Genomic DNA, 455,597 nt, shown 5'->3' with positions numbered 1-455,597 from the left:
CTTGAACGGAGATTGAAAGCCGTGATCCCAATGCTGCAAGGTCGTCAGGATCGGCATGTTGTTGGTCTCAAGCATATAAAGACCCGGGGTGAACACATCTGCCAGCTGCCCCTCATGCACGAAAACGGCGGCCTGACCTTCGCGCACTGTCAGCTTGGCGCCGTATTTGATCTCGTGGCCTTCACGCTCGAACCGCCAGACCATGGTGTCGCGGGTGTCGTCGACCCAGTGAATGACGTCAATGAATTCTCCGGTCAGAAAATCGAAAATGCCCATTGGGGTCTCCTTTTCTTGGGCCTAAAGCGGCTGGCCCATCAATTCACGCGCAATGATCCGCACCACGGGGTGCGCGTCTTCGGCGGACACGCCGGGTTTCAGGCGCGGATCATAAAGCATGGTCAAAAGTTTCTCGTCATGGCTGGTCAACAGCGCGAATTCGTCGTCGTCGTTGAAAATCGACGGTCGCGCCGCTGGGCTGTCATTAGACAGACCCAAACCTTGCGCGATCTCTTCATGAATGCAGCTAAGCCGGGTCAGATCCGGCAGCTCGGCCCGGATCAGCGTGACCGCGCGCACGAATTTGAAAGGCGCACTCGGGGTTTGCGAGGCAAAAACCAGACAGTCGATATTCGAACGCGGATTGGCCACCAGATCCAGCAGCGGCGCGCTGATCCCCGGCACCAGCTCTTTCAGGCGTTTGACCACATAGGCACTGTCATCCTTACCCGCAAAGAAGACATGGAAGTTGGGTTTGCGCGTCACGACCGAAATTGGATGCCCCGTCACCCGCGCCAGCCGTGTGGCAAAAGCATCGACCAGTGCCGCATCGGCCACGCGTGTGTCTGGGGCCACCGAAGGGGCAAATTCAGACTGTATGCGCACCGGGCCTGCCCAACGGCTGAGACGCCCGTCCGTTTGCGGGCTGCGGATCGTCACCGTGTGGTCGGGATATTCGCTGTAAAAGGCAATAGCCTCGAAATTGCGCGCCAGATCGTCCGCGTCATAGGGCGTATCGGGCCCGCCGCCGTCAATGCGCAGCATCCCTCGGGTCAGCAGATCGCCCTCGACCCGCTGATAGAACCGGGCCAGATCCTGACTGGCCGCTGAGGGCGGCACATAGGCATTGGCCGCAGGGAGCGCCGGTGCCGCAGGGGCTTGCGGTGCCACAGACGTGGTTAGGGCCTCGTCACAATTGGCCAGGGCCAGCAACGCAGCCAGCCCAAGAGCAGGTTTGACCAGGGCGCGTAGGGTCACGCGAATCAGCCCGGTACGGCGGTACCGGCATTGTCGCCGATCCCATCCTTGCGGGCCTTAGCGGCGGCCAGCGTGTCGCGCAACTCGGTCTCCATCTTCTGCAATTCCTGCTCGGCGGCAGCGCGTTTCGCCTTGCCCTCATCCGCGATGGCGAGGCTTTCGTTGATGGTGCCGATGAGATCGGCATTGGCCTGTTTCACAGCTTCGATGTCGAACACGCCGCGTTCCATCTCTTCGCGGATCATCTTGTTTGACTGGCGCAGATTGGCCGCGTTCGAAGTAAGCAATTCATTGGTCAGGTCGTTGGCCTCACGCACGGCCGAGGCCGCCTCGGCGCTGCGTTGGATCGTGACAGCTTGCGCCAACTGCGTTTCCCACAGCGGTACGGTGTTCACCAAGGTCGAATTGATCTTAGTCACCAAGGACTTGTCGTTTTCTTGCACCAACCGGATCGAAGGCAGGGACTGCATCGTTACCTGCCGGGTCAGTTTCAGGTCATGCACGCGGCGTTCCAGATCATCCCGTGCGGCGCGCAGGTCGCGCAGTTCTTGCGCGCGCATGACCTGTTCGTCTTCCGGCGCGTCCTGGACGGCGGCCTCTTTTTCGGGGATATCATGGCTGTCCAGCTCGGTCAGCTTTTCCTCGCCTGCCGCAATGTAAAGCGCCAGCTCGTCGTAAAAGCCCAGTGTCTTTTCATAGAGTAGATCGAGGGATTTAATGTCTTTCAGCAGCGTATGTTCGTGCGCCAAAAGGTCGTCGGTGATGCGGTCGATCTGCCCCTGAACCTCTTCATACTGGGCGGTGAACTTGGCGAACGGAGCAGCTTTGCCCATCAGCTTTTCCCACCAGCTGCGTTCGCGGCGCACGTCCAACTCGCTGACGGAAAAACCTCGGATCGTGGTAACGATGTTGCGCAAACTGTCACCAGCGGGGCCCACATCCTTGTTGCGCACGTCGGCCAGCATCGCCTGGCTGATCTCTTGCAATTCCGCCTGCGCCGACGATCCGAAGGAAACTATCGAGTTCGTGTTGTCCATATCGATCTCATCCATGCGGGTGCGGATTTCGGCCTTGACCGGATCGTCCGCTTCTTCCAGCGGGACAACTTCGGACTGGGGTTCGGGCAGGGTAACAGCGGTGACCTCTTGTACCAGTGTTTCGGCTTCAACCGCCTTGTTCTTAATGTCGTCGGACATGGGAAATCCTTTCTCAAAAAATCCGGCTGATCATTTCAACCGGACGCCTTCGCGCTGCAACCGTTCGCGCAGCACGTCAATTTCAACCGTCAGATCGCTGCGGTCATCCAAAAGCATCTTGCGGGTTCGAGCAGCGAAATTTTGCTCCAGATCGTCCAGCAGGGCCGTGAAATCGGCCAGCGCCTGCGCATCCCGCGTGCGGGCATAGACATCGGCAAATTTGACGGTCGCATCCCGTGCGCCTTGCAAATAGACGGTCAGATATTTGCGCGCGCCCGACAGGTCACGCGGGTCATCCTCGACCGTACGAAACAGGTCGCGGGCGGTGTCCTGAAATTGCTCGACCCGCGCCTCGATCCGGCGGTCGCCTGCGCGCTTAATGGCGTCGGTCATCTCGGTCAGGTGCTTTTCAGCATCTTCCACAACCCGCGCCACGCGATCTTGCTGGAAGGTATCGACCCCCTCCATCCCTTTGTCTTTCAGCGGGTCAAGTCCAAAGGACACCGCGTGCAGTGCTGTCGCGGCTGCTCCGAAAAGAACGGGGGCGAGTAAGCTCGCCTGAGCCGCTGCATCCACCAGTTCCGAGCGGTAGGCGGCCAGCGCTGTGCCAAGCCCAGTCAGGACGCTGGCAAAGATCTTTCGCGGAATCGCCGGACGCCGCGCTGTGCGGCGCGCGTTATAGGCGGCCTCGGCCCGCAGCCCTTCGCGCAGTAAGAAGGCAGCTCCGGTCAGGGTTGCGGCGGCGATCAACCCGACGGTCATGCCGATGGCACCATCGTTCAGGGACAAAAACACCAATGGGATGGCGGGTAGAAACAACAGATTGGCGCGCGCACCGGCAGGTTCAACCCGTGCGCCGTCGAACTGCCCGCGCGACCCGCTCTCCGACGTGGATGCGTCACCTGACGGGCTGTATTTTCCGCCAAATCTTTTGGCCATGGTCTACAGCCCCCCTAGAAGGCCGGTGCAAACACCAAATAACAGCGCCAAAAGGGCGGCATAGGCCAGTTTCTGTACTCCGGTGCCGGACATGAGAGCCCCCAATGACAATGCTCACGGAAAATTTAGGGCATGAGGGGCCTTGGCGCTAGGGGGAAGGTTGCCTAACCCGCGTCACTTGCGTGATTTCTTGCCGACCGGTGGCCTGTTTCGCTGAGGTCTGGTCGGGCGTTTGACCGGGGCTTCGGGTGCGGGATCCAGTCCAAGCTGGTCACGCATGACGCGGCGGCGAATTTCCTCGACCTCGCCCGGCTTTAGATTGCCCAGCTGAAACGGGCCGTAAGACACACGCAGCAAGCGGTTCACGGCATAGCCGATATCTTCCATCGCGCGGCGGATTTCGCGGTTCTTGCCTTCGCGCAGCCCGATGGTGAGCCAGGCATTGGCGCCCTGCTGGCGGTCCAGCGAGACATCCATGGGCAGGAAGCGCTCACCGTCGATCACCAAGCCCTTGCGCAAAGGGGCAAAATCTTCGTCCTTGGGGCGACCGTTCACCCGCACGCGGTATTTGCGCAGCCAGCCAGTTGAGGGCAGTTCCAGCTTGCGCTTGATGCCGCCATCATTGGTCAGCAGCAGCAAGCCTTCGGAATTCAAGTCCAGCCGCCCGACACTCATGACGCGGGGCATGTCCTCGGGCAGGTTGTCGAAGATCGTCGCGCGACCCTTTTCATCGCGCGTTGTCGTCACCAATCCGGAGGGCTTGTGATACAGCCACAGGCGCGAGGGTTCCGGTTCGGACACCGGCTTGCCATCCACAGTGATCCGGTCCTTGCTGGTGACATTCAAGGCGGGGCTGGTGATGGCCTTGCCATTCACGGTCACACGACCGGCTTCGATCATGCGTTCAGCTTCACGGCGCGAGGCGACGCCCGCGCGGGCAAGCACTTTGGCGATCCGGTCGCCGGGAGGAGGGGTTTTGGTCATCCGCAGCCCATAGCGCATCCCGCCGGCTTGCGAAAGACAGGTTTCTGATGCAGTCAGAGGCATGACTTTCAAGTCCTTTATGAACATCGCGCTGGAACAGGCCCGCGCAGCTGCCGATCGTGGAGAGGTTCCGGTGGGCGCTGTCATCGTGCAGGGCGACCAAGTGGTGGCTGCGGCGGGCAACCGCACGCGCGAACTAAACGACCCAACGGCGCATGCCGAGATTCTGGCTCTGCGTGCGGCTTGTGCTGAGGTGGGGTCCGAGAGGCTACCCGATCATGACCTCTATGTGACGCTGGAGCCTTGCGCGATGTGCGCTGCCGCTTTGTCTGCGGCGCGTATCCGGCGCATTTACTATGGCGCGGCCGATCCGAAATCGGGCGGGGTGGCGCATGGGGCGCGTGTGTTCACGCATCCTCAGGCGCATCACGCGCCCGAGGTTTACGATGGTATCGCGGGGCAAGAGGCCGCCGACTTGCTGAAGACCTTCTTTGCCACGCGACGTGGTCCTAAAGCGTGATAGGTTTCATCACCTCGGGTTCAATTACATCGACACCGGGCAGTCCTTCGATCAGCGTCTGGGCAGATTGTTCCAGGATCGGGAAGGTCTTGTAGTGGCAGGGAATCACGGTTTTGAAGTTGAAATACCGCTGCGCGGCATAAGCAGCGCCTTTCATATCCATAGTGAAATGCCCACCCGCTGACAGGATCCCAATATCGGGTTTATAATAATCGCCCATCCAGTCCATATCGGCCATGATGTCCGTGTCCCCCGACACATAGAGCATGTGACCATCGCCCGCGATCATGAACCCAACTTCGCTGCCACCGGTACGCAGGCCGTCGGGAGTGGAAAAGGTCGAGCTGTGTGAGGCCGGAACCATCGACACCATCACGCCGTTCAGATTGACCGTGCCACCTTTGTTGAAGCCAACGGTCTCGATCCCTTCAGCTTCGCTCCAATACCCCATCAGATCGTATTGGCCGACCACCGGAATCTTGAGGCGCTTTGCCAGTGAGACAACATCAACCACATGGTCGAAATGCGTATGTGTCAGCAGGATATGTGTCGCATCATCCAGCGCCGCGTCGTGCTGGTCTTCGGGCAGAACCGGATTTCCGGTCAGCCACGGGTCGAGCAGCAGCACTTGTCCTCCGGTTTCGATGCGGAAACTGCCGTGGCCCAGCCAAATGATATTCATGAATAATTCCTCCCGATCAGACTGTTGGCTTTACCCTAGCATCGGCTATGTAAAATTCTATGGACTGGTTTCAGGAAATTGACAGCTATTGCGAGCGCGTGTCGCCCGCCTATTGGGCCGAGCCCATAAACGCCGTGACCAACGCAGCCTTTCTGATTGCCGCTTTCATCATGTGGCGTCGGGTGCGTAGGCAGGGGATGGCGCTGGCAATGGTGCTGGTGGCGATTTTGGCGGCGATCGGCGTGGGTAGCTATCTGTTTCACACTCATGCACAGGTCTGGGCCGCCATGGCGGATATTGTGCCGATCCTGTTGTATATTCTGGTCTATATCTTTGCCGTCAACCGTGATGTCTGGCAGATGCGACCGCTTATTGCCGCGCTCGTCACCGCGTTGTTCATCCCCTATGCCGCAGCGACAATCCCGGTGTTCCAACTGGTGCCGGGGCTTGGTGGGTCTGCGGCTTATGCTCCGGTTCCGTTGCTGATTCTGATCTATGCCTATCTGCTGCGCAATCGCGCCCCCGGCACGGCCAAGGGGCTAGCCATCGGCGCAGCCATCCTGATCGCCTCGATTACGTTCCGCGCACTGGATGAACCGATCTGCGGCCACCTGCCGTTGGGCACACATTTCATGTGGCATATCCTGAACGCCACCATGCTGGGCTGGATGATCGAGGTCTACCGCAGGCACATGACCCGCATGGCTTAACCCCGAAAGGCGTCGGCTAGGTCAGCGGGCAGGTCGAATTCGCCCAATACCCGCGCGCGACCCTCAGCCGACATCTTGCGGGCAGTCTTTTCGACTATGCTCTGGATTTTCTCGGCAGAGTGTTTTTCGGCAAAAGGCGCGAAGTACCACTTTAGGAAGACGAAACAGATCACATCTTCCAGCGCTTGAACCTCGGCATCGCGCTTGATGCCTTGTTTGCGCAGCATCCGCCGGGCCGCGTCGATGTCGTCTGCACCATATTCGCTAAGCTCCATGAGACCGGCCACCACCTCGGCATGATGTTCGGCTTGTGCCTTGCGCCAGGTCAGATAACCCGTGCGCCCTTCGGGGTATTCGCTGCGCGCCAGTTTCCACCGCTCGACATGCTGTCCACGCGCGGCGATCTGCAACGGGTCTGATGCGTCAGGGAACAGCCGGTCCAGCTCGGCGCTCATCCGCTGGCCATAAAGCAATGCGGCCGGCTGACCGTCTTCAAGGGTGGGGTCTTGGGTATTGGCCGCGTCGATTGCGTCCAGAACGGCTTGCTTGCGGGTGGTCATCGGGGGCTCCGTCGGATGAGACATCTTTCGAGCATCGTAACGCGTCATCACGCTAAGCGCAGCACATGATTGTAAAAACCCGGGTCGGGAGGAGGAGTTCCCGACCCGGACGAAGGGGTCATATCACTTACCAACCTTCGTTTTGTCTTGCGAGACAGGCTCTGCGACCGTTTCGGGGAAGTTCAGGTCGCGAGTCAGGCTGTCCATGGTCGGCCCGAATGCCTGTGCTTGGGCGGCCAGAACGGTCGAGGCCAGTACAAGGGCGGTCATGAACGTTTTCATCGTCTTTCTCCGATATTGCGTTTCCGTGTAAATGAAATGAACAGTACAGTTTAGTTTTTCAAGAGTAAAAATGAACTAATTGGTTTACTTTTTTGCATGACAGCTATGCGGAATTGATGGCGCAAGGGCGCCGTCTGGGCCGGGACAGGGGAAAACAGGCCTCTGCCGCTCTTGCGACCGGGGCATCAGACGGGTAAATGCCCCCTAACGCACAAGAGGTTTTCCGATGTCGATTGACCAAAGCACCGCCGCCAAGGTGGCCAAACTGGCCCGGATCAAGGTCGAGGATGACGCGCTGCCCGCGCTGGCGTCCGAGTTCAACACCATCCTTGGGTTCATCGAGCAACTGAACGAAGTGGATGTCGAAGGCGTCGAGCCCATGGTCTCGGTCGAGCCGATGCGCCTGAAACGGCGCGAAGATGTGGTCACCGACGGAAACCAGCAGGACAAGGTTCTGGCCAATGCCCCCGACGCGCGCGAGGGCTTTTTCGCAGTCCCCAAAGTGGTGGAGTAAGACATGAGCGATCTGAACAAACTGGGCCTGGCCGAGGCCCGCGACGCGCTGCGCAAGGGTGACCTAACCTCGGTCGAGCTGACCGAATCCTGCCTGAAAGCGATTGATGACGCCGACGCGCTGAACGCTTTTGTCCACAAAACGCCCGAGATCGCGCTGGAGCGCGCCAAGGCCGCGGACGCACGCATCAAGGAAGGCGACGCGCCTTCCATGTGTGGTCTGCCGATCGGCATCAAGGATCTGTTCTGCACCAAGGGCGTGCCCTCGCAGGCGGCCTCGAAGATTCTGGAAGGCTTCAAGCCGGAATACGAATCCACTGTGTCTCAGCAACTGGCCGATGCCGGTGCCGTGATGCTGGGCAAGCTGAACATGGACGAATTCGCCATGGGCTCGTCCAACGAAACCTCGGTCTACGGAAACGCGGTCAGCCCGTGGCGGCGCGGCAATGACGACGCGCAACTGACACCTGGCGGCTCGTCGGGAGGTTCGGCGTCTGCTGTGGCTGCCGACCTTTGTCTGGCGGCAACCGGCACCGATACCGGCGGCTCGATCCGTCAGCCTGCCGCTTTTGTTGGCATCACCGGCATCAAACCCACATATGGCCGCTGCTCGCGCTGGGGCATCGTGGCCTTTGCCTCCTCGCTGGATCAGGCCGGTCCGATGACCAAGAACGTGCGCGATGCGGCGATCATGCTGGAAACCATGTGTGGCCATGACCCCAAGGATTCAACCAGCGCCGAGCTGGCCGTACCCAACTTCGAAGCGATGCTGACCGGCGATATCAAAGGTAAAAAGATCGGTATTCCGAAAGAATACCGCATGGACGGAATGCCCGCCGAGATCGAAAAGCTTTGGGCCGATGGCGCCGAGATGCTCAAGGCCGCGGGGGCCGAGATCGCTGACATCTCGCTGCCGCACACGAAATACGCGCTGCCAGCCTATTACGTGATTGCTCCGGCCGAGGCGTCCTCGAACCTCGCCCGTTATGACGGTGTCCGCTATGGCCGCCGCGCGCATCTGGCGCAAGGCGATGGCATCACCGAGATGTACGAGAAAACCCGCGCCGAGGGTTTTGGCCACGAAGTACAGCGCCGCGTGATGATCGGCACTTATGTGCTGTCGGCTGGTTTCTACGACGCCTATTACAACCGCGCACGTCGTGTTCGCACCCTGATCAAGAAAGACTTTGAAGACGTCTTCGCCGCAGGTGTCGATGCGATCTTGACCCCAGCCACCCCTTCGGCCTCGTTTGGTCTTGGCGAGATGACCGAGGCCGATCCGGTCCAGATGTATCTGAACGACGTCTTCACCGTCACCGTGAATCTCGCCGGTCTTCCGGGTGTTTCAGTCCCCGCCGGACTGGATGCGCAAGGGTTGCCGCTGGGTCTGCAACTGATCGGTCGCCCTTGGGAAGAGGGTGATCTGCTTAATAAGGCCTACGCGCTGGAAAACGCGGCAGGCTTTGTGGCCAAGCCGGGCAAATGGTGGTAGCTCTGGGCCAAGGCAAGACATCGCAACACGGAGCAGCAGGATGCGCATCACGCTTCTGATCCCCGCACTCGGGCTTGTAACCGCCTGCAATACGGTGGCCCCCATTCAGGGCGCCGGGTTCAACACACCCTCCTATCAAGCACAGCGCGAGGCCGCGCTGACGGGGCAGGGATATACGGGCAACCCGCTGACCGGTCCCGTAGATGTGTCTGAACAGGCTCTGGGAGCACCGGGCTCCGCGCTGCCCCCGATAGGTGAAAATGCCGACTTGGCCTCGGCCACGGCGGCAGCCTTGGCCAGTACGTCCAATGCGCAGCCAGTGGGCGGCTTTGATCCGGCCACGACGGCCCCGGTTCAAACCGCGATCCCAAGCAATAACACCATCTCTGACGAACAGGATTTCGCCGCTGTATCCGACCGACGCACGATCGAATCGGACGCGGCCCGGATCGAGCAAAACCGCCAGACCTACGAAGTGGTCGCCCCCACCGCGGTCCCGCAGCGTGGCACCGACGGACAGCCTAATATCGTCCAATATGCGCTGAATACATCCAACCCGGTCGGAACACAGCTCTACAGCCGGGCGGGGTTCAACCTGCAAGCCAAAGCGCAGCGCAACTGCGCCAAGTTCCCCTCGGCGGATCAAGCGCAGATCGAGTTCTTGGCCAACGGCGGCCCGCAACGCGACCGCAAGGGTCTGGACCCGGATGGGGATGGCTATGCATGCAGCTGGGACCCAAGCCCGTTCCGCAGTGCCGTCGCAAACTGAGCTGAGCCCGATCTGGCATCCGTCGCCCAACTTTGGTCCGCGACGGGATAGCCTGAAACCCAGCCTGATCGTCCTGCACTATACAGCGATGAGCAGCGCGCAAGCCGCGCTGACCCGCCTGTGCGATCCGCAATACGAGGTCTCGGCCCACTACCTGATCGGCGCAGACGGAACGCTCTGGCACATGGTGCAGGAAACAGACCGTGCGTGGCATGCGGGCGCGGGGGAGTGGATGGGGCAAAGCGACATAAACTCGCGCTCCATTGGGATCGAATTGGACAATCGCGGCGATCACCCTTTTTCCGATCCGCTGATGACCTCGCTTGAGGCCCTGTTACCTGCCATCATGACCCGCTGGAATATCCCCGAAACCGGCATTATTGGTCATTCCGACATGGCTCCGGGCCGCAAAATCGACCCCGGCCCCCGGTTCGACTGGCTAAGGTTGGAACGCCAAGCGCTTGCCGCCAGCCGCGGCAACAGCGCACCCCCGCAAGACACCTCGCCGGCGTCCTTTCGCGCCTGCGCGCAAGCGGCCGGATACACCGCAGACGCGGATGACAAAACTATCCTGTCAACAATCCGCCTCAGATACCGCCCCTGGGCGACCGGACCCCTGACCTCCGAAGACTTCATTCCGTTGATGCCGCCTGCCGCTAGCGCATGATCCGCCCTTCATCTGGCCAAAAATATCCCGGGGTTGAATTGGCCGCAGGCCAAGAAGGGGCTGGCCCCTTCTACCTACCGATCAACTCTTGACGCCGCTGGGCCCAACGCCTAACCCATCCCATGCGCGGAGGGCCGGATGGCCGCTGGGGCCCAAGGGCCCGAGAGGAAAGTCCGGACTCCACAAGACAGCGGTGCCGGGTAACGCCCGGGCGGGGCAACCCGACGGAAAGCGCCACAGAAATCAGACCGCCACACGCGTGTGGTAAGGGTGAAACGGTGGGGTAAGAGCCCACCGCGCCGCTGGCAACAGGGGCGGCACGGCAAGCCCCACCGGGAGCAATGCCAAATAGGGTCCCCGCGCGGGCCGGTCGGCGTCCGCCGATACCGCCGCTAAGCCTGTCTTGGCCCAGAGGGACCGGGTTGGCAGCTTGAGCCGCGCAGCAATGCACGGCCCAGAGGAATGGTCATCGAAGGGGGCAACCCCGGAACAAGATCCGGCTTACAGGCCCTCCGCGCATATTCCGCTCTAAGCAAGCGGCAAGACCCCACGCCCGATCACCCAGATACCGGCGATGATAAGCGCAACCCCGGTTGCCGGGACCAACCACCGCGCCTGGGGAAGTAGTTTCTCCAAGCCCACATAAAGCGCGATACCGGCGATCCAATAGAGGTTCATCACGCCGCCAACGAACAGCAGCAGCATCAACGCCCAGCAACACCCCAGACAGTAAAGCCCATGCAACACGCCGACCCGAAACGCGCCATAGGGGCCTGGGCGGTTGTGGTCGGCCAGAAACCGCGCCGGACTGCGGCAATGGCGCAGACAGGCCGTCTTGAGGCTGGAAAGCTGATAGAGACCAGCGGCCAGCAAAACAGTACCTGCAAAGACCTCGGACCGGATCGTCATCATCGGCCCGTCCGACAGGCCGATCTGCTCCAACCCCCATTGGCTGCCGGTTGCGAGCATACTGAAGGCGGCCCATGCGACGAGATACCCACTTAGAAACAAAAGGCTCAGCCGGGTTGAGCGCGCCTGCTCAGATCCCATTCGTTTGATCGCCGTATACAGCAGCACCGTTGGTGCCGCGCTGGGTGTCATCATGGCAACCATCATGACCCACCACATCAGGAAGATCAGAATGCCATAGCTTAGGGACCAATGAACCTCGCCGCCCATTTGCATCGGAGTGCCGATCGGTCCGGCCATCGCGGTCATATCAACCGCTGTCATGTTCATGCCGATGCCCGCAACCGTATACCAACAGGCAAACAGCACGATCATCAGAACGCAGAACAGCACGATACTGCCGTCACGACGCAGCACTTGCTCGACCACCCCAGGCGTGGGTGCAGATGGATTGGGTTTCATCTAAGCGCCCAGAACGCCATGGCCCGAGATATTCAGATGCGCCAGATGGGCATGGGTCGCATCAAAGCTCAGGCTGATCTCACCCCCATGGGTGGTGGTCGTGCCCGAGGCTGATTCTGCGTGTCGGTATTCGAACCCGTTGGGCAGCTGGATCGCCGCACGGTGCGGTTGACCTGAAACGATATGGGGGATCGGCCTGACATTCAGGTCGAAAATACCTTTCACCTTAGCATAGCCTGTGCGGTCCTCACGCGACCAGTCCAGTTCGATGGGCAGATACAGCGTCTCATGTTTGGTCGGTGCCATGGCGCTGTAAACATACCAGAAGGTCGCCATTTCGTCCGTGTCTTGACCGGTCATGATGGCTTGTAAAGCCGCACGTTGCGCGTCGCTGGCGCTTTCGTCGATGATCAACTGCATCTGACCGTTGCCTTCGTGAATCGGGCCGGGCCAGTAGTACACGCCAGCGGCGCGGACCCCTGCAAGGTCAGTGTCGCCGTAATGGCCGGACTCAATGTCATAGACGACAACAGCTTCACAGTTGCCATGGGTGGGAAGAACGCTGAACTGGCACGGGCAGCCGAAATTGCAGTTGCAATTGGCCAGCTCTTCAGCCTGAATTGTCCATTCTGTCATGATTGCCCCCAAGTAAATTTGCACAAAAAAGAACTACTCGGTCAGGGGTTGCCGTCAGATCTGTGCCTCAACTGTCGCGTCGATTTCCGACGTCTTGGTTTGACAAACTGGATGCACACTATCACGGAACCGTGATCTCGCCAAACGAGGGCAGGCTTGTTGTCGGAAACTCGATTGGAAAACTGCGCAATTCAGCCCGATTCCGGTTGACTCGGCTGCGCGACCGGGTAAAAGCGCACGCTCATAGGAATTCAACCGAAAGGCCCCTGCCTTTCCGGACGCAGGAGATAACCATGGCGAAGCCGACGACAATCAAGATCCGTCTGAACTCGACCGCGGGCACGGGCCACTTCTACGTGACCAAAAAGAACGCGCGCACCATGACCGAAAAAATGACCATTCGTAAATACGATCCGGTCGCTCGGAAGCATGTCGAGTACAAGGAAGGCAAGATCAAGTAATCTGCCGATCCGCTTGGACAGTTTAAAAGGGTTGCGCTACTGCGCAGCCCTTTTTTCATATTCGATCGGCATCCAGTTGCGCTGAGGTCAGCACCTGTCCGTTGCAGCGGCGCATCAGCCACCTGCGCATTCGAGTGAGGTGCGGGTTGCTTTTTGGGACACCTTGCCCATACGCTTCAGCTAACCGTTCCAAAATGTTGGCCGTCATGAAAAAAATCTTGTTATCCACAATCACCGTTCTGGCCCTTGCGGGCTGCGAAGATCTCTATAACCGTCAGGGCGTCGGCTTTGCTGGCCTTAGCGGAGAGCCCCGGACATCCTCGGACGTGCCGGGCACTGTCGCATTTGTTCCCGAGTCGCGGAACATCCCAGCTGATCTGGCGGAATTGACGCCGGTCTCGGTGTCGACAGGCGAGACTGAAGCCCAGAAAGTCGCGCGCGTCGCAATCGACAATGGCGGGCGCGGAGATAGCAACGCGGTTGTTCTGAATGGCTCGGGTACCAACTTGTTCCTAAGCACGGTCAATGTGAATGGCACGCCCTATGGCGTGCTGCGTACAGCTAACAACAGCACTCGCGTGGACAACGAAATCGGTGCCGCCTTTGGCCGGAACGCCGAACAGTTCACCGGATGCCTACCCGCCGGAGACGTATTCCGCAAAGGTTCGTCCTCGCGCAGCTCGGGCTTCGCGGTTGCGTTGAACTGTAGCTGATCCCGGTCTGAGAGAACTCCAAAGCCCTCGCCCATCTGGGTGGGGGCTTTTTCTTTTGCCCGATAGGCCTTGGATCTTCAGGCGCAAATGAAAAAGGGCGGGTCAATAACCCGCCCTTTGTTTGATGTGTATCGGTTGCTTATTCGCGGTTGCCGAACAGTTGCAGCAGGAACATGAACATATTGATGAAGTCCAGATACAGGCTCAGCGCGCCCATGATTGCGGCCTTGCCCAACCATTCCTGATCGCCCGAATGGGCCATTTGCAGGTAGGTTGTCTTGATGTTCTGCGTGTCATACGCGGTCAGGCCTGCGAAGATCAGGACACCCAGAACGGAAACTGCGAACGCGATGGCCGACGAGGCGATGAAGATGTTCACAACGGACGCAACGATCAGGCCGATCACGCCCATGATCAGGAATGTGCCCATGGCCGACAGGTCTTTTTTGGTCGTATAGCCATACAGCGACAGGCCGGCAAAGGCGATCGAGGTGATTAGGAAGACTTGGATGATCGACTGACCGGTGAAGACCAGGAAAATCCAGCTGATCGAAATACCCATCACTGCGGCGAAGGTGTAGAACACCAGCTGAGCCGCTGCTGCCGACAGACGGTTGATTGCTGCGCCAAAGCCGAACACAAAAGCCAGCGGGGCAAACATGATCACCCATTTCAGGGGCGATGTGAACAAGGTCGCGCCGAATTGGGTCAGATACGTGTTCGCGCTGATCTGATATTCGGTCGGAACGCTGGATACAGCCATGCCGGCAATCGCCCATGCAGCAGCAAAAGTAATCAGCATGCCCACGGACATGGTGCCGTAGACTTTGTTCATATGGGCGCGCAGGCCCTCGTCAATCTGGGCAGCGCGCGCGCCGGCCGCCGTCCGGATCGTGTCAAATTGTGCCATAAAAGGGTCTCCCTTCGTTAATTCTTTGGTGCGTCTGCAAGCGAGACGCCTTCCCCGCAAATATCGGCAAGTGGGGGCTGTGTTTCAAGAGTTTAACGCTGGAAACTGGCTAAAACACGCAACAAAAATGGCGACCTGCTGACGCGGGTCGCCATTGATGAGAAAAAGATACATTCAGAAATCACTTTTGCCAGAAATCCGGCGCATCCCAAATGGGGCGAGCAGCCTCGGCTTCGGCTTGTTCGCGGGTGATACCGATGTCTTTCAATGCGCGGTCGTCCAATCGGGCCAGCTTGTGGCGCTGGCGAAGCAGGGATAAGGCGTCCAACAGAGTCAAAACGGAAAACCTGCGATGCGGTTTGCAGCGGGATGTCAGCGCAATCTGGGTCATAGGTATTGTCCTTTCTTTCGTTTCCGATGGGTTTTTGAATTCCCATCAACTTCCTTGATCTATATGTCCCGATGTGACACATTTTAAAAATGAATAGTTTTGACGGAACACATAAGGGATCGTGAAGATGCGAAATCTGGACATCACCACTCTGCGCTCATTCGTGGCCGTTGCCGATCAAGGCGGCGTAACGCGGGCAGCCGGTTTTTTGCACCTGACGCAATCTGCGGTTTCGATGCAGTTGAAACGGCTGGAGGAACTGCTGGGGCTTGAGTTGCTGGACCGCAGCGGACGCACGATTGCGCTGACGGCATCGGGGGAGCAACTGCTGGCTTATGCACGCCGCATGATTGCGTTGAATGACGAGGTGATCTCGAAGCTCACCGATCAGGCGTTCGAGGGCGAGGTCGTTCTGGGTGTGCCGCACGACATCGTTTACCCCGCGATTCCAAGGGTTCTGAAGCGATTCAACGCTGATTTCCCACGCGTGAAGGTGCAGTTGTTCTCGTCTTTTTCGATGCAGTTGAAAGAGATGTATAGGAAAGGCGAATGCGATCTGATCCTGACGACGGAATCAAACGCCGCGGAAGGGGCAGAAACGATTGCCGAATTGCCTCTGCGCTGGGTTGGCGCGCCGGGTGGGTCGGCATGGCGCAAGCGACCGATCCCCTTGGCTGAGGGGCGACGCTGTCTGTTTCGGCCCAAGGTCATCAGCGCACTGGACGGAGCCGATATTCCCTGGGAACTGGCCGTTGATTCCGAAGATGACCGCACCATCGAGGCCACGGTCAGCGCCGATCTGGCTGTCTCGGCCATGCTGGAAGGCACTGAGGCCGCCCATCTTGAGCTGATCGAATCGGGCGGCGCTCTTCCCGATCTACCGGTTCAAATGATCAACCTTTACGGCGGCGACTCGGGTCGCGGGGAAATCATCGAAGCCCTGGCGGCGCTGGTACGACAGAATTTCCGCATCATGGCGGGGACACCGTTGAAGGCTGTCGCGGGCTAGGGTGTGATGACGACCTTGCCTGTGGCCGCACGGTCCCTCAGCAGTTGCAGGCCTTGCGCGGCCTCGGTCAGGGGCAGGGTATGGCTGATATGGGGTTTGATTTTCCCCTCCGAATGCCAGCGAAATAGGGTGGCGAAGCTGTCCTGCACGATCTGAGGGCGGAATCTCAGATAGCCGCCGATGTAAAAGCCGATGACAGTCAAGTTCTTGACCAGAAGGTGATTGGCGGGGATTTGTGGCACGTCGCCGCCCGCGAACCCGATGGGCAGCAGACGGCCCTCGGGATTAGTGGCACGAAAGGCGGCCTGAAACACGTCGCCGCCGATGGCGTCATAGACCACATCGGCGCCACCCAATTCCTTCACGCGCGACCGAAGATCTTCGGAGGCGTCAATCAGGTGATCGGCTCCTGCGGTGCGCGCGACCTCCAGCTTTTCCGCCCCGCGCGCCTGCGCAATCACCGTGGCCCCCATCAACTTGCCGATTTCGACAGCCGTCAATCCGACGCCACCAGCAGCCCCTGTGACCAGCAAGGTTTCACCCGGCTGCAATCGGGCGCGGTGATCCAGCGCAATGTGACTGGTTCCATATGCAATTTGGATGGCGGCGGCGTCCTCAAAGCTCGTCGAAGCGGGTAGGGGGATCGCACGATCTGCGTCGAACACCCCAAATTCCGCCAAACCGCCCTGACCTGAATAGACAGCCACACGATCCCCTACGGACAAGGTTGTCACATCCGGGCCAAGCTGATCGACAACACCAGAAATTTCCATCCCTTGCGTGAAGGGGGCTGAGGGGGTGTCCTGATAGGTGCCCTTCTGCATCAGCAGATCCGCGAAGTTCAGACCGCAGGACTTGATGGCGACGCGAATCTGCCCCGGACCGGGGTCAGGGAGCGCGATATCGCACAGCTGAGCGTCCGCGCCTTTCGATGAGATTCTGTAGGCCAGCATAAAGGTGCTCCGTGATTTTGGGCGGAGTAGATTCGTTTTCTGGTTGAATTGTCAATCAGTGACCTTGCGCGCAAAAAACTGGCACGAACGCTAATATATACATAATGCAATAAACATAGAGGTATTATGTGTGCGCATCGCACAACCACAAATCCTTACCCTTGAAATCTTACTCAACCTTCTTGAAAAAAAACGCAAATAGGGCAATAGTGCGCTATGGTGCTGATTTGGGGGCATGTTCCAACTTAGTGAGCGGTTAAGAACTGCTCGTTAGTTATGCGATGATGAAATATATCGCACGTCCCCGTTAGTTGTGTAGTAGAGGAGAATACCAATGACCCATCACGTCGATGTCCATGTGGGCAAGCGCGTCCGGCATCGCCGCTGGCTGATTGGAATGACCCAGCAGCAACTGGCGCAGCAAGTTGGTATCAAGTTCCAGCAGATTCAGAAATACGAAACGGGTGCGAACCGCATCAGTGCGTCGCGTTTGTGGGACATCGCCGAAGCGCTGGATGTTCCGGTCAGCTTTTTCTTCGAAGGTTTGGAAGAGGCTGAGAAGGAAACCTCAAGCAAAAAATCGGTGCCTGCTGATCTGATGGGAGACAAAGAGGCGTTGGATCTGGTTCGGTCCTACTATGCGATCCCGGAAAACCAGCGCCGTCGACTGTTCGAACTGGCGCGTGTTCTCAGCGACGTTGCCTGATTAAGCGGGTTGACTTTGATGCGTGTGCCCCGCACGGGTAGCGCATGACACAGCCTATTCTGACCGATCTGGACGTAGCAGAAGAAATGGCCGACGCAGCGCGCGCGGCCATTCTTCCGTTTTTCCGCCAAGCAAATCTGGAAACCTCGAACAAGCTGTCACAGGGGTTCGATCCGGTGACGATCGCCGATCGTGAGGCCGAGCGTGTAATGCGCGACATTCTGGCCAAACATCGCCCTGATGACGGGATTTTGGGGGAAGAATTCGGTCAGGTGCCGGGCAGCAGCGGCCGAACCTGGGTCTTGGACCCGATCGACGGCACGCGCGGGTTCATCAGCGGGACGCCCACATGGGGTGTTCTGATTGCGCTCAGCAGCGCTGACGGGCCGACCATGGGGGTCATTGATCAGCCATATATTGGTGAACGGTTCGTGGGCTCGGTCGATATTGCGCAGGTCAGCGGACCCACGGGAACCCGGCCTTTGGACACGCGGGCGACAACCTCGCTGGCTCAGGCCATCGTGTTTACCACTTTCCCCGAGGTCGGCACCCCGGAAGAACGCGCCGGGTTCGAGGCCGTGGCGCGGCACGCGCGCCTCACGCGATATGGCATGGATTGCTACGCCTATGCCTTGCTGGCCGCCGGGCAGGTGGATCTGGTGATCGAGGCCGGTTTGCAAGCCTATGACATCCAGGCACCCATAGCCGTGATTGAGGCGGCTGGCGGCATCGTCACCGACTGGCAGGGTGGTCCCGCCCACAACGGCGGTCGCGCTCTGGCAGCGGCCAATGCCGATCTGCACGCCGCTGCGCTGGATATCTTGCGCCAATACTGAATCCGGTTGCCCGGACCGGCCCGGTCGGTTATTTTCTGACCGGTTGGTTCTTACGCCCGTTTTCCGCCAGCCCGCATTCTCCAAGCATGAGACGGGTTGATGCGACGGAGGGGCGAGATGACCGAAATCCTTATCAAACACGCAGATACCATCCTCACAATGGATGACACGCGACGCGAATTGCGCGGGGCCGATATTCTGATCCAAAATGGCCAGATTGCGCAGATCGGGCAGGGCCTGACCACGACCGGAGAAATCCATGACGCGACAGGATGCGTGGTGACACCTGGTTTGGTGAACACACATCACCATCTTTACCAAACCCTAACCCGCGCCGTACCCGGTGGGCAGGATGCGCTGCTCTTTGGTTGGCTGAAAACGCTCTACCCCATCTGGGCACGGTTCGGACCGGATGAAATGTTCACCTCAGCTCAGATTGGGCTGGCCGAATTGGCGCTGTCGGGCTGTACGCTTAGTTCGGACCACTTGTACCTCTACCCCAACGGCGCACGGCTGGACGACACCATCGCCGCCGCTGCCGAGGTCGGCCTGCGTTTCCACCCGACCCGTGGCGCGATGAGCATCGGTGAAAGCGATGGTGGCCTGCCCCCGGATGCGCTGGTTGAAACCGAGGATGCAATCCTCAACGATATGATCCGCGTCGTCGACGCCTTTTATGACGCGTCCGAGGGCGCAATGTGTCGGGTCGGCCTGGCTCCATGCTCTCCGTTTTCGGTTAGCCGTGACCTGATGCGCGACACAGCCGTACTGGCGCGAGACAAGGGCGTGATGCTGCACACTCATCTTGCCGAAAACGATGAGGATATCGCCTATTCCCAAGCGCAATTCGGCTGCCGCCCCGGTCAATACGCCGAAGATCTGGGCTGGACTGGCCCGGATGTGTGGCACGCTCATTGCGTCAAGCTGGACGGCGCCGAGATCGACCTCTTCGCCCGCACACAGACCGGCGTTGCCCATTGCCCCTGTTCGAACTGTCGGCTGGGCTCAGGGATCGCGCCGGTTCGGAAAATGCGCGATTGCGGCGTGCCAGTTGGGCTGGGCGCGGATGGCTCGGCCAGCAATGACAATGGCAGCCTGGTGCTCGAGGCGCGACAGGCCATGCTCCTCCAACGGGTCGCCAATGGCGCGGATGCGATGTCCTCCCGCGAGGCGCTTGAACTCGCAACCCGAGGCGGTGCTGATGTCCTCAACCGCCCCGATTGCGGCCGGTTAGCGCCGGGCAAGCGCGCAGATATTGCCATCTGGGACATAGGCGGTATCGAAAGCGCAGGCAGTTGGGACCCGGCGGCGCTGTTGCTATCCGGGCCGATGAAGGTGAAACATTTGTTCGTCGAAGGTCGCCAAATCGTGCGCGGCGGGGCTATCACCACTCTGGACCTGCCACGTGTGATCGAACGGCAGAACGCGCTGGCGCGAGCCCTGCAAAGCTGAAACTCTTCTTCTGTTCAATAATACCTCCGCCGGAGGCATGCGCCGCAAGGCGCATTCCCTCACGCGACAGCGGCCCCACCGATCCAAACCTCGGCAATGGCGCGATCATCCCCCATCATGATGGTCGGGAAGATCGCCTCCCATATATCATCCGCACAAGCCTCGCGCTGCGCGATGGCCGGGGTCGAGGCCAGATCAAGCACGACCAGATCCGCCTCCATCCCCAGTGCGATATTGCCAATCCGATCGTCCAACCGCAGCGACCGCGCCGATCCGACCGTGCCCAACCACAACAGTTGCGCCGCATGCAGAGGCGCGCCGCGCAGTTGTCCGATCTCATAGGCCGAGGCCATTGTATGCAGCATCGAGAAACTCGACCCGCCGCCCGTATCCGTGGCCAACCCGACCCGATGCCCGTCATGCATCAATCCGGTCATATCGAACAGGCCCGAGCCAATGAAGGTGTTCGAGGTCGGGCAATGGATCAGCGCCGCGTCCACCTCGCGCAGGCGGTCGCGCTCGCGCGCTTCCAGATGGATGACGTGGCCATAGACCCCATGCGAACCCAGAAGACCGAATTTCTCGTAAGTATCCAGATAGTCGCGCGCCTCGGGAAACAACTCGCGGACCCAGGCGATTTCATCCGTTTGTTCACTCAGATGGGTCTGCATTAGACAATGAGGGTGCTCGGCCCACAGCGCGCCCATCGCCTCAAGCTGTTCAGGCGTGGATGTCGGTGAAAACCGCGGTGTGATAGCATAGGTTAAACGGTCAACACGATGCCATTTCTCTAGCAATGCCTCCGATTGGTCATAGGCCGTTTTCGCAGTGTCCCGCAGCCCCTCGGGCGCGTTGCGGTCCATGCAGGTCTTGCCTGCCACCACACGCTGGTTGCGCGCTTGTGCAGCCGCAAAGAACGCATCGACGCTTTCGGGGTGAATGGTGCAAAAGCTGCACATCGTCGTGGTGCCATGGGCCGCTGTTAGGTCCAGATAGCGGTTTGCAATTTCGGCGGCATAGGTCGGGTCGCCGAACTTCATCTCTTCGGGGAAGGTATAGGTGTTCAACCAGTCGATCAGACGCTTGCCCCAGCTGGCAATCATCGCGGTCTGTGGATAGTGCACATGCGCGTCCACAAATCCGGCCATGATCACGTGCTGGCCGTGATCGACCACCTGCGCGTCGGGATGCGCAGAGCGCAGCGTATCGGCATCACCCACCGCGGCGATATGGCCACCCTCGACCACCACTGCTTCGCGGAACTCAACGGCGTCGGTTGGCTCGCCCTCGAACGGGGAACCAGTAAAGCTGAGCACACGCCCTTTCAGCAGCGTTTTCTGCGCCATTTTCATTCATCTCCGCCTGTATGGGACCGTCAAATAGCATAGGCGCGGGAAACTTCTGGGTAAATCGGCGCATTGTCATTGTTTTCCGGTAGCTGCTTCTTCTATTTAAAGGGCAATGACCGAAGGATAGCGGGGGCAGACATGACCACAGGCATTGACGAACCCCAAGTCGAGTCGACCAGTGACGACGACGTTTATGCGCTGGACCCGAAGGCTATCACGGCAATTCTTTATGCTGTCGATGTGGATGACCGCGACAAGCTGGTTGAGCTTATGGAGCCGCTGCACGCCGCTGACATCGCCGACCTTCTGGAACAGATCAACCCGTACGACCGCGCCCAGCTGATCCGGCTGTATGACAAAGAGTTTGACGGCGACATCTTGTCCGAACTTGACGAGGCCGTGCGAGAAGAGATCATCGGCATTCTCAAGCCCGACGTTCTCGCCGACGCCGTGCGCGAGATGGAAAGCGACGATGTCGTCGACCTGCTGGAGGACCTCGAAGAGCCGCAGCAAGAGGCCATTCTGGACGCGCTGGAGGATTCCGAGCGGATCGCGGCAGAGCAAGCGCTGTCTTACCCCGAGAACTCGGCCGGTCGCCTCATGCAGCGCGAAGTGGTCATGTCGCCCGAACATTGGACGGTGGGTCAGGCCATCGATTTCATGCGCGCCAATGACGATCTGCCCGAGCAATTCTACTATGTCGTCATGGTCGATCCGCGCCTGAAACCTGTGGCGCAGGTGACACTGGGCAAGCTTATGGCGGCGCGCCGCGAAGTGCGGCTGGCCGATCTGGCCGATGAAGAGCTGCACATTATTCCGGTCGATCAGGATGAAGAGGACGTGGCCTATGCGTTCAACCAGTACCACCTGATCTCGGCCCCGGTGGTGGATGCTGATGGGCGGTTGGTTGGTGTCATTACCATCGACGACGCCATGGTGGTTCTGGATGAAGAGCACGAGGAAGATATCCTGCGTTTGGCTGGGGTTAGCGACGAAAGCTCAATCTCGGACAGTGTGGCGGATACCAGCAAGCGACGGCTGCCGTGGTTGGCGGTGAATCTGTGCACGGCGATCTGTGCCTCGCTGGTGATTTCGCAATTCGAGGCAGCAATTGATCAGCTCGTGGCGCTGGCAATCCTGATGCCGATCGTGGCTTCGATGGGGGGCAATGCAGGTACGCAGTCGCTTACAGTCGCGGTGCGAGCACTGGCGACGCGCGACCTGACCAACGCCAACGTGATGAGGGTGATCCGGCGGGAATTGCTGGTGGGACTTCTGAACGGGCTGTGTTTTGCCATCGTGCTGGGCACGGTTGGGATGATGTGGTTTGATTCTCCGATGCTGGGTGTCGTGATCGGGTCGGCCTTGGTCGTGAACATGGTGATCGCGGGGTTTGCGGGTACGGTAGTACCGGTGGTGCTGGATCGTCTGGGCGTTGACCCGGCGCTGGCGTCGGGGACCTTTGTGACGACGACAACGGATGTCATGGGGTTCTTCATCTTTCTGGGACTTGCCAGCGTGGTGCTACTGTGACCGATCTGACCGAAATCAAAGCCGCCGCGCGCAAGGCGGCCTTTGCGCGTCGAAAGGCTGCCTTTGACGCGCGACTTCCCGGTGCGGCAGGGCGTTTGTCCGAAGTGATAGCCGGGCACCGGGGCGTGCCGATCTCGGGCTACATGCCCATCCGCACCGAGATTGATCCGCTGCCCGCCATGGCCGAGGCTTCGGCCTATGGTCCGGTCGGCGTGCCCGTGATCCAAGCTGCCGCGCAGCCGCTGAAGTTTTCGCACTGGACCCCCGAAGGCGCTCTAAAAGACGGCCCTTTCGGGGCCAAGGTGCCGGAGGTCGACGATTATTTTGACCCGGAAATCCTGATCGTGCCGCTGGTGGCCTTTGATGCGCAGGGTGGACGGCTGGGCTATGGCGGTGGATTCTATGACCGCACGCTGGAGGGACTGCGCGCCAAACGCCCGACACTGGCCATTGGTTTCGCCTTTGACGCACAAGAGGCCGAGGGCCTGCCGCTGGAGCCGACCGATCAGCCCTTGGACATGGTGATCACGGAAAGCCGGGTTCTGACGTTTTAACGCTGCTCACCCCGCATGGTTTTCGCGGAAATACTCCCACGCATCCAGATCGCGCCCATCGGGTAGGGTACACCGCCCTGTTTGGCCATCGGCCCCGTCGACAATGCGATATTCGCCGCCGCTTTCGACACAGAACGTCGCCGCAGGGTTGGCGAGTTGTGCCGAGTTATCAGACGCAGGTTCGCATGCAGCGAGGGGGATCAGCAGAAGGGCAGGCAGGTATAGGCGGGTCATGAAACGCTCCGATGAATGGTATTGGCAGTTTATGACCTGAGTTTAACCACTTGTGCTTGGTCATTGCCACACTTAGGACGGTTCGTATGAGGATACTTTTTCTGGGTGACGTTATGGGCCGCGCCGGGCGTGCGGCGATCCAACAACATCTGCCACGTCTGCGCGACGAATGGCGGCTGGATTTTGTTGTGGTAAATGGCGAGAACGCCTCGAACGGGATGGGGCTGACCGGCGATCACGCCAAGCTGCTGCTGGATGCCGGCGCCGATTGCCTGACGCTGGGCGATCACGCGTTCGACCAGAAAGATATGCTTCAATTCATCGAGAAAGAGTCTCGTATTGTGCGCCCGGTAAATTTCGCCAAAGGCGCGCCGGGGCGGGGGCATCGCCTGTATACCGCGCCGGGCGGGCGCAAGGTTCTGGTGGTGCAGGTGCTGGGGCAGGTCTTCATGAAACGGCCCTTTGATGATCCGTTCTCGGCCATCGAGCCGATCCTGAAATCCCACCCGCGCGGTGGTCAGGCGCAAGCAATCATTGTCGACATGCATTGTGAGGCCACGTCCGAGAAGATGGCCATGGGTCATTATTGCGATAAACGCGCCAGCCTTGTGGTCGGCACGCATACCCATGTGCCAACGGCAGATGCGCAGATTCTGCCCAATGGAACCGCCTATCTGACCGATGCTGGGATGTGTGGCGATTACGACTCGGTCATCGGCATGGACAAGGTCGAACCGATGCGTCGCTTTATCACCGGAATGCCCAAAGCCCGATTTACCCCCGCCGATGGCGAGGCCACGCTCAGCGGCGTGTTTGTCGAGACTGATGACCGCACCGGAGAGGCAAAATCTGTGCAAATGGTGCGCGTTGGCGGGCGTTTGCAGCAAGCAGGGCCGCAGTAAAGCTTGCTCTGCCCATCCCAATGCGTGAAACTGCCTGACGAGCGCGCAGCTCGGGTCAGGGTTCGGACATAAACCAAGAATGCAACTCCTTCAGCTTTCAGAAACAGGCAGCGCGATACTGGCGCTCTTGGTTGTCGCGGGCATGTTCATCATGTTCCTGCGTGAGGTTTACCCGACCGAGGTAGTCGCCATCGGCGGCGTGGCCGTGATGCTGGTAACGGGCATTCTGCCCTATCAAAGCGCGCTGGCCGTGCTGTCCAACCCCGCACCTTGGACCATTGCCGCGATGTTCATCATCATGGGGGCTTTGGTGCGCACGGGTGCGCTGGATGCGTTCACCTCAACCGCGCAGAAACAGGCGCAGGTCAACCCAAGGATTGCCATTGGTCTGTTGATGGGGTTTGTGGTGCTGGCCTCGGCCGTGGTGTCGAATACGCCGGTTGTCGTTGTGATGATCCCGGTCTTTGTCCAGATCGCCCGCACGCTGAACGTGCCTGCGTCGAAATTGCTGATCCCGCTCAGCTATGCGGCGATTCTTGGGGGTACGCTGACGCTGATCGGCACCTCGACCAACCTGCTGGTGGACGGTGTAGCCCGGTCGCAGGGTATGGCTCCCTTCACCATTTTCGAGGTCACTCCGCTGGGTGTTGCGCTGGTGATCTATGGCATGGTCTACCTGCGGTTCATCGCGCCACGTCTGCTGCCGGATCGTGACAGTATGGCGACGCTTCTGTCCGACCGCTCAAAGATGAAATTCTTTACCGAGGCCGTCATCCCTCCCGAAAGCAACCTGATCGGGCGCGAAGTAACGGGCGTACAGCTCTTCAAACGCCCCGGCGTCCGACTGATCGACGTGATCCGAGGCGACGAGTCATTGCGCCGCAACCTTAAAGGCGTCGAGCTGAAACTGGGCGACCGCGTGGTTCTGCGCACCGAAATGACGGAACTGCTGAGTCTGCAAAGCAACAAGGAACTCAAGCGCGTCGACCAAGTTTCGGCGGTCGAGACCAAGACAGTCGAGGTTCTGATCACCCCCGGCTGCCGCATGGTTGGCCGGACACTGGGCGCAATGCGTCTGCGGCGGCGTTATGGTGTCTATGTGCTGGCGGTGCATCGCCGGAACCAGAATATCGGGCGCCAACTGGATGATCTGGTGGTGCGCGTAGGCGATACGCTGCTGCTGGAGGGCGCACCCGAAGACATCCAGAGGCTAGCCGCTGATATGGATATGGTCGACGTCTCACAGCCCTCGGCCCGCGCGTTCCGACGCAGTCATGCGCCGATTGCCATCGGTGCGCTGGTCGGGATCGTGGCTCTGGCCGCGCTGGGCGTTGCACCGATCCTTCTGCTTTCCATTCTGGCGGTCGCGGTGGTGCTGCTGACTCGCTGTATCGACGCGGATGAGGCGTTTTCCTTTGTCGAAGGTCGCCTGCTGGCGCTGATCTTCTCGATGCTGGCGATTGGCGCAGCGTTAGACAAATCCGGCGCAGTGTCGCTGATTGTCGAAGCGGTCGCACCGGGCCTCAGCGCCCTGCCGCCTTTCCTGATCATCTGGGCCGTGTATCTGTTGACCTCGGTGCTGACCGAGCTGGTTTCGAACAACGCGGTGGCCGTGGTGGTGACCCCGATTGCCATCGGGCTGGCGCAAGCGGTGGGCATCGACCCGCGTCCGTTGGTGGTGGCAGTGATGGTGGCGGCCTCGGCCTCATTTGCGACGCCCATCGGATACCAGACCAACATGATGGTTTATGGCCCCGGTGGGTACCGTTTCACCGATTTCCTTAAGGTCGGGGTGCCATTGAACCTGACAGTGGGCTTGCTGGCATCGCTGCTGATTCCGTTGATCTGGCCGCTTTAAAGACGGCGCGATTTTGCCGACAAGGGTTTGCGCCACTTGTAAATACAGTTACCGTAACAATCTTTTCATCAAATGCGAATGTGAAAGGATTGGATCATGCCTTTTCCAAAACTCGGCCAAGCCATCGTCGTAGGCGCAGTGGCGCTAACCATTTTAGGTAGTCAGAGCCATGCAGGTACCATCACAGGAACTGCAACCTACCGCGAGCGGATCGCGGTGGCACCGGATGCGACGCTATATGTTGAGTTGCAAGATATTTCCCTCGCGGATGCCCCCGCTGTCACGCTGGCATCGCAGCGCTATGCCTTGACAGGTGTACCGGCTGAATACGCGCTGAACTATGATGATGCGCTGATCCAGGACGGCAAGACTTATGCGGTCCGAGGTTCAATCTATCAGGGCAACAAATTGCTGTTCACGACGGATACGGTGAACCCTGTCCTGACACGGGGTGGTGGAGATACCGCTGATCTTGTGCTGGTGAAGGTTTCTCCGCAGGCAACCGTCAGTTTGAACAACACCAACTGGACGGCAATCGGCATCAACGGTGATGTGGTCGAAGCGCAACGCCCGCCGCAAATCACTTTCGAACAAGACGGTGCATTCAGCGGTACAGGCGGGTGCAACAGATTTTCGGGTCAGGCTGAAATCAGCGGTGACAGCCTGAGCTTTCCCGACAACATGGCCGCCACCCTGATGGCATGCCCGCCCGAGCTTGAAGAAGTCGAAGATCAATTCCTGGCCGCTCTTCAGACCGTAACCCGCTATGCGGTCGCAGGGGACAGCCTGGTGATGCTGGATACAGGCGGTGAGCCCGTTTTGAAATTCGTCCGGGCCGAGTAATCAGGCCACAGCGCGCGACCGTCCGGCATTGCGGCCCGAGAAGATGCAGCCGCCTAGAAACGTGCCTTCAAGCGCGTTGTAGCCGTGATAGCCGCCACCGCCAAAACCTGCGACTTCTCCGGCCGCGAACAGGCCGGGAACGACCTGACCATCTGCCCCGATCATCTGGCTGTCGAGGTTGGTCTGCAACCCACCTAACGTCTTGCGCGTCAGAACGTGGAGCTTGACCGCGATTAAAGGACCGTTGTTCGGGTCAAGGAACTTGTGCGGCTTGGCTGTGCGGATCAGCCGGTCGCCACGATAGTTACGCGCGGCCAGAACGGCGGCCATCTGGGCATCTTTGGTGAAGGGGTTATCAACCTGTGAATCCCGCGCTTCTATCTGGGCGCGCAGATGAGCCTCATCGATCGGGGCGTCGCCCATCTGGTTCATACCGCTGACCAGTTCGGTCAAGGTGTTGGCGACGATGAAGTCTTCACCATGCTGTTTGAACGCCTCGACCGGGGCGGTAGCTTTTGATCCGGTCAGTATCCGCTGCAACAGCACTTCGCGCCAACCGCCTTCGGTCATGTCGGGGTTCTGTTCGGACCCAGATAGTGCGAATTCCTTCTTAATCACCTTCTGGGTCAGCACGAACCAGCTGTATTCATAGCCGGTTTTCAGGATTTCCTTTAGCGTACCCAGCGTGTCAAACCCCGGTAAACAGGGCGGCTTCATCCGGTTGCCGGTCGCGTCAAACCACATTGAACTAGGGCCGGGCAGGATGCGAATGCCGTGCGAAGGCCAGATCGGATTCCAGTTCCGCACGCCTTCGGTGTAATGCCACATCCGGTCGCCATTGATCACATGACCGCCCGCCTTCTCGCTGATGGCAATCATACGGCCATCGACGTGAAAGGGGACACCTGCGACCATATCCTTGGGCGGCTCCCCCAGCCGATCACGTGGCCAGTTCTTGCGCACCATCTCGAAATTGCCACCAATGCCGCCAGAGCTGACAATGACCGAAGGCGCGTAGACCTCAAACTCACCCACTTCGTCGCGGTTGGTCTTGGCCCCGTGCTGGGCGGTGTCGTCGGCCAGAACCTCGCCTGAGACCCCCTTGGCGCAGCCGTTCTGCATGATGATATGGCTGACCTGATGGCGGAATTTTAGCTCGACCAGTCCACTATCTACATGTTCGCGTATGCGGCGGATGAAATGTTCCAGCACGCCCGGCCCGGTGCCCCATGTGATGTGGAACCGAGGGACCGAGTTGCCGTGACCATCCGCATAGGACCCGCCGCGTTCAGCCCAGCCGACCACCGGAAACCAGCGCAGGCCCATGTCATGCAGCCAAGGACGCATCTCGCCAGCGGCGAATTCCACATAGGCCTCGGCCCATTTGCGCGGCCATGCGTCCTCATCCCGGTGGAACTGCGCACTGCCCATCCAGTCCCGCAAGGCCAGATCATGACTGTCGCGAATGCCCATGCGGCGCTGTTCTGGAGTGTCGATCATGAACAAGCCACCAAGGCTCCAAAATGCTTGCCCGCCTAAAAAATGCGCGGGTTCCTGATCGACGATAATCACCTTTTTGCCCCGGTCGCCCAACTCTGCAGCGGCAGCCAACCCCGCCAGACCGGCCCCAACGACGATGGCATCTGCTGTGTTCTTGGTCATGTAGCGTCCTTTCAGCGGCGGCGGAACCAGTGGATGAAGGGCAGGGCCACCGCATACATGGTGATCCCGTAGACGGCGGAAGGCAGGGCCAATGGGCTGAACCCGCTTTCCGTCCCGGTGATCAGCGCAGCCAGCGTGATGCCCAGGGTCGAGTTCTGAATGCCAGTTTCGATTGAGACAGTCTTAGCCTCATTCCAAGACAGGTTCGCGACCCGCGCCAGCCCCAGCCCGATGAGCAGCAGGCCAAGGTTTAGAGTGATCAGCCCCGCCCCCATGATCCCAAGGTTATCGACAAAGAGTTGCCAATTCCCTGCCAGCGCCGCGAGCACGACCAGAACAAAGAGCGTGGTCGCCAGCTTGGACAATCCGGGTTCGATCCGATTGGCAATTTCGATTGCAAAATGGCGGATGCTGACGCCGATGGCGACGGGAAGGGTGGTGATCAGGAACATGGCGATGGCCAACCCGGTGATCGAGACCTCGGGCGCGTCGTCGCCCATGAAGTAGTTGATCGACCATGCCGCTAGAAAGGGTACGGTCAGCATCGACAATAGGCTGATCACTGCCGTCAGGCTGACCGACAGCGCCACGTCGCCCTTGGCCAGTTTGGAGAGAATGTTGCTGGTCACTCCGCCGGGGCAGAAGCTGAGGATCATGAACCCCACGGCAATCTCGGGCGGCAGCGCGAACAGCGCAACGGTCGCAAAAGCCGCGACCGGCAGTAACACGACCTGACACAGCGCGCCGATGGCAAAGGGGTAGCCGCGCGTCAGGACGCGGCGGAAATCGGCGAACTCAAGCCCGATGCCCAACGACAGCATGATGATGGCCAGCGACAGGGGCAGGCCGACAGATATGAGTAGATCCAAGAACAACTCCTCCCAAAGCCGTTCTGGTCAGCCTATGCGAGCGGTCCGCAATTGCGCAACCGCGCCGTTGGGTCAGCCATAGCGTTCCGCAAAACGGCGCAGGATCAGTGCCGGCTGGGTGACGTCGGCCGCGTGGCAGATGTCGATCAGGCGCTGGGCGTCTTCGGGCGGGAAATAGCCGTGATGCTTGTAGATGTTGATACGTTCCTCGAAGTCCTTTGCCTCGGCCTCGGGGTGGAACTGCGTGGCATAGACGTTGTGGCCAAAGCGGATCATCTGAAACGGGCAGGGGTCCGAGGCTAGCAGATGCACGCAGCCATCGGGCAAGGCCTGCACAGCCTCTTTATGGCCGACAAAGGCGTCAAACGTATCGGCCAACCCGTTGGTGAGCGGGTCCTGGGCGCCATCCTCAGTCATGTGACAGGTCGAGGGGCCAACGGGTTCGCCGTACTGCGCCTTGCTGACCGAAGCGCCCAGATGCGCGGCCAGTATTCCCAGACCATAACAGCAGCCCATGAACGGATGGTCCTGTGCGGTAATCTGCGGCATCAGTCCCATGATCGCTGCTTCGACCCGCGCATCGACCGCCGATTTTGTTGCCGGATCATCGCTGACACATCCGGGACCACCGCCGACGATCACACCGGCATAGTCGGTCACGTCCAGCCCCTCGGGCAGGTTCTCGCAATCCAGCCGGATGCGGTGCGTTCGCTCGGGCGTCAATCCGGTTTTGTCCAGGATCGAGGCATATTCGGCATCCGAGGCATCGGTTTCGGGACGCAGTTGCAGGATCAGAAATCGTTTCATACGCAGCCTTTACCCGTCACAACGGCCAGAACACAAGGATCGAGGGGATCGAGACCGCGATGATCAAAATCTCAAGCGGCAGCCCCATGCGCCAGTAGTCGCCGAAATGATAGCCGCCGGGGCCCAGAACCAGCGTGTTGTTCTTGTGGCCAATCGGCGTCAGAAACGCAGCCGAGGCCGCAACCGCGACCGTCATCAGGAACGGATCGGGCGAGACCTCCAGCGTGCGGGCCATCTGGATGCCCACTGGGGCGGCGACAATGGCTGTGGCGGTGTTGTTCAGCACATCCGACAGGGTCATGGTGACGACCATCAACACAGTCAGGATCGCCCAGGCGGGCAGGCCATCGGTCAGTTGGATCAGCGCATTTGCGATCAATTCAGTCCCGCCAGAAGTCTCCAATGCACTGCCGAGTGGGATCATCGACCCCAGCAGTACCACGACGGGCCATTCGATATGGTCGTAGATCTCGCTAATAGGCATGATCTTGGTCAGCACATAGGCCACCACGACCAGACCCAGCGCAATCGGCAGGTAGATCAGCCCGATACTGGCCGCCAGCACGGCCGCCCCGAACAGACCAATCGCCAGCCAAGACTTGTCATTGGCGGTCACGTTCAGGCCGCGCTCGGCCAGCGGCAGACAGCCCAGCCACTCGGTCACGTCCACGCTGCGGTCACGCGGACAGAGCAGCAACAGGATATCGCCCGCCTCAACCTCGGTCTTGCGGACTTGCTGGGTGATCTGGCGGCCTTGGCGCGAGATGCCCATAAGCACTGTGCTTTGTCGCCATGCCAGCCCCAACCCTTGGGCGGTGCGCCCGGTGATACGGGCGTTCTCGGTGGCGACGACCTCGATCACCTCTAGCCCGTCGCCCTCGGCGGTCAGCAATTCCTGCCGCCGCGTGTCCGAGAAATCGAGGTTCAGCGCCGCGCGGAATTCGTCCAGCGCCTCGGGTCTGGCCTCCAGCACCAGCGCGTCGCCCGCGTGCAGTGTGGCATGGGCGGACCGCCCATAGCGGCGCTTGCCGTCCCGGATCAGGCCGATAATGGCGACGTCAGATTTCTCGGCGGTTTCGTATAATTCGCTGACACGCTTACCGATTTGGGGCGACTCGGGCGGGATGGTCAGTTCAGCGATATATTCGGCCAGCGCCTCGGTGCTTTCGGTCTGTAGGCCTCGATTTGGGATCAACCGCCAACCTATCAGAGCGACAAAGGCCAGACCGGCAATGGCCGCAATCCCGCCTACGGGGGCGAAATCGAACATTTGGAACGGCTCACCCAGCGTCTCTGCTCGGATCGAGGCGATGATAATGTTGGGCGGAGTCCCGATCAGCGTGACCATGCCACCCAGAATGGTAGCGAAACTCAGCGGCATAAGTGACAGGCCCACAGACCGTCCGGCCTTGCGTGCGGTCTGGATATCGACCGGCATCAAAAGCGCAAGTGCCGCGACGTTGTTCATGAAGGCCGACAGGACCGCGCCGATCCCGCCCATCAGCGCGATGTGGGCGCCAAGCCCGCGCGAGGCATCGACGAGCGAGCGAGTGATCAGAAACACCGCGCCCGAGCGCACCAGCCCGGCAGACACGACCAGAACCAACGCAACGATAATGGTTGCGGGATGGCCGAACCCGGCGAATGCGTTGTCCACGGGCACGACGCCCAGCACAACACCAATCATCAGCGCCGAAAAGGCAACCAGATCATATCGGAACCGCCCCCATAGAAGCATTCCGAAAACCGTGGCGAAAAGGGCAAAAAGAATAATTTGATCACTTGTCATGTCGCCACCATACCTGCGACGGGATATCGGGCAAGCCGCTCTCTTGATCCTGCCCCCCGCAAACGTCTATATGAGCGCCGAACACGCAAACATGATGACGAGGACGCACTATGGCAGGCCACTCCAAATGGGCCAACATCCAGCACCGCAAGGGACGTCAGGACGCCGCGCGGTCCAAACTGTTTTCCAAACTGTCGAAAGAGATCACCGTGGCCGCCAAGATGGGCGACCCCGATCCAGACAAGAACCCGCGCCTGCGTCTGGCGGTGAAAGAGGCCAAGTCGAACTCGGTCCCCAAGGACGTGATCGACCGCGCGATTAAGAAATCGGTGGCTGGCGAAGGCGACGAATACGAAGAAATCCGGTACGAGGGCTATGGCCCTAACGGCGTGGCGGTGATCGTCGAGACGATGACCGACAACCGCAACCGGACTGCCTCGACCGTGCGGTCCACGTTCTCGAAGAATGGCGGCAATCTGGGCGAGACCGGCTCGGTCGGGTTCATGTTCGACCGAAAGGGAGAGGTTGTCTATCAGGCGGACGCGGGCGACGCGGACACGATCTTTGAAGCCGCAATCGAGGCGGGTGCCGAAGATGTCGAAAGCTCGGAAGACGGTCACATCATCTGGTGCGCCGATACCGATCTGAACGACGTATCCAACGCGCTGGAAGAGGCCTTGGGCGAGTCCGAATCCACCAAGCTGGTGTGGAAACCCACGACCACGACCGAGCTGGGTCTGGAAGATATGCAAAAGCTGATGAAGCTGGTCGATGCGCTGGAAGATGATGACGACGTGCAGCGCGTAACGACCAATTTCGAAGCGACGGATGAGGTCATGGCTCAGCTGTGATCCTGTCGTTAATCGATCAGGAAAACCCGGCCTCTGGTCGGGTTTTTTTATGCGCCTTTTCAGTGTGCTTGGCGGAACACGTTAAACTCGGTAAGCTGTTCGCAAAACAGCAATGAGAGCATGACGGACAGTCCCCCGATCCCTGCAAAACGAAACCTGCCTGTGTTGACCGGGCAAAGCATCCTGTCGCAAATCGCCTGGACGCTAGGCAGCCCCTCCATCGTGCTGCCGTTTCTTGCTGTTTCGCTGGAATTGCCGATGTTCATAGCAGGCGCGCTGGTCTCGGTTCGCATGGTGGGCAGCGTGATCGCGGATGTGTTCCTGGCTCGTTCGATTTCGGCCCACGACCGCAAGAAACGTGGCATTGCGCTGACCGAGGTCGCGGTTGGCCTCTGCCTTCTGATCGCATTGGGGGTTGCGACGACGGGTTATGTGCCACTGATCGCGGCGGCGTTTGTCCTTGTTTTCTTCATCATCGGGTTGGTCGATGAGACGCAGATGCTGATGTATACGGATTTATTGGGCGATCACGTTCAATCCAAATCCCGCATGATCATGCGCTACCTGCAACTAGGCGTCGGTGGGCTTGGCGCCATCGGTCTGGCGCTTTTGGTGCATGAGATCGTCAAAGAAAACCCGCCTTTCTCGCGCCATTCAGCAATCATCTTTGTGTCCGTAGGCTTTTTCGTTCTGTCTGGGCTGGCCATTCTGGCGATGTTCGAAGGCGCGAGCGGTGATGAAAGCACCCGCGATGCCGCGCCCGAGGCGAAACGCAAGTTCATCACCTATTTCACCGACATTATCGCGATGTTCAATGGGGCATGGTTCCGGCGTTACATGATCATGCGCTTGCCTCTGGTCGCGGCCACGCTTTCAGTGCCCTTTTTCGCCCTGATCGCGGCTGAGGCGCACCATGCCTCGGCCAAGGGTCTGACGGCCATGATCGTTTCCTCGGCATCTGGCTATCTGGTTTCCGCGCCATTGTGGCAGGCGGTGAACATGAAGTCCCATCGGGCGGTCATGGTGACAGGGAACCTGATGGTCGCCGTCACGGGGACGGTGCTTTTGGTCTTTCATTTCTTGCGCTTGGATCATGATGTTCATCTGCACGCCATCGCGTTGTTCATCGTGACAGTGGCCGTGACCGGTATCAGCAGCGCACGAAAACTGTATTATCTGGACGTGGCCCCCAAGGATCAGCGCGTCAAGGGCGCGGCAGCGATCAAAAGCGTCAGCCGCCTAGTCGCAGTCATCCTTTCCGCCGCGCTGGCCGCGGTGGCGCATATGCACGAGGTCGCCTGGGCCATTGCCTTTATCGTTGTGGTGGCCGTTTTTGCGGCCTTTGCCTGCTATCGTCTTGTTTTGCCGATGCCGGAAAGCTCGGCTTCAGCCTGACCTATAGCGGCCGCAACGTGCGGCTTGCACTGCGTTTCACGGCTTGGGTCAACGGTTGCAGGGCCGGGGCCAGAATGCGCCCGACCTGCCATGTCAGTGGCACGTCAAACGGGGCATCGGGTTTTAGTACAGTCAGTCGGCCATCCTCCAGCGCTGATTTCGCCAGATTTTCCGGGTTCATACCCCATCCCAATCCGGCAATGGCCGCATCGACAAAGCCATGCGACGACGCGAGAAAATGCGACGGCGGTGAGATGCGTCGCCCGAATTCCTGAGCGATCCAAGCCTTTTGCAAGCCGTCCTTGCGGTTAAAGGTCAGGCAAGGCGCACGGCCAAGACTGACGGTATCGACGTTGTTTGAGAACCACTTTTGCATAAAGGCAGGGCTGGCCGTCGCGAGATAGCGAAACGACCCCAAAGCAAAGGCATCGCATCCCGCTACAGGTTGCCCGCCAATGGTGACAGCGGCGCTGACCTCGCCCCGACGCAACCAGTCGGCGGAATGGTCTTGATCGTCCAGTACAAGGTCGAACAACAACCCATCCACCTGCGCCATGGCGTGAATGAACCATGTCGCCAGAACATCGGCGGGCACGGCGATGCGCACGCGGGTCAAGGGGGGCTCTCGGTCCAGCGTCAGTTCACGCGCCAGTTGGGCTTCAAGCAGTCCAATATCCTCGGCATGTTGCGCAATCCGCAGCCCGGCGGGGGTGGCCGTGCACGGGGTGCCGCGCAGGATCAAGGCTGCGCCGACCCGATCCTCCAGCGCTTTGATCCGCTGGGAAATGGCCGAAGGCGTGACGGACAACTCGGACGCGGCGGCCTCGAAACTGCCGTGGCGCAGAATGGCTGACAAAGCCGACAGGTGGTTGGGATCGAGCAGCATTAGCCAGACTTAATCAAGATCAACATCTTTAATTTGATAGGGCGGCAGGATCGTCGTAGTCAACGGGGCATCGCGTAAGGAGGTCCCATGTCCACATCCCTGATCGCCGGTTTTGCGCTTGGCTTCAGCCTGATCCTTGCCATCGGGGCCCAGAATGCCTTTGTCCTGCGACAGGGGCTGCGGCGCGAGCATGTGTTTCCCCTGTGTCTGACCTGCGCCGTCTCGGACGCGATTCTGATTGCGGCGGGCGTGGCCGGGTTCGGAACGCTGGCGCAGGCGGTCCCGTGGTTTGAGACCGCGATGCGCTATGGTGGTGCGATTTTCCTGACATGGTACGGGTTACGCAGCCTGCGATCCGCGTGGCGCGGCGGCGCGGTGATGCAGGTCACGGGCGGCCAGCGTGCCAGCCTGCGCTCGGTCCTGCTGACGGTGCTGGCTTTCACCTGGCTGAATCCGCATGTCTATCTGGATACCGTGGTTCTGATCGGATCAATCTCGGCGCAATACGAGGACCGCCTGGCCTTTGCCGCTGGCGCAATGATTTCCAGCTTTGTCTTCTTCTTTTCGCTGGGCTATGGGGCAGGGGTCTTGTCCCCGATCTTCGCCCGCCCCAGGGCATGGCAGGTGCTGGACGCGATTATCGGTGTGGTGATGCTGTCGATTGCGGTCAAGCTTGTCTCACTCTGAGGGTCTTGCTCTTGGGCGGTATTCGGTGTTGAACCGTTAACATGACAACCCTCACCGCGCCCTCCCGGCCTGTCGCCGGCATGTTCTTGATGTTCTCGGCCGGGATATCGTTCGTGGCCATGACGGCGCTGGTAAAGTCGCTGGGATCCAGTATGGACCCGATACAGGCCGCGTTTTTCCGGTTTGTGTTCGGGTTGGTCTTTCTGCTGCCTGCTTTGCGACTAATCGTGTCCACGCCGCTGACGCGCAAGCATCTGACCCTGTTCGGGATACGCGGGATAGTGCATGCGGTGTCGGTGATGTTCTGGTTCTATGCAATGACCCAGATCCCCTTGGCCGAGGTTACGGCGATGAACTACATGACCCCGGTCTATGTCACGCTTGGTGCGGCGCTGTTTCTGGGCGAACCGCTGGCGTTTCGGCGTATCGCGGCCATCGGCGTGGCCCTGATCGGGGTTGCCATAATCCTCAGGCCGGGGTTTCGAGAGGTTTCGCCAGGTCATATCGCCATGCTTATGACCTCGCTGACATTGGGGGCGTCTTATCTGCTGGCCAAGCGGCTGGTGCAGGACTTGCCGCCCTCGGTCGTGGTGGCGCATATGTCCATCTGGGTAACAATCGCGCTGATCCCCTTTGCGATTGCGGTCTGGACGCCGCCCAGTTGGTACGATCTGGGCATCCTGTTCCTGATCGCCAGCTTCGCCACGCTGGGGCACTATTTGATGACGCTGGCCTTGCAGGCAGCCCCTGTGGCCGTCACACAACCGGTGACCTTCCTGCAGCTGATCTGGGCGACGCTTATGGGGGCGTTGGTCTTTCATGAAAGCGTCGACTTTTGGGTTGTCGCCGGTGGCACACTGATTCTGGCCGCCGTCAGTTTCATCGCCTGGCGCGAGGCGGTTTTGAACCGCAGCAGCCTGACCACGCCCAGCATTGCCCCCAAGCTCTAGTCGATTTCCAGGTGGCAGAGGTGTTATTGATTGACGAGTCAATAAAAACACCCTAGCGTTTTTCCATCCTGCGCAGTGAAAGGGGGAGAGATGCCAAAACTCGGAATGGAGCCGATCCGTCGGGATGCGATCGTCAAGGCGACGATTGCCGAGCTTGGCGCAAAGAAATCCCTCGACGTCACTGTGAGTCAGATTGCCAAGCGAGCCGGTATGTCCAGCGCACTGGCGCATCATTATTTCGGGGGCAAGGATCAGATTTTCCTGGCGGCCATGCGCCGTATCCTGTCCGACTTCGGGGCTGAGGCCCGACAAGAGCTGAGCTCCGCCGCACCTGATGAACGCCCGCAGGCGATTATCCGGTCCTGCTTTGCGCCCTCGTGCTTTACGCCCGATGTGATCGCTGCATGGATGACCTTTTATGTGCTGGCACAAACCAACGAGGAGGCCCTGCGCCTTTGGAAAATATACCAGGCGCGCATCCGTTCTAATCTGATCAACGCGCTGCGCCCATTACTGTCGGACCCTGTCGAGGTCGCGGATGACATGGTGGCGCTGATTGACGGCCTTTATATCCACGCCGCCCTGAACGCCCCGGAGGAACCGGAACTGGCAGTTAACCACGCAATGCGCGTGCTCGACACGTTTCTTGAGGCTGAAAAATGATACAACCCAACATTCTGATCCTGATGGTGGATCAGTTGAACGGGACCCTTTTTCCGGATGGTCCCGCAGATTGGCTGCATGCACCGAACCTGAAAAAACTGGCCGCCCGGTCCACGCGGTTTGCCAATGCCTACACAGCCTCACCTTTGTGTGCGCCTGGCCGGGCCAGTTTCATGTCCGGGCAGTTGCCTTCGCGCACCGGCGTCTATGACAACGCGGCCGAGTTCCGCAGCGACATCCCCACCTATGCGCACCACTTGCGCCGGGCTGGGTACTATACCTGCTTGTCAGGCAAGATGCATTTCGTCGGCCCCGATCAATTGCACGGGTTCGAGGACCGCTTGACCACTGACATCTACCCCGCAGATTTCGGCTGGACGCCCGATTATCGCAAACCGGGCGAGCGGATCGACTGGTGGTATCACAACATGGGTTCGGTGACGGGTGCCGGCGTGGCCGAGATTTCCAACCAGATGGAATATGACGACGAGGTCGCATATAACACCAAGGCCAAGCTCTATGATCTGGCGCGCGGCAAGGACGATCGCCCATGGTGCGTGACCGTCAGCTTTACCCATCCGCATGATCCCTACGTGGCGCGTCGGAAATATTGGGATCTGTACGAGGATTGCGAGCATCTGCTGCCCGAAGTTTCGGACCTTGGCTATGACAATCAGGACGCGCATTCCAAACGGATTTTCGACGCGAATGACTGGCGTAGCTTTGACATCTCTGAGGACGATATCCGCAAGTCCCGCCGGGCCTATTTCGCCAATATCTCGTATCTGGACGATAAGATCGGCGAAATCCTCGAAGTGTTGGAAACCACGCGGCAAGAGGCAACCATCCTGTTTGTCTCGGACCACGGCGACATGCTGGGTGAGCGGGGCCTGTGGTTCAAGATGACCTTCTTCGAGGGCTCGTCGCGGGTGCCGCTGATGATCTCTTCGCCCGATTTACCAACAGGTCGGATTGAGGCACCGGTCTCGACCATCGACGTCACGCCGACGCTTGGCGCGCTTGCAGGTGTCGACATGGCCGAAATCGCACCATGGACCGATGGCGAAGACCTCGTGCCGCTGGCTAAAGGCGCCGAGCGGACTGCGCCCGTGGCGATGGAATATGCGGCCGAGGCGTCATACGCGCCGCTGGTTTCGCTGCGGTATGGCAAGTGGAAATACAACCGTTGCGCGTTGGACCCCGACCAGTTGTTCGACCTTGAGGCCGATCCGCATGAGTTGGAAAATCTCGCCGAAAAACCTGAACATGCAGGCACCTTGCAAACCCTGCGTGCCAAGTCCGAGGCGCGTTGGGATCTAAACCGGTTCGACGAAGATGTACGTGCCAGTCAAGCCCGCAGATGGGTGGTGTATGAGGCGCTGCGGCAGGGGGGGTACTACCCTTGGGATTATCAGCCCCTGCAAAAGGCATCCGAGCGTTACATGCGCAACCACATGGACCTGAATGTCGTCGAGGAAAGCCAACGCTTTCCCCGCGGAGAATAACAGACTGATTTAGTAATACCCCCTTCGGTTCGGCCAAGGTTTTTCGATGGAAAATCTTGGTGCACCGGTGGGAAACGGAGACCCGAAAATGGAAGCAGATTTCGTCATCGTCGGCGCAGGTTCCGCAGGCTGCGCGATGGCATACCGGCTAAGCGAGGCGGGGGCCTCGGTTCTGGTGATCGAGCATGGCGGAACGGATGCTGGACCGTTCATCCAGATGCCGGCTGCACTGAGCTATCCGATGAATATGTCGCGCTACGACTGGGGCTATCATTCCGAGCCCGAGCCGCATCTGAACAACCGTCGTTTGGCCTGTCCACGCGGTAAGGTGATCGGAGGGTCTTCCTCGATCAACGGCATGGTCTATGTGCGCGGCCATGCGCGGGACTTTGATACCTGGGCCGAGATGGGGGCGGATGGGTGGTCCTATTCGGACGTGCTGCCCTATTACAAACGCATGGAGACCTGGCACGACGGTGGGCACGGGGGCGACACGGCGTGGCGCGGCACCGATGGTCCGCTGCATGTGTCGCGTGGGCCGCGCGAGAATCCGCTGTTCAAAGCGTTCGTCGATGCGGGCCAGCAGGCAGGGTACGAGGTCACGGGCGACTATAACGGCGAAAAACAGGAAGGCTTTGGCCCAATGGAGCAAACCGTCTGGAAGGGGCGGCGCTGGTCGGCGGCGAATGCGTATCTGAAGCCTGCGCTCAAGCGTGACAATTGCGATATTGTGCGGGGTCTGGCGTCGAAGGTCGTAATCGAGAATGGCCGTGCGACCGGAGTTGAACTTGTGCGCGGTGGCAAGACTGAGGTCATTCGCGCCCGGCGCGAGGTGGTGCTGGCGGCGTCGTCCATCAACTCGCCCAAACTGTTGATGTTGTCAGGGATTGGCCCGTCGGCGCATCTGGCCGAGCATGGGATTGAGGTGGTCGCAGATCGTCCGGGTGTGGGTGCGAACCTTCAGGACCATCTTGAGCTGTACATCCAGCAGGCATCGCTGCAGCCGATCACGCTGTATAAACACTGGAACCTGATCAGCAAGGGCTTGATCGGCGCGCAGTGGCTGTTTACCAAAACCGGGCTTGGCGCATCGAACCAGTTTGAAAGCGCGGCGTTCATTCGCTCGCAGCCGGGTGTCGAATATCCTGACATTCAGTACCACTTCCTGCCGATTGCCGTACGCTATGACGGGCAGGCGGCGGCCGAGGGGCATGGGTTCCAGGCGCATGTTGGGCCGATGCGGTCGCCGTCGCGGGGTGCTGTGACATTGCGATCCAAAAGGGCCGAGGATGCCCCTGTGATCCAGTTCAACTACATGAGTCATGAGACGGATTGGGAAGACTTCCGCACCTGTATCCGCCTGACCCGCGAGATTTTCGGGCAGGAGGCGTTCAAACCTTATGCCGGCAAGGAAATTCAGCCCGGTGCTGACGTTCAAACAGATGATGAATTGAACGCTTTCATCGCCGAACATGCCGAAAGCGCCTATCACCCGTGTGGTACCTGCCGGATGGGGCGGGCGGAAGACAAACACGCTGTCGTGGACCCTGAAGGGCGCGTGATTGGTGTGGGCGGGTTGCGCGTCGCCGACAGCTCGATCTTTCCGCAGATTACCAATGGCAACCTCAATGCACCTTCGATCATGGTGGGCGAGAAGATGTCGGACCATCTGCTGGGGAAAGACGCCTTGCCCAAGGCCAATGATCGCCCGTGGATACATCCGCAATGGGCTACCGCGCAACGGTGATTTGATCCGCGTCAAAGCGGGTTTTGGAAGACATCTATAGACTTGACTCGCAACGATATATTCTAGGAGCGAACAGGAATGTCCCACACCCCGCATGAACTGGCCGAAGAATTTCCGGACAAAGTTGAATTGATGAGCCAGCTCAAGCAATCAGACGCGCATTTTGCGCGGTTGGCGGATGAGTATCATGAAATCAACCGTGTTGTTCATCGCGCTGAAACCAATGTCGAGCCGATGGAAGATCTGGCTGAGGGCGAGCTGCGCAAGAAGCGTGCGGCGCTGAAGGACGAGATCTGGTCGATCTTATCCAAGGGTTGAACATCAGGGGCGGGGGCTCTGCCCCCGTCGCCTTCGGCGACTCCCCCGAGGTATTCTGAACAGAAGAAGGTCAGGTCACTTCGTAGGGGAGGGTGCCGCGTGTGTGCGCGTCAATCGTGAGGCGTCTTTCCAGAGGCGGGACTGAGCGTTGGTGGCAGTTTTGCCGCTCGCAGATTCGGCACGAGATGCCGATAGGCTCGTAAGCGCTGGCATTGTTGATATCGAGATTGTCGGCGTAGACCAACGCTTCAGCGTGACGGATTTCGCAACCCAGAGCGATGGCATAACGACGTACGGGGGCCCCGAATGAGCCGCCGGATTTCGAGACATCCCGCGCCAGCGAGATATATTGAACCCCGTCTGGTGTCTCCGCCAGTTGGCGCAGGAAATGGCCCGGTGTTTCGAACGCGCGGTGGACGTTCCACAGGGGGCAGGCGCCTCCGAACCGGGCAAATTGCAGCCGCGTTGCAGAATGGCGCTTGGTGATGGTGCCCGCTTGATCGACGCGGACAAAGAAGAAAGGGATACCTTTGGCACCGGGCCGCTGCATGGTAGACAATCGATGCGCTACCTGTTCAATCGACGCCCCAAACCGGTTGCTGAGCAGCTCGAGATCGTGACGACAGTCCTGCGCCGCCTCCAAAAATGTGCCATAGGGCATTAGCGACGCACCCGCGAAATAGTTCGCCAGACCGATTTTCGCGATCGCGCGGGCCTCTTCCGTCTGGAATTTGGCGAAGTCCAATGTGGCCTCGAGCAGCTTGTTTTGCTGAATCAGCGCTACTTGCAGCAAGAGTTGGAAAACCTGCGTTTGCGGCGCAATGCGGGAGGACAGCAGAAGAGTTTTGCTGTCAGCGTCATACTTGCGCGTTTCTTCGATATCGGAAAACTGAACGCGTATGTCACGCTCGGCCAAGCTGTTAATCGCGGCGGCACGCACGCCGCCAGTGTCTTGTGCGCGGGTTGCGAATCGCTCGGCCGCGCGGTCGACGGCGTCGATATAGTTGTCGCAATAATGGAAGAAATCCCGAACCTCCTCCCAGGGGCTGGCTTGAATCTGCGCGTCTTCGCGCCCCAGCGCTTCGTCCAGTGAGGCCAGCCGTTCATGGGTTTGGCGGTAGGTTTGATGCAGTGCGATGAAGGCGCGGGCCAATGCCGGTGCGTTTGAGGCCGCCAGCCGCAGATCGGCAAGAGGTGGCGTGGCATCATCAAAGACGGGGTCGGCCAGGGCCTCGCGCATATCCGACACCAACCGTTCGCTGTCACCAGTGCTAAGCTCGGTCACGTCCATGCCGAATTCCTGCGCCAAGGCCAGAACCACGGTGGTGGAAATCGGACGGTTGTTGTTCTCCATCTGGTTCAAATAGGGCAGGGAAACCCCAAGTTTGGCAGCGAATTCTTTTTGCGTCAGGGTCAGGCGCGTGCGCATTTCGCGCAGTTTCGCACCGGCATAGAGTTTCTGGGTCGCCATAGCGGGCCTTTGCAACTTTTCTGTTGCGGCAAGCTAACTTTGCAAAAATGACTGTGCAAGTACCGCTATAGACCCAGCTGCCTTTCCCGCCGAATAACAGAGACTATCGCGCCTACGGCAAGCAGAGCGGTAATCAGCATCAGCCAAAGCAACGGCATCGCTCCTGTTTCATGGGTTAGGAGGAACCCGGCCAGTGCACTCAGACCAGCTCCGCCTGCCAGCATGATGGCACCGCTTAGACCCGCCGCCGTTGCCGCCAGATGCGGGCGCACCGACAGGGCTCCGGATGTGGCATTGGGAATTGTCATGCCATTTCCGATACCCACAATCGTCATCAAGCCGAAAAAGCTGAGCGGTGTCCCAAGTCCAATCAGGAACAACAGTGCGGAAATCAGCACGCCGCACGCGTTCAGAATGCAGCCGCGCAGGACCATCCGGTTCACACCGAATTTGACGGAAAACCGCCCGCTGATGAAGTTCCCGGCAAAATAGCCCAGAGCGGGTGCACCGAAATAAACGCCGACCTCGGCTGCGGACATGCCGAAGATCTCGGTTCCGATGAAAGGTGCGCCGCCGAGATAGGCAAAAAACGCGCCGGATGACAGGGCGGACGACATCGAATAACCCCAGAAGCGGGGCGAGGTGAGGAGTTCGGGGTATTCGCGGAACTGTTGCAGCAGCGTCTTGCCGCTTTTGGCCGAGGTTTCACCGAAATCCTTGAAACACAGGATCAGTGTCAGAGTACCCAACACGAAAGGCAGCCAGAAATTTGCCTTCCAGCCGAAGGATTCCTCCAACAGCCCTCCGATTGCCGGGGCGATCATCGGAACGACGGCCATGCCCATGGTCACATAGCCGATCATCGACGCCGCCTGATCCTGATCATACAGGTCTCTCACAGCTGCCCGGCTGAGGACCATACCTACGACAATAATCGCCTGCGACATGCGAAAAGCCAGAAAGACCTCGGCATTAGGCGCGTAGATGCAGCCAAGTGTTACGATCAGGAACAGGGCCATGCCCCACAGCAAAACGGGTCTGCGACCGGCCTTGTCCGCAATCGGGCCGATGAGAACCTGCAAGATCGCACTGACCATCAGGTACAGCGCGATGGACAACTGCATAACCCTGTAGTCGGTTTGGAAATGCACGGCCATGTTGGGCAGGCTGGGCAAATAAAGATTCAGGCTGAGCGCCGACAGGCCCGATAAGAGTACCAGCGTGGCGATAGACGGAGGCGAACGCCGTGCGGGAGGTGGTCCGAACTGCATGGTTCAATGGTATAATCTGGGATTTCGGGAATGCCACCTACCATTTGACATGAGTATGTAACTTTTCAATTTTGCATTATTCTTTAGCTGTGTAGTCAAAACTTTGCAAATTTGCCGAAAGTTGCTTTGGAATGGCGCTTTGTCCGTATAGTGTCCCGCCAAATTACATAGGGGATTATCGTCATGAAAGACATCCTGACCGAGCTTGAAAACCGCCGCAACAATGCCCGCTTGGGGGGTGGTCAAAAGCGGATCGACGCGCAGCATGGGCGCGGCAAGCTGACTGCGCGCGAGCGCATAGAGCTGCTGCTCGACGAAGACAGCTTTGAAGAGTTCGACATGTTTGTCAGTCATCGCTGCACCGATTTCGGGATGGAAAACCAAAAGCCTGCGGGCGATGGGGTGGTCACCGGTTGGGGCACGATCAATGGTCGTATGGTCTATGTGTTCAGCCAGGATTTTACCGTGTTTGGCGGGTCTTTGTCTGAAACCCATGCGCAGAAGATCTGCAAGATCATGGATATGGCGATTCAAAACGGTGCACCGGTGATCGGGATCAACGACTCGGGTGGGGCGCGTATTCAGGAAGGTGTCGCCTCGTTGGCGGGTTATGCCGAGGTGTTCCAGCGCAATGTTATGGCTTCGGGTGTGGTGCCGCAGATCAGTGTCATCATGGGTCCGTGCGCGGGTGGCGCAGTGTACAGCCCGGCGATGACCGACTTCATCTTTATGGTCAAAGACACGTCCTACATGTTCGTAACTGGCCCTGACGTGGTGAAGACTGTCACCAATGAGGTCGTTACCGCCGAAGAACTGGGCGGCGCATCGACCCACACCAAGAAATCCTCGGTCGCTGATGGAGCATTTGAAAACGACGTTGAGGCGCTGGCCGAAGTGCGCCGTCTGGTCGATTTCCTGCCGCTCAACAACCAGGAGAAACCTCCGGTCCGCCCGTTCTTTGATGAACCCGACCGGATCGAGACCTCGCTGGATACCTTGATCCCGGACAATCCGAACACGCCTTACGACATGAAGGAACTGATCACCAAGGTGGCGGATGAGGGCGACTTCTACGAAATTCAGGAAGACTACGCCAAAAACATCATCACCGGTTTCATTCGCCTCGAAGGGCAGACCGTAGGTGTAGTCGCCAACCAGCCGATGGTTCTGGCCGGGTGTCTGGACATCGACAGCTCGCGCAAGGCGGCGCGGTTCGTGCGGTTCTGCGATTGCTTTGAAATTCCGATCCTGACACTGGTCGATGTTCCGGGCTTCTTGCCGGGTACCAGCCAGGAATATGGTGGCGTGATTAAGCACGGTGCAAAGCTGTTGTTTGCCTATGGCGAGGCCACCGTTCCAAAAGTCACGGTGATTACCCGCAAAGCCTATGGCGGGGCCTATGACGTTATGGCATCCAAACACCTGCGCGGCGACTTCAACTATGCTTGGCCCACAGCCGAGATCGCGGTGATGGGTGCCAAGGGCGCGACCGAGATCATTCACCGCGCCGATCTGGGTGATGCCGAGAAAATCGCGCAGCACACGCAGGATTACGAAGATCGTTTCGCCAATCCCTTTGTCGCAGCCGAGCGGGGCTTCATCGACGAGGTGATCATGCCGCAATCGACGCGACGTCGTGTTTCGCGCGCCTTCGCAAGCCTGCGGAACAAGAAGCTTAAGAACCCATGGAAAAAGCACGACAATATCCCTCTGTAACAGAGGGCTGGTTTCGGTATGCGCGATGAATCGCCGAAATTCACGCGCTGCCGGCCAATGTCACATAACTTTTACAATGGGCCAAGTTTGACTCTGAGTGCAAAGCTGATACATGGATACCCTTATCAGAAATAGAAAAGCGCGGGCCAAAAGCCATGCGCGCGCAATCCCGGAGAGAGGAGCTCACCTTTGGTGGGTCCGGGATTGCGCCTTAACTCTGTTTTTCCTGAATATTACTTTGCCTGCGGTTGCTGAAACGCCCCCTCAGCTGCCCGTGCCGTCCGGTCAACCCGTTCATCTGACTCAAGTTCTGTTGGATGAAAATCCGGGCGAACTGTGGCTGCGCTTTCGCTTTGTGGCGCCCAAGATCGGATCAGATGTTGGTCGTATTGGGTATGACGTCGCCTCGGTGGACATGCAACATCTGTGCCAAACGCTGGCTGTCGCCTATGTCGCCGAATACGATTTGAATCCTGCGCGCGTGGTGATTTCGCTGTCGGACCGGCCGACCGAGTTTGGGCAGACCGAGCCCGATGCCACGCAGTTTTTCGAAGCCTACCGGTTGGAGCAATCGCAGTGTATCTGGGAGGGGCTCTGACCATGAATGCTGATTTTAAGACGGACAGAGCGTTTCTGACCAGCCATGCAGCTTTGGAGGCGTGCGATATGACCTCGTCCATCAACGGATGTGATTTTCTTTTCCCGGAAGGCACTAATGCCAGCGGGGTGGCGATATGCTGAAGCATCGCGGATTTCCGGGGCGCCTTGCCGGAACAGATTTTCAATTCACCATTCGCCGCGCCAACCCCAAGGGGGTAACGCCCCTGACCCGGCGCGAGCGCTTTCGGGATCGTAAACCAGCCGACCGGCGCGCCGATGCGGGTTTTATGGAGGCGCTATGGCAGCACTTCGGGGATCAACCATTTGAGCGTGGCAATCTGGATGCCGGCCGCCTGAGCTGGTTGTTCGAACGCGAAGTCGTTCCAGCCGAGGATCCGTTTGATCCTACCAGCTATGATGCGCTTTTGGTGATTGATCTGGATGTGGCCAAGATGTCCTTTCCCGACATCTTTGACGGACTGCGCTAAGCGTGCTTGCTGAGGTCGCATATCCTTCACGGGTGTTTCCCAATGGGAAAACCCTGCCCCGCATTGGGGGGCAGGGTCGTGATATGCGATCAGAAGTTCAACTGCGCCGCAACCTGAACGCGGCTACCGTCAAAGTCCTCACCCGAGATTACGTCGTTCCGCTCGCCGTAGATGTATTCAGCGCTCAGCGTCAGAGTCTCGGTTGCCTGATAGAAAGCATTGACGTGGATCGTCTCCAGTTCGGTGAAGGCCAGATCGCCAGTCGAGGTGGCAAGGTCATAGTCTTCGTAACCGTAGGCGATACCAACATTCCACTTGTCGTTGACTTGTTGACGCAGTTCAACGGTGAAACCGTCGACATCGTTGGCTTCACCGCCAACGACCGGATCACCCAAGCCGATCAGCCACGGACCCAGCGCCTGACCAGTCACGTAGTTGACCTGGAACAAACCGCCTTCCCACAAACGAGCAGAACCAGACAGGGTCACGCCCCACTGGTCGACTTCGTTGAGGCCGCCGCCGTCTTGCGCGCGACCGTAAAGGCCGGCAATGCGTCCGATGTATTTGCCGTCATTGTATTCAGCCGACGCGGTGAAGACCGGATCATCAGAGTTCGATCCGCCGACGTTTTCTTCGATTGCGAAAGCGATATCGGTGTTTTCAACCGAGGTGACAGTATAACGGATCTGCGGAACACGGGCAAAGGCGATACCGACGGGACCGTTAAATTCGACCGAGGTCGGATAGGTGTCCAGCGGCTGGAAGTTGGTCCAGAACTGACCAATCAACCATGCGTCACCAATGCGGATGTTGGCGTGACGCAGGCGCAACTCGGCGGCACCACCGCCTGCAAACAGGTCAAGTTCCAACTGCCCGCCAATGTCCCCAATGGCGCTGGGTGTGCTGGTCAGCAGTCCAATCCGCGACTGGCGAACAGTCGCACCAAAAGTGCCGCTGGTTGCGTTCTCAGGCTCACCGATGACGTTTACGAACGCGGTGTCACCTTGGTCGAAGTCGAAGTCATAAAAGAAGTCGGCTTTGACGTAACCGTAGACGTCCAGCGTCGTATTCCCGATCCTGAATTCACCGGGGGTCGCGTTCGGTCCCTGAGATTCCAAGGCTTCGATCCGGAGGCGCAGTTCCTCCAGTTCGGCCTGCGTATTCGCATCCTGGGCATAAGCAAGCGTGCCAGTCACACTGAGCGCAGTGGCAGCGAGCAGAGATGCCGTTTTTCTCTTTGTAATCATTTGGATGTTTCCTTGTGTGCGAGTGTGCACGCGCAACCTTCCACGGCAGCGAAATTCTTGGAAATCACGAGATCGGGACTGCAGAGCGTAAATTTCTCAAGAAAAAGTGCTCCGAAAAACGTTCGATTTCACACGCGTGTGAAGCCTGTATTTAAAACGTGGAATACAAGGGATTTTGACGTTCACATTGCGGTGGCGAAAAGTGATGCTGCACTTGCAAAGTGTCTCATTCCGATAGTAAATCGTAACGAATTTGTGACGCTTTTGAGCCCAGTTCCTCGTGAAGGCGTGAGAATCGGTATAGGCGCTTATTTGCGCGGCTTTTTCGGGAATGGGCAGATTCCAGCCGGAAACCGTGTGCCTCGTGGATCGCAGTTTTCACGTGCAACTTCACCGTGCATGTTGAGCGGGCCGTGCGGCTCTACTTTGCCTGCGTCGCACATGCACCTACTATTCCGTACCCCTTCCTACCGCGGGCAGGCTTGTGAGTTACACAAAACCCTGCCCGCGTTTTTCTTTGTCCATGAATCGGTTCTAGGACGGCAAAAACCTGCGCATATTCTCCAATTTGCCCTGGTGTTATTGAATATCACTCCGCAAATCCGACATCAGCGTTCGAATGCAGTAATAATTCTGAAGGGGCAGACATCATGCAATTCTCGAAACTGGCACTGGCGCTGGCCGTCTGCGGGGGCCTGTCGGCCTGCGGCGACAACTTTGGCGAACAGGCGCTGTTCGGCGGCGGCGCGGGGGCGCTGGGTGCCGCCGTTCTCAACGCGGACCCCATCGTGGGCGCAGCCGTCGGGGCCGCTGGCAACGTATTGTATTGCAAAACGCAAAACAACTGTAGGTAAAGAAATCAACGGGGCGCGTGTCGCCTCGACCGTCATCGCGCGAAACGCCGTCGTGGGGTCTATGCCCCGCGGCGGCGTTTTGCGTTTCTCAAACATCAAGACAAAGGACGTTCCATGTTCAACAAGATCCTGATCGCCAACCGGGGCGAGATCGCATGTCGGGTCATCAAGACCGCGCGCAAAATGGGAATTGGCACCGTCGCCATCTACTCGGACGCGGACCGCAACGCGCTTCATGTGTCGATGGCGGATGAGGCCGTACATATCGGCCCGCCCCCCGCGAACCAGTCCTATATCGTGATTGACAAGGTGATGGACGCGATCCGTCAAAGCGGTGCTCAGGCGGTGCACCCCGGTTACGGCTTCCTGTCTGAAAACGCCAAGTTCGCCGAGGCGCTTGAGGCCGAGGGCGTAGCCTTTGTTGGCCCTCCGGTGGGTGCGATCGAAAGCATGGGCGACAAGATCACCTCGAAGAAGATTGCGCAGGACGCAGGCGTGTCGACGGTGCCGGGTTATATGGGCCTGATCGAGGACGCCGATGAGGCCGTGAAGATTTCCAACGACATAGGTTATCCAGTAATGATCAAGGCCAGCGCTGGGGGCGGCGGCAAAGGCATGCGCATCGCGTGGAATGATGAAGAAGCGCGTGAGGGTTTTCAATCGTCCAAGAACGAGGCCGCGAATTCCTTTGGCGATGACCGGATTTTCATTGAAAAATTCGTGACCCAGCCGCGGCATATCGAGATTCAGGTTCTGTGCGACAGCCACGGCAACGGTATCTACTTGGGCGAACGTGAATGCTCGATCCAACGCCGGAACCAGAAGGTTGTGGAAGAAGCTCCGTCGCCGTTCCTTGACCCGGAAACGCGTAAGGCGATGGGTGAACAAGCTGTCGCGCTGGCCAAGGCCGTGAACTATGCCAGCGCCGGAACCGTCGAGTTCATCGTGGATGGGGAAAAGAACTTCTACTTCCTGGAGATGAACACCCGCCTTCAGGTGGAACACCCTGTGACCGAGTTGATCACCGGCGTCGATCTGGTCGAACAGATGATCCGCGTGGCGGCAGGTGAAAAGCTGTCGATTACCCAAGATGACGTGACCCTGACCGGCTGGGCGATTGAAAACCGCCTTTATGCCGAGGACCCATATCGTGGGTTCCTGCCGTCGATTGGCCGTCTGACCCGCTATCGCCCACCACAGGAAACTGCGGCTGGTCCGATGTTGGTGAACGGTAAGTGGCAAGGCGACGCGCCTGAAGGACCCGCCGCTGTCCGCAACGATACCGGCGTCTATGAAGGTGGCGAGATCAGCATGTATTACGACCCGATGATCGCCAAACTGTGCACCTGGGCCCCGACTCGTGATCAAGCGATCGAGGCGATGCGTGTGGCGCTCGACAGTTTCGAGGTCGAGGGCATTGGTCACAACCTGCCATTCCTGTCAGCGGTGATGGATCATCCCAAATTCATCAGTGGCGACATGACCACCGCTTTCATCGCCGAAGAATATCCCGACGGTTTTGAAGGCGTCACCCTGCCAGAAAAAGACCTGCGCCGTATCGCAGCGTCTTGCGCGGCCATGTACCGTGTCGCTGAAATTCGTCGCACCCGCGTCTCGGGCCGTATGGACAACCACGAGCGCAAGGTCGGCGCGCATTGGAATGTTGCGCTGCAGGGTCAGGAGTTCGACGTCAGGATCGAAGCGGATAAAGAGGGCGCGACGGTTGCCTTCTCGGACGGCACGAGCCTGCGGATTGCCTCGGATTGGACACCGGGCGACCAACTGGCTGTTTTGGATGTCGACGGAGAGTCGCTGGTCATGAAGGTCGGCAAAATTTCAGGTGGGTTCCGTATCCGCAACCGGGGTGCAGACCTGAAGGTGCATATCCGCCGTCCGCGTCAGGCGGAACTGGCCAAGTTGATGCCCGAGAAACTGCCGCCAGATACTTCGAAAATGCTGCTCTGCCCGATGCCCGGCCTGATCGTGAAGATCGACGTCGAAGTGGGGCAAGAAGTACAGGAAGGTCAGGCGCTGTGCACCGTCGAGGCGATGAAGATGGAAAACATTCTGCGCGCCGAGAAAAAAGGCGTGGTCGCCAAGATCAACGCGGGCCCTGGTGACAGCCTTGCCGTGGACGATGTGATCATCGAGTTCGAATGATCATGAGCGTGCTATTGTCATATCCCTATGACGTCACGGCGTTCTGCGCCGGGAACTTGGGGCGTGGCGAAGGCGCTCAACCGCCCTCGCGCCGTTCGCGAATCTCGCGTTCGCGCAGGGGGGTTTTGTCGATGGATCGGCCAATCTCACGCACGCTCCAAGGGGACGGTTTGCGCAGTTTTACCACGCCGTCCTTGTCGACAAACACCATCTGGAACCCGCGCGGGCGCAATTGCGAGCGGATCGGGGAGCGGTCAGACGGGTCCGTGTCGGTGATGACAATCACATCGCGATCACGCATCGCGGCTTCGCCTTCGACCAGCATGTCGATCTGTTGCTGGAATCGCGGATCGGCGGGGGTATCGGCAAAGACGATGATGGGCCGGTTGACCCACAGAAACTCGGACAGTTCGCTGTCGCCTGCGGGTCGAACAAACTCATCTTCCGCAGGTGCGGACCCATCGGCCGCCATCGCAGCCAGCGGGATTAGTGCCGAGAAAACAAGGGCAAGCGTGCGTGTCATGGGGCCTCCTGTTCCATTGAATATAGCTGCTGCTTTGACGAATGCGACCGGCGATTTGCCCGGATCGCTCAAAATTTCGCGCTTTGACCGGGTTGGCGGGGCAGGGTGCAGCACAACACCGCGGTGGCCTCAGCCCGCCGTGATCCGAATTGACGAGAGGAAATCGACATGACCAACACCAAGGACTGGCAGGCGCTGGCGGAAAAAGAGCTGCGCGGACGGCCGTTGGATGATCTGACCAAAGAGACGCTGGAAGGCATCGACGTCAAACCGCTTTACACGGCTGAAGATACCGCAGATCTGCCGCATATGGGCAATTTGCCGGGGTTCGGCCCGTTCACGCGCGGGGTGAAGGCCACGATGTATGCGGGGCGCCCCTGGACGATCCGCCAATATGCCGGGTTTTCAACGGCTGAGGAATCGAACGCCTTTTACCGCCGCAATCTGGCCGCCGGGCAGCAGGGCGTGTCTGTGGCCTTCGATCTGGCCACGCACCGCGGCTATGACAGCGACCACCCGCGTGTTGTCGGCGATGTGGGTAAGGCTGGTGTAGCAATCGACTCTGTCGAGGACATGAAAATCCTGTTCGATGGCATCCCGTTGGACAAGGTCTCGGTCTCGATGACCATGAACGGCGCTGTGGTTCCGATTCTGGCCAGTTTCATCGTGGCAGGCGAAGAGCAGGGGCATGACAAATCCGTCCTGTCCGGCACCATTCAGAATGACATTCTGAAAGAGTTCATGGTGCGCAACACCTATATCTACCCGCCTGAGCCGTCGATGAAGATCATCTCGGATATCATCGACTACACCTCGAACGAGATGCCCAAGTTCAACTCGATTTCGATCTCGGGCTACCACATGCAGGAGGCCGGTGCGAACTTGGTGCAAGAGCTGGCCTATACGCTGGCCGATGGGCGCGAGTATGTGCGTGCGGCGACGCAAGCCGGGATGGATGTCGACAAGTTCGCAGGCCGTTTGTCGTTCTTCTTTGCGATTGGTATGAACTTCTTCATGGAAATCGCAAAACTGCGCGCTGCCCGCACCCTGTGGCACCGCGTGATGACCGATTTCGGGGCGAAATCAGAGCGGTCCAAGATGTTGCGCACTCACTGTCAGACCTCTGGCGTTTCGCTGCAGGAACAGGACCCATACAACAACGTGATCCGCACGGCGTATGAGGCGATGAGCGCGGTTCTGGGTGGAACGCAAAGCTTGCACACCAACGCGCTGGACGAGGCAATCGCGTTGCCCACTGATTTCTCAGCCCGCATCGCGCGCAACACACAGTTAGTGCTGCAGGAAGAGACCGGTGTAACCGATGTGGTCGATCCTCTGGCGGGCTCATATTATATCGAAAGCCTGACCAATGAGCTGGTCGAAAAAGCCTGGGCCCTGATGGAAGAGGTCGAAGAGATGGGCGGCATGACCAAGGCTGTTGCCTCGGGCATGCCCAAGCTGCGGATCGAGGAAAGCGCCGCGCGCCGTCAGGCGATGATCGACCGGGGCGAAGAGGTCATCGTCGGCGTCAACAAGTACCGCAAGGAGCAGGAAGACCCGATCGACATTCTGGACGTTGACAACGTCGCTGTGCGCGAAGCGCAGGTGGCGCGTTTGGAAAATATCCGGGCCACGCGCGATGAGGCCGCGTGCCAACAGGCGCTGGACGCCCTGACCAAAGCTGCCCAAGAGGGCGGAAACCTGCTGGCCGCCGCCGTTGAGGCCGCCCGCGCCCGTGCATCCGTAGGAGAGATCAGTATGGCTATGGAGAAAGAATTCGGTCGCCACCGCGCCGAGGTGAAAACGCTGGCCGGTGTCTATGGCGCGGCCTATGAAGGTGATGAAGGCTTCGCCGCCATTCAAAAATCCATCGAAGATTTTGCCGAGGCCGAAGGCCGCCGTCCGCGTTTGCTGGTGGTCAAGATGGGGCAGGACGGGCACGACCGGGGAGCCAAAGTGATCGCAACCGCTTTTGCCGACATCGGGTTTGACGTGGATGTGGGTCCTCTGTTCCAGACGCCGGCCGAAGCTGCGCAGGACGCGGTGGACAATGACGTTCATGTGGTCGGTATCTCGTCGCAGGCGGCAGGGCATAAGACGCTTGCACCGCAACTGGTCGAGGAACTGAAGAAAGCCGGGGCTGAGGACATCATCGTTATTTGTGGCGGCGTGATCCCGCAGCAGGACTATCAATTCCTCTATGACAACGGTGTTAAGGCGATCTTTGGCCCGGGCACGAATATCCCCGAGGCGGCGCAAGACATCTTGAGTCTGATCGGCGATACCCGTGCATAGTCTGAGATTCTTCGTCGAAAAATCTTATGCTAGAAAGTCTTCGACGAAGACTTTCTAGCAGGGGGCACCAATGCAACTGGATCATCTGGCCGTGGCGGGCGAGAATTTGGAAGAGGCCACGGCCCATATTGAACAGGCGCTTGGCGTCGCCTTGCAGGAAGGTGGCAAACACGAGGCGTTTGGAACGCATAACCGGCTACTAGGCTTGGCTGACGGGCTGTATCTAGAGGCAATCGCTGTCGATCCCGATGCCCCCAACCTTGAACGCACACGCTGGTTCGATCTGGACCGGTTTCAGGGAACCGCGCGCCTGTCTAACTGGATTTGTCGCGTCCCCAGTATCGCAGCAGCGCTGGATATGTTCCCCGACGGTGTCGGACAACCAATTGATCTGGCACGAGGCGCCCTGCGGTGGCAGATGGCAGTTCCGCCCAGCGGGCGTTTGCCGTTCGACAACCTGTTTCCTGCGCTCATACAGTGGCAAGGGGACTTGCACCCAGCCCGGATGTTGCAACATAGTGGTTGTCAGCTGAGGCGGTTGGTGGTCATGCATCCCGAAGGGTTGGAACTGGCAAAACTGGTGGGCCAAATGGATCGCGTGGTGTTTGATACCGGTCCGGCCGCGCTGAAGGCCGAGTTTGAGACGCCGCATGGCCTGCGCGTGCTGGAATGATCATTCGCCCTGCACAGGTTTTGGACGCCCCGGCCATAGCTGACATCACCAATGCGATCATCCGAGACACTTTGATCACCTTCACAACGGATCAAAGGAACGTCGAGAGCATCACAGAAGATATCTCCGGGCGTGGCCCCGCTTTCTTGGTGGCCGAGCAACACGACAAGGTGCTGGGTTTTGCCACTTACGCTCCGTTTCGGTCTGGTCCCGGATACGCGCAATGCCGCGAGCATTCCATCCAACTGACCTCCGCAGCACGCGGGCAGGGTGTCGGGCGCGCGCTGATGAATGCCTTGGAAAAGGTAGCAAGAACCCAACAGGTGCATGTTCTGGTCGCGGGGATTTCGTCGGCCAATCTTGATGCGATTGCATTCCATACGGCGATGGGGTTCGCCGAGACCGGTCGGATGCCCGAGGTGGGCTTCAAATGGGGAAAACGGCTGGATCTTGTGCTGATGCAGAAAATTCTGACACCGCAGTGATTGGTCGCACCTGACACGGGCGAATTCAGAGGGTAGGGTGCCCTCATGTCGATCTGGACCCGCATATCCGACGCGCTCAGCGCGCTTGCCCAAGGCGAAAGCCTTACGGCTGTTTTCGAAAAGCTGCGCACGCCGCCAGAGCGTTCGGTCGCGTTTACGATCGCTGTTATCGCGCTCGGGGCCAAGATGGCCAAGGCCGATGGTCAGGTAACGCGGGATGAGGTCACGGCCTTTCGCGACGTCTTTCAAATCGCACGCGAGGACGAAGCCGACGCGGCCCGCGTTTTCGACATGGCCCGGACCGATGTTGCCGGCTATCAGGAATACGCCCGCAAGATCGCCGGGATGTTCGCCGATGACAGCACCACCTTCTGCGACCTGATGGAGGGGCTGTTTCACATCGCCATGGCCGACGGGTTCTATCACCCCAACGAAAACGAGTTCCTAGAGGAAGTCAGCCGGATTTTCGGCCAGACCGAAGCTCAGTTTCTGGCCCTGCGCGCGCGGTTTGTACCGGATGCGCCGAATGACCCTTACACGGTGCTGGGGGTACCTCGGGATATGCCTTTGCCAGATATCCGCAAGATTTGGCGTCAATTGGTACGCGAAACCCATCCCGATGCGATGATGGCGCGTGGTGTCCCGGAAGAGGCGATCCGGTTGGCGGAGAAAAAGATGATCGACATCAACCGCGCCTGGGATGAGATCAACGGCGCGCGAGCCTGACCGCGATGCGGCTGGCGACCTACAATATCGAATGGTTCGCCAATCTGTTTGACCGCAAGGACAGGCTGATTGTTGATGACAGTTGGTCTGGCAGGCAAAATATTACCAAAGCTCAACAGGTCGAAGCCATCGCTAAGGTCCTGACTGCGGTCGACGCGGATGCGATGTTGATTGTCGAGGCGCCAAATACCGGCAAAACTCAGAACAGCGTGCGCGCCCTGCAAGGGTTTGCAGAGGCGTTTAATCTACGCACCAGCCATGCGGTGATGGGATTTGCCAACGATACGCATCAGGAACTGGCGCTGCTCTATGATCCTGCGGTGCTGACGGTTCGTCATGACCCAAAAGGGACCGGGTCAAATGATGCTCCTCGTTTTGATGGGGCGTTCCGAATTGATCTCGACATTGACGCCACCGAAGACCTTGTCGAGTTCTCAAAACCGCCGATGGAGCTTGCGGTGACGACGTCCGATGGAGCCAGCTTTCGCCTTATTGGCGCGCATCTCAAATCTAAAGCCCCCCACGGAGCCAGTAGCCGGGACGAAGCGATCCGAATCTCGATTGCCAACCGGCGCAAACAGCTGGCGCAGGCAGTGTGGCTGTCGCGGCGCGTTCGGGCGCATCTTGAGGCGAATGAGCCGGTCATTCTGTTGGGCGATCTCAACGACGGGCCGGGATTGGACGAATTCGAAAACCTGTTCGGGCGATCCTCGGTTGAGATTCTGGTGCAGACGGGGCTGTTCGATCCCCATGCGGTTTCGACCCACACAGACACGCCACCTTCAACGGCCCGTTTCGCGCGTCCGGCCGATGGCGGCTATCTTGAGGCCCTGCTGGACTACATCATGATCAGCGATGGTTTGCGGGCGCTCAACCCGCGCTGGCGGATTTGGCATCCGTTCCATGACCCGGCATGTTTGGCCGCAAAGGAGTTACACGACGCGCTTCTTACGGCCTCTGACCACTTTCCGGTCACGTTGGATATCGACCTGTGACCTTACATGCGCGGTATTTTCGCCTTATATTCTCACCATGAGACATTTCATCACGATCTGCGCAATTTCCACGGCGCTCAGCACGCCTGTTCTTGCCGAGGACGAGCCCGGCCCATCACTGATGGAGCAGGGCGCTGAATTGTTCTTTGAAGGATTGCGGAAGGAAATGGAACCGGCGTTGGATGAATTGCTAGGGCTGGCCGACCAGTTTGGGCCGGCAATGCAGTCCTTTATGGCCGAAATGGGTCCGGCTTTGGCCGATCTGGCTGCCGAGATCGAGGATTGGAGCGCCTATGAGGTGCCTGAAATCCTGCCCAATGGGGACATCATCATCCGCAAAAAACCGGAACCCCCGGAAGTTGCGCCGCAGACGCCACCCGAGGCACCCGAAGGTGAGATTGATATCTGAGGTTCAGCCTTTAAGCACGATCCGGGTTTCGGATTTCAACGCAGTTGCCAGAGAATTCAGCCGCGCCTCGGCCACTTCGCTGAACAAGGCGGCAGCAGTTTCGGGCAGGAACAGCTCAAGCTGGCGTTTCTTGGGGTAAAAGCGCAGCTTGCCCATGGTAGCGTCATTCTGCATCCACAACATTGCACCAAAGCGCATGGCTTTGCCCAGAATCTCGGCCTGTTTCTGGCCGTTTTCGTCCAGCAACTCGTATAGCGGCGCAAAGCGGGTGTCCTCGCGCTTGTTGCGATAGCGGTGCTGCAAAGCCAGCCCGATAAATACCCGTTCCGAGTGTTTCAGCCCGCCCAGATTGGCGCGGGTGACATAGTCGAAGCAGGTCTCTGCCCGGTAGTCGGGATGGGCGCGCCAGCTAACGTCATGCAGCAGACAGGCCGCCTTGATTAGCCGCACCCGCGCTGGCGGGGCAGATTTGAACAGGGGCATCACGAAGTCGAACAGGTGCTTGCCGAAACCGGGCAGGCGCGCATCCTTGGCCTCGGAAAACCGGCTGGCTTCGATCAGCGGATCACGGTCGCGCAGAATTTGAGGCATCTGTTCGTACAGTAGTCCCTCGCGGATACCGTAGCTTGAGATCGCAATATCCTTTGGCTTGAAGGTGCGCAGCAACCGCGCGAGTACGTCCATAGCGTAAGGGATCAGCGCCATGCGCGAGCTTGAGACGCCGGCGCGGTTGCGCAGTTTTTCGGGGTCGCTTTTTTCGATGAACTTGATCGTTTCATGTACCTGCTTGGTGGTCATGCGGTATTCATGCAAAACGTTCAGGGGATAGCCCCGACGCAACATGTCCAGACGCGCAAAGGCCCGCCAACTGCCGCCGACCAGAAACAAACGATCCCGCTGCGGACCAAGCCGGTCGCGCAGGTCCTCCATCGTTTCCTTGATATGCGCCTTGCGTGACCGGCGACCACCTTTAATGTCGCGCAGTTTCAGCGGACCAAGGGCTGATGTCAGGCGGCGGCCTACGTCTCCCTCCCCGATTTCGGCCAGTTCCATCGAGGAACCGCCGATGTCGCAGATCAACCCATAGGCACCGGGCCAGCCTAGCAGGACGCCTTGGGCAGACAGGCGCGCCTCTTCCCCGCCATCGATGACCGAGACGGTCAGGCCGGTCTCGGCATGGACGTCCTTGCAGAAGGCTGGGCCATCCTTGGCTTCGCGCACGGCGGCGGTGGCGACCACGTGCAGGCCGGGCAGACCCAGATCATCTGCCAGTTGGGCAAAGCGGCGCAGGGCGGCCAGGGCGCGCTCTCGTCCGCGCGGATTGAGCCGCCCGGTCTCGGACAGACCTGCGCCCAGCTCACACATGACTTTTTCGTTGTAGAAATAGGCGGGCGAGCGCGCCGCGCCGTCAAAGATCACCATCCGGACCGAGTTTGACCCGACATCGACAACGCCGACGCGCGACAGAGCGCGGGCCTCGGGGTTGTCGAATAGCGGCTTTCCGAAAGGTCCCCAGTCGGGGATGTCGGTCTCGACGGTCTGATCCATGTCTCTTCCAGATATTCCGTGCTTAGAATGCGAAATCGTTCGTTGCGGGTCAATCGCCGGATGCGACTTCGGCGGGGTCCGAATTGAGAACCCGCACAGCCAGCGCGCGGGTAATGTCGCGTTTCTCGGTCAGGGCCAGCATATCAAGCTGGGCGACCACGTCGGCAGCTGTTTCAAACCGACGGTCCATATGTTTGACGAGGTACGAGATCACCTCGGGGCCGGGGTTCAACTGCCGGTCCACGAATAGTTTGGCCAGTACCGCGCCCAGTAAGGCATCATCGGGCGGGTCCAGCGAAACGTGATGCGCGCCTTCGATCCTGCTTTGCAGATCGGGCAGGGGCAGTTCCCAGAATTTCGGAGCCAGACGCCCGGTCATAAGCAGGGCATTACCCTCGGCCAAAGTCAGGTTGTGCAGGTGAAACAGCGTTTTTTGCCGTTCGGCATCGTCGGCGATCATCGGCACATCTTCGATGGCAATCGGAGTTTGGGCCAGTGCGGGAACATCTTCGTGGCGCAGATCGGTGGCATGCAGAATACGCCCGCCGGTTTCCGCCGCCCAAACATGGGCCAGATGCGTCTTGCCTGAACCGGCGGGGCCGCTCAGGACCAGCTTGTTACCCGGCCAGGACGTTGCCGAGATCATGGCGACCGCCAGCGCGTTTGCGGGCGAGACGAAAAAATCCTCGCGCCCCAGCGCAGTTTTGGCTGGAAGATCGAAGTTCAGTTGGCGAGCCATTCAGTCGTCTTTCTGGTTCAAGCCTTCCAGGCCGGTATACAGTCGGCTGTCCAGATAGACCGAGGTGCAGAACCGTGCAAGAACCCCCAGCGCCGCTGCGACCGGAACTGCCACCAGCATTCCGACAAAGCCAAACAGCGCTCCAAACACTGACAGGGCCAACAACAGCCAGACCGGATGCAGCCCGACCGAGCTGCCGACCAGCTTTGGAGTCAGGAAATTGCCCTCGGTCACCTGACCGACCGCAAAAATACCCGCGACAAGCGCGATATGCGCCCAATCGCCCCAGAACTGGAACAGCGCCAGACCGATGGCCAGCGATCCTCCGATCAGGGCGCCCAGATAGGGGATGAACGTAACCAGCCCGGCGATGAACCCAACGATTAGTCCGAACTGCAGACCGACAGCCATCAGCGCGACCGCGTAGTAGGTGCCCAATATCAGGCAGACCGTGCCCATGCCGCGCACAAATGAGGCCAGAACATCGTCGATTTCACCCGCCAGCCGTTTGATGGTCGGGGCGTGGTCACGGGGCAGCAGCTCTCCGATCCGGGCGATCATGCGATCCCAGTCCAGCAGAAGGTAGACGGCCACAACGGGCACGATCACCAGCAGGACAACGACGTTGATCGCCGACCCGAGCGAGGCGGCGACGGATTGAAGAACATCCCCGGTTTTGGATTGCAACGTTTCACCCAGCGACACCAGGAACTGATGCGAACTGGATTGGGTATCAAGGAGGGAAGGGAATTTTTGTTCGACAAAGCCGCGCAGCTGTTTGACGAGGCTTGGCATGAACTCGATCAGATCAATCAGCTGCGTCACTAGCGCAGGAACCACCATCAGGATCAGCAGGACAAAACCCAAAATGCCAACCACGGTGATAAGCCCGGTGGCGGCCATCCGGGACAGGCCAAAGTTTTCAAGACGGTCGGCGACCGGATCAAGGAAATAGGCAATGGCCCCGCCGATCACAAATGGAAGCAAGACATCGCCAAGGGCCCATAACATCAGCACAAATACGGCTGCGGCGATGCCCCAATACCTAAGCTGATCCTTCACCGGCAAAGCCATGGCTGTCCCCTTTTTGCGGCGCTTGCCATCGTTCTTGGCGTATGCAGCACGGTGATGCAAGTGCTTCATGCAAGGGATATTTTCAGCCTGTCAGTCTTGCAACGTTCCCAGTTCCGGCGTCGCCTCATCCTCAATTTCATCGGGCCAGTTGGTTCGCCATATTTCGGCCGACCAGTGACCGCAGTGAACAGCCGGGCGGTCAAAACCGGGTTGCGGCTCCAACAAGGGCGAGACAACAACGTTATGGCGTGGCACCGCGAAATAGGGAAACGAGTGCCGTTCTTGTCCAGATCGGTTCACGACCCGGTGTGGCGTGGATTTCAAGCGCCCACCGGACCATAGTTCCAGCATGTCACCGATATTCACGACAAACCCGCCCGGCGGGCAGTCCGGCGTGATCCAACCACCTTCGCGGTTCTGAACCTCTAGCCCTCCAACTGGGTCTGGGGCGATGATGGTCAGCGCGTCGGTGTCCTTGTGCGGGTGGATGCCATAGCCGCCTTCATCCGGAGCCTGCGGCGGGTAATGCAGCAGAGTCATGTTGGTCATTGGATCGACAAAGGCATCGCGAAGAGCGCGCGCAGGCAGGGATAGGCCGACCTCTAGCGCGCCCAGCAGATGATCGGCCACCGCATCCAGTTTCGACCAATAGCCAAGTATCGTGTCGCGCGCGCTATCCACGCCCTTTGGCCAGAGGTTAGGGCCATAAAGTGCGCAGTCCTGCCGGATCGGTGCATCGGGGGCCACGTCATAGTGTAGCTTGTAGCCTTCGTATTTGTCGGCATTGCCTGATCCGTCATTGGGGGTGAAGAATCCCATGGGGATGTATCCACGATAATTCTCGCGCGTGATGGCCTGATCCCATTTGGTGCTTTCCTCGACCGCAAAGATATCGCGCACGCAGGCGCGCACGGCGTCTACCGTATCGGGGGAAATGCCGGTGCCGGTGATCGACAGAAAGCCGATCCCAGTGCAGGCGTCCATGATTTGCTGAACGGTTCGGGCATAGTCCGGGTGCGCAGGGTCACGCAGAGGCGAAATGTCGATGGTCGGGATATGCTGCATCAGTGAATCCGCACGCCCTGACGGTCGAGTTCTTTGTGGACGGGGGCGAGGTTCATCGTGTCGACCTCCTGATTGCTTTTTAACGATAGCGCAGCGGCGATGCCCGCGCCCTGTCCCATCACAGCACAGCACGCCATGTTGCGCGTGGCCGCATGGGCCACCTTGTCTGCGCCATGGGAACGACCCGCGACCAGCAAGCCCTTGATCCCTTTGGGCAACATCGAACGATAGGGCACCTGCATGTAACGCCCGGTAGTCGGCAGGATCAGGATGCCATAGCCGTCGATGAACTCGGGGTAGATGCCGATCGTATCCTCGAACCGGCCCTGATGTCGGGCGTCATCCTCGGTCATGTTGTAAATCGCGTCGATCTTGCGGGTGTCGCGGATGCCAATGGTCATGCCGAAATTCCGCAGCCGCGCGTTTTCGCACCCGGGCATGAAGCGCCGCAGTGCCTCGATGGCCAGCATCGATTGACGACGGCCCTCGATCTCGCCCCGTGTCAGGCTGTCGGGATCTGTTCCGTCGATTTCGGCCAGATGGATGAGGTTCATATAAGTCAGCTCACCAGTGTCATGCATCGCGCCCCACGTGCCAGCGATGGTGTTCAGGTGCGGCGGGATCATCCCTGCATCTATCGCCTGTTGGAAGGGTTTGTGAACGAAGGGCGAGAACATGTCGTCCTCTTTGCCTGAGGTCTCGATGTTCCATTCACCGCCGCCGCCCCAGTCCTTGTAGGTCTGCGGATCGGCCTTGACGCCTTCCATAAAGGCGCGCTTGTCGACACCGGCCAGATGGAACATGACCGAGGCCGCCATCATATCCTCGCGCGCGGTTTTGTGGGTGGGCGCACCGGCGCGGTGGGCGACATCGGCGTCGCCGGTGGCGTCGATCACTACGCGGGCCAGAATCGCCTCGCGACCCGCTTTGGATTCGGTGATGATGCCGGTGATCCGGTTGCCGTCCATGATCGGGGCCACGAACTGACGGTGCAGCATGGGATGCACGCCGGCCTCTTCGACCAGCTTGTCGGCCACCAGCTTGAACCCTTCGCTGTCCAACTCATAGCTGAGCGATTGGCTTTCTGGCACCGCCGCGCCCATCTCTTTGGCGCGGGTCTCGAACTCCATCCCGATGCCGCCTGCCTCGACCGTTTGTTCATGGCGATACCAGGCGAACCCTTCGACCCCCACGGCGGTGATGTTGCCACCCATACAGCCGAAGCGATCGACCAGTGACACCTCGGCCCCGGCGCGCGCGGCGGCCAAAGCGGCGGCCAGCCCGGCGGGGCCAGAGCCCACGACCAGAACATCTGTCTGGTGAACAACAGGAATTTGACGGGCGGGTTCCGAGATTGTCTGCATCGGGGCCTCATGTTTTTACATTCCTGTCACATTTGAGATTCCTGACTGGCGGGTCAATAAAAAATGCGACGGGCCCGGGGTCGCAAAAACGCCATTGCGTGATTGCCCCCGGCGAGGCTTTGGCATAATCACCTTGCAGCGAAATTTTCACCTTCAAAGGTCCTCCCATGCGCCTGAGCCGTTACTTTCTGCCCGTTCTCAAGGAAAACCCGTCTGAGGCCCAGATCGTCAGCCACCGGCTGATGCTGCGCGCGGGCATGATCAAACAGGCATCCGCCGGGATTTACTCGTGGCTGCCGATGGGCTTCAAAGTGCTGCGCAAGCTGGAAAACATCATCCATGAAGAGCAGGCGCGCGCGGGCCACATTGCGATCCAGATGCCGATCATCCAATCGGCGGACCTGTGGCGCGAATCAGGGCGCTATGATGACTACGGTCAGGAAATGCTGCGGATGAAGGACCGGCATGACCGGGATATGCTGTTCACGCCCACGGCTGAGGAACTGGTAACCGATATCTTCCGCGGCCACGTCAACAGCTACAAAGACCTGCCGCTGACCCTGTACCAGATCCAGTGGAAGTTCCGCGACGAAATCCGCCCGCGTTTCGGCGTTATGCGGGGGCGTGAGTTCTATATGAAGGACGGCTATAATTTCGACCTGACCAAAGAGGACGCGTTGCACGCTTATAACCGCCATCTGGTCAGCTACCTGCGCACCTATGAGCGTATGGGCCTGCAAGCCATCCCGATGCGCGCCGATTCCGGCCCCATCGGTGGCGATGACACGCATGAATTCCTTGTGCTGGCCGATACGGGTGAATCCGAGGTCTTCTATGATAGCGCCGTCACCGACCTGAGCTTCGGCGACCGTCAGATCGACTATGACGACCGCGCGCAATGTCAGGCGATCCTCGAGGAGTTTACTTCGAGATATGCCCGCACCGATGAAACTCATGACGAGGCGCTGTTCAATCAAGTGCCCGAGGATCGTCGCCGCGTGGCGCGCGGGATCGAAGTGGGGCAGATCTTCTATTTCGGTACCAAATATTCCGAGGCGATGGGCGCAACTGTCCAAGGCCCCGATGGCAAACCGACGCCCGTGCATATGGGCAGCCACGGCATCGGCGTCAGCCGCTTGATCGGCGCTATCATCGAGGCCAGCCATGACGACAAAGGCATCATCTGGCCTGAAGGTGTTACACCCTTCCACTGCGGCATCGTGAACCTGAAGCAGGGCGATGAAGAGGCAGATGCGGCCTGTGACAAGCTCTACGGTGCGCTGACCGCACTGGGGCTGGAGCCTCTCTATGATGACCGCAACGAACGGGCCGGGGGCAAGTTCGCCACCATGGACCTGATCGGTCTGCCATGGCGCATCACCGTTGGCCCGCGCGGGTTGAAAAACGGTGTGGTTGAACTGACCTGCCGCCGCTCGGGCGAGAGCGAGGAACTCAGCCCCGAGGCCGCCGTCACCAAGATCGCCGAGATCTATGAGCAAATCGGCTGACACCGACGCGCCGCTGATCTCGGTCGTCACGGCGACGCATAACCTGCTGTCCCAAGGGCGGCAGGATAGCTTTCGCGAAGTGATCACCTGTATGGCTCGCCAGAAATGTGGGCGGGCCGAACATGTCATTCAGGACGGGGCCTCGACCGACGGCACAGTTGCCTTTCTGCAGGATGTCACTGCAGACGCGCAGCGAACCCGCATGATCAGCGAACCGGACCGCAACCTCTATGACGCGATGAACAAGGGGGCAGGGGCCGCGCGCGGCCAGTATTTGCTGTTCCTGAACTCCGATGACTCGCTGGCCTCGGATAACGTCCTGAACATTGTGGCCGACCGGCTGATAGCGAGCCAACCCGATTTTTTGTATGGTTCAACCTTGCGCAGGTTCGAGGATGGGACAGAAAGCCGCGAAAAGCGCATGTCGCTGACTGCGATCCTGCAACGGATGCCGTTCTGCCATAACTCAGTCCTGATCCGGCGCGACGTGTTTGCGGCGCTGGGCGGCCATGATCCGCAATTCCGCGTGGCGGCCGACTATGACCTGATGCTGCGCATGATCACGGCCGGGTATCAGGGCGAACGGATGGATGAGCCGATCTCGATGTTTTGGGGGCGTGGGGCCAGCAGTGACACGGCCGTGACGGCCCGAGACTATGCGCGGGTTTGGATGAAGTATTACGACGGGCGTAAAGCCGCGCGTGACTTGACTGAGGATGATTTCTGCCGGTTCTACCATCGCGGCCACATGCCCGCGAAACTAGTCCTTGGGCGGTTGATCGAACCGGGAACATGCGCCGGTATCAAAGCGGCGGCGCGCCACAGCCTGTGGAAGACCACGCGGCGTTCAGTCCAGTTCTGGCGCAGCTTCTAAGCGCCGTTCACCGAAGGTCGGGCGGCTAGCAGGTCTCCGGTTTCACTGTCGCGGGCAACAACGATGGGGCGTCCCATCCGTTGCACCAGATCGCGAAACTCCAACCCCAGAAACCGCAGCCCGCAAATCCGTTTTGCCGTGGCGATCTCGGTGACACACAGCCGACCCTGTCGGAAGGCCAGTTGATACCCCTTGTCTTTCAGAATATCGGTAAGGCTGTTCCAACTTGCAGCACTTGCAAATAAAGGTCGGATCGCGGCCCTCAGCAATGCGGCCGTTTCACAATCCAGTTCTGTTGATGCCTGCCGGGCTGAAATGACGCCCGCTTCTTCTTTGTTTAGTCGAATACTCATGAGCGACCCCCGCTCCTACAAATGTATTCCCCCACAGTCAGGGTGACAAAGTTTCGCAAAATAATCAAAAATCGAAATTTTGTTCCGCGCGATATGTTGCATTTTGAGTTCAGTCGATCACGCAAACCTAGCATTGACTACATAGCTGAAACAGTTGCGCGATGTCTGTGAACGGCGTCACAACCCTTGGTGTGTCTGACGGATGTCCACTTACGCTCTGATTGATCGAGCCCTTCAGCATGCAGAGCTGATTCGGGCGTTGGGTTGGTTGGAACCAAACGGGATTGCTGATAGAGGGGCGAAAACCTTGAAAGGGTCCACCTGGTGCTGAGTTTCGCAACGGTCGTATATTCCAAGGACTTCCCTCTGCTGGAACTTCAGGCGCGATCCTTCGCCCGGTTTGTTGATCCGGCGCAGATCGGGTCGATCCATGTGATCATGAACGACGTTGATGAAGATACGTTGCGGCAGCAGATCGAGCCGATCCTGCCTGCCTACGGAGCGCTGCAAGACAAGGTACGCGTCCTCAGTGGAGACGATGTTCTACTGGGGGAGGGTCATTGTGCGCGACGCCCGGTGCTTGATCGTGTGCTGATCGAGAACCGCTTTCGCATTCTGCTGATCCGCAAGGGCGGTTGGCGTGGCAACAATGGCTACCGCAATCAACAGGTTCTGAAACTGGGCGCGGCGCGGGTCGCGGCGTCCGAGAATATGGTAATTCTGGACACCAAGAACCTGTTTCTGCGCCAGTTTGATGAGGCAGAGTTCTTTGCGCCCGGCGGCGCGGCGCGCATCCCGTTCATTGACATTGAAAGTGATTTTCACCGCAACTGGCTGCTGCAAAGTTTGGATGCCCTAGGTGCGCCACGGTCTGATCCGGGGCAGTTCAAGACGACAACCTTTGCCACGCCGTACCCGGTGCGCCGGTCGCTTGTCCTGTCTCTGCTGGATGAAATCAACGCGCGCTACGGCTCGGTTCAGGCCTTGTTCGCGTCGCGCAGGCGGCCGTCAGAGTTCATGCTGATGAACGCGTTTTGCCTGAAATCCCCCGATGGATACCCGCCCTGGTTCGAAGAGGCCGACTCCACAGCCATCGGGCTCTGGCCCACCTATTCGACCGAAGTGCTGACGCAGTTGCTGGGACTGCTGGATGACCCGCGCACATTGACGCTTGGGTTGCACAACCGTGCCATTGCAAACCTGCCCCTGAATTTGCGCGACCGTGTCTTTCACGAGCTTGAGGCGCGCGGCATTTGCGACCGGAACCGGGCCGAGGCCGTATTGCAGCAAACCGCCGCCCTGTCGGGATAACGCACGGCTTGACCATTCGGCCAAATGCCGAAAGGGTCACGTCCAACAAAAACACCGGAGCAGGCATGGCCAAGACACCCCCGCCCTTTGCACCTTTTGAATGGAAAATCGCCTGGCGATACCTACGCGCGCGCCGCGCCGAGGGGGGCGTCAGCGTGATGACCTGGATCTCGCTGATCGGGATCACCTTGGCCGTGTTCGCTCTGATCGCCACGTTGGCTGTTCGATCGGGTTTCCGTGCCGAGTTTGTCGGCACCATTCTGGGTGCCAACGCGCATGTGACTGTTTATTCGGCTGGGAATTTTGATGCGCAGGGGCGCGTAGATCGGACCATTGAAAACTACGATCAGGTGGCTGACAGGATCGGGCAAGTGCCGGGCGTTCAACGGGCGGCACCTTTGGTCAAGGGGCAAGTGCTGATCACCAATCGCGACCGCAGCAGCGGTGTAGAAGTTTTTGGGATACAGCCGGACGACTTGTTGGACCTGCCGGGCATCGCTGAAAGCGATCAGGCGGTGGGGGATCTATCGGAATTCCAGAACGAGGAATTCGTCATCGCCATCGGCTCAGGCGTGGCGCGCAGTATCGGCGCAACAGTAGGGGACACAGTCAAGCTGACCTCGCCCAATGGGGTAAAAACGGCCTTTGGCACTTCGCCCCGCGTCAGCGCCTATCGGGTGGTTTATGTGTTTTCAGCCGGGCGCTATGACATCGACCGCACCCGTGTCTACATGCCGTTCGAACAGGCGCAGACCTTCTTTAACCGTGAAGGCGTGGCCGATGAGATCGAGGTTATGATGGATGATCCCGAGAATCTGACACCCATTCTGATCCCCATCCTGGAAGCAGCAGGCGAACGCAGTCAGATATGGACCTGGCAGGACGCCTCGGGCGGGTTCCTGCGCGCGCTTGAGGTCGAGGACAATGTGATGTTCATCATCCTGTCGATCCTTGTACTGATTGCGGCGATGAACATCGTTTCGGGTCTGATCATGCTGGTCAAGAACAAGGGGCGAGATATCGGCATCCTACGCACCATTGGCCTCAGCGAAGGCTCGGTCTTGCGCGTATTCTTCATTTGCGGGTCATTTACAGGCATTATCGGCACCACGATGGGTGTGGTGCTGGGTTGCCTGTTTGCGATCTATATCGACCCGATCTTCAGCTTTGTGAATTTTGTCATGGGCGGCGGGGTCTGGGATCCGTCGATCCGGGGCATCTATGCGTTGCCTGCTGAATTGCACCTGTCCGATGTGCTCAAGGCGGTCGGGCTGTCGCTGGGCCTGTCCTTCTTTGTCACCTATTTCCCGGCCCGTCGCGCGGCGCGGCTGAACCCGGTTGAGGCGCTGCGCTATGAGTGATGTGACATTGCGGCTGAACGGCCTGACCAAAACCTATCTGCAAGGCACACCGGGCGAGGTGCAGGTGCTGCGCGGCGTCGATCTGGACCTACGCGCGGGCGAGGCGGTGGCACTGGTGGCGCCCTCTGGGGCGGGCAAGTCGACGCTGCTGCATATTGCGGGTCTGCTGGACACGCCCGACAGCGGCACCGTTGAGATCGCGGGGCAGAGCATCGCAGGCAAAGGCGACCGCACCCGCACGGCGCTGAGGCGGCAGGATGTGGGCTTTGTCTATCAGTTCCACCATCTGCTGCCCGAGTTCACAGCGCTGGAGAACATCACCCTGCCGCAACTGGCCAATGGTGTCTCCGAGAAAGCTGCACAGGACAGGGCGATGGCGCTGCTGGACCGTGTGGGCGTTGCGGCGCGCGCCGATCACCGCCCGGCGGCCCTTTCTGGCGGCGAGCAACAGCGGGTCGCCTTTTGCCGCGCGCTGGCCAACGCGCCGCGCGTATTGTTGGCGGATGAACCGACGGGCAATCTGGACCCCGAGACCTCGGATCAGGTGTTCGATGCGCTGATGGCATTGGTGCGGGACGAGGGGCTCTCGGCCCTGATCGCCACGCACAATATGGATCTGGCCGCGCGGATGGATCGCAAGCTGCGGTTGGACGGGGGCGTTCTCAAGCCAGTTGCGTGATCGCCACCCCGGCGGCCATCACAGCGATGCCGCCTGCGCGGATCCATGTCAGCGGCGTGACCTGGGCGCCGAACAGGCCGAAATGGTCGATGGCGGCGGCGCTGATCAACTGCCCGATCAGCACGAAGAACACTGCGTTGCCCACGCCAAAATGCGGGGCGACATGGGTGATCGACAGGACGTAGAAGGCGATTAGCACACCGGCCAGTAGCAGGTGTTTCGGGGCTTCGGCGATTTTGGACACGGCCCCAAAGCCGGGAAAAACCACCATGACCGCTGCTGAGGCCGCAAAGGCGATGGCAAATAGAACCACCGCCGCAGTGGTGGGTGAGCCGATCATCTTGCCCAAAGCCGCGTTCAGCGCGGCTAGAATGGGCACTCCGACCCCGGCGGCCAACATGATGACTGCATATTGTGTCATGGCCCGTATCCTTTGGTTGCGTTGATCTGGATCATTGCGCCAAGCCGCGCCTCGGGCAAGCCTGCAAATGTCAATCGGGACAGGAGGATGCGATGATCAGAGCGATAGTTGGGGGTGTTTTCGTTGCGGCCGGGATGATGGCGTCGCAGGCCGGTGCGCAGGATGTCGAAGAGGGCGCAAAGCTCTACCAGCATTATTGCGCAACATGTCACGGGATCGATGCCACCGGGCATGGTCCGATGGCCGGAGTTTTAGTTATTCAACCCGCAGACCTGACAACACTTGCCAGCGATGATGGCATGTTCCCGGTCGCTCGTGTCGTTTCACGGATCGACGGGCGCGACCCGCTGGTCAGCCATGGCAGCCCGATGCCGGTCTATGGGCCGTATTTCGACGGGCAGGACACCTCGATGAAAACGCCACAGGGGCAGCCGATCCTGACAAGCCAACCGATCGTGGATCTTGTGGCCTATCTTGAGACATTGCAGGGCAACTGAGCCTAGCGGCATATTCCTTCGATTTTGGCCTCGGACCACGGGATGACAACCGCCCGCTCGGCCCGTTCACTGGGCAGGGGGGCCAGGTCGAAATGCGCGCCCAGCATTTCATGCAGTCGCTCGGTGCGGGGCGCAGTTGGGTCCAAGGCGCGGCAGCAGACATATTCCTCGACAATGGCACCTTGCTGTTCGAACCCGTAGGACAGGAAATCGGACGAGGTCGCCAGATCGAATAGGTAGGGGTCTTTGTTGCCGCCATGTTCTGCCGCTGCACGCAGGGGATGATAGCCCGTGGTCTTGCGGTTCTGCCACTGCCAGACATGGGTCAATTCATGCGCCAGAAGCATGGCAGCGATCAGGTTCATCTCTTCGGGGAAATCGGACATGTAGTCCTCAAGATACCAATCCTGTGTGAAATAAACCTTGTTGAACAGGGCTACGGCGGCCGGTTTTGCCGTCACCACGCCTTCTTCCTGCGGGGGCAGGATACGCTCGCGACATGCCAATCGCGGACGTTCCTTGCGGTAAAAGGTGATCGGGGCAACCGGTGCCCCTTTGACCAGACGGACTGTGCCCACATCCAGCGTATCGCCCTGAATGGCGCTGGCGAATGCGACCTCCTGATCGGTCAAAGGACGACCGCATGAGGTCAAAAATAATGCAGACGTCATCAAAATAAGGCGCAACATGTTCGCAGCTTAGTCCTCAGCTTCTGCTCTGTAATCTGTTTTCAAACGCTCATTGCCAATACGCGGCTGATTTCGGTCAGCGACCGGCCTGATTGATCCATCCATGTGTTAAAAGCCTCTTGCACTGCTGCCATCGCTTTCTTCGAGGTGGGTGATGTGTCGATCACCCCTTCGGCAATCAGGCGCGCAGTGACGTCCTGCGACAGGATGAAACTGTCCCGCCCGGCAAATCGCATCGCATATTGTGCCGAGGCCCCGCCCAACCGCGATCCCCGTTTGGCCAACATCGCAAGCAACCCCACATAATCCGTCGAGGGCCACCCCCCAAGCACATGCCCGGCTCCGCCTTCCTGCCGAAGTTCCAGCAGAAACGCCGCGTTGTCCCGGACGGTTGCGATTTTGGTGCCGTTTCGGACGATTCGGGTGTCGGTCAGCAGGGCGTCGAATTTCTCATCATCCATGAAGGCGCATCTGCCCACGTCGAACCCGTCAAAGGCGGTCTCGAACCCGCCCCATTTGTTTTCAATGACTTTCCAGTTAAACCCGGCTTGAAAGATACACTTGGTGATCACTGCAAGCCAGCGGTCTTCAGCCGTCGCTTTCAGTTCCTCCAACGGCTTGGGCTTGGTGAGTTTTCCGCCCAGGGCGTGCGCGCCGCCATGACGGTCTGCGGCGATTTGAAAGAGTTCGTCGAAATGGCGCATCAGGGTCCTCCGACTCAAAGGTCGCGCTTTGATGGATGGGTTTCAAGCCCTCACAAACGCAGTGTGAATACGGGCAAAGGCAAAAAAGTTGCGTTTGGGCAAAAGAAATACTCGACAAAGTGTTTGGATTGGGTTTGTGATTGACTGATCAATCAATATCCCGCTCGAAAAAATGTGATAGACAGGAAGGGCGAGGGTATCCTGCACGTATCAGCAGGGGGGACAGGCAGATGGACCTTACGCGTGATTTCCGCGCCGGGCCCAACTGTTCGCTTCCCTTTTCCGGCTGATTTTGTGCATGTTGCGGCATGGCAATGTCGTGAATCAAACGCTCTGGCCCGTTTTCATGTGCGGCCGGACGAACACAAAGAAGACAGGGAGAATGTCGATGAAGAAACTGAGTGTAAGCCTTTTGGCCATGACCGTCGCCGGATCGGCCTATGCCGCCGATATGGGCGCCGTGGATGAGCCGATCAAACTGGCCATCAACGAATGGACCGGTCAGCACGTGACGACGCATGTGGCCGGCGAGATGCTGAAAGCTGCAGGCTATAACGTTGAATACGTTACCGCGGGCATGATGAACCAGTTCCAGGCGCTGGCCGATGGCGATATCGACGCAACGCTAGAGATCTGGTCTTCGAACGTATCGGATGAATACGCCAAGAAAGTCTCCGAAGGCACCGTGGTTGAGATCGGTGATCTGGGTCTGGATGCCAAGGAAGGCATCGCATACCCTGCTCACGTGGCAGATTTGTGCCCCGGTTTGCCTGCATGGGAAGCTCTAAAAGACTGCGCGCAGGTCTTTGCGACGGCAGAAACACTGCCTGGTGGCCGTCTGGTAGACTATCCGGCTGATTGGGGTACGCCGGGTGCGGACCGCATGACCGGTTTGGAACTGCCGTTCAAAGCTGTTCCTGCCGGGTCGGAAGGCGCTTTGATTGCCGAACTGCGTGCCTCGACCGAGCGGAAATCACCATTGCTGATCACCTTCTGGCAACCGCATTGGGCGATGTCCGCCTATGACGTGCAATTCGTTGAACTGCCTGCCGGTGAAGAAGCCTGTTTCAACGATCCCGCATGGGGTCCGAACCCCAACGCGGTGAATGATTGTGACTTCTCGCCCTCGCGCATCTTCAAGGCCAGCTGGAGCGGCATGGAAGACAAGTGGCCCGCAGCTTATGAAATTCTGACCAACTATCAGTTGGCAGTCGAAGATCAGCAGCCGATGATGGGCGCGATTGACGTCGACGGCGGTAAGGTCGAGGAAGTCGTCGCCGCATGGATGGCAGAAAACGAAGGCAAGTGGCGTCCGGTTGTTGACGCGGCAACTCAGTGAGTCTGCCTAAGTGACTGACGCGCAAACACCTGCCATTGCCTGCCAGAATCTCTGGCAGGTCTTTGGCCCCGGTGCAGACAAGGCCCTGACCGACGCGCTGTCTCGGTCAGGGAATGACGCCGACAAAGCCGCCACAGACTTGCGCGAACGCGGGTTCATTCCCGCCGTGCAGGATGCCAATTTCGAGGTCAAAGAGGGGGAGCTTTTCGTTATCATGGGCCTGTCGGGTTCGGGTAAATCGACGCTGATCCGCTGTATCTCGCAATTGCTGCCCGGCACGGGTGGAGAAATCCGCGTGGATGGCGAGAACGTTATTGGAGCCTCGAAAAAGGTACTGACGGACCTGCGCCGCAAAAAGCTGGGCATGGTGTTCCAACATTTCGGCCTGTTCCCCCATATGACCGTCGCCGAAAACGTGGCCTATCCGCTGCGTGTTCAAGGCGTTGGTAAAAAGGAACGTCTGGCCCGCGCGCAAGAGGTGATCTCATTGGTCGGCCTTGAGGGGCGCGAAGACAGCTTCCCACGGCAGCTATCGGGCGGTCAGAGGCAACGTGTGGGCATCGCCCGCAGTCTTGCCGTGAACCCCGACATTTGGTTTTTGGATGAGCCGTTCTCGGCCCTCGATCCCCTGATCCGTCGTCAGTTGCAGGACGAATTCCTGCGCATACAGGCGACGTTGAAGAAATCCATCGTCTTTATCACTCACGATATCCAAGAGGCGCTGAAACTGGCCGACCGCATCGCGATCATGCGCGATGGCAAGATCGTGCAGATCGGCACGCCCACCGATATCGTGCTGCGCCCGGTCGATGACTACGTGCGCGAATTCTCGAAAGACGTCGCCAAGGGCCAGCACGCCAAGGTCGCCTCAGTCATGCGCGACGACTCCGAGCGTGGCCCGGATGATCCCGGCTTGACGACCAGCATGACCCTGGACGCCGCATTGGCGCATTGTATGGAGCTGTATGAACCCGTGCCCGTGCGGGATGACGCGGGCAATATCGTCGGTACGGTTCACCCGTCCGATCTGGCTGCAGCGCTGCAGGTGGATGAGACATGACGGTGATCACGGACATCCCTGCGCAGGCACGCCTGACGATTGGGGCCAAAGCGGCACTGATCACCGTTATCGTCGGAGCGCTGTGTTTGGCGCTTGAGGGCATTGCCCCGTGGTTGGTCAAATGGCCCGCCGCATGGGAGTTGCCGGCGACGCAGTGGGTCGGAGCCTTCCTGGACTGGTTCCTGAACGGCATCAAACCGGCGATGCGGTTGTTTTCCGACCTGATGACCTATCCGATGGACGCGGCCAATTTCGTACTTGCGAACACACCATGGCCGATCCTGATCGGGCTTGTCACCGCGCTGGGCTGGTATCTGGGCGGGCTGCCAATGGCTGCGCTGGGGTTCTTCGGCCTCAGCTTCGTGCTGGCCTCGGGCTATTGGGCTGAAAGTATGAACACTCTGGCGCTGGTGGCCGTTTCGGTTCCCGTGGCGCTGGTTGTGGGTGGAGGGATCGGCATTCTGGCTAATGAGATACCCCGCGTGAAAAACTTTGTTCAGGCCGTGCTGGACGTCATGCAGACGGTGCCAACCTTCGCCTATCTGACACCTTTGCTTCTGCTCTTTGGCTTCGGCCCGGTTGTTGGTCTGATCGCCTCGGCCATCTACGCGGCACCGCCCATGGCACGCAATGTGATGCTGGGGCTGGAACGGGTCGAACCCGAGATCAAAGAGGCCGCCATCATGTCCGGCGGAACCCGGTTCCAGCAACTGTTTCAGGTGGAAATCCCGGCGGCTGCGACCCAAATCATGGTTGGCGTGAACCAATGCCTGATGGCGGCTTTGTCGATGGTAATCATCGCGGCCGTGATCGGAGGGTTCAACGATATCGGCTGGGAGGTCCTGCTGACCATGCGCAAGGCGCAGTTCGGCGAATCCTTGATGGCCGGTCTGGTTATCGTGGTGTTTGCCGTCGTCATTGACCGGATGAGCGGAACGCTGGCCACCGAGCGCAAACGCTATGACCAGCGAGTCGTCTGGGCGGTTCTGGGCTTTACTGTGCTGTTCACTGCGGCCTTCTGGCTGTGGCTGCCGAACCCCTCTGAACTCACCCTGCTGGACCCGCTAGCCGGGGCCATCGACAGTGGCTTGACCACCTTCACTCAGGCCAACGGCCCTTGGCTGGATGCGCTCAAGAACAACTCGCTGTTCTATGTGCTGCTGCCACTGCGGATTGGTCTCGACCAAGCGGTGCTGCCGTTCACATGGGGCTTTCAGTGGACACCGGGCATGAGCTACGGCCTGTTCGCTGCGGCTGCTGTCATCGCTGCGCTGATGGCGTGGCGTGGGCACCTGACCGGAGGGCTGGTTGTGCTGATCCTGATCGGCATGTTGGAAACCGGCATTGCGAACCTGCCATGGCCCTTTGTCCTAACCGGTGCCGCTGCCCTCAGCTATGTGGCGGGGGGCTGGCGACTGGCGGCGCTGTCCGTGGGGCTGCTTTGCACCATCCTTGTTTCGGGCCTTTGGGAGCGCGCCTTGCTGTCGCTTTACCTCAGCGGTGCGGCGGTGTTTTCCTGTGCCGTGGTCGGCGGGCTGATCGGTCTGGCCAGCGCGGTTTGGGAACCCGTTTGGAAAATCGTACGTCCGATCTGTGACATGCTGCAGACGATCCCGCTGTTCGTGTTCCTGATCCCGGTGCTGATGGTGTTTCAGATCGGTGAGTTCTCTGCCTTTCTGGCGATCTGCGCTTATGCGATCGTGCCGATGATCCGCTACACGCGGCACGGCTTGGTCAACACCCCAGCCGAGATGATGGAGGCCGCCATTTCCAGCGGCGCGACCGAGTGGCAGATCATGCGCGATGTCCGCGCGCCCTATGCCGCGCCGACCATCCTGCTGGGGCTGAACCAAACCATCCTGTATGCCTTTGCGATGCTGGTGATCGCGGCGCTGATCGGCACCACCGGTCTTGGCCAATCTATCTATCTGGCACTGGGTCAAGCAGATGTGGGGCTTGGCATCTCGGCAGGCGCGGCCATGGCCATACTTGCGCTGATTGCAGACCGTATGGTGCAGGGCTTTGCCGGGGAACGCCGCAAGGCGCTGGGCCTGTAACAAAGGGCAGGCGGCGGCGCGACCGCCCCGCCCGCCACTTGATTTCGGACAAAGACGGCCCCATCCAACGGGGCTAAACCGAACGCAACAGGTTCGGAGCATCTTATGACCGGTTGGGTTCTCTTCCTTGCAGCGCTGATCACCTTTCTGCTGACACATGCCATCCCGGCGCGTCCCGCCGTACGCGGGCATTTGATCACGGCGCTGGGGCGCAAGGGGTACTTCGCGGCTTATTCCGTGCTGTCACTTCTGGTTTTGGGCTGGTTGATTATCGCTGCCGCCCGGGCGCCGTATGTCGAGGTAATCCCGCCTTGGGCGCTTTTCCGCTGGGTGCCTTTGCTGGTCATGCCGGTGGTTTGCTGGCTGGCCGTCTCCGGGATGGCGATCCAGAACCCGTTCTCGTTCGGCGGGCTGGGTCAGCGCGCGTTTGATCCGGAAAACCCGGGCATCCTGAGCAGCACGCGCCATCCGGTGCTGGCGGCGCTGATGCTTTGGGCACTGGCGCATCTGCTGGCCAATGGCAGCCTGTCGCATGTGATCCTGTTCGGTCTGTTTGGGGGCTTTGCCGCAATGGGTATGGCTCTGATCGACCGGCGCAAATCCCGCGAGATGGGCATCGAATGGGTCCGTCTGTCCCGGAACACCGCGCGCTTTTCCCTGCGCGCCCCGCATCCCTGGCCGCCCCTTTGGGTCTGGCTGGCCTCACTTGCTGCTTTTGCGGTTCTGCTTCACCTGCACGCAGCTGTGATCGGGCTTTCTCCGCTGCCGTAGCGCAGAAGAGTGGCCGGACCGCATCTTGCGTGCTATCTGGAATGTCACAGTTTTACGACGAGGGTCCCTGAATGTACCTGGCCTATGTAACCACCACCGATCGCGGCGCGACCGACCGCTTGCTAAGCGCGACCGCAGAACAGCTTTTGAAATCCGGTGCCCGGCTGTCGGGTGTGGTGCAAACCAACACCGAATGTGCCGACAACACCAAGTGCGATATGGACGTGCGTGTCCTGCCCGAAGGTGAGACTATCCGCATCTCGCAATCGCTGGGAACGCAGTCGCGCGGCTGCCGTCTGGACCCTGCCGCGCTGGAGCAAGCCGTGGGCTATGTCACGGCCTCGCTGGAGGATGCGCCGCAGTTGCTGATCGTCAACAAATTCGGGAAGCACGAAGCCGACGGGCGCGGCTTTCGTCCCGTCATCGCCGAGGCACTGGCACAGGACATCCCGGTTCTGGTCGGCGTGAATGGCCTGAACAAAGAGAAATTTCAGGACTTTACCGGCGGCGCCGCGGAAGAAATTGCACCAGATCTGGATGCGATCATCGACTGGTTCAACCGTGTTTCCGCTCAGCGGGCTGATGCTGCCTAAGCCAAGTCCTTTGCAGGTAAGTCGACAAAACGCCTTTGGTCCGCCAAGGGCGTTTTTTGCAAAAAGGCGATCGGGAAAGCCAGAAAACGCGACGCACCGAATGCAGCATGTTGCGCTTTGTCACCATCTGGGGAAGATGGTGGGCGACCCTGGAATCGAACCAGGCGTGCGTCTCCGCGAGGGAGTTACAGTCCCCTGCCACACCTTGCGGCCTGTCGCCCACTGTCAGGCGTTGCACCTGACGTGGAGGCGTGATTACTAGCGCCTTAAACGAGCGTCAACAGGAAAATACCGCTTTGGCGCAGGAAACCGAATTCCCGGCCCGGAGGCCCAAGAAATGAAGAAACCCAAGTGGGTCGTTGAAAAGGAACAGGCGCGCAAGGCGGCGGCTTCTGAAACCGTGTGGCTGTTCGGCCTGCACGCTGTGCGCGATGCCCTGATGAACCCGAAACGACAGAAACTGCGCCTGATCGTAACCCGGAATGCCCGTGACAAGTTGAACGAAGCCATTGAATTTGCAGGGGTCGAGGCCGAAATGGTCGATCCGCGAAAATTTACGGCTCCAATCGATCTCGGCTCGGTACATCAGGGCGCGGCGCTTGAGGTCAAGCCGCTGGACTGGGGCGGATTGGCCGAGAACTGTATCGGGCGTGAACACCCGCGTGTCATCCTGCTGGACCGTGTAACCGACCCACATAACGTGGGGGCGATTCTGCGCTCGGCCGAGGTCCTGGGGGCCAGTGCGGTCATCGGCACGCGGCATCACTCGGCCCCGGAAACTGGCGCTTTGGCCAAAACGGCCAGCGGCGCGTTGGAGCGGCAACCTTACCTGCGCATGCGCAATTTGGCCGATACCATTGTCGAGCTGCAGAATATGGGTTTTCTGGTCCTGGGCCTGGACGGAGAGGCCGAGCAAACAATTGAAGAGACGCTGGATGGCCGGTTCGACCAGCCGGTCGCCTTGGTGCTGGGGGCTGAGGGGCCGGGATTGCGGCAAAAGACCAAAGAAACCGTGGATCATCTGGTGAAAATCGACGCGGCGGGTGGTTTTGGGTCTCTGAACGTCTCAAATGCGGCGGCGATTGCCCTATATGCATCGAGACACAGATAGACAGGAGCGCGCCATTTCCACCCCTTCGAAAATTGCCACCTGCTGCTATTGCGGCACGCGGGCCGCATTGGTGCTGAAAGGCAAGCAGCGCCATGAGCTTAGTTGCTCAAGCTGCGGCGCCCCCTTGCACGACCTGAAAATGGTGCCCAAGCGCAAACTGCCCGAGCCCAAACCGGATCGCAGATACGAAAAGCCACGGAAAGCCAAAAAGAAGAAAAAGGGCGTATTCTCGCGCGTGTTCGATGAGGCGTGGGATGTGATAGAGGATATTTTCGACTAACTCAGTTTATTCGGGCACGACCGTTCACATCCGCGTTAATTGGGGTTTCAGATGCGTTAAAGAATTGCATCTTGATACCCTGACTTTCTAATGAACGCGCTATGATGATGAACCGACGTTTTCTCTTTGGTGCAATTTGTGCCGCTATGATTGCTCCTGCCGCGTTTGCGCAGGAATTGCCCGTTTTCTACAAAACGGACGGCGCAGCTATGGCCGGCTATGATGTGGTGTCCTATTTCGGGGATGGTGCACCTGTTCGCGGTCTGCCAGAGTATTCGGTCGTGTGGAAAGGGGCTGAATGGCACTTTGCAACAGCCGAAAACCAAGCCGCGTTTGAAATGAACCCACGGGCCTACGCCCCGCAATTCGGCGGCTATTGCGCCTATGCGATGGCACAGGGTGAGCTGGTCAGTACCGACCCAGCCCTGTGGCGTGTGATTGACGGGCGGCTCTATTTGACTCACTCGCGCGAGATTGAGCGTATGTGGATACAGGATACTGCCGGTTACATCGAAATGGCCGAGGCGCATTGGCCCGTTGTCCTTTACGAAAACTAGGCGAAGTTCCGCTTTTCGTGATCTGTCATCACAAAAATGCGCTCCCCCTCTTTTTTTTAACCAAGACATGCTTAAATGTCACAGTGACCGCGGAACGGAACTGCCGCGGGTCATTTCACTGTCCCTCGTTCCAACACCTTGCGCCCAGGTCTTTACCTGGGCGCTTTTTTCTTTGGTCCTTGGCGCATAAGGTGGCCGCATGACCGACTATACCGATGCTTTCCTGACTGACATCCTGAAACGTACCAAGACAGTGGCCGTTGTTGGTGTGTCGATGAATCCTGTGCGCCCCAGCTACTACGTGGCGCGCTACCTGTCGTTGAAAGGCTACACGGTCATTCCGGTCAATCCCGGACATGCGGGCAAAGACTTGTTCGGCAATACGGTGCGGGCGTCCCTGTCTGAAATCGACGAACCGGTCGATATGGTCGATATCTTTCGCCGGTCCGAGGCGGTTCCCCCGATCGTCGACGCGGCGTTGGACGCCTTCCCGAACCTGCGCACGATCTGGATGCAGATCGGCGTAGAACATCCCGAAGCGGCCGCCAAGGCGCAGGCGCGCGGGGTTGATGTTGTGATGAGCCGTTGCCCCAAGATCGAATACCAACGCCTGTTCGGAGAGCTGCGTATGGGTGGGTTCGCCACCGGAGTGATCTCATCCAAGCTTTGAGCTATTCGCCTGCATAGGGCAGCAGTGCACCGTATTGTTCGGCGCGTCGTTTTTCCAGAACGGTCTCGCGCGGGACCCAGTCATATCGGGTGTCCTCGGGCAGGGGGGACCAAAACAGGACGCCACCATACCGCCAGGGGTCCAGAATCACGCCGTCATACATCGTCTCGCCCTTGCGGCTGATGATCGCTGTGCTGTGGTCAATTCGAAATGGGTTGTCAGCATTCGCAATGGCGCGGTGCATCTCAAGCGTTCGGAACTGTTCCTGATCCAGGCGGCGTTCGATGTCCTCGGCCCAGTGCCAGCACAGCCCGCGGGGACGCAGGCCCTTGTTGACCTTGGCATTATGGATCAACGGAGGATCGGTGATCTGATATTCCTGCGCCAACTGTGCGGTATAGGCATAGGCGATCTGGGCCGCCCGGTCAGCCTCTTCAGGGTCGATGCCCGGCCCGAGGCTTCGTATTTCAGTGGCCAAACGCTGCACATCCTCCGGCGTCGACCGAGGAGCGGTCGCGCAAGCGCCCAGTACAACAAGGGCCAGCATGAACAAAATCGGCCTGATCAGCGCCAAGATTCCTAAGCGAAGGGTCATGCAGCCATCTTAAAGCGCGATTGTGACGGTCGTCACCCCTTTGAACGCGCAGCTTTTTCTGCGATGCCACTGATGCCTTGACGGCGAGCCAGTTCAGCCAGCACATCGTCTAGCGCCACGTCGCGGGCCGCCAGCATGACAAGCAGATGATACAGTACGTCCGCAGCCTCTGACGTCAACTTTTTCACGTCGCCTTTGGTGGCTTCGATAATCGCCTCGATGGCCTCTTCTCCGAACTTCTCGGCGCATTTTTCGGGGCCCTTCGCCAACAACTTGGCGGTCCAGCTGCTGTCGGGGTCAGCGTCTTTGCGGGACTCAATCGTGGCGGCCAGATCGTGCAGTATGCTCATGTCAGCCTCATCGGGATGCCTGCGGCGGCCATGTGTTCCTTGGCCTCGCGGATGGTGTATTCGCCGAAATGGAAGATCGAGGCTGCCAGGACGGCGCTGGCCCCGCCTTCGGTCACGCCTTCGACAAGATGGTCCAGATTGCCGACCCCGCCCGAGGCGATCACCGGCACGTCCACCGCATCGGAAATCGCGCGGGTCAGGGGCAGGTTGAACCCCGCCTTGGTGCCGTCGCGGTCCATCGAAGTCAGCAGAATCTCACCCGCGCCCTTGGCGACAACGGTTTTGGCAAACTCGACAGCGTCAATACCAGTGGGCTTGCGACCGCCATGCGTGAAAATCTCCCACTTGCCGGGGCTGACGGTTTTGGCGTCGATGGCGCAGACAATGCACTGGCTGCCGAACTGGTCCGCTGCTTCGGCGATGACAGCGGGGTTGGCCACGGCGGCCGAGTTGAAGCTGACCTTGTCCGCCCCCGCTAGCAGCAGCGCCCGAACGTCATCCTTGGTGCGCACGCCGCCGCCCACGGTCAGGGGGACAAAACACTGTTCCGCGGTGCGCTGCACTACATCGAACATGGTGCCTCGGTTTTCATGGGTGGCGTGGATGTCCAGAAAACAGATCTCATCCGCACCAGCCTCATCATAGGCTTTGGCCGATTCCACCGGATCGCCGGCATCGCGCAGACCCACGAAGTTTACGCCTTTGACTACGCGGCCATCAGCGACGTCCAGGCAGGGAATGATGCGGGTTTTCAGCATGGCGATGTCCTTTGTTGGCGCACCTGTAACGGCAAAGCCCCGCCGATGCCAGACTTGTGATTGTGATCTGCCGCGAAGCCGTGGAAATTAAGGACGAAATTCATGAAAAGGATTATCGAGATGCGACATCTTATTCTGGCTTCAATACTCACATTCGGAGGGGCACTGTCCGCCATGGCAGACGACATTATCAAAGTTGAAACAGACAAATCCGTGACCGAGGCGCTGGACGCGCTCGAGGCTGCCGTTGGCAATGCAGGCGCAACGGTCTTTGCCCGCGTTGACCACGCCGCAGGGGCCGAGAAGGTGGGCACGCCAATTCCAGCCAATCAGGTGCTGATCTTCGGCAACCCTGCGCTGGGCACGCCCGCCATGCAGATCGATCCGCGCGCCGGGCTGTTCCTGCCGCTGAAGGTTCAGGCTTATGAGGACGCCGAGGGGCAGGTCTGGCTGGCCTATGAGGACCCGAAAGAGACCTTGGACGATTTGAATGGCGTCTCTAACGCGCCCGTCGTCGAAAAGATGCGCGGCGCGCTGGCCAAGCTGACCGCCGCTGCCGCACAGTAAGTCACTTTAGGGCGCGAATGGCCTCGCTCAGGTCAATCGCGCCATCATAGAGTGCACGGCCCGAGATGGCGCCATTCAGCTCTACGCCGCAATCGCGCAGGGCGATCAGATCGTCCAACGAACTGACACCACCCGAAGCGATCACCGGGATCGATACGGCGCGGGCGAGGGCAGCTGTCGCCTCGATATTCGGGCCCTGCATCGCGCCGTCGCGGTTGATATCGGTATAGATGATGGCCGCGACGCCTGCGTCTTCAAAACTGCGGGCAAGGTCTGTGACCTGCACGTCTGTTTCCTCGGCCCAGCCTTTGGTGGCGACCATGCCGTTGCGTGCGTCGATTCCCACGGCGACCTTGCCGGGGAATTCGCGCGCCGCTTCGCGGACCAGATCGGGGTTTTCGACCGCCACGGTGCCCAGAATCACGCGAGCGAGCCCCTTGCTGATCCAGGTTTCGATCGTTTTCAGGTCACGAATCCCACCGCCCAGCTGCGCAGGAACTTTACAGGCGGCCAGAATCGCCTCGACCGGAGCAGCATTGACCGGCTCACCGGCAAAAGCACCGTTCAGATCAACCAGATGCAGCCATTCGCACCCGGCATCGACAAAGGCTTTAGCCTGCGCCGCGGGGTCGTCATTGAACACTGTTGCCTTCTCCATTTCACCGCGCAACAGGCGCACGGCCTGGCCGTCTTTGAGGTCGATGGCGGGGTAAAGGATCATATCGGGCCTTCTTTCACTGTCGTTGTGGCGGGATATCGCACAAGGCAGGTAGGGGATGCAACGCGACGCGGGGTCATAGTTGCTCACAGACCGATATTCGGGACAGACTATGGGGGTAAAAGGGAGATTTCTATGAAACACACGATCCTTGCGGCAGCAGCCCTGACGGCACTGGCAACCGTCGCGTCCGCCGATCCTGTAGATGGCATCTGGAAAACAGAGCCCGGTGATGACGGCGAATATCTGCACGTGTCGATTGCCGAGTGCGGCAGCGCAATCTGCGGCACCATCGATAGCGCTTTTGATGCGTCAGGCAACCAGGTATTGAACTACGAGCATGACGGCAAACAGATGATCTGGGACATGATTCCCGAAGGTGGCGGAGCCTATGACAACGGTAAGATCTGGGCACCGGACCGCGACAAAACGTATAACTCGAAAATGGCGCTGAGCGGCAACTCGTTGACCGTCAAAGGCTGTGTCGCGGGTGGTCTGATCTGCCGCGGCCAGACCTGGTCGCGCGTTCAGTAAGCCCTTATGGGGCCCAGGTTAGGAAGTTTCCGATCATGCGCAGCCCCACATCCTGACTTTTTTCAGGGTGGAACTGCATTCCAACCATTGTGTCACGGCCGATCACGGCCGTGACCTCCTGCCCATAGTCCACATAAGCCAGACGCTGCGCCGGGTCGGTGACCCTGAAGTGGTAGGAATGGACGAAATAGGTGTGATCGCCGGATTCCACTCCGTCAAACACCGGGTGATCGCTTTCCAGCACCAGATCGTTCCAGCCCATATGCGGCACTTTCAGCGCGCTGTCTGACGGCTCAATCCGCACAACATCGCCCGCAACCCAGCCCAGTCCGTCGGTGTCAGTGTATTCGTGGCCCGTTGACGCCATCAGCTGCATCCCGACGCAAATGCCCAGAAACGGGCGACCTTTTTGCTCCACCGCTTCAACCATAGCGTCGTGGATACCCTTGTGCCCACGCAGTTCGGCCGCACAGGCCGGAAAGGCTCCGTCACCGGGCAAGACTAACCTGTCGGCGCGCGCTACGACATCTGCATCCGAGGTCACAACAACCTCACCCGCATCCAATTCCCGCGCCATGCGCTGAAACGCCTTTTCGGCCGAGTGGAGGTTGCCGCTTTCGTAGTCGATGATCGCTGTCAGCATTTACAGCGCGCCTTTCGTGGACGGAATCGCATCCGCCTTACGCGGGTCGGTCTCGACCGCCAGGCGGAGGGCGCGGGCGACGGCCTTGAAGGCGGCCTCGGCGATGTGGTGGCTGTTGAAACCGTGCAGCTGGTCAATATGCAGCGTGACGCCGCCATGGGTGCTGAGCGCTTGAAAGAATTCGCGCACCAACTCGGTGTCGAACGTGCCGATCTTGGCTGTCGGCAGGTCCACGTTCCAGATCAGGAACGGACGGCCCGATAGATCCAGCGCGCAACGCACCTGTGCGTCATCCATAGGCAGATGGCATTCGCCGTACCGACGGATGCCTTTCTTGTCGCCCAGTGCTTGCGTCAGCGCCTGACCCAGCGCGATGCCGGTATCCTCGACCGTGTGGTGGTCGTCGATGTGATAGTCACCCTTGGCGCGGATGGTCATGTCGATCAGCGAGTGACGCGCCAGCTGATCCAGCATGTGATCGAAGAACCCCACACCGGTCTGATTGTCATAGGTGCCGGTGCCATCCAGATTGACCTCGACGGTGATCTCGGTCTCGGCGGTCTGACGGCTGATCTTTGCGCTGCGCATGGGCGAATTCCTTTTGCTACAGGCGCGCTTATAGACGGGGTAGGGCGGCCATATCCAGAGCGCATGCAGCATTCGCCGCAATCTGTTGCAGGGGATTGCACCCCGGCCCGCCCCGTGCCAGCTTGCGAGCAACTCAAACCAACAAGGTCCGGCCCATGTCCACCTGCGTTTTCATCCAGATCCGCTGCAAACCCGGCACCACTTACAAAGTGGCCGAAGAAATCGCTCTGCGCGAAATCCACTCCGAGCTGTACTCGACCAGCGGCGAATACGATCTGTTGCTGAAGCTTTACATCCCCGAGGCAGAGGATGTGGGCCATTTCATCAACGAAAATCTTCTGGTGATTCCCGGCATCGAACGATCACTGACTACAATGACGTTCAAGGCGTTCTAACCCAGTTCAAACGTTGTCACGCCGAAGATCCGGCTGAGGTCGATATCCGGTTCGTGATCGGAATACATCCGCGCGGTTTCGAACACTTTGTCCAATCCCAGTTGATCGGCCATGGCGAATGCTGCCACATTGGGTTGCGGCATGTCGACAAAGACATCGTGATCGCGATGATCCACGGGAATGGCTGCCAAGAGGCTTGCCAGCAGCGCCTGCGCTATTGCAGCGTCGTCGGCAAACAGCGGGCCAACCTTGTAGCCCGTCTTGCAGGGGCGCAGGGTGGCATAGCCCCTGATCTGGCCACTCTCGGTATAAACCCGAGAGATATGGCTGGTGGCCCCAAGCCAGCTTTGCAGGAAGTTGTCGCGCGCCGCTGGAAACAGTTGGCGGTCATAGGCTTTGAGAGCGTCGCTGGCGGTTGACAGCGAGGCTACACCATTGCCCAGAACTTGCCCCAGCTTGGGCAGCACATCCCGAACCCGCGCGCCGAAGCGGTAGTTGTTGTAGGCAAATGTGAAGCCGGATTTGCGATAGTTGTCCTGCTGTTCGACCACTCCATCCAGCCCCATATTGCGGCCTTCGCAATGGGCCAGCGCGTGGCCTGCGATTTCAAGCCCGTGACCATGGCTGCGATATTCCGGTCGGACAATGTAGAATCCCAGAAAGGAAAACGCATCGTCGTAATTCACGGCTGAGACCGAAGCGACCATCTCCCCATCCAGAAAACCGCCCATAAATCCGTCGGGGTCTGTGGGCCTGAAACACTCGGCATCGTGGACCCCGGGGTTCCAGCCTTCGCGGCCAGCCCAGTCCACGGCTTGTTTGACTTCCGCCTCGGTCAGAGGGCGGATGGTGTAGTTGGACATAATAACATCCTGCAATCGTTAACGACCTCAGAATGACGCAACATCCCGCAAGACACCAGTAAAGTTTGAAAAAATGCTGTATCTGGAGCGGGCGAGGCGATTCGAACGCCCGACCCTAACCTTGGCAAGGTTATGCTCTACCCCTGAGCTACGCCCGCATCAGATACATATGTTTTGGTCCGGAGACCTCTCAATGGAGCGGGCGAGGCGATTCGAACGCCCGACCCTAACCTTGGCAAGGTTATGCTCTACCCCTGAGCTACGCCCGCGCCGTTGAGTGAGGAGGGATGTATAAATTCCCACGCGGGGCTGCAAGCGGAAAAATACAAAAAAAAGGAAAAATCTTTCGACGGAAATGCCGGTCTGACGTGTTCAAGTCATAGAGCGTTGCAAAACCAACAGGATGGAGCAGAGGATATGACGCGTATAGCAGACATGAAAATGGCGTTGTTAGCCGCATTGATTGTTTTGACATCTGCATTTTGCGTGCAGGACGGTGACCGGTTGGGCGAGGCGGAACCGGAGCTTATGAAAGCTCCGAAGATTGAAACACGCGTTCTGATGGGATGATCCCGGCAACAGCGGCTAAAGCGCCAGAACAAGGTTCGCGAGAGCGGCGACCAGAAGAGCGGTGAATGTCAGCACCATACCAAGCTGTCGAAAGATAACGATCTGCGGGGTTTTGCCGAACCCATAGGCATGCAGGACGCGCCCGGCCAGCAAACTCAGCCCCAGCAGATTGACGAGCAGGCCGCTTGCGCCCTGAAGCTCGACCATGGCGATCAGCAGCAGCGCGAACGGGGTGTATTCGACGAAGTTGGAATGGGTTCGGATCGCCTTGAGCATCTCGCTATTGCCGGAATCACCGTAAGAGATCTTGTGGCCACGGCGTTTAGTGATGATCCAACCGCTGAGAGCGATGTAGATGAGCGCCAGGACGGCGGCGTAGATAGGTGTGATGGACAGCATGTTTTTCTCCCTGACGCATGAAAAGGGCCGTCCGGATTTCCGGGCGGCCCTCCAGTTGGAAGCTAAACTAGGTCGTTCATTCCAGTTCGACCAGTAGGTCCTTAGCGTCAATCTGACCGCCTGGCTGGACATGGACGGCCTTCACCACAGCGTCGCGTTCGGCATGGATGCCGGTTTCCATCTTCATCGCTTCGATGGTGAGCAGTAGATCGCCTTCTTTTACCTCCTGACCTGAAGTCACGCTGACAGTGGCCACAACACCGGGCATCGGAGCGCCCACGTGGTTTGGGTTGCCCGCTTCGGCCTTGGGGCGAGCCTGTGTGGACGCGGTCACCAACCGGTTTGGCACGCGGATGACGCGGGGTTGCCCGTTGAGTTCGAAGAAGACTTTGACCTCGCCGTTCTCATCTGTCTCGCCAATGGCCTGACACCGGATTTCCAGCGTCTTTCCGGGGTCGATCTCGGCTGTGATTTCTTCACCCGGATTCATACCATAGAAGAAGGTGCGGGTAGGCAGAGTACGGACTGGACCATATGTGCGGTGGCGGCCCATGTAATCCAGGAAGACCTTGGGATACATCAGGTAGCCGTTCAGGTCCTCGTCGTCGACCTCTTTGCCATCCAACTGCTTGGACAGATCTGCGCGGGTGGCTTCCAGATCGACCGCAGGCACGTCCTTGCCGGGGCGCTGGGTGTTGGGCGATTCGTCCTTTAGCACCTTCTTGATGATCGTGTCCGGGAACCCGCCCGGAGGCTGGCCCAGATTGCCGCGCATCATGTCCACGACCGAGTCGGGGAAGGCCACATCCGTATCCGCGCTTTCCACGTCAGCACGGGTCAGGCCCTGGCTGACCATCATCAGCGCCATGTCGCCAACCACCTTGGACGAGGGCGTCACCTTGACGATATCGCCGAACATCTGGTTCACGTCGGCATACATTTGGGCGACCTCGTGCCAGCGTTCCTCCAGCCCCAAGCTGCGCGCCTGCGCTTTGAGGTTGGTGAACTGACCGCCGGGCATTTCGTGCAGGTAGACCTCGGAGGCTGGGGCCTGCAGGCTGGATTCGAAGGCGGCGTATTGGCCGCGCACCGCCTCGAAGTAATCGCTGATTTCGCGGATGGCTTTGATGTCCAGACCGGTATCACGCTCGGTATGGCGCAGCGCTTCGACCACGGTACCCAGCGTCGCTTGCGAGGTGTTGCCCGAGAAACTGTCCATCGCGCAATCCACCGCGTCCACGCCCGCCTCGGACGCGGCCAGAATGGTGGCGCTTGCGATGCCAGCAGTGTCGTGCGTGTGGAAGTGGATCGGCAAACCGACCTCTTCTTTCAGCGCGCGGATCAGGATTTTGGCCGAGGCCGGTTTCAGCAGACCCGCCATATCTTTCAGGCCAAGGATATGAGCACCTGCATCGCGCAGCTCTTTCGCCATGCCGACATAGTATTTCAGGTCATACTTCGAGCGATCCGGGTCTAGAATATCACCGGTATAACAAACGGTGCCCTCACAGATCTTTCCGTTCTCAACGACTGCATCCATCGCCACGCGCATATTCTCGACCCAGTTCAGCGAGTCGAACACGCGGAACACGTCGATATTCTGCGACGCCTGACGGACGAATTCCTGCACCACGTTGTCGGGGTAGTTGGTGTAGCCAACACCGTTCGCGCCGCGCAGCAGCATCTGGGTCATCAGGTTCGGCATCGCTTCGCGCAGGTCGCGCAGGCGCTGCCACGGGCATTCCTGCAAGAAGCGGTAGGCTACATCAAAGGTCGCACCGCCCCAGCATTCGACTGAGAACAACTGCGGCAGGTTCGCAGCATAGGTCGGGGCCACTTTGATCATATCGATCGAGCGCATCCGGGTGGCCAACAGCGACTGATGCCCGTCACGCATGGTGGTGTCGGTGATCAGCAGCTGGCGCTGCGCTTTCATCCAGTCGGCAACAGCCTGCGGACCTTTCTGTTCCAGCAGGTTGCGGGTGCCCATCTTGGGCTCACCCTTCAACGCAGGTGGGCGCGCGTCTTTCAGATCGGCGCGTGGCATTGGGCGGTCTTTGGTTTCCGGATGCCCGTTAACGGTGATATCCGCGATATAGGTCAGAACCTTGGTGCCCCGGTCACGGCGTTTCTTGAAGGTGAACAGGTCTGGTGTTTCGTCGATGAATTTGGTGGTGTATTCATTCGACAGGAAGGTCGGGTGTTTCAGCAGATTCTCGACAAACGCAATATTGGTCGAAACACCGCGCACCCGGAATTCGCGCAGCGCGCGGTCCATCCGCGCAATTGCTTTCTCGGGCGTTGGCGCCCAGGCAGTAACCTTGGTCAGCAGCGAGTCATAATACCGCGTGATCACCCCGCCCGCATAGGCCGTGCCGCCATCCAGCCGGATGCCCATACCAGTGGCCGAGCGATAGGCAGTGATGCGGCCATAATCCGGGATAAAGTTGTTCAGCGGATCTTCGGTCGTTACGCGCGTTTGCAGGGCGTGACCGTTCAGTTGTACCTCATCTTGGTTGGCTTTGCCGGTGGCTTCGGCCAGTGTCTTGCCCTCTGCGATCAGGATCTGAGCCTGGACGATGTCGATGCCGGTGACTTCTTCGGTGACAGTGTGTTCGACCTGTACGCGCGGATTCACCTCGATGAAGTAGAACTTGCCGGTATTCATATCCATCAGGAATTCAACCGTGCCCGCGCATTCATAGTTTACATGAGCGCAGATGCGGCGACCCAGCTCGCAGATTTCCGCACGTTGTTCTTCACTCAGATACGGGGCAGGGGCGCGTTCCACGACCTTCTGGTTGCGGCGCTGAACTGAACAGTCACGTTCGTATAGGTGATAAATCTCGCCATGCTTGTCGCCCAGTATCTGAACTTCGACGTGGCGGGCGCGGGTGATCATCTTTTCCAGATACCCCTCGCCATTGCCAAAGGCGGCTTCGGCTTCGCGGCGGCCTTCCAGAACCTTTTCTTCCAACTCGTCTTCCGAGTTGATGGGGCGCATCCCGCGTCCACCGCCGCCCCAGCTGGCTTTCAGCATCAACGGGTACCCGATCTCGGCGGCTTCGGCTTTGATCGCGGCCATATCGTCGCCCAGAACTTCCGTGGCGGGGATAACCGGCACGTCAGCGGCGATGGCAACCTTGCGGGCACTCGCTTTGTCACCAAGGGCGCGCATGGTTTCAGCCTTGGGGCCGATGAAAGTGATGCCGTTCTGCACGCAGGCATCCACGAAGTCCGGATTTTCCGACAGAAGCCCATAGCCGGGGTGGATCGCGTCTGCACCGCATTCCTTGGCAACGCGGATGATTTCGTCAATGCTGAGGTAAGCAGCAACCGGGCCCAGCCCCTCGCCAATGCGATAGGCCTCATCCGCCTTGAAGCGATGCAAGCCCAGCTTGTCTTCTTCTGCAAAGACGGCAACGGTGCGTTTGCCCATCTCATTGGCTGCGCGCATTACGCGAATGGCAATCTCGCCCCTGTTGGCAATCAGGATCTTTTTGAAGTCGGTCATTGTCTGTCCCGGTCTTTGTGGTTTGGCCGTGTTGATAGGCGGACAATACGTGCGCGTATATCAGTCGTTCTGGGTAGAACCGGCATGTTAACGCTCGCAAACGCCCTTTTGTGGCGCTTTCTTCATACACATGCTGCGGTGCAGCATCAATCCAACGTTAAAATTGGTGGGATTTCTTCCAGCGTTCGGGCTCCTAGTTGTCCCATATTGGCCTTCAGATCCTGTCGTAATATGTCGATGACATGCGCTGGTCCCGCAGCACCCAGCGCGGCCAGGGCATACATAAAGCCCCGTCCCAACATGACAAAATCCGCTCCGGAGGCGCGCGCACGCAAGATATCGAGGCCGCCTTCAACGCCGCTGTCGAAGATTAGCGGCAGGTCGGTTGCCGCGCGGATGGTGGGCAGCACGTCTATTCCGGCTGGCGCGCCATCAAATTGCCGCCCCCCGTGATTCGAGACCCACAACGCGTCCACCCCCGCTTGCTTCAACGGCTCGGCATCTTCGGGGCGCATCACGCCCTTGACGATCAGCGGCCCGTCCCACGCATCGCGCAGCCAGTGCACATATTCCATGTCCGGCGAAGTTCTGAGTAGGTAACCCACATGCGCCGTCGGAGGCAGGTTGCTTGAGTTGTCGGTATATTTGTCCAAAGTCCGCATACGCGGAGGCCCGCTGCGTGCCATGGCCATGGCCCAAGCCGGGCGTTGTGCGATCTGAGCCAGTAGCTTTGGTGTAAGCTTCGGCGGATTGGTCAGCCCGGAGCGTGTCTGCCGTTCGCGTCTGGACGCAACCGGAACATCTGCGGTCAGTACAAGGGTTGAGAACCCGGCTTGCCGAACCCGGTCCAACAGGTCGCGCCGGATATCCGGGTCTTTTGGCGGATACAGTTGAAACCACGCGTCATTGCCCAGATGCGGGGCGACATCCTCGGGGCTTTGGGCGGCGACATTCGACAGCGTGAAGGGCAGTCCGGCTGCTGCGGCTGCACGGGCCAGCAGTCCCTCGGCGTCCGGCCAGATCAGTCCCGCCATCCCAATAGGCGCGACGCCAACAGGCATAGGATAGGTGCGACCCAGAAATTCCACCTGTGTGTCGCATTCGATTGGGCCGTGCAGGATCGAAGGTGCGAACCCCAGGCGATCTAATCCGACACGATTCCTGCGCAGGGTCGCTTCGACTCCCGTGCCACTGTCCAGATATTCCCATACGAAATGAGGGATACGACGCTGCGCACGGCGTTTCAGGTCGGCTATGCCGGGGTAGAGGCTGTGTAAATCCATGCCGTTTGATCTGACCAAACGGGCGATTCGGCAAGGATTTTAAGGTTTTGCTTTGCCCAAAGCGGTTTTCACGGGACGAAGAGCTTCTGGTGCGTTCTGCGCATCGCCGGCCACCTGCACCTGATTGCGCCCTTTATCCTTGGCCGCGTATAGGGCGTCGTCCGCCGCGCGCATCAGATCCTGCGGCATTGCCCCATGGGCCGGATAGTGGGCCACGCCAACCGAAATCGTGATGCGCGGCAACGCCTTTTCACCGTAGCGAACCGTGACCGCCTCGACCGCCTGACGCAAGTGTTCTGCGCGGGTTACCGTATCCTCTGGGCGATTGTCCGGCAGGATCAACATGAATTCCTCTCCTCCGATCCGGCAGGCGACCTCGTCCCGGTCGCATCCTTGCTCCAGCGCCGAGCCAACCGCCCGCAAAACCATGTCACCCGCATCATGCCCATGGGTGTCGTTAAACTTCTTGAAATGGTCCACATCCACTGCAATCAAGCTCAGCGGGGCACCGGTCTGTTGGCTGCGGTTGATGGATTTGCGCAAAGTCTCTGTCATGTGTCTGCGATTGAAAAGCCCGGTCAGCGGGTCGCGGACAGATTGGTCATGCAGTTGATCACGCATCCGCACGTTGGCAATCGCCATACTGATCTGTTCGGCGCAAAGTTGAGCCAATTTCTTGCTGGAATGGAAGCAATCTTTACGCCCCTCCAACGCTCGCAAGTGCAGCAATCCGACAGTTTCGCCATGTGCGAGGATCGGAAAGCAGAAATACGGGCGACCATCATGCGGTTCGGCGTGCTCGCAGACGAAATCAATTTCGGACGCGCCGAACTCATAGGTGCGGCCGCGCCGCAGGCCCCAACAGCCCTCGGGATGAATATGCGCCTTATGCTCTGCCCCGTTCCAACTGGCGCAGCCATCCAGCACATCGCGGGAGTTCGAATAGACATATACGCTCCCCTCGGCCTCGGGCAGGATATGCGTCATAAACCGTGAAACCATGTCGAAAAGCTCATCCAGAGATTGGCTGGATTGCAGCCACTCGTTCAATTCGCCCAATAACCGAACTTCGCGGGCCAGCCGGAGTTGTTCATCCATCAATTGGCGCTCTTTCACCGCACGCCCGCGCAAGCTACGCATCTGTCGGCGGTTGCTGCGATAGACAACCAGCGTCACGATACTGAAGGCCAGAAGCGCAACAGCACTTAGAATGAAAAGCGACAAGCGAACACGATCAATGAACAGATTTCGAACATCGGTGATGTCGGAATAGAACTCGATCGCACCAAGAAACACGCCGTCGCGGATGATCGGCGTATAGATTTCGGCCACATGACGGGTTTCAGGACCCGAGGCGTGAATGGCCGTTCCTTCATAGTCGTCGACTTCGGTCAAAGGTTTTTCTTCGTGTTTGTAGTAGATATTTCCCTGCCGGATAACGGATTGAAAATAGGGCTTGGAATTCACGGTCCCCACATCCGCAGACCGGGTCGACCAGAACACGCGGCCATCCGCATTGAACAATTTAAACCGGTAGATGTCCGAAGTCGCTGGCAACAGCTCCAGAAATTCCTGATCATGAGTTCCGATAAATCCCGTCTGGAACGTGGCTTCCACATTCTCAAGATGCGAGGTGACCTGTTTACCCAGTTGCGTTGCTTCTTTGCGCAGGTCTGCTTCCAGCATCCGATCTACGACCGGCGTTGGCACCGCATAGATTCCCCAGCCGGACACCGCGGTCAGAGCCAGCAGTGTCAATATGATGGCGGCCATTTTCAAGCGGGATGCCCCGGTTGTTTCTGTATTGGTTTCCATTTTCGCGCTCCCACTTCTTTGGCTGGAAGCATCAGGTGCAAGCTTTGACGGAAGGTTAACTTTTGTCTGCGCAAATCAGAGGAGTTGATTAGAATTGATTGGAACCTTCTACAAAACTCTTTGCGAACAAGGGGTGAACAAACTCTTTCCCTCGGGACTGATCCGGCGTAGTTTGCGGGTATGAGCAGTTCCGACGAAATGGACGCCTTCGAGGGCGCATCCCTGTCCGCGCGCGCGATGGCTGCGCGACCTTCCCCCTATCTGGACGATTTGAACCCCGCGCAGCGCGAGGCGGTGGAGCGTTTGGACGGTCCAGTTCTGATGTTGGCCGGGGCGGGAACGGGTAAAACCAAAGCGCTGACAGCGCGGATCGCGCATCTGCTCAGCACCGGGCGAGCCCGCCCGAATGAGATTCTGTCGGTGACATTCACGAACAAGGCCGCGCGCGAAATGAAAAACCGTGTGGGTCGATTGTTGGGCCAGCCGGCCGAGGGAATGCCTTGGCTGGGTACCTTCCACTCAATTTGCGTCAAGCTGCTGCGCCGACATGCGGAATTGGTTGGAGATGGTCAGGTGCTTCCGGCCGCAGACAAATCTGATGGGCTTGTCGATCCATTGGGGATGCAAGAAGCCTCAAACTATGATGTTGGACCAGTTCCTCGTCCACAAGAGCAAGTTTCCGATCGAGCGCTTCACTTGAAATCGAACTTCACCATTCTGGACACCGACGACCAGTTGCGTCTTCTCAAGCAATTGATTCAGGCAGCAAATATTGACGACAAGCGCTGGCCGGCGCGTATGTTGGCCGGAATTATCGACGATTGGAAGAACCGCGCATTGACACCCGACAAAGTGCCCGCTGCAGATGCCGGAGCGTATAACAACAAAGGCATTGAGCTCTACGCCGCGTATCAGCGCCGACTGCTGGAGCTGAACGCCGTCGACTTCGGCGACCTGTTGCTGCACATGGTCACGATCTTTCAGCAGCACGAGGATGTGTTGAAACAGTACCAACGCTGGTTCCGATACATCCTCGTGGACGAATATCAGGACACCAACGTCGCTCAATATCTGTGGCTACGACTGCTGGCCGGGGGGCACAAGAATATCTGTTGCGTGGGCGATGATGACCAGTCGATCTATGGCTGGCGCGGGGCCGAGGTGGGTAACATCTTGCGGTTCGAAAAGGACTTTCCCGGCGCGTTTGTGGTGCGGCTAGAGCAGAATTACCGCTCGACCCCGCATATTCTGGCTGCCGCCTCGAACGTCATTCGCGGCAATGAAAACCGTTTGGGTAAAGAGCTTTGGACGGATGCAGAAGACGGTCACAAGGTCAACCTGATCGGCCATTGGGATGGCGAGGAAGAGGCGCGCTGGATTGGTGAGGAAATCGACGCGCTGCAGGGTGGCACGCGTGGGATTCGTCCGATGAATCTGGATGAAATCGCCATCCTTGTTCGCGCCTCGCACCAGATGCGCGCGTTCGAGGATCGGTTTCTGACCATCGGGTTGCCTTACAAGGTGATCGGTGGCCCTCGGTTCTATGAGCGGATGGAGATACGCGATGCCATGGCCTATTTCCGGCTTGTGGTCAGCCCCGGCGACGATCTGGCGTTCGAGCGGATCGTGAACACGCCCAAACGTGGTTTGGGCGACAAGGCGCAGCAGACGATCCAGATGACCGCGCGCGAAAATGGCGTGTCGCTGGTCGATGGGGCGCGGATTGCGGTCGACAATGGGCTGATCAAGGGCAAAGGCGGCAAGGCGCTGCGCGAATTGATCGAGGGGCTGGCGCGTTGGAATGCGATGACGCGCGGGCCGCGGATCGAGGTCGAGGATGACTCGGTCATCGACGACGGTGCTCCGCTGCGGTTTGGTGAGCCCGAGGTCTCGCATATCGAACTGGCGCAAATCGTGTTGGACGAATCCGGCTATACGGCCCATTGGCAGAATGAAAAGACGCCCGAGGCACCGGGGCGGTTGGAAAACCTCAAGGAACTGGTCAACCAGTTGGACAATTTCGAGAACCTGCAGGGGTTCTTGGAGCATGTCAGTCTGGTCATGGACAATGAGCAGGACGGCGACGGGGCCAAAGTCTCGATCATGACGCTGCACGCGGCCAAGGGTTTGGAGTTTCCAGCCGTGTTCCTGCCGGGGTGGGAGGATGGTCTGTTCCCCTCGCAGCGATCGATGGACGAATCCGGCCTAAAGGGTTTGGAGGAAGAGCGACGTCTGGCCTATGTGGGCATCACGCGCGCTGAAGAGGTCTGTACGATTTCCTTCGCGGCCAATAGGCGGGTGTTCGGGCAGTGGCAGAATGCGATGCCATCGCGCTTCATCGACGAATTGCCCGAGGATCATGTGGAAGTGTTGACGCCTCCGGGGCTTTATGGCGGTGCTCAACCGGCAGCGACCATTGAAACACGCGCGGTAAAGGCGGATGTCTACAACTCACCGGGGTGGAAGCGGATGCAGGCGCGGCAGGGGCAATATGGGATGTCGCAGCCCCGCGAAAGCCGCAATACGGTGATTGATGCGACCGCAGTGGCCAGTTTCACTCTGGGTGAGCGGGTTTTTCACCAGAAATTCGGCTACGGCGCGGTGATCGGTATCGAGGGCGACAAGGTCGAGGTCGATTTCGACAAGGCAGGCGTCAAAAAAGTAGTTGCGCGTTTCCTGACCGCCAAGGACGACGTGCCGTTTTAGCGGTCACAATCCGTCAACCAGAACTAAATTGGCTGAGGCTGTATTCTGCCTGATTTTGGCCAGCTCGATATAGTCGGGGTCGTCTTTCCATGCCTTTGCGGCTTCGAGACTGGGGAACTCCATCAGAACGATCCCATCTTTTTCCCAAACGCCTTCGATCACTTCGACCGGTTTTGACGAGACCGTCAGCAGGCGCCCTCCGTGTCGATCAAAGATGGGCATGAAGCTTTCCAGATATTTCTGATACCCGTCGGGATCGTGGATCGATATCTGAGCGATGAAATACGCGGCCATGGAATGCTCCTGAACTAAGCCAACACTCCACCACCATACAAAATGGGCCGAAAAAAGAAAAACGGCGGTTCCCAGGGAGGAGGAGGGGAACCGCCGTTCTTTGCAACATCAGGGCAGGGAGGAGGAGAGCCCTGATGTATCTGAACCCGGGTCTGATCCCGGTATGTCTAAGTCGCGGCGACACCAGGGAGGAGGAGAGGTGTCGCCGCGCGCTTTCAACATCAGGGCAGGGAGGAGGAGAGCCCTGATGTATCTTCGTCCGGGTCTGATCCCGGTATGTTTAAGTCGCGGCGACGTCAGGGAGGAGGAGAGACGTCGCCGCGCGCTTTCAACACCGGGAAAGGGAGGAGGAGAACCCGGTGTATCGCGTTCCGGCGTTCAGGGCCGGTATAATCTGCGGCGACATCAGGGAGGAGGAGAGATGCCGCCGCTGAAATACAGGTCCTAAAGGGAGGAGGAAGGACCTGATCTCGGTATATGGTTGCGCTTAAGTGCGCGCGAATTGCTCTTCGGCCGCTTGCAGCGCAAGGCGCCGGATCATCGAGCGGTGCAGGCCCAAATCAGCCAGCTCTCGGTTCGACAATTCGGACAGTTCATTCACTGTCCGACGGTAGACGCGATAGCGCGCGAACCGGATCTTTGCCGCGTCGATCAATGAAGCCATGCCGGTTGCCGGTGAACTTTTGAGCGCGGTTTGATGTGTTGCTGCGGCCATGAGTAAAACCTGTGTGTTTCCGTGTTGCCGGGCGTTCCGGCGTTTGCTTGAGATTGAAAATAGGCAAATGCTGCGATTGCACAATGGTTCGCGTCGTCAATGCCGCTATGCAGCAAATGCATGGATATCAACCGGTTGGCGTTTTAGGGAAGAAAGTGCCTTAAAAATAAAGGTTTTCAGCTTTTACACTTTTCGGAAGAAATGTCAGCTTGATCCTTGATGCGGGTTTTCTGCGAAATCTTTGTGCGGAGTTTCCGAAATTTGTGCATCCGTTTAGCGATGCTTTTGTAGTCGCGCTGCTGAACTATTGCCCCAGAAGGGCATGGGAATTCATGGGCGAAGCGTTGTTTGCCCAACGGATCTTATGGAAAGCCTGCGATTCATCGCCATCGATTCGTCCCGAAAATCTGTTGCCTAAATGCCGATTTCCTTGAATTCCTGCTTGATAGGAAAGTTTTTTGGGAATTAATGGGAATTCAGGGAAATGCGCTGGAATGTATATATATTGGCGTTTCATGGGTAATTCTAACAACATATTGTGGTTACATCTTTTGTTTGATCTCGAATTTTGAGGTTTGACTTTAGAATCACCAATATTACAGAGAAATTTTTCATTGCTTTCCATAAATTCCCATGGCATCCCTTATTTATCCGATGAGGACGAGGCATATGGGGCACCAAACGACCCCGAACCAATAAAATACAGGTTTCATACAGGCATCTCGCTTTCATCATTCAAGAGATCCGGCGCGCGGGCGAGCAGACATCCCCCCAGGTGGCGCGCGCAGCTGGACTTCCCGCTCAGCGGGCCAATGCGGCGGGTTGATCAGTGGCAGCAGATCAACCCGCCGTTTTTCATCCGGGGGGAACGCGAAGTTCAAGTGGGGCGCAAGCGAAAGGGACAGTCGTCTTGGCGCGCAGGTTTAGAGGTGAAAGCCACCACAAGGTGGATACGAAAGGCAGGGTCTCGATCCCGGCCTCGTTTCGCCGCGTGCTTGAATCCTCTGATCCGAACTGGCAGCCCGGTGACACACCTGAGCTGGTGATCGTCTACGGCGACCATCGCCGCAAATTTCTGGAATGCTATACAATGCAGGCGATCGACGAGGTCGATGCCAAGATCGACGCTTTGCCGCGCGGGTCGATGCAGCGGAAGATGTTGCAGCGCATGTTCCACGGGCAGTCCTTTCCAACAACCGTGGATGAAACCGGACGTCTGGTGCTGCCGGCCAAGCTGCGCAGCAAAATCGGTCTCGAGGGCGAGGCCTTCTTTATCGCCGCGGGCGATACATTCCAAATCTGGAAGCCGGAAACATACGAATCCGAGGAACTCGCCGCCGCCGAAGAGTGGTTGGATGATCAGCCGGACGATTTCGATCCGCTGGAATTCCTAGACGGCGCCGGGGACGCGTAACGGCATGGCCGGCGCTACTCCCTCGTCCGAGAAGCCTCATATCCCTGTTCTGTTGCGCCCATTGCTGGCGGCTGTGGCTCCTGTTTCGGGCGTCTGGCTGGATGGGACGTTCGGTGCGGGTGGCTATACGCGCGGTCTGCTGGACGCCGGGGCTGACAAGGTCATCGGCGTTGATCGTGATTCGCTGGCCTTTGAGATGGCAGCCGAATGGGCGGGCGACTATGGTGACCGGCTGGTGATGCAGGCCGGTGTATTCTCGCGCATGGACGAATATGCGCAGGATCTGGATGGCGTCGTGCTGGATTTGGGCGTGTCTTCCATGCAGTTGGATATGGCCGAGCGGGGCTTTTCCTTCATGAAGGACGGCCCTCTGGACATGCGGATGAGCCAGGAGGGCGAAAGCGCTGCAGATCTGGTCAATACCGCAACCGAAGCGCAACTGGCCGATATTCTGTTCCATTATGGCGAAGAACGCGCCAGCCGCCGCATTGCCAAGGCCATTGTCAAGGCGCGTACGGAGGAGGCGATCACGACGACCCTTCGTTTGGCCGAGATCATCGAATCCTGCCTGCCGCGCCCCAAGCCGGGGCAGTCGCACCCGGCGACGCGCAGCTTTCAGGGGCTGCGGATCGCGGTGAATGCAGAATACGAGGAACTGTTTCAAGGCCTCATGGCTGCCGAGCGGGCGTTAAAGCCCGGCGGGCAGCTGGCCGTGGTGACGTTTCATTCCATCGAAGATCGCATGGTCAAACGGTTCTTTCAGTCGCGGGCGGGTAAAACCGGGCGCGCCAACCGCTATGCGCCCGAGATGGAACAGGAGCTGCCGCAATTCACGCTGAAAACGCGCAAGGCGGTGGGGCCGGACGAGCAGGAATTGCAAGAAAATCCGCGCGCGCGTTCGGCCAAGCTGCGCGTGGCGGTACGGACTGAGGCTCCGGCGGGGGAAATTGAAGCCCGCGCCATTGGGATGCCGCAACTTGGGGGAAAGGCAAAATGAAAAGCATATTGTATGTATTGACCGCACTTTCGGTTTTTGGGCTGGCCTTGTGGGCATATCAGGAAAATTACCGCACCCAGCAGGTGGTGAAGGAAACGCAGAAATTGCAGCGTGAAATCGGTATGGCGCAGGTACGTCTGGCGGTGTTGAACGCCGAATGGGCCTATCTAAACCGTCCGGACCGCCTTCGCGAACTGGCTGACTTGAACTTTGAGCGCTTGGGCCTGTTGCCCTTGCGTGCCGAGCAGTTTGGGCGCGCCGACCAGGTCTCCTACGCCGAAGACCCGGACTTGCCGGGTGTTGATCCTTTTGAGTTGGAAGCGATCACCAATATTCAGGCACTGGGCGAGGTGCAGATTCCATGACACGTACGCCCCTCCGTCCTCTGGCCCGTATTCTCGACGCCCGCGCCAAGGGTGAGAACCCCAAAGCCATCGAACGCGAGAATATCCGCCAGCGTCACGAAGACATGAAAGACCGCGCCCGTGCGCGGGCCGAAGGGCGCCTTTTGGTGCTGGGTCTGTTCTTTTTCTGCGCCTTTTCGGTCGTTGGTTTTCGCATGGGGATGCTCGCCACCTCCGAGGCGCAGGAACCGCTGGCCAGTGCCCCCGGTGCTGCAATTGCTATGCAGCGCGCCAATATCGTTGACCGTGAAGGGCGCATTCTGGCGACCAATCTGGACACCTATTCTGTCTATGCCCAGCCGCCTTTGATGATTGACCCGGTGGCGGCTGCGGACCAGTTAGTGGCGATTTTTCCTGATCTGGAAAAAGAACGCCTGATCAAGGACTTCACAGGCGACCGTAAATTCCTGTGGATTAAGAAACGGATCTCGCCCGAGCAGAAACAGGCTGTGCATGACATCGGCGATCCTGGTATCCTGTTCGGCCCGCGTGAGATGCGGCTTTATCCAAACGGTAAGCTGGCCGCGCATATTCTGGGTGGCTCGGGCTTTGGGCGCGAAGGCGTAAGCGCCGCCGAGGTGATCGGTGTGGCTGGTGTCGAGAAACAATTCGACGACTATCTGCGCAACCCTGCCAATGGCAACAAGCCGCTGCAACTGTCGCTGGACCTGACGGTACAGGCGGCGGTCGAACAGGTTCTGTATGGCGGCATGAAGATCATGAACGCCAAGGGCGCGTCCGCCGTTCTGATGAACGCTCATACGGGCGAGGTCGTCTCAGCTGCATCGCTACCGTCTTTTGATCCCAATGACCGACCGCGCCCGCCGACCTCGGGGTTCGATCCTTCGGACAGTCCGCTGTTCAACCGCTATGTGCAGGGCGTGTACGAGCTGGGCTCGGTCTTCAAGATTTTCACGGCGGCTCAGGCGGTGCAGCTTGGCTTGGTGAATTCCAACACGATCATCGACACGTCCGGACCAATGCGGATCGGGCGGTTCCCGATTGGCGAGTTCAACGGCAAGAACTATGGGGAGATCAGCGTTGCGGATGTGATCGTCCACAGCTCGAACCGGGGCACGGGACGGCTGGCTTTGCAGATCGGCGCGCAGCGGCAGCAACAGTTCCTCAAGGCGCTGGGCATGTTCGAGCCCACCCCGTTTGAGATTGTCGAGGCCGCAGGTGGCGAACCGCTGAAACCCAAGAAATGGGGCGAACTTAGCACTGTGACCATTTCCTATGGCCACGGGTTGTCGACGAGCCCGATGCATCTGGCGGCGGGTTATGCGGCAATTGCCAATGGCGGGCACTATGTCAGCCCGACGATCTTGCGGCGCAATGGGCCTCAGTACGGTCCGCGCATTATGTCTGACAGTGCGGCGCGCCAGGCGCAGCAGATGTTGCGCAAGGTGGTCACAGATGGCACCGCCAGCTTTGGCGATGTGGCTGGTTATGACGTTGCGGGTAAGACAGGCACCGCCGATAAGCCCAAACCGCGCGGTGGGTACTACGATGACAAAGTGATCTCGACCTTTGCGACGATCTTTCCAGCTTATGATCCGAAATACGTGCTGATCGTCACGCTGGATGAACCTTCAATCGTGGCATACGGCGAGAAGCGCCGTACGGCAGGGTGGACAGCCGTTCCGGTTGCTGCGGAACTGATCGGACGTGTCGCCCCCTTGCTGGGCCTTCGTCCCCGGCTTGAGCCTGAGGCGCGCGCTGCTATAACGCTCACCTCAAATTAGACCGTCCGGCAAAGGGTAGGGCATGGGCACAAGAACAAAAACACTCAGCCAACTGGCCCTGACCGCACGCGGAGGCGCGAATCCCGAAATCACCGGTCTGGCCGTAGACAGCCGCGAGGTGCAGGAGGGCTTTCTGTTCGCTGCCTTGCCGGGCACGCGGGTCCATGGCGGAGAGTTCATCCAATACGCCCTGCGCATGGGCGCGGCAGCGATCCTGACGGATGCCGAAGGGGCCGAGATTGCAGCCGATGAACTGGCCGCATCAGATGCGGCTTTGGTTGTGGTTGAAGACCCGCGTCAGGCGCTGGCTGGATGTGCGGCGCTGTGGTTCGGCGCGCAGCCGCAGACCATTGTGGCCGTAACTGGAACCAATGGGAAAACCTCGGTCGCCACATTCGTGCGCCAAATCTGGATGGAACTGGGCCACGCCGCCGTCAACTTGGGCACCACCGGGGTCGAGGGCGCATGGACCGCCCCGCTAGCCCACACCACGCCCGAGCCGATCACCCTGCATCGCTGTCTAGCTGAGGCGGCCGCAAATGGCGTGACCCACGCCGCGATGGAGGCGTCCTCGCACGGGTTAGAACAGCGCCGTCTGGACGGAGTGCATCTAGTGGCTGCAGGGTTCTCGAACTTCACGCAGGACCATCTGGACTATCACGAAACGTTCGAGGCGTATTTCGCCGCCAAGGCTGGTCTCTTCGACCGGGTGCTGCCGCAAGACGGCACCGTCGTGATCAATATGAGTGACCCCAAGGGGGCCGAAGTTCGCAAGATCACCAAGGCGCGCGGACAGGAGGTTCTGACCGTTGGGCTGGGCGATGCAGATCTGTGCCTGATGAACCAGCGTTTTGACGCGACCGGGCAGGATTTGCGGTTCTCATGGCAAGGCAAAGTGTTCCAAACTCGCTTGAACCTGATCGGAGGGTTCCAGGCTGAAAATATCCTGCTGGCCTGTGGTCTGGTGATCGCGGGCGGCGAGGACCCTGAGCGCGTTTTTGAAACTTTGCCGCATCTGACAACCGTGCGGGGCCGGATGCAACTTGCGGCGACGCGCCACAATGGAGCGGCGGTGTTCGTCGACTATGCCCATACGCCTGACGCTGTGGCCACTGCGCTCAAGGCGTTGCGCCCGCATGTGATGGGGCGGTTGATTGCCATCGTTGGCGCAGGTGGCGATCGCGATGCGACCAAGCGACCTTTGATGGGGCAAGCGGCTGCAAACCATGCCGACGTGGTTTTTGTCACCGATGACAACCCCCGCAGCGAGGATCCGGCCGCCATACGCGCCGCCGTTTTGTTGGGCGCGCCTGAGGCGGCTGAGGTGGGCGACCGGGCCGAGGCAATTTTGCGCGGCGTAGACGCGTTGCAACCGGGGGATGCTTTGTTGATTGCGGGCAAAGGGCATGAAACCGGCCAGATTGTCGGCGATCAGGTTCTGCCCTTTGACGATGTGGAACAGGCCAGCATCAGCGTGGCCGCGCTGGACGGGAGGGTGGCATGACGCTCTGGACTGCGGCTGAGGCCGCTGATGCTACAGACGGGCGCGTCACCTGTGACTGGTCTGTGAACGGCGTGTCGATTGACACCCGAACCTTGCAACCCGGCGACCTGTTCGTGGCGCTAAAGGCGGCACGGGACGGGCATGACTTCGTGGCGCAGGCGTTGGAAAAGGGGGCAGGGGCGGCTTTGGTGTCCCGCATCCCCGATGGCGTGGCCGCGGATGCGCCGTTGCTGATCGTCGACGATGTACAGGCCGGGTTGGAGGCGTTGGGCCGGGCAGGCCGCGCACGCACCGATGCGCGCGTGGTGGGTGTGACGGGCAGTGTGGGCAAGACTTCGACCAAGGAAATGCTGGCCAATATTTTGGAAACGCAGGGCAAAACCCACGCCAGCGTCGCCAGCTACAACAACCATTGGGGCGTGCCGCTGACCTTGGCGCGGATGCCGCGCGACACCGAATTTGCAGTGATTGAGATCGGCATGAACCATCCCGGAGAGATTGCGCCTCTGGCCCTACAGGCCCGCCCACATGTGGCGCTGGTGACGACCGTGGCGGCCGTGCATCTTGAAGCGTTCGACTCGGTGGCCGGTATCGCCCATGAAAAAGCTGCGATCTTTGAAGGGCTGGAACCCGGTGGGGCAGCCATCGTGAATGCTGATATTGAACATGCGGGTATCTTGCGTGAGACAGCACAAAGCTGTGGTGCCGGCATTGTGGAATTTGGGCGCGCGGCGGCAGACTACATTCTCACGGATGTTGAGCAGAGCGCAGACTCCGTTCACGCGACGGCTCAGGTGGGCGGTGACGCCGTCCGTTTCGACGTGCAATCGGCGGGCACGCATTTTGCGATGAATGCCCTGGGTGCTCTGGCGGCCTGCGTCGAGATGGGGGTCGATCTGGACAAGGCGATTGCCGGTCTGCGCCGCTGGTCCCCAGTCAAAGGCCGTGGCGTGCGCGAGCAAATCGCGTTGGCTGGTGGTGGTCAGATTGAGCTGCTGGACGACAGCTACAACGCCAACCCGACCTCGATGGCAGCGGCGTTGGACGTTTTGGCAGCCGCCGAAGGTTCCCGCCGCATCGCGTTTCTGGGTGACATGAAAGAGCTGGGTGCGCAGGAATTGCCAATGCACGCGGCTATGGCAGATGTTGCGGCGATGGCCAAGGTCGATCAAGTGCATTGCATTGGTCCGCTGATGAAATCGTTGCACGACGCGCTGCCCGACGACAAGCGCGGGCTTTGGACGGAAACAAGCGCCGAGATGGCCAACAAGCTGCCTGACCTGATCCGGTCGGGGGATGTAGTTCTGGCCAAGGGCTCGCTGAGTATGGCATTGGCACGGATTGTTGACGGGCTGCGTGAAATGGGGCAAGGGAACGCGCTTGAGCCATGATCGCCTCATCAGAAAGGTACTAGGATGCTCTATTGGTTGACCGGCCTATCGGATGGCGGGGATTTCTTTAACCTCTTTCGCTATATCACCTTCCGTGCGGGTGGTGCCTTTATGACAGCGCTGATCTTTGGGTTTATCTTCGGCAAACCGCTGATCAATGTGCTGCGTCGCAAGCAGGGCAAGGGTCAGCCGATCCGTGACGATGGTCCCGAGGGACATTTTTCCAAGGCGGGAACGCCAACGATGGGGGGCTTGCTGATCGTGGGTGCTCTGGTCACGTCGACGCTGGTCTGGGCGCGGTGGGACAACCCCTATGTTTGGATGGTTTTGTTCGTGACTTTGGCATATGCGGTGATTGGCTTTGCGGATGATTACGCCAAGGTCTCCAAACAGAACACCAAGGGCGTATCAGGGAAGATGCGCTTGGCTTTGGGCGTGTTGATTGCAGTGCTGGCCTCGGTCTGGGCAACGCTGCACCACCCAGAGGCGTTACAGAACCAATTGGCGGTGCCGGTGTTCAAGGATACGCTGGTTAATCTGGGTATTTTCTATATCCCGTTTGCGATTGTTGTGATCGTGGGGGCTGCGAATGCGGTGAACCTAACCGACGGGCTGGACGGGTTGGCGATTATGCCTGCGATGATTGCAGCCTCGACTTTGGGTGTGATTGCCTATGCGGTTGGGCGGGTCGACTTTACCGAATATCTGGACGTGCATTATGTGCCGGGGACTGGCGAGATTTTTATCTTTACCTCGGCGCTCTTCGGCGCGGGACTTGGGTTCCTGTGGTACAATGCACCCCCGGCGGCGGTGTTCATGGGCGACACGGGGTCGTTGGCCTTGGGCGGTGCTTTGGGGGCGATAGCAGTGGCCACGAAGCACGAACTGGTGCTGGCTGTTGTTGGCGGCCTGTTCGTGGTCGAGGCGCTGAGTGTTATCATTCAGGTGCTGTATTTCAAACGGACTGGGCGACGGGTGTTCCTGATGGCGCCGATCCATCATCACTATGAGAAAAAAGGCTGGGCTGAGCCGACGATTGTGATCCGGTTCTGGATCATCTCGCTGATCCTGGCGATGATCGGGTTGGCGACGCTGAAGGTCCGGTAACGCTCCCGCCTGGTTCGGAGGGCCTGCGGCCCGCCTGCCACCAGTTGGGCCCGGCTCGCGCTGACGCGCGAGCCTTTTGCGTCTCTTGCCAATGCTGGTTTCTTCTGCGCAGTGTGGCGGCGCATTTGGCGGCAGAAGAAGGTGGGCGGCATGATCCCGGTCAAAGGGTGTTCAGGACAAAAAATTGCAGTTCTGGGGCTAGGGCGATCCGGGTTGGCGACCGCGCGGGCCCTGCTGGCCGGCAAGGCTGAACCGATTTGTTGGGATGACAACCCAGCAGCCCGAGAAAAGGCCGAAGCCGAGGGGTTCACTTGCGCTGATCTGCGGCGGCAAGGTGCGTTTGACGATATCGTGAGCCTGATCGTTTCCCCCGGCATTCCGCATCTCTACCCTGAGCCGAACCCGGTTGTTGCGGCGGCATTGGAGGCCGGAGTGCCGGTGGACAATGATATCGGTCTGTTTTTTCGGTCTTTCGCCGGGCCGGAGTGGAACAATTACGACATCCCTCCGCGGGTCATAGCGGTCACCGGGTCGAACGGTAAATCAACGACCGCCGCGCTGATCCATCATATTCTGACTGCGGCCGGGCGAGAAACGCAACTGGCGGGCAATATCGGGCGCGGTGTGCTGGATATCGAGCCGGGGGGCGATGGCTCGGTCGTCGTGCTGGAACTGTCGAGCTATCAGACCGAACTGGCGCGTGCGCTGACGCCGGATGTGGCGGTTTTTACCAACCTGTCGCCCGATCATCTTGATCGGCATGGCGGGATGGGCGGCTATTTCGCGGCCAAGCGCCGCCTGTTCGCCGAAGGCGGGCCCGACCGCGCGGTGATCGGAGTGGATGAGAAAGAAGGTGCGTTTCTGGCAGGCCAACTGGCCGAGGGGCCCGCGGATGACCGGGTCATGCGGATTTCGGTCACGCGCAAGCTGACGGGGCCGGGGTGGCAGGTTTTTGCGCGCAAGGGGTTTCTTTCGGAATACCGCAAAGGCCGCCAAACCGGCGCGATTGACCTGCGTGAGATCAAGGGTCTGCCGGGTGCCCATAACCATCAAAACGCCTGTGCCGCCTATGCAGCGTGCCGCGCGTTGGGGCTGGCCCCGCGCGTGATCGAAGATGCGCTACACAGCTATCCGGGCTTGCCGCATCGTAGTCAGATCATCGCCGAAGCGAATGGTGTGACCTATGTGAACGACTCGAAGGCCACCAATGTGGACAGTGCGCTCAAGGCGTTGCGCGCGTTCAAGAAGATTCGCTGGATTTGCGGCGGGCTTGAGAAGGAGGGCGGGCTCGATGCCCTGAACGGCGCGAAAGACCATGTTGTCAAAGCCTACGTCATCGGGCGTGAGGCTGCTGGTTTTGCCATGCAGCTTGAGACTGTGGCGCAGGTTTGCACCACCATGGGCGCAGCCGTGGCGCAGGCCTTCGCCGATGCCCAACCGGGTGAGACGGTCTTGTTGGCCCCGGCGGCGGCCAGCTTCGACCAATATGACAATTTTGAACAACGAGGTGACGACTTCACGGCAGAGGTGCAGAAGCGGCTGGCGGACTAAGGATTTGCAATAGACCGCCGGTTGCGCCAAGCTGCGGTGCCATCTGCTTGACGCACCAGCATTTTTGGTTTTGCGTGCCACCAAATTCAATGTGAGGTTAAGATTATGTCCTACCGTAAAGTCTCTTTGATCCTGCCCGCTCTGCTTGTTGCGGGGGCCTGCACCAATGTGGGGGCCAATTACCAGCCCGTGGTCGATGGGCCTGTGGGTCCGAACTACAACGCGGATCTGGCCCAATGTCAGGCGTTGGCCCGGTCTCAGCCAGTAGTGGATGGTAACACGGCAGGGGCTGCGGCGATCGGTGCGGCGGGTGTCGCTGGCACCAAGGCTATCATCGACGACAGCGCCAGTGATCTTGGCCGCGCGGCAGTTGCTGGTGCCATTGTCGGTGCAGGGGCCAGTGCGATCAGCAATACTCAGAACCAGGAAGTCATCGTGCGCAACTGCATGCGTGGACGCGGGTACAACGTCGTCGGCTAGGGCCGCGCCATTGGATGTGTTGGCTAATGCGCCGCAATGGCGGTTCCGGCAGCATGGCCCGAGGACCACGCCCACTGGAAGTTATAGCCGCCCAGCCACCCCGTGACATCCACTGCTTCACCAATCGCATAGAGGCCGGGGACATCCCTGGCCTCCATCGTTTTGGACGACAGATCATCTGTGTCGATCCCGCCCAAAGTGACCTCGGCGGTGCGATAGCCTTCGGTGCCTGAGGGGGTCAATTGCCAGTCGGACAGAGCTGCTGATAGATCGGTCAGGGCGACGTCGGATTGATCGGCCAGATTTCCATTCATCGGAAGGTGGTGTTTCAGGTACTCCACCAATCGTGCGGGCAGGTGGCGTGCCAGTTCGGTGGTCAGGGCCTTGCGCCCTCCGACCTGACGCTGATCGCGTAGCAGGTCGAACAGGGGCAAGCCCGGGATCAGGTTGACGCAGATCGCCTCGCCTTCACGCCAATAGGACGACAGTTGCAGCACTGACGGTCCGCTGAGGCCACGATGGGTGAACAACAACGCCTCATCAAAGCTGGTGCGCACGTTCGACAGGCGCGCAGGTACGGACACGCCTGACAGCTCTTTGAACCGGCCATCCGAGAAGGTGAAGGGCACCAGCGCCGCGCGGGTATCCGTGACCCGCAGGCCGAATTGTCGCGCGATGTCATAGGCCAGCCCGGTCGCGCCCATCTTGGGGATGGACTTGCCACCGGTAGCCAGCACCAGATTGCGGCAGGTCAGGTCGTGACGCTGGCCTTCCCGCTCGACCTCCAACGCGAACCCAGCTTCGGTCTTGCGCAGATCGCGAAGACTAGTTTGCACCCACAGCTCGGCCCCGGCGCGCGCCATCTCATCCAGCAACATCTGGATGATCTGCTTCGACGAGCCGTCGCAAAACAACTGCCCCAGCGTTTTCTCGTGCCATGCGATGCAATGGCGACCAACCAGATCAACGAAATCCCACTGCGTGTACCGTGCCAGCGCGGATTTGCAGAAATGAGGGTTCTGCGACAAGAAATTGCCCGGCCCCGCATGCATATTGGTGAAATTGCATCGCCCACCGCCCGAGATGCGGATCTTCTCACCCGGCGCCTTGGCGTGGTCGATCACCAGAACCCGCCCGCCACAATTGGCCGCGCACATCATGCCAGCAGCACCGGCACCCAGGATGATCGTGTCATAGCTCATGCGCGGGGGATGGCTTGGATCAGAGCGAAAGACAAGGCCCCATACGCTGTGTTGATCCGTGCAGGCTTGCAAATCGCCTGCGAGTTCTCGAATGATATGGGATATTTCCCTGTCACCGCACACCCGATGGAACCGAAATGAACCCGATCAACCTGCAAGAAAAGCTGGCGCAATTCTCAACACATTGGGACCCGCATGTCGTCGCCGACTACAACCAGAATGACGTCATGGTGGTGAAATTTCAGGGCGAGTTTCCGTTCCACAAACATGACACCACCGATGATTTCTTTCTGGTGCTCGAGGGTGAGATGATCATGGATATCGAAGGCCAGCCCTCGCAAACCGTGCGGGCCGGAGAGATCTTTGTGGTTCCCACAGGTGTCGTGCACCGTCCGCGTGCAGAGCGCGAGGTCAAGGTGCTGCTGATCGAACCGAAGGGAGAGCCGAATTCGGGCGATTCCGACCAGCCCGCGGCACCCAAGCCAAGGCTGTGACACTGGTCGTTTTGCCGATCTGCTGGCGTCTCCGCGCTAAGCGGAGATTTTCCTATCTTTCCCTTATTTCCCTAGCCCAAACGGCAAAACCGCTGTAGAGTCTCAATCAGACCCCGAAAACGGGGCGTGAACGAGGCAGAGAGTGGCGGTATCTCATGACTGAGATGGTGTATGGCGCGGTCCAGGACACGCGCGGCGAACCGATTCTACCAAAGTGGTGGCGCACGATTGATCGCTGGACCATGTCCTGCGTTTTGATCCTGTTTGTCATTGGCTTGTTGCTGGGGCTGGCTTCATCGCCGCCGCTGGCTGGGCGCAACGGGTTCGATCCGTTCCACTATGTCGAACGGCAGGCGCTCTTTGGCGGGTTGGCGCTGGTGGCGATGCTGTTGACCTCGATGATGTCGCCCACACTGGTGCGACGTTTGGCGGTACTGGGTTTTCTGGGCGCGTTTGTGGCGCTGGCTTTCCTGCCGGTCTTCGGGACAGATTTCGGCAAGGGCGCAGTGCGCTGGTATTCGCTGGGATTTGCCTCGCTGCAACCTTCTGAGTTTCTGAAGCCCGGCTTCATCGTTGTCGCTGCGTGGCTGCTGGCGGCTTCGCAAGAGATTAACGGCCCTCCGGGGCGATTGTGGTCCTTTGCGCTCTGTATGGCGATTGTGGCTATGCTGGTGCTGCAACCGGATTTCGGGCAGGCCTGCCTTATCCTGTTTGGCTGGGGCGTGATGTATTTCGTCGCCGGTGCGCCGATGCTGTTGCTGGTCGGCATGGCGGGGGCCGTCGTGTTGGGCGGCATGTTCGCCTATTCGAATTCCGAACACTTTGCCCGCCGCATTGACGGTTTCCTGAACCAAGAGGTCGATCCGACCACGCAGCTTGGCTATGCCACCAACGCGATCCGCGAAGGCGGTCTGTTCGGCGTTGGCGTGGGGGAGGGGCAGGTGAAGTGGTCCTTGCCCGATGCGCATACCGATTTCATCATCGCTGTCGCGGCCGAGGAGTATGGGCTGATCCTGGTGCTGATCATCATCGCGCTTTATTCGCTGATCGTCGTGCGCTCGCTGCTGCGGTTGATGCGCGAGCGTGACATGTTCATCCGTCTGGCAGGCACCGGTCTGGCCTGCATGTTCGGCGTTCAGGCGATGATCAACATGGGCGTGGCGGTGCGCTTGTTGCCCGCCAAGGGCATGACGCTGCCGTTCGTCAGCTATGGCGGCTCGTCCCTGATTGCGGGCGGCATCGCCGTGGGCATGTTGCTGGCCTTCACCCGAACCCGCCCGCAGGGTGAGCTGGGTGACATTCTACGCGGTCGCGGCTGATGCCTTATCTTCTGATCGCGGCAGGCGGCACCGGGGGGCACATGTTCCCCGCGCAGGCGCTGGCCGAGGCGATGCTGCAGAAAGGCTGGCGCGTGCGCCTGTCCACTGATGCGCGCGGTGCGCGCTATACCGGCGGCTTTCCGCATTCGACCGAGATTGTTGAGGCGACTTCGGCCACTTTCGCGCGTGGCGGGCTGGCGACCAAGGCGCTGGTCGGGCCAAAGATCGCGGGCGGCGTGACCAGCATGGCGATGCAAATGATGCGCGACCGCCCGGACGTGGTGGTTGGCTTCGGTGGCTATCCTTCGATCCCGGCGCTGGGGGCCGCGATGCTGCTGAACATTCCGCGCATGATCCATGAGCAGAACGGCGTGTTGGGTCGGGTGAACCAGCTGTTTGCCAAGCGCGTGGCGCAGGTGGCCTGCGGGGTCTGGCCCACGGATTTGCCCGACGGCGCAAAGGGCGTCCATACCGGCAACCCGGTGCGCGGCGCGGTGCTGGAACGTGCCGCGGCAGGCTATATCCCGCCCGGAGACTACCCGATGTCAGTTCTGGTGATGGGTGGCAGCCAGGGTGCGCGTATCCTCAGTGATGTGGTGCCCGGCGCGCTTGCGGCGCTGCCGGAAGACCTGCGTGCCTATATCCGCGTGGCGCATCAGGCCCGCGACGAAGACGGCGAACGCGTCACCGCGTTTTACGCCGACCATGGCATCCGGGCCGAGGTTCTGCCCTTTTTCGATGATGTACCTCGGCGCATGTCCGATGCGCAGCTGGTGATCAGCCGCTCGGGCGCGTCCAGTGTGGCCGATATCTCGGTCATCGGGAGACCCTCGATCCTTGTCCCCTTTGCCGCCGCTGCGGGCGACCATCAAACCGCCAATGCGCGCGGGCTGGTGCAGGCGGGTGGCGCGATCATGATCCCCGAAAACCTGCTTGACGTTGCCGCGCTGACCGAGCAAATCACCGCCGTTCTGACAAACCCCGAGGCCGCACAAAAGATGGCCCGTGCCGCCCTATCGACCGGAGCCCCGGACGCGACCGAGCGTCTGGTTCACCTTGTCGAAGAGCTGGCGCAGAAGGAGACCCCATGAATCCAGCCACCAAACTGCCGCAAGACGTAGGGCCGATCCACTTCGTTGGCATCGGCGGAATTGGGATGTCGGGCATTGCCGAGGTGCTGCTGAATCTGGGCTACCGGGTGCAAGGCTCGGACCTGAAAGCTTCCAAGATCACCGACCGTCTGGCCGGTTTGGGGGCCGAGATTTTCGTGGGCCAGCGCGCCGAAAACCTTGAAAACGCAGCCGTCGTTGTGGTCTCCACCGCGATCAAGCCGGGTAACCCTGAATTGGACGGCGCCCGCGCGCAGGGCCTGCCGGTGGTGCGCCGCGCCGATATGCTGGCCGAGTTGATGCGCCTGAAATCCAACATCGCCATCGCCGGAACTCATGGCAAGACCACCACGACCACCATGATGGCTGAGCTTATGGTGGCGGGCGATTTCGACCCCACCGTGATCAATGGCGGCATCATCCATGCCTACGGGTCCAACGCGCGGATGGGACAGGGTGAATGGATGGTGGTCGAGGCCGACGAATCCGACGGCTCGTTCAACCGCCTGCCTGCGACTATTGCCATCGTCACCAATATCGACCCCGAGCATATGGAGCATTGGGGTGATTTCGACCGGCTGCGGGACGGCTTTTACGAGTTCGTCTCGAACCTGCCCTTCTATGGTCTGGCTGTGTGCTGCACCGACCACGCCGAGGTGCAGACGCTGGTGGGCCGCATCAGCGACCGCCGGGTGCGCACCTATGGGTTCAACGCGCAGGCCGATGTGCGGGCCGTGAACCTGACCTATAAGGGCGGCGTCGCGCATTTTGATATCCAACTTCAATACGAAGACACGGTGATCGAGGGCTGCACACTGCCTATGCCCGGCGACCACAATGTCTCGAACGCTTTGTCCGCTGTGGCTGTGACCCGCCATCTGGGCATGAAAACCGCTGAAATCCGCGATGCGCTGGCCAATTTCGGTGGCGTCAATCGCCGCTTTACCAAGGTCGGCGAGGTCGATGGTGTTACCATCATCGACGACTATGGCCACCACCCGGTTGAGATTGCCGCCGTGCTGAAAGCCGCACGCCAAGCCAGTGATGGGCGTGTGATCGCCGTTCACCAACCGCACCGCTATTCGCGCCTGTCGAACCTGTTCGAGGATTTCTGCACCTGTTTCAACGACGCCGACGTGGTCGCAATCGCTGATATTTTCGCTGCGGGTGAAGACCCGATCGAGGGTGCATCCCGCGATGATCTGGTGCAGGGCCTGATCCGCCACGGTCACCGCCACGCCCGTGCTCTGCTGGATGAAAACGATCTGGAACGTTTGGTCCGCGAACAAGCCCGCCCCGGTGACATGGTCGTTTGCCTCGGGGCCGGGACAATCAGCGCCTGGGCCAACGGTTTGCCGGACCGTTTGCAACGTAAACAAGCTGTGTGACGCAGGGAACCAACTTGACGCTCGACTGATTTGAGCGTTTGCAGCCGCGAAACAACGTCCTCGGAGGGGCGCATGGTAAATTCAGTGGTGTTTGCGGGACTTTGGGTGATTGCCTCGACCATCGTGGCGATGTTGCCGTTGCGCCTGCAGTTTCCGCCGGGTGTTGTGCTGTTCGTCAGTGCCCCTGCGCTGATCGTCTGGTTGGGCCATGATTTCGGCTGGTTCGTTTCAGTGCTGGCCTTCGCGGGGTTTGCATCCATGTTCCGTAGACCGATCCGCCACTACTGGCACCGTTGGACCGGGCAGGAGGTTCAGGAATGAATTGGTCAATCGCTCTGGCTGCGTTGTGGGGAATCGCCGCGAATGTGCTGGCGATGATCCCCAGCAAAGACAACCACTGGACCCGCGCCTATGTCCTGATTGCGGTGGGGATTCCGATATTGGGCTATGTCACCTTGCAGAACGGCCCGTGGATCGGACTGTTGGTGCTGGCGATGGCTATGTCCGTGCTGCGTTGGCCGGTGATTTATCTGGGGCGCTGGATACGTCGGATGCTCGGTTCGGCTCAGTGACAGATACGGCTTGCGCGGAGGAAGTAAATCCGCGAAGGAACCCGAATGACATCTCTTCCAGAACCCCGTGGCAAGCTGACCCAGAACCGAGCGTTGAACGACCTGACATGGCTTCGTGTCGGCGGTCCAGCAGATTACTTGTTCCAACCTGCGGATATCGACGATCTGAAAGGGTTTCTGCGCGACCTGCCCGCAGATTTCGACGTGTTCCCCATGGGTGTTGGGTCAAACTTGATCGTCCGGGATGGCGGCTTGCGCGCCGTGGTGATCCGGCTAGGGCGCGGGTTCAACGGGATCGAGATCGCAGGTAACACCGTTACAGCAGGTGCCGCGGCGCTGGATGCGCATGTGGCGCGCAAAGCGGCAGATGCGGGGGTGGACCTCACGTTTTTGCGGACCATTCCGGGCTCGGTCGGTGGGGCGGTGCGGATGAACGCGGGCTGCTATGGCAGCTACACGGCGGATGTGCTGCGCAGAGCCACCATTGTCACGCGCCAGGGCGAGGTCGTGGACCTGACGCCGCAGGACCTGAACTTCCGCTATCGCCAGTCGGATTTGCCCGATGGGGCGGTGCTGATTTCGGCCACGTTCGAGGGACCCGCGGGTGATCCACAAGCGCTGCATGACCGGATGGCGGCGCAATTGCAAAAACGCGATGAGACCCAACCCACAAAAGACCGCAGCGCAGGTTCGACCTTTCGCAACCCAGCTGGGTTTTCCTCGACCGGACGGGCGGATGACGTGCATGATCTGAAGGCGTGGAAAGTGATCGACGATGCCGGAATGCGCGGGGCCACCAAAGGTGGCGCACAGATGAGCGAGAAGCACTCCAATTTCCTGATCAACGCTGGCGGTGCCACTGCCGCTGACCTTGAAGGTCTGGGCGAAGAGGTGCGAAAAAAGGTTTACGAAACAAGCGGCATCACGCTAGAGTGGGAAATCATGCGGGTCGGAGATCCGTTGAAAGAATAAAGCCCCAACCGTCAGACCAAAACAGGCAAATTCAGGCGACGGATCAAAGGCATAAACGCAGTACGGACCACCACATAAGGTCCGGGGACATTGAGGCGCTAAGTGGGTAAGTCGAGCAGGACACACCCCAAAGTGGCGGTATTGATGGGCGGCCCCTCGGCGGAACGCGAGGTGTCTCTCAGCAGCGGGCGCGAATGCGCAGCCGCCCTAAGGGGAGAAGGCTTTGAAGTGGTCGAACTGGACGCGGGTCCCGACCTTTCTGCGCGCCTGTCGGAAATCAAGCCAGATGTGGTTTTCAACGCGCTGCATGGGCGCTGGGGAGAAGACGGCTGTGTGCAGGGCTTGTTGGAATGGATGCGCCTTCCGTACACGCATTCCGGGGTGCTGGCCTCGGCCTTGGCGATGGACAAACAACGCAGCAAAGAGATCTACCAGACCGAAGGTTTGCCGATCGTTCCCAGCGTGATCCTACCCAAGCAACAGGTCGCGGCATCCCACGCGATGGAGCCGCCCTATGTGGCCAAACCGAACAACGAAGGTTCCAGCGTTGGGATCTATATTGTCTCGGAAGGTGCGAATTGCCCGCCTCGTCTGTCCGACGACATGCCAGATCATGTGATGGTCGAGAAATACATCGCAGGGCGCGAGTTGACTGTTACCGTGATGGGCGACCGCGCCTTGACCGTGACCGAGATCATGACCGATGGCGGCTGGTATGACTATGACGCCAAGTACAAGCCCGGCGGCTCGTGGCATGTGCTGCCTGCCGACATCCCGCAGGATATCTTTGACCGCTGCATGGACTATGCACTGAAGGCCCATAGTGCCTTGGGGTGTCGGGGTGTCAGCCGCACCGACTACCGCTGGGATGACAGTATGGGTGCGGACGGTCTGTTCCTGCTGGAAACCAACACCCAGCCGGGCATGACACCGACCTCGCTGGTGCCCGAACAGGCCGAGCATTGCGGCATGAGTTTCGGACAGCTTTGCGCCTGGATGGTGGAGGACGCCTCATGCGACCGCTAAGAGCCACCCGTGCCCCCGTCATTCGTCGGACCACGCAGCCGTCCGGCCCTGATGCTGATTTTGCATCGGGCGAACGGCACGATACGCAGCCCAAGCTGCGGCTGGGCGGGGTTAAGCTGTTTGGCCGTAAATCGCAGAGGTTCGATCCGGCGCCATCGCGGCTGAGCTACCGTATACAACGTTGGATGCTGACACCGAGTATTCGGCGCGGGTTGAAGTACGGCCTGCCTGTGTTTGCAGTCTGCGCGGCCACTACGCTCTATTTCAGTGCTGAAGATCGGCGTGAGGCCGTTGTGGCCTATGTCAACGACATCAAGACCTCGATCCAGCAGCGACCAGAATTCATGGTCAATCTTATGGCGATCGACGGGGCAGGCACCAACCTGTCCGAAGATATCCGTGAGGTCGTGCCGCTGGATTTTCCGATCAGTTCCTGGGACCTGGATGCCGAACAGATCCGCGACACGATTACCGGGCTTGATCCGGTTAAATCCGCCACCGTTCGGATCCGCCCCGGCGGTATCTTGCAGGTGGATGTGGTCGAGCGTCAGCCCGTCGTGGTTTGGCGCACCCGCAGCGGGACCGAGTTGCTGGACGAAACCGGCGCACATGTGGAACGAATCGCCTCGCGCAAGGATCATGCGCATCTGCCACTAATTGCAGGTAAAGGCGCGGATGGGCATGTCGACGAGGCACTGCAACTTCTGACAACCGCCCGCAGCCTTGGTGCGCGTGTGCGCGGGTTGGTACGCATAGGCGAGCGCCGCTGGGATTTGGTTCTGGATCGCGGCCAGCGCATCATGTTGCCCACCGAACGTCCCGTGCGTGCGCTGGAGCATGTGTTGGCGGTGAACGAAGTGCAGGACCTGTTGGAACGTGACGTGGCCGTTGTGGACATGCGCCTCGGCCAGCGTCCGACGATACGAATGACCAAAGCCGCCAGCGACGACTGGTGGGGTACTAAAACCGATGTGAGTAGCAGGCAGTAACGACCATGATGACCGATCTTTATCAGTCCCAACGGGCCATGCGGCAGATGCGCAGGCAGGCAATGCAGCGCGGTGTCGTGGCCATTCTGGATGTTGGCAGCTCGAAGATTTCCTGCCTTGTGCTGCGGTTCGACGGTGCTGGTCGTCTGCATGAAGATAGCGGGATCGGGTCACTGGCCGGCCAGACCGGGTTCCGGGTGATCGGCGCGGCGACGACTCGGTCGCGTGGGGTGCAATTCGGTGAAGTCACCGCGATGCAGGAAACCGAACGGGCCATTCGAACCGCCCTGCAAGCGGCGCAGAAAATGGCCGAAATTCGTGTCGATCATGTGATCGCCTGTTTCTCTGGCGCGAACCCTCGGTCCTACGGTCTGGATGCGCAGGTCGATCTGGAAGGGCAGGTGGTCAGCGAGGCCGAGGTCGGTCGGGTGCTGAACGCCTGCGATGTCCCTGACTATGGTGCCGGCCGCGAAGTGTTGCACGCGCAGCCTGTGAATTTTGCCTTGGACAACCGCTCGGGTTTGATTGATCCGCGTGGCCAGATGGGGCAGTCGCTGGCCGTCGATATGCATATGCTGACCGTGGATGCGGTTGCGATCCAGAACATCGTGCGCTGCATAAAGCGGTGTGACTTGGAACTGGCAGGGATCGCGAACTCGGCCTATGTGTCGGGGATTTCTGCGCTGGTCGAGGATGAGCAAGAGCTGGGCGCGGCCTGTATCGACATGGGCGGCGGCACGACCAGCGTGTCCATCTTCATGAAAAAGCACATGATTTTCGCCGATTGCGTGCGCATGGGTGGGGATCACGTGACCAGCGATATCTCGATGGGTCTTGGCGTACCTGCGAATGTGGCCGAACGGATCAAGACCTTCAACGGCGGCGTTCACGCGACCGGGGCAGATGACCGCGACCTGATCGACATCGGTGGCGATACCGGCGATTGGGAACATGACCGCCGCACCGTCAGCCGGGCCGAGTTGATCGGCATCATGCGTCCCCGAGTCGAAGAAATCCTCGAGGAAGTCCGCATTCGTCTAGACGCCGCTGGGTTCGACCATCTGCCCAGCCAACAGATCGTTCTGACCGGTGGCGGTAGTCAGATCATGGGGCTGGATGGGCTGGCAACTCGGATCCTGGGCCAGCGCGTGCGTTTGGGCCGCCCATTGCGCGTACATGGTTTGCCGCAATCGGCGACGGGGCCAGGATTCTCATCCGTGGTGGGGCTCAGCCTGTTTGCGGCGCATCCGCAGGATGAATGGTGGGATTTCGAGATTCCCGTCGATACCTATGCCGCACGCCCGTTCAAACGCGCCGTGCGCTGGTTCCGTGACAATTGGTAAACTCCTGATCGCGGCGCTGGTTGCCGCGATTCCGGCGTCTGTCCGCGCGCAGACCCTGATAACGCCCGAGGCGTTTCTGGATGCAGTGCAAGGCAAGACGGTCCGATTCCATCTTCTGCCCGGCGGTGGCCTGGTCGGCACCGAAGAGTTCCTGAGTCCGAGTCTCTCAGTCTGGCGGATGGAGGGTAGAGGTTGTGTCTACGGTCAGATTACCACCCCTGATGGTAAGGTTTGTTTCCTATATGACGACGATCCTGATGGCCTCCCCGTGTGTTGGTGGCCGTTTGTCTACAATGATCGTCTGATGGTGCGTTTGGCGGAAATTACGAACGGTGAAATTCAAGAGGTGCGTAGCATCTCGGACGACAGTCTGAATTGTCCAAGTACTCCTATTGGTTGAAGAATTCCCTTGCGGAGAGGCGTCGAATCCAGCAAGATATCCACAAGGCCCGTCAGAGGCCCTATGCGAGGACCCGAGCAGGTTTCCGCACCCTAAAAAAACGATTCAATCGCAGTCCGCGCAACCGCCTGCGGCCCTCGTGCAGGGGTATGTTTTGTGCTGGATTGAGTTCATTCCGCAACATCTGGCAAACAATACGAAATACCGGCGGGCAATGCCTTAATTCCTCCATATTTTGTGGAGTCTGACGATTTTTGGCGTGACCTTTGCGGTTTCGGTCGGTAGGATTGTTTAAGGATAGGTAAGAAAAACACCGCGTTGGCGGAGCATATAAACAGGCGGACAGAAGCATGACATTGAATCTTTCGATGCCCGGGCACGATGAACTGAAGCCTCGGATTACGGTATTTGGCGTAGGCGGCGCAGGTGGTAACGCCGTCAATAATATGATTGAAAAAGAGTTGGATGGCGTGGATTTCGTCGTCGCCAACACTGATGCGCAAGCATTGCAGCAAAGCCATTCCTCGGCGCGTGTGCAGCTTGGCGTGAAAGTCACCGAAGGTCTGGGAGCAGGGGCGCGCCCGACCGTTGGCGCAGCTGCCGCCGAAGAGAGCATCGAGCAGATCGTCGATCATCTGGCAGGCGCCCATATGTGCTTCATCACTGCCGGTATGGGAGGTGGCACCGGTACGGGTGCGGCTCCGATCATCGCGCAGGCCGCGCGTGAGCTGGGCGTTCTGACGGTGGGTGTTGTGACCAAACCCTTCCAGTTCGAAGGGGCCAAGCGGATGCGTCAGGCCGAAGACGGTGTTGAAGCGCTGCAAAAGGTTGTCGACACGCTGATCATTATCCCGAACCAGAACCTGTTCCGTCTGGCGAATGAAAAGACAACATTCACCGAGGCATTCTCGATGGCCGATGACGTTCTGTATCAGGGCGTTAAAGGCGTAACCGACCTGATGGTGCGTCCGGGCTTGATCAACCTCGATTTTGCCGATGTGCGCGCCGTGATGGACGAGATGGGCAAGGCAATGATGGGCACTGGCGAGGCCACTGGCGAAGATCGCGCGGTTCAAGCCGCCGAGAAGGCGATTGCCAACCCGCTGCTGGACGAGATCAGCCTCAGGGGTGCCAAAGGCGTGCTGATCAACATCACCGGCTCGCACGACCTGACCCTGTTCGAACTGGACGAAGCCGCCAACCGCATCCGCGAGGAAGTGGACCCCGAGGCCAACATCATCGTCGGCTCGACACTGGATACCGCAATGGAAGGTGGCATGCGCGTGTCGGTCGTGGCCACTGGCATCGACGCCACTGAGAAATCCGAGGACGTGCCGGTTGCGCGCCGTTCGATGTCGGCTCCGCTGACCCGCACGGTTTCAGCAGAAGAAGAAGCGGCTGAAGAAGAAGCCCCGGCAGCGGTTGCCGAACCGATTGAGGCCGAGCCCGTGCGTGAACCGTCGCTGTTCGAGGCGACAGAGGAGCCATCCGAGCCCCGTTTCCAACCTCAGGCTGAACAGGACGATGATGACCTGCCGCCTCCGGCTTATCAGCCACGTGTCGCCGAATTCGAGCCGACGCCCGAGCCGGTTGAGCCTGCTCCGGAAAGCTATGCGCCGCAGCCTCAGCCTGCAGCAGGCACTCCGTCGCCCGAAGCATTGCAGCGTCTGCAAGCCGCTGTACAGAACGTCCCAACGGGGGATCGCAGCCATATGGCATCGCGTCCGCAGCCCGCTCCAGCGCCGCAATCCGAGGCGGATCGCCCGCGGTTTGGCTTCAACCGTCTGATCGACCGGATGACCGGTCATGCGGCGGATACACCGGCCCAACCGCAGCGTCAGCAGCCCGTGATGCGCCAGTCTGACGCCACGGCTCCGGCCCATGATCAGGCCGATCCCGAGCAGGAACGGATCGAAATTCCGGCCTTCTTGCGCCGTCAAGCCAACTGATCGCGGTAACAAAATACGTAAAAAGGGTCGTCTAGTGGCGGCCCTTTTTCATTTCAAAACAACGGCATGCCCTGATGTAAGCAGGGTTTTGCCGATCTGTTACATTCATGTTTCATTCGGTTACAAAGAGTGAGTTGAGCCTTTCGCCTGCGTTCCTTAACTGAATGCCCAACACGGCTAAAGCAGGCCGGACACCACTCACCGAGGCCCACATTGCAACATACGCTCAAATCTCCGATCACGTTTACCGGTGTCGGGCTGCACAGCGGCAAGCCTGCAAACATGGTTCTCAAACCGGCAGCCGCCGGTCATGGCATTTGGTTCAAACGGACGGATATTGATCTGGGCAATGCGCTGATCCCTGCGATTTACGACGTGGTGGAGCGGACCCCGCTGTGTACGCGTCTGGTGAACGAGGCGGGTGTGTCGGTATCGACGGTCGAACATATCATGGCAGCGCTGGCGGGTTGTGGTGTTCACAACGCACTGATCGAGATTGACGGTCCCGAAGTGCCGATCATGGATGGGTCTTCGATCGAATTTGTACGCGGGATCATGACCAAAGGTGTGCGCCGTCAGGCCAGCCCGGTGTTGGCCTATGAGGTGCTCAAGCCCGTTACTGCCTCGCGTGAGGGGGCCAGTGCGTCGATTGCGCCTGCGGACGGTCTGATCATTGACTTCCACATCGACTTTGAAGATGGCGCCATTGGCCGTCAGACCAAAACGCTAGACATGCGCAACGGATCGTTTGCGCGGGAACTCAGCGATTGCCGCACCTTCTGCCGTCGCATAGATGTTGAAGCGATGCGCGAAAACGGTCTGGCTCTGGGTGGCACGCTAGAAAACGCCGTGGTGGTTCAGGGGAACGAGGTTCTGACGCCGGGCGGGTTCCGTCGCGCAGATGAGGCTGTGCGCCACAAGATGCTGGACGCGTTGGGGGATCTCTACCTCGCGGGCGGTCCGATTCTGGGTCGTTTCACCGGCGACAAGTCCGGCCACTCGTTGACCAACACATTGTTGCGCACCCTCTTCGAGACGCCAGGCGCAGTGCGACCGATCCTGTGCACGGCCGAACAAGCCGCGCGTTTGCCCGGTCAGGGCCTGATCTGGGACGAAATCCCGGCTGTCGCCTGATTGGATCAACTCTGCGTACAATTCCGGTGCTGGCTTTACTAAGGCGTTTTGCCCCGGAATTATATGTGCTAAACCAAGCCTAAATCCGGGGTTCGCTCCGACAAGTAATACAACAAGGATAGGCGGAATGGGTGGCACCAGGGCGGCGGTCAGATTCGCGGGCGCGATTCTTCTGACAGCAGTTTTGTCAGCATGTGGCGGCCAAGGGGCCGACCGCAGCCAGAACCTTGAGGGGTTTACCCCCGAGCAAATTTTCACACGCGGTGAGTTTGAGCTGTCGCAGAATCGCTCGGACGATGCGGCGTGGTATTTCTCGGAAGTCGAACGCCTTTATCCCTATTCGGATTGGGCCAAGCGCGCGCTGATCATGCAGGCGTTCTCGTATCACTCGGACAAGAACTACGAAGAAAGCCGCGCAGCTGCGCAGCGCTTCATCGACTTCTATCCGGCGGATGAAGATGCGGCCTATGCGCAGTACCTTCTGGCGCTTAGCTACTATGATCAGATTGACGAGGTCGGGCGCGATCAGGGTCTGACCTTTCAGGCATTGCAATCTCTGCGCACGGTGATCGAAGTCTATCCGGACAGCGAATACGCAACCTCTGCCGTTCTGAAATTCGATCTGGCTTTTGATCACCTGGCGGGCAAGGAGATGGAGATCGGGCGTTATTATCTGCGTCAGGATCATTATACGGCGGCAATCAACAGGTTCCGCGTTGTGGTCGAGGATTTCCAGACCACCTCTCATACCGCCGAGGCGCTTTATCGTCTGATCGAGTCCTACCTGTCCTTGGGGCTGGTGGATGAGGCGCAGTCGGCCGGTGCGATCCTTGGGTTCAACTACCGCTCGTCGGAATGGTATGATGCGGGCTACAAGCTGCTGACATCGCGTGGGCTGAAACCCAGAAGCCTGGGCAACAACTGGCTGAGCCAGATCTACCGCCAGACCGTCAAAGGTGAGTGGTTGTAATCGTCATGACGAACGGCGTGGGACGCTAAGACCCGATGCTGCGCGCCCTTGATATCCGCGACATGCTGATCATCGACCGGTTGGAACTGACCTTCCAACCGGGCCTGAACGCGTTGACCGGTGAAACCGGTGCGGGCAAGTCAATTCTTCTGGATTCGCTGGGCTTTGTGCTGGGCTGGCGCGGTCGCGCCGAATTGGTCCGTCAGGGTGCTGCGCAGGGCGAGGTTGTGGCCGAGTTCGAGCTATCGGACGATCATCCTGCCCACGCCATTCTGGCCGAGGCCGGATTGCCCAGCGGCGAGGAATTGATCCTGCGCCGCGTGAACACCGCCGAGGGGCGCAAGACCGCGTGGGTCAATGACCGCCGCTGCTCGGGCGAGGTGTTACGGACGTTGTCTGAGACATTGGTTGAGTTGCACGGTCAGCATGATGACCGAGGCCTGTTGAACCCGCGCGGGCATCGGGCGATGCTGGATGACTATGCCGGGGTCGCGGATGATCTGGCCTCGGTTCGTGCGGCCTGGAACGGGATGTCGCGCGCGCGGAAAGCGTTGGCCGAGACCGAGGCTGCCTTGGCCGCTATGCGCGCGGAAGAGGAATTCTTGCGTCACGCCGTGGCAGAGTTAGACAAGCTGGACCCACAACCGGGCGAAGACGCCGAACTGGACGCCCGCCGCCGCATGATGCAGGGAGCTGAGCGCATACGAGACGACGTGGCGCGGGCCTTTGACCTGCTGGGCGGAGACGGGGCTGAAGGCGCCATGTCCGACGCAGTCCGTTGGCTGGAAGGCGTATCCGACAACGCGGGCGGTCAGTTAGAGGAACCCATCGCCGCGCTTGGCCGCGCCCTGATCGAACTGGGCGAGGCGCAGGATGGCGTCAATGTCTGCCTACAAGCTTTGGACTTCAACCCCGCAGAATTGGAGCAGGCCGAGGAGCGTCTGTTCGCCATCCGCGCACTTGGCCGCAAACATGACTTGGCCCCCGATGATCTGGGCGCGTTTGCCGATACGCTACGTGAGCGTCTGCACAAACTGGACGCTGGTGATGCCGATCTGGCTGATCAGCGTGCTGCGGTTGAGGCTGCGCAGGCTGCCTATGACAGGGCTGCGACAGCGCTTAGTAATGCGCGCCGGCAGGCAGCGGGGCAGTTGGATGCGGCTGTGATGGCCGAGCTTGCGCCGCTCAAGATGGAACGAGCGGTGTTTCAGACCGAAATATCTCCCACTGATCCCGGCCCCGAGGGCGCCGACGCAGTGGCCTTTACCGTTGCCACCAACCCCGGCGCACCTTCGGGTCCGCTGAACAAGATCGCCTCGGGTGGAGAGCTCAGCCGCTTCCTGCTGGCGCTCAAGGTCTGCCTGACCGGCGAAGACAGCGCCCGCACGATGATCTTTGATGAGATCGACCGCGGCGTTGGCGGGGCAACTGCCGATGCGGTGGGCCGCCGTCTGGCCTCGCTTGCGCAGGGCGGGCAGGTTCTGGTCGTGACGCACTCGCCTCAAGTGGCTGCCCGTGCGGCACATCACTGGCGGGTTCAGAAGCAAGTCACCGAGGGGCAAACTCTGTCGACCGTCATCCCGTTGGCCGACCCGGACCGGGTGGATGAGATTGCCCGCATGGTTGCAGGTGACACCATCACGGACGAGGCGCGCGCCGCCGCGCGTGCCCTGTTGGACGCATAGAGCTTCTCACCCGCTTGATCCCGCTTTTATCCGTGCCGCCCGTAGCTTAGTAAGGGGTAGGTACTGATCCCCCGAGGGCACATGAGCCAATCAACCCGCACCGTTTTGCGCAACCAGCTGCATCAGGCTTTGGCCGCGATAAAGGATGCATGGCGGGTGATGCGGCGGCGCGGACCCAGCCAGTTTCAGTTCTGGCTGATCGCGCTTGTGATCGGGATCGCAGCCGGGTTCATGGCGCTTGGATTTCGCAAGGCGATCCGCGCCTTGCAAGCCTGGGTCTATGATACGGAAAACATCCTGCTGCTCCACAGCCATGCCGAGATGTTGCCCTGGTTCATGATCCTTATCACCCCCATCATCGGGGGGCTAATCGTGGGGATCATCCTGCACAGGTTCACCGATGACGGGCGGGTGCGCTCGGTCGCGGACGTGATCGAAGGAGCGGCGCTGACCGATGGTCGGGTCGAGCGGAAGGCCGGAGTCGCGTCTCTGTTTGCCTCGCTGATCACGCTTAGCACTGGTGGCTCGTCGGGGCGAGAAGGGCCAGTTGTGCACATGGCCGGGGTGATCTCGACCTGGGTCAGTAATCGTATCCATGCCGACGGGATCACCGGTCGTGACTTGCTGGGCTGCGCGGTGGCGGCGGCGGTTTCAGCCAGCTTCAACTCACCCATCGCCGGCGCATTGTTTGCGCTCGAGGTCGTGCTGCGGCACTTTGCTGTGCATGCGTTTGCGCCCATCGTGATTGCTTCGGTTGCGGGGACGGTGATCAACCGGCTGGAATATGGCGACGTGACCGAGTTTACTTTGGACACGCCCGGAACGCTGCAATTCTATGTGGAACTGCCCGCCTTTTTGATCCTGGGCCTTGTGTGCGGGCTGGTGGCGTTGCTGCTGATGCGATCGATCTTTTTCGCTGAGGATATCGGCAACCATATCCAAAACCGCCTATCCCTTCCGGGATGGCTGCGCCCTGCGGTGTCAGGGGCGATGCTGGGTCTGATTGCGATCTGGTTTCCCCATATCATTGGCGTTGGATATGAGACCACGATCCGCGCTTTGGCCGGGGATCTGACTTTGTCTGCCGCGATCCTGTTTGCCGTTATCAAAACTGTCGCCTTGGCGATCACAATGGGCGGACGTATGGGCGGAGGGGTCTTTTCGCCCTCATTGATGGTAGGAGCATTAACCGGGTTGGCCTTTGGCTGGATTGCTACGGGGGTGTTGCCGGATGTGTCGGGGACACCGTCGCTTTATGCTTTTGCCGGGATGGGCGCGGTGGCTGCTGCTGTGTTGGGCGCGCCGATCTCGACCACGTTGATTGTGTTTGAATTGACCGGTGAATGGCAGATCGGACTGGCGGTGATGGTCTCGGTCTCGATGTCCACCGCACTGGCCTCGCGCCTTGTGGACCGGTCATTCTTCCTGACACAGTTGGAACGCCGTGACGTGCATCTGGCCGCGGGGCCACAGGCCTATCTGCTGGCGATGCTGCGGGCGGGGGCGGTGATGCGCCCGATTGGCGATCCGCGCTCGATCACCAGGGAAGAGGCGCAGGCGCTGATCCAACAAGGCCTTTGTGTCAAGGCCAGCGCCACGCTTGAGGCGGCGATGCCCTATTTCGACCGGGACGACATTCCCTGTATCCCGGTCGTGATCATTGACGAAGACGGCTGCGAAAACCCGGTCGGCGCGCTGTTTCACATTGATGCGCTGAAAGCCTATAACCGCGCGCTGGCTGCCACGGCGGCCGAGGAACATTCCTAGCCGCGATAGACCGTCGCTGTGTCACCCAGATAATTGTCCCACGCAAACCAGTACGAGATATGTCCGGCCACGCGCGGCAATTCTGTGCCGTCTGGCCCGACCAGCGCCTCTTCGGTCAGGCGCCACTTTCCGCCCTTCTGGTCGACCAGCCCACCATCTGACGCGGTAAAGCGGTTGGACTTGCGCTCATAGGCGCGAACGGCGCGTTTGTCGGGGTTGCCGATCAGCACCAAGGGCCGGTTGGCAATCGCGTCATTGATCACCCGCGTGTTGCTGAACGCATCCAGCGGCCATGCGCGCGCCGCACCGAACTGGCGGATGGCGAAGACATAGTCCTTCTGCCGGTGCTGCGACTGATCGACCAGCGCCGGAAACATCAACTCGGACGAGGCGAAATAGTCGCGATATACCACACCCGACCCATAGTTGCGCCGGTGGCCGGTGCTGAGCGACAGAACCTGGGTCTTGGGATGCGACGTCTTCCAGCTTTGCCATGTGGTGATGACCACAGGGCGCTGTTTCAACTCGATCCCGCTGTCGACCAGAGGGCCGACGACCGGTTTGCCGGTGTATTGGTTCCACAACGAATGGGTCTCGCGGTCAAACATCAGCTTGTTCGAACGGTACAGGAAGCCCGATGAACCAAAGACAAAGGGCTTCCGCCGTCCTTCAACCTGAGTTTCAAACAAGATGCCCGACCCGCAGAGCGTACAATAGGCCAGTGCGACCGGGACGCCTCCGATCACTTCGTTGAACATTTCGTGCCAGCCCATGATGCGCAGCGGATAGGCGCGCTCATCCCCGTTGATCGAAACACCAAAGACCAGATCGCCGTCCTTCAGATAATCCGCATCCGAGGCAGAGATCAGCTTGGGATTGTCCAACGAAGGGATGCCGTCCTTTTGAACACCGCCCCATGTGATTTCTTCCAACCGGATCTTCATCTTGTCGCGTTGCAGATATTCGGGCCGCAGGAAATCGTCGAAATTCTGGTCGATGCCCAGCAACACTTCGCGCTTGAACGGGATAAGCGAGGGGTGAGGCACGACTTGCGGGTTCTTTTCCTGCCAGATCATCCAGTCGAACCAGTCGGTACCAATATCTTCGCCGGTGAGGGTGCGCATGACCTGGGTGATGTCATCGCTGCGGCGACGGCCATAGCGCATGGCGGTCAGCAGGGCGGGCACGACGTCAGGGCTGCCGCGCTCGACCAGAAATTTCATGCTTTTCTCGAAATCCGTGCGACTGCTGTAAAGCGTGGACCGAACCGCGTCCAGCACAGGGTCCGTTTGCGCAGACAGGGCACCGGGCATGGCTGTTGCGGCCCCAAGTAATCCTACAAAATTGCGGCGCGTTATTGACATTGCATCCTCCGGCTGATGATCGCGCGTATTCTGCCTTGCCGCGACCTAAAATGCATTCAACAGGCGCGTGAACCGGGCGTGAGCGGCCGCTTCCTTGATCGAAAACCGGTTTTGTCGGTAAGATTACGGAAAGCGACCCGGTTTCGATTTGAGAAATACAACCTGATTATTTCCGGGTTTTTGGTGAATTGACGACGCAGAAGTTTGCGCCACCTGATACGACTGATCTGATTTTGTGCCTAAACTCATATAGTTGGAGGCAATACGCGAGTGAATTTGAAGAACCTCTCTTTGCGGGTCCCCGTGGCCCCTAACGCACACGTGCGTTGGTTCCGCGATAGTGTGTGCAACCCCTGCTTGTTGTCCGGTCCCTTTGCTGGTGCGCGATGAGTAAGTCCACAGTGATCAGCCCCATCGGCAGAAATTTGCTTGTGATCTTGGGCGGTTGCCCGGTTTCTGTTCCGGGCTGTGATTGTGGTTTGCACCGCTGGGGGCAAGCAGATGCGCGTGTTTGATGTTGCCGTCATAGGGGCGGGACCCGCCGCCTACGCCGCGCTGACCGCAATGCGCGGGCAGGCTTTATCTATAGCGGTCATAACCGGAGCAACCAAACGCTCCAATGTCGAAGGTCCGCCCAAAATTGTTTCGGTCGCCTATGAGCGCCAACAACCTGCGCACCTGACGGAACGCACCGTTGTGTCCGAGGGAGCACCACCACTGTTTTCTTCAGCCGAGATTGGGGGATTGGCCAATTATTGGGGCAAGCAGTTGCAGCTCTATGACAGCGGTGATCCCTGGGGCGACGGCCCTTTTCTTGAAAGCTGGAAGGATTACAGCGCCGCCTGCGATACGGTGCAGGCCGACCTCGAAATAACTGGCGGTGTCCGGCGAGAGCGTTTGGACAACGGATTTGAAAAAAGCGCTCCACGGTTGTTGACTGGAACCGCGCAGGCACCGGGGTCCGGGCTTGATGCCATGGCCCTGGCATTCAAGGCGCGTCTGAATGAGCTTGAGCAAGCCGAACCTATTGATGGGCGGGTGCATCGGATTGAGGCCCGCGAGGGGCTGGTCTCAATAGAACTGGACGGAGGCAATGTGCTTCAGGCACGCTGTGTCTTTCTGGCGGCAGGTGTGTGGGGCACAGCCAGCTTGCTGATGCGCAGCGTATCGCAACTCAACCGACTAATGTTTCGCGACCACGCGCCCTATACGATCAACTGCTTTCGACTGGATCGCGCTTTGGGCTCGGCCCGCAGCTACGCGGATCGGGGGAATTTCAATGCGCTGACGTTGAAACACAAGGTGGATGGGCGCTGTGATATGTTCGCCTCAGTCTACGCGGTGTCACAAGCGCCGATCAGTTTGTTGACGGCCACTTTCGGACTGGGGCCGCATCTGAGGGGCAAGCGCATCGGTCGCCTGATCGACTTCGTCCAACCCGTTCGGATATGGACCCCCAGAACACAGGTTCAATTGCGCTATGATCTGCACCATACAACGGTCGAAGCTGTTCGACTACCTGACCCTGACGGTGACACGCAGCTGCAGCGCCTGTTGGATTGGCTGTCAGCGCATAGGGTGCGCCACACGCTTGGGACAACTGCACCGGGTCAAGGGTTCCACTACCACGACCTGACTTTCGGCCCGAAAGAAGACCCAGTCGATGATGTGGTGCGATCGGCATTTAGCGGTTTAGTTCGGGTTGTCGACGCCTCATGTTTGCAAAGGATCGGATGCCCTCCGCATACATTGACGTCGATGGCACAAGCTTTTGCACGGGTACGGCACGACCTTCAGGCAAACCAAGCAATGCGGAGGGCGATTTAGCCCGGTCGTCCTAAATTTGTTCGACCTTGACCGACTCGAGGCGATAGAACGCGATGTGATCCTTGATCTCGGCCACGGCTTGGATTGGGTCCTCATAGCTCCAAGCCGCGTTTTCTGTAGTTGAGGACTTATTGACGATCGAGAAATGCGTGGCGTCGCCCTTATGCGGGCAATGGGTGCTTTTGTCCGTGCGGTCCAGAAAGGCCATGGCGATATCGCTGCGGGGGAAGTAGATGACCGGTTCCAAATCACCTTCCAGCAGTTCAAGCGCATTGGTGGTTTCGCCCAAAATGGCACCGCCCGAACGTACGCTCCACTTGCCAGACGCTTTGCTAATGGTGATCTCGGTCATAGATATTCCTTCCCCTTAAGTTGTTTCGGGCCTCTCCTCTGCCCTGTGAGTGTGACAGTCTTGTGTCAGATCGGCGCGGTTGCGGCATCCAACCACAGTTGCGCGGCTGGGCCCAGCCTGGGTCGGATTTTTTCCGTAACGTCGCGGTGATAGGCGTTCAGCCAGTCGCGCTCAGCCGCGCTGAGCATTTCGACCACAATCAACCGACGGTCGATGGGCACAAATGTCAGCGTTCGCCAGTTCAACATCGCCCGCTCGTCGTCGCCACCGGGTAGGGCAGGGGCCTCTTGCACCACCACGAGGTTTTCGATGCGGATGCCAAAAGCCCCTTCGCGGTAATAGCCCGGCTCGTTTGACAGGATCATGCCCGGCTTCAACGGCACATGGCTGACGCGCGACAGGCGCTGAGGGCCCTCGTGCACGCTTAGATACGCGCCCACGCCGTGGCCGACGCCATGGTTGAAATCCTGCCCCGCCGCCCACAAGGGCGTTCGCGCCACGCATTCGATATCTCGTCCGGCCAAGCCCACGGGCCAGCGCAGCATCGACATGTCGATCATGCCTTTTAGAACGCGGGTAAAGCAGGCTTTCTCTTCGTTCCCAACCTCGCCAATGGCAATGGTCCGGGTGATATCGGTGGTGCCATCAAGATACTGACCGCCGCTGTCCAGAACCAGAATATGGCCGTTTTCCAGCAGGGTATCGGTTTCTTCGGTCACGCGGTAATGCATGATCGCCCCATTGGGACCGGTGCCCGCGATGGTGTCGAACGAGATATCCTGAAGCGCGTTGTCCTTGCGGCGGTTGTCCTCCAGCCGCGTCACCACCTGCGTTTCGGTCACACTGCCGGGGTGCTGCGCGTCCAGCCAGCACAATGTCTCGACTACTGCAACGGCATCGCGCAGATGCGCCTCGGCGCTGCCCGCGATCTCGGCTGGGTTCTTGCAGGCTTTGGGCAGGGCACAGGGATCGCCAGCATCTATGGCTTTGTCCTGCAATGTATCTGCCACGATCTGCGGCAGCGTTCCCAAATCGACCTGTACCGGCCCCTCCAGCGCGGCAACAGCGTCAAGAAACGCCTCGGGCGCGCGTAGCCGAACCTGAGGCTCCAAGGGCGCAGACAGTTTCTCTGCCGCCATGAACAGATCGACACCTCCATCTGCATGCAAAATGGCAAACCCATGGGCCACGGGGTTATATCCGATATCCGAGCCACGTACGTTCAGCAGCCACATGATCGAATCCGGTAAAGTGATCACGGCTGCCCCACATCCCGCGTCACGCAGTGCGGCGGCCAACCGAGCGATCTTGCTGTCCGAGGTCTCGCCCGCAAATTCAAGCGGGTGCTCCTTGACTGGGTTCATCGGCGGGGTAGGCTGATCGTCCCAAATGCTGTCAACCAGATTGGCAGAACGCACCAGCTCAATCCCGGTACCTGCCAGATCCTTTTGCGCGCTGGCGATCTGAGCCGCCGCGTGCAGCCAGGGATCGAACCCCACCTTGCCACCTTGGGGCAACTGATCCTTCAACCACGCGCTCAGGGTGGTTTCGGGCCAGTTGACCGGAGTATATTCCGGCGCGACCTGTGCCTTGACCTGCGTGCGATAGCGCCCATCGACGAACACCCCGGCGACATCGGTCAACGCAACACAAAACCCGGCCGATCCTGTGAAGCCTGTCAACCACGCCAAACGCTCATCCCGAGGGGCCACATATTCGCCCTGATGCGCATCCGAGCGAGGGACCAAAAACCCGTCCAATCCAGCCTGAGCCATCTCTGTGCGCAAAGCGGCCAACCGGGGTGGCCCTTGTTGGGGGCGCGCGGTTACGGCAAAGGATTGGAACATTTATTACCTCATCACTTCAGGGCCGCGCCCTTTGATTTATGACAACGACAGGCCAAAGCCGCGTTCAACCGACCTTGCGCATACCCATCACACGGGCGCGCGCCCTTGGGTCATTGTCGAAGAGGGCGGCAAGCTGTTCGGTCATTGCACCGGCAAGCTGTTCGACATCGGTAATCGTGACGGCACGGTCATAATACCGTGTCACGTCATGGCCGATCCCGATGGCCAGCAGTTCGACCATATTGCGCTTTTCCACCATGGCGATGACGTCGCGCAGATGCTTTTCCAGATAGTTCGCCGGGTTCACGCTGAGCGTTGAATCATCAACCGGCGCCCCGTCCGAGATCACCATCAGGATCTTGCGCTGTTCGCGCCGCATCATCATCCGGCGATGGGCCCATTCCAGCGCTTCGCCGTCGATGTTTTCCTTCAGCAGGCCTTCTTTCATCATTAGGCCCAGATTTGGGCGCGCTCGCCGCCAGGGCGCATCAGCTCCCTTGTAGATGATGTGGCGCAGATCGTTCAAACGCCCCGGCTGCTGCGGGCGACCGTCGTTCAACCACGCCTCACGTGCCTGCCCACCCTTCCATGCACGGGTGGTAAAGCCCAGAATCTCGACCTTGACGTTGCAGCGTTCCAGCGTCCGCGCCAGAACATCGGCACAGATCGCAGCGATTGAGATCGGACGCCCGCGCATCGAGCCGGAGTTATCCAGCAGCAACGTCACCACGGTGTCGCGGAACTCTGTGTCCTTTTCCATCTTGAAGCTCAGCGGCGTGGTCGGATTCGCCACCACCCGAGCCAAACGACTGGCGTCCAGAATGCCTTCTTCCAGATCGAATTCCCAACTGCGGTTCTGTTGCGCCTGAAGGCGGCGCTGCAACTTGTTGGCCAGCCGGCTCACTGCGCCCTTTAGCGGCTCTAGCTGTTGATCCAGATAAGCGCGCAACCGTTCCAACTCGGCCGGTTCGGCCAGATCTTCGGCCGCGATCTCCTCGTCATGGGTGTTCAGATAAACCTTATAATCCGGGTCCGCATCCGAAGCTGGCGGTGGCGCCGGGGGCTCCAGCGGAGCCTCCCCTTCGGGCATCTCAGCCTCGTCGCCCATCTCTTCATCAGCCATCTCATCCATCGAGACCTGGGCCTGCGACTGATCCTGCTGCTCTTCCTGGCTCTGTTCCGGCGTGGCGTCAGCGTCCTGCTCGTCTTGTTCATCCTGACCGGTGCTGTCGGGGTCAGGCTGCTCTTCAGCGTCCTCTTCGGCCTGATCTTCCTGCTCGTCATCCAGCTCATCCGGGTCATCGCCCAGCTGGTCACCATAGCCCAGGTCTTTGATCACTTGACGCGCGAATTTGGCAAACTCGGCTTGATCCGAAAGAACCTCACCAATGTTCTCGAGAACGCCACCAGCCTGTTCCTCGATGAACCCGCGCCACAGGTTCATGATGTTTTCCGCCGCCGGAGGCAGATCGCGCCCCGTGGCCAGATGCCGGATCAGATACCCTGCCGCAACCGACAAGGGCGCATCGGCAGGTTGCTTGCATTGGTCATAGCCGCGCCGGATCGCCTCATGCGCGATCTTGACGTCGATATTGCTGGCGGTGCCGGGCATATCGCGCGCGCCCATTGCCTCGCACCGGGCGGTCTCCATTGCTTCGTACAGGTCCCGCGCCATATCCCCTGGAGGCGCATAGCGTGCGTGTGTCGCGTCGTCATGATACCGACGCTGCAAGGCCAAGGCATCCGCCGTGCCGCGTGCCAGCAAGACTTCTTCACGGGTCATGCGGCGGCTGACCTGCGGCAGGCGCATCGCTTCGCCCGACAAGCCCGAGGGGTCAACAGTGTAGGAAACGCTCAACTCCGGATCGTCGGCCATGACCTTGGTGGCCTCGGCCAAGGCCTTCTTGAACGGATCAGCAGGATTGTCGTTCTTCTGCACCATGTTCGGACGCCCTCTATTCTATGCAAACCCAGAGGCAAAAAGCGCAACGGGATCCACCTTCATATGGCCAAAAATATCCCCGCCGAAGGCATTGCGCCCGATATGGGCGCAATTCTCAGCTTATCCGACACTGGCAGACGCTGCGCTTTCAGGCAATTCCTCGTCAAAACAACGCTGGTAGAACTCAGCAACGGTCTGACGTTCCAATTCGTCACACTTGTTCAGGAACGAAAGGCGGAACGCGTAGCCAACATTGCGGAAAATCTCGGCGTTTTGGGCCCAGTTAATCACTGTCCGCGGGCTCATGACCGTGGACAGATCGCCATTCATGAAAGCGGTCCGGGTCAGGTCAGCCACAGTCACCATCTGGCTGACGATCTTGCGGCCTTCGGCGGTGTTGTAATGCGGAGCCTTCGACAAGACGATCATCGTCTCGGCGTCGTGGCTCAAGTAGTTCAGCGTTGCGACCAAAGACCAGCGGTCCATCTGCGCTTGGTTGATCTGTTGGGTGCCGTGGTAAAGACCGGTGGTGTCGCCCAGGCCAACGGTGTTGGCGGTGGCGAACATGCGGAAATAGCGGTGCGGTGTCAGAATCTCGTTCTGATCCAACAAGGTGAGGCTTCCGTTCGCCTCAAGCACACGCTGAAGTACGAACATGACGTCGGCTCGCCCGGCATCGTATTCGTCGAAGACGATCGCAACCGGGTTGCGCAAAGCCCAGGGCAGGATGCCCTCGCTGAATTCGGTGATCTGAACGCCGTCGCGCAGTTTGATTGCGTCCTTGCCGATCAGGTCGATCCGGCTGATGTGACTGTCGAGGTTGACCCGCACTGCAGGCCAGTTCAGGCGTGCAGCGACCTGTTCAATATGGGTCGACTTACCTGTACCGTGATAGCCTTGGATCATCACCCGGCGGTTATGGGTAAAACCTGCCAAAATCGCGAGGGTCGTGTCGGGATCAAACTTGTAAGTCGAGTCAATCTCGGGAACCCGTTCGGTTGTTTCGTAAAAGCGTTTGACCTGCATATCGGTGTCGATGCCGAACACGTCGCGGACCGAAATCTCTTCTGAAGGATGTGCATTTGCGTCAATCGGCCAATCCATGCCTGTCGTCCTTATCTTGATACCTCAGCCTCGCGCGGGCTTTCGAACCTGTGTGTGGTGCAACATATTCCGTGGAAGGGCAAGGAAAAGCCGCTCGGTTCGTGTGTCCTGCTGGATTTTCCCCAAAAAACGTCGTGATACCCAAATGCACAGATTTCGATTCAAGCCCATGCAATAGGCTGAACGGCTGTTGGAATGCCGAAGATCGGGGCCTTACTCTCCAGTTTTTTGTTTGCCTCAATTCGATGCAGGATCACATTGCTATGTTGTGATATGATTGGCATACTAACCTTATGTTTGGGCAAAACTTGTGTCCGTTGTTGTGTTTAGCGGTAAAGATCTAGATGGCGCTTTCGATAATCGGCCCCTCTTCGCTTTCGATTCCCAGTGGATCGTCCACTGTGATGCAGCAATATTTTGCGACGAAATCTGGAGCATCCTGGAGTGTGGTCGTTTCTGGGACCGGTGGATTAGACCCGATGGATTACACCGTTTCGATTTCATCAAGCGGAGTTTTGACTGTCGAGCTAACCGAAGGGGCCGTTATCCCACCGAACACGTCACTCACTCTTGAAATATTCGCTTCGACAGGACCCGGAAATGGAAACAACGACTCGCTCATTGTCACAGTTGCGCTGCCGGCAGGTACAGTTCCCTGTTTCGTAAAAGGCACTTTGATTGAGACCGAACATGGTCCTTGTCTCGTCGAAGACCTTGTTGTTGGGGACAAAGTCCGAACATCAAGCGGTGAACTATTGCCCATAGTATGGATTGGCCAAAAAACCCTTGGCGCAGAAGTATTGAAACGAACCCCCCATATGCGCCCGGTTTGCATTCAAGAAGGATCATTCGGAGACGGCTTACCGAACCGCGACTTGTACGTCTCACCACAGCATCGCATTGTTTTGGAGGGATGGCGTGCTGAACTGCTCTACGGAGAACCTCAGGTATTCGCAGCGGCCATTCATCTGGTCAACGACAAGACCATACGTCAGGTGCAATTGGATGAGCCTGTTACGTACTTTCACGTCGCATGTAGTCGCCACACGATCCTGACATCGAACGGTTTGCCAACAGAAAGCCTGTTTCTGGGCGAAATCGCTTTAATGTCATTCGATCGTGAAGACGTGCAGGAACTGGTGTCGCTGTTCCCAGAACTCCGTAGTGATGCTTTCGGATGGAAGCAAACGCGCATACGCTGCTTGAAACGTCAGGAAGCACAAGCGTTAAAGGCGTCTCTAAGTGCATAGAGGCGTTACTTGAAATTCCGGCTGTCCTTGATCTGATCCCAGGCCCAGACGACCTCTTGCAACTGTTCTTCCTGGCTGCGGTCACCACCGTTCATGTCGGGGTGCAGCACCTTGATCAGTTTCTTGTAGGCTTTACGCACCTCGGCCTTGGACCAGCTGTCATTGGCTTCAAGGATTTCAATCGCGCGGCGCTCGGTTGGGGGTAGGCGGCGGCCACCTGTGCCCGCGGTGCGGCCTTTGTTCTGCGTGCCATTGGCGCCCAGAACCTGATGCGGGTCTTCGATGCCCAGACGGGCCCAGGCGCGCGCCTCGGGGTCACCCATGGGTTTGGTTTCACGCTCCCAAACCTTGTCCTTCGAGCGTTGCGCATTCATCTCGGCTTCAGTCGTGCCGTCGAAGAAATTCCATTTCTGGTTATATTCGCGCACGTGCTGCTGGCAGAACCAGAAGAAATCGTCCAGCACATCCGGCGCTTTGGGTGCGCGAAACTTGCCCGCCTCTTCACAGCCTTCATGATCGCAGATTCGCACCGATGTCTCAGACGCGCCCGACATCCCCCGACGCCCGCGCGGGTTCTTTTTCTTGGCGCTGGAGACGGACATATCGAATCCGAAAGGGTCTGATTTCGTCATGCTGTGATCCTTAAGAACGCATCTTCTCGACTCGGAGGCAGCAGTTTAGTCTAAGCAGCCGAAAGTAGAAGAGGGGAGGCGGTAAAATTTTTGCCGCTGAGCATAAAAATGACCGTGACCGACGAAATCCGCACCGCCTTGCAATCCGCCTTTGACCCGCATGAGCTGGAGGTGGTGGATGACAGCGAAAGCCACCGGGGCCATGCGGGCTTTCAGGAAGGCGGCGAGAGCCATTTCAACGTCCGCATCCGCGCCGCCGCGTTCGAAGGCCAATCCCGCGTCGCCCGCCACCGCGCCGTTCACAAGGCGCTGGGGGACATCGTGCCGCGTATCCATGCGCTGGCGCTGGATATCGGGGTGTGAAAGCGCCAAGATGGCGGAAACCGAGGTGAACATGGACGGATCGCAAACAAAAGTGACACTCGAATCCACTCTGACCTGCCCGTCTTGCGGGCATGTCGAAACGGAAACCATGCCCACAGATGCGTGCCAGTGGTTCTATGAATGCAAGTCCTGTCAAGCCGTGCTGAAACCGTTGGACGGCGACTGCTGCGTCTTTTGTTCTTACGCGACAGTGCCCTGCCCACCGATCCAAGAGGGCAATTCCTGCTGCGCGTAAGTGTGTCTCAGGGTTTTTCCTGCGGTTCTGGGGCGGCTTCCGAGCCTTTCAACGACAGCGGCGGCTCTTTCACCTCTTCCGCAATCGGGGCCGGGGCCACGACCATTTCGGGGCCCGGAACAGGCTGGGCCAAGGGGACGCCTTCGGGTGTTTCCGTCGGGCCGCGGGTAGAGACGAAACTTGGTTCGATTTCGCGCCGGAACACCAGAACATTGCGCCAGTTCACGGTTGAGCCAGTCAGACCCGTTCGTTCCTCGCTGGGCAGTAACTCCGCACGCTGATATTCCCAGCCGTCCTGCCCCATCTGGTTGAGCACCTGTTCGACCGAGGCCGCAAACCGGTCCTCGGCGGTTTTGGCCCCTTTGGCCTTGCCGCTTTTCTGCGGGGCGGGGACGACTTTGTATTCGTAGCGCGGCATCGGATCTTCCTACCTGTTCGTTCCCGGCAATCTAGCATTTTGAGGCCATTGGGAAAGTCTCCTTCGCGTGGTGCCCGGCTTGTGTTGCCCGGACACAGCGCAAAAGAAAGGCGGCAGTGGGTATGCCCTCTGCCGCCCTTTCATCAATTTCTGTAGATTTAACCGCCCAGCTTCTTGGCAACCAGCTCGTTCACGGCCTTGGGGTTGGCTTTGCCGCCGGTGGCTTTCATCACCTGACCAACGAACCAGCCCGCCAGTTTCGGGTTCACCTTGGCCTTTTCAACCTGCGCGGGGTTGGCGGCGATGATCTCGTCCAAAGCAGCCTCGATCGCACCGGTATCGGTGACTTGCTTCATACCGCGTTCTTCCACGATCTGCGCGGGGTCGCCGCCTCCGGTATAAACGATCTCGAAAAGATCCTTGGCGATCTTGCCCGAGATGGCATCCGATGAAATCAGATCAATGATCCCACCCAACTGCGCCGGAGACACCGGGCTGTCGGTGATGTCGTGATCTTCTTTTTTCAGGCGGCCAAACAGTTCGTTGATAACCCAGTTCGCGGCCAGCTTGCCGTTGCGGCCTTTTGCGACCTCTTCGAAATAGGCGGCGCTTTCCACTTCGGCGGTCAGGACAGAGGCGTCATAGTCGGTCAGGCCGAATGCCTCAATGAACCGCGCCTTTTTGGCGTCGGGCAGTTCGGGCAATTTGGCGGCAATGTCGTCGACCCAGCCTTGTTCAATTTCCAGTGGCAGCAGGTCGGGATCGGGGAAATAGCGGTAATCATGCGCCTCTTCCTTGGACCGCATCGAGCGTGTCTCACCCTTGTCCGGGTCATAGAGGCGGGTCTCCTGCTCTACTTCCCCACCAGCTTCAACGATGGCGATCTGACGACGGGCTTCGACCTCAATCGCTTGCTGGATAAAACGCATCGAGTTCATGTTCTTGATCTCGCACCGCGTGCCCAGATGCGAGAAGTCCTGCGTTTCCTGATACTTCTCATACGCGCCCGGCAAACAGATCGAGACGTTCACGTCCGCCCGCAGGTTGCCGTTCTGCATGTTGCCGTCGCAGGTGCCCAGATAACGCATGATCTGGCGCAGCTTGGCGATATAGGCGGCGGCCTCTTCGGGGCCACGGATGTCGGGGCGCGACACGATCTCCATCAGGCAGACGCCCGTCCGGTTCAGATCGACAAAGGACATATGCGGGTCCATGTCATGGATGGATTTGCCCGCGTCCTGCTCCATATGGATGCGTTCGATGCGGACCTTTCGCGCGGTGCCGTCGCCCATTTCGACCAGCACTTCGCCTTCTCCCACGATGGGGTGGTACAGCTGGGAAATCTGGTAGCCCTGCGGCAGGTCGGGGTAGAAATAGTTCTTGCGGTCAAAGGCTGATTTCAGATTGATATCCGCCTTCAGACCCAGCCCGGTGCGCACCGCTTGTTCAACGCAATATTCGTTGATGACCGGCAGCATTCCAGGCATCGCCGCGTCCACGAAGGCCACGTTTGAATTGGGTTCGGCTCCGAATTGTGTCGATGCGCCCGAGAAAAGCTTGGCGTTGGATGAGACCTGAGCGTGCACCTCCATCCCGATGACCAGCTCCCAATCGTGCTTGGCCCCGGCAATGGTTTTGATTTTGGGCATTTCATATGTCAGGTCGAGCATGGCGCGCCTCTATTTCCGCAGAAGTCTAAGCCTGCGTATTAGGCGTGCCACGCCAAAGGGGCAAGGGGGAATCAGTGGCTGGACAGGCGCGGGCCCGAGGGGGTGAAGGTCACATCCATGCCCTTGCGCAGTTCTTCGCTGAACAGGTTGCCAATCGCACGCAGCGCGTCACGGTGGCCGCGTGCGGCAAACCGCTCGGTCGAGTTGATGCGCACAGCGTTGTTGAACCCGTTTGCGGCATGGGCCCAGACCAGCGGGTGCAGCTCGGTCAGGTGGTCAAGGATCAGCCAGTTCGCAGCCTCGTGGATTTGCGCGCGTACGGCGTCGGCTTGGGCGTTCTGGCCCTGACCTTTTTTGATCGTGATGGCGCAATAGGCGGCCAGCATGTTGACCATTTCCTGATCGGGGCGGTGGCGCAGAATGTCGCGAAGACCTTGCAGGAAATATTCGACATCCAACCGTGCACAGGCTTCGTCATCCAAGACGATGGCGTCGAATTGGGCCCAGGTATACCCGCCTGCGCCCCAGATATCATGGGTGCGTGCGGCATTGCGCAGGGCTTGCACCTCAAGCTCTTCGTAGCTGCCGAACCAGCGCGGCAGCAGATTCGTGCCCATAGCGCGCATGTGGCGCTGGTTATGCGGGTCCAGCGTGATCAGGCGTTCGTATTTGTCGGCCACGCGGACGCGCGTCTTGCGCTGCCCCGCCAGCAGAGCGCAATCGGCAGCTGCGACAAGGGGGCTGTCCGGCGCCGCTTCGCGACAAGCAGGCAGGATCGCCGCAGCCCGGTCGAAATGCGCAGCACAGCGCGATTGATGCAGCGGCGGCAGTTTGGCCTCGGTGGCCGTGCCACGCCACGCCCATGCGATGTCGATATGCGCCAGCGCAACCACCAGCGCGATCATCGGATCACCGGCGTTTTCGCGCATTTCGTCTTCCAACTCTGAGATACCGCCCAGCAGGTCATAGTCCCGCACTTCTTTCAGGTCGGACAGGGCATGTTCGACGGCCAGAACCACATCTGCCCGGGCCCCGAAGGCCAGCAGATCGGCAATCGGCATCCCGTCCGGGGCAGACGTGCGCGCCTCATCCGCTGCTTTCATTTCCTGCGACAAAACCGTCCACAGGCCCTGACGCGCCAGATGGCGGCCCCGCTCGATCGCATCGCGACCAGCGATGTCGTCCTCGCGGGCATCGGCCAGCGGGATGTTCACTTGCCCCCGATTCGGGAACACGGATGCGACATCTGCTGACAGATGCAAATCTGCTGGCATTTCGGGGACAAGGGCGCTGGGCGCAGTGGATCGGAAAAACCGCAACATGGTGAAACTCGGTAACTGTAAAAACTGGCAACCGCTGAACTGTCGCCGCGAATTGATTCAAATTCAAGATTTTGGGCCTGTTTTGCCCATAATTTGGGAACAATGGGGTCTTGAGATGGGGATTATGCCTAGAAAACCGTAAAGTGATGACGCTTTACCCGAAGCCCCGCTTGCTGCAAAAGCCGCTCGAATTCCCGGTGCGGAGGGGTCGATTCATCGGGCAGGCGAATCTTTTTCTCGGACCTGAGCACAAGTGAAACGCGCACGCTGAAGTCCCAGCGGGTGTCCATGCGCACGTGGTCGATATCGGCCAGATTGACCTCGGCCTGACGCGCGCCGGTGAACCAGCTGATCCGGTCCGGACCCAAGGTCAGACCGGCGCTGGTGCCGCGCGCAAAATCCCACAGCGCGGGCAGGGTGGTCAGCGCCAACAGCGCCATCAGCCACCACGCCGCATCAAACAGGATCACCAGGGCAATCAGTACCCCATACACGCAGAGCAGGATCGCCAAAACGCGCGGCGTCCTGTTCTGACGTGTGAACGTGTAAGGCGTCATGCGCCTAGAATGCGCGAGACCATCTCGGTCGTGTCCCGCGACAGATCGGGTGTTTCTGCGATGCGGGTTAACTGCGCGCGGATCAGAGTCTGACGGTCGGTGTCATAGCGTTTCCACGTTTGGAAGGCCGAGCACATCCGTGCCGTCGTCTGCGGGTTCACCGGGTCCAGTTGGATCAACCAGTCCGCCAGCAAGGCATAGCCCGCCCCATCGGCCCGGTGGAATCCGGCATGGTTCATCGCCAACGCTCCCATGACGGCGCGGAAGCGGTTGGGGTTTTTCCAGTTGAAATCCGGATGCTCTGTCAGGTTGCGCGCCACATCCGCCGTCGCCTCTGGTGCCGCCATCGAGACTTGCAGTCCAAACCACTTGTCCATCACCAGCCGGTCATGTTGCCACTGGTCATAGAATGCGGCCAGCTCAGCCTGTCCCTTGCCTGCGCGCAGAAGGCAGGACAGGGCCGTCAGTTGCAGGGTCATATTGTCGGCGGCTTTGTATTCCTCGGCGGCCTTGGCACCGCCGTCCAGTCGTGAGGTCAACGCCAAAGCGGCCCCGCCCAAGGCGCGTTTGCCCGATTGATCGGCATCAGGGCTGTACGGAGCATCAATCACGGTCTCGCTGTGCAAACGCGGCAGCAGGTCCTGTACGTGCTGTGCAGTGACCTGCCGCAGCGTCTCGACGGCGGTCCAGATTGCCATTGGATCGGGTGTTAAGCCTTTCTCGTGCAACGCGGCAGCCAGTTCAGATTGTGTCGGAAGGCCCAACACCAAAGCGCGGTAGGCCGGGTCCAGATCACCATCGCGCAGCACAGCCAGAAGGCCATCCAGATAGTCCGCATCGGGGGCTGCATCGGACTGAATCATGTTCAACAGCGTGTCTTCGGCCAGCGAGCGCCCGGCTTGCCAGCGGTTGAACGCGTCTGTGTCATGGGCCAACAAAAAGGCGCGTTCGGCGTTGTCTTGATCCTGTTCCAGAATAACCGGGGCTGAGAAATCCCTCAGCACCGAGGCTGTCGGTTTGGCTGCCAGCCCGGTGAAGGTAAAGCTCTGGCTGGCTTCGGTCAGTTCCAGCACCTCAGTCGCACGGACCTCATCGCCATTCGGGCCCAGAAGGCCAACGGCTACCGGGATCACCTGCGGTAGCTTTTCGTCCTGACCTGGCGTGGGGTCGGTGCGCTGCGAAAGGGTCAGGGTGTAGGTGCCGTCTGCCCATTCTTCGGCAACCGACACGCGCGGAGTGCCGGATTGACAGTACCAGCGTTTGAATTGGCTCAGATCGCGGATGGTCGTATCCTCGAATACCTTGATCCAGTCTTCGATCGTGCAGGCTTGCCCGTCATGCCGATCGAAAAACAAGTCCAGCGCCTTGACATAGGCTTCATCACCCACCAGCCGCTTCAGCATACCGATGATTTCGGCACCTTTTTCATAAACGGTGGCGGTGTAGAAATTGTTGATCTCTTGAAAGCTCTCGGGCCGTACGGGATGCGAGAGCGGACCGTTATCTTCGGGGAATTGCCGCGCGCGCAGGTCGATAGCGTCGTGGATGCGTTTCACCGGGGCCGAGCGCATGTCGGATGTGAATTGCGCATCGCGGAAGACCGTAAGACCTTCTTTCAGACAAAGCTGGAACCAGTCGCGGCAGGTGATGCGATTGCCGGTCCAGTTGTGGAAATACTCATGCGCGATGATCGCTTCTATCCGCTCGAAATTCATATCGGTCGAGGTCTCGGGGCTGGCCAGCACGGCCGAGGAGTTGAAGATGTTTAGCCCCTTATTCTCCATCGCGCCCATGTTGAAATCATCCACGGCCACAATGTTGAACACGTCCAAATCGTATTCGCGGCCATAAACGTCCTCGTCCCATTTCATAGACTTTTTCAGCGCCTCCATGCCAAAGGCGCATTTGCCCTCGTCACCGGGGCGGACCCAGAGGTTCAGCTCGACATCGCGCCCGGACATGGTGGTGAACTGGCCCGGATGCGAGATCAACTCGCCCGCGACCAGAGCGAACAGATAGGCAGGCTTGGGCCAAGGGTCGGTCCATTCGGCCCAGCCTTCGCCTTTGCCGCTTGGGTTGCCGTTGGACAGCAGCACGGGCAAATCGCCGTTGATGCGCACGGTGAAGGTGGACATCACATCGGGGCGGTCGGGATAATAGGTGATCTTGCGGAACCCTTCCGCCTCGCACTGGGTGCAATACATCCCGTTTGACATATAGAGCCCCTCAAGCGCGGTGTTGTTGCCGGGGTCAATCTCAACCTCGGCCTCCCAGATGAAGGGCGCGTCAGGGGCGGGCGCGGTCAGGCCCTTATCGGTCACCTCGGGCGCGATCTGCACCCCGTCAATGCAGGCGCGGATCAGGTTCAGTTCTTCGCCGTGCAGGAAGAATGTGCGGTCCGTGGCATCGGGGTTGGGGCGGAAAGCAATGCGCGATGTTACGCGGGTGGCGTGCGCTGCCAGATCGAAGGTTAGATGCACGCTGTCCACAAGATAACCAAAGGGCGTGTAGTCTTTCAGATAGATCGTCGTAGGGGCAGCGTCGCGCATCGGGGCCTCGCATCGGTTGGAGTTTGAGGCGACGTTATGGTCTGTGGCAATGGGCTGCAAGCCGTGTCGCGGATGGGGCGGATCCCAGGTAACGCGATTTTGGTAAGATTTTTTTACCAGAACGCAACGGCAGACGTTGCCTATCGGAAACTTACGCTCTAAATGCTGGCGGTATGCAGTGGCGTACATTGGCAGGAGGAACAAAATGACCAGCAGACAGACACGCAGCGGGCTTCAAGTCGACCCAGTTCTGGCCGACTTCATCGAAGGTAGGGCTCTGCCGGGAACCGGTGTCACCGCTCAGACATTCTGGGATGGTCTGTCGCGGATGGTGTCCGAACTTGGGCCCAAGAACCGCGCGTTTCTTGCCAAGCGCGAAGAGATTCAGGGCCAGCTGGACGCATGGCATGTTGACCGTAAAGGTCAGGACCATGACGCCGAAGCCTATCAGGGGTTTCTGCGCGAGATCGGCTATTTGGTCGAAGAAGGTGATGACTTTCAAATCGAAACCGCCAATGTCGATCCTGAGATTGCCTCGATCCCCGGCCCGCAACTGGTCGTGCCGATAACTAATGCCCGGTTTGCGCTGAACGCCGCCAACGCGCGTTGGGGTAGTCTGTATGATGCTCTGTACGGCACGGACGCAATGGGCGATCTGCCCGCCGCGGGAGGGTATGACGAAGCACGCGGTGCGCGTGTGATTGCATGGGCCAAAAGCTTTTTGGATGACGCGGTGCCGCTGGCTGCAGGCTCGTGGGCCGATGTGTCCAATCTGCACGTCGAAGACGGTGCGCTGGTACCCGCGCTGGCCGACGCTTCGGCATTTGTTGGCTTTGGCGGTGAGGCCGGGAAGCCCGATTTCGTTCTGCTGAAGAACAACGGGCTGCATGTGAAAATCGTCGTCGATGCCTCTAGTAATATTGGCGCGACCGACCCGGCGGGGATTGCGGATGTACATATGGAATCGGCGCTGTCCACGATTATGGACTGCGAGGACTCGGTCGCCTGTGTGGATGGAGAAGACAAGGTCGTGGCCTATAGCAACTGGCTGGGCCTGATGAAAGGCGATCTGGCTGAGGAGGTGACCAAAGGAGGCACCACCTTTACCCGGAAACTGGCCGATGATCTGACCTATACCACCGCAGGCGGCGAACAGGACGTGCTGAAAGGCCGTTCGCTGATGCTGATCCGCAATGTGGGCCATTTGATGACTAACCCGGCCGTTCTGGATGGTGATGGTAATGAGATCGGTGAGGGCCTGCTGGATGCGCTCTGTACCACGCTGATTGCGATGCATGACCTGCAGCGCGAGGGCGGGAATTCGGTCAAGGGCTCGGTCTATGTGGTCAAGCCCAAGATGCACGGGCCAGCCGAAGTCGCGTTCGCGGTTGAGATTTTCGACATGGTCGAAGACATCCTCGGCCTGCCGCGCAACACCGTCAAGCTGGGTATCATGGATGAGGAACGCCGTACCTCGGTCAACCTCAAGGAATGCATCCGTGCTGCGAGATCGCGTGTGGCCTTTATCAACACTGGTTTCCTGGACCGTACGGGCGATGAGATCCATACCTCGATCGAGGCAGGACCGATGCTGCCCAAGGGTGACATGAAGGTGACACCGTGGATTGCGTCCTATGAGGACCGCAATGTCGATATCGGTCTGACCTGCGGTCTGAAAGGCAAGGCGCAGATCGGTAAGGGCATGTGGGCGATGCCTGACCGGATGAGGGATATGCTGGATCAGAAGATCGGACACCCGAAATCGGGCGCGACCTGCGCCTGGGTGCCGTCCCCAACCGCGGCGACGCTTCATGCAACGCATTACCACAAGGTCGATGTTCTGGCCCGTCAGGACGAACTGGCCGCAGGCGGTGCACGCGGTACACTGGATGATCTGCTGACCGTGCCGCTGCTGGGCGGCCGCAACCTGAGCGAGGACGAGATCTCCGTCGAGATCGAGAACAACGCGCAGGGTATTCTGGGCTATGTCGTGCGTTGGGTCGATCAGGGCGTAGGCTGTTCGAAAGTGCCGGATATCAACGATATCGGGTTGATGGAGGATCGGGCAACTTGCCGGATTTCATCTCAGGCGCTGGCCAACTGGCTGCATCATGATGTCGTCAGTGAAGTACAGGTGATGGCTGCGATGCAGAAAATGGCGGCCGTGGTGGATCGTCAAAATGAAGGCGACCCCAGCTACCGCCCGATGGCACCCGGCTTCGATGGTGTGGCGTTCCAAGCAGCTTGCGATCTGGTTTTCAAAGGTCGGGTTCAGCCTTCGGGTTACACCGAGCCGGTTCTGCACGCCCGCCGTTTGGAGTTGAAAGCGAGCTTGGGTTGAACAGATAGGGTCGGGACGAGGGAGCTGTCTGCCCCCTCCCGCTCCCCCGAGGATATTGTTAGCCAGATGAAAGGGATCAGGCATGGCTGTTACGTTGCGCAAGGCGCGTACGATTGTGCGCAAGGCTTTGGAAAAGGGCCGCGAATTGGAACTGAAACCTCTGTCGGTTGTTGTTCTGGACGCCGGTGGTCATGTGATCGCGTTTGAACGCGAAGATGGTGCCGCGCCCGGTCGTTTTGCGATTGCACAGGGCAAGGCCTATGGCTCGGTCATGCTAGGCATGGCCGGCACCGCGCAGATGGCGCGGGCCGAGGCGCAAGCTTATTTCATGGCTGCTGTTAACGGTGTCTATGGGGGTCAGGTTGTGCCGGTTCCGGGCGGCGTGTTGCTGCGCGACAAGAAAGGCGCCGTGATCGGTGCTGTTGGCGTGACCGGTGACACCTCGGACAATGATGCGATCGCGGCGATGGCCGGGATCGAGGCTGCTGGTCTGACCGGCGAGATCTGATGCATTGGTCAGAGAGTCTGCGGGCTCTCTGACCCTTTGGCGTGTGTGAAGCGCCTGACAAATGGGCATTTGTCCCCATCACAACACCCATGTGCATAGCTGAACAAGTGCCTGCGCTGATACACAGGGGTTGTGCCATTGCGCGCGGCGGGCGTGGCGGCTAGCTTTCCCTGAACACGGAACAAATCAGGAAAGCAGAATGTCTCGACCCATCGTCGGTATCATCGGCAACTCATATTTGATGAACGACCAATACCCGACCCATACGGGTGGGACGATGAATTCGGACGCAGTGGCCAATGTCTCGGACTGTCTGCCGATGCTAATCCCGGCGGACCCGCGCTATGTGTCGGTCGAGGAATTGCTGGAGGTGTGTGACGGGTTTCTGTTGACCGGCGCGCGTCCCAATGTTCACCCCGAGGAATACGGCGAAGCCGCGACGGATGCGCACGGAGAATTTGACCGGGCACGGGATGCAATTGCGCTGCCATTGGTGCGGGCCTGCGTAGAGCGGGGCCAACCGTTCTTTGGCATTTGCCGCGGCTTTCAGGAGGTCAATGTGGCGATGGGCGGGACGCTCTATCCAGAAATCCGCGATCTTCCGGGGCGTATGAATCACCGGATGCCGCCCGATGGCACGTTGGAAGAGAAGTTTGCCCTGCGCCACATCGTGACCCTGTCTGACGGTGGCGTATTTCACCGCCTGATGGGTGCACATGAAGTGATGACGAACTCGCTTCACGGTCAGGGGATCAAAACCGTAGGCCATCGCATCGTTGTTGATGGGTATGCGCCCGATGGTACGCCCGAAGCGATCTATGTGCAGGACGCGCCGGGGTTCACGCTGTCGGTGCAGTGGCATCCGGAGTGGGACGCGGAAAACGACCCGGTCTCGCGCCCGCTGTTCGAGGCGTTCGGGGCAGCCGTGCATGCATGGTCGGAAGGATCAGGTGCGCGGTTGGTTCAACAAAGCGCATAAAATGTACGCCGGTCCGGGAGAGAAGGACCAGACCGGCGCATCGTGATCAAACCAGCAGATTGAACTGATTGATCAGCGGTAGTGCGCGCGCACGCTCGCCCGTCAGGTCGAATAGGGCGTTGCCGAGCGCAGGCATTGAAGGGGGCGTTCCGGGCTCACCCACGCCGCCAAGGTGACGGTTGGTTTCCAGAATGCGCACCTCGGTCGCGGGCGCGTTGTGCATCCGCAGGGCGTCGTAGTCGGGGAAGTTGTATTGCTCGACCTCGCCCTCGGCAAAGGTGATCTCACCCATCACGGCGGCCGACAGACCATAGATCATGCCGCCGAACATCTGGGCCTCTACCGTGCCGGGGTCCAGCGCAAGGCCGACGTCACAGGCGATCCAGGCTTTGGCGATGCGGATGGTGCCGTCTTCGTCAACCACTTCGATCACCTGCGCGACTGGCGTGCCAAAGCTGTAAGTCATCGCGACACCACGCCCGACACCGTCGGGAGTTTTGCCGGTCCAACCCGACATCTCTTTGACCGCTTGTAGTACACCGGCCGAGGGGGCGTGCTCGTCATTCGCCAGTTCCAGCCTGAAATCCAGTGGGTCGCGACCGGCGGCGTGGGCCATTTCGTCCATGAATGTCTCGTGGAAAAACCCGTTATGGCTGTTGCCGACCGAGCGCCAGAACCCTACTGGCACGCTGAGATCCGCAATATGGCCACTGATGCGGTAGTTGGGGACGGCGTAGGGCTGGTTGAACAGTCCTTCGACCAGCACCTTGTCGGGTCCGGCACCGGGCAGGCCGGTATAACGCTCAACCGCCTGCTGGGTGCAGGACTGCGCGGCGACCTTGCCGTCGATCAGAACGGCCTGACCGTCCTTGACCGCGCCGCGCATTCGGGCAATCGCGCCGGGACGGTAGTAGTCATGGCGCATGTCTTCTTCGCGGCTCCAAGTGGTCTGGACCGGGACGCCGGGCATGGCCATCGCAACCTTGGTCGCGATTTCAGCAAAGTCCAGCTCTCCGCGCCGGCCAAAGCCGCCGCCCAAATAGGAGGTGTGGATCTCGACCGCGTCCTTGTCCAGGTTGGCGGTGTTTGCTGCACGCGCCAGCAGTAGGGTGGGAGCTTGATTGCCACACCACAGATCCAGCTTGGTGCCGGTGAACAGCGCAGTGGCGTTCATCGGTTCCATCGTGGAATGCGCCAGGTAGGGCACCGTGTATTCGGCGCTGATTTCCGTCGCACCTTCGGGCAGGACATCCACATCGCCATCATCGCGCATTGTCGAGTTCGGAGCGTCGTCGAACGCCTCGGCGATCTTGGCGAACAAACCGTCAGTTTCAGGCGGATAGGGCGCGTCGCCCCAATCCACATCAATGGCCTCGACCGCTTGAATGGCCAACCAGGTGTTGTTGGCGATGACGGCGACACCATTGCCCAGATCGACCACCTGTTCTACACCGGGCATGGTTTTGGCGGCGCTGTCATCAAAGCCGTTCATCACGCCGCCCAGTTTCGGGTTCATCCGGACCGAGGCGAATTTCAAACCCTCAGGGCGCACGTCGATGCCGAACTCGGCGGTGCCGGTGGACTTGCCCAGCACATCAACGCGCGGCAGGTTTCGTCCTAACAGACGCCAATCCGACGGGTCGCGCAGACCGACATGGGGTGGCTCAATCTGCCCGGCAGCTTCGGCCAGTTCCGTATACGGCAGGCGCGTGCCGTCAGGCGCGATCACCGCACCACCTTCGGTCTTCAGCTGAGTGCGATCAACGCCCAACCGATCCGCCGCCGCCTGTTTCAGCGTTTCGCGCGCGGTGGCCCCGGCTTCGCGCATCCGCTCGAATCCGTCCTTCATCGAGGTCGATCCGCCCGTGACCTGCAGACTGAGGCTGCGGCCAATCACGCCCAAGGCCTCGCCCAGATTGTGCTGGAAATCGGAGATGTCATAGCCCTTGTTCGGCAGCCCTTCGCCCAGCAGAGCGTTGTTGTAATAGGCTGCTGCAGCCGGGCCGTGCAGAACGCGGATATCGTCCAGCTCCACATCCAGCTCTTCTGCGATCAAGGCGGCCCAAGTGGTCATCACGCCCTGTCCCATCTCGGCGCGCGGCGCGAACAGTGTCACACCTTGCTGGTCGATCAGGACAAACGGGCTGAGCGCCGTTTCACCATCGCCGGGTTTCAGCGGGTTGGCGGCGGGGCGACTCACGTAATAGGCACCAAAGGCCACGCCGCCAACAATAGCGGCTGATCCGATCAGGAAGGTGCGGCGCAGGATTTTACCAACAGATGCCATGGCTTACGCCTCCTTCAGTTTGGATGCAGCGTCGTGGATCGCGGCCCGAATGCGAGGATAGGTGCCGCACCGGCACAAATTGCCCTGCATCGCGTCGTCGATATCCGCATCGGTGGGCGAGGGGTTCTCGGCCAGCAGCGCCGCGGCTTGCATGATCTGGCCCGACTGGCAAAAACCGCATTGAGCGACCTGATGATCCACCCAGGATTGCTGTATGGTGGCCATCGCTTCGGGCGTTCCCAGGCCTTCGATTGTTGTGACGTCGCCCCAGACATCGGACAGGGCAACCTGGCAGGAGCGAACCGCCTCGCCGTCGATATGGACGGTGCATGCGCCACAGGCTGCCACGCCACATCCGTATTTGGTGCCGGTCATGCCCAATTCGTCGCGCAAAACCCACAAAAGGGGCACATCATCGGGCAGGTCCACCTGATGGGAAGTTCCGTTGATCGTCAGATTGGTCGCCATTGCGCTTCCTCTCGGCTTGTCGCTGCGTTGTTCTTCTGACATAAATAGGTGAAACTGTCAGATCGTCAACTGACAAAATGAGTTAAAAATGTCAGAAGCTGAATTGAAAGATATTGTTGCCGGAGAAAAGAGCCAGTCCATTCTGGAATCGGCCCTTCAGGCGTTTTCGGCCTATGGGTTCCGAAAAACCTCGATGGATGACATTGCCAAGGGTGCGGGAATGTCACGCCCTGCCGTGTACCAGTATTTCCCGAACAAAGAGACGATTCTGCGCAAGCTGACCCAGCGGTATTATGACCGCAAGATTGCCGCCGTCGCCGAGGCTTTGACAGCCGGGGGGGCAGTGCAACAGATCATCAGCGGCGCGATCGAGGCGCAGACCGATGGGATGGCCGAAATATTGGCGACACCGCACGGACTGGAGTTGCTGGATGTCAGCGTCTCGACCGCTGCCGATCTGGTGACCGAGGGCGAGGCGCAGCTTGTCGCGCTTTACGCGAATTGGCTCGGGCTAGAGGCGGCAAACGGGCGTGTGCATTTGTTCGATGAGCCGTCGGAAACGGCCAAAATGATCACGTCGGCCTTGCGTGGGATCAAGGTCTCGGCCGCAGATTCGCAGGAATTCACCCGTTCCAACGCCAATCTGGCAACCCTTCTTGGCGCCGCGCTTGCGATCACGTAACGCGCTGGCGTTGCTTGTATTCCGGCGTGTCCCACAGGCGATTGGCCATGATATCGGCCAAAACGTCCACGGCGCGCGCGACATCCTGTTTGTCGATGTAAAGCGGCGTGAAGCCAAATCGCATGATGTCAGGCGCGCGGAAATCACCGATCACGCCACGGGCAATCAGTGCCTGCATAGCCGCATAGCCTTCGGTGAACCGGAACGAGACCTGGCTACCGCGTTGGTTCGGGTCACGTGGGCTGGCCAGCACCAGCTCGGGGCAGGTGGCCTCGACCCGCGCAATGAACAATTCCGTCAGCTCTACCGATTTGGCGCGCACATCGGCCATGTCCGCCATGTCCCAGATGTCCATCGCTGCCGACAGTGCCGTCATCTGGATGATCGGAGGGGTCCCGACCCGCATCCGCTCGATCCCACCGCCGGGGCGGTAATCCAGATCAAAGGCAAAGGGTGCTTCGTGACCCAGCCAGCCCGACAGGGCCGGGCGCACCCGGTCGGCCAGCCGCGGGGCGACATAGATAAAGGCGGGCGCTCCGGGGCCGCCATTGAGATATTTATAGGTGCAGCCTACCGCGAAATCGGCATTGCAGCCCGACAGGTCTACGGGGATTGCCCCGGCGGAATGGGCCAGATCCCAAACCGTGATCGTCCCGTTGGCATGAGCCAGTTCGGTCAGCGCCTTCATATCATGCATCCGCCCCGAGCGGTAATCGACCTCGGTCAGCATCAAGACGGCGACGTCTTCGGTGATGTTGTCGGCCACGTCCTCGGGTGCCACGACGCGCAATTCATAGTCCGGTCCTAACGAGCGTAAAAGGCCATCCGCCATATACAGATCCGACGGGAAATTGCCGCCATCGGACAGAACCACCTTGCGGTCCGGGCGCAGTTCCAGCGCTGAAGCCACGGCTTGGTACACTTTGATGGACAGCGTGTCGCCTGTTACCACCGCGCCGGGTTCTGCGCCGATCAACCGTCCGATACGATCCCCAAGCGCCACGGGCAGCCCCATCCATCCGGCCTTGTTCCAGCCTGTGATCAGCATCTGACCCCATTCCTTGACCAGCATGTCGTTCACCCGGTCGCCAGCCGCGCATGGCAACGGTCCCAGAGAGTTGCCGTCCAGATAGACAACGCCCTTAGGCAGATCGAACATGGCTTTGGTCGCTTTGAAATCGGTCATGGATGCTCCGGGCTGATGAAAATTCCGTTTCCTGAAGATGGCTAGCGGATGCGCACAGTGCTGTCCATCGGAAGAGGTTGTGAGTCAGGCGGCGTATTACACTGCTGCGACTATCTGGTATTTTGATATTCAGGTCAGAAAGCGATAGACCGTCGGTCGAAAACGACACTCTGGACCTGAGTGACAGCTGGAAAGACGCCGCGAATGCAGAAAATTGATATCCCTCCGGTCTGGTTGCTAGCAGCCGCCGGTCTAGCGTGGCTGCAAGCGCAGTTCTTGCCCATGGGATTGTCCTTCAGCGGTTGGTTTACCGATCTTCTCAGTGGCCTTCTGATTGGCGGGGGTGTTATTCTGGCAGTGCTGGCTGTTGTCGAGTTTCGACGGCATAAAACAACGGTTCTTCCGCATCAGGTGCCGACCCAAATGGTGCAGACTGGCATTTTCAAGCGCAGTCGGAACCCAATCTATCTGGGGGATGTTTTGATCCTGACAGGATTGGTCCTGCGGTTCGATGCGGTGCTGTCCCTGGTGCTGATCCCGATTTTCACGTGGCTGTTGGAGCGCCGCTTTATCGTACCGGAAGAAGACCGGTTACGCCGAAAATTTCGTGCGGAATTCGCCCGTTACGAACAGCAGACCCGCCGCTGGGTCTGAGGATCGACGCGTTGTGACACAGCGTAAATTATGCTGCGCTTGCGAAATAATATTGCGCAGGATAGATCAATGTTTGATGAACCATACCGACCACCCGCTCGGGTCTGAGTGAAAATTAGGGGGATACAGCCGGTGAAGATAGGTACACCAAAGGAAATACTGGACGGTGAAAACCGGGTCGCCATGACTCCGGATTCTGCCGTGCAGTTGCAGAAACTGGGCTATGACTGCGCGATTGAGACCGGGGCGGGTGCCGCTGCCGGGTTCTCGGACGCGGTCTATGAGGCCGCAGGCGTTGAGATCGTCAAGACCGCAGCTGCACTGTGGAAAGGGGTCGATATCGTTGCCAAGGTCCGCCAGCCCACTGAGACCGAACTGAAGCGTCTGACCAAGGGCAAGACGCTGATCTCGTTCTTCAACCCTGCGGGCAATGAAGACGGGATGGAGCTGGCCAAATCCAAAGGCGCAAACGTGATCGCCATGGAAATGGTGCCGCGTATTTCCCGCGCGCAAAAGATGGACGCGCTGTCCTCGATGGCGAACATCGCTGGCTACCGTGCCGTGATTGAGGCGGGTAACAACTTCGGTCGTTTCTTCACCGGTCAGGTGACGGCTGCGGGTAAAGTACCCCCTGCGAAAGTTCTGATCGTGGGCGCTGGTGTGGCTGGTTTGGCCGCGATCGGTACGTCCACGTCGCTGGGCGCGATCACCTATGCCTTCGACGTGCGCCCCGAAGTGGCCGAGCAGGTCGAGTCGATGGGTGCAGAATTCGTCTATCTGGACTTTGAAGAGCAGCAGCAGGATGGCGCGGCCACTGGCGGGTATGCGTCGGTTCAGTCCGAAGAATTCCGCAACGCGCAGTTGGCCAAGTTCCGTGAACTTGCCCCCGAGATGGACATCGTGATCACCACCGCGCTGATCCCGAACCGCGAGGCTCCTGAGCTTTGGACCAAGGATATGGTCGAAAGCATGAAACCGGGCTCGGTCATCGTCGATCTCGCGGCGGAAAAGGGTGGTAACTGCAAGCTGACTGTCGCGGATGAGAAGATCGTGACCGACAATGGCGTGACCATCATCGGCTATACCGACTTCCCCAGCCGGATGGCGGCGCAGTCCTCGTCTCTGTACGCCACCAACATCCGTCACATGATGGCTGACCTGACGCCTGAAAAGGACGGTCAAATCAACCACGACATGGAAGATGACGTGATCCGCGGCTCGACTGTGACCTTTGAGGGTGAGATCACCTTCCCGCCGCCGCCGCCGAAAGTGCAGGCCATCGCAGCGCAGAAGAAGCCCGAGGTCAAGGAACTGACCCCGGAAGAGAAAAAGGCGCAGGAGATTGCGGCATTCAAGGCGCAGACCAAGCAGCAGTTCACCCTGCTGGGTGTGGGCGGCGCGCTAATGCTGTTGGTGGGTCTGGTCGCTCCGGCCAGCTTCATGCAGCACTTCATCGTGTTCGTGCTGGCCGTGTTCGTGGGCTTCCAGGTGATCTGGGGCGTGGCGCATAGCCTACACACCCCGCTGATGGCGATCACCAACGCGATCTCGTCGATCATCATTGTTGGGGCGCTTATGCAGATCGGATCGGGCTCGTTCCTGGTGATCCTGCTGGCGGCGCTGTCGGTCTTTATGGCCGGGATCAACATCTTCGGCGGCTTTCTTGTCACCCGGCGCATGCTCGCCATGTTCCAGAAATCTTAAGGAGGCCGGGTAGATGATTGGCTTCACCACTGCCGCTTATGTTGTTGCGGCTGTTCTGTTCATCCTGTCTCTGGGCGGGTTGTCGAACCAGGAAAGCGCCAAGCGCGCCGTCTGGTATGGCATTGTTGGTATGGCGCTGGCGGTGTTCGCCACGCTTGTGGGTCCCGGTTCGGGCCTGTGGCTGCTGTCGCTGCTGCTGATTGCAGGCGGCGGTCTGATTGGCTCTTACGTCGCCAAGCGCGTGCAGATGACCGAGATGCCGCAGCTTGTGGCCGCGATGCACAGCCTCGTGGGTCTGGCGGCTGTGTTTGTGGGCTTCAACGCGCATTTTGAGATCGGCAACGTCGCGCAGGTCATGGCGATTGCGGATGCGGCGAACCAGGCGAACCTGTCGGATCTGGGCGCCTTTGCCAAGCTGATCGCCAAGAAGACAGCGGCCGAGCTGACGATCCTGCATGTGGAACTGTTCCTAGGCATCTTCATCGGTGCGATCACCTTTACCGGTTCGGTCGTGGCCTATGGCAAGCTGGCGGGCAAAGTGACCTCGGCGGCGACCAAGCTGCCCGGCGGTCATGCGCTGAACGCGGCTGCGGCGGGTCTCTCGCTAATCTGCCTGATCTGGTACACCGCCTCGGGTGGTCTGTTCCCGCTGATCCTGATGACACTGGCGGCGCTGTTCATCGGCTATCACCTGATCATGGGTATCGGTGGCGCGGACATGCCGGTGGTTGTATCGATGCTGAACTCGTATTCGGGTTGGGCCGCAGCGGCCATTGGCTTCAGCCTCGGCAACGACCTGCTGATCGTGGTTGGTGCGCTGGTTGGCTCGTCCGGTGCGATCCTCTCCTACATCATGTGTAAGGCGATGAACCGTCACTTTGTCAGCGTGATCCTGGGCGGCTTTGGCGGCACCTCGGGCCCGCAGATGGAAGTTGAGGGCGAGCAGGTGGCCATCGACGCCGATGGCGTTGCCGCAGCTCTGAACGACGCTGACAGCGTGATCATCATTCCTGGCTACGGTATGGCGGTTGCGCAGGCACAGCAGTCTGTTTCCGAACTGGTTCGCAAGCTGCGCGCCAAGGGCAAAGAGGTGCGCTTCGCGATCCACCCCGTTGCCGGCCGTCTGCCGGGTCATATGAACGTGCTGCTGGCTGAAGCCAAAGTGCCGTATGACATCGTGCTGGAGATGGACGAGATCAACGATGACTTCCCGGAAACGGATGTGGCCATCGTGATCGGGTCGAACGACATCGTGAACCCTGCGGCGCAGGAAGATCCCAACAGCCCAATCGCCGGGATGCCGGTTCTGGAATGCTGGAAGGCCAAGCAGGTGTTTGTGTCCAAGCGTGGTCAGGGCACCGGCTATTCGGGTATCGAAAACCCGCTTTTCTTCAAAGAGAACACCCGCATGTTCTATGGCGACGCCAAGCAGTCGCTGGACAAGCTGCTGCCGATGATCGACTGAGCATCCGGTTCAGAGAAATTGCAAAGGGCGCCTGCCGGCGCCCTTTTCTTTTTTTGATGTTGGGGGGCTTTGCCCCCAAAGCCACCCAGGATATTTTTTGGCCAGATGAAGCATGCGGGGTTTGCTTTTTTGGTGTTTGAGGCTGCTAGGTTTCAGGTTGGCAGTTATTTCAACAAGATAGCAGGAATGTATGCGAAGGTATTCTTGTAACTATAAGAAATAAAAAGAGAATTGATGAGAGGCCTGAACATCGTATAGTGCGACGGTGACTTCGGAGCCCGTTATGACCCCCATAGATGATCATCCTTTGCGCTATGCTCTGGCCAATGAATTGCATGCGCGCCCTTTTCCGGTGGCGTCCTCTCCTTGCACGGTGGCGTTTCTGGCGATCAAAAAGTCCGAGGCAGCGGTGGCGCGGGATCGGGATGAAGATATCGCGCATCTGATCAATCTGCTGGACCGCCATGGCGCACAGCATCCGCAGCCTGACGCCACGCATTATGCCGGACAGATCGGGCGCCATTGGTTGAAATGGGAGCAACATACGGAATTTGTCACTTACACAGCGATTACGCAAAATGTCAGTGATCGTGCCTTCAATCCAGCCGATTTCGAGGTGTTCCCCCCCGATTGGTTGATGGCCAGCCCCGGTCAGCGTGTGACCTCGGCCATGATCCGTGTGGTGCCTCGGGAAGGAGATGATCTGGTGCAGTCTGCGCTGGTGGATTGGTTTGAACCTGAAAGCTTGGCTGTGGCGCGGGTGCTGGACGACTCGGCCATATGCGCCAGTGACTTTCGCATCGACCCGGCTGGACACATGCGCTTTGCGCTGTTTGTCGACGAACAGACAGGGCGGCGCAGGACCGGGCGGATTATTCAACGCCTGTGCGAGATCGAAACCTACAAGGCCATGTCCATGTTAGGCTTTGCAAGGGTGAAGCAGCTGACGCCACGGATCAGTGAGTTGGACGCACAGCTGACCCGGTTGATGGGGCAGATGACTGACAATTCGGCGCACCCCGATGAGCTATTGCCAGATTTGTTGTCGACTTCGATCGAACTGGAGACACTGTCTGCCCGCTGTTCGTTCCGCTTCGGGGCCACGGGGGCATATGAAGCGATTGTCAATCAGCGGATCGAAGTGTTGCGCGAAGAACGGTTCGCGGGGCGGCAGAGTTTCGCGGACTTCATGATGCGCCGCTATGATCCGGCCATTCGGACTGTGAAATCCACCGAACGTCGGTTGCAAGCCTTGTCCGACCGGGCGATCCGCGCCGGAGAGTTGCTGCGAACGCGGGTGGATGTGGAGCGCAGCGCACAAAACCAGGCGTTGCTGGAGAGTATGGATCGCCGGTCCGATCTGGCGCTGCGGTTGCAGCATACGGTCGAAGGGCTGTCGGTGGTTGCGATCAGTTATTATGCAGTCTCGCTAGCCAGTTATTTGCTGTACCCCTTGACCAAGGCTGGGATCAGCAAAGGTATGCTGACCGCTATTGTTACGCTGCCGGTCGTGTTTTTGGTCTGGTACGGGATTCGTCAGATACGCAAGCGGTTGGAATAATCCGCATTTGCTAATCCCGGGAGCGTCTATAGAACGGAAACAGGCAGGGACGTGCGAAGGATTAGAGCGTGATCGGAATATTGGCCGCATGGCGGGCCGTGGCGGCCATGTTCATCTTGAATGGTGCGCTTTTCGGTATCTGGGCCTCGCGCATTCCGGCGGTCCGCGATCGGCTGGATCTGACGCATGAGGCCTTGGGATATGGTCTGCTGTTTATGGCGGCAGGTGCGGTGTGTTCTTTTCCGGTCACGGGGCGTTTGACCGACAGGTTTGGTGCTGTTGCGATTACGCGGGTCATTGCCGTCCTCTATACGTTTTCCCTGATCCTGCTGGCCTTTGCGGGCGGGTTCTGGGCGCTGGCGGCGTTTCTGTTTGTATTCGGGGCCTTTCATGGCTCGATGGATGTGGCGATGAACGCCTGGGCGGCCGAGGTCGAGCAGGCCTATGATAAACCAGTCATGTCCTCGTTTCACGCGATGTGGAGCCTTGGGGCAGGGCTGGGCGCGCTCAGCGGGTATGGCGCTGTGCAGTTGGGTTTGTCTGTCTTACAGCACTTCTTGCTGGCGGGCGGTGTTGTGGTCGCGCTGGCGTTGGCTTTTTCCTGGGTGCGATGGTCGTCGCGGCGGGTTGAGACGTCAGGTGGGGCGGTTTTCGCGTTGCCAGCGGGGGCCTTGGTACTGGTGGGGTTCATCGCACTGTGCGGCGCTTTGGGCGAGGGCGCGGTCGCAGATTGGAGCGCGATTTTCCTGCGTGATGTCACCGGAGCAGCAGAAAGCGTCGCTGCGTTGGGATATGCGGTGTTCTCCGTTACGATGGTGGCGTTCCGGCTGGCAGGCGGGTTTGTCATCGCTCGGTTTGGCGCGGTGCCTACGGCACGGTTCGGTGGGGTTTGTGCGGCTTTGGGCGTGATCGGGGTTGTTGCGGCCAACGCGCCGGGACCAGCGCTGGCTGGGTTTGCGTTGATGGGTGTCGGCTATGCGGTGATTATGCCGCTTGCGTTCAGCCGGGCTGCCAATGATGCGACGATCCCACCGGGGCAGGCCATCGCCAGCGTGGCGACGTTGGGCTATGGCGGGTTGTTGATCGGACCTCCGCTTATTGGGTTTTTGGCCGAAATGCTTACATTGCGTTTGGCGTTCATGGCGCTGTTGCCGCTGGCTGTGTTCATTGTGCTGCTATCTGGTGCATTGAAGACAGACAGATAGATTTGGGAGAGAGATATGCCGATCAAAAACCGCTTTGCGGAGTTGCAGACGGAAATTACGGAATGGCGGCGTGACATTCACGAACATCCCGAAATTCTGTTTGAAACGCACCGGACCAGCGCTCTGGTCGCGGAAAAGTTGAAGGCATTTGGGTGTGATGAGGTGGTGACGGGCATTGGCCGAACCGGAGTTGTTGGGATGATCAAAGGCAAGGCTGACACCAGCGGCAAGGTCATAGGGTTGCGGGCGGATATGGATGCGCTGCCGATCCTTGAGGCGACAGGGCTGGACTATGCCTCGAAAACTGAAGGGGCGATGCATGCGTGCGGCCATGACGGGCATACGGCAATGTTGCTGGGGGCGGCCAAATACCTGTCCGAGACGCGGAACTTCGATGGCACTGTTGTGGTGATCTTTCAACCGGCCGAAGAAGGCGGTGGCGGCGGCCGCGAGATGTGTGAAGACGGGATGATGGACCGATGGGGTATTCAAGAGGTCTATGGAATGCACAACTGGCCGGGTCATCCCGTTGGCAGTTTCGCCATCCGGCCCGGTGCGTTTTTCGCGGCCACCGATCAGTTTGATATCGTGTTTGAAGGCAAGGGCGGTCACGCGGCCAAGCCACATGAAACGGTGGATACGACAGTGATGGCCGCACAGGCTGTGTTGGCCTTGCAGACCATCGCCGCGCGGAATGCCGACCCGGTGGATCAGGTGGTGGTGTCAGTCACTTCGTTCGAGACCTCTTCCACTGCGTTCAACGTGATCCCTCAGACGGTCAAGATGCGCGGCACTGTGCGGACTATGAGCACCGCCATGCGCGACTTGGCCGAGAAGCGGATTGGCGAAATCTGCAACGGTGTTGCTGCGACCTTTGGCGGGCGCGTCGATGTCACCTATTACCGGGGCTATCCTGTGATGGTGAACAGCGAGGCGCAAACCGAGTTTGCAGCTGATGTGGCGCGGTCGGTGTCCGGTGCATGCGAAGAGGCACCTTTGGTCATGGGGGGTGAAGATTTTGCGTTTATGCTGGAGGAGCGGCCGGGCGCGTATATTTTGGTGGGCAACGGCGACACGGCAGCGGTGCATCACCCAGAGTATAATTTCAACGATGAAGCGATACCGGCCGGGTGTAGCTGGTGGGCTGAGATTGTTGAACAGAGGATGCCGGCGGCTTGAACGTGCGGGCCGGTGGGGGCTCTGCCCCCACGCCCCCGGGATATTTTTAGCCAGATGAAGTGGGATCCTGACGTTTCAGGTTAAGCTGGGCGCAAAGTGTTTCGACGATGTCGTCCAGTGCGTTTTTTTGAGAGTTTACGCAGGTTTTCGCAGCTTCGCGGGCTGCGTTCAGTTTGGTTGGATCAGACAGCCATTGGGTCACAGTCTTCGTTAACTCTGGTGCTGTTCGTACCTCGGTTACGCCACCTGTTTCGATCAGAGGGGCGAAGGTCTCGGCGAAGTTAAAATAGCCGGGACCGGTGATCACGGCTGCGCCAGCTTGGGCAGGTTCGAACGGATTATGGCCACCGATTTCCCTGAGGGACCCGCCGAGGAACACAATAGGGCAGAGCGCATACCAGGTGCCGGTTTCGCCCAGCGTGTCGGCGACATAGATTTGTGCATCCTGCGCAATGGGTTGCGACGCAGAGCGGAAGGCTGCCGTTAGGTGAGACTGTTGGATCAGCGCGGCGACGTCGCCTCGACGCTCGGGGTGGCGAGGGATCAAGAGGAGCAGCAGGTCGGGCCAGCGGTTCAGCAGTTCGGCATGGGCCGACAGTACGGTTTCCTCTTCTCCGGCGTGGGTCGAACTGGCGATCCAGATGGGGCGGTCACTGATTTGGGTTCGAATTTCCTCAAGTGTGGTGCGGTCCACCGGTAGCGGGTCGGACATCGCTTTGAGGTTCGTGCCCGGTTTCACGCGGGTTTCTGGGGCACCCATAGCAATCAGGTTGCGGGCGGTTTTGTCGTTTTGGGTCAGGAAAAGGGTGAATTGGTCCAGAAGGAAACGCGCTGTTTGGGGCCGTTTTTTCCACCCCTCAACCGATCGATCTGAAAGTCGTGCATTCAGCAGCGCCAGAGGTGTGTCGCGATTGTGGGTTTCGGTGATAAGCCGCGGCCAGATTTCGCTTTCGACAAAGATGGCAGCATCGGGTCGCCAGTGGTTCAGAAAGCGCCGGACCGGGCCAGCTGCGTCCAAGGGCGGGTATTGATGGCGCGTCCGGGGCGGCATACGCTTTTCGATGAGCGCCGCCGATGTGGGTGTTCCTGAGGTGATCAGGAAGCTGGAATCTGGCAGCCTTTCGCCCAGACGTTTGATCAGAGTGATGACCGACAGAGTCTCGCCCACACTGGCGGCGTGAAACCAGATGAGTTGGCCTTTGGGGCGCGGTTGGCTGGCGTGACCCAGTCGCTCATGTTGGCGCAGGGTTGGGACTTCTGCCGCCAGAAGTTTCTTGCGCACCGCGCGCCATACGAAAGGGGCCGCCACAGCAGTCAGGCCGCAATACAAATGGTAAAGCAGCGTCGGACGGCCAGAAGGGGCGGCCATGTCAGCCGCCTGTGTGGCTCATGTGGCGGCTCATTTTGCCATCCACCGACTGGCGGGAATAGTCGAAATCATGCCCCCTGGGCTTGAGGTCGATTGCGGCTCGGATCGCCTCTTCCAGCGGTTGTTCGGTGTCTGGATGGTCGCGCAGCGCACCGCGCAGGTCTGCCATATCCTCTTGCCCGAGGCACATATACAGCTCTCCGGTGCAGGTCAGGCGCACGCGATTGCAGCTTTCGCAGAAATTGTGCGACAGTGGCGTGATGAAGCCGATCTTTTGGCCTGTCTCTTCCAGACGGACATAGCGCGCGGGTCCACCGGTGCGTTCGGCCAGGTCGGACACTGTGTAGTGGTTTTCGTATTCCTTGCGCACATCTTTCAGTGACCAGTATTGGTCCAACCGGTCTTCGTTGCCGATATCCCCCATGGGCATCACCTCGATCCAGGTCAGGTCCATGTCGCGTTCGGCACACCATTTTGTGATCGTGGGGAGCTCTTCTTCGTTGAAGCCTTTCAACGCAACCGCATTGATTTTGATCCGCAACCCGGCCTTTTGCGCCGCATCAATTCCGTTCAGAACTTGCTTGAGACGTCCCCAGCGAGTGATCTGAGCGAATTTGTCCTCGTCCAGCGTATCCAGCGAGATATTCACCCGCCGTACGCCAGCGGCGTAGAGGTCATCGGCAAAGCGATGCAGTTGTGATCCGTTGGTGGTCAGCGTCAGCTCTTTCAACGCGCCGCTGTCCAGATGCCGGGTCATCGCGTTAAAAAACGTCATGATATTGCGGCGTACCAGCGGCTCACCCCCGGTGATCCGTAACTTTTCTACGCCCATGTTCACAAAGGTCGAACACATGCGGTCCAGCTCTTCCAGCGTCAGCAGGTCCTTTTTGGGCAGGAACTTCATGTCCTCGGACATGCAGTAGACACAGCGGAAATCGCAGCGGTCCGTGACGGAGACGCGGAGATAGGTGATGGCGCGAGCGAACGGGTCGATAAGTGGAGCAGTCATGCGACATAGGTAAAGCGCCACCCGCCCTGCGACAAGGGCGAACTGTGCTTTGCGCTGGTACAGATGCGCGCACGGCAGTAGGGTTTGGGCATGAGATATGCGCTTTTGCTATGCTGTATTCTGGTCGCGGGGTGCGATGCAGTCCGATCGACCACGGATCGAGTGTTCAACCGGGGTGAACCGGCTGCCGCACCCGAGCCCGAAGAGGCTGTGGTTGAAGAGGTTGCCGAACCCGAACCGGCCCCAGCAACCGCTGCCGGTTGGATTGGGGCCAAGACCACGATTGCCAGCTTGGGCGATCCGACGACGCCGGGGCGCTGGATGCAGACACCTCTGGTCGAGACGGAATTTACCGGGCGGGTGCTTGTACCCCGTACTGGCGCGCAGGCTTATATCACGCTGGTTCCCGCACCGGGGCCCGAAGGCGGGGGGAGCCGCCTGTCGCTGGACGCGATGCGAGAGCTGTTGTTGCCCTTTGATGAACTGGTCGAGCTAGAAGTCTACTCCAACTGATCTTTCAGGTACTTGCCTGCTTCGCGGCGGGCAAAGGGTTTCATCGCCAGGCCATGCGTTTGCAAAAAGGCGATGACGCGCGGTGCGTCGTGCTTGGACAATTCGCGCAGCCACCACGCGATAGATTTCTGGATGAACCAATCACGGTCAGGCACATAGCCCGCAGCCCAGCCCAGAATCCGATCCCGGTGTTTCAGGTCGTCTGGTTTGGGATGGTTCTGTTTGGTCCAAGGCAGGGTAGCGACCAAAGCCGCGCGACGGGTCCACATGTGCTCGGATGTCGTCCAGCGTTCGACCTGATCCAACCGCGCAGGATCGGCGGACAGGCGTTTCTGCATTGCCATACAGGCGTGGTCGGCAACGGCCCAGGCGTCGAAATCGGGCAGCCAGCTTTGCAGCAGATCCCATGCCGCTTCATCTGGCCGGATCCGTGCCTGCGTCAGCAGCTTGGCGGAGGCGATGCGCGCCTCGTGAATATTCGTCTGCCAAAGCGCATCTGACAGAGCGACGCGGTCCGACACATCCAGCTCTCGCCGCCAGCTTTTGGTCAGATCATTCAGAACCGGATTGGGCACTCCCAGATAAGCGCGGTCCACCTTGTGATAGGCGGCGGCCTGCTGCGCGCGCTCGGCATCCGCGTGCGCCTTGATCTGGTCCAGATAGACGGCGGCTTGTATCATTCGACAGTGACGGATTTCGCCAGATTGCGCGGCTGATCCACATCGGTGCCCTTTGCGACCGCCGTGTGATAGGCCAGCAACTGCGCCGGAACCGAATAGAGGATCGGTGCAAGGCTGGGATGGATATGGGGCATGCGAATAGTGCTTTGAACCCCGTCCTTGGCCTCGGCGATGCCGTCATCGTCGGAAACGAGGATCACCTTGCCTTTACGTGCCATCACCTCTTGCATGTTCGACACCGTCTTGTCGAAAACCGCATCGCGCGGAGCCATCACCACGACGGGCATATGCTTGTCGATCAGGGCGATGGGCCCATGTTTCAGCTCACCCGATGCATAACCTTCGGCGTGTATATAACTGATTTCTTTCAGTTTCAGCGCGCCTTCCATTGCCAGTGGAAACATGAGGCCGCGACCCAGAAACAAAACGTCGCGCGCCTCGGACAGGCGTTGGGCAGCGGCGCGGATGGCATCGTTTTGCTCCAGCGCTGTGTTCAGCACAGATGGCAGGCCACGCAAGGCGGCGGCGTGATCAGCCATTTGCTCGGGTGTCAGAGTGCCTCGGTCGGCAGCGGCCTTCAGCGCCAGCATCAGTAGCACGCTGAGCTGACAGGTGAAGGCTTTGGTCGAGGCAACGCCAATCTCGACCCCAGCGTAGATGGGCAGCGCGATGTCGCTTTCCCGCGCGATCGAGCTTTCGGGGACGTTGACGACCGATACGATCTTGTCGGCCTTGCCCTCGCAATAGCGCAGCGCGGCCAGCGTGTCGGCTGTCTCGCCCGACTGGCTGACGAACAAGGCCGCCGTACGACCGGGAATGGGCGGTTCGCGGTAGCGGAACTCGCTGGCGATATCGACCTCGACAGGGATCTTGGCCAGTTGCTCGAACCAGTATTTCGCGGTCAGACAGGCATAAAAAGCGGTGCCGCAGGCGACCATAGTTAGGCGGTCCAGCTTGGTGAAATCCAAATTGCCGGGCAGGGTGATCTCATCCCCGCCCGTGCGCAGATAGGATCGGATCGCCTCGGCCACCACAACGGGTTGTTCGGCGATTTCTTTGGCCATGAAATGCTTGTGTCCGCCCTTGTCGGCGCGGGATTGGTCGATCTTGATCTGGCGGAGCTCACGATTGACCAACTCACCGGCTTCGTTACGGATCTCCAGCGAGGTGCGGGTTAGTACCGCGCGGTCACCCTCTTCTAGATAGGTGATGCGGTCGGTTAGCGGGGCCAGTGCGATGGCGTCCGAACCTACGTACATCTCGCCATCCCCGTGACCGACGGCCAGCGGAGAGCCCTTGCGCGCCGCCACGATCAAATCGTCCTGACCGTCGAAAAGGAACGCCAGCGCAAAAGCACCCTCAAGCCGGTCGATGGTTTTGAACGCGGCCTCAACCGGTGAGAGGCCAGACTTTAGGTAATGCTCAGCCATCAGAGCCACGGTTTCGGTGTCGGTTTCGGTTACGAAACCCACTCCATGCTCGGCCAGCTCAGCCCGTAGCTCGCGGTAGTTCTCGACGATCCCGTTATGCACCACGGCCACGGGGCCCGCCTGATGCGGGTGCGCATTGGTCACCGAGGGCACGCCGTGTGTGGCCCAGCGGGTATGGCCGATACCCGATTTACCGGGCAGGGGGTCATGTACCAGCAAATCGCTGAGGTTCACCAGCTTGCCTACGGCCCGTCTGCGTCCTAACGCTCCGTTGTTCACGGTCGCAATCCCGGCGCTGTCATAGCCGCGATATTCAAGACGCTTCAGCGCCTCGACCAGAATGGGGGCAACCTCGTGTTCGCCCAAAACGCCTACGATACCACACATGGGTCAGGCTCCTTTATCGCGGCGAGCCTTTTTCGCCTTGAGCATTTCAAAAAGTTTGCGCGCATAGCCGGGTTTGTTGTCCTGCTTGGCCCGTGCTACGGCCAGAGCGTCGGGCTCGACGTCGCGCGTGACCACCGTGCCGGTCGCCGTCATCGCGCCGTCACCCACGGTCACGGGGGCAACCAGCATGGTGTTTGATCCGATGAACACATTCTCGCCAATCGTGGTCTTGTGCTTCATCACCCCGTCATAGTTGCAGGTGATCGTACCCGCTCCGATATTTGTTGCGGCGCCAACGGAGGCATCCCCGATATAGCTAAGGTGATTGACCTTAGCCCCTTCGGCGATCTCGGCATTCTTGATTTCGACGAAATTCCCGATGCGCGTGTTCTCGGCCAACTCTGTCCCAGGGCGCAGGCGGGCATAGGGCCCGACGATAGCTCCGCGGCTCACATGGCAGCCCTCAAGATGCGAAAACGCCCGGATCGTTGCGCCACTTTCGACGGTGACGCCGGGGCCGAAGACCACGTTGGGCTCGATCACCGTGTCCCGTCCGATGATCGTATCAGCGGCCAGGTAGACGGTTTCCGGAGCCATCAAGGTTACGCCCAGATCCAGCAGGTCTGCGCGGGCGCGAGCCTGGAATAACGCATCAGCAGCGGCCAGATCAGCGCGCGAGTTGACGCCTAGCGTCTGCGCCTCGTCACAGGCAACAGCGGTGACTTTCAGATCCCGGCTGCGGGCGATCTCGACCACGTCGGTCAGGTAGTATTCCTCGGACGCGTTGTCATTGCCCACCGCATCGATCAACGAGAACAAGGTTTGCACGTCGCAAGCCAAAAGTCCAGAATTGCAGAAGCTTATCGCGCGTTCCTCATCCGAGGCATCCTTGTATTCAATGATCCGCTCCAGCGTATCGCCCTGCATGACCAAACGGCCATAGCGAGCGGGATCGGCGGCCTCGAACCCCAGAATGACCAGATCATTCTGGGTGCGCGCCTCGATCATCCGTTCTAGCGTGTCGGGTTGCAGAAACGGAGTGTCACCGTATAGGACCACCACGTCGCCTTCGAACCCCTCCAGCGCGGCGCGGGCCTGGGCGACGGCATGGGCGGTGCCCAACTGTTCCTCTTGTACGGCAATCTGCGCGGTCTCATCCTCGGCTGTGGCGACCTTGGCAACGGCCTCGGACCCATGGCCGGTGATAATCACCGTGCGTTCAGGCGACAGCACGGCCCCGGCGCGCATGGCGTGGACCAGCATCGGAGCTTGCGCGATGGGATGCAGAACTTTGGGGATATCCGAATTCATCCGGGTGCCTTTTCCGGCGGCGAGGATGACAAGGGCGGTGCTCATGAATTCGTTTTCTCTTTGTGTTTTGTTGGCGACCGTTTTATCCGCTGGGGGCAAAGGCGCAAGCGGTTCGGGCATCAAACTAGATTGCCGTTTGCAACACGACGTGGCGAAAACCCGCCGAGGCAGGAGGCTTTATGCGTACCGTAATCTTCGATCTGGATGGAACTTTGGCGGATACATCCGGCGATCTGCTAGAGGCCGCGAACCATTGTTTTCGTCATATGGGCCATGGTGATGTGCTGATCCACGGGCAGGACGCGGGCGTGGCACTTCGGGGTGGTCGGATGATGCTGACCCACGGGTTAAAGCGTGTTGGAGCATTCGAAGAGCAGACCATTTCGGACTATTACCCGATGTTGCTGGAGGCCTACGCGCAGGCCATCGACACCCATACCACCTTCTATCCCGGCGCGTTGGACGCGGTTGAGGCGCTGAAAGCGGCCGGTTACGGCGTGGGCATCTGCACCAACAAGCCCGAGGCGCTGGCGCATCAGTTGCTGTCACAGATGGGAGTGCGGGATCAGTTCGCCGCTCTGGTCGGGGCGGATACGTTGCCCGTGCGCAAACCCGACCCCGAACCGCTGCGCGAGGCTGCGCGGCGGGCAGGTGGTCATCCCGACCTGTGTGTTCTGATCGGCGACTCCGATACCGACCGGAACACGGCAAAGGCGGCGGGTGTGCCGTCGGTTCTGGTCACTTTCGGCCCGTCTGGTGACGACATGGCCGCGCTGGAGCCCGAGGCGTTGCTGCATCATTTCGATGATCTGCCCCGCGTGGTCGAGGGGTTGATCGGTGCGGCGGCTTAGTCTCTTGACCCAAGCGGGCGTGAGGACCAGAACAGAGCCATGACCGAGATATTCACTGGCAGCTTCACCCAGCAGGAACCCATCCCCGAAGAGGCGGTCGAGGCCGCGCTCGCTGTACTGCGCCATGGGCGGTTGCACCGATATAACGTGGTGCCCGGAGAACTGGGCGAAACCGCGCTGCTGGAGCAGGAATTCGCGGCGCAGATGGGGGCGAAATACTGTCTGGCGGTATCCTCGGGCGGATATGCGCTGGCCACCGCCCTGCGCGCAGTCGGCGTGCAGCCGGGTGATCCGGTGCTGACCAATGCTTTCACGCTGGCGCCGGTGCCGGGGTCAATCGCCTCGGTCGGGGCGAGGCCTGTGTTCGTGGGCGTGACCGAAGGGTTGGTGGTTGATCTGGACGATCTTGAAGCCAAGCTGGATCAGGCGCGAGTGCTGATGCTCAGCCATATGCGCGGGCATCTGTGCGACATGGACCGGCTGATGCAGATGTGCGACGCCGCAGGAGTGATCGTGATCGAGGACTGCGCCCATACGATGGGGGCAGCGTGGCGCGGGCAATTGTCGGGGCGGCAGGGGGCCATTGGGTGTTATTCCTGCCAGACCTACAAGCATGTGAACTCGGGTGAGGGCGGCTTGCTGGTCACCGATGATGAGGAACTTGCAGCGAAGGCGACGATGTTGTCGGGCTCGTATATGCTGTACGAACGTCATCTGGCCGCACCGGGGCCAGAGGTGTTTGAGCGGATCAAATATAACACCCCCAATGTCTCGGGCAGGATGGATAACCTGCGGGCGGCGATCCTGCGGCCTCAACTGCGGGATCTGGACCAGCAGGTTTCGCGCTGGAACGAACGCTATGCTGAGATCGAAGATGGTCTGCGCGACACGCCCGGCCTAACTATTGTCGAACGGCCCGAAGGTGAGACCTATGTGGGCTCATCCATTCAATTCCTCTTGCTGGATTGGTCGCCCGAGCGTATCGCCGAGGTGATCCACCGCTGTGCTGCGCGTGGGGTCGAGTTGAAGTGGTTCGGTGGGGCCGAGCCCACTGGTTTTACCTCGCGATACGACAGTTGGCGCTATGCGGATAGTGCGCCTTTGCCTGCCAGTGACCGGGTGCTGGCGGGGATCATGGATATGCGGGTGCCGCTGACATTCTCGCTGGAAGATTGCCGCCTTATTGCGCGGATCATCCGGGCCGAGGTTGGCGCGGTCTATCAATCCTGACCAGCGCTAATGCGCGCGCTGGTCCAGCGGGTGTTTGTTGTTTTTACCCAGACGCTCGACAAACCGTTTTTGCTGTTTGATCTGCGGGATGGTCTGCTGCGAGGTTGACGGGGTGACGGCTGTCAGGCCCGGGAACAGCAGGTGGAGCTCCTCCAACGCCTCGGCAGATAGGGCTGACAGAGACATCGGCGACAGCAACATGCTTTCACTGGGGGCGCCGTTCGCAAATACAATTTCATGGTCATCGAAAAGCAGATGGAAATAAGTCGTCGCACACGCCTGCGCCTCGACTTCTACCTCTGGCAGGGCGGTCAGCCGAATGGCTGAGATCAGAACCTCGCGCGCGCCAAACATACGTTCTGCCACGGGCGACGAGGCCTGCATCCGGTGCTGTCGTGACACCAACAAATCCGTATGCGGCATCCCTTGTCCAAGCGCACCTTTGGCAATGCGGATCGGAAACAGCTTGGGTTCAGCCGTCATCTCGGCCTTGGAAACATGTCGCCGCCCGACCCATTTCAAAGCTTTGGCCCCCGATTGCGTCATCACCAGATCGCCGGCCTTCAACTGTTCGACGGGGATTTCACCATGTTCTGTGTCGATCAGCGTTCCCTGACAGAAACAGATCAGAAGCGAGATGTTGTCGACAATCGCGCCAAGGCTGTCATCTACGCCGATTTCGGTGAATCGCAGCGTGTAGTCACCCGCCTCGGGGAAATCGACGTCTATGATGATTGTTGTGAAGCTGGCCTCAGTTGGCAGAACGGTCATGGTTGAAATCACGATGCCGTCGCTGTCCACGATTTCGACCGTGAACCCATCGGTGCCCGCGTTACCCAACGAGGCTGTGCGCAATGCTGTATCGAATTCCAAAATACCCGAATGCGCATCGTCCAGCGTAAACGTCTGTTCCAAAACGGTGGTGAAACCCGAGCGGCCATCCAATTCTGAAACCAGATTCCTTGAACCATTTCCAAGGAAGGCAAACTCGGGGTTGATTTCCACGTCGGTGCCCGACCAGTTCGAGCGGCCGCGGCTGAAATCTCCGTTAATAATCACATTCGTCGGGGCCATGGGATCTGCTTTCTAAATGATTTTCGACTCAACGCATGTCGGCGAGACCCTATTGGCTCAGCGCCGGGACGACAATGTGTTGAAATCGTGAAGATACTCTGAATCCGAGGTTTTTTTGAGTGATTGCGCCAGGTTCTTGACGTTCGCGCTTGTCCGTGTCAAATTATTTGAACAAGTGTTCATTAATCCAGTTGGAGGAAGTCGGGGATGTTCACGGCCACAATGCAGTTCGATCTGGGTGAAGATGTGAATGCCCTGCGGGAGATGGTTCATCGCTGGGCGCAGGAGCGGGTCAAACCGAAGGCTGCCGAGGTCGACAAATCCAACGCCTTTCCCAATGACTTATGGCGCGAGATGGGTGATCTGGGGATGTTGGGTATTACCGTACCCGAGGAATATGGCGGAGCGGGGATGTCCTATCTGGCCCATACCGTCGCAGTTGAAGAGGTGGCGCGGGCTTCGGCCTCGGTTTCGTTGTCATATGGGGCGCATTCAAATCTATGCGTCAACCAGATCAAGCTGAATGGGACGGACGAACAGAAAGCAAAATACCTGCCGCGACTTGTCTCGGGTGAACATGTTGGCGCGCTGGCCATGTCCGAGGCCGGAGCCGGATCGGATGTTGTGTCAATGAAGCTGCGCGCCGAAAAACGCAACGACCATTACCGGCTGAATGGCAGCAAATACTGGATCACCAATGGGCCGGACGCGGATACTCTGGTCGTCTATGCCAAAACCGACCCGGAGGCGGGATCGCGCGGAATCACCGCTTTTTTGATCGAGAAAGAGATGACCGGGTTTTCGACATCCCCGCATTTCGACAAGCTAGGGATGCGTGGGTCAAACACGGCCGAGCTGATCTTTGAAGATGTCGAGGTTCCGTTCGAAAACGTGTTGGGCGAGGAGGGCAAGGGCGTCGCGGTTTTGATGTCGGGTCTGGATTATGAACGCGTGGTGCTGGCCGGGATCGGCACCGGTATCATGGCTGCCTGTCTTGATGAGATCATGCCCTATCTGGCCGAGCGCAAGCAATTCGGCAAACCTATCGGGTCGTTCCAGCTGATGCAGGGCAAGATCGCCGATATGTATACAGCGATGAACTCGGCGCGGGCCTATGTCTATGAGGTCGCCAAAGCCTGTGATCGGGGGGATGTGACACGGCAGGACGCGGCGGCATGTTGCCTCTATGCGTCCGAGGCGGCGATGACGCAGGCGCATCAGGCGGTGCAGGCGATGGGCGGGGCAGGGTTCCTGTCGGATTCTGCCGTCAGCCGGATTTTCCGCGATGCGAAGCTGATGGAGATCGGTGCAGGCACCAGCGAAATCCGCAGGATGCTGATTGGCCGTGAGTTGATGAGTGAGATGTCGTGACGAAAAACGCCCCGCAACAGGATGCGGGGCGCAGAAGTGTTGGATCAGAAACGATGGACGTAGGAAACGCCAATCAGCCAGGGGTCGATCTCGGCTTCGCCGATATCGGCACCATCAAGCGACACGTCCGAGTCGATGTCGAACCAGCGCACGTTCAGACGTACGGCACCTTGTTCAGTGATGGCGTAGTCCAGACCGGCTTGCAACGCGAGTCCGACCGAGTTGTCCAGCTCAAGATTGCCCAAGGCAGAGCTTTCATCAAAGAAGATCGTGTAGTTGATGCCGGCACCGACATAGGGTTTCCAGGCGGTGCCTGTGTCGAAGTGGTAGTTCAACGACAGGGTGGGCGGCAGATGCTTGAGGCTGCCTGCGTCGACGCTGCCCCCCAGCGTGACTTCATGGCTGAACGGGGTTGCAGCCAGCAGCTCGATGCCCAGATTGTCGCGGACAAAGTATTCAACGGTGAAGATTGCGCTGACGTCGGAATCGACTTCGGCGTCCAGACCGGCCAGCGTACCGTTATCGGATTTGGGCTCCAGATACCCCGCACCGATACCAACGGTCCAGTCACCCTGGTTCTGAGCAAGAACAGGAGAAGCAAGCGCCACAAGCGCAGTGGAAAGTGTCAAAGCGGCGAGTTTTTTGGTCATGTCATGGCCTCTGAATGTTTTGATGCTTCGGTTTTGCATCAACCGACCCCTGCCAACTCTGATCTGTGTCAAGTTTCTGTGACAGTTGGGGTGCGCGCGAAGAGGAAAAATATCTTTGAATCAGGAGGTTCAAGCCATGTGTCCCGCTAGAAACATACCAGGTATGCTGGGTGTGGGTGGCTGGGATGTGCCAGACCGACTCAATATGGCGGCGCAATGTCTGGCGCAGCCGCATGATCAGGTTGCAGTCGTTGATCTGACACGCGATGCGCGAAAGGACATAACGTTCCGGGATCTTGCGCGGATGACGGATGGCATTGGGCAGGTGTTGCAACAACGGATCAGGCCCGGTGATCGGGTCGGTGTATTGCTTAGTCAGTCGTCTTGGTGTGCGGCGGCGCATCTGGCGATCTGGAAACTGGGCGCGATCTCGGTGCCTTTGTTCAAGCTGTTCCAACACGATGCGCTGGCGTCACGCGCGGGCGACGCCGGGGTGCAAGTTGCGCTGACGGATGCCGAGGGGCAGACGCTGCTGAGTGGGTTGGCGGATCCGCTGCGTGTCGACCAAATCGCGCCGTCGGATCAGACGCTACCCTTTGCCGATACCGGCCCCGAGGATCCGGCGGTGCTGATCTATACCTCGGGCACCACTGGCAGCCCCAAGGGCGCGCTGCACGGGCATCGTGTGCTGACCGGCCATCTGCCCGGCGTGTCGATCAGCCATAACCATCTGCGCGACGGCGATTGCCTGTGGACCCCCGCCGACTGGGCGTGGATCGGTGGGCTGTTTGACGTGCTGATGCCAGGTCTGGCGCTGGGCATTCCGGTGGTCGCTGCGCGGCTTGAGAAGTTCACGCCCGAGGCCTGCGCCGATGTGGTCGCGCGCGGCGGGGTGCGCAACGTTTTCTTTCCGCCCACCGCGCTGCGGATGTTGAAAGCGGCGGATCAGGCCATCCCCGGCCTGCGCTCGGTTGCCTCGGGCGGTGAGCCTCTGGGGGCCGAGATGCTGGCCTGGGGGCAAAAGGCATTCGGCCTGACGATCAACGAATTCTACGGGCAAACCGAATGCAACATGGTCGTGTCCTCCTGCGCGCAGGATTTCCCGGTGCGCCCCGGCTGTATCGGAAAACCGGTGCCGGGGCATGACGTGGCGGTGATCGACGAGACGGGGAACCCGACCAGTGAAGAGGGCGACGTTGCCATCCGGCGCGGCTCGGCCTCGATGCTGTTGGAGTATTGGAACCGGCCCGAGGAGACCGCGCAGAAGTTCCGCGGCGACTGGCTGATCACCGGAGATCGTGGCGTGTGGGAAGGCGACTACCTGCGTTTCGTGGGCCGCGATGATGACGTGATTACGTCCGCCGGATACCGTATCGGCCCGGCAGAGATCGAGGACTGCCTGCTAACCCACCCGGCGGTCGCAACAGTTGGCGTCGTCGGCAAACCCGACAAGCTGCGGACCGAGATCGTGAAGGCTTATGTGGTGCTGAAACCAGGGGTCGAGGTCTCGGGTGCGGAGTTGCAGGACTGGGTCAAGGACCGTCTGGCGCAGTATTCCTACCCGCGCGAGGTGGCGTTTCTGGAAGAATTGCCGATGACGGTGACGGGGAAGGTTATTCGGAAAAAGTTAAAGGCGCGAGCGGCGGGGGAGGTCGGAGAATGAAATATTTGATGTTTGTCCTTTCTCTTACCTTTGCAAATGTTTGCTCAGCGCAAGCAGACAGCTCGGGCAATCCGATCAGTGTTTTGGAATGGTTGGACGGTTGCGCGCTACTAACCCAACCTGACAATGGAATGACCATGGATACCAACTGTATCAGTATCGCCGTCGACTATTGTACAATTGGCCGCATCGTTGAAGAACGAGTTCAATGCATTGTCGAACTTTCCAAGCATGTCGACGCGCTTTCGACTGAAATTCAGAACACTGTGCCTAACAGTATTGGCGAGCCAGGCACAGCGGCGCGCATCTATGAGCGAAGATATTTCCAATTGGTCGAAGGGGTTTTCGATGTTTGCGACGCGTCTCCTAGTGAAGAAATTCCCCCAGACACATGGTGCGAAATGTACCTGAACGCTGGGGACTGGGTGCAATGGCGACACTTGCAAAGATTTGCAGAGGGGGCAGCTCAATGAAACTCACATCCAAAGCCATGCCCGCCTCAGAAGGCTTCAAAGCAAACCGAGCGGCCCATATCGACGCGTTGGCGCAAATCGCTGACGCCGCCGAAGCTGCCCGTATGGGCGGGGGTGAGAAATCTCGCGCGCGTCATGAATCCCGTGGCAAGATGCTGCCGCGTCGTCGGGTGGCGAACCTGCTGGATGCGGGGTCTCCGTTTCTGGAAATCGGCGCGACGGCGGCGCATGGGATGTATGGCGACGCTGCACCTTGTGCCGGTGTGATTGCGGGGATTGGTCGGGTGCAGGGGCGCGACGTGATGGTGGTGTGCAACGACGCCACCGTGAAGGGCGGCACCTACTATCCAATGAGCGTCAAGAAACACCTGCGGGCACAGGAGATTGCCGAGGAAAACCATCTGCCCTGCATCTATCTGGTCGATAGCGGCGGTGCGAACCTGCCCAATCAGGATGAGGTGTTCCCCGACCGCGATCACTTTGGCCGCATCTTCTATAATCAGGCTCGGATGAGCGCCAAGGGGATTGCCCAGATCGCGGTAGTGATGGGGTCGTGCACGGCAGGCGGGGCTTATGTGCCCGCGATGTCGGATGTGACGATCATCGTCAAGGAACAGGGCACGATCTTTCTGGCCGGTCCGCCTCTGGTCAAGGCCGCAACGGGCGAGGTGGTCAGCGCCGAGGATCTGGGCGGTGGTGACGTACATACGCGTCTGTCCGGCGTGGCGGACTATCTGGCCGAGGATGATGCGCATGCGCTGGCTTTGGCGCGCCGAGCCGTAGGGTCGCTGAACCTGCGCAAACCGCAGACGGTGGATTGGGCCAACCCTGAGGACCCGGCCTATGACCCAGAGGAAATCCTCGGGGTTGTGCCTGCCGATCTGCGCACGCCCTATGATATCCGCGAGGTGATTGCGCGGCTGGTCGATGGCTCTCGGTTCGATGAGTTCAAGCCGCGCTTCGGGGAAACGCTGGTAACCGGCTTTGCTCATGTCAAAGGCTGCCCGGTTGGGATCATCGCCAACAACGGCGTGCTGTTTTCCGAGGCCGCGCAGAAGGGCGCGCATTTTGTCGAGCTGTGTTCTCAGCGTCGCATCCCGCTGGTGTTCCTCCAGAACATCACCGGGTTCATGGTTGGTCGTAAATACGAAAACGAGGGCATCGCGCGGCACGGAGCCAAGATGGTGACGGCGGTAGCGACGACCTCGGTGCCGAAGGTCACGATGCTGGTGGGGGGGTCATTTGGCGCTGGTAATTACGGTATGGCCGGTCGGGCTTATCAGCCGCGGTTCCTGTGGACATGGCCGAATTCGCGGATCTCGGTGATGGGCGGTGAACAGGCGGCGGGCGTTCTGGCCACCGTCAAACGCGACGGGATCGAGCGGCAGGGCGGCACCTGGTCGGCGGAGGAAGAGGCCGAATTCAAACGCCCGACCTTGGACATGTTCGAAGAGCAATCGCATCCGCTTTATGCCTCGGCGCGGCTTTGGGATGACGGCATCATCGACCCGCGCAAATCGCGCGATGTGTTGGCCTTGTCGCTGAGTGCGGCGTTGAATGCTCCGATCGAGGAGACACGCTTTGGCGTGTTCAGGATGTAAAATGGTCGATCTGGAAAAACTGAAATCCCGCTACCCCGGTGCGCAGACCTTCAAGTTTGGAGACAACCCAACGCTGAGCGCCGAGTTGTTGGCGTTGGTGCGCGCAGGAAAGAAAACCGCGACCTGCGGCGCGTTGCGGGATTACCCCGAGGGCAGTGCGGACACGCCGGTTGTAGGGCGCAGGGACATCGCTTTGGAATGGGACGACCGACCGGCGCTGGTGATCGAAACGGTCGAAGTTTCGATCTGCCGCTATTGCGATGTGACCGAGGAGTTTGCGTTGGCCGAAGGCGAGAATGAGACGCTTGAGGGGTGGCGCGAAGATCACCGCCGGTACTTTGAACGAAATGGCGGGTTCGAGCCCGAGATGGAGCTGCTCTGCGAGCGGTTCCGGTTGGTCGAAGATCTGACGGTTGAGGGGTAAGTCATGTTCACCAAAATCCTGATTGCCAACCGGGGTGAGATTGCTTGTCGGGTGATCGAGACAGCTCAGAAGATGGGTGTGGCCTGTGTTGCGGTCTATTCCGACGTGGACGCTTCGGCCAAGCATGTGCAGATGGCGGATGAGGCCGTGCGTATCGGCGGGGCGGCCCCTGCGGAGAGTTACCTGAAGGGTGACGCGATCATTCAGGCCGCGCTGGACACAGGTGCGCAGGCCATTCATCCCGGCTATGGTTTCTTGTCCGAGAACCCCGATTTCGTCGATGCGGTCGAGGCGGCTGGGCTGACCTTTATCGGTCCCTCAGCCGAGGCGATCCGCAAGATGGGCCTCAAGGATGCTGCCAAAGTCTTGATGGAACAGGCGGGCGTGCCTGTGGTGCCGGGCTATCATGGCGACAATCAGGACCCGGAGCATTTGGCCGGTGCCGCGGACACAATCGGCTACCCTGTTCTCATCAAAGCTGTTGCAGGTGGCGGCGGAAAGGGTATGCGGCTGGTTGAACGTGCCGAAGATTTCGCAGACGCGCTGCACAGTGCGCGAGGCGAGGCGCGCACGGCCTTTGGCAACGACGCCGTTCTGGTCGAGAAATTCGTCTCCAAACCGCGCCATATCGAGGTGCAGGTTTTCGGCGACGGCACCCATGCGGTTCATCTGTTCGAACGCGATTGCTCGTTGCAGCGGCGGCACCAGAAGGTGATCGAAGAGGCTCCGGCACCCGGTATGACGGCTGAAATGCGCCAAGCGATGGGGCAGGCCGGTGTACGCGCCGCCGAGGCGATTGGCTATAAGGGCGCGGGTACGGTTGAATTCATCGTTGATGCCTCGGACGGGCTGCGGCCGGATCGGTTCTGGTTCATGGAGATGAATACCCGCCTGCAAGTGGAGCATCCCGTGACCGAGGCGATTACCGGGGTTGATCTGGTGGAATGGCAGTTGCGTGTGGCCGCGGGCGAGACGCTGCCGAAACAGCAGAGTGACCTTTCTATCTCGGGTCACGCATTCGAGGCGCGGCTGTATGCCGAGGACGTGCCCAAAGGCTTCCTGCCTGCCACGGGGACGTTGACGCATCTGCACTTCCCGGCGCTCTGCCGGGCGGACAGCGGTGTGCGGGCAGGGGATACGATCAGTCCTTGGTATGACCCAATGATCGCAAAAGTCATCGTCCACGGCCCTACGCGCGACATTGCGCTGGAACAGTTACACCGTGCGTTGCGTCAGACTGAGGTCGCGGGCACTGTAACCAACCTTGCCTTTCTTGGCGCGCTGACGCGCCATCAGGGGTTCGCGTCGGGTGATGTGGATACCGGGCTGATCGGGCGTGATCTGGATGGGTTGGTTCAGACCTCCGCAACCTCAACGCGTGCTGCAGTTGCGGCGGCCATGACCGCTGCGGGTTTGGTGGACACATGCAAGGAGACTGGGTTCTCGCTGTGGGCGCCTCTGCATCGTGCTGTTCAGCTTATGGCGGATGACGTGATTGATCTGGATGTGCAGGTCGAAGGTCCGAACCGGCAGGTCTGGCACATCGGCAACGAGACGATTCTGGCCGAACGTAGCGCGGGGAACTGGACTATCGGTGGTGCAGCTATGCCGCGCGTTTCAGTCGCTGGTTCCAAGATCACGGTATTCGAGGGTTATGGCCAGGTGTTCGAGATGATCGACCCGCTGGACCGCGATACCAGCGCCATTGGCAATACCAATGTGATCGAGGCCCCGATGCCCGGTCTGGTCAAGGCGGTCTTTGCGCAGTCTGGGCAGGCTGTGGCCGAGGGCGACCGGTTGGCCATCCTTGAGGCTATGAAGATGGAGCATTCGTTGCTGGCAGCCCGCGATGGCGTCGTGGCCGAAGTGCTGGTCGAGGCGGGCGCTCAGGTCGAGGCCGGGGCCGCACTGGTCCGGCTGGAGGAGGAATGACCTGTTCCTGCCGCCTTAGCCGTGGCACAGTTGGATCAACAGCTTAGCGGAGGAGTAAGATGGGCGATCGGGTCGAGATATTCGAAGTGGGGCCGCGGGACGGGCTGCAGAATGAACAGCGGGAAATCCCGGTAGCGGAAAAGATCGCTCTGGTGGATTGCCTCAGCCGCGCCGGGTTCAACCGGATCGAGGTGGCCAGCTTTGTCTCGCCCAAATGGGTGCCGCAGATGGCAGGTAGTGCCGAGGTGCTGGCCGGGATCAGCCGGGCCGATGGAATCCGCTATGCTGCGCTGACACCGAATATGCGTGGATATGAGGACGCGTTGGCCGCTAAAGCGGATGAGATTGCAGTGTTTGCCTCGGCGTCCGAGGGGTTCTCGAAGGCCAATATCAACGCGACGATTGCAGAATCCATCGAACGCTTCACCCCGATCCTTGAGGCCGCGCGCCATATCGACCTGCCGGTGCGGGGCTATGTGTCCTGCGTGACCGACTGCCCCTATGACGGTCCGACCTCGCCCGAAAAGGTGGCCGAGGTGGCCGACACATTGTTCGCGTTGGGCTGCTATGAGATCTCGCTGGGCGACACGATCGGGCAGGGGACGCCTGACACAATCGCTCATATGCTTCTGGCCGTGCGCGAACGGGTGCCTGTGACGCGTTTGTCGGGGCATTTTCATGACACCACGGGACGTGCCATCGACAATATCGACGCAGCTCTGGCGCTTGGTGTGCGGACATTCGATTCGGCGGTCGGCGGTCTGGGAGGGTGCCCTTATGCGCCGGGGGCGGCTGGCAATGTAGCGACCGAAGCGGTTGTCGCTCATCTGGAACGATTGGGGTATGAGACGGGCATTGACATGGCCACAGTAGAAGAAGCCGCGCAGATGGCGCGCGCCATGCGGGCGGAGTGAGGGATGTTCGAAACGATCTCGGTTACGTCGGATGCGCGTTGTGTTGCCACTCTGACGCTGAGCCGCCCAGAAAAACACAATGCCATGTCGGCGCAAATGATTTCCGAACTGACGCAGGCGGCTGCGCAGTTGGGGGCAGACGACGCAGTTCGGGTGGTCGTTCTGACCGGCGCGGGCAAAAGCTTCTGCGCCGGAGGTGATCTGGGCTGGATGCAGGCGCAGATGGCGGCTGACCCCGCAACCCGTTTCGTTGAAGCACGCAAACTGGCCGAGATGTTGCAGGCCTTGAACACGATGCCCAAACCGTTGATCGGCTTGGTGCAGGGAAACGCATTCGGAGGCGGGGTCGGACTGGCCTCGGTCTGCGATGTCGCCATTGGAGTTGATACGCTGAAGATGGGGCTGACCGAAACCCGGTTGGGTCTGATCCCGGCCACCATTGGCCCTTATGTAATCTCCCGTATGGGCGCGGCGCGCGCACGACGCGTCTTCATGTCGGCGCGCCTGTTCGATGCCGCCGAAGCCGTTCAGCTTGGGCTGTTGGCCAAGACCGCCTCGGTAGATGATCTGGCCGATGCGGTTGAGGCCGAAGTTGCCCCCTATCTGTCCTGTGCGCCTGGCGCAGTCGCCTCGGCCAAGGCGCTGGTGCGTGATCTGGGACCGCGGATTGACGACACCGTGATCGACCAGACCATCCGCGCCTTGGTGGACCGGTGGGAAACCGATGAAGCGCAGGAGGGAATCGCCGCCTTTTTCGAGAAACGAAAAGCTGCATGGATTGAAAAGGTTTAGCTGATAGTCCCAATCCAGCGGGGCGGGGAATCGCCGTGGTGAACCAACCCGTATTGGCAAGCGGATATTTCGCGCCCTGCGCGTTTGTGTTCGGTTGACCCTCTGACCCCGCAGGGATAGAGAATGTCCAGTCAACTCGCCAATTGACGGCGCACCCTTTGGGGGTATGCGCAGGAAAGGAGCTATTCGTGGAAGACCTGCTGCGGGAGTACCTCCCGATTCTGGTGTTTCTGGCCGTTGCCGTAGGCCTTGGGATCGTCCTGATTCTGGCCGCTGTGGTTTTGGCTGTCCGCAATCCCGACCCTGAAAAGGTCAGCGCATATGAATGTGGCTTCAACGCCTTTGACGATGCGCGGATGAAGTTCGATGTCCGGTTCTATCTGGTCTCGATTCTGTTCATCATCTTCGATCTGGAAATCGCCTTCCTGTTCCCTTGGGCCGTCGGCTTCAAAGACATCAGCGATGTGGGCTTCTGGTCCATGATGGTGTTTTTGGGCGTTCTGACCATTGGCTTTGCCTATGAATGGAAGAAAGGGGCCTTGGAATGGGAGTGATGACGGGCGCAAACACCGCCGGCGTCGATAAAGAAGTCGCCACCCAGGCCCTGAATGCGGAATTGCAGGACAAGGGTTTTCTGCTGACCTCGACCGAGGACATCATCAACTGGGCTCGTACCGGGTCTTTGCACTGGATGACATTCGGTTTGGCTTGCTGTGCGGTTGAGATGATGCATACCTCGATGCCGCGCTACGATGCGGAACGTTTTGGTATCGCGCCGCGCGCCTCACCGCGTCAGTCCGACGTGATGATCGTGGCCGGGACGCTGACCAACAAGATGGCCCCTGCGCTGCGCAAGGTCTATGACCAGATGCCCGAGCCGCGTTATGTCATCTCGATGGGGTCCTGCGCCAATGGGGGCGGGTACTACCACTATTCCTATTCTGTCGTGCGCGGCTGTGACCGGATCGTGCCCGTGGATATCTACGTGCCCGGTTGCCCCCCGACCGCCGAGGCGCTGCTGTACGGCCTGATGCAGCTGCAACGCAAAATTCGCCGCACGGGGACGATTGTCCGATGAGTGCTGCTGTCGTCAGGCGCTGGGAAGCCGTTGTCGCTCGGGACGATGTTCCGGGCTGGGTTGAGACATTTCGTACCCGTGCTTTGCCCGGAATGCGCACCCTGAACGGGTTCCTGTCAGTTTCCTTCTTGGTCAGACGCGAGCAGGACCCTTGCCACATCGTCGTGCTGACAAAATGGCGCGATATGGCGGCTATTGTGGCTTACGCTGGCCAAAACGCTGAAAAGACGGTCATGCCTGATTTTATGGCGAAGTTTTTCAAGTCATACGATGCCGAAGCAACGTTTTATGACGAAGTTCTTCAGGAGGGACGCGATGAGTGACGCGCTCAAAGAACTCGGCGCGCAGCTTGAGCTGAAGCGGGCCGATTGTGTTCTGTCCTGGGATGTGACCCATGGCGAACTGAACGTGGATGTGGCCCCGTCGAATCTTGTGGAATTCGTGGAGTTCCTGCGGACGCACCAGAACTGCAAATTCTCGTCTCTGGTTGATATCACCGGCGTCGATTACCCCGAGCGGGCCAAGCGGTTCGATGTGGTTTATCACTTCTTGTCGATGTATCAGAACCAGCGCATTCGCCTGCGGGTTTCGGTGCGCGAAGAGGATATGGTGCCTTCAATCGTGGATATTCACCCCTCGGCCAACTGGTTCGAACGTGAGGTGTTCGACATGTTCGGCATCCTGTTCTCGGGTCACCCCGACCTGCGGCGGATCCTGACTGACTATGGTTTCCGCGGCTATCCGCTGCGCAAGGATTTCCCGACGACGGGCTATACCGAGGTTCGCTATGACGAGGCTGAAAAGCGTGTCGTATACGAACCGGTTAGCCTAGTGCAGGAATACCGGCAATTCGATTTCATGTCCCCTTGGGAAGGTGCGAATTACATCCTACCAGGGGATGAAAAACAGGAGTAGCCATCATGTTTGAGTTCCTGATCTGGATAGTTCTGGTGGTCGTAACGATCGTACCGATGATCAAGCTGCTGCCGCATTTCGGGATCAACAAGAACTGGGCGTTTGCCTGCGTTATCTCTCCGGCTGTGATTGTCCTGTTGTGGATGATGGCCATGAAACTGCAAGAGATGGAGCGACGCTGACATGATGGGCGAACTGATCATTTTGGGCGCTTTGGGCGTCTTGCTTGCAGGGGCTGCAGCCAAGGCGGCTGAGGCCGAAAAGGTCCGCGTTCGGGCCGAGGCAAAGAAGAAACGAGGGCGTTGATGGACGGCTCAAGATACGATGACGGCAGCACGGACGCGCTGAGCGGAGAACAGAAGATCCGCAACTTCAACATTAACTTCGGTCCGCAACACCCAGCAGCGCACGGAGTTTTGCGCCTTGTGCTTGAGCTGGACGGCGAGATTGTCGAACGCTGCGACCCGCATATCGGTCTGCTGCACCGTGGCACCGAAAAGCTGATGGAAAGCCGGACGTATCTGCAAAACCTGCCGTATTTCGACCGTCTGGACTACGTGGCGCCGATGAACCAGGAACATGCCTGGTGTCTGGCCATTGAAAAACTAACCGGGGTTGAGGTGCCGCGCCGGGGTTCGCTGATCCGGGTTTTGTATTCCGAGATCGGGCGCATCCTGAACCACCTGCTGAACGTGACCACGCAGGCGATGGACGTTGGCGCGCTGACGCCGCCGCTCTGGGGGTTTGAAGAACGCGAAAAGCTGATGGTGTTCTATGAGCGCGCCTGTGGTGCCCGCTTGCACGCCGCCTATTTTCGACCCGGGGGCGTCCATCAGGACCTGCCGCCGGAATTGCTGGATGATATCGAGGCGTGGAGCCACGAATTCCCCGCCGTTTTGGACGACATCGACGGCCTGTTGACCGAAAACCGCATCTTCAAGCAGCGCAACGCCGATATTGGCGTGGTGACCGAGGATGACATTCAGAAATACGGTTTCTCGGGCGTGATGGTCCGTGGCTCGGGTCTGGCATGGGATTTGCGCCGCGCGCAGCCCTATGAATGCTATGATGAGTTCGAATTCCAGATCCCCGTCGGTAAGAATGGCGACTGCTACGACCGCTATCTGGTGCGCATGGAGGAAATGCGTCAGTCGCTGTTGATCATCCGTCAGGCCATCGCCAAAATCCGCGAATGCCCCGGTGACGTGCTGGCACGCGGAAAGATCACCCCGCCGAAACGCTCGGACATGAAGACCTCGATGGAGAGCCTGATCCATCACTTCAAGCTTTATACCGAGGGCTTCCACGTCCCTGCAGGCGAGGTCTATGCCGCCGTCGAAGCCCCTAAAGGTGAGTTCGGCGTCTATCTGGTGGCCGACGGCACCAACAAACCCTACCGCGCCAAACTGCGCGCGCCGGGCTTCCTGCACCTGCAAGCCATGGACCACGTCGCCGGAGGGCACCAACTGGCCGACGTCGCCGCCATCATCGGCACCATGGATGTCGTATTTGGAGAGATTGACCGCTAATGCTCCGCCGTCTTCACCCCGAACAACCCGATGCTTTCGCCTTCACTGCTGACAACCAGCAATGGGCCGAAGCACAGATCACCAAATACCCCGAGGGTCGCCAGGCCAGCGCGGTGATCCCGCTGCTGTGGCGCGCGCAAGAGCAGGAGGGGTGGCTGTCCCGTCCGGCGATTGAATCCGTCGCCGACATGCTGGGCATGGCCTATATCCGCGTGCTTGAGGTCGCCTCGTTCTATTTCATGTTCCAACTGCAACCGGTTGGATCGGTGGCGCATATCCAGGTGTGCGGCACGACGTCCTGCATGATCTGCGGGGCCGAGGACTTGATCACGGTCTGCAAGGAAAAGATCGCGGCCAAGCCGCACGCGCTGTCCGCCGATGGCAAGCTGAGCTGGGAAGAGGTTGAATGCCTCGGCTCTTGCACCAACGCGCCGATGGCGCAGATCGGCAAGGATTACTACGAAGACCTAACCGCCGAGAGCTTTGGTAAGATCATTGATGATCTGGCGGCGGGCAAGGTGCCGACACCGGGCCCACAGAACGGGCGTTACGCGGCTGAACCGCTCAGCGGCCTCAGCAGCCTGGCGGAATACGAGGCGGGCAAGCCTGAACACAATGCCAGTGTTGAACTGGCGACTGATTTGAGCGACACCGTCAAGCGCATCGACGGGACCGAGGTTCCGATCCTGACCCCGTGGTTGGGCAAGGATGGCAAGACGGCGGCAAGCAAATCGGCTCCGAAACCTCCGAAGGAAGGCGCGACGCCGAAACCTGCCGTGAAGCAGGCTGAAGAGGCGAAGGCCAAAGCGGCTGATGAGGACCAGCCCGAAACGCTAACCGCAGCGCGCGGTGGCAAGGCCGATGATCTGAAGATGCTGAAAGGTGTCGGGCCGAAGCTGGAAGAAAAGCTGAACGATCTGGGCGTCTACCACTATGACCAGATCGCGAATTGGACTGCTGGGAATATCGCTTGGGTCGACGCTCGGTTGAAGTTCAGGGGGCGGATTGAACGCGATGGCTGGGTTGCGCAGGCAACCAGTCTGGCTGCGGGGGAAGAGACCGATTTTGCCAAACGTGCCAAGGAAGACGGCACTTACGAGGATTAAGCGGGTGCCCATACGGGGCATCGGGATGAGATGGACAAAGACAAGGAACAGGCCATAGCCCGAAAGGGCCGTCACATCGGCATTGTCATCGCTGCGACGATGGTGCTGTGGCTTGCCATGTCTTTTGTCGGTCCGCAGTTGGGGCTGCCGGGCCGTTATGCGCTGCTGTTTGATTTTGCCGCTCTGGCAGGATTCATCTATGCGGGCATCAACATTTTTCAACTCTGGCGCATGCGCCAGGATAGCTGAAGGTAACACGCGATGCTGAAGGATCAGGACCGGATCTTTACCAACATCTATGGGATGCATGAGCGCACATTGCGGGGCGCACAGGCGCGCGGGCATTGGGACGGCACGGCGGGCCTGATCGATAAAGGCCGCGACTGGATCATCCAGACGATGAAGGACTCGGGCCTGCGGGGGCGTGGCGGGGCGGGCTTTCCGACAGGTCTGAAATGGTCGTTCATGCCCAAGGAAAGCGACGGTCGTCCGGCCTATCTGGTTGTGAATGCGGATGAATCCGAGCCCGGCACCTGCAAAGACCGAGAGATCATGCGCCATGATCCGCACACGCTAATCGAGGGTTGTCTGATCGCCTCTTTCGCGATGAATGCACATACTTGCTACATCTATCTGCGCGGCGAATACATTCGTGAGCGTGAGGCCCTGCAGGCAGCTATTGACGAAGCATATGATGCGGGCCTGTTGGGCAAGAACGCGGCAGGCTCGGGCTGGGATTTCGACCTGTTCCTGCATCACGGTGCCGGGGCCTATATCTGCGGCGAGGAAACCGCCCTGATCGAAAGCCTTGAGGGCAAGAAGGGCATGCCGCGGATGAAACCTCCATTCCCGGCGGGCGCTGGCCTCTATGGCTGCCCAACCACGGTGAACAATGTGGAATCGATTGCCGTTGTGCCGACGATCCTGCGCCGAGGCGCGGATTGGTTTGCGGGCTTTGGCCGTCAGAACAACGCGGGCACCAAGCTTTTTGCGATCTCGGGCCATGTGAACAATCCCTGCGTGGTCGAAGAAGCGATGTCGATCTCGTTTGAGGAACTGATTGAGACCCATTGCGGCGGTATTCGCGGCGGCTGGGACAATTTGCTGGCTGTGATTCCGGGCGGCTCGTCTGTTCCTTGCGTGCGCGGTGAAAACATGCGCGACGCGATCATGGATTTCGATTACCTGCGCAACGATCTGGGCTCGGGCCTGGGAACGGCGGCGGTGATCGTGATGGACAAATCCACCGATATCATCAAGGCTATCTGGCGGCTGTCGAAGTTCTACAAGCACGAAAGCTGTGGCCAGTGTACGCCGTGCCGCGAAGGCACCGGCTGGATGATGCGCGTGATGGATCGTCTGGTGCGCGGTGAGGCTGAGCTGGAAGAGATCGACATTCTGTTCGATGTGACCAAACAGGTCGAAGGCCACACAATCTGCGCCTTGGGCGACGCGGCTGCTTGGCCGATCCAGGGTCTGATCCGCAATTTCCGCGAAGAGATCGAGGATCGCATCAAAGCGCAAAAATCCGGTCGCAGCGGCGCGATGGCGGCGGAATAACCATGGACGTCTTCGCAGAATACGACCACGCAATTGCCTCGGTAGTGGTTTTCACCCTGGTGGTGCTTTTCATGGCTCCGTTCACGGCACTGGCAAAGACGGCCAAGGGGCTGGCACCGGGGGCTACACCGTCGCAAGACTATGCAGATAAGGCCTATCGACTGAACCGAGCCTATTTGAACGGGACGGAAACCCTGCCTGCTTTTGCAGCGGTGGTTGTGGCAGCGGTTCTGATGGGGGTCAGCCCGCTCTGGGTGAACCTACTGGCGTCGATCGCACTGGTTGCGCGACTTGCGATGTTGGTCGTGCATATTCGTGGAATCGGAAAGCCAAACAGTGGGTTGCGTTCGGTTCTTTATGTGTTGGGGTGGGTCTGCATGTTCGTGACGGGCCTGATGGCACTGGTGGCGGCGTTCTGATGCAGCAGGTAGATTTTTCATCTGTAAGAAAACGCGCGCGCCCCCCCTTGGGTTTTGCGATCATCGCTTTGATGCTGGTGCCGGCCTGCGGCGTTATCACGCCGTCCTCACAGCGTGTGGCCTTTGACGGTCACTTCTTCAAAACCAAGGTCAAGCAGGTGGACAAAAAGGCCTCGCCTACGGATTTTACCGTCCTGGTAAACGACGTCTCGACCTCGCTGGATGGCGCGCGCGCGGCAGCACAGCATGAGGCTATCAAGTTCTGCATTGCCAATTTTGGCTCGTCCCGTATCGACTGGGCCGTGGGGCCGTTTACAGAGACGGAAAAACTGCGCATCAGCGATGACAAGATCACCTTTATCGGGCGGTGCCGTCGTCCATGACGCGATTTTCCGCATATCACGCAGGGTTGCGCGACGTGTTATTGCATAGCGCAGCGCACACCGGTCGTCTTGGGTTTCCCAAGACGAAAGGATCTGTGATGTCTGGAATGAAGATGCTGACCTTGGCCGCCGTGCTGACCCTGCCGGTCTCAGCGGATGCCAAACCGCCTTTGCGCGAGGTCAAAGAGATCGACGATCAGCTTTACTATATCGCGATCGCAAATGAGATTTCCGAGATTTGCCCCACCGTCAGTGGGCGACGGCTCAAGGCGATTGGCGTGTTGTGGGATCTTCGGTCGAAAGCGAACAAACTGGGGTACTCGGACAAGGAAATCCGGGCGTATATCGAATCCGATGCTGAAAAAGACCGGATGCGCGCCAAGGGCGAGGCGTATCTGGCGCAGCAGGGGGTGACGTATGACTCTCCTGAAACATTCTGCTCGTTGGGGCAGAAGGAAATCGAAAGAAACAGCGCCATTGGCGTTTATTTGAGGGCGAACTAGACCATGTCTGACCTCCGCAAGATCAATATCGACGGGCAGGAAATCGAAGTCGATGGTGCGATGACCCTGATTCAGGCGTGTGAAGAGGCCGGGGTCGAGGTGCCGCGTTTCTGCTACCACGAACGTCTGTCGATTGCCGGGAACTGCCGGATGTGTCTGGTTGAGGTTGTGGGCGGCCCGCCGAAACCCGCCGCGTCCTGCGCGATGCAGGTGCGCGACTTGCGGCCGGGGCCGGAAGGCCAGCCGCCGGTGGTCAAGACGAACTCTCCCATGGTCAAGAAGGCCCGCGAAGGGGTGATGGAGTTCCTGCTGATCAACCACCCTCTGGACTGCCCGATCTGTGATCAGGGCGGCGAGTGTGATCTGCAGGATCAAGCGATGGCCTATGGGTTGTCCGGCACGCGCTTCAAGGAAGCTAAGCGCGCGGTTGATGATCTGGATCTGGGGCCGTTGGTTGGAACGGCGATGACCCGTTGCATCAGCTGTACGCGTTGCGTGCGCTTCACGACCGAGGTCGCCGGGATTACTCAGATGGGCCAGACGGGGCGTGGCGAGGATGCCGAGATCACCTCGTACTTGAACCAGACGTTGGATTCGAACCTGCAGGGCAACGTTATCGACCTATGTCCGGTTGGGGCGCTGACCTCGAAGCCTTATGCCTTTACCGCGCGTCCGTGGGAGCTGACCAAGACCGAAAGCGTCGATGTCATGGATGCTCTGGGCTCGAACATTCGCGTAGACACCAAGGGACGCGAAGTGATGCGGTTCCTTCCGCGCAACCATGATGGCGTGAACGAGGAATGGATCAGCGACAAGACGCGGTTTGTCTGGGATGGGCTGCGTCGCCAGCGTCTTGACAAGCCTTACGTGCGCGAAAACGGCAAACTGCGCTCGGCCTCGTGGCCCGAGGCGCTGACCAAGGCCGCCGAGGCGCTTAAAGGCGCCGAGAAGCTGGCTGGGATCGTGGGTGATCTTGTTCCGGTTGAGGGCGCCTTTGCATTGAAACAGATGATCGAGGGGCAGGGCGGTGTTGTCGAATGCCGCACGGACGGGGCTAAGCTGCCGGCCGGCAACCGTGCGGCCTATGCTGGCACCGCTGCGATCGAGGATATCGACAGCGCCGAACGCATCCTGTTGATCGGCACCAACCCGCGCGACGAAGCTCCGGTTCTGAACGCCCGCATCCGCAAGGCGTGGGCGCATGGCGCTGAGGTTGCTCTGGTCGGGCCCGCCGTTGATCTGACCTATGAATATCACCATATGGGCGACGACCGCGCGGCGCTGCAAGCTGCGCTGGATATGGGCGGCGATGATGAGATCAAGGCCAAGCCGTCGCTGGTCATCGTCGGTCAAGGTGCTTTACAAGAGGCTGACGGGGCCGCTGTTCTGACCGCAGCGCAAACCATCGCTGCAAATACCGAAAGCGGCCTGATTGTTCTGCACACCGCTGCGTCTCGTGTAGGTGCGATGGATGTGGATGCCACCAACGACGGCGGCATGGATGCCGTCAGCGCGGCGGACGTGATCTATAACCTCGGCGCGGATGAGGTCGAAATCGGTGACGGTGCATTCGTCATCTATCAGGGCAGCCATGGCGACCGTGGCGCGCACCGCGCCGACGTGATCCTGCCGGGTGCGGCCTATACCGAAGAAAACGGGCTGTTCGTGAACACCGAAGGCCGCCCGCAACTGGCCATGCGTGCCGGGTTTGCGCCGGGCGAGGCCAAGGAAAACTGGGCAATCCTGCGGGCCTTGTCGGCCGAGTTGGGCGCGACACTGCCCTACGACTCGCTGGCGCAACTGCGCACTGCATTGATCGAGGCGGTCCCGCATCTGGCGCAGATCGACGAGGTCGTAGAGAACGAAGTTCAAGCGCTGGAATCGGGGAAATTGGGTGATGCCAGCTTCCGATATGCGATCAAGGATTTCTATCTGACTAACCCGATCGCACGTGCCTCGCAGCTAATGGCCGAGCTTTCGGCGCAGGCACAGGCCCGCAAATCCGAAAAGATTGCGGCGGAATGAACCAGACAGTTTTCATATCGCAGGCAGGGGCGAGTGCCGGGTGGCAGATCGCCGCGCCCGAATTGCGTGTGAAATTCAACAATAAGGGTGGCGCAATGCCGGCAGATGCTGTTTACACCAACGCGCCGACCCAGCCGCAAAATGCGCAGGCATCTGGCCTTCGTATCGCACGCGGAAAACGGAATACCCACGGTGTGAGGACCAATGGCTGAATTCTTTAACACCCCAGGCGGAATTGCCATCATCATTCTGGCGCAAGTGCTTGCAGTCGTTGCCTTTGTGATGATCTCGCTCTTGTTCCTCGTTTATGGCGACCGCAAGATCTGGGCCGCGGTCCAGATGCGTCGGGGCCCCAATGTGGTGGGCGTCTATGGCCTGCTGCAATCGGTGGCGGATGCGCTGAAATACGTGGTGAAAGAGGTTGTCATTCCGGCAGGTGCCGACCGCACGGTATTCATGCTGGCTCCGCTGACCTCCTTCGTGCTGGCGATGATCGCCTGGGCGGTGATCCCCTTCAACGATGGCTGGGTGTTGTCTGACCTGAACGTGGCGATCCTTTATGTCTTTGCCGTATCTTCGTTGGAAGTTTATGGCGTGATTATGGGCGGTTGGGCGTCGAACTCAAAGTACCCGTTCCTTGGATCACTGCGGTCTGCGGCGCAGATGATCTCGTACGAGGTCTCGCTGGGCCTGATCATTATAGGCGTGATCATCTCGACCGGGTCGATGAATTTTGGACACATCGTCGAGGCACAGGACGGTCGGTTCGGCTTCTTCAGCTGGTATTGGCTGCCGCATTTCCCGATGGTTTTCCTGTTCTTCATCTCGGCACTGGCCGAAACCAATCGTCCACCGTTTGACTTGCCCGAGGCGGAATCGGAACTGGTCGCAGGCTATCAGGTCGAATACTCGGCCACTCCTTTCCTGCTGTTCATGGCGGGCGAATACATCGCCATCTTCCTGATGTGCGCGCTGATCTCGCTGCTGTTCTTTGGCGGCTGGCTGTCGCCGATTCCGGGCTTGCCCGATGGCGTACTATGGATGGTCGCCAAGATGGCGTTCTTCTTCTTCCTCTTCGCGATGGTCAAGGCGATCACGCCCCGCTACCGCTATGACCAGCTGATGCGGTTGGGCTGGAAAGTGTTCCTGCCATTCTCGCTGGCATGGGTGGTCTTCGTGGCCTTCGCGGCGAAATTCGACTGGTTCTGGGGTGCATTTGCGCGTTGGAGCGTAGGAGGCTGATATGACCCAAATCGACTATACCCGCGCCGCCAAATACTTCCTTCTGCAGGACTTCTGGGTCGGCATGAAGCTGGGGTTGAAGTACTTCTTCGCCCCCAAGGCCACCGTGAACTACCCGCATGAAAAGGGCCCTCTTTCCCCGCGCTTTCGCGGTGAACACGCCCTGCGCCGCTATCCCAATGGCGAGGAGCGCTGCATTGCCTGTAAACTGTGCGAGGCGATCTGCCCGGCCCAAGCCATAACCATCGACGCCGAACCGCGCGAAGATGGCAGCCGCCGCACCACGCGTTACGATATCGACATGACCAAGTGTATCTATTGCGGCTTCTGCCAAGAGGCCTGCCCGGTCGATGCTATCGTCGAAGGTCCGAATTTCGAATTCGCCACGGAAACCCGCGAAGAGCTTTTCTATGACAAGGAAAAACTCCTGTCGAATGGCGAGCGCTGGGAGGCTGAAATCGCCCGTAATCTGGAAATGGACGCGCCGTACCGATGAACGACAAAAGCTCGAACCCGTTTGAACTGATGATGAAACAGGCGCAGGACATGGCGAAGGCGATGAATCCGGCGATGGAGAACTTTTCGCCCAAAGGGTTCGAAGCGCTTTGGCCGACGATGCCGAAAGAGGTCATGGAAATGATGTTCGGCAACACCGTCAACAAGGACGGGCTGGACGCCAAGACCCGCCTGTTGCTGACGTTGGCCGGGCTGACCATGCAGGGCGCGCAAGCGGATTCAGCGGTACGTCAGACCGTGCGCCACGCGTTGGAGGCCGGTGCCAAGAAACAAGAGATCGTCGAAACGATCGGGCAGATGTCGGTCTTTGCCGGCATCCCGGCCATGACCCGTGCGCTGGAACTGGCGCAAGAGGTTCTGGGCGACAACGAGGATAAGGATCAATGACCGTCTTTGCCTTCTATCTGTTTGCCATCAGCGCCATCACCGGCGGCCTGTTCACGGTGATCAGCCGCCAGCCCGTGCACTCAGTGTTGTGGCTGATCCTGTCCTTCCTGTCCTCGGCGGGTCTGTTCGTGCTGCTGGGTGCCGAGTTCGTGGCGATGCTGTTGATCATCGTCTATGTCGGTGCGGTCGCGGTTCTGTTCCTGTTCGTGGTGATGATGCTCGACGTGGACTTTGCCGAGCTTAAGGCCGAGATGGCGCGCTATATGCCGCTGGCCCTGCTGATCGGTCTGGTCATTCTGATGCAGTTCGTCATGGCCTTTGGGGCCTGGGACAGCGCGCAGGGTGTTGAGGGCAATCTGGCGCAACCGGTTCCGACCGACCGCCACAATACCGAGGCTCTGGGCGTCATCCTGTACGATCAATACTTCCTTCTGTTCCAACTGGCGGGCCTGATTCTGCTGGTGGCCATGATCGGTGCCATTGTTTTGACGCTGCGCCACCGTCAGGACATCAAGCGTCAGGACATCATCGGTCAGATGATGCGCGACCCGGCTAAGGCGATGGAGCTGAAGGACGTGAAACCGGGGCAGGGGTTGTGACATTGCCGCTGGTACTTCCAATGGAGTACCGGCTGCTAAAAATACTAGTTGCGGTGCCTGTTGTACTTGGTTGGATCGGGTATAGGGCCGCGAAAAACAGGAAACGAATGGGACCGAAAGAAAATGATCGGACTTGAACATTACCTGACTGTGGCGGCGACGCTGTTCGTCATCGGCATCTTCGGTCTCTTTCTGAACCGTAAGAACGTCATCATCCTGCTGATGAGCATCGAACTGATGCTGCTGGCGGTGAATATCAACCTCGTGGCGTTTTCCAGTTTCCTGGGCGATCTGGTCGGACAGGTGTTTACGCTGTTTGTCCTGACAGTTGCGGCCGCCGAGGCGGCGATTGGTCTGGCCATACTGGTCTGCTTCTTCCGCAACCGTGGCACCATCGCGGTTGAAGACGTCAATATGATGAAGGGCTAAGAGAACTATGGAAACCACCATCCTCTTTGCCCCGCTGGTGGGCGCATTGATCTGCGGCTTTGGCTGGCGGTTCATTGGTGAGAAAGCTGCCATGTGGACGGCCACGGGCCTGCTGTTTCTGGCCTGTCTGCTGTCGTGGATCGTGTTCTTTGCCTTCGACGGGGTGACGCAGCAGATCGAGATCATGCGCTGGATCGAGAGCGGATCGTTGTCGACAAGCTGGGCCATCCGTCTGGACCGTCTGACCGCGATCATGCTGATCGTGGTGACGACCGTCTCAGCGCTCGTGCACCTCTATTCCTTTGGTTATATGGATCACGACCCGCAGTGGCGTGAAGGCGAAAGCTATAAGCCGCGGTTCTTCGCCTATCTGTCCTTCTTCACCTTTGCGATGCTGATGCTGGTGACGGCGGACAATCTGGTGCAGATGTTCTTTGGCTGGGAGGGCGTGGGCGTCGCCTCGTACCTGCTGATCGGGTTCTATTACCGTAAGCCATCAGCCAATGCGGCGGCGATGAAAGCGTTTATTGTGAACCGCGTGGGCGACTTTGGCTTTGCGCTGGGGATTTTCGCGCTGTTCTTGCTGACCGACAGCATCAACTTCTCGGACATTTTCGCCTCGGCACCCGCCTTGGCCGAAGAAAAGCTGCACTTCCTGTGGGGCGAATGGACCGCTGTTGAGGTCATCTGCGTGCTGCTCTTTATCGGCGCGATGGGGAAATCGGCGCAGTTGATCTTGCACACATGGTTGCCCGACGCGATGGAAGGCCCGACGCCTGTGTCGGCCCTGATCCACGCCGCGACTATGGTGACGGCGGGTGTGTTCCTTGTCTGCCGCATGTCGCCGTTCATGGAGTTCGCACCGGGCGCGACCGGATTCATCACCGTGTTGGGTGCTACGACCGCCTTCTTCGCCGCGACCGTGGGACTGGTTCAGACCGACATCAAGCGTGTCATCGCCTATTCAACCTGTTCGCAGCTGGGTTACATGTTCGTGGCGGCAGGTGTTGGGATGTATTCGGCGGCGATGTTCCACCTGTTCACGCACGCCTTCTTCAAAGCGCTGCTGTTCCTTGGGGCAGGCTCGGTCATCCACGCGATGCACCACGAACAGGAAATGACCGAGTATGGCGGTCTGCGCAAAAAGATCCCCTATACCTTCTGGGCGATGATGATTGGCACGCTGGCCATCACAGGCGTTGGTATTCCGCTGACGACCTTCGGTTTCGCTGGCTTCCTGTCGAAAGACGCCATCATCGAGAGCGCCTATGCCGGTGGGTCTTCCTATGGCTTCTGGCTGCTGGTCGTAGCGGCGGCGTTTACGTCCTTCTACAGCTGGCGTCTGATCTTCCTGACCTTCTACGGCACGCCGCGCGGCGACAAGCATACGCACGACCATGCGCATGAAAGCCCGATGGTCATGCTGGTGCCGCTGGGCGTTCTCTCGCTGGGCGCGGTCTTTGCGGGCATGATTTGGTACGGCAATTTCTTCGGTCACGCGGACAAGGTGGGCAAGTTCTATGGCATCCCGGTGGCTGAGGCGTCGGAACATGCCGAGGCCGGTGATCACAGCAAAGCGGACGCGCATGGCGATGATAGCCACGCAGATGAAAGCCATGGTGATGACCACGCGGATGACGGTCATGGTGAAAAGGATGCTCATGGCGATCATCACTATGTTTTCGCAGGTGAGCCGGGCGAGGGCGCGCTGTACATGGCACCGGACAACCATGTGCTGGACGATGCGCATGCGGCGCCTAAGTGGGTCAAGGTTTCACCCTTTGTTGCGATGCTGCTGGGCTTTGCGATGGCCTATTGGTTCTACATCGTGAACCCATCGCTGCCGGGACGTCTGGCACAGAACCAGCGTCCGCTGTACCTGTTCCTGCTGAACAAATGGTACTTTGACGAGATCTACAACGTGATCTTCGTCAAACCCACCGTGGCGCTTGGCCGGTTCCTGTGGAAACGCGGTGATGGCAACACCATTGACGGCTTCTTGAACGGGATTGCCATGGGCGTTGTTCCCTTCTTCACCCGCCTCGCAGGCAAGGCGCAGACGGGCTACATCTTTACTTATGCCTTCTGGATGGTCTTGGGGATAGCAGCCCTTGTCACCTGGATGTCGATCGGCGGAGGCGCACACTAATGGATAATATCCTCTCGATCGTTACTTTCATCCCCGCAGTGGCAGCGGCCATTCTGGCCCTGTTCCTGCACGGAGATGACGACGCCGCGCAGCGCAACGCGAAATGGGTCGCGCTGGTGGCGACCACGGTGACGTTCCTTGTCTCGATTGGCATCTATACGGGCTTCGATCCATCCAACATCGGCTTTCAGATGGTGGAAGAGGGTGAGTGGCTGCTGGGCCTGAAATACAAGATGGGCGTGGACGGCATCAGCGTGCTGTTCGTGCTGCTGACCACCTTCATCATGCCGCTGACCATACTGGCCAGCTGGAACGTGACCGAGCGGGTCAAGGAATACATGATCGCCTTCCTGCTGCTGGAAACGCTGATGCTGGGCGTGTTCATGGCGCTGGATCTGGTGCTGTTCTACCTGTTCTTCGAGGCCGGTCTGATCCCGATGTTCCTGATCATCGGCATTTGGGGCGGCGCGAACCGCATCTATGCCAGCTTCAAGTTCTTCCTCTACACATTCCTCGGCTCGGTGCTGATGCTGGTGGCGATGGTGGCGATGTATGCGGATGCGGGCACGACGGATATTGAGGCGCTGATGAGCCATCACTTCTCATCCGAGAGCTTCAGAGTGATGGGCATTTATGTGGTCGGCGGGATGCAGACGCTGATGTTCCTGGCGTTCTTTGCCTCATTTGCCGTGAAAATGCCGATGTGGCCGGTTCATACCTGGCTGCCGGACGCGCACGTTCAGGCGCCGACGGCGGGTTCGGTCGTGCTGGCGGCGATCCTGCTGAAGATGGGCGGCTATGGCTTCCTGCGGTTCAGCCTGCCAATGTTCCCTGTGGGCTCGGCGGTGATGACCGATCTGGTGCTGTGGATGTCGGCCATCGCCGTTGTCTACACCTCGCTGGTGGCGCTGGTGCAGGAGGATATGAAAAAGCTGATCGCCTATTCCTCGGTCGCGCATATGGGTTTTGTGACCATGGGGATTTTTGCGGCGAATCAGCAGGGGATTGATGGCGCGATCTTCCAGATGCTGAGCCACGGGTTCATCTCGGCGGCGCTGTTCCTGTGTGTCGGCGTGATCTATGACCGGATGCACACCCGCGACATTGACGCATATGGCGGCTTGGTGATCCGGATGCCCGCTTATGCGCTGGTCTTCATGCTGTTCACCATGGCGAATGTCGGCCTGCCGGGCACGTCCGGGTTTATCGGCGAATTCCTGACCCTGATGGGGGCCTTCCAGGTTAACACATGGGTAACGGCGGTGGCTGCAACTGGCGTGATCTTCTCTGCCGGGTATGCGCTGTGGCTGTACCGTCGCGTGGTCTTTGGCGATCTGATCAAGGAAAGCCTCAAGGCCATGACTGACATGAGCTCGCGCGAGCGGCTGATCTTTGCACCGCTGATCATCATGACGATCCTGCTGGGCGTCTACCCATCGCTGGTGACCGATGTGATCGGCGACTCGACCGCCGCGCTGATTTCGAACTATGACACGGCTCTGGCCGCGGCTGAGGCCGTGATCCAGACAGCCGCTTCGCATTAAGGGAGCTTCGGAGATGATCCAAGCTGATCTGACAATCATCCTGCCAGAGATCGTTCTGGCCGTATATGCGATGGCGGCGCTGATCGGGGCTGTCTACACCACAAAAGACGGGCTGGCCCCGGTTCTGGTCTGGGCGACCTCGGGCCTGATGGCGCTGCTGGCGATTTGGATCGCCACCAATGGCGACGGCGCCAACGTGGCCTTCAATGGCATGTTCGTCGATGACGGTTTCTCGCGCTTTGCCAAGGTTGCGATCCTGCTATCTGCGGCAGCCGTTCTGTTGATGAGCCAGGATTACATGTCGCGTCGCGGGCTGTTGCGGTTCGAATACCCCTTGCTGGTGGCACTTGCCGCCGTGGGTATGATGATGATGGTCAGCGCGGGCGATCTGATGTCTCTCTATATGGGGTTGGAACTGCAATCGCTGGCACTCTACGTCGTGGCCGCCCTGCGCCGTGACAGTGCGAAATCCACCGAGGCTGGTCTGAAGTATTTCGTTCTGGGCGCGCTCAGCTCGGGCTTGCTGCTGTATGGTGCGTCACTGGTTTACGGATTCACGGGCACCACGCTGTTCTCGGGCATCGTCCAGACGGTACATCACGGCGACGTCTCGGTCGGGTTGCTGTTTGGCCTGATCTTCCTGATTTCGGGTCTGGCGTTCAAAGTATCCGCCGTACCGTTCCACATGTGGACGCCGGACGTGTACGAAGGCTCACCCACGCCGATCACCGCTTTCTTTGCCACTGCGCCCAAAGTGGCCGCGATGGCATTGTTTGCGCGATTGCTGCATGACGCGTTCGGCGGAGTGATCAAGGATTGGCAGCAGGTGATCGTTCTGCTCTCGGTCCTGTCGATGCTGTTGGGGGCCGTGGCTGCGATTGGTCAGCGCGACATCAAGCGACTGATGGCGTTTTCGTCGATTGCCCATATGGGCTATGCGCTGATCGGTCTGGCGGCGGGTACTGAAATGGGCGTCAAGGCGATGCTGATGTATCTGGCGATCTACGTGACCATGAATATCGGCACCTTTGCCTTCATCCTGATGATGGAGCGCGACGGCAAACCCGTCACCGATATTGATGCGCTGCGGCAATATTCTAAACGTGATCCTGGTAAGGCGCTGGCGGTTCTGATCCTGATGTTCAGCCTTGCGGGCGTCCCGCCGATGCTGGGCTTCTTCGCCAAGTTCGGCGTTTGGCAGGCCGGTGTCAGCGCGGGCCTGACCGGTCTGGTGATCGTGTCGGCCATCGCCTCGGTCATTGGTGCGTTCTACTACCTGCGGATCGTGTTTTACATGTATTTTGGCGAGGAGAACGAGGACCCGATCGAGACGCATTCCACGCCCGTTCTGTGGGTTGCGTTGATGGGGTCGGCTGCTCTGATGTTGGTAGGTATATTCTATCAGTTCGGTGTTGAGGGCGCAGCGGCAGCTGCGGCAGCGACGCTTGTTAACTGATCTCCAGCTCACTCAATCCAGGAGGGCTCGGTCGCTGGACCGGGCCTTTTTGCGATGACGCAGTGGCCGCAAGGATATGGGTTGCACGTGCTGCAAACGGTCGACAGCACGTTGAACGAAGCTGCGCGTATCGCCCCAACGGCGGCAGGGCCGGTCTGGATCATGGCCTATAATCAAACCTCGGCGCGCGGGCGGCGGGGCAGGGCATGGGCCAATCCTGTCGGAAACCTCGCAGCTACTTTGTTGATGCGTCCGCAGGGTGAGCCGGAACAGGCCGCATTGCGCAGCTTCGTCGCAGCGCTTGCACTGTACGATGCTTGTGTCGCTGTGACGGGGCGGTCTGACGGATTGTCGCTGAAATGGCCCAATGACGTGCTGCTGAACGGTGGCAAGCTGGCTGGCATCCTTCTTGAAAGCACGGGTATGGGGCGCGAGCTGGGCCATTTGGCGATTGGCATAGGGGTCAACCTGTCGCAAGCCCCGCAGCCTGACGCGCTTGAGGAAGGAGCGGTACGCCCGGTTTCGCTTTTGTCCGAGACTGGGGCCGACGTCATGCCCGAGGATTTTCTGACCGAGCTGGCCGCCAACTATGCGCGCTACGAAAGCCAGTTCGTGACCTACGGGTTCGAACCGATCCGCACGGCATGGTTGGACCGGGCCGCGCGACTGGGGGAAGTGATCACGGCGCGGACCACAACGTCGGAAACGGTGGGCACGTTTGAAACGGTGGACGGGAATGGCAACCTTGTCCTAAACACCGCCAAAGGCCGCGCGGCCATACCTGCCGCGGATGTTTATTTCTAAAGGGGGCTGAAATGCTTCTTGCAATCGACTGCGGCAACACAAACACAGTGTTCTCGATCTGGGACGGCGCGCAATTTCTGTGCACCTTGCGCACCTCGACCCATCATTCCCGTACGGCGGATGCCTATTTCACATGGTATTCTACTCTGGTGAAACATTACGGGATCGAGGCGGATATCACTGATGTTGTGATCGCGTCGACCGTGCCACGCGTGGTGTTCAATCTACGCATCTTTGCAGACCGTTTCTTTGGCTGCCGTCCGCTGGTTGTGGGCAAGCCGGAATGCCTGTTGCCAGTCGCCCCACGCATCGACGAAGGCACCATTCCCGGACCGGACAGGCTGGCCAATGCGGTTGGAGCGTTTGATCGTCATGGTGGCGATGTGGTTGTGGTTGATTTCGGAACCGCCACGAATTTCGATGTTGTTGCATCGGACGGGGCTTACGTGGGCGGCATTATTGCACCGGGTGTGAACCTCAGCCTTGAAGCGCTGCACCAAGGCGCGGCGGCGTTGCCGCATATCGACATCACGCGCCCCGAAAAAGTGATTGGGACAAATACGGTTGGCTGTATCCAATCGGGCGTGTATTGGGGCTATTCCGGTTTGATCGAGGGGCTGATTGCCCGGATCAAGGCGGAATATGGAATGCCGATGAAAGTCGTTGGAACCGGGGGGCTTGCACCTCTGTTCGATCAGGCGGATGTGGGCTTTGACGTGATCGAGGATGATCTGACGATGCACGGTCTGACCGTGATCCATCGCTATAACAAGGAAAATGGCTCAACATGAGCAGTGAACGACTGATCTATCTGCCGCTGGGCGGTGCAGGCGAAATCGGCATGAACGCCTATGTCTATGGCTATGGCAAGCCGGGGCAGGAACGTCTGATCCTCGTCGATCTTGGGGTGACGTTCCCGGATATGGACACCACGCCGGGCGTCGATCTGATCCACGCGGATATCTCGTGGCTGCAGGAACGCGCTGATCGTCTTGACGCCATCTTCGTCACACACGCCCACGAAGACCACGTGGGGGCCGTAGCGCATTGCTTTGAGGCATTTGGCGCGCCGGTCTATGCCCGTGCCTTTACCGCCAATATCGCGCGCCGCAAGATGGATGAACATGGCCATCCCGAGGACGCCGTTCAAACCGTGTCGCCATGGCCCGAGCAGGTTCAGGTGGGGCCGTTCTCGGTCGGTTTCCTGCCGGTCTCGCATTCGATCCCGGAAAGTGCAGCCTTGGTCATCGACACGCCTGCGGGCCGGGTCGTGCATTCGGGTGACTTCAAGCTGGACACCAACCCCGTGGTCGGTGAGCCTTTTGACGCCGATTTGTGGGCCGAGATTGCCAAACCGGGCGTCAAGGCTCTGGTTTGTGACAGCACCAATGTGTTCTCGCCCCATGACGGGCGATCGGAATCCGAGGTCGGCCCCGAGATCACCAAACTGGTCGAAAGCGCCGAAGGGATGGTTGTCGCGACCACTTTCGCGTCCAACGTGGCACGGGTGAAAACCCTGGCCGAGGCGGGGCAGCGGGCCGGACGCTCGGTCGTGTTGCTGGGCCGCGCGATGCGCCGCATGATCGAAGCCGCGACCGAAACCGGCATCCTGTCGGATTTCCCCAAGGTTATCAGCGCGGAAGAGGCGGTGGATGTACCGCGTCAAAACCTGATGCTGATCGTGACCGGCAGCCAAGGTGAGCGCCGCGCCGCCAGTGCGCAACTGGCACGAGGCAAGTATCGCGGTCTGGAGTTGAAAGAGGGCGATCTGTTCCTGTTTTCGTCGAAAACCATTCCGGGCAATGAGCGGGGCGTGATCTTCATCATTAACCAGCTTAGTGAAAAAGGGGTGGATGTGGTCGACGACAGCTCGGGGCTGTATCACGTGTCGGGCCATGCCAACCGCCCTGATCTTGAGAGGGTACATGCTCTGATCGACCCTCAGATCGTGATCCCGATGCATGGTGAACATCGCCATCTGCGCGAGCACGCCAAGCTGGCCGAGGCTGGGGGACGCGCAGGAATTCTGGCCGTGAATGGCACGATGCTGGATCTGACTGGCAACGCACCGAAAGTGGTGGACTATGTCGAGACGGGCCGGACTTATCTGGACGGCACTGTCAAGGTTGGTGCGCTGGACGGCGTTGTGCGGGATCGTATCCGCATGGCTCTGAACGGTCATGTGACCGTCACGGTCATTCTGGACGAAGAGGATGAACCACTGGGTGAGCCGTGGTGCGATACGATGGGCCTGCCCGAGATTGGGTCCTCGCGCGCCGCATTGGTCGAGGTTTTGGAAGAGGATCTGAACCAATTCCTGATGCGCGCCGACGCTAAAACGCTGCGCGACGACGACAAGCTGGAAGAGGCCATGCGCCGGATCGTTCGCCAGACCGCCAAGGCCGAGATCGGTAAAAAGCCCGAGGTCACGACGGTGATCAGCCGAATGAAATAGGCGCGACCTCAGTCCGTCAGAGGCATCGGATAGCCTTTGAGTTTCAGAAATAAGCTCTCCTCTTCCTGATTCAGCAGGAAGGGGACCGATGTCGGTGGTGTGGGGTCTGATACGCGCGCTGCAATCTCGGCCAGCACGACCTCGGTGATAAAGGGCAGGTCAAACTCGCGTGCGCGATCCAGAGGCACCCATTGCAGGTGAGACAGCTCATCCGAGGCGCGCGAGAAGTCGTCCAGGTCGCCCTGAACCGCCGAAGCATCAACAAGGAAAAACCGCGCATCGAACCGCCGGGGTCTTCCCGGAGGTGTCACCGCGCGAAATACGAATTGCAGCGCTTGGGCCGTGGGGCGAAAACCTAGCTGGGCAAACTCGGCCCAATCCTCCGGCGGTTGTCCGGGCCATGCGCCGGGTTGCCCCAGAACCAGGCCGGTCTCTTCCCACAACTCGCGGATTGCGGCGGCGGCAAGCGCATTTTGCAGACCCGCCTCCGCCCGCTCGGACAGGCGGTCATGGCACAACTCAGACAGGGCCGTGGCCAATTCGACATTGGCGTCTTCGGCGTCAACCGCGCCGCCCGGAAAGACAAACTTGTTGGGCATGAACGCGGCTTTCGCGCCCCGTTGCCCCATCAGGATCGACGGGTCTGACAAACGGTCACGTAGAACAATGACCGTTGCCGCGTTGCGGATGGCGGTCTTGTCCTGTGTCATGTGCGGATGAATCCGGTCGGAAATCGCATTACGCGTTCTCGAACCCGTGCATGCGACGTGCCCATTGATAGGCCACAACAGCCCCTTTCAGGCGTGGCAGCAAGAACAGCGACAACGCCGTACAACCGATCGCAAAAATCAGGAACATGGTCAGTGGTTCAGGCCGGAACTCGACATAAGTCACGTGCAGCGCAGGGGCCAGTAGGTGGCCGACCAGCAGGATCGTCAGATAGGCAGGGCCATCGTCGGCGCGGTGATGAAACAGCTCTTGCCCGCAATTCGAGCAGCTATCATTGACCTTGAGATAGCCGCTCAGCAGCTTGCCCTCACCACATTTCGGGCAGCGGCCGCGAAAGCCTTTCAGCAGTGCTGGCTTGGTGGCGCGATCCGCATCGGGCTGGGTGTCTATTGTTTGATCTGTCATTGCGAGACTCACGGGTTTCAATGGGCGGATATTGCGCATCTTTTGTGCAACTTAAAAGGGGGGTGCGTCGCTTTGCGCCCTGAAAGGTGACGGAAAAAAATTTCAATTTTTGCGACGGAACCCCGGTGAATCTGCGTTTGAACCTATGTAGGCAGCGACAAAAGCGCTGTGCAAACAAAGGGAAACCGACATGAAAAGCGCAAAAATCATACCTGCGATTATCCTTGGGGCCGTTGCGATCACGGCGACCTCCGCTCTGGCCGCAGGGCCACGCAATCACGAACCTGTGACGTTTCAGGAACTGGATGCCAATGGCGACGGGCAGGTGACGAAGGATGAAATGCAGGCCCACCGCGCCAAGCGCTTTACGGATGCAGATGCCAATGGCGACGGGCAATTGACCGTCGAAGAGATGCAGGCGGCGGGGCAGCAGAAGGTGAACGACCGTGTCGCCAAAATGTTCGAAAAGCACGATGCCAATCAGGACGGATTTCTGAGCGAGGATGAGTTGCCCAAACCGCGCCGGGCTGACAAGATGTTTGATCGTATCGACGCTGATAGCAACGGTTCGATCTCGGAACAGGAATTTGCCGATGCAAAGGACAGGATGGGCAAGCGTCACAAGAAACGCGCCAAATCGGATACCGACGATAGCTGATTTGGAATGCGGGACTTGAGGCCCTCAGGTCAGATCGTCCGCGGCGCTGACAGTGCCGCGGATGCGCCAGCGGATGACGTACTGCTGGCCATGTTCGCCGCAGGTGATGCGGCGGCTGCGCGTGTGCTGACCGACAGGCTGGGCCCGCGAAGCTATTCGGTGGCGCTGCGGATGCTGGGCAACCGGGCCGAGGCCGAGGATATGACCCAGGAGGCGATGATGCGGCTGTGGAAGGTCGCGCCGGACTGGGTGGCGGGGCATGCCAAGGTCTCGACCTGGCTGTACCGTGTGACGATGAACCTGTGTCTGGACCGGCTGCGCAAACAGACGCCCGACCGTTTGTCGGATGTGCCAGAGCCTGAGGACGAATGTGCCAGCGCAGCGCAGAAGATGCAGGACGATGCCCGCCGGGACGCGTTGCAGGCGGCCTTGTCGAAACTTCCGGACCGGCAGCGACAGGCCGTGATACTGCGCCATATCGAGGAATTGCCCAACCCCGAGATTGCCGGGATCATGGAGCTTTCGGTCGAAGCGGTGGAAAGTCTGACGGCGCGGGGCAAGCGGGCTCTGACAGCGATATTGGCGGGGCGACGGGACGAATTGGGGTATGACGATGACTGAAGATGACACGAGATTGGATCAGCTTTTTGCACAGGCTCGTCAGGATCGGCCGGCGCTGCCTGACGATTTGGCCGTTCGCATCCTGACCGATGCCGAAGCGGTGCGGCTGGACCTTGCCAAACCCAAGCGGTCTGCACCCCGATCCGTTTTTCGCCGCATGGTCGAAGGGATCGGTGGCTGGCAGGGCCTGAGCGGTCTGGCCGCCGCCAGTGTCGCCGGCCTGTGGATCGGGTTTGCTGCGCCGGATTTCCTGCCTGACGCGGCCACTTACCTCTACGGATCGGAGGCCACATTTGCACTTGCCGATCTGGACACATCATTCCTGGAGGACGCCGAATGAGCGACAATCCCAAGCCCAAACGCCGTTGGATGCCAATCTTGTTGGCGGTTTCCCTTGCCGTGAACTTGCTTATTGTAGGCGTAGCAGTCGGAACGGTTCTACGGGTCAAAGGCAGTGACCATGCAAAGGCGCCACCCGGTTTTGGCTCGGCTCTTTATCGCGCGTTGCCGAAAGAGGACCGCAAGGCGCTACGCGGGGATTTATCGAAACAGCACCGCAAAGGCTCAAAGCTGCGGGCCGAGGATTTCGCCATGCTCAGCGCAGCCCTGCGCGCCGATCCGTTCGACCCCGAATCCATTCGGGCGATACTGGCTAATCAGAGCGCGTCGCTGGTGTCGTTGCAGATGTCCTTGCAGAATGAATGGCTGACGCGCGTCTCTGCAATGAGCGAAGAGGAACGTATGGACTATGCCGCGCGTTTGGATGAGGTCGTACGCCGCGGCCCTCATAAACGGGGCAAAAAGGACTGATCTGTCAGGCAGCGCATTGCCGAAAACTGACCTGATTGCGGCCCGCGCGCTTCGCGGCATAGAGCGCGGTGTCGGCTGATTGAATCAACGTCTCGACCGGAGCACCACTTGAGCGGGCCGGTTGCGCCGAAATCACGCCGATGCTGATCGTTACCGGTACTGGCGCGAAGGTGCCCGGCAGCTTGAAGGGTGTTTTGCAGATACAATCGCACAACGTGCGCGCCAGTTTCAGCGCATTGTCCTGAGTGGTATCGGGTACGCCAATCATGAATTCCTCTCCTCCGATCCGGGCCACGAACCCAGCTGCGCCGATGGCGCGCTGCATCCGGGTTGCGGTTTCGGTCAAGACACGGTCACCACACACATGGCCAAAGCGGTCATTGATGGATTTGAAATGATCCAGATCCGCCAACATTACCGCAAAGCCACGCTGGGTTTGGTTGGACTGAGTGACGATGCGGTCGATTGCGTGCATTGCATAACGCCTGTTGTGCAACCCAGTCAGCGGATCAATCCAGGATTCCGCAATCCCGCGGCGCAGCGATGCACGCATCTGGTCCAAGCGGGTCTTGCGCGCGATCAGGTTCTCCAAACGCAGCACGGTTTCGTTGGCACAGAACCCGTTCATGCAGACTGCATCTCCCCCCCGATCCAGAATTTCTGCTGCAATACCGGGGTCATTTTGCGTCAGAATGCCTATAACCGCCGTGTGGCGGGTGGCGCCGCGCGATTTAAGATCGTTCAAAACGGACAGACCAGACCGGTCGGCTCCGATCTCGATCAGGATGGCGTCGGGGGTGGGGCCGGATAACAGACACTGCAAGTTGGAGGACGTATGGGCCGTCAACCTGTGCTTCAACCGGTTAGCCAAAGCGTTTCGCCACTTCGCACCAATGCTTGATGTTTGGGTCAGCAGGGCAACATGGCCGGATTTCGGCGGAGTGATCAGCGCGGGTGCGGGTTCGGCAAATCCGATGGGCTGCGAGCCACCCAGACGCAGGTCCTGCGATTCGGCTCGGACGCGCATCAGGCTGCGGACCCGCGCCAAAAGCAGCGTGTCTTTGAAAGGATGCGCCAGAACATCATCCAGCCCGTCCGACAAAGCCTGAAGACGCGCGGCCTTGTCGTTTTGCGGTGCGATTGCGACAACCGGCACATCCGCCAGTTCGGGGTCGGCCATCACCAGCTTTTTTACATCGGCTGCGGTGCCATCTGGCAAGGTTTGTGCGGTCAGCACAAGGTCGGGCCGAGCCCGCCGCAACAGCCCGGCCAGCCCTTGAACCTTTTCGCCCTGCACAACGTGATACCACGCTGCCGTAAGCTGAACTTTCAGCATGATCCGATTGGTCGAGGTCCCGTCAAGGACAAGGATGGTACCGTGAACGGACATATCTGCCACCGTTGATTGCATGTATGACCAAAGTGTTTATGAGTCTGGTTAACAAACCCTTTCCAAGAGCAGATTCAGGGACTCTTTATGTCGATAACCGCGCAATCCGCTGAAACGCTGGCGTTGAATGTGCTTGGCTGGCTGGTCGGAAATGACGAGCTCTTGCCGGTGTTTCTGGGCTCCACAGGCGCATCCGAAGGTGATCTGCGCGAAAGGGCGTCCGAACCCGAGTTTCTGGGCTCGGTGCTGGAGTTTCTGATGTTGGACGATTCGTGGGTTGTGGCGTTTTGCGATGCCAATTCCGTGCCTTACGATCTGCCTGCGCAAGCCAAGGCCGCGCTTTCCGGCGGCGCTGACATTCACTGGACCTGACCCTCACAGGAGAACACCATGCCAATCGACGCTATTCTGTTCGACAAGGACGGCACTCTGTTCGATTTTGCCGATACCTGGGGTGCCTTCGGACGCAATATGCTGTTGCATCTGACGGAGGGGGATCACGCCCGCGCTGCCACGCTGGGCAAGGTGATCGGCTTTGATCTTGAGACGCTGACTTATTCACCTGACAGCATCGTAATTGCGGGAACGGTGGAAGAAGTGGCCGAGGTTCTGGCGCCGCATTTTCCTGATCTGCCTAAGGCAGGGCTGGTCGACGTTCTGAACACCGAATCCGCAAATGCACCACAAGCCCCCGCAGTGCCACTTGCGCCGTTCCTAGATGGGCTGCGGCGGTCTGGTCTGAGGCTGGGCGTGGCGACGAATGATAGCGAGATGCCCGCGCTCGAGCATCTGAGCTCGGCCGGGATACGGGATCACTTTGACTTTGTGGCTGGCTATGACAGTGGGCACGGGTTCAAACCGGGTCCGGGTCAGCTTTTGGCCTTTGCTAAACATGTGGGCGTCACCCCGGATCGCGTTGCGATGGTGGGGGACAGCCTGCATGACCTTCAGGCCGGACGCGCGGCAGGGATGACAACGATCGGTGTTCTGACCGGTATGGCCGAGGCCGAAGCGCTTACGCCTATGGCGGATGTGGTCTTGCCGGATATCGGGCACATCCCCGGCTGGCTGGCGGATCGCTGACCGAATCCGGCTCGATTTCGGCGGATCAGGTTCTAAATCCGACATAGCCTGTCGCAGACAGAGCGGCCAGTCTTCCCTGTTCGGGGCTTGCTTGAGGCAACGCGAACACAAGGGGACGGTCCGATGGCAGATACGACAAAGCGCAGACGCCGCAGTGGAGGGCGCGCGGGGGCTGCTGAACGCCGAGGCTCGGCCGTAATCGACCAGATGCCGTGGAACCCTCCGGTCAATACGGATGCACCGACCGAGCCGCTTGGTCCTGAGGGGATTGAAGCGATCCACGAGGGGGCGATGTGCATTCTCGAAGAGATCGGTATTGAATTCTACAACGAGGAAGCCATCGGCATACTGCGTCAGGCAGGCTGCACCATTGACGGCGACAATGTCCGCATGGGGCGCGATTTTGTGATGGAGATGGTGGGCAAGGCTCCGTCATCCTTTACCATCACGCCGCGTAATCCGGCACGCCAGATTGAAATCGGTGGGCGCAATCTGCTGTTCGGCAATGTCTCGTCCCCGCCCAACTATTGGGATATGGAGATCGGCACGAAAGTGCCCGGCAATCACGAAATGTGTCGGAACCTTTTGAAACTGACGCAATATTTCAACTGCATTCACTTTGCGGGCGGTTATCCGGTGGAACCGGTCGACATCCACGCCAGCGTGCGCCATCTGGATGTGCTCTATGACAAGCTGACCCTGACCGACAAGGCGATGCACGCCTATTCACTGGGCAAGGAACGGGTCGAGGACGTGATGGAGATGGTGAGGATCGCAGGCGGTCTAAGCCATGAGGAATTCGAGGCGACGCCCCGGATGTATACCAACATCAACTCGACCTCGCCGTTGAAACATGACCACCCGATGATTGACGGCTGCCTACGTCTGGCACGGCGGGGGCAGGCGATTGTGGTGACGCCCTTTACGCTGGCTGGCGCGATGGCCCCGGTTACAATGGCGGGCGCGGTCGCGCAATCTCTGGCCGAGGCGCTCTGCGCGATTGCGCTGTTCCAATATGTCCGGCCCGGCATTCCCTGCGTGATCGGAACCTTTACCTCGAACGTGGATATGAAATCTGGCGCGCCGGCGTTCGGAACACCGGAATATATGCGCTCGACCCAGATGACCGGCCAGATGGCACGGTTTTACGGCCTGCCCTTGCGGTCCTCGGGCGTGTGTGCGGCAAACGTGCCAGATGGGCAATCGGTTTGGGAAACGTCGAACTCACTGTGGGCGGCGGTGCAGTCAGGGACCAATATAGTCTACCACGCCGCAGGTTGGCTTGAGGGAGGGCTGATCGCCAGCCCGGAAAAGTTCATTATGGATTGCGAAGTTTTGCAGCAAATCCAAAGGTATATGCAGCCCGAGATCACGGCGACCGGGCCGGATGAGATTGCGTTGGATGCGATCCGTGCGGTCGGCAATGACGGGCATTTCTTTGGCATCCAGCACACGCAGGACCGTTACACTACGGCATTCTACCAACCTTTCCTCAGCGACTGGAAGAATTTCGAAGGGTGGAACGTAGCGGGTGGTATCTGGACTGCAGAACGCGCCCATCACATATTCAAAGAGATCATCACCAGCTTTGAACCCCCACCGATGGACGAAGGTATCCGACAGGAACTGGCGGAATTCGTTGAACGCCGAAAGGCCGAGGGCGGAGCACCGACCGATTTCTAGCAGTTTAGAAAGAGATTCCAGTTTGATACTCGATTGGATTGTCCATATCCGAAGCTGCGTTTTGGCGATTTGTTAAGGATTCGTCGGTCAGACTACGTGTGAAACCAAGCTGGGGCTTTGACATGCATGGTCTGATCAATCGAGCGGTCCAATCCTTCGTTTGCGCGACATACGGGCAATCCTGCTGGCTGCACGTGACCGAAGTCGCAGAACTTGGCTTTTCCGAGTTTGAGGCGATGTTGGTCTATGACGATGACGTCAGCGCGCGCATGCTGGAGATATTGTGCGCTAAACTCGATCGCCCGCGCGCCGAACTGCTAGAGGATTTGGGGACCTACCTAGTCTCTCACCCCAACATGGAAGGTCTACGACGCCTACTGCGGTTTGGCGGAGTAACGTATGTCGAATTTCTGCATTCACTTGATGACCTTTCTGATCGGGTTCGCCTTGCGGTCTCGGACCTGCGTTTGCCCGAACTGGAACTACGCGAGATGTCGCCAACCGAGTTCCAGCTTCTGTGTCATCCGGGTTTGCCCGGATATTCCAGCGTGATGGTGGGCGTGCTCCGCGCAGTTGCGGATGACTATGGCGCATTGGCCATTCTTACCCATGAGGGGCAAAGGGGGGACGCCGAAGTCATTTCGATCATCCTGGTTGAAAGCGCCTTTGCTCAAGGCCGACAGTTTGAGTTGGGGGCGCGAAAAGCATGATGAGCAATGTCGAATTGGCCGGGTTGCTGGACACGCTTTGCCCGATGTTCGTTCTCGTCGATCGAGACGGACGCATTCAGCGTGTGGGGCCGACCGTTCAAAAACTTCGGCCGGATACACCGATGCGTGGGCAGGCTTTCCTGGACGTTTTCGAACTGGTTCGACCCCGAAAGGTGACAACCTTGTCGGCCTTGCTTTCTCTGGCCGGGGCAAAACTGCACCTCAAGCTGCATGACAGGCCCCGCACGGCCCTTAAAGGCTTGGTCGCGCCCTTGCCGAACGATATGGGGGCGGTCGTGAACCTGTCCTTCGGAATTTCGATCCTGGATGCGGTACGGGATTATGCGCTGACCAGTGCCGATTTTTCCGGCACAGATCTTGCGATTGAACTGCTCTATCTGGTCGAAGCCAAATCCGCCGCGATGGAGGCGTCCCGTTCACTAAACCTGCGCCTGCAGGGCGCGATGCTTGCGGCCGAGGAGCAGGCCTATACCGATATGTTGACCGGCCTCAAGAACCGCCGTGCGATGGATGTGGTGTTGGGGCATCTGGTCTCGGGCGTTGGACCATTTGCGCTAATGCATCTGGATCTGGACTATTTCAAATCAGTCAATGACCGGTTTGGCCATGCCGCTGGGGATTATGTTCTGAAACAGGCCGCGCGCATCATGATGGAAGAGACGCGTGCAGATGACACCGTCGCGCGCGTCGGAGGGGATGAATTCGTAATCATGTTCAAAGGCTTGGTCGATGAGGCTGTACTGTCCGCGATCGCGATCCGACTGATCGAGCGGTTGCAACATCCCATAAGTTTTGAAGGGTCAACCTGCTGCATATCGGCCAGTATCGGAACCGCGCTTTCCACGCAATTTCACTCCCCCAAACCTGCCGAGATTTTGAACGCCGCCGATCAGGCCTTGTATGAGGCCAAGCGAAAAGGCAGGTCGCGTCACTGCCTGTTCTCATCACTGGCGCACAAGGCGATGCCTCCGCAATAGCAGGCGTCAGGTAGAAAGAAACGCCTTGCTGAGGGTCGCGGCGATATGGCGTTGAATGCCGGGAAGCTCTCCGACGACGGGTAGGGTGTCGCCCTGAAAGGCAGCCTTTTCCAATTCTTGCGGGATGTCCTCTAGAACGTGTCCGCCAGTGCAGGCAAAAAACGGCAAACAAATTGCTCGCTCGCCCGCTTTTGATGCGGCGTCAGATATGGAAGGGGGCTCTTCGACAAAACCGACGCGAAGAGATTTGAACGGTAAAGTTTGACCCAAAGCCTCGGCGAAGTGCAAAGCCACGGCAGAGGGGTTGCGGCTGCGGCCGGACCCGTGGGCGGCGAGAACAAAATCGGTCTCTGTGGCCTGCCACTGACGCTGCGCAAGAGCCTCGGTCAGAGCCTGTGCCACAAGGTTGGGCATTTCGGGGTCTACTCCCAGCGGGTCCAGAATACGAAGGGGGCGTTCGTCCAACCGCTTGGGCAACGCGCTGGTCACGAACCACCCCTTGGCCATGAAGAGCGGAAAGAGAACGGTATCGTCCGGTAGCTTTTGCAGGCAGGATTCGAATTGTCCCGGTGCGGCCAGCGTGGCGGAAACCACCGTGATATCCGGGCACAGCGCATCGACGCTACGGGCATAGTCTGCCAATGCGGCCTCGGCCGGTTCCGGGTCAGAGGGTTGGCCATGGGCGACGATGACGGCATGCGGCATAAGTACGATCCTTGTTGCGTGACCGGATAGGTGTGTTTGTGCACCCCAAAGTCAACCGGAAACCAAATGCTCTATCCCAGCAGAGCAAGCCACAGCCATACCGTCAGGATCGACGAAGCAGTACCGATCAGCACCGATGAGGCCGCGACCCGTCGCGCGCGCCCATACATATTGGCAAAGATATAGGCGTTGAACCCCGGTGCCATGGCCGCGTTCAGCACGCCCGAGCGGAACAGATCCTGCGGCAGCCCGACGCTTGATCCGAATAGCCAGACCAGACTTGGATGCAGCAGCAGCGACACACCGCAAACATAGGCGATGGTGCGCAGATCGCCCTCGGGCCGATATTTGACAAGAACGCCGCCCAAGGCAAACAAGGCTCCGGGCAAGGCGGCGCGGGTGATCAGGCCAAGGGCGTCATCGACCACTCCGGGCACGCCAACCCCGGACAGGTTGATTATGAATCCCGATGCAATCCCCAGGATCAGCGCATTTCGGAACATCGCTGACAAGACCGAACGGAACATATGCGTGCCACCGTTGCCGCGACTGCGAATGACCTCCATCACTGTGATGCCGATGCCATAGCAAAACGGCGCATGGAAGGCGATGATAGCATAGTTCCCGGCCAGGTTTTCAGGGCCATAAGCGCGCTCGGTAATCGGCAGGCCCAGCAGGACCGAGTTCGAGAACAGGCAGCAGAAGCCGATCGCGACGCAATCCTCCCACTCGCGCCGGAAGATCAGGCGCGCGCCGAACAGGCCGGCGCAGAAACATAGGCCCGCAGCGGTGTAGAAACTGAACAGCAGGCGCGGGTCGAAACTGGCGCTGAGGTCCAGATTGGCGATGGCCAGAAACAGCAAGCAGGGAATGGCGAAGCCCTGGGTGAACTTCATCAGCCCGTCGATATGGACCTCTTTGAAATACCCCAACCGGGTCGAGGCATATCCCGCGCCGATCACCAGAAATACTGGCAGGATAACGTCGATCAGGCTTTGCAGCATGGTGCCATCCGGTGAGATATTGCGGCAGGCACCACCGACATTTTACAGCGCCTGATGGATCACCATGCCATCATAGGCCGGGGTGATGTGGTCGGCGGTTTCGGCCTTGACCGTGGCATAGTCCATGTCGATATGCATATTGGTCAGCACCGCGCGCTTCGGCTCGAGCTGTTCGATCCAACCAAGCGTCTTTTCCAGATGCGCATGAGTGGGATGCGGCGTGCGGCGCAGCGCGTCGATGACCAAACAGTCCAGCCCTTGCAGTGCAGGCCATGCGTCGTCATAGATCTCGGCCACGTCTGGCAAATAGACCAGTCCGCCAATCCGAAAGCCCAACGCGTCGATCGAGCCGTGATTAACCTTGAACGGCTGCAACGGGATCGGGCCGCCGGGGCCGTCGATCTCAAACGGGCCACTGATGGTTTTCAGATCAAGGATCGGCGGGTAGGGCGAGCTGTCAGGCTGGATGAACGCATATCCGAACCGTCCCAGCAGGTCGTTTTGCGTGTCACCGTCCGCCCAGACAGGTACGCGGGTGCGCATGTTGAACACGATCATGCGCAGGTCATCTATGCCGTGGACGTGGTCGGCATGGCTGTGGGTGTAGACCACCCCATCCAGACGCCCGGTGCCGGTATCCAGCAACTGGCTGCGCATATCCGGCGTGGTGTCGATCAGGACCGAGGTTGTGCCTTCGGGCCCATCGCGCTCTACCAGCATGGAACAGCGACGGCGGATGTTCTTGGGGTTTTCGGGGTCGCAATCGCCCCAATGCCCGCCCAGTCGAGGTACGCCACCGGAGGAACCGCAGCCCAGAATGGTGCAGCGCAGCTGGGTCATGCAGCCGCCTTGTAGGTTGCGGCTTTGGTGAACAGCCGCTCGAAATTCAGCTGGGTCTGAGCGGCGAACTCGGCATAGTCCATACCGAACACCTCGGCCCCTTTGCGGGCGGTATGGGCGGTATAGGCGGGCTCGTTGCGTTTGCCGCGGAACGGGGGCGGGGCCAGATAGGGCGCGTCGGTTTCGACCAGAACGCGATCGACTGGGGCGGTGGCAAAGATATCGCGCAGCTCCTGGCTTTTGGGGAAGGCGGCGATGCCGGACATCGACAGGTAAAAACCCAGATCCAGCGCGGCTTTGGCCAGTTCCGCCGATGAGGAAAAGCAGTGCATCACGCAGGAATAGGGCGCGTTGCGATGTTCCTCGGCCAGAATGCGGGCCATGTCCTCGTCCGCCGCACGGGCGTGAATAATCAGGGGTAGGCCGGTGCGCTGGGCCGCCTCGATATGGATACGCAGAGATTGTTTTTGCACTTCGGCGCTGTCGGCGGTGTAATGGTAATCCAGCCCGGTCTCACCAATACCGACGAATTTCGGGTGCTGGGACAGTGCGACCAGTTCGTCTACGGTTGCCATCTGCTCATCCGCAGCGCTCATGGGGTGGGTGCCAGCGGCGTAGAAGACGGGGGCGTGGTCCTCAGCTATCGCGCGGACGCTGGGTTCATTGCGCAGCTTGGTGCAGATTGTGACCATACGGGTTACGCCCGCGTCAATCGCATTGGCGACGATCTGGTCCAACTGGCCTTCGAAATCGGGGAAGTCCAGATGGCAATGGCTGTCGGTGATCTGGGGGGTGTCGCTCATCTGCTCTGACCGGCGGTTTCCTGTATCTTGAACACCGTATCTAGGACCAGAGCCGCAGGGTCAAGGTTCACCGCCTGACCATGGCGTGCGCGGGTTGTGATTGTCGCAGCCACCTCAGCCCATTTGCGGGCCTGATGGGGGGATTGGGATAGGCGCGACAGGATTTCGGCCTCATGCGGGGCGGCTTCGGGCAGGGGGGCTGCGCCGGTCGCTCCGGTCAGGGCAAGGCGCGACAGGGCCACGTCGATCAGGGTTAAAAGCAGCTCGAACCTCTCAGCCGCGCCGCGCTGGGCGGCGGCCTCGGCCAGTTTCAGGGCGCGTTGACGGTCCATGCGGGGCAGGGTGCCGAGGATGGCGATGAACTCGGCGTAAATCTCTAACCCGCCCAGGTTAATCAGGCGCACCGCGTCCCCGACAGAGCCAGCGGCGAGGGCGGCCAGATGATCTGGTTGCGTAGGCATTTCGGCTCCGGTTTGGGCCAGTGCGGACTGCATATCGTCAGCCCCTAACGGGGATAGGCGCAGGGTTCGACAGCGCGACCGGATTGTTGGCAACAGGCGCGAGGGCTGGTGCGAGATCAACAGCAGCGTCGTACGCGCGGGCGGTTCTTCCAGCATTTTCAACAGGGCGTTGGCGGCGCTGACATTCATCTCATCAGCCGCGTCTACGATGACCACGCGCCGCCCGCCATCGGCCGAGGACAGGCCGAAGAACTTGCCCAGCTTGCGGATGTCATCCACCACGATCTCACTCCGCAGCCGCCCTTGATCGTTCAGCGTTCGGGTAATGGCGGCCAGGCCGGGTTCGGCCCCGGCCTGAATGCGGTGGGCGACGGGGTGGTCGGGGTCGATCGCGAGCGTCTCAGGGGGCGGGGGCGCGCCGAACAGCCCGTCATCCTCAGCCGGAGGGGTCGCCAGCAGGAACCGCGCGATCTGCCACGCAAGCGTAGCTTTGCCCACCCCGCGCGGGCCGGTCAGCAGCCAGCCGTGGTGCAGACGGTCCGAGGTGTAGGCGTTCAGAAAGGCCTGTTCGGCCTCGGCCTGCCCGAACAAGGTCGCGGTTTCGCGCGGATGCGGGGCACCGGGGGCCTGATCCGGGGTCGGGGTGTCGTCGCTCATGGGTCGTCCGTCACAAGGATTGCAGGACGATATCTGTCACATCGCGGGCCACACTGTCCATGTCCCGGTTGCCATCGATCACGCGAAAACGGTCCGGGAACTCATCGGCCAGCGCCAGAAACCCTGCGCGCATCTTTTGCTGCAACTCCAGGCCGAAATCCTCGAACCGTTCCTCGGTGCCTTGCCGCCCCTTGGCGCGAGACAGGCCGATTTCGGGGTCCATGTCGATCAGCAGTGTCAGATTGGGTTCGCGCCCGATCATCAGCTTGTGCAACTGATCCACCACAGGGCGCAGATTGCCACGTGACATGCCCTGATACATGCGCGTGCTGTCGGCGAACCGGTCGCAGATCACGACTTTTCCAGCCGCCAGCGCGGGTTCAATGGTTCGTTCCAGATGGTCGCGGCGGGCGGCAGTGAACAGCAGCAGCTCTGTCTCGGCTGACCAGCGGTCGGGATCACCTTCCAATACCAGCCTACGGATTTCCTCGGCCCCGGCTGAACCGCCGGGTTCGCGGGTCAGAACAACGTCGCGGCCCAATCCGCGCAAGTGATCGGCCAGCATACGCGCCTGCGAGGACTTGCCCGACCCATCAATGCCTTCAAATGTCAGAAACACGCGGTGCCCTTGTCAAAATGCGTCCAGAGGGTTGCCGATCACATCGGTCAGAACGATCCCTCCGACGGTCATCATCCGAACCAGAAAACCACCCGCGGCCACATCCTGTACCGCGACCAGAGGACGCCGAATTTCGGGCAGACCTTCAGGCTTGATGACCAGTTCGGCCAGTTTCTGACCCTTGGCAATCGGAGCGTTGATCGGGCCGTCATAGACGACCTCGGCAGCCACGTTTTCGTCGCCCAGAACCGGCAGTAGGATGTTCAGATCGTCTTCGGGTACAAGGCCAACCGTCCTTTGCGCCCCCATCCAAACTTCGGCCTCGGCTATCGGCGCGTCTTTGTTGGCAATTGTCCTCTCGACAAAATTTCGAAACGACCAGTTAACCACGGACTCAGCCTCCTCTGCGCGCGTGGCGGTGCTATCCAGACCGGTGAGCACGAAGATCACCCTGCGGTCCCCCTGTTTGGCCGAGCCGACAAGGCCATAGCCTGCCTCTTGCGTGTGGCCAGTCTTCAGGCCGTCCGCGCCTATCCCCAGTTTCAGTAGCGGATTGCGGTTGCGTTTGTTTGAGGGCGCGCGGCCATCGAATTCAAACTCTTCCTCGGCGAACAGAGGATAGTATTCAGGAAAATCACTGATCAGGCGATCTGCCAGAACGGCCAGATCGTGGACTGACATCATGTGACCGGCAGCGGGCCAGCCGTTGGAATTGGCAAAGGTAGAATTGTCCATGCCCAGCTGTTTCGCGCGCTGCGTCATGTAGCGGGCAAACCCGGCCTCGGTCCCGTCGGGGCTGAGCGCCTCGGCGATCACCACGCAGGCATCGTTGCCCGACAGCACGATGATACCGCGCAGCAAATCCTCGACTGTGACGCGATCCAATGTGTTCAGGAACATGGTCGAGCCACCATAGCTCATGGCGTGTTCGGAAACGGGTAGGGTCTCATCCAACGTCAGACGTCCGTCGCGCAGGGCCTCGAAGGCCACATACAGTGTCATGAGTTTGGACATCGACGCCGGGGGCAGGGGCTGATCGGCGTCTTTGGATAGAAGGACCGTGCCGGTCGTCTGATCCATCACATAGGCCGCCCTGGCCGTCGTATCGAAAGCCTGGGCGGGCAGAGCAAACATTGCCAGTCCGAGGGTCAGAACAGTTGAGCGTAGTGAGGACAGCATAGCGGCACCTCCTTTCGGGTTCAGTTTTTGACGGTGAAGGCGTCTGAAAAGCCCAGATCCTTGACATCGCGATGAATGGCATTGCGCTCGGCCCGCGTGGACGCGGGGCCAACCACCACGCGCCAGACGATCTTGTCATCGGTCTTCAATTCTCGCACCTCGGCGCTCAGACCGTTCCTGCGGATCTTGTCGGCGGCGCTTTTGGCATTGGCTTCGACCCCGAACGTACCCACCTGCACATATGGTTTTGACAGCGGGCCGGAAGCTGGGGCTTCGGCCGCCACAGGAGTCGGGTCCGAGGCTTCAATCGCCGCTGCGGCGCCCTCAATCGGGTCCAAGGGCGTTTCGGTGATTTCATCGACCTCTTTCTTCTGCCACCACTTCCGTTTTGGTGCGGCATCGGCGGGAGGTGTCACTTCGGGGTCAGTCAGAGACGGCGCAGCCGCAGCGGCTGCAGCGACCTCGGCTGTGTCGGCGGCCGTTTCGGTCGCTGTATCAACCGCCGTATCTGCGGCATCGGCGGTTGCCGCGCCAGCAGCAGCGGCAGCCCCTGCGACGGCTGCGGTTTCCTTCTTTTGCCACCATTTGCGCTTGGGTTTGTCTTCAACCGCCGCCTCGCCATCGGCTTCGACGTCAACCGCCGCGCTTTCAACCACTTCCTGCTCGGGCTCGGCGGCGGGTTCTTCCGCAGCTTCGGGTTCAGGTTCGGCTGCGACAGGCTCTACCGGTTTGCGACGCAGAGCGACAACGTCCACTCGCGTGGGCGCGCCGGCCAAAATACCCAGCTTCTCGGCGGCAGCGGAAGAAAGCTGCAACGCGGGACCAGGAAGGTTGCGTTCGCGGCGGAACAGGGCGCCTGTGGTGGACTTGTTATTTGCGGTGTTTGTTATGCGTACACGTTCGGGCTGGGTAACATCCGGGTGCGCGACCCAGATACCGCCCAATGACGGGCGTCCATCCCACAACCCGGCTTCGGTGACGTTGAAAACCTCGGGGGCTTCGACATCCTCGCGTGTGTTTCCGGTCGCATCGGGAAACAGCTCTACCGAGTCACTGCCGCGCGGACTGCTGTCCGCGTCCGAAGAAGCCTCATCCGAAGACAGCGTTTCGTCGCAACCTACAAGAACTGTAAGCGCCACAGCAAAAACCACCAACGCCCGCGGTTTTGCGCGTGTCACAATCGCTCGATCCATTATCTCATCCCTTGCCTGAAAGGGCTTGGTTCACAATGCCCCACTGCCGTTTGCCGGTTCTCAAAGGCCAGCGTGTTTCGGTCTTTTCACCGTTGATCATAACCCGAGCAAAGGAGCATGGAAAGTCTGCTGGACAGGCTTGAGCAAGTTTTCCCTATTTGCACTTGCCACCGGTTTCGCTTGGCCTTAGACCCAGCCCCACGCGGGGAGGTGGCAGAGTGGTCGAATGCGGCGGTCTTGAAAACCGTTGGGCGTGAGAGCGTCCCCAGGGTTCGAATCCCTGTCTCCCCGCCACTCATACCCGTCTCACGGTCTTGTCAGAAGAACTTTGCTTGAGCGGGGTATGGCGGTTGCGTAGCTTTCGCCCATGACCAGACCTGCCTCTTTCAAATACTTCAAAACCAGCCCTGAGATCATCCGCCTAGCGGTGATGTTGTACATCCGTTTCCCGCTCTCGCTTCGGAATGTTGAAGACCTACTGCATGAACGCGGGATCGATGTCAGCCACGAAACTGTCCGATATTGGTGGAACAGGTTCGGGCCGATGTTTGCTGCTGAGATCCGAAGAAAGCGGGTTCAGCAACTCCGAACCCTTTCAAAATGGAAGTGGCACGTGGACGAGGTTTTTGTGAAGGTGAACGGCAAGCGGCATTATCTTTGGCGGGCTGTTGATCACGAAGGTGAGGTGCTGGAAGCAGTCGTCACCAAACGCCGAAACAAAGCTGCAGCACTGAAATTCCTCAAGAAATTGATGAAGCGGCACGGTTGCGCCGAAGAGATCGTCACAGATCGCTTCGCTTCCTACAAGGCCGCGCTCAGAGAAATGGGCGCGCTCGAAAAACAACAGACGGGCCGGTGGCTCAACAACCGCGTCGAGAATTCACACCTTCCTTTCCGACGACGCGAACGCGCGATGCAACGTTTCAGGCGTATGCGAAGTTTACAGAAGTTCGCCGCCATCCACTCCTCTGTCTACAACCACTTCAATCAGGAAAGATCGCTAGCCAGCCGAGACAGCTTCAAGCTAACACGCACCGCCGCCCTGGCCGAGTGGCGTCAACTTTGTTCCGGATAGGTTCACGGATTCCGCAGCAAACTGAGACTGGTTCGAATTCGTCTGACAGCACCCTCGAAGATGCTTTTTTTCAGAAGACGGTTCTCGAGGGTGAGATCGGCAACCACTTCCTTCAACGCCGACGACTCCGCCTTAAGATCTTTCACCTCGGAACTGGTTGCTTGGCGGGCCGTGTCCCCGGCCAATCGCTTCTTCCCAGCTTCGAGGAACTCTTTCGACCAACTGTAATAAAGGCTCGTAGCAATGCCCTCGCGGCGGCACAGTTCTGCAATGCTGTCCTCGCCGCGCAAACCTTCTAACTCGATGCGGATCTTCTCTTCGGCCGAATGCTGGCGCCGGGTCTTCCTGCGGATGTCTTTGACAACTTTTTCGGTCGCAGATTTCTGCTTTCCGGATTTCATTCTCATCTCCACTCTCTGATGGTTACGATGAGCCTGAAATCCTCCGCTACGCAATCAGCCTATTATGTTCCATGGGTGCTGACGTCAGACACGGTCAAAAGAACAGTTGACGTTTGGGAACCTCACCGCGCAAGGTGATCCGAGTTACCTGTGTTTAAGTTTGTTTAGTTGTTGTTTGTATAGGAGTGGGTATGCCTGCCGATGACTCGGGTTTTGCGGACCACGAGGATGCGAAACCCAAAGTAACCTGGCTGGAACAAAGTTTGTGGAAGGCCATCTCTGACTCTCCGGCCGAACACAAATCGGGGGCAGCAGGCTGGTTGAGCGCGTGGCTTGGCATACTAGCGTCGCGGATTGGAAACGTGCGCGTTGGGGCTTTGTTTGAACTAGATGGCAACGCACTGAATGCCGTAGTCGAATACCCGGAAGGCGCTGTGCCGCCGACAGCCCTTACTCTGGAGGTTCAGAGGGCGGTCAAGGCGGGAACCGGTGTCGCGACCACGCTTGAAGGCGACGGTGCCATTGCTGTTTGTGCATTGCCGATTGAATTTGATGGCGGTGCGAAATGGGTGTTGGCACTGGCACTTGCCGACGCAACTCAGGACCGGATCCGCGTTACTCTTCGTGAGATGCAGTGGTCAGCCGCCTGGCTGCGCGAGCACGAATGGGCGAAAGCGGCAGGTAATTCGAATGCCTCTCTAGAGCGATTGCGAATGGCGACCGAGGCATTGGTTGCCGCACTGGATCGCACACGATTTGTCGAAGCTGCGATGACGACAGTCACGGAACTGGCCCGGCAGTTCGACTGTGACCGTGTTTCGATCGGGTTCTCGAAACGCCGACGTCAGAAGATTGTCGCAATCTCTCATGCGGCGCGATTTGCGGAACGCATGCAGATTGTTCAACTTGTTCAGTCCGCTATGGAAGAGGCCTGCGACCAGCGTATGGCGATGATCTTTCCCAGTCAGGATCAAGCGCCTTATCAGCGCGCGCATGAGGTCTTGTCGCGCAAACTGGGCTCTTCTCAGATTCTGAGCATACCGATGCTGTCGGGTGATCGGATCTATGGTGCGGTGACGATGGAGCGGACAGGCGACGCGTTTACGCAGGAAAATGTAGAAGCCCTGCAGACCATCGCTGCAATGGTCGGTCCGGTGTTGGAAGAAAAGCGGCTGAATGATCGCTGGCTATTGTGGAAAGTCCTGGAAACACTTGGGCGACAATTGAAGTTCACGCTGGGACCGACGCATTTCACCCGAAAGATCGTACTGTTTGTAGCAGCCGCAATTGTCGGATTTTTCTGGTGGGCCACCGCCCCGTACAAGGTGACAGCGGATGCGGCGATTGAAGGAACGGTTCGCCGGGCTTTGGTCGCGCCTTTTGACGGGTTTATCCTGACGGCAAACGTGCGCGCCGGTGATACTGTCGCTGAGGGTCAGGTGCTTGCAAAACTGGATGATGCGGATCTGGCGCTGGAACGGCTGCGCTGGGTGACCGAGCGGCAGCAGTATGAATTAACTTATGAAGACGCGTTGGGGCAGCGGCTTAGGGCCGACGCAGCGCTTGCAAGGATCGGGATCGAGCAGGCCGAAGCTCGGGTGGCGCTGATCGACGCCGAACTGGAACGCACGACGATTCGCGCACCCTTCGACGGGCTGGTGATCTCGGGCGATCTTTCGCAATCCATCGGAACCGCCGTGTCCAGAGGGGATCTGATTTTCGAAATCGCGCCGCTTGATCATTATCGGGTGGTCCTGGAGGTCGATGAAACCCAGATCGCAGAAATTGAACCCGGTCAGCATGGTGAGCTGATCGTGGCGTCTCTGGCCAACGAAATATTTGATGTGAGAGTGTCCAAAGTCACGCCAGTCGCACGTGTGGTCGATGGGCGAAACGTCTTTGAGGTCGACGCGCTGGTCGAAGGAAACACGTCGCGATTGCGCCCGGGCATGGAGGGTATTTCAAAGATAAACATAGAAGAGCGCCGCCTGATTTCGATCTGGACCCGACAGTTCACGGACTGGGTGCGTATGGCGCATTGGCGTTGGTTCGGGTGAAATGGAAACACTCGAAAGCTCCTCCTGGCATCGCGTTGCCGATCTGAAACCACGGTTTCGACCGCATGCCGATATTCACCGGCATGTCTATCGGGGGCATGTCTGGCATATCGTACAGGATCATCAATCCGGTCGGTATTTCCGGATTTCGCCTGCCGCTTATCATCTGGTTTCGCAGATGAATGGGATGCGAACGGTCGAAGAGATCTGGCGAAATGCCGGGCAACGATGGGGCACTGACAGACCAACGCAGGACGAAACGATACGATTGATTGCGCAACTGGGGCAGGCGGACCTGCTGGTTGAAGGCGCGCCGACGGATATCAGCGCAATTGCACGCCGGGCCGAGATCGGACGCAGCCGTGATATGCTTGCCAGGATCAAGAACCCGATGGCGATCCGGATACCGCTTTTTGACCCCGACCGTTTTTTGTCTGCAACCCAGATGTTCGTGCGCCCGCTGTTCTCTCTTTGGGGCCTGATCGCTTGGCTGGGGCTGATCGGGTTCGGGATCGTTACGGCAGTTTTGAATTGGCCAGAACTGACGTCGAACCTGCTGGATCGTATTCTGGTTTCCGAGAACCTGATCCTTTTGGTAATTACCTACCCGTTCGTAAAAGCCTTTCACGAGCTTGGGCATGCCTATGCCGTTAAGGTCTGGGGTGGGGAAGTGCACGAAATCGGCGTGATGCTTCTGGTCTTTATGCCGGTACCTTATGTGGATGCGTCATCTTCGGCAGTTTTTCCTGAAAAGTATCAGCGCGTTGTTGTTGGCGCCGCCGGTATCATAGTCGAAGTGGCACTTGCGGCGATTGCAATGATCGTCTGGGCCAATGCGGAAAGCGGGCTGGTCACGGCCATCGCCTTCAACGTAATGTTGATCGGCGGCGTGTCGACGGTTCTTTTCAATGGCAACCCATTGTTGCGTTTCGACGGGTATTACGTTCTGGCTGATCTTATCGAAACGCCGAACCTGGGGCCGCGATCCAACCGTTATGTCCAGTTTCTGGTGCAAACACATGTTTTAGGGATCCACACTGTCGACGATCCCGCCACCACGCCGGGTGAGCGTCGCTGGTTTTTCGCCTATTCGATCGCGGCGTTTCTTTACAGGCTGACGATCATGGCTGCGATTGCAATGTTCGTTGCGGGCAAGTTCTTTTTCTTCGGCGTCCTTCTGGCCATTTGGGCAATCACAATGATGCTGATCTGGCCAATAATAAAAGGCCTGAAATTCATTTTGACAGACGCCCGCCTCGATGGTCAGCGCCCTCGCGCCATCGGGATATTGGCTGCGGCGGTATGTTTTGTTCTGTGGGTGTTGGCTGGTGTACCGATCCCGTATCGAACCTTGACGCAAGGCATCGTTTGGGCTGAGGAAAGCGCGCAGGTTCGCGCAGGCGCCAGCGGTTTTGTAAGCGAAATTTCCGAACAACCCGGAACGATTGTGGAACAGGGAACGACACTGGTGCGGTTTGAGGACCCCATTGCTGCGAGCCGCGTGAACTTGCTGGAAATAGATTTGCGCGCCAACCTGGCGCGTTATGAAGGCGTTCGGGCCATTGATCTGGTTCAGGCCAAGATCTTTTCAGAACAGGTAGAGTTGGCAAAATACCGGTTGGACGCCGAAAAGCTGCGGGCGTCGGAAATGGAAATTACCGCCCCTCAGAGCGGGCAGTTCGTTCTGGTCGATGCCGACGCTTTGGTTGGTCGATATGTGCGCAAGGGCGCACTGCTGGGGTTCGTGATGCCGGATGGCGTGCCCGTGATCCGTGCCGTGGTCTTGCAATCGCAGATCGACCTTGTCAGATCCCGTCTTGTAAGCGTCGAGCTTCGCGCTACCAGCGGCATGCGCCGCGAAGTATCGGGCACAATCTTACGGGCTCCCCCGGCGGCCGTTTCGGACGTACCGTCCGAAGCCCTGACAACTTCGGCCGGAGGGCCGGTGGTGGCGCAAGTTGCAGAAAACGGCCGAGCCCGTGCGATTGATCCGTTTTTCATTGTCGATATTGTTCCCAATGAACCCATGTCACTTGGGGTTGGCGAGCGGGTTTACGTCAGATTTGATCACGGTCCCGAACCAGTTCTGTTTCGAATTTCCAGAAGCCTCCGGCGTCTGTTTCTGAGTCAGTTCGATGTCTGAGGCGATCTGGCTGTCACCTCTGCGTCTCTACCCTGAACGCGACGACGGGCATCTGGACCCGAGGCTGAGCCCGGCTGCGCGCATAGAAGGTCTTTGGGCGTCTCGTTTTGCCAAGCTCAGGGCGGGCAAGCTTCGCCGAAAAATCCTGCCCAAAGTGCAAAAAGCACAGCGGCGAATGGCGCGTATGTCGCCGTTAGACATTGCGCGGGAGCAGTTGGAAATTCGAAAACGATTGCGCCGCGCAAACGGATATCCAGCCGATCTTTCCGCCCGCGCTTTGGTTGTGGCAGCGCACGAGGCATCAGACGTATTGGGTATGACGCCGCATCCCGTGCAGTTTGTCGGGGCCTTTGCTTTGCTGTCGGGGATGCTGGCCGAGATGGAAACCGGTGAAGGCAAAAGTCTTACTGCGGCGCTGGCGGCCGCTGTAGCCGGCATGGCAGGCGAGCAGGTCCATCTGATCACCTCAAACGATTACCTTGCGACCCGCGATGCGGACGGCTTCAGAGAGTTTTTTGGCCGGTTCGACTTGACCACAGCTGGGGCGACGAACGGGCAAAGCCCGGCCGACCGGATGGCGGTGTATCGTGCAGATATTGCCTATCTTTCAAACAAAGAGGCTGCGTTTGACTATCTGCGCGATCGTCTTGATCGTCGGACAGGTGAGGGAGAGATCGGCGCCACGCTTCGGAATTATCTGGATGGAGACAGCGGCCTGCGGATGCGAGGATTGCCCTTTGCGATCGTGGACGAGGCCGACAGCGTTATGATCGACGAGGCGCGCACGCCGCTGATCCTGTCTGCCGAACGGGAAACGGAATTGGATGAAGCGGTTTGCCGTCTGGCGTTTTCCTATGCGGATAAATTGCAGGAGGGCACAGATTTTCAGGTCGAAAAGGATCTGATGCGGGTCACGCTTACCGAGGACGGGGGTGAAAAGCTGGATGCTCTGGCCAATGATGCGCCGCCGCCCTGGGACATGCGGATTTTTCGCGAAGAACGGGTCAGGCAGGCACTGGCGGCGCGTTATCTTTTTGAACGCGACCGTCACTATCTGGTTAACGAGGATAAAGTGCAGATCATCGATGAATATACCGGCCGCATTCTGGCTGATCGGTTTTACGCCGAGGGTTTGCACCAAATGATTGAAGCAAAAGAAAAATTACCTCCCTCTAGTCGCAGGATTACGTTGGCGCGGATTACGTATCAGGTGTTCTTTCGCCGCTATGTGAGGTTGGCGGGAATGACCGGAACCGCGCAGGAGGTCGCCGATGAATTCTGGTCAGTTTACGGCCTGCCCGTCGCGCGGATTCCCACCCATCGTCCGGTCAGACGTCAGCATCGCAGTCCCAAGACTTACCCAACTAGTGCCGAGCGGTGGGCGGCTGTGGCTGACCGCGTTGAAGAGTTTCAAGTAACAGGCCAACCAGTGTTGATCGGAACCAGATCAGTCGGCGCGTCGCTTGAAGGGTCTGATGTTTTGACGGCCCGAGGCATCCAGCATGTGGTTCTAAACGCCGCGCAGGATGCTGAAGAGGCCGACATCATTGCGCGCTGCGGTCAGTTGGGTCGCGTGACAATTGCGACCAACATGGCCGGTCGGGGCGCTGACATCCGTATCGGGGCAGGTGTTGCAGAACTGGGCGGGCTGGCGGTTGTCATGACTGAATATCACGATGCCGGGCGTATCGACCGCCAACTTGCTGGCAGATGCGCACGCCAAGGCGAGACGGGCCAGTTCGAAGTTTTCGTGTCAGACGAAGATGCGCTTTTGGCCGAGCACGGATCTCAGGCCGATAAAATTCTCGCTCGCTACGTCAAGAAGGAAGACGCAGGGCTTCATCTGCTTGCGCAACGGCGTGCCGAACGCAAACACCGCCGGATGCGTACGGCTCTTTTGAAGGCGGACAGAAAACTATCGGAGGCGCTGCCCTATGGTGATTAGGATGCTTGGACTGACCCTGTCCGCTGTCTTGGTGACGATCGGTGCGCCGGCGATGTCGGATCAGACGGCGTTTGATTGTGTGATTGATCCGGCCAGCATAATTAGGCTGGGCGGCACCACATCAGGCAGCCTTGCCGAAGTACTTGTCGACCGTGGCGACCCGGTTGCCAAGGGTCAGGTCGTGGCGATGCTGGATTCCGAACTCGAACAGGCAACGGTGGAGTTGCTGAGGTTGCGTGCGAATAACAGGGAAACGATCGAAGCCTATGTCGCTGAGCTTGTGTTTGCGAAAAAGCAATTGGACCGGTTGGAGGTGCTGGTCAGCCGCGATGTTGCCTCGGTTGCTGCCATTGATCAGGTTCGGTCTGAAGCGGCGATTGCCGAGCGCAACGTGGCAAATGCCGAGTTGGATCAGAAAGTCGCGCAGATGGAGCTCAGGCGCGCGGAAATCCAGTTGGAACGGCGCAAGATCAAAAGCCCGATCGACGGGCTGGTTGTCAGCCGCCTGCTATCTCCCGGTGAATATCTGACCGAGGAAGGGTCGGTGCTTGTTCTGACGCAGTTGGATCCTCTTTATGTCGAGGTTTTCCTGCCGGTCGAACTTTATGGTCAGATTGGCATCGGCGATCAGGTTGTGGTTGAGCCGGACGCCCCGGTTGGGGGTCAGTACGAGGCCGAAATTGCAGCTGTTGATCAGGTGTTCGACACCGCCTCAGGCACTTTTGGTGTCAGGTTGTTAATGCCGAATCCAGACAGCGAAATTCCCGGCGGGCTTAGATGTCTGGCGAAATTTACAATTGACAGCGCGCTTGTCGCTGATTGATGATTTGTTAATTAACCGAAAGGAATTGGGTAGTTATGTCCGAACAAAATTCTTCAGAAGCCCGACAGCCACAGTTTTATCAAAGCCCCGAACCGCTGGATGCGCGCATGCACGGGGATTTGAAATTTAGAAACGACACCGGGTACGGATTTGCCCGCACAGCAACAGGTGTCATGATCACCGCCGCGGAATTTGTGCATGCGGCCAAACATTATCCAATCGTGTTTACAGAAGCGAACCCGGCCGTTCCGATCGCCCTGATGGGGGTGCGAAACGGGGAAAATCTGTTTGTGGATGCCGACGGGAATTGGAAGGAAGGCGTGTACATTCCCGCCTATATTCGTCGTTATCCATTCGCGTTCGTTTCTAGCACAGATGCCGAGCGGTTGATCCTTTGCGTGGACCGCGACAGTCAGCACGTTTCCGAGGAAGACGGCGAGCCGCTATTTGTCGATGGTGAAGCGACTGCCGTCACCAACAGCGCGCTTGAGTTTTGCACTGCGTTTCAGCGACAGCACAACGTGACTCAGCAATTGTGTGAAGCATTGAAGGAATACGGATTGCTGTCAAAACGCAGGGCGGACGTCTCGCTTGGGCCGATTGAGAAAACCGCTGTCACGGATTTTCTGGCGGCGACCGAAGATGCCCTTGCCGGTCTGGAAGATGACAGCTTTCTGGACCTGCGGCGCAGGGGATTGCTTGGCTTTTTGTACGTCCATCTGATGTCGCTTACGAACTTCAACACGCTTGCCCAGATGGCTGTTCAGGTTGATTCGGATGCTGCAGCGTAAATCAACTTTGCGTGACTTTCTAAAAACGAAAATCAGCAAGCCTTTGAAAAGGTTTGCTTAACAATGTGAACTATTTCTTAATCTTTTAAGTAAAACTAGCGTACAATAACGAAAATATGACTTTAGGCCGCTTACATATTCATCTCGAGCGGCACTCTTTTTAGATCGAAGACCAGAATTTGAGTGGTCTGATTTTTGGGGCGTTACGCCTGAACGTCCCTGAGTTTTTGTAAGCCCGTTCGCGCGGGCTCGGGTCGGGGGGCCGAAGATATGTCTTTTCCGTTTGCTGCCAAGGCGCCGTGTGCGTCGTCTTCACCTGAGGGTTGGGGCCGGAGGCTAAGAAGGGGTTTCGCAGCCGATAAAAGACGCCGCCGCCGTCATTGCGCGCGCGATGCGGCAACACGCCTGATCTATGAACCGCTTGAGCCGAGGTTGCTGCTGAGCGCCGATATTATGGCAGTTGATCTGACCGGCACCCCCGATGCCGAGTTGGACAATTCGCTGCTGGTGCGCCTGATCGAAGAGGCTGAAACGATCGGAGATTACGCCGTCAGCGTATCGATGATCGAAATCGTTGATGAAGACAGCGGCGACGTTCTCCAGACTGCCGAACTCGACGGTATTCGTGAAATCCAAATTCTGACGGGCGAGGGGGATGACCGTGTCCGCATTGATGTCGGGTCCTTCGGCGATCAGTCTCTTCCGTCGATTTCATTTGATGGTGGTGTCGGAAATGACGAACTCGTTCTGGACGGTGGTGCGGGCAGTCAAAACTGGACCATTGATGGCGCAAATTCCGGCGCGCTTGATGGCATTGTCGATGGGACGTTTGACGACGTGGAAACCATCATCGGCGCGGACACGACCGACGACCATTTCACCTTGTCTGACCAAGGCAGCCTGAGCGGCGGCCTTGAAGGCGGCGATGGCGGCCATGATGTTCTGACTATTGACGTGTCACAGATTGAATCGTTGAGCTATGTTGCGACCGGATCCCACTCCGGCAGCTTTGACATCGATGGTAACATTCTGGCATTTGACGGCCTGGAGCCGGTAGAAGTCACGGCCATATCTGGCTTGATCAATATCGAAATTGACACCAGCGACGCAGGCACCACTGACTCAGATAATCAGGCCATTCTGCGCGAAAACACAAATGGCATGTTTTCGAACGATTTTGAGCTTGTGCCGCTGGATGGAAGTTTCGAATCCCTGCATTTCGACGCGCCTTCATCCGGCATCACCATCGATATGGGGGACGGCGACGACGTTTTGTTTGTCGGTGATCTTGGTCAGGATCTGACATCCAACCTGACCTTGCAGGGCGGTGAAGGCAACGACATGATCATCTTCCGCGATGATCTGGTGATGCCCGGCCAGTCGCTTATCGCCAATGCTGAGATTATTTCGGTTGGCTGGGACTATACTATTTCGCAGGCGGGTACTGGCTGGGATACCGGTGACAGCTATTCCGGGGTTTCGCCGGACAGTGCGAAGAAATCTGATACCACAACAGACTCAGACGGTTCCGGGCTGCTGGCGGACATCTATACCGACGACAGCGGTGATGTGTTTATCCGAATTACGGATATCGGCGAAGGGTACGAAGATGGCGATATCCTGACATTTGATGATCCCGATGGCAGTGGTGTATCGTTGAAAATCACCCTCGACTTTTCCGCTGTAACGATCGACACGCGCGATCTGAATATGGCGGGGGACGAATCCATTGGAAATTCGGGCGACATATCTCTTGGGCTCTTTGTTACTCAGAACATCAACTACACCACGCATGACCTGACCGAAGATCTGGTGCAGGGCGATGTTGTGCGCGTCGAAGATGACGAAACGCTGCTGGGATTCACCGACAACGCGTTTGCTGATCATGTCACGGCCGAGGCCGGTTTGTTTGACCTCGACATAACCGGAACAAACACATTCGAATTGCTGATGGGCGAAACAGTCTATGTGGATGTCTTCGGCGTCGACCCCCTGTCGATCTATTCAAATTATACGCCGGGCACTCTGGATCATCTCTATGAATATATTGGTCCGGACGACCTGACATTCGACCTGACAACGGCAAATTTCAACGACGAAACCAAATGGTTTGATCTGGGTGATGCCGACGATTTGCCTGATCCATTCATCACTGGGTTCGCGGGGTCCGGGCTGGTGGACGGTCTGTACGAATTCCAGCAGGCCTCGGATAGCGATGTTGACCTGAATTCCGAAGATTTCACCTTTAGCTCGCGTTGGACCTTTTTGGGCACAATCCAATCCGTCGGTCAGGCTGCCGAGGTCATAGTCGTCAACGACAACTCCAAGCTGTTGGCGGGCGAGGTCGGGACCACCGCATTTGACGCCGGAGACGTGCGGCTGAAGGTCGAACAAGTCGGCGGATCAACTTTTCAGGGATTTGCCGATATTGACACATCGGATGTGTCGATCATCATCGGAACCGGGGTAGAGATCACCGGCGACGTGATGGAGCTGAACGCGCTTGCCGACAACTCGCGTGTATTTCTGGATGGTGAGATTCCCGAGGCCGATGCCGATGGAAATCTGGATCCGAATTTCTTTCTCGACAGCGTGACATCATTGGTCACTGGCCTTGAAGGCTTCTCGCTTTTCGGTGGTGTGGCGATTTCAAATGCGTCCGCCACGATTGACGTTGCGGATGGGGCGTCTTTTGTCGGCGGCTCGTTCTCTGCCATTGCTGAGGCCGAGGTTGAAGCATCGTCCGCCCCCATCGGATTGGGTCTGGGCGTAGCCGTCGCGGTGGCCAATTCGAATGCGAATGTGACCTTTGCCGGTGATGTAAACGTATCCGGTGATATCTATATCCGTTCAGGAACCGACAATACGCTGGATGCGCGCGGCGACGCGGGCAACTTCCCAGTGGCGGTCAAGGGTGCCTCGATCGGCGTTGCCGTCACTGTGCTGGAATCCAATTCGACGGCTTGGGTCACGGACGCGGCCATGCTGACCGCCGGTGGCCTGCTGACCGTTCGAGCGGATACGGTGGACCGAAATGTCACACTTGCCCGCTCGCGCACGGATTCCGAAGGCACGTTGGGCATTGGCGTTGCCGTCAAGGTCGAGAATGGCGAAACGAACGCATGGCTAGATGGTACAGCAAGCGCAGGCACGGACGTTGTTGTCGAAGCGCTGACTTCGACCGACACGATTGACACCAGTGCCTTGTTCATTCTTCCTTCCGTTGTTTCGGGAGTTTCGGCAGTTGCGGGTGTTGGAACGGACAGCACAGGCGATTTGCTGAAAGACTCGCAGAACGCAATTACATCAAGCAAGATCAACACGCTGAAAGAAAAGGTCGGAGCGGCAAGCGATGCCGCCGACTCGGGATCCGGCGGTTTGACCAGCAGTTTTGACTTCGGCGCTGCTGTTGCGATTGAAATCGACAAAAATGTCGCCTCGGCCAGAATTGGTGATAGTGATACAGCAGGGGGTTCCGGAAAAGTCGTTGCAAAAACCGGCGATGTGACGGTGCGCGCAAGGGTCGAAAATCGTCCTGACATCACGGCGGCGTCTTCGGCAACGCAGGAAACGGTCGCGTTTCCGAAACCGGAAGGCGCCACGGGCTCGAAATTCGGCGGGTCTGCTGGCGTTGCGGTGGGCGAATATGTCAACGATGCGCAGGCCCATATCGGGGATGGTGCAGCTGTCGACGCGGCCGGGGCCCTGACGGTCTCTGCCGAAGCACTCAATGATTACACGCCGCAATATCTGGTCGATCTTTTCGAAGCGGCGACCGCGTTCGATAACAACCCGGATATCGACTACGACACGACGGATACGAATGTTCAGCTTCAAGAATTCGACATCGTCCGGGCCAACCCGGCGTCGCCCGGGTTGGGCACTGCAAACCATGCTTATCGGTATATCGGCTCTGATCCGCTTGACGTAGCCAGCTTTGCAGCAGTGGATTTCACCGATGCAACCGCATGGGAAGATCTGGGCCTTCTGGATGTCGATCACTATTCGCGCGACGGATCGGTGGTCGTTCAGGACGAAGATATCGTTCGCGTTTCGGAAGAACATCCCGACGACAAGGGTGAAGAAGGTGAGCTCTACCGCTATATCGGCAGTTCGCCGGGGGCCTCGATCAACCTTTCTGTCGAGGATTTCACGGATGATACCGAATGGGAATCTATCGGTGCGTTTGGAGCAACCGAGACGATTGTGTCCGTCATCGAGGAGCTGACGGGCTATTTCAACTCGAACCTGGGTGTGAATGGCGGCCTTGTCGACAGCTGGAGCCAGGCAACGGCGTCATCCGACGGTCTGGCCGTCGCTGCTGCGGTGACAGTTCTGGATCTTGACAGCATCGCCAAGGCCTGGATCGGCGACAACGCCCAGATCAATCAGGACACCAGCGTTCTGACAGGTGTTGCACGGACCGGCGGTCAGACGGTAACGGTCACGGCCACCAGCATTGCTGACGCAGTTCACTTTGCGGGTAATATTTCGCTGCCGAGTATTTCCACTGGCGGATCCTCAACTGGGACGTCGACATTCAATGTCAATCCGACATTGGGTGGTGTCGGGTCATCCGGTGGTAAGGGCGGCGTTGGCATAACTGTTCTTGTCATTCTGCACGACAACGAAGTTGCGGCCGAAGTACGCAGCGGTGCGGTTGTTTATGCCGATGACATGGACGTTGTCGCGGACAGCAGCGGCATGGCGATCTCGGTCACCGGGTCGGGCGGAAAGTCCGACAATTTCGGCTTTAACGGCGTAGTTTCGGTGTTCAACTTTGATAACTCGACCCATGCTGTTGTCGAAACCGGTGCACAGCTGACCATCGGTTCGGCCAGCGTTTCGCCGACCTCGATGGATATCGATCAGAGCCTGAATGTTTCTGCCACTGATAGCACGCAACTAATTCAGCTGACCGGGGCGTTATCCTTGGGTAGCGGTGTGGGTGTTGGTGCGACGGTTTCGGTCAATACGATCGACCGGGATACGCGCGCTGTAATCGGAAACGCCGATATTGCCGTAAGCATCGACGGCGTCGACGACGACACTCAGGCAAGCACGCCCTCAACCATTGCGCAGACTGTGGATGCAGTCGGCGACGTTTCAGTGTCGGCCATCAACACCGGCCTGATCGTGGCAGTGGCGATTTCAGCTTCGGTCAAATCTGACGCCAGCCCTGATACCGATTCCGCGACAAACCCGGGGGCGCAGACCAACAGTAGAACCGGGTCCAAATTCGGGGCGGGCGTGTCAGCCAATGTGTCGATCAACAACGTAAGTGATACAGCGCTGGCTTATGTACACGACGCAAATATAGACGCGGCTTCTTTGGATATTGACGCGTCCAACGATACGTCGATCTGGGCGTTCTCGGGCTCGGTTGCCGTGACCGTTTCACAAGGTACGTCTGCCTCGCTTGCCGGTGCCTACAGCCAGAATACCATTGATCTGCGCACGCTGGCGATGATGGACAATGCGGATGTGGAAACCGGCACCGGTGCCATCACCATGGACGCCGTATCGGCAAGCGGCATCTTGTCGATTGGGGTGTCGGGTGCAGTTTCGACCTCTTCCAATTCACTCTCGATCGCAGGGCAGGTGTCTTACAACGACATCGATATGATGACCTCGTCACGGGTGGTGGACTCGGATGTCGACGGTGGAAGCCTGAGCCTGACGGCCTACGATGAAAGCGAGATTTTCTCGATCGCGGGCGCGGTCGCATTTGGCGGCAAGGCCGGGATCGGAGCCTCGGTCGGGGTCAACCTGATTTCGAACTTTGACAGCGGTGAAAAAGGTATAAGCGCCTTCATCAAAAACTCGGACGTGGATGTCGACAACGACGTTTCGCTCTCAGGGTTCTCGGGGACACAAATCATTGGTGTAGCGGCTGCCGTATCGGCGGCGACAGGACCTTTGGCGGCCAGCGTTGCCGTCGTCGTAAACGAAATTGACGTTACCACCCAGGTCTTTATCGAAGGCAAGCTGCTGGATGGCCTTGATGCCGGCGGCGATGTCTATCTGAGCGCATATGACAACGCGGCTATCGGCTCGGTGGCAGGTGGCGTCGGGATCAGCGGCGGTGCCGCGGGCATCGGCGCATCAGTGGCTGTCAATACGATCACCAACGACACGTCCGCGAAAATTATTGGCGATGCGGATGTCGATGTAGATGGTCACGTGATTATGTCTTCCACCTCGGACAGCTACATCCTGTCAGTTGCTATCGCCGGTGCGGGGGCATCGACTGCCGCGTTCGGCGGATCGGTTGCAATCAACTCGGTTGGCACGACCGCGGATATGGCAACAACCGAAGCTGTCATCGGCGGCAGTGCCCAAATCGTTGCCGACGGCAATGTCATCCTTGCGTCGCAGAACAACGCGATCCTGACAACAATCGCCGGTGCCGTCGCCATTGCGGGCACAGCAGGTGTGGGGGTTTCCAATTCGACAGTTGTAACGGCGCGCGAAGTTCGGTCTGAGATCAAGGGCACGGCCAAGGTCTCCGCGCTGGGTAATTCCGGTGCTGACACTGTTCAGGTCGGGCGCGACGGGCAAAGGTTTACAGATTCAACCTTCCGCGGAATATCAGTTACAGCCGAGGCCGAACTGGACGTGGTAACAATTGCCATCGGCGGTGCCGGCGGTGGATCTGCGGCAGTGGCGGGTTCCGCCACGGTTTCGACCATTGACGATTCGGTCGAGGCTCGCGTCGCGTCCAATACCAAACTCAATGAAAACAATAATGGCGCGAATGCGGATCAGGGGATCAACATTTTTGCCTATAATCAGACGGAAATCATCGGATCGGCCGGTGGCGTTTCCGGTTCCGGCACGTTCGGCGGTACCGCTGGCGCAGATGTCGGCGTTATAGATAAATCAACCATAGCCGAACTGTCTTCGGTCGACGCGAACGCGAGAGACCTGATATCCGTTCAGGCCGTTTCTAAAGAAGATGTCGTTTCTCTGACCGCCTCCGTCGCGGTGGGCGGTACGGTCGGTCTGGCCGGCGCCGCCGGGGTTTATCTGTTTGGCGAATCCGGCACCGACCCGATTGTCACGCGTGCATTTATCGGAGCAAATGCCGATATCTTTACCGAAGGAACCGTTGTTGTGGCGGCGGACCAGTCGACTAACGCGGACTTCTTCGTGGGGGGGGTATCGGCAAGCCTTGGCGGAGCCGTGGGTGCAACCGCGGGCGTTTCCGTCATCAACAAGCTGACGGAAGCCTATATCGGCGACGACGCAACAGTGATTGCTCGGGGAACGTCGGGGCGCGATACGGGGCAATTCGCGCTTGGGTTAGATGCTGCCACTTATTCGAACGATGACGCTAGCGACGAAAACGAAGTTTCCCCTCCGTCGGGATTGAGCGTGGGCGACGAGAATGACGACGGCACGGCAGACAGCTCGAATGAATCGCTGTTTAAAGATCGCAACGTGAATGTCGATTACGAAGCTCGAAACGGGATCTCGGTTACAGCGACCAATGCAGATGAGTTTGAGGCCCTGATTGTCGCCGTCGGTGGCGGCGCAGTGTCGGGGCAGGTTGCCGCGCTTGTGGTTGTCGGGGATGTGGCCACGCACGCCTATATCGACAACAACGCGACCGTAACTGCGTCAGGTGGCGCAGGGTCCGGAAACGTGAATGTAGCAGCGTTGAACGATTATCATGCGTTCTTCATCGCCGCGCCGATTTCGGTTTCGCTGGCGGGCGGTGTGTCTGCCGGCGCGGCCGTGAATGTGCTGTCACTCGATACACGCGCCGTTATTGGCGACGACACCGATATCGATGCGGATCATGACTTGCGCCTGGTTGCAGAAAGCGATCAGGACATTTTGGTCACGGCAGCGTCTGTTGGTGTCTCTGGCGGTATCGGCGTTGCGCTGGCAGGTGTTTATGTCGATCTGACGTCAACCACGCAAGCCTATGTGCGTGACGATACTCCGGATGCGACAGGTAACGACACCGGGATCGACAAGGACGGCGACAACGACGACAGCGGTGCATCGATCAAGGCCGGGCATGACGTGATTGTCAGCGCGGATGATGATTCCAGTATTCTCAACATCGGCGGGGCACTGGGCGTCGGGATCGGCGGCGGCGGTGTTGGGGCGGGATTTACAGTGGCAACGATTTCCAAAGATACCGTTGCCTATATCGGCGATTATGCCGAAGTAGATGCGTTGGCCGGAAGTATCACGGGTGCGGATCTGCCGGATACATTGAACAGCGGCAGACCGTCCAGCCTGACGGGCGTCATCGTTGCGGCTGACAGCAGCGAGATCATTGACAGTTTTGCCGTTGCAGCGGCCGGTGGTTCCTTTGTCGGCGTGGCCGGGGCTGTGTCGGTTATCATCGTGGACAGCGATACGACAGCGGGTATCGCCAGCAACACCAAGATCAACACCCTTGACCAATCCAACGCCAGCACGAACCAAGAAGTGTTTGTAGGTGCAACCAACCGGTCCGAGTTCTTCTCGATCGGTGCAGGCCTGTCCGTCAGCCTTGGTGGCTCAATCGGGGCGGGTGTGGATATCGGCGTTGTCAGGAATGATGTCAGCGCGTACGTGGGCGGTGAAGTCAATGCAAAGGACCGCGTCGTCATTGATGCTGATTCCGAAAAAACCCTGCTGTCCGTCGCCGCGACGGCCTCGGTCGGGGTTGCGGGGATCGCGGCTGCGGTTTCGGTTTGGTCCGTGGGCAGCGATTTCAGCGAAAGCGATGTAACCGGACGAACAAATGAAGATAACGACTCGGTTGTCAGCGGCGATGATTTGGACGACGTGGAAGATCTTGCCAATGACAACGCGGTTCCCAGCGACCTAACATCGACCCTTTCGAATTACGGTGACGACAACAGTTCGGGGTCGGGCGACAATTCCGATCCTGAGAATGACGCGTTGATGTCCGGCGCGATGGGCAGCGCCTCGACCGCGCTTTCGGGCTCTTCGCCTTCAATTTCATTTAGCGACACCACATCTGCCCCGGGTGTGTCTGCCTATATTCTCGCGGGTGCGGATATTGATGTTGGCAATGATATTGTTGTCGAAGCCGATGAAAATATTCAGCTAAACGTTCTGGCAGGCGGTGCGGCGGCTGGCCTTGTGGGCTTTGGCGCGTCCGTTTCGGTCGTCAATGTATCCAGCAATGTGCAAGCCTATGTGGAAGACGGTGCAAACGCGGCATCCGGTGCGCGATTGGAAACCGGTGGGTCGTCTGGCGACGACATCACGCTGCGGGCCAACTATTACGAACGCACGACAGTCACATCTTTTGCCGGTCAGGCTGGCCTGGTCGGTGCCGGTGGCGCGTTGGTATTCGTCGAGAGTAATTCGGTCCAGTCCAGCTATATTGGCAACCACACCAACATCGTCGATGCAGGCGGGGTCATACTCGACAGCGACGCCGATATTGGTGTCACAGCCCAAACGTTGCAGGCGTCGGTTGGCTTAGTCAGCGCGGGAATCTCGGTTGCGACAGCGAATGCCACGCATTCGACAACCGCTTCCACAGGCACTGATGTCACGATGGGTTCGGATGCCGACAAAATTCGTACGCTGGACATTACCGCCGACAGCACAATCAACGTAACCGCTGATGCCACGGTCATAGGCGCATCACTTGCGGCCTCAGTATCGGCGAATTCGTCCACTGCGACCGCGACATCGACCGTAAGAACCGAGCTGGGTGCCCGGACAGATATCTCGGCAAGTGGGGATGTTCTGATGCGTGCCCGCGCATCTGGAAATGTGATTTCTGACCTTCAGGGCACAACTGTCTCGGGTCTTGCCTCAATCGCTTCAAGCAATGCCACTGCGATCTGGACGAATACCGTCACGACTGAATTGAAAAGCGATGTCGAAATCGTAGCGGACGACGTCGAATTCGAGGCCTTCACCAACCACAATGCCTCGGGCACTCTTCAGAGTAGCAATAAGGTCAGCGCGGAAGCGACGTCATCATCTGCCGCGGCCCTTGCGTTCGGTGACGGCACGGTGGTCGATGCGCGGCAGATCACAGATGCCAAGGTCACGATCGGTGCAGGGGTGGTGATAACGGCTGCTTCCCTGACCGGGACCACAAAAACACGAAATAACGTGGACGCAATGGTCGATGATCTGGCTGCTGGCGTTATAGGAATTGGTATTCCGATTGCAAACGCATTGATCGACAATGAATCCGAAGTGACGACTAAGGATGCCTCGTCATCCGATAAATCAATCTTCAATATCTCAGGCACTTTCCGTTTCAGCGCCAACAGCGACAGCGACGCGGACGCGATCATAGAATCTGAAGCATACGGATTGGGCGCGGCCTCGGTTGGGTCGGCGACTACCACCCTTTCAAGGAACGACGTTTTCGCATTTGTCGGCAAACATAACCAGATCGGCTCAGATACTGCGCGGACTGCCAAGGTCGAACTGCTCACTGACAATGCAATGAACCTTGATGCGGAAATGGAGATTACTGCAGCAGGTGCCGTAACCTCAATCCGAGGGAACGCTACGGTCAATGCCGGTGGGGCAGGTGCGGCCGATGGGTTGAACAAAGTTGGTATCGACGACAACTCGGAAATCTACGCCACGGACGTAGAATTCTATGCCAAGGATGATGGTCTGGATATTCGGGCGCGGGCGGATTCCGACGTCGATTTTGCGCTCGGTGGGAATGTCGATGCCTACAGCATCGGGGACGTTCGCAGCGAAACACTCGTTTTCATCGGGGCCGATGCGCTGGTTGACGCAGAAGAGAATGTGGATCTGTTCTCAAAACAGTTTGGCGTGAAAACAGATGTGGATGCGTTGACAGCAATTTTGGGTGCTTCAGGCAACCTGACGTCCGATGCCACGGCCGACATCCGAGCCAATTCCAACATTACCGCCGAAAGTGGTGCGGTTGTAACCGGGCGGTTTATTGATGTCGAAGCCGAGACCCAGCAGTTTTCGGGCGACTATAGCCGGGTTGCGGAAACAGATGCGGAAACGGTAACCCAACTGGTCGCAACGGTCGTCGGCGAGACCTGTTCAGTGGTGGTCGAGATTTTCACACTCGGTTTGGCGGATGGGGATGAGGTCTGCGAACCCGTCATCGAGTTCGTTGAAGAAGTCATTCAGGCGGATTCCGATGCGTTCCGCCGCGGTTCCGAAGTAAAACAAAGCACGATTACCTGGAACGCGGACGTTAATGTCAGATCCGAACTGAATCCTTTCATCCACATTGATGAAAATGGCGTTGTGACCGGAAATGTAACCGGCGTCAGTGTTGATAACGTTGCCGAAACCGTCACTATCCCGGACATTCGGAATACTTCAACGGGTACGTTGCGTTTTGACGCAACCGGTGGCTCTAGCAAAATTCTAAGTACTGAGCCTGTTATTGTGAACCTTCTGAAATCCTACGAGTCGGTCACGATCATCAACGAGAGTGACTACGATCTTGTGATTCAAGGGATTTCTGTTTGGAATAAGAACCAAACAGTCAACGATATTTCGATCGACGTGGCGATTCAGACGGATTTTCCACAGCTTACGTCGGCCACTTTTGCGACGGCCTCGGATGGGTATCTGATCGAAACGAATTTTGATGATTCCGTCGTTGATATTTCCGCGACTGGGACCGGTGACATCCTGTTCAAAGGCGCGGATACAATTGTCACACAGACCGTTGGGGGCGTTGTTCTGGATCCGTTGCCTGCCTCGGTTGAAAACCCCGGAGGTACGACTAATGTGACCGCCGCAAATGGCGACATCCTCATGACTTCGGGCGATGATGCGACATTGCACACACGTCGTTTGAACTTGTCGGCGGTCAACGGGCAAATCGGGGAGACGAAAACCGTTGGAAATGGTCAGAACGCCGTGGATTATGGCGCCATCCGGGTCGAGTTGATTCAGGCCACAGACGGCGCGACGCCGTTGGATGCCACTTTCCTGGCGGTGGCCTCCGGTGACATTGACGTCGAGATCACAGGCATTCAACGCGACAGTCGCGACCTGTCCCTTTACATGGAAAAGGTTGAATCCACCTCGGGCGACGTGGACCTGACCTTCCTGCAACCGCTTAGCCAAACTTCGGCAATTCAGTCGGTTGGTGTCACGCAGCGCGTTGTCGACGTGGTCGGCGGCACAACGGTCACTTTTGATGCCACCACGCAGACGACCGATACCTTCACGTCGACAAACCATGGGTTCGAAAGTGGCGATCTGGTGGTTTACCGGGCGAATTACAGCGCCGGCACCGCGATCAATTTTCAACCGGGTCTGACAATTTCCAATGATGAAATCGACTTTGGCGTTGCCCATGGACTTTTCACAGGGCAGGCGGTGATCTATTCGGCTGACGCTAATTCCATGGACGCTTACCTGGGTACCGAGATTGGCGGACTGACCGATGGCGGAACGTATTTCGTCATCTCAACCGGAACAAACACCATCAAATTGGCGGCCAGCTACGACGACGCCATTTCTGGTTCGGGTGTGGAAATTACGCTGGATGCTGATACTGCGCAGTCCGCGCAAACGTTCTCGCCCAGTTCCATCACAACCGCTGCACCCAGCAACGTGTTCGATCCGTCGACGGCTGTTTCAGCGGATTTGACCGTTCTGGAATTTAATCCAGAGTCAGATATTGGTGAATCGCCCGCGGTGGCTGTTTTCGCGCCCGGGATCGATGTGGAAATCGCTACAACGGAATTCACCTTCGATCCTGCAAATGCGGTTGATGCGGCTGATATCATCACGCTGACCGCGAACCATGGTTATGAAACCGGTGATGTTGTTGTGTATTCCACTGGCTCAACTGCTATTGGCGGGCTGACGTCTGGGGTTCGGTACTATGCGATTGTCGTCTCGGATACGACGCTGAAACTGGCCGCCAACCGGGTCGATGCGCTTGCGGGCACCGCGATTGACTTGGATGAAGCGGTTGCGACAGGTACGGACCATATGCTCCAGAAACCTTCGCAGGATACCATTCGGTTTGCTCAAGCCCATGATTTCGCAAATGCCGAGGCTATTACCTATGACGCAAACGGCTTTGCGCCCGTCGGCTCGACAACGTCGAGCTTGATGGATGGCGGTGTCTACTATGCGATTGTCATAGACGCCAACACGATCCAGTTGGCGGTCGATGCCACGAATGCCGGGGCGGGCACAGCGATTGCGCTGGATCCGGAAATCGGGTTCGGCTCTGGCCATAGCTTCACCGGGTCGGTCGGTGCGGGCGTGGTGTCTGACGGCATTGACTTCGGCGCAGCTCACAACCTTTCAACGGGCGATGCCGTTGTTTATTCGAACGGCGGCGGCGGTAATACAAGCGTCGGCGGTCTTGTCTCAGGCCAGACATATTATGTAATTTTCGTTGACAGCAACACGATCAAATTGGCGACGTCAAATGCTAACGCGACCAATGGAACCGCTATTGATCTGGACGAAAGCTCGGCTGGTGTCGTCGAGGGTGGAATGGCGGGCGGTTCCCACAGTTTGACTATCGTTTCGTCGACCGCGCCCAATGCGATCACGACCTCAGGTGCCCACGGGTTCAGCACTGGTGATGTGGTCATTTACTCGCACGGCGGGGACACCGCGATCGGCGGTTTGGTTGAGGGTGCATCGTATTACGTCATCGAGATCAGCAATACCGTTGTTCAACTGGCCGCAACGCTGGCCGATGCCAATCAGGGCAAAGCGATTGATCTGGACGAAACGGCCGCAACGGGAACAAATCATTCTCTGACCGCGCCGCAGACTGATCCTGCGGATATGATTACTTTTGCCTCAGCGCACGGGTTCACAAGCGGGCAGGCTGTGCAATACATCCGCTCGGGCGGAAGCACGGATGTCGGCGGACTGAATAGTGACGGTACCGTAACCTATTACGTCATCGTGATTTCGGATACACAGATTCAGCTTGCTGCATCTCGGGCCGCGGCCACGGGGTTCAATACCGACGGAACGTCAGCTGGCGTCAATCCAATTGACCTTGATGGCACAGTTGCAAATGGATCTTCTCATACGATCGTCGCGGTTACGTCTGATCACTCTCTGACTCCTTCGGGCGATATTGGGGGTCTGGTCTCCGGTCAGACTTACGAAGTTGCCAACGTGACAATCGATATGTTCCAACTTGTTGTACAAGGTGAGTCTACACCGATTGCCTTGGACGAAACCCTTGCCCTAGGCACCGCACACACGTTGATTGGTGACAGCTATACCTCCTCAACGGTTCAGCGCAGCCAGATCACCTTTAGTTCCAGCGATACGGACGCCGATATTCTTGCGTGGAAACCCGGCGACACTTCGGTAACCGGCATCAAGGCAGCGGGTGATATCTCTGTTTCGGTGGCGACATCGGGCGCTGGCAATGTGATGACGGATGTTTCTCTGACCGGGAATATTGACGGCAGCGACACCGGTCGGGTCGATATTCATGTGACAGGGCTTGTTGACCTTGATGAGGTGTCTGGTGATTTCCGCATCGGTACGATCCGCACGCTGAACGGGGATATAACGCTGCGCTCGGTGACGGGGGACATCATTTCCGTGAGCGGCGGGTCGCTGGATATCTATTCAGATACGCGCGGCATTGTCACGCTGATTTCGGACCTCGGAGCTGTGGGCGAGGCTTTGGATTCCCTGAAAGTGGATTCCGCATCTCTTGTCATTTCTTCTAAGAATTCGGTTTGGGTGGATGAAACCGACGGGAATATGAATGTCACTTCGGCGATGTCCAGCGATGGCAACATGACGCTTCGGGCGATTGACACAAACGGCGATATCGTCATCAACAAGATCGAAGCCCGCAAAGGTTTTGTCACGCTGACGGCCGAACGCAGCATCCTAGACCACGCCAATGATGCAGTGGTGGATATCGAAGCGAACACTATCGACCTTGAGGCGAAAACCGGGAGTATTGGCGTTGCTTCGAATGGGATCGAGGTCGACTCCAGTTACACCAGCAGTGGTTTGATCACTTTGGACGCGGTCACAGGCGCGACCATCGAAGAAGTTGCGGCGGCTCTGAATGCCGGTGCGATGGTCGTCTCTGCTGGCGTTTTGGCATTGAAGGTGCGCGGCAGTTCCGCATCGGGCGAAGATTATGTCCAGACCGGTTCTAACACGGTGTCGGGTTCATCCGGCGTAACGATCCAGGCTGGCGATAACCTGACTTTGGGTGCGAACGCGTCGATTACGTCATCGGCTGGCAATATCTCGTTGTTCGGCGATTTTGGGACGCCCGACCCCGATGGGGCGGGAACAATTATGTCACTGAACGGTATCGTCAGCGCTAATGGTACTGTTTCGATCCTGACCGGAGATGATGCGGATACCGTCACCATAGCAGGGAGTGTCACCGGCGGTGGTGCAGTATTGCTGTCCACCGAAGAAGGCAATGACATTGTCACGGTCAGCCTCGGCGGGATTCTGAAATCGACAGGTGCCGCTCTGACATTCGATACAGGTGATGGTGCAGATGATGTGACTATCGCCGGTTCGGCAAACGGTGTTTCAGCCGTCGTGCAGATGAAGGATGGTAATGACGATCTGATCGTTTCCGGTAGCTTGGCGGCGACCGGAGGGCTCGCCCTGATCGCAATGGACGGACTTGGCGATAGCGGCGACGACACGGTAACCATTCAGGCCAACGCATCGGTTACGGCGACAGGCGCACTGAACTTTGAATTCGGCAATGGCACAAACCTCTTGGACATTGATGGAACCGCAAGTGGGCAATCTGTCCTTGTCGCATCTGGGACAGGCGTCGATACGGTTGATATCGCGGGGAATTCGCTGACGACGACCAATGGTAATCTGATCATGTTGCTGGGCAGTGGGGCAGATGTGGTGACAGTGACCGGGCTGGTACAGGCCATTGGGGGAAAGATCGACATCAATACGGGGTCCGGCGGAGATACGGTAACTATCAGTGGTACCGTGGACGCGAGCGGCGATCTTATCCTGAAGACCGAAGGTGGCGATGATACGCTGACCATGCAAAGCACCGGCCTTATGGTGGGCGCCAATGTGGTGATCGATACAGGCGCGCAAAACGATACAGTCAGGGTTTTGGCTGGTGGGCTGGTTAATGCAGATACTGGCCGGTTCGATCTGGACCTGCAGTCTGGTGCGGACGAGTTGACGGTAAATGGCGAACTGCGCGCTGTGACGGTGCTTGATGTCACCAGCGGCTTTGGAACGGACATCGTATTCGTTGACGGTGAGCTTGATGCGCCAACGATAAATCTGGCGACAGGTGCGCAAAATGATCTTGTGACACTGGACGGTGCTGATCTCAACGGATCGGTTGATGTGTCGTTGGGCGACGGAAACGATACGTTCCGCGCGTTGCTTTTGCCGACACCGACGGAAATCGCCATCGGTGACATTTCCGTAGATGGTGGGGCTGGTTCGGATGACTATTACATCAGCCTGACTGGTATCTCCGATTATCGGATGACCATTGCAGATACCGGCGATCTGACCGCCGGTGTCGATGAGCTGGACGTTTCGCTGACCAACAACGCCGATATTTTCTTGATCCGCGAAAACTTCATGGCGTTGCTGCAGGATGGTATGAGTGGCCTTAACAGCACCTATGAACGTATCGACTATGACGGCAACTTGAACGAAAGGGTTCGTGTTCGCGCCTTTGACGGCGATGATGCGTTTTATGTCGATGATACGAGTGCTGTGTTTACCATAGATGGCGGTCTAGGGGCCGATGCTTTCCAGATCGGTCAGGTCTTCGGGCATGATCCGAATGTTGAAGGAAACCTGATGAGCGAAGACGCGATCGCAGTTCAGCCGCTGGATTCCGGCTTCCTGTCGCGTGGTATTTCCCTGCCGATGGTTATCTACGGTGGCGAAGGCAATGACGATTTCTCGGTCTTCTCGAACAAAGCGGACCTTCGCCTTGAAGGCGAAGGCGGCGACGACAATTTCGTGGTGCGTGCCTTCGTTCTGGGGACTGACGTAACCGAAATCGACGGCGGTGTCGGGTCCGACTTTATCCAGTACAACATCAATTCCCCGGTTTCGATCGAGGGCGGCGATGGCACGGATCAGGTGATCGTTGTTGGCACCAATCAGCCTGATAACTTCCTGATCACGCGCGACGGTATCTTTGGTGCAGGCCTGAGTGTTACATTCTCGGGCGTAGAAGTAGCCAAGGTCGACGGGCTTGAAGGCGATGACAAGTTCTTTATCCAAAGTACCAATAAAGACGTGCTGACTATTGCCGTTGGCGGGCTTGGATCAGATACGTTTAACGTGACTGGCGATATCACCGGAACCATCCAGGCCTCGGAACTTGAAGGTGCCAGATCTTCGGTGAACCATGGGTTCAATACCTCGGATGTGGCATATTCGGATGCCGGGGCTGTCGGTATTGATCTGACCGTTGCAAATGCGGTCGACAACCCGATTACAGTAACAAAAACTGGCGCGGATACATCCGTGTTTGAGGACGATGCACTTAGCATAGACAGCTATGATATCTCGCTAACCTCGGCATCTAGCGAAATCGTCTATGTCACAATTTCCGCCAGCCTCGCCTCGTCAACCGTCAAGGGCAAAGACCTGTCTTTGACATTCGATAGCGCGGCCGGAACCATAACGAATGATGGCTCGGACTGGGCTGCCTTGGGCTTTGCTGCGGGTCAAACTATCGAAGTAGTTTCGGGCACGAATGCAGGAAATTATCAGATCGCTTCGCTGTCCGGAACCGTACTGACAGTTGTGTCCGGGACGCTGACCGATAGTACCGAAACAAGCGATGTTGTCGGAACGAAAATCGAAGACGAGGGGTCCCAGACGATCGAAGTCAGCACGGACGGCGGAAGTACCTGGGCGCGCGCCTCGGTACTGGAATTCGCGGCCGGCGAAACCGGACCGAAATCCGTCATGGTGCGGGCTGTATCCGACATCGTGCAGGAAGGTCTGACTTCGGTCTTCATCGCACATGACGCGCAATCCGAAGACGCGAAATTTGACAACGCGACGATTTCCAGCATCGAGGTTCTTGTCAGAGACGACGATGTCGGTGGCGTGCAGATCGTCGAAACAGACGGTGGGACGCATGTTCTGGAAGGAGTGGACGGAGTTGATGACAGCTACACAATTCGGTTGACCAAAGCGCCGACTGCTGACGTGACCGTTGTTGTGGCAGAAGAGCCCGGCTTTGATGGCTATCTGGAGTTTTCGCTGGACGGGGCGACGTGGAACACGACATTGAATGTCGATTTCGATGAAACCGACTGGCAAACGGACAAGACGGTCTTTGTACGCGCGACCCTGGATTCGGATGTCGAAGATGACCGCAGGATTTATGTGCAGCATTCTATTGTCAGCACTGATACACTGTTTAACGGTGCAGATGCGCCTGAAGTGGTCGTCTTGGCACAGGATGATGACAAGGCGGGACTTTTCGTTTCACAAACCGATGGCGACACACGCCTGATTATCGGCGACAGCGCCGCGACAGATCGCGACGACATCTATACGATCCGACTGACGCAAGCCCCGATGGATTCCGTTTCGGTGCAACTGCTGCTGGGCGGAAAAGTCGACATCGTTTCAGCTTCGACTGTCGGTTTGACAGATGACCGGCTGGTCGATGAGTTGACGACGGACGCGGATGGAAACCAGATTGCCGTCAAGGCGATCGTCTTTACCGCCGACAATTGGGATATAGGGGTCGAGATCAAGCTGTCCGGCAACCTGGATGCGAATGGGACAATCTCAGATACTGCGGCCAGCCAAAACCTGCACCTTGCAAATGCAATCGAAGGGCAGATCGATATCATCGGCGGCGTCGAATTCGGCTCGGATTTCTCGCTGACCGAAGCGGTGGTACTGCCTTATGAAGATGCGGGTGGAATCCCTGCGGGCGATACCGATAGTTCGACGACCGGCAGCGATGAAACTGAAAGCATTGATGCGATCAACCTGTATGACGACAGTTCGGATGAAGATCAGACGGGTTATCTGAAAGGGCTTGACGCAGTCCTATCCAGCAACCTGACTTTCAGCGACACGACGCCCGAGATCGAAAAAGAACGGTCCTCGCTGACGGGTCTGGATATGCGTATCGGGATCAGCTTCCGTGATATTGAGATCGCCGAGGTTCTGCTGGGTGATGGCAACGACATGTTCTTGGTGGATGGCCGACATCAGGCGGATGGCGATCATGGCGGCGTGATCGTCGTCCATGGCGCAGGCGGTGGCGACACCATCACTGTTCGGGACGGCACAAGCCCGACAGATGGGTCGGATGCACGCGTTGTCATCTTTGGCGATACATCAGAAGACGCAGAACGCTATGATGCGACGCGCGGCGTGCCTTCGGATGACGCAATCGGCTTTGTCAATCCCGGCAATGACACGATCGACGCGTCTGGCGCAACTTTCACGGTCGCCATTGATGGCGGCGACGGAGACGACACTCTGACCGGCAGCTCGGTTGGCGATCACATCGCCGGCGGACGCGGCAATGACACGATCACCGCCGGAGATGGCGCGGACCATATCTACGGCGACAACGCGTTCAACTTTGCAGCCTACGCGCGCGATCTCACGGTGGTCAATCTGGACGAAGCGGGCAATGACGAAATCGACGGCGGCGAAGGTGCCAACATCGTTTTCGGCGATATGGGTCAGATTGATCAGGTTGCAGGCACTGTCAGACTTGACACCACGGCCGAAGTCATCGCCGTTTTGACAACAGTTCCCGCCCTTGGCGGCGTTGATCGCATCCGTACCGGCAACGACGATGATATTGTTTTGGGCGGCAATGCCGGGGACGAGATCGATGTCTCCGAAGGCAATGACATCGTTCTGGGCGATCATGGCGTATTGACCGGGGAAACAACCGGTTGGACGGCGATATATGCGACCGATGACGCAGAAGGCGGTCGCGATAGCGTTCTGCTGGGCGGCGGCAACGACATCGCCATCGGCGGTGCCGAGATGGATCTGGTATTTGGCGAGGCCGGAAATGATCTGATCTTTGGTGATTTCGGTCGCCTGGACGCGACGCCAGCAAATTACATCACAGGCGATGCTCTGCCGCTTGATACAAAAACGCCGACGTTTGAGTTTACGTCGATCTTTACAACGGAAATGTCCGGAGCGGGCGATATCCTGTTTGGTGACGGATCGCCGACATATGATGGTCTTGTTTTGCTTCCCGGGGAGGGTGATGGCGACGACGTCATTCTGGGTGGTCAGGGCGGTGACGTTATTCACGGCGGCTATGGCAATGACGATCTGATCGGCGGGCATAACGTTGCCGGCGGTCATGACGGCGGGGACCGGATTGATGGCGGCGGCGGCGCCGATGCGATTGCCGGTGACAACGCTGAAATCACCCGCAAGGCAGATGCGATTTCTCCCCGGTTCCGTGAATTGACCAACACCGGCGAAATCTACGGTGAGGACGGAGACGAAGATGGCCGCGCGTTGGTAGAAACAACGTATCAGGCCAATCCCGACGCCATCAGCGAACGGACGATCCTGATCCTCGACGCTGCCGCATCGGCTATGGATAGCGTGGCGCTGTATGGCGATGATTTCATCGCCGGTGGCGCGGATGACGACACTATTTTCGGCCAGTTCGGAAATGACACGATTCAGGGTGATGGCGGTATTGGCGGCGTTTCTGTGAACAACGGCACAGCGATCAATGAAATGAGCGTGCTGATCCCAACGGACAATCTTGATGATATCGCCGCAGGTTTCACTGCTGGAGCAGAGCGTGATAGATCCGTTTTGGATGGTGTTGATGAGACGACCGGTTTGCTGAACATTGATACCTCTTTCGAGGTCAACGCTGCCATGAACGCAGCCAACGACGGCGATGACTACATCGAGGGGAACGCAGGCGAGGATGTGATCTTTGGCAATCTGGGCCGCGATGACATCATCGGCGGGTCATCGGATTTGTATGGTCTGACCGATCCCGCGGAACGCCCCGATGGCGATGATTTCATCTTTGGCGGCGCTGGAACGCAGATTGATCGCGACAGCACGAACGATCTGTCAAACGCTCAGATCCATGGCCGCGACAGCGATGTGATCGTTGGTGACAACGGCAATATCTATCGCTTGGTCGAAGACACAACTGAAAATGGTCCCAACGCGCCAGCTACGGCAGAGTATCTGACCTTTGCCTATGATACGTATGGCGAGACCACTCGGTTGCTGCCTCGCGCGGTTGAATTCCTCGACTATACCGAAGGTGATCCATCTGCATCCGGTACAATCGGTGGGAATGACGAAATTCACGGCGAAGACGGAGACGACACAGCCTATGGCATGTCGGGCAACGATGTCCTGTTCGGGGAACGTCAGAATGACGATCTGATCGGCGGCACCGGCAACGACTGGATATCCGGTGGTGCGGGCGTGGACGGAGTGATAGGTGATGACGGTCGGATTTACACTTCGCGCAATGGAACGGCCGAGGATCTGTACGGAATTTCGGCAACCAGTGAGGAAGTGATCTCGATCCGGCAGAACGGCCAATATGCAGTGATCAACGTCACGGGTGAGTTGAACAAAAGCGTCAACATCACCCCGTTCGAACCGGCGATCATCGACGACAGCTTTAACGACATCATATTCGGTGGTCTGGGCGACGATTTCCTGCACGGGGCTGCGGGCGATGATGCCATATCGGGTGCCGAAGCCATCGACGTTGGCTATGCCATTGACGGCGCAGGGACGGTTTATGCCACCGGATATCTGCGGCCGTATGCAGCAGACGACATTCTGGACTACGGCGTCAAAGCCACGGGCGACACAGAGTTCTGGTTGTTTGACGAAAACAACCCGCTGGTCAAAATTACGTTGCAAGTCGACGGCGTAGATGTCGAGTTCTTCCTGAACAACAACGCGTTGGAAGGGCCGGAAGACCCTCGTTCTTTGATTGATGCAACCGTATATACCGACGGTGACGATCGCATTTTTGGCGATTTGGGCAACGACTGGCTTGTTGGCGGCACCGGGCGCGATAACCTTTATGGTGGACGTGGCGGCGATTTGTTGAATGCGGATGATGACCTGACCTCGGGCACGAACGGGGACAATCAGGCCACGGACACAAGTCCGGGCTATGAAGATCGCGCATTTGGGGGCGCAGGTCAGGACATTCTGATCGGAAATACCGGGGGTGACCGTCTGATAGACTGGTCGGGTGAATTCAATAGCTACTTCCTGCCGTTCAGCGCGTATGGCGAGCCGACTGTGTCGCGGTTGCTGTCACCGGAACTGCCTAACTTCCTTTACGCCCTGTCCGAAGCCGACGGTGCGGACCAGACATTGGGAACCGGCAATCGCAATGGAGAGCCATTTGGCGAGTTGGGTTTGGTGACCCAGAAAGATGCGGATTGGAACAATCAAACCGGTGCACCGGTCGATCCACAGCCAGGTACAGGAAACGCTCCGCGTGACGTGAACGTTACGGCCGCTGCAGGCGGGTTCAACGATCTGACCAGTCCGAACGTCAGTGGCGACTTTGGTGCAGTTGCAATGCCGCTGACAGCGTTTGCCATGGGAACTGGCGGTGACACAGTTTCGCAGTCCGAGGCAGAAGCGGCCTTTGAAGATGCTGTGAACTGGTGGTCGACCTATGATCCATCTGTTGCCGCCTTGCTTGGAACCGTCGATATCGTAGTCGCAGACCTTGACGGTCTGACGCTTGCGCAGGCGTCAGATGGTGTTATCACCGTGGATGCGGATGCTGCCGGACATGGCTGGTTCTTCGATGCCACACCGGACACGGATGATGACCTGACCGACGATGAGATGGATCTGTTCTCGGCGATGGTGCATGAAATCGGCCATTTGCTGGGATACGAACATGGCGATAACCAAGTCATGGAAGAAGTTCTGTTTACCGGTGTCCGAGTGGCCACTGAGGAAACCGAGATCATGAGCGCTCAGATCCTGCCATTCTCAACACCGACCGAGGGTAATTCCAGGGCGCCAAAAGGTATGATCGACCAGACTCCCGCGCTGTCTCGCGGGCCGATGGTCACGCAGGCAAAATTGGGGAATGTAAGTTTCTTGATGGATGGCGATACCGGTGACCTTGTGCCCGATTTTGACCTGTACGACCCGCATGAGCGCAGAAGCACATTCGAGTTTGATGCAGTGTCCGGAATGTTGGTTAAGTCAGGTTGATGGTTCGGTAAGTGTAGAACTGCCCGGTGTACTTCTACGGTATGTGTTGCAAACTTTTGGAATGGCCAAACAAGAGACTTATTGGACACACTCATCCAGCGATCTCGGCAAATAGCCGTAAGCGAGATGTCGTAGTGCTGGGAATTTCTGCTTTCGGATCATGTTGGCGACCTCAATGCCGTCCAGAGTGATGAAGCAATTATTCAAAGCTGGGACACGGCGTCGGTTCCCGGGGAATCCAATGACTACTCTGTCTGCACAACGTGGGGGCTGATTGGCAACTACATCGATTTGTTGGACGTTCATCGTCAGCAAGGTCTTGTCAGAAGAACTTGGATTGAGCGGGGCAGGGGTGTTGCGTAGCTTTTGCCCATGACCAATCCTGCCTCTTTCAAGTACTTTAAAACCAGTCCCGAGATCATCCGCCTTGCGGTGATGCTGTACATCCGTTTCCCGCTTTCGCTTCGGAATGTCGAAGATCTGCTGCACGAGCGAGGCATCGACGTGAGCCACGAAACCGTCCGATATTGGTGGAACAGGTTTGGCCCGATGTTTGCTGCTGAGATCAGACGGAAGCGTGTTCAACAACTGCGCGCGTTCTCCAAATGGAAGTGGCACGTGGACGAGGTTTTCGTAAAGGTAAATGGCAAGCGGCATTATCTTTGGCGGGCCGTTGATCACGAAGGTGAGGTGCTGGAAGCCGTTGTCACAAAACGCCGAAACAAGCAGGCGGCATTGAAATTCCTCAGGAAATTGATGAAGCGACACGGTAAAGCGGAAAACGTCGTCACGGATCGCTTCGCATCGTATCAGGCCGCTCTCAGAGAGCTTGGTGCCATCGAAAAACAGCAGACGGGAAGGTGGCTCAATAACCGCGTCGAGAATTCGCACCTTCCTTTGCGACGAAGAGAACGCGCGATGCAGCGATTCAGGCGCATGCGAAGTTTGCAGAAGTTCGCCTCCGTCCACTCCTCTGTCTACAACCACTTCAACCAGGAAAGATCGCTCACTAGCCGAGACACCTTCAAGCTGACACGCACCGTCGCTCTTGCCGAGTGGCGCGGTCTTTGTGCCGAATAAAGGGCAGCTCTACTGGCCTAGCTGAGACTGGTTCGAATTTGTCTGACAGCACCGCTCCGGCAATCCAAAAGGGCGCCCGAAAGGTGCTAAAGGGGTTAATGCCAGCCTGAAACGCGAATTGGAAGCCAAGATCACCGTCCGCGAAGGCAACCGGGAAGTCCGGATTTCCAAGGCGGAGGCAATTGCCAAGCGGGTCACGGCCAGCGCATTGAAGGGTGATACGAAAATGCTGATGGCGCTGCTGAAGCTGGACACAGATCTGTTCAACACGAGTGACATGGAGCCGCAAGAAAGCGCCTGTGCGGTTGAGCCGGACAGTGTTGACTTTGATATCCTCCGGGATTTCTTTTCCGGCCAACTGGGCAGTGACGGCGGTCCTGAAGATGAGGAGGCGGAAGATGACGGCTCCTGATCCCAGAATGGTCCAGCAAGCCGCGCGCGAGGTTTGCCGGGACAATTTCTTTCCCTTCGTGTGGCGTGTGTTTGACACGCTGCACCAGGGGAGTGAGCGCAGCTTTGATCCGGCCTGGCATGTGCGGGCCATGTGCCATGAGTTGGACAACGTTCGCGTCGGCGAGAACAAGCGGTTGATCATCAACATTCCGCCGCGTTGCCTGAAATCGGTCACCGTGGCCGTTGCATATGTCGCTTATCTTCTTGGGCACTCACCGAGCGCCAAGATTATTGTTGCCAGCTACGGGCTGGATCTGGCGCGCAAGCATTCCGAAGATTGTCGTCGGATCATGTCTGCGCGCTGGTACCGGGAAATGTTCCCTGAAACTGTCTTGGCTAAAAAGGGCAACACCTCAGAAGAAATCCGCACCACAAAGGGAGGCAGCCGTAAGGCTGTCTCCATTGGAAGTTCTGTCACCGGTCATGGCGCCGATTACATCATCATCGATGACCTGCTGAAAGCCGGAGATGCCGGCTCCGAAGCCGAGCTGGTCAAGGCGCAGGAGTTCATTGAGGGGACCTTGTTGTCGCGCTTCGACAATCCGGCCGAAGGGCGTGTGGTTATGGTTGCGCAACGGTTGCACGAGATGGATCCGCCGGGTTATCTGCTCGAACGCGGGACCTACCGGCATCTGAATCTGCCTGCCATCGCAGAAGGCCATGAGGTGGTTCCTCTTGGGCGTGGAAGGGTCATGCGCCGCAAACCGGGTGATCTCCTGTGCCCGTCCCGTTTGGATCAGCAAACGCTGGATACCAAGCGTCGCGAAATGGGCGCGGCCGTGTTCAATTGCCAGTATCAGCAGAACCCCATTGCTCCCGACGGGTCGCCCTTGCGCTGGGAGTGGTTTGGCAGCTACGAGACCATCGAAGATCGCCGCTGGTTCCAACTGGTGGTTCAGAGCTGGGATACGGGCATGTCGGCAGACCCCCGGTCTGATTTCTCTGTCTGTACAACCTGGGGGTTCCGCGAAAATGCGTGGTATCTTATCGACGTCTGGCGCGGGCAGGTAGACTACCCAGACCTGAAAGCCAAGGCACTGCAACTTGTCGGCCGTTGGGATCCCGATCGTGTCCTGATCGAAGATGCGGCCTCCGGCAAACCTCTTTTGGACGAATTGTTTCGTGATGACCGTCGGCGCTACGAACGCATTAAACCCGACAAGGACAAGGAAACCCGGTTCCAGTCCGCTTGCGGTCCTGTCGAAGAGGGCAAGGTTTATCTGCCTGCAGATGCATCCTGGCTGCCGGTATTCAAACGGGAGCTTCAGTCCTTTCCACGCGGACGCAACGACGATCAGGTCGACAGCTTTGCCCACTTTCTGAACTGGTCCAAGGGACCGGGCTTCTACCGGGCATTGGGCCGCGACCACCGGATCAACATCGAACGTCGGGAGCGTAATCGAGAGAGGGTCAGGCGACGGTAGGATCTCGGAGTTGAGCTTGAAAACTCGTTGAATAGTACTGGGAGGGCCGATGTCGGACCAATCCTGAGAGCGGCCCCAATGACCGCTCGCAACCACAAACCGGTCTAATCGCTAATGCCGTCGGATGACGGCTTTGAGCCCGAAGCGGACGTATTTTCGTGCCTCTAAAAAGTTATTTTGGAACAAAGGGACAAACTATCTAAGTTACAAAACGGTGTTGATCGAAATTGATGCCTGAACTCGATTACAGGCTTCCTCGAAACTCAGGGTTCGCAAAGTCACAAACAAAGCCGCCCACAAAGTGAGCGGCCTTGAAGCACCGACACAGGTCAGTTGGTCAGAGAAGCATTACACTCACGCGCCGCTTCAATTGCCTTCTTGGTACCAGCAAGGCTTATTTCGAAAGCAAAATTGGACTCCGGCATTACAATCATCGTTTCGCGTTCCATCACGTCTGTGACGAAGTCAGGATTGTTGGCAAGCAGATAACCGCCCTTGTACCCGTCTGCCAAGTTGGGTGGAGCTGCTGTTGTATCGCCATAGTACAATTTGTTGTCCATGAGCAGCTCAACTTTATCATCCTTGAATTCGATGTCCGCCTTGGTGAAAACACCCATGTAGCCGAAATCTTTGTCTGGGGTCAGACCCATTTGAACAACGTTGGTATTCTCATCTACCCGTTCGATCAGGCAAGTATTTCGGCTCTTATCCACAAAGATGTTCCAGCCGGATTCTTCACCATAGTTTACGAACTCCGCGTTGTCCTTTGGCAGAATGTTTTTGTCTTTGGCATGTCCGACGGTCGCTCCGCATGCAAGAACAGCAGCAGCAATAAGGGTCTTAGTTGTCGTTTTCATAGAAACACTCCCATAATAATATTGCAGAATGAAGATATGAGGATAGACGGTAAACGCGAGTCTTCAATCCAAAATGAATGGCTGCGTCTTTTCGAATGGTTTGAAAAGTAGGTGGTAGAGCGACCAGCTCATGCACCCCCGACCGGACCAGAATTAAAAGGCCCGATCGGTCGCTCTGTAAAATGGAAACTCGCTACACCCTAATGCCCCAAAAAAACCCGCATCGTTCGGAGGGAAACCAAGTGAACAACGCGGGCGGTAGTTATGGGGTGTTGTTGTTACGGTTCTGACCGAAAGATGGATCAAAGTGCCCCGCGTCACCTTTATCTGGGATGATAGGCGACGCGGGGATTTAGTCTGGTCATGGGACTGGCCAGACTATCTCAAATGTGTGGTTCATCGTGGGTCCAAGCTGAGTTGGTATGAACACTAGATCTGTACACTATTGTTCAAATTCGAAACCCTACGATTGCAAGGCGCGGCTAAAATTCTGACGCAAGCCTGTATGCATATATGTACATGCACGTTTAAATCACGCGAGAGCCAATTTCTTAGCGCGCGTAAAATTACTTGAATTGTTGTATTTTAGATTCAAGTATTCGAATGCGTGGCAAATTTGTATTACCTCTGTTGCCACTGCATTCGCCAGACTTGTCTGGTTGCCTCCTGGAGACGCAAGTGAGTGGTGTCGCCAGGAGGCCATTATTTTCGGTTTAGTGGGTCTAACAGACAAAGCTCTAAATTCGACGTGCACAGCAAATCTATGACCCGTCCGAGCAAACTTCAGTTTCGTTCGCAAAACCGTGGTTCCGCCAATTTGAGAGGTTCTCTATGTCGACAGCGGCCCAAAGATCTGTGGTGTTCGACACAGTGTAATATTCAAATATAAACATAATTCTGGATTTTTTGCGTCTGTGTGTGCTCTCTTCGACCGTTAAAGAAGTAGGGGACAGATAATGAGACAAGCACTGAGAACGTTGACGATTTGGTCATTCATTTGGTTCACGGCATTAGTGAGTGCTTTTCCTGCCGGCGCGCAAGAGACTGAGGCCGATCAAGAGGCTTTGGAAGTCGAGAATGACGAGCTACTAAATGCAGTCGTTGATGAGATGATTGCGGCCGACGATCTCGAGATCCTACTTGTTCCCTTAACTGCGGAAGAGCTTGCCCAAGTCGCTGGTAATTGGCAGAGTTACGTGCGCTCTCGGCTCGAAGAAGTCGCGCAAGTAAACTTGCAACTTCGGTCGGCGAGCGGAACTCGGGAAGACACCTTGCGGTCTCAGTTGTCCTCCTTGAACGACTCTGGATCAGAAATTCTCAACAACTATCGCCTAGTGCTCGAAGCATGGTCCCTGAAAGGCGCGAAGGCGGAAGATCTAGAACCGCATACTGATTACATTCTTGCATTGAAAACGGGAGCCTTAAAGACAACCGACCTTCAAACGCTTTTTCAGAACGCTTGGGCGTGGTTGTTCTCGTGGGATGGGGGCGTCGGTCTCCTAATGGCCGGTCTGGGTGTTTTGTTGGCAGTTTGGGCCATGATGTTCATTGCTCGAATGGTGCGCCGGGTCACTGAACGGGGTCTGAATAAAATTCCAACTATCTCTAGAATGCTGAAACGCTTCATTGCCACCACCGTATACTGGGCAGTTTTCGTCCTTGGTATACTCGTCGTTTTAGCTTTGTTTGGAGTTAACGTTACACCGCTTTTTGCCGTGCTCGGCGGTTTGTCGTTCATCCTGGGCTTTGCATTGCAGGAAACGCTGGGAAACCTCGCAAGCGGTCTGATGATCATGGTTCTCAAGCCATTCGACACTGGCGACTATATCCAAGTAGGCGGCTCATCTGGGTTTGTGGATGAGATGTCGGTGGTTTCGACCAAGATCAGAACTTTCGACAATCAGATTATTATAGTTCCAAATAGTAAGATTTGGGGGGATGTGATTACTAATGTAAGTGCATCCGAAGAACGTCGGGTCGATCTGGTCTTTGGTATCGCCTATTCGGACAACGCTGCCCAAGCAATTGAGGTCCTCAAGGACTTGGTTGCGCGTCACCAGCTTTGTCTGAAGACACCAGAACCAGAAATTTTCGTGGGTGAGTTGGGAGACAACTCCGTCAACATCTTCTGCCGTCCATGGTCCAAATCCGATGACTATTGGACTGTCTATTGGGACCTTACTGGTCAAGCAAAAGAGCGGTTTGACACTGAAGGTATATCCATACCGTTCCCGCAACGCGATGTGCACATAATTCCCGTAGAAGGAGCAAAATAATGAGGGCTCTTACATTATGGTTCCTGCCGCTTCTATTTGCCTGCACTGTTGCGCTTGCTCAGTCTGAAGAAATTGTCGCACCGGCTGAAGGGAGAGAGGATCCCGAATTTATTGCGCCGGTGATTGTGGATGGCGAAGAGTTATTCTTGGTTCGCGGATCAAGTGCGTTGCCCGCTACGGAACGAGCGAGAAAGATCGAGGAACGGATTGCTCAGGTCGCCGATGCTTCGAAAAAGGCTTCGGTTCAGGTTCAGGTTTCGGACGCCGAATTTGGGAAAATGATACGCGTCGACGGGCAAATGGTTACAATAACTACCCAAGCTGACGCCGAGCACGAACAAATGGCTATTGAAGTTCTGGCTGGGCTTCAGGCTGAAGCGATTGAGACTGCGATCCTTCAATACCGAGATGCTCGGTCCAATGAGGGCAGAGTAGATAGTGCGATGGCTGCATTTGCTTGGACGGCAGTCTTTGCCCTCGCATCGTATGCGTTTTTTGCGAAGCGGCGAAAGCTATTGGACTACATCAGAAACAACTTGGAAAAGAGAGCTGAAGGCGTTGAGGAAGCCACAAAATCGATCTTACGAAGCAGGGCAATCGCGTCGATTATCGTCTATTCAATCCACATATTGATGTGGGTCCTGTTTCTGTTCTTTTTCTATTACTACCTTTCATTGGTGCTGCTCTCCTTTGCTGAAACGCAGGGCATAGCCCAGATCCTCTTGAAGTACGTAAGCGAGCCGCTCGTAACTGTTGTTTTGGCAATTGTTGGATACGTCCCCAACTTAATTATGCTCGCAATCATCGCAGCTGTGACACGGTTGGCAATTCGCGGCCTCGATCTGTTCTTTGAAAACCTCGAGAATGGTGCTTTCGAACTGAAAGACTTTGAAGATCATTGGATCGCTCCTACTAACATGTTGTTCAGAGCGTTGGTCATCGTCATCGCGCTTGTGTTTGCCTACCCCTATATCCCTGGCTCCGATTCCCGGGCTTTTCAGGGCTTGACGATTTTGGCGGGTATTATGGTTTCGCTCGGTTCGAACACCGTTGTTTCAAACATGATGGCCGGCCTGTTTGTTATCTACAGACGCAGTACCAACGTCGGTGACCGCATTCAGGTTGGCGACAAGATCGGAGACGTAACAGAGATCAAGTTAATGGAAACACTGATTAAATCGATAAAGAACGAGATGATAAGCATTCCAAATGCACAGCTGCTCAACTCCGAGGTCGTAAACTATTCGCGCAAAGTGGATGGCCGAGGGCTGTTGGTCCACACGACAGTAGGGATCGGATACGAGGAGCCACCAAAGAAGATTAAAGCGATGCTGATAGAAGCTGCTCAGCGAACCCAAGGGTTAAGAAAGAGCCCCGAACCTTTTGTCCTTTGGACACAGCTGGCTGACTACGCAATCAATTATGAGATCAACGCATATACTTCGCGTGGATCGAGCTTGCCTAAGATTTTGTCGGATTTGCGCGAAAACATTGTCGATGTGTTTAATGAAAACGGAACACAGATAATGACACCGTCCTACATTGCAGACCCGCCGGAACCCAAGGTTTCGACAGAAGAATGGGACGGAAAGCTTGCTCATCACGTTGAATAAACCGCATTCAGCAGTTCTCTATCAGTGTCGACGTTTGAGCTTCGTGTCGTAAAAAAAGCCACTAATTTAACATGTCCGCAATGTCCGCATCTCGGCAGTTGCACAGTCTTGTTGCGAATGTCCGGTTTGGGCTGAGACCAGTCATCAGAAAGCGATGAGTCTACGGCAACTTTGTCCGCAGAGCAGACGATCAGTCAAATTTGTCGAGCGTCCGCTTTGAGCCCAAAGCGGACGGCTTGGATGCAGTTGAAAAAAATCATGGGCTTCAAAACTGCGTATTAAAGCCTGCGAAAATCTGCCACTTTGCTTGCCCAGAACCTCTGCTCGCGACGGAGTACTGCGGTTCGACAAAGACGTTGTAGGTGATCTCTTTCTTGCCAAAAACTTGCCCAACACCTAAGCCGATTGGCACATTGTAGCTGTCTGTTTCGAAGTCGTATGTCATTATCGGAGCCGACCTTAAGTATGTTCCCCCGCCGAGTTGATAGAACAGGAAAGGTTGAAAAGCTCCGATATTTACGTCTTTTGCATCACTGTCGCCGGCAAAACTTGCTTGCCACGTGAGCAGGTAACCGTATTGGAACTTCGGAGAAGACGCATTGAACAACACATTTGCAATGCCAGCTGACCATTTCTTCGATCCCAACCCGTCTGTCGAGCCAGTCGGAGCTGTTAATTGTGGGCCGACACCAAAGCTTAACGCCGGATTTCCGGTATTGATCAGGTAAGCAGCAAACACATTTAGGTCACCAACACCTGTCGATTTTTCGTCCGGCCCGGGGAATGAATTGACGGGTAGAGAAGCCCTCAAAATCCAATTGGATTCCCCCAAACTCACCGGTTGCGCATATCTTAGCCAAAACTGGTTACCTGTCTGATCCGTTCCTGAAATATCGCCTATGTAGTAGTTTTGCACATTGATGGCCTTGAAGTTTGCCAGGGGATTATTTGCTTGGGCTGCGGCTGATGCCGCGTCGTTCTCTTGTGCCGCTACTCGGTTACCTGGTGCTGTTGACACGCCCAGAACGATGAAAAAACTTATGCAAAACCCGTTCAGTAAATCTCGGGTCGAAGCTAAAGTTGTGGAAGGCATCTTCGGGGTAGTGCCCAATTTGCTTCTCCTTGGCGAAGTCAACATCATCACTATGAACTGCGTAATCGGGCGACTACGCGGGTTGGCGACATACGATTGAGGCAACAAAGAGCGCCTTGCGAGTTTACTTCAGGGCTAGTCAATAGGATCATTCCGACCCGTCTGCCCGGATCTTGTTCCAATCCTTTGCCATATCCACCACCACCCAACCTTCCTTGGTCGCAAGCGGCATGACTTTGTCAGTATGTTTGTCATAGGCGAACTCCCGATCTGCGTCGGTGTGATGCACCAGTATGGACATTCCACCGCCCAAAGCTGTGTTTTGCAGCATCTGCTGGTCACCGTTTGAGTTTCCCGCCGCAAATATGGGTGTACGCCCGATAACCTTTTGGATCAGGCGAGGTTTGCCATCCCAATTATTCAAATGATCGACACGATAGGTTCGCACAAACAGCGGCTCGCCGTTTTCGACTACGAATTCCTCACGCACTGAGGTGCCGAAAACGCGCTCAGGGGGAATGCCGTAAAGGTCCTCGGCGACAACCCTTAAGAATGCACCCTCATCAGCGGTGATAATGTAAACGAGGAACTCGTTGGCCTCTAAATAACGCATTAATTCCAACATCGGTTGGTAGATCAGCCCTTCTATGCCAACGCCGAGTTCCGGGTGCTTGAAGTTCGCTGAGAAATCTTGCGCCCAACTGGCATAGGTTTCAGCAGACATTCCGCCAAAAGGGGCAGCAAACAACTGGCTGGCCAGGCTTTCATATTCAGAATTGCTATAAAGCTGTTCAAAATAGGAAGCATCTTTTTCGGCCACCGACTTCCATGGCTCGCGCTTTGTCAGCGTTTCATCGGCCTCAATTTGTCGTTTTATTTCCGAAAAGATTCCATATGCATGTATATACATTGGCTTTTCGGTCCATAGCGTTCCGTCATTGTCAAAGACGGCAAAGCGCTGTTCCGCAGGGACGAATACGTCAGAGGTCGGTTCAATTGTTTCTTCAACAAATGAGACTATTGCCTGTTTGGCGCCCGCGTCGTTCCACGATGCAAGTGGTTCGGCAATCGTTTTCGAACAAAGAGCAGCCGCAAACACCGAAACAAAAACAAATGCAGAGACTGGGTTACGAGAAAGCGTCTTCATCCGAAACTCCGAAAAGTAGCTTCTGTTGTCTTGCGAGTACGGGACGAACGATGCGCCCCGTACTATTTTTTTTAGTTTCCTGTTGGCAGACCAATCTTGAAGCCTTGCTTGTTTAGTTGGTCGCGTACGACTTCAAACCGGTGGTATTCGCTCAGAGTAATTGGACCGGAATAAGACTCGCTTTGAACCGGGCGCGGTGGATATTCGATGTAGGTCTTGACCACCCGCTCCAGCTCACCCATCAGCGTAGGAACAGTCCAAGTGTTCTCACGACCGGTTGTCATGAAGATGTCGTAGCGCTCCATCGGGTCTTCCCAAAGGTTAAAAACCTGCGGCACGGTCGCGACGTACTTCTGAGGGCCACGCCATCCCAACTCGGCAGCCGGAGCCTCAGACCCCGCCCGTGCTCCGTTATCGCCTCTGATGTTGAACACAGCCTTCCAAGGCCCGACCCGCACCGCGCCCGGGGCGAGTTCATTTTCGGTGAAATAGGCCCAGCTATTTCGCTGCGGGTCAGCCTCACCAAAGAGGATTGGTGCCATATCGATACTGTCGAAGATAGTGGGTTGGCCATCCCGGTCGTTTTCAGGCAACTGAACACCAGCCAGGTGAGCAAATGTAGCCATTAGATCAGTCCCGCCCGCGATGTCATGAGACTTGGAGCCGGGCTCGATTTTACCGGTCCATTTGGCGAAGAACGGCACACGGTAAGCGCCTTCACGATCAGTTCCTTTGGTTCCGCGGAAAGGTGTCATACCAGCATCTGGATGAACATCCTGCCAGGCCCCATTGTCCACCGTGTAGATAACAAGAGTGTTCTCTTCGATGCCAAGGTCCTTGACCTTGTTCAGAATCTGTCCGGTATGATGATCAAGTTCCACAACCTTGTCGCCGTACTTGTTTTTGACCGCGGATTTCCCTTCGAAATCAGGGGACGGAAGATTTGGTTGGTGGTTGGCGGCCCAGTTGATCGACATAAAGAAAGGCTGTTCGAGCCCGGCCAGCCGTTCCAGCTCTGCAACTGCTTTTTCAGCACCGACCGCATCCAGCTTGGTCAAATCCGCTGTTGTCATATCGTCTATTGTCAGCACCTCAGTCGCGGGGCTTCCCGCCTCACCCTCAAACACACCGGTAGTGGATTGTTTGAAGAATTCCCGTTGCTCATCCGTCATCTGAACGTGCCAGTCCGGCAGCGCATAGGTGTAGGCGTTGAGGTGATAGAGAAAGGTGTTCTCCATCTTGTCATAACCATGCGATATGGGCAGAGCGTAATCAGACTCTCCCAGATGCCACTTTCCCATGAAGTATGTGTTGTAGTCGGCTTGCTTCAGAACCGAGGCGAGTGTCCACTCGGCGGCAGGCAGCCCTCCACCCTGACCCTGAAATGCAACCGTAGTCATGCCTGAACGATTGGGGTAGCGCCCGGTCTGCATTGCCGCGCGACCCGGTGTGCATGAAGACTGCGCGTAGAAATCCGTGAACATCATTCCGTCCTTGGCCAATTGGTCAAGGTTTGGGGTATCCATTCCACGGGCGGCGCCTCCATGATAGGCGCCCAGATCCCAGTAACCGGTATCATCAGAGACAATAAGAATTATGTTAGGCTTCGATCCAAAAGTCGAAAGCGATGACGGATCAAAGTCTTGTGCTTTGGTGGGGGTAGAGATCGTAACAGTAATTGCGGTAGCAAGTGCTGCCGGCAGCATTAACCTCGGCATAAGTATTCCTCCCTAGGCATCGAATCATATTTTAATATTTGGATGTCTGGAACCGTATCATAGCTGCACACGCAGTTCGAACTGCCGGATTTGTGACGCTCGAATTTCAATGTCCGCTTCGGGCTGCAAACAGTCATAGGCGCGGGAAGCAGCGAAGGTCGAATGCGAGCCCAAAGCAGACGTTCATTCTGACCACTGATAGCTTTTGAACATCGCAGGCGGGCGGTCAGCATAAGCCAGATGGTAGCTGCTTTAGTTGACCCCCAGCTCCCCCAAAGTATGCAAATGAGATTGAACTAGAGCTTGATGCGGAAAGCCGCGAAACCGTCTGTGCCTTCTCCGGCGTCTTCGATTGAAACGCCTTTGACGTCGCCAATGTAGTCTCGGGCCTTTGGGCCGGTTTCGAAAAGAACTGTTGTGTTCTCAAGAGGCGCAAAGGACCAATTAGCGTCCGCTTTTGGGTTGATCGTTCCCTGTTCAACAATATAGCGCACAATGACGTCGCGATTGGTGTCTGGGGCCTCGAATACGATTGTATCACCCAGTGCGCCAGGGAACGAACCGCCGCCCGATGCACGATAATTGTTGGTGGCAATGATGAACTCCATGTCATCAGTGACCGGTTCACCTTGGAAGGACAAGTTCACAATTCGGGCTGCATCGGGATTCGCCACTTCGCCCTTTGGTCCAAAGCGCGACGGTTGTGACAGGTCGATCTGGTATGTCACACCATCCATTACATCGAAATTGTAAGACGGAAACTCAGGATTCAGTAGAACCGCGTCTTCTGAGCCTGACTCGATCGTGTTGAACATTCCGGCCGATCGCTCCAGCCAACCACGCAGCTGAACACCGTTCACTCGCACCGCGCGCACCGTATTTGGATAGAGATACAGATCAGCCACATTTTTTATAGCAACATCCCCAACCGGGACATCGGTGTAATAGTCGGGGCCTCCGCGACCACCCGCCTTGAACGGCGCCGCCGCTGACAGGATCGGCAAACCTTCATGCTCGGTGCCTTTTAGCATTTCTTCGACATACCATTTCTGCGCGATGGAAACGATCTGAACAGACGGATCATCAGCAACCAGCGCAAAATAACTGTGCAATGGAGCAGATGTCTTGCCGACTGCTCGACGGACATAGGCGAGCGTTTCGTCGTGATCCTTCGCAACCGAGTCGAGAACCTTCTGATCGTCTTCGACCAAAGCGGTGATTGAGCGGTCTTCATTGCGTTGGGAAATCGCACGGGCCTCAGACGTAGTGGTAATCACACGCCACTCATTTCCTTCCCGTTCCAGCAGCAGATCCAGCAAACCAAGATGTGAACCCCAGAAGCCGCCCATGACAGCAGGTTTGCCCATAAGGGTGCCCTTTTCGACATCGATGCCGGGTCGGTCCGAAAATGTCGGCGAGGGGAAGACAAGGTGATTGTGGCCCGTGACCAACGCGTCGATCCCGTCAACACCCGCCAAAACGACCGATGCGTTTTCCATACCGTCGACATGATTGGCGTCACCGATCCCAGAGTGTGAAAGGGCGATGACTAGGTCACAACCTTGTTCTTTCATCTCTGGCACGTATGCCCGCGCGGTTTCGACGATATCGCGGGTTTGAACATTGCCTTCCAGGTGCTTTCGATCCCAGTTCATGATCTGCGGCGGCGTAAAGCCAATTACTCCAATTTTGATCGAGTGCTTAGTCCCATCGCCCATTTCGATTTCACGGTCGATGATTGCATAAGGCTTGATCAGCGTTTTGTCGTCACGCGGAGTTGCACCTTGTGCCTTTGAAACATTGGCCAAAACGACCGGGAACTCCGCACCCGCGAGTGATTTTTCCAGGAAATCCAGCCCGTAGTTGAATTCGTGATTGCCCAGAGTTGCGGCATCATAGCCAACGATGTTGAACGCGGTGATAATGGGGTGGGCGTCCCCTTCTTTCATGCCACGCTCATAGGCGATGTAGTCACCCATCGGGTTCCCTTGAAGAAAGTCACCATTGTCGACCAAGATCGAATTTGTCGCCTCAGAGCGAATTTCGTTGATGATTGAGGCCGTACGGGACAAGCCCACGGTGTCACGGGGTTTGTCAGCATAATAGTCATAAGGGAACACATGGACGTGGATGTCGGTTGTTTCCATAATGCGCAAATGCGCTTGGTTGTTGGCAGCCAAAACTGAAAAAGGATGCAAGGTGATCGCCGCTGCACTGGCTGTTGTTGCAAGAAACTGGCGACGCGAAATTGACGAGCGGCTGGAAAATGACATGGGTGACCTTTCGAATTGGCTGGCAACGAGAATTGTTGCCGCTTTTGCATAACGATCTTATGACAGTATTTCCTATCACATCTTGCAGACTTATTTCAGGGGTTTTGGACGAGCACCAAGCACCAACTCAGGGCAGTTGTTAAGTGATTGCGTCCGGTGAAACCAAGCTAGGAGTGTTTTGACAACGTATTTGCAAAATACTCAGTGCCATTTACCTTCGTCCGTGCTGCATTGACGGCGCTGAACTATTCTGAAGGTGGTCGCCGGAGCCAGTACTGGCCAGTGCGTTGCTCGAGCCCGCCAGTGACGTACGTTAACCAATAATCGGTGTAAACGACATTGCGGTTTTGCCTTCGCCTTGAGCCATGAAGGACACACACGCATGCACCTCTTGTTGCCGCGCGTAATCCGGACTTGAGACCCCGTGAAAGCTGTCTGTGAGCATTAGCCATCCGTCGATGCAGAGCAGGTGCTCGAAACATGTTTGGTGCCGCCGCTACTGACGGTGAGTTATGATGTTGAAACCTTCTTCGGGCAATGGTGGCACGAAATGCCGCGCAATACGGCGATATTGATCTTCTGTTGGTGCAAAGGCATGCGCGCCTTCTCTGTTGCGCTTATGCAGCCTGTGCAGACAAACTTCATCTGGCAAATCCAAAAAGTGAAGGTGCTGCTGCGCGGCCGTGTCTTTCAGCAAGTCGCGCATCCAAGCTCTATTTTCAATTGTGTTCGCTGGAAAATCGAGAACCACTGAAACGCCAGCCTTCAGCAAAGAAGCCACGTGACGCCCCATGACCGGTCGCAGTTTCCAAGCGCAATTCACGTAGTCCTGCAGGGACTTCATCTGGTCGCCAAACAGGGCGCTAAGCCATTCATCTTCTGAAATGAGCACGACTGCGTCTCTTTCCGCTAGTTCCGCTGCCAGAGTAGATTTTCCAGAAGCGACTTTGCCGCATAGCAAGTGAAGCGTTGGAATAGCCTGTGACATAGAACGAACTCCCGGATTACCTGATGGTCCCTGCGCTAAGTTGGTCCGCCAGTTGATCAAATACCAACCTGATCCTTCGTGCGGTATGTAACTCGGAGTGTGTCGCCAGCCAAATCGGGAACTTAAACGGCTCGCGGTCGGGGAGCACGCGCTCCACACCAGGTGTTAAGGCAGCCACATCATCCGACATTACACTTACGCCAAAACCTTGGCGCACCAGTTGCCAGGATACAATCCCGCTTTGTGAGCCAATCCTGAAGCTCTTTCGGGTTACTTTAATGCCCGCCGGATCGAGAAAACCGATCATCGTGTCGATGTCCCCAAACCCGACAAAGTCCAATTTCGCAATTTCGTTTTCATTTTTCGGCCGTCCCACCTGATCAAGGTACGAAGGTGCTGCGTAAAAATGGGCCGTGGCCTCGGCGACAAGCTTTGCTGTCAGATCCGGCTGAGTTGGACGCACATGTCGGATGGCGATATCAGCCTCACGTCGCTGTATGTCTCGTATGTCATTTGCAGCAACGATGTCGATCTCTAGTCGCGGTGCCGCAAGTCGGATCTTTTTCAGTATAGGTGGCAGCTGATAGGCAGACATCACATCGGACGCAGTAATCCTGACTTGCCCTTCAACAGCTTGCGACTGGCTTGTCGCAGTAAGAGAAATCCTGTTCGCCACATCCGCCATTTCTCTGACATGCAACAAAAGCTCGGCGCCAGCAGTCGTCAAATTAAGCGACTTGCCGACTCTTTCAAACAGAGTGATGCCAAGGGCCGTTTCCAGCGCAGCAACTTGACGGCCAACAGTGGGTTGAGTTTGCTCAAGAACGCGTGCCGCTGCGGAAAACGAGCCTTCTTCGGCTGTCGCAAGAAAGGACCGTACCTGGTTCCAGTCGAAATTGATTGCCTTCCAGTTCATGCATTTATGAATAACACTTCTGCAAATTGTGGCAATTCCATAAATGATTGTTTGGAAGTAAAGGATACGGCGACAACCTTTTTTGAGAGTAATGAAATGACTGCTTTGTCCAAGGATGCTGCGTTCTGGAGCAATATCTCACAAAAGTATGCGGCAGACCCAATCCGCAACATGGAAGGGTATCTGAAAACACTCGAGCTCACGAAGTCGTACCTGAAAGCGGAGGACAACATACTGGAAATCGGGTGCGGGACGGGTTCAACCGCGCTGCTGCTTGCACCGCATGTCGCCCATGTCACTGCCACGGATCTCGCTCCGGGCATGATCAAGATTGCCGATGAGAAGCGTGCTAAAGAAGGATTGGAGAACGTCACTTTCAAGGTGGCTGAAGTTCTTGAGCATGGTTTAGATGAAGGTTCTTACGATGCGATCTTGGCGCATAATTTGCTTCATCTTCTGCCCGATTTGGACCAAGCGCTCGAGCACATTTCCGCGCTTACAAAACCCGGTGGGCTTTTCATATCCAAAACCGTCTGCGCACCTGAGAGCGGTGGTTTCAAGTATGCGATGATCAGTCGGATCGCCATCCCAATCATGCAGGCTCTTGGGAAAGCCCCGTTTGTGCATTTTGTGTCTGGATCAGTGCTTGAAAGGAAAATCGCGTCCGCAGGCTTCGACGTGTTTTATACTTCTGATCAAGCCTCAATGCTCCAAAGCCGCTATATTGTCGCGCAAAAATCTTGAAGTTTTAGTTCGTTTAGCTGCATCCGTTGAAACGATCTTTGCGTAAACTTGCACGATACTTTCATACTGGAAGGAACGGAGTTACCTCGGCCTGCTTGTACCTTAAGAGTGTTGTTGCGAAAGGCCGTTTTGTCCGCACAGCAGACATAGTCGTTTTACGACACAAAGTCTGGTTCCGTTCTTTAGCGGACATCCAGGAAAACTGCTCAAGACAGAGAGTATCTGGTCCCCATCGAGCCACCCCGCTGAAACATGGTCAGCTTTTGTTCTTCAAAACTTTCAATTTCTTATCATCTGTCTGTGACCGGATAGCTTACCCTGAACTGGTCGCGGAGCATGCGAAAGATGAACTTGGCCTTGTGACTTATAGTCAAAGGTTCATTCGAAATTCTAAGACTGTTCCACTTGCTGGAGCAAGTTGATCGCCAGGTGTTCAGCGTAGCTGCGCCAACACATCTTCCGCGGCCCTTAATCCTTCTAGGTGGGCTCCGCTGACCGAGCATTGTTGGTTAGGATGTGTAGCTTCACCGGCGAAGTGCACCCGCTCAGCATGAGACTGGCGTAAGACAGCGCGTTTGTTGTGGCCTCCCGGCTTGGCTCCAGCGTAAGAACCACGCACATAGGGTTCATTTCGCCAAGCGGTAGCGTGGCCTTTGATGAAGGCTTTTCTGACTGTTGTGCCGAAAAAGCCAACCAATGTTTCGAGCGCGTGCTCTATGGCGCTTTCAGGCCCCGCGTCCTGCAAAAGTCTGGAAAAGCTTCCAGAACTTTCAAAGCTGGTAAGGCCGGTGTCTGAGATGTTGCAAAGAAAACCGCCTCCGCGGGCTACCCCGTTGGCGTCGGGTTCTAAGTGGTACGTCAACCAAGTATCGGGTTGCACTGGCAAAGCTCCGGAGCGGAAAAGGAGGCCAGCGTGATTGTAGTCTCCCATAGTGATGAGCTCGAGCGCTGAGCGTCGGTCGGATTCTAGCGGGGGATCAAAGTGGATGATGTCTTCGGCTAGGACGCCGACGGAAACTGTAACAATTACGGTTCGAGCTTTGATCTTGCCAGTGGCCGTAGTTATCTGCACCCCTTCAGTGAGAGATTTTATTTCTGTGACCGGAGTGGCCAATTTAATTGGCAGCCCCTTTGCAGTGCATGCAATTAGGTGTCCGAAGCCTTCGCGACAAAACCAATCGTCTCCGCCCTCCCAGGCACTGATGTCTCGCAGAGATGTATCCGGCAAATCTCTGGCAATCGACAAGGCAAATGTCATCGCTGCCGTGAACGACCAATGCCCTTTGTTCTGCCAAATGTCTGCCAAGGACCGGTCTGTTGGAATTCCGGTACTTGCTTCAATTTCTGCATCGATGCGCGCCGCTTCAGTGATCGCGCTATGAAGCTCGTCGACTTCGTCCCACAGAACAGCGTCAACCTCCAAGCCATATGTCACCGCGTTGTCTGGGGCTGCATAGAGATCAAGGCCGAGTGCGAGACCTGGAGCTTTCAGAGCGTTTGCATGTTCGGTGTGCATCCAGTGCGCACCCATGTCGAACGGGACGCCAAAGATTTCCGTGTCCGTGTGTGTGCGCCCCCCGACGCGGTTGGATGCCTCGATGCAGACTACTGAGAGTCCCGCGGATTTGAGAGCGTGAGTAGCTGCAATTCCTGCTGCTCCGGCGCCAACGACAACGACGTCAAAGTCGTGAACTTTCAATGCTTTCGCTCCAGAAATGAGATTGGCATGAGAGATGGTTTTCGGAGTGGGTTTGCGCTTTCCTTACATTTTGAGAATTTACAAGGATTTGAGTTATCCAAGGATTTTGTCGTTTGCGCGGAAGCAGTCATTGATTGGTTCTTGAGTTTAGATTGCAAACGAATTCTGGAATTGAAACGCCCTCGTATCCAGCCAGATCGAGCGGATCTTCCGTGTCAAGCTTGCTGCATCTTCGGTAGATTTCCAGCATCTCGGCAGAAAGCTCGCCGCTCTTAAAAAAATACATCGCGGCAGCATATCTTGTGGCGCCAGAGCCAGGTTTTCCGATGGCTGTTACCAGGAACTGCGTTTGAGCTTCTGCTTCCTCCACTTGGAATATACCTTTAGTCACGATTTCGGCTCAGCGGACATCGCATCATTCAACGCGGCAACTTCATCTTCTCCAGGCGCTGATTCAGAGTTGTAGATTGGCAGAATGTTCCTGAGATGGTCATGATGAGAGCGCACGCCGTACTCGAGATCAGAAAGATAGAAGCCTTCAAACGCCTCCGAAGCCATGGCTTCGTTGGACCATATCGTGAGCTGAATATCTTCTTCCACTGTCTCTCGATCAATCCGGGCGGCAAGGTAGCGTGCCGCTCTTTGTTGGCGGTCTTCGTTCGGGTTTCGGTATGTCGCGCTCCGTAGAATGGATTTATCCGTCGTGATCGGAAACTCTTGATAAAAGAGGGTCGTCTCAGGTGTGACGGCTATGACCGCATTTGGAAAAATGCCGTAGTAAAGCCAAGTTTTGTGCAAGTGTTCTGGCAGGTGAGGCTGTGGTTTAGTGAATTTCTTGTAGTTGCGAACGGCCCACCTCCGGCCCTTTGTCGGAGTGAATTTTCCGTCAGAACGTGAGATACCATCGACATATGGTTCGTCTGAATAGGTCGAGCCATACAGATCCTGAAGGGCAGGGTGCGCGAGCGGGACATGATACCCTTCGTTGTCGACATCTCTGATCGATTTCCAGTTTACAGGAGTCTCCTCGGTCCAGATTCCGTCCGTCGGGACATGTTCGGCCATTTTGTAGGCAGAGACTTCCTGTTCAATCGGGGCTAGCAGTTCGGCTACTGATGGCTGGGGTCCAGGTTTGAATCGGACGAAGACAAAACCCTGCCAGATTTCCATTTCAATCTCTTTCAGGCCAAACTCGTGCTTGTCTAGATCGGGGAACGACTCCGGACGGGCGGCGCCGCGTAGCGTTCCATCAAGATTGTAAACCCAGCCGTGAAATGGGCAGACTAGAGCGTTTGCACATTTTCCTTGCTCTTTCGAGACCAGCCGAGAACCGCGGTGACGACAAACGTTTAGAAACGCGCGGATGTCCGAGTTGCTGTCCTTCAAGATCAGGGCGCGCTCACCGCACATGTCAAAACATAGAAAATTACCGGGTTCCGGAACATCCGAAACATGGCACGCGATTTGCCAATGCGTTTTGAAAAGTTCGCTCTTCTCAAGTTCAAGAAGGGCATTGCTGTGATAGCACCAACCGGGCAACCCGCGACGGTCCCAATTGGTAGGAATTTCTGTGTTTCTTACTTCGTCGCGCATCGGAACAACCCGCATAGTTTTGGTTTGGTCAGTTTGGGTCTCAGATGGGGACAGTATCCAGGAGTGAAAATTTGGCCTTGCTGGATCCGCCACTCTTCGACTGAGTGTAGGTGTCGCTTAAATTGACTTGCTCGTCAACTTTTTCTGACTGAATGATCATTCAGAAATGTGCCGCTAGTCACGCCTGTGAGGTTTCCTTGGTCGATGGTTTTCGATTTACCTGCTCAAATCAGGTGCAAAACCAGTGATATGTAGAGATATGATCAAAATTCATTCAGCCAAGCTTGACAGTGCAGATTTCAGCGGACTACCGTTCTGAATGACTAGTCAGATAAAAACATAGCGACTTGGGGGAATGGGGTGCTTGGTGATCGCGCCCGCAACGCAGGCGCGATCATTCGAGAAGACAGACTAGCAAACAAGGCAAGACAAATTCAGCCACCACTCAGGGAGAGGAAGCGAAGTTATGAACTCAATCAGGAAAATCGCCGGAATTACAGTTATAGCAGCAACTACTACTGCAGTTTCGGGATCGGCTTACGCGCAAGAGCGTGTGTTGAAGGTTACGAATTGGGGAGAATACATCGCTGAAGACACAATCGAGAACTTCGAAAAAGAATACGGTATCAAGGTGATCTATGATCCGTATGACTCTGCCGAAGCAATTGATGCCAAGCTACTCGCGGGAAACAGCGGATATGATGTGGTTAGTCATGCCGGCAGTGATACGGCTCGTCTGATTAAGGCGGGAATTGTTGCACCGTTGGATATGTCGAAGCTGGACAATATCAAGCACATCGACCCGGCAATCATGGAGCAGTTGTCAAGTGAATGGGATCCAGGCAACCAACACTTCATTCCTTATATGTGGGGAACGCACGGCGTCACATACAACGAAGAATTGGTGAAAGAGACGTATCCAGATGCCCCCATAGGCTCGATGGATATGGTTTTCGATCCTGTTCACATGAAAGAGCTGTCCAAGTGTGGAGTTTCATTCCTGGATTCCCCGGGCGACATCATTCCGATGGCTTTAGCGCATATGGGCCTGGATGCGAACTCCACAAACAAGGAAGACTATGAGAAGGTTGGGGAGATGTTGGCGGAAATCAGGCCATACATCAAAACCTTCGATAACTATGCTTATCAACGGATGCCTCAGAAAGAGTTCTGTGTCTCAACCACATGGGGCCCTGACGGTCTCCTTGCCATGTCTGGCGCAGCGGAAGCCGACACTGGTGTAGTGCTAGACTTCTTCCTGCCCGAAGGTGATCGTACAGCGCAGCTGTGGATTGATGGTTGGCTGATCCCGGAAGACGCCGCGAACAAAGAAGACGCTCATCTTTTCCTGAACTATATGATGCGCCCCGAGGTTGCGGCCAATGATAGTAACTTCACCTGGTATGCGACCGCCAACCTGACGGCCAAGCCCATGGTTGATGAGGCTGTAACCTCCAGCCCAGCCGCGTTCCCAACATCGGATCAGGTTGCCAAGATGTACACGACTGCCGTTCTTCCTCCCAAGGTCGAGCGCTTGCAGACACGTACCTGGACTGACTTTAAGGCCGGAAACTAAATCCACTCACACTGGCAAATGAAGTAGCGGACCAGACCGGTTCGCTACTGCATCCCCAGATCCCGACTGGCAGACTAAGAGGCCCAAATTGACTGTTTCCACGGCTGTCAGCCCAGAACCATGGCTCGATCAAAAAGAACAGGAACCTCTGGTCAAAATCAGAGGCGTAACCAAAAAATACGGTGCAGTGACTGCTGTCGATAACGTTGATCTGGATATCTACAAAGGAGAGTTATTCTGCCTTTTAGGCGGATCTGGATGTGGAAAGTCGACACTACTTCGAATGCTTGCTGGGTTTGAGGATTTGAACAGTGGTACAATCACTATCGACGGAGTCGATATGGCCGATGTGCCAGCTTACGAACGTCCGACCAATATGATGTTCCAAAGCTATGCGCTGTTTCCGCATATGACCGTCGAAAAAAACGTGGCTTTCGGGTTGGAGCAAGACCATGTCCCCAAGCTAGACATTGCGGACAGAGTTCACGACATCCTCAAGCTTGTTGAGTTGGAAGATTTCAAAAAGAGAAAACCTAAACAATTGTCCGGTGGGCAACGCCAGCGTGTTGCATTGGCGCGGGCCTTGGTCAAACGTCCCAAGTTGCTGCTCCTGGATGAACCTTTGGCTGCTCTGGACAAAAAACTGCGTAAGCAAACGCAGTTTGAGCTTGCCAACATTCAGGACAAGGTCGGCGTCACGTTCATCGTCGTGACTCACGATCAGGAAGAAGCAATGACCCTGTCTTCGCGAATGGCCGTTATGGACGCGGGTCGCTTCAAACAGATTGGAACTCCGACAGAGATCTACGAGTTTCCAGAATCCCGCTTTGTGGCTGACTTTATCGGATCAGCAAATATTTTTGAGGGCAGGGTGACCGAGGATGGGGTCGACCATGTTCGGGTCGAAACCGAGTTCTGCGAAGTTTATGTTGATCACGGTCATTCTGTTAAGGCTGGCAGCAAGATTTGGGTTGCGCTGAGGCCCGAAAAAATTCGACTTGAGAAATCTGATACAATTGCTGAGGGCGCGAACCAGACAGCGGCCGTTATCGACGATGTTGGGTATTTGGGAGAGACATCGATCTACAAGGTAAGGCTTCCCAATGGCGAAATCTTCGACGTCACTCAGCCCAACCAGTCACGTCCGACGCATGCTGCGCAGCGATTAACCTGGGAAGACAAGGTAAATATCAGCTGGGATCCGTCTAGCGCCATGTTGCTCCACTCATGACGGATTTCACCGAGGATATGTTCGAACCGCCGCAGGTTGAACGACAACCCATGATCCGTTTAGTGATGCGGCGTATCCATAGCAGATGGCGTCAGATCGTCACCGTCATACCGTTCTTCTGGTTGCTTGTATTCTTTCTGGCACCGTTCTTCATTGTCGCAAAGATAAGCTTAGCTGAACTGGCGATTGCGAGCCCGCCATTCACAAGTTTAATTGAGTGGACAGGTGACGGGATCATGACAATCCGCCTGGTCTTCGACAATTTTGTCTACATCTGGGAAGACAGCCTGTACTTTGACACTTACGTAAATTCACTCAAGATTTCAGTAACGTGTACGTTCTTGTGCCTCTTGTTTGGCTACCCTATTGCCTATGCAATTGTACGATCGGGGCCGGTTGCGAAGCCGCTCTTGTTGTTTGCAATCATTCTTCCGTTTTGGACGTCTTTCTTGTTGCGGGTCTATTCGTGGATGGGCCTGCTTGCGGATCAAGGCACGATCAACAACCTTCTGATAGCGCTGGGGGTGATCGATGAGCCGATCCGCATGCTTTACACGGAATTCGCCGTCTATATCGGGATCGTCTACACCTATATGCCGTTCATGATCCTGCCGCTGTACGCGAATATGGAGAAGCTGGACAACAGCCTGAACGAGGCGGCCGCCGACCTTGGTTCCAAACCAACGAACACTTTCTTCAAAATCACATTGCCTCTGACGATGCCTGGAATTGTCGCTGGTTCACTGCTGGTCTTTATCCCTGCGACCGGCGAGTACGTTATCCCCGATCTGTTAGGTGGCGGCAACGTGCAGATGATTGGGCGGGTTCTCTACAATGAGTTCTCTAGAAACAGCGATTGGCCAGTGGCCGCCGCAGTTGCGATTGTTCTGCTGTTCATACTGGTGCTGCCAATCATGGTTTTCCAGCACTACCAAGGCAAAGCAGCGGAGGAGCAATAGATGTACGCCAAACGCTCCCGTTTCTTAACCATCATGCTGACCTTGGGACTGGCATTCTTTTACATCCCAATGATCCTGTTGGTTATTTACTCATTCAACTACTCCAAGCTGGTACCGGTTTGGGGTGGATGGTCGTTGCGCTGGTACAAAGAGCTTTTTCAATCTGCGGAAGTCTGGAGCGCTGTTTCACTCAGTCTTCAGATTGCCGTTGTCAACGCTACTTTTGCCACGGCGCTTGGCACCTTGGCAGGTCTGGCTATGGTGCGCTTTGGACGGTTCAAGGGGCGGACCTTGTTCGGTGGCATGTTGGTCGCGCCCTTGGTGATGCCCGAGGTGATAACCGGATTGTCCTTGCTGGTTTTCTTCATCTCGCTGAACCAGCTGATCGGATGGCCTGCTGAGCGCGGTTTTGCGACGATTACGATCGCGCATATTACCTTTTCCATGGCCTATGTGGCGGTAACAATTCAGGCACGCTTAACCGGTGTGGGGCAAACACTGGAAGAAGCCGCCGCCGATCTTGGCGCAAAACCGTTCAAAGTTCTGACGGCCATAACGATCCCACAGCTGACGCCGGCACTAATTTCGGGATGGTTGCTGGCCTTCACGCTGTCTCTCGATGACTTGGTCATAGCAAGTTTTGTTACCGGCCCAGGCGCAAATACCTTGCCAATTTTGATCTTTTCGCGCATTCGACTGGGCCTCAGGCCGGACATCAACGCGCTAGCAACCATCATGATTCTTGTGATCGCTATCTGTGTCGCTATCGCAGCAATAATTATGTTCCGGAAACAGAGAGCGGATTTGTTGGACAGGCAAATGGCTGAACGAGAGGAGAGTTAAATTGGAGACGCATGAGCTTCAGAAAAAACGACGCACCGAACCTCCCGAAGTTCGTCGCTTACAGTTGATCATGGCCGCCATAGACTCGATCTCGAAACGCGGGTTTTCTGACACGACGCTTAAACACGTGACAGAAACAGCCAATCTGTCCCATGGCGTGGTGAATTATCACTTCGACAGTAAGGAAGCTTTGTATGACGCCGCGCTGGGTTTCCTTGCACAAGAACACTATGAAAATTGGCTCAAATACTATGAGGCTGCGGAACCTACAGCCGCACATCGGCTGGCTGCGATTATTCGAGCGGACTTTGACAAGAGCATTTGTACCCACAAGCGGTTGGCCGTCTGGTTTGCCTTCTGGGGGCAAGCGAAGTATCGGCCTAATTACTTGAAGATTCATAATAAATATGACAACGAAAGATATGATAGAATTTTGCACCTATGTGGTGAATTGATTGCCGACGGCGGCTACGACGATCTTGATCCAGAAAAAACAGCTCGGGCCGTAGAGGCGATGTCAGACGGGGCCTGGCTAAGTTTGATGTTGTATCCAAAAGTGGCTGATCGTCGGGAATTCAGGGATGTTTGCATGCTTTCGCTGTCGCGGTTCTTCCCAAAACACTTTCCAGTCTGAGCGAAAGCATCGAACAATATGGCTTCAGCGCTTTATTTTGTGCATGCCGGGGTCATAGAGCGGCTTTAACGAGGCTGCCGCGTCGTATTTCTCGTCTGCGATTTCGATCTGCCAATGCCCAGTTGCGACTATGTCCGCGGTCAACGGTTCGTCAATCTCGGCGAAACCAATGCCGACGGCAGCGCCGAGCGTGTGCCCATATCCGCCAACTTGAATATATCCGACTTCATTGCCGTTTAGATAAATCATCTCATTGCCGTACATGAGAGGCTCTGGGTCTTTTAGCAGGAACTGCAACATCCGGTTGTTGGGCGTGCCTTTCGCCTTGATCGTGGCGAGTGCTTCCCTGCCGATGAAGCCACCGGGTTTGTCCAATTTGACGCCAAAACCAAGCCCGGCCTCAATTGGGTTGTCCGTGTTGTCCACGTCAATTCCGAAATCACGATAAGCCTTCTCTAGCCGTAGGGAGTTGAGAGTTTGCATTCCAGCATTGCGAACACCCAGATCTCGACCTGCTTCCATAATCAGATCGTAGGTCTGAATGGCCTGAGTGGCCGGTACGTGAAGTTCCCAGCCGAGTTCGCCAATAAACGTCACGCGATAGGCCATAACTACGGCGTACCCGATGTCGATTTCACGCGCCGTCATGAAGGGAAAACCTTCGTCCGACAAATCAGCTCCGGATATTCTGCTCAATAGTTCACGCGACTTTGGGCCGTGAACGTTGATTTGGCAGCGCCCTGCGGTGATGTCTGTTATAATAACGTTCTCGTTGTCCAGGACGTGCCGTCGCATGCGCATCTCGGTATGACCCGCCGAGTTTTCTCCCACGATGACCCAGTATTTCCGATCGGATAGCCGGGTAACCGTAAGGTCTGCCTCAAACCCACCCCGTTCATTTACCCAGGCCGTGTAGACGGCGCGACCGGGTTCAACATCAACGTCATTGCAGGAAAGGCGAGAGAGGAGGGCGCAGGCATCCGGTCCTTCGACGCTGAAACACGCCATTGATGTCATGTCCATTACGATGACATCCTCGCGTGCTGCCCGGTGTTCTTCAGCGTGCCATTCAAACCAATTTTGTCGATACCAACTGTATTTCTCGACCTTGGCCTCTTCGGGCGTCGGAGCAAACCAATCAGGTTGTTCCCAACCATTTCCTTCGCCGAAAAAGGCTCCGGCCGCTTTGAGACGTTCATAGAGCACTGAACGCTTAACGTTCCTGGCCGTTTTGTAGTTCTCATTGTGGTAGTGCTGACCAAATAGCTTTCCTAGTAACTCAGGTGTTCTGTCGCGTCGAAAGGCCGGTGTCGCCATTTCACGGGAAAAGCGATTGACGTTGATGCCGGTAACATCGATGGGCGGCAAGCCGTCCACCATCCAATGGGCCAAAACCATTCCCGTACCCGCGCCATTCAGGATGCCAAGTGAGTTCATCCCACATGCAACCCAGAGATTGCGCAGTTCAGGCGTCGGGCCAACAAGCGGCGCAAGATCAGGCGTAAAGCTCTCAGGGCCGCAGAATAGTTTTTTGACACCGTAGTTCATGGTGTCAGGCACGCGCGAATAGGCTTTCTCTAGGTCGGGCCCAACACGTTCCCAATCTGGTTCAATCTCTCCGAATTGCCATTCATCCGGGATACCATCGAGCTTCCAAGCCGCAGCGCCGGGCTCAAAAAGCCCTAACATCATCCCGCCGACTTCTTCTCGGTAATAAGTGTAGGTGGAAGGGTCTTCGAGAACGGGTAGATCGCGAGGTAGGCCCGGGATACTTTCCGTTATCAGGTAGTAGTGTTCAGCCGCCTGGAGCGGTAGATTTACACCGTGTTTTGCACCAAGTTGGCGAGACCACATGCCTCCGCAGATCACAACGTTTTCGGCTGTTATGGTATGACCGTTCGCAGTGCGGACCCCGGTCGCAGTGCCGTTCCTGGCTAAAATCTCTTCAACCCGCACACCTTCAAAGAAATGTGCGCCTCTGTTTTTGGCTCCCTTGGTCAGAGACATTGTCACGTCCACCGGGTTGGCCCGACCGTCCTCCGGAATGAGGAACGCTCCAACAACGTCTGAGAGGTCCCCTATAGGGAACATATCCTGCGCTTCTTTTACTGAGACTTCGTGGTTGTTTATCCCAAAACGCCGCATGAAGGCTGCGACGCGACGCATCTCATGCAGGCGTTCTTCATTGGTTGCAATCTGCAGATATCCAACGTCGCGGAAACCTGTGGATATACCGGTTTCCTTCTCTAGGTTCGCATAAAGGTCTCGACCGTGCGTGTAGATAGCGCACTCGGCTTCGGATTTGAGAAGGCCGGCTACGATCAGGCCGGCGGCATGCCAAGTGGTCCCTGATGTCAGTTGTCCCTGTTCCAGAACGACAACATCGGTATGGCCAAGCTTAGTCAAGTGATAGGCCGTGTTCGCGCCGATCGACCCCCCACCAATAATCACAGTTTGGGCATGCGTCGGTAGGGTGTCAGCCATTGCGAGAAAATCCTTTTAGGCGTTCTTTTCTCCGAATACCAGTCAAATCACTTGCTGTCTACTGACTGAATGATCATTCAATTATAGCTGAATCTATGACCTGCGATTTCGCGATAAAGCTTGTCTGAGATGAGAGAAAAGGTTTCACTGCAGTGACTGACTAACAATCAGATGCGGGGGAATCCTATGTCAGACGAGATCCTATATGACCAACAGGCAATCAGCTTTCTGGAGGAGCTTTGGGGAGAGGGGTTTCTTTCACCGGGAGGCCCTGAAGAAGTTGCGCGTGTTGTTAAAGGGATTGATCTGAAAGATAAGCATATCCTTGATATCGGATGCGGATCTGGAGCCATTGCAGTGTTGATGGCACGGGAGTTCGGCGCCGCTAGAGTTACGGGGATTGATGTAGAGGCCCCGGTTTGCGCGGCTGCGAAAGAGCGAGTTAGGCAGGCGGATCTGGAGGGAAAGGTCGATATCATACAGGTCACTCCAGGTCCAATGCCATTCGAAGATGGTACTTTTGACGTAGTGTTTTCGAAGGACTCGATCATCCATATCCCCGACAAAGTAGCGATGGCTGCGGAAGCTTATCGTGTGCTCAAACCAGGCGGTTATTTCGCTGCTTCTGACTGGCTGACCAATCATGATGGTGAGATGTCACCGGAAATGGCGCACTACGTAAAGATGGAAGCCTTGGAGTTTCAGATGGCGTCGCCCTCTAAGTACCGCGCTGCAATGGAGCTGGCTGGCTTTGAAGACGTAGAGTTAGTCAACCGCAACGCTTGGTATGCTCAGGTATCAGCTGCTGAGCTGGAGGAATTGACCGGGCCAAACCGAGTCGACTGGGAAGCTCGTCATGGTGCGGAGTTTATTGAACATCAGATCGAGATCTGGGACGCTATGCAGCCAGTGCTAAAGACCGGTGAGCATTGCCCACATCACATCCGTGGACGGAAACCAGCCTGATCTGACTGGAACTTTGAATGGACGCGATGACCGTTATGCGTCGTAGTCCTTGCTGACCTGCGCCATACCAGCTTCCATGATGTCGAACATTTCGTCTATCTGCGACGGAGTTATGATCAGAGGGGGCGAGAACACGGCCATGTTTCCAAATGGTCGCAAGAGGAGTCCCATCTCCTCGCAAGCATCGTCCAGTTTCTGTCCAAACTTCACATGCGCTTCGTAACTCTCGACGTTCAGTCCAGGGCGACATTCTATGCACCCGAGGAGCCCGTCACCGCGCACATCCCCAACTATCGGAAACTTCTCCTTTATTTGATTTAGGCGGTCCTGGAAATGCGGTGTGACGCGTTGAACGTGTCCTAGAATGTCCTCGCGCTCCATGATTTCAATATTCTTAATGGCAGCCGCGCAGCTCACAGGGTGCCCGGAGTATGTGTAGCCGTTGTAGAAAACATCGTCGCCCGGTGCGTCTGAAATGCGTTTCATTACTGCGTCCGAGATTATGCAGGCACCTAACGGCAGATAGCCCGAGGTTAAACCTTTTGCGCAGGTAATAATGTCAGGGACGATGCCAAAGACGTCTTCTGAGGCGAACCAGTGTCCCAACCTACCAAAGCCGGTTACGACTTCATCCGAAATGTACAGAATGTCGTTTGCCCGGCAAATTTCGAGCGTGCGCTTGTGATAACCCGGAGGTGGAACGATCACGCCACCGGAACACAGGATCGGTTCCGCGATAAAGGCGGCAACACGGTCGGCGCCTACGTCAGCAATCAGGCTCTCAAGGTCAGCAACTTTGGCGTCGCACCATACATCAACTGTTATGCCTTCTGGCCGGTGGTAGGGATTCACGTCGGGCAGAAAACGCACCAGATCCTGAGCTTTTTCAAAGCTTGTTTCGAAACGTTCTTTTCCAGTGACAGTCGCGGCGAGAAAGGTTGATCCGTGGTAGCCTTTTTCCCGGCCGATCACGATCCTCTTCTCCGGTCGGCCAAGCCGATTGTTCATGAAAAGTGCGGTCCGCAGTGCGGTGTCAACGGCGGTAGACCCACCGGTCGTGAAGTGCACCGTGTTCAGATCGCCTGGTGTACGTTCCGCGATCATTCGCGCCAGAACGGCCGCGGGTTCGGTCGTAAACGACCACGGCGACGCATAGGGCATCTTCATAACCTGTTGGGAAATGGTATCGGCCATCTCTTTACGCCCGTATCCGATCTGTGTGCACCACATTCCGCCAGGGCCATCAATATATCGCTTCCCGGCAGCATCCCAGAGATAGATACCATCCGCTGTATTTACCCGCATGTACTCGTCGGACCCAAAGCCGTCGGTTCCGGCCCAAGGATGTAGGTGATGGTCGCGATCCCAAGCGACAAGGTCGCCGTCGGTTGGTGTATTATCCAGGGTGTTCACGTCTGCTTCTCCTTTAGGTGCGGGCCGGTGGCGTAGCTCGTGCGCGGGGCGGTGCGAAAAAGGCTTTGGTGACAGGAGTGAGGCGCGCCATCCTGGTGCGCCATTTGCCTTCTTGCAGAGTGTAAATCTCGGCCTTTAAGCCAGATGACCGGCCAGCATCCGGCATACGGACATGGGCCAACGCAATGCTGCGCTTGGCGGTCGGCGACCATATCCCGGATGTTATGTGCCCAACTTCTTTTTTGCGTCGATTGTAGATCAACGACCCTTCCGAGGGTTTGAATCCTTCGACATCGAAACGTAGGAGGAGGCTTCTTGGATTCTCTCGCTTGGACAGCAGCTCTCGCCGGCCATTGAAATGTCCTTTGTTGAAATCGACTAGCCGACCCAGACCAAGTTCGAAGGGTGTTTGGCCTCGGTGCAACCGTTCGGTCGCATGAACCGGTTGAAAATCCACACCTGCGGTCAGAAAACCGGCTTCGATGCGGGCCAAGTTTACAGCTTCGTATCCAATGGCGCGCAGTCCCTGATGTGTGCCACCTTTCCAAATTCTGTCCCAAAGCGCTTCTGCCTTGTCCCAGTCGCACCAGAGCTCGTAACCTAAGTCACCGGTAAAACCCGTCCGCGAGATCATGAGACTGTGTTCATTTTGAGCGAGATCGAATGGCTTCAGCTTGCTGACATCTAAACCAGCGGCTTCCAAAACTGCATAAGAGGTCGGCCCTTGCAGCGAAAGTCCAGCAACACTGTGAGTTTCGTCGACGACTGAAACGTCAAAACCCCATGCAGCGTCGAGTAGCCATGTCAGCATTTGTTCCTGACAACAAAGGCGCCAATCGTTGTCGCCAAGATGGAAAAGAGTCCCGTCATCGATGACCATACCCTCTTCATCACACCAGACCGCGTACCCCACGCGACCAACGCTGATTTTTCGGACGTCCCGTGTCACGAGGCGATTGAGCATCGCGGTCGTGTCCGGCCCGGTCAATCGGTACTTGTGCATTGGTGAGATATCAAATAAAGAGGCCTGATTTCGCAGCGCGAAGTACTCGAACTCGACACTGTCCAGCACACCCGGGGCAGCATAACCGGCCCAATCGTACCAATTTTGTGCGCGATTTTGCTCTTCGAGTTTTTTGTGAAATGGCCCGGGTATCAAACCGAGTTTTGGATCGGTAAAGATGCTCATGGCTGAGCCTCCAGCGCCGCCAGGGCCGCATTGCGACCAGCGAGGCCCATGACGTCGCCACCGGGATGCGTTGCTGCACCGCATTGGAACAGCCCTTTCGGCCCCATGGAGTATCTGGACATCCCGTTCGTGGGCCGAAGTGTCAGGAGCTGGTCCAAAGACATTTCTGCATGGTGCCAGTGCCCGCCGGGCGCTCCGGTTGCGCTTTCGATTTTATCCGGTGTTATGACCTGCTTACCTGCAATTTGATCACCCAAGCCGGGCAGGGCGCGGCTAAGAGTTTCGACTGCAATTTCCGCAAGCTGTTCCTTTGCAGTCTCAGTCCAGCCGCCTTCAAGGTCAGATGGCGCATATTGCACTATGGTTGACAGCCAGCTTGCCTCGTCGGCTGTCTGCATTTTGAAAGCTTCAATCACAGGTGCTTTGGACATTTGACCATACTTAGCCGGATTGAACGCAGCTTCGACGTATTCCACAGAAGGAGCATAGATCAGACGTTCGCGTGCCAATTCGTCACTCAGGCTGGGCAGGGCGGAGCTATCCTTGAGCCGTAGATTGACCTTAGCCGTTGTTCCACGCGCCCGTATATTTCGCACTCGCCGCATCGTTTCGATGTCAAAGGCAGAGGGACCGGTCATTCGGCTTGTTAGTTTCGGGGCAAGGCTGCTGAGCACATTAGGCGCGGCAATGGTTCGTCCATCGGTGGTTTCCACTCCGGAGACTGCATCGTTGTCCAACAGAATGCGGGATACTTCAGTGTCCGGCATCAGCAGGCAACCTGCCTTTTGCGCAGCTTCCACCATCAAATCGGTTAACGCGCACATCCCGCCTGCTGGTTGAGTGATGGTCCCTCCGTGACCCAAACGATAGATCAGATTGAACACAGTGCCCGGAGATCTTGGACCAGTGGCTGTCCCCCAGATTGCATCAGCAGCAAGCATTCCAGCCACCGGTCCTTCCGACAGGTCATCTAGGATAATGTCGTGGACATTAGATAAGACGACCTGCAGGAAACGCCACATTTCAGATTTGCCCAGCTTTTTCAGGCCTATGCCCAGTTTCGCCAGGCGCAAAAACTCGTTGAGCGCACCCCGGGAAAGGATGGCCTTTTGCCCCCCGGGAGGTGGAGCCTCGGCGAGTTGGCGCAAAAGGTTTCCATATGTAATCAGCTGGCGTGTCAGATCAGACCAGGCATCTGATTCCCGGTGTTTTGTCCCGTCGCTCCAATACACGCCGTCGTTCTTGAAGACGATGTGCCGCCCATCCTCAGACAGAGAGACCGTGGAGACGGGTTTGCTGGACAGGACAGGGTGTTGAATATCTATGCCGATGTCACCCAATGCCCGCGGGCTCAGGTTGTATAGCGAATGTGCAAGGGTCGGACCGCCGTCCACAGAATAAGACGCCATGCCGCCGAACCTGTCGGATTTCTCAATGATACAGACATTCTTGCAGCGTCGACCAAGGAGTGTTCCGGCAATCAGGCCGTTTACACCGCCGCCAATGACAATCGCATCAAATTGGCTCATGCGGCATACCCCTTCATTCGGCCATGCCGTGTTTCTTTCCTGAGAATAGCGCGGGCAGCGTTTGCACCTGGGGCCCCCATAACCCCACCGCCGGGATGGGCGGACGACCCGCACAGATAAAGCCCCTTGATGGGTAAATTGTACTGCGACCAACCCGGGACGGGCCGATTGAAGAAAAGCTGATCAAAAGTTAGTTCGCCTTGGAAAATGTTGCCCTCTGTCAGACCGACCTCGCGCTCAATTTCCAATGGTGAACGAACTTCCATATGAACAACGCGCTCGCGAATGTCGGGACACGCCACAGACATCTGGTCGAGTACAGTTTCTGCCATCGCATTGCGCTGTTTGTCGTCCCAATTCTCGGCAGATCTAACGCCGTCGACTACTAAGTCATAAGGCGCATATTGGACGAAAACCGTCATCATGTGGGCACCTGTCGGCGCCATAGTCGGATCAATCTGGCTTGGGATGAGCATGTCGATATAAGGCTTTTCCGACCAGCGTCCGACTTTCCAATCATCATAGGCCTTTTCAAGTTCAAAGAGGCTCTGCGACACATGTAAATCACCCCTGAGGAAGCTGGTGTGCTCGGGTGCTGCAGGGAAATTTGGAAAGCGGTCAAGCGCAATATTGAGCTTTGCCGAGGACCCCCGAATTTTGAAGTTTCGCACCGCCTTGGTGAAATCATCCGGCAACTCGGCCATATCTAAATGGTGCAGAATTGTGCGCTTGATATCCATATTGGAGGCAACGACAGGGGCATGAAAAACCTTGCCGTCCTCCAAAGCTACGCCTTCAACGCGTCCGTCTTTGCTGAGGATTTTCTCAATCCCCGAACCTGTGTGGATAGTACCGCCGTGATCCTTGAAAGAGGCAGCAATGGCATTCGAAATTGCACCCATCCCTCCACGCGCGAAGCCCCATGCTCCGATGCCGCCGTCAATGTCACCCATGTAGTGGTGCAGCAGCACATATGCCGTTCCGGGTGAGTACACTCCGAGGCCGGTGCCGATAATGCCTGAGCCTGCCAAATGGGCCTTAATCAAGTCGTTTTCGAAATGCTCATCCAGAAAGTCACCAATGGACATTGTCCAGAATTTCAGCGTTTCACCAAGCTCCCGACTGCCCAAACCATGTGCTTTTTTTACGAGGTACGCCAGTTCGCCGAGATCGCGCGGATGGAGAGAAGCGGGGTCCGGTGCGTCCCGAAGTAAAAACGGACGGATAAAACGGCATTGCCGCATGATGGCTCGCGAATAGCGGCGATAGGCGTCGGCATCTTTTGCGGAATGACGTGCCATCTCACGCTTCAGTGCGTTGTGATCGGAATAGTAGGCGAAGTAATCCCCATCGCGCGTAAAGCTCGCGCCGCCTTCATACGGAATTACCTGAAGTCCGTATTTTGGTAGCTCAAGGTCCCTGGCAATCTCGCGCCGCAAAAGAGAGCAAACGTATGAGCAATTCGAGTATGTCCAGCCCTCGTGTAGCGACCGGCTGACTGCGGCGCCACCGATCCAGTCGTTCTTTTCGACCACCAAAACATGCATGCCAGCGCGCGCCAAATAGGCTGCAGCGGTTAATCCGTTGTGACCAGCGCCGGCCACAATCACATCGTATCTGTTCTCAACCGTCAAATTTCTCCATCCCCTTCTCTCCCGTTTACAGATCGGGTGCGCGTTCGTAAAGTTTATTTGAGCGCTCAAATAAATTTCAAGCTATTGACGCATCTTTTTTGCGCGCTGTAGATGGCTGCATTCGTAGGAGGAGCGACAATTGGTCGAAGCTGAGCGGAAACGTCCTCGCAAAGAGAGGAAGGAGAACGCAGATCGTCGTCGCCGGCAGCTGCTGGACGCAGCTTGCCGCTCAATATTGACCCATGGATTGGCAAAAACGACGCTTGCAACAGTCGCGTCTGAGGCAGAGCTTTCTCAGGGTGTTGCGGCATTTTATTTCAAATCAAAGCTAGGTCTTCTGACCGAAACTTTGCGTGACCTGTACCAGCGTTACGAGGAGCACTGGACAGCTTCTTTAGAGCGAGCAGGGGACAAGCCCGCCGAAAAGATAAGGGCTTTGATAAAAGCTGACTTCCACCCTGATGCGTGTGGTCCGGATGTCTTACCCCTTTGGTATGCATTCTGGGGCGAGCTTCGATTTCAACTGCAGTATGATGAAGTTGCCGAGCATTTTGAGACACGTCGAAGAGAGACCTTGAGGTTGATCTGGAAAGAATTGCTCTCAGCAGACGACGTTACTTCAGCAGATCAAATGGCTGAATGGATGGAGACATTAACGGATGGCTATTGGCAACGATTGCATCTCGCTCCGGAAGGCCTGAGCCGAAAGCAGGCGGAGCAAGCTGCCTGGGGATGCCTTGTTCGTTTGGTTCCAGAATTACTTGGAGATACGGCTTAGTCAATTTCGACTGAAAGGCCCAGCAATATGACGCGAGTGCGGATATCGCAGCAGCCTCGGCCATCCTGGGGCGCGATCTTAAAAGAGGCGCGTTACCTTGCGCGGCTTGCTCTTCCGATAGTCATTTCTCTTGCTGCTGCTGCTTTGATTGGTGTCGTTGACACAGTGATGGTGGCCCCGTTGGGCACACTTCCTCTGGCGGCGGTCTCAATTACGGCCTCGGTGCTGATCATTTTCTATTCAGCGCTCTACGGCTTTGTGTCCGCAATTAGTGTGCGCATGGCAGAAGCTTTTGGGAAAACAAGTGACCAAGGGCTGGCAGCAGCAACAAGCGCCGGAATTTTTGTTTCCTTAGTCGTGGGGGCAGTTGGCGCTGTTGCAATGATCTGCCTTAAGCCTGCTCTCTCTTGGATTGGGCAGCCGCCTGAAGTGGTCAGTCTAATAGGCGGGTACTGGATCGCGATGAGCCTTCTTTTGGTGCCCTTCACGGTTTTCTACACGCTTAAGGCTCTCTTTGACGCCATGAACCATCCGTGGATTGGCGTTGGTCTTGCGTTTCTTGCGGTCGGTTTCAACATCCCTTCAAACTATGTTTTGATCCACGGAGTTGGTGGCTGGCCGGGTCTGGGTCTCCTCGGCGCCGGGATGGCAAGTCTGTTGTCTCAGATAGTGCCGTTGATCATAGCGCTCGTGATTTTGCGAGTGTGGAAAAGTAAGAGAGGCCTTCTGAGGCCCGCGAGTTTCGACAGGTCCGAGGTTAAAGCGCAGCTCAAAGAAGGATTCATTATCTCCGTTGGCTATTTGGGGGAGGGGGCCGCTTACGCAGTTGCCGGCCTTATGCTTGGTTGGTTCAGCGCCGCCGCGCTCGCCGCCCATCAAATCGTTTCGGCAGTCAGCGACGTCATTTACATGGTGCCACTAGGCGTTTCGATTGCGATTTCTATACGCGTAGCTCAAGCAATTGGTGCCGATGAAAGAGAAAGGTTGAATCCGATCGTTTTAGCGTCGCTGTTGGTCGTCGTTGGTTGGATGACCGTGGTCGTCACTGGTATTTTGTTTGGCCGTGCCCCTTTGGCAAATAGCCTTTCCGATGACCCAGAAGTCGTTTCTCTTGCGATATCAATGTTCCTTGTGGTTGCAGCAATGCAGATTGCAGATGGTGTGCAAGGGACAATGCTAGGCGCATTTCGGGGCATGATGGACAATCATGTTCCTGTCGCCATTACCCTGATTGCCTATTGGGTCTTTGCTTTGCCGCTTGGATATGCGCTGGGCTTTTGGCTTGGGTTCGGTCCCAACGGAGTTTGGATCGGATACGGCTCAGGTCTCTCATTGGCCGCTATCGCGTTGACCTATCGCTTCTTCTCCCAAAACCGCTAGGCGGCGCTGTTTGCGGGCCTTCTAAAGGCCCAACTTGTCTAAGAGTTTCAGGCGCAGGATTTCTGCTTCGACCAGAGTCTCTTTCGCGAAGGAAAAAGGCAGTGGTCTGAGAGGGGTGACAGGAAATTCCAGCTCGTCTGATTTGGTTCCAGTCGCCCATTTGGCGAGGACGCGCCCCATTGCCGTGGCGATGGCAACGCCGCGCCCATTGTATCCCAAACCTGTCACAATCCCTGGTGCGAGCTCATGCAGATGCGGATAGTGATCTTTAGTCAAAGCAACAAAGCCGCCCCACTCGTATTCCCACTGAACTCCAGATAATTGGGGGAAAAGTTCAACAGAAATGCGTTTCAACCGCTCAATTTGTTTGAGAGTGGACTTGTCGTTGTAGGTACCGCGTCCTCCCATAAGAAAGCGACCTTCCGCGTCTTGCCTGAAGTACAGAAGCAGGCGTCGTGCGTCTGACAAAGCGTTGCCTTCTGGCAGAATTGACTGGCGGACATTGTCGGACAGGGGCGCCGTAGCGACTTGGACCGAACGAACGGGCAAAACGGATTTAGCCAAGCGCGGATGCAGATCTCCAGAATAGGCGTTCGTACAGATCAGCACTTTTTCTGAGATAACCGCTCCTTTGGGAGTTTCAATCCGAAAGCGACCGGCCTCTGACAAAACCTGCTTGGCAGGCGTTCCACCGAAAATTTGCACGCCATTGCGGCGACCTGCTTCGGCCAGCCCAAGTGCATAGTTTAACGGGTGCAAAACACCGCCGCGGCGATCCAGAACGCCGCCAAGGTAAGCTTCGGTCCCGGTCAGTCGCTGCATTTCGCTTTGATCAAGCGATACCATACCCCCGCCGTGGTTGTCCCAATCCTCGGCTAGTTTGTGTAGTTCACTGAGTGTTTTTTTACTATGCGCCGCGCGCAGCCAGCCAGGACGATTTGCGTCGCACTCAATCCCGTGCCGAGTTATTAAGTCAAACACAAGATCGGCGGCGTCACCGGCCATTCGGATCATTCTGGTTCCCCAGATGTCACCAAATTTGGTTTTGATGCCCGTCGGCCCGTCCTTTAGGCCTACATTGATTTGACCGCCATTACGTCCAGAAGCTCCCCAGCCCGGATGATGCGCATCGATGACAACAGCTTTGACGCCTTTCTCGGCTAGGTGAAGTGCTGCCGAAAGCCCGGTAAACCCGGCGCCAATCACGGTCACGTCAGAGTGCTGTTCGCCAACCAATTGTGTGCATTCTGACGAATAGCCTGCTGTTGCTGACCACAGGCTATTTGCAATGACTGGGTTTTCGTTTCGGATCATCTAGTGGCCTCGCGCTTGCCTTGTGGGGGGAACTACGTAGGTTTGGCTCGTGATACTTGCCGGATAGTATGTGACGAATGCCCAGACTTTTGAACCAATTCGAATTGAAACCAACCGTCGAGCTCGATGCATTCGAGCAGGCGTGGAACGCGTTTGTCGAACACTTGATCAAGACGGACCTTGCCGCCGAGGGTACGCCTTTGTGCAGGCGCATCCCCGCAAGTGGCTACGATACCGACGAGCTGCGCAACCATACGCTTATGGCTGTTGTAGAGTTCAGGGATCAATCGCAGGCAGACGCGGCTTGGGCCGCCATTGAAGGCCGCGTTGAGCCTTTAGGGGCTTTGCATCGTAGAGTTATTTCTTTGGTGCACGATCCGGTTTTCACTTTTTGGTCGGAACTCTAGATCTGCGATTGCGTACGTCCGGATGTTTTCACATCATTTTCTCTTTTCCATTGAATGATCGTTCAATCAATGGCATCTATCGCTTAGATGTCAATCGTCCACACGCTGAGTGAGAACGGCTGTTGGGGGCAGGCAAGACAAAAGAAGTGCTTAGTAGATGGGATGCATTTTGGTGAGACAATCGCCAATCGAAAAAACAAACCCTGAGGGACGGCGTCGTACCGAGTCCAAGGAGGTGAGGAGACAACAACTCATCGATGCGACAATCGACTCGATTGCCGAAAACGGGATTGGTGGAACGACCATGTCCACAGTGACCGAGATTGCAGGTTTGTCATTGGGCATCGTCAACTTCCACTTCAAAAGTAAGCAGAACTTGCTGGAAGAAACGTTGCTGTTTCTAGCAAAGGAACACCACGAACAGTGGTTGGAAGCCTTTGACAATGCAGGATTGTCAGCGCCTGAAAAATTGTTGGCGATCGTCGATGCGCACTTTTACCCTCAGATTTGCACGCCAAAAAAGCTAGCTGTTTGGTTTGCGTTTTTTGGAGAGGCAGGACGGCGCGAAGTCTATCGCAGTCTGATCAATGACATCGATCAGGAGCGGTACGACGTAGCACTGAGACTGTGTTCAGAGATTGCTGAAGACGGTGGATACAAGGACATGCCGCCAAGGCAAGTCGTCAATATTCTGGAATCTCTGTACGACGGAATCTGGTTGGAGCTTTTGACCTATCCCGAGAACTTTCAACGTTCGGTTGCCCGGGATCACATTGCCGCCTTTCTTGCCAAGGTCTACCCAGATCACTTTCGAATGCCCGCGTTCAAAAACGGTGGTTGAAACATAGCGGCTTTCAAACCGGACACTCCAGACAAGATCAGCCAGCGCATGGCGCAGCCAACCAAGGATCAAAAAATGGATAGGGACCCTCGCTACGATATCCTTTTCGAACCGGTTCAAATCGGGCCAGTTACTGCGCCAAATCGGTTCTATCAGGTGCCGCACTGTACAGGTATGGGTTGGCAATATCCGCGTACTCTTGCTGCAATGCGAAAAGTGAAGGCGCAAGGGGGGTGGGGCGTCATATGCACAGAGTATAACTCGATCCACCCGTCGTCTGATGACCTACCGCATCCTTATGCTTCGCTTTGGGATGAAAGTGATGTTCGGGCGCACACACTTATGACCGATGCCGTACACGAATACGGTAGCCTGGCAGGTGCTGAGCTTTGGTACGGAGGCGCCAACTCGAACAACTTGTTTTCCCGGTTGCCGAGCATGGACGTCGACAGCCGTCCCAATACGAAAGGGCACCCTTTTCAGACCCGTGCAATGGACAAGCAGGACATCCGGGATCTACGCCGCTGGCATCGAAAGGCCGCATTTAGGGCACGGGACGCTGGATTTGACGTTGTCTATGTCTATGCAACGCACGGATACCTGATCTCGAATTTTTTGCATCCGCGCGTGAATACGCGCGGTGACGAATATGGTGGCAACTTAGAAAATAGGGTGCGTCTCACCCGAGAATTGATTCAGGAAACCAAGGACGCCGTTGGCGACCGGTGCGCCGTGGCCGTTCGGTTCTCGGCTGACGAAGAGATCGGCGAGGATGGCCAGCCAATCTATGGTGAGCGACGAGAGATGTTTGAGATGCTCTCCGATCTTCCGGATTTGTGGGATATCAACATCGCAGATTACTCGGTTGAGATGGGTGTCTCCCGTTTTACTAAAGAAGCTGCTCTTGAACCCTATATGCATTGGGTCAAGTCCGTGACGGATAAGCCCGTCGTGACCGTTGGTCGCTTCACGTCACCTGATACCATGGTCTCGCAAGTCAGGCGGGGGATTACGGATTTCATTGGGGCTGCACGCCCCTCAATCGCTGATCCTTACCTTCCAAAGAAGATCGAAGAAGGACGCTTGTCCGCGATCCGCGAGTGTATCGGATGCAATGTTTGTTACGCCAGTGACTCGATAGGGGTACCTATTCGATGCACTCAGAACCCAACAATGGGAGAGGAGTGGCGCAAAGGCTGGCACCCTGAAATCATTCGTAAGAAATCCTCAGATGCGCGCGTCTTGATTGTCGGGGCAGGCGCTGCCGGACTGGAAGCGGCACGGGCACTTGGCGTGCGTGGGTATGATGTCCAATTGGCGGAAGCTACTCGTGAGTTGGGTGGCAGGGTCTCGCGCGAAGCGGCTCTGCCTGGAATGAGCGAGTACATTCGCGTCAAAGATTATCGCGAGCAGCAAGTGATGGAGATGCCCAACGTTGAAATCTACCGTGAAAGCCCGCTGACAGTTGACGATATCTTGGCCGTCGATGCTGACCACGTTGCGATCGCAACCGGCGCGACTTGGCGAAAAGAGTATTTTGACGAAGAACGTTTCGCCCCGGTCGCAAAAGGGTCAGCCTTAGGTCGGGTCTTTACTCCCGATGACATCATGGATGGGAATCTTCCCATTGGACCAACGCTCGTTTTTGATGGTGATGGCTACTACATGGCCAGTGTTGTTGCTGAAAAAATCGGAACGCAGGGACATGCCGTCACGCTGGTCACACCGTTTGACAGTGTTTCTGACTGGGCAAGAAATACGTCCGAACGTTGGCGCATCAGAACGCATTTGCTTCGCTTAGGGGTCGAGGTCCTGCCGTCAAAGTCGCTTAAGCAATTTGATGGCGAAATCGCAGAGTTGGAGTGCGCCTATGGCGGTCCAAATGTGAATGTTCCGGTTGCCAACATAGTGATGGTTACTGCTCGGAAGCCAAATGATGGTCTCTACAGGGGATTACTGGGGCGGGCGAGTTCCGAGGATTTGCCGTTCAGCCTTCGTCGCATAGGAGATTGCGACGCTCCGGCGATAATTGCGGCAGCGGTTTATTCAGGCCATCGATACGCGCAGGAATTGGACGAAGCAGTGGATGAGGACATTCCACTTAGACATGATCGTCTGGATGTCCGGCAGCAGCCGATTTGACTGCGCTGGACGATCTCGGTTGTACGCACTCAAGGGAACGCAGGAGAAATCACCCATGCCGGAAGGCTTAATCATCCGTCCGCTTGAATTGAAAGACAACGAAGAGTGGCGGCGCTTATGGACGGCATACTTGGATTTCTACGAGACCTCTGTCTCAGAAGAAGTCTACGAGGTTTCGTTCAACAGATTGTTGTCAACAGATGCAGGTGAATACAATTGCCTCATCGCTGAGTTAGAAGGGAAACCGGTTGGACTAGCGCACTACCTTTACCATAGGTTCATGTGGTCGGTGGAGGATACCTGTTATTTGATGGATCTCTTCGCTGATCAGCAGGTTAGAGGAAAAGGTGTTGGTCGAGCTCTAATCGAAACTGTCTTCCAGATCGCCAAGCAGGACGGTGTTCCGACCACCTACTGGACAACTCAAGAATTTAATTATCCCGGTCGAGTTCTGTACGACAAAGTCGCTAAGAGAACGCCATTTATAGTTTATGAAAAAGATGAATAATTGGTAGCGACTTGCCAGAAAAACTCGTCTTAGCGCTGGTCTTGTCAGAAGAACTTGTCTTGAGGCAGGCAGGACGGTTGCGTAGCTTTTGGCCATGACCAAACCTGCCTCTTTCAAGTACTTCAAAACCAGTCCCGAGGTCATCCGCCTTGCGGTGATGCTGTACATCCGTTTCCCGCTCTCGCTTCGAAATGTCGAAGATCTGTTGCACGAGCGAGGCATCGACGTGAGCCACGAAACCGTCCGATATTGGTGGAACAGGTTTGGTCCAATGTTTGCAGCTGAGATCCGACGGAAGCGTGTGCAGCAGCTGCGCGCGTTCTCGAAATGGAAGTGGCACGTGGACGAGGTTTTCGTAAAGATGAATGGCAAGCGACATTATCTGTGGCGTGCAGTAGATCACGAAGGTGAAGTGCTGGAAGCAGTTGTCACCAAGCGCCGAAACAAGGCTGCAGCACTAAAATTTCTCAGGAAATTGATGAAACGGCACGGTTGCGCCAAGGAGGTCGTCACAGATCGCTTCGCTTCCTACAAGGCTGCGCTCAGAGAAATAGGCGCGTTCGAAAAACAACAGACGGGCAGGTGGCTCAACAACCTCGCCGAGAATTCACACCTGCCGTTTCGACGACGCGAACGCGCGATGCAGCGTTTCAGGCGCATGCGAAGTCTACAGAAATTCGCCTCCGTCCATTCCTCCGTCTACAATCACTTCAACCAGGAAAGATCGCTAGCCAGTCGAGACACCTTCAAGCTGACCCGCGCCGCCGCTCTTAGCGAGTGGCGTCAGCTTTGTTCCGGATAGGTTCGCGGTTTCCGCGGCAAACTGAGACTGGTTCGAATTCGTCTGACAGCACCGCCACTCATGATACATCTTGGTCGAATTGAACGACGAAAAGCCGGGCAAACCTGTGGTCAGCCCGGCCTTGCGAGATTTTTCAGTTTCAGAAGAAAGGGTTCAGCCGAACCTGACCAAAGGGCCATCCTGAATTTCTGAAAGTTCAACAGCCTTGTCGATCAGGAACAGAGCTTCCATCTTCGACGAAGCATTCAGCGAGACGTCCTCACCGACGTGGTATGATATACCCGCATTAGCCAGAAGCTCTCCGGCGTCGGTGCCAGGCAGGCGTGACAGGCGCAAGCTCAGTTCTTGCGCGTTCAGGCCCTTTTTGCGGTCGTGAATCAGAAGGAACACACCATTGCCCCAATAGGTCGCGAAGTTGCGGCCATCCTTGGAGGATGTCAGTAGCGCCTCGCCTGCAACCGCCATGATCTCGCGGAATTCGGTTGATGTGCTGAGGCCGAAGATCTCTTCGACTTCGTTGACCTTGATGGCCAGCATTTTGGACGTTCTGGCGTGCATGGTTGCCAGTTGAACCACGTAATTTTCGAACTCGGCCAGACCTATGCAGCCAGGCAGATCGCCGAAATAGAGCGGATCGCTCAGGCGGAAATTCGGATTCACCTCGGAATCGTTTTGCGCGTAGACATCCGCCTCGAGCACTTCGATCGCGGCACGCCGTTCGGCAGCCAGTCGATACGCATCCGAAAGACGCTGTTTTAGGTCGGCAAACTCGAACGGTTTGGTGACATAGTCCGTGGCGCCAACCTCGAACGCTTCGTCGATATACTGTTTCTGCACCATGGCGGTGACCATGATAATTGGGGTAAAGCGATAATCCGGCAGTTTGCGCGCTTCTTCGCACAAAGTAATACCGTTCATCTCGGGCATTTGCACATCAAGCAGCAGACAGTCGAATACCTGATCCGTTTCGGACAGGACTTTAATCGCCTCTTGACCGCTGCGTGCGGTTACCACGTCTTCATAACCGAAGGCGCCCAATACACAGATCAACAGCTCAAGAATGCTTGGGTCGTCGTCTACGGCAAGTATACGCATAACAAATCACCAGGTTTTGCCACCGAACCATCCTTTTGCTTTGCAGACTTCCGGCAAAGGACGGCAGGCGAGTGGATTTTCAGGTGCGTTCAGGCTGTCCGAGAAAAACGGCAAAAGATTGACGGGTCAGAGGCACCTATGTGTCCGATTAATCATTTTTTCATTAAGCGCGGATTTAATGAACATTAGGATCAACATGGAATTTGCCAATCATTTCGACCGCTCGGGCAGGAGCTTTTACACCCTGTTGCAACGGAGTTGACGTGTCGTGATCGCGAAAAATTCATGTTTGCCGCTCCAAGTTCCACCCAGTTAGTTGGAAAACCCAGAAAATTCTCTTATGTTCAAAGAGTTGTGAGCGGCTAACTGTCTGCATCTGGCGCAGGAAATCCACAAAAAAATCAAACAAAATGGCGAATAAGCTAAAACTTAGCAGCCAAAAATGAAGGGTGGAGGTGATTTGGCCACACATGGGCTTCAATCATAAGGCGAACAGCACTAAGTTGTAGACTTGGTGTCCGGCATCTTGGCATAAGTGTGTCAAAAATAAGAGCAAAATATGGATCGACCACTCCAGTACGAGCAGGCCTACCCGGCGTCCAAAGTTTTTCCGGACCTTGAGCCTGCCAATGACGCTGCGGCTGCGCCCAGGCCTGCGCCGCGGCGACGGTTGTTTTCGCTCAAGCGAAGCCAGCCGTCCCGTCAGGAAAAGCTGGGTGAGATTCGTGCGACGACGATGAGTTTTCGCAACATGCATGAATATGGCACGCTGCTGTCCAAGTATCTGGAAACCCGCAAGTCGATTTTCATCGACCGCCTGAACTGGCAGATCGGGCAGGTAGATGGCATGGAGTTCGATCAATACGACACACCCGCCTGTCGCTGGGTCGTTCTGCATGAATTCGGCGAGGTTCTGGGCGGCGTGCGCCTTTTGCCGACAACCGCGCGCTGCGGGATTTACTCCTATATGTTGCGGGATGCGCAGCAGGGGAATTTGCCGGGTATGCCAACGGATGTCCTTTTTTTCGAGGCTCCAGTTGCCCCCAATGTCTGGGAGGCATCGCGGTTTTTCATCACCGACAGCGTGCCGTCCTCACGTCGTATGGCCGTGCAACAAGAGTTGTTCTATCAAATGACTGTGACAGCCGCCGAGGGTGGAGCGACGCGCATTCTTGGAATTGTACCGTCAGTCTGGGCGCGCTGGTCGCGGCGGCTTGGGGTAGGGGCCGCGCCGGTTGGGGCGAAGTTCTCGATCGAAGGGACCTATAGCCAGTCGGTCTTGTTCAATATCAATCGGCAATCGCCATAGAGCGCAGTTAAGGTGCTGGAAAGCATGTTAAACACGGGGTTGGCCTGCGTGTTCCTTGTCACTTGATGCGAGGCCAGTGGCCGGTTTTGACAAAATAAGGCCCAGAAATGAACACGTTTCGCGGCGTTTTTTACCGTTTTCGCCGCGGTTTTGTCCTAGTCGTTCAATAGGTTGGGACCGTTAAACAAGTTGAAAACGGTTTACCAGTCATGAAACACTCCAACCCGGACAGTGAACAGTTCCAGCGGAAACTGGAAATCCGCGCGTTGCAAAAGACCAAGCTGCGCGTCTTGGTGGTTGATGATGAACCCAGCATTCTGGAGCTGTTGCAGGCCGCGTTGGCCGAGTTTGAGAATTGCGATATTTCAGCTGCATCCTCGGCCTCTGAAGCCCTGGCGCTGATCGAGGCCACCGGAACGCCGTTTGACTGTTTCCTGCTGGATATTCAAATGCCCGGTATTAACGGAATCGAATTGCTGCGGCGTATTCGACAAATGCCCGAACATGCCGATGCGCCGGCGATCATGCTGACCGCGATGAGCGATAGAAAACATGTGGAAGAAGCGTTTCTGGAAGGCGCGTTCGACTATGTTACCAAACCGTTTGATTTCTTCGAGCTGCGCAGCCGGATGAACGCGGCGCATCTTTTGATGCAAGAACGTATCAAGGCGCGCCGCAGCTCGGCCTCGGTGCAGAGCCTTCGGGCTGAACTTGACAGCACACAGCAGTTCAGCTTTGATGATCCATTGTCAATCGACGGGCTCGAACGGTGCCTACGATATGTTGAGTTCGACAATTACATCGAACAACTTTCGCGGGGATGTCTGTACGATTCATGGGTCGTTGCCGTCAAACTTCAGGATGCTGACTTCCGGTTCGATCTTAACGATTTCAGTGCGTTCCGCCGTGCGATTTCCGATTTGGGACGCTCCATCGAAAAGACGACCAAGCTATCGCAAGCAGTGTTCTCGTACCGGGGTAGCGGCGTGTTTCTCGTCGTCGTGCATGGCCGCGAGGCCGCATCCGACCTGCCTGCCGAAGAAGAATTGAACCAGCTTTTTGGCGCGATGCTGGCGGACCGAGGTGTCTCGGGGTCGGTTCGGGCTGTCAAAGGAGCCGCTATTGCCATGCGGTCTATTTCCAAGTCAGGGGCATTCTCAGCAATGAATAACGCGATCGAAAAGGTGCAGGAACGGGAAGTGGCCCTTCGCAAGGTCGAAGCGCCCGAGGCAGAACTGCCTAGCAAATCTAACGTGGTGAAGATGGACAGGCCACGTACCAGCCTGTTCGAGACCGTTTTGCAGGAGATGTACGGCAGCCAGACCTATCTGGCCCGCAAGTAAGGCTTGGGCCTCAGGCGCGGGCCGCGTTCAACATCATGGGACCGCTGGTGCGCATGGTGAACGTCAGGACCGGCTCGGGCATCGGAGCCGATGACATCGAGAAATGAATGTCTCGCAGAACCGACGCCATCAGAACCATAATCTCGGTCTCGGCATATTGCGCGCCAATACAGATGCGAGGGCCATCACCGAAGGGGATATATTGCCCACGCGGAGGCGGAGCACCCAAAAAGCGTTGGGGTCTGTACTGATCAGGCTCTTCCCACAGCTTTTCATTGCGGTGAAGTGAATAGACCGGGAAAAACAACGCGTCACCTGGTTCGATCTTGATCCCTTTGATCTCCACCGCTGCCTCAGCATCGCGCGCAAAAAACGCAGCCGAAGGGTACAGGCGCAACGTCTCTTTGATATGCGCGCGCAACAGCGGCATGTGTTCGAGATGCGAGAATTCGATTTTGTCTTCAGGGCAGGCTGTTCGAATCTCATCCCGGATTCTGTGCTGCATCTCGGGGTAGAGCGCCAGCAGGTAGTATCCCCAAGCCATCGCATTGGCCGAGGTCTCATGCCCCGCGACAACAAAGGTCAGCAGGTTGTCGACCGTGGTTTCCAGATCTTCGAAGTCTTCCTTAAGCGCGTCGATCATCAGGTCTAGGAAATCTTGCGGCTTCTCTCGGCCTTCGGCGCGGCGCTGCTCGATTACAGTGCGTGCCAAATCGCGCATCGTAGTGACGGGGGCGGTGCTGCGCAGCCATTTGCGGCGGGGCAGCCATTTGGGCAGGCCCATCAGGTCGAACAGAGAGATATCGGAAATATAGTTAAAATAGGCGATCAAACCCACGCGGATTTGTTCGGAGCTGACCTCTTCATTGCCGGAAAAGATCACACGAGAGATATTCGTCAGCGTCGAAGCCGGTGCGACCTGCGCTATGTCCACAGGACCTTCGTTCTCAGCTAACGACGCGGCGATCTCGGAGCCAGTTTCGGCAAAGTGGCGCGACAAGACAGGCAAGTTCCGGGCCGCGAAAAGCGGCGAGTAGCGCTGTCGTTGTTTGCGCCATTTCTCACCTTCGGACAGGATCAGACCATTGCCAACGGCGGAGCCGATGATGTCTTTTGTGAACTTGGCCTTTGGAAAACGGCGGCCTTTGCCAACAAGCAATTCGGTCACCATTTCGGGGTCGCATATATAATGGATGTTCAACGGACCACGCACATAGGTCTGCTGAATCGTCTCAATCGGGATAACCTCAAGCATGTTGCGCCCGGCTGATCGGGCGAATTGCAACAACGATACGGGCTTTTCTGCCAGTCGGGCCGAAACCGGTGTCACGTCGGCCTGCCTCATTTCCTGCATACCAATTGCGGTCATGCTGCTCATCCTTCAGGTTCATTGGCCCCTGGGCAGAAACATTTAGTTTCAAAACACGCAAAGAATCAATGAAATCGTTAACTTACCGCCATGTGTTTCCGGACTGTGTCATATTAGACTCCGTCACTGATGCTGATATGAGAACAGTGACTATTAACAATACACATCGCGTTTTGAGATTATTGCCAAACTGTGAACCAATTTCGGACCAACTGCGTCCTCATTGTGCCTGTAGTTCAAGGAGAACAGTGCCACAATTGAAGACGACGTGATGACGATCACAGAAACGACACCGCCGATCGAGCTCTCGGAAGAGCCTGTCGATCAGCTGCTACAGAACATCAAAGACTACACCGCCATGAGCTTTGCGCTGCTTTGGCAGCGGCAAGCGATTTTTCTGGCGACGACCATTCTGACGGGCTTCTTCTTCGACTCGCTCAACGCGATCCTGTTCTATGGCACGATCCTGATATGCGAAGCGCAAGACCTGTATCTTGCTAAACGTGTGGCGCGCCTGCGGCGCGATGAACGGCGCGCGATTGCGATGATGGTCGCGTGGATATTGCTGAACACGATCCTAAGCGCCGCTGCCATTTGCCTCTATGCGGTGTCAGTTGCGTTCAAACAGCCGTCGGGGGGGCACTTCACCCCCTTGTTCTTCCTGTTTGCGGCCGCGCTTTTTGCGGCGATGAACAACCATCAGTTCGTCTGGGCCATGATCGTGCGGCTGGCCATGTATGGCGTGTCGTTCATGGTGATCGTCGTTACCGATATCTGGATTGAACAACCCGACCTGTCGTCGGAACTTTGGCTGCATTTCTTCACGGTCGTCTTCGTGATGTACTTTTTGATCGACTGTTCGTTGGTCTTTCTTAAGCTTTATCGAAAAAATCTAGAGCAGCTTGAAAAACTAAGGGAAGAGCACGAACGTACCAAGGCGGCCTATATCGCCAAGACACAGTTCATTTCTACGGTTAGTCACGAATTGCGCACGCCGCTGACCTCTATCAAGGGATCGCTGGACCTGATCAACACAGGCGCGATGGGCGAGGTGCCTGAAAAGATGCAAAAACTTGTCGATCTGGCTGCGCGCAACAGTGAGCGGCTGGCGTCGCTGATCAATGACGTACTCGATATTCAGAAGATGGAAGCGGGTGAGATGGTCTTTCGGCAAACTGCGATTGATGTTCGTCCTCTTGTGCAAGAAGCCATTGCGGCCAATCTGGGTTATGCCAGTGCCCATAACGTAGTGATTGAAGAGAATGTCGACGGCCAAGCCGATCTGCAAATACGCGGGGATACATCGCGCCTGATTCAGGTGCTGACCAATATAATTTCGAATGCTGCCAAGTTCTCTTTCGATGGTGGCTCGATCACCGTCGGCTACAAGCAGGTTGGCGGCCGCGTGCGGATTTTTGTAAAGGATCAGGGGATCGGTATCCCCGAGGGAAGCCGAGACAAAGTTTTCGACCGCTTTTCGCAGATTGATTCATCTGATGAACGCCACGCCGGAGGTACAGGTCTTGGAATGAACATTTCCAAGGAAATCGTGGAACAGTTTGGTGGCACGATCGACTACTACAGCACACTAGGCGTCGGAACCGAATTTTTCGTAGAGTTTCCCATCCTGGAACCGCGTAACAGGCCTGCAAAAGGACATGGACTTACTGATCTGCCGAAAATCATACGATCCAACTAGGCCGTCCATTTGGATCAGCCTTGGCCCAAAATTACTTCACCAGTCGAAACGCTCATAGACTTGTGTATCTAGTGCCGAAACTTGCGGGCTGTCAGGTAGTGTCACTGTCTCGGACAGGACATCTGTTTCTTGGGCTATATCCTGAGCCTCCGGTGCCATGTCCCAAGGTTGAGAGGCCATATCAGTTTCCGTCGCGTCGGCGAGTACAGATGCATCCATTCTTTCGGACTCCGCGCCCACTGGTTCTGATCCTCCGACAGTGAGTTGTACCGGCATTTCTATTCTGTCCACTAAGTCGGGATCGTTGCGATCAGAGATTGCGAGTTCGAGGTTGATACTACCTTCGAATCCAGCGGGCGGGGAAATTTCCAAACTCGAAAGGTCCCTGCTATCCAAATTGACCACTTCTCCATCCGATAACAATGAGGCTTCGCCACTAACGAAGAGAGTGTTTTCGGGTGCGCCGTCCAACAAAATCGTCGCGCGCTCACTGGCTTCCGCTATGTCGATTTTTAGAGCTATAGTTCCACCTTCTTCGGCTGAGAGAATTCCGCTGACCTGAATTTCGGGCGCGTCTGAACTTTCTCCTTCCGGCCGGTTGTCTGGACCTGTTTCCAAAGCGGTGGTCGGCGCGCTTTCATCGAAAGAGCGTTGGACTTCCTGATCACGGTTTTTGGCTTTTGAGTAGCTTTGACTTGCGGAATTGTTTTTTGACGCCAGACTGCTGGCGATTGCAGCCTCGGGCATGTCGGCAACAGTGATCGAGATTGTCTCGGTTCGGCTTAAACCACCTGCGTCGATCACTGATACATCGATGTCAATCGAGGCTGCTACTTCATAGTCCAAGGCGACACCAGGCTTCAGTCGCAACTGGTTGCCGACCACTTCGAACCGATCATCCGAAACTTCGAACCGGTGTATGTCATTTGCATCGGGATCAGTGAAACTCAGATACCCAACGATGGCGCCTTCGGTATTTTCTGCGACCGAAAGCTGAGCCTCTGTCAGGGTGATGTTGTCGACCAGGGCGCCGTAGCTGTCATTTTGACTTTCTGGTTCACGGAGTTCCAGCGTGTCCTGGCCAGAGCCGACCACCTGAAGCTGGAACGTTTCCCAATCGGACGATTGTGGATCCAGTTCGCCGACCAACTGTCCGTTCCAATATACTTCGACCGTGTCGGTGCCACCGGATAGGCGCTCTCGCAGGTCAATGCCCAAATCGTAAAGCTGCCCGTCTTCAGTCTCAATCGTCTGGGAAATACTGTCGACGCCCCTTGCGTGGTCCAACTCCAACAATTGGTCCCCATGTGAAGCCTTGGTCCCCCATAGATTATCCCAGATTTCAAGGCCATGAGCGTCGGTCCATCCCCCAGAGTCGTCATTGTCGAAGCCGCGCCATCTGCCACGGTCGAGGTCGAATTCTTCAAAGCTTCCGTTTGCGACCAGATTGTCTGTTGCATTGCCAATGGACAAGTCGACCGGGGCTTCGTTGATGTCTTGGATATCCACTACGAAGGTTTCAGAAACACTCAGCCCGCCGGCGTCGATAGCTGTCACCTCAAGCTCGATCTGTTGGGTGGTCTCAAAGTCAATGTCCACCTCAGGCTTGAGGCGTAACTTTCCATCAACAACTTCGAAACGGTCGTCCGAGACTTCGAAGCTGTGGCTGTCGCTCTTGTCCGGATCAATCACCGAAATCTCTCCAACCACGGCACCGGCTGCATTTTCTGCCACAGTTGAATTGCTGAGCGAAACGCCCTCGGGCCCTTCGTTCACATCCAGCACCTCGATGGTGAAGGTTTGCGTCAAGCTGAACCCGTGCGCGTTTGTGGCCGTCACGTCCACTTCGATCTGGGCTGCATCTTCATGGTCCAGCGATACTTCGGGTTTTATTCGCAGCTCTCCATCTATAGTTTCAAACCGATCGTCCGAGACGGTAAATTCATGCGCGTCGCTGCTATTTGGATCAATGACGGTGAGGGTGCCAATCGCTGCACCAGACGCATTCTCTGCGACGGTCGCGTTGTCCAGATTTAGCGCGTCAGGCGCAAGGTCAACCTCCTGTTCTGGAGGAGGCACTGCGCTGGGACCACTGGAAACCGGGGCAGCGATTCTTGGCGGAACATCCGGAATTTCTGGAACCGTCGGAGAGCCCTCCGTGTTTGAGGTGTTGAGCTTCGAAAAAGGCTCATTGGCGGATCCTGAAAAAGAAGAGGGTGCTTCAGGTGCATCTGGAGCAGCGCGCGTTTGCACAGTTTTCTGGCCATCAATGACGGCCTGTGCTTGAGGAAGCGAGCGTTCGGCGCTGATGAAGTCGTCGCGCGCAGAAGGCATGTCTGCTTTCTCAGGTGCACCGTTTTGATGCAGCCTTTCGTCTATCGTTCCTTCGACCCGTTCCCCTGTGTGCAAAGTGCTACGGGTCGGATCCTCTTGGATCGAAACGCCGCGCGTAACGTGAGAGACGATCTCGGCTTTGTCGTTCAGTTCGGTTTGTGCGGAATTAATCTGATGCTCAAGATATTGCCCGGCTTTTTGCATTGATCTGATCCCCGTTTGTTCCCCTGATTCCGGCCCATCAGTACCATAGGTTGTTACTGCGATTGCGACTTAAGTATTTAAAAATTAAACGGAATAATCCACAGTTCTCGATCGGAGTTTACACTTCTTCAATAGGTTCAGGCCAAACCGATTGGACGAGGCAACTGGGTGAGCAATAGGATGGGACCGAGCGAATTTATCGGACGAAAACTGACGCCACGGTTGGGTGTTCCGGTTTGGGTGGCTTCCCTGTCTTTGAACGTATTGTCACTTTTGATGCCGATCTCAATCCTGTTGATTTTCGACCGGATCATTCCATTCCAATCCATGGAAACTCTGCACGTTCTGACCGGCGTTCTGCTGTTCAGTGCGGGGTTTGAGCTTGTTTTGCGACATTGCCGATCCATTCTATTGTCGACCGCCGCAGAGGATGCGGCGCGCGCCAACTACAGCCTTTTTATGAGACAGGTTCTGACGGCAAATACCCTGACCTTCGCCAAAGAGCCACCCAGCAGTTATGCCGAGCGCTACGCTGCGATTGCGCAACTTCGGGATCATTATGCGGGGCAAGGGCAAACGCTTTCGATTGATCTGCCGTTTACGCTCATGTTTGCAATCTTGATCGGATTGATTGGCGGCTGGCTCGTTCTGGTTCCATTGGGTGCTTTTGGCATCGTCCTGATTTTTGCGGCCGTAATGAAACGTGCTCAATGGAACTTGTTCCGACAGCGTAAGACGCTGGACACCCGCAGATACGCCTTTTTGTCCGAGCTTTTGTCGAACATGAAGACAATCAAGGCTAACCGGATGGAGCCGCAAATGTCGCGGCGATTTGAGATGCTTGAGGATCAGACAGTCGACATCAGCGGCCGAATGATACGTTTCGCCGGCTTCGCACAGAGTTTTGGCACCGTTTTTGCTCAGGTATCGGTGGCCGCAATGGGCTTGTTGGGCGCTTATCTGGCGATCCGAAATCAGATTGGTATCTCGGAAATGGCGGCCTGTATGCTTCTGAATGGGCGGATCGTGCAGCCGCTGACCAAATTGATGGCAATGTGGGTCCAGGCTGAAAATATCACTGTCGCCTGGTCCAGATTGAAAGAGATGAATGAGCTTGAAACGCATCTGGTCGCGACGTCTGGCGACGGGAAGCTATCGGGTGTTGTTACGGCCTCGGACGTCTCGGTCAGGCGTTTGCATGGAAACGGTGCGTCATTTTCAACGGTCAGTTTTTCAGCCAGCGCCGATAGAGGCGTTTTGATCGAAGCCGAGGAAAGCTGGATGGTCGACGCCCTTTTTGATGCGCTAACGGGACAGTGCGACCTGGATCAGGGAAGCATTCTTTTCGACAAAGTGGATGCCAAAAAACGAGTTGCCTTTCGCGGCGAAAACGCGTTGGTCGCGCTGGAGAGCGAACCGGTTATCCTTTCAGGTACCTTGCTGGAAAACCTAAGTGCGTTTGGTGATCACGAACGGATCGAAAACGCCAAGACGGTTGCCGCTGCATTGGGGTTGGAACGCCGGATTTTTCGCCTTCCGCTTGGGTACAACACCCCAATGACAATTGGGTCGGCGTTCGAACGCGACCCGGTGAACCGGCAATTGATCGCATTGGTGCGCGCACTGGCTCTACAGCCTCACATCCTGCTAATGAACGAGCCGACCGCTGTGCTTGATACGGCTGAGCGACAGGCGCTGGCAGATTATCTGGCTAAGTTAGAAGTGCGACCGACGCTTATAGTGGCATCGCCCGACCCGCGTTTTAAGCAATTTGCGCCACAGGTCGTCAGGCTAAATGCAACCAAGTCACGCGACATGGCAGCGTGGGTCGCGGATACGGATCTTGAAAGGCTGACATCAGAGGCCATGCAAAAGGGGGCCGCATGACGACGCTTGAAGTAGAAAAAGCAACCGGCCTGCTGGACGCTCTGCTTTACAACCAAGGGTGCCGAAGCAGCCTAAACACGTTGCTGGAAGCACTCCCACATCAATCAGAAAGGCTAGATCAGGATGACATTCTGGATGTGCTCGACACGCTGAAAATTTCTTATACCAAAACTCGATGCCGGGAAGACACCATTGTGGACGCGGATTGCCCTGCTTTGGTTATTCCCGAAACCGGGCCGTGGTACGTCGCCTTGGGGCGTAACGGCTTGTCTTTGCGGGTGGCTGGCGCGAAAGACCACTCACCAAAACGTCGTAAGTGTTTGGTCATCCGAATTGAATCGAAGGCTTGGCGCGAAGAGGATGGTACGCCGCAAACTGTTCGTATGGCATTCCGAGTCTTTAGGCCGATGTTGCCTTGGCTTTTTCTTGCGTCATTCCTCATCAATCTATTGGGCTTGGCTGCGCCACTTTTGATCATGGCGATTTATGACAAGGTTATCCCATCGGGTTCGGTGGCAATGCTTACGTCATTGGTTGTTGCGGTCTTGGTTATCGGCCTCTCGGATATGTGTTTCCGACACGCGCGAACACGGGCATTGGCGTATATCGGCGCGCGCGGCGAACACCAACTCATGATTGCGTTGTTTCACAAACTGATGTCGCTGCCCCTGCAGCAGTTGCAGAAGTCGGATATCAGCCAACAGCTCTCTCGTTTCAGGCAATTCGAAGCCCTGCGAGACGTGTTCACAGGCCAGATCATGACCAGCTTGCTCGATTTGCCTTTCGTTTTAATTTTCTTTGCCGTCCTGACTTTTCTTGCCCCTCAGGTCGGATTGTTGACGCTTGGGCTTGTTGTTATTTTGGTGATACTCGGTTTCGTTACCATCCCCGAACAGCGGCGACTGGACAGTGCAGCCTCAGATGCGGCTGCAAAAAGTCAATCTGCAATGCAGCAGGCGATATTGCACCAGCGCATGATGAGCGACTTGGGACTGCAACAGAGATGGCTGGATCGCAGCTTGTCTTTGTCCGAAGCGGCAGAGGATGCAACGCGGCGTGCACGTGTGTTTCAGGCATTCACGCAGTCCTTGTCCCAATCGATGACAGCGTTGGCCACTGTGGGGGCCATTATTCTCAGCGCTTATGCAGCGGTGAATGGCGATCTCAGTTTTGGCGCTTTAATCGCTGTGATTGCTCTGGTGTCAAAAATTCTTGCCCCGGTACAGACATTGTGTAGTTGCTGGGCTCAAATCCTGATTTTCAGTCACAGCCGCAATCAGGCTGATCGGGTGCTTTCATTGCCAGAAGAGCTTGAACTGGGGTTGGAGCATTCTCATCGCAAAGACATTCAGGGCGCGATCCAGTTTTCTGCCGTCACTTTTCGCCCAGATCCGCTGAATGCACCGCTTCTGTCGCAGGCGAGTTTGAGCTGTGATCCCGGTGAAGTCACCTTAATCATGAGCAGTGATGCAGCCGTGCGAACGGCGGTCTTAGACCTGATGGACGGGTTGGCTACGCCTTTGGCGGGCACTGTATCTTATGATGACGTTGACTTGCGGCAAATCGCCAGGGACGAACTGCGCACTTCGGTTACTTACGCGACCTTTGAAAAAAAGCTGTTCTACGGCACGATCGCACAGAATTTTCGATTGGCGTCTGTGTCACTGAGTGATTGCCAAATCGAAACGGCCTTGTCGCAGATGGGATTGTCGCAGGACCAGGAGTTGTTGCCAGATGGTCTTGAAACTCGTCTGACCGACGCTCACCTGGCGCAGTTGCCAGATGAAACCCTCAAGGCTCTGACCCTTTCGCGTAGCATGGCGCGCCCTTCATCGGTTTATCTGTTTTCGGAACCGACCAATGGTTTGTCAGATCAGCGCCGTGCTGCCTTCAAGGAGTGGGTGCGACAGCAAAAGAGGCGGAGTACCGTTGTGATCGCAACTGCGGACCGGTCCTTCCTTTCGATCGCAGATCGCTTTGTGTTTCTAAACGGAGAGCGCGTGGTTTTGCATGACACCGGAGAGGTCGGGCGCAGAAAGTTGAAGGCCATTTTACAGGCAATGGAAAAATAAAATGAGAGAGCAGACACAACAAAATTCGACCTCCGGTCCCACGGCACGTTTAATAAATCGTCGTCGGATGCGACCTCCAATGGTGGCCGCGTTTTTGGCGCTGACGATCTCGGGCTTTCTGGGCGTGATACTAGTTCTGGCGGGGCAAACCAACGTTCCTCAAATCACGCGGGCCCCGGGGACAATCTTGCCGTTCGGGGACTATGCTCAGATCGAAACTCTGCACGGAGGCGTGGTCAGTGCCGTTCATGTGCGCAATGGCCAAACGGTCGAGGCGGGCCAACTTTTGGTGGAATTGGACCATCCAGACCTTTCGCGTGAGCAGGACATTATGACGGGTCAGCTTTCAGCAATTATTCGTCAGACCGAAAATGCCAAAACCGTTTTGTCCATGCTAGACAGCGAGACTTTGCCAAGTGACCGCGCGCTTGATGAAATAAGGAGTAGAGGCCTGACCAATGCCGCGGCTAGGCTGGATCTGTATTCCGAAAGCCAGACGATCCAGCAGGTATCGATCCAGCAGCAAGAGGGGACGCTGCGAATTTTGCAAGATGCAGCCGAACTGTCAGCAGCACGGGTCGAAAGAAAACAAGATCTTCTGGCAAGATATGCACAGCTTAGGGCACGTGGATTGAAAACCCTGAGCGACTATCTTGAAGAGGAAGATGAGGTTGAAGCGGTTCGAATTGCGGCATCGGACGCGCGGGTTCGGTTGGCCCAGGCTGAAAATGCGTTGAATTTGGCCCGCGCGTCTATGGCAGAGGAAACTCTGGCTCTGCGCGAAGAGGTATTGACGAAACTTTCTGATCTGGATCAGGAAAGGGCAGAGCTTATTGCCGCTCTCAAGATAGTGGGAGCTCAGATCGCGAGCCTGGCCATCGTGGCTCCGGCCCGCGGAGTCGTTCAAGCTGCTGCCTATCCCAATCCGGGAGAGGTCATTGCGCCGGGTGAGGTGCTGTTCGAATTGTCGCCAACACATGACGCGCTATTGGTTGAGGCACGCATTCCAAACGCGGATATCGGTCATGTGGATACCAGTCAGCCAGTGTCCGTCAGCGTTGACACATTCGATGTGCGCAGGTTCGGAAAGATCCAAGGGCGATTGCAAACTGTCTACCCCATGCCGCTTACCGATGAGAGGACCGGCGAGACCTATTTTCGCGCATCCTTTGTTTTGGCTGAAGGCAATGTGGGACGTGGACCTTATGAAAGGACACTTCAGGCCGGGATGACGGTTGTGGCCGAGATGACGACAGGGGAGCAAACGCTGTTGTCCTATATGTTGAGACCTGTCCAGACGACTTTGGGCCGTGCTTTCAACGAAAGATAGTAGCCCGACCTGCGTGCCGCTTCATCTCGTCACGTAGGTCGAGCAGGCGATGAATTTAGTTTTCATTCGACAAAACCGCGCCACCCGTTTTGTTGCGGGATGCGGCACGCAGACGGTCCTTGAAAGTCTGGGTCGCGCTGTCTGCAACGTCAGCCTGGGTGACAATGGCATCAGATAGAAGAAACGTGGCACGCATTGCGACAGGTCCATCCACGACAATAAATTGAGTGTTGCTCGGGGAAATCGTCAGCCGGCCAGTGACCTCTACACTTTGGTGAATGTATTCGGGCATCCAATCCGTCTCCAGTTCGACGCGGATCATCTGGTTCGGAGGCGGCGGCGGTAAATGGCTGCACATGCCTGGCCTCGGTACAAGGTATATGATTGAAGCACCGTTAGGAGCTTGAGGAGCCGGGATAGCATAGCCTTGAATTGTGGCGGCTTTACCCTCAAGATCGGGATTGCCTTGGGAACCGGCTTTCGCGCGCTGCGCGATCACATTGTCGCGCTGACTCAACAATCGGTCGATGTCGATTTTTTCAGCGGCAAGAGCATCTTCGGTTTCAAACAGATTTTGTTGCCACATCTGCCGTTCCTCGGCGGTGCCTACAGCCTGTTGCAAGCGGCTGCGCAAACGCAGGACGTAAACAAGATCATCGAACTGTTCCGGGCTGAGTGCGCGAAACGGGTCGTGAAAATCCTGTACGGATGGGTCGGGCAATTCAGACCAAAGCAATGGCGTCGCGGCCCATGTCCCGAGGGGCGCACACAATACTGAAAACGCACAGATCAAAACTGCTCGCAGGCGCATCCCAACGGCCTTTCATGACTTAGAAAATAGCGGTCATTCAAATGTGAGAGATATCCGGGTAAACCGCAAATCACGACACTGCAAACGCCCCCAATTGGTTCAGGCAGGGGGTGTGATAGGGTTCGAACAAGGCGACAAATTCCAGCGGTAGTCCGTCCTCTGCTGCACGGATGACATTAGTCGAAGTTGCAAATTTGTCGATGACGCTGTCGTCGATCTTGCCGAGGACGTCTTTTGCATAGGGCAATCGGTGCAGCCCGCTCCAATATCCCAAATCCAGAGCCTTCCCTTCGATCCCTTTCTCTAGAACGAATTCTTCGTAAGCATAGGCGAACTCAGTGGCCGCATCCTGTCGCGCGATCTGGGGGCCATAGATCCGGTTGATGACGTCAAGCGCGTGACCGGCAATGCCGTGCCCCTTGATCAGCCGGTAGGCAACACCTGCGCCAAAGGCACCAACCCCCAAGGCAAGAACGCGACGGCGCGACCAGCTCATGTGACAACCTCCGATGCTCTGAGGGATAGGGCGGAAATGGTCAGGGATGGGTTGGCAGGCGAGCAGGTCGGGAAAGCGCCCGAGCCCAGTACGAACAGGTTTGGAACCCCATGCAGGCGCAACCGATCGTCAACCACCGATGACTCGGCCGAGGGACCCATGCGGTGCGTGCCTTGAATATGTGCCTGTGTGCGAATTTTTTCGTCCACTATCAGGGCCTCGACCGTATCGGGGATGATGTCCGGCAAGCCGTCAATCGCCCGTCGCAGACCGCGCATCGCATAGTCGGTGTACCCGACCCATTCGATGACGGGTTCGTCGTCCTCCAGCAGGACCCTGTTCTCTGCCATTGGAATATCATCGACGGTTAACCGGAGATGCAGTCGGTTGGCCCATTTGCCCTGTTCTCGCCGGATCGAGACCGGGGCGTTAACGGTTTCGATCAGAACAGCGCCGGCCTCTGATCGGTCAATGTCATGGTAGAAATGATACCCATGCCCGGTTTCGGACGCACCGCCGTAGAAGGCTTTAATATTTGCGGTGTCCAGAATGATATCAACCTCACCTTGTTCATGAAGGTACGCACCCAGAGCTTTGTTTTTTATTCCTGATCTCAGCAAAATGGCAGCGTTGAATATCCCGTTTGTTCCCAGCGCAATTGTGTTGCCGCGCAAGCGCGCCTCAGCCCCGTCAGCAGTCTTGACCTGTACTGCGCGGGCCTGACCGCCTTCGATATCCACCGTGCGTACTTCGGTGCCCAACAGGTAGTGCGCGCCGGGATGTTCCAGCCGCTCGAACCCGTTCAGAATTGTAAATTTCGCGTCCACTGGGCAGATGCGGCAGACACCGTTTGCACAACACCGCGCTCGCGAGCCTCCGTTCGAGGTCGCGCTTGGCAAGGGCACCCATAGCGGGCTGTCTTCACGCAAAGCTATGTCAGAGCGAGATGGCGCGTGGGGCGGATACGGAAACGGCGCACTGCGCGGCAGGATGTGATCGGATTGCCCACCGCAGACTTCAATCATCTCTTCGGCCTGAACCCAGAAAGGTTCAAGATCATCGTAGGTTATGGGCCAATCTTCGCCGATACCAAACTTGCTTTTCAGGATGAAATCATCGGGATGCAGACGCGGAGTGTTGCCCCACCAATAGTTCGAATTCCCGCCAAACAAGGTGAATGCAACCCATTCCTTGGGTGCGCCCGAGCTGTTGCGTTGCTCGATCTTTTCACGGACGGCCCACCCATGTGCGATCTGGTCTGCATGAGAATAGTCCTGCCCTTTTTCGACAAACAGGATGTTAAGATGATCGGGCAAGCCGTGGGCGAAAAACATCGCGGAAAAGCTGCTGCCTGCGATCACCACATCCCAATCGCGGGCGCTGGCTTGTTCAAGAGACAATAGGCGCATCAGAACTCATTAACCTTATTAATCTTCACCTGTTGACCAAATTACAGGCTTACGTCCGACCCGACCAGATCACGCGAGAATTGCGGCGGGGCAAGACAATCACTTTATGGTTTGCAATAATCAGGCCCTTGTCAATAAAGTTAAAGAGACGGCAATGCAGTCGCCTTGCCGGAATTGTTGTTGTTTGTTTGGTGTGTTCGTTGAAATTTGCTTTGAAAAGACGTCATCTTCTTGGGGCTGTTGCTGCGGTGGTCATTGTCCCACCGGTTGCCAGGATTGCAATTTTGAAGTCGCGGGATAATCCGCTGCCTCCCATTTCCGATACGAAAGTGGTTTTTGCTGATGGCTGGCTGTTGGATGCGAGCGACCTGGATGTGGACGGGTTGTCATGATCCTGGATGCGCGCGCTGAAATCCCGGCGTTAGAGGGGCCCTATGACTGCTGCATCGTAGGCGCGGGGCCGGCTGGTATCGCGCTTGCGCTGAAACTGGCACAGGCGGGCCGTCGAGTGGTTCTTCTAGAGGCCGGAGACCGTGAGGTCACGCCCGACTCGCAGGACCTCTATGAGGGCGAAAATCTGGGCCTGGAATATTACCCTCTGTCTGCGCCCCGGCTGCGCGCGCTTGGGGGGACGACCGGTCATTGGGGCGGGCAATGTCTTTTGCTGGACCGGTCCGACTTTCTGCCGCGCCCGGACGTACCCCTCAGCGGCTGGCCCATTCGGTACGAGGATCTGGCCCCGTATCAGGCGGAAACAGCTAAACTTTTGCAAACAGGGCAGTTCTCGGGCGGCTTCCGCAAACCGGTTGACGACAGCGGCACGCTGGATGTTGTTGAGCAGAGGTTCAGCTCTGACCGGGCGTTTTATGATATCGGCAACACGGACCCGGTACGCTTCGGTCCATTCTATCAGGGGCAATTGGAGGATGAGCCGAACATCGACCTTGTCTTGAATGCCAATGTGGTAGGGTTCGACGTCGATGGTGAGACCGGCCAAATCACGCAGGCGCAGATCCGTAACTATGGTGATGGCGAGGGGGCGGTGGCTGCCGGACGCTTTGTGCTGGCCATGGGCGGCTTGGAAAACAGCCGTATGTTGCTGCATCTGAACGCCCGGCAAAACAACAGGTTCGGCAATCAGAACGACATGGTTGGTCGCTGTTTCATGGAGCATCCGGTAATCGACCATGAAACATACTTCATCACACGGCGTCTTTATTCTCATTCCCCGACATGGGAATTCGAACGCCTGACGCGGCGCTCCCGCCCCGAGCTTGTGTTGAGTCCCAGCCAGGACCAGATGCTGAAAAACGGCTGGACCAACTCAGCCGTGCGGATGCGGCGACTAAGACGCAGAAAACTGCCGCCCGAAGAGCTGGGGGACACGGGCTTTATCAACGGTTTGAAATTCGACGAGGATTACTTTTTTACCAGCAATTCTCAGGTCACGGCTGAACAGCGCCCGAACCCTGCCAGCCGGGTTGTTCTGACCGACCAGCGGGATCGGTTTGATCTGAATACGGTCGGGCTGGACCTGCGGCTGATGCCCGAAGATATCGAGACCCTGCGCGGATCAACCATTGAAGTGGCCAAGTTCCTTATCCGAAACGGGCTGGGCCGGATGCGGATGGACCCCGCCTTGTGGAACCGCGATGCATTCGAAAACCTGCCGTTGGACTATGGCAGCCACCATATGGGCGGCGCGCGCATGTCCGAGACGCCCAAGACTGGCGTGGTCGATGCCAACTGTAAGGTGCATGGGGCCGCGAACCTCTATGTTGCGGGGTCAGGTGTGTTTGCGACCTGCGGCCACGCCAACCCCACGTTTACTATTGTACAACTGTCCCTGCGGCTGGCGGATCATTTGCTTGGGCCTTCTGCCTGACGGGGTTTTGGGGTTGAAGCCCCCTGTATTCCACTGGCAGGTTAGCCCCGCACAAGGGGGGCGTTCATGACATCTCAAAGCTCGGGGCAGGCAGTCTTTCTGTCGGGCAGCCTGATGCGCCATGTCACGCGCATGTCGTTGACCACCAGTATCGGTCTGATGGCGATCTTCGCTGTCGACTTCGTCGATATGGTGTTCATCTCGATGCTGGGGAACGACGCGTTGGCGGCGGCGGTTGGCTATGCCGGGACGCTGCTGTTCTTTACCAACTCGGTCAATGTCGGCCTGTCTATCGCCGCAGGCGCGCTGGTCGCGCGCGAGCTTGGGGCAGGGCGGCCCGATCAAGCAAGGCGGTTCGGAACCAGCGTTGCCGTTCTGGGTGCGATCTCGGGCATGATCCTGTCCGCGCTTGTGCTGCTGAACCTAAACACACTGTTGTCGCTGTTAGGGGCCGAGGGAGAGGTTCTGCATCTGGCGGCACGCTATAGCCGGATCATTCTTCCGACCATGTGGGTGATGGCTTTGGCTATGGCCGGGATGGCGGTCTTGCGGGCCCATGGGGATGCGCGCCGTTCCATGCAGGCGACGATTTTCGGCGGGCTGGTTAACGCGGTGCTGGATCCGATCCTGATCTTTGCGGTTGGGCTTGGGCTGGACGGGGCGGCGATAGCCTCGGTCATCGCGCGGGTCTGTATGCTGATAGCGGTGATGCGACCTGCTATAAAGGTGCATCGAGGGTTCGCGCGGCCTTCGCTTAAGCAAGTGGTTCAGGATGTACGCCCGGTGCGTGCCATAGCTGTACCAGCCGTCTTAACCAACATAGCCACGCCCGTCGGCAACGCCATTGTCATCCGTGAGGTGGCACAGTTCGGAACCGATGCCGTAGCCGGCATGGCGGTTATCGCACGGCTGATGCCGGTGGCGTTTTCGGTTGTGTTTGCCCTGTCTGGCGCGATCGGTCCCATCGTTGGCCAGAACTATGGTGCGGGGCAGTATGATCGGGTGAAAGAGACGTTTCTGGCCGGGGTCAAATTCACCGCCATCTACGTTCTGCTGATGGCCGCTGTCTTGTTTGCCCTTCGAGGCCCAATTGCGGATCTGTTTCTGGCGCAGGGGGAAACGCGGGCGCTGATCTATCTGTTCTGCGGTCCTCTGGCGCTGGCGTCTTTCTTCAACGGGGTAATCTTTGTTGCCAATGCCAGCTTTAACAATCTGGGCCATCCCATCTATTCCACATGGGTCAATTGGGGGCGGCATACGTTGGGTACTTGGCCGTTTGCCGTGGTCGGAGGCATCCTTGCAGGCGCGCCCGGTGTCCTGATGGGGCAGGCGCTGGGGGGCGTTGTCTTTGCGGTTGTCTGCTGGGTGATGGTGCGCCGCGTTGTGTCAAAGCTCAGCACGCCGCAAAAGCCGGACCCGTTTGCCGGGCAGAACCGACTTCACGCGCTGTTTGGGCGGCGTGGTTGGTAGGCGGGATCAGTTGCCGCTGTTGCGAGCCTCGAGCCGTTCAAGGTTAACTACTGTCGACAGCATCAATCGGTCGTGGCTCCAATCCTCGGTCTGTTGCACGGAGGCGGCACCAAAACCCAGCACGGTTGCAAAGACCAGCGTCAGGCCCAGAAACAGCACCGGAGTGCCAGAGCGGACCGAGGGAGCCTCGGCCAGCGCCATCACGCGTTGGCGCAACACGCGCTTTGCTTTGCCTCCCGTGACCAGCGCGACATTCAGAACCCGAGGGCTGCCCTTGCGCACCGTGCGGGCGCAATAGTCCAGCAGGCAAGCGGTATAATCGCGCGCGTTGATCCCGCGGCGGGCAACCACGGATTGGTCGCAGGCCAGCTCGCGCAGACGGTCGAACTGATATTTCAGCACCAGATAGGCGGGGTTCCAGAACAGCAATGGGCGTAAAATTTCGAACCCTAGCTCCCACTCCACATCGCCCGCACGCACGTGCTGAAGCTCATGCGCCAGCGCAAAGCGCAATTCGCGCGGCGTGTCCAGCAGATGGCTGGGCAGGACAACATGGCGGCGACGAAGGCCGCGCACGGCAAAGGGCACGGCGATCCGGTCGGAGAGGCGTATATCGACCTTGGCCGAATGCCGCCACAAAAAGCTGGTCTGGATCGTTTCACGGATCGCCAGCCCATCGCGCAGGACGCGCACGGCATAGGCCGCGGCCATCACGATCACCAGACCGAAGATCGCGGACAGAACCGGGTATGCACCGGAAACAAATACTTCGACCCAGCGTTCGCGTGTGTTCAAAAGCGCCTCAAATTGGGTTGCGGGCATGGCGATGTCGCCGCGCAGATAGGCGGCAACAGCGATGTCCCCCAAAGCAACGGTGCCATGGGCTGAGGTGAGTGCAAATGCCCCAATGGCCAGAACAGGGCTAAGAACGACGCAAAGGCACAGGGCCTTGAGCGCCTGAAGCTGCGCAACAAAGCCATATTGCAGCCGCGTCCGACCCATAATGGCCCGCACGACCAGCCACACCAGTGCCGCGAGGGCCAGTACGATATTCCATTCCAGATACGCGTCGAGAACCGGTTTAACCGCCGTCATTGTGCAGTCTCCTTTCTACCAGTGCTCGAATTTCCTCCAGATCGGCTTCGCTCAGGCCCGCATCGTCTACCAGACGCGCCACCAGCGAGGCAGGCGTGTCATCGAACAATGTACGCGAGAGGTTCTGCAACGACCGTGCCTGATATTTGTCTTTCTCCAGCAGCGGCGTATAGATCAGCGTCTTGCCGTCCTTGCGGCTTTCGACGAAGCCTTTCTCGTCGAGAATCCGCAGGATGGTTGCGCCGGAGGTATAGGCCAGATTGCGTTCTGGAGGCAGACGATCAAGCACGTCACGGACCGAGCCCTGACCAAGTGCCCAGAGCTCATTCATGAACTCCAGCTCTACCTCGGTCAGAAGGTTTGTTGTCTTTTTCTTTCGCATCGGTCTTTCGTGTCGCATTTTTTAGTATGCCTGACAGACAAGCATCCTTTCGCTGTTTCGCAAAGCTCAAACTTTCCAGAAGACGAAGAATCCCCAGCCGATCGACAGGAAAAGCGGTGCCCAGACGGGCTGGCCAACCAATCCCAGCCAAGCAAGGAAGATATAGGCCGATCCCAATAGGGTGATGAACAGTCGATCCCCTAGCGTAGTGGTCAGGCCCAGAACGCCGCGCCGTTCGATCCCGTCGCGGAACTTGAACCCCTCCAGCACGCCGATCAGGGCGATGGCCGAAAAGATACCGACGAACAGCGCCAGCGTTGCGGGGGTCCAAGCCATCCAGAAATCGGGCCACAAGGGATCGGTCCAGGAAAACCCTTTTTCCTCCTGCTGGCCGACGCTGCCCCAACCGGCCTGCTGGGCAGCCGCCATCGAGGGTAGAAAGGGGAGGGTGAGAAGAAGTTTACGCATATCGAACCTCACACACGGCCCATCGCGAAACCACGCGCGATGTAGTTGCGGACAAACCAGATGACGATGGCGCCGGGAATGATGGTCAGTGTTCCGGCGGCTGCCAGCAGGCCCAATTCATACCCCGCGCTGGATGCAGTACGAGTCATCACGGCGGCGATGGGCTTGGCCTCAACCGCCGTAAGGGTTTTGGCCAGAAGCATCTCGACCCACGAGAACATGAAGCAGAAGAACGCCGCCACGCCGACGCCCGCCTTGATGTTGGGTAGGAAAATCGTCACGAAGAAGCGCGGGAAGGAATAGCCGTCGACATAGGCGGTTTCATCCAGTTCCTTTGGGATGCCGCGCATGAAGCCTTCCAGAATCCACACCGCCAGCGGCACGTTGAACAGCGTATGCGCCAGCGCCACGGCGAGATGCGTGTCAAACAGCCCGATGGAAGAATACAGCTGAAAGAAGGGCAGCGCGAACACCGCCGCCGGGGCCATCCGGTTGGTCAACAGCCAGAAGAACAGCTGCTTGTCGCCCAGAAACCGATAGCGCGAGAACGCATAGGCCGCAGGCAGGGCCACACAGACCGACAGCACCGTGTTCAGTGTTACGTAGATGATCGAGTTGATATAACCCCAATACCATGTCGGATCGGTGAAGATGGTGATGTAATTTTCCAGCGTAAAAGTCTGGGGGAATAGGGAAAAGCCCGACAGGATTTCGTTCGTTGTCTTGAAGGACATCGCCACCAGCCAATAGATCGGCAGCATCAGGAACGCGATATAGAGGATCGGGATAAGAGACCGCTTCTTCATTGCGCGTCATCCTTTGTCATCAGAGTGTAGAAGACCCAGCTGACCAGCAGCGTGATGGCGAAATATATCAGGCTCATCGCGGCTGCAGGGCCAAGGTCGAACTGTCCCAGCGCGATCTTCACAAGGTCGATCGACAGCAAGGTGGTTGAGTTGCCAGGGCCGCCTCCGGTCAGAACGAAGGGTTCTGTGTAGATGTTGAAACTGTCCATAAAGCGCAGCAGAACGGCGATGGTCAGAACGGTTTTCATCTTGGGCAGCTGGATATAGCGGAACACCGACCACGGGCTGGCACCGTCGATCTTGGCCGCTTGGTAGTAGGCATCCGGGATCGAAACGAGGCCCGCATAGCACAGCAGCACCACCAGCGACGTCCAGTGCCAGACATCCATGACGACGACCGTGATCCAAGCCGACAGAGGCTGTTGCGTCATGTCATAGTTGATGCCCAGAACATCATTCAGGAAGTAGCCCAGCAGGCCGATCTTGGGCAGGGTAAAGATGTTCCACATCGAGCCGACTACGTTCCACGGGATCAGCATCGGCAGGGCCATCAGGACCAGACAGACGGGCACCCAGAACCCTTTGCGGGGCATCGATAGGGCTACAATAATGCCCAGAGGCACCTCGATCAGCAGGATCAGGAAGGTAAAGAGGAACTGCCGACCGAGGGCCGCTTGGAACCGATCTGAACGCAAAATTTGCTCGAACCAGCCAAGACCTTCCCAGAAGAACTGGTTGTTGCCAAAGGTTTCCTGCACCGAGTAGTTGACCACCGTCATCATCGGCACCAGCGCGTTGAATGCGACCAGCGCGAGTACCGGCAGGACAAAGAACCACGCTTTTTGGTTTTCCGTTCTCATCAGCTGCGTTCCTCGGTTGCGATCCAGCCGTCGCGGTAGACGCGGGATTGTTCAGGTTTGAATTGCAGGAAGACCTGCGAGCCTGGCTCGGGCACACTGTGTTCGGTTACGGCTTTCAGGGCGGTATTTCCAACCATGGCGCTGACCACATAGTGGCGGCCGATGTCGGAAACCTTGGTCACATGCGCCGGGATGCCGGTATCGCCAAAGCCCACATATTCGGGGCGGATACCCAGGTCGGTGCGGCCTCCGTCGCCATGGGTGGGGCCTTCCAGCATGACCTCGTGGCCTTCGAAAACCGCGCGGTCACCTTTGGCTTCGCAGGGTAGGACATTCATGCCGGGGGAGCCGATGAAGTGACCCACAAATGTGTGCTGAGGGCGCTCGAACAGTTCAACCGGTGTGCCGATCTGCACCACTTCGCCTTCCTGCATCACCACGACTTCGTCGGCGAAGGTCAGGGCCTCGGTCTGGTCATGGGTCACGTAGATCATCGTGGCTTTGACCCGCTGGTGCAGCTCTTTCAGCTTGGACCGCAGTTTCCATTTCAGATGCGGGTCGATCACGGTCAGCGGTTCGTCAAACATCACTGCATTCACGTCATCGCGGACCAGTCCACGCCCCATCGAGATTTTCTGCTTGTTGTCCGGGCTGAGGCCGCTGGCGCGGGTGCTCAGCATATCCGTGACATCCAGCATTTCGGCGATCTCATCGACCCGGCGTTTGATCGTTGCCGGGTCAACCCCCCGGTTTTTCAGCGGAAAAGCCAGGTTTTCGCCCACAGTCATCGTGTCGTAGATCACCGGGAACTGGAACACCTGCGCAATGTTGCGCTGATCGGGGGGCAGGGCGGTCACATCCCGATCATCGAATAAGATTTGCCCTTCGGACGGGGTCAGAAGGCCCGAGATGATGTTCAGCAAGGTGGACTTGCCGCAGCCCGACGGCCCCAGCAGCGCATAGGCCCCGCCATCGCGCCATGTGACGTCGATTTCCTTCAGCGCATAATCTTCGGGGCCTTTCGGCGCGGGCATATAGCTGTGTCGCAGATTGGAAAGTTTGATCTGTGCCATGTCAGGCCACCCTTTTGCCGTCTTGGCCGAAATACCGGCAATGCGCCGGGTTCAAGTAGAAACTGTGATCCTCGCCGACTTGGTAGGGATGCACGCCAGCCGCCAGGGAAACCCAATCATCCGATCCATGGCGGAAATGCGCGCTGGAATCTGATCCCGACAGCTCGGTCACAATGACCCGGCCGGTCAGTTCAACATCCGCATCCGATGTGCGGAACGGCGTCACCCGGTGCGGGCGCACGGCGACCATGTAGTCTCCATCGGCCATATCCGAGACGGCCCAGCCTCCGCCACCTGCCAGTTGCGCTTGAGCGCCGGACACGGTGATGTGGGCCACGTTGATCGGTGGGTCCGAGAACACACGCGCGGCGGCGATGTTTTCGGGATTGCGATAGATATCTGCTGTCGGGCCGAACTGCGTGACGCGACCATCCTCCATCAATGCGGTGTAGCCACCCAGCAGCAGCGCCTCTTCGGGTTCCGAGGTGGCATAGACCACCACGGCGCCGCGCCCTGCGAACAGGTCGGGCAGTTGTTCGCGCAATTCTTCGCGCAGTTTGTAGTCGAGGTTGGCCAGCGGCTCGTCCAGAAATACCGCGCGGCTTTCCTTGGCAATCGCGCGGGCGAGAGCTGTACGCTGTTGCTGACCACCCGACAGCTCATGCGGGCGGCGGTGCAGCATGGGGCGCAATTGCAGCAAGTCAGCGGCCTCTTCCACGCGGCCTTCGATCTCTGATTGCGCCATGCCCGCCACGCGCAGGGGTGATGCGATATTGTCGAAAACAGTCATATGCGGGTAGTTCACAAAAAACTGGTGCACTAGGCTAATCTGCCGCTTTTGCGTGTTCAGCCGGGTCACGTCCTGCCCATCCATCAGCACTTTGCCCGAGGCCATCGGATCCAGCCCGGCCATCATCTTGATCAGAGAGGTCTTACCTGATCCCGTCGCGCCCAGCAGCACATTGAAATGGCCGGTCTGCAGCGTCAGGTTGGTTGGCTTGATATGGATAACATTGCCAACCCGCTTGGTGGCGTCTTGAAGTTCGATCATGTCCGTGGGTTCCGGTCCTTCAGTGCGGCGCACTGGTCGTGGGGTGGGGATGCCGCGCACGGCACCCCCGGTTGCATTGGCTTAGTTGGCCTGCCAGCGCGCAACCAGTTCGTCATAGTTGACGGTCTGGCCCTGCGGCTTTTCGTTTTCCAACTTGGCCTTGGGCGAACCGGCTTTCTCCAGCCAGAAGGCAGGGTCCTGCGGCTCGTTCAGGCGCGGACCACAGCCGCCATAGACGTTGGCTGCCTCATCCGCGGCCTGCATACGGGCCATGGTGATGTCCATTTCCTCGGCCAGACGGTCCATCGCCTCTTGCGGGGTGAAGGCGCCCGAGTTCACGTCACCGATCTGCTGCCACCAGATCTGGGCCAGCTTCGGATAATCCGGAACGTTGATGCCGGTCGGCGACCATGCCACACGGTCAGGCGAGCGGTAGAACTCGACCAGACCACCCAGCTTGGGTGCGCGTTCAGTGAACGACTCGTGGTTGACCGAGCTGTCGCGAATGAAGGTCAGACCCACATGGGATTTCTTCACATCGACAGTCTTAGACGTCACGAACTGAGCGTAAAGCCACGCGGCCTGAGCACGATCCGAAGGGGTCGATTTGAGGAACGTCCACGACCCCACGTCCTGATAGCCAACCTTCTGGCCGTCTTCCCAGTAGGGGCCATGCGGGCTGGGCGCCATCCGCCACAGCGGCGTGCCTTCGTCGTCCACGGTGTTGTTGCCTTCGGACTTCGGCTTGACCATGTCGGCGGTAAAGGCGGTGTACCAGAAGATCTGCTGGGCCACGTTGCCTTGGCTGAGCGCCGGCAGCGACTGGTAGAAGTCATAGGACGCCGCACCCGGAGGCGCATAGTTCCGCAGCCATTCATCCCACTTGCGGATCGCGTAAACCGCAGCCGGGCCGTTTGCAGCACCACCACGCGAAACGGACGCACCAACTGGGTTACAGGTGCCCGCTTCCATGCGGATGCCCCATTCGTCGACGGGAACGCCGTTCGGCTCACCTACGTCGCCTGCGCCGGCCATCGAGAGCCACGCGTCAGTCATACGCCACCCAAGGTCAGGCGCACGTTTGCCGTAATCCATGTGGCCATAGATCGCCACACCATCGACTTCTTTCACGTCGTTGGTGAAGAACTCGGCGATGTCTTCGTAGGCTGACCAGTTGACCGGAACGCCCAGGTCATAACCATACTTCTCTTTGAACGCGGCCTTGTTGGCCTCATCATCGAACCAGTCCTTGCGGAACCAGTAGAGGTTCGCGAACTGCTGGTCGGGCAGCTGGTACAGGTTACCGTCCGGGCCAGTGGTGAACTGAATACCCATGAAGTCATCCAGATCCAATGTCGGCGATGTGGTCGCCGCCCAGTCACCTGCCATCTGTTCGGTCAGGTTATAGGCCAGTTGCAGGCGCGAGTGCGTGCCGATCAGGTCGCTGTCATTGACGTAACCGTCATACAGGTTCCGGCCGGTCTGCATCTGGGTCTGCACGGCCTGAACCACTTCGCCCTCACCGAGGATCTGGTGGTTTACCTTGATGCCGGTGATCTCCTCGAATGCCTTGGTCAGCACCTCGGATTCATAGGAATGGGTCGGGATGCCCTCGGACAGGACGTTGATCTCCATGCCCGCATAGGGTTGTGCAGCTTCGATGAACCACTTCATCTCACCCATCTGTTCGTCTTTCGACAGGGTCGATGGCTGGAATTCGTCGTCGATCCAACGTGTTGCTGCGGCTTCGTCGGCCCAAGCGGTACCGTGCCCCGCAATGACGGCTGCTGCCGCCACGGCGGAAAGTAGATGTCTCCGCATCTGTCTCCTCCCAAAGATTATGGTTTCCGGCGCGAACCGGATGGCGAGGAGCATCGGCGATTTTTTGCATATGTGTCAAACTAAATTTTTAGTAAATGAAATTGACGTCGTATAATGCGCTGAAAAAAAACACTTTTCAAGTTATTGCGAGCGCAGTTACAATACAGACAAAAGGCTGAGAGGTGGTTTGCCGCAACTGTGAGTTCGGGTTTGTTGTTGAAATCGATTCCCAGACATCCAAAGCGAAACCGGCGGACTGCACGGCGAAAAAGAGGGGGAAAATGGCAGCCCGTAGGGGAATCGAACCCCTCTTTCCAGGTTGAAAACCTGGCGTCCTAACCGATAGACGAACGGGCCATTTAAGCCGAACAAGCACAAGTGGCAGCCCGTAGGGGAATCGAACCCCTCTTTCCAGGTTGAAAACCTGGCGTCCTAACCGATAGACGAACGGGCCACGCTTGCTTGTGGAGGGCCTTTTACGGTTTACCTACACCCCCCGCAAGCCGAAAAATGCAGGGAGGGACAAGTTTTTTGGCGGGGTCGGGCGCGGGCCTAATTTGCCTCAGCTGCGTCCTCCAACCGAAGCTGCACGGATTGCCGTCCGCCCCACGTATTAACCTCGAGCCGCCCAGCAAAATGGAACCGAGCGCCACCGTGGTTGGACAGTTTTTCCCCGATTGGCCCGTCGAACGCACCGAACGCGATGGCGTCCAGACCGCTGCCCACACCATCGGACAGGGACAGTTTCAGATGTGACTCGCCTACGCGTTTGGCAAAGCGCACTTGCAGATCGGGCAGAGCATAGCGTGGGGCAGGGGCGCTGGCGCCAAATGGGCCAGCTTTTTCGATCTGTTCGATCAGGTCCACTGTGGCGGCACCCGGCATCAATGTGCCGTCCAGTTTCAGGTCCGCCGGGCCGCCTTCGCCCGCGCCCTGTTTGGCCAATAGCTCCGACAACCGCGCCATCGCCGGTTCCAGCTGATCGCGCATCACGGTTAGCCCTGCAGCCATCTTGTGCCCGCCACCTTTGAGCAGCAGCCCTTCGGCAGCCAGACGCTGGATCGAAGCCCCCAGATCGACGCCCGAAACCGAGCGACCCGAGCCCTTGCCTTCATCCCCGTCAAAGCCGATCACGATGGCTGGGCGGTTCGCGGCCTCTTTCAGACGCGACGCAACGATGCCAACGACGCCGGGATGCCAGCCCTCACCGGCGGCCCAGACCAAAGGCGCGTCCAGCCCGCGCTCCTCGGCCTGTTCCATGGCGGCTGCGCGTACGGTGTTTTCGATATCGCGGCGCTCGGTATTCAGTTCGTCCAAGCGCTGCGACAGGGCCTCGGCCTCGTGCATCGAATCGGTGCTGAGCAACCGCGCTCCCAGATCGGCCTGGCCAATGCGTCCGCCCGCGTTCACGCGCGGTCCCAGCATGAACCCAAGGTGATAGCTGTTGGGGGCCGAATCCATCCGCGCCACGTCCGACAGGGCCACCAGACCGGGCCGCTGCCGCTGTGCCATCACCTTCAGCCCCTGACGCACCAGCGCGCGGTTCGCCCCGATCAGAGGAGCGACATCTGCCACGGTCGCCAGCGCCACCAAATCCAGCAGCGAGATCAAGTCCGGTCCCTTAACCCCGGCCTCACGCAGTTGCCGCCCGGCCTCGACCAGCATTAAGAACACCACGCCAGCCGCACACAGATAGCCCAGATCGCCGCTTTCATCCTGCCGGTTCGGGTTCACCACGGCCACGCATTCGGGCAGGGTCTCGCCGCCCAAATGGTGATCCAGCACGATTACATCCGCGCCTTTGGCTGCCGCGATCGGTTCATGGCTCAGCGTGCCGCAATCGACGCAGATGATCAGGTCGTGACGGGCGGCCAGCTCCTCCATTGCGGGCACATTGGGGCCATAGCCCTCATCAATCCGGTCGGGCACGTACAGCGTCGCCTGCAACCCCATCTGCCGCAGCCAGACCAAAAGCAACGCCGCAGAACTGCCGCCGTCCACATCATAGTCCGCAAAAACAGCAATCCGCTGCTTGGCTCGCACCGCCGTCAGAAACCGGGTGGCTGCGACCTCCATATCCTTCATGTCACGCGGATCGGGCAGCAGTTCCTTAAGCTTGGGCTCCAGGAAACCGGGAACCTCCATCGCGGGAACGCCACGGACCGCCAGCACCTGGCAAACAGCACGCGGCAACCCAGCCTGTTGCACCAGCATCTCGGTCGCGCGTTCTACATCAGCCGAGGGGCCGACCCAACGCCGCCCGGACAAAGACTGTTCAACCCCAAGAAAGCTCATGACCCGCCCCTGATATGCCAAGGCCGGATACCTTTCGGACCCGGCCTCTTCATCTTTTTACAAATACTCTCGCCGAAGGCGGCGGCGCAAGCCGCTATCAGGTGTCGTGCGACCACATGGGCGTGCGGTAGGACATACGGCGCACCGACCCGGTTTTCGACCGCATCAACAGCGTTGTCGTCTCAACCCAGCCCGGCTCGCGCTTAATGCGCGGTAACAGCGACCCGCCGGTCACGCCGGTTGCGGCGAAAATCACGTCGGCTGTCACCATCTCATCGCGTGCGTAGATACGGTCCAGATCGGTGATGCCCGCCTTGGCCGCGCGGCCGCGTTCGTCATCGTTGCGGAACAGCAGGCGGCCAAAGATCTGACCACCCATGCATTTCAAGGCCGCTGCAGCCAGCACACCCTCGGGCGCGCCGCCTTGGCCCATATACATGTCGATGCCGGTCTCTTCACTTTCGGCGCAATGCATCACACCGGCCACGTCCCCATCGGTGATCAGACGGATCGAGGCTCCGGTCTCGCGTACTTCGGCGATCATCGCCTCGTGCCGGGGGCGTTCCAGAATGCAAACTGTAATGTCAGCGGGCGCGCAGCCCTTGGCTTTGGCCAGAGCCTCGACCCGTTCACGCGGGCTCATGTCCAGATTCACGACGCCTTCGGGATAGCCCGGACCCACGGCCAGCTTGTCCATGTAAACGTCGGGCGCATGCAGCATCGAGCCGCGCGGGCCCATGGCGATCACGGTCAGGGCATTGGGCATGTCCTTGGCGGTCAGGGTGGTGCCTTCCAGCGGGTCCAGCGCGATGTCCACGCCGGGGCCATTACCGGTACCGACCTCTTCACCGATATAAAGCATCGGCGCTTCGTCCCGCTCGCCTTCGCCGATGACCACGACGCCTGCGATATCTAGCAGGTTCAACTGTTCGCGCATCGCGTTGACCGCTGCCTGATCGGCTGCCTTCTCGTCACCACGTCCCACCAGCGAGGCAGAGGCCAGAGCAGCCTGTTCCGCAACCCGCGCCAGGCCCAGCGACAGCAGTCGGTCGTTGAAATCAATCTTGGCAGCACTCATTTTCACTATCCTCAGGTCAGTATAGGCGTTTTCTTGGGCATAGCCTGCGGCCTAGGCAGGCCGCAAGGGTCAAACCTCTTCAATGCGCAGCGCGACCGGTTCGCCCGATACCACATCGGTGTCGCGGAACCCGTCCAGCGCCACATCCAGCGTGGCCCGTGTTGTTTTATGCGTTACGATCAGGACCGGCGCGGTGCTGTCCGAGTGGCCATATTGGCGCATCCGGTCGATCGACACACCGGCATCGCCCAGAATGGCAGCCACTTTCGCCAGCGCGCCGGGTTTGTCGAACAGCGCAAGACGCAGGTAATAGGGGGCGGGCAGGCCGGTGATCGCCGGTGCCGCATCCTGCAACGAGGTCGCGGGCCGGCCAAAGGTCGGGATTTGCAACCCGCGCGCCAGATCACAGACATCGCCCATCACGGCGCTTGCCGTGGGGCCTTCGCCCGCGCCGGGGCCGCGCAGAACGACTTGTTCGACCGCATCGCCCTCGATCACTACCATGTTGGTGCCGCCTTCCAGTTGTCCCAGCGCCGAGCCGCTGGGTACAAGGCAGGGTTGCATCCGTTGGACCAGCCCTCGCGCGGTTTTCTGTGCGACGCCGAGCAGCTTGATGCGATAGCCCATATCGTCGGCCTGGTGGATGTCATCGAGGCTGATCTGCTGAATGCCCTCAATCTCGATCCCGTCGAAGTTGGGTTTGGTGCCGAAGGCAATCGACGACACCAGCGCCAGTTTATGCGCTGCATCGATGCCGCCGACATCCAGATTTGGATCAGCTTCGAGGTACCCCAGCTGGGCGCATTCTTCGAACAGGGCGTTATAGCCCAGCTCCTGCGATTGCATCCGGGTCAGAATATAGTTGCAGGTGCCGTTCATCACGCCCATGACGCGGGTGATTTCATTGCCTGCAAGACCTTCGGTCAGGGATTTGATCACGGGAATACCGCCTGCAACGGCGGCCTCGAACCGGATCACGCGCCCGGCGGCTTCGGCCTTTTCGGCCAGCTCTTGCCCGTGGATCGCCAGCAGCGCTTTGTTTGCGGTTACGACGTCTTTGCCGCTGGCCAGCGCCGCCTCGACCGAGGCTTTGGCGGGGCCGTTTTCACCGCCCATCAGTTCAACATAGACGTCGATATCGTCCCGCTGCGCCAAGGCGACAGGGTCGGTTTCCCAGGCATAGCCCGACAGGTTCAAGCCGCGATCCTTGGACGCGTCGCGTGCCGAAACAGCGGTGATTTCAATGGGACGGCCGGTGCGAGCCTGTAGAAGATCCGCATGTTGCCGCACGATCTTGACGACACCCACGCCGACCGTTCCCAAGCCCGCAATTCCAAGCCGCAGCGCCTGTGTCATCCCGTGGGTTCCTTTCGCTCGAATTCATCGCCTGTCGGGCCTTGCCCGTTCTCCGCTGCCTTAGCGGGTTCGGCGCGAGGGTGCAATGCGTCCCGAGCCAGGCCAACAAGGGATTTTGACGACGTTCAGTTGATTTCTGCGTTCTGCAGTTGATCCGCCTTGTTTTCCAGCGCTTCGCGGCGGGCGTTCAGCTCTTCTTCGACCTCGGCGGCTTCGCTGACGGGGTCGACTGGCGGGCCCAGATTCTGCTGCAACGCGATCAGCTTGGGATAGCGTGCCTTTTTCACGTTGGTAGGTTCCTCTCCCTCCAATTCCGGGAAGTTTGCACAGGCTGCGCAAGCCAGCACAGCGATCAGAAATGGCAGGGGTTTCATTCAGAACCCTTTCGAACAGTACTGCTCCAGTGATGCCTCTTTTGCGACGGCGGTTCAAGCGGGGTTCTATCTGAACATCTGTTCAGATATTGTTGAGTTATGGCACGCACGCAAGGTTCACATTCCGATATCACTGGCCCCCGCATTCGCAAGGCGGCGCTGGCTTTGTTTGCTCGCCACGGCTATGCAGCGGTGTCGATGCGCCAGATCGCGGCCGAAGTCGGTGTGCAGGCCGGTGCGCTGTATAACTACACACCCGACAAGCAGAGCCTTCTATACAGGCTGATGTCCGACCACATGCAGGACCTTCTGACAGCCTATGGCGCGCTGGATCCCGCAGGTGATGCCATTGAGGCCCTGCGCCGCTTTGTCGGCTTCCATATCCGGTTTCACCTGCAACGCCCCGATGAGGTCTTCATCGCCTATATGGAACTGCGCAATCTGACCCCCGAGAATTTTGCCGAGATTGAGGCTCTGCGCCGCAGCTATGAGGATTCGCTGGAGACAATTCTGCAAGACGGTCAGCGGGCAGGGCAGTTTGACATCGCGGATACCAAGATCGCCACGTTGGCCGTGATTGCAATGCTGAATGGCGTGATGACCTGGTATCGCGCGGGCGGGCGTTTGTCGCTGGACGAGGTCGAGCGGATCTATTGGGATATGGTACGACGCTCGGTCAGTGCGCAGGGCGAATGAAGGTGCCGTTTTGCAGCTCTCGAAAGGCCTGTTCCAGTTCAGCGCGCGTGTTCATGACGATGGGTCCGTGCCACGCCACCGGCTCGTCGATCGGAGCACCTGAGATCAGCAGGAAACGGACCCCATCCGGCCCGGCCTGAACCGTGACCTCATCCCCGGTTCCAAACCGCACCAATGTGCGATCGCCGGACATGTCGCGGATATTGACCTCTTGCCCTGAGACCTCTTTTTCCAGCAAGACGCCAGTGGGTTGCGAGGCATCGGCGAAGGCTGCCTGTCCCTGAAAGACATAGGCAAAAGCGCGGCGATAGGTGTCGACGCGAAAGGTCTTTTTCACGCCCGCCGGGATCTGGATATCGAGATATTGCGGGTCAGCGGCGATGCCGTCTACCGGGCCGGTTTTGCCCCAGAACTCACCAACAATGACGCGAACCTTGGTGCCGTCATCATCCGTGATTTCGGGGATCTCTTTGCTTTCCACATCCTGGTACCGCGGTGAAGTCATTTTCTGGGCTGAGGGCAGGTTGCCCCAAAGTTGAAACCCGTGCATCTGCCCAGAGCTGTTTCCTTTGGGCATTTCCTGATGCAGAATGCCGGACCCGGCGGTCATCCATTGTACGTCGCCCGCGCCCAAGGTGCCGGTGTTGCCCAGAGAATCCGAATGCTCGACCGTGCCGGACAGCACATAAGTGATCGTCTCTATCCCGCGGTGGGGGTGCCATGGAAAACCGGCCATGTAGTCCTGCGGACGTTCATTTCGGAAATCATCGAAGAGCAGGAAGGGGTCTAATTCGGACGGGTCCTGAAACCCGAATGCGCGGTGCAATTTGACGCCCGCGCCTTCCATCGTTGGCATGGCTTTTCTGGTCTCCAGCGTGGGTCTAAGCGACATATGGGCCTCCTGTATCTCATGCGAACCATGTATCGCGCGGGTAAGGTTCGTCAATTTGCAGTCAGGCACGGGACCTGTGCGCAAAAATGCAATGCACCGCCCTCTGTCCTTCGTCAGCGAAAGCGGCTACATCCGGTCAAACGAACGCGGGGATATGACGATGCAGCAAGAGGTACTGGCCACTGTAAGGGCTTCAACACCAAGACGTTGGCTTGGCGTTGGCATGTTGGCTGTGGTTGGGGCGCTGGTTCTCTATGTGGCAGCGGCAACCCCGCCAGAGCCGGCCTGGCAGGTGTTTCTGGTCTTGGTTGGGATCGCGGCATTCTGGCTGGCGCACCGTATGTGGACTGCAACTGCCGACTGGATCGAGTTGACCAAAACCGAGATGCGTACAGGGTCAGGGCGCGTTATCGCTTATGTCGACAGTATCGAGGCCGTGGATCGCGGGGTCTTTGCGTTCAAGCCCTCAAACGGCTTTTTGGTTCGCACGAAGGAGGGTCAGGCGAACGCCTGGGCACCGGGACTTTGGTGGCGTCTAGGCCGTCGGGTTGGCATCGGCGGCATGACATCCGCCGCCGAAACCAAATTCATGTCTGAGGCGCTTTCTATCTTGCTTATGAACAGACCGGCTGAGGGCCAAGGTTCTGCGCAATAGCGTTCGTAAAACGCGGACGAGTGAATACAAAATTTTCGAAGGTTGAATCGTCGCTTACCCAATCCCCGATGACTGCGGCGCCACCAAAGGCCGGATCGAAGTCATTTGAGGTTTCAACGATGATAAGTGTGTCCTGATCCGGCATCGGCGGCAAAGAGCCGCTAATGCTGGTGATGTTGTCATTGTCCAATTGATCGCAGAAGCCGCGAATGGCAGACCAGTCAACATAATGTCGTGCATCGCCTTCATCATACCTGACCAGCGAAATACGAACACGTAGTGGCGTACCATTGTCGACCATACGCTCCATCAATTCCTGCATGGAGTCTACGTATGTATCCGTAACCTCTGACGTTTCCCTCGAGATCAGATCTCCAACGGTATAGGCGGCCCGAAGGTTGGCGGCGCTTTGCCGGAAACCGTCGAAAAACGTGTAGGTGCCGGTGACCGTCCAGAACAGCATCGGAAAGACCAGAACAGCCTCGACCGACAGGGCACCGCGTTCGTCACGGGCTTTGCGGTTTAATAGGTTTCGAACTTTTGCAAGCAGGGACATGGGACTATCAAGGCTCCTGAACAAATGCTGTGGTGGCGGTAAGAGCGATCTGGCCCCTGTCGTCAGACAAAGCGCGGCCCATCAACGAAGTGGGGAATACAGGGTCCACTTTGGCGCAGGCCCGCAAAATCATCAGCTCGTTTGACAGGCCCGGTGTAAACTCGCGCACAGGTCTGGCTTCTTCTGAGTTGTCAGTGCAGTCAGCCGTTTCCGGCAAGACAACCCCGGTGAACGCGCTCTGCACGATCATCTCAAGACGCATGTTGTCTTGGCAGTTCTTGATAACCAAAGTCCGTCCGCAGATGGAATCCTTGATGGAGTCATGTGTCGGCTCAGTGCCAGTGCCCAGACGAACGTCCCTAACGGTTTGGTCTACAGCGCGTTCCAACATCGCCTGCTGGAGCGTGACCAGCGAATACTCCGTCGCGCTCAGGATGAAGAAGATGAAGGCAGGGAACAGGAGTGCGAATTCGAGTGTGATCGATCCGTTTTCAGACTTTCTAAAAAGCCGTAGTTTTTTGAATGCTCGATGTGTCATTGAGTCAACCTCAACTTTTTGATCGACGATGCGATCGAGGCGAATGCCTCTTCCAAAGAGATACCTTCGGGATCATCAAACTCGTCGACTTCATAGACATGGCTGTCGGAACTTGCGCAATTCTTGATCGTAGTCAGACCCGCCGCGGGGGCTTCAAAAGCGATACCGTAGATAATCGTGCCCTTGTTCTTGGCCGCGGAGCAGATATTGGTTGTGCGCGTATTCTTGCTGGACGCCCCTGTCGAGCGGAAGGCGTTGTTGTACCAGTTGGTGCGGTGGTTGTTCTGCCAGCGGTAGTTGTTGACCGCGTTCCAGAACAGGGAAGCTTGATTAAACAGTTGGGGGTATGTCAGGCGAGTGGCCCGACCTGGTTCGTTGTCACCAAAAGGGTGATCGCGGAAAACGCCTTGACGTGTCCAGAAATAAGTGGGCGGGTTGCTGGAAACGCGGGTGCTGTATTCACCTCGTTGGCCGTTGAAATGAACGTAGTTGGGGTTGTACCAGACGTTCGAGTTGCCACTGCGCAAGTCCGAGCGTAAACGGAATTGCGAGGTGTTCTGGCCGTCGGTCATAACAATCACAATTTTCAGAACATCTTCTTCGTATCCCAGCGGGCGGTTGCTGAATTTTGCCGGGACGTTGCCGTCAGTCGACAGATCGCTGACGACATCCTGGAAGGCAGGGTCCAGCAATGCCGTACCCCATTTCATGCCGACGTCGATCGAGGTGTTCCCGGTCGCCGTCAGAGCATCAATTCGGTTGTGCAATACGGTAATGTCGTCCGTGACAGGCGTAATCTCGCTCCCGGCGCGGACCGGGCAAACAGGGGCACTGATCGGGTTTTCCGAGTTCGTGAAAACGTCGAAATGTCCGGTGCGTTCCAACGCCGTTGCCGGGTCAAGGGCTGCTTGCTGGAACTGAGTCGAAGTGAAGTTAACGCAATGCGAAAAGCTGTGCTCGCTTGAGACATTGGTGAACTTGTCCAAAATGTCAGCACCCGCGTTCACCTGAGTGGCATAGGGGATGATTGACATCGAAATCTCGCTGCCTTCCTGCTTTTGCAGCATCAGCGTGACAAATTCCTTTGCCGCATTCCTGAGAACTTCGATCTTGGTCTTGTTCGGTTCGGCTGAATCTTCGTTCATGGACCCGGACATATCCAGAACCAGAGAGATCTCGACAGCGCCGATAGATTCCTCGGCAGTACTTGCCGCAACGGCCGTGAGTTGCTTGACGCCCGAAAACCGCATGAAATGTGTGGGAACGACGGTCTGCGCCCTGGCAGAAACTCGACGAGACCCCAAGCCTTCCTCGACAACGGGTTCTCCGACCAGCTTATCTCCAAGCCCGGCCTTTTCCAGATAAGATACCACGACCGCTTTCGGAGGCAGTTGCTGATCAAGATCCGCGGCTGCCAGAACGGCGCGGTCCAACGTGGACTGAAGGTTCGCGCGATCTCGCTCAAAGTTCATCAGGTCAACGCCCATACCGGTCGTTGCCAAAATGACAAGGAAACCCAGCAGCACGAAAATGGTGAATGCACCGTCTTCTCGCTGCGCGAAATGACGAGCTAAAGGAATTTGTCGACCAAAAAACGTTTTGCCGCCGCGACGTGCGTGTTCAATCATTATGCAGACCTCGTTGAGCAGACATCCCAAGCTGCTAGGAAAAAGTTAACGCATGGAAATTACTGGTGAAACGTGGCGGGAATTGGGCGAAACGGCCCCCCTTTAGGCCCTTTTGGGGGCAAATGGAGGATAATTTATCGAACACGTGTCGCTCTGTTTTCCCGCTGGCGACAATCGCGTTGGCGCTGAAGATCCCTCGCGACTCAGCGGGGGTTCAACAAGATGTGCAGAAAATTTCGACTTTTATTTCTGCTTAAATATTGATCGTTTAAGTAAGGGGTGCGACAAAACGTCAGAACGCCAGTCGTTCGTTGGCACGGAGGTATAGATGACGGCCATTAATGAACCAAGTTTTCGTGAGAGTGTTGATTTGATGTTCAACAGGGCGGCGTCCCTGATGGATTTGCCCCCCGGACTTGAAGAAAAGATACGTGTCTGCAATGCCACCTACACTGTTCGTTTCGGTGTGCGCCTACGTGGCGACATACACACCTTCACCGGATACAGATCGGTTCATTCCGAGCATATGGAACCCGTGAAAGGCGGTATCCGCTATGCGCTGGCCGTAAATCAGGACGAGGTCGAGGCGCTGGCTGCGCTGATGACTTATAAATGTGCCTTGGTAGAAACGCCGTTTGGCGGCTCGAAAGGCGGGCTATGCATCGACCCGCGCAAGTATGAAGAGCATGAGCTTGAGCAGATCACTCGGCGCTTCGCCTATGAATTGGCCAAGCGGGACCTAATCAACCCGTCTCAGAACGTTCCGGCCCCCGACATGGGTACAGGTGAGCGGGAGATGGCCTGGATGGCCGACCAATATGCGCGGATGAACACCACCGATATCAACGCGCGCGCTTGTGTAACTGGCAAGCCGCTGAACGCAGGTGGTATCGCCGGGCGGGTCGAGGCAACGGGGCGCGGTGTGCAATACGCGCTGCGCGAGTTCTTCCGCCACCCGGAAGATATCCAGAAGGCGGGCCTGTCAGGGAAGTTGGACGGCAAGCGGGTGATCATTCAGGGATTGGGTAACGTGGGCTATCACGCGGCTAAATTCCTGAGCGAAGAGGACGGAGCGATTGTCACCGGCATCATAGAGTGGGATGGCGCGCTATATAACCCTGATGGGATCGACGTTGAATCCGTTCGGCAGTGGATCGTCAAACATGGCGGCGTCAAGGGTTACCCGGACGCGACCCATTCCGCCGAAGGCTCGGCAGTGCTGGAACAAGAATGCGATATCCTCATCCCGGCGGCGCTGGAAGGCGTGATCAACCTGGAAAACGCTGATCGCATCAAGGCTCCGCTGATCATCGAGGCGGCCAACGGCCCTGTGACGGCGGGCGCGGACGAGATTCTGCGTAAAAAGGGCACCGTGATCATCCCGGATATGTATGCCAACGCAGGTGGTGTGACGGTCTCGTATTTCGAGTGGGTCAAGAACCTCAGCCATATCCGCTTTGGCCGGATGCAGCGCCGGCAGGAAGAGGCGCGGCACGAACTGATCGTCAGCGAACTGGAGCGTCTGGACCGGTATCTGGGCGATGCCTGGTCGATGTCACCGGACTTCAAGGCCAAGTACCTGAAAGGTGCGGATGAGCTTGAGCTAGTGCGCTCGGGCCTCGATGACACGATGCGGATTGCGTATCAATCCATGCGTGAGGTTTGGCATAGCCGCGATGATGTCGAAGACCTGCGCACAGCTGCGTATATCGTGGCGATCGACCGGGTCTCGAAGAGCTATCGCGCTAAAGGGCTGTGATGTCAGCGCAGGGGCGGCCTTGGGTCGCCCCTGTGCAACACGAAGGCGCGAGGTGCAAAACGGCGATGGCGGGACGGGTTTGCCGGGGATAGACTGCCGGAACAGAAACGAATCCCGGAGACCTACATGTTGCGTATCGCCGTTGCGGCCCTTGTACTGGCTACCCCTCTGGCCGCTCAGGAAACCAAGGAACAAAGCTGCAAGTTTCAAGCCGACGTCGTGGCCGCCATTCAGCAGGCGCGGCTGGACCGGGTGAAGGAACGCGACGTGCCGCAGGCTGTCGCCGATGCAGGGCCCACTTGGCCAGAAAATTACAATGCGGCTATCCCGCTGATCACGCCTTGGGTCTATGAGCAAAAGATGCGCGACGTGCGCAAGAAAGACCTTGGTGCCGCCTGGCTGGAGCTGTGCTTGCAGCAATAATCCACAGGCCCGCCATTTCCCTGTGGACAACCGCGCGCCATCCCCTTGGCGTGCGTTTTCATTTCTGGCAGGTTTAGCACATGTCATTGCCCCCCGGATTTCTGGATGAACTGCGTGCGCGCCTCAGCCTGTCTCAGGTCGTGGGGCGAAAGGTCATGTGGGACCAGCGCAAATCCAATCAAGGCAAGGGTGATATGTGGGCGCCGTGCCCGTTTCACCATGAAAAGACGGCGTCGTTCCATGTGGATGATCAAAAGGGGTTTTACTACTGCTTTGGGTGCCACGCCAAAGGGGATGCGATCAGTTTCGTGAAAGAGACCGAGAATGTCTCGTTCATCGAAGCGGTCGAGATTCTGGCCCGCGAGGCCGGGATGCCGATGCCGCAGCGCGAACCCAAGGCGCAGGAAAAGCAGGACCGCCGCGCGCAACTGGCCGAGGTGATGGAGCAGGCGGTGCAGTTCTTCCGTCTGCAGATCAAGACCGGGGCCGGGAGTGCGGCTCGCGATTACCTGACCCGCCGGGGGTTGGACGCGCAGGCGCTGGATCGATGGGAGATTGGCTTCGCCCCCGATGGATGGCAGGCCCTTTGGGATCATCTGACCAGCAAGAATGTGGCCGAGGATCTGATCCTGGGGGCGGGTCTGGCGAAACCGTCGAACAAAGGCAAAAAGCCTTATGATACCTTCCGAAACCGGATCATGTACCCGATCCGTGACCCGCGTGGGCGGTGTATTGCCTTCGGCGGTAGGGCGATGGACCCCAATGACAATGCCAAATACCTGAATTCGCCCGAGACCGAATTGTTCGACAAGGGGCGCAGCCTCTACAACCACGGGCCCGCGCGGCAAGCGGCGGGGAAGGGGCGACCTCTGATCGTGGCCGAAGGCTATATGGATGTGATCGCGCTGGCCGAGGCCGGGTTTGGCGCGTCGGTTGCTCCGCTGGGCACCGCGATTACCGAACATCAACTGCAACTGCTCTGGCGCATATCCGATGAGCCGGTCATTGCATTGGATGGTGACACGGCGGGCTTGCGCGCCGCGATGCGCGCGGTTGATCTGGCCCTGCCGCTGCTTGAGGCAGGGAAATCTCTGCGGTTTGCCCTGATGCCCGAGGGCAAGGACCCCGACGACCTGCTGCGCGCCGAAGGGCCGGGGGCCGTGCAAGCCGTGCTGGAAGGCGCAATTCCCATGGTCAAGCTGCTGTGGCAGCGCGAGACCGAGGGCAAGGTGTTCGACAGTCCCGAGCGCAAAGCGGCGCTGGACAAGGCACTGCGCGAGAAGATCAAGCTTATCCGCGACCCCTCGATCCGGTCGCACTACGGGCAGGAAATCAAGGACCTGCGCTGGCAGTTATTCCGCCCGCAGCGCCAACAGCAGAACCGCCAATGGCAACCGCGTGGCAAGTGGCAGCCTCAGCCGACGGCGACACCAGGAGCACGCGCGTCCTTCCTGGCCTCGTCCGAAGGTTCGGAAATCCAACTGCGCGAAGCGGCGATTCTGGCCATTGCAGCGCTGAACCCGCAGGTGGTTGTGCAGTTCGAAATCCAGTTGGAAGAGATGGAGTGCCGTGACCCCGACCACGCCGCTCTGCGCCACGCCATCCTGCGCCATGCGATTGATGACCCCGAGAATCTGAAAGACCACATTGCTGAAACTTTGGGGCCCGAAGCCCTTGAAAACCTGCTGGCCCTTCGCCATGTCGCAGTGATCCCTTGTGTGTATAAACCGGGCGATGTCGAAAAGGCCGAAATGACGCTGGCCGAGGAGCTCGCAAAGATCAAAGCTCTCAGGGGGTTGGACGCAGAGATTGCCGAAGCCGAGGAGGAACTGTCTGATCTGGCCGATGAGGCGCTGACATACCGGCTGGCCCAGGCCGCCGAAGAGCGTAACCGCACAAGCCGCAGCCAGAATGAGGACAGGGCGATATTCGACGTGGCCGACAATGGCGCGCGAATCAACCGCGACGAGAAAGACAAGTTTGAGGCAATCATGTCCGGGATCAATTTCGAGCGGAAACGCCGGTAAAGTGGTGTTTTCGTAAGGCACTGGAAAAGAAAAACGGGTAAACGGGTGGCCGAATCACTTCTACGCGCTAATGATTCGGTTCAAACGAATCACCCATCCCTGCAGGAGCATTGAATGGCCGCCAAGGATACCAACGAAGACCGCAAATCCGACGAGCAGGAACAGGAAATCTCGCTGGATATGAGCCAGGCCCAGGTCAAGAAGATGATCGCCGAGGCCCGCGAGAAAGGTTACATCACCTACGACCAGCTCAATCAGGTTTTGCCGCCGGATCAGGTCAGCTCGGAGCAGATCGAAGACGTGATGTCGATGCTGTCCGAGATGGGCATCAACATCATCGAAGATGAAGAGGCCGAGGAAGAAGAAAACAAAGGCTCGACCGAACTAACCACGACCGAAAGCAACCGCGAGGTTGCTTTGGCCGGGGCGGCGACCGAAAAGCTGGACCGCACCGACGACCCTGTGCGCATGTATCTGCGCGAGATGGGCAGCGTCGAACTGCTGAGCCGCGAGGGCGAGATTGCCATCGCCAAACGGATTGAGGCCGGGCGGAACACGATGATCGCAGGCCTGTGCGAAAGCCCGCTGACGTTCCAGGCGATCACCATCTGGCACGACGAATTGCTGTCCGAAGACATTCTGCTGCGCGACGTCATCGATTTGGAGGCCACTTTTGGCAACCAGATGGACGAAGACGGCGACGTCGAGGAACCAGTGGTTGACACCTCGAACGTGCAGGCCGCCAAGCCCGCGAAAGAGGATACCGGCCCCGAGCTGGACGCCGACGGCAACCCGCTGAACAACGACGACGATGATGACGACGATGATCAGGCCAACATGTCACTGGCCGCGATGGAAGCCGCGCTGAAGGATCAGGTTCTGACCACGCTGGAACGCATCTCGACCGACTTCTCGATGCTGTCGGAAATGCAGGATAGCCGAATTTCAGCCACACTGAATGAAGACGGCACCTTCAGCGAACAGGACGAAGCAACATACCAAAAGTTGCGCGCCGAGATTGTTGAGTTGGTGAATGGGCTGCACCTGCATAACAACCGGATCGAAGCGCTGATCGACCAGCTTTACGGTATCAACCGCCGCGTGATGTCGCTGGACAGTTCGATGGTGAAGCTGGCGGATCAGGCACGGATCAACCGCCGTGAGTTTATCGACGCCTATCGCGGGCGCGAGCTGGACCCCAACTGGCTGTCGGATATGGCGGAAAAGCCGGGTCGGGGCTGGCAGATGTTCATTGAACGCTCGACCGCGAAGGTCGAAGAACTTCGCAACGATATGGCTCAGGTCGGTCAGTATGTCGGTTTGGACATCCCCGAATTCCGCCGCATCGTGCAGCAGGTTCAGAAGGGTGAGAAAGAGGCGCGGCAGGCCAAGAAGGAAATGGTCGAGGCCAACCTGCGTCTGGTGATTTCGATCGCCAAGAAATACACCAACCGTGGCCTGCAATTCCTTGATCTGATCCAGGAAGGGAACATCGGCCTGATGAAGGCGGTGGACAAGTTCGAATACCGCCGCGGCTACAAATTCTCGACCTATGCGACCTGGTGGATTCGTCAGGCGATCACGCGGTCTATCGCGGATCAGGCGCGCACCATTCGTATTCCGGTTCATATGATCGAGACGATCAACAAGCTGGTTCGGACCGGTCGCCAGATGCTGCATGAAATCGGTCGCGAGCCGACGCCGGAAGAACTGGCCGAAAAGCTTCAAATGCCGCTAGAGAAGGTTCGCAAGGTGATGAAAATCGCCAAAGAGCCGATCTCTCTGGAAACACCGATCGGCGACGAGGAAGACAGCCAACTGGGCGATTTCATCGAGGACAAGAATGCAGTGTTGCCTCTGGACAGCGCCATTCAGGAAAACCTTAAAGAGACCACCACACGGGTTCTGGCCTCTCTCACTCCGCGTGAGGAGCGGGTGCTGCGGATGCGCTTTGGCATCGGTATGAACACCGACCATACGCTGGAAGAGGTTGGCCAGCAGTTCAGCGTGACCCGCGAACGTATCCGCCAGATCGAGGCGAAGGCGTTGCGGAAGTTGAAACACCCCAGCAGGTCACGAAAACTGCGATCCTTCCTAGACCAATAAACAAAAGGCGCCTCAACCAAGGCGCCTTTTTTCATTCAGATGACCGTTCCAGAAAACGCTTTGGCAGGATTTCACAAGTTCTGAGCAGCAGCGGCACTTACCTCACTGTTGTCCACTCATGGGACGGACCGGGGCGAGGCATCTGCGCCGATGACCCCCGGTCTCACCCTTGGGGTGGAGGATCCAATCTGCTGCGGAACGTGCTTGGGGCTTGCCCGGTCCAGCGCTTGAAAGCGGTGGAGAAGGCGGGTTGATCGGCATAGCCAAGCGAATAGGCAATCTCGGTCAAGTTCATTCCGTTGGTGATGAAGGTCTGCGCTAGATCGCATCTGAGGTCATCGACGATCTCGCGATAGCTGGTTCCTTCATCCTTTAATCGACGCGCAAAGGTACGGGTGCTAAGACCCAAATTGGCGGCGGCTTCCTCGGCTTGCAGGATTGCACCAGGAAGGGATCTGGTGATCAGCCCTTCGACCTGCGCGCGCAATTTCTGTTTGGGTTGGCGTCTGTCGGCCATGACGCGATCCCCATACTCCAACAGATGCTGACGCAATTTGGGGTCATATGTCGGGACAGGTAAATCTAGCGTTGATAGGGCCAGAATGATCTCGAGCCTCTCGGTTCCGAAAGAGACGGGAAATCCTGCAAGCTTCTGATACTGCGCCTTGTTTTCCCCAACTTCGTGCTGAAAACACATTTCTATCGGGTAAAAATCAATCTGGGTAAGGTCGCGCATACGTGAAAGACCGGCGAACATCAGAAACTCGGTCCGGCGATGAAAACGGGCATAGCTGGCGTCCTTCCACTCGGCCTCGATCGTGGCAAAGTTCCCGGCCACGCGCAGACTGAAGCGCAGGGCGGGATCAATAAGGCCATGATAGCGGGCCGCGTTTTCCAGTACCTGCTTCAGATCGCGAGAGTATTTGCTGACATAGGCCGTCAGGCTCGAGGATGATTTGAAGGCCAGCCCCGCTTGCGCGGCAAACGTCGGATCGCCTAGGGCATCACAGGCATACCTGGTGAACAGAGCTTCGGTTTTTGCGCTGATCCCGCTGTTTAGCGCTTCGACCTCGGGCCGGCTGAGCCCACATTTCTCAAGCAATTTGTTGGCGACAGAATTGTCCGCCGCTTTCTGATCAAGCGTTCGGGTCAATGTCTGAATGCGGGCGATGTCGACGTCCATAGGTTCATCATAGCCTGTTTGCCCAGATTTTGCATCTATGCTGCAACGACCATTGTCCGGTTGTCGAAAAAGCTTGGCGCAAAGTCACAAGCGCATTTTCTACTAAGGCATTATCTGAGCCTCGTTGCCGGGTTAGAACCTTCTCGGGGATGAGGTCGAGCCCAGTCCGGACACAAAACGGATTGTCAGTGGCTCCCCGGCACACCCGTGTCCAATTGTGTCGCATTGCTCCATTCACGCAACCAGCGCAAAACTGGCGTGAAAAGGGCGACATGCAGCATTTTGATCTGACCAGCGTGACGAAAGACCAGGACGTAATCGTTTTCGACGGCGAATGTGTCCTGTGTGCTGGTTTTTTTCAGTTCATGCTAAGACACGATAGGCTGGCTCGGTTCAAATTCGTCACGGCGCAGTCGCCGCTGGGGCAGCAGATGTATATCAGTCTTGGCCTGCCAACCGAGGATTTTGAGACCAATCTGGTCATTGTTGATGGCCAGGTGTTCCAACGTCTGGATGCTTTTGCTGCAGCTATGCGGGCTTTGCCAGGTTTGTGGCCGGTTCTTGGGCTGTGCCGCTTTTTGCCAAGAATTATGAAAGACCCGGTCTATTTTGCAGTCGCGCGCAATCGCTACAGGCTATTCGGGCAAAGGCCTAGCTGCCTGATACCAGACGCGGCAATCCACACGCGTTTTCTGCCCGGAGGGTTCTGATTGGACCCGTTCTGGCAAGCCCTGCCAACGCATTCCGATTTGCCTGACGCGCTTCGCGCTCTGCACGAACATCCTGGCAAGTTTTCAGGGCGTTGTTCGGTCGAAGCCGGAACAAGTTGGGTCGTAAGATCAGCGCTATGGCTGGGTAGGTTCCCACCCGCGGCTAGCGACATTGCGATCCGCATCGTGACCCGACAGGACAATGAGACGTGGTTTTGGACGCGAGATTTTGCCGGGCATCTGATGCAATCGTCAATTCGGTTTGATCCAAAGACCATGTTGGTCTGTGAAAAGGCGGGCGTACTGACATTTTGGCTAAAACCGATATGGAACGGCGCAGAACTGAAATTGAAAATTCAGGGCTTGTCTGTTTTCGGGGTCCCATGTCCGGGCGTTTTGGTGCCCAAATCCTCGACCGTCGAATGGCAGGACGCGGTGGGTCGGTTCCGTTTTGACGTTTCGGCCAGATTGCCCGTATTGGGACTGCTCATCCGATATCACGGATGGCTAACGCCGGATCACGCGAGTCCCGACTGAGGCTGAATTGATCGTGAACCGCCTTTGACTGCAAGCAGCGTATACTATTTCCAGTCTTACCTCGTAACAGGAAAGAGTATGATTATGAAACAGGTTATGACATATGCCGCTTTGGCGGCAGTGGTGCTGAGTACGCCGGTCTCAGCGACGGGATTTGCACGACTTGGGTACCAAATCGCGTCCGTCAACAGCAACGTTTACGAAGTGATCCCGCGCGGTCGAACTGATGTGGACGGATATTGGTGCGCCGCTGCGGATTACGCGCGCAGAACATTGGGTGCGGGTTGGAAACAGCCGATCTATGTTGTGCGCGGCTATGGTCCCAGCGAAGCGACCGGTCGTCGTACGGCGGTCCAATTCTCGATCAATCCGCCAGCGGGTGTCAGCACCCCGACCAAGACTGTGTCTGTCGGGTTTGTCGCCGGTCAAAGCAGATCGGTTCAAAGTGCCAATTCGCTGTGCTACCGTCGCCAAATCTTTGACGACTAACGGAGTCTAGCGCCGTCTTGCAGACCGAGTTTATTATTTCGACGCGCGGACCGGGTTTGTATGAATTCACCCGCGACGTGTGTAACTGGCTCAACTCGGTCCAAGCAGACGGGCTTTTGACCCTGTTCGTGCGCCATACGTCGTGTTCTCTGGTGATACAGGAGAACGCAGACCCCGAGGTGCAGACGGACATGAATGCTTTTTTTCAACGGCTGGTGCCGCCCTCGAACCATCCATCGATGTCTTACTTGCGGCACACTTATGAGGGCCCAGACGATATGCCTGCGCATATCAAGGCAGCCTTGTTACCTGTGTCGCTGACTGTCCCGGTGGCGAACGGTCGCCCGGTTTTGGGAACGTGGCAAGGGATCTACGTTTTTGAACATCGCTCCCAGCCGCATACCCGCAAGGTCGCGGCGCATTTTGCTTAGAATCAGGATATTGCGGTAAAATTTTCCGACTACCCAAACCCTAGCGGCTGCCCTATAGTTGTGGATAAGTAAGCCACAGCGCTTACAAAAGAGGCGGATATAGGGACGAGGAGACGGCGGATGCGCTGCCCGTTTTGCGGAAATATTGACACACAGGTGAAAGATTCACGCCCGGCTGAGGATCACGTTGCGATCCGCAGACGTCGCTTTTGCCCGGCATGTGGCGGGCGGTTTACCACCTATGAACGGGTCCAGTTGCGCGATCTGGTCGTGATCAAGACAAACGGCAAGCGCGAAGATTTCGACCGCGACAAGCTGGAACGGTCGATCCGTATTTCGATGCAGAAACGGCCCATTGACCCCGAGCGTATCGACCAGATGATCTCGGGCATCGTTCGGCGGCTGGAAAGCATGGGCGAGACGGATATCCCCTCGAACAAAATCGGTGAGATTGTCATGGAAGCTCTGGCACGGATCGACACCGTCGCCTATGTACGCTTTGCAAGCGTATACAAGAATTTCCAGGCGGCCGATGATTTCGAGGAATTCGTCCACGAACTGCGCCCGCCGCAGCCTTCGACGGACGAGTGAGCGACTCAGATAAGCGATATATGGCGCTGGCCCTGTCTTTGGGGCAGCGCGGACAGGGGTTGTGCTGGCCTAACCCGTCTGTGGGCTGTGTCCTTGTGCGGGACGGTCGGATTGTCGGGCGCGGTTGGACGCAGCCCGGCGGTCGCCCGCATGCTGAAACCGAGGCACTGAAACAGGCTGGTGACGCGGCTCGCGGTGCGACGGCCTATGTCTCGCTGGAACCATGTGCGCATCATGGCAAGACACCTCCCTGCGCGCAGGCGCTGATTGCTGCGGGTGTTTCGCGCGTGGTTTCACCCATCGAAGACAGTGATCCGCGCGTGGCAGGGCAGGGCTTTGCGATGTTGCGCGACGCGGGGATCGAAGTCACGACCGGTGTCCTCTTGGATCAGGCCGAGCGGGATCACGCGGGCTTTTTCCTGAAGAACGAGCAGGGTCGCCCGTTTGTAACGCTCAAGCTGGCCAGCAGTTTTGACGGCCGTATTGCCACGTCGTCCGGGCACAGCCAGTGGATTACCGGTCCCACGGCGCGCCGAGCCGTCCACGCAATGCGCGCCCGCCACGATGCGGTGATGGTGGGCGCTGGGACCGCACGGGCGGATGACCCCTCACTGACGGTGCGTGATTTGGGGGTCCAGGCGCAACCGGTTCGCGTGGTGGTCTCGCGCCATTTGGACCTTCCCTTATTGGGGCAACTGGCCAGAACGGCCAAGGACATCCCGGTCTGGCTCTGTCACGGACCATCCCCCGACCTCGAGCGGGCAAAAGCGTGGGAGGGGTTGGGCGCGCGTTTGATCCCTTGTGCCTTGCACGATCATCAAATTGATCCCTTGGATTTGGTGCAGCAACTTGGGCAGGCCGGTTTGACCCGTGTCTTTTGTGAGGGCGGCTCGGCTTTGGCTGCGTCTTTGCTCGCGCAGGATCTCGTGGATGAGCTGATCGGTTTCAGCGCCGGGTTGACCATCGGGGCCGAGGGGCTGCCCGCGATTGGGGCGCTGGGACTTGAAACGCTGGAGGCCGCGCCCCGGTTTTCTTTGATGGAAACCCGTGCCATCGGGCCGGATATCCTGCACCGCTGGGAAAGATCCCTGCGCTAGCGCCGCCAGAGATGCGCGTAGGTCGCAAAGAGCCCTTGTAGTTTCGACAGTGCCCGTAATCCAGGCCGGTCGTTTTGATATCCCTCGGACAGACGTTGAACCGCAACTTCGACGGGGCAGGGTAGGCCGGTCACAGGATCAAGATAGCGCGGGTAGTCTATCAATGCGGCATGGACCAGCCCCAGCATTGACGGGCGCGCGCCGCGCCGCGCGGGAACTGAACCCAGGTCGGTCGTTAATCCCCAACCTGCATAGAATGGCGCGCCCAGAGTGGTCACGGGTATCCCACGCATCAGCGCTTCGAACCCAAGCAACGAGGTCATGGTCCAGACCTCGTGCACCTGCGCCAACAATGAGGCCGGATCGGTATCCGAGACGACGACGTCCACCAGATCGCGGGCGTCGATATTGCCACTGCGCAGGCCAGCCTCGACATCAGGATGGGGTTTGTAGATCAGCACTGCGTCCGGGTTGGCGGCGCGCACAGCGCGTAGCAAATCTGCATTGGTGCGGACATCGCTTGCCCCCAGCTGGATCGATGCGTCATCCTCGACCTGACCTGGAATCAAAATGCGGTGCCCATCGGGCAGGGCGGGGGCGGTGTCGCCTGTGTTGTATTTGCTGATCTGGCCCGAGATGATCTGCGCCACCAGCCCCTCGGCGCGCAGCTCCTGATCCGGGCGCAGGGTTTCGCGCCGGGCGATCAGGTTTTCCAATTGGCTGGGACGGGTTGGATCATAGTAGATTCCCAGATCATCCGTCGCCAGCGACAGAGGGGGCACTAGCCGGGCCCCCAGCCCCCGAGACCGCAGAAATCCATCCTCGACACGCACAACGTGATCCGTCGCCTCGGCTTGATTGGCCCAGACCATATGTGGTTGTTCGCCCGCCGTCGGAATATCCGGGGTGAACCTGACTTTTTTCTCGCGCCCGAACATCTGTTGGATGTGTTTACGTTTCCACAAACGCATCCCCGAGGCGGTCCACCCTCTGTGATCCTGCCGCCATGCGCGGGTCTGCGCTTCGAGCGTGTCCAGAACGGTTTCCAACTGACAGAGCTGATCTCGGAATGGGTCGTACCATGTCGGGTACAAGATCATCGCCGCCGCGAATAGCTGCGGTCGTGTCAAGTTGCGCTGGCGACGGGGCAGGTAGGGCTCGTCCTGCGTCAATCCCCAACCGGCATAGAATGGCAGGCCAAAGACACGCGGTTTGTGCCCGGCCAAAATGGCCTCGAACCCGAATTGCGACGACAGCGTGTAAACGCCAACGGCGCCTTCCAGCAGGGTCCAGGGACTGATCGGATCGCTGAACAGTGTGACCCGGTCTTTCTCATCATGGTCCGAGTAATAGCCGGGGCGGTGGCCTTGGATGGTTTCGGGATGCGTTTTGATCAGGACGCGGGCGCAGGGGTTCTCCTCTTGCGCCATCACCAGCATTTCGCGAAAGCGCGCCAGATCCCCGCCACTGGCCTTGACCGAGGCGTCATCGCGTGCCTGATCAACGACCAAAACATATCCGGGTTCAGGTGGTTCGATGTTCGGGTGATAGGCCGAGTATTTGCCAAGATGTCCGTCACGCAAACGCTCGATCCCGCTACGGGCGCGGTTCAGAAGGGCGGTGTCGTCCAGCGGGTGTGTGGCCAGAAGTGTCTCAAGCTCAGAGGGTAGCGACGGGTCGAAATGCAGGCCCGACCGGTCCAGCAACAGACCCATAGGGACTTCTCCGCTTCGACCGGGATGAAGAGAGCGCAGAAAGGCATCTTCGACATGCAGGATGGGTGCGTCATACCTTTCTGCCACCCATCGGCCACGATGCGCGGTGGGGCTGTCGCCCCAGACACCCACCAAGTCGCCGTCTTTCGGCAGGCCGAGGCGGATGTCGTAACCTGCAAGCGTCAGGATTCGGCGGATGCGGCGTTGGGTCAGAAACCCGCCGTTGTAGACAAGCAGTCGGGTCCGACTGTCCCCGGCTGTTGTGCCGGAATACATCAGCCGCCTGTCAGCGTTGTGACATTTGCCAGCGGTGTCAGGCCGCCCGCGATCAGCGAGATGGACTTGCTCCACTGTGAGTAGGGGGCTTCGGTGACATAGATCGTGTCATCATCGCGGATGACGAAATCGCGCGCGATGAACAGCCCGTTGGGTGCGGTGAGGTTCAATAGGTAGATCATGCGCTGATCCCCTTGCAGATCAGGCTGCCCCATGACCGCACGTGCGATTTCTTCGCGTTCCTTGCGCAGCACGAAAATACCGGTTGGGTCTGAGGACAGAGATTGTAAGCCGCCAACCTGGGCCAAAGCCTCTAGGGCGGAAAGGTCCTGACTGTCAAAGGCTACCCGCGATTGCCCGCCGGTGGCGCCAAGCGCCACGTAAGAGCGGGTGTCCGCCTCGATCAAGATGCGATCTCCGGCGCGTAGCGCGACGTCCAGTTTGGGATCACTGAACAAGTCGTTGTACCAGACCGTCCCCCGCTGATCGCCGCGTATCAGTGTGACCAGAGCGATATCGGAACCGACCGAAACACCACCAGCCCGCGACAGCATCCCACTGAGCGTTCGGGTCGGGCGTTCGATCGGGTAAATGCCCGGAGACGCCACTCCGCCAACCAAAGATACGGTTGACCCATCCCCCGCAGCGCGGCGTACTTCGACTTGCGGATCAGGGGTTTGCTCGCGCAGCTTGTCGGTGATGACGATGCGCAATTGTTCCGGGGTGTTGCCCGCTGCGCGGACCCGCCCGGCATATGGGACAAAGATGAAGCCCTCGCTATCGACCTGCACTTCGTTCAGGGATGTGGCCGCGCCCGCCTGAACCGACAAAAGGCCGTTGTCGACGTTTTCCCAAATCGACAGACCGAGAACATCGCCGGGGCGCACCGTGTCTGCCGTCAGATTTGGCGCGCTGCGAAAGGCTGCTGAGAACCCGAATTGTGGGATGGCCGATGTTTCCTTGGTGACGCGGTCATCCACCTCGACGACAAAAGCGTTGCCTCCATTCGCGGTGGAGCCCGCTAATATTTCGGATTTATTAGGACCAGATTTGGGAAGCTGGCACGCCGCCAGCAGACCGAAAGCGGCCACAAGGGAGACCCCCCGTACCCAGCGGATGGGAAAGCACTGCACTGCCGAATATCCTCAGTCTTTTTTGTTTGTGTCAGGCTAACCGGTTCGCCGCACGACTTCCAGTCTCAACCCGTTCGAGTCCTTGCACGATTTTCAACTGTGGCCTCTCGGTCTCGTTCAGCAGGGTTTGGTAGGGATCATATTGGTTCAGCATCAAATCAGCCGCACGGCGTAGCAGCTGTCGACGCCCTCGCACCGAGTAGAAACCACCCGGAATTTGGCTGGTCTTCAGCAAAAACCGGCGATAGCTCCGGTAGGCGTCCAGATCGGGCCGGGTGGGATTGGCAAAAAACGCCTCAAGCGGTTGTTGCGAGACGAATTCCGCCTTGTCATAGACCGACCGTCCAAAAATGCGCAGCGGTATGCCGCGCCAAAGCACCTGCTGTCCTGCTGTCGAGTTGATCGTCACGGCCGAGCTGGCCTCATCCAACAGACGGGCCAATTTGCCGCCGGGGACATAGTGCACCCTGTCGGCAACCCCATAAGAGCGGGCCAGATCGCGTGTGCGTTGTCGCAAAGGCTCCCGATGATTTTCCAGAGGATGTTCCTTGACCACCAGTTGGTGATGCCGGAGCGCACCTTCGGCAAAACCGCGAATGACATGTTCCAGAAACTCGCTCATTCCGTTGAAATCCGAATGCGCCTGTACTGAGCTGTCATGCCCAAGTTGCAGCAACGCCAGATGGTAGGGCTGCCCTGTCCGGCGCACGCGCTGGGTGGCCCAAAAGCGTTGTAGCCTGTGGAAGGGCATCAGCATGAAGCGTTTAAAATAAAGCAGAAACTCCCGTGAGACGGGTAATTCCCGGTGACGGCGGAAATTACGGTAGCGTTGGTTCAGAAACAGGACGAACCAATGATAGAGCGCACCATAGAAAATATGCTCACGCATGTCGCCCCAATGGGAAAGCGGAGGCGATGTCTGAGTGTCAGTCTGTTCCAACGCATCCTGCATCTGCGTGATATCCATGGACATAAGCCGCGAGTTCCCGTTCGAGCCCGCCCTTTCGTACGTCACCCACCAGGGGCGAAGATACCCTTCTTCGAACACATGCACTGTCAGCCCGTTTTCTTGTGCGATTTCAGCAGCCTGCGCGTGGATCGGTCGCGTGTCGCCATAAAGCACCAGATCTGTGACGCCGAGATCCGTTATCAGTCGGGTGAATTTGTCCGGCCAATCTTCAGGCCTGCCGCGAAATGGGATATAGCTGCCCCGGTCGAACCAAAAGGCTCGGTCGCCAGCGTTGAACCCCACGCGCCACACCGTCGCCCCTGTTTTGCGCAAAATCCGCCCCAGCGCGTTGAAGAACGGGCCGTGCGGTCCTTGCAGGAACAGAAAGACGCGTTGATCCGCGTCTGTGGTGATTGGTGGCATGAGGACTGCTCGTGTGGTGTTATGGCTAAATTTATGCCCGTTTCCATCATTCCCGGCAAGGCAGGGCTTGCCCGCCATGGCGGTTACGCTTACCTCGACAGGGACAACGGGTCATAGGTTAGCAAACCAAGGGTAAAGAAAATGTTCACTGGGATCGTCACAGATATCGGAACCATTACCGAGTTAGATCAGCAGGGCGATTTGCGGGCGCGCATTCAGACGGGCTATGACACCGCTGGGATTGATATCGGCGCATCCATTGCCAGTGACGGCGTGTGCTTGACTGTGATCGCGCTGGGCGATGACTGGTACGATGTCCAGATCAGCGCCGAGACCGTGTCGAAGACCAATCTGGATGGCTGGAAACTCGGGAAACGCGTCAACCTTGAACGCGCCTTGAAAGTTGGCGATGAACTCGGCGGGCATATCGTATCGGGCCATGTGGATGGCGTGGCCGAAATTGTGGCCATGCAGGACGAAGGCGACAGCACCCGCGTCACCCTGCGCGCTCCCAAGGACTTGGCGCGGTTCATCGCGCCGAAAGGATCTGTTGCGCTGAACGGGACGTCTTTGACCGTCAATGACGTGGACGGATGTGACTTTGGCATCAACTTCATCCCTCATACCAAAGAGGTGACAACCTGGGGCGATGTTGCGGTCGGAGACAAGGTGAACCTTGAGATCGACACGCTGGCTCGTTACGTCGCGCGTCTGGCCGAAATGTCCTGAGTTAAACGCCGCGTTCTGACCGGTTCGGGACGTTTGCAGACTGGTCTTTGCGCGCGGGGTGGTCTATCCACCCGTGCAAACATGCTCTGCGAAAGGCTGCCCAATGAGCTTTGAAACCCCCGGACCCGTCGAGGCGCAACTGCGCGACGTGATCAGCCCGATTGAAGAGATCATCGAAGAGGCGCGCAAAGGTCGGATGTATATTCTGGTCGACCACGAAGACCGTGAGAATGAAGGCGATCTGGTTATCGCCGCCGAGTTTGCGGATGCCGAGGCGATCAACTTCATGGCCACCCATGGGCGCGGCCTGATCTGCCTGCCGATGACCGCGGAACGGGTGGATGCGCTGGGCCTGCCGATGATGGCGGTGAACAATTCCTCGCGTCATGAAACCGCGTTCACCGTGTCGATCGAGGCACGCGAAGGTGTGTCGACCGGGATTTCCGCCACTGACCGCGCCTTGACTGTTGCGACGGCCATCAATGAACAAAACACGATGGCGGCCATTGCCACCCCGGGCCATGTCTTCCCCTTACGCGCCAAGCGGGGCGGGGTGCTGGTGCGTGCGGGCCATACCGAGGCTGCGGTTGATATCTCGCGCTTGGCCGGGCTGAACCCTTCGGGCGTGATCTGCGAGATCATGAAGCCCGACGGCACAATGGCGCGTCTGCCCGATCTGGTGGAATTCGCACAAACCCATGACATGAAAATTGGTACGATCAGCGACCTGATCACCTACCGATCCCGCAATGACAATCTGGTGGTCGAGACGTCGCGTGAAACCGTCAATTCGGAATATGGTGGCGAATGGGAGATGCGGCTGTTCACTGACCAGCTTCATGGCATCGAACATGTGGTCATGATCAAAGGCGACATCACCACGCCCGAGCCCGTTCTGACCCGCACCCATGCTTTGCACGAAGCGCCGGATATCTTGGGCCTCGGGCCTAAATCTTCGCGCGAACTGCCGCGTGCGATGGAGAAGATCGCCGAAGAGGGGCGCGGCGTCGTCTGTCTGTTCCGCCAACCGCGCAACTCGCTTTACGCGGTCGAGGATGAAGGCCCTCGGACCATCAAACAAACAGGACTGGGGTCTCAGATCCTGTCCAAATTGGGCATTCACGAGCTGGTGCTGCTGACCGACTCGCCCGAAACCGTATATCTGGGGCTCGACGCGTTTGGCCTGTCCATCGTCGGCACCCGTTCCATCCTCAAGGAAGACTGATCGTGGCTGAACAAGACAAACACGGCGTCCTGCCGACTCCGACATTCGACAAGCCGGTGAAACTGCTGCTGGTGGTGGCTCCGTTCTATCGCGCTATCGCGGACAATATGGTCGCCGGTGCGAAAGCAGAGATCGAGGCCGCAGGCGGCACCTGTGAAGTGGTCGAAGTTCCCGGCGCGCTGGAGATTCCCACCGCCATCGCAATGGCCGACCGTCAGTGCGATTTCGACGGCTATGTTGCGCTGGGCTGCGTTATTCGCGGCGAGACCACGCATTATGAAACTGTCTGTAACGACTCCAGTCGGGCCATCCAACTGATGGGTCTTCAGGGTCTACTGATCGGCAACGGTATCCTGACCGTCGAGAATGACGAACAGGCCGAGGTCCGCGCCAATCCCAAAAAGATGAATAAAGGGGGCGGGGCAGCCGCTGCGGCCTTGCATCTGATCGCGCTCAGCCGTAAGTGGGGCTCTTCCAAAAAGGGCGCGGGCTTCAAGCCGCCGTCCGAGTCCATCCTTGTGGCGGGCGACAGCAACGGATCCACGACAGCATGACCCAGACAGACGCGCCGAAACCGGCCAACCAGAAACGCCTGATGAAATCCGCCGCCCGGCTTTACGCCGTGCAGGCGCTGTTCCAGATGGAGCAGTCAGGCCAGACGACCGAAGCAGTCGTGACCGAGTTTCTGGATCACCGTTTTGGTGCCGTTTATGAGGGGGAAGAGATGCTGGACGGCGATATCCGCCTGTTCCGCAAACTGGTCGAGGACGCCGTGAACTATCAGGCCCCCATCGACCAGATGACCGACCGCGCGCTGGTGGCCAAATGGCCCATCGCACGTATCGACCCGACCTTGCGCGCCGCTTTCCGCGCCGCCGGGGCCGAACTGACCCAGAGTGACACGCCGCCCAAAGTGGTTATCACCGAATTCGTCGACGTGGCCCGCGCCTTTTTCCCGGAAGGCAAAGAGCCGAAATTCGTGAACGCTGTACTGGACCACATGGCGCGCGAGGCTCAGCCCGAGGCGTTCTGACGCCTTTACTCAGAGCATCCGAAGGCTACGCTTGTGACCAAACAAGGAGTGCCGCTATGCCCAAGCTCATTCGTCTTTATATCACTCAGGTTATCTGGGGATTTGTGATCTCGGCCGTATTTGTCGGCGTGCTGTTGGCTGTGAACGTGGCCAATCTGCGCGGGTTGATTTGGGGTTCGGATGTTGGGTTGGTGGCACTCGTCATGATCTGGTTCATGAACGGCATCGTTTTTGCAGGTGTCCAGTTCGCCTACAAGATCATGAGCATGGCGGAAAGGCCGGGTGGTCCGCGCCGTGGATCACCCGTCGTTAATGTGTTCAAACCTGTGCTGGCCAAGCAAGGCTCACGCGCAGAGCGCTGATAATTTTAGAAAAATGTGGCGGGACCACCAGTCAACCGTGCGGTGTGATTCCCGAGGACCTGTATGTACAGGTGGGCGCCAGGTAATCAGGCCAGGACCTGAACAGAGCCAGCCCCCTCGGAATTGCTTAAGGCCACCAGAATGCTACCAGTCACAAGAAGGGCAGAACCCGCCAAGCGCTTAGTTAGGGCGTCTGACGGGCTGGCACAAGGGGTTAAGCGTCAACAGTTTCGTGCAGAGCTTTGCGCATCTTGCCGAAATGCTCGTCCCAACCGTTGTCCAGGGCCAGGATCAGGCCGAAAGCCTCAGCGCCCTGGGGCAGGCCTTCGTGCACCAAGGACAATCGTGTGCCGCCGTCTACGGGCTCCAACGTCCATTTGACCACACTGACGGAGTCTCCCATCGGTTTCACCGTGAAGGTATATTCAAGATACTGCGGCTTGCGCGCCTCGCGCACCTCTCCCCAGATCAAAAGATCGCCGCTTGTGGTTCCGAACATCTCAAGCTTTTGTCCTGCTGCCAGTGGGCGTTCGGGCTTGTGAAACCATTCGGCAAGGCGTTCCGGTTCGGTCAGATAGTCCCAGACAGTGTCCGGCTCAGCGCGCAGGAAGATGGTCTTTTGCAAAACTGCGTTGGTCATGTCTCTTTCCTCTCAATGGCTTCTTTCAAGTTACGCAGGCGCTCGTCCCAGAACTGATCAAAGAAGCTCAACCAATCCAGAACAGGGGCCATTCCCTTGGGTTCAAGACGGTTGATGCGTTCTCGCCCCCGAGCTTCGACCCGGATGAGGCCCCCGTCCGACAACACGGTCAGGTGTTTTTTGACGGCCGCTCGGGTCATGTCGAAGCAATCTGTCAGTTGCGCGATTGTCATATCCTGCGATGCAAGCATCTGAACGATGTCCCGGCGCGTGGGGTCCGCAAGCGCGCGAAACGCGTTTTGGATTTGGTCAGGCATCCGTTTCCTCATATCCGATACCATTTGGTTTCATATTTATTAAATACCATATGGTATCATGTCAACCGCAATCTCACCCTTGCAATTTGTTCACGAATTGTTCACATTTTCCCAATGACATTGGATCTACAACCCGGCCAGAAGCTAGCACGCGGCGTGGCGCGTCATCTCAGCGCGCACGGTTTTGTTTCTGTTGAGGAATTCGTGCCGGCGCGCGGGTTGCGTGTGGACGTTATGGGGTTGGGCCCCAAGGGTGAATTGTGGGTAGTGGAATGCAAATCCAGCCGGGCGGATTACCAATCGGATTCCAAGTGGCAGGGCTATTTGGAGTGGTGCGACCGATTCTTCTGGGCTGTGGATACCGAGTTCCCGACCGAGCTGTTGCCTGCCGAGACTGGTCTGATCATCGCCGACGCCTATGACGCCGAGATCGTGCGCATGGCCCCAGAGGATAAGCTGGCTCCGGCGCGCCGGAAGAAGATGATCCAGAAATTTGCAACCGATGCCGCCCGAAGGCTGCACGCATTGCGAGACCCAAGGCTTTAGCGCGTTAGCCTTTCACCGCCAGCGCGGCTTGCGCGGCAGCGCGAATCTCTTCGGCGATTTCTTCAGCCTCGTCGGGTTCGAAATCCATCGGAATCTCGACGCCATCAGCCTCGATGAACAGGCGCACCATGCCTTGGTCGGTCGGGCCGATTTGCAGGTTGGCCTGAATGTCACGTTCGGTGTTGATACCCATTTGCGCCTCCGGGGATGAGCGTTTGTGCTAGCGCGCAAAGACTTGAGAATCAAGCCGCTGATCGGGTCAGATGAGGAATGAACGACACGGTGATCAGACTTTTTCACCCATCAGACGTTCCGTGGCTGGTCGCGCAGCACGGCCTTCTTTACGAGCGCGATGAAGGGTTCGACAAAAGCTTTGCGCGCCTTGTGCAGCAGATACTGGATGAGTTTGTGGCAACCCATGATCCCTCCTGTGATCGCGGTTGGATCGCGGAACAGGCCGGCGTTCCTCTGGGCAGTATCTTCTGCGTGCGACTGGATGAGACCACTGCAAAACTGCGCCTGTTCTTTCTGATGCCCGAGGCGCGTGGAAAAGGTTTGGGTAAGCGCTTGCTGCATACCTGTATGGACCACGCCCGCGACACTGGGTTTGAGAAAATGTCGCTATGGACCCACGAAAGCCACCGTGCCGCTTGCGCGCTGTATCAGGCGACGGGATGGCAATTGACGGGTAGCAAACCGGTGCATTCTTTCGGGGTCGATCTTGTCGAACAAAGGTGGGAAATTCGGCTTTAATCCTCTTGCATTCCCTCGGCGCGTTCGGTACATCGCCCCTCACGAGTGCCGCCTTAGCTCAGTTGGTTAGAGCGCTGGATTGTGGATCCAGAGGTCCCCTGTTCAAGCCAGGGAGGCGGTACCATCTCCCTCATCGTCGGTTGAATAATTACAAGGCTGCTTGTCCGGCTGAATGCATGTGCATTGCTGTTCGCGGCGGCGATTTTTCCTTAGACCGAGATCTTACCAGACAGAATTCCTGCAAAGAACGTGATCAGCCAAAGCGCAACCCAGATCCACAGGAGCGGCTGTTTCTTGATCCGGCCGTGTCGGATCAAAGGAAAGGACAGGGCCGCGCCCGCCAGAGGGAACAGAGCCGTGAATGGCACCAGTGAAAATATCAGCGGCAACATGAAAGGCAGGGTAAAAGCTGCCATTAGAAACGACAGCCCGACATAGGCTAGTGTGACAACCGGGCCGGCCTGAGACTCGCCGACGAGGAACGGAATGGACGATACCAGCATCAGCGCCGCTGTTAACGGAGCCGAGATGACAAGCGCCAGGGCAGCACAGGTGCAAAGGCTGCGGAAAGGCTTGGTGGTATCAAAATTCCAAGTTCTGAGCTTCACGAAGAAACGCCTCGGGGTGTTGGCCGGCGAAGCTGCGGGGCCGCTCTGCGGTGGCGTGCTTTCGGGACCACTGCCAGAACCGCATCAAAGCCTGCGACAGGAATGGTGTGTCTCAGCGGGCCAGATTTAATCTCAACTTCATCTTGCTGCGTTTGGCCACGGGCAGGTGCCGGTTTAGGTGTTTGTTCACCAGCCCAAAGCCCCAGATCACCACTAGAGTCAGCAGAATGAAATAGAAGGCCAGAATAGGGTAGGGGATGAACGGATTGAACGTCTTGTCCGCGAAATAGCCCGCGTAATAAAGCGCATCGCCCCGTTGTTGCCAGACTGGGAAGGCCGAGAAGAAGACCAGCGTGGTGGCGTGGAACAAAAAGATCGCCTCATTTGTGTAGGCAGGCCAGGCAAGCCGCAGCATGGTCGGCCAAATGATACGGCGAAACCGCGACCAACCGGTCATTCCATAGGCGTCTGCAGCCTCAATATCGCCCTTGGGGATCGAGCGTAGGGCACCATAGAAGATCTCGCCTGAATATGCGGCGGTGTTGCAGAACAACACGATCAACGCTCCCAGCCAGGCAGAGGTCAGTGCGTCGAAGAAGGGAAAACTCTGCTTGAGGGACAGGAAGAAGAAGTAGGCAAAGAAAAACTGGATGAACAGAGGAGATCCCCGGAACAGGAAAATGAACCACTCGGACGGTTTGCGCAGCCATTTCTTGCTTGACGCTTTGCCAACGGCCAGCGCTGTAGCCAGAAAGAACCCGGTCGCCAGCGCCATGATCCCGAAATAAATATTCCAGATCATGCCCGAACCGATCAGGGTGAATTGCTCGCATAGTGTAAAATCATTGCGCGGCAGAAGGCGTTCACCGATGCCGACCGAGCGGAGCGCATAGTCCTGGATGGTCTGGATGCAGCTCATGCGGTGGTCTCCTTGCGCAGAAGCTCTCCGCCTGCGGTGGCTTGTCCGTGCGACAGGCGACGCATCAACCGTTCAAGGCCGATTTCCGAGACGCGGGTCATGCCCAGGTAAAACACGAGCAGAGCAAGGAAGTACCACATACGCCAGTCGCCGTGCGGGTATTGGGTGAATTTCGGGTTTTTGAAGGACCCCAGTTCGCGGGCCCAATAGACGATGTCTTCGATGCCCAGCAGGAACAGCAACGGTGTGGCCTTGATCAGCACCATCCAAAGGTTAGACAGGCCGGGCAGGGCGTAGACCCACATCTGTGGTACCAGAATGCGCCAGAATGTCTGGCGGCGGGTCATACCGTAAGCTTCGGCGGTTTCCAGTTGCGCATGCGGGACGGCGCGCATGCCGCCAAACAGAACATTGGCGGCAAATGCGCCAAACACGATTGAAAAAGTAATAACGGCCAGGAAAAAGCCATAGGTCTCGTGAACCCATTCGGGTGCAGTTCCAAGCGGCAGTTTGGCGGCCTGACAAACGATGAAATCATTGCCCTGTCGAACGGGGTCAGTCCATTCGGGGCAAAGAATCTTGTGGCGCGTCCATTCGAATGCCTGATCCAGCGCTATCACGAAGAACATGAAGAACGCGATATCCGGCACACCGCGAACGATGGCGATATAGCCTTTGCCCAACATGGCAAGCGGTGGAAAATGTGACCGCGCGGCCATGGCCCCCAGAAAGCCGAACCCCAATGCAACCGGGGCGGTGATCGCCAGCAGCAGCAGGACCTTGAAGAAGGATAGATAAAACAGCCAATGCACACCGTTGGTCAGGTAACAGGCAAACCAACGGAACGTGCCGAGTGTTTCGGGATCGGTGCAGAACGAGAAAATGGCGGGCCTCTTTGACTTGCAAGGGCTCTGAGGCGGCGCGCCCTAAGTAAGGCGCGCCGCAGAGTTTATCAGAAGGTCGAGGACACTTCCCACTTCGTGATCAGCGCGTTCAGGCTGCCATCGTCCTTCATGGACTGGATGGCCGCGTTGAACTTCTCTTTCAGCTCACCATCGGATTCGCGGATACCCATTCCGACACCGCCGCCCAGCGGAACGTCGTCACCCACAAAAAGCAGGCCCGAGCCATCTTCGGTAAAGGGTGCCAGGAACGACCGGTCAGCAAGGACTGCATCCGCTTCGCCGTTGCGCACAGCAGCAATGGTTTCCTCGGGGCTGGCGAACTCAACCAGAGTTGCACCGGAATCGGCCACATAACCCGCCTGAATCGTGCCGGTCTGGGCGGCGATCACGCCACCTGCCAGATCCACGCCATCAGACATGGCGATATAGGCCGACGGATCCGGCGGCGTGTAGTTCTGGGTAAAGTCGATAACTTCGTCACGCTCATCGGTGATCGACATGCCTGCGATGATTGCGTCGTAGTTGCCCGAGACGAGGTTCGGAATGATCGAATCCCAATCATTCTTGACCCACTCGCATTCCAGGCCCGCGCGTTTGCACAGCTCATCGCCCAGTTCACGCTCGAACCCGTCGATTTCGCCGGCGTCGTTGACAAAGTTCCACGGTGCATAGGCGCCTTCGGTGCCCAGACGAACGGTGTCCGCCATGGCCATGCCGGCGCTCAGCGCCAAGGCCGCAGTGGTCAGAATCAGTTTTTTCATTGGTTACTCCCCAGTTTAGTTCTGTCCTGAATTTATGCCGCCATAGTGGCGGATAGAAAGCCCTGAAGCCGTTCGGATTCAGGGGTGGTGAAGATATCTTCCGGCAGGCCTTCTTCTTCGATGAGGCCCTGATGCAGAAAGACGACATGGCTAGAGATATCAGCAGCCATCTTCATGTCGTGGGTCACGATGATCATGGTGCGGCCTTCGGCAGCCAGATCCTTGATCACCTTAATCACTTCCTGTTCCAGTTCGGGGTCCAGCGCCGAGGTGGGCTCGTCAAACAGCAGGGCCTCGGGCTCCATGCACAGCCCGCGTGCAATGGCAGCGCGTTGCTGCTGCCCGCCCGAAAGCTGCGCCGGGTAGACATCACATTTGTCGCCAATGCCCACTTTTTCCAGGTATTTTCGGGCGCTGTCCTCAACTTCGGCCTTGTCGCGGCCCAAAACGGTGACGGGGGCCTCCATCACGTTTTGCAAGATGGTCATATGGGACCACAAGTTGAATTGCTGAAACACCATCGACAGATTGGTGCGGATGCGCAGGACCTGTTTGGGGTCGGCGGGGCGGCGGTTGTGGCCCGAACCGCTCCACTGAACCGGTTCTCCCTTGAACAGGATTTCGCCCTGTTGGCTGTCTTCCAACAGGTTGCAGCAGCGCAGTAGTGTAGATTTTCCGGACCCGGATGAGCCGATCAGCGATACGACATCGCCGCGTCTGGCCGTAATATCCACCCCTTTCAGCACCTCAAGATTGCCGAAGCTTTTGTGTAGGTTCTTGATCTCGATGACCGGAGTGGAATCTGTCACGGGCGACCTGAGTGTTATTGGTGTTGGTGCGGTACTAGGGCTTAAAAATCAGCCTAATGCAATGCGCAAATGACATATATGAGGTCCGAAACCGTCAAATTGACCAGACGTTCTGGTCGAATCGATCAGGGATTGAGCAGCTTGGCAGCATCCTGCGAAGGGTTGGGGATGGCTAGATAGTCGCGGGCCGGTATCTCTATCAGATCCAAAAGGTGCAATGCATTGCGGTCGCGCGGGGATAAGGCGTTGATCGCACGCCGAACAGCTTGAGTTATGGCGGCCGCATCTTGAGTGCCCGATGTGATATAAGGCAGCGCCGGAGTGGGAGCTGTTGCCTCGACATCCCGCAATGCGGTTCCCAGCTTGGTGTGTTCCTTCAGCATCAACCAGGTTAGCGCATCCAGCGCTGCGAAATCGGCCAGACCGTCGGCAACAGCGCGCGCTGAGTTGGCATGTGCGCCTGTTTCCAAAGCAGACATCGGGCATAGGCCCAAAGCCTCCAAGTGTACCAAAGGTCCGGTCCATCCAGACTGAGAAAGCGGCTCATTATAGGCAAAAACACCACGTGATAGCTCGGTCAAGTCGCGCGGGTCCTGAGTTCTTGCCACAAAAACCGAACGATAGTGGCCCGGTGGGCATCCCGAAAGCCCATGATCCGGTGTTCCTACCAGTTGCACCTGATCTTGCAAATGGGTGCGATAGGGCATTCCGCAGGTCTGCGCGAACAACAGGTCAGGGCTTTGCCAAACCTCCCAAGCGTCGACATCGCGGGTCAGTTCGACAGGTCCATAGCCCAGATTGTCTCGGATCAGGGTCCAAAAGCGGTCGTGGGCAGGCCGCAGGCCGGGCATGTCGTACATGCCCAGCATCGCAATCACGACTTGGCGGCCTTTTGTCTGGCCAGCGCAGAATCCACATCGCTGACGCCAAGCAAGCTAACCACAAGTCGTAGCAGCGAGTCCTCCTCGCCGGTGCGGTGCCCATCAGCCAGCGCTACAGACCAGAGCGCCTGTACGACGGCCAGACGATCGTCATAAGCCACGGCTTCTTTGATGGCGCGGGTAAAGCGCACGGTATCGGGGGCCTCGGACTCAAGATCTTCGGCGCGGGCGCGCAGACCGGCCGCCTCGAACGGGGACAGGCCATAGCGTTCGGCGGAAATTCGGTCGATTCGCGCCATTTCGCTGTCGGCATAGTCATTGTCAGACCGCGCGATGCGCACCAGCAGCGCCGTTAGGGCAAGGCGGGCATCATCATCGACAAGTGGGTCGGGCTGGGGCTGCGTGAGCCGGGACAAGAAATCACTGAACATGGGTCAGATATAGATTGGGCCTAAGCCTCTTCCAAGCGCCTTTGCACACGTTCGCGGGCTGTCTGGCTGTCATTATAGCTGAGCCCCATCGAAATACGGGCCTCTTCCACGATTTTCATCTCTCCCTCATCTGACTTTCCGTCGGCCAACACGACTTCCCACAAGGCGTCAAGCGCGGCGAGGCGTTCGTGCAGATCTGTGGTTTCGCGGATCAGCTTGCCGAACGTGTCGGTTTCTGGCGCAGCAGCGTGTAGCTTTTCGCAGGTGGCGCGAACCTTGGCGGCCTCGATCGCGTTATGCTGATAGAGCCGCGCAAGAATGCGGTCGATCAGGCTGATCTCTTCCAGTTTATAGTCCCGGTCCGCTTGCGCGACCCGCACCATCAGAGCCCCAAGGGCCAATTCGGCATCGGGGTCGGGCAGGGCATCGTGTTGGGGCGGGCGAAAGGCCTGAAAGAACTTTTTCAACATAGCGTGAGGATATTCCATATTTTGTAGTCCGCCAAGCACGGACTACAGGTCATAGCCTCAAATTGACATTTCTTTGCCGGGCGTCGCCCTGCGTGGCGGGGCGTCAGCCCAAGGCCGCTGCGGCCTGTTCCTGTAGCCACGCCACCATTTTGCGATAGGGCACAGGGCCATAGCTGATCCGCGCAACCCCCAGCTTGGCCAAAGTTGCGGTGTCGGGAGTGCCGGGCAGGGCAATGATGTTCACCGGCAGATCCGTGGCCTCACACAGGCGACCGATCATGGCTTCATCCTTTAAACCGGGGGCAAAGAATCCGCTGGCACCTGCATCGGCATAGGCTTTGGCGCGTGCGATGGCATCATCCAGCATGGCGTCGTCATGGGTGTCCGGCTGCGCCTTGAGGAAGATATCGGTCCGCGCGTTGACAAAGGCTGGGATACCGGCGGCATCACAACCCGCGCGCATCGCGGCCATGCGGGTCGCCTGCGTTTCGATGTCAAACAGGTCCTTGGTCCCGACGATCTGATCTTCGAAATTGAACCCGATGACCCCGGTTTCCAGCGCGCGCTGCACGTTGTCCGAAATGCCCTGCGCATCCGTGGCATAAGCCCCTTCGAAATCCAGCGTCACCGGAAGGTCCACCGCACCGATGATGCGCCGAGCGTTGTCCAACACATAATCCATGGGAATGTTCTGACCGTCCCCGAAACCCTGCGCCATCGCAACTGGTGCGCTGCCCGTGGCCAAGGCTTTGGCCCCGGCGTCCTGCACGGCCTTGGCGCTGCCCGCGTCCCAGATATTGTAGAGGATCACCGGATTGCCCTTTTGATGCAGGGCGGCAAAGGTCTTGGCGCGGGTGGTTTGATCGGTCATGGCAGGGCTCCTGTCTTGAAATTTGAAGACAGTTAACCCTGCAATAAGGCGTTTCGAACAGAAAAATCGAAAGCGCCCCTCACTTTGAGGTGACTTAGACCAGACGCGACGTCTCTTTCGCAGCGCGTACGAAGTCGCGGAACAGAGGGTGGGGCTCAAACGGTTTGGATTTGAGCTCGGGGTGGTATTGAACCCCGATGAACCATGGATGATCCGACCATTCGACAATCTCGGGCAGACGGCCATCGGGTGACATGCCCGAGAATTTCAGGCCCGCTTTTTCTAACTTATCCCGATATTTGATGTCGACCTCATAGCGGTGACGGTGACGTTCTTCGATATTTGAGCCGCCATAAACCTCGGCCACCTTGGATCCATCCGCCAGAACCGCATCATAAGCGCCCAGACGCATGGTGCCGCCCTTGTCGTCGCCAACTTTGCGTTCGACCTTGTGGTTGCCCTGTACCCATTCTTTCAGATGGTACACCACGGGTTCAAAACGCTTTTTCCCGGCCTCGTGGTCGAATTCTTCGGACCCGGCCTCGGTGATGCCTGCTGCGTTGCGGGCGGCCTCGATCACAGCCATCTGCATGCCCAGACAAATGCCCAGGTAAGGCACCTTATGTTCGCGGGCATATTGGGCCGCCTTGATCTTGCCCTCGGTGCCGCGCTCGCCAAAACCACCGGGTACGAGGATCGCGTGGAAGCCCTCTAGATGCGGGGCGGCGTCTTCGGTGTCGAAAACCTCGGCATCGACCCATTCGACCTTGACCTTGACACGGTTGGCCATGCCGCCGTGGGTCAGCGCCTCGGCAATCGACTTATAGGCGTCTTCCAACTGGGTGTATTTGCCGACGATCGCCACCTTCACTTCGCCTTCGGCGTTGTGGATGCGGTCGCTGACATCTTCCCATTTCGCCAGATCGGGCTTGGGGGCCGGGCTGATCTGGAACGCATCCAGTACCGCCTGATCCAGACCTTCGCGGTGATAGGCCAGCGGGGCGTCGTAGATGGTGGACAGATCCTGCGCCGCGATCACGCTGTCCGGGCGGACGTTGCAGAACAGGGCCAGCTTTTCACGTTCTTTCTTCGGAATCGGGCCCTCAGAACGGCAGACCAGAATATCCGGCGCCAGACCGATGGAGCGCAGTTCCTTGACCGAGTGTTGGGTCGGCTTGGTTTTCAACTCGCCCGACGCTTTGATGTAGGGCAGCAGTGTCAGGTGCATAAACATGCACTGACCGCGCGGCTTGTCCTGACTGAACTGACGAATGGCCTCAAAGAAGGGCAGGCCCTCGATATCGCCCACGGTGCCGCCGATTTCGCACAGCATGAAATCGACCTCATCCTCTCCAATGGCGATGAAATCCTTGATCTCGTTGGTGACGTGCGGGATCACCTGAATGGTCTTGCCGAGGTAGTCTCCGCGACGTTCTTTCTCGAGCACGTTAGAGTAAATCCGACCCGAGCTCACCGAGTCGGTCTTGCGCGCAGCAACACCTGTAAAACGTTCATAGTGGCCAAGGTCCAGATCGGTCTCGGCCCCGTCGTCGGTGACGAACACTTCGCCATGTTCAAATGGCGACATCGTGCCGGGGTCAACGTTCAGATAGGGATCCAGCTTGCGCAGGCGAACCGAGTAGCCCCGCGCCTGCAACAAAGCGCCCAAAGCCGCCGAAGCCAGCCCTTTGCCCAAGGACGAAACCACACCACCAGTGATGAAAATAAAACGCGCCATGTTGTTCGGCTAGCTCCCGTGAGACGTCAAAATCAGCTGCCCGACGGTTTACGAAAAACCGCTGCATCACGGGACTTCACATATAAAGGATTCGCGCCCATAGCGCAAGAGAACCGCAAGATGCTGTTGCAGTTCTCTGTCAGATTTCTAGGTTTTGTGGCTTAATCCGCTTGCGGGATCAGCGGCGCATTGTCGCCCTGCGCCGGAGGCAGCAGATCATCCGCCGACGGAACCGCCGGTGCGCTTTCTTCGGTTGCGGCCGGGGCAGGGACGCCCAAACGGTCAATGACTGAGCTGCCCGAGGATTTCTGCGCCGCAATGATCGTCAGCGTGATCGAGGTGACGATAAAGCACGCCGCCAGAATCCATGTGACCTTGCTCAGCGCAGTTGCGGCAGCGCGTCCGGTCATGGCGCCACCGCCACCGCCACCCATGCCAAGGCCACCGCCTTCAGACCGCTGCATCAGGACGACGGCGATCAGGCCCAAAGCCAGAAGAAGATGGATGATGAGAACGACGTTTTCCATGGTGGTCCTGTACAGCGTGGCGTGTATCGCGTGGTACTTATGCAAGTTTGGGTCCGGGGGCAAGACACGAGTTTCCATCACCTCTGGTGATGTGTGATATCACGTCAAAGGGACTGGACAGACTGGCGGATCGTGACGCAACCTGCGGCCATGCCACATGACGATCACGACCACCCGCACGCGCTGTTGCCGCCGGAACCTGCGCTTCGAGTCAAGGCGCTGGAGACGATTCTGACCCGTAAGGGTCTGATCGACCCGGCGGCTTTGGATGAAATCATCGACACCTATCAGAACAAGATCGGCCCTCAGAACGGGGCGCGCGTTGTCGCCAAGGCTTGGGCGGACCCCGAGTTCAAGCGCGCCTTGCTGGAGGATGCAACGCCCGTCGTCGCCGATCTGGGGTTTTACGGGCGGCAGGGCGAACACATCGTGGTCGTGGAAAACACGCTCGAGCTGCACAATATGGTCGTATGTACCCTGTGCAGTTGCTATCCGTGGCCGCTGCTGGGTATTCCGCCGGGCTGGTACAAATCCGATGCTTACCGCGCCCGCGCCGTGCGTGAACCGCGCAAGGTTCTGGCTGATTTCGGCGTGTCTCTGCCCAAAGACACCGCCATTCGCGTCTGGGACTCAACGGCTGAGATTCGGTATCTGGTTCTGCCGATGCGTCCCGAAGGCACAGAAAGTCTGTCCGAGGACGAACTGACCGCCCTTGTTACCCGCGACAGCATGATCGGCACCGGTCTTCCCAAGGTGCCCTCATGACCCGCGTTCACGATATGGGCGGGCGGTTCGGGGATGGCTCAGTTATCCCCGAGGCGGAAGATGCTCCAGTTTTCCCGCAGGAATGGCATGGGCGTGCTCTGGCCGTAACTTTGGCTGCTGGCTTCCTGGGGCAATGGAATATCGACATCTCGCGCCATGCGCGCGAACGTCTGTCACCAAAGGACTACACACGGTTTTCCTACTACGAGAAATGGATTTCGGGCTTGGCCGACCTCTTGATTGAACGGGGTGTCCTGACGTTGGAGGATCTAAAAGGCGGGAACGGTGACACCCCCCATCCGTTGGCGTCGCGAGCCCTGAAAGCAGAGAACGTCAGCGCTGCGCTGGCCAAGGGCGGCCCTGCGGACCGCCCGTCCAAGGTTGCTATGCGTTTCCAGCCGGGACAGGCCGTTCGCACGGCGCACCCATCCGCCAACCGCCTGATCGACGGTGGGCATACTCGGCTGCCAATTTACGCGGCCGGTGCGCAAGGGTGGATATTGCGCCTCCATGGGACACATGTTCTACCTGATTCCAACGCGCATGGATTAGGGGAAGCGCCCGAACCCCTCTACGCGGTGGCCTTCACGGCATCAGAACTTTGGGCAAACCCGGAAAACCCAAAGGACGAGGTCGTACTGGATCTCTGGCAAAGCTATCTGGAGCCCGCATGACCGACTGCGTCGCACACACAGCGCCCGAACCCGTTTTCGCCGAGCCCTGGCACGCACAGGTCTTCGCGGTGACTGTCGCATTGAATGAAGCAGGCCGATTCGAATGGCCAGATTGGGCCACCCGATTTTCCGCGACACTTAAGCGGCGGGGGCTTTCGAAAGAGTTGGATGGCGGAGACGACTATTTTCGAGCGTGGCTGGACGCGCTTGAAACCCTGTTGGAAGACGCCGGAGAGGCCGATGCGCAAGATATCGGCGAAATGTCGGCAGCTTGGGAAAATGCTTTTCTGACCACGCCGCACGGACAGCCAGTCAAATTGGCAACCGGGTAGGGGGCTCTGCCCCCGCCGCCCGTTCCGGGCGACTCCCCCGGGATATTTCTGGCCAGATGAAGCAGGGGATCCGCTCTTCATCTGGCTATAAATATCCCCGCCGGAGGCACCGCGCGCAGCGCGGTTTAAAGCTGCGGCGAATTATCGGTTTCCCTGTCGCTGTCACATCGCTATACGAGCCGAGTTTGATTACTCAGCGCAAAAGGACTTGTTATGGCCAATGTGGTTGTTGTCGGCGCCCAGTGGGGTGACGAAGGAAAAGGCAAGATCGTCGATTGGCTCAGTGAGCGGGCGGATGTGATTGCGCGTTTTCAGGGTGGGCATAATGCCGGTCATACGCTGGTTATCGATGGCGAGGTCTACAAACTGCACGCGTTGCCGTCCGGCGTCGTCCGCGGGGGCAAGCTGAGTGTGATCGGCAATGGTGTTGTGCTGGACCCTTGGCATCTGCTCAAGGAGATTGGGACTATTCGCGCGCAGGGTGTTGAGATCTCGCCCGAGACACTGATGATCGCCGAGAACACGCCTTTGATCCTGCCAATTCATGGTGAACTTGACCGGGCCCGAGAAGAAGCAGCGAGCAAGGGGACCAAAATCGGGACGACTGGTCGTGGGATCGGCCCGGCTTATGAGGACAAGGTGGGGCGCCGATCCGTTCGTGTTGCTGACTTGGCCGATGAGGCAACGCTCGAGGCGCGCGTCGACCGGGCGTTGCAGCATCATGATCCGCTGCGTAAGGGCTTGGGGATCGAGCCGGTTGACCGCGACGCGCTGATTGCGCAGTTGAAAAACGTCGCGGCGGAGATCCTGCCCTTCGCCGCACCGGTCTGGAAAGTGCTGAACGAAAAGCGCAAGGCCGGTAAGCGCATTTTGTTCGAAGGGGCACAGGGGGCTTTGCTGGATATCGATTTCGGCACCTATCCGTTTGTGACCTCGTCCAACGTGATTGCCGGTCAGGCGGCAACGGGTGTGGGCATCGGGCCGGGCTCGATCGATTTTGTGCTGGGCATTGTCAAAGCATACACGACCCGTGTTGGCGAAGGTCCGTTCCCGACCGAACTGGATGATGCCGACGGTCAGCGTTTGGGCGAGCGGGGCCATGAATTCGGTACCACCACGGGGCGCAAGCGCCGCTGTGGCTGGTTTGATGCCTGTCTAGTGCGTCAGACCTGTGCAACCAGTGGTGTGAACGGCATCTCGCTGACTAAACTGGACGTTCTGGACGGGTTCGAGACCTTGAAAATCTGTGTGGGGTACGAACTGGACGGCCAACGTCTGGACTACTTGCCCACCGCTGCGGATCAGCAGGCGCGTTGCAAGCCCATTTACGAAGACATGCCGGGTTGGAGCGAATCCACTGAAGGCGCGCGGAGCTGGGCGGACTTGCCTGCCAATGCGATCAAGTATGTGCGCCGGGTCGAGGAACTGATCGAATGCCCTGTGGCCCTTTTGTCCACCAGCCCGGAGCGGGACGACACCATTCTGGTGACCGACCCGTTTGCTGACTGATGAGCAGCGAGGAAAAGCCGGGCCTTAGCTATAAGGCGCGGCGTAGATGGTCTCTGGTTCTGCTGCTGGTGGGACTGCCAGCCTATATCGTGGCGGTTGTGACGGTCGTGAACTGGCTTGATCGACCGCCGATTTGGTTAGAACTTCTGGTCTATGTGGTTCTGGGCGTGCTCTGGGCTTTGCCGTTCAAATTTGTGTTTAAGGGTGTTGGCAAGGACGACCCGGATAACCCACAGGATTGACCGCCAATACCGACCTCACCTTCGAGGCCAACTGAGAATTACACGGGCGAATGCATGGTATTCTCCGGAGATTTCTTCAGCCAGGCTAAAGGGTGAAGGCCATGGCGTCGCCAGTGTTGCTTCGATCTGGCCTGTGATTAGTTTCAATTCTGCTTTGTGCTTGGCTGCCAGACGACGCATCTTTTGGTTGGTGGCAAGGCACAGCATGTGGACTTCGTTGATCCCGCGATTGCGTGCAGCGGTAAGGAGGCGGGAGAGCAACCCGTCTCCAATGCCCCTGTCTTGCCAGCCAGTTTCAACAGTTAGCGCGACCTCTGCTACGTAGTTCAGGCTGTCCGGAACAGCCCGAAGTTCCCCTACGCCGCGCAGTCGTGAATCCGGGAAAGCCCCAAAAATCAATGCCGCATCATCAAAGATACCGGAAAGATAAGCTTCAACGAATTCTGTGCTGACGGGCGCGCCGAAACGCGATGTCAGTGCGTCACTTTCCAATGATTTGAAGTGGCTTTCGATTTTGGGCCTGTCATAGGGCCTCAGACAGCGAATCGGAAGTTCATACATGGCGCGACCTCTGTTTGAACCGAGGGAAAAGTGCCTGGCGTAGTGGTTCAAACCTAGCATAATTCTGCGGTGCAGCATAGCAGGACGCTAGGTACTTTCAGTTTAGTGCTCAAAAAAAAGGGCCAGAGGAATTTCTCTGACCCTTCTGGTTTTAGTTTTTTTGGCGATCAGCCCGCGGCGCGTTCGTCGTCGTCGGGGCGGAAGCCAATATCCGTTGAGGCTGCAAACCGGCCACCACCGGCTTTTTCGATTTTGCCGTCGCGCAGCAACTGACCGAATGAGCGCAGGCTTTCCTCGCGGTTGAAATCCGCCTGTTGGAGCGACCGGATTTTGTTCATCAATTGCGGACGCGAGAACTGCTCCTGACCTTCGATAAATGACAGATAGGATGCGGCGGCTTCCAGAAGGTCGGGCAAGGACTGGGCGCCCTGTTCTTGTGCGAAAAGGGCAAAGCCGCCTTCTTCGCCCGCCTGAGCATCCTCAGATGAAGACACGCGGCGCGGCGTGACGGGGGCTGCCTCAGGGGCATCCGCGTCGATACGCTGCTCGGCGACCAGTTTCAGCGGGGCCATCTTATCTGATTGCGGGCGCGTGCCGGTGACCTGAATGTCCGGCCGGCGTGGGCTGACCGATGCGGTCAGATCACGATAGACGCTGTGATCAGATGTTTCTTCGGCTTTTGGCTTGTCCTTGCGCTCGGCTTCGGTCGCGGCCACTGCAGCGCGCAGGTGCGAGTATGTCTCGCGCTGATCTGTGGTTGCCGGGTCCTCCATCTGGACATCGGCTTTGTCCATAAGACGCGAAACGTCCTGGTCCAGGCTTCCGGTATCCGAGGCAGAGTCTGCCGCGCGTCGGGCAAGAAAAGCCTCGACATTCGAAATCTCGCTCAGCAGGTCTTCTTCATCGTCGGCAGTCAACACCCCTTCCTCTTGGGTGGTGTCGTCCTCCGGCATATCCATGGCTTCCTCGTCCTCCTGCAGCAGGTTGACGGGATCGTTTTCTTCCATGGCATCGGCTTCGGGTGTCAGGTCTTCTTGCGCTGCTTCCTCGGCCTCTTCAACCATCGCGGCAGGCTGAATTTCTTCTTCCGGCTCACCATCAGAGACTTCGGTTGGGGCTGCTTGGACTTCTTCTGCAGGTTGACCGAATTCGGTGCTCAGGGTATCGTCGAAGACCTGCTCAGTTTCTTCAGGCGCATCTTCGACAATCTCATCTTCGGCCAAGGCTTCTTCGATCGCGGCCACGGCCTCTTCCGGGGATTCCTGCGGTTCGGTATCGGACGCTTCGCCCAAATCCTCGGCGGTTAGCGAACCAGCTTCGAATGCTGCGGCCACAGCGTCCGACGGTCCGGCCGCCGCCTTCATCAAGGTCGTTTCTTCATCCTCGGAATAGATGACGGTGTTTTCTTCCGAATGAGAAACGACCGCGCGGATGCGTTGCAGTTTGGCGGCGATGCTGTCGGCGGCGGGAGTGGGCGCGTCTTCGACCTCGTCCGCTTCGGTAGCCACCGGATCGGGTTGAGACGGTACAGGCTCAGGGTCGGCGGTGGGCGTGGGTGCTGTGGCAATCGGGGCGGGTGCGGGTTGTTCAGTGGCACGCAGCAGCAGGCCCGAGTCATTCTGGCTGGCTTCCACCCGGCGCGCGACATCGCGCTGAGCGATGCGGGCCAGCATCTCGGCATCCGGTTGCGGGGGTTCTGACCCGAAGTAACGATCCTCGGCGGCAAGGTCGCGGAAATATTCTGCGATTGCCTTCATTGTCTCGAAGGAATCGTCAAAGCCTTCCAAAGTGCATGAGAAGGTTCCGTATGAAACGGTCAAAACCTTGTTATTCTGTACCATCAGACGCACGTCCTTTACAAACTACGAGAGCCAACCCGCCCGGCGATGGGCATACCCATTGGCCCTGAACTATGCCAATCAGCCTATCATTTTGTGGTTTCAATGTGTCCAAATCCGGGAAAAATGATCAATCTTAGAAAAAATACGGGAATTGTACGCTGTGATGGGCCAATAACGCTAGTCGGCGGCGGAGAAATCAACCCAAAGGACATCGAACTGGCGCTGATTCGCGCCGAAACCTGCGTTGCAGCTGATGGAGGGGCTGCGCCATTGCTGGATGCGGGGGTCATTCCTGACGCGGTGATTGGCGATTTTGATTCGCTTTCAACAGACCACAAGGCCCAGATTCCTGCGGATCGGTTGTTTCCTGTTCGTGAACAGGACAGCACGGATTTCGACAAGGTTCTGCGCAATGTGGCGACGCCGCTGGCGCTGGGTATTGGGTTTCTAGGCGCGCGTCTGGATCATCAGCTTGCGGTGCTTAACGCTCTGGTTCGGCATCAGGATCGTCCGTGTCTCCTGTTGGGCGCGCAGGAAGTGGTGTTTCACGCGCCCCCCCGGATCACATTGCCTTTGGCGGTGGGACAGACTGTGTCATTGTTTCCATTGCGGCGCATAACCGGGCGCAGTCAGGGGCTGGAATGGCCGATTGACGGGTTGGAACTGGCCCCGGATGGGCAGGTCGGGACCTCAAACCGCGCACTGGCGGATGTGACACTGGAAATGGAGGGGCCGGGGCTGCTGGTGATGGTGCCTCGGGATGCGTTGGATCAGGTTATGCGGGCGTTTCTGTCGGGGCGGACCGGGCGCTGGCCCGCTCTCGCAGAATGACGAACAATCCGGCTGCGATGGTGATGGCGATCCCCACGGCTGCGATTCCGTCTGGCAGGTCATGGAAGATCAACCAGCCGATCAGGGTGGCGACAGGGATTTCCAGATATTGCATCGGCGCCAGTGTGGCCGAGGGCGCATAGCGCAGGGACCACGTCATGAACAAATGCGCCACGGTGCCTAACAGGCCGATGGCCCAGAGAAGCGCATAGGTGCCGTCGGTGGGTGCGATCAGCGACAGTTCCCACACGCCTGCGACGGTTCCGATCAGCAGAAACGGCAGCATCAAGACCGTGGCCATAGTGCCGGAAACGGCTTGCAGAGCGATCGGGTCGGTCTCTTTCGCAATGTGCCGTGTGACCAGCATGAACAGCGAAAAGACCACGGCGACCACCAGCGGCAACAAAGCTGCGGCGCCGACTTGTACAAAGCTGGGCTGGATCACCAACAGCGTGCCAACAAACCCGACGATACAGGCGATCAGGCGGCGCAGGCCGACCTCTTCCCCCAGAACGTATTTGCCGAGTAGCAGCATGATGAAGGGCATGACAAACGCGATGGCCACCGCGTCTGCCAGCGGCAGATATTGCAGCGAGGTGAACATCGCGCTGATCCCGATGATGTGCAGAACTGTACGCAGCAAGGTCAGCCGAAACACGCGACGGGACATCCGCCATAGCCGCCCTGTCAGGGCGACCAGCGGCACAAGCACCAGCGCCTGCACGGCGAAGCGCACAAAGACCAGCATGGCTACTGGGGTCGTCTCGCCCAACAGCTTGGCCATCGCATCGCCCGCCGGGGCGAGGACGCAAAAGCCAAGCATCAACATGATGCCAAGAACGGGACGATCCTGAGTCATGGGCGGCACGCTACGGGGTTTGCGCCGCCGATGAAAGCGCCTGTCTCAGCAGTTCGGGACGTTCACAGCCAAACCGCCCAGCGAGGTTTCTTTGTACTTCTCGTGCATATCGTGCCCGGTTTGGCGCATGGTCTCGATCACCGCGTCAAGCGGGACAAAATGATGCCCGTCCCCGCGAAGCGCCAGAGACGCGGCTGAAACCGCCTTGATCGCCCCCAATCCATTGCGTTCGATGCAGGGGACTTGAACCAGCCCGGCGACCGGGTCGCAGGTCATTCCAAGGTGATGCTCCAACGCGATTTCGGCGGCGTTTTCTACCTGCTCCGGCGTACCGCCCATCACCGCGCACAAACCTGCGGCGGCCATGGCTGAAGCGCTGCCAACCTCGGCCTGACATCCGGCCTCGGCCCCCGAGATCGAGGCGTTGAACTTGACCAGACCGCCAATGGCGGCGGCAGTCAGAAGGAAATCCTCAATGCGGCTTTCAGAGGCACCTGGCACGTGATCCAGGTAATAACGCAGCACCGCCGGCAGCACGCCGGCCGCGCCATTGGTGGGGGCGGTGACGACCTGACCCCCAGCGGCGTTCTCCTCGTTCACGGCCATGGCGTAAACGCTCATCCAGTCGTTGATCGTGTGCGGGGCGTTCAGGTTCATGCCCCGCTCGGCTTGCAGCGCGTCATGGATGCCCTTGGCGCGGCGGCGCACATGCAGGCCACCAGGCAGGATGCCATCGGTGTTCAGACCACGCTCGATACAGTCGTTCATCACCTGCCACAGGCGCGCGCTGCCCTTGGCGAAACTGTCCGCGCACCCGCGCGCAATCTCGTTGGCGCGCTTCATTTCGGCGATGCTTTTGCCACTGGCTTTGGCCATGTCAAGCATCTCGACTGCGGATTTGAAGGGGAAGGGCACCGGGTCGCCTTCGTCGGTTGCCTTGCCCTCGGCCAGTTCCTCTTCGGTCAAAACAAAGCCGCCGCCGATCGAGTAATAGACTTGTCGCAGGATCACGTCGCCCTGTGCATCCGTAGCCATCAGGATCATGCCGTTGGCGTGGCCGGGCAGGTGGTGTTCGTAGTCAAAGACCAAATCGGTCTTTGGGTTGAACTCCAGCGCCGGCAGCCCCTCGGGCATGACGCTATGCGTTTCGTTGATCGCGGCCAGCGCGGCCTCGGCCTTTTCATTGTCATAGGTGTCGGGCACAAAACCGGCGAGGCCCAAAATGGTAGCGCGGTCGGTGGCATGGCCGACACCGGTGAACGCCAGCGATCCGTGCAAAGACCCGCGCAGCCCCGAAAATTCGAACGGAGAGGCGCGCATCTGGTCCAAAAACCGCGCGGCGGCCACCATCGGCCCCATAGTGTGCGACGAGGACGGGCCGATGCCCACTTTGAACATATCGAAGACAGACAGGAACATATCAGGTAGCAGAGCCTTCTGGAGGGTTAGCGTAAGTCGGGGCGGTGAAGGGCGTGGCGCCCAACCCCTCGGCCGCGATGGCGGCGCGGGTTGCGGGACGGGCTTCCAACTGCATCACGATGCGTTGCAAGTGAGGAGTATCAGCCAGTTGATACCAACTGCGATCCGCCTTGGCAGGATAGAGCGCCATCCAGCGCATCTGGCAGGCCAAATAATAGGTCAAAACCGACGGGCTGTCAGGATGCAGCCAGTTCGGAGTGCTTTGGGCCAGCGTATCCAGCAATTTCAGGTGATGCCGAAGGCGCGGGCGGATACCAGCGCGGAGGGTGTCGGCCTGTGCCGCGTCGATATATTTCTCGGCATAGAATAAAATGCGCAGATCTGCGTGCAGCGTGTTCGAAGCAAAGAACATCCATTTCAGAAACGCGGCCCGCTCGGGATCGGTGGCAGCGGGGGCCAACTGCCCATGGGTGTCAGACAGCCACAGCAGAATAGCGGCTGTTTCGAAAATCGGGCCCTGCGGCGTTTCCAGCACCGGGATCAGCCCGTTCGGGTTCAGCGCGCGATAATATGCGCTGTCCTGCGCGTTGCGGGTGCGATCCACCAGCACGGTCTCGAACGGCAGGTCCATCTCGGACAGTGCCAGCCGGATCACCAGCGAGGCGTTGTCGGGGGCATAGTGCAGGCGATAGGGCGCAGTCATGAAACCTATCTATACCTTACATCATTTTCCCAAAGCCCCGATTGCGACGTTTCCAATCGGAAACGCGTAGTTTCGCGACGCGTTGGCCCGCGTGGTTCTGCAATTCGCTCTCGCAGTTGGCGCGGGCATTCCGTATACGTTGCCTCAGTAAGACAGGGGAATGCCGCCATGACCGCAGAAATGTCACCGATCGACCGGGCAAAATACGTGGCCGCGCGTCGGGCCGCCGATCTGGTGCAGGACGATATGCGCGTGGGGCTGGGGACCGGGTCCACCGCCGCCTGGATGGTGCGCCGTTTGGGCGAACGGGTGCAGGAGGAAGGCCTGAAGATCAAGGGCGTTCCCACCTCGACCCGGACTGCGCAACTGGCGCGTGAGGTCGGGATCGAGGTCGTGTCTTTGGATCAGGCCGGATGGCTGGATATGACCATAGACGGCGCGGATGAGTTCGATCAGGAGATGAACCTGATCAAGGGTGGCGGCGGTGCGCATTTGCAGGAAAAGATCGTCGCGACGGCCAGCGATCAGATGGTGGTCATCGCCGATGCCGGGAAAGAGGTTGAGACCCTTGGCGCTTTCCCCCTGCCGCTTGAGGTCATTCCTTTTGGCTGGCAGACCACGCGCACTCTGGTCGAAGAGGTTCTGGATACGATGGACGTTCTGGGTACTTCGACCGCTTTGCGGATGGATGGGGACGTGCCCTTTGTCACTGACGAAGGCAACCATGTGCTTGACCTGCATCTGCACCGTATCGGAAACGCCCGGCAGCTGGCGCTGGTGCTGAATCAGGTGCCAGGCGTGGTCGAAAATGGGTTGTTCATCGACATCTGCGACAAGGTGGTGATTGGGCACGGCGATGGCCGGGTCGAGATCAGGGATATCAATGAGGGCACGACCGAAACAGAGCAACCTGCCGACAGTGATGAGAACCTGTTTTTGGACATTGCGGACTGATACGAATGATTTCTTCGCAAAATCCGGCCCATCAAGGGTTGGCAGTTTCGCAATCGACCCCAGATAAGCAACGAAATTTGGCCTGACAAAAAGGAACTCGGGATGAGCTTTGACTATGATCTTTTCGTCATCGGCGGAGGCTCGGGTGGAGTCCGCGCCGCGCGTGTCGCGGCGGGTGAAAACGGGGCCAAGGTGGCGCTGGCCGAGGAAGATCGCTATGGCGGAACCTGCGTTATCCGGGGCTGTGTGCCCAAAAAGCTGATGGTTTTCGCCAGTGAGTTCTCGGGCATGGTGGGTGACGCGCAGGCTTACGGTTGGGATATCCAGCCCGGCGCGTTCGACTGGAATACGTTCCACGGCAAGCTGGTAACAGAACTGGATCGGTTGGAAGGCATCTATCGCAACATCCTGAAAAACAACGGCGTGGAAAGCTTTGACCAGCGGGCCACCGTGGTGGATGCGCATACGGTTGAACTGGCCGATGGCACCCGCAAGACCGCCAAGCATATCCTGATCGCCACCGGCGGTCGCCCGGTTGTGCCCGATTTTCCGGGATCAGACCTCGCCATCACTTCAAACGAGATTTTCCACCTGCCGAAACTGCCCGAAAACATCCTGATCGTGGGCGGCGGCTATATCGCCAGCGAATTTGCAGGGATCATGAATGGGCTGGGCGTCAAGACCACGCAATTCTATCGCGGTGAACAAATCCTTCGCGGCTTTGACCAAGAGGCCCGCGATTTGATCTGCAACGAAATGCGCGCAAACGGGATCGACGTGCGCCTGGGTACCAATGTGGTTGAAATGGCCAAGGATGGCGACAAGATCCGTGTCAAAGCCACCGACGAGACCGAGGATCAGTTCGACGTGGTCATGTACGCCACCGGTCGCGCGCCCAATGCCGACAATCTGGGGCTTGAGGCCGTGGGTGTTGAACGCGGCCGCAAGGGTGAGATCATCGTGGATGAATACAGCCAGACCGGCGTGCCCTCGATCTATGCCATCGGGGATGTGACTGATCGTGTAAACCTGACCCCGGTTGCGATCCGCGAGGGCATGGCCTTTGTGGAAACCGTCTTTAAGGGCAACCCGACGCCCGTGGATCATGACCTCATCCCCACCGCCATTTTCACGCAGCCCGAAATGGGCACCGTGGGTCTGAGCGAGGAGGAGGCCGCCGCGCAGGAACCGGTTGAGGTTTACGCGACCTCTTTCAAACCGATGCAAAAGGCGTTTGCGGGCGGGTCCGACAAAGTGATGATGAAGCTGATCGTTTCTCAGGCGACACGCAAGGTCCTGGGTTGCCACATAGTCGCGCCTGGCGCGGGTGAGATGATCCAGCTGGCGGGCATTGCCGTAAAGATGGGCGCAACCAAAGATGATTTCGACCGCACGGTCGCCGTTCACCCGGTCATGGCCGAAGAACTGGTGACAATGCGTCAACCTGTGCGCACTGCTTGATTTGCAACCTCGCGCACACAAGTTACAAGGGAACCCGTGATCACACGGTCCAACACAAGGGAAAAGATACATATGGCGGGCAACAGCGGTGGCCCCTGGGGGGGCGGAGGCTCCTCGGGCGGCGGAGGAAATCGGGGTAACAACGGGAACGGGCAACGCCCACCCGAAGGCGATGGCCCGCAGATCCCCGAGATCGACGATCTGGTAAAAAAGGGGCAGGAACAGCTGCGCGTCCTGATGGGCGGTCGCGGCGGTTCGGGCCGAGGAAGCAATGGCAAGGGCGGCGGCGGTGGTCCGCTGTTTACGAAGGGGACCGTGCTTATCGGTCTCGTCGTTGGTGCTGTGCTTTGGGGCGCGGCCAGCTTTTACACCGTCAAACCCGAAGAACAGTCGGTTGAACTGTTTCTGGGCGAATTCTCATCGGTCGGAAATCCCGGCCTGAACTTTGCCCCTTGGCCGTTTGTCACCGCCGAGGTTATCCCGGTCACTCGGGAACAGACCGAAGACATGGGCGGAACACGCGGCAGCGACGATGGGTTGATGCTGACCGGGGACGAAAACGTGGTCGATATCGACTATCAGGTCGTCTGGAACATCAGCGACCCCGCCAAGTTCCTGTTCAATCTGCGCGATGCGCGTCAAACGATCCGTGCGGTGTCTGAGTCGGCCATGCGTGAGATTATCGCACAAAGTGAGCTGGCACCGATCCTGAACAGGGACCGTGGTGTGATCGCAGAACGCCTGCAAGAGCTGATCCAATCAACAATGGACAGCTATGATTCCGGCGTGAACATCATCCGTGTGAACTTCGACAAGGCCGACCCGCCGCAGGACGTGATCGCCGCCTTCCGCGACGTTCAGGCCGCGGCGCAGGAACGTGACCGTCTGCAAAATGTGGCGGACGCTTATGCCAACCGCGTGTTGGCGGAAGCGCGCGGTGAAGCCGCGCAGGTGCTGGAAGAGGCTGAAGCCTATCGCGCCCAGCAGATCAACAGCGCCATGGGTGAGGCCAGCCGCTTTAGCGCAGTTCTGGAAGAGTATTCCAAAGCACCCGATGTGACCCGTAAGCGCCTCTATCTGGAACGGATGGAGCAGGTTTTGGGTGACGTGGACAAGATCATTCTGGACGAAAACTCGACCGGTTCGGGGCAGGGCGTTGTGCCGTACCTGCCGCTAAATGAACTGCGCCGCAATTCTGGGCAGGAGAGCAACTGATGCGTAAATCACCAATTATTCTAGGTGCAGTTGTCTTGTTGGTAGTGGGCATCCTGTCCTCTATTTTCATCGTAGACGAACGCGAACGCGCGCTGGTTCTGCAATTTGGACGCGTGGTTTCCGTTAAGGAAGAACCTGGTTTGGCCTTTAAAATCCCGCTGATTCAGGAAGTTGTGCGCTATGACGACCGTATCTTGTCGATCGACGTGCAACCGCTTGAAGTGACGCCTCTGGACGATCGCCGTTTGGTGGTCGATGCCTTCGCGCGCTACCGGATTTCGGATCTGGAGCAGTTCCGTCAGGCGGTCGGTGTCGGCGGCATTCCGGTGGCAGAGGATCGTCTGGACCGTATCCTCCGCGCTGAAACGCGGGAAGTGCTGGGGTCGGTCTCGTCCCGTGACATCCTGAGCTCCGACCGTGCAGCGTTGATGCTGCGCATCCGCAACAGCGCGATTGCCGAAGCGCGGGCGCTGGGCGTGAACGTGATCGACGTACGCCTGAAGGCGACGGACCTGCCGCAGGCCAACCTGAACGCGACCTTCGACCGGATGAAGGCCGAGCGAGAACGTGAAGCGACCGACGAACGTGCCCGTGGTAACGAGGCTGCCCAGCGTGTGCGCGCGCAGGCCGACCGGACCGTGGTTGAACTGGTGTCGGACGCCAACCGTGAGGCCGAGATCATCCGCGGTGAGGCTGACGCCGAACGAAACGCGATCTTCGCCGAAGCCTTCGGCAAAGACCCGGAGTTCTTCGAATTCTACCGCTCGCTGTCGGCATATGAACGTGCGCTGGGCGGTGGCAACAGTTCGATGGTGCTGAGCCCGGATTCCGAGTTCTTCAACTACCTCAAATCGCCTACAGGGCAGGCAGCCCAGTAATGGGTATGATCCTTCTGGCCTTCGGGCTGGTACTGATTGTCGAGGGGCTGGCCTATGCGCTGGCCCCTTCGCTTATTGAACGCATGTTGGAAGCGTTGCGCAGCCTGCCCGAACAGGCGCGGCGGCTGGCCGGATTGCTGTGCGTGGTCTCGGGTCTGGTGCTGCTTTGGGCCGCGTATCAGGTCGGGTTTTAATACAGCCTTTTCACTTGCCGGTGATTTCCCCGCGATCCTCAGTTGCGGGCTAGGCCAAACCGACTACATTGGTTGTCAAGAAGGACCGCCTGCGGGCGATCCACCGTGTAGTGACGACAAGGAGTTCCCAAGTGCAGGCACAAGCGCGCAGTATTTCCGTCCGGCGGGACGAGGTTGTTGGTTTCATGCGGCTGATGTGGTTGGCCATTGCCGGGATGGTTCTGGTTCTGGCCCAAACCGTCGCCGCGCAGGCGCGCGGGGAAAGCCTTGCGCCTCTGGCTGAAAAGATCAGCCCGGCGGTGGTGAACATCACCACTTCAACCTTGATCGAAGGGCAATCCGGGCCGCAAGGCATTGTGCCCGAGGGCTCTCCGTTTGAAGATTTCTTTCGGGAGTTTCAGGATCGAGAGGGCGATGACGACAACCGCCCGCGCCGCAGCAACGCGCTGGGTTCGGGTTTTGTGATTTCCGAGGATGGTTTCATCGTCACGAACAATCACGTGATTGCCGAAGCCGATGAAATCCTTGTTGAATTTTTCCCCGGCGACGGTCAACCCAAGAAAGAGCTGCCTGCAAAGGTCATCGGCACTGATGAGAAAACCGATATCGCACTGCTTAAGGTCGAGGCCTCGGGGCCACTGCAATATGTGCAGTTCGGCGATAGTGATGTGGCACGTGTGGGCGATTGGGTGATTGCGATGGGCAACCCGCTGGGTCAGGGCTTTTCGGTTTCAGCCGGGATTGTCTCGGCCCGCAATCGTGCGCTGAGCGGGTCCTACGACGACTACATCCAGACCGATGCAGCGATCAACCGGGGCAACTCGGGTGGGCCGCTGTTCAATATGGATGGAGAGGTCATTGGTGTGAACACAGCGATTCTGTCGCCCAATGGTGGCTCAATCGGGATTGGTTTCTCGATGGCGTCGAATGTGGTGATCAAGGTCGTGGATCAACTGCGCGAGTTTGGTGAGACCCGCCGTGGTTGGCTGGGTGTACGCATTCAGGACGTGACCGAGGATATGGCCGAAGCCATGGGTCTGGAAAAGCCCGGCGGTGCGTTGATCAGCGATGTGCCGGAGGGCCCAGCCAAAGAGGCTGGCCTGCTGGCGGGCGATGTGATTCTCAGCTTTGATGGTGTTGAGGTTGAAGACACGCGCGGTTTGGTGCGGCAGGTCGGTGAAACTACGGTGGGCAAATCTGTCCGCGTAGTTGTGCACCGTGATGGCGGCACGCAGACCGTTCTGGTGACATTGGGCCGCCGTGAGGATGCCGAGCGTTCCGGTGGGAGTGAAGAAGAACCTGCAGAGGAAGCTCCGGTCGAGGAAGACGCGGATATTCTGGGCCTGACGATCTCACCGTTGACTGAGACGCTGCGCACCGATCTGGAATTGGATGCTGACGCTGAGGGACTGGTTGTAACAAATGTGGATGAAGCCTCGGAGGCTTATGCCAAGGGCCTGCGGGCGGGTGATCTGATCACCGAAGCCGGTCAGCAGAAGGTCGCGTCGATTCAGGATCTTGAGACGCGCATGGACGAAGCACGCGAAGCGGGCCGCAAGTCGCTGTTGCTGCTGGTACGGCGTGGTGGCGATCCACGTTTTGTAGCACTTAGCCTGGGCGAATAACCTGCCTTTCAGATTGCAAGAATGGCCGGGGTCTGCACCCCGGCCTTTTTTTCATACACCGGAAATGAGAAGAGCCGCACACCGGGGAAGGCGTGCGGCTCTGATACAGGGAGAGGTCAGTGGACAGATATCGGGGATGATTCTCTGACCTCCTACGGTAACAGTTATGAAGATAGTCTTAACGACTACACAGGTATGTGAAGCAGGTCACAGCGGATCAGATAAGATCGGAATCCGCCAATTCCCGAAGCGCGTCGAAGTCGTGGATCATCAACCCGCCACGCGATGCCTCGACCACCTTGTCGCGCTTCCAGGTCGAGATGGTTTTCGACACGGCCTCGCGCGTGGCGCCGACAAACTCGGCCAACTCGCTTTGCGAGAGGGACAGACGGCTTGAGGGGTCCTCTTGCAGGTCGGTCAGGTGCAGCAGCTTGCGGGCCAGACGGATCGGCATGGGCAGGAAAACCTGTTCGTTCAACTGGGACCCCATCCAACGCATCCTGAGACCGGCCAAACGGATCATATCAACTGCCAAATCCGGGTGTTGTCGGATTTGGTTCATCACATCTGCGCGCCGCACCCGCAATACGCGAGAAGGCTCGGCGGCGGCAATGGTCGCTGTACGCGGACCGCTGTCGAACAGCGCTATCTCACCAAAAACTTCGCCGGGTTTCATCAGGGTCAGCGACAGTTTGCGACCGCTCATCGCCAGAAAGGACACTTCGAGCGTACCGGCGAGAATGGCGTAGAGCGCATCGCCCTCATCGCCCTGTTCAAACAATGTCTCGCCTTCATCAAGCGAGATTTCGGTCGCCTGTGCCGACAGCATCGCGCGCAGACGGTCGGATGCTTCGGCCAGAAAACCGGTATTGGGAAAGGCCGTCATGTGGATGTGGTGCTCCGGCTGGCAGGTGTGAGTGGTCCCACAACTTTCCACAGCACGGGCGATTAGCCAAGGATTTTATGTAGTTTTACGGAATCCACGGCCTATTGCTGGTCAGGATCGTCCATATAGGTCTGCAACATGCTGAACTGAAGCATGAGAAAGACCATTAATGCGATCGGAAAACCAAAGGTTTCGATTTTGACCCACAGATCGGTCGACATGGTGCGCCAGACGAATTCATTGGCGACGGCCAGCACTGCGAAACAGGCACACAGCCGGCGTGTCAGAATCATCCAACCTTCGTGGCGCATGGGCAGCATCTCGTCCAAAACATAGGCGAGGTAGGATTTCTTTTGCAGCAGACCAATGCCGAGGATCAGGGCGAAAAAGCCATAGACCAGGGTGGTTTTCATTTTGAAGAACCGCTCGTCATTGAACCATGCGGTCAGGCCGCCGAAGAAGATCACCATGAAAGCGGTGAAGATCTGCATACGACTGAGCTTGCCGGTCAGGAACCACAGGATACCCATTGCAGCCAGCATGAGGGGAACGAAGATGATCGTCGCGACGATAAAGCCGGAATATTCCGTTCCTGCGAACTGAAAACTGTCATCGCGTAGGCGCAAATAGATGAAGAAGAAAGCCAGCGGCGGGCCAAGCTCCAGCACCTGTTTCAGAAACGGGTTGATCTCATTCTTGCCTGTCATGTCGGTTCCCTGCTGTTTACCCGCCCATTTCAACTATTACGGCGCCGAGTGCAATCAATGCCATCAGCGCGATGCGTCTGGGGCCAACGGTTTCTTTCAAAACCAGCCAGCCAATAAGCGCTGCGAAGACGGTTGAGGTTTCACGAAGGACAGCTGCTTCGCCGACTTTATCCAGACGGGTGGCGAGCATGATCGAACCGAAGGACAGAGGCGCAATGATACCTCCCGCTAGCCCGCGCAGCATGAGGGGGCCGAGCGTCGGGCGGTGGATCATCGCGCGCCATCTGAGGAAGGCGTAGAAGGGCAGCGTCGCCCCGTCGATCATGAAAAACCATGCAAGGAAGGTGAATGGATCGGCGGTGGCACGAATGCCATATGCGTCATAGGTGGTATAGAGCGCGACGAACAAGCCGGTGGCGAAGGCAAGTGCCAGGGCGACGCCAAGTGTTTCGCGGTTGGTTTCGAGAAACCGGAAGTTATAGGCGGCCAGTCCGAAAATCCCGCAAAGCAGGACAGCCACACCGAGCCATTGGGTGCCGGTGAAGGTTTCGTCAAACAACAGGTAAGCGCCAATCACGGTGAACAGTGGACCGGTGCCGCGCACGACCGGGTAAACCACTGTGTATGAGCCTTTGGTGTAGGCCAGGGCCTGAAGGATTTTGTAGAGGATGTGGATCAGCCAGACGACTGCGAATATGGGCCACATAAAGGGTTCGGGCCAAGGCACGACGAAGAGGGCAAACGGGGCCGCCATAAGGCAATAGCAGGCGTCAATCACCCCGCGCGACATCCAGGGATCGTGGCGCCCTTTTTGCAGCGCGCCAAAGGCTGCGTGCAGGAAAGCGGCTGACAGCGCAAGCGCCAGGGCGAGCCTGTGGCCCGCTTCGGTGCCTTCAAGGGAGATCAGCCAATCGCTCAAATTTCGGTCTTTGTTTTGGCGGAGAAGTGGGGGGCTGTCTGCCCCCCACGCCCCCCGAGGATATTTTTGGCCAGATGAAGCGGTGGATCAGCTTTGCAGGCCGGTGAGGGCGGCGGCGAATTCTTCGGGGTCGAACGGGGCGAGGTCGTCGATTTGCTCTCCGACGCCAATGGCGTGGATGGGCAGACCGAATTTATCCGCCAGCGCCACCAGAACCCCGCCTTTGGCGGTGCCGTCGAGCTTGGTCATCACCAGACCGGATACATCAGCCAATTTCCTGAAGGTTTCGACCTGGCTGAGTGCGTTCTGGCCGGTGGTGGCGTCCAGTACCAGCAGGGTGTTGTGAGGGGCGCTGTCGTCGACCTTGCGAATGACGCGGACAATTTTTGCCAGTTCCTCCATCAGGTCGGCGCGGTTTTGCAATCGGCCAGCGGTGTCGATCATCAGAAGGTCTGCGCCTTCGTTCCGCGCTTTGGTCAGGGCGTCAAAGGCCAGCGACGCCGGGTCCGAGCCTTCGGGGGCGGTCAGAACCGGGACGCCTGCGCGGTCGCCCCAGACTTGCAATTGTTCGACGGCGGCGGCGCGGAAGGTATCCCCCGCGGCGATGACGACTTTTTTGCCCGCGGCTTTGAACTGGCTGGCCAGCTTGCCGATGGTGGTGGTTTTGCCCGAACCGTTGACACCCACAACCAGCACGACCTGCGGGCGTTTGGGGTAAAGCGGCATGGGCTTGGCCACGGGTTCCATCACGCGGGCGACTTCCTGTGCCAGCAGCTGCTTGATTTCCTGCGTAGACAATTTGCGTCCAAAGCGCCCCTCGGCCATGTTCGAGGTGACACGCAGGGCGGTATCGACGCCCATATCCGAGGCGATCAGCAGCTCTTCGAGCTGTTCCAGCATGTCATCGTCCAGGGTGCGACGGACAACGGTTTGGGACTCGGACCGGTTGAACAGGCGGCTCAAGACGCCTTTGGGCTGGGTTGGTTCGGGCGCGGGTTGTGCGGCAAGTTCAGGTGGCGCGGTTTCGACCGGTTGTGGCGTGCGTTCAGGTTCGGGCGGTGCGGAGACGGGTTCAGTTTGCGGTGCAGGCTCAAGTGGGCTGGGCTCGGGTGCAGCCGTTTCCTCTCCGCCATCGTCGACGATTGCATCCAGCCCCTGTTCGAGGCGGGACGAGGATTTGAACAGCTTGTCTTTGAGCTTTGAGAAAAACGCCATTTTTGGTCTCCGCAGGTGTTCCTTTCACCTAATGCGGATTTGCGGCAGTTGCAAAGGGTCAGAGAAAGGCGATCAACAGACCGGCCTGTGCGCCCCAGTATAGCGGCCAAACCAGATAAGGCGTCATCCGCAGGGCCGGGTGATGGGCGGGCAGCAGGAATTTCTCGGTCGCAAGGATCAGGTCCGAGGCGATGAAGGCCATCGCTGCGGGCAGGGCCCAACGCAAAGCGCCGGTGTCGGGCAGGGCCAAAACGGTGACGCCCACGCCCAGAATGATCGGGATATAGCCCAGAACTGGTAGTCTGAGATCCCCGGCACGTGGGGCCAGAAGAGTTGCCGCGACGATACCCAGCAGGATCAGGGACCAGAATAGGCCGGGGTGAGTTAAAATCAGGCTGGTATCGCTGCTGGGATGCGACAGAAACAGTGCGATATAGGCCAGGTGTCCGGCTGCAAAGGCACCGATCCCTGCCATGAACGTTGTGTCGGTTTCGCGCGACAACAGCGCGTCTCCGATGGCGCAGAGGCTCAGTGCGGCGATCAAAAGGAGTGGCGCCTCAGACAGCAGGGCGATGACGGCAAGGCAGGCGACCGAGGCGGTTTTCAGCACCGACCTAAGTTTGCTGGCCGGGCGAGGCGCCAAGGGCAGATAGGCCAACGCGCAGGCAGCAGCGACCAGAAACAGCGCAGTTGTCATTCAAGTGTCCCTTTTTTCGTCCAGCTTCATCGGGAATGCGTCCGCAACTCAACCCATGACGTTAAGGCAGCCTGTCCTGACAGATTGGTAATTGGCATTGCCGGTTGGCATCTGACATCATGCGGACATGATCAGGCATGTTGCGATTCTTCTGGCTATGTCCGCGCAGATGGCGGGGGCGCAATCCGCGCTTTCGGGGGCTGAATTTGACTCGTATACGCAGGGTAAAACCTTGTTCTACGGCTTTGAGGGGCAGGTTTATGGGGTCGAACGTTATTTGCCCAACCGACGCGTGATCTGGTCCTTTCTGGACGGAGATTGCAAGGAAGGCGTCTGGTACGAGCAGAATGACCAGATTTGTTTTCTGTACGAAGACCGGCTGGACCCGCAATGCTGGGTGTTTGTCGAATCCGGCAGCGGCTTGATTGCTCAGTTTGAAGGCAACCCCGAGCAGACGGAGCTGTACGAGGCCGAAGATATCGATGAGGAGATGGTCTGCCTCGGCCCCGAGGTTGGCGTTTGAGCGAGACCTAGAACAGTGAACCCTGATCAGGTGGCGCTTTTTTCTGCGTTTTCTTAGCTGGTGGCTTTGCTGTGGACGACATGCCCGTCGCTAATATGCCGTCGGCGAATTCGATCTCAAGCGCGGTATGTTTTGCCGCCTGTTTCCGGGTTGTCACCACCTCGCCCTCGGCGCGCACCACGGCATAGCCCCGCTGCAACGTGGCCTTGTAGCTGAGTGTTTCTCGAAGCCTGTCCGTGGCTTCTAACGTCTGTCGCATCCGGTCCAAACGCGTGGTCTGGGCGGTGTTCAGACGCTCGGTCAAGCGGGTCAGGGATTGCCGTTGAGCGTCAATGTCGCGCTGAATAGGGCGCAAGGACAGGCGGGATGACAGGTTGCGCACCGCCTCCTGCCGTGAGGACACCAGATTTCGCAGGGTCGAGGGGCGCAGATGGGCCGACAGTTCCACAACTTTGATGCGTCGCGCTTGAACACCACGTTCCAAAGCCGGGGTCAGGCGATCGGCAATCAGATCAAGACGTTGACGCGGTGTGTTCAACAGGCTGTCGGGGCGCGGTAACGCCCGGGACAGGTCGCGCAGGCGTTGGCTGCGGCGCTGCACGGCGTCGGTCGCAGCGCGGGACAGGCGCGCGCCCTGTTCGCCGGTCCAGGCCAACAGTTCCATCCGCACGGGCACGGCCAGTTCGGCGGCGGCGGTGGGCGTCGGCGCGCGACGGTCCGAGACATAGTCGATCAGTGTCGTATCCGTTTCGTGCCCCACGGCTGAGATTAGTGGAATGTCTGAAGTCGCAGCCGCCCGTGCGACGGCCTCTTCGTTGAAACCCCACAGGTCCTCGATCGACCCGCCGCCGCGGGCGACGATGATCAGGTCTGGGCGCGGCAGGGCGCCTCCGGGGGTGAGTTGGTTGAAACCGTTGATTGCGTTGGCAACCTCGGGCGCGCAGTTCGATCCTTGCACGGCGACAGGCCAGATCAGCACCTTGCGCGGGAACCGGTCGCGCAGGCGGTGAAGGATATCGCGGATCACCGCGCCAGATGGTGATGTCACTACGCCGATGATCTGCGGTAGATAGGGCAGGGGCTTCTTGCGTTCAGGCGCGAACAGCCCTTCGGCCTCTAGCTGTTTCTTACGCTTTTCCAGCAACGCCATCAGTGCGCCTTGGCCTGCGACGGCGACCTCATCGACATTCAGGTTGTATTTCGATTGCGCGCCAAACGCGGTGAGACGCCCGGTTACGACGACCTCAAGCCCTTCATCGGGCACCACGGACAGTCCCGAGATCTGACCCTTCCACGTGGTGCAAGCCAGCACGTTCCGGTCATCCTTGATATCATAGTAAAGATGGCCTGAGCGCGCCTTGAACACGCGCCCGACCTCACCACGCACACGGATTCGGCCAAAGGTGCCTTCCAGTGTGCGTTTTACCTCGCCGGAAATGTCGGAAACACTGTATTCAGGTGTGTTTTGGCCGGGAATGGGATCGTCAAGCAGGTCGGACATTTCAGCGCCTTGTGTCAAATGCCCACTCAGCTTAGAACGCGCGGAAGGCGAGGCCAAGCAGATCGGAGAGCAGTCATGAATATCCTCATTCTCGGGAGCGGTGGACGCGAACACAGCCTAGCCTGGGCGGTGATGCAGAACCCCAAGTGTGACCGTCTGATAGTCGCGCCGGGCAATGCCGGAATTGCTCAGATTGCCGATTGCGCGGCTCTGGACATCGAAAATGGCGGCGCTGTGGTCAGCTTTGCCGAAGACAACGCGATTGATTTTGTGATTGTCGGCCCTGAGGCCCCCTTGGCGGCTGGGGTTGCCGACCGCCTACGCGAAGCGGGTGTTCTTGTCTTTGGCCCCTCGGCTGCGGCGGCGCAGTTGGAGGCATCAAAGAGTTTTACCAAGGAAATCTGCGACGCCTCGGGCGCGCCGACGGCAGCCTATGGGCGCTTTACCGAGGCCGAGCCCGCCAAGGCCTATATCCGCGAACAAGGCGCGCCGATTGTGGTCAAGGCCGATGGACTGGCCGCCGGCAAGGGCGTGATTGTGGCGATGGACGAAGGGACCGCGCTGGAGGCCATCAACGACATGTTTGGCGGGGCTTTTGGCGGGGCCGGGGCCGAGGTGGTGATCGAGGAATTCATGGAGGGCGAGGAGGCCTCGCTTTTCGTGCTGTGTGACGGTGAGGATATCCTGTCGGTCGGCACCGCGCAGGACCATAAGCGCGTAGGCGACGGGGATACCGGGCTGAATACAGGCGGGATGGGAGCGTATTCTCCGGCCCCGGTTCTGAGCGCCGAGGTCGAAGCCCGCGCGATGGAAGAGATCATCAAGCCGACCGTGGCCGAGATGAAAAAGCGCGGGATGCCGTTTCAGGGGGTTCTCTATGCGGGTTTGATGATCAAGGACGGGCAGCCGCGACTGGTGGAATACAATGTGCGCTTTGGCGATCCCGAATGTCAGGTGCTGATGATGCGCCTGGGCGCGCAGGCGATGGATCTGATGCATGCCGCAGCCGAGGGCCGTTTGCGTGAGGCGCAGGTGAACTGGGCCGATGATCATGCGCTGACCGTTGTGATGGCGGCTCAGGGATATCCGGGGTCTTACGAGAAGGGCAGTGTTATTGGCGGTCTCGACGGGCTGCCCGAGGACAGCAAGAACATGGTCTTTCATGCCGGGACCAAGGCTGCGGATGGGCAGGTATTGGCCACGGGTGGTCGGGTTCTGAACGTCACCGCTCGGGGCGAGACATTGCAGGAGGCGCGTGATCGGGCTTATGCGATGGTGGATGGGATTGACTGGCCCGATGGGTTCTTTCGCCGCGATATCGGCTGGCGCGCTTTGTGATCTGATTGCCGGGCCGCGCCCGTCTCGATTTTTTGGCGCGAGGGGCCAGCCCCTCGCGCTCCCTGGGATATTTTGGGCCAGATGAAGGGCGGATCAGCAAATGAGTGCGTTTGTTAGGTCACTGCGCTTCTTGAGGGGGCCAAGGTCGCGGGTTTGCCAATCGCCTCGGTAAGAAACGCTGACGATGGTGCTCCAGTCGGCGCTGGCGACGACTATCTCGGGGCCGGTGCCGCAATCGCGGATGGCGCTCGAAATATAAGCTTCTCCAATTTTGTGGTTTGTCAGACCAGGCAGTACCGCGATTTCGGTCAGTGCGCCATCTTTGAAGCGCCAGATGCGCAGGGTTTTGGCCAGGTGAGGGCGGTCGATATAGGCGATCTCGACGTAGCCGTCGCCGTCCAGATCGGCCGCGCCGATCGGTGCGAGCCAGCGGAAACGGGTGCCGATATGCGGGGTGGCGGCGATCTTTTCCCCGTGCGCGTTATAGATGGCGAGTTGTGCGCCTGTATCCTTCTGGGCTTCGACAACCAGAACTTCGAGCGTACCGTTTTGATCAACGTCCGCCAACCGGGGCGCTAGATCTTCGAAAACACGGTCCTCGGGCAGGCGGATGGTCAGGGCAGATCGTTCCTTGGCGCCCGTCGAGCCTTGTGTGGCAGGCGTGTTTTCTATGGTAAGCTCAAGCGCTCCATATTCGATCTGATCCCCCAGGACGCCATGAGGATATCGGGTCGTGGGTTCGGTATAACGAGCCGCGACAATCGTATCTGCAATGGCAGGGGCTGTTGTGACCAACCACAAGCACATTGCCATAAGCGCGCCGCGTGACCTGCCTTGCCAGAGGCGAGAGAGTCGGCGCGGCGCTTTGGAGATCATCAGATCTGTTTCTCGGGCATCTGAACGACCAGACCGTCCAGCGCGTCGGTGACTTTGATCTGGCAGGTCAGGCGGGACCGCTCTGGGTCGGGCTCAAACGCAAAGTCCAGCATGTCTTCTTCCATGTCGTCTTTGGCTGGCACTTTCTCGACCCAATCAGGGTGGATATAGACATGGCAGGTCGAGCAGGCGCAGGCGCCGCCGCAATCGGCCTCGATGCCGGGGATGTTGTTGTCACGGGCCCCTTCCATGACGGTCAGTCCGTTGGCGACCTCGACAGTGTGCTCGGTACCGCCATGCTCGACATAGGTGATCTTTGCCATTGCGTGCGTCTTCCTTTTACGATGTTCGAAACCTTCCTTAGTCAAGCCATTTAGGTCTTTCCACCCTCATTTGCGACTCGGGATGCCGCGACTGGACATTCCTGTGATATGTTCTATTTTTGTTCTCATGTTTGTTGCCCCTGTTCGCAGTGCAGTTTCAAACCGAGACTGGCCGCGCCCACCCGCTTGCCTGCCAGCCAATCGGCTGGACGATCCGCCCGATCATGCGCGTGTGACCGTGGCCGGGCTGGTGATCTTGCGGCAGAGGCCGGGTACAGCCAAGGGCGTGATCTTTCTGACGCTGGAGGACGAAACCGGCATCGTGAACGTGGTTGTCTGGCGCGCGATGTATGAACAATTTCGCCGGGCGGTGATCTCGGGCCGGTTGCTGCGGATCACGGGGCGGATGCAGCGGGCGCATTCCGTAACCCATGTGATCGCGGAAGAGATCGAAGATATCTCGGCCATGTTGGACGTGTTGGTACGGGGGGAGGGACAATCGCCCCAAAGCAAGTGAGAAGAAAACACCCAGACGTCATGGTTTTGCCAAGGTTGAATGTAATTCAGTCACCAGTTTGACGGGTATTACATTATGAAAAACAAGTATTTGTACCGCGTATTTCGACTGCGCCGGCTGATATTTCTTAGTTTGTTTCTTTTGTTCGTGCCATGGGCTGTGGGGACGCAGGTATTTGGTCATTCCGCACTTTTGGCGGGTCCGAAAATGCAACTCGTGACGGCCTTGTTTGGTGTATTTGCAATCATGTTACTGGTGCTCATTTACCCGCGGGTCTGGTGGGAGACGGTCACAACGGCCTTGGTGCTTGGGATAACGCTAATGCTCTTGCCGGTGATTGAGATGCTGCCCGACCTTGCGCCAACACAAAATCAAGGGAAGGCAACAGCCTGGACGATTATCGGAACGGTTCTGGTCAGTTTTTTCTTATGGCTCGGCCTGAACTGGCTGCCCAGCGTTTTTCTGCATGTTCCCCTTGGTTTGCGGGAATGGAAGTCGCGCGCCAGATACCTCATCCCTGCACAGCGTGCCTTTGACATTCTGAAGACAGCACCTGACAGCTATAGCGGAAAATACAAAACCGGCCCGGTGGGGGATGATGGGTTGTTCACGGTCTCGATGAACGTGAACACCGTAAATCCCGACACCTGGGACCCGGAGAACATGGAAATGCTCTATAAATGCAAGATCGAGCAAGAGAGCGGTACGAGTCAGGTTATTTCGACGTATTATATGGTTGAAGGAGAGGCCAACGTGGATGTCGAACGCTTGACTGTCCGCGGCGAAGGGCTGACCGCGATATGTGAGACAGTGACAATCAGAAGCCGACGAAACCTGTACGAAGATTTGGGTTTTTGGGTGCAGGATTTCGGAGCGGACCATTTGCATGCTAGATTGGATGCCGCCGAAGGTCTGTCCTCGATTGCGCTGGTCGACTTGCCGTATGTGTCGCCATTGGTCGGGCTTGCGCGGTTTTTCGAGCAGTTTAATGAAGATCCGCCTGGTAAAAGCGGCGGATCGATTTAGCACTCTGCCGACTATCGCTTGTCCCGGTGGTTCTTGGACATGCCGACATACGGTACACGGCCCGCCTGAAACTTACTCCTGCCTTGCCCAAACGTCAGCGTTGATGCACAGTTTCATCATCGGAACTTTGGCGGCGCCGACAGGCTGCCGTGCCACGCTTTGGGAGGACCGTGACATGCCATCCAAAACCGCAGATTCCACACCGCCAGACGACCTGACGCCCCAGCCACAGGACAGGGCCAACGTCAATACGATCACTGCTGACGATATCACGGCCTCTTTGAAGGCCGGGTTTTCCGACTTTCTGGCGCGCCCGGTCATGAGCGGCTTTTTTGGTCTGTTCTATGCGGTCTTCGGCATTCTACTGGTTTGGGTCATGGTCTGGCTGGGCAGGATCTGGATGATCATTCCGGCCATTGTCGGCTTTCCGTTGATTGCACCATTTGCAGCCGCCGGGCTGTATGAAATGTCACGCCGGTTGCAAAAGGGACAGGCGTTCGGGTGGTCCGACATCCTGACCGTCATGGCCCATCAGCGCAAACGCGAGATGGGCTGGATGGCCTTTGTCACCCTGTTCATTTTCTGGGTATGGGTTTATCAGGTTCGGCTGTGGCTGGCGATTATCCTGCAAAACGCCTCGTTCTCGGATTTGGACGGGTTTTTGAACATCGTCTTCTTTACCCCGCAGGGCTGGACGTTTCTGGCCGTTGGCACGGCCATAGGCGCATTCCTTTCCGCGGTCCTGTTCTCGGTCACTGTCGTCGCCATGCCCATGTTGCTGGATCGCGAGACCAACTTTGTCTCGGCCATGCTTACATCTATCCGCGTCGTCACCGAAAACCCTGTGGTCATGCTGAGTTGGGCGGCGATTATTTCGGTCACGATGCTGTTGTCACTAGTTCCGGCATTTCTGGGCCTGATCTTCACCTTGCCGATTCTGGGGCATACGACATGGCATCTCTACCAGCGGGCGGTGCCACCGGTAGAGGGGTGATTTGAATGTGAACCCTTCGGAAAAGGGTCAGCCGCCGACCGTGTTCATCGCTTGAACAAATTGCTCTGCGATTGCTTGTCCCGGTGATCTCCGCGCAACTCGGCGTGCAGCGCGCGACCGGCCTGAACGCCGGGGCGGGCGCTGACGGTTTCCAGCCAGCGGGTGAAATGAGGTTTGTCCTCCAGCACCTGTTGCTGACCTTCCCACAGGCTGGCCCAGCCCCAGATCGACATGTCTGCAATCGAGTAGAAATCGCCCGCGACATATTCATTCTCGGCCAGCCGCCGGTCGAGCACGCCGTAAAGCCGCCCAACTTCGGTGCGATAGCGATCCTTGGCATAGGGCAGGTCTTGTGGCGGATCCAGTTGCGGGGCGTATTTCAAAAAGTGGTGCGCTTGACCGGCCATGGGTCCGACCCCGCCCATTTGCCACATCAGCCATTCCTCAACGGCGATCCGGTCACGCTCGGTTTCGCCATAGAACCGCCCGGTCTTGCGGGCCAGATACATTAGGATAGCACCGCTTTCGAAGACCGAGATCGGTTCTCCATCCGGGCCGTCGGGGTCCACGATGGCAGGCATCCGGTTGTTGGGCGCGATTTTCAGGAATTCGGGATCGAACTGATCGCCCTTGCCGATATTGATCAGATGGGTGGTGTAGGGCAGCTCCATCTCTTCCAGAGCGATAGACGCCTTCCACCCGTTTGGCGTAGGCCAGAAATACAGATCAATCATGGTCTCTCCTTCGGTTGACGGCGATCATGAAGGTTTCGGGCCATTGGGCAAGGGGGCAGGGGCAAACTGTTACGAAACCGTGACTGATTGCGCCTAAGGCTTGACGCCTTTGCATGCGCGGCGTAAGGGCAAGGCACCACGTGGCGATTTGTTACCGGATTGCGGGCCACGCTAAACAACACCGCTAAAAGGTCAGGATGAAAGACCCCTTTCGCTTGGCCGCGTCTGGGGTTTTTTGTTTGCCTCCACAGAGGGGCCGAAAGGAATGACATGAGCGAGAACTGGAACAAACGCACACAGGCCGTCCATGGCGGCATCCGTCGCAGCCAATATAACGAAGTGTCCGAGGCGATCTTTCTGACGCAGGGCTTCGTTTACGAAAACGCCGAACAGGCCGAGGCGCGGTTTATCGAGACCGGCCCGGATGAGTTTATCTATGCCCGTTATGGCAACCCGACCGTGTCCATGTTCGAACAGCGCATCGCAGCGCTGGAAGGGGGCGAGGACGCCTTTGCCACCGCATCCGGCATGGCGGCGGTGAACGCGGCGCTGGTATCGATGCTGAAGGCGGGCGACCATGTGGTGTCGGCCAAGGCTTTGTTCGGCTCGTGTCTGTATATTTTGGAAAACATCCTGACCCGTTACGGTGTTGAAGTGACCTTTGTCGACGGCACCGATCTGGACGCGTGGAAAGCGGCAATCCGCCCCGACACCAAGGCTGTGTTCTTCGAATCCATGTCGAACCCCACGCTTGAGGTGATCGACATCGAAGCGGTGGCCACGCTGGCCCATGCCGTCGGTGCAACCGTGATCGTGGACAATGTGTTCTCGACCCCGGTCTTTTCGCGCGCGATCCAGCAGGGCGCGGACGTGGTGGTCTATTCCGCAACAAAGCATATTGACGGGCAGGGCCGGGCTCTGGGTGGCGTAATCATCAGCACCAAAGAGTTCATCCGTGGCACCGTTGAACCCTATCTGAAACATACCGGCGGCGCGCTTAGCCCGTTCAACGCGTGGGTCATGCTCAAAGGGCTTGAGACGATGGCTCTGCGGGTGAATGCGCAGGCCGAGACGGCGCAGATCATTGCCGAGGCGCTGGAGGACCATCCCGCGCTGGAACGCACGCTGTATCCGGGGCTGAAAACCCATGCCCAAAATGCGTTGGTGCAATCTCAGCTGGGCGGCAAGGGCGGTACGGTTCTGTCCCTGGACATCAAGGGCGGGAAAGCAGCGGCTTTTGCTTTCCTCAACGCGATGACTATCCCGGTGATCTCGAACAATCTGGGCGACGCCAAGTCGATCGCGACGCATCCGGCAACAACGACCCATCAACGCCTGAGCGATGCGCAGAAAGATGAGTTGGGCATTACACCAGGCTTGATCCGGTTCTCGGTCGGGTTGGAAGATGCTAGCGACCTGCTTGCCGATATTAAACGCGCATTGGACGTTTCTCAGCAGTAAACGTCGCGTCAACGGTGCTACAAACAGGCTCAAAGAGATGTGTGCGGGGTGGTAAATCGCTCATCCTGCACCAAAAATCGATCCGGACTGTGTTTTCCGGCGTATACGGTTAAACTGGAAAACACGCCCAAGCTGTATATAGTCCGGCGGCGAACCCCGAGGAACCCCAAGCGATGAACGTGCATCCCCGTGACATTGACGACGCCCCCGACCATGACGAGGCCGCTGCGGCGCTGAAAGTTCTGCGCAAATGGGCGGTATCCGCGACCGACGCCGAGATCAGTCAGCTTGATCCGGCAATCGCGCGCCTTGTGCCGGGGCAGGAGACGTCCAACTATCCGTCTTTGTCGCGCGACTACCCCGAGGACTTCAAGGCCGATGAGGCCTATCGCGCCACGCTGCCCGATCTGCAAAACGGTCCGTCCAGCTTGATCCGGGGAGCGAAGCAGCAAATTCAGCATGTGGGTATCTCGAATTTCCGCCTGCCGATCCGGTTTCACCGCAAGGATGGCGAAGACCTGACGCTTGAGACCTCGGTCACGGGCTCGGTCAGCCTTGAGGCCGAGAAGAAGGGCATCAACATGTCCCGTATCATGCGGTCCTTTTACAAACACGCCGAGCGCACGTTCAGCTTCGAAGTCATGGAAGCCGCGCTGGATGATTATATGACCGATCTGGACAGCTTTGACGCGCGTATACAGATGCGGTTTTCCTATCCCGACAAGGTGAAAAGCCTGCGCTCGGGGCTGGAAGGCTATCAGTATTACGACATCGCGCTGGAGCTGGTGGAACAGAGCGGCGTGCGCCAGAAGATCCTGCATCTGGACTATGTCTACTCTTCGACTTGTCCCTGTTCGCTTGAGCTGAGCGAACATGCTCGTTCAACACGTGGCCAGTTGGCGACGCCGCATTCACAGCGGTCGGTGGCGCGAATTTCGGTAGTGGTGGATTGCGACGCCGATTGCCTTTGGTTCGAGGACCTGATCGCGTTGTGCCGTCGTGCCGTGCCCACGGAAACACAAGTTATGGTTAAACGCGAGGACGAGCAAGCCTTTGCCGAGCTGAACGCCGCAAACCCGATCTTTGTCGAAGATGCTGCGCGCCTGTTCTGCGCCGAACTTCTGGCCGACCACCACGTGGGTGATTTTCGCATAGTCGCCAGTCATCAGGAAAGCCTGCACAGCCACGACGCTGTATCGGTTCTGACCGAAGGGCCGACCTTTGTATCATCCAGCCTTGACCCAAGGCTGTTCTCGACTCTGTTCCATGTCGGCTGAACGCGCAAAGTCTCAGGATTAACCTTACGGCACGTTTTTGCCGCATCGCAGCAAAAAATGCTGCACTCGCACGGTCTTTGAAGTAGACTGATGTGGAATGCAGCCGTGGTTAGACCGTTGGTCAATGGGAAAGCCACTCTGAAGGAAGCTGAAACGTGCAACGCTTGATCCTGCGTGACATCGTTTCCCGCCCGTTATCCCAGGGCGGGCAGGGCCTCTTTTTCTCAAGCGTGCTGCGTTACTTTCAGAGGAGAGACTACGTATGAATCCGATTACCCAGCCCTTGGAATTTCAGGCTGCCGCAATCCGCATGGCAGGCTACGCGGTGAGCAACCAGATGAAAATCATGCAAATTCTGGCTTGCTCGGCGATGGAGCTGCCATTTTTTCAGGTGCAGGCACTGCACGCCTCATCCGCTGCGCCCGCGCCTGTTGCACCGAAACCTCCAGCGCCGGCCAAGCCGAAACCGGTAGCCCGTGCTGCCAAGGTGAAAACGCCGCCGGCGGCTAAAGCCAAACCTGCGGTCGAAGCGAAACCGGCAGCGAAGCCAGCCGCCGAATCACCTAAACCGGCAGCCGTGAAATCCACACCGGCCAAAGCAGTGGCTGCCAAACCGGCCAACAAACCGCACATAGCCAAACCAGTGACGAAAAAACCAGCTGCGGCCAAGCCAGCGGCAGTTAAATCGCCCATCGTAGCCAAGCCTGCGGCTGCAAAACCGGTAGCTGCCGCCGTTGCGGCGAAGCCTGCGGTTAAGGCTGCGCCTAAACCGGCAGCGGTCCCTGCTGCATCCAAGCCAGTGACCGCAAAAGCTGCGCCGAAACCAGCCGCTCCTAAGCCTTCGGCGGTAAAACCCGCAGTTGCAAAAACGGCAAAGGTCAAGGCAGAGGCACCCAAACCAGCCGCACCCAAGGCGCAACCTGCCAAACCCGCAGCACCCAAGGCCGAAGCCGCGAAACCTGCTGCACCCAAGGCCGAAGCCGCGAAACCTGCTGCACCCAAGGCCGAAGCCGTCAAACCTGCAGCCCTCAAGGCAGAGGTCGTGGCACCAACCCGCCGGACCCGTGCGCCATCGAAGCCGCCCGCAATGCCCAGCGCGACCAACAAAACGCAAAAGTAAATCGGGGCATCCGCTTGACACAGTCGTGCAGGCGCGCCAACGCTGCGCCTCATGACGGATATACGCCCGGTTGGATATGTGATTGGCCTGCTGGTTGCCATTCTTGGGGCGACCATGATTCTGCCTTTGCTTGCGGACCTGATCGAAGGGCGCGACGAATGGCATGTGTTCCTTGAAAGCGGGATCATCACCGTCCTGACAGGCGTCATTCTGGCAATGAGCTGCTCGAACGGGGTGGGCGAAGGTCTGACAATCCGTCAGACCTTTTTGCTGACCACCGGGGTTTGGGTCGCTCTGCCGTTTTTCGGCGCGATCCCTTTTTTGATCGGCGCAACAGAACTGCGCTTTGTCGACGCTTACTTCGAAGCGATGTCCGGCCTGACGACCACCGGTTCGACCGTGATTTCCGGGTTGGATAAGCTGCCGCAGGGCCTGTTGCTGTGGCGCGGAGTGCTGCAATGGTTGGGCGGGATCGGGATCATCGTCGTCGCTATGGTATTTCTACCCGAACTTCGGGTGGGCGGGATGCAGATCTTCCGCTCGGAAGGGTTTGAAACTATGGGGAAAATTCTACCCCGCGCGCAAGAGATCGCGGGTCAGATTTCCCTGATCTACGTCTTTCTGACCTTCGTCTGTGTGCTGGTATATGCCGGCTTTGGCATGAGCTTTTTCGACGCCGTCGTCCACGCCATGACCACAATCGCGACTGGAGGGTTCTCGAACTACGACGCCTCGTTCGGGACGTTCTCGGGGCCGACGGAATATGCCGCCTCGGTGTTCATGATTTTGGCGGCGCTTCCTTTCGTGCGCTATGTGCAACTGGCAAATGGCAACACCAGTTCGCTGTGGAAAGACAGCCAGATCCGTGCCTTCCTGGCCACGATCCTTCTGCTAGTCGCGATAATGACCGTCTTTCTGCTAACCGTCTTTCCGCATCACTGGGAACAAGCGTTCCGGGAATCTCTGTTCAACATCACCTCGATCATCTCGGGCACAGGCTATGCCAGCGTGAACTATATGACCTGGGGCAGTTTTCCGGTCATGGTGTTCTTCCTGATCGGCCTGATCGGTGGCTGCGCGGGCTCGACCGCCTGTTCGATCAAAGTGTTCCGCTATCAGTTACTGTTTGCCTCGATCAAGACCCAGATACGCCGCATCCGCTCGCCCCATGGGGTGTTCATGCCTTTGTATGATGGACGGCCGATAAGTACGGATGTTCTGACCTCTGTGATGAGCTTTTTCATGTTCTTTGTGCTGTCAATGGGCGTTCTGGCCTGGGCTCTGGCGCTGACGGGTCTGGACTTTATCACCTCGGTCTCGGGCGCGGCGACGGCGTTGGCCAATGTAGGGCCGGGGCTTGGTGATCAGATCGGTCCGGCAGGCAATTTCGCGGGGCTGAGCGATACCGCCAAGTGGCTGTTGTCCATCGGGATGCTGGTCGGGCGGCTTGAGCTCCTTGCCGTTTACGCCCTGTTCACCGTTCAATTCTGGAGAAACTGATGAAAAGACCCCTCGGCGCGCAAATCTCGCATATGCTTCGGGATCGCGGTGTGGATGTGATTTTCGGTATCCCCGGCGTGCATAATCAGGAAATGTACCGGGGGATCGAAGAGGCGGGCATCACCCATGTTTTGGCTCGGCACGAACAAGGGGCCGGGTTCATGGCCGACGGCTATGCGCGGGCAACTGGCAAGCCGGGGGTGGCCTATGTGATTACCGGGCCGGGCCTGTGCAACATCATGACACCTATGGGGCAGGGATATTCGGATTCGGTGCCGATGCTGGTTCTGTCCTCATGTCTGGACGAGATCGAGGCGTCAAAGGGCCAGTTGCACCAGATGAAGGACCAGCGCGGGGCCGCCGGTACGGTTGCTGATTGGTCTGTGCAGGCAAATTCGGCCCAAGCCGCTTACGGGCTGGTCGAGCGCGCCTTTGAGGAATTCGAACTGTCGCGCCCGCGTCCCAAGCATATTCAAGTACCGATCAAACAGCTCCAGGCCGAAGCAGATCCGGCCCCGTTTCCCAATCAGCCGGGGCTGCGCACCAAGGCTGCGCCGCCGGATGTCGCGCCCGTTCTGTCGATGCTGAACATCGCCCGCAGGCCCTTGTTCATCCTTGGGGGCGGGGCGCGGTCCAACCTGTGGCGGCAGATCCTGACCCAACTGGGGGCGGCCTGTTTCACCACCTATGCGGGGCGCGGCATGGCCGGGTTGAACTATGCGTTGGATTTTGGTTCCTACCTGCCCAGGCCGGGCAGCGCGGAAGTTATCGACTCGGCCGATCTAGTTGTGGTCGTTGGATCGGAGCTGGGTGAAGTTGACCTGTGGCGCGACGATCTGGGGCATTCCGGAAATCTGGTGCGGGTCGATCTGGACCCGGCTGTACTGTCCGACCGCCACCGGGCAGCGGTCAAATTGCAGGTGGATGGAGAAAGCTTCGCCCATGCGCTTTGGGCGGCGATCGACCATGTGAAACCGGCAACTGGCTGGACCGAGGACGAAGTGGCGCAAGCCCGCGCGAAATGGCGGGTCGAGGTGGACGCCGAACGCCCCGGCATCGTCCCCGTGCTGGACGCGCTGCGCGAAGCGATGCCGGCCGAGACCATGATCTATTCGGACATGACCCAGCTAGCCTATGTCGGCAAAGAGGTCTGCGACATGACCTTCCCCTACCACTGGCATCACCCGACCGGGTTCGGCACGCTGGGTTACGCTCTACCCGCCGGGATCGGCGGTGCGGTTGCACGGCGCGGAAAACCGACGGCGGTGATGGCCGGGGATTACGGGTTTCACTACACAATGGCCGAGCTTGGCGTCGCGGTCGAACTGGGCTTGTCTCTGCCCATCATTCTCTGGGACAACGCCAAGCTGAAAGAGATCGAGGACAGCATGGTCCGGGGTCAGATCGCACCCAACGCCGTGGTCGCGCGCAACCCCGATTTCTGCAAACTCGCCGAAGCGTTTGGCGCTCTGTCCGCAAACCCCTCTAGTCTGGAGGAGATGCAGCAGACGGTTCGTGGGGCATTCTCGGCGCCGGGTCCGACGCTGATACGGGTGACGCCCGACATCCTGACATAAGAAAAGCGCTGCATGGGTTTTGCGGCGCTTTTTTGTTTTGGATTAAGTGCTTAGTCCCAGCAGTGAACCAGTACAGTCATACCTGTAGCGCGACGGTTCAGTTCGTTGGGCGACACCTGACCGGTGGATTGACCGGCCTGACCGGCAACGCCCGCCTTATCAAGGATTTCACCCAGACGCGCCGCGGTTGCGGCCAAACTGACCGAGGCGGGCAGGGTTCGGCCGTCCGCGGGCGTCGGCAATAGCATCCCCACAACCTGACCGCTGGTGTCAAAAATCGGGCCACCTGCGTCGCCGGGTTGTGCGGCCAGCGCCAGACGTTTCACGCCCTCTTCACCGTTCAGCCCGCGCACATCGGCGATCTGGCCATAGGTCAGCGTCGGTGCGCCCAACGCGCCTTCATAGGAGAACCCGGACACGGCGACCTCGGTCTGAATACGCGGAGTAGCGGCGTTGAACTCGGCAACATTCAGCGGGGCGAGGGTGGTTTTGGGACGCAGGACGGCGATTCCAAGATCCACATCGGTCCAGGCGACCTGAAGTTCCTGATCACCGTCCAGCGTCAGGCGGGTGCACATGTCGGTGGCCTCGGTCACGGTCAAAATCGTACCGTTGGCGTCCGCGAAAAAGCCCGAACGCGACAGACGGGGTTTGCGCAGCTGCAGGCCCGAGATCAGGTCAATGTGCTGCTCTGCCTCGGCGCTAGCGCTGGCATCCAGAACGGCGTCATTGGTGGAAAAACTGGCCTTCATCGCCGCCAGAACACGGGCGCGGCGGGCCTCATCCCCGTCGGGCCACACAAGGGTGAAGCCCTTGATCTGGCCGTCTTGCAACTTGGCTTCGGTATAAGACACGATACCGTTGCCGCGCCCTTCGAGCGTAAAACGGTCACCGCGCAACTGACGAGGGCCGTCCAGCGGCACTATCTCGAGCGATTGCATGACCTCGTAAAGCGCGCGCAGGGTGTTCTTGTCGCCTTCCTGACTGATCAGCAGTGCCTTGGCATTCAAGTCAGAGGCGCTGTTGAAATGGGCGAACGGGGCCTCATACCGGTCAAAGGCAACAGCGCTAAGCGGCAGGTCCAGATCAATCCCCGCCTGCGGGTCGGAATGGCGGGCCATCCCGACGCTGATCAGAGGGGCGTTGTAGTCGTCCATCAAGGTGGTGCGTTGCGCGGTGGTTAGAACTCCGGTGGCCTCGAACCCGTTGAAGCGCTGCCAATCCGTCATCGAACGACGGGTGCCTTGCCCGAAAGCTCCATCAATGGTCGAATTGTAGAACCCGGCGACCTGAAGGGCGGTTTGCAACGCGCGTCGATCCTGCGCGCTGAGCAGCCGTTCGGATTGTAGCGCCTGCGCGCGGGTTTCATCTGATGTCTGCGGCGTCAGCCCGGTTGCAGGTTGTTCCGGCGCAGCGGTTGTCGGAGGTTCCACTGCGGCGCGGTCTTGGCTGGTGCTCGAAACAGGCCAGAACTGCGGCCCAAAACTGTTGGAAAACGCGATGTAACTGTCGGAGGGGATTTGGCCTTCAGCGCGATAAACCCTCAGAACTTGCTCGGCATCAGCGCGTAAATACGGTCCTATAACAATGGCGTACCAGCCAGAGTTCAAGCGAAACCCATTCACGTCTGGTAGAAGGGACGCATAGGCCTGCGCGCGCTCTTGGGCTTGGCTCAGGGATGGCCGTGCCTCGACCTGAACCCAGACGCCTGCCTCTTGCTGAGCGAAAACGGCGCGGGTGCCGAAGAGGAAAAGAAATAGAATTGCTGTAAATATGTGTGTCATTGTCTGCCCGTGTCCGCAATTTTTATCTGGGTGGCAGAGTACGCCAAGTGCAGGGTTGAACACCATGCCCAGATTGCGGGGAATTTGCAGTGTGGCGACGCAGTGACAGGCCGGACGCACTGGCCCGTTGACGCCCCTTGGCCCCTTGCATAGGAAGGGCAAAACCCATCGTTACCGGCGCAGCGGCGCCCAAAGGGAATGTCATGACCGAACAGTCCAGCGCACCTCGTTCTTTTCAGGAGATTATCCTGCGGCTTCAGTCCTATTGGGCCTCGAAAGGCTGCGCGATCCTGCAGCCCTATGACATGGAGGTCGGTGCAGGCACATTCCACCCGGCGACGACTTTGCGCGCCCTGGGGTCCAAGGCATGGGCTGCTGCCTATGTGCAACCCTCGCGCCGCCCGACCGACGGGCGATATGGTGAGAACCCCAACCGATTGCAGCACTACTACCAATATCAGGTGTTGATCAAACCCAGCCCACCGGACCTGCAAGAGCTGTATCTGGGTTCGCTTGAAGCGATCGGTATCGACATGGAGCTGCACGATATCAGGTTCGTCGAGGATGACTGGGAAAGTCCCACTCTGGGCGCATGGGGTCTGGGCTGGGAGGTTTGGTGCGACGGTATGGAAGTCAGCCAGTTCACCTATTTCCAGCAGGTCGGCGGCCACGACTGTACACCCGTTTCGGGCGAACTGACCTATGGGCTGGAACGTCTGGCCATGTATGTGCTGGGTATCGACCATGTGATGGACATGCCCTTCAACGACCCTCAATCGCCCAGCCCGTTGAAATATGGCGATATCTTCAAACAGACCGAGGAAGAATACGCCCGCTGGAATTTTGACGTGGCCAATACCGAGGTCCTGCTGCGCCACTTTGAAGAGGCCGAGGCGGAATGCGCCACTATTCTGGCGCAAGAGCATGATGATCCAAAGACGGGCAAGCGCATCGTGATGGCGCATCCGGCTTATGATCAGTGCATCAAGGCCAGCCATATCTTCAACCTGTTGGATGCGCGTGGGGTGATTTCAGTCACCGAACGGCAGGCCTATATCGGGCGGGTGCGTGCCCTGGCCAAACAATGCGCAGATGCGTTTGTCATGACCGAGGCTGCCGGGTACGAGGCTTGATGGCCAGATCACGCCAATCCGGGCAGCAACACCTTCAGGCCGTCGGCGATCATGCTTATGGCGATGGCCGAAAGGATCATGCCCATGAAGCGGCTCATAATAACGCGCGCGTTTGCGGACAATCGTTTGGCCAGCGCCGATGCGTTCCAGAAGGTGACGAACAGCAACAGCAGGACGACCAGAAATACGCCTGCATAAAGCATCGCATCCACTGGTTTGGTGATGTGATGAGCATAGAGGATCAAAGTCGTGATCGTGCCCGGACCGACCAGAATGGGAAAGGCCAGCGGATAGAACGCCACGGTGTCGGGTTCGGGATAGGATTGCTTTTCATCCTCGGTACCGTGATGGGTGGTGCTTTGATTGCCGCTCAGCATGTTGAGGCCGATCATCAGGACGACCAGTCCTCCCGCAACGCGCAGGTCATCGACCGAAATGCCAAACAACCCCAACGCCTGATTGCCGATGGCCGCAAAAGCACCCCCCAGGATCAGGCAATAGTTCGTCACTTTCGCCGCCACCTTACGCTGATCGGCCGAGGACAACCCTTCGGTCACGCTGAGGAAAACGGGCAGGTTGGTGATCGGGTTCATGATCGCAAACAAAGCGCCGAAGAATCCGACGGTAAGGGTGGAGTCCATTCGATAAGCCTCGTATCAACCTGTTACGTGCCGGACCCTGTCCGATTTCATGCGCATTTGAAAGAGGCTGCGTGACCAATGACCGGAAAACTGCTTGCTCTTCTGTTGCTTGGCTCGGCCGTTTTGGCCGGGGCAGGGATGTACTACCTTCAGGTTTACGGGTTTTACTATTCGGTCGATCCGCAGCCGGGACGCGATGTCCAGCTGGTGGCTGTGACTTCTGAAAAAGCGGAGCCAATTGCTTACTCGGGGTTTCAGGCGATTGATGCCGACAGCTCTCCGATCCGGTATCGGGCCTGCTTTGAAACCGAGCTGACCCAGGAAGATCTGGCCGCTTTCAAGCTGGTGGACAATGCTGAGCCACTGACCGCGCCCGGGTGGTTTGACTGTTATGATGCCGTGACGATTGCGGATGCACTGAAATCGGGACAGGCGCAGGCTTTCATGGGGCAAAAGAACATCCACTATGGCGTGGACCGGATCGTAGCCGTGACGCAGGACGGCAAAGGCTATGTCTGGCATGCGCTGAACAATTGCGGCGAAAAAGCTTATGACGGAACCGTGGTAGGCGAAGAGTGCCCGCCGCGCCCGCAGGAGTAGCGAAATGATCGAAGAGATGCTGCAAATCCCGGATTTCCTGACGGCCACAATGGGATTTGCTGTCTATCTGATCGGGGCCGAGATCAACGCCCGTGTAGCAGCGCTACGGCAATTCAACATCCCTGAACCCGTAACCGGAGGGTTGCTGGCCTCGGTCTTTCTGCTGGGGCTTTATCTGCTTTTCGGGATTGAGATGACTTTTGGTCTGGCCGCGCGGGATTTCCTGCTGGTGGTGTTCTTTGCAGGGATCGGTTTGAATGCCCGGCTGTCGGATTTGATCGCGGGCGGGAAGCCGTTGCTTTTGCTTCTGATTCTGACACTTGTGACGATTGTTTTGCAAAATGGCGTGGGCGCTGTTGGGGCAGTGCTTTTTGGCTATCCGGCGCAGGCCGGGGTGCTGTTCGGCTCGGCCGCGCTGATCGGCGGGCACGGCACAGCAATCGCCTGGGCCTCCGAAGTGGGTGCGGTAACTGGATTAGAGGGCGCGACCGAACTGGGGGTGGCCGTTGCAACCTTGGGCCTTGTATTGGCGGCTCTAGTCGGCGGCCCCATCGCGCGTTATCTGATCGAGGGCCGGAACCTGACACCAGAACGACCGGACGAAGAGCACACCGTCGGCCTACCCGAAAACCCCTCCGAGGCTGCCTCAAAGGTGGATCACCTGACCATCATGCGGGTGATGCTGTATCTGAACATCGCAATTGTTGCCGGGTATTTGCTTCATCAGGCCATCAGCGCGGCGGGGTTGAAGCTGCCGCTTTTCGTGCCTTGCCTAATCATGGGGATCGTAATTGCCAATCTGCGTTCTGCGCTTTTCCCCAAGGCTCCGCCCGTTGCCCGAACGCCCTCGCTGGCGCTTATTTCCGAGTTCTCGCTGGGCGCGTTTCTGGCCATGTCACTCATGAGTTTGCAGCTGTGGACCATTGCCGAGTTGGGACTGGCTATCATTGTGATTTTGGCAGCGCAGACACTTATGGCCGTGGCTTTTGTTATCTGGGTATTGTTCCCGGTGATGGGCGGCAGCTACCGCGCTGCTGTCTTGTCAGCGGGGTTCGGCGGGTTCGCCCTTGGGGCCACTCCGACCGCTATCGCGAATATGACCGCTGTTACCAAGCGATATGGCCCGTCGCCTATTGCCTTTATCGTGCTGCCCCTTGTATCCGCGTTCTTTGTGGATATTGCCAATGCCATCGTCATCCAGACGATCGTGAACTTCTAAGGACCGACCATGCCCGACCTGCTGATCGAACTGTTTTCCGAGGAAATCCCCGCACGGATGCAAGCCCGTGCCGGTGAGGATCTGAAAAAGCGGATTACCGATGGTCTGGTCGAGGCCGGTCTGACCTATGCCGGGGCCGCAGCGCTGACCACGCCGCGCCGCCTGACTCTGGCGGTTGAGGGGCTGCTGGCGGAAAGCCCAACCATCCGCGAAGAACGCAAGGGCCCAAAGGTCGCCGCCCCGGACAAAGCCATCGAAGGCTTCCTGCGCGGTGCGGGTCTGACCCGTGATCAGCTGGAAGAACGCGACACCCCCAAGGGCGCGGTTTATTTCGCCACCATCGAAAAAGCCGGTCGCCCGGCAGCCGAGATCGTGGCCGAAGTGCTTGAGGCCACCATCCGCAATTTCCCATGGCCTAAGTCGATGCGCTGGGGCAGCGGCCCGCTGCGCTGGGTGCGCCCTTTGCATTCGATCCTGTGCATTCTGTCGGATGAGGCGGGCGCGCAGGTCGTGCCGCTTGAGGTTGATGGGATCAATTCCGGGGATACCACGGGGGGGCACCGTTTCATGGCTCCGGATCGGTTCTCGGTCACGTCTTTCGAAGACTATGCCGCCAAACTTAAACGCGCCTTTGTGGACCTGAACCCTGCGGACCGGGCCGAGCATATCTGGAACGACGCGCAAAACATGGCCTTTGCCGCCGGTTTGGAAGTGGTCGATGACAAGGGCCTGCTGGCTGAGGTTGCCGGTCTGGTCGAATGGCCGGTGGTTCTGATGGGTAAGATCGATGACGAATTTCTGGACCTGCCCCCTGAGGTTCTGCAGACCTCGATGAAAGAACATCAGAAGTTCTTTTCGGTGAAGAACCCCAAGACCGGTCGGATTGAAAAGTTCATAACCGTCGCCAACCGCCAGACTGCCGACAATGGCGCGACTATTCTGGCAGGGAACCAAAAGGTGCTGTCGGCCCGACTGGCGGATGCAAAATTCTTCTGGGAAAATGACCTGCGCATCGTCAAGTCCGACGGGTTCGAACCTTGGGTCGAGAAACTGAATGCGGTGACGTTCCATGCCGAACTGGGCTCGCAGGGCGAGCGGGTTCTGCGCATCGCCGCGCTGGCGCATGAACTGGCCGGGGCAACGGGTGCGACGCCCGCACTGGCGATGATGGCCGCACAGGCGTGTAAGGCCGATCTGTCATCCGAGATGGTGTTCGAATTTCCCGAATTGCAGGGCTTGATGGGCCGCTACTACGCTCTGGCTGCCGGATTGCCAGCCGAGGTGGGGCAGGCCAGTCAGGAGCATTACTCGCCGCTTGGCCCGTCGGATGATGCGCCGACCGCGCCGGTTTCCGTGGCGGTGGCGCTGGCCGACAAGCTGGACACGCTGACGGGGTTCTGGGCGATTGACGAAAAGCCGACGGGCTCGAAAGACCCGTTTGCGCTGCGCCGTGCGGCGCTTGGGGTGATCCGGTTGATCCTGACCAACGATCTGCGCCTGTCATTGAATGATACCTTCACGTCGGCATTGGGAAGCCTGCTGAAACTGCCCGAATGGCAGGCAGCCCTGCTGGGGGCCAAGGCGAAACAAGCCAAGGCCGAGAATGCTGAGGCTGCCGCGCAGGAGGTTCATGGGCTGGCTCATCAGGTCGAAGCCGCGACAGCGATTGTCAGCAATGCTCCGGCGGACCTGCTGTCCTTTTTCCACGACCGCCTCAAGGTGTTCCTGCGAGACGAGGGCATCCGCCACGACATCATCGACGCCTGTATCGCGATGGACGGCAATGATGACCTCAACCTGTTGGTCAAACGCGCTCGTGCTCTGAACGCGGTGATCGCGACCGAGGATGGCGAGAACCTTGTTCAGGGCTTCAAACGCGCCAACAACATCCTCACACAGGCCGAGGAAAAGGACGGGGTCGAGTATTCCTACGGTGCGGATGTGAAATTCGCTGAGACCGACAGCGAAAAGGCGCTGTTTGCGGCGCTGGATAACGCGCAAGGTAAGATCGAAGCCGCGCAGAAGGCCGAGGATTTCCCCGCAGCCATGACCGCTATGGCCGCACTGCGCGGTCCGGTGGATGCCTTCTTCGAGGATGTTCAGGTCAATACCGACAATGACATCCTGCGGCGCAACCGCCTGAACCTGCTCAGCCAGATCCGGCAGGTCTGCGCGCGCGTCGCGGACCTCAGCAAGATCGAGGGCTGATCCAGATCGCCCTTGCGCCATTGGTGCAGGGGCTTATGCTGCGGGCAAACAAAAGGTGCCGCAGTGCAGAATAACCCGCATACTACATTAATTACGCCCACAGCACCCGTGACCGCTTCGTCGCACGGGGGGCGTGCGAAGTGCCTGCAACGGCTTGTGCGTCTGGATATGCCGGTTCCGCGCACCGTGGCTCTGTCTTTTGATGCGGTGCAGAACATTGCGCAGGGCCAAGTTCCTGATATCGACGCTATTCTGGAGCAGTTCGCGCAGACGGATCTGTTGTGTGTCCGTCCCAGCTCTGAAGACCCCGATTGGGGTGGTCCCGGCGCAATTCTGAATATCGGGATGAACGACGCGCGCTATGTGGACCTGTCGGATTCGATGGGCGTCGAGGCTGCGGCAGCTTTGTACCTGCGTTTTGTCCAAAGCTACGCGATCCACGTGGCACGTCTGGACGCGGATGTGTTTGACGAGATCGACGCGGACGGGCGCGAAGGTCTGCAACAATCCCTGCGCGCCTACGAAGACGAGACGGATGAAAGCTTTCCGCAGGACCGGGGCGAGCAATTGGTTGCGGTTTTGCGCTCGATGGCGCGGGCGTGGGATGGAACTTCGGCGCGGTTGCTGCGGCAGGCCAAAGGTGCGCCCGCGGATGCCGGGCTGGGCCTTGTGATTCAAGAGATGATACCCGGCGTCGGTCAGGGAGAATGCGGGTCGGGCGTGTTGCAACTTATTGATCCGACAACAGGAATGCCGCAGATCACCGGTCGCTATCTGAGCCAGAGCCAGGGCCGCGATGCGCTGGGGGAAGGGGTGGCCGCGCTCTATCTTGAAAAGGACCCGCGCGGGAAATCTCTCGAAGAGGTTGCGCCTGACGCGTTTGCTGACCTGAAGGCACATGCCGCGCAGATGCGAGCCAAGCTACGCGAGGAGATGCAGGTCGAGTTCGTGATCGAAAACGGTCATGTCCATATTCTGGACGGTGTGCGGGTGCAACGCAGCGCTCGGGCGGCGGTCCGGATTGCCGTGCGTCTGGCCGAAGACGGCATCATACCGCCGCAAGAGGCCGTGATGCGAGTCGATCCGCATTCGCTGAACGAGTTGTTGCACCGTCAGGTTCACCCAGACGCGCAGCGCGACGTCCTGACCACCGGGATTGCCGCCAGTCCGGGTGCTGCTACTGGCAAGATCGTGTTCACAGCCGCCGAGGCACAGGCCAGCGCCGCACGGGGTGAACCCTGTATTCTGGTCCGCCGCGAAACCGCGCCGGAGGATGTGCGCGGGATGCACGCAGCTGTTGCCGTGTTAACCGAGAAGGGCGGAATGACCAGCCACGCGGCGGTGATTGGCCGTGGTCTGGGTCTGCCCTGCATAGTCGGCGCGTCCGAGATGCGATTCCAGACCAAGAAGAAGCTGCTGACCGCACCGGATGGTCGGATGTTCAAAACCGGGGATGTTCTGACAATCGACGGTAGTTCGGGCCAGGTTCTAGCAGGGCAGCCCGCAATGCTTGAAGCTGCTCTGGACGATTGTTTTCAAACGCTTATGGGCTGGGCTGACGCGGAGCGTGACATTGCCATCCGCGCCAATGCCGACACACCTGCCGATGCACAGACTGCACGCAACTTTATGGCGCAGGGTATAGGACTGTGCCGGACCGAACACATGTTCTTTGATCCCGGTCGTCTGATCGTGATGCGCGAGATGATCTTCGCGCAAACCTCTTCGGGTCGCGCGGCGGTGCTGGAACGCCTTTTGCCGATGCAGCGCGAAGACTTTGTCGAACTGTTCCGCATTATGGAAGGCCAACCCGTCTGTATCCGCCTGTTCGACCCACCATTGCATGAGTTCCTGCCCACCACTCGCAGCGGTCAGCGTGAGCTGGCCGAAGCGCTGGATCTGCCGGTCTCGGACGTTGAGCGCCGGGTGGACGCAATGACCGAATATAACCCCATGTTGGGTTTGCGCGGCGTCCGTCTGGGCGTGACCGTGCCTGAGATTTACGACATGCAGGCCCGCGCCATCTTTGAGGCGACGCTTGAGGCCAGCAAGAACGGCGCACCAGTTGTGCCCGAGGTGATGATCCCTCTGGTTTCGGCCAAGCGCGAGGTCGAGCTCGTCAAATCGCGCATCGACACGGTTGCCGCCTCGGTCGCGGCTGAGCGCGGGCAAGAGTTTGAATATCGGCTGGGTGTCATGGTCGAAACCCCGCGTGCCTGTCTGCGCGCCGATGAGATTGCGCCGCAGACTGCGTTTCTGAGCTTCGGTACCAACGACCTGACCCAGATGACTTACGGCCTGTCGCGCGACGATGCCGGGCGCTTTATGTCGGCCTATGTCCAGCAGGGTGTATTCGCCGAAGACCCATTCCACGTGTTGGATTCGGATGGCGTGGGAGAACTGCTGAAACTGGGCGCTGAGAGGGGGCGGCAAGTTAAACCGGACGTGACCCTATCGGTCTGTGGTGAACATGGCGGAAACCCCGAATCAATCGCCATCTGCCGTGCGCTTGGATTCGACTATGTCTCCTGTTCACCCTTCCGGGTCCCGGTCGCTCGGCTGGCTGCCGCTCAACTGGCGATTTCGTCCAGACTTGGGGGTTGACAGCGGCACAGTCCGCTAGGATTAGTTGGAAACAAATCACACCGTCGTCATATATTTTTGACGTTACGGCGATTTTCCACTTGCTTTTTTTAGAAAACTGGACGTTTCCGATTCAATTCGGTATGAGCCTCGTCGCGCCCGCCGGGGGAGGGTATGGCGCCGAATGTGCCTGTGCGAGGTTATCTGAATGCTACGATACATACTGGCTGCTGCCACATTGGCGGCAACCGTGCTGCCAAGTGTTTCCGTCGCTGAGAGGGAAACCACTGATACTGCCAAGCGTGAACTTGTGACTCGGACTGAACTGCCCGGTCAAAACTTCCGCGAATACTTGAATTTGTTCAAGCCCCGAAAGGTGCTTGAACAGCAGAAAATATCCTACTCCAAGGACTGGCTGGATGACCAGCCCGCCGCAACCGGGGATGAGCACTTCAAATGCCTGGCCGAGGCGCTTTACTTCGAAGCGCGTGGGGAAAGCGTGCGCGGTCAATTTGCCGTGGCTGAGGTCATCATGAACCGTGTAGACAGCAGCCGCTTTCCGGACACGCTGTGTGGGGTAATCAAGCAAGGGACCGGCAAGAAATACCAGTGCCAGTTCACTTATACTTGTGATGGCCGCAAGGAAGTGATCCGAGAGAAAAAAGCCTATGAGCGGGTGTCCAAAGTAGCCCGTGCCGCGATTGACGGCCTCAGCGATGCGCTGACCGAAGGGGCGACCCATTATCATACCAAGGCGGTGAAACCGTCCTGGGCGCGGGTCTACAAGGAAACGGCTCGGATTGGTGTGCATATTTTCTATCGCCACAATTATCGGACGGCTAGCAACTAACTGACGCACCCGCGCTGGAACCCTGATGGCGCGGGGCGTTGGATGATCTATGTTATGGGCCAGGAGGCTCATAATGCTGTTTAACCGTCGACAATTCCTGGGCGCGTCTGCTGCCCTATCTGCCTTTCCAAAAGTGGGCTTGGCTGCGTTTCCAGAACTAGTGGCGCGCGAAGCGGCGCAACAGATTGCGCCGGTGGAATTCCCGAAAACACCGTTTTGGGGCTTTGGCGGAACCGTACCGGGTACAGAAATCCGCGTACCGCAAGGCGGGCGAGTGCAGCGCAGGGTGTCGAATGCTCTGCCTCAGGCCACGTCAGTGCATTGGCACGGCATTCGAATTGACAATGCGATGGACGGTGTGCCGGGGCTGACGCAGGATGTCATCGAGTCCGGGGGCGCGTTCGACTATGACTTTGCTGTCCCTGATGCCGGAACCTATTGGTATCACTCACACAATCGCACGGTTGAACAGGTGGCCCGTGGCCTTTATGGCCCGCTGATCGTCGAAGAGCCTGACGCGCCAGACGTCGATCGGGATCTGACGTTGATGCTGGATGACTGGCGGCTGGACCCGGAAACCGGGCAGATAACGGATGATTTCGACAATGGACATGACCTCAGCCATGCCGGGCGGCTGGGTAATATCATTACCGTAAATGGTCAGTTGGATCCCTCGTATCAGGTGGGTGCGGCCGAGCGGCTGCGCCTGCGTCTGATCAACGCCTCGAATGCTCGGGTATTCGATCTGGGTATAGATGGGCTGACCGGCTGGATCGTGGCGCTGGACGGGATGCCGTTGGAGACCCCGCTGGAGATTACCGACACCTTCCCGCTGGGGCCGGCGCAACGGGCAGACATGATCGTTGACGTGCGCGCCTTGGCCTCAGAAACCGCCAGCCTTGTCAGCTTTGAGCGTGACGGTGGTTTCGGCCTGGTCCGCTTTGACGTGTCGGGTGCGGGCAGAGCGGTGCGATCCGGCATCGCGGCGCTGCCGCCCAATCCTCTGCCGGTGATATCCACGGATAGTGCACCACTGCATCGGATGGAGATGCAGGGCGGCGCGATGCGTTGGCTCAGCTCGGCCAAGCTGGGCGAAACCGAGCTGACGGGGCAGGAACTGGCCCAACTTGGGCGGTTTTGGGCGTTGAACGGATATGCTGAACGCCCCAAGGACCCGTTTCTGGACACCCGACTGGGGGAAACCCATCAGATCGAGTTTGCCAATCAGACGGCGTTTCCCCATGCGATGCACATGCATGGCCATCATTTCCGTATCATCTTGTCGGATGGCAGCCTTGGTCCGTGGCGCGACACCGTCCTGCTGGGGCGGGGGCAAACCCGACAGGTCGCTCTGGTTGCGGATAATCCGGGCAGTTGGCTGTTGCATTGTCACATGTTGGGCCATGCCGCATCGGGGATGATGAGCTGGTTTCGCGTCACCTGACGACGCATTCGACGACTGGAAAGGCGTTTGTTGCGGTGCTATACGCGCCCGCAATGTCTAATTTGGGCAGATCAGTCCCAATGCCCGAGAAGGTCCGTCTTATGAGTTCTGAAATCCGCCTCGCCTTTGCGCACCCTTCGGAACGGTCCGAAGCGATGGCCGCCGGAGAGCCTTTGGATCGAATCTCGCTGAGGGATCACATTGTTGAGGTCGAGATCGGTGCCTTTCAGGCCGAACGTGGGACCACACAGCGCATCTGCTTCAACATTGTGGTCGAGGTGCGGCCTTTGACCGATGCGATTGATGACGATGTTGACCGCATCCTGTCCTATGACCGCGTGACCGAGGCGATTGCCTTTGAACTGGCTGCCGAGCGGTTGAACCTGCTGGAAACATTGGCAGAGCGTGTTGCCGAGCGTATTTTGCTTGAACCGCAGGCTGTAAAAGCTTTTGTTCGAATTGAAAAGCTGGATCGCGGGCCTGGCGCACTGGGGGTCGAGATTGTGCGTGGCAAGGATGCTGTGCACCACGACGTGGTCGAGGAAGAACGTCCCCATCCACGTCTTGTCTTCCTGTCGAACGAGGCGATTGCCTCGGGCAATCTAACCGGTTGGATCGACCAGCTTGAGAACCGGCAACGCCCGCTTATCCTGTGCGTTGGAAGTGCAGACTTGGCTGTTCCCCAGACGGGTCATGCGATGACCCAGCGTCGGATCGATCTTTTGGCGATCGAACAAAATGCCTGGGTTCTGGCCGCGCGGGATCACCGCTGCGTTGTTGTCTCGACCCGGACCGAGCTGGATTGGGCGATGAAGAACGGGCAGATTTGCGTTTGGGCCCCGTCCAAGATCGTGCTGGATGCGGTTGATGGTCCCTCGGCCGCGCCGTCGGACGCGGTGGCGCTGGCGGCCTGGTTTGCGGCCACATTTGAAGCCAGCGAGATGATGGTCATTGGAGGCGCACTGCCAGACGACCCTAAAACACCATTGCGCGCTGTCTCTGTGGATCAGGCGCAACTGTGACCACCTACTACAGACCTTTGGTTCAGAACGGCGCTCGGCGTCCTGAAGGGGCCGTGACTTTGGCCGGACAAGCGCTGTGGTTTACCCATGTGGAACGCTTGAGACGGACGGAAAACGCCTCTGTTGTCGCAGTGCAGGACGTGCCTGATGAGATTCTGGCCATCCTTTCGCGTCCCCGCGCGCCCATTGCAGGGCTGGATATGAACTGCCCGCACATCATGGGCATCTTGAATGCAACGCCGGACAGTTTCTCGGACGGTGGGGTACACAATTCGGTGCAAACTGCCCGGGACGCGGCGGAGCAAATGGTTGGGCAAGATGCGACGATCCTGGATATCGGCGGCGAATCCACCCGACCCGGAGCCGCGTTTGTCCCAGAGGACGAAGAGATCGCCCGCACCAAGCCCCTGATCCAAGCGATCTGCGAGCGGACCAAAGCGCTGATTTCGATCGACACGCGCAAAGCCAGCGTCGCAAAGGCGGCGTGGCAGGCGGGGGCTGGCCTGATCAACGATGTCTCGGGCTTTACTTTCGATCCAGACTTGGCCCCGTTCTGCGCAGAAGTTGGGGCACCGGTCTGCGTCATGCATATGCAGGGCGACCCGACCAACATGCAGGACGATCCCAGATATAATGACGTGCTGCTAGACGTGTATGACTTCTTGAACGATCAGGTGCAGTATCTGGAGGCCCTTGGTCTGAACCGCAACCAGATCATTGTCGATCCGGGTATCGGTTTTGGCAAGTCCGTGGACCACAACGCAACTCTGTTGCGCAATCTCAGCCTGTTTCACGGGTTGGGATGCCCAATCCTATTGGGTGTGTCGCGCAAGGGGTTCATCGGGCAGATCGGCAAAGAGACGCGCAAGGACGCCCGCGCGCCCGGTTCGATTGCGGTTGGGCTGGCTGGTCTGGCACAAGGGGTACAGATCCTGCGGGTTCACGACGTGGCTGAGACCGCTCAGGCCTTGCGTCTGTGGGCTGCCGTCCGGTAATCCGGTCGCAGGCAAGAAACGACGGAGAGAGACCAATGCGCAAGCTGTTCGGAACCGACGGGGTGCGGGGCACTGCCAATACCCATCCGATCACGGCTGAGATGGCCCTGCGCATGGGAGCGGCCGTAGGCCGGTATTTCCGCCGCGATCAATCCGGTGCGCACCGCGTGGTTATTGGCAAGGACACGCGCCTGTCCGGGTACATGCTGGAAAATGCGCTGACGGCGGGGCTGACCTCGACCGGGATGAACGTGTTGTTGCTGGGACCGGTGCCGACGCCTGCGGTTGGATTGATGACGCGATCGATGCGGGCGGATCTGGGCGTGATGATCTCGGCCAGCCACAACCCGGCCGAGGATAACGGCATCAAGTTCTTTGGCCCGGACGGGTTCAAACTGTCGGATCAGGCTGAGATTGAGATCGAGCGTCTGATCGAAGAGGGTGTCAAACCCGCGCAAGCGCAAAATATTGGCCGCGCACGCCGGGTGGACGATGCGCGGTTCCGTTATGGTGAGCGGGTCAAATCCTCGCTGTCCCGCGATCTTCGGCTGGATGGGTTGAAGGTGGTGGTTGATTGCGCCAACGGCGCCGCCCACCGCACCGCGCCCGAGGTTCTTTGGGAGTTGGGGGCCGAAGTCATCCCGGTTGGCGTCACGCCAAACGGTAAAAACATCAACTTGAATTGCGGCTCGACCAAACCTCAACTCGCGGCTGAGACGGTTGTGGCCCATGGTGCCGATGTAGGCATCTGTCTGGATGGCGATGCGGACCGGGTCGTTATGGTCGATGAACACGGGCAGGTTGCGGATGGCGACCAGTTGATGGCTCTGCTGGCCGGGAGCTGGGCCGAGGCTGACCGCCTTAAAGGCGGTGCTTTGGTGGCGACAGTCATGTCCAATCTGGGGTTGGAACGGCATTTGAACGCGCTTGGGTTGCGGTTGGAACGGACGGCGGTTGGAGACCGCTATGTCGTCGAACGGATGCGCGAAGGCGGGTTCAATCTGGGCGGCGAACAATCTGGCCATATCGTCATGAGTGACTATGCCACCACTGGTGACGGGTTGATGGCGGGGCTGCATTTTCTGGCCGAGATGGTGCATTCGGGCCGCAAAGCCTCGGAACTTGCGGTGCAATTCGAAACGGTCCCGCAATTACTTAAGAATGTGCGCTACGGCGAAGGGCAAACGCCGCTCGATACTGCGAACGTCAAAGCGGCCATCGCTGATGCCGAGGCGCGTCTGAACGGGCAGGGGCGCTTGCTGATCCGCAAATCGGGGACCGAGCCACTGATCCGCGTCATGGTCGAATGCGAGGACGATGCGCTGCTGACCCAAGTCGTTGATGGCATCGTCGCCGAGGTCGAGGCTGTCGCCGGTTAACGCCCAATCAGCATTCGGCGTAGGCTGAACCATTGGCTGATCGCCAGCCCGGTCAAGATCATGGCCAGCGCGATGAAGAATCTCAGCGGCAACGCCTCAGACAGAATCCATGCGCCAAAGACCATCGACCAGATGGGCACCTGATAGTTAACCAGCGTAAGGAATACCGACCCCGCGCTGCGGATAATGGACACGCGCAATAGGGTGGCGAAGGCAGTGGGTAGAAGGCCAAGCGCAATGATTGCCAGACCGGGGCGCGTGCCCTGCCACTGCGGGATGCCCTCGGTCAGCAGCATGACGGGCAGCAACAGAACCGCCCCCACCATCAGCGACAATGCCGCCAACGCGACCGGATCAATCGGTGGGCAACGTCGAGTGAAGATCGATGCGCAGGAATAACAAAGCGCCGCTCCGATACAGGCCAGTTGCGCCAGCGGTTCCGTGCCTTGTCCGATCTGCGTTAGACCTGGGCCGATCAGCACCAATGCCCCGGAAAAACCCAGCGATACGCCCAGAAATCTGCGTAGATTCAACGGCTCGTCCGAGAAGAAATGCGCCAGCGGTAGTACCATTAGTGGAATCGCTGCCATCGACAGCCCCGCAAAGGCCGAAGGCACATATTGCTGCCCCCAGCTCAGCAACAGAAAGGGCAACGCGGTCGATAGCAGGCCGATGATGGCAATGAAGGACCACAGCTTGGCATCGCCCGCAGGCAATTTGCGACCAGTCACAGCCATCATTGCCAACAAAGTGACTGCCCCCAAAGTGGTCCGCGCGGTTGCAACCGTGACGGGGCCGTACCCTTCCAACGCCATAGCCACGACCATGAAGGTGCCGCCCCATATCAGGCCAAGTGCGATGACGCCGCTCCAGTCGCGGGATGTGGGTTGATCGACCATGCGCGGCCTCCGATTGGGACAAAAAAGGCGACCCGAAGGCCGCCCTTTCGCGTGATCCCGTGGGGATCAGTTCTTTTCTTTGTCGACCATTTTACCGGCCGAGATCCAGGGCATCATGGCGCGCAGTTTTGCACCGGTTTCCTCGATCATATGCTCGTCATTGGCGCGGCGCGACGCTTTGATGGTCGGCTGGCCAACGGCGTTCTCCAGCATGAAGTCGCGGACGAACTTGCCCTGCTGAATGTCGCTGAGAACCTCTTTCATACGCGCTTTGGTCTCGTCGTATTTCAGAATACGCGGGCCGGTGACGTACTGGCCGTACTCAGCCGTGTTCGAGATCGAGTAGTCCATGTTCGCGATGCCGCCTTCATAGATCAGGTCCACGATCAGCTTCACTTCGTGCAGACACTCGAAATAGGCCATTTCGGGCGCATAACCGGCTTCGACCAGTGTTTCAAAGCCGCAGCGGATCAGCTCAACCAGACCGCCGCACAGAACGGCCTGCTCGCCGAACAGGTCGGTTTCGCATTCTTCGCGGAAGTTGGTCTCGATGATGCCCGAGCGACCGCCACCGATGGCCGAGCAATAGGACAGGCCGATTTCCAGCGCCTTGCCGGTTTCGTCCTTGTCGACGGCCACCAGACAGGGCACGCCACCGCCTTTGACGTATTCGCCGCGCACGGTGTGGCCGGGGCCTTTGGGGGCCATCATAATGACGTCGACGCCTTCTTTCGGCTCAATCAGGCCAAAGTGGACGTTCAGGCCATGGGCGAACGCGATGGCCGCGCCGGGCTTGATGTTGTCATGCACGTATTTCTTGTAGGTTTCGGCCTGCAGTTCATCGGGCATGGTGAACATGATCAGGTCACACCAGGCGGCGGCTTCGGCGATACCCATTACGGTCAGACCTTCGGCTTCGGCTTTCTTGGCCGAGGCCGAGCCTTCGCGCAGCGCCACAACAAGGTTCTTCGCACCCGAGTCGCGCAGGTTCAGCGCGTGGGCGTGACCTTGCGAGCCATAGCCCAGGATCGCCACTTTCTTGTCTTTGATCAGGTTGATGTCGCAATCGCGATCGTAGTAGACGCGCATGTCGCCGGTCCTTTCTGTTTTCGATTGAGGATGGTTCTACTGGCTCATGCCAGGGAAGGCGATGGTGTTTTACTTGAATTATTCCGGCAGGCGTGAGAATTTATTCTCGCTTTAACTCCTTGGTGAAAAAATCATGCTAGATGATGTCGATCGCAGATTACTGCGGCATTTTCAGGCCGATCCCAGCCTCTCGACCGCAGAATTGGCGGAACGCGCGCGCATCAGCACAAGCCTGTGCTGGCGCAGGATCGAAAAAATGCAGGAGGCTGGCATTATTGAGGGGCAGGAGGCCGTCATAGACTGGTCGGCTTTAGGCTATGCTGTCGAGGTCTCGTTGCGGGTGACTTTGGACAAGACCCAGCCCCGTGCGTTTGACGAATTCACCGCAGCCGCGCGTAGCGTGGCCGAAGTGATCGAGATTCAGACCTTTTTGGGTCGTGTCGATGTACGCCTGTCCGTGTTGGCGCGGGACATGTCGCACTATCAGCAGCTCTACCGCGATCAGATCCTCACCTTGCCGCATATCGCGGATATCGAAGCGTTGATGCATATCGCGCGGGTCAAAAGCGACGTGGTGCTGCCGGTATGAACGAGTTGGATGAAATCGACCGCAAAATTCTGCGTGCGCTCGTGCGGGACGCATCCCAAAGCGCCGGGGCGCTGGGACGCAAACTGGGCCTGTCCCAACCCGCCACATGGAGGCGCATCCGTCGTCTGGAAGACGCAGGGGTTATCAAAGGCCGGCGCCTGCGCCTGAACGCCGAGGCGCTTGGGTTTGGAGTTACGGTGTTTCTGGGCGTCAAACTGGCCCGCAAGGGTCAGATCAGCCTGGAGGATTTCGAACGTGCCGTCAGCGCCATCCCCGAGGTTCAGACGGTCGAGCATGTTTTGGGGCTTTATGATTATCGTCTGCGCGTCGTGGCGCGGGATCTGGCCGATTTCGAACGGGTCCTGCGCCGCCGGATCATGACCCTCCCCGGTGCAGGCGATGTCGAGGCCAATGTTTTGCTCAGCGAAGAACGCTTGCCGGGGCCGATCGGCTAGTCAGTATTTGGTTCTGATGCAATAGCCGGGATGGTGCGTCATCCGGGCAAATGTCATGGGTTGACCATCTTTCCAAGTCGTCCGCTCAAGCTGAATCATCGAAGTGCCAGCCGTCGTGCCCATGAATTCCGCCAGTCGACCATCGGCGGAAATCGCGCAGAACGCCACCTCGGCCTCGGTAAAGGGGGCGGCGTTCAGCAGCCATTCATGCGGGCCGTGATCGTTCAGATCGGCGTGCTCGACATCGGGGACGGCGTCGATATTGATCCAGCGTTCTTCAAGCTGAAAAGGCCGGTTGTCAGCGTAGTGCATACAGATGACGTGCAGAACCTTTACATCAGGCGATACGCTAAGCTGCGATGCCAACCAACCCGGGCTGGGGACCACATTCCGTTCGACAAGAGCGTAACGATAGGTCGAATTTTGGCTTTCAACCGACTGACGCGCCAGCGAAAACTCCAGCTTAGCATGTTTGCTCGGCTCTTTTTTTACGCGCGTGCCGCTTTTGCGTTTGCGTTCGACAAAACCCTGATCTGCCAATTCACGCAGCGCCCGGTTCACCGTCGCCCGCGCGCAATTGAACTCCTCGGCCAATTGCGTTTCCGTTGGTAGCAGCGACCCCTGTGGCCAGATACGGGTTTCGATACGCCGCTTTACTTCGTCACGTACAACCTGAAAACTGATCCGCTTTTGCGCCGTCACGATTAGAAATACCTTTCTGCTTCAAAGTGTGCGTATCTGGTCAGAAACACGTCAGGGTGTAAAGGGCGGCTGACACTGTTTGGCGTCATTTAGTGCCCGATTGAAAGAGAAAAAAGTAATTTTTTTGTTGAAGTTACCATCTTCCGTAGGGTCAATAGCCGGGACTGACCCTCAGGTGGTCGCGTGAAAATCGAAAGGACAAAATATGCCAGCGCTCTTGGATACTGTTGATCCCAATGGGCTTGAGGAGTTTTCGGTGGTGTTCACTGACCGATCTCTGAACCACATGTCCGCACAGTTTCAGCAGGTCATGCGCGACATCTCGGACATGTTGCGCGGTGTTTACAATGCCTATGGCGTGGCGGTCATCCCCGGTGGCGGCACCTATGGCATGGAAGCTGTGGCGCGGCAGTTTGCCCGCAACGCAAACGTGGTGGTCGTGCGCAACGGTTGGTTCTCGTATCGCTGGAGCCAGATCATCGAGACCGGAGGGTTGACGGCCTCGGCCACTGTGCTCAAGGCGCGGCAAACCGGCAATTCCAGCCCGTCTCCTTTCGCGCCTGCACCGATTGAAGAGGTCGTGGCGACCATTCGCGATCAGCGCCCAGATGTGGTTTTTGCTCCGCATGTGGAAACGTCGGCCGGGGTTATTCTACCGGACGATTATGTGACCGCCATGGCTGCGGCGGCGCATGAGGTCGGCGCGCTGATGGTGCTGGATTGTATTGCGTCGGGCTGTGCTTGGGTCGACATGAAGGCGACAGGCGTGGACGTCCTGATCTCGGCCCCGCAGAAAGGGTGGAGCGCAACGCCTTGCGCAGGGCTGGTGATGCTATCCGAACGGGCCGAGGCGCGGCTTGAGGAAACCACGTCGGACAGTTTCGCCGTGGATCTGAAAAAGTGGCGGCAGATCATGCAGGCCTATGAGGGCGGTGGTCACGCCTATCACGCGACGATGCCGACGGATTCGCTGAAGGATTTCCGGGACACGATGGCGGAAACCCGAGACTATGGATTTGAAAAACTGCGCGACGCGCAGTGGGCGTTGGGCAATGGCGTCCGCGCGATGCTGAAGGACAAGGGCGTTGTCTCGGTCGCGGCTGATGGGTTCGGCGCGCCGGGCGTTGTTGTCAGCTACACGGGCGACCCCGAAGTGCAGAACGGCAAGAAATTTGCGGCTTTGGGGATGCAGATTGCGGCGGGCGTGCCCCTGCAATGTGATGAGCCCGAGGGGTTCAGTACTTTCCGTTTGGGTCTGTTCGGGTTGGACAAGCTCTATGATGTGGATGGCACAATCGCACGTCTGAAGCGCGTGTTGAATCAGGTGATCTAGGCGCGGGTCAGCGCACGCCCAGCCCCATCTGCATCAGCGTTTTACGTACCGGCGGTAAGGAATAGAGCGCATTCAGCCCCATCGCCCGTGCGTCGCGAAGCGGCCGTGCCTCGATCATCGAGGCGCGGTTCAGCAGGTCGATTCCCTTCACGCGCATCTCGATCTCGGTGTGGCGGGACTTGTGATAGGTGTCCAACATCTGCGCGTCGCCCAGCCCCTCGGGGCGGGCTTGCGCAAGGTCTAGAAGGCTGCGCAGATCGCCCAAGGACATGTTCAGCCCCTGTGCGCCGATGGGCGGAACCACATGGGCGGCCTCGGCCATCAGGGCGATACGCTCGCCTGACAGGCGCTCGGCCGATTGGCTGATGATCGGCCAGATCGTCCGGCGCGAGGCCAGTTTCAGCGGCCCGAACAACCCGCAGGACCGTTCGGTCATCAGCGCCTCGAACGCGTCGGGTTCAGTGTTCAGCAATTCAACTGCACGCGGCCCACGCTCCATCCACACAATCGCCGACGAAGGCTGACCCTGCCAGTCGGGCAGGGGAACCAGTGTGAACGGCCCGCCTGAACGGTGTATTTCGGTCGAGACGTTTTCGTGCGGGATCGGATGCGTGACGGCAAAGGCCAGAGCCTTTTGGCCGTAGCGCGTGGTGTGGATCTGGATGCTCGCCGCCTCGCGCATGGGCGAATTGCGCCCGTCTGCGGCCACGACCAGCTTGCAGCGGATACGGCTGCCGTCGCTCAGGCTCACGCGCGCTTCATTGGTGCGAGTGAACAGGCTGACCGTGCCGGTGCCGGGGCGAAAATCCACGTTGGGCAGTTCGGCCAAACGCGCCACCATCTCGCGCCGCAACAGCCAGTTGGGCAGGTTCCACCCGAAGGGCTGGTCCGAGATATCGGCGGCGTTGAAATCACGCACGACGCGGGGTTCGGGCACATCTCCGCCCGCGTCCACGATGCGCATGATCTGCAGCGGGGCGGCATGGGCATCCAGTCGCGCCCACAGCCCGCATTGATCCAAAAGCCCGTGCGCCGGTTGCAGGAAGGCCGTGGTCCGCATGTCGGACCCGTCCACGTCGCGTTCCGTCACCGGAGGGGTGGGGTCGACGCAAATCACGTCGAACCCGGCTGTTCCGAAAGCCGCCGCAGCGGTCAAACCGGCGATTCCACCGCCTGAAATCAGGATGTCACAGCTATCTGTCATGGGCTTGGCCTCCGTTTGGGCAGAACCTAGTGCGGTTCTGTGCGGGGTGCCAAGTGACATCCTGTCCCGTGCCTTACCCGCGTGAAATCAGGATGAGGATCAGGAACATCACCGGCACCATCATCACGGCGGGAATGTAGAGACCCGGCAGGCCGAACAACAAGATGGAACACCCCCACATGCTGAAGATCGCCAGGGCCGTATAACCCCAATCCTCACCGTCGCTCTGGGCCACGTCTTTGGCCATCCAGCCAAACAGGGGGATTGCAAACAACAGGCGCTGCCAGATGGGCAGGCGCCGAGGGACCTCGATCGCGCTCATGGGTTTCTCCGATTCTGTTCGTCGCTGAGGCGCATATAGGGGCGATGCTGCACCCGCGAAATACACAGATGGTCGCAGTGTGACAGCCTATCGCAGGCGGGCCAGAAACGCGGTCAGGTCGTCGGTGTGATGATGGATGTGATCGGCCTCTTGCGGCTCGGGCGCGACGTGGACGGTGCGCATTCCCATCGCATGCGGAGCGGCCAGATTGCGCGGGTCATCTTCGAACATGGCGGCTTGTTTGGCGTCGATCCCGTCCTTGGCAAAGATTGCCTCGAACGCAGCTTTCTGGGGCTTTGGTCGATAGCCCGCATGTTCGATCCCATAGATCGCATCAAACAGCCCGCTCAGACCGCGTGCCGCCAGAACCCGCTCGGCATAGGGCGCGCTACCATTGGTATAGACGATACGGCGGCCGGGCAGAGAACGGATGTGGTCGGCCAGTTCCGCGTCGGGGTCCATATGGCTCATGTCGACCTGGTGAACCGCGTGCAGATAGGGATCGGGGTCCAGATCATGCTCGGCCATCAGACCGGCCAGCGTGGTGCCGTATTCGCGCCAGTAATGGCCGCGCAGCCGATCCGCCTCGGCCCGGTCGACGCCGATGGCCTGCACCACGTAGTCGGTCATCAGCACCTCGATCTGATCGAACAGGCGCATATGGGGCGGGTAGAGGGTGTTATCCAGATCGAACACCCATTGGGTGACGTGAGAAAAGGCGGGTTTGACCATGGGCTTGGTTTAGGCTGCGCGCCAGCGGTTTTCAATGCCACACTTGATCCGAAGGGGCGGTGACGGATAGACAGGTTCGAACGAGGAGACGAACCACCCCATGCCCCAGTCCAAACAGTCCAACAGGGACGCCTACAGCCTGATACTCGAAGCGATAGACGTGGGTGTGTATAAACCCGGCGACCGTTTGGTCGAAAGCGAGCTGGCAGAGCGTTTCGGCGTATCTCGCACGCCCATCCGCGAGGCGTTGCAACGACTTGAGACGCAATCGCTGCTTGAGCGGGACGGGCGATCTCTGATTGTGGCCTCGCTGGACCACAACCAGATGGCCGAGCTGTACGTGGTACGGCGCGAGTTGGAGGGGCTGGCAGCCAGTCTGGCGGCAAAACACGCCACCGAGGAAGAGATCAAGGTGCTGCAGGATATGGTCGCCGCTGACGATGCACTGGTCGATGACCCGACCGCGCTGTCGCGTGCCAATCGACGTTTTCACGAACAGATCCATCTGGCCTCGCACAATCGCTATCTGGTGCAGCAACTGGACCTTGTGCACCGCACCATGGCGCTGATGGCGACCACCTCGCTGGCTGTGCAGGGACGGGGAGAGATCGCTCAGAACGAACACAAGAGCATCGTCGACGCCATCGCTACGCGCGATGAAGAGGCCGCGGCTCGCGCGTTGAAGGAGCATATCTCGGTCGCCTTCATGACCCGGCTGAAACAGGATGCTGTTCGGCGCGAATCCTGATCAGGGCGCGATTTCTTCATGGGCCTGACCATGCTGGGTCTTGTCCCAGAAGAATGGATTGATCACCAGTTCCCAGAGCGCCTTATATGCCGCCAGAACGCCCAAAGGGAAATATAGTGGCATGGTCGGGACCCAGGGCATTAGAAACCGCCTCTCACGCGCGGCGACGGCGAGCATTCCGGTAATCAGGTTGATGATCTCGGCTGTGATGAACAGGTAAATCAGACCTATCTGGATGTCGCCGGGCATGACCTGATCCAGCGGGCTGGTCAGGCCCAGGGTTGTAAGCCAGAACAGCCACAAGGCAGGGGCCAGCAAGAACTGCCCGACCGTGCCGAGGAAAAACGCTTGCACGCCCAGAAATCGCAGCGGGCCCAGTTCGGCCAGCAGGCGCAGGGGCGACCGCATGTGCACCAGATATGTGACCATGAACCCCTTGAGCCAGCGTGAGCGTTGCTTCACCCAGGGCCAGGCGCGGAAATTGGCCTCTTCGTAGGTGGTGGTATCGACCATCTCGGTCCGGTATCCGGCGCGGCTAAGACGGACACCAAGGTCGGCATCCTCGGTGACGTTGTGGGCGTCCCAGCCGCCCAGTTCCAAAAGCTTATCGCGGCGGAAGAAGAAGGTTGTGCCGCCCAATGGCACTACAAGGCCCATGCGCGCGATGCCTTGAAGGATGACCCGGAACCAACTGTTATATTCGATGGTAAAGCAGCGCGCGCGCCAGTTGGTGCGCGGGTTGTAGTAGTCCAAGACACCTTGCAGACAGACCACATCGTCATCAGCCTGCGCAAACTGGCGCACGACCCGCTCGATCTGGTCGGGCTGTGGCGCGTCCTCGGCGTCCCAGACACCCAGAATGTCGCCCCGGCAGAAGTCCAGCGCATAGTTCATCGCTCGGGGTTTCGTGGTCAGGCCGTTCAGGGCCGGGACCTCGATCGTTCTGATCCAGCTTGGCAGATCGACCCGAGACAGCGTTTCGTGTGTGACGTCGTCAGACTGCTCAAGCACCAGAATGATGTCCAGCAAGGCTTTGGGATAGGTCAGGCGGTGCAGACGGCGGATCAGAGCATCCGCGATTTCGCGTTCCTTGTAGAGGGGCACCATGATCGACACGCAGGGCAGGCGACCCAGCTTGCCCTTCGGTAAGCGCGGTGGCTGCGGGACGGGCTTGAAATAGGCCAACAACCCGGCCAGCCGAAGGCATAGAAACAAAACCAGTGACCCGACAGCCGCACCGACAAGGACTGATAGCCCCAGTGTCGGGTAGACCAGAAAGCCAGTCATCAGGGTCAACAGCATCACCGTTGGGCCGATGCGGGCCCGCAAGCTCCAGGACCGGCAGCTTTGATCCTCGGACACGCGGGTTTCCGCCTTTTCAGCCAGGTCCTGCGCGTAAATGCGGGCGATTTCCCGGTCAATCGCGCCGGAGGAACACAGCACCGGCACTATGGCGCAATCCTGATCCTGCATCGCATCGCGGATCGCGTCGAAACGGTCAGGGCGTGCGGTGGCAATCAGCAGGATTGGACCACTCTGTTTCCAGGGGATGACATTGTGTTGCAACCAGAATTCGATGGGTTTGATCTGGCAGAGCCCATCCTGCGTCGGTGTCTCGGACAGGTTCGCCACCTGCAATCCGGTTTGATCCGCTAAGGCGCGCAAAACGTCGTCGCGGCTGACCCAGCCCTCGGTCACCAGAATCTCACCCAGCGGTGCCTGTTGTCGCGCTTGAAGGTGCAGTGCTTTTTCTAACTGATCCGGCGTGATCAGGCCCCGGTCGCGCAGACACGTGCCCAGAGGCCGCCTGACCCGCGTCGGAATGGGCGCGGCGCGTGCGAAATGTTGTAAGTTCAGTTCAACCACAAAAAAACCCTGACACGTTTGGCCGGTGTCAGGGTTCATCCATTAAGGTTAACAAGCGGTTAACCTTGATTCGCTTGTGTTATGCCTGTGCTTTTTGCGCGGCCATCGCCTGAGCAAAACGTTCAAACAAGTAGAAACTGTCCTGCGGGCCGGGTGACGCTTCGGGGTGGTATTGCACCGAATAGACAGGCCGGTCGGACATGCGAATACCGCAGTTCGATCCGTCAAACAGCGAGCGGTGGGTTTCGACCACGCCTTCGGGCAAGGACTGCGCATCCACTGCAAACCCGTGGTTCATCGAGGTGATCTCGACCTTGCCGGTCTCCAGATCCTTGACGGGGTGGTTTGCGCCGTGATGGCCGTGGTTCATCTTGACCGTCTGACCGCCCAGGGCCAGCGCCAGCATCTGGTGGCCCAGACAAATGCCGAAAACGGGCAAGTCGGTAGTGTCAAGAACTTCTTTGATCATCGGAACGGCATATTCGCCGGTTGCCGCCGGGTCGCCGGGGCCGTTGGACAAAAACACACCGTCGGGGTTATGGGCCAGCACTTCGGCAGCTGTTGCCGTGGCCGGAAGGACGGTTACGTCACAGCCCGACGAGGCCAGGCACCGCAGAATGTTGCGCTTTGCGCCGTAGTCGATGGCGACAACCTTGTGCACCGGTGCTTCCTGGCGTGTGTACCCGTCCGGCCAGGCCCAACGCATTTCATCCCAGCGATAGCTTTGTGCGCAAGTGACGTCCTTGGCCAAATCCATTCCCTCCAACCCGGCAAAGCCGCGCGCGGCAGCGACTAACGCTTCGATGTCGAAATTCCCTTCGGGGTCATGGGCCAGCGCTACATGGGGTGCGCCTTGTTGACGGATGGCGCGGGTTAGGCGGCGGGTGTCGACGCCACCGATGGCAATACGGCCACGGCGTGCAAGCCATGTCTTCAGTTCTTCGGCCGAGCGCCAGTTAGAGGGCTCGGTCGGGTCCCACTTGACCACCATGCCCGCCGCGACGGGGTCGCCGGTTTCGTCATCCTCGGGGTTTACGCCGACATTGCCAATATGCGGGAAGGTGAAGGTTACAATCTGACCGGCATAAGAGGGGTCGGTCATGATCTCTTGATAGCCGGTCATGGCGGTGTTGAAACACAGCTCGGCAACAGTTTGGCCGGTGGCGCCAAAGCCGATCCCGTAGAACAGGGTTCCGTCGGCCAATGCCAGACATGCGGTGGGCTTGGACGGGGTGTTCTGGGCCATGGCGCGACTCTCCTGCAAGGTAAACCGGCGCATACCTAAGGGGGTTACGCGTTTGGGTCAAGCCTGTTCAATTTTTGGGCTATGTAAAGAAATCAATAACTTAACTGTTGTTGACCCCTGTTGTGTCACGCTTTTTGTTTCGATATGGTCGGGGTTCCTTTTCCATGGGGATGGACAGATCATATGGATATGCGATCACGGGTGAACTCTGCCCTGAAGCAAGCAATGAAAGACAAGGAGGCCGAGCGTCTGTCGACGCTGCGGTTGATCAACGCTGCGATCAAGGATCGCGACATCGCCTCGCGCGCTTCGGACAATGAAGAGGCCAAGGGATGCGGCGATTCCGAGGTGCTTGAAATCCTTGGCAAAATGACCAAGCAGCGCAAGGAAAGCGCCCGCGCCTATGAAGAGGGCGGACGGCTGGACCTGGCCGAGCGTGAACTGCGCGAAGTCGAGGTAATCGAGGAATTCCTGCCCAAGCAGTTGGACGAGGACGAGGTCTCGCAAGCGATCCAGACCGCGATTACTGCTACAGGGGCAGGCTCGATCCGCGATATGGGCAAAGTCATGGGCGAGTTGAAGACGCGCTATACCGGTCAGATGGATTTCGGCAAGGTCGGTCCAATGGTCAAGGATCAGCTCTGCGCTGTGGCCAGCGGCGGGTGCTGACCAAAATAGCATCCTAACTCCGCATCTACTGCGCGACCGGGTCGCGCAGTTTTAGATTCAGATCGTCGTATAGTGCGATCCGTTCTTCTTCGGTCAGAAACGCGCCAATCTCAACCTCGCGCCCGTCACCGATGAGGGTGACATAGTTGGGTACGGGTCCGCCATGCTTGTGCATTTCGGGGCGGGCCCAATAGCGGTTGCAGCTCCATTCCTGTTTGCCGTGCCTAGGGTTGTGGTGCACCAACCGAGCTTGCACCTTGGTAAGTGTCAGAACCTCGAACACACTGCGGGCGCGGTAGTTGGCCTGTATCGCAAGCCATAGTCCAAGGACCGAGATCAACAGGAACGGCAGCAGCCCCCACAAAAGGGGGGACCCGAGCACCGCCATAAGCGGGATCAGGCCAAACAGAAACACCGCTAGTACCACTCGCACAGCCCAGCGGGGCGGCAGCGAGTTATGGGGCCACAACCTCAGTTCCTGTTCCGTGTCCGATCTTTGTGTCCAGCTATAGGGCATAAGGAAATTCTAGCGTTTTTCTGGCCGGTGTCGATTGGATCGAAGGCAAATTTGTGTGCCTAAGAGGCAAAGAAAAACCCCGCCAGTTGGGCGGGGTTTTTTTGTGTTCAGGTCGGGATTAGTGGGCGTGGCCCTTGTCCCAGTCTTCCTGCTTGGGCAGCTGCTCGAACGTGTGCTCGGGCGGCGGCGAGGGCAGGGTCCATTCCAACGTATCCGCGTATTCGTTCCACGGGTTCGGACGGGTCTCTTTCGCGCCGCGCATCAGGGCGTAGATCACGATGCCGAAGAACAACAGGAACGAGGCGAAGGAAACGAAGGCACCGATCGACGACACAAAGTTCCACTGGGCGAATGCCTCGGGGTAGTCGATATAGCGGCGCGGCATGCCCTGACGGCCAAGGAAGTGCTGCGGGAAGAAGGTCAGGTTTGCGCCGATGAAGAACATCCAGAAGTGGATCTTGCCCCAGAATTCGGAATACTGACGGCCCGTCATCTTCGAGAAGTAGAAGTAAACGCCGGCGAAGATCGCAAAGACTGCACCCAAGCTCATCACATAGTGGAAGTGCGCAACCACGTAGTAGGTGTCGTGATAGGCGCGGTCGACGCCAGCCTGCGACAGAACCACACCGGTCACACCACCAACGGTGAACAGGAACAGGAAGCCGAACGCGAAGAGCATCGGAGTTTTGAACTCGATGGAACCGCCCCACATGGTCGCAATCCACGAGAAAACCTTAACGCCGGTTGGAACCGCGATGACCATCGTTGCCAGCATGAAGTAGGCTTGCTGACGCAGCGACATGCCGACGGTGTACATGTGGTGCGCCCACACAACGAAGCCCAGCACACCGATTGCGATGATCGCCCAAACCATCGGCAGGTAGCCGAAGATCGGTTTGCGCGAGAAGGTGGCGATGACATGGCTGATGATGCCGAAGCCGGGCAGGATCACGATATACACTTCCGGGTGACCGAAGAACCACAGGATGTGCTGATAAAGGATCGGATCGCCGCCACCGGCCGGGTCAAAGAAGGTGAAGCCAAAGTTGCGGTCCATCAGCAGCATGGTGATCGCGCCTGCCAGAACCGGCAGCGACAGCAGAATCAGCCACGAGGTGACGAAGATCGACCAGCTGAACAACGGCACCTTGAACAGGGTCATGCCCGGGGCACGCATGTTCAGGAAGGTGGTGATCATGTTGATCGCGCCGAGGATCGAGGAGGCGCCCGATACGTGCACGGCAAAGATCGCAAGGTCCATGGACATGCCGCCCTCGGTCGTGGACAGCGGCGGATACAGAACCCAGCCAACACCTGAACCAAGCTGGTCATTGCCACCGGGGCTGAGCAGCGAAGCCACACCCAGCGACGTACCAGCGACGTACAGCCAGAAGGACAGGTTGTTCATCCGCGGGAACGCCATATCAGGCGCGCCGATCTGCAACGGCATGAAATAGTTGCCAAATCCGCCGAACAGGGCCGGGATGACCACGAAGAACATCATCAGAACACCATGATAAGTGATCATAACGTTCCAAAGGTGCCCGTTAGGGGTACACGGGTCGGCCATGAACCCTTCGAGGCACATGTACTGCACACCGGGGTGCATCAGTTCGAGCCGCATGTAGACGGTCATCGCCACCGAGATGAACCCGGCCAGCGCCGAGAAGATCAGGTAGAGAATCCCGATGTCCTTGTGGTTGGTCGACATGAACCAGCGCTGAAAAAAGCTGCGCTCGTCTTCATGATCGTGACCATGAATGGCTGCGTCTGCCATTAGGTGCCTCCTGTTGCAATTCGACCGCGCAGCCGGACCTCTCCGACGCGCGGGATTCCTGCTGGTTTTAGAATGCGAAAGAGGCACCTTCAATGGCCGAGTTTGATCTGGATCAAGAATAATTGTCGCGGGTCCCCGAGGCGCCTGCGATTTTTCGACCATGAACAGCCGCTATTTGGGCATCGGTGGCGAATATTCAAGTGTCGCGCAATCGGGAGCAAATCGCGGCTTGACCCGCGCCGGGGCGCGCCTCAGAACTAAACGCAACCCCGCATTCGGAGACCAGACATGACCGCCTATGACACCGACAACATCTTCGCCAAGATCCTGCGCGGCGAAATCCCCTCGACCCGCGTCTACGAGGACGATGACACTTTGGCGTTCATGGATATCATGCCCCGCTCGGACGGGCATCTTCTGGTGATCCCGAAAACTTCGTGCCGCAACTTGCTGGACGCCACGCCCGAGCAACTGGCCGCGGTGATCGCGACGGTTCAGAAGATGTCGCATGCCGTGATGGCGGCGTTTGATGCAGACGGAGTAACCGTTCAGCAGTTCAACGAGGCCGCTGGCGGACAGGAGGTATTCCATTTGCATTTCCACGTCCTGCCGCGCCATGAAGGCGTTTCGGTGCGGGCACCGGGGACGATGGGTGATTCCGAACTGATCGCCCAACATGCCGAAAAGATCAAAGCGTCTTTGGCCTGATCGGGCCAGAGCGAGAAAAAGAATTGCCGTTCCGATTTGGGGTCGGAACGGCAGACTCGTTACCAAGAACTTGTCCGTATCCGAGGGCGGACCCTCGATGATCGGATGAACACACCACTCACTCTAGAACGGTGAAACCATCTTACCCGGTTGCGGCTGCGGTGTATCGAATTGAGCGGATTTACCGTTAATTTTCCTTAACTGGCCTGGAATTGGCCCTCGAAAAACGCTTTGCCCGGAAACAGAACGGGTTGAGGTGCTTGGATTGTTGAGGCCTGCGGCGAATTCTGTCGATTCGATACTGACGCCTCAAACCCGTTCGGTCGCGAAGATTTCCGTAAAGGTCTTTTGCAGCGCAGTGTCCACATCGGCCATTGTCACAGGCAGGCCAAGATCGACCAGGGATGTCACGCCATGGTCTAAGATACCGCAGGGCACGATGCCTGAAAAATGCTCCAGATCAGGTTCAACATTGATTGAGATACCGTGAAAGCTGACCCACTTGCGCAGGCGTAACCCGATCGCGGCAACCTTGTCTTCGGCTGGATGACCTGTGGCTGTCAGGGGTTTGTCGTCGCGCTGCACCCAGACACCGACGCGCCCGTCGCGGATTTCACCGCGCACGTTGAACTCTGCCAGTGCCGCAATCACCCAGTTTTCCAGCTGCTTGACAAAGCGCCGAACATCCTTGCCGCGCTTGTTCAGATCCAGCATCACATAAGCCACGCGCTGACCGGGGCCGTGATAGGTGTATTCGCCGCCGCGTTTGGTCTGGTGGACAGGAAATCGATCCGGGTCGACCAGATCCTCGATGCGGGCAGAAGTGCCTGCGGTGTAAAGCGGCGGATGCTCCAGCAGCCACACGCATTCCTCGGCCTCGCCCGCAGCAATAGCGGCGACGCGATCTTCCATAAAGACCACGGCGTCTTGATAGTCAGTCAGCCCGTCAGTGATTTTCCATTCCATGGGGCCTCTTACAATGGTGGTTGGCTGGGGAAAAGGGGCTAGGCGGCTTCGGTCAGGCAGCGCTGCAGGACCTGTGCATAGGTTTCGGCCCCTTGTGCGCCGGTCAGCAGGTACTTGCCACCAAACACCATGGACGGCACGCCCGAGATTCCGCGACTGGTCCAGAACTGCTGCTTCTCACGCACAGGCGCGATGTGATCCCCGGAGGCCAGCGCTGCACGTGCGACTTGAACGTCCAAACCCGCGGCCTCGACCGCGTTCAGCAAAACGTTCACGTCCGAGACATCCTGTTGCTCGGTGAAATAAGCGTGGAACAGGGCCATTTTCAGCGGATGCTGGCGCCCCTGCGTTTCAGCCCAATCCAGCAACTGATGCGCGGCGAATGTGTTTACGATTCGGCTGTCATCATCGAAATTGAACTGAAACCCAAGTTCCGTCCCGATCTGCACCAACCGATCCCGCGATTGCTGGCTTTGCTCGGGGGTTGACCCGTATTTCTCGATGATATGCTCGCGCAGGTTCTGTCCTTCGGGCGGCATGTTGGGGTTCAACTCGAAAGGGTGCCAGCGCAGGCGGGCCAGAACGTTCTGAGACTGCAGCGCCTGATCCAGTTGCCGAAAGCCCACGATGCACCATGGACACACAACGTCCGACACGATGTCGATCTGGACGACGGGGCGGGTATCGGTTTCGGTCATTTGGGGCTCCTGCATGGGCGATAGGCTGGATTTGACGCTTTAGATATGAAGCCCTGAACGGAATTCAAACCACCCTTGTTTTTGCCTCTTCACATCCCCGCGCACAGCGTCTATACGCGCCTCTACCAAGTCACTGGCAGTGCGGTCGTGGCGGAATTGGTAGACGCGCAGCGTTGAGGTCGCTGTGGGGTAACACCCGTGGAAGTTCGAGTCTTCTCGACCGCACCAGAACCAGCTTGAACAGTTGGTTTTCAGCCTTATAAACAAGGGCATTCAGCATTTTCCGAGTGTGTCGCATAACGCAAACAGCACACACGGACAGCACACAATGGCCTTCGAAATGACCATCAAATACGTAGACCAAATCAGCGACACCCAATGGCGCTTCCGCAAAAGGTGGCCCAAGAGAGTGCGTGAAATTCGTGGCGAGGACGCTTACCAGAAGCATATCAAGGCGCGTGATGGTGCCGCTTTTCAGCGTGAGTATCAATTCCACCTGAAAAATTTTGACACGATTGTTGAGGACACCCTTAGGCGTCATCCCGAAGTCGACACTCGGTCAGCCACTCAGAAGTTCATCGACGCCCAGCGCCTTGCGGAGCATTACATGGCTGGTGTTCACGGGTTGGACCCGGACGATAGTTGGACCCGTGGCGTCGTGGGACAGAGTCTGGCCTCCCGTGGGGAAGACCCAGAAGTTGTGGCCGCCGTCCTGAACCCCAACCTTGAACCCCCTAAGCCATCGCTGGCCGACATGCGGGACACCTATGCGAAGGACAAGGGTCTAGCCGAAGACCGAAAGGCGATGGTGAGAATTGATCGCACCTTTGGCCGACTAAAAGACGCCCTAGGCAGACCCCTTGAAGATGTGAGCATAGAGAGCGTCGACCGTCAGATGGCGCGTAGCTTTATGGACCACCTTTTGGGTCTAAAGAAAGCCAACGGTCAGCCTCTAGCTCTTAAGTCGTGCCAGCGTGAGGTGATCATTGTAGCCGCTGCCTATAACCATGCCGTCAGGGAATTGGAGATACCGTCTGAGCGCGACCATTTCGAGCGCCTGCCATGGCCTAAGGAACAAGTTAGCTCATTGGACAAGAACGTCCCCCTGCCTGACAGTGTTGTAAACGCCGTGCAGAAGACCTTAGAGGGTGGCCGCAGCAAAGACTTGCCGGATATGTGGCGGGTGCTGAAAGGGACCGGGATGCGACTAGGCGAAGCCTGTGGTCTGCGCGTTGAGGATGTCGATCTGACCGGGGAGACCCCTTCCATCCTGATCACACCCAACGAACTCAACGGAATCAAGAACAGCAATAGTGACAGGTATGTTCCGGTTGCCTCAGATAGCCTCAGGGAATGCCTCAGGGCGCGCGTAGAGTGTTGCAAAGGTAAAGACCCGCTGTTTCCGTCTTACGGTCGTGATGGAGGCCCTACGGCTGCATCTGCGGCGCTTATGAAAGCGGTTAGAAAGCACACCGCTGACAAGCGAATGAAGGTCCACGGCCTGCGTCATCGGGCAAGCGATAAGCTCAGGGACGCGGGGGCACCTGTGGAAGTTCGCCACGGCTATCTCGGGCATTCCGCACAGTCGGTTGCTGAGAATACCTATGGTGGACGTGAAGCAAGGCTTAGAGAGTTTGCGCGGTGGGGCGTCAAGGCAGGACTTTAACCAAGACGGTTTCTGATAAGAGGATGAGGCCCATTGGAAGTAATAAAAGCTCTAGTAGACAACTCAGTGTTTCATCATGCCGTTGAGCATGAAGGGACTTGGGAAAGCACTGGTAAAGCTATGTGGGGCGGTGCAAAAGGCGTTCCAGTTGAGACGGGGCGTCTTATCAGCAAAGAAAATCCGAAAACCATAAGAGAGCAAAAAGGAGGCTCTCAGGGAAAATGTATCGCTGCGCTTCAGTCGGCTCTAAAGAGTAACCGATGGGAAGCGCACACAAGCGATGCTCTTTCTTTTGAAAGGCTACATCAACCTGCGGGTAGATTCTTTGGTGTTAACTATGGTGACTGGTCTTTGTTGGAAGGAGTGAATTGCGAAAACCACTCGACACTGGCTGGTCTGATAATGGGCGTTCCGACACAGGCCGAGCCTATTCTGCTTCTTCGGCACCTCTTGGACGCATTGGCAGATGAAGACTACTTGGAAATCCGCTCAGCCCTTGAGGCTGTTGGCTCAAAAAAGTCTAGTCAGGACGCTTGGCATCTTGTGTGTGTTCAACGGTTGAAACTCAATAAATTCCTCACTTGCGATACCAGACTTATTGGTCAGGTTAAGAGCATCCGAGACAAGAAAGTGAGAGCGCATCTATTGGATATAGTCACGCTCCCCTGTGAATTATGTGACTTACTAGAATTAAACAACTGACTGCGAAGTGCAGCAGCGCCTACGGCGCACCGCAAAGGAACTCGCTCCGGAGATCGATGAACAAAACCAATCGGCAAGCCAGTTATGGCGAAGCGCGCGTTTTTTGTCAGTTCGCGCGAGAGACGCCCAGCGTGTGTTTCACTGCGTCGCGCAGATTGTTGTCTACATGCACAAGCGTATCCATCCCATTATCGGCTCCCAAGCGGCGGACAGTTAACCGGATACGGGCGCCAGCATTGTTCCCTGAATCACCAAGGAGGAAGCTGCGCGCATATGGTTCGGCTGACGAAAGAAGGACGCTAAATTCCTCCGAGGTTCCCAACAGCCCCTCCATGATCGCCGCTGAAAACTCGAAGCGTTCATCATCACTTTCTAGATTGTCGAAATCAGACGCGGCCTCTCCAATCGGGAACATGTATACTTGCGTCATAACGACATATGGGAATTTCTCGCTGTGGTCCACAAAGACCCATTCCACGCCGTTCTCCCCTTCGTAATTGATGTGCGTCATTGCCCAATCCACATGGAACTCAGGGGTTTCAGTCCGACCTTGCGCTGGATTAGAAATTCGCTCCAATGAACGCAACAGCAATCCTAATTGCTCGTCCTTGTCTTTTCTAAAATCGATCCACAGCTTCTCACGCAGGAACAGCGGTATTTCGCAGTCATCTAAAACTATAGGGATAACCAGAACCGATTTCTCCTCAAGCTCCCGCACAAGACCCGAACGCAGTTCCTTTTTGCACCATTCGGATTGTGTCGAGTTTTTGGATAGAAGGACCAATATGGCATCCGCACCCCCAAGAGCCTCCTCAATCTTCTCGATCAGGGAGTCCCCGGCATTGAGTTCCCACTTGTCGATCCAGACGTTTTGTTTTGCTTGCACTAAGACTGTTGCAAGCGACTCAGCAGTGTTTTTGTCGGCGTGGTTATAGCTTATGAAAATGGGCATTCTTGGTCCTTCGAACTCACCGATTGCAGCGGCAATCATTTCTTCTAGAGGTTGCATAGACACTGCAAAGCTAGGAAACTGCAAGGCCCTGCGACAGCCCAGCGTGGGCTTATCTAAAAAAAGGTTTTATCTGTGCGGGGGATACCTAGTCCTCTTCCTTTTTTGTTCTTTCACTGGCTTCCAGCTTTCCGCGTCACCGCTGCGTCACCAGCATCTGGACGGTCTAAAAGTCCCTCATTTTCAGCCCCTTGAATTGCATTTGAGGGACGTTGTCTTCCTCGACGCCAAAGCGAAGGACAACCATCCTCGACCGTTCAGAAAGCCCCGCATCCCCCGAAGCAAACCCCTGCGTGTCTTTCACGGAGACCGCTCGGCTTGCCATGTCGGTCAACTCTGAGCACCGCGAGGTGCGAGCCTCGGGCGCACCGCTAAGGAAATCGCTGCGGAGATCGGCGAGGAACTGATCGAGGTGAAACAGAAGCTAGCCCATGGCGAGTTCGTGCCGTGGGTCAAAACTAAGTGATTGTTCTCTGAAGGAACCGCCCGCAATTGGCCCAGCACAATGTCTTGAGACATCTTATCCACGTCAATTTTGGTCATTAATGGTATCTGCATTGGCATCTGGAGCAGGTGCACTGGAGCGCGCATAAAGAGGCATCTGGTGAGTTGCCGCATATACTTGACGAATTCCTAAAAATTTTGTTCCCTAATTGTTCCGATATTGCAGCGTCGCGATGCTTGGTGCATAAAAGTGATGCACGATGCAGCAAGGGAGGTTTGCAATGATTGCTGACAAGGAGGTAGTCCGCGTGACCGCATCTTTACCCCGAGCCCAAGAACTCGCTCTCAAAGAACTCGCGGCTCGGAACGACGTTAGCGTGGCGTGGCTCATTCGATACGCTGTGTCAAAACTCCTAGACGAGAGCCAAGAAGCACAACTGCCGTTGGATTTTGGCCGGAAGAGCGCGCAATGACACTTGTCGACTCATCCTGCAAACCGATTCCGTCTGCCAAGACACCATCAGATTTTGCTCACTCATCTTATTTTAAGTTGCGTCTTCCGGTGGTCGATTTGTTCGCTGGTGCTGGCGGTCTTAGCGTCGGTGCTACGGAAGCTGGTTGCGAAGTTAGAGCTTCAATCGAAATTGACCCAATAGCATGTAAGACTATGCAGATTAATGGGAAATTTCACGGCGAGGTAATACAAGCTGACGTTTCGGAGTTATCGGGCCTTGACCTTCGGAGCGCTGCTGGTCTTGGCGCTGGTGATCCCTTGATTGTTGCAGGTGGCGCACCTTGTCAGCCTTTTTCCAAAGCAGCGTATTGGGTCGAGAACGGTGAGGAATCCCGATACCGTCGTGCACGGGCCGCTGGCGAAGACGCAATTCGTCCCGCACCTCCATCAGAACCGCGTCCTGATGAGCGCCGAACGCTTGTCGAGGAGTTTTGGAGGCTGATCTATGAGTCAAACGCTGACGGGTTCGTTTTCGAGAATGTTCCGAGCATAAAACACCCGCGAAATCTGCCAGTTCTTGAAGGGTTTATAAACGCCGCAGAAAACGCCGGATATTTCGTGACCCAAGTTACTGCTAACGCGGCCGACTATGGGGTAGCCCAAGCCCGAGAACGGGTATTTTTGCTAGGTGCCAAAAAGGGGAAACCAGTAGCCCCTACAGCTACTCATAGTCGAAAAGGCGCACCTGACTTGAAGCCGGCGCTAACTGCTGGTGAAGCTTTGGAAATGTATGATACGCCTGAATTCTTTGAGCCAGAGGAGGTTGTCACAGGCAGATGGGCTGAACACTTGAGAACGGTTCCGCCCGGCTCCAATTACAAGGCACACACGGCTTGGGCTGGCCATCCGAATCCGACATTCGTCGCGGAAACTCGATTCTGGAACTTTTTGCTAAAGCTATCTCCTGACAGACCATCCTGGACTATTGCCGCTACTCCCGGACCATGGACGGGACCCTTTCATTGGTCGAGTAGGCGACTTCGCACGGTCGAAATGGCAGCGCTGCAAGGTTTCCCTGAACAATACAATTTCGCGGGTAGCAGGCGCGAGCGTGTGCGCCAGATCGGCAACGCAGTGCCTCCTTTACTAGCAAAAAGAATGGTTGAAGCAGTAGCTGAAGTTATTGGTCGATAATGGAGAAATACGTTGCGGACTATAAGCCTATTTAGCGGATGCGGCGGCCTTGATTTAGGTCTCCATGAAGCCGGTTTTCACACAGTTTTCGCCACAGACTCCGAACCCCTGTGCGAAGAAACTTGGCGCATGAACATGCCACCGACACGCTTTGCCACTAACTCCATTGGGGCAATAACTCGCTCAGATTTGATTTCAAACCTCGGCGGCACAATTGGCGATATTCACTTGCTTGCCGGAGGTCCCCCGTGTCCCCCGTTCTCAAAAAGTCGCTTCTACCGAAAGGATAAGCCACGGGCACTACAGGACCCAAATGGACATGAGACAATAAACGGGTATTTGAACATTCTAGATTGGGTTCGCCCTCGCGGGTTCATACTAGAGAATGTAAAGGGGCTTGCTTACAAAGTTCATGCAGACGCACTTGAAACAATTGTCACGCGGGCCGAAAGTCTAGGTTATAAGGTGACAACAGGTGTCCTTAACGCGGCCGACTATGGAGTGCCTCAAATAAGAGAACGGTGTTTTGTTGTAGGGTCACTTGGTGACAAAGTTGAACTCCCAAAGCCGACTCACTCAAAACAGGCCGACTCAGGGTTGCCCGCTTGGGTCACAGCTGGTGAGGTGCTGTCTGATATCGACACAGAAGAAAACGCCTCTCACGATGGCCACTTTGCAGGTGGAAAACATCACGATCTGCTTTGTCAGGTTCCTCCCGGCGATAACTACCTGTTTTTTACAGAAAAGCGTGGGCATCCCGAACCAAAGTTTAGATGGCGAGGGAGATACTGGTCTTTCTTACTGAAGCTTAGCCCTGACATGCCATCTTGGACGATTCAAGCACGTAGATCAAACAATATGGGGCCATTTCACTGGCGGAACCGGATTTTGCGGATAAGTGAGATCAAGCGGTTGCAGACGTTTCCAGATGACTTTGCGCTTGCCGGAACGATAGAGCAACAATGGCGTCAAATCGGAAATGCTGTGCCACCTTTGTTGGCGGCAGCTGTCGGAAGAAGCGTAGCTCAAGCTATTGGCGGTAAGGTTAAAGACGCAGCATGAAGAGACTACCCTCATTTAACGATTTCTCTCCGAAAATTATCGAAGACGTCAGAAGACCGCTTGAAACGCTAAATCGTTTGGCACCAGACTTTGACGCGGTCGTAAGTGAGTGGGACAATGATTTCTTTGGCGGAGCCAAAAACAAGCGAGCCAGCACGAATATTCCCGCTACTCTCACCAACATAGGTTTGATGCACCGCTCTCCTCTTGCACTGACTGAAGTAGGGCAAAGCATACTGGCTGCACCCGACGCCGTGGAAGCCTCGCGAAGATTAGTTCGGCACATTGTTGAAAACAAAAACGGAATGGCGGTAATCGACGCAGTTCGCTCATTAATCAATCGCGGCGACAAAGTGCAGAAGGACACGTTAAAGAAAGAGCTTCAAAACCTTGGCATCGAAGGTCTCTCGAACGCAACTACCGACCACACGACTCTACTGAATTGGATGATTCACGCCGGAATGTTCAGCAAGGCTGGCCGGGCTAATCCGGTCCCTGATGATGCGGCAATAAAGTCCACACTCGGAATCTCTATGACGGAGCGTGCTCAATTCGCTGAGCTACCATTGGCTCAACAGATTTTCTTGCAGGTGCTAAGGCGGCTGGCAGAGAGCAGTGGAGCCGCAGGAATACCGGCAAAGCAAATCATAGACGAATGCCTTCGGGACTACCCTGGGCGATTTCGTGAGGATCAAATCCGTGCACTTGTCGTTAAACCTCTTTCGGACGCTGGCTGGCTAGTCATCCCACCCCCCTCCGGGAGAGGGAGAGGCGGGAAAAGCGGGCTCGTTGAACCAGCGGCGAAACTACTTGGTGTGCCAATTGAGGCAGTCTTACCTGATTTTGATCAAGTCATCCCACCGGAACTTCGCGCCAAGATAGACTTGCCACGCGAAGAAGTTCAACGCCTATTGAAGAGCAAGAAAAAGTATGATCGCGGACTTGGCCTTGAACTGCTTGCATTGAAGATGATCATTGACATTGGCTTAGAACCAAGAGCCTTTAGGCTTCGAAGTCGAGAAACTGCATACGCTGAAGTTGATCTGACTGCTGAAGGAAAGAACTTGTTGTTTTCCCGATGGAACTTCCAGTGCAAGCATACAAAGGTCAATGTCAGCCTAGGCGATGTAGCAAAAGAAGTTGGTCTAGCGATTTACTCCAAGGCGCATGTAGTTGTCGTCGTCACGACTAGTGACTTTTCAGGCGAAGCTAGAAACTACGTGCGGGAGATTACTCAAGCGACACACCTACAGTTCCTTCTAGTCAACAAGTCTATTGTAGATGCATATCTCGACCGAGGACCCGGAGTTCTACACGATCACGTTGCCGAAAATGCCGCAAACGTCATGGCACAGAAAAGAGCTCAACCCATTTCTCCAGACGAATAACCTAGACTTCCTATGTCTAAATCTGAATGCCTGAAAAGGCTGCGCGATCAAGTTGTGATTGCGCAATAGTAGTTTGAGAGAATTTGAACTGACCATGTTGCCATATCGCCAACGGGAAAATACCGCCAAAGCATAGGCCGACGGGAAAATTTCTGGATACCCACCTGAGTGGTGAATGGGCACGTCGAGCAGCGATCAAATTGATCATGAGACGGTATTTGCGAGGAATAACGGCTTTATTCTGCTTCATCCACGCCTGTTGCTTCCGCGGTTTGTGCTTTGTTCCACGCTTCTTGTGTTGTCCGCGAACCCACAACTTCCACGAAGTCGTCGGGGGTCTGTGTCGCGAATTGCTTCACTGCATCACGACCCTTCGCGAAGTAAAGTGTGGTGCCCGTTATAGGCTCAATGCCGGTGTGAACAGTGTCTCCCTCAGATTGCGCCCAGAATCCGAGGTGATCAGCCGCCTTACGAAGATGCGTATGCGACCAAGGGAAATTGTTGCCAAAAACCGCCTCAATTGCTGGGCGCATTTCTTGGACGGCATCATACGGGCGTTTGGGGTTGCGGGGATCGATATCGGCAGGTGTCGACAATTGAACGTTGCCAACAAGTTTGTAGGCAGGCGAACCCTCCTCCTGAACAAGCGTTCCGGTGTCAATTAAGTTGAGCTCCGTTGCGGCGCTGGCTGGCAAGTAGAAAGTCATCTCCTTTTCTGCATCAGCACCACTATTTCGCGGGTCCGCAACAACAACCTGATCGAAACCAATGTCGCGACCCCGACTGAGATACGAAAAGATCTCGCTTCTCGTCTTTTCGTCTCGGGAGATTAGGAGTTGCGAAAATTCTTCGCCAGTTATTGGTGCAGTTTGACCTCTTCTACGGGTGTAGACGGTTCCCTTTCTCAGGAAGGGGTCGCTTCCTTGACCACCTGCAATATCGCGAATTGCTATTGAAGGTGGCTTCTGAAGTGGCTCGACCATCAAAACACCTAGAACCCGATCATGTATATCGATGGTGCAAAACTCTGTGTTCGGCACAGGCGAGATCGCTTGCGCGATTTGTTCGGACTGTTGACCCTCATCTAATATGTTGCCCCCAATACCCACTAACAATCTGGGATTGTCGGAAACGCCAAACATGATGCAACCACCTGTTTTGTTTGCAAAGGCGGCGATGGTTTTCAGCGATTTCCTAAATGTCGGTAGCGCCATGTCGCGCTTAAATTCAAGGTCCGTGCTTTCTCGGGCGGTCACACGATATTCACCACCATCCTTGGGAACTAGAGCAAGTCTCGCGATCAACTCTTCCACGTTCATCAAAAAAACTTCCCTGCAAATTGATGCTCATAGGATTGCGCAACTCACCGCTGAGTTGCAAGCAGCCGAGGAACTTCAGTCCAAATTTTCGCGGGGACCAAACCAGTTTGAATGCAAAAATTTGACGACCTGAGATAGATAGAAAAGTCTGTGACTTCCCCCCGGTGGGGATACCTCTCGTGCTGAACTAGCTCCACTAGTGAAGAATCTCCACTTATGCAGTAAAAACAATTGGTTGACGTCACCTTGGCGTGCACCCATGATGCCTCCACAAGGCATCTCTGCCTTCGCCGAAAATCCCCAAAAGGACAACATATGATAATCTTTGATATCTGCTTTGGTCGCTACTCAATTCTCGCTCAAAGAGAGACCGATTGGCACACCTTTGGTGTTGGCTGTGATAGCCCCGGAGAGATCACTTTTGATCTACCCTATTGCAGCCTAATTCTTACGAACGAAAAGAAAGCAAATAAGAACCGTTCACAGGGTATGCTCTAGCGAACAGGCTATGGGATGCTTGCTGAGGTGTTCACTAGGGTTGACTTTGCATTGTGAACACCGCATGTCTGTGAACAGAAGTCAAATGAACAGGCAGCCCATGACCAAAACATTCCTCTATATCCGCGTCTCCACCACTGAACAGACCAGCGAACACCAGTTAATACAGGCGCGGGACGCTGGCTTTCACATCCTCGACGAAGATGTAATCACAGACCATGGAACCTCAGGGGTCAGCACGAGGCTGGCCGACAGGGAAGGCGGAAAAGAACTGCTTCACAAGCTGCGCGATGGGGACACTTTGGTTGTTCGCTGGTTGGACCGTTTGGGGCGAAACTACCGGGATGTTACCGATACTCTCAGGGAGTTGCTGCGTCGCGGGGTGACCATCAAAACCGTGATCAACCGACAGACGTTTGACGCGCACCCTAAGAGCGCCACCGATGAAGCTGTGAGAGACGCCCTTATCGGCTTCATGGCTGCACAGGCCGAAGCGCAGGCACAGGCGACCAAGGAAGCTCAAGCTGCGGGTATCGCTCATCACAAAGCTACTTCGCCTGAGAAATTCCGGGGTCGAAAGCCCACGTTCAATCGCAATCAGTTCGAAGAGGTGACAGCATTGGCGGAAGCTGGTCAGGGCCACTCAGCGATTGCGAAGGTAACGGGTCTCAACCGGAACGCCGTCATTCGCATTGCCACAGACCCCGAGAAAGCAAAGTCCATGCTCATCAAGTGGGGCATGTGGGAGCGGTCAGAGGACGCCGCCTAGCCTGAAATGTCACAACCCACATACTAGCCCTAAGAGAGGCTGACCCCGAGCGGTCCAACAGAGTGCATTGAGGAATGGTCGCTCTGATGAGGCTAAGCTGAGACGGGTCTGCTTCTCTCGGGGCAATTGGTGATGTTCAGTCCGGTATCGCTCTTGCGAACCCGTCTCGGTTGCCCTGTGGTTGCTGCATCGGGCTTGTGAGAGCGCATGCCTGACCGGGGGTGCAATCTATACTTTTCGCAGTTTGGATCAAAACTCCAATGGCTCTCTCGCTCCGGTGATTGAAGACCCATCTGACCTCGGCTGAGGTGAAGATACCCCTCAAAAAATACCCCTCATTGCCCTTATAGTTTAAGAAAGGACTTCGCATGAAACGTGATGACGATGGTGCTTTGTTATTTGCGGAAGACCACGAGCATAAGGTGCTTGTCTACAATGACTTAGATGGCGACAAAGAAGTCGATGTCATCAAAACCGGCGGGAACATCTGGTTTCACGCATCGTCGGTAGTTGAACTGATGGGCATGAAAACAGACGATGCAAAGAATACGGCCCGGACACTTAAGAGAATAGATCACCCAGACATCATCAAGATCAAAGACACACCTTTCAGGTTCTCTGATGGGCGACGTAATAGAGGCTCATTCATAAGCCCAAGGGCAATCACATCTCTGGCTGAGAAGAAGACCAAAAATCATAACCCGTTTATGTCTATTCGGTTTCGTGACTGGATGCAGGATCAAGTCTTAATGGGTCTGCCCGCCGCTGACGGGTCTCCCGCGAAGCACGAAAAGCCATCTCTCGGTCCAATCTTTCATGCGGTCACTGTAGGGCAGCCCGAAGACCACCCTGAGTTGGACCCTTTAAGGCCGATTGGTTTTTACCTACCCATGGTCAACATGCCACCCCTGCGACCTGACGAAATCGAGTTTTGCCTTTGCCACGACACGAGGAATGGTCTCGGAAAGTGCTGGTGTCGCCGAAAAGGCGGCATTCGGGTGTGGACGCAAGATCACATTCAAAACATCGATGATGAAGACGGCCCACTCGACGAGGAAGACGTCTTCGAAGTGATAACTGAGATAGTAACACACGAGCGCATCAGAACCGTGCCAGCCTGCTAGGCAGCCATCCCAAAAGCCCCCACACAAAGTCAGACACACTCCGACGCTTCCAACAAAGGCAGCGGGGTCGTTCTGCATGCCCGAAAGGAAAAGCATGAACAAGAATTACGCCCGCCCAACCGGTTCGGACGCAACCTCACTAGGCGAGCGAAACCGAACCCGGTGGACACGACATCTACGCAAACGGCTGACCGATTTGGTTCCCCCAATGGCATTCATAAGCGCCACCGAAAACTCGGTCGCCGATGCACTTCACCAGCAGCGAGCGTCTTCCGCTAAATACCCTTGGCAAGACCGACCAACATGGACGAACGCCCGCATCCGCATAGACCAGATGGCAACGCTTGAATTGCTCCAGAAGCGGCACCTCAAGGCCACCGGGAAGGAAATCTCCAAGGCTGAGGTCTTGGCAGCGCTAATGGCCTGCGGTCTCGACACAATCATCAACCACGAGGACTTCGGCGGCACGACCGCTTGAGCCTCATACCCACGACTATCAACGAAAGAAACACACCATGACTGACACCAACAATAACTCGGGCTGGGTTACGGCATCCGGCGCATTCGCTGATGCAGGGTCGAACATTGCGAACGCCTCCATTGCCAATACACCCGACACCGTAGTGGGCAACGGCGGCTTGGAGATTACTGGCACAGGGCCGGTCACAAGCAACCGCTCAGCTTCCTACACGATGGGCCAAGAAGCCACTACAGGCGGCAGCGTTATGGCGACCGTGAAGGCGCCTCACGGCGGCCCAATAGGCGACCGCAACCCCAATGGCAGCGACCTTGTCAGTATTGCCGGAATGAACACAACAGTTGCGGCTGCCGTAAACGCTGGACTTCTGGTCCGCAACCAAGACGGTTCCTATTCGGACCCTGCGGCCCCGGTTGCCCTGAAGGACCCGACCACCGACGCGAAGGCAATTGCCAAACAGGCAGACGACTCTGAGACACCGAAAGCGAAACCCTCGGGGGTCTCTTTTGGGGAAGACGCCGACGCAACCATGCAAGATTTCCTGAAAGGGCAGAACCCCGGCGACCTGTTCAAAATGGTGGACAGTATTCTTCACCGTGGCGACATGGACGAAGCCACCATTGGGCGCATGGCGAGCATGGCGGGCGTTGAACCTGATGAGATGCGAGAGAAAATCAGTGGCGTCTGGCAAGGCGCATACGAAAGCGGGATGGACATTTTGGCGGAGGCTGGCTTGGACAATGAAGATGCCTTGGCTGCCTTTATCGCCGACAACCCTCAACTTGGGGCCAACATGATCGAAGCGGCCCGCAACTTCTTCGTCTACCACAAAGCAGAAGGCCTGCGAGACATGGGGGAAACCTATTTGCCCCAGATGGATCGCTATGAACCGGAGCGCGCCAAGGAGATGCTGACCGAGGCGGGTTGGGACTATGTTGAGAAACCGGCCGGCGGCCTGCAAGTGCTGGTCAACGGCACCCCGGTGTCTTGGGAGGTCGCGGTCAAGCAACGCATCATAACTTTTAGCCAAGTGGAGGACTGAGGACATGGGTGAACACATCAACCCGAAGTGCAACCAATTATCGGGGGTGTCCTTGTCAGATCATCGGATTGCCGATGCCGCTGACGTGGCCGCTGAGGCCATGAAGAAACGAGCCGAGCGCCGCGCCGCTGAGCGGGAATACCAGCTTGCCAAGAAAGCTGCCAAGGTTACACCCGGCGCTGAGCCCCAAAGGTGGCTTTCAAACGACAACATAAGCTAACCTCTTTACCCCGCCGCCTACTTGAGGTGGTGGGGTATTTTTTTGGTGAAGGTGTCGATGGTCTGGTCCGCTAGAATCCGACAATGACTTCATTAGGGCGGCAGTCTATTCAATCTCGGGGTCTTAATTTTTTGCGTCGAGAACACTGAGTGTATCAAAATGCAACTTTCGTTTCGCAAAAAGCGCCCCTTCGATACTTCTCTCTTTCGCCAGAAGATTGAGCCGGTTTAGTAGTCAGGGCCATTTGTCGAGAGAGAAAGAGAAATGAGAATCGCAAAACTATCTGCCGCTATTTTAACCGCAGCTTTTCTTGCCGCGTGTGCGGAGGGCACCGTTGTTGTGACCGGACAGCAGCGTCCTGCAATCAACCCTGAACAGGTGAAGCTGTATCCACAGACCCCCCAGTCTTCCTATGAAGTCATTGGCCTTGTCCGTGCGAGTAGTGGCGATGGTTGGACAGACCAGCAATCCATCGACTACGCGGTGGCTGAATTGAAGAACCAAGCTGCAAAGGTCGGTGCCAACGGTGTAGTAATTGGTTCCACAGGCTCTCAAACGGGCGGTTTCATCATGATCGACAATATAGCGTATCCTTACGATGAGCAGACCGTTTCAGGGACAGCGATTTACGTGAACTAAGACGCCCTTGCTAACCCAATGCTGAGATATGCAACCTTAGGTGTGTTGGTCTAGGCGAACAAATCTTGGCGGCTTGACAGGCCGAACGACACACAATAACTCCTAGGACAGCACACATTTGGGGAAACCTAAAGGCTGCCCTAGGGCATTTCGCCCATATAAATAAGGGGTCACAGGCGCTAGTTCGATTGTTCTAGATGCTTCTCGACCGCACCAAATCTTCATATTTTTGATACTAGATACGCACTGAGTGCGTGTCGTTTTGCCTCGTTTGGCTTTGGATTTCCGATACGCGCAATTCACGTCTCGCCCGTCCGGGTTCGGACGTGTATGACGGTGAGTAAGAGCAGTCGGAAGGTGCAAATGTCTCAGACCATTACCGTATTCACAACGATGAAGAACGAAGGCCCCTATATGCTGGAATGGGTCGCGTTCCATAAGTCGTTGGGCGTGGATCACTTTGTGATCTTCACCAATGATTGCGAAGATGGCACCGACGAGATTGCGCAGCGTTTGCAAGCCCTGGGCCTTGCCACCCATGTTAACAACGAAGTGAAAGAAGGCGGCAATCCTCAACACCAGATGCTGCGACGCGCGCGCCGTCAACCCAAGGTGAAAGAGGCCGATTGGCTGATGTGTCTCGATGTGGACGAATTCTGGAACATACGCTGCGGCGACAACAGCTTTCCCTCGTTGATTGCCGAGGTAGAAGAACGGGCAGGGCAGCCGGTGGATGCGATCTCGTTTGCCTGGAAGCTGTTTGGAAGTTCGGGCAATCTCAGCTTTGAAGACAAACCCGTGACCGAGGCGTTTTCGATGGGGGATCAGGAATACCCCTATCACTCGGGCCGGGCTTACGGGTTGAAGACACTGTTCAGGAATAACGGTAAGTTTCGCCGGTTCGGACCGCATCGCCCCAAAGGGTTCGAACCCGACGAGGCCGCCGATATCGCCTGGTCGGATGCCAGTGGTAATCTGTTTCCGGCTGAAAAGGTGGGCTGGCGCGCGTGGCGTCGGTTCGATCATTCATTCGGGCGGCTACACCATTACTCAGTGCGGTCGCTGGACGGATTCCTGATCAAACGCGACCGGGGTCGGACCAACCATATCCGCATGGATCAGGGTCAGTCCTACTGGCAGGACATGAATGTCAACAAAGAGCAGGACCAATCCATTCTGCCTGCCGCACGGCGGGCCACGCCTCTGCTGGACGAATTGAAAGCAGATACGGAACTTGGTGCGCTTCACGCGACGGCTTGCGACTGGCACCGCGCCAAGATCGCCGAGATCAAGATGCGGCCGGATTGGGTGGAATTCCGGTCTTGGCTGGCTGACAATCTGACGTGACGCCCATGGCAGACGATCTTTCGAAAGAGCAGCTTCAACCTGAACATCCTGATCGCAAGACCGGGTACGAGCGCATCTTGACCGATCCCGCTCCGCCGTGGTTCGTGGAGCTTTACCCCGGCGGTGATGGCACCGGATTTCTGGAAAAACTCGACCGCCACTCGATCCTGTTTCATCAGCGGTCTGCATCGCAGCTGGTTGTTAGCTTTGACAATATTGCCAACGCAAACGACCTGTCCTTTGCGCGCGAACCCTGGGGGTGGAAGTTCTTTCGCGATGAGGGGTGGTCGCATATGGGGGTCTTTGCCCGCACCAAAGCCTGGTATCGCGACCCCGAGATTTTGACTTATTTCGAAGGTAAGGCTGCCGCAGGCTTCTTTAACGGTTTTGACCGGGTCGTGTTTGCCGGGGCCTCGATGGGCGGGTTCGGCGCGCTGACTTTCTCACAGCTTGTTCCGGGCGCGCATGTGATCGCGTTTAATCCGCAAACCACGCTGGATGAGCGTCTGGTGCCATGGGAAACCCGCTATCGATTCGGCCGGGTACAGGATTGGGATCTGCCCTTGAGCGATGCGGTGCAGACGGTGGGTGCGGCTGGGCGTGCCTATGTATTTTATGACCCTTTCTTCGATCTGGACCGCAAACAGGTCGAGCGTTTGCAAGGCGACAATGTGTTGTTGCTCAAGACCTGGTTTTCCAACCATTTTGCTGCCCCGATGCTGCGCAAACTGGATATCCTGAAACCGGTCATGCTGGGCGCGATGGACGGCACGTTGGAACCGGAAGGGTTTTACAAGATGATGCGCGCGCGCCGCCGTTTGCCCTTGTATATGCGCGGCATCGAGAGCATGGCAGGCGACCGCCATGACGCATTGGTCCGGCAGGCGCGCCAACGGTTTCGTAGGCTGCGCCGTTCCGCGATGGCCGCCGCAAGCGACGCGTCATGACCGCCGCGCGGGGCGTCTTTATCGGTCAGCGCAAGGATCGCATGGGCGCGCGTCTGCTGATGATGCTGACCTGCATTCGTTTGGCCGAGGATTTTGGCGCCGACTATAAGGTCAACTGGTTTCCCAAAGGCGCCGACGCCCCCGAGTTGGACACGCCTTCGGAGTTGTTCACCCAAAGCTGGATGGACATGCATTTTCTGGATGCGCATGCATTCGATGCGTTGACACAGGACGCATTGCCGGTCTGGTCGTTTCTGGGGGACAAATCGCCGGATCGGTTGCAGGCGCATCTGGCCGTGGGTCGCTCGGTCCTGGTCGAGGAAGGGTTCGAGGTCCTGGCCTTTCCATGGGAGGATATCGAAACCATCCGCCCCCGGTATCGGAACTTCATCCATCGGATTGGATTTGCCGAGGATATCCGGGCCGTCATGGAGCAGGCTGATGCACGGCTTTCGGGGCAGGGGGTGTCAGCCTATCACATACGCCGTGGCGACATTCTGAATGGCGAACCGTGGAAGCACACCACATGGCCCGCCAAGATTGAGCCCGAAGAGTTGTACGAGGCGCATTTGGAAAAGACCAAGGGCCAAACGGCAATCATGTTCTCGGACCAACCGGAACTGATCGCCCGGTTCCAGAGCAAATTCCCGCAGCTTTTGCAGATGTCCGATATCGCCGACCTGTCCAGCCTGTCCCGCGCCAAGCGCGATTTCCTAGAACTTTATGCGATGTCGCGGGCCGATCAGGTGATTGCCCCGTTCATCTCGGCCTTCTCCATGGCAGCGGCACGGATTTCAGGGCAGCAACGGAAAGTGTTTCGGGAGGTTCTGACCGAAGAAGAGATGCAAGCCGCGAACGAGCGTATGGTTCAGCGTCTCGGTAAAGGTGCGGATCAATTTCTGAACTTGTCCGAAGCGGCACATGTATATTCCAAGGCGTCGTTCTTTCTTCACGGCCTTGGGTCAGGGGATCGATTTGACGAAGCCAAAATGCTTGTCGACCCCTTATTGCAGGCCGGGGCTGACAATGCGTTCTTGCCTTTGTTGCAGGCGCTGAACCTTTTCTACCTCCGGGATTGGGCTGCAGCGTTGACCTTGACCGAGCAGGCCCTGAACAACCCCAACCTGTGGCCCGAGGATCATGCGGTGGCCACGGCTTTGCGCGCTGCCATTTTGGGCGGTCAGAAGCGGCGTTGGATGGCGGCTCAGACCTTTGGGCGTGCGTTCTGGACCAAGCCGCTGCGCCCTGATGTTATCATTTTCGGGTCTCGGTTGGTTTATCGTGATCAGATGTCATATCGCGCGATGCCTCCGCTGGATTGGGTCATGCTGAAAAGCGTTCGACGGCCATGGTTCAACTACAATTCACATGTCGCGCAACGCAAAGTTCTGGTTCGGTTGCCCTGCAACTTTGATCTGCTGCTGTTGGATTGGGCCTGTCTAGCTATAGACCAGAGGGCGCAGCGTCTTGCCTCGAACGCTGCGAGCCTGTCGGTGCTTTTGGAAAGCATGCAGAGTTCGACCCTGTTGCCGGAAGACGTTCGGATGTCGCCTGAAAGCGCGGCGTTCCAAGGCACGAAGGCTCTGATCCAGTTGCATTTGGGCGAAGCCAGCTTGGGGCAAGCGATCGATACGGCCCAAAGGGCGGTGCAGGACTTGCCTGATAGTGCACTGTATCTAAAGCGGCTGGCCGAACTCCTCGAGCAGGCAGGTGACATTGTTTCCGCCCGCCTGACCATGGCGGAGGCTTTGGCCTGTGACCCGGACAATCCGTTCCTGATCTTCGCAATGGGGCAGTTTCTGACGCGCAACGACGCCGTAGAACAAGGCCAGAACCAGATCATTCAAGCGGCGGATCTGGATGACAATACCGCCGCAATTCAGGGCGAGGCAGGGCAAATCCTATTGCGGCGCGGAGATCGGCAGCAGGCCCGCAGATACCTGAAACGCGCGCGCGACCTGTGTCCGACCTTCAAAAAATTCTCGAACCAGCTAAAGCGGGCAGGCGGCGATGGGTGAGTTTTCCGCTTGGTGCCCCTGCCAAAAATTCGTAGTTTGTTCGCAAAATCTAAACGATCCCGCGACGAAGCTCCGGGCAACAAGAAAGCAGCAGGGCAGTCTTTCATGACCGATCAGGATCCACGCTTTATCAGCATTACCCCTATGAAAAACGAAGGCCCCTTCGTGCTGGAATGGGTGGCGCATAACCGGGCGATAGGCGTGGACCAGATCGTCGTGATGACCAACGATTGTACCGACGGCACAGACGCTCTGTTGGGGCGGTTGGATGAGCGTGGGATCGTCACTCATGTAGACAACAACTCGCGCCGTCGGACCAGCCCACAGAAACGCGCCTATAACGCTTTCATGCGGATGGAAATTGCGCGCCCGCAAGACTGGGTCATTGTGATTGACGCGGATGAGCATATCAACGTCAAGACCGGCGACAACACGCTGCGCGCGCTGACGCAGGCGATCCCCGAGGCCAGGACCATCTCGATGACATGGCGGCTTTTCGGCAATGCGGGGGTCGAGCGGTATGAGGATCGGTTTCTGTCGGATCAGTTTCGGCAGGCCGCGCCCGAGCGGATTTTTCGACCTCCGCAAGCGTGGGGCTTTAAGACGATGTTCCAGCGAGAGCTTTGGGACGCGCTGGGCGTGCACCGGCCCAAGCGCCCAACGGTCGAGACGATGGAGGAATGCCATTGGTACAACGGCTCGGGTCAGCGGATGCCGGACCGGTACTATGACAAGAGCTGGCGTTCAGCGCGGGATTCGGTGGGGTATGACCTGGTGCAACTGAACCACTACGCCCTGAAATCCTGCGAGAGCTATTTAGTAAAGAAGATGCGCGGGCGGGCGCATCATTTGGGCGAAAGCCTTGGTATGGAATACTGGAACATGATGAACCAGAACGCCGAAACAAACACATCCATCGATGCCGTTCTGGATCGCAAACGGACGATTTACTACGAGATGCTATCCGACCCCGAAACGGCGCGTTTGCATCATAAATCCTGTGACCTGCATCGCCAGCACATTGCCCAGCTGCGCGAACAGCCTGAAATGCGGGAATTGATGCAGCAGATGACATCGGGGTTCGAGGTCAGCCAGCCGTGAGGCAGGGTTTGGGCAGTAAGGCGAGGGTGCTCTGATGCTGTGGCTACATCTGGGCATGCCCAAAACCGGCACGACCGCTTTGCAGGGGTTTTTGCGCGACAATTCTTCGGCTCTGGCGGATGCGGGTCTGCACTATATGGAGGCCGGGCGCAGGCGGTTGGAGGGTAAAACCCGACTGGTGATGAGCCACAACATCATCGCCTTTCACATCAACCAGACCAATGAGCCCATGGACCCGTTCCGCGCAGCCATGACCAGCGAATTCGACGATCATGCGGATCGGACCTGCCTCGTGTCCTCCGAAATGTTCTATTCGGTCGATTTGGCGCGTTTGGCACAAGTATTCGCGGAAATCCCAGCACGGCAGCTACGGATCACCTTCTATTGCCGCCGCTATTCCGATTTCTTCGAGGCCGACTACAAGCAGCGCGCCAAGAACGGTCGTTTGGTGAATGCGGGTTCGGGCTATATCAAGGCGCAGCTTGCGCAGATCGAGGCCAATCCGGCGCAGTATAGTTTCGCCGCCAAAGTTGCCGACATTCGCACCGCTTTTCCCGGTGTCACCGTGGTGCCGATGCTATATGATCGGGCTGAGATGACGAATGGCCATGTGGTGGCCGATTTTTTGACGCGGGTCGGGACTCCGGTCGCGGATGACCTGATGGGCCAGCAACCTGCCAATCCGTCCCAGTCACGTGCCGCGAGCGAAGCCTTTGGTATCGTGACCCGCGCAATGGGGCGCAGGAAAAGCCGTCAGTTGCGGCGGACCACACTGGATTATCCAGTCATGGTGCGCCGCAACGATGTGCTGGAACCGGACGAGCGCGCGTGGTTGGATGAATACATGGCTGGCCAAGACTTGTCCTTTCAGCGGGAATTCTTCCCTGATCGGCACAGCCTGTTTTCGCAGGTCGAGTTGAGCGCGCAGGAACAGGCATTTCGCCGAGACACGCCGCAGGAATATGAGGCGCTAAGGAAGGCATCCGAAATCGTGTTCCGGTTGGCGCTGGAGGCGCAGCCTTAGGGTAAAGTTACCAGCCAGTCAGCCAGCTTGTCACCGATTAGGTGCGGGTTGTCTTCCTGTATGAAATGAATGCCCGGCCCGATATCGACGGTCTGCAAGTTCTGGATGGTCTCGCGGCACCACGCGACGCCATCTTCCCGGATCGTACCACCAGGGCTGGCATAAAACAGCAACATGGGTATTTCGGTCTCACCCATCCATTGACTATAGGCACTGACGATCTGGTGCATGTCCAAGGGAGCGCCATCAATCGGTATCTCGCGGGGCCATACCCGCACTGGTTGGCGGCTGCGCGCGGTTGGGTAGGGCGCGCGGTAGGCGTCCATCTCTTGCTGGGTCAGGTCGCGGACAATGGCGCTGGGCAGGATTTTTTCGACAAACATGTTCAGACCCGAGATCAGCGCCCATCCCAGTCCCGGTGTACGCATCATCTTGAATCCGGCGCGGAAATCAGAGGGGAATGCGACCCATGTCATCGGGCGAATGATCCCTTCCATAAACGCGATGCCGCGGATGTTTTCGGGATGTCGGCTTGCATAGTGAAACCCAAGGGCCGAACCCCAGTCGTGGATGACCAGTATTACATTCGTCAGACCTAGCGCCTTGATGAACCCGTCGACAAAGGGGACGTGATCGACAAACCGATAGGGGATGTCGGGTTTGTCCGATTTGCCCATACCGATCAAATCCATCGCAATGGCGCGATGGCCCTTGGCAGCATAGGGGATGATATTGCGCCACAGATAGGATGAGGTCGGGTTGCCGTGCAGAAACAGAACTGGTGCGCCTTCGCCCTCATCCACATAGTGAATTTTCTGGCCGTTGACTTCGACATATTTGGAGTCGAACGGAAATTCGGCTGAGATCGGCTTTTCGGAATGCATTGAAGGGGCCTTTCTGAGGTGCGCGCATGTAAGGCGCTGCGGATGCGTGACCATAGCAGTCCTTTTCGGCAGTAGGATAAACAATCGCGTTAGTCGCTAAAGGCGCTGGGCGGCATGGTCTTCCGATTGTAGCATTCATTTGCCCTTCTGGTCGGGGCCGCAAACAGGAAGGAGCAGCCCGTGGTCGATATCCCTAAGCCCTCAGCCCGGATTGAACTGCTTTCGCGCGCGGCACATCCCGGTTTGATGGATGCGGCGACCGATCCCGATTTGCTGATCGTACTGATCCTGGCCAATCTGATGAGCGACCGGCTGTGGCATATCCGCGATCAGATACTGTCCCGAGTGGACCCGACGGGGCGGGATCTCGCGCCAAACAGCCAGGTCACCCATGAGATGCTGGAGTATATCGACCGCCACTTCACCCATGACTTCCCCATGGGCACGGCAGATCGTGTGGGGCTGCTGAACCTTCAGGATGAAAGGGACCGGCTGGGGGTAGAACCTGTTGATCGCATCAAGGCACAGCTTTGGCGGCACGTGACCCGCCGCCGCTCGGACGGGTTGTTGACCCCCTCGCTGGACATCTTTCCGGTGCTCGAACGAGATCAATTGCCGCTTTACATCTACAATACAATCGACGGTTTGCATGCTATGTCGCGTCTGATGGGCCATAAAAAGCACCGGCCTATGGGTGTCACCGTTTGCGCGGATGAGGCTACGCTGACAACGTCGCTGGCCACAATCCTGCACGGTATTTCGCTGATGGATGCTTTTATGGTCGGCTCTCCGGGCCACTACACGACGTTGTTGCAAAAGGACGGCCAGCGGTTCTGGTGCAACGGAAAGCCGGAGTATTTTGACCATGCGGGGTGGCAGAGGCTCACGAACGGCCCGGATGCCGCCGACCCTCTGGCCGAGTTCGACCGACGCGTGCCCTATGCCGACAGGTTTATCACCATGTACGGAACCTTGGTGCTAGACGGCAGGCCAAGTACGATTCCGTCAGAGCAATTGGATCGCTTCAATGCGGATTGCAGGGCGTTTTTCGGGATTGAGCTGCCGCCGTTCCGAACACTTCGCCACCAAGGCGTGAGCTTCGTCCCTAGCCGGGCGACAACCGAACAATTGAGGCGCTTTGACACGCTGAAAGGCGCAGACGAGGTGCGCAGCCTGTTGACCGAGCTTGCGGCTTCGGATGATCTCTCGGTCTTTGGAAAGGCGCGGTATTGCTATCGGGATGTGTCGATTCAGGCGCCGGGGGCGTATCTGGCGAACTCTTTGCGCGGACCGAAACTGCGGCAGGCGGCGCAGGAAATTGATGGGGTGGAGGCCGCGCTGGACCGGATCAGGCGGATCGCGGGAGATGTCAGTATCTATGGCCGCCGCGAGAGGATTGCGATGGCCGATGAAGTGCTGTTGTTTGATACGGGCGATGATGTGGACCGCGGGCTGTTGCTGCTGTCGTTGCTTCTGGCCTCGCCAGGCATCGACGCAGAAGCGAAGCGCGCCATGCAACTTATCGCTACGAAAGAGGCGACGTTTCTGACCTTGGGCCATACCGTTCTGGATGTCGCAACGTTGAAGCAAACCGATGCAGCGGTTGGCTCGACCCTACTGCGGTTGAGCGTTGAGTCGCTGACCGCGATCTAGGGCTACTCCACTACGATCTCTTGCCGTTGCCGTCCGGTTGTCTTGTCGAATATCAGGATGCGGTTGTCGTCCGTGACCACGGCGTACCAGTTGTTCCCGATGGTGACCGCCTGCGCCTTGGCGCCGTTTGGCAACTCGATCTGATCGGGCAGGGTGGGGGTTCTGTCCGATAGCCGGATGACAATCAGCGCGAATGTCACTAGAACGCCGCCAATCATCACCGCGGTCAGCAGCATGACCATCCGCCGCAGCAATCGAAGCTGAGGCGTTTCCTGCGGTTCTTGCGGTTCGGAAGGGACAGTCATGGGCACTCGCCAGATTGAATTTCAGATCGCGGCAGATCCGCCGCCACGCCTTGATAAGGCGCTTTCGCGGGATGTGCCACCCGAGGAAAACCTGTCTCGTACGCGTCTTGCCCGATTGATCGAAGAAGGTGCCGTGTGGATCAACGGAACCGTGGCCAGCGATCCCAAGGCAAAAGTGGCCGAGGGCACATCTGTCACGATTGCGGTGGCCGTGGCCGAAGACAGCCATATCGGCCCCGAGGATATCCCGCTGGAGGTGGTGTTCGAGGACGCCGATTTGATCGTCATCAACAAACCCGCAGGCATGGTAGTGCATCCCGCACCAGGCTCGCCCAATGGAACGCTGGTGAATGCTCTGCTGCATCATTGCGGAGATGACCTGTCGGGCGTGGGTGGCGTAAAGCGTCCGGGTGTCGTGCATCGAATTGACAAGGAAACCAGCGGCTTGCTGGTCGTCGCTAAATCAGATGCCGCGCATCACGGCCTGGCCGCCCAATTCGAGGCCCACACGGTCGAGCGCTATTATCGTGCTGTGTGCTACGGTGTTCCCGACGCCAACGATCCCCGTTTGCGCGGTGTGAAGGGTGTCAGTTTTGAGCCCGGCAACATCATGCGCCTGACCACGCAATTGGCCCGTCACAAGACCGACCGACAGAGACAAGCGGTTCTTTTCCATGGCGGGCGTCATGCCGTGACGCGGGCGCGGGTGGTTGAGACATTTGGCGACCCGGCGGGATTGGCCTTGATCGAATGCTGGCTGGAAACGGGCAGAACGCACCAGATTCGCGTGCATATGGCCCATGCGGGACACGGTTTGGTGGGCGATCCCGTCTATGGCGGCAAACGCAAGCTCGCGGCCAAAGCGTTCAGTACTGATACCGCCGAAGCGGTGCGCGCCTTCCCGCGACAGGCTTTGCACGCCGCGGTTCTGGGGTTCGAGCACCCCGTCACTGGCGATATTTTGCGGTTTGAGGCTAATTTGCCGGAAGACATGGAGAAACTGATTGATAAGCTGCGCGCGCCGTTGTCATAATATGCGCACACTCGTGAGTAACGCGTTCTTATCTTTTCTTTATCGTTGGTTAACACCACTCTGTTAGCGCTGCCTCTTGAATGAATCGGGACGACCTCCCATATCCTATGTTAACAACTTAAACATTTGTCGGAGGGACATGAATTATGGCAAATTACGCAAATCTCCCCGCGCCGACGCCCGAGGGTGGCCTGAACCGCTATATGCAGGAAATCCGCAAGTTTCCGTTGCTGGAGCCGGAAGAGGAATACATGCTGGCCAAGCGCTGGGTCGAAGAGCAAGACACTGAATCGGCTCATAAAATGGTTACGTCGCATCTGCGCCTGGCGGCTAAGATCGCGATGGGTTATCGCGGCTACGGTCTGCCGCAGGCCGAGGTGATTTCCGAGGCCAATGTAGGCCTGATGCAGGCGGTCAAACGGTTCGACCCGGAAAAAGGGTTCCGTCTGGCGACCTATGCGATGTGGTGGATTCGTGCCTCGATCCAGGAATATATCCTGCGGTCCTGGTCGCTGGTGAAGCTGGGAACGACCTCGGCGCAGAAAAAGCTGTTTTTCAACCTGCGCAAGGCCAAGGCGCGTATCGGCGCGTTGGAAGAGGGTGATTTGCGCCCTGAAAACGTGGCGCAGATCGCCAACGATCTTGGCGTGACCGAAGAGGAAGTCATCAGCATGAACCGCCGGATGTCTGGTGGTGATGCCTCGTTGAACGCGACCGTTGGGTCCGAAGGCGAAGGCACCATGCAGTGGCAGGACTGGCTTGAGGATGAAGATGCCGATCAGGCAGGCGACTATGAGGCGCGCGACGAGTTGGACGCACGCCGCGAATTGCTGGCCGCCGCGTTGGAGGTTTTGAATGACCGTGAAAAGGACATTCTGACTCAGCGCCGCCTGATGGATCAGCCTGTGACGCTGGAAGAGTTGAGCACGCAGTATAACGTCAGCCGCGAGCGCATCCGTCAGATCGAGGTGCGAGCCTTCGAAAAGCTGCAAAAGAAAATGCGCGACCTTGCGCGCGAGAAAGGGATGCTGGGCCAGATGTAATCCGGCCGCTGCGAACCAAAGCCCGCCTGAGACGGCGGGCTTTTTTGCGTCCAATACCGTTTAAGGTCTCGCTCTCTGATAAGTGATGTGTTGACGTCAGAAATGGCCAAAAATGCCTGACTTCGCGCCTAGACGTTGCTAAAAGAACCGAGATTGGACCGTTAGCGATAACGGTCATACTGAAATTTGGGAGGGACTTATGCAAAACCCGGTTCAATGGGGCGTTCTGGGCGCCGCGAATTTTGCGCGTCGGTTTATGGCTCCGGCTATTCACGCGGCGGAAGGCGCGCGGCTGGCCGGATTGGCAACGTCAAGCCCGGCCAAGGCCGAACCGTTTCAGGCTTTTTGCCCCGATCTGACCGTTTATGACAGCTATGATGCGCTGCTGGCCGATCCGCAGATCGATGCGGTTTATGTCCCGCTGCCCAATCACCTGCATGTAGAGTGGTCGCTAAAGGCCTTGGATGCCGGTAAGCACGTGTTGTGCGAGAAACCCATGACCATGCAGGCGTCCGAGTTCGATGCGCTGATCGCCAAGCGGGATGAGACAGGACTGTTGGCTGCCGAGGCCTATATGATCGTGCATCACCCGCAGTGGCAGTTCGCCAAAAAGCTAATCGCGGATGGGGCCATTGGCAAACTTATCCATGCGACCGGTGTTTTCACCTATGACAATCGTGCCGACACTGGCAACATCCGAAACCGCCCCGAAACTGGCGGCGGCGGGTTGCGCGATATCGGCGTTTACACGATCGGTAGCGCTCGGTTTGTCACTGGGGAAGAGCCGGTCGAGGTCCGCTCGACGATCCGATGGGAAAACGACGTGGACGTGTTCACCGAGATTAATGCGCGCTTCCCCGGATTTACCTATTCGACCTATGTGTCGACCCGGATGCACCCGCATCAGGCGATGGAGTTCCACGGCGAAGGCGGTGTAATCCGTTTGACCGCGCCGTTCAATGCGCGGGTTTTTGACGTGGCGCAGGTCGAGTTGCATCGTCCGGGGCTGGAAGTGCAGATCACACGCTTTCCCGGTGACGATCAGTACATATTGCAGGTCGAAGCCTTCGGTCGATCCGTACGGGAAGGGGCGACCTATCCGTGCCCGTTGGAGTTCTCGCGCGGGACGCAGGCGATGATTGACCAGGCGTTTGAGGTGGCGGTCTCACTCTGACTTGCCACACGCGGGTCCGGCAGCCTAATCTGGTCGTCACCTGAACAGGAGACGACAATGGCAGGCGGCTGGGCGCGTGATGGCGCGGTGAGTGAACAGATCGAGGCGTCGATATCCGACGAACTGGCCCGGATGCAGGCGCAAAAGCGCCCTCAGGGCGAAAGCCTGACCCATTGCGCAGAATGCAAAGAGCCGATCCCCGAGAAGCGCAGACTTGCCCTGCCGGGGGTGAAACTCTGTCTGGATTGCCAGCAGGATAGGGATGGCGCGTTCAAAGCGCGGTCCGGGATCAATCGACGCGGGTCCAAGGACAGTCAGTTGAAATAACCCATGCCTGTGCCCATGCCAAAACAGCCCCTGTTGCAGAATGGATTGGTTCTTGGGTTCCTGGCTGCGTTCTTGTGGGGTACGCATAGCGTCATCGTGCGCTATCTGACCAGCGATCTGGGCGGGTTGCAAATCGCGGTCTCGCGCCTGTTCATCGCGGCGTTGGCGATTTATTGCATGTTGCGTCTGATGCGGGTGTCCGTCTCAGTCCGGTTGGGTGACTGGAATTTCCGTCTTGCCGTATTGTCGACCGTCGTGAACTATATCCTGTTCCACATCGGGCTTGAACATACCGGCGCGGCCAAT

424 protein-coding genes, 8 tRNA genes, 1 other RNA gene, 2 pseudogenes and 1 riboswitch (2 of these 436 only partly in view) are annotated in these 455,597 nt (G+C 57.9%); of the genes and pseudogenes, 260 read left to right on the top strand and 175 right to left on the bottom strand.

All coding sequences use genetic code 11. The features are described 5' to 3' along the window. The 5 genes from ACR0L1_RS02690 to ACR0L1_RS02670 all read right to left on the bottom strand — a co-directional run. Positions 1 to 276 carry the start of an SPFH domain-containing protein gene (locus tag ACR0L1_RS02690; RefSeq protein ID WP_170788234.1) on the bottom strand. 873 nt of this gene lie to the left of the window's left edge, so the window shows 276 of its 1,149 coding nt (coding positions 1-276); its start codon is at positions 274 to 276; its stop codon lies off the left edge, out of view. 21 nt (positions 277 to 297) lie between these two features. Then, a complete protein-coding gene (locus tag ACR0L1_RS02685) occupies positions 298 to 1,260 on the bottom strand; it encodes a DUF2927 domain-containing protein (protein WP_480857160.1) in 963 nt (320 codons plus the stop codon). Then, the gene (locus ACR0L1_RS02680; RefSeq protein ID WP_170788235.1) at positions 1,260 to 2,450 is read right to left on the bottom strand and encodes a toxic anion resistance protein; all 1,191 of its coding nucleotides are present in this window, start codon (positions 2,448 to 2,450) and stop codon (positions 1,260 to 1,262) included. Before ACR0L1_RS02680 ends, ACR0L1_RS02685 begins: the two co-directional genes overlap by 1 nt. A 30-nt stretch (positions 2,451 to 2,480) precedes the next feature. Beyond that, the gene (locus ACR0L1_RS02675; RefSeq protein WP_480503237.1) at positions 2,481 to 3,389 is read right to left on the bottom strand and encodes a 5-bromo-4-chloroindolyl phosphate hydrolysis family protein; all 909 of its coding nucleotides are present in this window, start codon (positions 3,387 to 3,389) and stop codon (positions 2,481 to 2,483) included. 174 nt (positions 3,390 to 3,563) lie between these two features. Beyond that, positions 3,564 to 4,436 carry a pseudouridine synthase gene (locus ACR0L1_RS02670; RefSeq protein ID WP_170783955.1) on the bottom strand — a complete coding sequence of 291 codons (873 nt, stop codon included), beginning with the start codon at positions 4,434 to 4,436 and terminating at the stop codon, positions 3,564 to 3,566. On the opposite strand from ACR0L1_RS02670, the gene ACR0L1_RS02665 reads away from it, so the two are divergent. Continuing rightward, positions 4,435 to 4,893: a nucleoside deaminase gene (locus tag ACR0L1_RS02665; RefSeq protein ID WP_480857005.1), complete on the top strand. Its 459-nt coding sequence runs from the start codon at positions 4,435 to 4,437 to the stop codon at positions 4,891 to 4,893. The genes ACR0L1_RS02670 and ACR0L1_RS02665 overlap by 2 nt on opposite strands. Here ACR0L1_RS02665 and ACR0L1_RS02660 read toward each other — a convergent pair. After that, positions 4,883 to 5,575, bottom strand: coding sequence for a metal-dependent hydrolase (locus ACR0L1_RS02660; protein WP_480857003.1), 693 nt, complete (start codon positions 5,573 to 5,575; stop codon positions 4,883 to 4,885). The genes ACR0L1_RS02665 and ACR0L1_RS02660 overlap by 11 nt on opposite strands. A gap of 59 nt (positions 5,576 to 5,634) precedes the next feature. On the opposite strand from ACR0L1_RS02660, the gene ACR0L1_RS02655 reads away from it, so the two are divergent. Beyond that, positions 5,635 to 6,285, top strand: coding sequence for a ceramidase domain-containing protein (locus tag ACR0L1_RS02655; RefSeq protein WP_480857001.1), 651 nt, complete (start codon positions 5,635 to 5,637; stop codon positions 6,283 to 6,285). On the opposite strand, the gene ACR0L1_RS02650 is transcribed toward ACR0L1_RS02655, so the two are convergent. Together ACR0L1_RS02650 and ACR0L1_RS02645 are read right to left on the bottom strand one after the other, a co-directional pair. After that, the gene (locus tag ACR0L1_RS02650) at positions 6,282 to 6,845 is read right to left on the bottom strand and encodes a DUF4202 domain-containing protein (protein WP_170769113.1); all 564 of its coding nucleotides are present in this window, start codon (positions 6,843 to 6,845) and stop codon (positions 6,282 to 6,284) included. The genes ACR0L1_RS02655 and ACR0L1_RS02650 overlap by 4 nt on opposite strands. 123 nt (positions 6,846 to 6,968) lie before the next feature. Continuing rightward, positions 6,969 to 7,127, bottom strand: a complete 159-nt coding sequence (locus ACR0L1_RS02645) for a hypothetical protein (protein ID WP_170769114.1) — start codon at positions 7,125 to 7,127, stop codon at positions 6,969 to 6,971. Positions 7,128 to 7,353: 226 nt separating this feature from the next. Between ACR0L1_RS02645 and gatC the strand changes: the two genes are divergently transcribed. The 5 genes from gatC to rnpB all read left to right on the top strand — a co-directional run bounded on the left by gatC (position 7,354) and on the right by rnpB (position 11,088). Then, positions 7,354 to 7,641 (top strand): Asp-tRNA(Asn)/Glu-tRNA(Gln) amidotransferase subunit GatC, encoded by a 288-nt coding sequence (gatC, locus tag ACR0L1_RS02640; RefSeq protein ID WP_170325838.1) that lies wholly within the window; start codon positions 7,354 to 7,356, stop codon positions 7,639 to 7,641. A gap of 3 nt (positions 7,642 to 7,644) precedes the next feature. Beyond that, positions 7,645 to 9,132, top strand: a complete 1,488-nt coding sequence (gatA, locus tag ACR0L1_RS02635; protein WP_480856999.1) for an Asp-tRNA(Asn)/Glu-tRNA(Gln) amidotransferase subunit GatA — start codon at positions 7,645 to 7,647, stop codon at positions 9,130 to 9,132. A gap of 40 nt (positions 9,133 to 9,172) precedes the next feature. Then, on the top strand, positions 9,173 to 9,901 hold the full coding sequence (locus tag ACR0L1_RS02630; RefSeq protein ID WP_480503232.1) for a hypothetical protein: 729 nt from the start codon (positions 9,173 to 9,175) through the stop codon (positions 9,899 to 9,901). Beyond that, positions 9,852 to 10,568 carry an N-acetylmuramoyl-L-alanine amidase gene (locus ACR0L1_RS02625; RefSeq protein WP_480503231.1) on the top strand — a complete coding sequence of 239 codons (717 nt, stop codon included), beginning with the start codon at positions 9,852 to 9,854 and terminating at the stop codon, positions 10,566 to 10,568. Before ACR0L1_RS02630 ends, ACR0L1_RS02625 begins: the two co-directional genes overlap by 50 nt. Positions 10,569 to 10,694: 126 nt before the next feature. Continuing rightward, positions 10,695 to 11,088, top strand: an RNA gene (rnpB, locus tag ACR0L1_RS02620) — RNase P RNA component class A. 8 nt (positions 11,089 to 11,096) lie between these two features. On the opposite strand, the gene ACR0L1_RS02615 is transcribed toward rnpB, so the two are convergent. After that, the gene (locus ACR0L1_RS02615; RefSeq protein WP_480856997.1) at positions 11,097 to 11,939 is read right to left on the bottom strand and encodes a DUF2182 domain-containing protein; all 843 of its coding nucleotides are present in this window, start codon (positions 11,937 to 11,939) and stop codon (positions 11,097 to 11,099) included. Continuing rightward, positions 11,940 to 12,575, bottom strand: a complete 636-nt coding sequence (locus ACR0L1_RS02610) for a DUF1326 domain-containing protein (protein ID WP_170769119.1) — start codon at positions 12,573 to 12,575, stop codon at positions 11,940 to 11,942. It abuts the gene before it with no gap. Positions 12,576 to 12,868: 293 nt separating this feature from the next. Here ACR0L1_RS02610 and rpmG point away from each other — a divergent pair, with 293 nt between their 5' ends. Next, on the top strand, positions 12,869 to 13,036 hold the full coding sequence (gene rpmG, locus ACR0L1_RS02605; protein ID WP_010441901.1) for a 50S ribosomal protein L33: 168 nt from the start codon (positions 12,869 to 12,871) through the stop codon (positions 13,034 to 13,036). A gap of 206 nt (positions 13,037 to 13,242) precedes the next feature. Next, the gene (locus ACR0L1_RS02600) at positions 13,243 to 13,749 is read left to right on the top strand and encodes a hypothetical protein (RefSeq protein WP_170769120.1); all 507 of its coding nucleotides are present in this window, start codon (positions 13,243 to 13,245) and stop codon (positions 13,747 to 13,749) included. A 139-nt stretch (positions 13,750 to 13,888) separates the two neighbouring features. On the opposite strand, the gene ACR0L1_RS02595 is transcribed toward ACR0L1_RS02600, so the two are convergent. Both ACR0L1_RS02595 and ACR0L1_RS02590 read right to left on the bottom strand, forming a co-directional pair. Next, the gene (locus ACR0L1_RS02595) at positions 13,889 to 14,659 is read right to left on the bottom strand and encodes a Bax inhibitor-1/YccA family protein (protein WP_170769121.1); all 771 of its coding nucleotides are present in this window, start codon (positions 14,657 to 14,659) and stop codon (positions 13,889 to 13,891) included. 181 nt (positions 14,660 to 14,840) lie between these two features. After that, positions 14,841 to 15,050, bottom strand: coding sequence for a DUF1127 domain-containing protein (locus ACR0L1_RS02590; protein WP_170769122.1), 210 nt, complete (start codon positions 15,048 to 15,050; stop codon positions 14,841 to 14,843). A gap of 127 nt (positions 15,051 to 15,177) precedes the next feature. Between ACR0L1_RS02590 and ACR0L1_RS02585 the strand changes: the two genes are divergently transcribed. Continuing rightward, positions 15,178 to 16,059, top strand: a complete 882-nt coding sequence (locus ACR0L1_RS02585; RefSeq protein ID WP_170769123.1) for a LysR family transcriptional regulator — start codon at positions 15,178 to 15,180, stop codon at positions 16,057 to 16,059. On the opposite strand, the gene ACR0L1_RS02580 is transcribed toward ACR0L1_RS02585, so the two are convergent. Beyond that, positions 16,056 to 17,012: an NADPH:quinone oxidoreductase family protein gene (locus ACR0L1_RS02580; protein ID WP_480856994.1), complete on the bottom strand. Its 957-nt coding sequence runs from the start codon at positions 17,010 to 17,012 to the stop codon at positions 16,056 to 16,058. The two genes, ACR0L1_RS02585 and ACR0L1_RS02580, sit on opposite strands and share 4 nt — an antisense overlap. A gap of 334 nt (positions 17,013 to 17,346) precedes the next feature. Between ACR0L1_RS02580 and ACR0L1_RS02575 the strand changes: the two genes are divergently transcribed. The 3 genes from ACR0L1_RS02575 (at position 17,347) to ACR0L1_RS02565 (ending at position 20,006) form a co-directional block, all read left to right on the top strand. Then, positions 17,347 to 17,718 (top strand): helix-turn-helix domain-containing protein, encoded by a 372-nt coding sequence (locus tag ACR0L1_RS02575; RefSeq protein WP_170769125.1) that lies wholly within the window; start codon positions 17,347 to 17,349, stop codon positions 17,716 to 17,718. A 44-nt stretch (positions 17,719 to 17,762) separates the two neighbouring features. Further along, positions 17,763 to 18,554, top strand: a complete 792-nt coding sequence (gene hisN / locus ACR0L1_RS02570; protein WP_480856992.1) for a histidinol-phosphatase — start codon at positions 17,763 to 17,765, stop codon at positions 18,552 to 18,554. 117 nt (positions 18,555 to 18,671) lie between these two features. After that, positions 18,672 to 20,006, top strand: coding sequence for an 8-oxoguanine deaminase (locus tag ACR0L1_RS02565; RefSeq protein WP_480856990.1), 1,335 nt, complete (start codon positions 18,672 to 18,674; stop codon positions 20,004 to 20,006). Positions 20,007 to 20,065: 59 nt separating this feature from the next. Here the strand turns inward: ACR0L1_RS02565 and guaD are convergent, their stop codons facing one another. Next, entirely contained in the window at positions 20,066 to 21,352 is a 1,287-nt protein-coding gene (gene guaD, locus ACR0L1_RS02560; RefSeq protein ID WP_480856988.1) for a guanine deaminase, read from the bottom strand. Between the two features lie 141 nt (positions 21,353 to 21,493). Between guaD and mgtE the strand changes: the two genes are divergently transcribed. Both mgtE and ACR0L1_RS02550 read left to right on the top strand, forming a co-directional pair. Then, positions 21,494 to 22,888: a magnesium transporter gene (mgtE, locus tag ACR0L1_RS02555; protein ID WP_480549332.1), complete on the top strand. Its 1,395-nt coding sequence runs from the start codon at positions 21,494 to 21,496 to the stop codon at positions 22,886 to 22,888. After that, a complete protein-coding gene (locus ACR0L1_RS02550) occupies positions 22,885 to 23,442 on the top strand; it encodes a 5-formyltetrahydrofolate cyclo-ligase (RefSeq protein ID WP_480856986.1) in 558 nt (185 codons plus the stop codon). Before mgtE ends, ACR0L1_RS02550 begins: the two co-directional genes overlap by 4 nt. A 6-nt stretch (positions 23,443 to 23,448) precedes the next feature. Here ACR0L1_RS02550 and ACR0L1_RS02545 read toward each other — a convergent pair whose 3' ends face one another. Then, positions 23,449 to 23,676, bottom strand: coding sequence for a putative hemolysin (locus ACR0L1_RS02545; RefSeq protein ID WP_480856984.1), 228 nt, complete (start codon positions 23,674 to 23,676; stop codon positions 23,449 to 23,451). 86 nt (positions 23,677 to 23,762) lie between these two features. Here ACR0L1_RS02545 and ACR0L1_RS02540 point away from each other — a divergent pair, with 86 nt between their 5' ends. The 3 genes from ACR0L1_RS02540 to ACR0L1_RS02530 all read left to right on the top strand — a co-directional run bounded on the left by ACR0L1_RS02540 (position 23,763) and on the right by ACR0L1_RS02530 (position 27,279). Further along, positions 23,763 to 24,578: a TIGR00282 family metallophosphoesterase gene (locus ACR0L1_RS02540; protein WP_170769131.1), complete on the top strand. Its 816-nt coding sequence runs from the start codon at positions 23,763 to 23,765 to the stop codon at positions 24,576 to 24,578. Between the two features lie 79 nt (positions 24,579 to 24,657). Further along, positions 24,658 to 26,436: an SLC13 family permease gene (locus ACR0L1_RS02535; RefSeq protein WP_480503223.1), complete on the top strand. Its 1,779-nt coding sequence runs from the start codon at positions 24,658 to 24,660 to the stop codon at positions 26,434 to 26,436. Positions 26,437 to 26,532: 96 nt separating this feature from the next. Beyond that, a complete protein-coding gene (locus ACR0L1_RS02530) occupies positions 26,533 to 27,279 on the top strand; it encodes a YbaY family lipoprotein (RefSeq protein WP_480856982.1) in 747 nt (248 codons plus the stop codon). Here ACR0L1_RS02530 and ACR0L1_RS02525 read toward each other — a convergent pair whose 3' ends face one another. The 4 genes from ACR0L1_RS02525 to ACR0L1_RS02510 form a co-directional block, all read right to left on the bottom strand. After that, complete coding sequence (locus ACR0L1_RS02525) at positions 27,280 to 28,941, bottom strand: FAD-binding dehydrogenase (protein WP_480856981.1); 1,662 nt, start codon at positions 28,939 to 28,941, stop codon at positions 27,280 to 27,282. 11 nt (positions 28,942 to 28,952) lie between these two features. Further along, complete coding sequence (locus ACR0L1_RS02520; RefSeq protein WP_480856979.1) at positions 28,953 to 29,810, bottom strand: bile acid:sodium symporter family protein; 858 nt, start codon at positions 29,808 to 29,810, stop codon at positions 28,953 to 28,955. A gap of 72 nt (positions 29,811 to 29,882) precedes the next feature. Then, positions 29,883 to 30,617 (bottom strand): glutamine amidotransferase, encoded by a 735-nt coding sequence (locus ACR0L1_RS02515; RefSeq protein WP_480549344.1) that lies wholly within the window; start codon positions 30,615 to 30,617, stop codon positions 29,883 to 29,885. 16 nt (positions 30,618 to 30,633) lie between these two features. Next, positions 30,634 to 32,406: an SLC13 family permease gene (locus tag ACR0L1_RS02510; protein WP_480856977.1), complete on the bottom strand. Its 1,773-nt coding sequence runs from the start codon at positions 32,404 to 32,406 to the stop codon at positions 30,634 to 30,636. 110 nt (positions 32,407 to 32,516) lie between these two features. On the opposite strand from ACR0L1_RS02510, the gene ACR0L1_RS02505 reads away from it, so the two are divergent. Both ACR0L1_RS02505 and ACR0L1_RS02500 read left to right on the top strand, forming a co-directional pair. Continuing rightward, a complete protein-coding gene (locus tag ACR0L1_RS02505) occupies positions 32,517 to 33,257 on the top strand; it encodes a YebC/PmpR family DNA-binding transcriptional regulator (RefSeq protein WP_170352472.1) in 741 nt (246 codons plus the stop codon). 120 nt (positions 33,258 to 33,377) lie between these two features. Beyond that, positions 33,378 to 34,652 (top strand): MFS transporter, encoded by a 1,275-nt coding sequence (locus tag ACR0L1_RS02500; RefSeq protein WP_480856975.1) that lies wholly within the window; start codon positions 33,378 to 33,380, stop codon positions 34,650 to 34,652. Between the two features lies 1 nt (position 34,653). On the opposite strand, the gene ACR0L1_RS02495 is transcribed toward ACR0L1_RS02500, so the two are convergent. Beyond that, positions 34,654 to 35,538, bottom strand: a complete 885-nt coding sequence (locus ACR0L1_RS02495) for a LysR family transcriptional regulator ArgP (RefSeq protein WP_480856973.1) — start codon at positions 35,536 to 35,538, stop codon at positions 34,654 to 34,656. 87 nt (positions 35,539 to 35,625) lie between these two features. Between ACR0L1_RS02495 and ACR0L1_RS02490 the strand changes: the two genes are divergently transcribed. From ACR0L1_RS02490 to ACR0L1_RS02465, 6 genes are all read left to right on the top strand, one after another. Next, a complete protein-coding gene (locus tag ACR0L1_RS02490; RefSeq protein WP_170788269.1) occupies positions 35,626 to 36,225 on the top strand; it encodes a LysE/ArgO family amino acid transporter in 600 nt (199 codons plus the stop codon). Between the two features lie 41 nt (positions 36,226 to 36,266). After that, a complete protein-coding gene (locus tag ACR0L1_RS02485; RefSeq protein ID WP_480856971.1) occupies positions 36,267 to 37,175 on the top strand; it encodes a DMT family transporter in 909 nt (302 codons plus the stop codon). Positions 37,176 to 37,265: 90 nt separating this feature from the next. Next, a complete protein-coding gene (gene betI / locus ACR0L1_RS02480; protein WP_480503216.1) occupies positions 37,266 to 37,838 on the top strand; it encodes a choline-binding transcriptional repressor BetI in 573 nt (190 codons plus the stop codon). Continuing rightward, positions 37,835 to 39,343 carry a choline-sulfatase gene (betC, locus tag ACR0L1_RS02475; protein WP_480856968.1) on the top strand — a complete coding sequence of 503 codons (1,509 nt, stop codon included), beginning with the start codon at positions 37,835 to 37,837 and terminating at the stop codon, positions 39,341 to 39,343. Before betI ends, betC begins: the two co-directional genes overlap by 4 nt. Before the next feature lie 88 nt (positions 39,344 to 39,431). Then, positions 39,432 to 41,090 (top strand): choline dehydrogenase, encoded by a 1,659-nt coding sequence (gene betA, locus ACR0L1_RS02470; RefSeq protein ID WP_480856966.1) that lies wholly within the window; start codon positions 39,432 to 39,434, stop codon positions 41,088 to 41,090. A gap of 78 nt (positions 41,091 to 41,168) precedes the next feature. Continuing rightward, positions 41,169 to 41,408, top strand: a complete 240-nt coding sequence (locus ACR0L1_RS02465) for an HP1242/YdcH family protein (protein ID WP_170769146.1) — start codon at positions 41,169 to 41,171, stop codon at positions 41,406 to 41,408. A gap of 70 nt (positions 41,409 to 41,478) precedes the next feature. Here ACR0L1_RS02465 and ACR0L1_RS02460 read toward each other — a convergent pair whose 3' ends face one another. Both ACR0L1_RS02460 and ACR0L1_RS02455 read right to left on the bottom strand, forming a co-directional pair. Continuing rightward, positions 41,479 to 42,879: a helix-turn-helix domain-containing protein gene (locus ACR0L1_RS02460; protein ID WP_170769147.1), complete on the bottom strand. Its 1,401-nt coding sequence runs from the start codon at positions 42,877 to 42,879 to the stop codon at positions 41,479 to 41,481. A gap of 65 nt (positions 42,880 to 42,944) precedes the next feature. Further along, positions 42,945 to 44,150 (bottom strand): multidrug effflux MFS transporter, encoded by a 1,206-nt coding sequence (locus ACR0L1_RS02455; protein ID WP_480856964.1) that lies wholly within the window; start codon positions 44,148 to 44,150, stop codon positions 42,945 to 42,947. A 183-nt stretch (positions 44,151 to 44,333) separates the two neighbouring features. Between ACR0L1_RS02455 and ACR0L1_RS02450 the strand changes: the two genes are divergently transcribed. The 3 genes from ACR0L1_RS02450 (at position 44,334) to ACR0L1_RS02440 (ending at position 46,954) form a co-directional block, all read left to right on the top strand. Then, the gene (locus ACR0L1_RS02450; RefSeq protein ID WP_170788274.1) at positions 44,334 to 45,866 is read left to right on the top strand and encodes an acyl-CoA carboxylase subunit beta; all 1,533 of its coding nucleotides are present in this window, start codon (positions 44,334 to 44,336) and stop codon (positions 45,864 to 45,866) included. A 238-nt stretch (positions 45,867 to 46,104) separates the two neighbouring features. Beyond that, the gene (locus ACR0L1_RS02445) at positions 46,105 to 46,464 is read left to right on the top strand and encodes a DUF6497 family protein (RefSeq protein ID WP_174819314.1); all 360 of its coding nucleotides are present in this window, start codon (positions 46,105 to 46,107) and stop codon (positions 46,462 to 46,464) included. A gap of 136 nt (positions 46,465 to 46,600) precedes the next feature. Then, on the top strand, positions 46,601 to 46,954 hold the full coding sequence (locus ACR0L1_RS02440; protein WP_480856961.1) for a hypothetical protein: 354 nt from the start codon (positions 46,601 to 46,603) through the stop codon (positions 46,952 to 46,954). 89 nt (positions 46,955 to 47,043) lie between these two features. Here ACR0L1_RS02440 and ACR0L1_RS02435 read toward each other — a convergent pair whose 3' ends face one another. After that, positions 47,044 to 48,201: a DcaP family trimeric outer membrane transporter gene (locus ACR0L1_RS02435; protein WP_480856959.1), complete on the bottom strand. Its 1,158-nt coding sequence runs from the start codon at positions 48,199 to 48,201 to the stop codon at positions 47,044 to 47,046. Between the two features lie 650 nt (positions 48,202 to 48,851). Here ACR0L1_RS02435 and ACR0L1_RS02430 point away from each other — a divergent pair. Beyond that, the gene (locus ACR0L1_RS02430) at positions 48,852 to 49,055 is read left to right on the top strand and encodes a hypothetical protein (RefSeq protein ID WP_170769152.1); all 204 of its coding nucleotides are present in this window, start codon (positions 48,852 to 48,854) and stop codon (positions 49,053 to 49,055) included. A gap of 114 nt (positions 49,056 to 49,169) precedes the next feature. Further along, positions 49,170 to 51,215 (top strand): acetyl-CoA carboxylase biotin carboxylase subunit, encoded by a 2,046-nt coding sequence (locus ACR0L1_RS02425; RefSeq protein WP_480503210.1) that lies wholly within the window; start codon positions 49,170 to 49,172, stop codon positions 51,213 to 51,215. Between the two features lie 76 nt (positions 51,216 to 51,291). On the opposite strand, the gene ACR0L1_RS02420 is transcribed toward ACR0L1_RS02425, so the two are convergent. Beyond that, a complete protein-coding gene (locus tag ACR0L1_RS02420) occupies positions 51,292 to 51,738 on the bottom strand; it encodes a DUF4174 domain-containing protein (protein ID WP_170769154.1) in 447 nt (148 codons plus the stop codon). A gap of 168 nt (positions 51,739 to 51,906) precedes the next feature. Here ACR0L1_RS02420 and scpA point away from each other — a divergent pair, with 168 nt between their 5' ends. From scpA to ACR0L1_RS02390, 6 genes are all read left to right on the top strand, one after another. Further along, positions 51,907 to 54,033, top strand: a complete 2,127-nt coding sequence (gene scpA / locus ACR0L1_RS02415) for a methylmalonyl-CoA mutase (RefSeq protein ID WP_170788276.1) — start codon at positions 51,907 to 51,909, stop codon at positions 54,031 to 54,033. Between the two features lie 70 nt (positions 54,034 to 54,103). Further along, positions 54,104 to 54,706, top strand: a complete 603-nt coding sequence (locus ACR0L1_RS02410; protein WP_480856956.1) for a VOC family protein — start codon at positions 54,104 to 54,106, stop codon at positions 54,704 to 54,706. After that, a complete protein-coding gene (locus ACR0L1_RS02405) occupies positions 54,703 to 55,191 on the top strand; it encodes an N-acetyltransferase family protein (protein ID WP_480856955.1) in 489 nt (162 codons plus the stop codon). Before ACR0L1_RS02410 ends, ACR0L1_RS02405 begins: the two co-directional genes overlap by 4 nt. Before the next feature lie 45 nt (positions 55,192 to 55,236). Next, on the top strand, positions 55,237 to 55,917 hold the full coding sequence (locus ACR0L1_RS02400; RefSeq protein ID WP_170769158.1) for a molecular chaperone DjiA: 681 nt from the start codon (positions 55,237 to 55,239) through the stop codon (positions 55,915 to 55,917). Between the two features lie 5 nt (positions 55,918 to 55,922). Then, the gene (locus ACR0L1_RS02395; protein WP_480856952.1) at positions 55,923 to 56,912 is read left to right on the top strand and encodes an endonuclease/exonuclease/phosphatase family protein; all 990 of its coding nucleotides are present in this window, start codon (positions 55,923 to 55,925) and stop codon (positions 56,910 to 56,912) included. 37 nt (positions 56,913 to 56,949) lie between these two features. Beyond that, the gene (locus tag ACR0L1_RS02390; protein ID WP_170788281.1) at positions 56,950 to 57,321 is read left to right on the top strand and encodes a hypothetical protein; all 372 of its coding nucleotides are present in this window, start codon (positions 56,950 to 56,952) and stop codon (positions 57,319 to 57,321) included. A 3-nt stretch (positions 57,322 to 57,324) separates the two neighbouring features. Here the strand turns inward: ACR0L1_RS02390 and ACR0L1_RS02385 are convergent, their stop codons facing one another. From ACR0L1_RS02385 to ACR0L1_RS02365, 5 genes are all read right to left on the bottom strand, one after another. Continuing rightward, positions 57,325 to 58,869 (bottom strand): Ppx/GppA family phosphatase, encoded by a 1,545-nt coding sequence (locus tag ACR0L1_RS02385; RefSeq protein WP_480856950.1) that lies wholly within the window; start codon positions 58,867 to 58,869, stop codon positions 57,325 to 57,327. A gap of 49 nt (positions 58,870 to 58,918) precedes the next feature. Beyond that, entirely contained in the window at positions 58,919 to 59,608 is a 690-nt protein-coding gene (locus ACR0L1_RS02380) for a P-loop NTPase family protein (RefSeq protein WP_170784037.1), read from the bottom strand. Continuing rightward, positions 59,609 to 60,682 carry an AI-2E family transporter gene (locus ACR0L1_RS02375; protein ID WP_170788284.1) on the bottom strand — a complete coding sequence of 358 codons (1,074 nt, stop codon included), beginning with the start codon at positions 60,680 to 60,682 and terminating at the stop codon, positions 59,609 to 59,611. Positions 60,683 to 60,772: 90 nt separating this feature from the next. Next, positions 60,773 to 61,747, bottom strand: a complete 975-nt coding sequence (locus ACR0L1_RS02370; protein WP_480856948.1) for an isopenicillin N synthase family dioxygenase — start codon at positions 61,745 to 61,747, stop codon at positions 60,773 to 60,775. After that, positions 61,747 to 63,111, bottom strand: a complete 1,365-nt coding sequence (locus ACR0L1_RS02365) for an FAD-dependent oxidoreductase (protein ID WP_170784041.1) — start codon at positions 63,109 to 63,111, stop codon at positions 61,747 to 61,749. The genes ACR0L1_RS02370 and ACR0L1_RS02365 overlap by 1 nt, the downstream gene beginning before the upstream one ends. A gap of 167 nt (positions 63,112 to 63,278) precedes the next feature. Here ACR0L1_RS02365 and proS point away from each other — a divergent pair, with 167 nt between their 5' ends. Together proS and ACR0L1_RS02355 are read left to right on the top strand one after the other, a co-directional pair. Then, positions 63,279 to 64,619 (top strand): proline--tRNA ligase, encoded by a 1,341-nt coding sequence (gene proS / locus ACR0L1_RS02360; protein ID WP_480549375.1) that lies wholly within the window; start codon positions 63,279 to 63,281, stop codon positions 64,617 to 64,619. Further along, positions 64,603 to 65,493, top strand: a complete 891-nt coding sequence (locus ACR0L1_RS02355) for a glycosyltransferase family 2 protein (protein ID WP_480856945.1) — start codon at positions 64,603 to 64,605, stop codon at positions 65,491 to 65,493. Before proS ends, ACR0L1_RS02355 begins: the two co-directional genes overlap by 17 nt. Here ACR0L1_RS02355 and ACR0L1_RS02350 read toward each other — a convergent pair. Further along, a complete protein-coding gene (locus ACR0L1_RS02350) occupies positions 65,490 to 65,846 on the bottom strand; it encodes a hypothetical protein (RefSeq protein WP_170769168.1) in 357 nt (118 codons plus the stop codon). The two genes, ACR0L1_RS02355 and ACR0L1_RS02350, sit on opposite strands and share 4 nt — an antisense overlap. A gap of 324 nt (positions 65,847 to 66,170) precedes the next feature. On the opposite strand from ACR0L1_RS02350, the gene ACR0L1_RS02345 reads away from it, so the two are divergent. From ACR0L1_RS02345 to ACR0L1_RS02335, 3 genes are all read left to right on the top strand, one after another. Beyond that, complete coding sequence (locus tag ACR0L1_RS02345; protein WP_480856943.1) at positions 66,171 to 67,157, top strand: DUF6492 family protein; 987 nt, start codon at positions 66,171 to 66,173, stop codon at positions 67,155 to 67,157. 65 nt (positions 67,158 to 67,222) lie between these two features. Then, positions 67,223 to 68,518, top strand: a complete 1,296-nt coding sequence (locus ACR0L1_RS02340) for a lipoprotein-releasing ABC transporter permease subunit (protein WP_480856942.1) — start codon at positions 67,223 to 67,225, stop codon at positions 68,516 to 68,518. Then, positions 68,511 to 69,197: an ABC transporter ATP-binding protein gene (locus ACR0L1_RS02335; RefSeq protein WP_480856940.1), complete on the top strand. Its 687-nt coding sequence runs from the start codon at positions 68,511 to 68,513 to the stop codon at positions 69,195 to 69,197. The genes ACR0L1_RS02340 and ACR0L1_RS02335 overlap by 8 nt, the downstream gene beginning before the upstream one ends. Here the strand turns inward: ACR0L1_RS02335 and ACR0L1_RS02330 are convergent. Next, on the bottom strand, positions 69,181 to 69,618 hold the full coding sequence (locus tag ACR0L1_RS02330; RefSeq protein ID WP_480856938.1) for a DMT family transporter: 438 nt from the start codon (positions 69,616 to 69,618) through the stop codon (positions 69,181 to 69,183). The two genes, ACR0L1_RS02335 and ACR0L1_RS02330, sit on opposite strands and share 17 nt — an antisense overlap. Positions 69,619 to 69,710: 92 nt before the next feature. Between ACR0L1_RS02330 and ACR0L1_RS02325 the strand changes: the two genes are divergently transcribed. Then, positions 69,711 to 70,115 (top strand): c-type cytochrome, encoded by a 405-nt coding sequence (locus ACR0L1_RS02325; protein ID WP_480856936.1) that lies wholly within the window; start codon positions 69,711 to 69,713, stop codon positions 70,113 to 70,115. Positions 70,116 to 70,117: 2 nt separating this feature from the next. Here the strand turns inward: ACR0L1_RS02325 and ACR0L1_RS02320 are convergent, their stop codons facing one another. Continuing rightward, positions 70,118 to 70,804, bottom strand: a complete 687-nt coding sequence (locus tag ACR0L1_RS02320; RefSeq protein ID WP_480503193.1) for a hypothetical protein — start codon at positions 70,802 to 70,804, stop codon at positions 70,118 to 70,120. A 41-nt stretch (positions 70,805 to 70,845) separates the two neighbouring features. Further along, positions 70,846 to 71,508, bottom strand: a complete 663-nt coding sequence (locus ACR0L1_RS02315; RefSeq protein WP_480856934.1) for a DNA-3-methyladenine glycosylase I — start codon at positions 71,506 to 71,508, stop codon at positions 70,846 to 70,848. A gap of 388 nt (positions 71,509 to 71,896) precedes the next feature. Here ACR0L1_RS02315 and ACR0L1_RS02310 point away from each other — a divergent pair, with 388 nt between their 5' ends. From ACR0L1_RS02310 to ACR0L1_RS02290, 5 genes are all read left to right on the top strand, one after another. Next, positions 71,897 to 72,847 carry an ABC transporter substrate-binding protein gene (locus ACR0L1_RS02310; RefSeq protein ID WP_480503190.1) on the top strand — a complete coding sequence of 317 codons (951 nt, stop codon included), beginning with the start codon at positions 71,897 to 71,899 and terminating at the stop codon, positions 72,845 to 72,847. Between the two features lie 10 nt (positions 72,848 to 72,857). Continuing rightward, positions 72,858 to 73,907: a quaternary amine ABC transporter ATP-binding protein gene (locus ACR0L1_RS02305; protein ID WP_480503189.1), complete on the top strand. Its 1,050-nt coding sequence runs from the start codon at positions 72,858 to 72,860 to the stop codon at positions 73,905 to 73,907. Then, positions 73,904 to 75,964, top strand: coding sequence for an ABC transporter permease (locus ACR0L1_RS02300; RefSeq protein ID WP_480856931.1), 2,061 nt, complete (start codon positions 73,904 to 73,906; stop codon positions 75,962 to 75,964). The genes ACR0L1_RS02305 and ACR0L1_RS02300 overlap by 4 nt, the downstream gene beginning before the upstream one ends. 105 nt (positions 75,965 to 76,069) lie before the next feature. Continuing rightward, a complete protein-coding gene (locus tag ACR0L1_RS02295; RefSeq protein ID WP_170788307.1) occupies positions 76,070 to 76,735 on the top strand; it encodes an NnrU family protein in 666 nt (221 codons plus the stop codon). Positions 76,736 to 76,806: 71 nt separating this feature from the next. After that, complete coding sequence (locus ACR0L1_RS02290) at positions 76,807 to 77,328, top strand: DUF2478 domain-containing protein (protein ID WP_170788308.1); 522 nt, start codon at positions 76,807 to 76,809, stop codon at positions 77,326 to 77,328. 137 nt (positions 77,329 to 77,465) lie between these two features. Here the strand turns inward: ACR0L1_RS02290 and ACR0L1_RS02285 are convergent. Continuing rightward, positions 77,466 to 77,549 (bottom strand) — tRNA-Tyr (locus tag ACR0L1_RS02285). Between the two features lie 116 nt (positions 77,550 to 77,665). Here ACR0L1_RS02285 and rlmB point away from each other — a divergent pair. The 4 genes from rlmB (at position 77,666) to ACR0L1_RS02265 (ending at position 79,946) form a co-directional block, all read left to right on the top strand. Next, positions 77,666 to 78,439, top strand: coding sequence for a 23S rRNA (guanosine(2251)-2'-O)-methyltransferase RlmB (gene rlmB, locus ACR0L1_RS02280; RefSeq protein WP_480856929.1), 774 nt, complete (start codon positions 77,666 to 77,668; stop codon positions 78,437 to 78,439). A gap of 124 nt (positions 78,440 to 78,563) precedes the next feature. Next, positions 78,564 to 78,719 (top strand): hypothetical protein, encoded by a 156-nt coding sequence (locus ACR0L1_RS02275; protein WP_480856927.1) that lies wholly within the window; start codon positions 78,564 to 78,566, stop codon positions 78,717 to 78,719. Between the two features lie 146 nt (positions 78,720 to 78,865). Then, the gene (locus ACR0L1_RS02270; protein ID WP_170769183.1) at positions 78,866 to 79,276 is read left to right on the top strand and encodes a YHS domain-containing (seleno)protein; all 411 of its coding nucleotides are present in this window, start codon (positions 78,866 to 78,868) and stop codon (positions 79,274 to 79,276) included. Positions 79,277 to 79,475: 199 nt separating this feature from the next. Beyond that, positions 79,476 to 79,946, top strand: coding sequence for a CoA-binding protein (locus ACR0L1_RS02265; protein ID WP_170769184.1), 471 nt, complete (start codon positions 79,476 to 79,478; stop codon positions 79,944 to 79,946). Between the two features lies 1 nt (position 79,947). On the opposite strand, the gene ACR0L1_RS02260 is transcribed toward ACR0L1_RS02265, so the two are convergent. From ACR0L1_RS02260 to hisF, 3 genes are read right to left on the bottom strand one after another with little or no spacing between them, the layout of a single operon-like run. Then, complete coding sequence (locus ACR0L1_RS02260; protein ID WP_237217130.1) at positions 79,948 to 80,541, bottom strand: hypothetical protein; 594 nt, start codon at positions 80,539 to 80,541, stop codon at positions 79,948 to 79,950. Between the two features lie 32 nt (positions 80,542 to 80,573). Further along, positions 80,574 to 80,891, bottom strand: coding sequence for a phosphoribosyl-ATP diphosphatase (locus tag ACR0L1_RS02255; protein WP_480856924.1), 318 nt, complete (start codon positions 80,889 to 80,891; stop codon positions 80,574 to 80,576). Next, the gene (gene hisF, locus ACR0L1_RS02250) at positions 80,888 to 81,649 is read right to left on the bottom strand and encodes an imidazole glycerol phosphate synthase subunit HisF (protein WP_170784078.1); all 762 of its coding nucleotides are present in this window, start codon (positions 81,647 to 81,649) and stop codon (positions 80,888 to 80,890) included. Before hisF ends, ACR0L1_RS02255 begins: the two co-directional genes overlap by 4 nt. Before the next feature lie 174 nt (positions 81,650 to 81,823). Here hisF and ACR0L1_RS02245 point away from each other — a divergent pair, with 174 nt between their 5' ends. Beyond that, on the top strand, positions 81,824 to 82,216 hold the full coding sequence (locus ACR0L1_RS02245) for a DUF302 domain-containing protein (protein ID WP_170769827.1): 393 nt from the start codon (positions 81,824 to 81,826) through the stop codon (positions 82,214 to 82,216). Between the two features lies 1 nt (position 82,217). Here the strand turns inward: ACR0L1_RS02245 and hisA are convergent, their stop codons facing one another. Beyond that, positions 82,218 to 82,937 (bottom strand): 1-(5-phosphoribosyl)-5-[(5-phosphoribosylamino)methylideneamino]imidazole-4-carboxamide isomerase, encoded by a 720-nt coding sequence (hisA, locus tag ACR0L1_RS02240; RefSeq protein ID WP_480856922.1) that lies wholly within the window; start codon positions 82,935 to 82,937, stop codon positions 82,218 to 82,220. Positions 82,938 to 83,069: 132 nt separating this feature from the next. Here hisA and ACR0L1_RS02235 point away from each other — a divergent pair, with 132 nt between their 5' ends. After that, entirely contained in the window at positions 83,070 to 83,468 is a 399-nt protein-coding gene (locus tag ACR0L1_RS02235; RefSeq protein ID WP_170784082.1) for a DUF2147 domain-containing protein, read from the top strand. A gap of 4 nt (positions 83,469 to 83,472) precedes the next feature. On the opposite strand, the gene hisH is transcribed toward ACR0L1_RS02235, so the two are convergent. Next, positions 83,473 to 84,111, bottom strand: a complete 639-nt coding sequence (hisH, locus tag ACR0L1_RS02230; RefSeq protein ID WP_480503180.1) for an imidazole glycerol phosphate synthase subunit HisH — start codon at positions 84,109 to 84,111, stop codon at positions 83,473 to 83,475. After that, entirely contained in the window at positions 84,112 to 84,699 is a 588-nt protein-coding gene (hisB, locus tag ACR0L1_RS02225) for an imidazoleglycerol-phosphate dehydratase HisB (protein ID WP_170769190.1), read from the bottom strand. It abuts the gene before it with no gap. A gap of 155 nt (positions 84,700 to 84,854) precedes the next feature. On the opposite strand from hisB, the gene ACR0L1_RS02220 reads away from it, so the two are divergent. Further along, the gene (locus tag ACR0L1_RS02220) at positions 84,855 to 85,094 is read left to right on the top strand and encodes an Lrp/AsnC family transcriptional regulator (protein WP_170769191.1); all 240 of its coding nucleotides are present in this window, start codon (positions 84,855 to 84,857) and stop codon (positions 85,092 to 85,094) included. On the opposite strand, the gene ACR0L1_RS02215 is transcribed toward ACR0L1_RS02220, so the two are convergent. The 3 genes from ACR0L1_RS02215 to ACR0L1_RS02205 form a co-directional block, all read right to left on the bottom strand. After that, positions 85,091 to 85,957, bottom strand: coding sequence for a GNAT family N-acetyltransferase (locus tag ACR0L1_RS02215; protein ID WP_170784086.1), 867 nt, complete (start codon positions 85,955 to 85,957; stop codon positions 85,091 to 85,093). The genes ACR0L1_RS02220 and ACR0L1_RS02215 overlap by 4 nt on opposite strands. Before the next feature lie 83 nt (positions 85,958 to 86,040). Beyond that, positions 86,041 to 86,115, bottom strand: a tRNA-Gly gene (locus ACR0L1_RS02210). Positions 86,116 to 86,151: 36 nt separating this feature from the next. Next, positions 86,152 to 86,226 (bottom strand) — tRNA-Gly (locus ACR0L1_RS02205). A gap of 4 nt (positions 86,227 to 86,230) precedes the next feature. On the opposite strand from ACR0L1_RS02205, the gene ACR0L1_RS02200 reads away from it, so the two are divergent. Beyond that, positions 86,231 to 86,527 carry a hypothetical protein gene (locus tag ACR0L1_RS02200; RefSeq protein ID WP_480503179.1) on the top strand — a complete coding sequence of 99 codons (297 nt, stop codon included), beginning with the start codon at positions 86,231 to 86,233 and terminating at the stop codon, positions 86,525 to 86,527. A 15-nt stretch (positions 86,528 to 86,542) separates the two neighbouring features. On the opposite strand, the gene ACR0L1_RS02195 is transcribed toward ACR0L1_RS02200, so the two are convergent. The 4 genes from ACR0L1_RS02195 to ACR0L1_RS02180 form a co-directional block, all read right to left on the bottom strand. Beyond that, positions 86,543 to 86,926, bottom strand: coding sequence for an MAPEG family protein (locus ACR0L1_RS02195; protein ID WP_480856918.1), 384 nt, complete (start codon positions 86,924 to 86,926; stop codon positions 86,543 to 86,545). 76 nt (positions 86,927 to 87,002) lie between these two features. Next, on the bottom strand, positions 87,003 to 90,440 hold the full coding sequence (locus ACR0L1_RS02190) for a pyruvate carboxylase (RefSeq protein ID WP_480503177.1): 3,438 nt from the start codon (positions 90,438 to 90,440) through the stop codon (positions 87,003 to 87,005). Between the two features lie 146 nt (positions 90,441 to 90,586). Further along, positions 90,587 to 91,723 carry an alpha-hydroxy acid oxidase gene (locus tag ACR0L1_RS02185; protein WP_480856916.1) on the bottom strand — a complete coding sequence of 379 codons (1,137 nt, stop codon included), beginning with the start codon at positions 91,721 to 91,723 and terminating at the stop codon, positions 90,587 to 90,589. A gap of 39 nt (positions 91,724 to 91,762) precedes the next feature. Further along, a complete protein-coding gene (locus ACR0L1_RS02180) occupies positions 91,763 to 93,538 on the bottom strand; it encodes a sensor domain-containing diguanylate cyclase (protein WP_480856914.1) in 1,776 nt (591 codons plus the stop codon). A 180-nt stretch (positions 93,539 to 93,718) separates the two neighbouring features. On the opposite strand from ACR0L1_RS02180, the gene ACR0L1_RS02175 reads away from it, so the two are divergent. After that, positions 93,719 to 96,244, top strand: a complete 2,526-nt coding sequence (locus ACR0L1_RS02175) for an ATP-dependent helicase (protein ID WP_480503174.1) — start codon at positions 93,719 to 93,721, stop codon at positions 96,242 to 96,244. Between the two features lie 3 nt (positions 96,245 to 96,247). Here ACR0L1_RS02175 and ACR0L1_RS02170 read toward each other — a convergent pair whose 3' ends face one another. The 3 genes from ACR0L1_RS02170 to ACR0L1_RS02160 form a co-directional block, all read right to left on the bottom strand. Beyond that, positions 96,248 to 96,538 carry a DUF1330 domain-containing protein gene (locus ACR0L1_RS02170; RefSeq protein WP_480856912.1) on the bottom strand — a complete coding sequence of 97 codons (291 nt, stop codon included), beginning with the start codon at positions 96,536 to 96,538 and terminating at the stop codon, positions 96,248 to 96,250. Between the two features lie 487 nt (positions 96,539 to 97,025). Next, the gene (locus tag ACR0L1_RS02165) at positions 97,026 to 97,253 is read right to left on the bottom strand and encodes a DUF1127 domain-containing protein (protein WP_170769200.1); all 228 of its coding nucleotides are present in this window, start codon (positions 97,251 to 97,253) and stop codon (positions 97,026 to 97,028) included. A 304-nt stretch (positions 97,254 to 97,557) separates the two neighbouring features. Next, positions 97,558 to 97,893 (bottom strand): hypothetical protein, encoded by a 336-nt coding sequence (locus ACR0L1_RS02160; RefSeq protein ID WP_480856910.1) that lies wholly within the window; start codon positions 97,891 to 97,893, stop codon positions 97,558 to 97,560. A gap of 270 nt (positions 97,894 to 98,163) precedes the next feature. Here ACR0L1_RS02160 and mraZ point away from each other — a divergent pair, with 270 nt between their 5' ends. The 9 genes from mraZ to ACR0L1_RS02115 all read left to right on the top strand — a co-directional run bounded on the left by mraZ (position 98,164) and on the right by ACR0L1_RS02115 (position 107,846). Continuing rightward, complete coding sequence (gene mraZ, locus ACR0L1_RS02155) at positions 98,164 to 98,667, top strand: division/cell wall cluster transcriptional repressor MraZ (RefSeq protein WP_170769201.1); 504 nt, start codon at positions 98,164 to 98,166, stop codon at positions 98,665 to 98,667. Between the two features lie 4 nt (positions 98,668 to 98,671). Next, entirely contained in the window at positions 98,672 to 99,664 is a 993-nt protein-coding gene (gene rsmH, locus ACR0L1_RS02150; protein ID WP_480503171.1) for a 16S rRNA (cytosine(1402)-N(4))-methyltransferase RsmH, read from the top strand. Further along, positions 99,661 to 100,029: a cell division protein FtsL gene (gene ftsL / locus ACR0L1_RS02145; protein ID WP_170769203.1), complete on the top strand. Its 369-nt coding sequence runs from the start codon at positions 99,661 to 99,663 to the stop codon at positions 100,027 to 100,029. The genes rsmH and ftsL overlap by 4 nt, the downstream gene beginning before the upstream one ends. Then, positions 100,026 to 101,813 carry a peptidoglycan D,D-transpeptidase FtsI family protein gene (locus tag ACR0L1_RS02140; protein ID WP_480503169.1) on the top strand — a complete coding sequence of 596 codons (1,788 nt, stop codon included), beginning with the start codon at positions 100,026 to 100,028 and terminating at the stop codon, positions 101,811 to 101,813. Before ftsL ends, ACR0L1_RS02140 begins: the two co-directional genes overlap by 4 nt. Positions 101,814 to 101,835: 22 nt before the next feature. Next, a complete protein-coding gene (locus tag ACR0L1_RS02135) occupies positions 101,836 to 103,317 on the top strand; it encodes a UDP-N-acetylmuramoyl-L-alanyl-D-glutamate--2,6-diaminopimelate ligase (RefSeq protein WP_480856907.1) in 1,482 nt (493 codons plus the stop codon). Continuing rightward, a complete protein-coding gene (locus tag ACR0L1_RS02130) occupies positions 103,314 to 104,708 on the top strand; it encodes a UDP-N-acetylmuramoyl-tripeptide--D-alanyl-D-alanine ligase (protein WP_480856906.1) in 1,395 nt (464 codons plus the stop codon). Before ACR0L1_RS02135 ends, ACR0L1_RS02130 begins: the two co-directional genes overlap by 4 nt. 24 nt (positions 104,709 to 104,732) lie before the next feature. Then, positions 104,733 to 105,815, top strand: coding sequence for a phospho-N-acetylmuramoyl-pentapeptide-transferase (mraY, locus tag ACR0L1_RS02125; RefSeq protein ID WP_480503166.1), 1,083 nt, complete (start codon positions 104,733 to 104,735; stop codon positions 105,813 to 105,815). 150 nt (positions 105,816 to 105,965) lie between these two features. Further along, positions 105,966 to 107,366 (top strand): UDP-N-acetylmuramoyl-L-alanine--D-glutamate ligase, encoded by a 1,401-nt coding sequence (murD, locus tag ACR0L1_RS02120; RefSeq protein WP_480856904.1) that lies wholly within the window; start codon positions 105,966 to 105,968, stop codon positions 107,364 to 107,366. Between the two features lie 105 nt (positions 107,367 to 107,471). Further along, on the top strand, positions 107,472 to 107,846 hold the full coding sequence (locus tag ACR0L1_RS02115; protein WP_170769209.1) for a glycine zipper family protein: 375 nt from the start codon (positions 107,472 to 107,474) through the stop codon (positions 107,844 to 107,846). Positions 107,847 to 107,869: 23 nt separating this feature from the next. On the opposite strand, the gene ACR0L1_RS02110 is transcribed toward ACR0L1_RS02115, so the two are convergent. Continuing rightward, positions 107,870 to 109,048, bottom strand: coding sequence for a BaiN/RdsA family NAD(P)/FAD-dependent oxidoreductase (locus tag ACR0L1_RS02110; RefSeq protein WP_480856901.1), 1,179 nt, complete (start codon positions 109,046 to 109,048; stop codon positions 107,870 to 107,872). Between the two features lie 137 nt (positions 109,049 to 109,185). Between ACR0L1_RS02110 and ACR0L1_RS02105 the strand changes: the two genes are divergently transcribed. The 16 genes from ACR0L1_RS02105 to ACR0L1_RS02030 all read left to right on the top strand — a co-directional run bounded on the left by ACR0L1_RS02105 (position 109,186) and on the right by ACR0L1_RS02030 (position 126,165). Further along, positions 109,186 to 109,542 (top strand): cupin domain-containing protein, encoded by a 357-nt coding sequence (locus tag ACR0L1_RS02105; RefSeq protein ID WP_170784119.1) that lies wholly within the window; start codon positions 109,186 to 109,188, stop codon positions 109,540 to 109,542. A 155-nt stretch (positions 109,543 to 109,697) separates the two neighbouring features. Beyond that, positions 109,698 to 110,861 carry a putative lipid II flippase FtsW gene (gene ftsW / locus ACR0L1_RS02100; protein WP_170788327.1) on the top strand — a complete coding sequence of 388 codons (1,164 nt, stop codon included), beginning with the start codon at positions 109,698 to 109,700 and terminating at the stop codon, positions 110,859 to 110,861. Beyond that, positions 110,861 to 111,952 (top strand): UDP-N-acetylglucosamine--N-acetylmuramyl-(pentapeptide) pyrophosphoryl-undecaprenol N-acetylglucosamine transferase, encoded by a 1,092-nt coding sequence (locus tag ACR0L1_RS02095; RefSeq protein WP_480856899.1) that lies wholly within the window; start codon positions 110,861 to 110,863, stop codon positions 111,950 to 111,952. The genes ftsW and ACR0L1_RS02095 overlap by 1 nt, the downstream gene beginning before the upstream one ends. Then, positions 111,949 to 113,358, top strand: coding sequence for a UDP-N-acetylmuramate--L-alanine ligase (gene murC / locus ACR0L1_RS02090; RefSeq protein WP_480503163.1), 1,410 nt, complete (start codon positions 111,949 to 111,951; stop codon positions 113,356 to 113,358). The genes ACR0L1_RS02095 and murC overlap by 4 nt, the downstream gene beginning before the upstream one ends. A gap of 72 nt (positions 113,359 to 113,430) precedes the next feature. Then, positions 113,431 to 113,679 carry a DUF2484 family protein gene (locus ACR0L1_RS02085; protein WP_170769215.1) on the top strand — a complete coding sequence of 83 codons (249 nt, stop codon included), beginning with the start codon at positions 113,431 to 113,433 and terminating at the stop codon, positions 113,677 to 113,679. Next, positions 113,676 to 113,930 (top strand): DUF2484 family protein, encoded by a 255-nt coding sequence (locus ACR0L1_RS02080; protein ID WP_480503162.1) that lies wholly within the window; start codon positions 113,676 to 113,678, stop codon positions 113,928 to 113,930. The genes ACR0L1_RS02085 and ACR0L1_RS02080 overlap by 4 nt, the downstream gene beginning before the upstream one ends. A 45-nt stretch (positions 113,931 to 113,975) precedes the next feature. After that, positions 113,976 to 114,902, top strand: a complete 927-nt coding sequence (murB, locus tag ACR0L1_RS02075) for a UDP-N-acetylmuramate dehydrogenase (RefSeq protein WP_170788330.1) — start codon at positions 113,976 to 113,978, stop codon at positions 114,900 to 114,902. Positions 114,903 to 115,004: 102 nt separating this feature from the next. After that, a complete protein-coding gene (locus tag ACR0L1_RS02070; RefSeq protein WP_170769218.1) occupies positions 115,005 to 115,928 on the top strand; it encodes a D-alanine--D-alanine ligase in 924 nt (307 codons plus the stop codon). Then, positions 115,916 to 116,917: a cell division protein FtsQ/DivIB gene (locus ACR0L1_RS02065; protein WP_170788331.1), complete on the top strand. Its 1,002-nt coding sequence runs from the start codon at positions 115,916 to 115,918 to the stop codon at positions 116,915 to 116,917. The genes ACR0L1_RS02070 and ACR0L1_RS02065 overlap by 13 nt, the downstream gene beginning before the upstream one ends. Before the next feature lie 8 nt (positions 116,918 to 116,925). Continuing rightward, a complete protein-coding gene (gene ftsA / locus ACR0L1_RS02060; RefSeq protein WP_170769828.1) occupies positions 116,926 to 118,260 on the top strand; it encodes a cell division protein FtsA in 1,335 nt (444 codons plus the stop codon). Next, positions 118,247 to 118,660 carry a hypothetical protein gene (locus ACR0L1_RS02055; RefSeq protein WP_331252066.1) on the top strand — a complete coding sequence of 138 codons (414 nt, stop codon included), beginning with the start codon at positions 118,247 to 118,249 and terminating at the stop codon, positions 118,658 to 118,660. Before ftsA ends, ACR0L1_RS02055 begins: the two co-directional genes overlap by 14 nt. A gap of 350 nt (positions 118,661 to 119,010) precedes the next feature. After that, positions 119,011 to 120,609, top strand: a complete 1,599-nt coding sequence (ftsZ, locus tag ACR0L1_RS02050) for a cell division protein FtsZ (RefSeq protein WP_480856895.1) — start codon at positions 119,011 to 119,013, stop codon at positions 120,607 to 120,609. Positions 120,610 to 120,822: 213 nt separating this feature from the next. Continuing rightward, a complete protein-coding gene (gene lpxC / locus ACR0L1_RS02045; RefSeq protein WP_170769222.1) occupies positions 120,823 to 121,743 on the top strand; it encodes a UDP-3-O-acyl-N-acetylglucosamine deacetylase in 921 nt (306 codons plus the stop codon). A 127-nt stretch (positions 121,744 to 121,870) separates the two neighbouring features. After that, on the top strand, positions 121,871 to 122,713 hold the full coding sequence (locus tag ACR0L1_RS02040) for an outer membrane protein assembly factor BamD (RefSeq protein WP_170769223.1): 843 nt from the start codon (positions 121,871 to 121,873) through the stop codon (positions 122,711 to 122,713). 35 nt (positions 122,714 to 122,748) lie between these two features. Continuing rightward, positions 122,749 to 124,398 (top strand): DNA repair protein RecN, encoded by a 1,650-nt coding sequence (gene recN, locus ACR0L1_RS02035; protein WP_480856893.1) that lies wholly within the window; start codon positions 122,749 to 122,751, stop codon positions 124,396 to 124,398. 81 nt (positions 124,399 to 124,479) lie between these two features. Further along, a complete protein-coding gene (locus tag ACR0L1_RS02030) occupies positions 124,480 to 126,165 on the top strand; it encodes a chloride channel protein (protein ID WP_480856891.1) in 1,686 nt (561 codons plus the stop codon). Here ACR0L1_RS02030 and ACR0L1_RS02025 read toward each other — a convergent pair. Next, positions 126,162 to 127,529, bottom strand: coding sequence for a DUF3179 domain-containing protein (locus ACR0L1_RS02025; protein WP_480503156.1), 1,368 nt, complete (start codon positions 127,527 to 127,529; stop codon positions 126,162 to 126,164). The genes ACR0L1_RS02030 and ACR0L1_RS02025 overlap by 4 nt on opposite strands. Before the next feature lie 501 nt (positions 127,530 to 128,030). On the opposite strand from ACR0L1_RS02025, the gene ACR0L1_RS02020 reads away from it, so the two are divergent. Next, positions 128,031 to 129,356 carry a hypothetical protein gene (locus tag ACR0L1_RS02020; RefSeq protein WP_480503154.1) on the top strand — a complete coding sequence of 442 codons (1,326 nt, stop codon included), beginning with the start codon at positions 128,031 to 128,033 and terminating at the stop codon, positions 129,354 to 129,356. 10 nt (positions 129,357 to 129,366) lie between these two features. Here the strand turns inward: ACR0L1_RS02020 and ACR0L1_RS02015 are convergent, their stop codons facing one another. From ACR0L1_RS02015 to cobS, 4 genes are all read right to left on the bottom strand, one after another. Then, positions 129,367 to 129,708, bottom strand: a complete 342-nt coding sequence (locus ACR0L1_RS02015; protein WP_170784145.1) for a DUF427 domain-containing protein — start codon at positions 129,706 to 129,708, stop codon at positions 129,367 to 129,369. A 65-nt stretch (positions 129,709 to 129,773) separates the two neighbouring features. Continuing rightward, on the bottom strand, positions 129,774 to 131,555 hold the full coding sequence (locus tag ACR0L1_RS02010; protein WP_480856888.1) for an aminopeptidase P family protein: 1,782 nt from the start codon (positions 131,553 to 131,555) through the stop codon (positions 129,774 to 129,776). A gap of 64 nt (positions 131,556 to 131,619) precedes the next feature. After that, the gene (gene cobT, locus ACR0L1_RS02005) at positions 131,620 to 133,497 is read right to left on the bottom strand and encodes a cobaltochelatase subunit CobT (protein WP_480549448.1); all 1,878 of its coding nucleotides are present in this window, start codon (positions 133,495 to 133,497) and stop codon (positions 131,620 to 131,622) included. Positions 133,498 to 133,617: 120 nt separating this feature from the next. Beyond that, complete coding sequence (cobS, locus tag ACR0L1_RS02000) at positions 133,618 to 134,601, bottom strand: cobaltochelatase subunit CobS (protein ID WP_480856886.1); 984 nt, start codon at positions 134,599 to 134,601, stop codon at positions 133,618 to 133,620. 344 nt (positions 134,602 to 134,945) lie between these two features. Here cobS and ACR0L1_RS01995 point away from each other — a divergent pair, with 344 nt between their 5' ends. Continuing rightward, positions 134,946 to 135,851 carry a Hint domain-containing protein gene (locus tag ACR0L1_RS01995; RefSeq protein ID WP_480506594.1) on the top strand — a complete coding sequence of 302 codons (906 nt, stop codon included), beginning with the start codon at positions 134,946 to 134,948 and terminating at the stop codon, positions 135,849 to 135,851. Between the two features lie 5 nt (positions 135,852 to 135,856). Here the strand turns inward: ACR0L1_RS01995 and ACR0L1_RS01990 are convergent, their stop codons facing one another. Next, complete coding sequence (locus tag ACR0L1_RS01990; RefSeq protein WP_170769233.1) at positions 135,857 to 136,483, bottom strand: J domain-containing protein; 627 nt, start codon at positions 136,481 to 136,483, stop codon at positions 135,857 to 135,859. A gap of 108 nt (positions 136,484 to 136,591) precedes the next feature. On the opposite strand from ACR0L1_RS01990, the gene ACR0L1_RS01985 reads away from it, so the two are divergent. Together ACR0L1_RS01985 and ACR0L1_RS01980 are read left to right on the top strand one after the other, a co-directional pair. Continuing rightward, positions 136,592 to 136,846, top strand: coding sequence for a BolA family protein (locus ACR0L1_RS01985; RefSeq protein WP_170753030.1), 255 nt, complete (start codon positions 136,592 to 136,594; stop codon positions 136,844 to 136,846). Then, the gene (locus ACR0L1_RS01980; protein ID WP_480503150.1) at positions 136,818 to 137,102 is read left to right on the top strand and encodes a GDCCVxC domain-containing (seleno)protein; all 285 of its coding nucleotides are present in this window, start codon (positions 136,818 to 136,820) and stop codon (positions 137,100 to 137,102) included. Before ACR0L1_RS01985 ends, ACR0L1_RS01980 begins: the two co-directional genes overlap by 29 nt. 7 nt (positions 137,103 to 137,109) lie before the next feature. Here the strand turns inward: ACR0L1_RS01980 and ACR0L1_RS01975 are convergent, their stop codons facing one another. The 5 genes from ACR0L1_RS01975 to pepN all read right to left on the bottom strand — a co-directional run bounded on the left by ACR0L1_RS01975 (position 137,110) and on the right by pepN (position 143,618). Next, positions 137,110 to 137,520 (bottom strand): DUF4177 domain-containing protein, encoded by a 411-nt coding sequence (locus tag ACR0L1_RS01975; RefSeq protein WP_170784154.1) that lies wholly within the window; start codon positions 137,518 to 137,520, stop codon positions 137,110 to 137,112. Positions 137,521 to 137,678: 158 nt separating this feature from the next. Next, positions 137,679 to 139,190 (bottom strand): Asp-tRNA(Asn)/Glu-tRNA(Gln) amidotransferase subunit GatB, encoded by a 1,512-nt coding sequence (gene gatB, locus ACR0L1_RS01970; protein WP_480856883.1) that lies wholly within the window; start codon positions 139,188 to 139,190, stop codon positions 137,679 to 137,681. Positions 139,191 to 139,261: 71 nt separating this feature from the next. Continuing rightward, the gene (locus ACR0L1_RS01965) at positions 139,262 to 140,512 is read right to left on the bottom strand and encodes a hypothetical protein (RefSeq protein ID WP_480856881.1); all 1,251 of its coding nucleotides are present in this window, start codon (positions 140,510 to 140,512) and stop codon (positions 139,262 to 139,264) included. A gap of 128 nt (positions 140,513 to 140,640) precedes the next feature. Further along, a complete protein-coding gene (locus ACR0L1_RS01960; protein WP_170769236.1) occupies positions 140,641 to 141,069 on the bottom strand; it encodes a hypothetical protein in 429 nt (142 codons plus the stop codon). Beyond that, positions 141,066 to 143,618 carry an aminopeptidase N gene (gene pepN, locus ACR0L1_RS01955; protein WP_480856879.1) on the bottom strand — a complete coding sequence of 851 codons (2,553 nt, stop codon included), beginning with the start codon at positions 143,616 to 143,618 and terminating at the stop codon, positions 141,066 to 141,068. Before pepN ends, ACR0L1_RS01960 begins: the two co-directional genes overlap by 4 nt. 205 nt (positions 143,619 to 143,823) lie before the next feature. On the opposite strand from pepN, the gene ACR0L1_RS01950 reads away from it, so the two are divergent. The 3 genes from ACR0L1_RS01950 (at position 143,824) to ACR0L1_RS01940 (ending at position 147,446) form a co-directional block, all read left to right on the top strand. Further along, complete coding sequence (locus ACR0L1_RS01950) at positions 143,824 to 145,959, top strand: malate synthase G (protein WP_480856877.1); 2,136 nt, start codon at positions 143,824 to 143,826, stop codon at positions 145,957 to 145,959. An 82-nt stretch (positions 145,960 to 146,041) separates the two neighbouring features. Then, positions 146,042 to 146,467 (top strand): GlcG/HbpS family heme-binding protein, encoded by a 426-nt coding sequence (locus ACR0L1_RS01945; protein ID WP_170410912.1) that lies wholly within the window; start codon positions 146,042 to 146,044, stop codon positions 146,465 to 146,467. Positions 146,468 to 146,666: 199 nt separating this feature from the next. Continuing rightward, entirely contained in the window at positions 146,667 to 147,446 is a 780-nt protein-coding gene (locus tag ACR0L1_RS01940; protein WP_170788346.1) for a gamma-glutamyl-gamma-aminobutyrate hydrolase family protein, read from the top strand. A 46-nt stretch (positions 147,447 to 147,492) separates the two neighbouring features. Here ACR0L1_RS01940 and ACR0L1_RS01935 read toward each other — a convergent pair whose 3' ends face one another. Continuing rightward, entirely contained in the window at positions 147,493 to 149,733 is a 2,241-nt protein-coding gene (locus tag ACR0L1_RS01935) for a xanthine dehydrogenase family protein molybdopterin-binding subunit (protein ID WP_480856876.1), read from the bottom strand. A gap of 3 nt (positions 149,734 to 149,736) precedes the next feature. Next, on the bottom strand, positions 149,737 to 150,201 hold the full coding sequence (locus ACR0L1_RS01930; RefSeq protein ID WP_170784166.1) for a (2Fe-2S)-binding protein: 465 nt from the start codon (positions 150,199 to 150,201) through the stop codon (positions 149,737 to 149,739). 88 nt (positions 150,202 to 150,289) lie between these two features. On the opposite strand from ACR0L1_RS01930, the gene ACR0L1_RS01925 reads away from it, so the two are divergent. Next, complete coding sequence (locus ACR0L1_RS01925; protein ID WP_170788349.1) at positions 150,290 to 150,883, top strand: TetR/AcrR family transcriptional regulator; 594 nt, start codon at positions 150,290 to 150,292, stop codon at positions 150,881 to 150,883. Here the strand turns inward: ACR0L1_RS01925 and kynU are convergent. After that, positions 150,876 to 152,069, bottom strand: coding sequence for a kynureninase (gene kynU, locus ACR0L1_RS01920; RefSeq protein WP_480856873.1), 1,194 nt, complete (start codon positions 152,067 to 152,069; stop codon positions 150,876 to 150,878). The genes ACR0L1_RS01925 and kynU overlap by 8 nt on opposite strands. A gap of 204 nt (positions 152,070 to 152,273) precedes the next feature. Between kynU and ACR0L1_RS01915 the strand changes: the two genes are divergently transcribed. From ACR0L1_RS01915 to ACR0L1_RS01890, 6 genes are all read left to right on the top strand, one after another. After that, positions 152,274 to 152,723, top strand: coding sequence for a methyltransferase family protein (locus tag ACR0L1_RS01915; RefSeq protein WP_480856871.1), 450 nt, complete (start codon positions 152,274 to 152,276; stop codon positions 152,721 to 152,723). A gap of 132 nt (positions 152,724 to 152,855) precedes the next feature. Continuing rightward, complete coding sequence (locus ACR0L1_RS01910) at positions 152,856 to 154,427, top strand: Re/Si-specific NAD(P)(+) transhydrogenase subunit alpha (RefSeq protein WP_170769245.1); 1,572 nt, start codon at positions 152,856 to 152,858, stop codon at positions 154,425 to 154,427. A 13-nt stretch (positions 154,428 to 154,440) separates the two neighbouring features. Next, positions 154,441 to 155,892, top strand: coding sequence for an NAD(P)(+) transhydrogenase (Re/Si-specific) subunit beta (locus tag ACR0L1_RS01905; RefSeq protein ID WP_480856869.1), 1,452 nt, complete (start codon positions 154,441 to 154,443; stop codon positions 155,890 to 155,892). A 283-nt stretch (positions 155,893 to 156,175) separates the two neighbouring features. Then, positions 156,176 to 157,453: a DUF3422 family protein gene (locus ACR0L1_RS01900; protein ID WP_480856867.1), complete on the top strand. Its 1,278-nt coding sequence runs from the start codon at positions 156,176 to 156,178 to the stop codon at positions 157,451 to 157,453. A 68-nt stretch (positions 157,454 to 157,521) separates the two neighbouring features. After that, positions 157,522 to 158,658: an MFS transporter gene (locus tag ACR0L1_RS01895; protein ID WP_480856865.1), complete on the top strand. Its 1,137-nt coding sequence runs from the start codon at positions 157,522 to 157,524 to the stop codon at positions 158,656 to 158,658. Between the two features lie 15 nt (positions 158,659 to 158,673). Further along, positions 158,674 to 159,837, top strand: coding sequence for a M20 aminoacylase family protein (locus ACR0L1_RS01890; RefSeq protein WP_170788354.1), 1,164 nt, complete (start codon positions 158,674 to 158,676; stop codon positions 159,835 to 159,837). Between the two features lie 46 nt (positions 159,838 to 159,883). Here ACR0L1_RS01890 and ACR0L1_RS01885 read toward each other — a convergent pair whose 3' ends face one another. Further along, positions 159,884 to 161,206, bottom strand: a complete 1,323-nt coding sequence (locus ACR0L1_RS01885; RefSeq protein WP_480856863.1) for a 3-deoxy-D-manno-octulosonic acid transferase — start codon at positions 161,204 to 161,206, stop codon at positions 159,884 to 159,886. 1 nt (position 161,207) lies between these two features. Next, positions 161,208 to 162,215: a GTP 3',8-cyclase MoaA gene (gene moaA / locus ACR0L1_RS01880; RefSeq protein WP_170788356.1), complete on the bottom strand. Its 1,008-nt coding sequence runs from the start codon at positions 162,213 to 162,215 to the stop codon at positions 161,208 to 161,210. Positions 162,216 to 162,305: 90 nt separating this feature from the next. On the opposite strand from moaA, the gene ACR0L1_RS01875 reads away from it, so the two are divergent. Next, the gene (locus ACR0L1_RS01875; RefSeq protein ID WP_170788357.1) at positions 162,306 to 162,728 is read left to right on the top strand and encodes a hypothetical protein; all 423 of its coding nucleotides are present in this window, start codon (positions 162,306 to 162,308) and stop codon (positions 162,726 to 162,728) included. Here ACR0L1_RS01875 and ACR0L1_RS01870 read toward each other — a convergent pair. Genes ACR0L1_RS01870 through glmU form a run of 3 tightly spaced genes read right to left on the bottom strand, consistent with a single transcriptional unit; the run spans position 162,716 to position 166,581 of the window. Beyond that, positions 162,716 to 163,408: a DNA alkylation repair protein gene (locus ACR0L1_RS01870; protein WP_480856860.1), complete on the bottom strand. Its 693-nt coding sequence runs from the start codon at positions 163,406 to 163,408 to the stop codon at positions 162,716 to 162,718. The genes ACR0L1_RS01875 and ACR0L1_RS01870 overlap by 13 nt on opposite strands. Continuing rightward, a complete protein-coding gene (gene glmS / locus ACR0L1_RS01865) occupies positions 163,405 to 165,225 on the bottom strand; it encodes a glutamine--fructose-6-phosphate transaminase (isomerizing) (RefSeq protein WP_480856859.1) in 1,821 nt (606 codons plus the stop codon). Before glmS ends, ACR0L1_RS01870 begins: the two co-directional genes overlap by 4 nt. Before the next feature lie 3 nt (positions 165,226 to 165,228). After that, positions 165,229 to 166,581, bottom strand: a complete 1,353-nt coding sequence (glmU, locus tag ACR0L1_RS01860) for a bifunctional UDP-N-acetylglucosamine diphosphorylase/glucosamine-1-phosphate N-acetyltransferase GlmU (RefSeq protein ID WP_480856858.1) — start codon at positions 166,579 to 166,581, stop codon at positions 165,229 to 165,231. Between the two features lie 134 nt (positions 166,582 to 166,715). On the opposite strand from glmU, the gene ACR0L1_RS01855 reads away from it, so the two are divergent. Next, positions 166,716 to 167,387, top strand: a complete 672-nt coding sequence (locus ACR0L1_RS01855) for an HAD-IA family hydrolase (RefSeq protein ID WP_170352600.1) — start codon at positions 166,716 to 166,718, stop codon at positions 167,385 to 167,387. A gap of 39 nt (positions 167,388 to 167,426) precedes the next feature. Beyond that, entirely contained in the window at positions 167,427 to 168,617 is a 1,191-nt protein-coding gene (locus tag ACR0L1_RS01850) for a DegT/DnrJ/EryC1/StrS family aminotransferase (protein WP_170788361.1), read from the top strand. A 6-nt stretch (positions 168,618 to 168,623) separates the two neighbouring features. Here the strand turns inward: ACR0L1_RS01850 and ACR0L1_RS01845 are convergent, their stop codons facing one another. Then, positions 168,624 to 169,691, bottom strand: coding sequence for a Hint domain-containing protein (locus ACR0L1_RS01845; protein ID WP_480856855.1), 1,068 nt, complete (start codon positions 169,689 to 169,691; stop codon positions 168,624 to 168,626). Between the two features lie 207 nt (positions 169,692 to 169,898). Here ACR0L1_RS01845 and ACR0L1_RS01840 point away from each other — a divergent pair, with 207 nt between their 5' ends. Beyond that, positions 169,899 to 171,062, top strand: coding sequence for an isovaleryl-CoA dehydrogenase (locus ACR0L1_RS01840; RefSeq protein WP_170769257.1), 1,164 nt, complete (start codon positions 169,899 to 169,901; stop codon positions 171,060 to 171,062). A 44-nt stretch (positions 171,063 to 171,106) separates the two neighbouring features. On the opposite strand, the gene ACR0L1_RS01835 is transcribed toward ACR0L1_RS01840, so the two are convergent. After that, positions 171,107 to 171,712, bottom strand: a complete 606-nt coding sequence (locus ACR0L1_RS01835) for an OmpW/AlkL family protein (RefSeq protein ID WP_480856853.1) — start codon at positions 171,710 to 171,712, stop codon at positions 171,107 to 171,109. Between the two features lie 136 nt (positions 171,713 to 171,848). Here ACR0L1_RS01835 and ACR0L1_RS01830 point away from each other — a divergent pair, with 136 nt between their 5' ends. From ACR0L1_RS01830 to ACR0L1_RS01670, 33 genes are all read left to right on the top strand, one after another. Next, positions 171,849 to 173,375, top strand: coding sequence for an AMP-binding protein (locus tag ACR0L1_RS01830; RefSeq protein WP_480503130.1), 1,527 nt, complete (start codon positions 171,849 to 171,851; stop codon positions 173,373 to 173,375). Beyond that, positions 173,372 to 173,848 carry a hypothetical protein gene (locus tag ACR0L1_RS01825; protein WP_480503129.1) on the top strand — a complete coding sequence of 159 codons (477 nt, stop codon included), beginning with the start codon at positions 173,372 to 173,374 and terminating at the stop codon, positions 173,846 to 173,848. Before ACR0L1_RS01830 ends, ACR0L1_RS01825 begins: the two co-directional genes overlap by 4 nt. Continuing rightward, complete coding sequence (locus ACR0L1_RS01820) at positions 173,845 to 175,449, top strand: carboxyl transferase domain-containing protein (protein ID WP_480503128.1); 1,605 nt, start codon at positions 173,845 to 173,847, stop codon at positions 175,447 to 175,449. The genes ACR0L1_RS01825 and ACR0L1_RS01820 overlap by 4 nt, the downstream gene beginning before the upstream one ends. A gap of 1 nt (position 175,450) precedes the next feature. Next, positions 175,451 to 175,873, top strand: coding sequence for an ASCH domain-containing protein (locus ACR0L1_RS01815; protein WP_480856850.1), 423 nt, complete (start codon positions 175,451 to 175,453; stop codon positions 175,871 to 175,873). A 3-nt stretch (positions 175,874 to 175,876) separates the two neighbouring features. After that, positions 175,877 to 177,805: an acetyl/propionyl/methylcrotonyl-CoA carboxylase subunit alpha gene (locus tag ACR0L1_RS01810; RefSeq protein WP_480856848.1), complete on the top strand. Its 1,929-nt coding sequence runs from the start codon at positions 175,877 to 175,879 to the stop codon at positions 177,803 to 177,805. Positions 177,806 to 177,864: 59 nt separating this feature from the next. Then, positions 177,865 to 178,719, top strand: a complete 855-nt coding sequence (locus ACR0L1_RS01805; protein WP_480503124.1) for a hydroxymethylglutaryl-CoA lyase — start codon at positions 177,865 to 177,867, stop codon at positions 178,717 to 178,719. Positions 178,720 to 178,722: 3 nt separating this feature from the next. Then, positions 178,723 to 179,511, top strand: coding sequence for a crotonase/enoyl-CoA hydratase family protein (locus ACR0L1_RS01800; RefSeq protein WP_170788369.1), 789 nt, complete (start codon positions 178,723 to 178,725; stop codon positions 179,509 to 179,511). A gap of 188 nt (positions 179,512 to 179,699) precedes the next feature. Continuing rightward, complete coding sequence (locus ACR0L1_RS01795) at positions 179,700 to 180,065, top strand: NADH-quinone oxidoreductase subunit A (RefSeq protein WP_050602775.1); 366 nt, start codon at positions 179,700 to 179,702, stop codon at positions 180,063 to 180,065. Further along, positions 180,056 to 180,589 (top strand): NuoB/complex I 20 kDa subunit family protein, encoded by a 534-nt coding sequence (locus tag ACR0L1_RS01790; protein ID WP_037307875.1) that lies wholly within the window; start codon positions 180,056 to 180,058, stop codon positions 180,587 to 180,589. The genes ACR0L1_RS01795 and ACR0L1_RS01790 overlap by 10 nt, the downstream gene beginning before the upstream one ends. Beyond that, positions 180,586 to 180,912, top strand: coding sequence for an antibiotic biosynthesis monooxygenase (locus tag ACR0L1_RS01785; RefSeq protein ID WP_480856845.1), 327 nt, complete (start codon positions 180,586 to 180,588; stop codon positions 180,910 to 180,912). The genes ACR0L1_RS01790 and ACR0L1_RS01785 overlap by 4 nt, the downstream gene beginning before the upstream one ends. Beyond that, entirely contained in the window at positions 180,905 to 181,504 is a 600-nt protein-coding gene (locus tag ACR0L1_RS01780; RefSeq protein WP_480856843.1) for an NADH-quinone oxidoreductase subunit C, read from the top strand. The genes ACR0L1_RS01785 and ACR0L1_RS01780 overlap by 8 nt, the downstream gene beginning before the upstream one ends. Before the next feature lie 5 nt (positions 181,505 to 181,509). After that, the gene (locus ACR0L1_RS01775; protein ID WP_170784206.1) at positions 181,510 to 181,686 is read left to right on the top strand and encodes a hypothetical protein; all 177 of its coding nucleotides are present in this window, start codon (positions 181,510 to 181,512) and stop codon (positions 181,684 to 181,686) included. A gap of 1 nt (position 181,687) precedes the next feature. Further along, the gene (locus ACR0L1_RS01770; RefSeq protein ID WP_257599041.1) at positions 181,688 to 181,810 is read left to right on the top strand and encodes a hypothetical protein; all 123 of its coding nucleotides are present in this window, start codon (positions 181,688 to 181,690) and stop codon (positions 181,808 to 181,810) included. Continuing rightward, positions 181,810 to 183,033 (top strand): NADH-quinone oxidoreductase subunit D, encoded by a 1,224-nt coding sequence (locus ACR0L1_RS01765; RefSeq protein WP_170352614.1) that lies wholly within the window; start codon positions 181,810 to 181,812, stop codon positions 183,031 to 183,033. The genes ACR0L1_RS01770 and ACR0L1_RS01765 overlap by 1 nt, the downstream gene beginning before the upstream one ends. After that, entirely contained in the window at positions 183,033 to 184,139 is a 1,107-nt protein-coding gene (gene nuoE / locus ACR0L1_RS01760; RefSeq protein WP_480856841.1) for an NADH-quinone oxidoreductase subunit NuoE, read from the top strand. The genes ACR0L1_RS01765 and nuoE overlap by 1 nt, the downstream gene beginning before the upstream one ends. Positions 184,140 to 184,169: 30 nt before the next feature. Further along, positions 184,170 to 184,388, top strand: a complete 219-nt coding sequence (locus tag ACR0L1_RS01755; protein ID WP_480503119.1) for a DUF5337 domain-containing protein — start codon at positions 184,170 to 184,172, stop codon at positions 184,386 to 184,388. Positions 184,389 to 184,400: 12 nt separating this feature from the next. Further along, positions 184,401 to 185,699, top strand: coding sequence for an NADH-quinone oxidoreductase subunit NuoF (gene nuoF / locus ACR0L1_RS01750; protein ID WP_480503118.1), 1,299 nt, complete (start codon positions 184,401 to 184,403; stop codon positions 185,697 to 185,699). A gap of 2 nt (positions 185,700 to 185,701) precedes the next feature. Continuing rightward, positions 185,702 to 186,118, top strand: a complete 417-nt coding sequence (locus tag ACR0L1_RS01745; RefSeq protein WP_480503117.1) for an MAPEG family protein — start codon at positions 185,702 to 185,704, stop codon at positions 186,116 to 186,118. Further along, on the top strand, positions 186,118 to 186,501 hold the full coding sequence (locus tag ACR0L1_RS01740) for a hypothetical protein (RefSeq protein WP_480856838.1): 384 nt from the start codon (positions 186,118 to 186,120) through the stop codon (positions 186,499 to 186,501). The genes ACR0L1_RS01745 and ACR0L1_RS01740 overlap by 1 nt, the downstream gene beginning before the upstream one ends. A 98-nt stretch (positions 186,502 to 186,599) precedes the next feature. Then, positions 186,600 to 187,004: a DUF5333 domain-containing protein gene (locus ACR0L1_RS01735; protein ID WP_170769274.1), complete on the top strand. Its 405-nt coding sequence runs from the start codon at positions 186,600 to 186,602 to the stop codon at positions 187,002 to 187,004. Between the two features lie 3 nt (positions 187,005 to 187,007). After that, positions 187,008 to 189,029 (top strand): NADH-quinone oxidoreductase subunit NuoG, encoded by a 2,022-nt coding sequence (gene nuoG / locus ACR0L1_RS01730; RefSeq protein ID WP_480856836.1) that lies wholly within the window; start codon positions 187,008 to 187,010, stop codon positions 189,027 to 189,029. Continuing rightward, positions 189,026 to 189,241, top strand: coding sequence for a hypothetical protein (locus ACR0L1_RS01725; protein ID WP_480856834.1), 216 nt, complete (start codon positions 189,026 to 189,028; stop codon positions 189,239 to 189,241). The genes nuoG and ACR0L1_RS01725 overlap by 4 nt, the downstream gene beginning before the upstream one ends. Further along, positions 189,234 to 190,271: an NADH-quinone oxidoreductase subunit NuoH gene (nuoH, locus tag ACR0L1_RS01720; protein WP_170788377.1), complete on the top strand. Its 1,038-nt coding sequence runs from the start codon at positions 189,234 to 189,236 to the stop codon at positions 190,269 to 190,271. The genes ACR0L1_RS01725 and nuoH overlap by 8 nt, the downstream gene beginning before the upstream one ends. 1 nt (position 190,272) lies before the next feature. Further along, on the top strand, positions 190,273 to 190,767 hold the full coding sequence (gene nuoI, locus ACR0L1_RS01715) for an NADH-quinone oxidoreductase subunit NuoI (RefSeq protein ID WP_170769278.1): 495 nt from the start codon (positions 190,273 to 190,275) through the stop codon (positions 190,765 to 190,767). Further along, positions 190,764 to 191,174: a carboxymuconolactone decarboxylase family protein gene (locus tag ACR0L1_RS01710; RefSeq protein ID WP_170769279.1), complete on the top strand. Its 411-nt coding sequence runs from the start codon at positions 190,764 to 190,766 to the stop codon at positions 191,172 to 191,174. The genes nuoI and ACR0L1_RS01710 overlap by 4 nt, the downstream gene beginning before the upstream one ends. Continuing rightward, positions 191,171 to 191,773 carry an NADH-quinone oxidoreductase subunit J gene (locus tag ACR0L1_RS01705; protein ID WP_480856831.1) on the top strand — a complete coding sequence of 201 codons (603 nt, stop codon included), beginning with the start codon at positions 191,171 to 191,173 and terminating at the stop codon, positions 191,771 to 191,773. Before ACR0L1_RS01710 ends, ACR0L1_RS01705 begins: the two co-directional genes overlap by 4 nt. 123 nt (positions 191,774 to 191,896) lie before the next feature. Continuing rightward, positions 191,897 to 192,202, top strand: a complete 306-nt coding sequence (gene nuoK, locus ACR0L1_RS01700; RefSeq protein ID WP_005984024.1) for an NADH-quinone oxidoreductase subunit NuoK — start codon at positions 191,897 to 191,899, stop codon at positions 192,200 to 192,202. 7 nt (positions 192,203 to 192,209) lie between these two features. After that, positions 192,210 to 194,351: an NADH-quinone oxidoreductase subunit L gene (gene nuoL / locus ACR0L1_RS01695; protein WP_480503114.1), complete on the top strand. Its 2,142-nt coding sequence runs from the start codon at positions 192,210 to 192,212 to the stop codon at positions 194,349 to 194,351. Beyond that, positions 194,351 to 195,895, top strand: coding sequence for an NADH-quinone oxidoreductase subunit M (locus ACR0L1_RS01690; RefSeq protein WP_480503113.1), 1,545 nt, complete (start codon positions 194,351 to 194,353; stop codon positions 195,893 to 195,895). The genes nuoL and ACR0L1_RS01690 overlap by 1 nt, the downstream gene beginning before the upstream one ends. Before the next feature lie 13 nt (positions 195,896 to 195,908). Then, on the top strand, positions 195,909 to 197,351 hold the full coding sequence (gene nuoN, locus ACR0L1_RS01685; protein ID WP_480503112.1) for an NADH-quinone oxidoreductase subunit NuoN: 1,443 nt from the start codon (positions 195,909 to 195,911) through the stop codon (positions 197,349 to 197,351). A 54-nt stretch (positions 197,352 to 197,405) separates the two neighbouring features. Further along, positions 197,406 to 198,155, top strand: coding sequence for a biotin--[acetyl-CoA-carboxylase] ligase (locus ACR0L1_RS01680; RefSeq protein WP_170788382.1), 750 nt, complete (start codon positions 197,406 to 197,408; stop codon positions 198,153 to 198,155). An 11-nt stretch (positions 198,156 to 198,166) separates the two neighbouring features. Beyond that, positions 198,167 to 198,946 (top strand): type III pantothenate kinase, encoded by a 780-nt coding sequence (locus ACR0L1_RS01675; protein WP_170769285.1) that lies wholly within the window; start codon positions 198,167 to 198,169, stop codon positions 198,944 to 198,946. Next, positions 198,943 to 200,610, top strand: a complete 1,668-nt coding sequence (locus ACR0L1_RS01670) for a ribonuclease J (protein WP_480856828.1) — start codon at positions 198,943 to 198,945, stop codon at positions 200,608 to 200,610. The genes ACR0L1_RS01675 and ACR0L1_RS01670 overlap by 4 nt, the downstream gene beginning before the upstream one ends. 8 nt (positions 200,611 to 200,618) lie before the next feature. On the opposite strand, the gene ACR0L1_RS01665 is transcribed toward ACR0L1_RS01670, so the two are convergent. Together ACR0L1_RS01665 and ACR0L1_RS01660 are read right to left on the bottom strand one after the other, a co-directional pair. Further along, positions 200,619 to 201,320 carry an NUDIX hydrolase gene (locus ACR0L1_RS01665; RefSeq protein WP_170788384.1) on the bottom strand — a complete coding sequence of 234 codons (702 nt, stop codon included), beginning with the start codon at positions 201,318 to 201,320 and terminating at the stop codon, positions 200,619 to 200,621. A gap of 28 nt (positions 201,321 to 201,348) precedes the next feature. Next, a complete protein-coding gene (locus tag ACR0L1_RS01660; RefSeq protein ID WP_170769288.1) occupies positions 201,349 to 201,744 on the bottom strand; it encodes a DUF983 domain-containing protein in 396 nt (131 codons plus the stop codon). Positions 201,745 to 201,934: 190 nt separating this feature from the next. Between ACR0L1_RS01660 and ACR0L1_RS01655 the strand changes: the two genes are divergently transcribed. Genes ACR0L1_RS01655 through ACR0L1_RS01640 form a run of 4 tightly spaced genes read left to right on the top strand, consistent with a single transcriptional unit; the run spans position 201,935 to position 203,833 of the window. Then, positions 201,935 to 202,402 carry an EF-hand domain-containing protein gene (locus ACR0L1_RS01655; protein WP_170784237.1) on the top strand — a complete coding sequence of 156 codons (468 nt, stop codon included), beginning with the start codon at positions 201,935 to 201,937 and terminating at the stop codon, positions 202,400 to 202,402. A gap of 6 nt (positions 202,403 to 202,408) precedes the next feature. Continuing rightward, a complete protein-coding gene (locus ACR0L1_RS01650) occupies positions 202,409 to 203,023 on the top strand; it encodes an RNA polymerase sigma factor (RefSeq protein ID WP_170788386.1) in 615 nt (204 codons plus the stop codon). Beyond that, positions 203,016 to 203,363, top strand: a complete 348-nt coding sequence (locus ACR0L1_RS01645) for a hypothetical protein (protein WP_170788387.1) — start codon at positions 203,016 to 203,018, stop codon at positions 203,361 to 203,363. Before ACR0L1_RS01650 ends, ACR0L1_RS01645 begins: the two co-directional genes overlap by 8 nt. Continuing rightward, complete coding sequence (locus tag ACR0L1_RS01640; RefSeq protein WP_480856825.1) at positions 203,360 to 203,833, top strand: periplasmic heavy metal sensor; 474 nt, start codon at positions 203,360 to 203,362, stop codon at positions 203,831 to 203,833. The genes ACR0L1_RS01645 and ACR0L1_RS01640 overlap by 4 nt, the downstream gene beginning before the upstream one ends. 4 nt (positions 203,834 to 203,837) lie before the next feature. Here the strand turns inward: ACR0L1_RS01640 and ACR0L1_RS01635 are convergent, their stop codons facing one another. Further along, positions 203,838 to 205,223, bottom strand: a complete 1,386-nt coding sequence (locus tag ACR0L1_RS01635) for a diguanylate cyclase (RefSeq protein WP_480856823.1) — start codon at positions 205,221 to 205,223, stop codon at positions 203,838 to 203,840. A gap of 87 nt (positions 205,224 to 205,310) precedes the next feature. Between ACR0L1_RS01635 and ACR0L1_RS01630 the strand changes: the two genes are divergently transcribed. From ACR0L1_RS01630 to ACR0L1_RS01610, 5 genes are all read left to right on the top strand, one after another. Beyond that, positions 205,311 to 205,595 (top strand): DUF3572 domain-containing protein, encoded by a 285-nt coding sequence (locus tag ACR0L1_RS01630; RefSeq protein WP_170784247.1) that lies wholly within the window; start codon positions 205,311 to 205,313, stop codon positions 205,593 to 205,595. A gap of 18 nt (positions 205,596 to 205,613) precedes the next feature. Continuing rightward, positions 205,614 to 206,306 carry an HAD family hydrolase gene (locus tag ACR0L1_RS01625; RefSeq protein ID WP_480856820.1) on the top strand — a complete coding sequence of 231 codons (693 nt, stop codon included), beginning with the start codon at positions 205,614 to 205,616 and terminating at the stop codon, positions 206,304 to 206,306. Positions 206,307 to 206,429: 123 nt separating this feature from the next. Beyond that, positions 206,430 to 207,989, top strand: a complete 1,560-nt coding sequence (locus tag ACR0L1_RS01620) for a trimethylamine methyltransferase family protein (protein WP_480856819.1) — start codon at positions 206,430 to 206,432, stop codon at positions 207,987 to 207,989. 122 nt (positions 207,990 to 208,111) lie between these two features. Beyond that, a complete protein-coding gene (locus ACR0L1_RS01615; RefSeq protein ID WP_480856817.1) occupies positions 208,112 to 208,699 on the top strand; it encodes a heme NO-binding domain-containing protein in 588 nt (195 codons plus the stop codon). Beyond that, a complete protein-coding gene (locus tag ACR0L1_RS01610) occupies positions 208,696 to 209,697 on the top strand; it encodes a GGDEF domain-containing protein (RefSeq protein ID WP_480856815.1) in 1,002 nt (333 codons plus the stop codon). Before ACR0L1_RS01615 ends, ACR0L1_RS01610 begins: the two co-directional genes overlap by 4 nt. A gap of 6 nt (positions 209,698 to 209,703) precedes the next feature. Here ACR0L1_RS01610 and ACR0L1_RS01605 read toward each other — a convergent pair whose 3' ends face one another. The 8 genes from ACR0L1_RS01605 to ACR0L1_RS01570 form a co-directional block, all read right to left on the bottom strand. Continuing rightward, a complete protein-coding gene (locus ACR0L1_RS01605) occupies positions 209,704 to 210,402 on the bottom strand; it encodes a CbiX/SirB N-terminal domain-containing protein (protein WP_480856813.1) in 699 nt (232 codons plus the stop codon). Positions 210,403 to 210,473: 71 nt separating this feature from the next. Continuing rightward, positions 210,474 to 211,406, bottom strand: coding sequence for an AEC family transporter (locus tag ACR0L1_RS01600; protein WP_170788393.1), 933 nt, complete (start codon positions 211,404 to 211,406; stop codon positions 210,474 to 210,476). A 42-nt stretch (positions 211,407 to 211,448) separates the two neighbouring features. Further along, on the bottom strand, positions 211,449 to 212,246 hold the full coding sequence (locus ACR0L1_RS01595) for an MBL fold metallo-hydrolase (RefSeq protein ID WP_170769301.1): 798 nt from the start codon (positions 212,244 to 212,246) through the stop codon (positions 211,449 to 211,451). After that, entirely contained in the window at positions 212,243 to 213,049 is an 807-nt protein-coding gene (locus tag ACR0L1_RS01590; protein WP_480856811.1) for a TatD family hydrolase, read from the bottom strand. The genes ACR0L1_RS01595 and ACR0L1_RS01590 overlap by 4 nt, the downstream gene beginning before the upstream one ends. After that, a complete protein-coding gene (locus ACR0L1_RS01585) occupies positions 213,046 to 214,167 on the bottom strand; it encodes a DNA polymerase III subunit delta' (RefSeq protein WP_480503100.1) in 1,122 nt (373 codons plus the stop codon). Before ACR0L1_RS01585 ends, ACR0L1_RS01590 begins: the two co-directional genes overlap by 4 nt. Before the next feature lie 10 nt (positions 214,168 to 214,177). Beyond that, positions 214,178 to 214,786: a dTMP kinase gene (gene tmk, locus ACR0L1_RS01580; RefSeq protein WP_170788395.1), complete on the bottom strand. Its 609-nt coding sequence runs from the start codon at positions 214,784 to 214,786 to the stop codon at positions 214,178 to 214,180. A gap of 12 nt (positions 214,787 to 214,798) precedes the next feature. Then, complete coding sequence (locus ACR0L1_RS01575; RefSeq protein ID WP_170788396.1) at positions 214,799 to 215,965, bottom strand: D-alanyl-D-alanine carboxypeptidase family protein; 1,167 nt, start codon at positions 215,963 to 215,965, stop codon at positions 214,799 to 214,801. 20 nt (positions 215,966 to 215,985) lie between these two features. After that, positions 215,986 to 217,158 (bottom strand): SPOR domain-containing protein, encoded by a 1,173-nt coding sequence (locus ACR0L1_RS01570; RefSeq protein ID WP_480503096.1) that lies wholly within the window; start codon positions 217,156 to 217,158, stop codon positions 215,986 to 215,988. A 204-nt stretch (positions 217,159 to 217,362) separates the two neighbouring features. Between ACR0L1_RS01570 and ACR0L1_RS01565 the strand changes: the two genes are divergently transcribed. Beyond that, positions 217,363 to 217,452 (top strand) — tRNA-Ser (locus ACR0L1_RS01565). A gap of 73 nt (positions 217,453 to 217,525) precedes the next feature. Then, entirely contained in the window at positions 217,526 to 218,233 is a 708-nt protein-coding gene (locus ACR0L1_RS01560; RefSeq protein WP_480856808.1) for an IS6 family transposase, read from the top strand. 65 nt (positions 218,234 to 218,298) lie between these two features. Here ACR0L1_RS01560 and ACR0L1_RS01555 read toward each other — a convergent pair. After that, positions 218,299 to 218,640, bottom strand: a pseudogene (locus ACR0L1_RS01555) (transposase); the annotation flags it as partial. Between the two features lie 185 nt (positions 218,641 to 218,825). On the opposite strand from ACR0L1_RS01555, the gene ACR0L1_RS01550 reads away from it, so the two are divergent. The 9 genes and pseudogenes from ACR0L1_RS01550 (at position 218,826) to terL (ending at position 252,537) form a co-directional block, all read left to right on the top strand. Further along, positions 218,826 to 220,691, top strand: coding sequence for a GAF domain-containing protein (locus ACR0L1_RS01550; RefSeq protein ID WP_480856806.1), 1,866 nt, complete (start codon positions 218,826 to 218,828; stop codon positions 220,689 to 220,691). 1 nt (position 220,692) lies between these two features. Continuing rightward, entirely contained in the window at positions 220,693 to 222,834 is a 2,142-nt protein-coding gene (locus tag ACR0L1_RS01545; protein ID WP_480856805.1) for a peptidase M50, read from the top strand. Next, positions 222,827 to 224,779, top strand: a complete 1,953-nt coding sequence (locus ACR0L1_RS01540) for a preprotein translocase subunit SecA (protein WP_480856803.1) — start codon at positions 222,827 to 222,829, stop codon at positions 224,777 to 224,779. The genes ACR0L1_RS01545 and ACR0L1_RS01540 overlap by 8 nt, the downstream gene beginning before the upstream one ends. A 1-nt stretch (position 224,780) precedes the next feature. Further along, positions 224,781 to 225,602 carry an efflux RND transporter periplasmic adaptor subunit gene (locus ACR0L1_RS01535; RefSeq protein ID WP_480856802.1) on the top strand — a complete coding sequence of 274 codons (822 nt, stop codon included), beginning with the start codon at positions 224,781 to 224,783 and terminating at the stop codon, positions 225,600 to 225,602. A 107-nt stretch (positions 225,603 to 225,709) separates the two neighbouring features. Continuing rightward, positions 225,710 to 226,393, top strand: coding sequence for a SapC family protein (locus tag ACR0L1_RS01530; protein WP_480856800.1), 684 nt, complete (start codon positions 225,710 to 225,712; stop codon positions 226,391 to 226,393). Positions 226,394 to 226,663: 270 nt separating this feature from the next. Then, positions 226,664 to 249,580: an LEPR-XLL domain-containing protein gene (locus ACR0L1_RS01525; protein ID WP_480856798.1), complete on the top strand. Its 22,917-nt coding sequence runs from the start codon at positions 226,664 to 226,666 to the stop codon at positions 249,578 to 249,580. Between the two features lie 372 nt (positions 249,581 to 249,952). Continuing rightward, positions 249,953 to 250,660 carry an IS6 family transposase gene (locus ACR0L1_RS01520; RefSeq protein ID WP_480856797.1) on the top strand — a complete coding sequence of 236 codons (708 nt, stop codon included), beginning with the start codon at positions 249,953 to 249,955 and terminating at the stop codon, positions 250,658 to 250,660. Positions 250,661 to 250,724: 64 nt separating this feature from the next. Next, positions 250,725 to 251,072, top strand: a pseudogene (locus ACR0L1_RS01515) (DUF5681 domain-containing protein); the annotation flags it as partial. Beyond that, positions 251,059 to 252,537, top strand: a complete 1,479-nt coding sequence (gene terL, locus ACR0L1_RS01510; RefSeq protein WP_480856795.1) for a phage terminase large subunit — start codon at positions 251,059 to 251,061, stop codon at positions 252,535 to 252,537. The pseudogene ACR0L1_RS01515 and the gene terL, both read left to right, overlap by 14 nt. A gap of 329 nt (positions 252,538 to 252,866) precedes the next feature. On the opposite strand, the gene ACR0L1_RS01505 is transcribed toward terL, so the two are convergent. Next, positions 252,867 to 253,394 carry a hypothetical protein gene (locus ACR0L1_RS01505; protein WP_480856793.1) on the bottom strand — a complete coding sequence of 176 codons (528 nt, stop codon included), beginning with the start codon at positions 253,392 to 253,394 and terminating at the stop codon, positions 252,867 to 252,869. 956 nt (positions 253,395 to 254,350) lie between these two features. Here ACR0L1_RS01505 and ACR0L1_RS01500 point away from each other — a divergent pair. Together ACR0L1_RS01500 and ACR0L1_RS01495 are read left to right on the top strand one after the other, a co-directional pair. Continuing rightward, positions 254,351 to 255,670 carry a mechanosensitive ion channel family protein gene (locus ACR0L1_RS01500; protein WP_480856791.1) on the top strand — a complete coding sequence of 440 codons (1,320 nt, stop codon included), beginning with the start codon at positions 254,351 to 254,353 and terminating at the stop codon, positions 255,668 to 255,670. Beyond that, positions 255,670 to 257,283, top strand: coding sequence for a mechanosensitive ion channel family protein (locus ACR0L1_RS01495; RefSeq protein WP_480856789.1), 1,614 nt, complete (start codon positions 255,670 to 255,672; stop codon positions 257,281 to 257,283). Before ACR0L1_RS01500 ends, ACR0L1_RS01495 begins: the two co-directional genes overlap by 1 nt. A gap of 265 nt (positions 257,284 to 257,548) precedes the next feature. On the opposite strand, the gene ACR0L1_RS01490 is transcribed toward ACR0L1_RS01495, so the two are convergent. The 4 genes from ACR0L1_RS01490 to ACR0L1_RS01475 form a co-directional block, all read right to left on the bottom strand. Then, positions 257,549 to 258,394 (bottom strand): hypothetical protein, encoded by an 846-nt coding sequence (locus ACR0L1_RS01490; RefSeq protein WP_214646788.1) that lies wholly within the window; start codon positions 258,392 to 258,394, stop codon positions 257,549 to 257,551. 130 nt (positions 258,395 to 258,524) lie between these two features. Further along, positions 258,525 to 259,523, bottom strand: a complete 999-nt coding sequence (locus ACR0L1_RS01485; RefSeq protein ID WP_480856787.1) for an HAD family hydrolase — start codon at positions 259,521 to 259,523, stop codon at positions 258,525 to 258,527. A 71-nt stretch (positions 259,524 to 259,594) separates the two neighbouring features. Then, on the bottom strand, positions 259,595 to 261,241 hold the full coding sequence (locus ACR0L1_RS01480; RefSeq protein WP_480856785.1) for an arylsulfatase: 1,647 nt from the start codon (positions 261,239 to 261,241) through the stop codon (positions 259,595 to 259,597). Positions 261,242 to 261,537: 296 nt separating this feature from the next. Next, positions 261,538 to 263,388: a bifunctional 2',3'-cyclic-nucleotide 2'-phosphodiesterase/3'-nucleotidase gene (locus ACR0L1_RS01475; RefSeq protein ID WP_480856783.1), complete on the bottom strand. Its 1,851-nt coding sequence runs from the start codon at positions 263,386 to 263,388 to the stop codon at positions 261,538 to 261,540. A gap of 22 nt (positions 263,389 to 263,410) precedes the next feature. On the opposite strand from ACR0L1_RS01475, the gene ACR0L1_RS01470 reads away from it, so the two are divergent. Next, on the top strand, positions 263,411 to 263,566 hold the full coding sequence (locus tag ACR0L1_RS01470) for a hypothetical protein (protein ID WP_480856781.1): 156 nt from the start codon (positions 263,411 to 263,413) through the stop codon (positions 263,564 to 263,566). A 444-nt stretch (positions 263,567 to 264,010) separates the two neighbouring features. Here the strand turns inward: ACR0L1_RS01470 and ACR0L1_RS01465 are convergent, their stop codons facing one another. Together ACR0L1_RS01465 and ACR0L1_RS01460 are read right to left on the bottom strand one after the other, a co-directional pair. Continuing rightward, the gene (locus ACR0L1_RS01465; protein ID WP_170388911.1) at positions 264,011 to 264,502 is read right to left on the bottom strand and encodes a P-loop nucleotide/nucleoside kinase family protein; all 492 of its coding nucleotides are present in this window, start codon (positions 264,500 to 264,502) and stop codon (positions 264,011 to 264,013) included. A 16-nt stretch (positions 264,503 to 264,518) separates the two neighbouring features. Further along, entirely contained in the window at positions 264,519 to 265,418 is a 900-nt protein-coding gene (locus ACR0L1_RS01460) for a LysR family transcriptional regulator (RefSeq protein ID WP_170603273.1), read from the bottom strand. Between the two features lie 96 nt (positions 265,419 to 265,514). Between ACR0L1_RS01460 and ACR0L1_RS01455 the strand changes: the two genes are divergently transcribed. After that, on the top strand, positions 265,515 to 266,162 hold the full coding sequence (locus tag ACR0L1_RS01455; protein ID WP_480856778.1) for a class I SAM-dependent methyltransferase: 648 nt from the start codon (positions 265,515 to 265,517) through the stop codon (positions 266,160 to 266,162). A 433-nt stretch (positions 266,163 to 266,595) separates the two neighbouring features. Here the strand turns inward: ACR0L1_RS01455 and ACR0L1_RS01450 are convergent, their stop codons facing one another. The 3 genes from ACR0L1_RS01450 to ACR0L1_RS01440 all read right to left on the bottom strand — a co-directional run bounded on the left by ACR0L1_RS01450 (position 266,596) and on the right by ACR0L1_RS01440 (position 269,454). Then, a complete protein-coding gene (locus ACR0L1_RS01450) occupies positions 266,596 to 267,861 on the bottom strand; it encodes a flavin monoamine oxidase family protein (RefSeq protein WP_480856776.1) in 1,266 nt (421 codons plus the stop codon). A 127-nt stretch (positions 267,862 to 267,988) separates the two neighbouring features. Further along, complete coding sequence (locus ACR0L1_RS01445) at positions 267,989 to 268,252, bottom strand: hypothetical protein (protein WP_480856775.1); 264 nt, start codon at positions 268,250 to 268,252, stop codon at positions 267,989 to 267,991. Further along, positions 268,249 to 269,454, bottom strand: coding sequence for an aromatic ring-hydroxylating oxygenase subunit alpha (locus ACR0L1_RS01440; RefSeq protein WP_170352661.1), 1,206 nt, complete (start codon positions 269,452 to 269,454; stop codon positions 268,249 to 268,251). The genes ACR0L1_RS01445 and ACR0L1_RS01440 overlap by 4 nt, the downstream gene beginning before the upstream one ends. 466 nt (positions 269,455 to 269,920) lie before the next feature. On the opposite strand from ACR0L1_RS01440, the gene ACR0L1_RS01435 reads away from it, so the two are divergent. From ACR0L1_RS01435 to ACR0L1_RS01415, 5 genes are all read left to right on the top strand, one after another. Next, positions 269,921 to 271,030, top strand: a complete 1,110-nt coding sequence (locus ACR0L1_RS01435) for an extracellular solute-binding protein (protein ID WP_170352662.1) — start codon at positions 269,921 to 269,923, stop codon at positions 271,028 to 271,030. An 88-nt stretch (positions 271,031 to 271,118) separates the two neighbouring features. Continuing rightward, entirely contained in the window at positions 271,119 to 272,261 is a 1,143-nt protein-coding gene (locus tag ACR0L1_RS01430) for an ABC transporter ATP-binding protein (RefSeq protein WP_480856772.1), read from the top strand. A gap of 65 nt (positions 272,262 to 272,326) precedes the next feature. Continuing rightward, a complete protein-coding gene (locus ACR0L1_RS01425) occupies positions 272,327 to 273,220 on the top strand; it encodes an ABC transporter permease subunit (RefSeq protein WP_216599185.1) in 894 nt (297 codons plus the stop codon). Further along, positions 273,221 to 274,063 carry an ABC transporter permease subunit gene (locus tag ACR0L1_RS01420; RefSeq protein WP_480856771.1) on the top strand — a complete coding sequence of 281 codons (843 nt, stop codon included), beginning with the start codon at positions 273,221 to 273,223 and terminating at the stop codon, positions 274,061 to 274,063. Between the two features lies 1 nt (position 274,064). Beyond that, positions 274,065 to 274,697, top strand: coding sequence for a TetR/AcrR family transcriptional regulator (locus tag ACR0L1_RS01415; RefSeq protein WP_170352666.1), 633 nt, complete (start codon positions 274,065 to 274,067; stop codon positions 274,695 to 274,697). A gap of 24 nt (positions 274,698 to 274,721) precedes the next feature. Here ACR0L1_RS01415 and ACR0L1_RS01410 read toward each other — a convergent pair whose 3' ends face one another. Continuing rightward, a complete protein-coding gene (locus ACR0L1_RS01410) occupies positions 274,722 to 277,181 on the bottom strand; it encodes a GcvT family protein (RefSeq protein WP_480856769.1) in 2,460 nt (819 codons plus the stop codon). Between the two features lie 186 nt (positions 277,182 to 277,367). Between ACR0L1_RS01410 and ACR0L1_RS01405 the strand changes: the two genes are divergently transcribed. After that, positions 277,368 to 278,147, top strand: a complete 780-nt coding sequence (locus ACR0L1_RS01405) for a class I SAM-dependent methyltransferase (protein ID WP_170758879.1) — start codon at positions 277,368 to 277,370, stop codon at positions 278,145 to 278,147. A gap of 33 nt (positions 278,148 to 278,180) precedes the next feature. Here ACR0L1_RS01405 and ACR0L1_RS01400 read toward each other — a convergent pair whose 3' ends face one another. Genes ACR0L1_RS01400 through ACR0L1_RS01385 form a run of 4 tightly spaced genes read right to left on the bottom strand, consistent with a single transcriptional unit; the run spans position 278,181 to position 283,912 of the window. Then, positions 278,181 to 279,560, bottom strand: a complete 1,380-nt coding sequence (locus tag ACR0L1_RS01400) for an aminotransferase (RefSeq protein ID WP_480856767.1) — start codon at positions 279,558 to 279,560, stop codon at positions 278,181 to 278,183. A gap of 13 nt (positions 279,561 to 279,573) precedes the next feature. Then, positions 279,574 to 280,749, bottom strand: a complete 1,176-nt coding sequence (locus ACR0L1_RS01395; protein WP_480856765.1) for an aminomethyl transferase family protein — start codon at positions 280,747 to 280,749, stop codon at positions 279,574 to 279,576. Then, positions 280,746 to 282,278 (bottom strand): phytoene desaturase family protein, encoded by a 1,533-nt coding sequence (locus ACR0L1_RS01390; protein WP_480856763.1) that lies wholly within the window; start codon positions 282,276 to 282,278, stop codon positions 280,746 to 280,748. The genes ACR0L1_RS01395 and ACR0L1_RS01390 overlap by 4 nt, the downstream gene beginning before the upstream one ends. Beyond that, positions 282,275 to 283,912, bottom strand: a complete 1,638-nt coding sequence (locus ACR0L1_RS01385) for a phytoene desaturase family protein (RefSeq protein ID WP_480856761.1) — start codon at positions 283,910 to 283,912, stop codon at positions 282,275 to 282,277. Before ACR0L1_RS01385 ends, ACR0L1_RS01390 begins: the two co-directional genes overlap by 4 nt. Positions 283,913 to 284,051: 139 nt before the next feature. Here ACR0L1_RS01385 and ACR0L1_RS01380 point away from each other — a divergent pair, with 139 nt between their 5' ends. Continuing rightward, on the top strand, positions 284,052 to 284,690 hold the full coding sequence (locus tag ACR0L1_RS01380; protein WP_170494734.1) for a TetR family transcriptional regulator C-terminal domain-containing protein: 639 nt from the start codon (positions 284,052 to 284,054) through the stop codon (positions 284,688 to 284,690). A gap of 27 nt (positions 284,691 to 284,717) precedes the next feature. Further along, complete coding sequence (locus ACR0L1_RS01375; protein ID WP_480856758.1) at positions 284,718 to 286,070, top strand: MATE family efflux transporter; 1,353 nt, start codon at positions 284,718 to 284,720, stop codon at positions 286,068 to 286,070. Between the two features lie 21 nt (positions 286,071 to 286,091). Here ACR0L1_RS01375 and ACR0L1_RS01370 read toward each other — a convergent pair whose 3' ends face one another. Further along, positions 286,092 to 287,384, bottom strand: a complete 1,293-nt coding sequence (locus ACR0L1_RS01370) for an NAD(P)/FAD-dependent oxidoreductase (protein WP_480856757.1) — start codon at positions 287,382 to 287,384, stop codon at positions 286,092 to 286,094. Between the two features lie 77 nt (positions 287,385 to 287,461). Between ACR0L1_RS01370 and ACR0L1_RS01365 the strand changes: the two genes are divergently transcribed. From ACR0L1_RS01365 to ACR0L1_RS01345, 5 genes are all read left to right on the top strand, one after another. Continuing rightward, a complete protein-coding gene (locus ACR0L1_RS01365; RefSeq protein ID WP_170463965.1) occupies positions 287,462 to 287,791 on the top strand; it encodes a DUF6614 family protein in 330 nt (109 codons plus the stop codon). 172 nt (positions 287,792 to 287,963) lie between these two features. Next, complete coding sequence (locus ACR0L1_RS01360; protein ID WP_480857158.1) at positions 287,964 to 288,632, top strand: TetR/AcrR family transcriptional regulator; 669 nt, start codon at positions 287,964 to 287,966, stop codon at positions 288,630 to 288,632. Positions 288,633 to 288,707: 75 nt separating this feature from the next. Then, positions 288,708 to 290,774, top strand: coding sequence for an oxidoreductase (locus ACR0L1_RS01355; protein WP_480857156.1), 2,067 nt, complete (start codon positions 288,708 to 288,710; stop codon positions 290,772 to 290,774). A 55-nt stretch (positions 290,775 to 290,829) separates the two neighbouring features. After that, a complete protein-coding gene (locus ACR0L1_RS01350; protein ID WP_170353132.1) occupies positions 290,830 to 291,282 on the top strand; it encodes a GNAT family N-acetyltransferase in 453 nt (150 codons plus the stop codon). 94 nt (positions 291,283 to 291,376) lie between these two features. Continuing rightward, positions 291,377 to 292,084, top strand: coding sequence for an IS6 family transposase (locus ACR0L1_RS01345; protein ID WP_480856754.1), 708 nt, complete (start codon positions 291,377 to 291,379; stop codon positions 292,082 to 292,084). A gap of 153 nt (positions 292,085 to 292,237) precedes the next feature. On the opposite strand, the gene ACR0L1_RS01340 is transcribed toward ACR0L1_RS01345, so the two are convergent. After that, the gene (locus ACR0L1_RS01340) at positions 292,238 to 293,179 is read right to left on the bottom strand and encodes a response regulator (RefSeq protein WP_170769307.1); all 942 of its coding nucleotides are present in this window, start codon (positions 293,177 to 293,179) and stop codon (positions 292,238 to 292,240) included. 559 nt (positions 293,180 to 293,738) lie between these two features. On the opposite strand from ACR0L1_RS01340, the gene ACR0L1_RS01335 reads away from it, so the two are divergent. Beyond that, positions 293,739 to 294,488, top strand: coding sequence for an acyl-homoserine-lactone synthase (locus ACR0L1_RS01335; protein WP_480856752.1), 750 nt, complete (start codon positions 293,739 to 293,741; stop codon positions 294,486 to 294,488). A 209-nt stretch (positions 294,489 to 294,697) separates the two neighbouring features. After that, positions 294,698 to 295,831, top strand: coding sequence for a response regulator (locus ACR0L1_RS01330; RefSeq protein ID WP_480856750.1), 1,134 nt, complete (start codon positions 294,698 to 294,700; stop codon positions 295,829 to 295,831). Between the two features lie 10 nt (positions 295,832 to 295,841). On the opposite strand, the gene ACR0L1_RS01325 is transcribed toward ACR0L1_RS01330, so the two are convergent. Then, complete coding sequence (locus ACR0L1_RS01325) at positions 295,842 to 297,200, bottom strand: cytochrome P450 (protein ID WP_480856748.1); 1,359 nt, start codon at positions 297,198 to 297,200, stop codon at positions 295,842 to 295,844. Positions 297,201 to 297,471: 271 nt separating this feature from the next. Between ACR0L1_RS01325 and ACR0L1_RS01320 the strand changes: the two genes are divergently transcribed. Next, positions 297,472 to 298,899, top strand: a complete 1,428-nt coding sequence (locus ACR0L1_RS01320) for a sensor histidine kinase (RefSeq protein WP_480856746.1) — start codon at positions 297,472 to 297,474, stop codon at positions 298,897 to 298,899. 36 nt (positions 298,900 to 298,935) lie between these two features. Here the strand turns inward: ACR0L1_RS01320 and ACR0L1_RS01315 are convergent, their stop codons facing one another. Next, positions 298,936 to 301,437, bottom strand: coding sequence for a cadherin repeat domain-containing protein (locus ACR0L1_RS01315; protein ID WP_480856745.1), 2,502 nt, complete (start codon positions 301,435 to 301,437; stop codon positions 298,936 to 298,938). 180 nt (positions 301,438 to 301,617) lie between these two features. Here ACR0L1_RS01315 and ACR0L1_RS01310 point away from each other — a divergent pair, with 180 nt between their 5' ends. The 3 genes from ACR0L1_RS01310 to ACR0L1_RS01300 all read left to right on the top strand — a co-directional run bounded on the left by ACR0L1_RS01310 (position 301,618) and on the right by ACR0L1_RS01300 (position 306,726). Then, positions 301,618 to 303,324: an ABC transporter transmembrane domain-containing protein gene (locus tag ACR0L1_RS01310; protein ID WP_480856743.1), complete on the top strand. Its 1,707-nt coding sequence runs from the start codon at positions 301,618 to 301,620 to the stop codon at positions 303,322 to 303,324. Then, entirely contained in the window at positions 303,321 to 305,396 is a 2,076-nt protein-coding gene (locus ACR0L1_RS01305) for an ABC transporter transmembrane domain-containing protein (RefSeq protein ID WP_480856741.1), read from the top strand. Before ACR0L1_RS01310 ends, ACR0L1_RS01305 begins: the two co-directional genes overlap by 4 nt. Before the next feature lie 79 nt (positions 305,397 to 305,475). Beyond that, positions 305,476 to 306,726 (top strand): HlyD family type I secretion periplasmic adaptor subunit, encoded by a 1,251-nt coding sequence (locus ACR0L1_RS01300; protein ID WP_480856739.1) that lies wholly within the window; start codon positions 305,476 to 305,478, stop codon positions 306,724 to 306,726. A 55-nt stretch (positions 306,727 to 306,781) separates the two neighbouring features. On the opposite strand, the gene ACR0L1_RS01295 is transcribed toward ACR0L1_RS01300, so the two are convergent. The 3 genes from ACR0L1_RS01295 to ACR0L1_RS01285 all read right to left on the bottom strand — a co-directional run bounded on the left by ACR0L1_RS01295 (position 306,782) and on the right by ACR0L1_RS01285 (position 309,442). Then, positions 306,782 to 307,312 (bottom strand): DUF3299 domain-containing protein, encoded by a 531-nt coding sequence (locus ACR0L1_RS01295; protein ID WP_480549583.1) that lies wholly within the window; start codon positions 307,310 to 307,312, stop codon positions 306,782 to 306,784. A gap of 295 nt (positions 307,313 to 307,607) precedes the next feature. Continuing rightward, positions 307,608 to 308,033 (bottom strand): hypothetical protein, encoded by a 426-nt coding sequence (locus ACR0L1_RS01290; RefSeq protein WP_170769317.1) that lies wholly within the window; start codon positions 308,031 to 308,033, stop codon positions 307,608 to 307,610. After that, positions 308,030 to 309,442 carry a GMC oxidoreductase gene (locus ACR0L1_RS01285; protein WP_480856737.1) on the bottom strand — a complete coding sequence of 471 codons (1,413 nt, stop codon included), beginning with the start codon at positions 309,440 to 309,442 and terminating at the stop codon, positions 308,030 to 308,032. The genes ACR0L1_RS01290 and ACR0L1_RS01285 overlap by 4 nt, the downstream gene beginning before the upstream one ends. 200 nt (positions 309,443 to 309,642) lie before the next feature. Here ACR0L1_RS01285 and ACR0L1_RS01280 point away from each other — a divergent pair, with 200 nt between their 5' ends. The 3 genes from ACR0L1_RS01280 to ACR0L1_RS01270 all read left to right on the top strand — a co-directional run bounded on the left by ACR0L1_RS01280 (position 309,643) and on the right by ACR0L1_RS01270 (position 312,797). Continuing rightward, positions 309,643 to 309,834, top strand: a complete 192-nt coding sequence (locus tag ACR0L1_RS01280; protein WP_480856735.1) for a hypothetical protein — start codon at positions 309,643 to 309,645, stop codon at positions 309,832 to 309,834. Beyond that, positions 309,831 to 311,327 carry a GMC oxidoreductase gene (locus ACR0L1_RS01275; protein WP_480856733.1) on the top strand — a complete coding sequence of 499 codons (1,497 nt, stop codon included), beginning with the start codon at positions 309,831 to 309,833 and terminating at the stop codon, positions 311,325 to 311,327. The genes ACR0L1_RS01280 and ACR0L1_RS01275 overlap by 4 nt, the downstream gene beginning before the upstream one ends. Before the next feature lie 66 nt (positions 311,328 to 311,393). Then, on the top strand, positions 311,394 to 312,797 hold the full coding sequence (locus ACR0L1_RS01270) for an MATE family efflux transporter (protein WP_480856731.1): 1,404 nt from the start codon (positions 311,394 to 311,396) through the stop codon (positions 312,795 to 312,797). Between the two features lie 6 nt (positions 312,798 to 312,803). Here the strand turns inward: ACR0L1_RS01270 and ACR0L1_RS01265 are convergent, their stop codons facing one another. The 14 genes from ACR0L1_RS01265 to ACR0L1_RS01200 all read right to left on the bottom strand — a co-directional run bounded on the left by ACR0L1_RS01265 (position 312,804) and on the right by ACR0L1_RS01200 (position 325,456). Next, positions 312,804 to 313,892: a M56 family metallopeptidase gene (locus ACR0L1_RS01265; protein ID WP_170784292.1), complete on the bottom strand. Its 1,089-nt coding sequence runs from the start codon at positions 313,890 to 313,892 to the stop codon at positions 312,804 to 312,806. Continuing rightward, positions 313,879 to 314,274, bottom strand: a complete 396-nt coding sequence (locus ACR0L1_RS01260) for a BlaI/MecI/CopY family transcriptional regulator (RefSeq protein WP_170769322.1) — start codon at positions 314,272 to 314,274, stop codon at positions 313,879 to 313,881. Before ACR0L1_RS01260 ends, ACR0L1_RS01265 begins: the two co-directional genes overlap by 14 nt. A gap of 66 nt (positions 314,275 to 314,340) precedes the next feature. After that, entirely contained in the window at positions 314,341 to 314,742 is a 402-nt protein-coding gene (locus tag ACR0L1_RS01255) for a DUF2160 domain-containing protein (RefSeq protein ID WP_170769323.1), read from the bottom strand. A gap of 8 nt (positions 314,743 to 314,750) precedes the next feature. After that, positions 314,751 to 315,548 (bottom strand): carbohydrate ABC transporter permease, encoded by a 798-nt coding sequence (locus ACR0L1_RS01250; RefSeq protein WP_085807800.1) that lies wholly within the window; start codon positions 315,546 to 315,548, stop codon positions 314,751 to 314,753. Next, entirely contained in the window at positions 315,545 to 316,408 is an 864-nt protein-coding gene (locus ACR0L1_RS01245) for a carbohydrate ABC transporter permease (RefSeq protein WP_085807799.1), read from the bottom strand. Before ACR0L1_RS01245 ends, ACR0L1_RS01250 begins: the two co-directional genes overlap by 4 nt. Continuing rightward, positions 316,408 to 317,481 carry an ABC transporter ATP-binding protein gene (locus ACR0L1_RS01240; RefSeq protein ID WP_480503077.1) on the bottom strand — a complete coding sequence of 358 codons (1,074 nt, stop codon included), beginning with the start codon at positions 317,479 to 317,481 and terminating at the stop codon, positions 316,408 to 316,410. The genes ACR0L1_RS01245 and ACR0L1_RS01240 overlap by 1 nt, the downstream gene beginning before the upstream one ends. Before the next feature lies 1 nt (position 317,482). Further along, positions 317,483 to 318,532, bottom strand: a complete 1,050-nt coding sequence (locus tag ACR0L1_RS01235; RefSeq protein ID WP_480503075.1) for an ABC transporter ATP-binding protein — start codon at positions 318,530 to 318,532, stop codon at positions 317,483 to 317,485. A gap of 81 nt (positions 318,533 to 318,613) precedes the next feature. Further along, positions 318,614 to 320,353, bottom strand: a complete 1,740-nt coding sequence (locus tag ACR0L1_RS01230; protein ID WP_480503074.1) for an ABC transporter substrate-binding protein — start codon at positions 320,351 to 320,353, stop codon at positions 318,614 to 318,616. 282 nt (positions 320,354 to 320,635) lie between these two features. Next, positions 320,636 to 320,710: transfer RNA gene (locus ACR0L1_RS01225), tRNA-Glu, on the bottom strand. A gap of 22 nt (positions 320,711 to 320,732) precedes the next feature. Then, positions 320,733 to 320,807 (bottom strand) — tRNA-Glu (locus tag ACR0L1_RS01220). A gap of 98 nt (positions 320,808 to 320,905) precedes the next feature. Continuing rightward, a complete protein-coding gene (recJ, locus tag ACR0L1_RS01215) occupies positions 320,906 to 322,648 on the bottom strand; it encodes a single-stranded-DNA-specific exonuclease RecJ (protein WP_480503073.1) in 1,743 nt (580 codons plus the stop codon). Between the two features lie 97 nt (positions 322,649 to 322,745). Then, positions 322,746 to 323,726, bottom strand: a complete 981-nt coding sequence (gene glpX, locus ACR0L1_RS01210; RefSeq protein ID WP_480503072.1) for a class II fructose-bisphosphatase — start codon at positions 323,724 to 323,726, stop codon at positions 322,746 to 322,748. Between the two features lie 69 nt (positions 323,727 to 323,795). Next, positions 323,796 to 325,082 (bottom strand): homoserine dehydrogenase, encoded by a 1,287-nt coding sequence (locus ACR0L1_RS01205; protein ID WP_480856726.1) that lies wholly within the window; start codon positions 325,080 to 325,082, stop codon positions 323,796 to 323,798. A gap of 125 nt (positions 325,083 to 325,207) precedes the next feature. Further along, on the bottom strand, positions 325,208 to 325,456 hold the full coding sequence (locus tag ACR0L1_RS01200) for a hypothetical protein (RefSeq protein WP_170769332.1): 249 nt from the start codon (positions 325,454 to 325,456) through the stop codon (positions 325,208 to 325,210). Between the two features lie 99 nt (positions 325,457 to 325,555). Here ACR0L1_RS01200 and ACR0L1_RS01195 point away from each other — a divergent pair, with 99 nt between their 5' ends. Beyond that, positions 325,556 to 326,152 carry a TetR/AcrR family transcriptional regulator gene (locus ACR0L1_RS01195; protein ID WP_480503069.1) on the top strand — a complete coding sequence of 199 codons (597 nt, stop codon included), beginning with the start codon at positions 325,556 to 325,558 and terminating at the stop codon, positions 326,150 to 326,152. Here the strand turns inward: ACR0L1_RS01195 and ACR0L1_RS01190 are convergent. Continuing rightward, positions 326,133 to 327,044 (bottom strand): pirin family protein, encoded by a 912-nt coding sequence (locus tag ACR0L1_RS01190; RefSeq protein ID WP_170788415.1) that lies wholly within the window; start codon positions 327,042 to 327,044, stop codon positions 326,133 to 326,135. The genes ACR0L1_RS01195 and ACR0L1_RS01190 overlap by 20 nt on opposite strands. Before the next feature lie 91 nt (positions 327,045 to 327,135). On the opposite strand from ACR0L1_RS01190, the gene ACR0L1_RS01185 reads away from it, so the two are divergent. Next, positions 327,136 to 327,699: a hypothetical protein gene (locus ACR0L1_RS01185; RefSeq protein WP_331252068.1), complete on the top strand. Its 564-nt coding sequence runs from the start codon at positions 327,136 to 327,138 to the stop codon at positions 327,697 to 327,699. Here the strand turns inward: ACR0L1_RS01185 and ACR0L1_RS01180 are convergent. The 3 genes from ACR0L1_RS01180 to ACR0L1_RS01170 are packed head-to-tail and all read right to left on the bottom strand — an operon-like array spanning position 327,659 to position 330,421. Then, on the bottom strand, positions 327,659 to 328,255 hold the full coding sequence (locus tag ACR0L1_RS01180) for a TadE/TadG family type IV pilus assembly protein (RefSeq protein WP_170788416.1): 597 nt from the start codon (positions 328,253 to 328,255) through the stop codon (positions 327,659 to 327,661). The genes ACR0L1_RS01185 and ACR0L1_RS01180 overlap by 41 nt on opposite strands. 7 nt (positions 328,256 to 328,262) lie before the next feature. Then, positions 328,263 to 328,793 carry a TadE/TadG family type IV pilus assembly protein gene (locus ACR0L1_RS01175; RefSeq protein ID WP_170788417.1) on the bottom strand — a complete coding sequence of 177 codons (531 nt, stop codon included), beginning with the start codon at positions 328,791 to 328,793 and terminating at the stop codon, positions 328,263 to 328,265. After that, positions 328,790 to 330,421, bottom strand: coding sequence for a pilus assembly protein TadG-related protein (locus tag ACR0L1_RS01170; protein ID WP_480856723.1), 1,632 nt, complete (start codon positions 330,419 to 330,421; stop codon positions 328,790 to 328,792). The genes ACR0L1_RS01175 and ACR0L1_RS01170 overlap by 4 nt, the downstream gene beginning before the upstream one ends. A 328-nt stretch (positions 330,422 to 330,749) precedes the next feature. Between ACR0L1_RS01170 and ACR0L1_RS01165 the strand changes: the two genes are divergently transcribed. From ACR0L1_RS01165 to rpoD, 4 genes are all read left to right on the top strand, one after another. Next, entirely contained in the window at positions 330,750 to 332,180 is a 1,431-nt protein-coding gene (locus ACR0L1_RS01165; RefSeq protein WP_170788419.1) for a Glu/Leu/Phe/Val family dehydrogenase, read from the top strand. A 126-nt stretch (positions 332,181 to 332,306) separates the two neighbouring features. Next, the gene (locus ACR0L1_RS01160) at positions 332,307 to 332,603 is read left to right on the top strand and encodes a hypothetical protein (protein WP_170769339.1); all 297 of its coding nucleotides are present in this window, start codon (positions 332,307 to 332,309) and stop codon (positions 332,601 to 332,603) included. Positions 332,604 to 332,683: 80 nt separating this feature from the next. Then, a complete protein-coding gene (dnaG, locus tag ACR0L1_RS01155; RefSeq protein ID WP_480856721.1) occupies positions 332,684 to 334,630 on the top strand; it encodes a DNA primase in 1,947 nt (648 codons plus the stop codon). A 114-nt stretch (positions 334,631 to 334,744) separates the two neighbouring features. Then, the gene (rpoD, locus tag ACR0L1_RS01150; protein ID WP_170769341.1) at positions 334,745 to 336,736 is read left to right on the top strand and encodes an RNA polymerase sigma factor RpoD; all 1,992 of its coding nucleotides are present in this window, start codon (positions 334,745 to 334,747) and stop codon (positions 336,734 to 336,736) included. Positions 336,737 to 336,899: 163 nt separating this feature from the next. On the opposite strand, the gene ACR0L1_RS01145 is transcribed toward rpoD, so the two are convergent. Continuing rightward, positions 336,900 to 337,919 (bottom strand): helix-turn-helix domain-containing protein, encoded by a 1,020-nt coding sequence (locus ACR0L1_RS01145; RefSeq protein ID WP_170769342.1) that lies wholly within the window; start codon positions 337,917 to 337,919, stop codon positions 336,900 to 336,902. Between the two features lie 272 nt (positions 337,920 to 338,191). Between ACR0L1_RS01145 and ACR0L1_RS01140 the strand changes: the two genes are divergently transcribed. From ACR0L1_RS01140 to ribD, 6 genes are all read left to right on the top strand, one after another. Continuing rightward, positions 338,192 to 338,629: a thiol-disulfide oxidoreductase DCC family protein gene (locus tag ACR0L1_RS01140; protein WP_170769343.1), complete on the top strand. Its 438-nt coding sequence runs from the start codon at positions 338,192 to 338,194 to the stop codon at positions 338,627 to 338,629. Beyond that, positions 338,630 to 339,166, top strand: a complete 537-nt coding sequence (locus tag ACR0L1_RS01135; RefSeq protein WP_480856718.1) for a DUF4166 domain-containing protein — start codon at positions 338,630 to 338,632, stop codon at positions 339,164 to 339,166. A gap of 84 nt (positions 339,167 to 339,250) precedes the next feature. Further along, positions 339,251 to 339,655: a hypothetical protein gene (locus ACR0L1_RS01130; RefSeq protein WP_170788423.1), complete on the top strand. Its 405-nt coding sequence runs from the start codon at positions 339,251 to 339,253 to the stop codon at positions 339,653 to 339,655. A 17-nt stretch (positions 339,656 to 339,672) separates the two neighbouring features. Next, positions 339,673 to 340,086, top strand: a complete 414-nt coding sequence (locus ACR0L1_RS01125; protein ID WP_170788424.1) for a secondary thiamine-phosphate synthase enzyme YjbQ — start codon at positions 339,673 to 339,675, stop codon at positions 340,084 to 340,086. A gap of 120 nt (positions 340,087 to 340,206) precedes the next feature. After that, positions 340,207 to 340,677: a transcriptional regulator NrdR gene (nrdR, locus tag ACR0L1_RS01120; RefSeq protein ID WP_008756450.1), complete on the top strand. Its 471-nt coding sequence runs from the start codon at positions 340,207 to 340,209 to the stop codon at positions 340,675 to 340,677. Continuing rightward, positions 340,674 to 341,774: a bifunctional diaminohydroxyphosphoribosylaminopyrimidine deaminase/5-amino-6-(5-phosphoribosylamino)uracil reductase RibD gene (gene ribD / locus ACR0L1_RS01115; RefSeq protein ID WP_480856715.1), complete on the top strand. Its 1,101-nt coding sequence runs from the start codon at positions 340,674 to 340,676 to the stop codon at positions 341,772 to 341,774. The genes nrdR and ribD overlap by 4 nt, the downstream gene beginning before the upstream one ends. Here the strand turns inward: ribD and ACR0L1_RS01110 are convergent. Genes ACR0L1_RS01110 through ACR0L1_RS01100 form a run of 3 tightly spaced genes read right to left on the bottom strand, consistent with a single transcriptional unit; the run spans position 341,771 to position 346,270 of the window. After that, positions 341,771 to 343,765 (bottom strand): capsular polysaccharide biosynthesis protein, encoded by a 1,995-nt coding sequence (locus tag ACR0L1_RS01110; protein ID WP_480856713.1) that lies wholly within the window; start codon positions 343,763 to 343,765, stop codon positions 341,771 to 341,773. The genes ribD and ACR0L1_RS01110 overlap by 4 nt on opposite strands. Continuing rightward, positions 343,765 to 344,898 carry a polysaccharide biosynthesis/export family protein gene (locus ACR0L1_RS01105; RefSeq protein WP_170769347.1) on the bottom strand — a complete coding sequence of 378 codons (1,134 nt, stop codon included), beginning with the start codon at positions 344,896 to 344,898 and terminating at the stop codon, positions 343,765 to 343,767. The genes ACR0L1_RS01110 and ACR0L1_RS01105 overlap by 1 nt, the downstream gene beginning before the upstream one ends. 31 nt (positions 344,899 to 344,929) lie before the next feature. Further along, positions 344,930 to 346,270 carry a capsule biosynthesis protein gene (locus ACR0L1_RS01100; RefSeq protein ID WP_480856711.1) on the bottom strand — a complete coding sequence of 447 codons (1,341 nt, stop codon included), beginning with the start codon at positions 346,268 to 346,270 and terminating at the stop codon, positions 344,930 to 344,932. Between the two features lie 141 nt (positions 346,271 to 346,411). Between ACR0L1_RS01100 and ACR0L1_RS01095 the strand changes: the two genes are divergently transcribed. The 5 genes from ACR0L1_RS01095 to ACR0L1_RS01075 all read left to right on the top strand — a co-directional run bounded on the left by ACR0L1_RS01095 (position 346,412) and on the right by ACR0L1_RS01075 (position 349,619). After that, positions 346,412 to 346,999 carry a riboflavin synthase gene (locus ACR0L1_RS01095; protein ID WP_170769349.1) on the top strand — a complete coding sequence of 196 codons (588 nt, stop codon included), beginning with the start codon at positions 346,412 to 346,414 and terminating at the stop codon, positions 346,997 to 346,999. Between the two features lie 103 nt (positions 347,000 to 347,102). Next, positions 347,103 to 348,224, top strand: coding sequence for a 3,4-dihydroxy-2-butanone-4-phosphate synthase (gene ribB, locus ACR0L1_RS01090; protein ID WP_480856709.1), 1,122 nt, complete (start codon positions 347,103 to 347,105; stop codon positions 348,222 to 348,224). A gap of 2 nt (positions 348,225 to 348,226) precedes the next feature. After that, positions 348,227 to 348,778, top strand: a complete 552-nt coding sequence (locus tag ACR0L1_RS01085) for a 6,7-dimethyl-8-ribityllumazine synthase (protein WP_480856707.1) — start codon at positions 348,227 to 348,229, stop codon at positions 348,776 to 348,778. After that, a complete protein-coding gene (gene nusB / locus ACR0L1_RS01080) occupies positions 348,775 to 349,257 on the top strand; it encodes a transcription antitermination factor NusB (protein ID WP_170784329.1) in 483 nt (160 codons plus the stop codon). The genes ACR0L1_RS01085 and nusB overlap by 4 nt, the downstream gene beginning before the upstream one ends. A 56-nt stretch (positions 349,258 to 349,313) precedes the next feature. Next, positions 349,314 to 349,619 carry a hypothetical protein gene (locus tag ACR0L1_RS01075; protein ID WP_170352750.1) on the top strand — a complete coding sequence of 102 codons (306 nt, stop codon included), beginning with the start codon at positions 349,314 to 349,316 and terminating at the stop codon, positions 349,617 to 349,619. 214 nt (positions 349,620 to 349,833) lie between these two features. Here the strand turns inward: ACR0L1_RS01075 and ACR0L1_RS01070 are convergent, their stop codons facing one another. After that, positions 349,834 to 350,259: an SRPBCC family protein gene (locus tag ACR0L1_RS01070; RefSeq protein ID WP_170769354.1), complete on the bottom strand. Its 426-nt coding sequence runs from the start codon at positions 350,257 to 350,259 to the stop codon at positions 349,834 to 349,836. Next, positions 350,256 to 350,576 (bottom strand): ArsR/SmtB family transcription factor, encoded by a 321-nt coding sequence (locus tag ACR0L1_RS01065; protein ID WP_170750564.1) that lies wholly within the window; start codon positions 350,574 to 350,576, stop codon positions 350,256 to 350,258. Before ACR0L1_RS01065 ends, ACR0L1_RS01070 begins: the two co-directional genes overlap by 4 nt. Before the next feature lie 114 nt (positions 350,577 to 350,690). Here ACR0L1_RS01065 and ACR0L1_RS01060 point away from each other — a divergent pair, with 114 nt between their 5' ends. Next, on the top strand, positions 350,691 to 351,122 hold the full coding sequence (locus ACR0L1_RS01060; RefSeq protein ID WP_170784335.1) for an MmcB family DNA repair protein: 432 nt from the start codon (positions 350,691 to 350,693) through the stop codon (positions 351,120 to 351,122). 4 nt (positions 351,123 to 351,126) lie between these two features. On the opposite strand, the gene ACR0L1_RS01055 is transcribed toward ACR0L1_RS01060, so the two are convergent. After that, positions 351,127 to 351,315, bottom strand: coding sequence for a DUF6324 family protein (locus ACR0L1_RS01055; protein ID WP_170769357.1), 189 nt, complete (start codon positions 351,313 to 351,315; stop codon positions 351,127 to 351,129). Between the two features lie 77 nt (positions 351,316 to 351,392). Here ACR0L1_RS01055 and ACR0L1_RS01050 point away from each other — a divergent pair, with 77 nt between their 5' ends. Both ACR0L1_RS01050 and ACR0L1_RS01045 read left to right on the top strand, forming a co-directional pair. Then, a complete protein-coding gene (locus ACR0L1_RS01050; protein ID WP_480856704.1) occupies positions 351,393 to 351,875 on the top strand; it encodes a GNAT family N-acetyltransferase in 483 nt (160 codons plus the stop codon). Positions 351,876 to 351,922: 47 nt separating this feature from the next. Beyond that, a tRNA-His gene (locus ACR0L1_RS01045) sits at positions 351,923 to 351,999 on the top strand. An 85-nt stretch (positions 352,000 to 352,084) separates the two neighbouring features. Here ACR0L1_RS01045 and ACR0L1_RS01040 read toward each other — a convergent pair. From ACR0L1_RS01040 to secG, 11 genes are all read right to left on the bottom strand, one after another. Next, positions 352,085 to 352,483, bottom strand: a complete 399-nt coding sequence (locus ACR0L1_RS01040) for a hypothetical protein (RefSeq protein WP_170788434.1) — start codon at positions 352,481 to 352,483, stop codon at positions 352,085 to 352,087. A gap of 112 nt (positions 352,484 to 352,595) precedes the next feature. Next, entirely contained in the window at positions 352,596 to 353,402 is an 807-nt protein-coding gene (locus ACR0L1_RS01035; RefSeq protein ID WP_170788435.1) for an ABC transporter permease, read from the bottom strand. Next, complete coding sequence (locus tag ACR0L1_RS01030) at positions 353,399 to 354,286, bottom strand: ABC transporter permease (protein WP_170769835.1); 888 nt, start codon at positions 354,284 to 354,286, stop codon at positions 353,399 to 353,401. Before ACR0L1_RS01030 ends, ACR0L1_RS01035 begins: the two co-directional genes overlap by 4 nt. 68 nt (positions 354,287 to 354,354) lie before the next feature. Then, a complete protein-coding gene (locus ACR0L1_RS01025; protein ID WP_170769361.1) occupies positions 354,355 to 355,068 on the bottom strand; it encodes a transporter substrate-binding domain-containing protein in 714 nt (237 codons plus the stop codon). Positions 355,069 to 355,100: 32 nt separating this feature from the next. Beyond that, on the bottom strand, positions 355,101 to 355,877 hold the full coding sequence (locus ACR0L1_RS01020) for an ABC transporter ATP-binding protein (RefSeq protein WP_170769362.1): 777 nt from the start codon (positions 355,875 to 355,877) through the stop codon (positions 355,101 to 355,103). Between the two features lie 125 nt (positions 355,878 to 356,002). Next, a complete protein-coding gene (locus tag ACR0L1_RS01015; protein WP_480503366.1) occupies positions 356,003 to 356,746 on the bottom strand; it encodes a phosphate/phosphite/phosphonate ABC transporter substrate-binding protein in 744 nt (247 codons plus the stop codon). A 5-nt stretch (positions 356,747 to 356,751) separates the two neighbouring features. Beyond that, positions 356,752 to 357,189 (bottom strand): tellurite resistance TerB family protein, encoded by a 438-nt coding sequence (locus ACR0L1_RS01010; RefSeq protein WP_170769364.1) that lies wholly within the window; start codon positions 357,187 to 357,189, stop codon positions 356,752 to 356,754. Between the two features lie 20 nt (positions 357,190 to 357,209). Further along, a complete protein-coding gene (locus ACR0L1_RS01005; protein WP_170769836.1) occupies positions 357,210 to 357,659 on the bottom strand; it encodes a tellurite resistance TerB family protein in 450 nt (149 codons plus the stop codon). Positions 357,660 to 357,762: 103 nt separating this feature from the next. After that, complete coding sequence (locus tag ACR0L1_RS01000; protein WP_480856701.1) at positions 357,763 to 358,530, bottom strand: isocitrate lyase/PEP mutase family protein; 768 nt, start codon at positions 358,528 to 358,530, stop codon at positions 357,763 to 357,765. Between the two features lie 94 nt (positions 358,531 to 358,624). Continuing rightward, positions 358,625 to 360,268, bottom strand: a complete 1,644-nt coding sequence (locus ACR0L1_RS00995) for a CTP synthase (RefSeq protein WP_170788437.1) — start codon at positions 360,266 to 360,268, stop codon at positions 358,625 to 358,627. 161 nt (positions 360,269 to 360,429) lie between these two features. After that, positions 360,430 to 360,795, bottom strand: coding sequence for a preprotein translocase subunit SecG (gene secG, locus ACR0L1_RS00990; protein WP_170788438.1), 366 nt, complete (start codon positions 360,793 to 360,795; stop codon positions 360,430 to 360,432). 150 nt (positions 360,796 to 360,945) lie between these two features. On the opposite strand from secG, the gene nthA reads away from it, so the two are divergent. The 5 genes from nthA to ACR0L1_RS00965 all read left to right on the top strand — a co-directional run bounded on the left by nthA (position 360,946) and on the right by ACR0L1_RS00965 (position 364,317). Beyond that, positions 360,946 to 361,560 carry a nitrile hydratase subunit alpha gene (gene nthA / locus ACR0L1_RS00985; protein ID WP_480503365.1) on the top strand — a complete coding sequence of 205 codons (615 nt, stop codon included), beginning with the start codon at positions 360,946 to 360,948 and terminating at the stop codon, positions 361,558 to 361,560. Next, on the top strand, positions 361,557 to 362,234 hold the full coding sequence (gene nthB, locus ACR0L1_RS00980; RefSeq protein WP_170788439.1) for a nitrile hydratase subunit beta: 678 nt from the start codon (positions 361,557 to 361,559) through the stop codon (positions 362,232 to 362,234). The genes nthA and nthB overlap by 4 nt, the downstream gene beginning before the upstream one ends. After that, a complete protein-coding gene (locus tag ACR0L1_RS00975) occupies positions 362,231 to 362,566 on the top strand; it encodes a nitrile hydratase accessory protein (RefSeq protein ID WP_237217917.1) in 336 nt (111 codons plus the stop codon). The genes nthB and ACR0L1_RS00975 overlap by 4 nt, the downstream gene beginning before the upstream one ends. 213 nt (positions 362,567 to 362,779) lie before the next feature. Continuing rightward, complete coding sequence (locus ACR0L1_RS00970; protein WP_480503053.1) at positions 362,780 to 364,075, top strand: adenylosuccinate synthase; 1,296 nt, start codon at positions 362,780 to 362,782, stop codon at positions 364,073 to 364,075. After that, positions 364,075 to 364,317 carry a DUF2842 domain-containing protein gene (locus ACR0L1_RS00965; RefSeq protein WP_480856698.1) on the top strand — a complete coding sequence of 81 codons (243 nt, stop codon included), beginning with the start codon at positions 364,075 to 364,077 and terminating at the stop codon, positions 364,315 to 364,317. Before ACR0L1_RS00970 ends, ACR0L1_RS00965 begins: the two co-directional genes overlap by 1 nt. A gap of 15 nt (positions 364,318 to 364,332) precedes the next feature. Here ACR0L1_RS00965 and ACR0L1_RS00960 read toward each other — a convergent pair whose 3' ends face one another. Together ACR0L1_RS00960 and ACR0L1_RS00955 are read right to left on the bottom strand one after the other, a co-directional pair. Further along, the gene (locus ACR0L1_RS00960) at positions 364,333 to 364,878 is read right to left on the bottom strand and encodes an N-acetyltransferase family protein (protein ID WP_480856696.1); all 546 of its coding nucleotides are present in this window, start codon (positions 364,876 to 364,878) and stop codon (positions 364,333 to 364,335) included. 167 nt (positions 364,879 to 365,045) lie between these two features. Further along, positions 365,046 to 366,719, bottom strand: coding sequence for a hypothetical protein (locus ACR0L1_RS00955; protein WP_480856694.1), 1,674 nt, complete (start codon positions 366,717 to 366,719; stop codon positions 365,046 to 365,048). 123 nt (positions 366,720 to 366,842) lie between these two features. Between ACR0L1_RS00955 and ACR0L1_RS00950 the strand changes: the two genes are divergently transcribed. After that, the gene (locus tag ACR0L1_RS00950) at positions 366,843 to 367,550 is read left to right on the top strand and encodes a thiamine diphosphokinase (RefSeq protein ID WP_480503049.1); all 708 of its coding nucleotides are present in this window, start codon (positions 366,843 to 366,845) and stop codon (positions 367,548 to 367,550) included. On the opposite strand, the gene ACR0L1_RS00945 is transcribed toward ACR0L1_RS00950, so the two are convergent. Genes ACR0L1_RS00945 through ACR0L1_RS00935 form a run of 3 tightly spaced genes read right to left on the bottom strand, consistent with a single transcriptional unit; the run spans position 367,495 to position 370,531 of the window. Then, positions 367,495 to 368,409 (bottom strand): DMT family transporter, encoded by a 915-nt coding sequence (locus ACR0L1_RS00945; RefSeq protein WP_480856692.1) that lies wholly within the window; start codon positions 368,407 to 368,409, stop codon positions 367,495 to 367,497. The two genes, ACR0L1_RS00950 and ACR0L1_RS00945, sit on opposite strands and share 56 nt — an antisense overlap. A 45-nt stretch (positions 368,410 to 368,454) precedes the next feature. Further along, positions 368,455 to 369,828, bottom strand: a complete 1,374-nt coding sequence (locus ACR0L1_RS00940; RefSeq protein WP_480503047.1) for an L-serine ammonia-lyase — start codon at positions 369,826 to 369,828, stop codon at positions 368,455 to 368,457. A 1-nt stretch (position 369,829) separates the two neighbouring features. Then, the gene (locus tag ACR0L1_RS00935) at positions 369,830 to 370,531 is read right to left on the bottom strand and encodes a glutathione S-transferase family protein (protein WP_480856690.1); all 702 of its coding nucleotides are present in this window, start codon (positions 370,529 to 370,531) and stop codon (positions 369,830 to 369,832) included. A gap of 168 nt (positions 370,532 to 370,699) precedes the next feature. On the opposite strand from ACR0L1_RS00935, the gene rpiA reads away from it, so the two are divergent. From rpiA to ACR0L1_RS00905, 6 genes are all read left to right on the top strand, one after another. Then, entirely contained in the window at positions 370,700 to 371,485 is a 786-nt protein-coding gene (gene rpiA / locus ACR0L1_RS00930) for a ribose-5-phosphate isomerase RpiA (RefSeq protein WP_480856688.1), read from the top strand. Positions 371,486 to 371,587: 102 nt separating this feature from the next. Continuing rightward, positions 371,588 to 372,946 carry a glutathione-disulfide reductase gene (gor, locus tag ACR0L1_RS00925; protein ID WP_480856686.1) on the top strand — a complete coding sequence of 453 codons (1,359 nt, stop codon included), beginning with the start codon at positions 371,588 to 371,590 and terminating at the stop codon, positions 372,944 to 372,946. Between the two features lie 72 nt (positions 372,947 to 373,018). Further along, positions 373,019 to 374,161: an FtsH protease activity modulator HflK gene (gene hflK / locus ACR0L1_RS00920; protein WP_170788449.1), complete on the top strand. Its 1,143-nt coding sequence runs from the start codon at positions 373,019 to 373,021 to the stop codon at positions 374,159 to 374,161. Further along, entirely contained in the window at positions 374,161 to 375,039 is an 879-nt protein-coding gene (gene hflC / locus ACR0L1_RS00915; RefSeq protein ID WP_170788450.1) for a protease modulator HflC, read from the top strand. The genes hflK and hflC overlap by 1 nt, the downstream gene beginning before the upstream one ends. Beyond that, positions 375,039 to 375,233 carry a DUF2065 domain-containing protein gene (locus ACR0L1_RS00910; protein ID WP_170769382.1) on the top strand — a complete coding sequence of 65 codons (195 nt, stop codon included), beginning with the start codon at positions 375,039 to 375,041 and terminating at the stop codon, positions 375,231 to 375,233. The genes hflC and ACR0L1_RS00910 overlap by 1 nt, the downstream gene beginning before the upstream one ends. A gap of 185 nt (positions 375,234 to 375,418) precedes the next feature. Next, positions 375,419 to 376,858, top strand: a complete 1,440-nt coding sequence (locus ACR0L1_RS00905) for a Do family serine endopeptidase (protein ID WP_480857153.1) — start codon at positions 375,419 to 375,421, stop codon at positions 376,856 to 376,858. Between the two features lie 217 nt (positions 376,859 to 377,075). Here ACR0L1_RS00905 and ACR0L1_RS00900 read toward each other — a convergent pair whose 3' ends face one another. From ACR0L1_RS00900 to ACR0L1_RS00880, 5 genes are all read right to left on the bottom strand, one after another. After that, positions 377,076 to 377,744: a Crp/Fnr family transcriptional regulator gene (locus tag ACR0L1_RS00900; protein ID WP_170784358.1), complete on the bottom strand. Its 669-nt coding sequence runs from the start codon at positions 377,742 to 377,744 to the stop codon at positions 377,076 to 377,078. Positions 377,745 to 377,845: 101 nt separating this feature from the next. Then, positions 377,846 to 378,451, bottom strand: a complete 606-nt coding sequence (locus tag ACR0L1_RS00895; RefSeq protein WP_170788451.1) for an inner membrane-spanning protein YciB — start codon at positions 378,449 to 378,451, stop codon at positions 377,846 to 377,848. A 16-nt stretch (positions 378,452 to 378,467) separates the two neighbouring features. Then, on the bottom strand, positions 378,468 to 379,370 hold the full coding sequence (locus ACR0L1_RS00890) for an EamA family transporter (protein WP_170788452.1): 903 nt from the start codon (positions 379,368 to 379,370) through the stop codon (positions 378,468 to 378,470). Between the two features lie 87 nt (positions 379,371 to 379,457). Then, positions 379,458 to 380,585, bottom strand: coding sequence for a signal recognition particle-docking protein FtsY (gene ftsY, locus ACR0L1_RS00885; RefSeq protein WP_480856683.1), 1,128 nt, complete (start codon positions 380,583 to 380,585; stop codon positions 379,458 to 379,460). A gap of 58 nt (positions 380,586 to 380,643) precedes the next feature. Further along, positions 380,644 to 381,282: a lysoplasmalogenase family protein gene (locus tag ACR0L1_RS00880; protein ID WP_480856681.1), complete on the bottom strand. Its 639-nt coding sequence runs from the start codon at positions 381,280 to 381,282 to the stop codon at positions 380,644 to 380,646. Positions 381,283 to 381,409: 127 nt separating this feature from the next. On the opposite strand from ACR0L1_RS00880, the gene ACR0L1_RS00875 reads away from it, so the two are divergent. Continuing rightward, positions 381,410 to 381,805: a hypothetical protein gene (locus tag ACR0L1_RS00875; protein ID WP_237215748.1), complete on the top strand. Its 396-nt coding sequence runs from the start codon at positions 381,410 to 381,412 to the stop codon at positions 381,803 to 381,805. A 7-nt stretch (positions 381,806 to 381,812) separates the two neighbouring features. On the opposite strand, the gene xseA is transcribed toward ACR0L1_RS00875, so the two are convergent. Beyond that, positions 381,813 to 383,306: an exodeoxyribonuclease VII large subunit gene (gene xseA / locus ACR0L1_RS00870; protein WP_170788455.1), complete on the bottom strand. Its 1,494-nt coding sequence runs from the start codon at positions 383,304 to 383,306 to the stop codon at positions 381,813 to 381,815. 75 nt (positions 383,307 to 383,381) lie between these two features. On the opposite strand from xseA, the gene purD reads away from it, so the two are divergent. Then, positions 383,382 to 384,644 carry a phosphoribosylamine--glycine ligase gene (gene purD, locus ACR0L1_RS00865; protein WP_480503038.1) on the top strand — a complete coding sequence of 421 codons (1,263 nt, stop codon included), beginning with the start codon at positions 383,382 to 383,384 and terminating at the stop codon, positions 384,642 to 384,644. A 93-nt stretch (positions 384,645 to 384,737) separates the two neighbouring features. Here the strand turns inward: purD and ACR0L1_RS00860 are convergent, their stop codons facing one another. Both ACR0L1_RS00860 and ACR0L1_RS00855 read right to left on the bottom strand, forming a co-directional pair. Beyond that, the gene (locus tag ACR0L1_RS00860; protein ID WP_480856678.1) at positions 384,738 to 385,439 is read right to left on the bottom strand and encodes an FG-GAP repeat domain-containing protein; all 702 of its coding nucleotides are present in this window, start codon (positions 385,437 to 385,439) and stop codon (positions 384,738 to 384,740) included. A gap of 80 nt (positions 385,440 to 385,519) precedes the next feature. Further along, on the bottom strand, positions 385,520 to 385,843 hold the full coding sequence (locus ACR0L1_RS00855) for a 2Fe-2S iron-sulfur cluster-binding protein (protein WP_170769391.1): 324 nt from the start codon (positions 385,841 to 385,843) through the stop codon (positions 385,520 to 385,522). Positions 385,844 to 385,970: 127 nt separating this feature from the next. Here ACR0L1_RS00855 and ACR0L1_RS00850 point away from each other — a divergent pair, with 127 nt between their 5' ends. From ACR0L1_RS00850 to ACR0L1_RS00840, 3 genes are all read left to right on the top strand, one after another. Next, positions 385,971 to 386,360 carry an OB-fold nucleic acid binding domain-containing protein gene (locus ACR0L1_RS00850; protein WP_480856677.1) on the top strand — a complete coding sequence of 130 codons (390 nt, stop codon included), beginning with the start codon at positions 385,971 to 385,973 and terminating at the stop codon, positions 386,358 to 386,360. A gap of 75 nt (positions 386,361 to 386,435) precedes the next feature. Beyond that, complete coding sequence (locus ACR0L1_RS00845) at positions 386,436 to 387,386, top strand: hypothetical protein (protein WP_480856675.1); 951 nt, start codon at positions 386,436 to 386,438, stop codon at positions 387,384 to 387,386. 175 nt (positions 387,387 to 387,561) lie between these two features. After that, entirely contained in the window at positions 387,562 to 388,380 is an 819-nt protein-coding gene (locus tag ACR0L1_RS00840) for a DUF2189 domain-containing protein (protein ID WP_480856673.1), read from the top strand. 44 nt (positions 388,381 to 388,424) lie between these two features. On the opposite strand, the gene ACR0L1_RS00835 is transcribed toward ACR0L1_RS00840, so the two are convergent. After that, positions 388,425 to 389,114 carry a glutathione S-transferase N-terminal domain-containing protein gene (locus ACR0L1_RS00835; RefSeq protein WP_170784363.1) on the bottom strand — a complete coding sequence of 230 codons (690 nt, stop codon included), beginning with the start codon at positions 389,112 to 389,114 and terminating at the stop codon, positions 388,425 to 388,427. 130 nt (positions 389,115 to 389,244) lie between these two features. Then, positions 389,245 to 389,322: riboswitch (SAM riboswitch) on the top strand. Positions 389,323 to 389,384: 62 nt separating this feature from the next. Here ACR0L1_RS00835 and metZ point away from each other — a divergent pair. Continuing rightward, positions 389,385 to 390,575, top strand: coding sequence for an O-succinylhomoserine sulfhydrylase (gene metZ / locus ACR0L1_RS00830; protein WP_170769396.1), 1,191 nt, complete (start codon positions 389,385 to 389,387; stop codon positions 390,573 to 390,575). 173 nt (positions 390,576 to 390,748) lie between these two features. Continuing rightward, a complete protein-coding gene (folE2, locus tag ACR0L1_RS00825; RefSeq protein WP_480856671.1) occupies positions 390,749 to 391,852 on the top strand; it encodes a GTP cyclohydrolase FolE2 in 1,104 nt (367 codons plus the stop codon). A 387-nt stretch (positions 391,853 to 392,239) separates the two neighbouring features. Here the strand turns inward: folE2 and ACR0L1_RS00820 are convergent, their stop codons facing one another. Then, complete coding sequence (locus ACR0L1_RS00820; protein WP_480856669.1) at positions 392,240 to 393,025, bottom strand: hypothetical protein; 786 nt, start codon at positions 393,023 to 393,025, stop codon at positions 392,240 to 392,242. Between ACR0L1_RS00820 and ACR0L1_RS00815 the strand changes: the two genes are divergently transcribed. Beyond that, entirely contained in the window at positions 393,024 to 394,472 is a 1,449-nt protein-coding gene (locus ACR0L1_RS00815; protein ID WP_170784370.1) for a TrkH family potassium uptake protein, read from the top strand. The genes ACR0L1_RS00820 and ACR0L1_RS00815 overlap by 2 nt on opposite strands. Further along, positions 394,472 to 396,049: a thiamine pyrophosphate-binding protein gene (locus ACR0L1_RS00810; RefSeq protein WP_480856667.1), complete on the top strand. Its 1,578-nt coding sequence runs from the start codon at positions 394,472 to 394,474 to the stop codon at positions 396,047 to 396,049. The genes ACR0L1_RS00815 and ACR0L1_RS00810 overlap by 1 nt, the downstream gene beginning before the upstream one ends. 50 nt (positions 396,050 to 396,099) lie before the next feature. On the opposite strand, the gene ACR0L1_RS00805 is transcribed toward ACR0L1_RS00810, so the two are convergent. Then, positions 396,100 to 397,833 (bottom strand): serine protease, encoded by a 1,734-nt coding sequence (locus ACR0L1_RS00805; protein ID WP_480856665.1) that lies wholly within the window; start codon positions 397,831 to 397,833, stop codon positions 396,100 to 396,102. Between the two features lie 203 nt (positions 397,834 to 398,036). On the opposite strand from ACR0L1_RS00805, the gene ACR0L1_RS00800 reads away from it, so the two are divergent. Continuing rightward, on the top strand, positions 398,037 to 398,966 hold the full coding sequence (locus ACR0L1_RS00800) for a glycine--tRNA ligase subunit alpha (RefSeq protein WP_170769402.1): 930 nt from the start codon (positions 398,037 to 398,039) through the stop codon (positions 398,964 to 398,966). A gap of 8 nt (positions 398,967 to 398,974) precedes the next feature. On the opposite strand, the gene ACR0L1_RS00795 is transcribed toward ACR0L1_RS00800, so the two are convergent. Then, the gene (locus ACR0L1_RS00795; protein WP_480856663.1) at positions 398,975 to 399,607 is read right to left on the bottom strand and encodes a MarC family protein; all 633 of its coding nucleotides are present in this window, start codon (positions 399,605 to 399,607) and stop codon (positions 398,975 to 398,977) included. Between the two features lie 78 nt (positions 399,608 to 399,685). On the opposite strand from ACR0L1_RS00795, the gene ACR0L1_RS00790 reads away from it, so the two are divergent. The 9 genes from ACR0L1_RS00790 to glmM all read left to right on the top strand — a co-directional run bounded on the left by ACR0L1_RS00790 (position 399,686) and on the right by glmM (position 411,907). Then, entirely contained in the window at positions 399,686 to 400,207 is a 522-nt protein-coding gene (locus tag ACR0L1_RS00790; RefSeq protein ID WP_170769404.1) for a DUF6446 family protein, read from the top strand. 4 nt (positions 400,208 to 400,211) lie between these two features. Then, complete coding sequence (gltS, locus tag ACR0L1_RS00785) at positions 400,212 to 401,426, top strand: sodium/glutamate symporter (RefSeq protein WP_480856661.1); 1,215 nt, start codon at positions 400,212 to 400,214, stop codon at positions 401,424 to 401,426. Positions 401,427 to 401,435: 9 nt separating this feature from the next. After that, a complete protein-coding gene (gene glyS, locus ACR0L1_RS00780; protein WP_480856659.1) occupies positions 401,436 to 403,634 on the top strand; it encodes a glycine--tRNA ligase subunit beta in 2,199 nt (732 codons plus the stop codon). Between the two features lie 108 nt (positions 403,635 to 403,742). Then, positions 403,743 to 406,238 (top strand): putative PEP-binding protein, encoded by a 2,496-nt coding sequence (locus tag ACR0L1_RS00775; RefSeq protein ID WP_331252071.1) that lies wholly within the window; start codon positions 403,743 to 403,745, stop codon positions 406,236 to 406,238. Between the two features lie 187 nt (positions 406,239 to 406,425). Further along, positions 406,426 to 407,067: a cell wall hydrolase gene (locus ACR0L1_RS00770; protein ID WP_170769407.1), complete on the top strand. Its 642-nt coding sequence runs from the start codon at positions 406,426 to 406,428 to the stop codon at positions 407,065 to 407,067. Between the two features lie 73 nt (positions 407,068 to 407,140). Further along, complete coding sequence (locus tag ACR0L1_RS00765; protein WP_480856657.1) at positions 407,141 to 408,511, top strand: multicopper oxidase family protein; 1,371 nt, start codon at positions 407,141 to 407,143, stop codon at positions 408,509 to 408,511. Positions 408,512 to 408,612: 101 nt separating this feature from the next. Then, positions 408,613 to 409,533 (top strand): dihydroneopterin aldolase, encoded by a 921-nt coding sequence (locus ACR0L1_RS00760; RefSeq protein WP_170769409.1) that lies wholly within the window; start codon positions 408,613 to 408,615, stop codon positions 409,531 to 409,533. Next, positions 409,530 to 410,528 (top strand): dihydropteroate synthase, encoded by a 999-nt coding sequence (folP, locus tag ACR0L1_RS00755; protein ID WP_170788472.1) that lies wholly within the window; start codon positions 409,530 to 409,532, stop codon positions 410,526 to 410,528. Before ACR0L1_RS00760 ends, folP begins: the two co-directional genes overlap by 4 nt. A 35-nt stretch (positions 410,529 to 410,563) precedes the next feature. Continuing rightward, a complete protein-coding gene (gene glmM, locus ACR0L1_RS00750) occupies positions 410,564 to 411,907 on the top strand; it encodes a phosphoglucosamine mutase (protein WP_170788473.1) in 1,344 nt (447 codons plus the stop codon). On the opposite strand, the gene ACR0L1_RS00745 is transcribed toward glmM, so the two are convergent. Both ACR0L1_RS00745 and ilvC read right to left on the bottom strand, forming a co-directional pair. Then, entirely contained in the window at positions 411,904 to 412,806 is a 903-nt protein-coding gene (locus ACR0L1_RS00745) for a DMT family transporter (protein WP_170788474.1), read from the bottom strand. The genes glmM and ACR0L1_RS00745 overlap by 4 nt on opposite strands. A gap of 66 nt (positions 412,807 to 412,872) precedes the next feature. Next, positions 412,873 to 413,895 (bottom strand): ketol-acid reductoisomerase, encoded by a 1,023-nt coding sequence (gene ilvC, locus ACR0L1_RS00740; RefSeq protein WP_170769413.1) that lies wholly within the window; start codon positions 413,893 to 413,895, stop codon positions 412,873 to 412,875. A gap of 133 nt (positions 413,896 to 414,028) precedes the next feature. On the opposite strand from ilvC, the gene ACR0L1_RS00735 reads away from it, so the two are divergent. Then, complete coding sequence (locus ACR0L1_RS00735; protein ID WP_170769414.1) at positions 414,029 to 414,484, top strand: Lrp/AsnC family transcriptional regulator; 456 nt, start codon at positions 414,029 to 414,031, stop codon at positions 414,482 to 414,484. After that, entirely contained in the window at positions 414,481 to 414,939 is a 459-nt protein-coding gene (locus ACR0L1_RS00730) for an Lrp/AsnC family transcriptional regulator (RefSeq protein ID WP_170769415.1), read from the top strand. The genes ACR0L1_RS00735 and ACR0L1_RS00730 overlap by 4 nt, the downstream gene beginning before the upstream one ends. Here ACR0L1_RS00730 and ACR0L1_RS00725 read toward each other — a convergent pair whose 3' ends face one another. Further along, positions 414,940 to 415,641: a GntR family transcriptional regulator gene (locus tag ACR0L1_RS00725; protein ID WP_480856653.1), complete on the bottom strand. Its 702-nt coding sequence runs from the start codon at positions 415,639 to 415,641 to the stop codon at positions 414,940 to 414,942. A 205-nt stretch (positions 415,642 to 415,846) separates the two neighbouring features. Between ACR0L1_RS00725 and ACR0L1_RS00720 the strand changes: the two genes are divergently transcribed. After that, entirely contained in the window at positions 415,847 to 416,974 is a 1,128-nt protein-coding gene (locus tag ACR0L1_RS00720; protein WP_480856651.1) for an aminotransferase class V-fold PLP-dependent enzyme, read from the top strand. Between the two features lie 7 nt (positions 416,975 to 416,981). Here ACR0L1_RS00720 and ACR0L1_RS00715 read toward each other — a convergent pair whose 3' ends face one another. The 3 genes from ACR0L1_RS00715 to ACR0L1_RS00705 all read right to left on the bottom strand — a co-directional run bounded on the left by ACR0L1_RS00715 (position 416,982) and on the right by ACR0L1_RS00705 (position 419,232). Next, positions 416,982 to 418,178 carry a UbiH/UbiF family hydroxylase gene (locus ACR0L1_RS00715; RefSeq protein WP_480856649.1) on the bottom strand — a complete coding sequence of 399 codons (1,197 nt, stop codon included), beginning with the start codon at positions 418,176 to 418,178 and terminating at the stop codon, positions 416,982 to 416,984. Positions 418,179 to 418,251: 73 nt separating this feature from the next. Next, positions 418,252 to 418,500, bottom strand: coding sequence for a hypothetical protein (locus ACR0L1_RS00710; protein ID WP_170769419.1), 249 nt, complete (start codon positions 418,498 to 418,500; stop codon positions 418,252 to 418,254). An 87-nt stretch (positions 418,501 to 418,587) separates the two neighbouring features. Next, positions 418,588 to 419,232, bottom strand: coding sequence for a pyrimidine 5'-nucleotidase (locus tag ACR0L1_RS00705; protein ID WP_170769420.1), 645 nt, complete (start codon positions 419,230 to 419,232; stop codon positions 418,588 to 418,590). A gap of 100 nt (positions 419,233 to 419,332) precedes the next feature. On the opposite strand from ACR0L1_RS00705, the gene ACR0L1_RS00700 reads away from it, so the two are divergent. Then, positions 419,333 to 419,980 (top strand): GntR family transcriptional regulator, encoded by a 648-nt coding sequence (locus ACR0L1_RS00700; protein WP_170769421.1) that lies wholly within the window; start codon positions 419,333 to 419,335, stop codon positions 419,978 to 419,980. On the opposite strand, the gene ACR0L1_RS00695 is transcribed toward ACR0L1_RS00700, so the two are convergent. Beyond that, the gene (locus ACR0L1_RS00695) at positions 419,981 to 421,846 is read right to left on the bottom strand and encodes a glycosyltransferase (protein ID WP_480856644.1); all 1,866 of its coding nucleotides are present in this window, start codon (positions 421,844 to 421,846) and stop codon (positions 419,981 to 419,983) included. It lies immediately after the preceding gene. 79 nt (positions 421,847 to 421,925) lie between these two features. Continuing rightward, on the bottom strand, positions 421,926 to 423,092 hold the full coding sequence (gene carA, locus ACR0L1_RS00690; RefSeq protein ID WP_480856642.1) for a glutamine-hydrolyzing carbamoyl-phosphate synthase small subunit: 1,167 nt from the start codon (positions 423,090 to 423,092) through the stop codon (positions 421,926 to 421,928). Between the two features lie 183 nt (positions 423,093 to 423,275). Here carA and ACR0L1_RS00685 point away from each other — a divergent pair, with 183 nt between their 5' ends. Beyond that, complete coding sequence (locus ACR0L1_RS00685; protein ID WP_170788479.1) at positions 423,276 to 423,761, top strand: GatB/YqeY domain-containing protein; 486 nt, start codon at positions 423,276 to 423,278, stop codon at positions 423,759 to 423,761. A 25-nt stretch (positions 423,762 to 423,786) separates the two neighbouring features. Here ACR0L1_RS00685 and ACR0L1_RS00680 read toward each other — a convergent pair whose 3' ends face one another. Then, a complete protein-coding gene (locus ACR0L1_RS00680) occupies positions 423,787 to 424,278 on the bottom strand; it encodes a DUF2244 domain-containing protein (protein WP_170788480.1) in 492 nt (163 codons plus the stop codon). A gap of 118 nt (positions 424,279 to 424,396) precedes the next feature. Next, positions 424,397 to 426,055: a cytochrome c oxidase subunit I gene (ctaD, locus tag ACR0L1_RS00675; protein WP_170788481.1), complete on the bottom strand. Its 1,659-nt coding sequence runs from the start codon at positions 426,053 to 426,055 to the stop codon at positions 424,397 to 424,399. Positions 426,056 to 426,343: 288 nt separating this feature from the next. On the opposite strand from ctaD, the gene ACR0L1_RS00670 reads away from it, so the two are divergent. After that, positions 426,344 to 426,763 (top strand): HIT family protein, encoded by a 420-nt coding sequence (locus tag ACR0L1_RS00670; protein ID WP_480856639.1) that lies wholly within the window; start codon positions 426,344 to 426,346, stop codon positions 426,761 to 426,763. Positions 426,764 to 427,072: 309 nt separating this feature from the next. Here the strand turns inward: ACR0L1_RS00670 and lipB are convergent, their stop codons facing one another. After that, positions 427,073 to 427,729: a lipoyl(octanoyl) transferase LipB gene (gene lipB / locus ACR0L1_RS00665; protein ID WP_170769428.1), complete on the bottom strand. Its 657-nt coding sequence runs from the start codon at positions 427,727 to 427,729 to the stop codon at positions 427,073 to 427,075. Between the two features lie 38 nt (positions 427,730 to 427,767). Continuing rightward, positions 427,768 to 428,427 carry a DsbA family oxidoreductase gene (locus tag ACR0L1_RS00660; protein WP_170788483.1) on the bottom strand — a complete coding sequence of 220 codons (660 nt, stop codon included), beginning with the start codon at positions 428,425 to 428,427 and terminating at the stop codon, positions 427,768 to 427,770. A 141-nt stretch (positions 428,428 to 428,568) separates the two neighbouring features. Here ACR0L1_RS00660 and ACR0L1_RS00655 point away from each other — a divergent pair. The 3 genes from ACR0L1_RS00655 (at position 428,569) to ACR0L1_RS00645 (ending at position 430,795) form a co-directional block, all read left to right on the top strand. Beyond that, positions 428,569 to 428,655, top strand: a tRNA-Leu gene (locus ACR0L1_RS00655). Between the two features lie 100 nt (positions 428,656 to 428,755). Next, positions 428,756 to 430,093 (top strand): tyrosine-type recombinase/integrase, encoded by a 1,338-nt coding sequence (locus ACR0L1_RS00650; protein ID WP_480856637.1) that lies wholly within the window; start codon positions 428,756 to 428,758, stop codon positions 430,091 to 430,093. 33 nt (positions 430,094 to 430,126) lie between these two features. Then, positions 430,127 to 430,795, top strand: coding sequence for a hypothetical protein (locus ACR0L1_RS00645; protein WP_480856635.1), 669 nt, complete (start codon positions 430,127 to 430,129; stop codon positions 430,793 to 430,795). Between the two features lie 106 nt (positions 430,796 to 430,901). Here the strand turns inward: ACR0L1_RS00645 and ACR0L1_RS00640 are convergent, their stop codons facing one another. After that, entirely contained in the window at positions 430,902 to 431,804 is a 903-nt protein-coding gene (locus ACR0L1_RS00640) for a toll/interleukin-1 receptor domain-containing protein (RefSeq protein WP_480856633.1), read from the bottom strand. Between the two features lie 704 nt (positions 431,805 to 432,508). On the opposite strand from ACR0L1_RS00640, the gene ACR0L1_RS00635 reads away from it, so the two are divergent. Genes ACR0L1_RS00635 through ACR0L1_RS00620 form a run of 4 tightly spaced genes read left to right on the top strand, consistent with a single transcriptional unit; the run spans position 432,509 to position 436,346 of the window. Beyond that, positions 432,509 to 432,721, top strand: coding sequence for a ribbon-helix-helix protein, CopG family (locus ACR0L1_RS00635; RefSeq protein WP_480856631.1), 213 nt, complete (start codon positions 432,509 to 432,511; stop codon positions 432,719 to 432,721). Then, entirely contained in the window at positions 432,718 to 433,896 is a 1,179-nt protein-coding gene (locus ACR0L1_RS00630) for a DNA cytosine methyltransferase (RefSeq protein ID WP_480856629.1), read from the top strand. Before ACR0L1_RS00635 ends, ACR0L1_RS00630 begins: the two co-directional genes overlap by 4 nt. A 12-nt stretch (positions 433,897 to 433,908) precedes the next feature. Further along, positions 433,909 to 434,958: a DNA cytosine methyltransferase gene (locus tag ACR0L1_RS00625; RefSeq protein WP_480856627.1), complete on the top strand. Its 1,050-nt coding sequence runs from the start codon at positions 433,909 to 433,911 to the stop codon at positions 434,956 to 434,958. Next, a complete protein-coding gene (locus ACR0L1_RS00620) occupies positions 434,955 to 436,346 on the top strand; it encodes a restriction endonuclease (RefSeq protein WP_480856625.1) in 1,392 nt (463 codons plus the stop codon). Before ACR0L1_RS00625 ends, ACR0L1_RS00620 begins: the two co-directional genes overlap by 4 nt. Positions 436,347 to 436,582: 236 nt before the next feature. On the opposite strand, the gene ACR0L1_RS00615 is transcribed toward ACR0L1_RS00620, so the two are convergent. Continuing rightward, the gene (locus ACR0L1_RS00615; RefSeq protein ID WP_480856623.1) at positions 436,583 to 437,665 is read right to left on the bottom strand and encodes an ATP-binding protein; all 1,083 of its coding nucleotides are present in this window, start codon (positions 437,663 to 437,665) and stop codon (positions 436,583 to 436,585) included. A 598-nt stretch (positions 437,666 to 438,263) separates the two neighbouring features. On the opposite strand from ACR0L1_RS00615, the gene ACR0L1_RS00610 reads away from it, so the two are divergent. From ACR0L1_RS00610 to ACR0L1_RS00560, 11 genes are all read left to right on the top strand, one after another. Then, the gene (locus tag ACR0L1_RS00610; RefSeq protein ID WP_480856621.1) at positions 438,264 to 438,932 is read left to right on the top strand and encodes a recombinase family protein; all 669 of its coding nucleotides are present in this window, start codon (positions 438,264 to 438,266) and stop codon (positions 438,930 to 438,932) included. Between the two features lie 368 nt (positions 438,933 to 439,300). Then, positions 439,301 to 440,056: a BRO-N domain-containing protein gene (locus ACR0L1_RS00605; protein ID WP_480856619.1), complete on the top strand. Its 756-nt coding sequence runs from the start codon at positions 439,301 to 439,303 to the stop codon at positions 440,054 to 440,056. 208 nt (positions 440,057 to 440,264) lie between these two features. Then, positions 440,265 to 440,534 (top strand): hypothetical protein, encoded by a 270-nt coding sequence (locus tag ACR0L1_RS00600; RefSeq protein ID WP_480856617.1) that lies wholly within the window; start codon positions 440,265 to 440,267, stop codon positions 440,532 to 440,534. A gap of 37 nt (positions 440,535 to 440,571) precedes the next feature. Continuing rightward, a complete protein-coding gene (locus tag ACR0L1_RS00595; RefSeq protein WP_480856615.1) occupies positions 440,572 to 441,576 on the top strand; it encodes a hypothetical protein in 1,005 nt (334 codons plus the stop codon). A 4-nt stretch (positions 441,577 to 441,580) separates the two neighbouring features. Then, a complete protein-coding gene (locus ACR0L1_RS00590; protein WP_480856613.1) occupies positions 441,581 to 441,796 on the top strand; it encodes a hypothetical protein in 216 nt (71 codons plus the stop codon). A 264-nt stretch (positions 441,797 to 442,060) separates the two neighbouring features. Further along, entirely contained in the window at positions 442,061 to 442,435 is a 375-nt protein-coding gene (locus ACR0L1_RS00585; protein ID WP_480856611.1) for a DUF4156 domain-containing protein, read from the top strand. Between the two features lie 363 nt (positions 442,436 to 442,798). Beyond that, on the top strand, positions 442,799 to 443,782 hold the full coding sequence (locus tag ACR0L1_RS00580; protein ID WP_170769430.1) for a glycosyltransferase family 2 protein: 984 nt from the start codon (positions 442,799 to 442,801) through the stop codon (positions 443,780 to 443,782). A gap of 5 nt (positions 443,783 to 443,787) precedes the next feature. Next, on the top strand, positions 443,788 to 444,729 hold the full coding sequence (locus ACR0L1_RS00575; RefSeq protein ID WP_480856609.1) for a hypothetical protein: 942 nt from the start codon (positions 443,788 to 443,790) through the stop codon (positions 444,727 to 444,729). After that, the gene (locus ACR0L1_RS00570) at positions 444,726 to 446,747 is read left to right on the top strand and encodes a hypothetical protein (RefSeq protein WP_480856607.1); all 2,022 of its coding nucleotides are present in this window, start codon (positions 444,726 to 444,728) and stop codon (positions 446,745 to 446,747) included. Before ACR0L1_RS00575 ends, ACR0L1_RS00570 begins: the two co-directional genes overlap by 4 nt. 105 nt (positions 446,748 to 446,852) lie before the next feature. Continuing rightward, positions 446,853 to 447,848, top strand: coding sequence for a glycosyltransferase family 2 protein (locus ACR0L1_RS00565; protein WP_480856605.1), 996 nt, complete (start codon positions 446,853 to 446,855; stop codon positions 447,846 to 447,848). Between the two features lie 34 nt (positions 447,849 to 447,882). After that, positions 447,883 to 448,872, top strand: a complete 990-nt coding sequence (locus ACR0L1_RS00560; RefSeq protein ID WP_480856603.1) for a hypothetical protein — start codon at positions 447,883 to 447,885, stop codon at positions 448,870 to 448,872. On the opposite strand, the gene ACR0L1_RS00555 is transcribed toward ACR0L1_RS00560, so the two are convergent. Next, positions 448,869 to 449,756 carry a haloalkane dehalogenase gene (locus ACR0L1_RS00555; RefSeq protein ID WP_480856601.1) on the bottom strand — a complete coding sequence of 296 codons (888 nt, stop codon included), beginning with the start codon at positions 449,754 to 449,756 and terminating at the stop codon, positions 448,869 to 448,871. The genes ACR0L1_RS00560 and ACR0L1_RS00555 overlap by 4 nt on opposite strands. A gap of 180 nt (positions 449,757 to 449,936) precedes the next feature. On the opposite strand from ACR0L1_RS00555, the gene ACR0L1_RS00550 reads away from it, so the two are divergent. After that, the gene (locus ACR0L1_RS00550; RefSeq protein WP_480856599.1) at positions 449,937 to 451,409 is read left to right on the top strand and encodes a hypothetical protein; all 1,473 of its coding nucleotides are present in this window, start codon (positions 449,937 to 449,939) and stop codon (positions 451,407 to 451,409) included. A gap of 2 nt (positions 451,410 to 451,411) precedes the next feature. Here ACR0L1_RS00550 and ACR0L1_RS00545 read toward each other — a convergent pair whose 3' ends face one another. Beyond that, positions 451,412 to 451,714 carry a DUF6476 family protein gene (locus tag ACR0L1_RS00545; RefSeq protein WP_170769438.1) on the bottom strand — a complete coding sequence of 101 codons (303 nt, stop codon included), beginning with the start codon at positions 451,712 to 451,714 and terminating at the stop codon, positions 451,412 to 451,414. Between ACR0L1_RS00545 and ACR0L1_RS00540 the strand changes: the two genes are divergently transcribed. From ACR0L1_RS00540 to ACR0L1_RS00520, 5 genes are all read left to right on the top strand, one after another. Beyond that, the gene (locus ACR0L1_RS00540; RefSeq protein WP_480856597.1) at positions 451,713 to 452,747 is read left to right on the top strand and encodes an RluA family pseudouridine synthase; all 1,035 of its coding nucleotides are present in this window, start codon (positions 451,713 to 451,715) and stop codon (positions 452,745 to 452,747) included. The genes ACR0L1_RS00545 and ACR0L1_RS00540 overlap by 2 nt on opposite strands. Before the next feature lie 146 nt (positions 452,748 to 452,893). Then, on the top strand, positions 452,894 to 453,790 hold the full coding sequence (rpoH, locus tag ACR0L1_RS00535; protein ID WP_170750687.1) for an RNA polymerase sigma factor RpoH: 897 nt from the start codon (positions 452,894 to 452,896) through the stop codon (positions 453,788 to 453,790). A gap of 199 nt (positions 453,791 to 453,989) precedes the next feature. Beyond that, positions 453,990 to 454,964, top strand: coding sequence for a Gfo/Idh/MocA family protein (locus ACR0L1_RS00530; RefSeq protein WP_480856595.1), 975 nt, complete (start codon positions 453,990 to 453,992; stop codon positions 454,962 to 454,964). A gap of 57 nt (positions 454,965 to 455,021) precedes the next feature. Further along, positions 455,022 to 455,291: a DksA/TraR family C4-type zinc finger protein gene (locus ACR0L1_RS00525; protein WP_480856593.1), complete on the top strand. Its 270-nt coding sequence runs from the start codon at positions 455,022 to 455,024 to the stop codon at positions 455,289 to 455,291. Between the two features lie 15 nt (positions 455,292 to 455,306). Beyond that, positions 455,307 to 455,597, top strand: the 5' end (the start) of a protein-coding gene (locus ACR0L1_RS00520) for a DMT family transporter (RefSeq protein WP_480503008.1). 585 nt of this gene lie beyond the right edge of the window; the window shows 291 of its 876 coding nt (coding positions 1-291); it begins with the start codon at positions 455,307 to 455,309; its stop codon lies off the right edge, out of view.

The sequence above is a fragment of the Ruegeria sp. J8 genome (assembly GCF_056531925.1).
This window is presented reverse-complemented; position numbering and strand designations above follow the sequence as displayed.

Bases quoted from the DNA above. Each gene is read 5' to 3' on its own strand.
- ACR0L1_RS01050 (WP_480856704.1), top strand. From the start codon at position 351,393: ATGAACGACACGGTGATCAGACTTTTTCACCCATCAGACGTTCCGTGG.
- ACR0L1_RS00910 (WP_170769382.1), top strand. From the start codon at position 375,039: ATGGGTATGATCCTTCTGGCCTTCGGGCTGGTACTGATTGTCGAGGGG.
- ACR0L1_RS02510 (WP_480856977.1), bottom strand. From the start codon at position 32,406: ATGACAAGTGATCAAATTATTCTTTTTGCCCTTTTCGCCACGGTTTTC.
- ACR0L1_RS01435 (WP_170352662.1), top strand. From the start codon at position 269,921: ATGAACTCAATCAGGAAAATCGCCGGAATTACAGTTATAGCAGCAACT.
- hisB (WP_170769190.1), bottom strand. From the start codon at position 84,699: ATGCGCAGCGCAAAGATCAGCCGTCAGACCGCCGAGACCGAGATCACC.
- ACR0L1_RS00960 (WP_480856696.1), bottom strand. From the start codon at position 364,878: ATGTATGAACTTCCGATTCGCTGTCTGAGGCCCTATGACAGGCCCAAA.
- gor (WP_480856686.1), top strand. From the start codon at position 371,588: ATGAGCTTTGACTATGATCTTTTCGTCATCGGCGGAGGCTCGGGTGGA.
- murD (WP_480856904.1), top strand. From the start codon at position 105,966: ATGATCCCGGTCAAAGGGTGTTCAGGACAAAAAATTGCAGTTCTGGGG.
- ACR0L1_RS00670 (WP_480856639.1), top strand. From the start codon at position 426,344: ATGACCGCCTATGACACCGACAACATCTTCGCCAAGATCCTGCGCGGC.
- ACR0L1_RS00840 (WP_480856673.1), top strand. From the start codon at position 387,562: ATGCCATCCAAAACCGCAGATTCCACACCGCCAGACGACCTGACGCCC.
- ACR0L1_RS01270 (WP_480856731.1), top strand. From the start codon at position 311,394: ATGACATCTCAAAGCTCGGGGCAGGCAGTCTTTCTGTCGGGCAGCCTG.
- ilvC (WP_170769413.1), bottom strand. From the start codon at position 413,895: ATGCGCGTCTACTACGATCGCGATTGCGACATCAACCTGATCAAAGAC.
- ACR0L1_RS00595 (WP_480856615.1), top strand. From the start codon at position 440,572: ATGACTGACACCAACAATAACTCGGGCTGGGTTACGGCATCCGGCGCA.
- scpA (WP_170788276.1), top strand. From the start codon at position 51,907: ATGACCAACACCAAGGACTGGCAGGCGCTGGCGGAAAAAGAGCTGCGC.
- ACR0L1_RS01630 (WP_170784247.1), top strand. From the start codon at position 205,311: ATGTCGATAACCGCGCAATCCGCTGAAACGCTGGCGTTGAATGTGCTT.
- ACR0L1_RS01940 (WP_170788346.1), top strand. From the start codon at position 146,667: ATGTCTCGACCCATCGTCGGTATCATCGGCAACTCATATTTGATGAAC.
- betI (WP_480503216.1), top strand. From the start codon at position 37,266: ATGCCAAAACTCGGAATGGAGCCGATCCGTCGGGATGCGATCGTCAAG.
- ACR0L1_RS01205 (WP_480856726.1), bottom strand. From the start codon at position 325,082: ATGACACAGGCGCTGCGGCTTGGAATTGCGGGCTTGGGAACGGTCGGC.
- ACR0L1_RS01980 (WP_480503150.1), top strand. From the start codon at position 136,818: ATGCGCTGGCGCTGGATATCGGGGTGTGAAAGCGCCAAGATGGCGGAA.
- ACR0L1_RS01095 (WP_170769349.1), top strand. From the start codon at position 346,412: ATGTTCACTGGGATCGTCACAGATATCGGAACCATTACCGAGTTAGAT.
- ACR0L1_RS01335 (WP_480856752.1), top strand. From the start codon at position 293,739: ATGGATCGACCACTCCAGTACGAGCAGGCCTACCCGGCGTCCAAAGTT.
- ACR0L1_RS02590 (WP_170769122.1), bottom strand. From the start codon at position 15,050: ATGACCCAGATTGCGCTGACATCCCGCTGCAAACCGCATCGCAGGTTT.
- ACR0L1_RS01545 (WP_480856805.1), top strand. From the start codon at position 220,693: ATGGAAACACTCGAAAGCTCCTCCTGGCATCGCGTTGCCGATCTGAAA.
- ACR0L1_RS00795 (WP_480856663.1), bottom strand. From the start codon at position 399,607: ATGGACTCCACCCTTACCGTCGGATTCTTCGGCGCTTTGTTTGCGATC.
- ACR0L1_RS01315 (WP_480856745.1), bottom strand. From the start codon at position 301,437: ATGCAAAAAGCCGGGCAATATCTTGAGCATCAGATTAATTCCGCACAA.
- ACR0L1_RS00820 (WP_480856669.1), bottom strand. From the start codon at position 393,025: ATGAGGCGCAGCGTTGGCGCGCCTGCACGACTGTGTCAAGCGGATGCC.
- ACR0L1_RS01855 (WP_170352600.1), top strand. From the start codon at position 166,716: ATGCGTACCGTAATCTTCGATCTGGATGGAACTTTGGCGGATACATCC.
- ACR0L1_RS02650 (WP_170769113.1), bottom strand. From the start codon at position 6,845: ATGACCACCCGCAAGCAAGCCGTTCTGGACGCAATCGACGCGGCCAAT.
- ACR0L1_RS00965 (WP_480856698.1), top strand. From the start codon at position 364,075: ATGAGCAGCGAGGAAAAGCCGGGCCTTAGCTATAAGGCGCGGCGTAGA.
- ACR0L1_RS00540 (WP_480856597.1), top strand. From the start codon at position 451,713: ATGGGCACTCGCCAGATTGAATTTCAGATCGCGGCAGATCCGCCGCCA.
- ACR0L1_RS00850 (WP_480856677.1), top strand. From the start codon at position 385,971: ATGTTTGTTGCCCCTGTTCGCAGTGCAGTTTCAAACCGAGACTGGCCG.
- ACR0L1_RS01075 (WP_170352750.1), top strand. From the start codon at position 349,314: ATGCCCAAGCTCATTCGTCTTTATATCACTCAGGTTATCTGGGGATTT.
- ACR0L1_RS01835 (WP_480856853.1), bottom strand. From the start codon at position 171,712: ATGACCAAAAAACTCGCCGCTTTGACACTTTCCACTGCGCTTGTGGCG.
- ACR0L1_RS02540 (WP_170769131.1), top strand. From the start codon at position 23,763: ATGAGGATACTTTTTCTGGGTGACGTTATGGGCCGCGCCGGGCGTGCG.
- ACR0L1_RS02610 (WP_170769119.1), bottom strand. From the start codon at position 12,575: ATGACAGAATGGACAATTCAGGCTGAAGAGCTGGCCAATTGCAACTGC.
- ACR0L1_RS02580 (WP_480856994.1), bottom strand. From the start codon at position 17,012: ATGCTGGCCTACAGAATCTCATCGAAAGGCGCGGACGCTCAGCTGTGC.
- ACR0L1_RS01725 (WP_480856834.1), top strand. From the start codon at position 189,026: ATGAACCAGACAGTTTTCATATCGCAGGCAGGGGCGAGTGCCGGGTGG.
- ACR0L1_RS02320 (WP_480503193.1), bottom strand. From the start codon at position 70,804: ATGTTGCGCCTTATTTTGATGACGTCTGCATTATTTTTGACCTCATGC.
- ACR0L1_RS01990 (WP_170769233.1), bottom strand. From the start codon at position 136,483: ATGACGAAATCAGACCCTTTCGGATTCGATATGTCCGTCTCCAGCGCC.
- ACR0L1_RS02495 (WP_480856973.1), bottom strand. From the start codon at position 35,538: ATGCTGCTCGATCCCAACCACCTGTCGGCTTTGTCAGCCATTCTGCGC.
- ACR0L1_RS01480 (WP_480856785.1), bottom strand. From the start codon at position 261,241: ATGCCGAGGTTAATGCTGCCGGCAGCACTTGCTACCGCAATTACTGTT.
- ACR0L1_RS00705 (WP_170769420.1), bottom strand. From the start codon at position 419,232: ATGGTCAAACCCGCCTTTTCTCACGTCACCCAATGGGTGTTCGATCTG.
- ACR0L1_RS01495 (WP_480856789.1), top strand. From the start codon at position 255,670: ATGAGGGCTCTTACATTATGGTTCCTGCCGCTTCTATTTGCCTGCACT.
- ACR0L1_RS01595 (WP_170769301.1), bottom strand. From the start codon at position 212,246: ATGACCCAGCTGCGCTGCACCATTCTGGGCTGCGGTTCCTCCGGTGGC.
- ACR0L1_RS00745 (WP_170788474.1), bottom strand. From the start codon at position 412,806: ATGGTCGATCAACCCACATCCCGCGACTGGAGCGGCGTCATCGCACTT.
- ACR0L1_RS01370 (WP_480856757.1), bottom strand. From the start codon at position 287,384: ATGATCCGAAACGAAAACCCAGTCATTGCAAATAGCCTGTGGTCAGCA.
- ACR0L1_RS02575 (WP_170769125.1), top strand. From the start codon at position 17,347: ATGACCCATCACGTCGATGTCCATGTGGGCAAGCGCGTCCGGCATCGC.
- recN (WP_480856893.1), top strand. From the start codon at position 122,749: ATGCTGCGCGCCCTTGATATCCGCGACATGCTGATCATCGACCGGTTG.
- ACR0L1_RS02525 (WP_480856981.1), bottom strand. From the start codon at position 28,941: ATGACCAAGAACACAGCAGATGCCATCGTCGTTGGGGCCGGTCTGGCG.
- ACR0L1_RS01165 (WP_170788419.1), top strand. From the start codon at position 330,750: ATGACGGCCATTAATGAACCAAGTTTTCGTGAGAGTGTTGATTTGATG.
- ACR0L1_RS01320 (WP_480856746.1), top strand. From the start codon at position 297,472: ATGACGATCACAGAAACGACACCGCCGATCGAGCTCTCGGAAGAGCCT.
- terL (WP_480856795.1), top strand. From the start codon at position 251,059: ATGACGGCTCCTGATCCCAGAATGGTCCAGCAAGCCGCGCGCGAGGTT.
- ACR0L1_RS00635 (WP_480856631.1), top strand. From the start codon at position 432,509: ATGCAGCAAGGGAGGTTTGCAATGATTGCTGACAAGGAGGTAGTCCGC.
- ACR0L1_RS02375 (WP_170788284.1), bottom strand. From the start codon at position 60,682: ATGGCTTTGCCGGTGAAGGATCAGCTTAGGTATTGGGGCATCGCCGCA.
- ACR0L1_RS01620 (WP_480856819.1), top strand. From the start codon at position 206,430: ATGGCAGATACGACAAAGCGCAGACGCCGCAGTGGAGGGCGCGCGGGG.
- ACR0L1_RS02290 (WP_170788308.1), top strand. From the start codon at position 76,807: ATGTACCTGGCCTATGTAACCACCACCGATCGCGGCGCGACCGACCGC.
- ACR0L1_RS02490 (WP_170788269.1), top strand. From the start codon at position 35,626: ATGTCCACATCCCTGATCGCCGGTTTTGCGCTTGGCTTCAGCCTGATC.
- ACR0L1_RS02255 (WP_480856924.1), bottom strand. From the start codon at position 80,891: ATGAGCATACTGCACGATCTGGCCGCCACGATTGAGTCCCGCAAAGAC.
- ACR0L1_RS00855 (WP_170769391.1), bottom strand. From the start codon at position 385,843: ATGGCAAAGATCACCTATGTCGAGCATGGCGGTACCGAGCACACTGTC.
- ACR0L1_RS02425 (WP_480503210.1), top strand. From the start codon at position 49,170: ATGTTCAACAAGATCCTGATCGCCAACCGGGGCGAGATCGCATGTCGG.
- ACR0L1_RS02165 (WP_170769200.1), bottom strand. From the start codon at position 97,253: ATGGCCGCAGCAACACATCAAACCGCGCTCAAAAGTTCACCGGCAACC.
- ACR0L1_RS00565 (WP_480856605.1), top strand. From the start codon at position 446,853: ATGACCGATCAGGATCCACGCTTTATCAGCATTACCCCTATGAAAAAC.
- ACR0L1_RS01365 (WP_170463965.1), top strand. From the start codon at position 287,462: ATGCCCAGACTTTTGAACCAATTCGAATTGAAACCAACCGTCGAGCTC.
- ftsZ (WP_480856895.1), top strand. From the start codon at position 119,011: ATGACATTGAATCTTTCGATGCCCGGGCACGATGAACTGAAGCCTCGG.
- ACR0L1_RS01460 (WP_170603273.1), bottom strand. From the start codon at position 265,418: ATGAACTGGAAGGCAATCAATTTCGACTGGAACCAGGTACGGTCCTTT.
- ACR0L1_RS02660 (WP_480857003.1), bottom strand. From the start codon at position 5,575: ATGAATATCATTTGGCTGGGCCACGGCAGTTTCCGCATCGAAACCGGA.
- ACR0L1_RS01815 (WP_480856850.1), top strand. From the start codon at position 175,451: ATGGTCGATCTGGAAAAACTGAAATCCCGCTACCCCGGTGCGCAGACC.
- nthB (WP_170788439.1), top strand. From the start codon at position 361,557: ATGACCCGCGTTCACGATATGGGCGGGCGGTTCGGGGATGGCTCAGTT.
- ACR0L1_RS01015 (WP_480503366.1), bottom strand. From the start codon at position 356,746: ATGCTGGGCATGTACGACATGCCCGGCCTGCGGCCTGCCCACGACCGC.
- ACR0L1_RS01345 (WP_480856754.1), top strand. From the start codon at position 291,377: ATGACCAAACCTGCCTCTTTCAAGTACTTCAAAACCAGTCCCGAGGTC.
- ACR0L1_RS02440 (WP_480856961.1), top strand. From the start codon at position 46,601: ATGCTGAAGCATCGCGGATTTCCGGGGCGCCTTGCCGGAACAGATTTT.
- ACR0L1_RS01140 (WP_170769343.1), top strand. From the start codon at position 338,192: ATGCAGCATTTTGATCTGACCAGCGTGACGAAAGACCAGGACGTAATC.
- glmS (WP_480856859.1), bottom strand. From the start codon at position 165,225: ATGTGTGGTATCGTAGGCGTTTTGGGCGAACACGAGGTTGCCCCCATT.
- ACR0L1_RS01110 (WP_480856713.1), bottom strand. From the start codon at position 343,765: ATGTATTCCGGCACAACAGCCGGGGACAGTCGGACCCGACTGCTTGTC.
- ACR0L1_RS02675 (WP_480503237.1), bottom strand. From the start codon at position 3,389: ATGGCCAAAAGATTTGGCGGAAAATACAGCCCGTCAGGTGACGCATCC.
- ACR0L1_RS02645 (WP_170769114.1), bottom strand. From the start codon at position 7,127: ATGAAAACGTTCATGACCGCCCTTGTACTGGCCTCGACCGTTCTGGCC.
- ACR0L1_RS01070 (WP_170769354.1), bottom strand. From the start codon at position 350,259: ATGACCAACGCAGTTTTGCAAAAGACCATCTTCCTGCGCGCTGAGCCG.
- ACR0L1_RS02170 (WP_480856912.1), bottom strand. From the start codon at position 96,538: ATGGCCGCGTATTTCATCGCTCAGATATCGATCCACGATCCCGACGGG.
- gatC (WP_170325838.1), top strand. From the start codon at position 7,354: ATGTCGATTGACCAAAGCACCGCCGCCAAGGTGGCCAAACTGGCCCGG.
- ACR0L1_RS00555 (WP_480856601.1), bottom strand. From the start codon at position 449,756: ATGCATTCCGAAAAGCCGATCTCAGCCGAATTTCCGTTCGACTCCAAA.
- ACR0L1_RS01285 (WP_480856737.1), bottom strand. From the start codon at position 309,442: ATGCGCCTATTGTCTCTTGAACAAGCCAGCGCCCGCGATTGGGATGTG.
- ACR0L1_RS01610 (WP_480856815.1), top strand. From the start codon at position 208,696: ATGATGAGCAATGTCGAATTGGCCGGGTTGCTGGACACGCTTTGCCCG.
- nusB (WP_170784329.1), top strand. From the start codon at position 348,775: ATGACCCAGACAGACGCGCCGAAACCGGCCAACCAGAAACGCCTGATG.
- ACR0L1_RS01875 (WP_170788357.1), top strand. From the start codon at position 162,306: ATGAGATATGCGCTTTTGCTATGCTGTATTCTGGTCGCGGGGTGCGAT.
- ACR0L1_RS02330 (WP_480856938.1), bottom strand. From the start codon at position 69,618: ATGACACAATATGCAGTCATCATGTTGGCCGCCGGGGTCGGAGTGCCC.
- ACR0L1_RS00935 (WP_480856690.1), bottom strand. From the start codon at position 370,531: ATGACTGCGCCCTATCGCCTGCACTATGCCCCCGACAACGCCTCGCTG.
- ACR0L1_RS01960 (WP_170769236.1), bottom strand. From the start codon at position 141,069: ATGACGCCTTACACGTTCACACGTCAGAACAGGACGCCGCGCGTTTTG.
- ACR0L1_RS02340 (WP_480856942.1), top strand. From the start codon at position 67,223: ATGGCCAAGACACCCCCGCCCTTTGCACCTTTTGAATGGAAAATCGCC.
- ACR0L1_RS02245 (WP_170769827.1), top strand. From the start codon at position 81,824: ATGGCAGACGACATTATCAAAGTTGAAACAGACAAATCCGTGACCGAG.
- ACR0L1_RS02010 (WP_480856888.1), bottom strand. From the start codon at position 131,555: ATGTTCCAATCCTTTGCCGTAACCGCGCGCCCCCAACAAGGGCCACCC.
- ACR0L1_RS00970 (WP_480503053.1), top strand. From the start codon at position 362,780: ATGGCCAATGTGGTTGTTGTCGGCGCCCAGTGGGGTGACGAAGGAAAA.
- ACR0L1_RS02600 (WP_170769120.1), top strand. From the start codon at position 13,243: ATGAAAAAAATCTTGTTATCCACAATCACCGTTCTGGCCCTTGCGGGC.
- ACR0L1_RS01680 (WP_170788382.1), top strand. From the start codon at position 197,406: ATGACGCAGTGGCCGCAAGGATATGGGTTGCACGTGCTGCAAACGGTC.
- ACR0L1_RS02040 (WP_170769223.1), top strand. From the start codon at position 121,871: ATGGGTGGCACCAGGGCGGCGGTCAGATTCGCGGGCGCGATTCTTCTG.
- ACR0L1_RS02565 (WP_480856990.1), top strand. From the start codon at position 18,672: ATGACCGAAATCCTTATCAAACACGCAGATACCATCCTCACAATGGAT.
- ACR0L1_RS01820 (WP_480503128.1), top strand. From the start codon at position 173,845: ATGAAACTCACATCCAAAGCCATGCCCGCCTCAGAAGGCTTCAAAGCA.
- gatB (WP_480856883.1), bottom strand. From the start codon at position 139,190: ATGCTCGACCTGACATATGAAATGCCCAAAATCAAAACCATTGCCGGG.
- ACR0L1_RS02420 (WP_170769154.1), bottom strand. From the start codon at position 51,738: ATGACACGCACGCTTGCCCTTGTTTTCTCGGCACTAATCCCGCTGGCT.
- ACR0L1_RS01455 (WP_480856778.1), top strand. From the start codon at position 265,515: ATGACTGCTTTGTCCAAGGATGCTGCGTTCTGGAGCAATATCTCACAA.
- ACR0L1_RS01170 (WP_480856723.1), bottom strand. From the start codon at position 330,421: ATGATTGAACACGCACGTCGCGGCGGCAAAACGTTTTTTGGTCGACAA.
- ACR0L1_RS02065 (WP_170788331.1), top strand. From the start codon at position 115,916: ATGCGACCGCTAAGAGCCACCCGTGCCCCCGTCATTCGTCGGACCACG.
- ACR0L1_RS00765 (WP_480856657.1), top strand. From the start codon at position 407,141: ATGCTGTTTAACCGTCGACAATTCCTGGGCGCGTCTGCTGCCCTATCT.
- ACR0L1_RS02410 (WP_480856956.1), top strand. From the start codon at position 54,104: ATGCAACTGGATCATCTGGCCGTGGCGGGCGAGAATTTGGAAGAGGCC.
- ACR0L1_RS00575 (WP_480856609.1), top strand. From the start codon at position 443,788: ATGGCAGACGATCTTTCGAAAGAGCAGCTTCAACCTGAACATCCTGAT.
- ACR0L1_RS02185 (WP_480856916.1), bottom strand. From the start codon at position 91,723: ATGGATTTACACAGCCTCTACCCCGGCATAGCCGACCTGAAACGCCGT.
- ACR0L1_RS02505 (WP_170352472.1), top strand. From the start codon at position 32,517: ATGGCAGGCCACTCCAAATGGGCCAACATCCAGCACCGCAAGGGACGT.
- ACR0L1_RS02460 (WP_170769147.1), bottom strand. From the start codon at position 42,879: ATGGCGACCCAGAAACTCTATGCCGGTGCGAAACTGCGCGAAATGCGC.
- ACR0L1_RS00545 (WP_170769438.1), bottom strand. From the start codon at position 451,714: ATGACTGTCCCTTCCGAACCGCAAGAACCGCAGGAAACGCCTCAGCTT.
- ACR0L1_RS02450 (WP_170788274.1), top strand. From the start codon at position 44,334: ATGAAAGACATCCTGACCGAGCTTGAAAACCGCCGCAACAATGCCCGC.
- ACR0L1_RS01770 (WP_257599041.1), top strand. From the start codon at position 181,688: ATGATGGGCGAACTGATCATTTTGGGCGCTTTGGGCGTCTTGCTTGCA.
- purD (WP_480503038.1), top strand. From the start codon at position 383,382: ATGAATATCCTCATTCTCGGGAGCGGTGGACGCGAACACAGCCTAGCC.
- ACR0L1_RS02400 (WP_170769158.1), top strand. From the start codon at position 55,237: ATGTCGATCTGGACCCGCATATCCGACGCGCTCAGCGCGCTTGCCCAA.
- ACR0L1_RS01465 (WP_170388911.1), bottom strand. From the start codon at position 264,502: ATGTCACAGGCTATTCCAACGCTTCACTTGCTATGCGGCAAAGTCGCT.
- ACR0L1_RS00590 (WP_480856613.1), top strand. From the start codon at position 441,581: ATGGGTGAACACATCAACCCGAAGTGCAACCAATTATCGGGGGTGTCC.
- ACR0L1_RS01530 (WP_480856800.1), top strand. From the start codon at position 225,710: ATGCACGGGGATTTGAAATTTAGAAACGACACCGGGTACGGATTTGCC.
- folE2 (WP_480856671.1), top strand. From the start codon at position 390,749: ATGAACGTGCATCCCCGTGACATTGACGACGCCCCCGACCATGACGAG.
- moaA (WP_170788356.1), bottom strand. From the start codon at position 162,215: ATGACTGCTCCACTTATCGACCCGTTCGCTCGCGCCATCACCTATCTC.
- ACR0L1_RS01810 (WP_480856848.1), top strand. From the start codon at position 175,877: ATGTTCACCAAAATCCTGATTGCCAACCGGGGTGAGATTGCTTGTCGG.
- nuoF (WP_480503118.1), top strand. From the start codon at position 184,401: ATGCTGAAGGATCAGGACCGGATCTTTACCAACATCTATGGGATGCAT.
- ACR0L1_RS00955 (WP_480856694.1), bottom strand. From the start codon at position 366,719: ATGGTACAGAATAACAAGGTTTTGACCGTTTCATACGGAACCTTCTCA.
- ACR0L1_RS00900 (WP_170784358.1), bottom strand. From the start codon at position 377,744: ATGACGGCCTTTCCCAATACCGGTTTTCTGGCCGAAGCATCCGACCGT.
- ACR0L1_RS00940 (WP_480503047.1), bottom strand. From the start codon at position 369,828: ATGTTCCTGTCTGTCTTCGATATGTTCAAAGTGGGCATCGGCCCGTCC.
- ACR0L1_RS01740 (WP_480856838.1), top strand. From the start codon at position 186,118: ATGCAGCAGGTAGATTTTTCATCTGTAAGAAAACGCGCGCGCCCCCCC.
- ACR0L1_RS00800 (WP_170769402.1), top strand. From the start codon at position 398,037: ATGACCGAACAGTCCAGCGCACCTCGTTCTTTTCAGGAGATTATCCTG.
- ACR0L1_RS01145 (WP_170769342.1), bottom strand. From the start codon at position 337,919: ATGGACGTCGACATCGCCCGCATTCAGACATTGACCCGAACGCTTGAT.
- ACR0L1_RS02455 (WP_480856964.1), bottom strand. From the start codon at position 44,150: ATGCAGTTCGGACCACCTCCCGCACGGCGTTCGCCTCCGTCTATCGCC.
- ACR0L1_RS00615 (WP_480856623.1), bottom strand. From the start codon at position 437,665: ATGAACGTGGAAGAGTTGATCGCGAGACTTGCTCTAGTTCCCAAGGAT.
- ACR0L1_RS00720 (WP_480856651.1), top strand. From the start codon at position 415,847: ATGCCAGCGCTCTTGGATACTGTTGATCCCAATGGGCTTGAGGAGTTT.
- ACR0L1_RS01635 (WP_480856823.1), bottom strand. From the start codon at position 205,223: ATGTCCGTTCACGGTACCATCCTTGTCCTTGACGGGACCTCGACCAAT.
- ACR0L1_RS01755 (WP_480503119.1), top strand. From the start codon at position 184,170: ATGGACAAAGACAAGGAACAGGCCATAGCCCGAAAGGGCCGTCACATC.
- ACR0L1_RS01965 (WP_480856881.1), bottom strand. From the start codon at position 140,512: ATGTTGCGGTTTTTCCGATCCACTGCGCCCAGCGCCCTTGTCCCCGAA.
- ACR0L1_RS01830 (WP_480503130.1), top strand. From the start codon at position 171,849: ATGTGTCCCGCTAGAAACATACCAGGTATGCTGGGTGTGGGTGGCTGG.
- ACR0L1_RS01800 (WP_170788369.1), top strand. From the start codon at position 178,723: ATGTTCGAAACGATCTCGGTTACGTCGGATGCGCGTTGTGTTGCCACT.
- ACR0L1_RS01650 (WP_170788386.1), top strand. From the start codon at position 202,409: ATGCGGGACTTGAGGCCCTCAGGTCAGATCGTCCGCGGCGCTGACAGT.
- ACR0L1_RS01935 (WP_480856876.1), bottom strand. From the start codon at position 149,733: ATGGCATCTGTTGGTAAAATCCTGCGCCGCACCTTCCTGATCGGATCA.
- ACR0L1_RS00560 (WP_480856603.1), top strand. From the start codon at position 447,883: ATGCTGTGGCTACATCTGGGCATGCCCAAAACCGGCACGACCGCTTTG.
- ACR0L1_RS00995 (WP_170788437.1), bottom strand. From the start codon at position 360,268: ATGGCGCGTTTTATTTTCATCACTGGTGGTGTGGTTTCGTCCTTGGGC.
- ACR0L1_RS01930 (WP_170784166.1), bottom strand. From the start codon at position 150,201: ATGGCGACCAATCTGACGATCAACGGAACTTCCCATCAGGTGGACCTG.
- ACR0L1_RS01060 (WP_170784335.1), top strand. From the start codon at position 350,691: ATGACATTGGATCTACAACCCGGCCAGAAGCTAGCACGCGGCGTGGCG.
- ACR0L1_RS01985 (WP_170753030.1), top strand. From the start codon at position 136,592: ATGACCGTGACCGACGAAATCCGCACCGCCTTGCAATCCGCCTTTGAC.
- ACR0L1_RS01570 (WP_480503096.1), bottom strand. From the start codon at position 217,158: ATGGATCGAGCGATTGTGACACGCGCAAAACCGCGGGCGTTGGTGGTT.
- ACR0L1_RS01420 (WP_480856771.1), top strand. From the start codon at position 273,221: ATGTACGCCAAACGCTCCCGTTTCTTAACCATCATGCTGACCTTGGGA.
- ACR0L1_RS02630 (WP_480503232.1), top strand. From the start codon at position 9,173: ATGCGCATCACGCTTCTGATCCCCGCACTCGGGCTTGTAACCGCCTGC.
- ACR0L1_RS01710 (WP_170769279.1), top strand. From the start codon at position 190,764: ATGAACGACAAAAGCTCGAACCCGTTTGAACTGATGATGAAACAGGCG.
- mraY (WP_480503166.1), top strand. From the start codon at position 104,733: ATGCTCTATTGGTTGACCGGCCTATCGGATGGCGGGGATTTCTTTAAC.
- nuoE (WP_480856841.1), top strand. From the start codon at position 183,033: ATGCTCCGCCGTCTTCACCCCGAACAACCCGATGCTTTCGCCTTCACT.
- ACR0L1_RS02235 (WP_170784082.1), top strand. From the start codon at position 83,070: ATGAAACACACGATCCTTGCGGCAGCAGCCCTGACGGCACTGGCAACC.
- ACR0L1_RS01945 (WP_170410912.1), top strand. From the start codon at position 146,042: ATGGCTGTTACGTTGCGCAAGGCGCGTACGATTGTGCGCAAGGCTTTG.
- ACR0L1_RS02190 (WP_480503177.1), bottom strand. From the start codon at position 90,440: ATGACCGACTTCAAAAAGATCCTGATTGCCAACAGGGGCGAGATTGCC.
- ACR0L1_RS01395 (WP_480856765.1), bottom strand. From the start codon at position 280,749: ATGAGCATCTTTACCGATCCAAAACTCGGTTTGATACCCGGGCCATTT.
- ACR0L1_RS02130 (WP_480856906.1), top strand. From the start codon at position 103,314: ATGACGCTCTGGACTGCGGCTGAGGCCGCTGATGCTACAGACGGGCGC.
- betA (WP_480856966.1), top strand. From the start codon at position 39,432: ATGGAAGCAGATTTCGTCATCGTCGGCGCAGGTTCCGCAGGCTGCGCG.
- ACR0L1_RS02295 (WP_170788307.1), top strand. From the start codon at position 76,070: ATGACCGGTTGGGTTCTCTTCCTTGCAGCGCTGATCACCTTTCTGCTG.
- ACR0L1_RS01535 (WP_480856802.1), top strand. From the start codon at position 224,781: ATGCTTGGACTGACCCTGTCCGCTGTCTTGGTGACGATCGGTGCGCCG.
- ACR0L1_RS01185 (WP_331252068.1), top strand. From the start codon at position 327,136: ATGCACCGCCCTCTGTCCTTCGTCAGCGAAAGCGGCTACATCCGGTCA.
- ftsL (WP_170769203.1), top strand. From the start codon at position 99,661: ATGAAAAGCATATTGTATGTATTGACCGCACTTTCGGTTTTTGGGCTG.
- ACR0L1_RS01500 (WP_480856791.1), top strand. From the start codon at position 254,351: ATGAGACAAGCACTGAGAACGTTGACGATTTGGTCATTCATTTGGTTC.
- ACR0L1_RS01475 (WP_480856783.1), bottom strand. From the start codon at position 263,388: ATGGAAACAACCGACATCCACGTCCATGTGTTCCCTTATGACTATTAT.
- ACR0L1_RS01235 (WP_480503075.1), bottom strand. From the start codon at position 318,532: ATGATCGAACTTCAAGACGCCACCAAGCGGGTTGGCAATGTTATCCAT.
- murB (WP_170788330.1), top strand. From the start codon at position 113,976: ATGACATCTCTTCCAGAACCCCGTGGCAAGCTGACCCAGAACCGAGCG.
- ACR0L1_RS01055 (WP_170769357.1), bottom strand. From the start codon at position 351,315: ATGGGTATCAACACCGAACGTGACATTCAGGCCAACCTGCAAATCGGC.
- ACR0L1_RS01160 (WP_170769339.1), top strand. From the start codon at position 332,307: ATGTTGCGTATCGCCGTTGCGGCCCTTGTACTGGCTACCCCTCTGGCC.
- ACR0L1_RS00580 (WP_170769430.1), top strand. From the start codon at position 442,799: ATGTCTCAGACCATTACCGTATTCACAACGATGAAGAACGAAGGCCCC.
- ACR0L1_RS02355 (WP_480856945.1), top strand. From the start codon at position 64,603: ATGAGCAAATCGGCTGACACCGACGCGCCGCTGATCTCGGTCGTCACG.
- ACR0L1_RS00760 (WP_170769409.1), top strand. From the start codon at position 408,613: ATGAGTTCTGAAATCCGCCTCGCCTTTGCGCACCCTTCGGAACGGTCC.
- ACR0L1_RS02615 (WP_480856997.1), bottom strand. From the start codon at position 11,939: ATGAAACCCAATCCATCTGCACCCACGCCTGGGGTGGTCGAGCAAGTG.
- ACR0L1_RS00610 (WP_480856621.1), top strand. From the start codon at position 438,264: ATGACCAAAACATTCCTCTATATCCGCGTCTCCACCACTGAACAGACC.
- ftsW (WP_170788327.1), top strand. From the start codon at position 109,698: ATGACTGAGATGGTGTATGGCGCGGTCCAGGACACGCGCGGCGAACCG.
- ACR0L1_RS00975 (WP_237217917.1), top strand. From the start codon at position 362,231: ATGACCGACTGCGTCGCACACACAGCGCCCGAACCCGTTTTCGCCGAG.
- ACR0L1_RS02215 (WP_170784086.1), bottom strand. From the start codon at position 85,957: ATGTCCAACTACACCATCCGCCCTCTGACCGAGGCGGAAGTCAAACAA.
- hisF (WP_170784078.1), bottom strand. From the start codon at position 81,649: ATGCTGAAAACCCGCATCATTCCCTGCCTGGACGTCGCTGATGGCCGC.
- ACR0L1_RS00685 (WP_170788479.1), top strand. From the start codon at position 423,276: ATGGATATGCGATCACGGGTGAACTCTGCCCTGAAGCAAGCAATGAAA.
- ACR0L1_RS02325 (WP_480856936.1), top strand. From the start codon at position 69,711: ATGATCAGAGCGATAGTTGGGGGTGTTTTCGTTGCGGCCGGGATGATG.
- secG (WP_170788438.1), bottom strand. From the start codon at position 360,795: ATGGAAAACGTCGTTCTCATCATCCATCTTCTTCTGGCTTTGGGCCTG.
- ACR0L1_RS00790 (WP_170769404.1), top strand. From the start codon at position 399,686: ATGACCGGAAAACTGCTTGCTCTTCTGTTGCTTGGCTCGGCCGTTTTG.
- ACR0L1_RS01260 (WP_170769322.1), bottom strand. From the start codon at position 314,274: ATGCGAAAGAAAAAGACAACAAACCTTCTGACCGAGGTAGAGCTGGAG.
- mgtE (WP_480549332.1), top strand. From the start codon at position 21,494: ATGACCACAGGCATTGACGAACCCCAAGTCGAGTCGACCAGTGACGAC.
- ACR0L1_RS01100 (WP_480856711.1), bottom strand. From the start codon at position 346,270: ATGCCACCAATCACCACAGACGCGGATCAACGCGTCTTTCTGTTCCTG.
- ACR0L1_RS01705 (WP_480856831.1), top strand. From the start codon at position 191,171: ATGACCGTCTTTGCCTTCTATCTGTTTGCCATCAGCGCCATCACCGGC.
- ACR0L1_RS01675 (WP_170769285.1), top strand. From the start codon at position 198,167: ATGCTTCTTGCAATCGACTGCGGCAACACAAACACAGTGTTCTCGATC.
- ACR0L1_RS01690 (WP_480503113.1), top strand. From the start codon at position 194,351: ATGGATAATATCCTCTCGATCGTTACTTTCATCCCCGCAGTGGCAGCG.
- ACR0L1_RS00730 (WP_170769415.1), top strand. From the start codon at position 414,481: ATGAACGAGTTGGATGAAATCGACCGCAAAATTCTGCGTGCGCTCGTG.
- ACR0L1_RS02435 (WP_480856959.1), bottom strand. From the start codon at position 48,201: ATGATTACAAAGAGAAAAACGGCATCTCTGCTCGCTGCCACTGCGCTC.
- ACR0L1_RS00585 (WP_480856611.1), top strand. From the start codon at position 442,061: ATGAGAATCGCAAAACTATCTGCCGCTATTTTAACCGCAGCTTTTCTT.
- ACR0L1_RS01560 (WP_480856808.1), top strand. From the start codon at position 217,526: ATGACCAGACCTGCCTCTTTCAAATACTTCAAAACCAGCCCTGAGATC.
- ACR0L1_RS00845 (WP_480856675.1), top strand. From the start codon at position 386,436: ATGAAAAACAAGTATTTGTACCGCGTATTTCGACTGCGCCGGCTGATA.
- ACR0L1_RS00835 (WP_170784363.1), bottom strand. From the start codon at position 389,114: ATGATTGATCTGTATTTCTGGCCTACGCCAAACGGGTGGAAGGCGTCT.
- ACR0L1_RS01785 (WP_480856845.1), top strand. From the start codon at position 180,586: ATGAGTGCTGCTGTCGTCAGGCGCTGGGAAGCCGTTGTCGCTCGGGAC.
- ACR0L1_RS01230 (WP_480503074.1), bottom strand. From the start codon at position 320,353: ATGCGGAGACATCTACTTTCCGCCGTGGCGGCAGCAGCCGTCATTGCG.
- ACR0L1_RS02535 (WP_480503223.1), top strand. From the start codon at position 24,658: ATGCAACTCCTTCAGCTTTCAGAAACAGGCAGCGCGATACTGGCGCTC.
- ACR0L1_RS01250 (WP_085807800.1), bottom strand. From the start codon at position 315,548: ATGAAGAAGCGGTCTCTTATCCCGATCCTCTATATCGCGTTCCTGATG.
- ACR0L1_RS01575 (WP_170788396.1), bottom strand. From the start codon at position 215,965: ATGCTGTCCTCACTACGCTCAACTGTTCTGACCCTCGGACTGGCAATG.
- ACR0L1_RS01585 (WP_480503100.1), bottom strand. From the start codon at position 214,167: ATGAGCGACGACACCCCGACCCCGGATCAGGCCCCCGGTGCCCCGCAT.
- ACR0L1_RS01180 (WP_170788416.1), bottom strand. From the start codon at position 328,255: ATGTCCCTGCTTGCAAAAGTTCGAAACCTATTAAACCGCAAAGCCCGT.
- ACR0L1_RS02220 (WP_170769191.1), top strand. From the start codon at position 84,855: ATGTCCACCTGCGTTTTCATCCAGATCCGCTGCAAACCCGGCACCACT.
- ACR0L1_RS01525 (WP_480856798.1), top strand. From the start codon at position 226,664: ATGTCTTTTCCGTTTGCTGCCAAGGCGCCGTGTGCGTCGTCTTCACCT.
- murC (WP_480503163.1), top strand. From the start codon at position 111,949: ATGAATCCAGCCACCAAACTGCCGCAAGACGTAGGGCCGATCCACTTC.
- ACR0L1_RS01605 (WP_480856813.1), bottom strand. From the start codon at position 210,402: ATGCCGCATGCCGTCATCGTCGCCCATGGCCAACCCTCTGACCCGGAA.
- ACR0L1_RS01410 (WP_480856769.1), bottom strand. From the start codon at position 277,181: ATGGCTGACACCCTACCGACGCATGCCCAAACTGTGATTATTGGTGGG.
- ACR0L1_RS02265 (WP_170769184.1), top strand. From the start codon at position 79,476: ATGACCGACTATACCGATGCTTTCCTGACTGACATCCTGAAACGTACC.
- ACR0L1_RS01000 (WP_480856701.1), bottom strand. From the start codon at position 358,530: ATGACCGATCAAACCACCCGCGCCAAGACCTTTGCCGCCCTGCATCAA.
- nuoI (WP_170769278.1), top strand. From the start codon at position 190,273: ATGACCCAAATCGACTATACCCGCGCCGCCAAATACTTCCTTCTGCAG.
- ACR0L1_RS02095 (WP_480856899.1), top strand. From the start codon at position 110,861: ATGCCTTATCTTCTGATCGCGGCAGGCGGCACCGGGGGGCACATGTTC.
- ACR0L1_RS02195 (WP_480856918.1), bottom strand. From the start codon at position 86,926: ATGCTGTCCATCACACCTATCTACGCCGCCGTCCTGGCGCTCATCTAC.
- ACR0L1_RS02175 (WP_480503174.1), top strand. From the start codon at position 93,719: ATGAGCAGTTCCGACGAAATGGACGCCTTCGAGGGCGCATCCCTGTCC.
- betC (WP_480856968.1), top strand. From the start codon at position 37,835: ATGATACAACCCAACATTCTGATCCTGATGGTGGATCAGTTGAACGGG.
- ACR0L1_RS02405 (WP_480856955.1), top strand. From the start codon at position 54,703: ATGATCATTCGCCCTGCACAGGTTTTGGACGCCCCGGCCATAGCTGAC.
- ACR0L1_RS01305 (WP_480856741.1), top strand. From the start codon at position 303,321: ATGACGACGCTTGAAGTAGAAAAAGCAACCGGCCTGCTGGACGCTCTG.
- ACR0L1_RS01025 (WP_170769361.1), bottom strand. From the start codon at position 355,068: ATGAAAAAACTGATTCTGACCACTGCGGCCTTGGCGCTGAGCGCCGGC.
- ACR0L1_RS00735 (WP_170769414.1), top strand. From the start codon at position 414,029: ATGCTAGATGATGTCGATCGCAGATTACTGCGGCATTTTCAGGCCGAT.
- ACR0L1_RS00770 (WP_170769407.1), top strand. From the start codon at position 406,426: ATGCTACGATACATACTGGCTGCTGCCACATTGGCGGCAACCGTGCTG.
- ACR0L1_RS00620 (WP_480856625.1), top strand. From the start codon at position 434,955: ATGAAGAGACTACCCTCATTTAACGATTTCTCTCCGAAAATTATCGAA.
- ACR0L1_RS01665 (WP_170788384.1), bottom strand. From the start codon at position 201,320: ATGACACAGGACAAGACCGCCATCCGCAACGCGGCAACGGTCATTGTT.
- ACR0L1_RS02380 (WP_170784037.1), bottom strand. From the start codon at position 59,608: ATGGCTCGCCAACTGAACTTCGATCTTCCAGCCAAAACTGCGCTGGGG.
- ACR0L1_RS01505 (WP_480856793.1), bottom strand. From the start codon at position 253,394: ATGAAAACGACAACTAAGACCCTTATTGCTGCTGCTGTTCTTGCATGC.
- nrdR (WP_008756450.1), top strand. From the start codon at position 340,207: ATGCGCTGCCCGTTTTGCGGAAATATTGACACACAGGTGAAAGATTCA.
- ACR0L1_RS02335 (WP_480856940.1), top strand. From the start codon at position 68,511: ATGAGTGATGTGACATTGCGGCTGAACGGCCTGACCAAAACCTATCTG.
- lipB (WP_170769428.1), bottom strand. From the start codon at position 427,729: ATGGAATGGAAAATCACTGACGGGCTGACTGACTATCAAGACGCCGTG.
- hflC (WP_170788450.1), top strand. From the start codon at position 374,161: ATGCGTAAATCACCAATTATTCTAGGTGCAGTTGTCTTGTTGGTAGTG.
- ACR0L1_RS02515 (WP_480549344.1), bottom strand. From the start codon at position 30,617: ATGAAACGATTTCTGATCCTGCAACTGCGTCCCGAAACCGATGCCTCG.
- ACR0L1_RS01950 (WP_480856877.1), top strand. From the start codon at position 143,824: ATGACCAGCAGACAGACACGCAGCGGGCTTCAAGTCGACCCAGTTCTG.
- ACR0L1_RS01065 (WP_170750564.1), bottom strand. From the start codon at position 350,576: ATGCCTGACCAAATCCAAAACGCGTTTCGCGCGCTTGCGGACCCCACG.
- ACR0L1_RS02370 (WP_480856948.1), bottom strand. From the start codon at position 61,747: ATGCAGCATATCCCGACCATCGACATTTCGCCTCTGCGTGACCCTGCG.
- ACR0L1_RS01765 (WP_170352614.1), top strand. From the start codon at position 181,810: ATGGACGGCTCAAGATACGATGACGGCAGCACGGACGCGCTGAGCGGA.
- rlmB (WP_480856929.1), top strand. From the start codon at position 77,666: ATGAAGAAACCCAAGTGGGTCGTTGAAAAGGAACAGGCGCGCAAGGCG.
- ACR0L1_RS01550 (WP_480856806.1), top strand. From the start codon at position 218,826: ATGCCTGCCGATGACTCGGGTTTTGCGGACCACGAGGATGCGAAACCC.
- ACR0L1_RS00880 (WP_480856681.1), bottom strand. From the start codon at position 381,282: ATGACAACTGCGCTGTTTCTGGTCGCTGCTGCCTGCGCGTTGGCCTAT.
- recJ (WP_480503073.1), bottom strand. From the start codon at position 322,648: ATGAGCTTTCTTGGGGTTGAACAGTCTTTGTCCGGGCGGCGTTGGGTC.
- ACR0L1_RS02135 (WP_480856907.1), top strand. From the start codon at position 101,836: ATGGGCACAAGAACAAAAACACTCAGCCAACTGGCCCTGACCGCACGC.
- ACR0L1_RS00630 (WP_480856629.1), top strand. From the start codon at position 432,718: ATGACACTTGTCGACTCATCCTGCAAACCGATTCCGTCTGCCAAGACA.
- ACR0L1_RS01905 (WP_480856869.1), top strand. From the start codon at position 154,441: ATGATTGGCTTCACCACTGCCGCTTATGTTGTTGCGGCTGTTCTGTTC.
- ACR0L1_RS01600 (WP_170788393.1), bottom strand. From the start codon at position 211,406: ATGCTGCAAAGCCTGATCGACGTTATCCTGCCAGTATTTCTGGTGATC.
- ACR0L1_RS00950 (WP_480503049.1), top strand. From the start codon at position 366,843: ATGATCAATCTTAGAAAAAATACGGGAATTGTACGCTGTGATGGGCCA.
- ACR0L1_RS02530 (WP_480856982.1), top strand. From the start codon at position 26,533: ATGCCTTTTCCAAAACTCGGCCAAGCCATCGTCGTAGGCGCAGTGGCG.
- ACR0L1_RS02025 (WP_480503156.1), bottom strand. From the start codon at position 127,529: ATGTCAATAACGCGCCGCAATTTTGTAGGATTACTTGGGGCCGCAACA.
- ACR0L1_RS02655 (WP_480857001.1), top strand. From the start codon at position 5,635: ATGGACTGGTTTCAGGAAATTGACAGCTATTGCGAGCGCGTGTCGCCC.
- ACR0L1_RS01190 (WP_170788415.1), bottom strand. From the start codon at position 327,044: ATGTCGCTTAGACCCACGCTGGAGACCAGAAAAGCCATGCCAACGATG.
- ACR0L1_RS01330 (WP_480856750.1), top strand. From the start codon at position 294,698: ATGAAACACTCCAACCCGGACAGTGAACAGTTCCAGCGGAAACTGGAA.
- ACR0L1_RS01975 (WP_170784154.1), bottom strand. From the start codon at position 137,520: ATGCCGCGCTACGAATACAAAGTCGTCCCCGCCCCGCAGAAAAGCGGC.
- gatA (WP_480856999.1), top strand. From the start codon at position 7,645: ATGAGCGATCTGAACAAACTGGGCCTGGCCGAGGCCCGCGACGCGCTG.
- ACR0L1_RS01540 (WP_480856803.1), top strand. From the start codon at position 222,827: ATGTCTGAGGCGATCTGGCTGTCACCTCTGCGTCTCTACCCTGAACGC.
- ACR0L1_RS00805 (WP_480856665.1), bottom strand. From the start codon at position 397,833: ATGACACACATATTTACAGCAATTCTATTTCTTTTCCTCTTCGGCACC.
- ACR0L1_RS02085 (WP_170769215.1), top strand. From the start codon at position 113,431: ATGGTAAATTCAGTGGTGTTTGCGGGACTTTGGGTGATTGCCTCGACC.
- ACR0L1_RS01840 (WP_170769257.1), top strand. From the start codon at position 169,899: ATGTTCACGGCCACAATGCAGTTCGATCTGGGTGAAGATGTGAATGCC.
- ACR0L1_RS02020 (WP_480503154.1), top strand. From the start codon at position 128,031: ATGCGCGTGTTTGATGTTGCCGTCATAGGGGCGGGACCCGCCGCCTAC.
- ACR0L1_RS01885 (WP_480856863.1), bottom strand. From the start codon at position 161,206: ATGGCCGCCCCTTCTGGCCGTCCGACGCTGCTTTACCATTTGTATTGC.
- kynU (WP_480856873.1), bottom strand. From the start codon at position 152,069: ATGACCGATTTCAAAGCGACCAAAGCCATGTTCGATCTGCCTAAGGGC.
- ACR0L1_RS00640 (WP_480856633.1), bottom strand. From the start codon at position 431,804: ATGCAACCTCTAGAAGAAATGATTGCCGCTGCAATCGGTGAGTTCGAA.
- ACR0L1_RS02390 (WP_170788281.1), top strand. From the start codon at position 56,950: ATGAGACATTTCATCACGATCTGCGCAATTTCCACGGCGCTCAGCACG.
- ACR0L1_RS01890 (WP_170788354.1), top strand. From the start codon at position 158,674: ATGCCGATCAAAAACCGCTTTGCGGAGTTGCAGACGGAAATTACGGAA.
- ACR0L1_RS02585 (WP_170769123.1), top strand. From the start codon at position 15,178: ATGCGAAATCTGGACATCACCACTCTGCGCTCATTCGTGGCCGTTGCC.
- ftsA (WP_170769828.1), top strand. From the start codon at position 116,926: ATGACCGATCTTTATCAGTCCCAACGGGCCATGCGGCAGATGCGCAGG.
- ACR0L1_RS01240 (WP_480503077.1), bottom strand. From the start codon at position 317,481: ATGGCACAGATCAAACTTTCCAATCTGCGACACAGCTATATGCCCGCG.
- ACR0L1_RS00650 (WP_480856637.1), top strand. From the start codon at position 428,756: ATGGCCTTCGAAATGACCATCAAATACGTAGACCAAATCAGCGACACC.
- ACR0L1_RS02315 (WP_480856934.1), bottom strand. From the start codon at position 71,508: ATGCGCCATTTCGACGAACTCTTTCAAATCGCCGCAGACCGTCATGGC.
- ACR0L1_RS01175 (WP_170788417.1), bottom strand. From the start codon at position 328,793: ATGACACATCGAGCATTCAAAAAACTACGGCTTTTTAGAAAGTCTGAA.
- ACR0L1_RS02665 (WP_480857005.1), top strand. From the start codon at position 4,435: ATGACTTTCAAGTCCTTTATGAACATCGCGCTGGAACAGGCCCGCGCA.
- ACR0L1_RS00715 (WP_480856649.1), bottom strand. From the start codon at position 418,178: ATGACAGATAGCTGTGACATCCTGATTTCAGGCGGTGGAATCGCCGGT.
- cobS (WP_480856886.1), bottom strand. From the start codon at position 134,601: ATGGATTGGCCGATTGACGCAAATGCACATCCTTCAGAAGAGATTTCG.
- ACR0L1_RS02140 (WP_480503169.1), top strand. From the start codon at position 100,026: ATGACACGTACGCCCCTCCGTCCTCTGGCCCGTATTCTCGACGCCCGC.
- ACR0L1_RS00570 (WP_480856607.1), top strand. From the start codon at position 444,726: ATGACCGCCGCGCGGGGCGTCTTTATCGGTCAGCGCAAGGATCGCATG.
- ACR0L1_RS00810 (WP_480856667.1), top strand. From the start codon at position 394,472: ATGAAAAGACCCCTCGGCGCGCAAATCTCGCATATGCTTCGGGATCGC.
- hisN (WP_480856992.1), top strand. From the start codon at position 17,763: ATGACACAGCCTATTCTGACCGATCTGGACGTAGCAGAAGAAATGGCC.
- ACR0L1_RS01655 (WP_170784237.1), top strand. From the start codon at position 201,935: ATGAAAAGCGCAAAAATCATACCTGCGATTATCCTTGGGGCCGTTGCG.
- glmU (WP_480856858.1), bottom strand. From the start codon at position 166,581: ATGAGCACCGCCCTTGTCATCCTCGCCGCCGGAAAAGGCACCCGGATG.
- ACR0L1_RS02465 (WP_170769146.1), top strand. From the start codon at position 41,169: ATGTCCCACACCCCGCATGAACTGGCCGAAGAATTTCCGGACAAAGTT.
- ACR0L1_RS01850 (WP_170788361.1), top strand. From the start codon at position 167,427: ATGACCGAGATATTCACTGGCAGCTTCACCCAGCAGGAACCCATCCCC.
- hisH (WP_480503180.1), bottom strand. From the start codon at position 84,111: ATGCTGACAGCGATCATCGACTACGAAAGCGGCAACCTCCACTCGGCC.
- ACR0L1_RS00525 (WP_480856593.1), top strand. From the start codon at position 455,022: ATGGCAGGCGGCTGGGCGCGTGATGGCGCGGTGAGTGAACAGATCGAG.
- ACR0L1_RS02430 (WP_170769152.1), top strand. From the start codon at position 48,852: ATGCAATTCTCGAAACTGGCACTGGCGCTGGCCGTCTGCGGGGGCCTG.
- ACR0L1_RS01790 (WP_037307875.1), top strand. From the start codon at position 180,056: ATGGGAGTGATGACGGGCGCAAACACCGCCGGCGTCGATAAAGAAGTC.
- ACR0L1_RS00945 (WP_480856692.1), bottom strand. From the start codon at position 368,409: ATGACTCAGGATCGTCCCGTTCTTGGCATCATGTTGATGCTTGGCTTT.
- rpoD (WP_170769341.1), top strand. From the start codon at position 334,745: ATGGCCGCCAAGGATACCAACGAAGACCGCAAATCCGACGAGCAGGAA.
- ACR0L1_RS01660 (WP_170769288.1), bottom strand. From the start codon at position 201,744: ATGACAGATCAAACAATAGACACCCAGCCCGATGCGGATCGCGCCACC.
- ACR0L1_RS02030 (WP_480856891.1), top strand. From the start codon at position 124,480: ATGAGCCAATCAACCCGCACCGTTTTGCGCAACCAGCTGCATCAGGCT.
- ACR0L1_RS02160 (WP_480856910.1), bottom strand. From the start codon at position 97,893: ATGCCATGGGAATTTATGGAAAGCAATGAAAAATTTCTCTGTAATATT.
- ACR0L1_RS01265 (WP_170784292.1), bottom strand. From the start codon at position 313,892: ATGACGGCGGTTAAACCGGTTCTCGACGCGTATCTGGAATGGAATATC.
- ACR0L1_RS01670 (WP_480856828.1), top strand. From the start codon at position 198,943: ATGAGCAGTGAACGACTGATCTATCTGCCGCTGGGCGGTGCAGGCGAA.
- nuoL (WP_480503114.1), top strand. From the start codon at position 192,210: ATGGAAACCACCATCCTCTTTGCCCCGCTGGTGGGCGCATTGATCTGC.
- ACR0L1_RS01780 (WP_480856843.1), top strand. From the start codon at position 180,905: ATGAGTGACGCGCTCAAAGAACTCGGCGCGCAGCTTGAGCTGAAGCGG.
- ACR0L1_RS01325 (WP_480856748.1), bottom strand. From the start codon at position 297,200: ATGACCGCAATTGGTATGCAGGAAATGAGGCAGGCCGACGTGACACCG.
- metZ (WP_170769396.1), top strand. From the start codon at position 389,385: ATGAGCGAGAACTGGAACAAACGCACACAGGCCGTCCATGGCGGCATC.
- ACR0L1_RS01775 (WP_170784206.1), top strand. From the start codon at position 181,510: ATGTTTGAGTTCCTGATCTGGATAGTTCTGGTGGTCGTAACGATCGTA.
- ACR0L1_RS02105 (WP_170784119.1), top strand. From the start codon at position 109,186: ATGAACCCGATCAACCTGCAAGAAAAGCTGGCGCAATTCTCAACACAT.
- ACR0L1_RS02485 (WP_480856971.1), top strand. From the start codon at position 36,267: ATGACAACCCTCACCGCGCCCTCCCGGCCTGTCGCCGGCATGTTCTTG.
- ACR0L1_RS01845 (WP_480856855.1), bottom strand. From the start codon at position 169,691: ATGGCCCCGACGAATGTGATTATTAACGGAGATTTCAGCCGCGGCCGC.
- ACR0L1_RS01275 (WP_480856733.1), top strand. From the start codon at position 309,831: ATGATCCTGGATGCGCGCGCTGAAATCCCGGCGTTAGAGGGGCCCTAT.
- ACR0L1_RS02545 (WP_480856984.1), bottom strand. From the start codon at position 23,676: ATGACCCGCCTATACCTGCCTGCCCTTCTGCTGATCCCCCTCGCTGCA.
- ACR0L1_RS02625 (WP_480503231.1), top strand. From the start codon at position 9,852: ATGCATGCAGCTGGGACCCAAGCCCGTTCCGCAGTGCCGTCGCAAACT.
- ACR0L1_RS02680 (WP_170788235.1), bottom strand. From the start codon at position 2,450: ATGTCCGACGACATTAAGAACAAGGCGGTTGAAGCCGAAACACTGGTA.
- ACR0L1_RS02595 (WP_170769121.1), bottom strand. From the start codon at position 14,659: ATGGCACAATTTGACACGATCCGGACGGCGGCCGGCGCGCGCGCTGCC.
- ACR0L1_RS02080 (WP_480503162.1), top strand. From the start codon at position 113,676: ATGAATTGGTCAATCGCTCTGGCTGCGTTGTGGGGAATCGCCGCGAAT.
- ACR0L1_RS02670 (WP_170783955.1), bottom strand. From the start codon at position 4,436: ATGCCTCTGACTGCATCAGAAACCTGTCTTTCGCAAGCCGGCGGGATG.
- ACR0L1_RS01745 (WP_480503117.1), top strand. From the start codon at position 185,702: ATGGACGTCTTCGCAGAATACGACCACGCAATTGCCTCGGTAGTGGTT.
- nuoG (WP_480856836.1), top strand. From the start codon at position 187,008: ATGTCTGACCTCCGCAAGATCAATATCGACGGGCAGGAAATCGAAGTC.
- ACR0L1_RS02015 (WP_170784145.1), bottom strand. From the start codon at position 129,708: ATGACCGAGATCACCATTAGCAAAGCGTCTGGCAAGTGGAGCGTACGT.
- ACR0L1_RS01310 (WP_480856743.1), top strand. From the start codon at position 301,618: ATGGGACCGAGCGAATTTATCGGACGAAAACTGACGCCACGGTTGGGT.
- ACR0L1_RS01375 (WP_480856758.1), top strand. From the start codon at position 284,718: ATGACGCGAGTGCGGATATCGCAGCAGCCTCGGCCATCCTGGGGCGCG.
- ACR0L1_RS02500 (WP_480856975.1), top strand. From the start codon at position 33,378: ATGACGGACAGTCCCCCGATCCCTGCAAAACGAAACCTGCCTGTGTTG.
- rpmG (WP_010441901.1), top strand. From the start codon at position 12,869: ATGGCGAAGCCGACGACAATCAAGATCCGTCTGAACTCGACCGCGGGC.
- ACR0L1_RS01440 (WP_170352661.1), bottom strand. From the start codon at position 269,454: ATGCGCGACGAAGTAAGAAACACAGAAATTCCTACCAATTGGGACCGT.
- ACR0L1_RS01640 (WP_480856825.1), top strand. From the start codon at position 203,360: ATGAGCGACAATCCCAAGCCCAAACGCCGTTGGATGCCAATCTTGTTG.
- ACR0L1_RS00875 (WP_237215748.1), top strand. From the start codon at position 381,410: ATGATCAGGCATGTTGCGATTCTTCTGGCTATGTCCGCGCAGATGGCG.
- pepN (WP_480856879.1), bottom strand. From the start codon at position 143,618: ATGCGCGACGCTGCCCCTACGACGATCTATCTGAAAGACTACACGCCC.
- ACR0L1_RS02310 (WP_480503190.1), top strand. From the start codon at position 71,897: ATGAAGAAACTGAGTGTAAGCCTTTTGGCCATGACCGTCGCCGGATCG.
- ACR0L1_RS00605 (WP_480856619.1), top strand. From the start codon at position 439,301: ATGAAACGTGATGACGATGGTGCTTTGTTATTTGCGGAAGACCACGAG.
- rsmH (WP_480503171.1), top strand. From the start codon at position 98,672: ATGGCCGGCGCTACTCCCTCGTCCGAGAAGCCTCATATCCCTGTTCTG.
- ACR0L1_RS01245 (WP_085807799.1), bottom strand. From the start codon at position 316,408: ATGAGAACGGAAAACCAAAAAGCGTGGTTCTTTGTCCTGCCGGTACTC.
- ACR0L1_RS00680 (WP_170788480.1), bottom strand. From the start codon at position 424,278: ATGCCCTATAGCTGGACACAAAGATCGGACACGGAACAGGAACTGAGG.
- ACR0L1_RS01405 (WP_170758879.1), top strand. From the start codon at position 277,368: ATGTCAGACGAGATCCTATATGACCAACAGGCAATCAGCTTTCTGGAG.
- ACR0L1_RS01615 (WP_480856817.1), top strand. From the start codon at position 208,112: ATGCATGGTCTGATCAATCGAGCGGTCCAATCCTTCGTTTGCGCGACA.
- ribB (WP_480856709.1), top strand. From the start codon at position 347,103: ATGAGCTTTGAAACCCCCGGACCCGTCGAGGCGCAACTGCGCGACGTG.
- ACR0L1_RS00815 (WP_170784370.1), top strand. From the start codon at position 393,024: ATGACGGATATACGCCCGGTTGGATATGTGATTGGCCTGCTGGTTGCC.
- ACR0L1_RS00895 (WP_170788451.1), bottom strand. From the start codon at position 378,451: ATGACAGGCAAGAATGAGATCAACCCGTTTCTGAAACAGGTGCTGGAG.
- ACR0L1_RS01825 (WP_480503129.1), top strand. From the start codon at position 173,372: ATGAAATATTTGATGTTTGTCCTTTCTCTTACCTTTGCAAATGTTTGC.
- nuoN (WP_480503112.1), top strand. From the start codon at position 195,909: ATGATCCAAGCTGATCTGACAATCATCCTGCCAGAGATCGTTCTGGCC.
- ACR0L1_RS01130 (WP_170788423.1), top strand. From the start codon at position 339,251: ATGAAACAGGTTATGACATATGCCGCTTTGGCGGCAGTGGTGCTGAGT.
- ctaD (WP_170788481.1), bottom strand. From the start codon at position 426,055: ATGGCAGACGCAGCCATTCATGGTCACGATCATGAAGACGAGCGCAGC.
- ACR0L1_RS00700 (WP_170769421.1), top strand. From the start codon at position 419,333: ATGCCCCAGTCCAAACAGTCCAACAGGGACGCCTACAGCCTGATACTC.
- glmM (WP_170788473.1), top strand. From the start codon at position 410,564: ATGCGCAAGCTGTTCGGAACCGACGGGGTGCGGGGCACTGCCAATACC.
- ACR0L1_RS00905 (WP_480857153.1), top strand. From the start codon at position 375,419: ATGCGGCTGATGTGGTTGGCCATTGCCGGGATGGTTCTGGTTCTGGCC.
- ACR0L1_RS01485 (WP_480856787.1), bottom strand. From the start codon at position 259,523: ATGAAGACGCTTTCTCGTAACCCAGTCTCTGCATTTGTTTTTGTTTCG.
- xseA (WP_170788455.1), bottom strand. From the start codon at position 383,306: ATGTCCGACCTGCTTGACGATCCCATTCCCGGCCAAAACACACCTGAA.
- ACR0L1_RS01735 (WP_170769274.1), top strand. From the start codon at position 186,600: ATGTCTGGAATGAAGATGCTGACCTTGGCCGCCGTGCTGACCCTGCCG.
- rpiA (WP_480856688.1), top strand. From the start codon at position 370,700: ATGACCGCAGAAATGTCACCGATCGACCGGGCAAAATACGTGGCCGCG.
- nuoH (WP_170788377.1), top strand. From the start codon at position 189,234: ATGGCTGAATTCTTTAACACCCCAGGCGGAATTGCCATCATCATTCTG.
- ACR0L1_RS02300 (WP_480856931.1), top strand. From the start codon at position 73,904: ATGACGGTGATCACGGACATCCCTGCGCAGGCACGCCTGACGATTGGG.
- ACR0L1_RS01005 (WP_170769836.1), bottom strand. From the start codon at position 357,659: ATGTTGAAAAAGTTCTTTCAGGCCTTTCGCCCGCCCCAACACGATGCC.
- dnaG (WP_480856721.1), top strand. From the start codon at position 332,684: ATGTCATTGCCCCCCGGATTTCTGGATGAACTGCGTGCGCGCCTCAGC.
- ACR0L1_RS00600 (WP_480856617.1), top strand. From the start codon at position 440,265: ATGGCATTCATAAGCGCCACCGAAAACTCGGTCGCCGATGCACTTCAC.
- ACR0L1_RS02260 (WP_237217130.1), bottom strand. From the start codon at position 80,541: ATGACCCTTCGCTTAGGAATCTTGGCGCTGATCAGGCCGATTTTGTTC.
- ACR0L1_RS02115 (WP_170769209.1), top strand. From the start codon at position 107,472: ATGTCCTACCGTAAAGTCTCTTTGATCCTGCCCGCTCTGCTTGTTGCG.
- ACR0L1_RS01340 (WP_170769307.1), bottom strand. From the start codon at position 293,179: ATGCGTATACTTGCCGTAGACGACGACCCAAGCATTCTTGAGCTGTTG.
- ACR0L1_RS01425 (WP_216599185.1), top strand. From the start codon at position 272,327: ATGCGGCGTATCCATAGCAGATGGCGTCAGATCGTCACCGTCATACCG.
- nthA (WP_480503365.1), top strand. From the start codon at position 360,946: ATGCCACATGACGATCACGACCACCCGCACGCGCTGTTGCCGCCGGAA.
- cobT (WP_480549448.1), bottom strand. From the start codon at position 133,497: ATGGTGCAGAAGAACGACAATCCTGCTGATCCGTTCAAGAAGGCCTTG.
- ACR0L1_RS01390 (WP_480856763.1), bottom strand. From the start codon at position 282,278: ATGAGCCAATTTGATGCGATTGTCATTGGCGGCGGTGTAAACGGCCTG.
- ACR0L1_RS01870 (WP_480856860.1), bottom strand. From the start codon at position 163,408: ATGATACAAGCCGCCGTCTATCTGGACCAGATCAAGGCGCACGCGGAT.
- nuoK (WP_005984024.1), top strand. From the start codon at position 191,897: ATGATCGGACTTGAACATTACCTGACTGTGGCGGCGACGCTGTTCGTC.
- gltS (WP_480856661.1), top strand. From the start codon at position 400,212: ATGATCGAAGAGATGCTGCAAATCCCGGATTTCCTGACGGCCACAATG.
- ACR0L1_RS01925 (WP_170788349.1), top strand. From the start codon at position 150,290: ATGTCAGAAGCTGAATTGAAAGATATTGTTGCCGGAGAAAAGAGCCAG.
- ACR0L1_RS01915 (WP_480856871.1), top strand. From the start codon at position 152,274: ATGCAGAAAATTGATATCCCTCCGGTCTGGTTGCTAGCAGCCGCCGGT.
- ACR0L1_RS01995 (WP_480506594.1), top strand. From the start codon at position 134,946: ATGGCGCTTTCGATAATCGGCCCCTCTTCGCTTTCGATTCCCAGTGGA.
- ACR0L1_RS01645 (WP_170788387.1), top strand. From the start codon at position 203,016: ATGACTGAAGATGACACGAGATTGGATCAGCTTTTTGCACAGGCTCGT.
- ACR0L1_RS01520 (WP_480856797.1), top strand. From the start codon at position 249,953: ATGACCAATCCTGCCTCTTTCAAGTACTTTAAAACCAGTCCCGAGATC.
- ACR0L1_RS01805 (WP_480503124.1), top strand. From the start codon at position 177,865: ATGGGCGATCGGGTCGAGATATTCGAAGTGGGGCCGCGGGACGGGCTG.
- ACR0L1_RS01590 (WP_480856811.1), bottom strand. From the start codon at position 213,049: ATGAGCGACACCCCCCAGATCACCGACAGCCATTGCCATCTGGACTTC.
- ACR0L1_RS02395 (WP_480856952.1), top strand. From the start codon at position 55,923: ATGCGGCTGGCGACCTACAATATCGAATGGTTCGCCAATCTGTTTGAC.
- ACR0L1_RS01355 (WP_480857156.1), top strand. From the start codon at position 288,708: ATGGATAGGGACCCTCGCTACGATATCCTTTTCGAACCGGTTCAAATC.
- ACR0L1_RS01625 (WP_480856820.1), top strand. From the start codon at position 205,614: ATGCCAATCGACGCTATTCTGTTCGACAAGGACGGCACTCTGTTCGAT.
- ACR0L1_RS01290 (WP_170769317.1), bottom strand. From the start codon at position 308,033: ATGAGCTGGTCGCGCCGTCGCGTTCTTGCCTTGGGGGTTGGTGCCTTT.
- rpoH (WP_170750687.1), top strand. From the start codon at position 452,894: ATGGCAAATTACGCAAATCTCCCCGCGCCGACGCCCGAGGGTGGCCTG.
- carA (WP_480856642.1), bottom strand. From the start codon at position 423,092: ATGGCCCAGAACACCCCGTCCAAGCCCACCGCATGTCTGGCATTGGCC.
- hisA (WP_480856922.1), bottom strand. From the start codon at position 82,937: ATGATCCTTTACCCCGCCATCGACCTCAAAGACGGCCAGGCCGTGCGC.
- ACR0L1_RS02180 (WP_480856914.1), bottom strand. From the start codon at position 93,538: ATGGAAACCAATACAGAAACAACCGGGGCATCCCGCTTGAAAATGGCC.
- ACR0L1_RS01035 (WP_170788435.1), bottom strand. From the start codon at position 353,402: ATGAGCTGCATCCAGACCATCCAGGACTATGCGCTCCGCTCGGTCGGC.
- ACR0L1_RS01300 (WP_480856739.1), top strand. From the start codon at position 305,476: ATGGTGGCCGCGTTTTTGGCGCTGACGATCTCGGGCTTTCTGGGCGTG.
- ACR0L1_RS01200 (WP_170769332.1), bottom strand. From the start codon at position 325,456: ATGAAACCCCTGCCATTTCTGATCGCTGTGCTGGCTTGCGCAGCCTGT.
- ACR0L1_RS01900 (WP_480856867.1), top strand. From the start codon at position 156,176: ATGACCCCCATAGATGATCATCCTTTGCGCTATGCTCTGGCCAATGAA.
- glpX (WP_480503072.1), bottom strand. From the start codon at position 323,726: ATGAGTGCTGCCAAGATTGATTTCAACGACCGACTGCTGTCGCTGGGC.
- ACR0L1_RS01195 (WP_480503069.1), top strand. From the start codon at position 325,556: ATGGCACGCACGCAAGGTTCACATTCCGATATCACTGGCCCCCGCATT.
- ftsY (WP_480856683.1), bottom strand. From the start codon at position 380,585: ATGGCGTTTTTCTCAAAGCTCAAAGACAAGCTGTTCAAATCCTCGTCC.
- ACR0L1_RS01295 (WP_480549583.1), bottom strand. From the start codon at position 307,312: ATGTGGCAACAAAATCTGTTTGAAACCGAAGATGCTCTTGCCGCTGAA.
- ACR0L1_RS00660 (WP_170788483.1), bottom strand. From the start codon at position 428,427: ATGACCGAAACCGATACCCGCCCCGTCGTCCAGATCGACATCGTGTCG.
- ACR0L1_RS02270 (WP_170769183.1), top strand. From the start codon at position 78,866: ATGATTGCTCCTGCCGCGTTTGCGCAGGAATTGCCCGTTTTCTACAAA.
- ACR0L1_RS01010 (WP_170769364.1), bottom strand. From the start codon at position 357,189: ATGTTCAGTGATTTCTTGTCCCGGCTCACGCAGCCCCAGCCCGACCCA.
- ACR0L1_RS02365 (WP_170784041.1), bottom strand. From the start codon at position 63,111: ATGCAGACAATCTCGGAACCCGCCCGTCAAATTCCTGTTGTTCACCAG.
- glyS (WP_480856659.1), top strand. From the start codon at position 401,436: ATGCCCGACCTGCTGATCGAACTGTTTTCCGAGGAAATCCCCGCACGG.
- ACR0L1_RS01350 (WP_170353132.1), top strand. From the start codon at position 290,830: ATGCCGGAAGGCTTAATCATCCGTCCGCTTGAATTGAAAGACAACGAA.
- guaD (WP_480856988.1), bottom strand. From the start codon at position 21,352: ATGGCGCAGAAAACGCTGCTGAAAGGGCGTGTGCTCAGCTTTACTGGT.
- ACR0L1_RS02110 (WP_480856901.1), bottom strand. From the start codon at position 109,048: ATGAGCTATGACACGATCATCCTGGGTGCCGGTGCTGCTGGCATGATG.
- hflK (WP_170788449.1), top strand. From the start codon at position 373,019: ATGGCGGGCAACAGCGGTGGCCCCTGGGGGGGCGGAGGCTCCTCGGGC.
- ACR0L1_RS02350 (WP_170769168.1), bottom strand. From the start codon at position 65,846: ATGAGTATTCGACTAAACAAAGAAGAAGCGGGCGTCATTTCAGCCCGG.
- ACR0L1_RS00710 (WP_170769419.1), bottom strand. From the start codon at position 418,500: ATGAGCGCGATCGAGGTCCCTCGGCGCCTGCCCATCTGGCAGCGCCTG.
- proS (WP_480549375.1), top strand. From the start codon at position 63,279: ATGCGCCTGAGCCGTTACTTTCTGCCCGTTCTCAAGGAAAACCCGTCT.
- ACR0L1_RS02385 (WP_480856950.1), bottom strand. From the start codon at position 58,869: ATGGATCAGACCGTCGAGACCGACATCCCCGACTGGGGACCTTTCGGA.
- ACR0L1_RS00530 (WP_480856595.1), top strand. From the start codon at position 453,990: ATGCAAAACCCGGTTCAATGGGGCGTTCTGGGCGCCGCGAATTTTGCG.
- ACR0L1_RS01255 (WP_170769323.1), bottom strand. From the start codon at position 314,742: ATGCGTAAACTTCTTCTCACCCTCCCCTTTCTACCCTCGATGGCGGCT.